Consider the following 409,636-nt stretch of genomic DNA (forward strand, 5'->3'; position numbering starts at 1 on the left):
AAATTCACAGGAGACGTGGCGTCATAATTGCGCTTCCAGCGTGGGTCTTCGCTCAGCAGATTCATGACTTCGGCCAGCCAGTCATCCAGTAGATTCGCCAGCGCCAGGTTGTCGCCAGCCTTGATAAAGTCACCAAGGCTGGGTAGCTTGCCGAAATAGCCTATGCGTGCGGCCTGCGTGGCCCGCTTCATCGCGTCGCCTCCGCCGATGCCGCCCCGACGATGATCTTCGGCAGCCGCATGCCAACCAGTCCCGGCTCTTGCTGCGGCCCCGCTTCCGCGCTGCTGATGATTTTCAAGCCCATCGCCACCGTGATCGCGCCGCTATTCCAGCGCAGCTCAAACACACCGCCATCGCGCTTTTGCTTGGTGGCCGTGTCGATCATACGCTTGAGGCCATGCTGGCCCGGCTCGTTGAAGACATCCGTGCTGCGTCCATCAATCCCTACCGCCGTGATTCGCGCACCTGGCGCGCCTTGCGGACTCGGATGCACCATATTCGCCCACTGCGCTGGTGTATTGCGGTAGCGTAGCTGCTGGCCATCAATCTCCACCGTGTATTCAAGCGTTCCTGGCGCTGGCATGGGCTGGATCTGGAATACGGTCTGCGCGGCGGCTGGCGTGATGGCCACACCCGGCGCAGCTATCCAGCGCGGGAAGCTTCGCAGCAGCTGAGGCGATAGCGTGACGCCCATCTCTGCCCAGCTGCGCGGCGCAAGCACGTCGCCACGACGCAGCACCAACTGCCCCAGTGTGGTCGATCCGAAGCGCGCCACCAGCCCCTCCGGGCCGAAGAACTGTGCTATCTCCGCGTCAGATGCCTCTAGCCGAGCCGTCGGCGAAAACGGATACTTGTTGGCCAGCGCCTGCTCAAACGGTTCATAGACTTGCGCTTGCCAGGTCTTGTTGATCTCCGTCTCCACGGGGCCGACCAGTACCGAAAAGGTCTGCATCAGCGGACGTACCAGAATGGGACGGATGGTTTGCTTCTGCGTGTCCGTCATCCCCGTCAGCATCTGTTCATCGACATAGCGCAGTGCGTCGGCCAGCTCAGATCCGCTGCCTTCCAAAGTCTGCTGCATGAACTGGCGCGCGCCCGGACCGGGATCGCCCTGGTTCTTCAGCTGGTTCAAGCGACCGCGCAGCTTGGACAACAGGTCCATATACGCCCGCATCAGCGACGCGTCCTTGTCCTTGAGCGCCACCAGTTTGGCAATCGCCGCAAACTCGCGCCCTACGGCTCCCGCCGCGCCGGTTGGCTGCGGCATAGTGATCTGCGCCGGCGCCTGGCGCAGCAGACTGTTTTTGATCCAGTTGATGAAACCTGATTGCGCTGCTTCGACGTGCGCTCCCGGCACTACAGGAGTGTCCCAGGAAGTTTGCTGATAGATTTCCGCTAGCAGCCGCGATAACGGGGAAGACTGCGGATCGCCCAGCCGGTTCATCGCCGCCACAGCGGCATCCAGACCATTGAGATTGGCGATGCCGACGCCCTGCACCAGCTTCTGCCATTCGCGCGCATAGTCGGCCTTATATAAGTCCGTCAAGCCTTTCTGAATTTGTTCAGGGCTTCCCTCCAGCGTAAGATCATCACGCGCGGCGGTCTTCAGCACCCAGTCGGTGCTTTGCAACTCGCGGCTGGCGGCGTCGCGAAATGCATCCTGTACGAATTTCTCCCATGCCTCGCGCGTGTACGCGCCTGACACCGCGTGGCTTCCGGTCAGCAGTTGCTGATCTTGCTCACCGACGATGCGCGCCACCGTCATTGACGCGAAGCGCGTGCTGGCGCGGGCGCGGATGTCCGCATAGACGCGTTCCCGCGCCGGCATCCCTCGCACCACGCGCCGCAGGTTTTCGCGCGACTGGTCTACCAGCGCCAGCTTCGCCTCGATGCGTGGCCACGCCGGATCGGCGATTTGCGCGAGATAGAATGTCATCAATCGCTCCGCACCCTGTATCAACTGCTCTCGCGGCATGACGCCGCGATGCCGCTCTAGCCACGCGCGCCAATGGCGTGGCAGCTGGTCATTCAGGTGGCTGGCTTCCGCATGCGCTTTATCGGCCAGCATCAAATAGCTTTTGAGGGCGTTGTACGCATCGTCCACATTGGTCGGCGACGCCTGCTGGAACTGGCCATCGCCAGCCGGTCGGGGCGTGCTGGATGATTCCAGTTCGCTGGCGTGCGCGTTCATTTCCGAAAGCAGCGTTTCCAGACTCTCGGCCACCGGCTTCAGCATCACATGCCTGACACCGGCGAAATATTCCTCGCGCAGCTTGCGCTCCAGCGTCTCGCCTTGATACAACCCGAGGCGCAGCGACCAGGGACGCGCATCGCGATACTTCTCCAGCTGTTCGAGGCGGTCCTGAATAATATCCAGCGCTTCCAGCCGCGACTGCAGATCCTGGCGTGCCGCCTGCAGCCTGATAACCTTGTCGAGGTCCGCCTGTACATTGCTGACCAGTTGCCGGTTGCCCATGTAGGACCAACTCCAGCCCCCCAGTGCGCCGCCCAGCAACAGCACCGCCGCGAAGAACACCGCATACTTCAGCCGCAGCTTGTTCTTGCTGGCGTACTGCGATACCAGATCCTTGTCGGCAAAGATCACTTTGCGGAATAAGTGCAACAGAAAGAATCCGGACTGCCCCGCTTCGGGCGCCGGCACGGCATTCGTCGCACTCAGGGCAAAGCGTCTGGCGATGCGCTGCGACTGCTCGCTGAGCGGCGCACCTTCCTGCAAGGCGCTGGTAAAGTAGAAGCCACGGAAGACAGGTTTAAACTGAAACGGATTTTCTTCAAACAGCGAGATGATGAAAGATCGTAGCACCGGCCGTATCATGGCAAATTCCAGCGGAAAGGTGAACACGCCTGGCTCCATGCGTTCGCGCCGCAGCTGCCCCATGGTGGCGATGCTCATCGCCTTCAGGCCATCGCACAGTTCATCGAAGGCATGATCGAAGAAAGCCATCACTTGCTGGCTGCTGGCGTTGCGCTGATACGGCATGGTAGCGCCCCAGGCGCGCTCACGTTCGGCACGCCCTGCCTGCGCGAAGAATTCGGTAAAACCAGCGATCAAATCAGCTTTGGTGAACACCACGTACACCGGCGCAAACACCTCCAGCCGTTCGATCAGGTCCTGCACCCGCTTGCGCAGGCTGCGCGCCAGCTTGATGCCCGCCTCCGGATCATCGCCACGTAGCTCCGCGATGCTGACCGCGATAATCACGCCATTGATTGGCGCGCGCCGGCGGTACTTCTTCAATAGGTCCAGCAAGCCGTGCCACTCTGTGCGGTGCTCATCCTGCACCGAATAGCGGCCAGCCGTATCGAGCAGGATGCCCTCGGTAGTAAAGAACCAGTCGCAGTTGCGCGTGCCGCCCACGCCTTGCAGCACCTTGCTGTCGGCGAAGGGGAACTGCAAGCCGGAGTTGCTGATCGCCGTGCTTTTCCCTGCGGCCGGATTACCGATCAGCATAAGCCACGGTAATTCGTACAAGGCGCGCGCCCCGGAGAGCATGCCCAGTTTTGAGCCTTTGATCGTCTCCAGCGCTTTCAGCATGCTTTCGCGGATGGATTTGACTTCAGCGATGGCGGGATCTGCGGACTGGCCAATCGCCTCCCCCAAGCGCTCGGATTCCCGCCTTGCTCGCCAACGGCGCCAGCCCCAGAACGCGCCGGCCAGCGCCAGCAAGGCGATGATCGCGATCAGTGACCAGATCAGTGCCAGCGCCAGCACTTGCGCCCCAAGATAGCACATTGCCATCGCCGCCAGCAGGCCGATAAAAGTAAGCGTGCGGCGATCAGTCAGAGAGTTCCAGATTCTGCGCATGATGGTGATGTCCGGCGAAGACTGCTACGCCCAGGCGACAGGCGGACCGAACAATGTTGCCACCAACAACGCCAGCATTTCTTGCGCAAGAACAATGGCGCTTATTTCTGCACCGTGCCCGGCATGCGCAACTCGGCATGGCCGAAATCCATCATGCTCCAACGGCCGCCCCAGGTCAGGCCGGCCGCTTCGGCGGCCGCGCCGTACAGCTGATAGCCGCGCATGGCCCACGGGTCCTGTTCCGAAATGAGCAATTTGCCATCCCGCAGGAACGCGCAGTCCGCCGCCAGGCCAAATTGGTGGTAGCTCTGGAAGGCCTTGGCGTTGGTCACGCCGGGACCGGCGGCGGCCAGCGCATTCTGCCGCTCCGGACTACGGTAGCCTTCCAGGATGGCCATGTCGTAGCCGTGACGTTCTTTCATGATTCTGAAGACCAGCAGCAGCCGCTGCGCGAAGGCGGGATCGAGCAATTGCCAGTTTCGATTGGCGCTGTCGAGCATGGGACGTACCAGTGTCACTTCAGCGGTGGTAAAGGTCAGCGGCGGCGGCGGCGCGGGGACGCTGAGCTGCTCGCCTTCCAGCAGTCCGGCGATCTGATCGTTGACGGCGTGCCTATCGCTGCCGTAGCCAGACAGCATGCCACGACCGCTGAGCATCAGCGCCAGCAGCGGCGGCACCGTCAGCAACACCACAACCGCCAGCATCAATAAATAGCGGCGGCGCAAAAAATGCGCGGCAGCCCGCAGTCCCGCGACACCAGCAGACTGCATCACCACTTCGCGCCCGCCGGGAAACACCAGCAGCCAGGCGCAAATACAGGTCAACACAAAGAACAACAGCATGGAAAAGAGAAACATGGTGCGCTCCATCAAGACGGGCCGACGCCACAGACAGGACACTTCATCGTAAGCCGTTCGCAGCACCGCGATGTCGGCCAGATCAAATGCGAGGGAGATATTGTGGATACATCGAAACCTGACCTGATGGCTGCCTCACGGCGCGTAGCGGAAAGCAAGCGCATTCTGGCGCAGCTGGAGCACGGCCCACGCGCGCCGGCCCATCCAGCGCGGGCGAGCGCCTGGAGTATTGATGGATGGACGATAGGATTGCTGGCGCTGCTGCTGTTAATGTGCTGCGTGGCGTGGCTGATGCACGACAAGAAAATCACGCCGCAGACTTTCCGCCACGCCTCGGCGGCCAGAACCGCGCGCGGGACAGTGACGCAAGCCCGGCCTGCTGCAACGGGGGTTGCGGAACAACCGGCAGCCATCATCAACCTGCCGGCCTTGCAGGAAAACCGGGCAGTTCCGGCCTCCGCGCCGACGCCAAGTGCGATGACTGCGGCAGTCGCCAATCTCGCGAGCGCGGCACGGCAAGCTTCGCGCGTCGCGCACAAACCGGCGGCGAAGCCAGCCACCGTCCCAGCCGCGCCAGCTCAGGCCAACGGCGACACCGACATCACGCTGCTCACCGCCCTGGTCGCGCACACACGTACCGCGCCTGCCGATGAACCGCCGGCGCCGCCCGCTGTAGGCCGGCGCACAGCTAATTAGCCGCGCTGCGGAATTTCCAGGCCCTTGGCCACGGCCGGACGGGCGACGAAGGCCCCCAGCACGCGCTGCACATTGGTGTATTTGCTGTATTCAACCAGGTCGCCAGCACCATAGAAGCCTACCAGGTTGCGCACCCACGGCCAGATGGCGATATCGGCGATGGTGTAGATATCGCCCATGATCCACTGCCGGCCTTCCAGGCGCTGCTCCAGCACGCCCAGCAGACGCTTGGCTTCATTGATATAGCGGTCGCGCGGACGCTTGTCCTCATACTCCTTGCCGGCGAACTTGTGGAAGAAGCCCACCTGGCCGAACATCGGGCCAACGCCGCCCATCTGGAACATCACCCACTGAATGGTTTCGTAGCGGCCGGCAGCGTCTTTCGGAATCAGCTGGCCGGTCTTCTCGGCGATGTACAGCAGAATCGCGCCGGATTCAAACAGCGGCAGCGGCTTGCCGTCCGGGCCGTTCGGATCGATGATGGCTGGAATCTTGTTATTCGGGTTCAGCGACAGGAATTCCGGCGACAGCTGGTCGTTGGTGTCGAAACTGACCAGATGCGGCTCGTAGGCCAGGCCGGCTTCCTCCAGCGCGATCGACACCTTCACGCCGTTCGGCGTTGGCAGCGAATACAGCTGGATGCGCTCAGGATGCTGGGCCGGCCACTTGGCGGTGATAGGAAATGCGGACAAATCTGCCATGGTTCGATGCTTTCAAAATGAACGATTTGCCGATTATCCATCAACCGCGCCAAACCTGCTTGCGGCCGCCAATTAATCCGCTTGACGATACTTGTCAGAAAAGTGACAATGAAATGGTTGCGCTATTCATTTTGCGCACCGCAACATGGTAATACCATGAACCGCCGTGGAGACCCGGCCAGACACAACAATATCGGACATCATGACCAACGTCACCTCTAGCCCAGCGGGCAAACTTTCGGTCACGGAAAAGATCGGTTACAGCCTGGGCGACCTGGCCGCCAACCTGATCTTCCAGACCCTGCTCACCTTCATCGCGTTCTTCTACACGGACGTCTACAAGATTCCGGCCAACGCCGCCGCGACCATCATCTTCCTGGGCGGCCTGGCTGGCGCCTGCTTCAATCCGCTGATGGGCCTGCTGGCCGACCGCACCGTCACCCGCTGGGGCAAGTTCCGTCCATGGCTGCTGTGGACTGCGATCCCGTTCGGCCTGATCGCCATCCTGGCCTTCAGTACGCCGGACCTGGGCGAGCGCGGCAAGATCATCTATGCCACGCTGACCTATCTGATGCTGATGCTGGTCTACTCGGCCAACAACCTGCCCTACTCGGCGCTGAGCGGCGTGCTGACCGGCAGCATGCAGGAACGTAACAGCCTGTCGGCCTACCGCTTCGTCGCGGTGATGATCGCCCAGTTGATCATCCAGGTGCTGCTGCTGCCGCTGGTGCTGATACTGGGTGGCGGCGACAAGGTAGCTGGCTTCCAGAACACCATGATCATCTTTGCCGTGGCCGGCACCATCTGCTTCCTGATCGCCTTCTTCACCACGCGCGAACGCATCGTGCCGACCGCCGCGCAACGCTCCAGCGTGCGCCAGGACATCGCCGACCTGCTGGGCAACAAACCGTGGGTAGTCATGCTGCTGCTGACCATTCTGGTGTTCATCACGCTGGCGCTCAAGGGCGGCCTGTACATCTACTACTTCAAGGACTACCTGCAACAGGCGGCGCTGGCGCAGTTCCTCAACGATATTGGCTTCAATGGCTTCATCGTGCACCTGAACGCCGCGCTGAATAGCGTAGGCCTGACCAAGTTCCAGTGGCCGGAAGATCCTGCTACCTCGGCATTCAGCCTGTTCAACGGCGCTGGCATCCTCTGCATGATCATCGGCATCGGCTTCTCCAAATCGCTGGCTGACCGTTTCGGCAAGCGCGATGTTTACGCCGCCACGCTGTTTGCATCGACCGTATTCATGCTGGTGTTCTATGGTTTCTCGCCGACTTCGATTGGCATCATCTTCGGCGCGCAGATCCTGCACGGCTTCTTCTACGGCATCACCATCCCGCTGCTGTGGGCGATGATCGCCGACGTTGCCGACTACTCGGAATGGAAAAACAACCGCCGCGCCACCGCGCTGCTGTTCTCGGCGATGATCTTCGGCCTCAAGGCGGGCCTCAGCATCGGCGGCGCGCTGGTCGCAGCGCTGCTGTCGAGCTACGGCTACGACGGCACGCTGACGCAACAGGCTCCGGCTGTGGCAGATGGCATCCGCGTTTCGATCAGCATCTATGCATCGATTCCGTTCCTGCTGGGTGCGGCCATTCTGTACTTCTACAAAATCAACAAGGCCGCCGAGCGCACCATCGAACAAGACCTGTTCGCACGCCGCGCTGCCGCCACCAATTAACAAGGTAAATACAATGTCGGAACAACTGACTCCCGCTGAAGAACAAGCACTGCAACACGCCATCTCGCAGCCGCTGGTAAGCCATATCTACACCGCCGATCCATCGGCGCACGTGTTCGACGGCAAGGTGTATATCTATCCTTCGCACGATATTGAAGCGGGCATTCCATTCAACGACAACGGCGACCACTTCGGCATGGAGGACTACCATGTGCTGTCCCAGGACCATCCGGACGGCCCTGCCACCGACCACGGCGTCGCGCTGCACGTCAAAGACGTGCCATGGGCGGCGCGCCAGATGTGGGCGCCCGACGCGGCTCGCAAGGATGGCAAATACTATCTGTACTTCCCGGCCAAGAAGGCGGATGGCGTGTTCCAGATCGGCGTTGCGGTCGGCGACCATCCGGCCGGCCCGTTCACGCCCGAAGCCACGCCTATCGAAGGCAGCTACTCGATCGATCCGGCGGTGTTTGAGGATCAGGGGGAGTTCTATATCTACTTCGGCGGCATCTGGGGCGGCCAGTTGCAGAAGTACCGCGATAACGTCTACGCTGAAGGCAACGAGGAGCCTGCGGCGGACCAGCCGGCGCTGACCGCCCGCGTGGCGCGCCTGTCGGCCGATATGAAATCGCTGGCCGAAGCGCCGCGTGCGGTGGAGATGCTGGACGCGGACGGCAAGCCGCTACTGGCCGGCGATCACGACCGCCGCTACTTTGAAGGTCCGTGGATGCACAAGTACAAGGGCAAGTACTACTTCTCGTACTCGACCGGCGACACCCACTTCCTGTGCTATGCCACCAGCGACAATCCATACGGCCCGTTCACCTACCAGGGCCAGATCCTGACGCCAGTGATCGGCTGGACCACGCACCATTCGATCGTGGAAGTCGACGGCCGCTGGTTCCTTTACTACCACGACAGCAGCCTGTCGAAAGGCATCACCCACTTGCGCTCGGTGAAAGTGACCGAGCTGTTCTACGACGAGCATGGCAACATCAAGACCATCTCGCCGTACGGTGGCAAATAGTTTTCGTCAGACGACCAGCGAGCGCGATGGCTTCTGCACGCGCTGCTTCTCCAGTACGACAACCGAATCATGGATGTGGATGCCTGGGCAGAAGTTGCTGACTTCAGGCGTCTTCTGTCCATCGATGTGATACCAGTGATGCAGGTCGTCCACCAGGTCCTGCAGCACCGTGCTGAAGAAGTTCTGTGGTGAGCGGTAACCGCCGCCGAACGTCTCCCAGTAGGCCGTGTGCAGGTCTTCGATCATGTACAGGCCGCCCTCGCTCACTTTAGGGAACAGCGCCTTCAGCGTGACCGGAATGTGTTCCATCTGGTGGCTGCCGTCATCCAGGATGATATCGACGCCGCCCATCTCTTCCACCACCGATGCCAGGAAATCCGTATCCGCCTGCGAGCCGATGCGGACCTGGCCTGCGATGCCATTCAACGCTGCGCATTCCGGGTTGATATCCACGCCGTAGATGATGGCTTGCTCGCCAAAATACTTGCGCCACATCTGCAGGCTACCGCCCTTGCTGACGCCGATTTCCAGGAAGCGCAGCGGCTTGCCGCGATAGGCGCTGAAATAGCGGTCGTACAGCGGCAGGTAGTGGTGCCACTTGTGCACCAGATAGCCTTTGTTCTCCGCGTAGATATGCGCTATGTCGCCATCGAAGTTGTATTTGGTGCGGATATCGTGCACAACGCCGAGTTGCTCGTCATAGCCAAACTGGTCGATATCGACCATCGGAATGCGGTTCTGTCCCGACAGCCAGCGCAGCTGGTCCTTCGGCAAGCCCAGCTGCGTATGCACCATGTCATACACGGTAGGGAGCAAGCTTGGATGGTTGGCGAGCAGGTGGTTGATCGCTTCCAGGATACTAACTTCTATGTTCTTCTGACTCATGCTTAGTCCCTTGTTGAATAGGTAGCAAAATCATACTCTACCGCCACTGCCTCTGGAAAGAAAAATGCTTACAGGTACTGAAAGACAACGCGCCAGCGCGCGCATCTGTCGCCAACAAACTGCTACCTATGCCAGAATACCGTTTTAACCACATGAGCATCTGCAAGAGTACCTATGCAACGACCAAATTTCAGCGATAAATTTTCAGAAAACCTCGCCCTGCTTCCTTTAATGGACACGGTTGCCGCCATCGAGCTTGTCGACCAATCAGGTGTGCCAGTGGCAAAGATCGAAAATAAACCAGGCCAGGCCGGATCGCTGCGCGTTTACTGCTGGCTGGCCGAAACGCTCGGTGCGATTACGCCCGAAGCAGCGGAATGCGCTTTGACGATTTATGCCGAACACACGCAGGACGCGCGTGCCCATCCAGGGAAACATCCCAACATCGACCGTCTGTTCAACATCAAGACGCCAGATCAAACCCTGCAGGTGAAGCACCTGTAAGTCATCTCGCCGCAATGCAAAGCCGCGTATATAAGCGCTGGCAAATCCCAAACTGCTGCGGGATAACAGCGCAGCCATAAAAGCAAAAAGCCCAACCTGGAAAGGCTGGGCTTTTTTGTGTTCTGGCTCCCCGACCTGGACTCGAACCAGGGACCTGCGGATTAACAGTCCGTCGCTCTACCGACTGAGCTATCAGGGAAAAGAGGCCGCATTATATACGGCCATTTTTCAGCTGTCTAGGCTGAACGGCGATTTATTAGAAAGCGCCGCGGAACTGTACGCCAAACTGGCGTGGCTCGTTGACGAAGCCGGTCGCGTTGTTGAAGTCAATACCGCCGATGATGCGCTCGGTATTGGTGATGTTACGCGCGAAGCCAGCCAGCTCGTACTTGCCGTCAGCCCAGTTGTAACCAACGCGCAGGCCGCCTTCCAGCATTTCCTTGCCGGTGAATTCCTTCGCTTCATACAGGAAGAAGTTGATCTTGCTGCGGTACGACCAGTCGGTCAGCACGAACAGGTTGCCGTTTGCCAGTGGCCAGTTGTAGCGCGCCGATGCATTGACGATGTACTTGGCGGCTTGCGGCAGCGGGTTGCCGTTGATCGAGGCCAGGCCGTTGACGATCGGATCGGTCACGGTGCAGTAGGTGCTGGCGCAAGTGGCTGCGTACAGGCTCGGATCCTTGATCTCGGTGTGGTTGTACGAACCGCTCAGGCTGACCTTGAAGTCCGGAGTCACGAAACCTTCGATCTCCGCTTCCACGCCACGGCCGTTGGTCTTGGCAGCGTTGATCAGCTTGGTCACGTTGGAGGTGCCGCCAACCACGGTCAGCTGCTGGTTCTTGACTTCGTAGTTGTACACGCTCAGCGACGCGCGGGCGCGGCGGTTGAACAGGTCAGCCTTGATGCCGGCTTCGATCGAAGTGATGGTTTCCGCATCCGCCACGGTGATAGGCACCGATGCCGAAGCAGCCGCGATCGACGGTGCGCGGAAGCCGGTCGCTACGCGGCCGTAAGCGCTGACATCCTTGTTGATTTTGTAGGTGCCGCTCAGGTCCCAGTTGGCTTTGTTCTTGCTGACCTCAACCGATTTAGGACCGATCTGGGTGACATTCCACGCGTTGACGGTGCGGAAGTCTTTTTCGTCGTGGGTGTAACGCAGGCCGCCACGCAGGGTGAAGTCGCTCGACACATCATAGGTCACCGAACCGAAGGCCGCATAGGCGGTGTTGTTCTGGTGGCTGGTCAGGTCCGAGGTTTGCAGCTGGGTGGTGCTGTCGAAGTTGTCGCTGAAGCCGGTACCGCTTTCCTTGAAGTAGTACACGCCGGTCTGCCAGTTCAGCGGGCCTGCGTTTTTCGACTCAACACGGAATTCCTGGCTGTACTGCGACAGCTGCTTGATGCCGCCGGCGGTCTGCACCGGGAAGCGTGGCGGGTTGGCAGGCGAGCCGCCGTCGATGTCGCCACGGGTGTAGTAGTTGTCGATGCCTTCGTAGCCGGTGATCGAGAACAGCTTGACCGAACCCAGATCCCAGGTCAGGCGCGCGTTGGCGCCGTTGGTGGTCAGGTTCTGGAAGTTCAGGCCGTCGGTCGAGATCTTGGTGAAGTCGTAGCCGTCGGTGAAATCGTTGGTGCCCTTCTTGATCAGGTTGGCGCGGAACAGGCGCGCGCTGCCGGTGGTCGAACGCGAGTGCACATTGAACAGCGCGTTGAAGGTGGTGCTAGGCTTGTACAGGAACTGCACGCGCTCGGCGTGTTCGTTGTAGCCTTCCAGCGAATCGTTCTGCTTGGTGTAGGTGTTGTCGACGAAGTCGTCGCGGTGCTGGCGCAGGGTCGATACGCGCATCGCCCATTCGCTCGACAGCGGAATGTTGGCGGCAGCTTCGACGCTGGAGGTCATGTGGGTGGCCAGCGAAGCGCTGTAATAGCCTTCGATCTTGTCCAGGTTAGGCTTGGCCGATTCAAACTTGACCACACCAGCCGGGGTATTGCGGCCGAACAGCGTGCCCTGCGGGCCGCGCAGCACTTCCACGCCAGCCACGTCGAATACCGGGAAGCCTTTCAGAATACCGTTCTCTTGCACTACGTCGTCATAGATCAGCGACACTGGCTGCGAGGCGAAGGTCGAGAAGTCGGTGTTGCCGTAGCCGCGGATGTAGAAGCGCGGGAAGGTACGGCCGTTCGACGATTCAACGTTCAGCGAAGGCACTTTGCCTGCCAGGAAGCGGATGTCCTGACCACCGGACAACAGCACGTCCAGCTTTTCATTGCTCAGCATGGTCACGGAGACCGGCACATCCTTGATGTTTTCCGCACGGCGCTGGGCGGTCACGGTGACGGTTTCCAGCTGTGGCTGGGTGGTAGCCGCGACGTCAGTCTGCGCCAGGGCAGTACCGATAGGCATAACGGCGCTCAGCGCCAGCAGGCGCTTGTGCATCTTCGACAGTTTGATCATTCAATTTCCCGATTTAAATGTAGTGCAAAGAGTTAGAAACAGTTGTCTCCTGCTTTCTCTTTTTGTAGGTCACTACCCGGTCATCTGTCGTGATCGTGGTAGCGCAATGGCCTCTACGCCGTCGCGGTTGCTATCAATAGTGCACTGACTTTTTTGAAAGGCGATATTTTCTTTCATTGATACCGTGTATTGCAAGGCGAATATATCTGAAACCTAATTAACTGTTAGAAATTTGGCTAAGCATATGCAAGAACTGAATATTCAGTGGCTTAGGCGTGTCGGCTCGACCACAACATGGTGAGAACGACAAGCTTAGCCTGGTACCATGCGGCGGTATGAAGGGCTGGCAAATGTAGGAAATTTGCCACAGAAAGCAGCACGGCCAGCGCGAGGCTGGCCGTGTGAGGAGGCGGGAACTGGCGGAATTACATGCCCAGCGATTTCAGCAGCTCATCGGCATCCGCATCGGTGGCCGAGGCGGCTGGCGCACTGGCGCTCTTGTGGGTGTCACGCTCCTGATCCAGCAGCGCGTCCGGATCAGCGATTTCGCTGGAATCGAAGTCGCTGACGCGGATGAACTCGGTACGGTCGATAGCCAGTTCCAGATAGAAGATATTGCTCTTCTCGGTGTAGAAGCTGACGCGGCGCATTTCCGGGCGATCCAGCGGCGTGTCGACGCTCAGCACGATCTGCTTGTTCAGCACCAGCATCTTCGGCTGGTTTTGGGTGATATTGGTTTGCAGCTCGCGGCGGATCTTGCCGGTGAAGTCGCCGACGATCTGGTTCATCAGCTCGCCCAGGATGTTGGACACCTCGTCCGACGTATGGGAGCTGGCCAGCTCCGACTTTGGCATGCCCATGTGCAGCATGTAGCGCTCATAGATTTCCATCGCCGTGTCAGCGGCAAAGTTCAGCACCACCAGGCCGGTAAAGCCGCCGTCGAACAGCACGAAGCAGCCGATATCGGGCTTCAGGCCGATCTTGGTAATCCGCTGCACCATGCCGGAGTAATTCACCTTGCTTTGGGTTGCCACGTTCAGCACTCGGCTTACCGAGTTGCACAGACTCACCAGCAGGTCTTCCGTGCCGTAGACAACACCTTCGTTTTCGCTGCTCATAATTCTCTACCTTACTTATCTAAAGATGAAAGCTTCGTTTCCACAGCCATACAGAGCGGAAACAGGATTCAGAATACCGAGGTGCAAGATTCCCGTCCACTTGAATCGTGCATTTTTGTGAATTTCATGTGTCAAAAAGCAAAAAGCCCCATGTGGATCACACATGAGGCTTGCTGAATTCCGCCCACCGACCTAACGGGACGGCTGTGCTTTCGCGCTGGGTGCCGCCTGGGCACGCCCAAACAGGAAGCTGAATCCAGTGGCATACTTCAAATTCTTATCGGCCACCTGGGCATAGGCGTGGCAAGCCATACAGCTGCGCTGTGCCGCACTTTGCGCCTGCGTGACTTGCATATAGGTTTCCAGCACGGGATTGAGCAATTGCATGGCGTTGGGCGCTCCCGCCGAACTGGTCAAGGGCAAGGGGGCACTCTGCGGAACGGGCGGCGTGGCGGAGTACGCTCCCCTCGGCCATTGCGTGTTGATGAGCTTGTAGTACTGCCACGGCGCGTTCTTATTCCCAGCCACGACGAGGCTTTGCGCATAGGCGGTCACCGTCGCTGCATCGGTGTCATCGGCCCACACCTGGGTGACCTGGGTAACCGCTGGCACCTGCTTGCCACCGACTTTGACCGGTGTATTGGGGATAGCGTTCAACGCTGGATTATAGAAACTATAGGTGGCAGAAGGCTGGGCCTGGCCCTGCAATGGCGCGTTATCGACCTGGGCGAAAGTTCCCCACAGTCCGGCGGAATTTCCCTGCGTGCCCGATCCGCCGCCGGCAAAGATATGCAATCCCACCAAGCCCACCGTCTGCACACTACCGCCGCCGCCCGGCGGAATCACGTAGGCGCGCGCGGTGAAAAATCGCTTGCTGGCGACTTCGCGATCGGTCAGCACTTTCCAGGCCGCCTTCAGTTCGAAGGAGCCCTCCGGCGGCGCAATCGCCTTCTTGGCAGCGTAGCTTGCCTGCGCGGCGGCCTCATACAAGCGATTGCTGACGATGTAGTCGTACAGCGTCTTGTTCAGCATCACTTCGTAGTAGACCGGATTGGTTTGCTGGTCATACAGCACCAGCTCGTCGACCTGCAGAATATCGTGGAGTTTGGCTTTATCGCCGCCCAGCTTGACGACCTGGCGCAGGACGCGCAGCTTGCCTGCCCTTACCTCACCTGCAATGGCTTGCGGAAGATCAGCGTCCACCGTCCATTTTCCCCAAGGCGACGGCTGCTTGCCGTTCGCGAGAAAAACCTGATCCGGGGAGGCGAAGGTCTGCCAGACTGTATCGCCCGGCAAGCCAAACACCGCTTTGGCGTTCGGCACACCAGCCTGGCCCGCCAGAGCCGGCCAATTCAGGTAGAAGAAGTTCTGCCACATATTGCATGACGCGATACGGTTGATAAATCCGCCATTGCTGTCCGGCGGATTCGCGGTCTTCGCCTCCAGCTTGAGCAGAGGCTGCCCCAGCTCGCTCGAACACGCTCCCGCACCTGCCGCCCTACATGGAAGCAAACATACCGCCCCGAGAATGACCCCGGCTGCGGCATGCGCTCCCATTCTTAACATATTTTTTTGCTTCATCTGACCGCCCTCCCTAGTGAGTTGGACATATGCCATATAAAAACAGTTATTGGCATCAGGAACGGTAGCACGTCAAATCATTGCAAAATGCACACTATGTAACATTCTGGCAATTTACGCAGACGCGGCAACAAAAGGAAACGGCCCCGCGATTTCTCGCGGGGCCGTTCGTATTCTGGCTCCCCGACCTGGACTCGAACCAGGGACCTGCGGATTAACAGTCCGTCGCTCTACCGACTGAGCTATCAGGGAATTGAGGCCAGAATTATATAGGGGAAAATCAATTTTGGCCAATTTATTTTAGCCTTCGCACGTCTCAGGCGAAGAGTCTGCAAGACCCTTGCAGCGGGCACCTCTGCCGACTGTAAATTGCCAAACACAATGCAAAAAGCCCAATCCGCAAGGATTGGGCTTTTCTATATTCTGGCTCCCCGACCTGGACTCGAACCAGGGACCTGCGGATTAACAGTCCGTCGCTCTACCGACTGAGCTATCAGGGATTAGAGGCAACATTTTATACTGTTTCTTTCGCATCAGCAAGATGCAATTTACTGCGGTATTTCATGTTGCCAGTTCTTCGTTTTACGCTTACAGCGCAGCGCGAAGAAACAAGAGTTTAGAGCACTTTAGCGATGGCGTCAATAACGATATCAATATTGCGCGAATTCAACGCCGCTACGCAGATACGGCCGGTGTCCACCGCGTAAATCGACTGCGAACGCAGCTGCTCTACTTGCGCCTTGCTCAGGCCCGAGTACGAGAACATACCGATCTGGTCGCGGACGAACGCGAAGTCGTGGCCTTTGGCGGCCAGCTTGACCACAAACGCCTCACGCATTTCCTTGATGCGCACGCGCATGCCGGCCAGCTCATCTTCCCACAGCTGACGCAGTTCCGGGGTGGTCAGCACGGTCGCCACCACTTTGCCGCCGTGTACTGGCGGGTTGGAGTAGTTGGTGCGCACCACGCGTTTCAGTTGCGACATCAGGCGTGCCGCTTCTTCGCCCGAAGCAGCCACTACGCTCAGCGCGCCCACACGCTCGCCGTACAGCGAGAACGATTTGGAGAACGAGTTCGATACCAGCAGCGGGCCGCCAGCGTCAGCGAAGCGGCGCACTACCGCGCCATCTTCCGCGATGCCAGCGCCGAAGCCCTGGTAAGCCATGTCCAGGAACGGCACCAGGCCGCCAGAGGTGATCGCGGCGATGACTTCGGTCCACTGCTCCGAAGTCAGGTCGGCGCCGGTCGGGTTGTGGCAGCAAGCGTGCAGCAGCACGATGGAACCGCGCGGCATGGCCTTGATGTCGGCGATCATGCCGGCGAAGTTGACGCCGTGGGTCGCTGCGTCGAAGTAGGCGTAGTTGTTGACTTTGAAGCCGGCGCTTTCAAACAGCGCGCGGTGGTTTTCCCAGCTTGGATCGCTGATGTAGACCTCGGCGTCCGGTGCAAAGCGCTTCAGGAAGTCGGCGCCGATTTTCAGTGCGCCGGTGCCGCCGATGGCTTGCACGGTGACTGCACGTTTCTCTTGAATTACTGCGCTATCGGCGCCAAATACCAGTTCCTGCACCGCCTTGTCGTAGGCAGCCAGGCCTTCGATCGGCAGGTAGGTGCGTGGCGCCGGCGCCGCGATCAGGATTTCTTCCGCTTTCTGTACGCACGATAGCAGCGGCACTTTACCGTTGTCGTCATAATAAACGCCAACACCCAGATTGATTTTCTGCGGGTTTTGGTCGGCATTAAAGGCTTCGGTAATACCCAGGATAGGGTCGCGTGGTGCCATGTCGATGGCGCTGAACAAGCTAGGATTCGTCATGATAAGATTGGATTCGAGTGGAAGCGGTTCGCAGCAGAGATGTATAGACAGCGCCCTTTAAAATAACGACTTCAGGCCGCTGGCAGGCCATTATTCTAACAAAGGTCTGAGCAAGATGGCTGATTTACCTGTAGCAGAAAATCCCAAGGCAACCGTGGTGACGTTCCCCGATTCGCCCTACAAATTGCACCAGCCCTTCCCTCCCGCCGGCGACCAGCCGACGGCGATCGACCAGCTGTGCGAAGGCATCGACGACGGCCTGTTTTTCCAGACACTGCTGGGTGTGACCGGCTCCGGCAAGACCTACACCATGGCCAACGTCATCGCGCGCAAGGGGCGCCCGGCGATTGTGTTCGCGCCGAACAAAACCCTGGCCGCGCAGCTGTACTCGGAGTTCCGCGAATTCTTCCCGGAGAACGCGGTCGAGTACTTCGTCTCCTACTACGATTACTATCAGCCGGAAGCCTATGTGCCGCAGCGCGACCTGTTCATTGAAAAGGACTCGTCGATCAACGAGCACATCGAGCAGATGCGCCTGTCCTGCACCAAGTCGCTGATGGAGCGGCGCGACGTGGTGATCGTGGCGACTGTGTCGGCCATTTACGGTATCGGTAATCCGAACGAATACCACCAGATGATACTGACCTTGCGCCAGAAGGACCGCGTGTCACAGCGCGACATCATCGCGCGCCTGATCCAGATGCAGTACACGCGCAATGAAGTGGACTTCGGCCGCGGCACCTTCCGCGTGCGCGGTGATACGCTGGACATCTTCCCGGCCGAGAATGCGGACCTGGCGGTGCGCCTGGAACTGTGGGACGACGAACTGGAATCGATCCAGCTGTTCGATCCGCTGACCGGCCGCGTCAAGCAGAAGATCCCGCGCTTCACCGTCTACCCTGGCTCGCACTACGTCACGCCACGCTCCACCGTGCTGCGCGCGGTCGAAACCATCAAGGCTGAGCTGCGCGACCGCCTGGAGTTCTTCCGCAAGGAGAACAAGCTGATTGAAGAGCAGCGCCTGGAACAGCGCACCCGCTTCGACCTGGAGATGATGGCGGAAATCGGCTTCACCAAGGGCATCGAGAACTACTCGCGCCACCTCAGCGGCGCCATGCCAGGTGAACCGCCGCCAACGCTGGTGGACTATCTGCCGAAAGATGCGCTGATGTTCCTCGATGAGTCGCACGTTCTGGTCGGCCAGTTGAGCGCCATGTACAACGGCGACCGTTCGCGCAAGACCAATCTGGTCGACTACGGCTTCCGCCTGCCGTCGGCGCTGGACAATCGCCCGCTGAAGTTCGAGGAATTCGAGAGCAAGATGCGGCAGACCATCTTCGTCTCCGCCACGCCGGCCGATTACGAGAAATCGCACGCCGACCAGGTGGTGGAACAGGTGGTGCGTCCGACCGGTCTGGTGGACCCACTGGTGATCGTACGCCCTGCCCTGTCGCAGGTGGATGACCTGATGTCCGAGATCACCGACCGTGTCGCCAAGAACGAGCGCGTGCTGGTGACCACGCTGACCAAACGCATGTCCGAGCAGCTGACGGAATACCTGAGCGATCACGGCATCAAGGTGCGCTACCTGCACAGCGATATCGAAACCGTGGAACGCGTGGAATTGCTGCGCGATCTGCGCATCGGCACTTTCGATGTGCTGGTCGGGATTAACTTGCTGCGTGAGGGTCTGGACTTGCCGGAAGTGTCGCTGGTGGCGATACTGGATGCGGACAAGGAAGGCTTCCTGCGTTCCGAGCGTTCGCTGATCCAGACCATCGGCCGCGCCGCGCGTAACCTCAACGGTGTGGCGCTGCTGTATGCCGACCGCATGACCGATTCAATGGAACGCGCCATCGGCGAGACCGAACGCCGCCGCGCCAAGCAGATCGCCTTCAACGAAGCCAACGGCATCGTGCCGCGCGGCGTGAAGAAGATCATCAAGGACATGATCGACGGTGTCTACAGCGAGAAGTCCGCCAAGGAAGTGCTGGAGGTGGCGCAGGAGACGGCCAAGTACGAGTCCATGAGCGAGAAGCAGATCAGCAAAGAAATCAAGCGCCTCGAAAAAGCCATGCTGGATCACGCCAAGAACCTGGAATTCGAGAAGGCCGCACAAGTGCGCGACCAGCTCCACATCCTCAAGCAGCAACTGTTCGGCGCACCGGGCGCGGACAATATCGCTTGACGCCATATTATGCAGGCCGCCGCCGACAAGGTCGTGAGTCTCTACGAGCGCCATGCACAGGAATGGGTGGCGGCGCGCCTGCATCAAACGCGCTTCACAGAACGCGCATGGATGGACAAGTTCTGTGGACTGGTCCAACCCGGCGGGAAAGTGCTGGATATCGGTTGCGGCGCTGGTGCGCCTGTATCCAGCTATCTGGTCCAGCGAGGATATGAGATTACGGGCGTGGATTCTTCGCCGGCGATGATAGGCTTGTTCCGCGAACGCTTGCCGCAACAGCAGGCCATGGTGGCGGACATGCGCACGCTATCCCTGAACCGCAGCTTTGACGGCATGCTGGCGTGGGATAGCTTCTTCCATTTGAGCCACGACGACCAGCGCAGCATGTTCAAAGTCTTCCGTGCCCACGCCGCCACAGGCTGCGCCCTGATGTTCAGCAGCGGTCCCGCGCACGGAGAGGCAATCGGCGAGCTGCACGGCGAGCCGCTTTATCACGCCAGCCTGGCTCCGGCCGAATATCGGCAGCTACTCTCCCAGCACGGGTTCGATGTCGCTGCCACAGTATCGGAAGACCCTGACTGCGGCGGCCGCACTGTCTGGCTGGCCCGGCTTACTTCGGCGCCTTGACGAACGTCGTCACGGCGTCGATCAGTTGCGGCGCCACGGGCAGGATGGGGCTGACGTAGGACTGCTGCTGCAAGGCCTGGTCGTCGCCGACGATTTTGAGGACGTGGTTCATGCCGTCGATGATGACCAGCTTGGCCTTCGGCGCGGCGGCGGACAGCAGTTTGGCGTCTTCTTCCGGCACCTGGATGTCTTTCGTACCTTGCAGGATCAGCACCGGCATCTTCAGCGCGGCGATGGCTACGCGCGGATCATGCTGCAAGGTGGAGATCAGGTAGGGCTGCACGTCCGGGCGATACAGCGACATCAATGGCTGCGGGACTTTGTCGGTGGTCTTGCCTTGCTTGAGATCGCCCAGAATGCGGTCGCTCTCCGCCATCAACGGCGGCGGCAGCTTGTCCTTCAATTGCTCGCGCAGCAGTTCGTCGAGTGGACGGCCGGTGCCGGCGATCAGCACGCAGGCATCCGCCCCGCCCTGCGCGCAAGCTTCGGAGGCGATCAGCGCGCCTTCGCTATGGCCCGCCATGATCACGCGCGAGAAGCGCGCATCGCCGCGCAGTTTCTTCAGCCATGCGGCAGCGTCGCCGATGTAGTCGTCGAGGCGCAGGTTCTCCTCTTTCCAGACCGGCAGCGCACTGGCGGCGATGGCGCGCTTGTCGTAGCGGATCGAGGCAATGCCCTGCCTGGCCAGGCCTTCCGCCAGCATTTTCAGCGAGTCATTCGGGCCGGGCAGCATTTTGCTGTTGCCATCGCGGTCGGTCGGGCCGGAGCCGGAATGCAGCAGCACCACCGGCACTTTGCCGGTGACGCCATCGGGCGTCAGCTCGGTGCCATAGACGGTGCCGCCGCCAACGTCCAGCGACACCGGCCGCTGTGCCGCAGCGGCGGCCGCAGACAAGGACACCATCAACAACGACAGCATGAATTTGAAGCGCATACTTTTCTCCAGTCAGTGAGGAAGACGTTTGTACAGCAACAGCGAATAGCCCACCGCGAGCGGCGCCCAAGCCAGTATCAGCGCCAGCACCAACCAGGGCGAAGCGCCCAGCCACAGCGCGAACAAGGTAAGCAAGCCACTGCCCACCATCAGCCTGGCCGCCATGCGGTGCGTGCCGTACCAGACCGCTTCGCTGCCCAGGGTCCACGGCGTGCGGATGCCGAGGAAGAAATTACGCCGCACCTTGCCCATCGGGTTGCCGATCAGGATCAGCAGTACCGCCATGCCGGCCGGCACGGCGCGCCCGATCGCCACGCCGCCATGCACCGCCTCGGTCAGCACCAGCGCATAGATATAGCCCATCATCGCTACCACCACGGTGCCGATGTAGGAATACGTGGCGGCGAACGAATCCACTGCGTAACGGCGCGGCGACAGCCATGGCGTCACCCAGCAAGCGGCCATTGCCAGCAGCATCATGCCTGGGCCTATCGCCCAATAGCTGGCGCGTGGACCGTAGCCATTGGCTACGCCAGCGGCGTTCCAGTGCACCGGCACCACCTCCGGCAGCAGCGGCCAATAGTAGGCGGTGGCGGCGCAGGCAATGGCGACCATCAGCAGGCAAACAATGAGATGCGGCTTCTTCATTTTTTTCTCCCTTGAGTCTCCGCGCCGGCCAGGTCCATCATCCAGGCCAGCACGTCTTGCAGCACAGTGGTGTTCAGGCCATACCAGATGGTCTGCCCTTCACGCCGGCGCGTGATCAGGTCCGCTTCCGCCAGCACTGCGAAGTGGTGCGACATGGTCGGCTTGCTCATGTCGAAATGCTGCGCCAGTTCGCCGGCCGTCATCTCGCCAGCGCGCAGCAGACGCAGAATCTCGCGTCGCGCTGGATCGGCTATCGCTTTGAAGGCGCTGTTGGTGGCGTTCATTAGGCAATCATCTAATTAGACAGTTATCTAAATATAGGATGAAAAAAGACGGGCGTCAAGCGCCCGCCTTTTGAAATTACAGCGACTTCACGAATTCGCGGATACCGCCCAGCAGCATCTCGATCGACATCGCCGTCAGGATCAGGCCCATCAGGCGCTCAAACGCCGTCATGACCTGCGGGCCGAGCACTTTCTGCAGCCGCTCGGCGCTGAGGAACACCGCCAGCCACACCGCCGCCACCGCCGCCAGCGCGGCAACGTGCACCAGCACCTCGCCGGTGCTCTCGCGCGAGAACAGCAGCACCGTGGCCAGTGCCGAAGGGCCAGCCAGCGCCGGTATCGCCAGCGGTACGATGAAAGGCTCGGCGCCGTCGGTACGGCCCAGCACGCCGTCCGGATGCGGGAAAATCATGCGGATCGAAATCAGCAGCAGGATGACCGCGCCACCGATGCGCAGCGCCACTTCCGACAGGTGCAGCGCACTGAGGAAGTGACGGCCGAAGAACATGAAGATCAGCAGCAGCACAAAGGCGATGCCGCACTCGCGGATGACGATGCGCGGACGGCGCGCCGCCGGCACCGGATTGAGCACGCTGGCAAACAGCGGCACGTTGCCGAACGGGTCGGTCACCAGTACCAACAGGATGAAAGTCTGGAAAAAGTCTTGGGTCATGGGCATCTGAGTGGGTTAACGAAAAAGGGAGCCGAAGCTCCCTTGCTCGAACGGCTTACGCAGCCGTTTCGCCTTTCTTGATCCATGCTGCCAGCTGATGCGGGCGCAGCGCGTCGTAGTCTTCAAACGGCTGGTGTATCCATGGATTGTGCGGCAGTTCTTCCATCTGGTAGTCCGGCTTGAACGCCGAGCTGCCCTTGGTCCAGATCACTGCGGTTTTGACTTCGGTCACACCGGCGAAGTTCTGCTTCAGGTGGTCCACTACCTTCATCAGCGTCACGCCGGAATCAGCCAGGTCGTCCAGCAGCAGGATCTTGCCGCTCAGCGGGCCCTTGGTCATGGTCATGTACTTGGCGATGTCCAGATCGCCCTGCACGGTGCCCTTCTCGGCGCGGTAGGAGCTGGTCGACAGGATCGCCAGCGGCACGTCGAAGATGCGCGAGAACACGTCGCCAGGACGCACGCCGCCGCGCGCCAGGCACAGCACCATGTCAAACTGCCAGCCGGATTCGTGCACCTTGAGCGCCAGGCGCTCGATCAGGCGGTGGTACTCATCCCAGGATACCCAGAGGTGTTTTTCGTTCGATTGTGGGGTGGTGGTCATAAAATTCCTTGATTACGCGAACGGGTGACGCAGTACGATCGTTTCTTCACGATCCGGACCGGTCGATACCATGTCGACCGGCACGCCGACCAACTCTTCAATACGCTTGACGTAGTTGCGGGCGGCAACCGGCAGCGCGTCCATGGACTTGGCGCCCACGGTGCTGTCTTTCCAGCCCGGCATTTCTTCGTACACTGGCACGCAGCGCGCGGCTTCTTCGGCGCCCGACGGGAAGATGTCAACCGCTTCGCCATCGATGGTGTAGCCGGTGCACAGCTTCAGGGTTTCCAGGCCGTCCAGCACGTCCAGCTTGGTGATGCACATGCCGGTTACGCCGTTGATCTGGACCGAGCGGCGCAGCAGCGCAGCGTCGAACCAGCCGCAACGACGGGCACGGCCGGTCACAGTGCCGAACTCGTGGCCAACTTGCGCCAGGTGGTGGCCCACGCCTGCATCGGTCGGCAGTTCCGAAGGGAACGGGCCCGAACCCACGCGGGTGGTGTAAGCCTTGGTGATGCCCATAACGTAGTGCAGCATGCTCGGACCTACGCCAGCACCGGCGGCGGCATTGCCGGCCACGCAGTTCGACGAGGTGACGAACGGATAGGTGCCGTGATCGACGTCCAGCAGCGAGCCTTGCGCGCCTTCGAACAGCAGATTGGCGCCGGCCTTGTGCGCTTTGTACAGCGCGCTCGACACGTCGGTGACCATAGGGCGCAGACGCGGCACGTAGGCCAGCGCGTCGTCCAGGGTCTTCTGGTAATCCACTTTCGGCGCCTTCAGGTAGTTCTCCAGCACGAAGTTGTGGTAGTCCAGATTTTCCTTCAGCTTTTCAGCCAGGCGGTTTTCGTTCAGCAGGTCGGCGATACGAATGGCGCGGCGGGCGACCTTGTCTTCGTATGCAGGGCCGATACCCTTGCCGGTGGTGCCGATCTTGGCTTCGCCACGGGCCGCTTCGCGGGCCAGGTCGAGTGCCGAGTGGTATGGCAGGATCACAGGGGCTGCGTCCGACACTTTCAGGCGCGAGGCGACTTCTACGCCCACCGCTTCCAGCTTGTCGATTTCGCGCAGCACGTCCGGCACCGACACCACCACACCGTTACCGATGTAGCAGGCCACGCCTGGGCGCATGATGCCCGACGGGATCAGTTGCAGCGCAGTCTTCACGCCGCCGATGACCAGCGTGTGGCCGGCGTTGTGGCCGCCCTGGAAGCGCACCACGCCTTGAGCGTGGTCAGTCAGCCAGTCGACAATTTTGCCTTTACCTTCATCGCCCCATTGGGTACCGATGACGACGACGTTTTTTGCGTTTTTGTTTGACATCACATTAACCTAAGTTTTTAAGAATCCAGTTACTACCATTCTCGTCGAGGACCAGCGCGCGATCGCACTCGAACTCGTCCAGCTCGTGACTGTGACCCGGCATACTCTGGATCACCACTTCGCCGGACTTGCGCAGTTCGGCGATTTTTTCCTTCAATTCCGGCGCATTGCCCCACGGTGCGCGGATCGAATGCTTGCGCTCCGCAGTCGGCAACAGGCGCGCCAGTTCGCGCAGGTCGAGCGAGAAGCCGGTGGCGGGACGCGCCCGGCCAAAGGCCTCGCCTACGTGATCGTAACGGCCGCCGCGCGCCACTGCGTTCGGCAAGCCTGGCACATACAGCGCGAACATCGCGCCGCTTTCGTATTGGTAGCCGCGCAGGTCGGCCAGATCGATCGCCACTTGCGCGCGGCCCAGCGCCGACGCCGCCAGCGCGGCCAGTTCGGCCAGCGCCTTGGCGATGCCCGGCAGGTCCGGCAGCACTTCGCGCGCCTTCGACAGCACGTCAATGTCGCCGTACAGCGATGGCAGCGCCAGCAAGGCGTCGCGCACCACCGGATCGTAGTTCACCGCCAGCGCCTGCAGGTCCGGCACGTCCTTGGCGCGCAGCGCCGCGTGGATCCGGGCCTGGTCGCGCTGGGCGGCCGGACAGGTGTCCAGCAGCGCGCGCAGCACGCCGACATGGGTCAGGTCCAGCCGCACCTTGTCGAAACCAGCCAGGGCCAGCGAGGCCAGCGCCAGCTCCTGGATTTCGGCGTCGGCTTCCAGGCCGGCGTGGCCATACATCTCGCAACCGATCTGCAGCGGCTCGCGGGTGGCGTGCAGGCCCGACGGACGGGTATGCAGCACGCTGCCGGCGTAGCACAGGCGCGTGACCGAAGCGCGGTTCAGCAGGTGCGCGTCGATGCGCGCCACCTGCGTGGTCATGTCGGGACGCAGGCCCAGCATGCGGCCGGACAGCTGGTCCACCAGCTTGAAGGTGCGCAGATCGGTGTCTTCGCCGGCGCCGGTCAGCAGCGACTCCAGGTACTCCAGCAGCGGCGGCATCACCAGCTCGTAGCCGTAGGTACGGAAATTATCCAGCATCAGGCGGCGCAACTCTTCAATCTTGCGCGCTTCCGACGGCAAAACGTCGGCGATATTCTCAGGCAGCAGCCAATTCGGCATGGGTCTATTTAATTAAGAAATGAACAATGCGGCACGCAGGCCACGGCCCACCAAGCGGAGGGCCGAACCTGATATTTTACGCGAAAATGCGTCTAACGAGGGGAAAAAGATGCGATACGGGGAGCCAGAGGCTCCCCGCAGGTGTTACTTCTTGGCTGGCGCAGCTGCGCCGCCGGTGCCGGAGTTTTTGAAGTACTTGAAGAAGTCCGAGCTGGAATCCATCACCATCACGTCGCCGTGATTCTTGAAGGTGGCGCGATAGGCCTCCAGGCTGCGGTAAAACTTGTAGAACTCAGGATTGCGGCCAAATGCCTCGGCGTAGATGGCTGATGCCTTGGCATCGCCCTCGCCACGAATCTGCTCGGCATCGCGGTAGGCTTCCGCCAGGATCACCGAACGCTGGCGATCGGCATCGGCGCGGATCTTTTCAGATTCCGCCGAACCGGTCGAACGCAGTTCGTTGGCCACGCGGGTACGCTCAGCCTTCATACGCTCGTACACCGAGGTATTGATCTGCTCAACGTACTCAACCCGCTTCAGGCGCACGTCGATGATCTCGACGCCAATCTGCGCGGCCTCGTTGACCACCTTGGTGCGGATGCCTTCCATCACCTTGCCACGCTGGCCGGAAATCACTTCCGCAACGGTGCGCTTGGTGATTTCCTCGTTCAGCGCCGCCTTGATGATCTGCGACATACGGTCACGCGCACGGCTCTCGTCGCCACCAAAGGTGACGTAATAGAGCTTAGGCTGATTCTCGTTGCGGCCGATGCGCCACTTGACGAAGCTGTCCACCAGAATATTCATCTTCTCGGCGGTGATGAAGCGCTCGGCGTCCGGCGATTCAATCGTCATGATGCGGTTATCCAGGAAGATCACATTCTGGAATGGCGGCGGCAATTTGAAGTGCAGGCCCGGCTCGCGGATCACTTCCTTGATCTGGCCCAGCGCGAACACGATCGCATATTTGCGCTGGTCGACCACGAACACGGTCGACGACAGCAACATCAGTGCGATAAACGCCAGGACAACGGTACTAGCTATGCGATTCATTAACGGCTCTCCCGGTCACGAGACGTATCACGCGAGCGCGGATCGCGCTGGCGGCTGACTTCCACCGACGGCATCAACTCCGACGGCAGCGTGGTGCTGGCGGCAGGCGCCCCGCCAGCTTGCGCGGCGCGGGCCGCCGCTGCTTGCGCATCGGTAGCCGCCGCCTGGGCGATCAACTTATCCAATGGCAGGTACAGCAGATTGCTGCCCGACTTGGCATCCACCATCACTTTGGAAGTACTGGAGAAGATCTGCTGCATGGTCTCCAGGTACAGGCGGTCGCGGGTCACGCCCGGCGCCTTCTGATACTCGACCAGCACCTGCTTGAAGCGCGAGGCGTTACCGGTGGCGTTCTCCACCACCATCGAGCGATAGCCCTCGGCCTCCTGCATCAGGCGCGACGCTGCGCCGCGCGCGGTCGGCACAACCTGGTTGGCATAGGCCTGGCCTTCGTTTTTCTGACGCTCGCGGTCCTGCCCTGCTTTCACGGCATCGTCAAACGCCACCTGCACCTGCTCCGGCGGCTGCACCGCCTGCAGCGTCACACTCGACACCAGCACGCCGGAAGCGTAGCGGTCGAGGATCTGCTGCATCAGCTGCTGGGTTTCAAAGGCGACCTTGTCGCGGCCCTCGTACAGCACGAAGTCCATCTTGTTCTTGCCGACGATTTCGCGGATCGAGGTCTCTGCGACCTGACGCACGGTGTCTTCCTCGTCGCGGTTATTCATCAACCAGGCGACTGGATCTTTCAGCTTGAACTGCACGGCGAACTGGATGTCGATGATGTTCTCGTCATCGGTCAGCATCAGCGATTCGCGCGCCTGCTTGTTCTTGATATTGCCGCGGTAGCCGATTTCCACCATCCGCATCTGCGATACCTTGACCGTCTCGTTGCTCTGGAACGGATATGGCCAGCGCCAGTTGAAACCGGAGCCGGTGGTATGGCTGACTTTGCCGAAGGTGTAGACGATGCCGGTCTGGCCCTCTTGCACGATGAACGAGCCGCTGGCCAGCCAGATCAGCGCGACCACCGCGCCGACCGCGCCAGCCGTAGCGCGAATGCCGCCGGAGAAGTCGGGGCGATTGCCGCCGCCGTCACCGCCGCCGCCATTGTCGCCGCCGTTGTTATTGTTGTTCGGGCCCTTTTTCTGGCCGAACAGATTATTGAGGCGATTATTAAAGTCGCGCCACAATTGTTCCATGTCGGGCGGTCCGCCCTCGCCGGGCTTCTTGCTTTCATTGGCTTGCGGCTTATCGTCCTTACCCCAGCGAGGGTCGTTCAGCGACAGCTTCAAGCCGAGTCGTTTCATAAGTGAGGAGACACGCATTAGTGTGATCCAACGTCAAGGTGGGTGGAATTGCTCTCTACTGCTAATTCTTCTTCTGGGTCTGCATCGACCTGATATGGCTGCTGCAGACGCGCGCCTGGCGCATCCTTGGCCCATTCAGTGATGGCGCCGCGCAGCAGATCAAGTCCTTCACCAGTGCGGGCACTGAGGAAGACTCGGGAAATCTTATCATACTCATCCCGTTCAACCGATGGCTGGAGGTCGGCGGCATCGATCTTGTTCCACACCAGAATCTGCGGAATATGATCGGCGCCGATTTCCTTCAGCACCAGGTTGACCTGTTCGATCTGCTCCATGCGCACCGGCGACGCGGCGTCGACCACGTGCAGCAGCAGATCGGCGTGGATGGTTTCCTCCAGCGTGGCGCGGAACGCCGCCACCAGCTGGTGCGGCAGCTCGCGCACGAAGCCGACCGTATCGGACAGCACCACGTTGCCGACTTCCTCACCCATGTAGACACGGCGCGAAGTCGTGTCCAGCGTGGCAAACAACTGGTCGGCAGCATACACGCCAGCCTTGGTCACGCTATTGAACAAGGTTGACTTGCCGGCATTGGTATAGCCCACCAGCGAAATCGAGAAGGTCTGGGTACGATTGCGCGAACGGCGCTGGGTCTCGTGCTGCTTGCGCAGTTTGGCCAGGCGCGCGCGCAATGCCTTGACGCGCTCGCCGATCAGCCGGCGGTCAGTCTCCAGCTGCGTTTCACCAGGACCGCGCAAGCCGATACCGCCCTTCTGGCGCTCAAGGTGAGTCCAGCCGCGTATCAGGCGCGTGGCCAAGTGCTGCAACTGCGCCAGCTCAACTTGCAGCTTGCCCTCGTGACTTTTGGCGCGCTGCGCGAAGATGTCGAGGATCAGGCTGGTCCGGTCCAGCACCCGGATGTTCAGGCGCTTTTCCAGATTGCGTTGCTGCGCCGGCGATAGCGCATGATTGAAGATGACGATTTCGAGGCGGTCCGCCAGCACGGCCTGACCGATTTCATCGGCCTTGCCGCTGCCAACGAAATAGGCTGCGTCCGGGGAAGAACGCTTTGCCGTGATGATCGTCACTGGTTCCGCGCCCGCTGAACGAGCCAGCAGGTTCAGTTCCTCGACGCTGGCGGCAAAGTCGCCCTGTCCGAAATCGATACCGACTAGAGCTGCACGCATACGACGGTCAGGCTAGGTGAAAAGAAGCGATGCTGCAATGCTTATTCCGCTTCGTTTTCAATATTGAGATTAACGGCGCGGGCCGGTACCACGGTGGAGATGGCGTGTTTGTAAACCATCTGGGTCACGGTGTTGCGCAGCAAAACGACGTATTGATCGAACGACTCGATATGGCCTTGCAGCTTGATGCCGTTGACCAGGTAGATCGAAACAGGAACGTGTTCCTTGCGCAAGGCATTCAGGAATGGGTCTTGTAACAGTTGCCCTTTGTTGCTCATAACAGCTCCATTTTATGTTGTTGTGTTGGAAGTGGAGGCGAAACGCTTGATTTCAAGGTCGTGGCCCAGCGAAAAGTCATAAAAAAGTCAAACTATTTTCGCTGAAACACCGCTCGCCACGTCTAAAGTGGTGCTTCTAAGCCACTGTAACCTGTTTTTGTTTTTTTTGCAGGGTGTTCCTGCAAAAAAACGCATTATTTTCCGGAAGTTTTTGCGAACGGGTTTTTGCCGGTACGCAGTTCGATGCGCAGCGGCGTGCCCACCAGATTGAAGGTCTCGCGGAAATGCTTTTCCAGATAGCGCTTGTACGGATCGGCGATGGCGTCCAGGGCATTGCCGTGGATCACGATGACCGGTGGATTCATGCCGCCTTGGTGCGCATAGCGCAGCTTCGGACGGATCGAACCCTTGCGGCGCGGCTCCTGCTTTTCCACTGCTTCGATCAGCGCGCGGGTCAGCTTCGGCGTCGACAGGTCAGCAAACGCCGCCGCATACGCCTGGTCCAGCGATTTCATCAGTGGACCGATGCCCTGCGCCTTCAGCGCCGAGATAAAGTGCATCTTGGCGAAGCCGAGGAAGTCCAGCTTGCGGTCGATATCGATCTTGATTTCATCGCGCTGCCACGATTCCAGGCCATCCCATTTATTCACGGCGATGACCAGCGCGCGGCCAGTCTCCAGCACGAAGCCGGCGATGTGCGCATCCTGCTCGGAAATGTCCTGCTGCGCGTCCAGCATCAGCACTACCACATTGGCTTCCGAGATCGATTGCAGCGTCTTCACCACCGAGAATTTCTCGATCGCTTCAAACACCTTGCCGCGGCGGCGGATGCCGGCGGTATCGATCAGCGTGTACTGCTTGCCTTCGCGCTCGAACGGAATCTCGATCGAATCGCGGGTGGTGCCCGGCATATCGAAAGCGATCACGCGTTCTTCGCCGACCAGGGTGTTGATCAGCGTCGACTTGCCGACGTTGGGACGGCCCACCAGCGCGATCTTGATACCGCGATTGGTCGGCTCCAGCTCTTCCGGATCTTCCGGACGCTTTTCAAATGCCGTGTCCAGCGCCAGGTCGACCAGGTCGTGCACGCCGTCGCCGTGTGCCGACGAAATGACAGCCGGTTCGCCCATGCCCAGTTCATAGAAGTCCGCCACCACCGCGTTGTAGCGCATGCCCTCCGCCTTGTTGACGACCAGGATCACCGGACGGCCGCTCTTGCGCAGGAAGTCGGTGATGGTCTTGTCGTGCGGGGTCAAGCCCTGGCGGCCGTCGACGATGAAGATGACGACATCGGCTTCGGCCACGGCCTGCTTGGTCTGCTTGGCCATCTGGTGGAGGATGCCTTCCTTGGCCACCGGCTCAAAGCCGCCGGTGTCAATAACGAGGAAGGGACGTTCGCCGACACGGCCCTCGCCATAGTGACGATCTCGCGTCAACCCAGGCAAGTCCGCCACCAGCGCATCGCGCGAGCGGGTCAGACGATTGAACAAGGTCGATTTCCCTACATTGGGTCGACCCACTAGTGCGATTACCGGCTTCATTTTATTATTCGACCGCGAGAGCGGTCACAGTCCCTGATTGGGTTTGGAAAATCAAATTCGTGCCAGCGATGACGGGATCAGCGTTGATTGCGCTGCCGTCGGTCGCCACACGACCAATAAATGCCCCATCTTCCCGCGACAGGAAGTGGATGTATCCCTGGTAGTCGCCCACCGCCACCGTGCGTCCATAGGACACGGGAGTGGACAGCACGCGGTACGACAACTTGTCGTTCTTCCAGGCGTTGGCGCCGTTTTCACGGCTGTAGGCGGATACTGCGCCTTTGTCGTCGGAGACGAATACGAAACGCTGGTCCACCGCCACACCCTTGTCGGAGGACGTGGCCTTGCTCCAGTGCGGTGCGCCGTTGGTGGCGTCAAAGCACGCCACGCGGCCCTGGTAGGACACCGCGCACACATCTTTTTCAAACACCACCGGCGTGCCGGCGATGTCGGTGACGCGTTCCAGCTCGGTAGAGCCGCGCGGTTCGCCGACCACCACCTCAAAGCGGGTGGTGCCGGCTGCGGTGTTCAGCACCAGCAGCTTGCCGCCCGGCTGGGCGACGTAGGCGCTCTGGCCATCGATCACCATGCCCGGCGCATTGCGCAACGTCAGGGCCGGCGTGGTGCGCGGCACATTCCACTTCTTGGCGCCGGTCTTGGCGTCGTAACCGGCGATCATATTATCGACGCTGCGCACCACCACCAGGCCGCCGCCCGCTTCCGGCGACGACAGCACTTCACTGGTCGCCTGCGCCTTCCACAGCTGCTTGCCATTGATATCGTAGGCCAGCACCTGGCCCTTGGCGCCGCCAACCACCACCACCTCACCGTCGGTGCCTACACCGGCGGTGAGATCGACGCCAGTCTTGACGCGCCAGATTTCCTTGCCGGTGGCGGCGTTCAGGCGCACCACGGCGCCGTCGGCGTCAGCCACATAGATGCTGTCGCCAAAGAAGGCAGGCGCAAACACGGCGTTGCCGGCTTTGCCGAGCGAGTATTTCCATACCACTTTCGGCGTCAGCGACGGGTTCTTCAGCTCCACCAGCGGCGCTGGCAGATTCTTGCTTTCTTTCGATCCGAACAAGGAACAACCGGCCAACATCGCAAACACGCTTGCTGCAACTACTTTTTCGGTAATACGCATAATTTTTAAGCCTTGATCGTTACGTGTCGGGATTAAGCAGCGCCTTTTTCAGCAGGCACGGTGCCGCCGATTGCTTCCAGTTTCATCTGGATCAGTTGACGGCCAGGATTACTCTTGTCGGTGGCGTTATAAGCTGCCTCGTAGGCGCTGCGCGCCTCGGCCAGCTTGTTCTGCGCAGCCAGGATGTCGCCCTTGCGGTCGGCGGCGGCGCCGGCGAACTGCGCAGGCACATCGCCTTCCAGCGCCTTCAGTGCTTCCGGATAGGCTTTCTCGTCCAGCAGCACGCCGGCCAGACGGATCTTGGCAACCGCCTTGAATTCGGCGGCGCCGTGATCGGCCGCCCATTGCAGCTGGGCCTTGGCCGATTTCAGATCGTTGGCGTCGAAGGCGCTCTTGGCGGCGGTCAGCGCGGCCATAGGCGCGTAGGCGGTGCTGCCATACTTGCTTTCCATGTCGCCGGCAGCGCGCAGCACCTTGGCGTTGTCCTTGGCTTCGACTGCGGCCTGCAGCTCGGCGTACAGCGCCGATGCTTCAACAGCCTGGGTGCGCTGATGGTATTTCCAGTAGGTCCAGCCAGAGTAAGCCGCCAGCGCGGCGATCAGCACCCAGCTAACCAGATTGCCGTACTTGTCCCACCACGCTTTGAGGGACGCGAGTTGTTCTTGTTCTTCAAGATCGTATGCCATGGTATTCGTCTGCCGTTATAGTTGAATGGAATGCTTAGTGATTGCAGTGCTCATCGTGCACATGGTGGTGGTGATCGCCGCTGTCGGTGATCTGGTCCACCACAAAGTCCACCACGCCGTCGAACGGCACGGTGGTTTGCTGCTGCTCGCCCTCGGCCGCGCGCATCGATTTGACGGCGGCAGTGTGGTTCGCCACTTCGTCTTCGCCGATGATGACGGCAAAGGCAGCGCCGCTGCCGTCGGCCTTCTTCATCTGCGACTTGAAGCTGCCGGCGCCGGCTGCGGTGGAGCCGTGCATGATCACGTCCAGGCCAGCGTCACGCAGACGCTCGCCCAGCACGAAAGCTTGCAGTTGCGCGGCCTCGCCCTGGTGTACCAGGTACACGTCGCACTGGTTAGGCGCATCCGGCTCGCCGGCTTCCTTCATCAGTTCCAGCAGGCGCTCGATGCCCATGGCGAAACCGACGGCAGGCGTCGGCTTGCCACCGAACGAAGCGATCAGCGGATCGTAGCGGCCGCCGGCGCACACCGTGCCCTGCGAACCCAGCGCGTCGGTGACCCACTCGAACACGGTGCGGTTGTAGTAATCCAGGCCGCGCACCAGGCGGGTGTTGATCACGTACGGGATGTTGTTATGGTCGAGGATCTTGCGCACGCCGTTGAAGTGCGCCAGCGATTCTTCGCCCAGGTAGTCCATCAGCTTAGGCGCGGCGTTGACCATGTCCTGCATCGCCGGGTTCTTGGTGTCCAGGATGCGCAGCGGATTGCTGTGCAGGCGGCGCTTGGCTTCGGCGTCGAGGATGTCCTCGTGCTTTTCCAGGTAGGCGATCAGGTCGACGCGGTGGCGCGCGCGCTCTTCGGCGTCGCCGATCGAGTTCAGTTCCAGGCGGATTTCCGGCAGGCCCAGGTCATCCCACAGGCGGCGGCACATGATGATCATTTCCGCGTCCACGTCCGGGCCGCTGAAGCCGACCGCTTCGCAACCGAACTGGTAGAACTGGCGATAGCGGCCGCGCTGCGGACGCTCGTGGCGGAACATCGGGCCGGTGTACCACAGGCGCTTCGGACCTTCGTAAACCAGGTTGTGTTCGATCACCGCGCGCACCGCGCCGGCCGTGCCTTCAGGGCGCAACGTCAGCTGGTCGCCGTTCATCGAATCTTCGAAGGAGTACATCTCCTTTTCGACAATGTCGGTGACCGCGCCAATCGCGCGCTTGAACAGCGCAGTATCTTCCACGATCGGCGTGCGGATCTGCTGGAAGCCATAGCTCTGCACCACCGATTGCGCGGTGTTCTCGAACAGCTGCCACAGGTGCGAGTCCTGCGGCAGGATGTCGTTCATGCCCTTAACGGCAGTGATTTTTTCAGATTTGGACATATTCTTTACTGTAGTTCTTCTTCACGTAATTCAGTACGATTTCCTGGAATTCCTCAACGATGCGCTCACCGCGCAGCGTCGCCACCTTGGCGCCGTCAACAAACACTGGCGCGGCCGGCGATTCGCCGGTGCCCGGCAGGCTGATGCCGATGTTGGCGTGCTTGGACTCGCCCGGACCGTTGACGATGCAGCCCATCACGGCCACGTTCATCGCCTCCACGCCCGGATAGGTTTTTTTCCACTCCGGCATCTGCTCGCGCAGGAAGGTCTGGATGTTATCCGCTAGCTCCTGGAAGGTGGTCGAGGTGGTGCGGCCGCAGCCTGGGCAGGCAATCACCATCGGCGTGAATTTGCGCAGGCCCATGGTTTGCAGAATCTCCTGGCCCACCACTACTTCCTTGGTGCGGTCACCGCCCGGTTCCGGTGTCAGCGAAATACGGATGGTGTCGCCGATACCCTCTTGCAGCAACACCGACAGCGCCGCCGTCGAAGCAACGATGCCCTTGCTGCCCATGCCTGCTTCGGTCAGGCCCAGGTGCAGCGGATAGTCGCAGCGTTTGCCTAGCTCGCGGTAGACCGCGATCAGGTCCTGCACGCCAGAGACCTTGCACGACAGGATGATCTTGTCGCGGCCCAGGCCCAGTTCTTCGGCGCGCTGCGCGTTTTCGATGGCCGAGGTAATCAGCGCTTCATACATCACCTGCTGCGCGGTCCATGGATTAGCGCGCACGGCGTTCTCGTCCATGATGCGCGCCAGCAGTGCCTGATCCAGGCTGCCCCAGTTGACGCCGATGCGCACCGGCTTGTCGTAGCGGGCCGCCACTTCAATCATCTGCGCAAACTGCGAATCACGCTTGGCGCCCTTGCCCACGTTGCCCGGATTGATGCGGTACTTGGACAAGGCCTTGGCGCATTCCGGATAATCGTTCAGCAGCGTGTGGCCGTTGTAGTGGAAATCGCCGACCAGCGGCACGTCAACTTCCATCTTGTCCAGCTGCTCGCGGATGTAGGGCACCGCCTCGGCGGCCTCCGGACGATCCACGGTCAGGCGCACCAGCTCCGAGCCGGCGCGCGCCAGGTCGCGGATCTGGATCGCGGTTTCAATCGCGTTGGCGGTGTCAGTGTTGGTCATCGACTGCACCACCACCGGCGCATCGCCGCCCACCCAGATTTTACGCTCGCCGTGCGAGATCAACACCCGGCGGCTGGCGCGGCGATCCGTTGGTCCCGATGGAATAGCAGTTTGCGTCATGATTACTCTGTTCTTACTTAATCTTATTTGATGTTCACGCGTGAAATCGTGCCGCCTGGGATGGCCGGCAAGGCCAGCGGCGAACCGCCCAGCGTTGCCTGCACCCCGGTTGGCTTGCCGATGATCAGCAGCGCCGGGTCCTTGATATCAAAGGTTTCGGTGCTGCCGGCTTTCACCAGACGCGAAATCAGCGGCGTCGTGCCAGGGCGGCGGATTTCCACCCACGAATCTTCGCTCAGCTTCAGCACCAGCTGATGGCCCACGCCATTCGCCGTTGCCGAGATGGTTGGCGTCGGCGCGGCAGGCGCCGGCGTCGCTACGCTCGGCGCAGGTGCGGCGGCAGCCGGCGCTGGCACTGGTGCTGGCGCGGCGGCCGGTGGCGACACTGCTGCAACCACCGGAGCCGGGGCAGGCGCAGGTGCAGTTTCCGGCACGGCGGCCGATGCGACTGGCGCGTTGGCCTGCTCGCCTTGCGGCGGTACCGAAATCAGCGGCACATTCGGCTGCTGCAGCGCTGCGTTTTCCTCACCCGGCTTGACCAGCGTGGTCTCGATCGGCGGCGTGGTTTCAGCCGTCTTGACTTCTTCCTTGCGCTCAAACAGCGACGCCGGAATCATGCCATTCTGGTAGGCGTAAGCGGCCGCGCCGCCCACCACCACAACCGCCGCCAGGCCGATCAGCCAGCCGGACGCGCCGGACGAGCGCTCCGTCATCGACGGGAAGCGCGACTCCGAGAATGCGCCCGATAAATCCTTGCGCGGCGCCATCACCTCGGGGCTGGTGGGCGGCTCGACTTCAATCATCGCGACCAGCGGCGCCGCGTCCATCTTCAATACCTTGGCATAGGCGCGCACAAAACCGCGCGTCACCGCCATATTGGGCAGCGCGGCATAATCGCCGGCTTCCAATGCCTTCACCTGGCGCACCGCCAGTTTCAGTTGATCTGCAATCTGCTCGGCCGTCCAGCCCATCGCCTCACGCTGGGCCGCCAGTAATGCTCCGGGCGTAGCCTTGCCAGTGCTGCCATGTTCTTTCGGCGGTTCTGCCCACTCAGAATTCATTGGTATCCCTGTTTCACTCATCAAACGCCCCACGTTGATAAGCAGCATATTCGGCCGATCCGGCGTGGTGACGGCGCAATTGCGTCGCCCAGCCCGCTTCCGCATCCGTATCGCCCAGCTTATGCTGCACCTTAATCGCGAGCCACAGCACATCGGCCGTCAGGCTCTCCATCTTTGCCACCTTGCCCAGGCGGGTGATAAAGAAATTGGCGCGCACATAATCGCCCTTTTCCATATACACGCGCGCCAGATTGGCATTGGTGGCCGGCAGGTCAGGCGTCAACTGCAAGGCTTGCAGCAGATAACGCTCCGCGCTGGCGTAATCCTTGATCTTCAATGCGCAAGAACCGGCATTGTTCGCGGCGCTGGCCGGCGAACGGTAGGCACGGTTATTCAGGGCCGCATCAAACAGCGGCAGCGCTTCCTTTACCCGGCCAAGCTGGCACAGGAAGGAACCGTAGTTATTCGCCAGCTCCGGGCTGCTCGGCGCCAGCTTGCGCGCGCGGACGAAGTTGTCTTCGGCCAGCGCGGTCTCCCCCATCTGCTGGTAGATCAGGCCGCGCATGCCGTAGGCGTCCGCATGGTTGGCATCGGCCGCCAGCGCCAGCTTGACTTCATCCAGCGCCACCGCGTACTGGCCCTGCTGGAAGTAGCCGATCGCCAGCTGCATGCGGATGTCCACCTTACGCTGCGCTGCGGTCTGGTCCGACGCCGTCGCCAGTTCCGCCTTGCCGCTCTGCCCTGCTCCCTGCGAGGCGCAACCGGCCAGCATCCCCGCCGCGCACAGGGCGACGAGAGTAAGCCGGCTACGCTGCGCCAATAAGGTCATCAGGAATGGATCTCCACGATCTTGCCGAAATTGGCGCCAAACTTTTGCTGGTACTCGGCCATCTTTTCCATGCGCTGCTGGACCTTGGTGCGGTCCTGCACTTCGCCGGCGAGCTGGCCGCAGGCAGCATCGATATCGTCGCCACGGGTTTTGCGGATGGTGGTGACAATGCCGGCATCCACCAGGATTTGCGCAAACGCTTTGATGCGCGGGTTCTTCGAGCGCAGCAGACCCGACTCCGGAAACGGGTTAAACGGAATCAGGTTGAATTTGCAGTTGACGCCGAATTCGCGGTCGGTCACCAGCGCGATCAGTTCGCGCGCGTGCTCGTCGCTGTCGTTGACGCCGTCCAGCATGCAGTACTCGAAGGTGATGAAGTCGCGCGGCGCGAATTCCAGATAGCGCTTGCAGGCCGCCATCAGCTCCTTCAGCGGATATTTCTTGTTGAGCGGGATCAGGCCGTTGCGCAGCTCGTCGTTAGAAGCGTGCAGCGAGACCGCCAGCGCCACCGGCACTTCCTGCGACAGCTTGTCGATCATCGGCACCACGCCCGAGGTGGACAAGGTCACGCGGCGGCGCGACAGGCCGTAGGCGTTATCGTCCAGCATCAGCTTCAGCGCGGTGGCGGTCGGCTCGAAGTTCAGCAGCGGCTCGCCCATGCCCATCATCACCACGTTGGTGATCTGGCGCTCGCCTTTGGGGCCCATCTCGACACCCTTGGTGCGGCGCAGTTCGAATTCCGCCATCCACAGCTGGCCGATGATTTCACCGACACTCAGATTGCGGCTGAAGCCTTGCTTGCCGGTCGAGCAGAAGCGGCAGTTGACGGCGCAGCCGGCCTGGGTCGAAATGCACAGCGTGCCGCGGTTTTCTTCCGGAATGAACACGGTTTCGACCGCGTTGCCATTGCCGACGTCGACCAGCCATTTGCGGGTGCCGTCGGTGGAGGTATGGTCGCTGATGATGGCCGGCGCCGCCACGAAGGCGCGGGTTTTCAGTTTGTCGCGCAGCGACTTGGCCAGGTCCGTCATGGCGTCGAAATCCGACGCGCCGAATTGATGGATCCAGCGCTGCAGTTGCTTGGCGCGGAACGGCTTCTCTCCCAACTCGGCGCAATACGCGATGAGCTGCGCGGGATCGAAGTCCAGCAGGTTGGTCAGAGGAGCGTTCATATTCTGGTTCAAATCAGTACTTATCATTTATCCCGTTTCCGCACCGCAGTGCGGAAACGGAATCCTTACAAATTACTTACCGAAGAAGTAAGCGATTTCAACAGCAGCGGCTTCCACAGCGTCCGAGCCGTGAACTGCGTTGGCGTCGATCGAGTCAGCGAAGTCAGCACGGATGGTGCCTTTGTCGGCTTTCTTAGGATCGGTGGCGCCCATCAGTTCGCGGTTTTTCAGGACGGCGTTTTCGCCTTCCAGCGCTTGGATCATGACTGGGCCCGAAACCATGAAGTCCACCAGGTCTTTGAAGAAACCGCGCTCTTTGTGCGCAGCGTAGAAGCCTTCAGCTTCTTCGCGGGTCAGTTGCTTCATTTGCGCGGCAACGATCTTCAGGCCAGCTTCTTCGAAGCGGGTGTAGATTTTGCCGATCACGTTTTTTGCAACTGCGTCTGGTTTGATGATCGACAGGGTGCGTTCGATTGCCATTTGAAAAACTCCAATAAAAAGAAAGGTTTAAAACGAAATTGATAATCCAATCAACCTTTGATTTTACCATAGAACGCCCTATATTCCGAAGCATAGCGGGTATATAAGCCTGCAACACGGCTTTTAACGCTGACATTAACCCGGTTTAAGCCGGAATTAAGTGCTTTTCTAGCATGTTTTTACGTATTTTTACCCTGACATGCTATGCTTCTACCAAAGTAGTACCCGAAATCCTTTACTGGAGGCAATATGATTAACATGCAAAAAACTTACGACCTGGCGGGTAGCCGCCAAGCCGTGCAGCACCGCGTGCTGCGCAACACTTACTGGCTGCTGGCCCTGTCGATGGTTCCGACCGTCCTCGGCGCAGCCATTGGCGTGTCCCTGCACCTGCCGCTGGGCGGCGGGATGATGGCGCTGCTGTTCCTGGCGGTGGCTTTTGGTTTCATCTGGGCCATTGAGAAGAACAAGGATTCCGGTCTGGGCGTGGCCCTGCTGCTGGGCTTCACCTTCTTCATGGGCCTGATGCTGACGCCGCTGCTGTCGCGGATACTCGGCTTCGCCAATGGCGGCTTCCTGATCATGGCCGCGTTCGGCGGCACGGCGGCGGTGTTCGCGGTGCTGGCGTCGGTGGCCACGGTGTCGAAGCGTGATTTCTCGGGCATGGGCACCTGGCTGTTCGCCGGCGTGATCATCCTGATGCTGGCGTCGATCGCCAACATCTTCCTGCACATCCCGGCGCTGGCGATCGTGATCTCGGTGGTGGCAATTGGTATCTTCTCGGCCTACATCCTGTACGACGTGCAGCAAATCATCAACGGCGGCGAGACCAACTACATCCGCGCCACGCTGAGCCTGTACCTGGACGTGTACAACATCTTCACCCACCTGCTGTCCCTGCTGGGCATCTTCGGTGGCGACCGCGACTAAGCGGTAGCAGTTTCCCCAAAAAGCCGGCCTCGCGCCGGCTTTTTTATTGCGCGCCAGCCCCGCGCACCTGAAAGCTGGCGCGGGCAACTGCATTGGCGTTGACGTCGATCAGAGCCAGCTGGTGCGGGCCGGGGGTTGGGCGCCAGGCGTAGTCGGCGTTGGCCTGGCCGAGCGGCTCGCCGTCGAGCTGCCAGCGCAGGCCCTGCCCGGCCTGCGCCTGGAAGAACACGCGCTGGATGGCGTCTGGGATATCGGGATCGAGCGCGATGATGCTGGATTCGCCCGGATAGAGGATTTTCGGCACGCGGTGCTGGTCTTGCAACAGAGCGATCACCGGGCTTTGCGTGCCTGCGATGAACCATTCGCTGCGTGCCTGCTCCAGGGCCGGCTCATACACGATCTGCTGGCGAACCACGCCGGCCGGCGGCTTGGGCGCGCGGCTGATCTGGCCGCGATGCAGGTAATCCATGACATCGCGCCAAACCGGCGCCGCGCCGCTGACGCCGGAGACATCCCACATCGACTGCCCATCAAAGTTACCGACCCAGACGCCAACCGTGTACCGGTCGGAATATCCCACGCACCAGTTGTCGCGCATGTCCTTGCTGGTGCCGGTCTTGACCGCGCTCCAGAAAGTGGTGGCCAGCTCATTTTTCAGGCCGAAGGTGATGCTGCGCGCCGCCCGGTCAGCCAGGATGTCGCTGATGATGAAGCTGGCCTTCGCATCCATCACGCGGCGCGGCGTGGATGCAGCGCGCGGCACCAGGGTCGGCGCGTCATACATGCCGCCGTTGGCCAGCGCGCGGTAGGCATTGCTCAGCTCCAGCAGCGACACTTCGGCCGAGCCGAGCGCCAGCGAATAACCATAGTATTCGGCCGGCTGCGTCAAACTGCTCAAGCCCACCTCATGCAAGCGTTCGTGAAAACGCTCCATGCCCGTCATCACCAGCGTACGCACCGCCGGCACGTTGAGCGAACTGGCCAGGCTGGTGCGCGCGCTGACGTAGCCCTTGAAATTCTTGTCGTAGTTCTGCGGAATGTACATCCCCGACGGCGTGGAAATATCGATCGCCGTATCATCCATCAGCGATGCCGCCGTGATCTGCTTGCGCTCCAGCGCCAGCTCGTACAGGAAAGGCTTGAGGGTTGACCCAGCCTGGCGCAGGGCGGCCACGCCATCCACCTCGCCGCCGCCCGCATTACCGACATACGCGAGAATCTCGCCGCTGGCGTTATCCAGCACAATCACCGCGCCATCGTTCACATTGCGCCCGGACAGCGCCGCCAGCTGCTGGCGCAATACGCTTTGCGCATGACGCTGCAAGCCCGCATCCAGCGTACTGCGCAAGGCCTGTCCGCTGCGCGTCAACAGCTGCTGCGCCACCTGCGGCGCGGGCGGCAGATAGGCCGCCAGTTGCGGCCGGCTCATTGCCACGATAATGCGCAACTGGATCTCGCTGCACGTTGACGGCAGGTGCAGCTCGTGCGCAAGCGCACAGGCGCGCTGCGCCACCACCTTCTGCCCCGCCGACGGCCCGCGCAGCAGGCTGGCGAGTATCACCGACTCGCTCATATCCAGCCCGGACGGCGCTTTGCCGAACATGCCGCGCGCTGCCGCACTAACGCCTTGCAGCTCGCCACGGTAGGACACCATATTCAGGTAGGCCTCCATGATCTGCTGCTTGGTCCAGTGTGCATCCAGTTCACGCGCAGCTTTTACCTGATCCCACTTTTGCCCCAGACTGCGGCCAGTGGCGCCGGGTTGCAGGGCGGGGTCGAGCAGCGCGGCAAGCTGCATGGTGATGGTCGAAGCGCCGCGCGGCCGCGTGCGGAACAGATTGTCCCAGGCCGCCTGGGCCGCCGCGCTCCAGTCCACGCCATCGTGCTGATAGAAACGGCGGTCTTCGGCTTGCAATACCGCAGCAGGCAGCGCCGGCGAGATATCGTTCAGTGCCACCCACGGTAAACGGCGCACCGTCATATCGATGCGCAGCGACTGAATCGCTTCGCCATGCCGATCCAGCAATTGTGCATCGGACGGGCGGTAGGCCGCCCTTACCTGCTCGAAGCTCGGCGCGGCATGCGCCACACCTGCCAGCGCCAGCAACAAGACAATCGCCGACTTCATTTGACAGTCACCTCGGCATTCGGCGCAACGCCGAACATCTCGGGGCTATACATCGCCTCGACTCGCGTCGGCGGCAACTGGAACTGGCCCGGATTATTCAGGCGCACGGTGTACTCGACGCTCCACTTCCCTTTCGGCACAAACTCGTAATACGCGCGATAGCCTTCAAAGGTGCGCTCCTGGAAGGCCGGATAGGTCCAGCCGCTGCTGCGCTCACCGGCCGTCATGATCTGCGTATCGCCGCCCAGGCCGGAGCCCAGCACCGTGGCGCTGGCGGGAATCGGATCATCCACCACCACCCACGTCATATCCGACTGCGCCTCCAGCTCCAGCTTGACGCGATACACATCGCCACGCGACCAGGCGCCCTTGGCTTTCTGCTCCACCGGCGTGATGGTCTTGACGATCTTGTAGCCGCTGGATAGCGGTGCCTTCAGCGGCACGGCCGACAAAGTCTGCACCGTGGCCCATGGCTTGCCTGCGCCCTTGTGCTCCAGCTCCAGCTGGCCGGCGCCGCGCGGCCACGGCAACAGCGCCGTGCCGCCCGGCGGCTGGCCGCCAAAGGCGACGCTCTTGCTGGCGTTGCCGAGCGTGGCCGCAGAGCTGCCGCTGACCTTCTCGCTTTCAAACAGGCGCGAGAACTTGTCGATCGCCAGCACGCCCCAGGCATTGGCAACGGTAGTGCCCCAACGGCCTTTCTGCTGTCGCCCCAGCGCGCCGCGCGCCAGCCGGCCGATATCGCTCTTCCAGGCCGGATTATCGGCCATCAGCAGCAGCAAGCGGTTGGCGTTGCTGTCGGCGGAGGACATCAGCCACCACCAGTCATCGCTACGCTCGGTGGAAAAAGTCATCGTCGTGCCTTGCAGGTTGAGGCGTGCGCGCAGGATCTGCTCCACCTCTTTCAAGCGTGCCGCCTGCTGCGGCAGGGCCGGCGAGTGTTGCAGGATCTGATACCAGTCGATGACGGCGGATGTCGGCCACAGGTTCGGCTGCACGGTGAATGACGCCAGGTCATCCGCCTCGGCCGGCCGCGAATGCGACAAGGCTGCCAGCGCCGCCACCTTGCGCACCGCCAGATCGGAAGTCGGCAAGGCCGAGTAGCGCGTAATCTTCCCGCGCACGAAGTCCAGCAGCGCGGATTCCATGCGGCCTTTCAGATTTGGCGGAATCGCGTAGCCCGCTTCGGCGGCGGCCGACAGCACATACGCTGTCAGCGTATCGCTGCCGAGGTACATCGGCGGGAAGTACTTCAGCAGGCCATCGCTGTCGAGATGCGCAGGCAGCTTGTCCAGCACCGACCTCCATAAGGCCTCGTCATGCAGCGCGATCGAACGCGAGGTGATTTGCTCGAAGCAGGTGTAGGGATACTTCAGCATGTATTCGCGCACACCCGGCAGGTCGCCGCCCAGATTGGGGCTGAACTGCACCTGCACGCCGCCGCGTCCCGGCAGCGCGTCCTCCGGCTGGCGCACCTGCATGGATTGTTTGCCGTCCAGTTGCAGCAGCGTCGCCTGCATCACCGTCACCGGCACGGCCGGCGCCACCTTCTGCGTGATCTTGATACGGTCGGTGGATGCCGCGCCGCCCTCCACCGCCGCGCTGACATCCCACGCCAGCGTGCTGACCGACGCCGGCACCTGCACATCCCAGCCAACTTCGCGCGCCTGGCCAGGCTCCAGCGACACGGTCTGCGGCGACAACGCCATGCCGCCGGCATTGGCGCTCAGCGTGGCCTTGACCGCAGCCTCAGTGGTATTGCGCAGCGTGAAGTTGGCGCGCAGGCGATCACCTTCGCGCACCAGCGACGGCAGGCCGCTCAGCAAAATCAAGTCCTGCGAGGTGCGGATATCGGCACGGCCGGTGCCGAACAAATCCGCGTCCGCACTGGCGATAGCGACAATGCGGAACGCCGTCAGCGTATCGTTGAGCGGCACCTGCACCGTGGCCTCGCCGTTGGCGTCCAGCGTCACGCGCGCCTTCCAGAACAGCAGCGTATCGAACAGCTCCCGGCCCGCGCCCTTGCCACCACCACCGCCGGCCGGTACTGCCTTGCGGCCGAAGTGACGCTTGCCGACCACCTGCATCTGCGCGGTGGACGTATTCACTTGCAGGCTGCGCTGCGCCATCATCGCCTCCAGCAGATCCCAGCTGGTGTTGGGCATCAGTTCCAGCAGGCCGACATCGACAGCGGCCAGCGCCACTTCCGCGCCTGCCGGCGGCGCCGAACCGTCGGGACGCGACACTTTCACCGCCACCGTGGCCTTGTCGCGCACCTTGTACACCGGCTTGTCGGCGGATACCCGCACCTTCAGCTCATTCGCCGACCAGCCCACGCGTACCGGCGCGATGCCAAGCTTATAGGCCGGCTTACCCAGATCGACCAGCGCGGTCGGCTGCACGCTATCCACACGGCCGCGCACCACCAGCGCCGACACGTAGACATTCGGCGCATAGTTCTTTTTGATCGGGATGCTGAATACCGGCTCGCTGCCGCTCAAGGGACGCACATAGGTGTCGATCACGCCTTCACGCTCCACGGTGACCAGCGCAGTCGCTTCGCGGAACGGCATGCGCACCTGGAAGCTGGCGGAATCGCCCGGCTCGTAGCGCTTTTTCTCCGGCAGCAGATCGATACGGTCGTTATCGCTGGCGGCAAACCACCAATCGGTGCCGTTGGCCACCCAGGTTTCGCGCTTGGTGACAGCGACGCGCTGCTGTGCATCCTGAGTCTTCGCGCGCAAAATCAGAGTACCCGACGCCGGTGCTTTCACCTTGCAGATCAACAGGCCGCGCTGATCCGTCCTGCCCTCGCAGGCCGCGCCCAGCGCCTTGATCTCGCTACTGTTCTCGTAGGCGTAGAAGCCGCCGATCAAGCGGCGGCGATGCGAATAGGACTGGCGCTGGAAGAAGTCCACCGCCACCGGCGCATCGGCCACCGGCTTGCCCTGCAAGTCCAGCACTGCGACCGTGAACTTGAGCGCGTCTTTGCTCATCACCCAGCCGTCCGGCTGAATCCCGATCACATAGCTGGACGGCCACAACGGAATGCGCGTCGCGGCGGACAGCGTTTCGCCATTGGCATCCTGGAAGGTCATCTCGGCCAGCACTTCCTGCGGCGTTTGTGCTGCGGGCAGCTGATCGAGCGTGACGCGCGCGCCACCGGCTTTGTCCAGCGTCAGATTGCGGGTCTTGATGTTGGCCGGACCGCCGGAGGCATCTCCCTCGCTTTCGAACTCGCCCTCGTCATCATCAAACACCGGACGATTGCGCTCGGCGCCGACCATGACATCGCCGGCGCTGAAGCTGAAGTCCGCGTAATCCTCGAAGCTGACGCTCTTCTCCTGCACCACAGTGCGCAACTGCACCGGCGCGTCGGCTGCGCCGCCGCCGGACAGATAACTGAGCTGCGCATCCAGCTGCACCGACGATGCCTGCACCGCCGGCGCCTTCGGCCCTTGCAGCACCGCCTTCATGGTCGGCACGCGGAATTGCTCGACGCGGAAGCGTCCTGCGGAACGTCCGCTCAGCATCAGCGCATACCAGCCCTGTTTCGCGTCGGCTGGAATGGTCCAGGTGCTTTCTGCGGAGCCGTTGGCCTGCCACTTCAGCGGCAGCTCATATCGTTGCTCACTGCCCTCATGCAGGATAGTCAGCTTGTCGCCTTGCTCCTTGGGGGCGCGGACGATGCCCTGCTCGACGTGGCGGCGCAGGAAGTGCTTCATATGCACCGTTTCGCCAGCGCGCAGCAGCGTGCGATCGAACACCGTGGTGGCGATGATGTTGCGGGGGCTGTCGTAAGCGCTCGGCAGGTTGAAGCGCCAGGTCTCGATACCGTGATCCCAGTCGGACAAGGTAAAGGTCATATCGGCGCCCAGGCGCGCGCTGATGAAATAACGGTCCTCCGGGTTACGCGGCAGCTCCTTGCGGATGTGCGCCAGGCCGCCGCTGTCGGTCATGCCCTGCCACAGCAGCTTGCCGCGATAATCGCGCACCGCGACCTGGGCCTGCGGCACCGGCTGCCCCTTGTCGAGCGAGGTCACCCACACCAGCGACGACTCTTCGCCGCGCTTGAAGTGCGCCACCATATTCGTCACCAGCGCCGCCGCGCTGACATAGGCCGGGCCGCCTTCCAGCGCCAGCGCGGCGCCCAGCTTCGGACTCGCCAGCTCCACCACATAAAAGCCCGGCTTGCGCAGCGGGATGCCGACCACCTCGAACGCCTTGGCGCCGCCCGGCTTGGGCAGCGAGAAGCGTTCAACCTTGCCGCTGCTGGCGCCGCCGCCCAGCAGCGGCTTGTCCATCGCAGACGCGTGCAACTCGCGTGGCTGCCAGCTATAGCTGGACCCCATGCGCTTGAGCCACCCGATCACCTGCTGGTCCTGCTGCTCGCTGGAGGATGCGGCGTCGTTGACGCGCAGCGCGCCGCCGTCGACCTTGGCGCCGCGCACACTGGCCTCCACATTGCGCACGGTGACTGGCAACAGCTTGTCGCCCTTGGCCTCGATGATGCCGAAGCGCGCCGGGAACTTGACCAGCGGCGGCTGCGCATCGGTGCGGATCACCATCGGGAAGCGCGTTTGATTGACCAGCGCGCGGCCGGCATCATCTTTCAGATTCGCCGGCAGCGACAGCGTCAGCTTGGCCTGTTCGGGGAATGGTCCGTTGAAGCTCAGCCATTCCAGGTATTCGCTCTTGCCCTCATCCTTCTCCAGAGCAGGCTTGTACACCTGGCCGCGCGGGCCGACGATTTTCACGGCCAGCGCGTCGGCGCGTTTAATCGGCGCGGTGAACTGCACGCGCATCGGCATGAACGGCACGCAGCCGGCATCGGCTGACTGTCGCCTGCAGCTAAAGCGCGCGCTGAAATCAGGCCGGGTCCTGAACGCCAGCGTTTGCGCCTGCGTGGTGACGATGCCACTCTCGGCGGCAATGCCCGCGCCCCACACCAGCGACACCTCGGCCCCCGGTGGCAGATTGCGCTGACACTGCAGGACAGCGACCGGCAGCTTATCGAGGCGCTGGTTGTTCACCAGCGTTTTGGCGCGCCACACCACGCCACGCGCCTTGAAGTACAGCGACAGATAGCGCTCGGTGAAAGACTTGCGCAGTTCCAGCACGCGCTGGCGTTCTGCGCCTTGCAGCACGCGCACGCCGATTTTCTCGTTGATGCCTTCGGCCTGGCACCAGGCGTGCGACGTAATCGTCTGCTCGACTGCCGGCGCATCCAGGCCCAGCACAAAGATCTGCTGCTCGTCGATATAACTGGAACCCTCGCGCGGCGCCGCTTCAACGATGGCCGGGCCGCCGGTATCAAATGAGAACTGACGCTGGCCGCCGAGCGGTTTGCCGTCAATGTCCTTGACATCGTCCTTCAGCGTAAAGCGGCAGGCCACGCCGGCTGGCAGGTCGCGCGCAAAATCGTAGCTCCAGTTCTGTCCGTCGATCCAGCGCCCCTTGCCCAGCTCCGGACAATCGACATTGAACGGATCGCCCAGGCGCATATCGCCCAGCGGCACCATCTGCGCGCTGAAACGTGCCGCCACCTGGCGCACATCCTTGACGGTGCCGGTCGGCGAAAACGAGAGAACGGAAGTATCGGCCAGAACGGCCAGCGGCAGACTGCAAAAAGCAGCCATCGCGATGATACGGGACAGGAGGCGCATGCCAACTCCGGGGAGCTGATGAGATCAGCTCAGTGTTGCGCACGCCTCCCGCAAAGTCAATAACGTTAAGAAAAAAACATCCGGGAGTTTGCCCCCGGGAGTTTAGAGGTCGAAGACGGCCATCGATTCGACGTGCGAGGTGTGCGGGAACATGTTCACCACGCCGGCTTTGTCCAGCTTGTAGCCGGCTTCGTTGACCAGCACGCTAGCGTCGCGCGCCAGCGTCGATGGGCTGCACGAAACGTAGACGATGCGCTTCGGCAGGAACTCCGGATTGGTCTTGCGCAGCTCGCCGAGCGCCTGCGACAAGGCCATCGCGCCATCGCGCGGCGGGTCGATCAGCATGCGGTCGAATTTGCCCAGGTCGATCAGATCCTGCGCTGTCACTTCAAACAGGTTGCGGTTGTAGAAGGTGGTCTTGCCGTCCAGGCCGTTGGCTTTGGCATTGCTCAGCGAGCGGTCGGTCAGCGCCTGGCTGCCTTCGATGCCGACCACTTCGCGCGCCAGCGTCGCCAGCGGCAGCGTGAAGTTGCCCAGGCCGCAGAACAGGTCGGCCACGCGGTCTTCCGCCTGCACATCCAACAGGCGCAGCGCCTTGTGCACCAGCACGCGGTTGATGTGGTGGTTGACCTGGGTGAAGTCAACCGGCTTGAATGGCATGCGCACGCCGAATTCCGGCAGCAGGTAGTGCAGCTGCGGTTCCAGCGGATAGAACGGCGCGGCCGTTTCCGGCCCCTTGGTTTGCAGCCAGAACTGGATCTTGTGCTGGTCGGCGAAGGCTTTGAGCTTGGTTTCGTCGTCGGCGCTCAGCGCGTCCATGATGCGCAGCACCAGCACGGTGACGTCTTCGCCGATGGCCAGTTCGATCTGCGGGATTTGGTTGAACAGCGTCAGCGAGCCGATCAGCGCACGCAGCGGCATGAACAGGTCGGACACATGCTGAGGCAGGATCTGGCAGCTCTTGATATCCGCCACGAAGACCGAGCGCTTTTCCTTGAAGCCGACCAGCACCGTGCCTTTTTTCTCGACCCAGCGCACCGACAGGCGAGCGCGGTAGCGGTAGCCCCAGGTCGGGCCGTACATCGGGCGCATGATGTTGTCGGCGGTGACTTTGCCGATGTGCCACAGGTTGTCTTCCAGCACGCGCTGTTTGATGGCGACCTGGGCGGTTGGCTCCAGATGCTGCATCGAGCAGCCGCCGCAGTAGTCGAAGTGTTCGCACTTCGGCTTGACACGCATCGACGATTCGCGGTGCAGCGCGGTCATGCGCGCGGCTTCCCAGTTTTTCTTTTTCTTAAACGTTTCAAAGCTGACGCGCTCGCCTGGCAGCGCGCCTTCCACGAACACCACTTTGCCCGGCGTGCCGTCTTCATTTTCAATATGGCCGACGCCACGGGCGTCCATGTCGAGCGATTTGATGTCGATGGTATTTTCTTGCATAACGATTAATCTTTGAATGAAAAGGCGGGCGTCGGCGGGCAATGCGCCGGGGCGACATGATACCAGAACAGGCAGGGACTACAGCAGGGAATCGCGGACCACGCCGCGGGCGGCCATGGCACGCTTGAGTTTGACCAGCGCTTCCTGCTGGATCTGGCGCACCCGCTCACGCGTCACGCCCATCTCTTCGGCCAGTGTTTCCAGCGTGGCAGGATCGTCGTTGTCGAGGCCAAAACGGCGCATGATGACGATGCGCTGCTTGTCCGGCAGCTTGGTCAGCCAGTCGCGCACCAGTACCGTCATTTCGTGATGCTCGGCACGGGCATCGGGACTGTCGTCGCTGTCGCCGGGCAGCATGTCCATCAGCGACGATTGCGGATCATTGTCCAGCGGCGCATCCAGCGAGGTAGCGTGCTCGGACAGCGCCAGAATATCCTGCACCTCCTCCACCGGCCGCCCGACCAGCTCGGCGATATCCTCGGCGGTGGCGTCTTTGCCGTTGTGGTGCAGGGCTTCGAGGTGGTATTTGCCGCGCAGGATCTGGTTCAGCTCGCGCACCATGTGCACCGGCAGCCGCACCGTGCGCGCCTGGTTCATGATGGCGCGCTCGATACTCTGGCGTATCCACCAGGTCGCGTAGGTAGAAAAACGGAAGCCGCGCTCGGGTTCGAACTTGTCGATGGCGCGCATCAGGCCGATGTTGCCCTCTTCGATCATGTCCAGCAGCACCACGCCACGGTTGATGTAGTGCTTGGCGATCGACACCACCAGCCGCAGATTGTGTTCGATCATGGTCTGCCGCGCCGAGAAGTCGCCGGCCTTGGCCAGCGTGGCGTAGTGGACTTCCTGCTGTGCGGTCAGCAGCGGCCGGGTACCGATCTGGTTCAGATAGTGCTGGGTGGTGTCGGTGGACAGCTCGGCGGCCAGCACTTTTTTCAGCTCATCGACCGTCTCCAGCACCGCACTGGATTCCGGTGCGCCGGCGGCGTCCGCGCCATCATGGACTGCCTCATCGTCCGCCTCATCCCGGAAGTCGTCCGGGAGCGAGTCGTCATCCATCGGATCGTGCGGCGTAGAGGTCATGGCTTACATGGCTCAGCTAGCGGTTAGGCAGGAAACGGGAAGGGTCCACCGGTTTGCCCTGCTGCCGTATTTCAAAGTGCAGCTTGACGGAGTCGGTATCGGAGTCGCCCATTTCCGCGATCATTTGTCCCTTGTTCACGCTCTGCCCTTCCTTCACCAGGATGGTCCGGTTATGCGCGTAAGCAGACAACAAGTTATTACTGTGCTTCACAATGACGAGATTACCATATCCACGGATGCCGCTGCCGGCATACATCACTTTTCCGGCGCCGGCAGCCACGACTTGCTGGCCAGCCTTGCCGGCGATGTCAACGCCCTTGTTCTTGCCTTCGTCGAAAGTGGCGATGACCTTGCCTTCTGCCGGCCAGATCCAGGTCAGGCTGGCATCGTCGGCGGCCAAGGCCGGCGCCGCAGGCGCTGCGGCAGGTGCGGCCGGACGGCTGGCGGCGGCCACGGCTGGCGCCGCAGCAGGCGCGCTGGCGCCTTCCTTGCCATTGTCGGCGCGCTGCAATTCCGCCAGATTGGCTTCGGTGTACGGCTTCTTCTCGCCTTTCGGGCCGGTTTTCTTGACCACCGGCGCTGGCGGCGGCGCCTTGTCGGACGGCGGCATGATCACGGCGGCGGTTTCCACGCCAGGGCTGTTCGGCGCACTCTCCGGAGGCAGCACGCGCAGCACCTGGTCGACCTTGATGTCGTTCGCGTTGGACAGATTGTTCCACACCACCAGGTCACGGTAATTCTGGCCAAATTCCAGCGCGATGCGGATCAGCGTATCGCCTTTTTTGACGGTGTACAGGCCGCGCTCTTCACGGGCGATCTGCGCCGTTTCGCTTGGCGTGGCGGGTTTGACAGCTGGCGTGATCGGGCGATCGATAACCGGCGCCTTGTTCGGAGGGGATTGGCAGGCGCTCAGTAAAACGAGCGCAAAGCCCATGGCGAGCACATTGCTTTTATTCGTCATTCTCATCTTCATCTAGTGGTACGGGCGCTATCTAGATAACGCCCGGACGCAAGGGCACAAAGTGGCAGTCTTCCAGCGTTTCGCTGGTCCACTCCTGCTTGCCGATGCGCGTAATCAGTTCCAAATGCTGCGTGTGGACGCCTACCGGCGCGACCAGGCGGCCGCCGATTGCCAATTGGTCCAGCAGCGCTTGCGGCACTTCCATTCCGGCCGCGGCCAGAATGATACCGTCAAACGGGGCAGCTTGCGGCAGCCCAAGCATACCATCTCCGTAGTGCAGGCGCAGGTTCGGGACGCGCAGCGGCCGCAAATTGGCCTTGGCCAGCTCGTGCAGCGGCTTGATGCGCTCTATGGAATACACCTCCTGCGCCACGCAGGACAGCACAGCGGCCTGGTAGCCGCAGCCGGTGCCGATCTCCAGCACGCGCCTTAATTGGCCGCCGTTGCGCATCACTTCGATCATGCGGGCGACGATATAAGGCTGGGAAATCGTCTGGTGATGGCCGATCGGCAGCGAAGCATCGACATAGGCTTGCGGCGCCAGTCCCTCGTCCATGAACATATGGCGCGGTACGGTGTCCATCGCGCCCAGCACCACCGGGTCCTTGACGCCCTGCTTGGCGATGCGCTGCACCATGGCGCGGCGCACGGCGTCCGACACCAGCGGATTCGAGCGCGGCACCTGGGACGGCGCGGGCTGGGCGCGCTCCAGCGCGTAGCTATGCGACTTGGATGGGGTCGCCACCGAACGCGGGGCGGGATATTGCGGCGGCGCGTAGCGCGCGGCGTTTTGTGTGGCGGTTTGCGGTGTTGCCACCGGCTTGAATACCGTTGCCTTCCTGGCCCCCTGATCGACTACCGAGGACAGCGGCAAAGGAAAGGTACGGTTTTTTTCGGTCATGCCAAGGCCTTTGCCAGTGCATTGAGTTGGGTGGTGTGGGTAAGATCGATCTGTAGCGGAGTGATCGACGTCTTGCCTTGCGAACAAGCATTGAAGTCCGTGCCCTCGCCTGCGTCCTTGCAGGCGCCAGGCGGGCCAATCCAGTAGATATCCCTGCCGCGCGGGTCCTTGGCCTTGATCACCGGCTCAGACTGGTGGCGCCGCCCGAGCCGGGTGGCTACCACCTGATTAAGCTGATCATAAGGACGGTTGGGTATATTCACGTTCAGCAGATAGGGATGCGGCAGCGTTTCATAATAGCGCTGCACGATGTCACGCGCATGACGGGCGGCGTCGTCGATGTGTTCCCAGCCATACGCGCCCTGCGAAAAGGCGATGGCGGGAATGCCAAACAGATAACCTTCTGTCGCGGCTGCGACAGTGCCGGAATACAGCGTGTCGTCGCCCATATTGGGACCGTTGTTAATGCCGGAAACCACCAGGTCGGGCCGGTAATCCAGCAAGGCCGTCAGCGCCACGTGGACGCAGTCGCTAGGCGTCCCATTGACAAAATAAAAACCATTGCTGGCCTGCTGTACCGACAATGGCCGGTCCAGCGACAGGGAGTTGGACGCGCCCGAGCGATTGCTGTCGGGCGCCACCACCACGATCTCGGCGATCGGGGCGAGCGCATTGGCCAGCGCATTGATGCCAGGCGCCAGGTAGCCGTCGTCGTTGCTTATCAGGATTCTCATTCAAAGGATTTTACCCGAAGCAATGGCTGGGCTGCGCATGCCGGCCGTCCCCTTTTCGTATAAATTTTTATTCACCGGGGCGCCGTGCCGGCGCGACGGCCGCAGCAGCGCATCGCCATAGTCGTCCATGGACGCGTTCTGGTGCAGCTCCGGCACCAGCGGCGCCTCACCCGCCGGCACGCCCAGCTGCATTTGCGCGTCCACTAGCTGATCGCGGGCATTGCGGGTTTCTGCATGTTCCGGCCCCAGCCGGCGCAGCTGCGCTTGCAGGACGGCGTCCAGAAGGCTGCGGGCGGCGTCGGTTTCTTGCATCTGTAGCAAGGTATTGGCCAGTGCGCTCTTGGCACGCAGCGTCTCCGCGTGCTCGGCGCCCAGCAAGCGCTTGCGCGCCGCCAGCACCTGCTCCTGTATGCTGCGCGCGCTGTCGATATCGCCCAGCTGCAACAACAGGCCGGCGCGCGCCAGTCGCGCCGACAGGGTTTGCAGATGCTCAGCCCCCAGCAAGCGCAGATAGGCGTCCAGCACGGCGTCCTGCAAAGACAAGGCCTCGGCCAGGCGGCCCTGGGCGGCCAGCGTGTCTGCCAGATCGGCGCGCGCGGCCAATGTATCGAGGTGCTCGGCGCCCAGCTGACGATCGCGGGCGTCGACGATGGACTCGTCGAGGAACTGCGCCTCATCCAGCCTTCCCTGCCGGCGCAGCACGCCAGCCAGGTTGGCCTTGCTCAGCAGGGTGTCAGGATGGTCTTCGCCCAGGCCGCGCTGGCGCAGCGCCACACTTTCCTCAAAACTTGCCTGTGCCTGACGCCAGCGGCCTTCGTCGCGGTACAGTGCGCCCAGCGCGTTAAGCTCGCGCGCCAGCGGTGCGGCCACCGCGCGCGCCGCCACCCCGCCCCGTTCCAGTGCCCGCCGCGCTTCGCCAATCAGGTCCAGCAGCGCGATTTCGCGCAGCGATTGCCACGGAAAATAACCGGGCGCCAGCCACGCCAGCAGCGACTCGAAAGTGCGCGTCAGCGAAAAACGGTCGCCGCCGCATTCCTGCCGCACCGCCACCTGCTCGCCATGCGCCAGCGCGCGGGTCTGCTGTAGCTGGACTTCGTCGAAATAGCTCTCCAGCGACAGCTGCTGCATGCCATAACTGTCGCGCAGCACCTGTTCAAAGCCGGACTGATAGCCGACGATGTGTTGGGAGGCATCGTCGCGCCGCCATTGGGCGCGCTGGGCGCTGTCGTCCATTTCCATGCGGGACGGCAAGGGATAAACCATCAGCGGCCGCTGTTCGTCCTCGTGGCTGCGGCGGTAAGTGGTGGCGCGCTGCACCAGCGCTTGCACGCCATCCAGGCTCTGCCGGTTGGGCGTGAACACGAGCACCAGCTTGCGCGGAAGCAAGGTTGTGCAAATTCCGGCCACATCGGTGCGGCCGGTGCGCGAATCGACCAGCACATAGCGGAAATGCCGCGCCAAGCGGTCAGCGAAGCAGCGGAACAGCGCCGGGCAGCGATGGAATAGCTGTTCCCAGTCCATGGCCGCCAGCCGCTCGGCAAAGGTATCGTCGAGGCGGCCGGCGCGCATCAGGTACAGCTGGCTGCCCTCGTCGACGCGGGTGACGTAATGCTCCCAGCCGACCGCGCCCAGTACCTCGTGCGCCAGTGTCTCCTCGTCCAGCGCCACGCCATCGAGGCGGCTTTGCAGCTGCTCATGGCAGGCTTCGAAAAATTCCAGCACGCCAGGCTTGTGGTCCGGATGATGATCGAAATAATGATGCAGGCCAGGCGCCTCCAGATCCCAGTCGATCATCAGCACCGGTTCGGTCGCATCATGCCGGCGCGCCAGCAGCACCGCTATATTAGAGAGCGCCATCGTGCGCCCGGTGCCGCCCTTGTAAGAATAGAAAGTAATGACTTCGCCGGTGGTGCCCAGCGGTGGTAGCGACGGGGAAGTGAGTTCCATGACTAACCTTTAGCGAGGAAAATGTGGAGGAGGAATGGCGCGCCATTCCGGCGGAATATCCGGCAAGACGAAGCGGCTACAGTCATGCCCCGGCGGCGTGCTCTGTTTTAGACAGTGGTAATGCTCAACGATGCGGTGGACGATTTTTTCGATGTCAGGAATGAAATCCGGATTGGCCTTCAGGTCGCCGCTGGCCAAGGTGTAGCGGGAAAAATCCACATACATGCCACCGGTGATCTGCGGCGGCAGGCTGACCGGATGGCGCGTCATGATGACGGGAATGATCAGGTGGCCGGGCAGCGTGTACCACTGTTGACGCTCATGCTCGATTAGTTGCATTGCTGCAAACTCGCGCCGCGTGTAGCCATGGGCTTCGTACTTCGGTGTATAAATAACAATCATGCAAGCGCTTTCGCACAAGGCACGCGCAATCTTGCTGTCGATGTCGTCGCCGCCACCAAGCTGCTCGCTGTCCACAAAAAGTTCGTTCTCGTTGTCGAAGTGAGGCTCCAGATAACATTGCAGCGCCTCGACCAGATCGCTTTTGAACTTGCTCATATAAGCGTGCCGGCCATGCGCATAACTGATAAAACAGCCGTGACGGATCGTCATGATATTCCCCTTCGTTTAACCAACTCTAACAATCCTTTGTGCAGACACTTTGAGGCAGAACAAAGGTGCGTCGGTCTGAAGTTTGCGCAAACGGCTGGCGCTTTCAGGTAAGATGAAAATATAACGAGCGTTCTTTTTTCGTTCTTTATTTAAAACAAGGAGACCAGAATGAAAGCTGTCGTATGCGAAGCGTGGGGCCTGCCTGACACCTTAAAAGTAAAAGAATTACAAGATCCTCAACCCGGCCCTGGCCAGGTGGTGATTGAGGTTCAGGCCGCTGGCGTGAACTTTCCGGACGTGTTAATCGTGCAAGGAAAGTATCAATTCAAACCGGAACTGCCCTTCGTGCCCGGCAGCGAAGTGTCGGGCGTGATCCGCGCGATTGCTGTTGATGTGACAACTTTCAAGGTCGGCGACAAGGTCATCGCCTTCACGTCAACCGGTGGTTTTGGCCAACAATTATTAGCGCCTGTGCAAGCCTTGATCCCCATGCCGCCAGGCATGGATTTCGACACGGCGGCGGCCATTACCCTGACTTATGGCACCTCGTATCATGCGATTGTCGACCGGGCCAAGCTAAAAAATGGTGAGAACATGCTCATTCTTGGCGCAGCTGGAGGGGTGGGCCTGGCGGCGATCGAGATCGGAAAAGCCCTTGGAGCCCGCATTATTGCTTGCGCTTCGAGCGAGGAGAAGCTGGCAGTGTGCCGCCAGCATGGTGCCGACGTGCTGATCAACTACAGCCGGGAGGATTGGCGCGAGGCGGTCAAGGCGGCGACTGGCGGCAAAGGGGTGGATGTGGTTTACGACCCGGTCGGCGGCGATTACGCCGAGCCGGCCTTCCGTTCGATTGCGTGGGGCGGACGCTATCTGGTTGTCGGTTTTGCAAATGGGGAGATTCCCAAATTGCCGCTGAATCTGACCTTGCTCAAAGGCGCCTCACTGGTCGGCGTGTTCTGGGGCGAGTTCACCAAGCGTGATCCAAAAGGCAATATGGGAAATATGCGGCAGCTGTTGCAGTGGTTGCAGGAGGGTAAGATCAAGCCGCGGATTTCAGCGCGCTACGCACTCAACGATGCGCCCCAGGCGCTGAACGATATGGCGGCGCGGCGGGTGACTGGCAAGATCGTTGTGTTGCCTCAAAAGCAGCGTTGAGCAAGATCTCACCCCGCACGGCGATATGCCGGAGTCTGCTCCCGTAAGGGGCAGACCGCTTTCCGTACTGGGGTTTTGATACTGAAAGTTACTAATTGGAATTCTTGTTGCGGAAGAATTCAAGCACCATTTCCAGCTCACGGGTGCGTTTGAAGGACGGCAGGCTTTGCCAGATTCGCTTGCCGTAAGGCTTGGAAATCACCCTGGGATCGCACAGCATCAGTACGCCACGGTCACCCTCGTCGCGGATCAACCGGCCGGCGCCCTGCTTCAGATTGATGATGGCTTCCGGCAAAGTGTGGTGCATAAAGCCGTTTTTGCCTTGCTTCTCCATGACTTCGATGCGTGCGGCCAGTACCGGATCGTCCGGCGGTGCGAATGGCAATTTGTCAATAATCACCAGCGATAATGCATCGCCGCGCACGTCCACGCCCTCCCAGAAGCTTTGCGATCCGATTAGCACGCCATTGCCAGCCTTGCGGAATTGATCCAGCAATTCGGTGCGGCCTTTGTCGCCCTGAACAAACAAGGGAAACGGCAAACCGCGCTTTTCGAACTCGTCACGCAGGCGCTCGGCGGCGCGCTTGACGGCCCGCAAAGTCGTGCATAAGAGGAAAGTTTTCCCGCCCGCCGCTTCGATAATCGGTAGCGCCAGGTCCAGTACCGCGTCGGTATAACCGAAGGAATTCGGGTCCGGCAAGCCGGTCGGCACGTATAAAATGCCCTGCTCTTCGTAGTTGAACGGACTCGGCCAGGACATCGACGGCTCGTCGGTCAGCCCCATCTGTTCGGAAAAATGGCTGAAATCTTTTTTCACCGCCAGCGTCGCCGAGGTGAAAATCCAGCTGCGCGGCACGCCTTCGCGCTGGCCGGCGAAAATCGGCGCGATCGACAGTGGCGTTTTGTGCAACTGCAGCGACGATGCATAGGCCTCGACCCAGAACACCGCCTCTTCGCCCTTGGCAACCTTGGCTTTCGGATCGAACTTCCAGGCGGCCAGCCGCGACACCAGGTCGAGGCCGCGCTGGCGGCATTGTTCCAGCGTCTCAGCGCGCTCGGCCTGGGTTTCCAGCACCGCCATCATGCCGTCCAGCTCGTCTTTCAGCGTTTGCAGCGCCGGGAAGAAGTCGCTCGACGGGGCGATCTGCGGCAGCGACAGCCGCACGATATCCTGCGGGAAGGTCAGGCGCAGATCGCGCGCGGCCTTTTCCACCACAGTCACCACCTTGCCCCAGTCGGCGCCGTCGCGCGCCTGCGACAGGCCTTCGGCCAGCACATCGCGGCATAACTCCAGTACCTGCGAAGTGGAGAACGTATCGCCAAAGAACAAGGTGGCGGTGTCCGGCAGCTGATGCGCCTCGTCGAAGATAATCGTATTGGCGGACGGCAGCAGCTCGGCCACGCCGGAATCCTTCAGCGCCACGTCGGCAAAGAACAGGTGGTGATTGACCACCACCACATCCGCCTGCTGCGCTTCCTTGCGCGCCTTCATGATGAAGCAGTCCTGATAGTACTGGCATTCCGAACCCATGCAGTTGTCGCGGGTCGAAGTCACCAGATTCCAGATCAGCGCGTTTTCCGGCACGCGCGCCAGCTCGGCCTTGTCGCCGGTCTTGGTCATCTTGAGGAAGCGCGAGATTTCGCGCAGATAGCCGACGTCATCGCGCGAAGTCATGCGGCCGTTCTGCAGCGTACGCTCCAGATGGTAATGGCACAGATAGTTCGAGCGCCCTTTCAGCAGCGCCACCGATACCGGCGCCTGCAAGGCCGCGCGCACGGTCGGGATATCGCGCAGGAACAGCTGGTCCTGCAAGTTCTTGGTGCCGGTCGAGACAATCGTCTTGCCGCCCCACAGCAGCGCTGGCACCAGATAGGCGAAAGTTTTGCCCGTGCCCGTGCCTGCCTCGGCGATCAGCGTGGTCTGGCCGGCGATAGCGGACGCGACCGCCTTGGCCATCTCGGTTTGCGAGCGGCGCGGACGGAAGTCGCCAACAGCCGGCCCCAGCGGTCCACCGGCGCCGAACAGGCGCTCGACCTCGGTATCGTACTTGCCGGGAGGCTGTTCAGGCGTAGCGCCGATGACGGCGGGCGTGGCGTCGCTGGAAGGTGGAAGGTGTTCGGTCAAAATAAACTTGGTAGTGGCGTTCGGCTCAGGCCGGCACGTCCGGCACTAATTGCATCTTCAGCAGCGTAATATGGTCCTTCAGTTGCAGCTTGCGCTTCTTGAGGCGGCGCAATTGCAGTTGATCGTGGTGGCCGTCCAGGGTGAGCATGTCGATGACCGCGTCCAGATCGCGGTGTTCGACGTCGAGTTCGATCAGTCGACGCTGGATATCTTGTACATCAGTCATATTTCTCAGCCAATTGGTTTCACTTGAACAACACTTTTGCTAACCCCGTTGCATACAAACTGCGACACGGTGCATAGTTTAATCTACGCCGCGTCGGACGCCAACAAATCATCTTATGAGCCCTTATAAAATCGAGGCCGGAACCGCCCAGCACGTCGGCAACCGCAAGCAGCAGCACGACCGGGTCGCGCTGTTCACCTCGGCCCAGGCGCCCGGCTACGTGATGGCGGTATTGGCCGACGGCGGCAACAGCGCCATCGCCTCCGACCAGGCGCTACTCACCAGCAAACATCTGTTTGACGCCTTCCGCGGCAGCGGCGGCGCCAGTTTGCAGCGGCTGGAACAGCTGTTGCGCGACATCGCCCAGGAGGCGCACGATGTGGTGCGGATGCATCCCATCGCCGCCCTCGACGAGCCACACAGCGCGCTGGCGCTGCTGGTATTGACGCCACAGGCGCAGGCGGTGTGGGCGCATGTCGGCGACGCGCGCATTTACCGCTTCAGCGGCGAAAGCTGCGCAATGCGCACCGACGATGCCGCTTACCTCGCGCACCTGGTTGAGCACGACAAGCTGCCGGCTGAAGCGGCAGCCAAGCACCGCAACTCGCGTCTGCTGCATAACACACTGGGCAATCACTTGAAAAATCCGTTTATCACTGTCGGCACGCACCAGGGCTTGCAGCCCGGCGACGCCTTGATGCTGTGTTCGGACGGTTTGTGGCAGCTGTTTGCACAGGAAGAACTGGCAGCCGTGGTGGCGCGCCATACACCGCGCCAGGCCGCCGAAAAGCTGATCGGCAAGGCGGCCGAACGCGCCCAGGGCAATGGCGACAACTGCTCGATGGCCATCATCAAGCTGGCGCCGCCCGCCCCGCGCACCTGATTACCTGGCTGGCGCTGGCTGCGCCGCCTTCTTCGCGGCAGCCGCTTCTTTCTCGGCGGCCTTGCGCGCCTTCTCTTCGTTCTCCAGCTTCTTGCGGGCGACGATTTCCTGGCGACGCTGGGATTCCGCCTGCTTGCGCTCGAACGCGGCAACATTGGCGTCGCGCTTGGTGGCGTTGGCTGCGTCCTTCTGCTCCTGACGCTTTACCTTCGCTTCATGCTGGGCTTCGCGCTCGGCCACGCGCGGACCGGTCGGCGCCTTCGGCTCCGCATGCTCTTCTTTTGGCGCCTTCGGCGGCTGGGCCGCGCGCAGCGCTGCTTCCTCCGCGTCCTTGCGGGTACGCTCGGCCAGGTCGGCGTCGCGCTTGGCAACCGAGGCGACCCGTTTGAAGTGTTCGGCATCCACCTCGCGGACACGGATCTCAGCCAGCGCCACGCGGCGCTTTTCCTTGGCCTTGTCCAGGCAGTTATTGACGAAGAACTTGGTATAGCACTCGCGCTCGCTGGCGGAGAACTCGGCGTTGACCGCGTTGCGGTCCTTGGCGACCAGCGCCAGCGCAGCATCGGCCTGCTCGACCGACTGCACCGGCTGAACTGGCTGGGCTGGCGCCGCTGCGCTCAGCACGGCCAGCGCCATGAATATAAAACGGGCTTTCATCATCCTATCCTTCACGACAGCGACGCGGCGGCGCCACGCTGCTGGCGGTTCATGTATTCCTGCGATTGCATCTCAACGATACGCGACACGGTGCGATGGAATTCGTTGGCCATGGCGCCGGTCGTGTACAACTCTTCCGGCGCCACTTCGGCCGACATCAGCAGTTTTACGCCCTGGTCGTAGAACACGTCGATCAGCCAGGTGAAGCGGCGCGCTTCCGACGACATCGAGGCCGACATCATCGGCACACCCGACAATATCACGGTATGGAAACGGCTGGCGATTTCCAGGTAATCGTTCTGCGAGCGCGGGCCGCCGCACAAGGTGTTGAAGTCGAACCAGATGATGGTGCCGGCGCGGCGCAGCGAGCGGATTTCGCGCGCCTCGATGCGGATCACCGGATCTTCGTCGGCAGTTTCAGCAACGCTGGCATAGGCTTCGCGCAGCGCCGCATCCGTCTTGGCGTTGAGCGGCGTGTAGTAGGCCTCGACCTGTTCCAGCGCGCGGCCGCGATAGTCGATGCCGGCGTCGATATTCATTACATCCAGCTTCTCGTACAGCAGCGCAATGGTCGGCAGGATGCGGTCGCGGTGCAGGCCGTCCGGATACAGCAGGTTGGGATCGTAGTTGGAGGTCATGATGAAGGATACGCCGTTGTCGAACAGCGCCTTCAGCAGGTTATACATGATCATCGCATCGGCCACGTCCGAGATGTGGAACTCGTCGAAGCAGATCAGCCGGTATTTTTTGGCGACGCGCTTGGCCACCTCGTCCAGCGGGTCGGCCACGCCGCGCAGCTCGTCCAGCTGGCGGTGCACATCGCGCATGAATTCATGGAAGTGCAGCCGGGTCTTGCGCACCAGCGGCACCACCGAGAAGAAACTGTCCATCAGGAAGGACTTGCCACGTCCGACGCCGCCCCACATATACACGCCTTTCGGCACCGCCGGACGGTTGATCAGGCGCTTGAAGGTGCTGGAGCGCTGGCCCTTGTAGCTCACCCACTCGTCATAGCATTGCTGCAGACGGGTGATGGCGCGCTGCTGCGCCTCGTCAGCCTTGTAGCCGCGCTGCGACAGCGCGTTGTGGTAGTACTCTTGGACGTTCATAAGTTCATTCTGCACAAACAAAAACGGCGGGCCATAGCGGCCCGCCCTGTTTACAAGCTACATCAACTTAGAAGTTGAGGGTACGCTTGTCGATTGCCAGCGCGGCTTCCTTGGTCGCTTCCGACAGCGAAGGGTGAGCGTGGCAGATGCGCGCGATGTCTTCAGCCGAAGCCTTGAACTCCATCGCAACCACGGCTTCCGAGATCAGTTCCGAAGCCATCGGGCCAATGATGTGCACGCCCAGGATTTCGTCGGTGTTCGCGTCCGCCAGGAACTTGACCATGCCCGAGGTATCGCCCAGCGCGCGTGCGCGGCCGTTGGCCAGGAATGGGAAGGTGCCGGCTTTGTAAGCCACGCCGTCGGCCTTCAGTTGCTGCTCGGTGCGGCCTACCCACGCGATTTCCGGCGAGGTGTAGATCACCCAAGGGATGGTCGCAAAGTTGGTGTGGCCGTGCTGGCCAGCCATGCGCTCGGCAACGGCAACGCCCTCTTCTTCCGCTTTGTGCGCCAGCATCGGGCCACGTACCACGTCGCCGATTGCCCAGACGCCTGGCAGATTGGTTTTGCAGTCGTCGTCAACCGCCACGAAGCCGCGCTCGTCCAGCGCCAGGCCGACTTTGTCAGCAGCCAGGCCGTTGGTGTTCGGGGTGCGGCCGATCGATACGATCAGCTTGTCGAACACGGCGGTGTTGGCTTCGCCCTTGGCGTTTTCGAATTCAACGGTAACGTCGTTCGCGCCCTTGGTAATCTTGCCGATCTTGATGCCCAGGTTGATGTTCAGGCCTTGTTTGGTGAACAGCTTGTTGGCTTCCTTGGCGATCTGCTCGTCCACCGCGCCGAGGAAGGTCGGCAGACCTTCCAGCACGGTCACTTCCGAACCCAGGCGACGCCATACCGAACCCATTTCCAGGCCGATCACGCCGGCGCCGATCACGCCCAGCTTCTTCGGCACTTCGCCGATGGCCAGCGCGCCGGTGTTCGACAGGATCAGTTGCTCGTCGAATTCAGCGCCTGGCAGAGCGCGCGCGTTCGAACCGGTGGCGATGATGACTTGCTTGGCAGTGATGCTCTCGTTGGCAGGCGCCGAGATGGTCAGCGGGTAGCCTTCAGCGGTGGCGGCGCCGGCGAACGATGCCAGGCCGTGGAAGAAGGTGACCTTGTTTTTCTTGAACAGGAACAGGATGCCGTCGTTGTTTTGCTTCACAACGGTGTCCTTGCGCTTGATCATCTGGCCCAGGTTCAGCGACAGGCCCGACACGTCAATGCCGTGGTCCTTGAACGCGTGACCGGCGTGCTCGTAGTGCTCCGACGATTGCAGCAGCGCTTTGGATGGAATGCAACCAACGTTGGTGCAGGTGCCGCCTGGTGCAGGACCGCCCTTTTCATTTGCCCATGCGTCTACGCAGGCCACCGAGAAACCCAGCTGTGCAGCGCGGATAGCGGCGATATAACCGCCAGGACCTGCGCCGATAACTACTACGTCAAATTGTTTACTCATTTTTTATTGTCCAATCAGTTCGTCTTCAGGAACGAAGATCCATAACAGAATGTAGATTGCGAGGCCGAAACCGAAGGTGCAGACAAACAGCACAAACAGCAAGCGCCAGATCCAGGAATCAACACCGGTGACACGACCGAGTCCGCCGCACACGCCGCCTAGCCAGCGGTCGGTGCGCGAGCGGCGCAGGCGGGTGATGTCATCGGAGATGCCGGCGCCCTGGCTGGGCTGGTCGTTCAGCAAACGGGCTTTGGCGGCGGCGAACTCTTGGTCCGACAGCGCGCCAGCCTGGTGCAGTTCGTGCAAACGCTTGATTTCTTCAGCAACGCTCATTCATGACCTTCCTGAGAATCCCCCGAGGCCATGCGGCCCCGAGGTCATGCGATGAATTACAGGTCCAGCAGCAGACGTGCAGGATCTTCCAGCGCTTCCTTCATGGCCACCAGGCCCAGCACGGCTTCGCGGCCGTCGATGATGCGGTGGTCGTAGGACATTGCCAGGTAGTTCATCGGACGCACCACGATCTGGCCGTTTTCCACCACGGCGCGGTCTTTGGTCGCGTGCACGCCCAGGATCGCCGATTGTGGCGGGTTGATGATCGGGGTCGACAGCATCGAACCGAAGGTGCCGCCGTTCGAGATCGAGAAGGTGCCGCCGGTCAGGTCGTCCAGGGTCAGCTTGCCTTCTTTGGCTTTGGCGCCGAATTCGCCGATTTTCTTCTCGATTTCAGCGATCGACATCTGGTCGGCGTTGCGCAGGATAGGCACCACCAGGCCGCGTGGCGAACCGACAGCGATACCGATGTCGAAGTAGCCGTGGTAGATGATGTCGTTGCCGTCAACCGAGGCGTTGATGATCGGGTATTTCTTCAGCGCTGCAACAGCGGCTTTAACGAAGAACGACATGAAGCCCAGCTTGACGCCGTGTTCTTTCTCGAACTTGTCCTTGTACTTGTTGCGCAGTTCCATGACTGGCGCCATGTTGACTTCGTTGAAGGTGGTCAGGATGGCGTTGGTCGATTGCGATTGCAGCAGACGCTCGGCGATACGGGCGCGCAGACGGCTCATTGGCACGCGCTCTTCCGGACGATCGCCCAGGTTGGCGGCTGCTGGCGCAGCGACTTGTGCCAGCGCTGGCTTGGCGGCTGGTGCGGCCAGTGGTGCAACTGCTGGGGTCGACGATGCCGAAGCGGCCAGGGCGTCGCCCTTGGTCACGCGGCCATCTTTGCCCGAACCGGCGACATCGCCAGCGCTCAGGCCTTTTTCCGACAGGATCTTGGCGGCGGCTGGCATCGCCACGTCGCCTTTCGAGCCACCAGTTGCGGCGGCTGGAGCAGCGGCAGCGGCTGGCGCGGCGGCAGGTGCAGCAGCAGGAGCGGCGGCGGCTGGTGCTGCAGCGGCGCCAGCGTCGGTGTCGATGATCGCGATGACTTCGTCAGCCACCACGGTGCTGCCGTCGCCTTTGATGATTTGTACCAGCACGCCTGCGGCTGGTGCTGGCAGTTCCAGCACGACTTTATCGGTTTCGATGTCGATCAGGTTTTCGTCGCGCGCAACAGCTTCGCCGATTTTTTTGTGCCAGGTCAGCATGGTCGCTTCAGCGACGGATTCAGACAGTTGAGGAACTTTGACTTCGATTTGTGCCATGAAAAAACTCCGTATATTTTGTTTTTGCGGCGCCCGCCGCGTAGCAGCCGGGCGCTCCGTTCATAAAGTGGTGCTGCTTATTTGGTCAGGATGAAACCCTTGAGTTTCGAGAATGCGGTTTCCAGCAGCTCTTTTTGCTGAGCGTAGTGCTTGTCGTAGTAACCGACCGCTGGCGACGCCGAAGCTGGGCGGCCGGCGTAAGCCAGACGCTGCCCCGATTCCAGGCTCTCGAAGATGTTGTGCTGAATCTGGAACCATGGGCCCTGATTCTGCGGTTCGTCCTGTGCCCACACCACTTCGGTCGCGGCTGGGAACTTTTTCAGTTCGGCAGCGAAGGCCTTGTGCGGGAACGGGTACAGCTGCTCGATACGCACGATGGCGGTATCGGTCTGGCCGCGCGTTTTGCGTGCGTTGACCAGGTCGTAGTAGACCTTGCCCGAGCAGGCTACAACGCGTTTGACTTTCTTGGCGTCGATGCTCTCGTCCACTTCACCGATCACGGTCTGGAACGCGCCTTTGGCCAGTTCGCTCAGTGGCGAACCTGCATCCTTGTTACGCAGCAGCGATTTCGGGGTCATGATGACCAGCGGCTTGCGGAACTGACGCACCATCTGGCGACGCAGCACGTGGAAGATCTGCGAGGCGGTGGTTGGCTGCACCACTTGCATATTGTTGTCCGCGCACAGTTGCAGGAAGCGCTCCGGGCGTGCCGACGAGTGCTCTGGACCCTGGCCTTCGTAGCCGTGTGGCAGCATCATCACCAGGCCGGAAGCACGGCCCCACTTCACTTCGCCGGAGCTGATGAACTGGTCGATGACAACCTGGGCGCCGTTGACGAAGTCGCCGAACTGGGCTTCCCAGATGGTCAGGGTGTTTGGCTCTGCGGTCGAATAACCGTATTCGAAGCCCAGCACGGCCTCTTCCGACAGCACCGAGTCGATCACGGTGAATGGCGCCTGGCCTTCAGCAACATTCTGCAGCGGCACATAGGTGCCGGCATCCCAACGTTCACGGTTTTGATCGTGCAGCACAGCATGACGGTGCACGAAGGTGCCGCGGCCGGCGTCCTGGCCGGTCAGGCGGATCGCGTAGCCCGACGACACCAGCGACGCGAAGCCCAGGTGTTCGCCCATGCCCCAGTCCAGGTTGACTTCACCACGGCCCATGGCAGCGCGGTCAGCCAGCACTTTTTCCACCAGCGAGTGGACTTTGAAACCTTCCGGCACGGTGGTAATGCGGGTGGCCAGGCGTTTCAGTTCGGTCAGCGGTACGGCGGTGTCGGCGGCGTCGGTCCATTTCTTGTTCAGGAACGGCAGCCAGTCGACGGCGAACTTGTTCTTGAAGTTGGAGATGACTGGATCAACGGTGTGCTTGCCGGCGTCCATGGCGTCACGGAAGGCCGCTTGCAGCTGCTCGCCGCCATCGGCCGCGATCACGCCCTGGGTGGCCAGCTTGTCCGCATACAGCTTGCGGGTGCCTGGGTGCTTGCCGATTTTCTTGTACATCAGCGGCTGGGTCAGCGCTGGGGTATCTTGCTCGTTGTGGCCCAGTTTGCGGTAGCAGATGATGTCGACCACGATGTCCTTGCCGAATTCGGCGCGGTAGTCCATGGCGATCTGCGATGCCAGCACGGTCGCTTCCGGATCATCGGCGTTGACGTGCAGCACAGGCGCTTCAATCATCTTGACCACGTCCGAGCAGTAGATGGTCGAACGGGCGTCGCGTGGGTCGGAGGTGGTGAAACCGATCTGGTTGTTGATCACGATGTGCACAGTACCGCCGGTGCCGTAGCCACGGGTTTGCGCCAGATTCAGGGTTTCCATCACAACACCCTGGCCGGCGAATGCTGCATCGCCGTGTACCAGGATAGGCAGCACTTGTTTGCCGCCGTGGTCGCCGCGACGGTCCATACGCGCTTTGACCGAACCTTCAACCACTGGGTTGACGATTTCCAGGTGCGATGGGTTGAATGCCAGCGACAGGTGGACTGGACCGCCAGCGGTCGAGATGTCCGACGAGAAGCCCTGGTGGTATTTCACGTCGCCTGCTGGCAGGTCGTCGCCGTGTTTGCCTTCGAATTCTTCGAACAGGTCCTTGGGCGCTTTGCCCAGGGTGTTGACCAGCACGTTCAGACGGCCACGGTGGGCCATGCCGATCACGATCTCTTGCACGCCTTTTTCACCGGCGCGCTGGATGATCTCGTCGATCGAGGCGATGAAGGTTTCGCCGCCTTCCAGCGAGAAGCGCTTCTGGCCGACGTACTTGGTATGCAGGTAGCGTTCCAGGCCTTCGGCAGCGGTCAGGCGCTCCAGGATGTGCTTTTTCTTTTCCGGGCTGAAACTTGGGGTCGAGCGGATCGACTCCAGGCGCTCTTGCAGCCAGCGCTTTTCGGTCGGATCGGAGATGTACATATACTCTGCGCCGATCGAACGGGTATACGTGTCGCGCAGGAAGTTCAGCAAGTCGCGCAGGGTCGCGGTCTCGCCACCGAAATAGGTGTTGCTGATGTTGAATACGGTGTCCATGTCCGCATCCGTGAAGCCGTAGAAGCTAGGCTCCAGTTCAGGAATGCTTGGACGCTCCTGGCGTTGCAGCGGGTCCAGGTTAGCCCAGCGAGAGCCCAGATAACGGTAGGCTGCGATCAGCTGGGTAACGGCCACGCGCTTGCGACCCATTTCGACGTCGGCGGAAGCGGTTACGGTACGGATAGGACCTGCTTTGGCGCGCTCGGCGAAGGAGGCGATGACGGAAGCGTGGACGACGTCGGCTTTATTGGAGCCATCGACGGCCGGCACGTGTTGCATGGCGTCGAAGTAGGCGCGCCAGTTGTCTGGAACCGAGCCTGGGTTATTCAGATACGCTTCGTACAGTTCTTCAACGTACGGAGCATTCCCACCGAACAGGTAGGAGTTGGACGTATATTGTTGCATCATTCTTGCTCACCTTTCTTCGCGTTTCGCGAGGAATTAGCGGGTTAGTCTAACCTTCCGCGACACGGCCTGACCGGTTAGCGGATTGCACATCAAGTTGTGGGGGAAGGGCTTTTGTTCGGGTGTTACCTAAAACGGGCCATTCAGCATAGCACCGGTATTGTATCGCAACAACCATTTGTGCGGAAAAATACCGATGAAACTTTCAGCATTAATGTTAACTTAAGCCGCGCCGCTGCTCGCTCTCAAACCGGGTTAGCAATAAGTCCAGCATGGCGCGCAGCGCCGGCGACATATGCTGGCGCGAGGTGTAAATCCCGTAAATCCCCATACTTAAGGGAGTGTAGCCCGGAAGCAACGCCACCAGCTTGCCTTGCCCGATCAGCGGCGCGGCGCTGTACCGCGGCTGCAGGGCGATGCCGGCGCCCTGCTCCACCGCTGTCAGCAGGATGAAATCCTCGTTGGCTGACAGATTGCCGCTGACCGGCACCGACAGCGCGGCGCCGCCGGCATCGCTGAACTGCCACAGGCTTTTGCCGAAATAGGTATAGGTCAGGCAGTTGTGGCTGGCCAGGTCCTGCGGCAGCTGCGGCGTGCCGTGCTGCGCCAGATAGGATGGTGCGGCGCACACCACCGAGTCGCACACGCCCAGCTGGCGGGCGATCAGGTTCGGCTCCAGTGTATTGGTGACGCGCAGCGCCAGGTCGATGCGCTCCTCGATCAGATTGACTGCGCGGTTACTCATCTGCAAGTCGACCGAGGTGCGCGGATAACGCTGCAGATACTCGCCGACAGCGCCCAGCAGCTGAGCCTGGGCCAGCGCTTGCGAGCAAGTGATGCGCAACAAGCCCTGCGGCGTGTCGGCGTCTGCGCCTGCCGCCACCGCCATATCATCGGCCACTTCCAGCATGCGGCGGCAGCGCGCCAGCGTCAGTTCGCCCGCATCGGTCAGGCTCAGGCGGCGGGTGCTGCGATGCAGCAGGCGGGCGCCGGCCCAGGCCTCCATTTCAGCCAGATAGCGCGTCACCATGGCGCGCGACATGTCCAGCGCTTCGGCGGCGGCGATCATGCTGCCACGCTCGGCGATGCTGATAAATACCCGTGCGGCGGTGATACGATCCATGATTCGTCCGATTTATGCAATTAACAAGCGCAGATTACCGTATTTTTCTAACGGATCGAGCAATTTAAGATGGCGTCATTCTTACTTATCTGGAGTGATCATGTTCAAACAAGCCTTGCTGACCGCCGCCCTCGCCACCGCCATCAGCGCCCAAGCCGCGCCACTCAAGCTTGAAGTATTCAATCCAGGCGAGGCCGCCATCTTCCCGGTCGCGTCGGTACTCGTCAGCGGCGACAAGGACGCGGTGCTGATCGACGCCCAGTTCTCGCGCGGCGAAGCGATCAAGCTGGTGGAGAAGATCAAGGCCAGCGGCAAGCACCTGACCACGGTCTACATCAGCTGGGACGATCCAGACTATTACTTTGGCCTGGACGTGATCCACGCCGCCTTCCCGGATGCGAAGATCGTCGCGCTGCCGCACGTGATTGACGGCATCAAGGCAAAAAAAGACGCCAAGGTCGCCTACTGGGGCCCGATCCTGAAAGAGAACGCGCCGAAGGAAGTGATCGTGCCGCAACCACTGAAAGGCAATCTGTCGCTGGAAGGCCAGAAACTCGACATCACGGCGGACTATGTGTGGATTCCATCGATCAAGGCGGTGGTTGGCGGCGTCGCGGTGTTCAACGGCCTGCACGTCTGGACGGCCGACGCGCAAACGCCGGCTGCGCGCAAGCAATGGCTGGCGACGCTGGACCGTATCGCCTCGCTGAAGCCGGTCACCGTGGTGCCGGGCCACTTCGCACCGAGCCTGCCGCTGACGCCGGACAGCATAGCCCACACCCGCGACTACCTGGTCAAGTTTGAAGCGGAAACCGCCAAGGCCGCCAACTCGGCCGCGCTGATCGCGCGCATGAAGCAGCTGTACCCGAACGCCGGCCTGGAAAGCGCGCTGGACATCAGCGCCAAGGTCGCCAAAGGCGAGATGAAATGGTAAGCCGCTGAGGCGGCGCTGGCGACGTCGAAGTGATACACTGCGGCGTCGTTTTCTATCGCCACCTCACATGCACACCCTGGAGCAGTTGCGCAGCGGCGCGCTGGCAGGCATCCAACGCCTGACCTTGCGCTGCGGCCTCACCGAATTCCCGCGCGAAATCTTTGCGCTGGCCGACAGCCTGGAAATCCTCGACCTGAGCGGCAATGCGCTGTCGACGCTGCCGGATGATCTGCACCGGCTGCACAAGCTGCGCATCATCTTCTGCTCGGACAACCAGTTCACCGAGCTGCCGGCTGTGCTGGGCGCCTGTCCTGCGCTAAGCATGATCGGCTTCAAAGCCAACCAGATCCGCCACGTTCCCGCTGCCGCGCTGCCGGCCAGCCTGCGCTGGCTGGTGCTGACCGACAACCATATCGAGCAACTGCCGTCCGCGCTGGGTGAACGCCCGCAGCTGCAAAAGCTGATGCTCGCCGGGAACCGCCTGCGCGCCCTGCCGCCGTCGATGGCACAGCTGCACAAGCTGGAACTGCTGCGCATTGCCAGCAACCAGCTGGCCGAACTGCCTGACTGGCTGCTGGCGCTGCCGCGACTGACGTGGCTGGCCTACGCCGGCAATCCCTTCAGCGAACAGCGCGAGGACGCGCTCGCCCACACGCCCTCGGCCGCAATCAGCTGGCCCACGCTGACGCTGCGCGAAAAGCTAGGCGAAGGCGCCTCCGGCGTCATCTATCGTGCCGACTGGCAAGCGGCCACGCCGTCAGATGCAGCAGCCGCTGCCAGCGCTTTGGCCAATGGCCGCCCAGTCGCCGTCAAACTCTTCAAAGGCGCCATGACCAGCGACGGCTCGCCGCTGAGCGAAATGGCGGCCTGCCTGGGCGCCGGCGCGCATTCAAACCTGATCCCTATCCTGGGGCACGTTGAAGACCATCCGGAGCACACGCACGGCCTGGTCATGGACCTGATCTCGCCCGCATTCCACAACCTTGCAGGCCCGCCTAGCCTGGACAGCTGCACGCACGACATCTACGCCGCCGATAAACGCTTCCCGCTGCAAACCGCGCTGAGCATCGCGCGCGGCATCGCCTCCGCCGCTGCCCAGCTGCACCAACACGGCATCCTGCACGGCGACCTGTATGGCCACAACATCCTGCACGACGACCACGGCCACACGCTGCTGGGCGACTTCGGCGCCGCCTCCTTCTACGATCCGGCCGGCCGGCAAGCCGACGCGCTGCAAACGCTGGAAGTCCGCGCCTTCGGCAACCTGCTGGAAGAGCTGCTGGACCGCAGCGACAGCACGCCATCGGCGTTGCGGGAACTGCAAGCCGCCTGCCAGTTAGGTACGCCGCGCTTCAAAAGCATCCAGGAACAGCTAGACAATTCATTCTAGATATTTTATTCTACATCCATGAGTACCAATAACCTGCCCAAACCGACCGCCGCCGAACTGGAAATGCTGCGCCTGCTGTACGCGCTCGGTCCGGCGACAGCGCGCCAGGTGCACGAAGCCGCCGTGGAAACCCGTCCCGACGCCAACTACGCGACGGTGCTGCGGGTGCTGCAAATCATGCATACCAAGGGTCTGCTCAGCCGCGACGAAAGCCAGCGCGCCCATATCTACGCCCCAGTGCAGGAACAAGACTCGGTGCAAACCAACCTGCTGAAAGACCTGATTCAGAAAGCCTTCGCCGGCTCCGGCAAAGCCCTGGTCCTGGCCGCCCTGCGCGGCGGCCACGTCAGCAAAAAAGAACGCGAAGAAATTCAGGCCCTGCTGGATCAGGACAAATAAGCGCGTTACAGTGTCATCTGGCACGCCTGGTCCCGTGCCGGGCGTCCGTCGATGAAATCTTGCACGTGCCGGGCGAAACAATCCGGCGCTGTCCACAGGATAAAGTGCGGCGCGCCGTGGACAGTGAGCCAATCCACCTGGCCGATTTTCCGCAACGCCGCCACATGCTCCCGCGCGCCCTCGTAAGGCGTCTTCGGATCGTATGTGCCACTCAATACCAGCAACGGCGGCAGGTGTTGCGGCAATTGCCCGAAATAGACATCGCGCGGATAGGTTGGCAAGGCTGGCTTGACCAGCAGCTCCGGCAGCCGGCTGGAGAACAATAGCTGGGCCTCCTCCTGCGCCAATTCGGCCATCGTCAGCTGCGGCCGCAGATTATTCTCCGATATGCTGATGATGCTGACCAGCGGAACCGAGGGTGGCGTTTGCGGATAAGCGCCCAGCGTCGCACCAGCCGCTTGCAGCGCGGCGATGGTCAGGCCAGGTTCGTCGCCACGCCCAGTCGCCAGCGCCTTGATCAGCAAAGGAATCCGCTGGCGCGCAGCCGGCACATCGAGTGCGCCGCCGAGGAAACGCTTGAGATTTTTACCTGGAATATCGGCCAGCATCGCCGGCGTCTGGCTGGCTTGCGCCAGCACGCGCCGATACAAGACAGCAGCCTCCTCCCCCAGCGCCGCATGGCACGCCGGGTCGGTATCGCAGTCAGCCAGCACCTTGCGGCCAACGGCGTCGACCACGTTCGAGCGCTGGCTCAGGTCCCATGCCGCAGCGTTCTGCAAGGGCACCAGCGAGTCGAGGATGACGCCGTTAACCCGCACATCGCCAAGTTGCAGGGCGCGCAACACTAATTGCGTGCCGTAAGAAACACCATAAATGTAGACCGGTTTGCCGCGATCCGATTCCTCCACGAGGCGGCGCAAATCCTGTGCGGCACTGGTGATGGAAAAGTCCTTGGCGAGCTCTGGATGTGCACCGAGTCGCTGAAAGCAGCTCCCCCATTCCGCGCCTGCCAGCGCCATGCCGCCCAAGCTATCGACGCCCTCTTCCTGCGGACACAGGCGCGAAGAATACCCGGTACCACGATGGTCGGGGATCAGCAGGTCGAAGCCGGGAAAGCTGCGGCGCAAAGTCGGCAGCATCGGATAGAGCGACGCGCCGGACTCTCCCGGTCCACCCGAAACCAGCCAGACGGCGCCTCGGGACACGCCTGCAGCGGGGAATTTGCGAACAAAGATCGTTGCCTGCGGCCCGTCTGTAGCCGCCTCATAGGACATCGGCAGCATGTTGGTCTTGCAAACGCTTCCTTTTAAATCTGCAAACTTATCGGCATCGGCACAAGGGGTGTAGCCTAAGGCCCGGCTGGCGCCCGCCGAACAGAACATCATCAACACCAAAAACAGGCGAACCACGGTTAATTTCATCTACTGGCCTCGGATAGGGATGGGAAGATGCAAGTATTGCATCGCTTCGGGCTGCTTGATGGAAAGTTACGACGAACTGCGCTGTGGACGGGGCCAACCGGCCTTTGACAGGGATGAACGGATCCTCCGCCATCCCGGCAAATGGCACTACAATGTAAGCCCTTTTATCTAGCCCATGTCCATGACCAGCCGTTTCAACTCCTGGCCGGAACACGCCCATCCCGTCATTGCCGTCCTGCTGGCGGTGGCGATTTGCGCGGTGCCGGTGGTGCTGCCGCACTTTAGCCTGGCCAATCTGCCGGCCAACCTGTTTGCCTATGTATTCTGCTGCGTGCTGGCCTATCCATTCGCGGCACTGCTGCGGCACCGCATCACCAGCCTGCCGGCGGTATGGGGCATCGCTGCATTATTGCTGCTGGCTGCCTGCCTGTACCACACCAACATCATCGCCGAGACCGCCAACAGCGCCTGGCCGCAGCGGCGCGATGTCACGCTCGACAAATTCCTGTTCAATTTGCCGCAATTGACGCTCGGGGTGTTGTGTTGGTGGTTATTAGTGCTGCGTCCCGACCGCCGCAAGCGCAGATTGTGATAATCTTTCCACAATCAAACTTCCGCTAGCGTTATGGACCAGAAAGCCCGCACCGCCCGCCGCCATGCTGTTCGCCAGCCGGCCGTGCTGACCATGACCGACGAAAGCCGCCACGAAGTCCGCACGCTGGACCTGTCGCACGGCGGCATCAGCCTGCAGACCGAAAGCCAGATCCGCCTGGCGCAATACTGCGCCATCTCCTTCAGCGTCCAGTTGGGCGAGGTCGACCACAGTGTGCTGGCCATGGGCCAGGTGGTCTACAGCGATCCCGACGCTGAGCATGGCTTCAAGACCGGCGTCCAATTCCTGCGCATCGACGACGACAGCCGCGCCGTCTTCCACCAGCTGCTGCAAGAAACGCAATAACCGGCAGCGTATTGCATGCCCAGCGATTTTCCGCTATATTGAACACAGTTTCGCTATAACGGATTTCCGGTATAGCTCATCAGCATCAAGAGTCGGTTGATCCGACGCCAACCTGCCTCCCCGGGCAAGGTGGAAGCCTCTACGGCGATGCGGCCTTTTAACGGCAACGAAGCGGGTGTGACATGGTTACTCCAAATCGAGCCAAGCTTTCAGGAGAACCCATGACCACGTCCCACCACACCGCCCCGCTGGACAGCCAGTTCCGCATGACGCACACCTTCCACCTGTCGCTGGGCGCAGATCAACCGGCCGCCGGCCAGCTGGAATCCACGCTGAAAAGCTCCGCAGCACGCATCGACAAATGGCTGATCCTGCGCCGTGGCGGCAGCTACGAGCACAGCATCACCGTCGACGGCATCGGCGAAGCCGCCGCCCGCACCCTGCGCAAAGCCTTCGCCAGCCTGAACAGCGAAATCAAAGTCCACGTCGAACACATGCTGCATTTCGACCGCGCATAAAAAAACGGGCCGAAGCCCGTTTTTTGCACTCGCTGCCAGCGTGGATTAACGCTTGTCCAGTGGTGGTACGTCGCGTACGGTCGAGCCGATGAACAGCTGACGTGGACGGCCGATTTTCTGCTCTGGATCGGCGATCATTTCGTTCCACTGAGCGATCCAGCCGATGGTACGCGCCATCGCGAAGATGCCGGTGAACAGCGACACTGGGATGCCCAGCGCCGATTGCACGATGCCCGAGTAGAAGTCGACATTCGGGTACAGTTTGCGCGAAACGAAGTATTCGTCGTTCAGTGCAATCTTTTCCAGTTCCATCGCCAGTTTGAACAGCGGGTCGTCTTGCAGGCCCAGTTCGTTCAGCACTTCGTAGCAGGTTTCGCGCATCAGCTTCGCACGCGGGTCGAAGTTTTTGTAGACGCGGTGACCGAAGCCCATCAGCTTGACGCCGGAGTTCTTGTCTTTGACCTGAGCGATGAAGGCCGGGATGTTATCCACCGAGCCGATTTCTTTCAGCATGGTCAGCGCCGCTTCGTTGGCGCCGCCGTGGGCAGGGCCCCACAGGCAGGCGATACCGGCAGCGATACAGGCGAACGGGTTGGCGCCCGACGAACCGGCCAGACGCACGGTCGAGGTCGAAGCATTCTGCTCGTGGTCAGCGTGCAGGATCAGGATACGGTCCAGCGCGCGCACCAGCACGTCGTTGACTTTGTATTCTTCGCATGGATTGCCGAACATCATGCGCATGAAGTTGGCCGAGTACGACAGGTCGTTGCGTGGGTACACGAACGGCTGGCCGATCGAGTATTTGTACGCCATCGCCACCAGGGTAGGCATCTTGGCGATCAGGCGGATCGCCGACACTTCACGGTGCTTGGCATCGTTGATGTCCAGCGAGTCGTGGTAGAACGAAGCCAGCGCGCCGACGGTGCCGACCAGTACCGACATCGGGTGCGCGTCGCGACGGAAGCCGCGGAAGAAGAATTGCATCTGCTCGTGCACCATGGTGTGCTTGGTGACGGTGTCGACGAATTCTTTTTTCTCCACTGCGTTCGGCAGTTCGCCGTTCAGCAGCAGGTAGCACGATTCCATGAAGTCGGCGTTGACCGCCAGCTGTTCGATCGGGTAGCCGCGATATTGCAGTTCGCCCTTGTCGCCGTCGATGTAGGTGATCGACGAGTTGCACGCTGCGGTCGACATAAAGCCTGGATCGTAGGTGAACTTGCCGGTCGCGCCGTACAGCTTACGGATGTCGACGACGTCAGGACCAACGGTACCTTTGTAGATCGGGAATTCGACCGATGCGCTGCCATCGGAGAACGAGAGAGTGGCTTTGTTATCAGAGATATTCATGGACTCTTCCTTCTTGGAGAGATGATGCAAGTAAAAAGAAACTGGGTGTGCTGCTTACGCTTGGCGCAACTGCTGCAGCAACGCGCGAACGTGCGGCAGGTCAATTTCGCCTTCCGGCTCCTTACGGGCCAGTACCAGATCCATCAGGGCATTGTCCGACAAGTCGAGGAGCCGCGTTAAAGCGTCCACTTCCTCGTCGGTCAATTCAGTTTCACGCGCATCCAGAAAACGGGTGAGGATGATGTCGTTTTCCAGCAGACCCCGGCGGGCGCGCCAGCGCAGGCGGGCACGGTTGGCTGGGTCGGACTGATGCGCTGCGTGATTCGTTTCAGTCATAAGCTTTAACTTTACACTGTGCGCGCCGTTCTTGCTGGAGCGCAGATTCTAAAACCGTAAAACAAAAACGGGCGGCGCTGATGCTGCCGCCCGCAGTGTGCGCGTTAGATTGCGCGGCGTACCATCAGCTCTTTGATTTTGCCGATTGCCTTGTTCGGGTTCAGACCTTTAGGGCAGACATCGACGCAGTTCATGATCGAGTGGCAGCGGAACAAGCGGTATGGATCTTCCAGGTTGTCCAGACGCTGGCCGGTGGCTTCGTCGCGCGAGTCGGCGATGAAGCGGTAGGCTTGCAGCAGGCCGGCAGGACCGACGAACTTGTCCGGATTCCACCAGAACGACGGGCACGAAGTCGAGCAGCACGCGCACAGGATGCACTCGTACAGGCCGTCCAGCTCTTCGCGCTGTTCCGGGGTTTGCAGGCGTTCTTTTTCAGGACGGATCGATTCGTTGATCAGGTAAGGCTTGATCGAATCGTACTGTTTGAAGAACTGGGTCATGTCGACGATCAGGTCGCGGATCACCGGCAGGCCTGGCAGCGGACGCAGCACGATAGGCTCGGTCAGCTCGTTCAGGTTGGTGGTGCAGGCCAGGCCGTTCTTGCCGTTGATGTTCATCGCGTCCGAACCGCACACGCCTTCGCGGCACGAGCGGCGCAGGGCCAGCGAGTCATCCACGTCGGACTTGATGCGTTGCAGCGCGTCCAGCAGCATCTTGTCGGTGTCTTTCAACTCGACGGTGACGTCCTGCATGTACGGCTTGGCGTCCTGGTCCGGATCGTAACGGTAAATTTTCAGTTTAAGAGTGCGTGCCATGTTATATAGCCTTAGAAAGTACGTGGTTTCGGTTTGAAGGTATCAACCGTCAGCGGCTTGGTCACGACTGCTTTGTAATCCAGTCGGTTGCCTTCCGAGTACCACAGGGTATGCTTCATCCAGTTGTCGTCGTCGCGGTGCGGGTAATCGTCGTGGGCGTGGGCGCCGCGCGATTCTTTACGCGCTGCTGCCGAGACGATGGTGGCTTTCGCGGTCTCGATCAGGTTGTCCAGTTCCAGTGCTTCCACGCGGGCGGTGTTGAACACTTTCGACTTGTCCTTGAACGAGACGTGCTTGCGGCGCTCGTCCAGTTTCATGATCTCTTCGACGCCTTTTTGCAGCATGTCGTCGGTACGGAACACGCCACAGAACTTCTGCATCGAAGCGCGGATGTCGTTGGCGACGCCCTGCACTTTTTCGCCGCCGGTCGAGGTTTCCAGCTTGTTCAGGCGGTTCAGCGCGAAGTCGGCGGCGTCCTTCGGCAGCGGTTTGTTTTCCTTCTGCTTCAGGTTCGATGCGACCACGTGGTTGCCGGCCGCGCGGCCGAATACCACCAGGTCCAGCAGCGAGTTGGTGCCCAGGCGGTTGGCGCCGTGCACCGATACGCAGGCGCATTCGCCGATCGCGTACAGGCCGTTGACCACTTTCTGCGTGCCGTCGCCGTTCGGCGTAACGACCTGACCGTGGATATTGGTCGGGATGCCGCCCATCTGATAGTGGATGGTCGGCACGACTGGAATTGGTTCCTTGGTCGCATCGACGTTGGCGAACTTGTGGCCGATTTCCAGAATCGATGGCAGACGCTTCTCGATGGTGTCCTTGCCGATGTGGCGCAGGTCCAGCATGACGTGGTCTTTGTTCGGACCGCAGCCGCGGCCTTCCTTGATCTCCTGGTCCATCGAGCGGGACACGAAGTCGCGCGGCGCCAGGTCTTTCAGCGTCGGCGCATAGCGCTCCATGAAGCGTTCGCCTTCCGAGTTGATCAGGATACCGCCCTCACCGCGTACACCTTCGGTGATCAGCACGCCCGCGCCGGCCACGCCGGTCGGGTGGAACTGCCAGAATTCCATGTCCTGCAGCGGCAGGCCGGCGCGTGCCGCCATGCCCATGCCGTCGCCGGTGTTGATGAAGGCATTGGTCGACGCGGCGAAGATACGGCCGGCGCCACCGGTAGCGAAGATGGTGGTCTTGGCTTCCAGGATCATGACATCGCCGGTTTCCATTTCCAGCGCGACCACGCCAACCACATCGCCTTCGGCGTCGCGGATCAGGTCCAGCGCCATCCACTCAACGAAGAAGTGGGTGCGGGCCTTGACGTTGCGCTGATACAGCGTGTGCAGCAGTGCGTGGCCGGTACGGTCAGCGGCGGCGCAGGCGCGCTGCACCGCTTTTTCACCGAAGTTGGCGGTATGGCCGCCGAACGGACGCTGATAGATGGTGCCGTCAGGATTACGGTCGAACGGCATGCCGAAGTGTTCCAGCTCGTAGACCACCTTCGGTGCTTCGCGGCACATGAATTCGATCGCATCCTGGTCGCCCAGGTAGTCGCCGCCTTTAACGGTGTCGAACATATGCCAGAACCAGTTGTCTTCCGCCATATTGCCCAGCGAAGCGCCGATGCCGCCCTGGGCAGCCACGGTGTGCGAGCGGGTCGGGAAGACTTTCGACAGCACCGCCACATTCAGGCCGGCTTCGGCCAGTTGCAGCGATGCGCGCATGCCGGAGCCGCCGGCGCCGACGATTACCGCGTCAAAGCGGCGGGTTGGAATACCAGATTTAATAGCTGCCACGATTACACACTCCAGATAATTTGAATCGACCACACGGCACAGCCGATCAGCCAGGCGATGGTGGCGATTTGCAGGAACAGGCGCAGGCCAACGGCGCGCACATAGTCCATCCAGACGTCACGCATGCCTACCCAGGCGTGGTAGAACAGGCCGATCAGCGTCACGGCGCTGATCAGTTTGAACCATTGCTGGGCGAACAGGCCGGCCCAGCCTTCATAGGTGAAATTCTGGCCGGTCAGGAAAGCCAGCAGCAGGATGGCGGTGTATGCCACCATGATGACTGCGGTGACGCGCTGCACCAGCCAGTCCTTGACGCCGTAGTGGGCGCCTACAACGCGGCGCTTAGGGCCGATACCGTTATCGTTGATGGACATTTCAGAATACTCCAAACAGTTTCAGGGCGATCAGGGCGGTCAGCACCAGGCTGATGACCAGGACGGTGATCGACGATTTACGCGCGGACTGTTTGTCCAGGCCAATGTGCAAGTCCATCACCAGGTGGCGAATGCCGGCGCACATATGGTGCAGGAAGCTCCAGCTCAGACCCAGGATGATCACTTTGACCAGCGGGTAGGTGACGAAACCTTCGTAGTAAGCGAAAGAGATCTCGGAACGCAGGGAATTCTGCAAGAGATACAGCACGAATGGCAGCAGCAGGAACATGCCGACGCCGGAAATACGGTGCAGGATGGACACATAAGCAGCTGGCGTCATACGGTAGTTGGACAGTTCGGTAACATGAATGTTACGGAACTCCGGCCGTTCTTTTTTAGGGGCTTCCCTTACGGCTTCTGACATAACAAGACCTCCTCAGGCTAATACAAAATTTTGGTAAGACTGCGATTTTCGCCGATTTCCACTCTCATAACCAATATCTATTGTTACATATAATAAAAATAGTGGTCGGCATCACAACTGGCGGCTACTTTCTGTAGCTCAACGTATTATCAGCGCAACAATGCTACGGGCGTATGACCGGCGCCCCTGCGCTGCGTCTCCTTCAATTCAACTCGTTGTGATAGTGATGGCGCTCGGTCAGGTACAGGCCGCGGCGCAGCTCGACCGGCTTGTCGCCATAGGTAAACGAGACCCGCTCCGACGCCAGCAGCGGCGTATTCACGGCAATTTTCAACAGCGCGGCATCGCCTTCGGCGGCGCAGACGGCGCGGATTTTTTCAGTGGCACGTATCATGCGCGTGCCGAATTCGGATTCAAACAGCCCGTACATGGGACCTTTATACTCCTCCAGCCGTTCCGCAGTCAGCCCCTTAAAAGTGATACCCGGCAGCCACAGCTCCTCGACAATGGTCGGCACGCCGTCAAAATGCTGCACGCGCTTGACAAAGATCACGGCGTCGCCGGACTTCAGGTCCAGCAGGCGCGCCACGTCGGCCGGCGCGCGGGTGCGTTTGACTTCGATGAACTGGCTGACACCCGGATGCGGCACGCCCTCGTCGGGCATCAGCCGCAGGAAACGGAACTGGGCACGCTCCTCGTGGTGGGTGGAGACGAAGGTCCCCTTGCCCTGCTTGCGCATCACCAGGTTCTCGGCAGCCAGCTCGTCGATCGCCTTGCGCACGGTACCCTGGCTGACCTTGAAGCGGTTGGCCAGTTCGACTTCGCTGGGAATCAGTTCACCCGGCTTCCATTCGCCGGACTGCAGGCTCTTGGTGATCAAGGCCTTGATTTGCTGGTAAAGCGGGGAGAAAGTAGGCGACACTGAGGCAGCACTACCGGCGCTTGCAGCGGTAGCATTGTGGCTCGGATTGGGTGGCGCGGAACTCATAGACCAAGATTTCACCACAAATGAACAGTGCCGTCCAGAAAAAACGGCAATAACTTATCTGTCTTATATAAGACATAAGATAGGATTGACAGATAGTGGCGGCAGGCCTACACTCCCCGCCAGCACTTATAGATACATCATTATAAGCGTCTAATTTTGCAGTATGATTACGATTTCCCGGACCGGCCGACGGTCCAGCTTCAAGAACGTTTTACTTACACACTTTGGAGATTCATCATGGCTAAAACCCCATTGCGCGTTGCTGTCACCGGCGCCGCTGGTCAAATCGGTTACGCACTGCTGTTCCGCATCGCCAACGGCGACATGCTCGGCAAAGATCAACCAGTTATTCTGCAACTGCTGGAAATCGCCGACGAGAAGGCACAGAAGGCGCTGAAGGGCGTCATGATGGAGATCGACGATTGCGCATTCCCGCTGCTGGCTGAAATGACCGCCCACTCCGACCCGCTGACCGCCTTCAAGGATGTCGACTACGCAGTGCTGGTCGGCGCCCGTCCGCGCGGCCCAGGCATGGAGCGTAAAGACCTGCTGGAAGCCAACGCGCAGATCTTCACCGCCCAGGGCAAAGCACTGGACGCGGTCGCTTCGCGCAACGTCAAAGTGCTGGTGGTCGGCAACCCAGCCAACACCAACGCCTACATCGCCATGAAATCGGCGCCATCGCTGCCAGCCAAGAACTTCACCGCCATGCTGCGCCTGGACCACAACCGCGCGCTGTCGCAAGTGGCTGCCAAAACCGGCACCCAGGTGAAAGACATCGAGAAGCTGACCGTATGGGGCAATCACTCGCCGACCATGTATGCTGACTACCGCTTCGCTACCGTAGGCGGCAAAAACGTCAAAGACCTGATCAACGATCAGGAATGGAACGCCAACACCTTCCTGCCTACCGTCGGCAAACGCGGTGCAGCGATCATCGAAGCGCGCGGCCTGTCGTCGGCTGCTTCGGCCGCCAACGCCGCCATCGACCACGTGCATGACTGGCACGTCGGCACCAACGGCAAGTGGACCACCATGGGTGTTCCTTCGGATGGTTCGTACGGCATCCCTGAAGGCATCGTGTTCGGCTTCCCTGTGACCACCGAAAACGGCGAATACAAAATCGTTCAAGGCCTGGACATCGACGCCTTCTCGCAAGAGCGCATCAACCTGACCCTGAAAGAACTGACCGAAGAGCGCGAAGGCGTCAAGCACCTGCTGCCGTAAGCTTCTTCCCCTTTCGTGGAACCGGTTAAACAACCGATCCGCCGCACCCGCCGCGCTGCCGAGAGCAGCGCGGCGGTTATTTCTTCTACCGACCGATTATCAGACCCTACCCGCATGCACCCATCCGAGGTTTTATTCCAGGGTAACCGCCAGCCACTGCTGCTGCCAGCCTGTGATCACTACGCCGGCTCCGAAAAGCTGATGCGCAAGTCGATCGCCCTGCAACAAGAACTTGGTCCACTGTTCGACATCACCCTCGATTGCGAAGACGGCGCCAGCGCCGGCAACGAGGAAGCCCACGCCCGGCTGGTGGTCGAGCTGCTCAACTCCGACGACAACCGCTTCAACCGCATCGGCGCGCGCGTGCACGATATCGCCAGCCCTTATTTTGCGCAGGACGTCGAGATCATCTGCGCCGCCGCCAAACGGCTGGCCTACATCGTCATCCCCAAGGTCAACGGCATCGACGAGCTGGCACGCGCCATCAAGCTGATTAACACCCACGCCGGCAAGGCCGGCCGCAAGGACCTGCCGGTGCACGTGCTGATCGAGACTCACGGCGCGCTGCACGATGTCTACGCCATCGCCGCCCTGCCCCAGGTGCAGTGCCTGTCGTTCGGCATCATGGACTTCGTCTCGTCGCACTACGGCGCGATCCCCGGCGCGGCAATGCGCACGCCCGGCCAGTTCACCCATCCGCTGGTGGTGCGCGCCAAGCTGGACATCGCCGCCGCCTGCCACGCGCACGGCAAAGTGCCGTCGCATAATGTGACCACCGAAATCAAGGACACTGCGGTGGCCGCCAATGACGCTCAGCGCGCCGCCGCCGAATTCGGCTATACGCGCATGTGGAGCATCCACCCGAACCAGATCAAGCCGATCATCAAGACCTTCACGCCGCGCCTGTCGGAAGTGAGCGAGGCGGCCGCCATCCTGCACGAAGCCGCAGCCGTGCAATGGGGTCCCATCTCCCAAAATGGGCGCTTGCACGACCGTGCCAGCTATAGATATTATTGGACCGTTTTGCAGCGCGCCAAACTGGCGGGCCTGAGCCTGCCAGAATCGGTGGCGCCGCTGTTCAACGGTCTCTCCACCGACCAGCCACAGGAAGCAAACTAATGTCGATCTCCAAATTATTCATGGCCTGCAGCCTCGCGCTGGCCTCGCTGACCCTTGCCGCCGGCGCCCACGCCGAAAGCGACGTCAAGAAACCAGTCAAGAAGGAAGCCGCCAAAAAGCCTGCCACCAAGGCCAAGAAAACCGCCGCCAAGCCGGTCGAGCCGAAAGCGCCGAACGAGGAAGAGGACGAGCCAGTCATTACCGATACCGCCGCCACCGACTTCGACTGCGAACTGGGCAACAAGATCACCATCTACCAGAACGCTGGCGACGACGGCCACATCGCGCTGCGCTGGAAGAAGCGCCTGCACCGCCTGACGCGCGTTGGCACCACCACCGGCGCCCAGCGTTTCGAGAACAAGCTGTATGGCCTGATCTGGATCGGTATCCCGGCCAAGGGCATGCTGCTGGACTCCAAGCAGAACCGCCAGCTGGCCAACGAGTGCCGCAATGCCGAGCAGCTGAAGCCAGTGGCGATCACCGAAACGCCGGCCAACACGCTTCAATAAACGCAGTCCCAAAACGCAACACCACGCTTTTTAATACTAGACGATACCCAATACGAAGGAGAGGTCATGTCACACAACACTCTGAACACGCTTAAGGAATTCGACATCGCTGGCAAGACGGCCAAGTTCTACTCGCTGCCAGCCCTGGAAAAGAGCCTGGGCGCCAAAATCTCCCGCCTGCCGATCTCGATCCGCGTGGTGCTGGAATCCGTACTGCGTAACGTCGATGGCAAGAAAGTCACCGAAGAACACGTCAAACAGGTCGCCAACTGGGCGCCGACCGGCGAACGCACCGACGAGATCCCGTTCGTCGTCGCCCGCGTGGTGCTGCAGGACTTCACCGGCGTGCCGCTGCTGGCCGACCTGGCCGCAATGCGCAACGTCGCCTACAAGATGGGCGTCAACGCCAAGAAAATCGAGCCGCTGGTGCCGGTTGACCTGGTGGTCGACCACTCGGTCACCATCGACCACTTCCGCGAGCCCAAAGCGCTGGACCTGAACATGAAACTGGAATTCTCGCGCAACAACGAGCGCTACCAGTTCATGAAATGGGGCATGCAAGCCTTCGACACCTTCGGCGTGGTGCCGCCGGGCTTCGGCATCGTCCACCAGGTCAACCTGGAATACCTGGCGCGCGGCGTCCACAAGGACAGCAGCGGCGTCTACTACCCTGACTCGCTGGTCGGCACCGACTCGCACACCACCATGATCAACGGCATCGGCGTGGTTGGCTGGGGCGTGGGCGGCATCGAGGCGGAAGCCGGCATGCTGGGCCAGCCAGTCTACTTCCTGACCCCGGACGTGATCGGCGTCAACCTGACCGGCGTGCTGCGCGAAGGCTGCACCGCGACCGATCTGGTGCTGACCATCACCGAAATGCTGCGCAAGGCCAAAGTGGTCGGCAAGTTCGTCGAGTTCTTCGGCGAAGGCACCGAGACGCTGTCGGTCACCGACCGCGCCACCATCGCCAACATGGCGCCGGAATACGGCGCCACCATGGGCTTCTTCCCGGTCGATGACGCCACCATCGAATACTTCGAAGGCACCGGCCGCACCAAGGCGGAAATCGACGCCTTCGCCGCCTACTTCAAGGCGCAGGGCATGTACGGCGTCTCCAAAGCCGGCGACATCGACTACACCCGCGTGCTGGAACTGAATTTGACCGACGTGACGCCGTCGCTGGCCGGTCCTAAGCGTCCGCAAGACCGTATCGAAATCGGCAACGTGAAAAACAACTTCACCGAACTGTTCTCAAAACCGACCTCGGAAAACGGCTTCAACAAAAAGCCGGAAGACCTGAACGCCACCTATACCACCACCAACGGCGTCAATGTGAAGAACGGCGACGTGCTGATCGCCGCGATCACCTCGTGCACCAACACCTCGAACCCGAGCGTGCTGCTGGCCGCCGGCCTGCTGGCCAAGAAAGCCGTGGAAGCCGGCCTGGAAGTCGCACCGCACATCAAGACCTCGCTGGCTCCTGGCTCGCGCGTGGTGACCGAGTACCTGACCGCCGCCGGCCTGCTGCCTTACCTGGAACAGCTGGGCTTTGGCGTGACTGCCTACGGCTGCACCACCTGCATCGGTAACGCCGGCGACCTGACGCCTGAGCTGAACGCCGCCATCACCTCGAACGACATCGTCGCTTCGGCCGTGCTGTCGGGTAACCGTAACTTTGAAGCGCGTATTCACCCGAATATCCGCTCCAACTTCCTGGCTTCGCCACCGCTGGTGGTTGCCTACGCCATCGCCGGCAATATGACCGTTGACCTGATGACCCAGCCGGTTGGCAAGGGCAAGAACGGCAAGGATGTGTACCTGGGCGACATCTGGCCGACCTCGCATGAAATCGCCAAGCTGATGAAGTTTGCGATGAATGCCAAAGTCTTCAAGACCAACTACGCCGACGTCAAGGGCAATCCAGGCAAGCTGTGGGAGCACGTATCGTCGACCGAAGGCCAGGTCTACAACTGGCCTGCCTCGACCTACATCGCCGAGCCACCGTTCTTCGATGGCTTCGAGATGACGCCGAAGGCGACCAACCCGAACATCAGCGGCGCGCGCGCGCTGGGCGTGTTCGGCGATTCGATCACCACCGACCACATCTCGCCTGCCGGCTCGATCAAGGAAGACGGCCCGGCCGGCAAATGGCTGAAGGAAAACGGCGTGCAGAAAGCCGACTTCAACTCCTACGGCTCGCGCCGCGGCAACCACGAGATCATGATGCGCGGCACCTTCGCCAACGTGCGTATCAAGAACAAGATGATCCCGCCGAAAGCCGACGGTTCCGCAGTCGAAGGCGGCATCACCATTCACCAGCCATCGGGCGAACAGCTGTCGATCTACGACGCAGCCATGAAGTACGTGGCGGCAGGCACCCCGACCATGGTGTTTGGCGGCGAAGAGTACGGCACCGGCTCGTCGCGCGACTGGGCCGCCAAAGGTACCCAGCTGCTGGGCGTGAAAGCGGTGATCGTGCGTTCCTTCGAGCGTATCCACCGCTCCAACCTGGTGGGCATGGGCGTGCTGCCGCTGCAATTCATCGGCAACGATTCGGTGGAATCGCTGGGTATCACCGGCAAGGAAACCTATGACCTGAAAGGCCTGGACGGCGAGATCAAGCCGCAACAGCTGGCCACCCTGGTGATCCACCGCCAGGACGGCACCAGCCAGGACGTGAAAGTACTGCTGCGTATCGACACCCCGATCGAAGTCGACTACTACAAGCACGGCGGTATCCTGCCGTTCGTGCTGCGCCAGCTGCTGGCTGCGTAATGCGTTAGTCAGGCAACCTTCAAAAGCCGGGCTTGCCCGGCTTTTTTTATGCACGTTTGCCGAATCAACTACAATAGGCGCCATAAGGGTTATCATCTGCATGACTGATCCGTTTATTCACTTTTAATGAGACTCTTATTGCGCTATGCGTCGTTCATCTAAAGCTTCATCCCAAAAACTGTCTGCCGAGAGCCAGCGCCTCGCCACCTACGCCCAGGCTGTCGGGCAGGCGGCCAGCCGTATCGAAGAGCGGGCCTGGGAACACTCTCTCGATGCGCAGCTCCAGAAACTCCTGAAGACCGGTCACCAGGACACCATCGACGCCACCCTCAACGCGCTGTTCAAGGAAGACCTGAACGGCTACGACGTGCTGATGGACAGCGTGGAAGCGGTCAGCGAATCCAGCCACCTCGCCATCGACACCGCCGACGGCGTCAGCAAGCCGTTCGACGTGCTGCTGGTGGCCGCGCCCATCCTGGCCTGGACCCGCTTTGCTATTGCCTCCGGCGCGATCCCGTCCGACATCCTGCAAACGCTGACGGCGCACTTCGCCGCGCACCTGCTGGCGGACGGCACGCAGCTAGCGATGTCGCCGACGCTGTTCTCCATCGATCAGCTGCCGCGCAGCCACGTGGAAACCTACGGCAAAGTACAAAAGCTGGCGCAGGCCGCGCTCAAGGGCACGGCGCTGAAAGCCGACACCAAGGTGCCGGAAACCGCCCCCTTCCTGGCTGACACCCGCTACCTGCTGGTGGCCGTGGTGGCGCCAGCCGGCGCGCCGCTGTTCCGCTGGCAGATGCCGGAGCACCAGGCCAACTTTGCCGCCGAGCGCAGCAGCGCGCTAGAGCAATGGCGTACGCAGGCGACACCAACCGTCAACCGTCTGCTGCCGGGTTGCGGCGTCGAACTGCTGCTGCCGGAGGCCTACTACATGGCTTGCCGCGAGGCGGACAAGCTGATCCGTCCGGTGTCGATCCGCGCCGCCGTGCACTACCTGACCCACACGCTGGATGTGGAACCAACGGAGCTGCGCGCGGTGATCGCCGGCTTTGGCGAGGAAAGCGCCGAAGCGCAGGTAGACGAATATCGCGTAGCGTTCACGCAACGCTCGTCAACGGATGTGATTTACGGCGTGGTATGGCCGCTGTACGGCCAGGAAGATGAGGAAGGGACGCCGCCGGAAGGTCCGGGCGCGCTGACTGCGGTGCAAAAACCGGTCACGCCGGTGGACGACATCATCTCGCACCTGAACGAGGCCGGCATCACGCAGATCAAGAAGCATAACGAACGTTATGTGGTCGAGTTCTGCGACGACTGCGGTGCGCCGCTGTTCGCCGACCCGCAAGGCGAACTGGCCCACGCCGAAATGCCCGAAGACGCCCCCGCCGGCACCGAGCACTTCCACTAAGTAAAAAGCCCCTCACTTCGAGGGGCTTTTTACTTCTGCGGTGGGATATTGATAATGATGGCGGGCGGTGTTTGCGCCGGCTGAGCCTGCGCTGCCTGAACAGGCACGGCTATAGGCCTGGCTTCCTGCCTGCTGGCTGCGAAATACAAGCCGCCAAAGCCGAGAAACATGCCAACCATCGAGGCAACCATCCAGCGATAACCCTCGGCGGCCATCTTGTGCATTTCCGAACGAAAAGCTTCGATATCCGACTTGGTGGCCAAGGTCGGCAGTATCGTATCGAAGCGCATCTCCAGCGCAGTTTGGCGGTCGTTGTCCATGCATCCAGCTTAGGACAAAACACCCATCCTACCAAGTGGAGAACGGCTTCTTAATCAGGTTCGAGTTGAGATAGCGCAGATCTTCGGTGACTTCATCGCCGATCCAGCCCGGCTTGTCGAACTGCTGGTCTTCCGACTGCAATTCGATCTCCGCCACCACCAGGCCGGCGTTCACGCCGAGGAACTCATCCACTTCCCACACATTGCCGGCAAACGTAATCCGGCGGCGATACTTCTCGATCAGCGGCCGCTCGCACAAACCGTCGAGCAGCTCGGCCGCATCGGCAACAGGAATCTCATATTCCCACTCGCCGCGCGTGGCGCCCTTGTTGGCGCCCTTGACCGTAATCACCGCCCGCTCGCCCTCAATGCGCACGCGCACCACCCGCTGCTTGTCCGACGACAGATAGCCCTGCTTGAAGAACACCGGCTCCCCAAGCTTCATCCAACCATCCCCGGACAGCAGGAACTTGCGCTCGATCTCGACGCCCATGCTCAGTAGTCGTTCAGCGACAGCAGAATCGGTTGCAGGATGGCCGCACCCAGCGCCGCGCTGCGCGCACCATTCCAGCCCACGTTCGGATCAGGCAGGTCAGCGTTGTCCTTGAACGGCATTTCCAGTGTCAGCGCCAGGCAGCCGAAGTGATGGCCGACATACTTCGACGCCAGCGTCAGCATGTCTTCCTTGTACTTGCTGGCTGCATAGCCAACCTTGTCCTGGAAGTCCGGCGACGCATCCTTGTAGCGATCAATGAAAGCCTGCTGCTTGGCGCGGCGCTCATCGCTGAAGTTCTCCAGCATCTCATTGCCCGCTACGAAGTTGTAAGGCAGCGCCTCATCGCCGTGGATGTCGAAGAACATATCGATGCCGGTTTCGTGCATCTTCTGCTTCACATACAGCACCTCAGGACTGCGTTCGACCGAAGGCGTCATCCACTCGCGGTTCAAGTTCGCGCCAGCCGCATTGGTGCGCAGATTGCCGCGCACCGAGCCGTCCGGGTTCATGTTTGGCACGATGTAGAACACGCAAGTCTGCAACAGCTTGCGGGCAATCGGATTGGCATCGTCCAGCAGCGAATCGATCAGGCCTTCGATGAACCACTCGGCCATCGACTCGCCAGGGTGCTGGCGTGCGATGAACCAGATTTTCTTTTCCGCTTCCGGCTTGCCGATCACCACCAGGTTCATATCGCGGCCATCGACCGTCGAACCCAGATCATGCACGCGCGCCAGCGGATGCTCGCCCACCTCGCCCAGCAGGCGCAGATGGCGCTCGAACGAATACGGCTCGAAGTAAGCGTAGTAGATGCTGTCAGTATCCGGCGTATGGTTGATCGTCATGACCGCGCCATCGAACTTGGTCGGCACGCGGAACCAGTTCTCGGTGTCATAGCTGGCCACCGCCTGATAGTCTTCGTAGCCCTTGGCGTAGGTCGCCTGGCCGGCGTTCAGGAAGCGCATCGTCAGCTTCTGGCCGCGCGCGCCCTGCACGCGGAAGTGGAACCACTGATGGATATCCGCGTGGGAGTCCTTGCGCAGGTTCAGTTCTATGGTGGCAGCACTATCGGCGCGCAGCACTTCAATGGCGCCGGAGTCGAAGTTCTGGCTGATTTTAATGGTCATGTTGATCCAATATTAAGTGAATACTGATGACCATTATTTTACCAGCATGCTCCCTTCTCGTTTGTAGCGGGCATGCCAGGACAAGGCCTGTTCCAGCACATGCGGCGTCTGACCGCCGCCCAGCTTCGCTTCCTCGAAATAGGCGCGTAGCTGCGGACGGTAATCGGGGTGCGCGCAGTTCTCGATAATCAGCGGCGCGCGCTCACGCGGCGCCAGGCCACGCAGGTCGGCCAGGCCCCATTCCGACACCAGCACATCGACATCATGCTCGGTGTGGTCAACGTGCGCCGCAAACGGCACCACGCTGGAAATCGCGCCATCCTTGGCCACCGACTTGCTGACGAAAATCGACAGCTGGCCATTGCGCGCAAAGTCGCCCGAGCCGCCGATGCCGTTCATCATATGCGTGCCGCCGACGTGGGTCGAATTGACGTTGCCGTAGATGTCGAACTCCAGCGCCGTGTTCAGCGCGATGATGCCCAGCCGGCGCACGATCTCCGGATGGTTGCTGATCTCCTGCGGCCGCAGCACAATGCGCTCGCGGTACTGCTCGATATTGCGGATGAACTTTTCATGCATGGCCGCCGACAGCGTGATCGACGAGGCCGACGCCATCTTCAGCTGGCCCGAATCAAGCAGCTCGATGGCGCTATCCTGTAGCACCTCGGAATACATGGTCATGTTGTGGAACGGCGAATCGATCAAGCCATGCAGCACCGCGTTGGCGATGGTGCCGATGCCCGCTTGCAGCGGCCGTAGCGAGAGGTCCATACGCCCTGCTTTCACTTCGCCATCCAGGAAGGCGATGACGTGGCGCGCGATGGCGTCGGTCTCCTGGTCTGGGGGCAGCGCGTTGGACGGACTGTCCGGGCTATCGGTGATCACAATCGCGGCAATGCGGTCAGGATCTACAGGGATCGCCTCTGTGCCGATACGCTGCGATGGCGTCAGCAGCGGAATCGCTTCGCGGAACGGACGAGCACCGGGCACGTAGATATCATGAAAGCCTTCCAGCGCCAGCGGCGCGCTCAGATTGATCTCGACGATCACCTTGCCGGCCTGCTGCACGAAGTTGGCAGTGTTCCCGACCGACATGGTAGGGATAATGCCGCCTTCGGGCGTAATCGCCACCGCTTCAATGACGGCGATATCCACCGGCTTCAGATCGCCGGAGCGCAGCTGCTCGGCCGTCTCCGACAAGTGCTGGTCGATGAACATCACCTCGCCGGAATTGATCTTGCGGCGCAGTGCGGCGTCAGCCTGAAACGGCATGCGGCGCGCGACCACGCCGGCATTGGCCATCAGGCCATCGCTGTCATTGCCCAGCGAGGCGCCGGTCAGCAGTGTCAGGTGCAGCGGGGCCGAGCGCACACGCTCGACCAACGCTGCGGGCAGCGCCTTGGCATCACCGGCTCGGGTAAAGCCGCTCATACCAACTGTCATGCCGTCCTTGAATAAAAGGGCGGCCTGCTCCGCGCTCATCAGCTTGTTCATGAGCGCCGGACGGCGGATGCGATCTTCGTACATAGTTGGGTTCTCCTCATTCTTTTGTTTCAGTATAGAATCAGGAAAACTGTAGTTTTATGACTTAAATTCCCATTTTTCATTCGTTTTATTCATGGATCTGCGCTCACTCCGCTACTTCGTCGAAACCGTCCGCCTGAACAGCTTCACCCAGGCAGCAGAGTCGCTGCACGTCACCCAATCGACCATCAGCAAAATGGTCAAGCAGCTGGAACTTGAAGTCGGCGCGCAATTACTGCTGCGCGAAGGACGCAAACTGACGCTGACCGACACCGGCCAGGTCGTCTACGCGCGCGGCGTGGAAATGCTGGCGACCATGCGCCAGTTGGCAGTCGAAGTTCACGATACGCAAACGGTGGAACGCGGCCACCTGACAGTCGGCATCCCGCCAATGATCAACCTGCTGTTCACGCCGGTGCTGAAGGCCTTCCGCCAGCGCCATCCCAACATCACACTGACCTTGCAGGAAGACGCCGGCCAGGCCATCGAACGCCAGGTGGCGCACGGCGAACTGGAAATCGGCATGACGGTACTGCCGGCCGATCCCGCGCTGGGACTGCAATCCTCGCCTATCGCCAGCTACCCGGTGTGGGCGCTGGCGGCGCAAGGCACGTTTCAGCAGAACCGCGCCACGCTGAAACTGAAAGCGCTGGCCAACACGCCGCTGGTGCTGCTGAAAGACGATTTCGCCATGACGCGCACGCTGCGCAGCGCTTTTGCCGCAGCCGGCTTTGAACCGGTGATCGCCGCGCAGAGCAGCCAATGGGACTGGCTGGTGGCGATGGCCTCGGCCGGCATGGGCGTCGCGCTGCTGCCCGAACCCTTCATTCACCGCCTGGCCATCGGCCACCTGGACAAGGTCAAGCTGACCGATCCCGAGCTGCTATGGCAGCCGGCCCACGTCTGGCGCGGCAATTATTTGTCACACGCCGCGCGCGCCTGGCTTGATCTGTGTGACGAATTGCTCAGTGCTCCGGCAGTTCGTGAATAGCGATGCCTTCGATCGGATCGATCGGTTGCTCCCACGGACGTAGCTTGAGGAAGCGCTGCGTATCGTCATAGCCGGCCTGCCAGCGGGCGCGGATGCCGCTGGAGCTGAAATCGATATCCTTGGTGTGATCCTCATTGCCGATACGCGGCGCACGTAGCGATACCACGTGCATATCGGTGCCGCAGCCCCACGAGGCCAGCTCGCGCACTTCCCGCTGCGCCAGCTCTTCGGCAGGCAAATGCCTGGTCAGTTCGCGGATCACGTGGCGCAGACGATGCAGCTTGCGCTGCTGCTCGATATTGCTGGCCCGGCTCGCATACTGGATTTCCTTCTGCTTATCCAGTACATCCAGCACGCTTTGCGGCTCGCTGCCGTCCGGGTTCCATACCTGCACCGAGAAGATCACCGACTGCCGGCGCGGCTCGTCATCTAGCACCGCCTCGATCGGCGTGTTGGAGTAAATGCCGCCGTCCCAGTAAGGCTCGCCGTCGATGCGGATCGCCGGAAACGCCGGTGGCAGCGCGCCGGACGCCATCACATGCTCGACGCACAGCGGCTCCTTGCGGCTGTCGAAATAACGCATGGCGCCGTTGCGCGCATTGACCGCGCCAACCGTGATGCGCATATGTTTATTGTTGAGGTAATCGAAATCGACCAGCGCTTCGAGCGTGCTGCGCAAGGGCGTGGTCTGATAGAAGGAAGCATGTTCGACGCCGACGCGCGCGTCCGGATTCCACCACGACGACAGATTCGGCTCAAAGAATGCCGGTATCCCCTGCCCCAAGGTGACAGCGTTGGCAATCGCGCGCGGCATGGTGGTGAAGCCAAACGAATTGCGTTCCATCCGGTGCCAGAATTCGCGTAACTGGTCGAGCCGCTGTTCAGGCGGATTGCCAGCGATGATGGCGCCATTAATGGCGCCGATGGAAGTACCAATCACCCAGTCCGGCTCAACGCCGGCTTCGTGCAAGGCCTGGTAGACGCCTAACTGGTAGGCGCCCAAAGCGCCACCGCCCTGCAGGACCAGAACAACCTGGCCCGGCAAGGCCGGCGACGGCGGAAATGCGGCTTTCTGTTTCAAGTCCAACCTCCACGGTGCACTGCAACATGGAGATTGTAAGCCATTTACCTGGCGAGCTGTTTCACCATGGCCTCAAGGTCAAACGTGGAATACTCCTGGCGCCAGGTCTTACCACTGTCCGTCGAAGCACGGATCGTAATCATGCCGCGATAGGCGCTTTGCACATCCAGCATCAACCCGGACGGCAGCATCTCGATATAACCCAAGACGTCATATTTGGCATACGGCGCCCAGGTCTGTCCGTTGTCGCTGCTGACCTGCAGTTCTCGATCGCCATACACCTGGCCACTGACCAGCATGCGCCCATCATTCAACGGCACCACCGTCGACACCATCACCTTGAGCGGCGGCGCCATCTTGGTCCAGTTCTGGCCAAGGTCGCGGGAGAAATACGCATCCGGGAATTTGCCCAGCAAGCCAGCCGCCACCAGCACGCTTTCCGTGCCGTCGTGATTGTGCCGGTAAGCGTGCAGCTTGGCCTTGGCCGGCGCCATGCGCTCGCTCCACTTGCCGGTGCTGTAATCGACCTGGCCGATGCGGCCGTTCGGCAGCGCATAGCCTATCGCGCGTGCGTCGTGCCATGGCGTGAACACCGGTCGGCTGGACCACAGCCGCGTCGGCAGCACCGCCTTATGCACCGCTTGCCAATCGCCGCCGCTCAACTGGCGGCTGCGGAAAATCGTCAGGTCGCGGCCCTTCGCGTGCATCAGATACCAGCCGTCCTGCGGATTGCCGCCGATGCGCAGCAAGGTACCGGGTGGCAGATTGCCTGGATCAATAGGCAGCAGTTCGTCGCTGCCCGGCGCTTTGCGCACCATGGTGCCGAACTCGCCGACAGCGACCAGCTCTGTATCCGGCAGCGCTACCGGCAGCAGGCATTCCAGCGTCTCCGGGCGTTGCGCATTCAGCGTGCGCCATTGTCCCTCCTTGGAACGCAGCAGCACCGCGCCCATGCGGCTGGCGGCCACCGCGCGGCCATCGGACAATTCGGCGAGGCATTCCGCGCCGAACGGATGCGTGCGCGCAAAGTCCTCGACCTGGTCACGCTCGCTGCGCGGAGCTGTCCAGCCGCCGGCAACGCCTTCGCGGAACAAATTGCTGTATTCAGGCGCAAAGCGCTGGATCAGCTCCACATTGGAGACGGCGCGTGCGCTGCGGCCATAATCCACGCCCAGATTGGCGCGGGTCACGATCAGGCGGCCCAGGTCGACCGGCTTGGCCGCCTCCACTTTGAAGGTGCCAACCAAGCCTGCGGAAGAAACCCGCAGCATCCGGTTGGAAGACATGTCGATCAGTTCGATGAATCCGTACTCGCCAGGCTGCAACGCACCGATGAACAGTGCGGTGTCGCGCGCCATGCCTGGCGCCACGCGTTTCATCACCAGGTTCTCGGCCAGCAATTTCAGGTCACCCGGCTTGTCGCCTTCCGCCACGCGGCGCAGCTTGATGGTGTCAAAGCCGGAGATTTCATCAGTATTGGCGGTAATGCTGACGGCCACCGAAGTGGCCGTCGATTGCGCGCTCAGTTTCAGCGGATCGCTGACCGAGGTGTTGACGGCGCAGCCGCTGAGCAGCAATGCGGCGGCGCCCAAGGTGCCAAGAAAAGTGGTCTTCATCTATTTACAAGTGTTTTCCTAAAGAAACAATTATAAATAGAAATTTTCATTTCCTTAAAGAATTTGTATCAAGAAATGCTGACACCCTTCGCTCTCAGGGCGGCACGCACGCCGACGCCATAGGCTGGGTCGGCCTGATCGAAGTGCGCCAGCTGGCGGGCGATGATCTCGGTGCTGACCTGGCTCAACGGTCCGGCGATATTGTTGAACAGGTTTTGCTGTTCATCCGCCGGCATCAGGCGGAACAGGTCACCGGCCTGGGTGTAGTCGTCTTCCTTGCCACGGCCATCGTAGCGGCCGGCCGCGCTGTCCAGCGCCAGCGCTGGCTCGCCGTGGCCCATGCCGTGCGGATTGCTGCCGCCAGCCTGCACCGGATCGTAGTTCTGCGCCGCGCCGCCATTGGCGCCGGCCATGGCGCCGTCGCGCTGCTGATTGTGGAAAGGGCAGCGTGGCGCGTTCACCGGCAGGTGCTGGTGATTGGTGCCGACGCGGTACAGCTGCGCATCGTGGTAGGCGAACAGGCGCGCCTGCAGCATCTTGTCCGGCGAGTAGCCCATGCCTGGCACCACATTCGATGGCGACAGCGCTGCCTGCTCGACTTCGGCGTGGTAGTTGACCGGGTTGCGGTTCAGCTCCAGCACACCGACTTGCAGCAGCGGGAAGTCCGCGTGCGGCCAGACTTTGGTCAGGTCGAACGGGTTCCAGCCGGTGCGCGCTTCCCATGCGGCCAGTTCGGCATCGGTGGCAACTTGCACCTTGACGTCCCAGCGCGGGAAGTCACCGCCGGCGATGGCGTTGAACAAATCGCGCTGTGCGTAATCCGGATCGGCGCCAGCGAGACGGGTGGCTTCATCAGCGCTCAGGTTCTTGATGCCCTGCTGCGTCAGGAAATGCCACTTGACGTAGACGCGCTCACCGGCGGCGTTAATCAGGCTGTAGGTGTGGCTGCCGAAACCGTGCATGTGGCGATAGCCATCCGGCGTGCCGCGGCTGGAGAACAGCGTGGTCACCTGGTGCAGGCTCTCCGGCGTGCGGCTCCAGAAATCGAACATCGCGGTCGGCGATTTCAGATTGGTTTGCGGGTCGCGCTTTTGCGTGTGGATGAAGTCCGGGAACTTGATGCCATCCTTCAGGAAGAATACCGGCGTGTTATTGCCAACCAGGTCCCAGTTGCCTTCCTCGGTATAAAAGCGCAGCGCGAAGCCGCGCGGATCGCGCTCGGTATCGGCGCTGCCTTTCTCGCCGCCCACGGTGGAGAAGCGCAGGAAGGTTGCGGTCTGCTTGCCAACCTCGCCGAACAGCTTGGCCTTGGAGTATTTGGTGATGTCGTGGGTGACGGTGAAAGTGCCGTAGGCGCCCGAGCCTTTGGCGTGCACGACGCGCTCTGGAATGCGTTCACGGTTGAAGTGTTGCAGCTTCTCGATCAGGTGGAAGTCTTGCAGCAGGACAGGACCGCGAGGGCCGGCGGTCAGGGAATTCTGGTTGTCGGCGACGGGAATGCCTGAGGCGGTGGTAATAGGTGGCTGATTCATACTATGGCTCCTCGTTGTTTAATAGCGTAAGGCTATTTTAAACAACGAGAACCATAAATAAAAACTATAAATATCTATAGCCTTGATAGACTTAGACTAAGCCTCTTTAATGCGTTTGGCAATGTGCGCCAGTGCGTCTTCCACCTGGTCGATCAGGATCAGGCACAAGTCCCCTTCCTGCAAGCGCGCCAACGCGGTATCAATCGCCTTGAACTCGCCGTAGATCTCTTCGACATGCGAGGTGCGCGGTGCGCCGGTCAGGCCGGAGCGCAGCAGCGCCACCACTTCACCGTCAACACGGCCACGCTGGCAGGCGTCTTCGTACAGCAGCACGTCGTCAAACGCGCGGCCGAGGATTTCAGTCTGCTGCGTGATGTCCTGATCACGGCGGTCGCCCGCGCCCGAAATCACCACCACGCGGCGCTTGGCCGGCATGGTTTCCACAGCCTTGACCAGCGCCAGGATGGCGTCCGGATTGTGGCCGTAGTCGGCGATCAGCGTCGCGCCCTTGTAGTCGAACACATTGAAGCGGCCCGGCGCATTGTCGGAATCGTTGGCGAAGGTTTTCAGGCCCAGCAGAATCGCGTCCCAGCTGATGCCCACGCCCCACGCCGCAGCCACCGACGCCATCACGTTCTCGACCTGGAAGCCGATTGCGCCGTTGCGGGTGATCGGCACCTGCGACAGCGGGATGCGGTTCAGCTGGCGGCCTTCGGCGGCCACGATATGGCCATCTTCCACGTACACAGTGCGGCTGCCCTGCGCCAGATGCGTAGCGATGACCGGATGGGTGCGATCGGCGCCGAAGAAGATCACCTTGCCACGGCAATTGGCCGACATCGCGGCAACGATAGGATCGACCGCGTTCAGCACCGCGTAACCGCTTTCCGATACGTTCTGCACGATCACGCGCTTCAGCACCGCCAGGTCTTCCACGGTGGTGATGTAGTTCAGGCCCAGGTGGTCGCCCATGCCGATGTTGGTGACGACAGCCACCTGGCAGCGGTCGAAGGCCAGGCCTTCGCGCAGGATGCCGCCACGCGCGGTTTCAAACACCGCCGCATCGACATCCGGATGCAGCAGCACATTGCGCGCGCTGCGTGGGCCGCTGCAATCGCCGCTGTCGGTCTGGCGGCCTTCGATGTAGACGCCGTCGGTATTGGTCATGCCGGTGCGCAGTCCGCTGGCGGTCAGCAGGTGCGCGATCAGGCGCACGGTGGTGGTCTTGCCGTTGGTGCCGGTCACTGCCACCACCGGAATGCGGCCGTTCTCACCCGGCGCAAACATGGTGTTGACGATAGCCTCGCCCACCGCGCGGCCTTTGCCGAACGATGGCGCGATGTGCATGCGCAGGCCAGGCGCGGCGTTGACTTCGACCACGCCGCCACGTTGATTTTCAATCGGTTCCAGCACGTTGTCGCACACCACGTCCACGCCGCACAGATCGAGGCCGATCATTTGCGCCGCTTCCACCGCGCGCGCCGCCACTTCCGGATGCACGTCGTCGGTGACGTCGGTGGCGCTGCCGCCGGTCGACAGGTTGGCGTTGTTGCGCAGGATGACGCGCTGGCCCTTGGCCGGAATCGAATCCGCGTTCAGGTCCTGCAAGGCCAGCCGCGCAATCGCGATATCGTCGAAGCGGATCTTGGTCAGCGAGGTCGAATGGCCCGAGCCGCGGCGCGGGTCGGCATTGACGATGTCAACCAGCTGGCGCACCGTGTGCAAGCCGTCGCCCACCACCAGCGGCGGATCGCGGCGCGCGGCGGCCACCAGCTTGTTGCCGATCACCAGCAGGCGGTAATCATGGCCTGGCAGATAGCGTTCGACCATCACATCGTCGCGGAATTCCTTGGCGGTGCGGAACGCGGCTTTCAGGTTGTCTTCGGTCATGATGTTGACCGTCACACCCTTGCCCTGATTGCCGTCCTTCGGCTTGACCACCACCGGCAGGCCAATTTCCTGTGCCGCTTTCCAGGCGTCGGCTTCGTCTTCCACCGAACGGCCGATAGGCACCGGCACGCCAGCGGCGTGCAGCAGCTTCTTGGTCAGCTCCTTGTCCTGCGCGATGGTCTCGCCGATGGCGCCGGTGGTGTCCATTTCAGCAGCCTGGATGCGGCGCTGTTTCGAACCCCAGCCAAACATCACCATCGAACCTTCGGTGAGGCGGCGGAACGGAATGTCGCGTACGACGGCGGCGTTGACGATGGCGCCGGTGCTTGGGCCCAGGCGCACATCTTCATCCAGGTCGCGCAGCTCGTTCAGCGCGGCCTCCAGGTCGAAGGCGGTATCCGCCAGCACCGAAGCGATCAGCGCTTCGGCCAGTTCGACAGCGCGGCGGCCGACAGCTTCCTCGGTGTATTCCACCACGGTTTGATAGATGCCCTCTTCCAGCGTGGCATGGGTGCGGCTGAAGGTGACCGGGCAGCCGGCTTGCGCCTGCAGGCTCAAGGTCACTACTTCCAGCACGCGCGCCAGTGGCACGGCGTCGGAATTGCCAGTTGGGTGCAGTGCGCCGACGGCAGGGAAGCGCGCGTGCAGGCGCTGCTCAAAGTCCGGCAGCGCGGCGACCGATTGTTCGTCCTTCGGGCAAGAGACAATGACTTCCACCGCAGTGTGGTGGCTCCAAAGATTCGGGCCGCGAAGGGCGCGGGTGCGTATAACTTCCATTCTTCTTGTTCTTTCAGTGATGTGTTTTCTTTGGATTCGCGTCAAAGGTGCGCAGTCCGGCGCCGATCAGCTCCGCCGTCAGGCCGAGCGCCCAGCCAGCGGCAATCGCGGCCAGCACGGCTTCCGGCGGCACCAGTGGCGACAACGGCAGGCTGGCGACATCGGTCTGCCCGCTGGCCAGGACAATGCTGTCCGCGCGCTGGAACACCACGCGCTTGTTGTCCTGACGATGCGCGGCAATCGCTGCCAGCTGTTCGTCTACGCCATAGAAAATCACTTCGCCGTCACACAGGTCGGCCATCTCCACCACTTGCGGATCGGCGGCATTCAGCACCGCCGCGCCACTAGGCAGCACCACGTCGACCTGGGTGCGCAGCACGTTATACAGTTTGTCCAGGCTCTCGATATGGAACTCGGCCTGGTCTTCATAATCACTGACGTCGGTCACCACACCCACTGCGCATTTGTCGTAGGCCAGGCCTTCGGACAGGATCATGCGCGCGCTGTTTTCAAACACGCCAGCTTCAACGCTCTTGTTCAACAGCAGGCGTTCGCCGGTTTCCCAGTCGCTGAAGCCATCGCGCGGCAGCAGGCGGCCATTGACGAACAGGCCGTCGGCGCATGCCAGGCCGGTTTTCTTGCCGCTGATTTGCAGCAGCCAGGCGATCAGGCGCGCGGTCATGGTGGTGCCGTGCTTGCCGGCGATGCCGACGATCGGCATGCGGCCGGTTGCTTCGCCAAACAGGTGCTCGACAATCGCTTCGCCAACATTGCGCGGCTCGCCTTCGGCCGGCTTCAGGTGCGCCAGCAAGCCAGGACTGGCGTTGACTTCGATAATCGCGCCGCCGGTTTCTTCCAGCGGACGGGTGATGTCCGAGGTCACCAGGTCGATGCCGGCGATGTCCAGGCCGACCACGCGCGCCGCCAGTGCAGCCATCGCGGCCACTTGCGGGTGTACTTTGTCGGTGACGTCGATGGCGACGTTGCCGTTCGGCTGAATCAGCACTTTCTGGCCATCGGCAGGCACCGATGTGTGGGTCATGCCCTGGCGCTTCAGCTCCAGCACGATCTCGCCCGACTCATGCGGCTTGACCAGGCCCAGTGGGAACTCTTCGGTTTCGCCACGGCGTGGATCGGTATTGATTTGCGTGTTGCACAGGTCCATTACGCTGGATTTGCCGTCGCCGGTCACCCACAGCGATTCGCCGGCGGCGGCTGCCACCACGCGGCGGCCTACCACCAGCAAGCGGTGTTCGTCGCCGACGATGAAGCGCTCGACGATCACGCTGCTGCTGTCGCCTTCCTGCGCCGCCAGCTCATAGGCGGCGGCAACGTCGGCTTCATTGCTCAGGTTCAGCGATACGCCGCGGCCATGGTTGCCGTCGTACGGCTTCAGCACCACCGGCAGGCCGATGTCTTGCGCGGCTTCCCAGGCCTGGGCGGCGCTGGTCACCAGCTCGCCTTCAGGCACAGGCACGCCGCAGGACGACACCAGGGTTTTGGTCAGGTCTTTATCCGAAGCGATGCCTTCGGCAATCGCCGAGGTGTGCTCGGTTTCAGCGGTCCAGATGCGGCGCTGCGCGGCGCCGTAACCCAGTTGCACCAGGTTGCCATCGGTCAGGCGGATGAATGGAATCTTGCGCACGCCGGCGGCGTCCACGATGTTGCCGGTGCTCGGGCCCAGGCACAGGTCTTCGACCATATCGGTCAGCTGCGCCACGGTGGCATCCAGATCGTAAGGCTGGTCTTCGATCATCGCCATCAGCAGGTCGCGGCCGGCGGCCAGCGCGGCGCGGCCGACCTCTTCCTGGCGGGTGCGGAAAGCCATTTTATACAGGCCGGTGTCTTCGCCGATCTGGCGGGTCTTGCCAAAGCCGGTTTTCATGCCGGCCAGGTTTTGCAGCTCCAATACAACATGTTCCAGGATGTGGCCGGCGTACGTGCCGTCGCGCAGGCGCTCCAGGAAGCCGCCATGCTCGCCCACGCCGCAGCGGTGCACGATCAGGCCCGGCAGGATGGTGGTCAGGCGTTCATACAAGCCGGGCAACAAATTCGATGGGAAGTTCTCCAGTTCGCCGATATCCAGCCACGCCTCGATCACCGGGCGATACGTCCAGATATTCGGTCCGCGCAAATGGGTTACGCGGAGAACTTCAATGTCTTTCTTCTTAGTCATGTGTTAATTCTTGTAACTTTGTTATCGGCCTGGCAAGCCCGCGCCGTATTGTAAACCCTGTACCCTTGCCCTGCTGCTGTGCGGTATACTTGCCGCCAACGCAAAACAAGCTTTTTATTGTTCTCTGTCAAATGTTTGATGAATGACAGAATACCGTAAATAAGCCGCAACAACAGCCCTTTTCCCCTCCGGAGTACGCCGCACGATGACGACCGAACAACTTTCCAACGTATCCAGCCTGAGCGAGCTTCCAGAACGCTGGCGTTCCGAGATACAGGCACAACTTTCCCAAGAGGAAAACGTTGCAAGTGCCCTGGAGGTTGACCTGGATCAGCAACTTCGTTTTTCCAAGGGCATGGTGGTGGTCACGCCGCGCCGCCTGCTTGCCCGTGCGCCGGGTGCATCGCAGTGGGAATCGTGGCCGTTCGCGCCGGACATGGTGCTGAAACACCATGACCACGCCGGCGTTGGCCACTTGGAGCTGGTGAATAACCAGGGCCGCCTGAACGCCTGGCGTTTCACGCTGGGCCAGAACCTGCACGCGATCCGCCTGGTCGAACAATTCGACGCCCATCGCGACAGCCACGCCACCGGCGAGCCGGTGCTGCTGGAAGATAAAAACGTCTGCCCCAGCTGCAAGGCGCCGATGGAGCCGGAGCAGGAAGAATGCCCGGTCTGTACCAAGGTGGTCCATACGCCGCCGTCGACCTGGACGCTGTTCCGCCTGTGGCGCTTCGCCAAGCCATATAAAGGCCAGCTGGCGCTCGGCTTCACGCTGATGCTGCTGTCCACCGGCGCGCACATGATCCCGCCCTACCTGACCATCCCGCTGATGGACAATGTGCTGATCCCTTACCAGAACGGCAAGGAGGTCGATCCGTCGCTGGTGGTGCTGTATATGTCCGGCCTGGTTGGCGCGGCCGTGCTGGCGTGGATTTTCGGCTGGGGCAAGACCTATGTGCTGGCGCTGGCCTCGGAGCGCATCGGCGCCGACCTGCGCACCACCACTTATCAGCACTTGCTGCAACTGTCGCTGGAATACTTCAGCGGCAAGCGTACCGGCGACCTGATGTCGCGCATCGGCTCGGAGAGCGACCGGATCTGCGTGTTCCTGTCGCTGCACCTGCTGGACTTCCTGTCCGACTGCCTGATGATCATCATGACCGGCGTGATCCTGTTCAATCTCGATCCGTGGCTGGCCGTCTGCACGCTGGCGCCGCTGCCCTTCATCGCCTGGATGATCCACCTGGTGCGCGACCGCCTGCGCACCGGCTTTGAAAAGATCGACCGCGTGTGGGGCGAAGTCACCAACGTGCTGGCCGACACCATCCCCGGCATCCGCGTGGTGAAAGCCTTTGCGCAGGAGTCGCGCGAGGCCAACCGCTTCCGCACCGCCAACAAGCACAATCTGGCGGTCAACGATAAGCTGAACAAGGTGTGGTCGCTATTCTCGCCGACCGTGTCCTTCCTGACCGAGCTGGGCTTGCTGGTGATCTGGGTGTTCGGCATTTACCAGGTCTCCAAGGGCAATATCACGGTCGGTGTACTGACGTCGTTCATCGCCTACGCCAGCCGCTTCTATGGCCGTCTGGATTCGATGAGCCGTATCGTTTCAGTGACGCAGAAATCGGCGTCGGCCGCCAAGCGTATCTTCGACATTCTGGATCACGTATCGTCGGTGCCTGAGCCGGTCAATCCGGTCAAGCTGGGCAAGGTGGAAGGTAATATCTCGCTGCGCGAAGTCGGTTTCCGTTACGGTAACCGCGCGGTCAATCGCGGCATCGACCTGGAAATCAAGGCCGGTGAGATGATCGGCCTGGTGGGCCACTCGGGTTCCGGCAAATCGACGCTGGTCAACCTGATCTGCCGCTTCTACGATGTGGCCGAGGGCGCGATCCTGCTGGACGGCGTCGACCTGCGTTCGTTCAATGTGGCCGACTATCGCCGCAATATCGGCCTGGTGTTGCAGGAGCCGTTCCTGTTCTTCGGCACCATTGCCGAGAATCTTGCTTACGGCAAGCCGGATGCGACGCGTGAGGAAATCATCGCCGCCGCGCGCGCCGCGCATGCGCACGAATTCATCCTGCGTCTGCCGCAGGGCTACGACTCGATGGTCGGTGAACGCGGCCAGGGCCTGTCGGGCGGCGAGCGTCAGCGCATCTCGATTGCGCGCGCGCTGCTGATCGATCCGAAGATCCTGATCCTTGACGAGGCGACCGCTTCGGTGGACTCGGAAACCGAAAAAGAAATCCAGCGCGCGCTGGAGAACCTGGTGCAAGGCCGCACCACCATCGCGATTGCCCACCGCCTGTCGACCTTGCAGAAGGCCGACCGACTGGTGGTGCTGGATCGCGGCGTGGTGGTGGAAGAAGGCCCGCACGATGAACTGATGGCGCTGGAAGGCGCGTACTACCGTCTGTATCAGGCACAGGCCCGCAATGTGGATACCGACCTGGACGACGGCAGCAAGGAATAAGAAGATGACGACGACATTTGAACTGACCCGCAATTCCTTCGGCCGCCTGATCCTGACCACGGCGGACGGTGTGGTGCACGAAGGCGTATCGCCGGTGCGCGCGTTTCCGGTGCAGGCGCCGGAGGATGGCATCTCGCTGCTCAACAGCGATGGCAAAGAGGTGGCGTGGATCGACCTGATCAGCGACCTGCCGCCGGCGATCGGCGCGCTGGTGACGGAGGAACTGAGCGGCCGCGAATTCATGCCGGAGATTTCGCGCATCAACAGCGTGACCAGCTACGCCACACCTTGCACCTGGTCGGTGGTGACCGATCGCGGCGACACCGAATTCGTGCTGCGCGGCGAAGAAGACATCCGCCGCCTGACGGTCGACACGCTGCTGATCTCCGACATCCACGGCATCCACTTCCTGGTGCGCGACATCCGCGAGCTAGACAAGCACAGCAAAAAAATCCTCGACCGCTTCCTGTAACCCCGTCCTCCCGCGCCATCGCTTCCACACCGATGGCGCCGCCTTCCCCATCTGTTCCAGCGCAAAGCAGGTTAACAAACCACCTGCATGATGGAATCGTGCGCCCATCACCGGACGCACTCATACCGCTCACGCCCATGCAAAAGCTGATGGGCACATTGGCGTAATTATTTGAAGGCCTTGATCAGCGCGTCAAATTTCACTTTCAGCGATTCGTCGTGCGCGGTAACTGGCGGCACCTCGCGCTGGACGCCGAGCAGCTGGTAAACCGCCATCTGCGCCGCGCGCACGGAGTATTCGACAGTGAACACCACATCTTCCGGCACCTCTACGAATTGGCTGATCAAGGCCAGGTTGCGCGAGCCCACCGGCACCGGCAATGGGCGGTCGCTATGCTGGCGCGGCATGAACATGCTGGTGATGTAGGGCATGCGGCAGGGGATGCAATTCGCGTTCGACATCACCTCGGCATAATCAAAGTTCAGATGGCCGCACAGCTCGCGCAAGATCTCCTCACCGCTGCACTCCGCCATTGGCTTGGCGACGAAATTGCCGATGCGGTCCGGATGCAGGCCATAGCCCCAGAACACCTGCACGCCGTCCGGCTGTCCAGCAAAGTGCGGCTGATGCGCCAGCACCACCGACATGAACCAGTTGGAATCCTTGAAGGTCACCAGGCCGCCCGTGCCAGCCACATTGCCGGTGAACTTCTCCATGCGGTCAAAGAAAACCGGATCTTTCAGCGTCACCGTAAACGACTCCCACCAGGATTCCGGAATACTGGAATTGAACGCTGCCGGATTGCCGAACTGCGGACGACCGGCAGCCAGCTTCTCCCACAGCGTCCAGCCCTGGCTGTCACGCTTATCCAGCTTGGGCGGTGCGCTGTGCATACTGCCGTAGCTGGACGCGTCGGTCATGGAACCGTTCTGGAAGAACACCAGGTCTTCCGGGCGAACCTGGATTGTGTGCGTCTCAGCATCGCGCACATAGCGGATCGCGGTGACGGTCGAGGCATCCTCGGTCAGCGAAAAGTCTTCGACCTTGGCGCCCAGCAGTACCTGCACACCCTGCGCTTGCAACCAATGCTGCAAAGGCCGTACCAGCGAATCATATTGGTTATAGACAGTGCGCTTGACGCCGGCCAGCGTCTCGATCCGCGAAAACTCCATCATGAAGCGGCGCAGATAGCGCTTGAACTCCACCGCGCTATGCCAAGGCTGGAAGGCAAAGGTGGTGGCCCACATATACCAGAACTTGGTCTCAAAGAATTCCGGCGACAGCCAGTCAGTGATGGCGCTATCGCCGAGGTCTTTTTCGTCGGCCTCCTCCAGCTTCACCAGCTCCAGCCGGTCCTGCATGGAAAAGCCCATCGAGCTGACATCCACCTTGAAGCGGTTGCGGTCCACCAGCCGCGCCCGCGAATGCGACTTGTGCAGCGCATTGAAGGCGATGGTTTCGTCGTACACCGTCTGCCCTCGATGCTCCAGCGACGGGATGCTCTTGAACAGATCCCAGGTGCACTCATAGTTGTCGGTGGTGAGCATGCGGCCACCGCGCAGCGTATAGCCGCTGTCCGGATTGCCGCCGCCGTCAAGGCTGCCGCCCGCCAGCGGCAAGGCTTCAAAGATGGTGATATCGCCGCCCGCCACGCCACCATCGCGGATCATGAAGGCCGCTGCGGCCAGCGAACCAATGCCGCCGCCGATCAAATACGCTTTTACAGGATGACTCATGATGCACACTCCCTCAGTTGAGATGTCAGATTCTAGGCAGACAAAACAACCGAGGTCAGTGCGCACGATTCAGGAAAGCCGGGATTAGAAGCGCTTTCCTAAAAAGCAGGATGATTGAACAAAAAGCGGCTTATTTTTCGCTGTACATGTTCGCGTACTTCAGGCCGAAGTACAGGATGAACAGATAGCACGCGGCCGGCACCAGGAACGACAGCTGCAAGCTGACGGTGTCCGCCAGATAGCCCTGCGCGAACGGCACCAGCGCACCGCCAACGATGGCCATGCACAGCACGCCCGAACCCTGGCCGGTCAGCGGGCCCAGTTTGTTCAGCGCCATCGAGAAGATGGTCGGGAACATGATGGAGTTGAACAGGCCCACCGCCAGGATCGACCACATCGCCAGCGAGCCGCTGCTGAAGATCGCCAGCAGCACCAGCACAATCACCGCTGCCGCATTGAAGGCCAGCGCCTTGCCAGGGCTGATCGTACGCATCACGGCAAAGCCGATGAAGCGGCCGATCATCGCGCCGCCCCAGTAGAAGCTGACGTAGTGCGCTGCCGTCTCCGCCGGCAGTGCCGCCACATGCGGCTCGCCCAGGAAGTTAATCAGGAAGCTGCCGATCGACACCTCGCCGCCGACGTACAGGAAAATCGCCACCACGCCCAGCGCCAGGTGGCGATGCTTGAGCACCTCAGTAAAACCGCCCTGCGCGCCATCCTGCTCCCCATCGACAATCTTTGGCAGACGCGCCAGCGCAAACAGGACCGCCAGCACCAGCAGCGCAGCCGCCAGCGCCAGGTAGGGACCTTGCACGCTGGCCGCTTCCTTGGCGCGGTACGCGGCCTGCTCTACTTCCGGCAGCTTGGCCAGATCGGCAGAACTCAAAAGCCCGCCACCGAGGATCAGCATGCCGCCCAGCGCCGGCGCCACAGTAGTGCCCAGCGAGTTGAAAGCCTGTGTCAAGGTCAGGCGGCTCGATGCGGTACGCGGATCGCCCAGCACCGCTACATATGGATTGGCCGCCACTTGCAGGATGGTGATGCCGCCCGCCAGCACGAAGAAGGCGATCAGGAACAGCGTGTAGCCGCTGGTCGCCGCAGGATAGAACAAGGCGCAGCCGGCAGCCGCAATCGTCAGCCCGGCCACGGCGCCGTTCTGGTAGCCGAGCTTCTTGATCAGCATGCCGGCCGGCAGCGACACGATGAAGTACGCGCCAAAGAAGCAGAACTGCACCAGCATCGCCTGCACATACGTCAGCGTGTAGACTGCCTTCAGGTGAGGAATCAGCACATCATTCAAGGAGGTCAGCAGACCCCACATGAAAAACAGAATAGTGACGATGACCAGCGGGCCGGTATTGCCGCCCGCATGTGACTGCCCCGGCGCGGCGGCAGTTTGCGAATAATGTTCCATGCTTTTACATTCCCCTTTTATTATTTAAAGTCGCCGCACGCCAGCGCATCTTTGTCCTTGGCGGCGCCGCCAACGATCTGGATGTTGGCGAACGTCGCTACGAACGGTGCGTCGGCGGCCACGCTGAATGGCGTGCTGAACGCCGCCAGCGGCAAGCCCTTGGCGGCAAAGCAGGACAGCGGAATCTTGACCGTCTGTTTGCCCTTGCCAACCAGTTGCTTCATGAGCGCGCTGGCGTCCAGCTCCGTCGTCTCCATGCCGATCAAAACCTTGCCTTGCGGCGCGGCCGTCACGATAGTATCAAATTGCAGCGCGCCGTCGGTGCTGGCAAACGCCGGCAACTTGCGTGCCTTGCCAGCCTGTGCTTCCAGCCTGGCCGGACCGGTCCAGGTCAGGCGCTTGGCGTCCTGCTGGGTGCTGATCTGCGCGGTCTCCACTTTCACGGTTGGCAGGTTGAACACCGCGTTCAGATCCGCACCCAGCGCCACCCGCTGGCCACCACCGCTGACATACAGGCCATACGTCGAGCGGTCGGCCGGATTGTACACCGGGACCGCCAGCGATTTGCCGCAGCCGCCCTCAGGAGAGCCAGAGTCCAGCGTTGGCACGGCAACCTTGCTGCGGTAATTCAGGCCGTAGCCGAACTTGAACAGCGGTGCATAGTCCGCATCACCCACATTCAGCGGCGACTGGCAGGCCGACTTGGGCCAGGAGAACGACAGCTTGCCGCGGAAGTCCAGATTGAGCTTGCCATCTGCCTTGCGGAACAGCACATCGGTGACGCCCTTGCCCTCGGTGCCCGGCAGCCATGCTGCCACCACGCTGTCCGACAGGTTGATGATGTCGTTGGTGTACAGCGGACGGCCGGTGATCAGCAGCGTCACCACCGGCTTGCCCTTGCCCGATACCGCTTGCAGCACCGCCAGGTCTTCCGGATGACGGCCGGACAGGCGCAGCGTGCCGGCCGGGCCGATGTCGCCGTCGCCTTCCGCATAGGGCGTCTCGCCGATCACCGCGATCACCGCGTCGTATTTGCTGACATCGACACCGGCCGCATTTTCGCTGTAGGTAACGTTGTCCTTGCCGGCGACATCCTGCACCGCCGCCAGAATGGTGTCGCTGAATGGATAGTCGCTGTTCTTGTTGTCGGTGCCCTGCCAGGTCAGCGACCAGCCGCCCGACTGGTTGGCCATATTGTCCGCGCTCTTGCCGACCACCAGTATCTTCTTGCCGCGCGCCAGCGGCAGCACGCCGCCGTTATTCTTCAGCAGTACCAGCGACTCCTGCACCGCCTTGCGCGCCAGCGCGCGGTCCTGCAAGGCTTCCTGCTTGCCCGCGTAGATGTTCTGCGAAGGCTTTTTGCCATCGAACAGGCCTGCGCGCATTTTGACGCGCAGGATGCGGGTCACCGCGTCGTCGATGCGCGACAGCGGAATCTCGCCCTTCTCCACCTGCGCAATGGTGTTGGCGATGAAGGCCTTCCACTTCTCCGGCACCATGATCATGTCCATGCCGGCGTTGATCGAAGCGGCGCAGCTGTCTTCCGCGCAGCCGGCTACTTCGCCGATACCGTTCCAGTCGCTGACGATGAAGCCGTCGAAGCCCATCTTTTCTTTCAGCGCCACCGTCAGCAGCTCGCGGCTGCCGTGCAGCTTGCTGTGGTTGGCGCCGCCCTTGATATCATTCCAGCTGTTGAAGGAGGCCATCACGGTCTGCACGCCCGCTTCCAGCGCCGGGTAGTAGCCTGGCGCGTGAATATTCAGCATCTCCGGCTTGGCCGACTGGTTGACGCCACGGTCTTTGCCTTCGAAGGTGCCGCCATCGCCCACAAAGTGTTTGGCGGTGGCTACCACGGTGTTGTCGGACTTCAGGTCGCCCTGCAAGCCTTTGACGTATTCACCGGCGTAATCGCGCACGATGGATGGATCTTCCGAGAAGCTTTCGTACGTGCGGCCCCAGCGGTCATCGCGCACTACCGCCAGCGTTGGCGCGAACACCCAGTCGATGCCGGTGGCGCGCACGGCGCGCGCAACCGACCGCGCCATCTCGCCAACCAGCTTGGGATCGCGTGCGGCGCCAAGGCCGATGTTATGCGGGAACAGCGTGGCGCCATACATATTCGAGTTGCCGTGCATGGCGTCGATGCCCCAGATGACCGGGATCTGCGTTTTCATGTCGGTGCTCATCGACGCATCGTAGTAGGCGTCGGCCAGCTTGACCCATTCGGCCGCGCTGGCGTGCTTATTCCCTTGCGGCCAGCTGCCGCCGCCATTCAGCACGGAGCCGATGTAGTATTTGCGGATGTCTTCCGGCGTGCTGAACTTGATTTCAGGTTGGGTCATCTGGCCGATCTTCTGCGCCAGCGTCATGCCGGCCACGATCTGCTTGATGCGCGCTTCCATGGCCGGGTCTTGCTTGACCGCGCTGGTGATGTGCGGCCAGTCGGTCAGTGGCCTGGCGGCGGGTGCGGCGATGCTGGCGGCGGCGCCCAGCGCCAGCGTGGCTGCCACGACGGCGCGGCGCAGGATGTGGTTGTGCGAATTCATTGCTTAAGTCTCCGTTATTTTTCATTCCCGCGCACGCGGGAATCTATGCTCAGTATGGATTCCCGCGTGCGCGGGAATGACGGCGGGGGCTAGCGGCCGCGCACAAAGGCGCTGTACCACTCGCCGCTCTGCTTGACGATGCGGCGCTGGCTTGCGTAGTCGATATAGGTCAGGCCGAAGCGGCGCAGATAGCCTTCCGCCCACTCAAAGTTATCCAGCAGGCTCCAGGCGAAGTAGCCTTTGATCTTGCTGCCTGCTGCAATCGCATCGCGCATCGCCGCCAGGTGGCGGATCAGGTAGTCGCGGCGCGCGGTATCAGTCACCGCATCGTCCGCGCCGATGTAGTCGTCGTAGGATGAACCGTTTTCAGTCACGTACAAATCACCGGTAGGGTAATCGCGCGCCACGCGCTCCAGCAGCGTAATCAGTCCTTCCGGCGACACCTCCCAGCCAAAGTCGGTGCGCTGGCGGTCTTGCGGATAAACGATGCGGGTGCGCAGCGGATACGCGTCCGGCGCGTCCTCCACCACTTCAGGGAAGTAGTAGTTCACGCCGAGGAAATCACACGGCACAGCGATCGCTTCCAGATCGCCCGCTTCGATCTGCGGCGCATCCTTGCCCACCAGCGCCAGCGCTTCCGCCGGATAGCCACGGCCATACAGCACATCCAGGAACCAGCGGTTGCGCAGCGCGTCGTGGCGTGACACGGCCGCGACATCGGCCGCACTGTCACTGGCCGCCTTGACCGGATGCAGGCTCAGAGCGATACCGACCTTGGCCTCCGCCACATTGGCGCGTATCAGCGGCACCGCGCGGCCGTGCGACACCAGTACGTTATGGCAGACCTGCAGCGCCAGCGGCAACGACTTGTTGCCCGGCGCGTGCATGCCGTCCCAGTTGCCGTGCATGGCCGTGCACCACGGCTCATTGTGCGTGATCCAGTGCTTGACGCGGCCGCCCAGGTGTTTGGTGATCACATCCACATAGTGCAGATACAGATCGATGGTGGCGCGGTTGTTCCATCCGCCTTGGTCCTGTATGTACTGCGGCAGATCCCAGTGATACAGCGTGCACCAAGGTTGCAGGCCGCGCGCCAGCATGCCGTCCACCAGCGCCGAATAGAACGCCAGCCCTTTCGGATTCGGCGCTGCATCCACGCCGTTGAAGATACGCGTCCAGGCGATCGAGAAGCGATAGGAGTTCAGCCCCATCGCCTGCGCCAGGTCCAGGTCTTCCTCCCAGCGGTGATAGTGGTCGCAAGCGACAGCGCCGGTGGAGCCGTCGCGGATCTTGCCCGGCGTCTCGCTGAAAGTATCCCAGATCGACGGCACGCGTCCATCAACGGCGGCCGCGCCTTCAATCTGGTAGGCGGACGTGGAAACACCCCACAAAAAGTCGCTGGCAAAGTCGGAGCGCTTGATCGCCGTAGGCAGGTCAGTAAAGATCATGGTCATAGTTTTTATTTGGCGAATGGAGTAGGCGGTGTTGGAGAGTTCATCCACTTGATGGCAGTTTGCTGCGGCTCATACGGCACGCTGCCAAACAGGCGGAACAGGTTTTCGATATCGGCCAGCGAGGCCTGGTTGAAGTCGAGTTGCGGAATCTTTGCGCCTGGCGCGTTGGTAACCAGGCCCCAGGTGCCCTTGCCCTGGCCGCCCTTGTTGGTCACCACCTTGTAAGCCCACGCGGTCGAGGCCCAGCCGTTGGCGACATAGGTGTCGTACGTGACGCGCAGCATCTGGCCGCCGAGTTCAGCGCCCATGAAGGCCCAGGGCTGAAACTCGCCAACGAAGAAGGCGGTGTTCAAGCCTTCCAGCCTGGCCTTCCACTTGCAAACGTTGTCGCCTTCACCCGTGCATTGCAGCCAGCCGCGATGCACATCCAGCCCCGGCGTGCCCCAGCCGAAGTGGCCCGGATACGGATGCATTTCGAAGGCGACATTGAACATGCCATGGTCGGATGGCTTGCCGTACGCGTCGATGCCCTTGCTATGGCCGGGCAGGATGATGACGTGCTGCTTATCGATCTCGCGGATCGCCTGGTACAGCGTGCCCATGACCACCGCCAGGTTCTCCGGCGTGGTGCCCCATGGCTCATTGAGAATGCTGTAACCGGCCACCGCGCCGCGATCCTTGTAGCGTGCGGCGATCTGCTGCCACAGCCAGATGGTGCGCTCCTGATACTCGGGCGTGTCCCAGTATTTGTTCTTGCCAGCGCAGCCGCTGTGATGCTCCCAGCCCTGGCTGCCGACGGCGCCATGCAGGTCAAGGATCACGTAAATGCCGCGCTTCTCGGCCTGCTCGATAACACTGTCCAGGTATTTCCACGCATCGGCGCGCAGTTGGCGCGGATGCTTTTCATCTTCGATCACGCTGTAGATAAACGGCAGCCGCACCAGGTTCAGATTCAGCTTGGACAGCATGTCCCAGTCACGCGGCTTGATCCAGTTGTCGCGGAACAGCGTGTACAAGCGCTGCCGCTCGTCGTAGCCGAAGCGCCGGTCCAGCAACGCTTCCAGCTTGCACTGGTCATCAACGGCCTTGCTCTCCTGCCCCATCATCCAGAACTCCTGGATCAGGTAATTGCCCAGGTTGACGCCGCGCAGCGCAGTTTGCTGCCCATCCGCTGCCAGCCATCGGGTGCCTTCCGTATGCAGCATGGGCAAGGCGTTTTGCGCCTGCGCCGCGCCAGCCAGCAGAAATGCAAGCCACACCGCCATTCGTTTTATCAGCATGCCGTCTCCGTTGATGGAATCGTTTCCAATATACCGCAAAAAAAGAGCATGCGACCAGCGCGTGCTCTTTATCTTTACTTTGTTTTACGCGTCAGCGAATCGCGTTCCGCCACATGCAGGTGATATTCACGCGCCACCGGACGATTCAAGCCGTAACACTGATTCAGCAAATAATTCAATCCATTCATCGTCATCTCGCTCCACGGGATATGCACGCTGGTCAGCTGCGGCGCGGTAAACTCCGCGCTGTGCGTATCGTCGTAGCCCAACACCGACACCTGCTGCGGCACCTGCACACCGGCTTTCTGGAAGGCCGACAACGCGCCGACCGCCATCTCATCATTGGCGCAAAATACCGCCGTCACTTCCACGCCGGACGCCAGCAACTGCCTTGCACACGCCAGTCCGCCCTCCGAGGTGAACTCGCCATCGGCCATCCACATCTTGCCGGTGTCGATGCCCGCCGCTTCCAGCTCCGCCTTGAACCCGGCGATACGCTCCTGATTGTCGGGCGCCGCCGCGCGGCCGGCAATCACCGCGATCTCGCGGTGGCCCGCATCCAGCAAGGTGCGCGCCGCCAGCCGCCCGCCGGCGCCGTGATCGACCGTGAAGCACTGCTTCGCCATGCTGGCAAAGGCCTGGTTGATCACCACCACACGCGACTGGAACGGCCCAAGCGCCGCAAAGTCCTCTTCCTCCATCGCGTTGCTCATCACGATCAGGCCATCGCTGCCGCGCTCGATCAGGAAATTCAAGCCATCGATCGCCTGGTTGCGCGCATCGCCGTCGCCGACGCCAAACGCCACCACCATATTCAGGCCCGCTTCGCGCAGCGCCGTGTAGATCGACTGCAGAATCGGCGTGTAGAACGTCCCGCTCAGGTACGGAATGTAGACGCCGATCATCTTCGAGCTACCCGACAGCAGCGAGCGCGCCGCGTGCGACGGCCGGAACTCCAGCTCCTCAATCGCCTTGCGCACCTTGTCCTGCGTGGACTGCGATACCGATCCCTTGCCGCTGATGACGCGCGAGGCGGTCCCCAAACCCACGCCCGCCAGCCGGGCTACGTCTTTAATGGTTGCCACGAGTTCCCTTATCCGTTCTATCTATGCGGCGGCAAGGATAACCCACGCACCCAGTCATGACAAGCAACCGGCACTTAATCCAGCAGCGCCGAAGCGATGCCTTTCTGCGCTTTCTCCACTGGCATGCGGCTGTTCCAGTAGGTCGTCAGTACATCCTGCAAGGCACCGTTCTGGTCCGGCGTCAGGTGCACCTCGATCATGCCGACCGCGCGCGATTTGTCCTTCAGGATCGCCATGCCGGCTTGCGCGCACACATCCATGCTCGACGTATCGACATTGCTCAGGATAGGCAGCGAACCCTTGATCTTGTTAAATTCCAGCTGCGCGCTGGGCGCCAGCATGCTGGTGGCCAGCAGCTTCTGCGCACGCACCGCGTCCGGATTCTTCGTCTTCGGGAACACGAAGGCATCGCCCTGGATCAGATAAGGCACATTCGGCCCCAGCCCGGCGATGCAGCCAAAGTCCTTGCCAGCGGTTTGCCTGGCGGCGGCGAATTCGCCCTTGGCCCAGTCGCCCATGATCTGCACACCCGCCCTGCCGTTGATGAGCATGGCGGTGGCATCGTTCCAGTTGCGGTTCGGCGAGCCGGTATCGACATAGCCTTGCAGGCGCTTGAAGGCCAGCAGCACTTTCTTGAAGGCCTCCGAGTTGATCGCTTTCGGACTCCGGTCGCGCAGCACTTGCAGGTACAGGTCCTTGCCGCCGATATTCGCCAGCATGGCCTGGAACAGAATGTTCTCCTGCCACGGCTGGCCGCCATGCGCCAGGCCGATCAGGCCGGCGGCTTTCAGCTTGTCCAGCGCAGCGAACAGTTCGTCCGGCGTGGCCGGCTCCTTGGCGATGCCGGCTTTCTTGAAGGCGGCCTTGGAATACCAGATCCAGGTCGACATATGAATGTCCACCGGCACCGCGTAGAAGTGCCCCTTGACCTTGATCACGTCCAGCACTGGCTGCGGCATCAGTTGCTCCCAGCGGTCGCGGATGGCGATGTCGTCAACGTTATTAAGCGAACCTTGATCAATCAGGTCACGGAATTGCTTGGTGGTGTTGAACTGCGCGGCAGTCGGTGGATTGCCGCCGACGATGCGGTTGATCGCGACCGCCTTGGCCTGGTCGGCGCCAGCAATCGCGGTATCGCCCCAGACGCCGCCGGCGGCGCGGTAGGCATCGGCAAATTTGCGCACGGCTGCGGATTCGCTGCTCGAGGTCCACCAGTGCATTACTTCCGCTTTCGGCGCGGCTGCGGCGGCGGCTTGCGCGGCAACGCCTGCGCCCAGCGCCAGCAAGGTCACGGCCGAGCGCAAAGTCCACGCGAGGCGCGTCGCGCCCGTGCTGTGCTTGTCCATCCAGTCTCCGTCTATTTTTATATGGGTGCTGCTGCCTGACGGGCAAAAAAAAAACCGGCGCCGCCCAAGGCGCCGGCAACTTCGCGGGGCGAAGAGACGAGGTTGCGCGTCAAACGGGATTGGAAACGTTCCCAATCCTGAGATAAATATAACACCCCTTGATTTTGAGTGTCAACGAAAAAGGCGCGCAACAAGTCACTCGCTCAAACTTCAAGCTTCAGCACCCGCAGCCTGTGACCATCGCGGTCCAGCGCCACAAAGGTGTAGCCGAAGTCCATCGACGTGGGACGTTGGGCGATGGCCAGCCCGCGCGCCGACCAATCAGCATACAAATCGTTGACCACGCTACGGTCGGACACCGCAAACGCCAGCTCGCTACCGCCGCCATTGGCCAGCACCTTGGGCTCGGCCGTATGGCGCGACCACAAGCCCAGCTTCAGGCCGGACGGCAGCACAAACAGCACAAAGGTCGGCGAGGACTGTACCGGTCGCAGGCTCAGCAGATCGCTGTAGAAGTCAGCGCTGGAGGCTGGGTTATCAACGTACAGCAAAACGTAATCGGGGCTCATCTGGGTCTCCGTTCAAGATTGACAATGCAGCCATGGTACGGGGGGACTGCGACAGTTTCTGTCAGGAGTCTTGCGTCTCATCAACAGTGCATATTTCCTGCTGGATAAAATCGAACGGTCGCCATCGTCAGGAGCTGCCTGTGTTTGCCACCGCCCTGCCCCGCCGCCGCAAGTTCACGCGCCAGCGGGGCGTGATCGCCATCCTGTGCTGCGCCGTGCTGCTCGGCATGCTGGGCTTGCTGGGGCTGGCGCTGGATCTGGCGCAACTGTACAACCGCAAGGCCGAGTTGCAAATCATGGCAGACGCCACGGCGCTGGCCGCCGCACGCGAACTGAATGGCGCCAGCAGTGGCGTCAACAGCGCTGTCACTGCGGCCGCCACTGCCGCCGGCAACTTCCACTATCGCTACAATCTACAGACAGTCAGCTGGTCCAGTGACGCCTTGCGCTTTGCCGCCACACCCGATACGCCGGACACGGCCTGGACCAGCGCCGCTGGCGCGCAAGCCTCTCCCGCCAGCATGATGTACGCCAAGGTCGACACGCGCCTGCTCGGCGTTGACCCAGGCGTGGTAAGCACCATCTTCATGCGTGCAGCAAGCAATGGCCGCAGTACCCTCAGCGCAGCGGCGCGCGCAGTGGCCGGGCGCGTCTCCACGCTAGTGACGCCGCTGGCGATCTGCGCGCAATCGCCAGCGCCAGCCGCCACACGCGTCAACGTCAGCAGCAACAGCAGTTTTAACGAGCTGGTGGAATTCGGCTTTCGTCGCGGCGTAGCCTACGACTTGATGAACCTGAATCCCAACGGCCTGACGCCGGAGAACTTCCTCATCGCCCCGCTAGCGTCGCCCGGCATGCCGGGTACGGCGGCCGACTTCGCCACCAGCGTCGTCGGTCCCTTCATCTGCGCTGGCCAATTGGCGATGCCCACCGTCATGGGTGGCGCATTGACCGTGCAGCGCGGCTTTCCACTGAGCGCCTTGTATCAACAACTGAACTCGCGCTTCGACGACTACAGTGGCAACCTCTGCACGCCGGATGCAGCACCGCCGGACAGCAACATCAGGTCCTACCCTTACACCACCATCAGCTGGATGGCGACACCAGCAGCGCAAACTGCCGGCGCCTGGACCGGCGGCGGAAAACTCTGGACCCGCGCCGATCCGCTGCCCGGCGACGCCAGCAACACCGCCGCACAATACGGGCCGCTGTGGGCTGGCGCCAGAGCCGTGCCGTATGCAGCCTACGCGGCGCAAGCGACGGAGCCCGCCAACGGCTATGCCGTTTTCCCGGTCAGCGCCTGGGCCTCGCTGTACACGCCTGGTCCGCCAACCGCCAGCGGCTACCCGAGCGCGCAATCGACCGCCACGCCCTACAACCAGACCAGCGGCACGCACTTTCTAGCGCCGGCGGCGGCGCATCAACCCGGTGTCGCCAAGCGGCGCGTGCTCAACGTGGCGCTGCTGGCCTGTCCGGTTGCGCCCGGCGCCATCGCCAGCGCGACCGTGCTGGGCGTCGGCCGCTTCTTCATGACCGTGCCGGCCACCGCCACCCGCCTCAGCACCGAGTTTGCAGGCATTGCACCGCCATCGTCGCTGAGCGGTGCGCTGGAGCTACAGCGATGAATCATGCGCGAAGCCGGCAGCGCGGGGCGGTGGCGCTGGAACTGGCACTCTGTCTGCCGGTGCTGCTGACCGTGCTGGCCAGCCTGCTGTTCTACGGCCGCGTGCTGTACAGCTACGAAGTCGTACAGAAATCGGCATGGGCCGGCGCGCGCTACCTGTCCAGCGTGCCCGCCATGAACATCAAAAATCCGCTGCTATCAACACAGGAAATTAACCTCGCCACCGCCATGATACGCCAGGAGCTCGGCACCGTCGCACCCGATCCTGGCGCCTTGATCGTCTTTATCAGCTGCGATGGCGGGCCTTGTAATGGCCTGCCCAACTATCTGCCCGCCAGCGTCACCGTCACCGTGATGTTCGACCTGCAAAGCACACTCCATGGTTACGCCGACTCGCTACCGAGCCTGCGCATGCGGGCCAGCCACACCATGCGCTATGTGGGCAACTGACGCTCACCACCGACGGCAGAGATGCGGACGCGGTGCGACCGTGGCCGAGTTTGCCCTATGCATCGTGATCTTGGTCGGCGTGGTGTTTTTTGTGCTGGAAGCGGCGCGCGCGCTGTATCTGTGGAACACCTTGCAGGAGGTGACGCGGCGGGCGGCCCATGCGGCGGCGGCGAGCGACTTCAGCAATCCGGGCGTGATGGACGGCGTGCGCCAATCGGCGATCTTGCGTGACGGCCCCGGTACGCTGCTGCTCGGGGCGCCTGTGAACGATGCACATGTCCGCATCGATTACCTGTCGCTGGCGCGCAATGCGGATGGCAGCCTGGCGCCAACACCGATCGCGACGGGCAGCTTGCCTGCTTGTACGGCGCAGGCGCGGATTAACTGTACAGCCAATCCGCTGGGCGGCAGCTGCATCCGCCTCGTCCGCGTCCGCATCTGTGCGCCGGATAGCACGGAGTGTGGTGCCGTGCCATACCAACCATTGTTTCCTCTGATCGGCATCACTCTTACGCTGCCGCAGGCGACTACCATGGTCAGAGCAGAGTCGCTCGGCTTTCAGCCAGGGAGTACCTTATGTCCATGAAATTTGCCATCGCCGAGGCCAAGTGAAGCAATTCTTCGGCTAACGGCTACTTGTCAGCCAACATATTGGTCATCGCATTGATGACTTCTTGCGCCTGCGTTTTCGGGATGATGATAATGCTGTCCTCATTCCCTTCCATGCCCTGCTGGCGCAGCACAATTTCGCCATTGGCATTGGTATAAATCGCCAAAGCATCCACCCGCGGAAGTACCAGCGACTCCCTGGACGATGCGCTGTTCCAGTCCCAATCCGCCATATCCAACCTCTTTCATCAAGGAAAGAAACATAATAGCCCAAAAAGAACCAAGCCAGCTACAGACTGGGCTGGTGGCATATGGCAGAAACCTGCGCACGATTCAAAAAATACACCTTTATGAATTTCTATTGCCATAAAATACATGCGGTGCCGAGGGTCCAGGCGCGATAACTCAAGGGGATGAATCATGTTGCGAAAACTAATGGCTACCCTCGTCCTGACGATCGCACCGATGGCCAGTGCGCTCGCTTCCGGAGAGCCGCCCGGCGTCCCGGATTGGGGCGACGTCTGGCACAAAATCACCGCTGATAATGCCGATTATTACTATATGGAATCCATTTTCGGCGCCACCGCCTCCGTGCAAAACGGCGCCCTGAGCTTCGACACCAGCGATCTGCTGAGCGCTACCGTATCGGTTGAAAACCCAGGCGGCTACGAGCGCGCGCACATTGCCGACGGCCACGGCTACCCGGCCATCGTCGTGATTCCCCATGCAGGATATGGCGTCGCCAATGCTCTGGCGCATTCCTTCGAGGCGACCAGCAAGCTCGCGCAAAACGGCGGTAGCTTCAGCTTCACCCTGTCCGATACGCTATACGTCCCCGGCGGCAGCGGACCTGCGGCGCACGCCTACAGCTACCATCGGGCAGTCTCAGAAGCAGCGCCATTCACGCTCAACAGCTACAGCCAGAACGTGCCGATGGCTTTCCATTCGTCTGCGTCGGTTGATGTGGAGATGACCAGCTGGCTGAATCAGCTCAACAGTGGGGTATCGTCCGCAACGATCAGCAGCGTCAGTTACGCGTTCTTCGTGAGCGAGGTTCCGGAGCCTGAAAGCTGGGCAATGATGCTGGCTGGTCTGACGGCTGTGGCCGGCATGTCCCGCCGGCGCGCGCGTGCACAGGGAGGCTCAAAATGAAACTACGGATACTTTTCCTTGTAGCGCTGTTGCTATCCTTAATGACCACGCCGGCACGCGCCCAGGGTGCATGGACCGTCACCACGACCGGCACCATCACCGAAGGCTACGATTTGACAGGGACATGGGCGGTGACAAACAGTCTCGCCGGATGGGCTTACACACTCTCAATAACAGCCAATGTCGGCGCGGACGACTGGCAATTCTTTGACAGCGATCCGGCCATACACCGGGACGCCTTGTCCGGATTTGGCGGGGCTTTCATTACCACGCTCACGATCAATAACCAAACCGCGACGATTTATTCAACCAGCACCAGGGGCGGGTCGCAAATAATTGGCAGCCAGGTCAGCCAGGCCGGCATCGGGAGCGGCATCGATTACATTTCAACAGCGCAGTCGAGGGGCGATACGGGAGCCGCTATCGTAGCCGCTTATAACTCCGTGGAAAGTAGCAAAGTCGCGTTCGTTCCTTCCACTGACTTTAACCAGACCATTGCAGTCATGGATGTCTCCAGCGCGGATTTCGATAAATATGCGTCGTTTAGTATGCCCAACGCCTTTTTCTACGGCGTGCCGAAAACGCTTTCGGTCACCCCAGCCAACTATGTGTCCGCCATTCCCGAACCGGAAATCTATACCATGTTGCTGGCTGGCCTATGCCTTATCGGCATCGCTGCCAGGCGCGGTTTTTTCGACCAAAGAAAAAGGCCAGCGTCGCGGCTGGCCTAAGTCTTTGATTTTGTTGGTCGGGGCGAGAGGATTCGAACCTCCGACCCCGTGCACCCCATGCACGTACGCTACCAGGCTGCGCTACGCCCCGACGAACGGCTAATTATAGCAGCCGGTTTAAGTATTTGTCATGTTTGCCTGAAACCGCCAAGACGGCCACATGATCCGCATCAATCCGCGCGAGCCGCAGGTCGCCAGCCCGCAGGATGTCGGCCTGGCAGCAGGATCGCTGGCCGCGCTCAGCGCGATCAACGATCTGCTATAAACGGTTTATACCAATTTAACCGTAATCGGCGACAGGCCAGCCACTTTGCCTTCGAGCACATTGCCGCGTACTACCGCGCCCACACCTTCCGGTGTGCCGCTGAAAATCAAGTCGCCCGGCGCCAGCGTGAAGTAGGTCGACAGGTTAGCGATGGTTTCATTGATCGACCAGATCAGCTGCGAGATCGAAGACGATTGCTTGGTCACGCCATCCACATCCAGCTGGATCGCCGCATGATTGATGTCGCCCGCCTCATCGGCGCGGTGTATCAGCCCGACCGGCGCCGAGAAATCAAACGCCTTGCCGATTTCCCAAGGACGCCCGGCGTCGCGCATGTTGAATTGCAGGTCGCGGCGGGTCATGTCGAAGCCGACCGCATAGCCGAAGATATGTGAAGCCGCATCTTCAACAGCGATGTTAGCGCCGCCCTTGCCGATAGCGACCACCAGTTCACATTCATAGTGCAGATTGCTGGTCAGCGGCGGATACGGCAATTCCAGCACGCGGTTGGGCGCAGCCGGGACCACCGCTTGCGCGTCGCCCGGCTTGGAGAAGAAGAACGGCGGTTCGCGGTCCGGGTCGGAACCCATCTCGCGCGCGTGGCCGGCGTAGTTGCGGCCAACGCAGTACACGCGGCGCACCGGGAACAGATCGGAAGTACCGGCGACCGGCAGGCCGACGATGTCATGGGCGGGAATTACGTAGGAAGTCATGATGCTCCTATCAGAAGGAAAGAGACATCACGCATGGTACAACAGCCCGCGCCCCTGTGCAGGACACGAAACATTACGAGACAAATCAGGTCAGCAGCAATGCCTTCAGTGCGACCCGCCATCCTTCCACAAGGGAGTCGCTCTGCATGTCGGGGCGCTGTATGGTGCGGATCGACAGACCCTGGAACAGCGACACCATGGTGTCGATGCGGCCATCCAGCAAGGCGTCATCCACCGACAGGCCACGCCGCTCGCGCTCGCGCTTGATGATCGGGCGGAAGCGCTCGCCCACCTTGCGGTCGGCGCAGCGCAGCGCCTCGGCGATCTTCGGATTGCGCGCGGCTTCGGCAAACATCTCCAGCGGCAGGTCGGTCGGCTGCGGTTTCAGATGTTTTTCGATATGCTCCGGCGCGCCGTCGATCATCGATTGCAGCGGGTCTTCCTGGCTATCCAGTTCGCCCAGCTTGATCAGCACATCCTCGGCGTGCAGATCGACAAACGCCATGATGATAGCGTCCTTGCTGTCGAAGTAATTATAGATATGCCCCGCGCTCATGCCGGCCTCTTTCGAGATCTCCGACATGCTGGCGGCATGAAAGCCGCTACGGGCGAAACACACTGCGGCCGCCTGCAATACCTGATTGCGGCGGTTTTGCGCGCGCTCTGGGTCTGTGCGTCGTTTGACCGGGGTGTTCATTGGTGTCCTTGGTAATCTGCCTGGGGCGTATATGAATAGTATATGACGGCGGGCGCGCCATGGCGCCCGCCATTCAGGATCAGCCTTGCAGCTGCTGTTACTGCGCTGTTACTGCGCTATTACTGCTGTTGCTGCTGAGGTGGCAGCTCCGGCTGCCAGCCGCCGCCCAGCACCTTGTACAAGGTGACGGCGTTACTGGTTTTTGCAAGGCGCGTGGTGATCAGGCCCTGCTGCGCGGCATACAGCGAGCGCTGCGACACCAGTGCATTCAGGTACGAATCCGCACCCTGCCGATAACGCGCCTCATTGATGGTGTAGCTCTTCTGCGTTGCTTCCACCAGCGCCGTTTGCGACGACAGGCGCTCATCCAGCGTGCCGCGCGTAGCCAGTGCATCAGCCACTTCGCGGAATGCGGTCTGCACCGACTTCTCGTACTGCGCCACCGAGATATCGCGGTCCGCCTTGGCGATATTCAGGTTGGCGCGGTTGACGCCAGCATCGAAGATCGGCAAGTTGATCTGCGGCGCGAAGCTCCAGGTCGACGAGCCGGCCTTGAACAGGCCGGACAAGGTCGAGCTGGCGCTGCCGCCAGACGCCGTCAGCGAGATGCTTGGGAAAAAGGCGGCGCGCGCCACGCCGATATTGGCGTTGGCGGCGCGCAGCGCGCGTTCCGCTTCCTGCACGTCCGGACGGGAGTGCAGCAGGTCCGACGGCAGGCCGGCCGGGATGGCAGCCAGCCGCGTCACCTCTTCCAGCTCGCCGGTCGGCAGCAGCTCGGCAGGCAAGTCGCTACCTACCAGCAGCGTCAGCGCGTTCAGGTCCAGCGCCACTTGGGCGGTGTAGACCGCTGCGTCGTTGCGCGCGGTTTCCACGCTGGTCTGCGCATCGTACATATCGGTGCCGGCCACCACGCCCGAGGCAAAGCGCTTCTTGCTCAGGTCATAGGAGGTCTGCTGCGACTTCAGCGTTTCCTGCGCCAGCTTCAGGCGCTGCTGATCGGCGATCAGCGTCGAATACGCATTCGCCACTTCCGACACCAGCGTGATCTGCTGGGTGCGGCGGGCTTCTTCCGTGCCCAGGTAAGTCTGCAGGCCCGCTTCCGACTGGTTGCGCAGCTTGCCGAAGAAGTCCAGCTCATACGAGGACATCACCAGGCCGCCGGTGTACTGGCGGTTGATGGCGGCCTCGCCGGTGCCGGTCATGGTCGACGGCGTACGGGAGGCGGTCTGGTTGACATTCGCCGACAGCTTCGGCAGCAGCGCCGCCGAGTCGATGTTGTACTGCGCCTTGGCCTTCTCGATGTTCAGCACCGACACGCGCAGGTCGCGGTTGTTGGCCAGCGCCAGCTCGATCACCTTGCGCAGCTTGGCGTCGGCGAAGTATTCGCGCCACAGGATTTGCGACACCGGCTTGGCATCGGCCGCCGCTGCCGGCACGCCCTTGTAGGCGTCGCCGTTCGGGAAGGCCGGCGCCACCGGCTGCGCCGGACGTTCATACACCGGCGCCAGGCTGCAACCGGCCAGCATCGCCAGCGCAGCCATCGTGATTAAGGATTTTTTCATCATATTAATGCACCTCTACAGCGGTGGCAGGAGCGGCCGGCTTCTTCGGAGTGAAGTAGCCACGCACCAGCACAAAGAACAACGGCACGAAGAAGATACCCAGGAAGGTCGCGGTCAGCATGCCGCCAAGCACGCCCACGCCAATCGCGTTCTGGCTACCCGAGCCGGCGCCGCTGCTGATTGCCAGCGGCAGCACGCCCAGACCAAACGCGATCGACGTCATCAGGATAGGACGCAGACGCAGCTTGACCGCGTGCAGCGTGGCCTTCTTCAGGTCTTCGCCCTTGTCCTGCAATTCCTTCGCAAACTCCACAATCAGAATCGCATTCTTCGCCGACAGACCAATCACGGTCAGCAGGCCGACCTGGAAGTAGACGTCGTTCGACAGCTTGAACAGCATGGTGGCCAGCACCGTACCGATCACACCCAGCGGCACCACCAGCAGCACCGAGAACGGCACCGACCAGCTTTCATACAGCGCGGCCAGGCACAGGAACACGATCAGGATCGAGATCGCATACAGCTGCGTGGTCTGCGAACCGGAATCACGTTCTTCGGTCGACAGGCCGGTCCACTCGTAGCCGATACCTGGCGGCAGTTTCTCCGCCAGCTTCTCGATTTCCGCCATGGCGGCACCCGAGCTCTGACCTGGCGCAGGCGCGCCCAGAATCTCGGTCGACGGCAGGCCGTTGTAGCGTTCCAGACGCGGCGAAGCGTAGATCCATTTGCCGCTGGAGAAGGCCGAGAATGGCACCATCTCGCCATTGGCGTTACGCACGAACCACTTGTTCAGGTCTTCCGGCGTCATGCGGGCTTCCGGCGCACCTTGCAGGTACACCTTCTTCACGCGGCCACGGTCGACGAAGTCGTTGACGTAAGCGCTACCCCAGGCAGTGCTCAGGACCTTGTTGACATCCTCTACCGCCAGACCCAGCGCAATGGCTTTCTGCTGATCGACAGTGATCTTGTACTGCGGCGTATCTTCCATGCCGTTCGGACGCACGCCAACCAGCACCTTGCTCTGCGAGGCCATGCCCAGCATCTGGTTACGCGCCGCCATCAGCGCCTCGTGACCGACGCCGCCGATATCTTGCAGCTGCAAGTCGAAGCCGGAGGCATTACCCAGTTCCAGCACCGCAGGCGGAGCGAAGGCGAATACCATCGCGTCCTTGATCTGCGACAGCGCACCCATGGCGCGGCCGGCAATCGCGCTAACGCGATTATCCTTGCCCGGACGCTCGGACCAATCCTTCATGCGGACGAAGGCGATGCCGCTGTTCTGGCCATTACCCGCGAAGCTGAAGCCCGCCACCGCAAATACCGAGGCGACGTTGTTCTTTTCGTTGGTCAGGAAGTGGTTCTCGACTTTCTCGATCACCTTCAGCGTACGCTCTTGCGTGGCGCCGGTCGGCAATTGAATTTGCGAGAACAGCACGCCCTGGTCTTCTTCCGGCAGGAAGGAAGTCGGCAGGCGCACGAAGGCCAGGCCCATCACCACCAGGATCGCGGCGTAAATGATCAGCGAACGGCCGCTGCGGTTCAGGATCGAACCGACGATGCCCTGGTACTTGGTGCTGCTGCGGTCAAAGGTGCGGTTGAACCAGCCGAAGAAACCGGTATCGGCCATGTGATGGCCTTTTTCCACCGGCTTGAGGATGGTCGCGCACAGCGCCGGCGTGAAGATCATCGCCACCAGCACCGACAGCACCATTGCCGACACAATCGTCACCGAGAACTGGCGATAAATCACGCCGGTCGAACCGCTGAAGAAAGCCATCGGCACAAACACCGCCGACAGCACCAGCGCGATACCCACCAGCGCGCCGCTGATCTGCGTCATCGATTTGCGGGTTGCCTCCAGCGGCGACAGCCCTTCCTCGCTCATGATACGTTCAACGTTCTCCACCACCACGATCGCATCGTCCACCAGCAGGCCGATCGCCAGCACCACCGCGAACATGGTCAGCGTGTTGATCGAGTAGCCCAGCGCCGACAGGATGGCGAAAGTACCCAGCAGCACTACCGGCACCGCCATGGTTGGAATCAGCGTGGCGCGGAAGTTTTGCAGGAACAGATACATCACCAGGAATACCAGGATGACCGCTTCCACCAGGGTTTTCACCACTTCTTCGATCGACAGTTTGACGAACGGGGTAGTGTCAAACGCCACCACGGCCTTCAGTCCTTGCGGGAAGCGTTTTTCCATCTCGGCCACTTTGGCCTTGACCAGGTTGGCGGTGTCCAGCGCGTTGGCGCCGGTAGCCAGCTTGATCGCCATGCCGGAGGCAGGCTTGCCGTTGTAGCGGGCGGTGATGTTGTAGTTCTCGCGGCCCAGCTCCATGCGGGCCACATCGCGCAGGTGCACGGTGGCGCCGTTGGCGGAAGTCTTCAGCAGGATGGCGCCGAACTGCTCGGCGGTCTGCAGACGGCTTTGTGCGGTGACGGTAGCGTTCAGCTGCTGGCCGGCGACGGCAGGCAAGCCGCCCAGTTCACCGGCCGATACTTCAGCATTCTGCGCGGTGATGGCCGAGGAAATGTCGGCTGGTGTCAGCTGGTAGCTTTGCAGCTTGGCGGCGTCCAGCCAGATGCGCATGGCGTACTGCGAACCGAAGTTGGTCACATCGCCCACGCCTTCCAGGCGCGAGATCGGATCGGTGACGTTGGCCAGCACGTAGTCGCCGATGTCGGCGTTGCTCATCTTGCCGTCTTCGGACACGAAGCCCAGCACCAGCAGGAAGTTCTTGGTGGCCTTGGCGACCACCAGGCCTTGCTGCTGCACGGCGGCAGGCAGCAGCGGCGTCGCCAGCTGCAGCTTGTTCTGCACCTGCACCTGCGCGATGTCAGGATTGGTGCCGCTCTTGAAGGTCAGCGTGATGTTGACACCACCAGTCGCGTCGGACGACGACGACATATAGCGCAGGCCATCGATACCCTTCATCTTTTGTTCGATGATCTGGGTCACGGCGTCTTCCACCGTTTTGGCCGAAGCGCCTGGATACGAGCCGGTGATCGAAATCGACGGCGGTGCAATGCTTGGATATTGCGAGATCGGCAGGCCGAGAATCGCCATCACGCCGCCCAGCATGATGACAATCGCGACCACCCACGCAAAAATCGGGCGATCAATAAAGAAACGGGACATGTGCTATCTCCTTACTTCGCGCTCTTGGCGTTGGATGGAGCAGCACCGCCGGCGGCAGCGGTGGCGGCGGCTGGCGCCATCGGCTTGGCGGGCGCGCCCGGCTTGACTTTCTGCAGGCCTTCAACGATCAGCAGATCGCCATCGGCCAGGCCGGATTTGACCAGCCATTTGTCGCCCAGCGTATTGCTGGTGACCAAGGTGCGCTGCTCAACCTTGCCTTCCTTGTTGATCACCATTGCGGTCGCTTCGCCTTTCGGGTTGCGGGTCACGCCTTGCTGAGGTACGGCGATGGCTTTTTCATCGACGCCCGATTCCACCACGGCGCGTACAAACATGCCTGGCAGCAGATCGTGCTTAGGATTCGGGAACAGCGCGCGCAGCGTGACGTTGCCGGTGCCCGGATCAACCGTCACATCGGAGAACTGCAGCTTGCCGGCTTCGGCGTACTTGCTGCCGTCGGACAGCAGCAGCGTGACCTTGGCCTGGCCGCCGTCTTTTTTCAGGCTGCCGCTTTCCACTTCACGCTTCAGGCGCAGCATGTCTTCGCTGGACTGGGTCACGTCGACATAAATCGGGTCCAGCTGCTGCACGGTGGTCAGCGCGGTGGTCTGGTTGGCAGTCACCAGTGCGCCCGGCGTGACGGCAGAACGGCTGATGCGGCCGCTGATCGGCGCATCGACGTGGGTGTAATCCAGGTTGATCTTGGCTTGTTCCAGCGCGGCGTTCGCCGACTCCACGTCGGCCTTGGCCTGCTCGTGGGCGGCGACGGCGTCGTCGTAATCCTGCTTGCTGACGCCTTCGATGGCGACCAGCTCTTTATAGCGCTGCACTTTCGGCGCGGCCGTCAGCAGATTGGCTTTGGCCTTGGCCAGTGCGGCCTTGGCGGAGTTGTACGCGGCCTGGTAAGTGGCCGGGTCGATCTGGTACAGCGGCACGCCGGCTTTGACGTCCGCACCTTCAACAAACAGGCGTTTCTGAATCAGGCCACTGACCTGCGGGCGCACTTCCGCTACTTGATAAGCGGAGGTACGGCCAGGCAGTTCAGTGGTGATGTTCAGCGGCGCTTGCGCCACTTTGAAAACGCCCACTTCCGCCACCTGCTGCTGTTGAGGTGCTTCGGACGTGGACTTGGAGCAACCAGCCAGCACGGCGATTGCGGAGACGATGGCTGCGGCACTGGCCGTGCGCAGCATGGTTTTTTTGCAGAAAATAGCTTCCATCGGTATGAGCTTTCTGTATAGAAATTTAAGCACAGCCTATAGAATGAACGATCATTCTAATTAAGTCAAGCAACATTCTTGTGCAGTGCGGAAACTTTAAGGCTGGCTTAAGTAGGCAGAAAGTGTGGTTTTCAGGCGGCGAATCAGCCTCTGCGCAGAATGCAAGAGATTTGTGATGCATTTGCAATGCTACAATCAGTTAATTTCTTTCTGTCATCTTTTAGTACGACCGTGCAGCTCACCTTGATGCCGTCCTCCCCTGCCCGCCCGCGCCTCGCCACCCTGGTGACCGTGGGCGTCAGCGCTACGGTGCTGCTGACGGTGCTCTGCCTGCTGATCCTGGTCGATCATTTCGCCATCGACTACGCGCGCCGCGAAGCCGGCCAGCGCCTGCAGCAACTGTCCTGGCAGATGCGCGACTCGCTCAACAGCGTGGTGCGCAAGGCCACCGGCGATGTCCAGCTGCTGGCGGAACTGCCGCGCGTACGCGAGGCGCGTTCGGCCGCCGACGTGCGCAAGGTGCTGGAAAGCCTGCAAAAATCTTTCCCCGACTACGCCTGGATCGGTCTGGCCAATTCGGACGGCAAGGTCTACGCCGCTACCCAGGGCATGCTGGAAGGCGTCGATGTCAGCCAGCGCGACTGGTTCAAGGGCGGCCGCAAGCAGGTATTCGCCGGCGACTTCCACCCCGCCACACTGCTCGATAAAAAACTGCCGGCCAGCAGCGATCCCTGGCGCTTCGTCGACGCCGCCAGCCCGGTGCGCGACAGCGATGGCAAGGAGATCGGCGTGCTGTGCGTGCACATGAGCTGGGGCTGGGCGCGGCGCCTGGTGCAGACCATGCTGGCGCCGGCCGACCAGCGCTATTCGGCCGACATCTTTGTGGTGCGCGGCGATAACACCGTCATCCTCGGCCCCAGGGGCATGGAGGAGCAGAAGATCGAAAGCGACAGCCTGACGCTGGCACGCGGCGGCGCCTCCGGCTCGCTGAAGGAAACCTGGGGCGACGGCCGCAGCTACCTGACCGGCTACGCCCGCAGCGGCGATTCGGCCGATCGGGCCACGCTGACCTGGTCCATCCTGGTGCGCCAACCGGAAGAACTGGCGCTCGCCGGCGCGCGTGCGCTGGAGCGCCAGATCCTGCTGCTGGGCGCAATCCTGGGCGCGGCGCTGGCCTTGGCGGCCGCCGTCATCGCACGCCGCCTGACCCGCCCGCTCAACGAGCTGAGCCTCGCCATCGAAAACCGGCTGGGCGATCCCGAACAGGCGCCGCCACTGCCAGCGCTGCGGGCCAACGGCGGCTTCCATGAAGTACAAGTGCTGTCGCGTGCGCTGGCCGAGATGCTGCGCAAGGAACAGGATCACCTGGACGCACTGCGCGGCCTGAACGAAAAGCTGGAATCCACCGTCGGCGAACGCACCCGCGAAATCGCCCGCAAGGCGCTGCAATTGGAGCGCGCGCTGGGCCAGGAGCAAAGCACCCAGCAACTGCTGCAGGAACGCGCGGCCGAACTGCGGGCGATTCTGGACAACGCGCACGACGCCTTCATCGCGCTCGATCCGGGCGGCGTGGTACGCGAATGGAACCGCCAGGCGGAGAAGCTGCTGGGCTGGAAGCGCAGCGAAGTCATCGGTCAGCCGCTGGCCTCGATGATGCTGCCGGCGCAACTGCGCCGCGCCTATGAGCGCGACATGCGGCTGCTGGCCGAGGACGGCGACGGCGCCGCCGTGCCGAGCCGCCGCGTCGAACTGACACTGCACAACCGCGCCGGCCAGGAGCTGCCGGTGGAAGTCTCGCTGGCCTACGTGCCGCGCAGCAGCGGGCATTTGTTCATCGCCTTCCTGCACGACATCAGCGAGCGCAAGTCGCTGTTTGCCTCGCTGGAGGAAATGGCGCTGCGCGACACGCTGACCGGCTTGTGCAACCGCCGTGCGCTGATGCAGGCGCTGCCGGCGGCGCTACAGCGCGCCAACCGCTCGCGCCAGAGTTGCGCGGTGTTCTTCCTCGACCTGGACCGCTTCAAGCAGGTCAACGACCGCCACGGCCACGAGGAAGGCGACGAGCTGCTGCGCCAGTTCGCCCAGCGGATACGCGACGCGGTGCGCAAGACCGATACCGTCGGCCGCCTGGCCGGCGACGAATTCATCGTGTTGCTGGAAATGCTGAACCACGATAACGCCGCCCAGGAAGCGGCAGACAAGCTGCAACAGGCGCTGCGCCAGCCTTTCACGCTGAAAACCACCACCGTCACGCTCAGCGCCAGCATCGGCATCGCCATCCACCATCCGGACGATCCGCAGGACGTGGAAACCCTGCTGGGCCGCGCCGACCGCGCCATGTACCGCCACAAACAGCAGGGAATTCAGCAGCGCGCGCGGCGCTAGCGCTTTCGGGTAGTATCGTCCAGATAATATATTTTTGTCTGGACCCTACCCATGCAAGAACAAAACAGCTTGGCGAACGACTTTTTGTCGACCGGTGTGCCCGGCCTGGACGAAGTGCTGGCCGGTGGCCTGACCCGCGACCGCCTGTATCTGGTCGAAGGCGAGCCAGGCACCGGCAAAACCACGCTGGCGCTGCAATACCTGATCGAAGGCGTGCGGGGTGGCGACACCACGCTGTATATCACGCTGGCGGAAACCGCCGTCGAACTGCGCGGCGTGGCGCAGTCGCACGGCTGGGACATGCAAGGCATCCACATCGAGGAAATCATCCCCGACGAAAAAGCGCTTGATCCGGACCAGCAATACACCATCTTCCACCCATCGGAAATCGAGCTGGGCACGACGACCCAGCGCATCCTGGCAGCGATCGACCGGCACCAGCCGCGCCGGGTGGTGCTGGATTCACTGTCCGAGCTGCAGCTGCTGGCGGAGAGCCCGCTGCGCTATCGCCGCCAGGTGCTGGCGCTGAAGCAGTACCTGAGCAGCCGCAACTGCACCACCATCTTCCTCGACGACCGCACCGCCCTCTGCACCGACCTGCAAGTGCGCAGCGTGGCGCACGCAGTGCTGACGCTGGAACTGGCCGATCAGGCCTACGGCTCCGAGCGGCGCAAGCTGCGGGTGGTCAAATATCGCGGCGTCGCCTTTCGCGGCGGCGCGCACGACTACAAAATCGCCAAGAGCGGCCTGCAAGTCTTTCCACGCCTGGTGGCGGCCGCATCGCGCGAAAGCAGCGCGCGCCGCCAGCTCTCCAGCGGCTTGTCTGCACTGGACGCGCTGATCGGCGGCGGCCTGGAGGAAGGCATGAGCACGCTGATCTCCGGACCGTCGGGCACCGGCAAGTCCTCGCTGGCGGCGCAGTTCGTGCACGCCGCCACGCTGCGCCGCGAGCGCTGCGCCATGTTCCTGTTCGAAGAAGCGCGCAACAATATGCTGAACCGCTGCGCCAACCTTGGCATGCATCTGGCCGACGCCATCGATCAGAAACTGCTGACCGTGCAACAGGTCGATCCGGCCGAACTGGCGCCGGGCGAATTCGCCAGCGCCGTCATGCAAGCCGTAGAACAAGGCGCACGCATTGTCGTGATCGACAGCCTGAACGGCTACCTGAACGCCGTGCCGGACGAACGCTTCCTGATCACCTATCTGCACGAGCTGCTGACCTGGCTGGGCCAGCGCGGCGTGGTCAGCATCATCGTCGGGGTGCAGTCCGGCATGCTGGGCAGTGGCATGCGCAGCAATATCGACGCCAGCTACCTGGCCGACAACGTCATCATGCTGCGCTACTTTGAAGCGGCAGGCGAAGTGCGCCAGGCGATTTCAGTCTTCAAGAAACGCGGTAGCGCGCACGAGCGCACCATCCGCCGCTTTGAAGTCAACACCGGCGGTCTGAGCGTCGGACCGGTGTTGAAGGACTTCCACGGCGTGCTGACCGGCGTGCCAGCCTACCATGGCAGCGGCGCAGGCGCAGGCGCCAGCGAGCAAGCTGGCTGATCGCCATGGAAGCGCGCATCCTCATCTACGCTCCGACCGGCCAGGATGCGCCACTGGCGGCCAAGGTACTGACCATGGCCGCCATCGACAGCCACGTCTGCGCCACGCTACCCGACCTGGCGCAAGCGCTGGCGCAAGGCGCGGGCGCCGTGCTGACGGTGGAGGAAGCGCTGGCGCCAGGCGGCTTGCAGCTGCTGCGCGACCATGTGGCGCGCCAGTCCGACTGGTCGGACCTGCCCATCATCCTGCTGACGCATAACGGCGCCGACTCGCCGGTGGTGCGCCAGGCGGTGGCCGGGCTCGGCAACCTGAGCCTGATGGAGCGGCCAGTGCGCACGCTGACGCTGATCACCGCGCTGCATGCCACACTGCGCGCCCGCCACAAGCAATACCAGGTGCGCGAGGCGACGCGCCGCAAGGATGAATTCCTGGCCAGCCTGGGACACGAGTTGCGCAATCCGCTGGCGCCGATCCGCACCTCGGTGTCGCTGCTGACGCATTTGTACCCGGACGCCGCGCCGGTGGCGCGCATTCGCGACATGGTCGAGCGCCAGGTGCGTCTGCTGACGCGGCTGGTCGACGACCTGCTGGACGTGGCGCGCATCACCAGCGGCAAGATCACCCTGCAGCCGCAACTGGCGTCGCTGGCAGCGGTGATGAGCCACGCCGGCGAACTATGCCAGCAGGCGGCCGACGCCAAGCGCATCCACATCGCCTGGCAGCTGCCGCCCAGCGAAGTGATGCTGAGCGCCGACTATGCGCGGCTGGTGCAGATCTACGCCAACATTCTGTCCAACGCGGTCAAGTTCACACCGCAAGGCGGGCATGTGCTGGTGCGCGCCGTCGCCGACGGCTGTCAGCTAGTGGTCAGCATCCGCGACGACGGCATCGGTATGGACGCCGAGACCATTCCGCGCGTGTTCCGCATGTTCGAGCAAAGCAACACCGTCAATGGCCAGTTCTCCAGCGGCCTGGGCATAGGCCTGAGCCTGGCGCGCCAGTTCGCCGAAATGCATGGCGGCAGCGTGGACGCCAGCAGCGACGGCGCTGGCCTGGGCACCGAATTCACCATCCGCCTGCCGGTGCTGGACCATGGCGGCGCGCGCGACGCGGTGCCGCTGGCGCAGCAGGCCGGCAGCGACGGCCGCAAGATGCAAGTGTTGGTGGTGGACGATAATCAGGACGCGGCCGATTCACTGGCCGCGCTGCTGGAGCTGGACGGATTCGACGCGCGCGCCGTGTACGATGGTGTGGCCGCTCTTGCCGCAGTCGACGCGCAAGCGCCGGACATGCTAATCCTCGACCTCGGCATGCCGGGCATGGACGGCTACGAAACCGCGCGCGCCATCCGCCAGAAGCCGGGCGCCGAGCGCATCCTGCTGCTGGCCCTGACCGGCTGGGGCCAGAGCGACGCGCGCCGGCGCACGCTGGAATCGGGCTTTGACCATCACCTGGTCAAGCCCGTGGAGCTGGAACAAATCGTCCGCCTGGCCTGCGCGCGGCGCAACCGCGAGCAGGTCCAGGCGGCGCGCTAATGCTTACAGCGGCTTGACGTTGACGGTGGCGCTCAGCAGGTACAGCGCGTTGGCCGACTCAAAGCCGGAATCGGTGCCCAGCACAATCCACAGCTTGCCTTCCTTGTCGGCGGTGACGGTAATCGCCTCGTCCGATTGGCGCGTGACCTTGGCCCAGCCGCCGCCACCGCATTCCAGCGCTTCCGAACCGAGCTGGCCCAGCGTCTTGCCCTGCGTGCCGGATTCGGCGTTGTTGCCGCGGTCCAGATTCATGCGGTATTCGCCGTTGGCCTGCTTGACCGTCTTCGGTTCGTCGCCGCTGGCAGCCACCACCATATAGATGCTGGCGCCGCGCGAGCCGCCCACGCCGAAGCAATCCAGCGACGCGTCGGTGGCGTGGCTTAGCGAGAAGGTCAGCTTGTACTTGGCGCCGGCCACGAAGCCGCCGTACTGGCGCTTCACGTAGGTCATCACGTTATCGCTGTTGTTGTGCGAGGTCAGGTAGTAGCCCATGCCGCTCAGGCCTGTGCCAGGCGGCAGCTTGGACCAGCCGTAGCCGGTTTCGCTAGGCGCGTCGTCGTCGAAGTAATCGGCCACGCCTGGAATCCAGCCATCGATGCCCTGGTTGAAATCGACGCTGATGGTCGATGCAACCGGCGTTGGCGCCGGTGCAGGTGCAGCCTGTGGCGGCGTGTTGACGTGATCGGAGCCGCCGCAGGCGGTCAGCGCCAGCAGCGCCGCCGCTGCCAGCGCGGTATAGGTGTATTTCTTCATTGTGGTTTTCCCCTAGTGTTATGCGACGCTCTCATGAAGCGTCGCGTAGCAGTCTAAAGAAAACCTGTAAAGCCAAAAATGGAATTTGTAAGCTGTGGTAACTTACATTTTTTAACGACTATGACATAGACATTCAGGCAAAAATGTCTTATTTCCAAGCACCTCGCAAGGTCGCAACACGCTGCTTCAAATCGTCCGGCGTCACGTCCTGCGGCGCCACCGGTTCGCCCACCGCCAGCGACAGGCGCGAACGCAGGCCGCTGCGGAACGCGCGGCCGAAGACATTTTCCTGATTGCGGCTCAGCAGGTGGCCCCACAGGCCGCGCAGCGCCATCGGGATCACCGGCACCTTGCTGCGTTCGATGATCTTGGCGATGCCGCCCTTGAAGTCGTTGATGTCGCCGGTGCGGGTCAGCTGCCCTTCGGGGAAGATGCACACCAGTTCACCCTCGTGCAGCGCCTGGGCGATATCCACATAGGCTTTCTCCATCAGCCAAGGATCTTCCTTGGCTGGCGCAATCGGAATCGCGCGCGCGGTGCGGAAAATCCAGCCCAGCAGCGGCAGCTTGAAGATGCGGTGATCCATGACGAATCGGATTGGCCGTGGTGCCGCCGCGCCGATGACGATGGCATCGACATAACTGACGTGGTTACACACCAGCACCGCCGCGCCTTCGGCCGGTATGCGCTCCGCATCCACCGTCTGCACGCGGTGCACGGTGTGGATCAGCAGCCAGGCCAGGAAGCGCATCAGGAACTCCGGCACCAGCGAGAAGATGTAGACTGCCACCAGCGCATTCAGCAGCGCGGTCACCAGGAACAGTTCCGGGATGGTCAGCCCCTGCCCCAGCAGCACGATCGCCAGGCCGGCCGCTGCCACCATGAACAGCGCGTTCAGGATATTCATGCCGGCGATGGTGCGCGAGATATGCTGCGGATCGCAGCGCAGCTGGATCAGCGCGAACAGCGGCACGATGAAGAAGCCGCCGAACATGCCGATCATCAGCACGTCGAACAGGATGCGCCACATACCATGCTGCGCCATCAGCGCAAAGGCGTCCAGGTGCACGCCAGCCGCCGCCGTGCTGCTGAAACCCAGACTGGCAAAATACAGGTCAACACCAAACACCGTCAGGCCAATGGAGCCGAACGGCACCAGGCCAATCTCCACCTTGCGGCCGGACAGCCGTTCGCACAGCAGCGAGCCGCTGCCCACGCCCAGCGAGAAGATAGTCAGCAGCAGCACGAACGCGCCGTGGTCGCCATGCAGATAATCCTTGGCATACACCGGGAACTGCGCCAGCACCAGCGCGCCGTAAAACCAGAACCACGAATTGCCTAGCATCGACAGGAACACCGTGCGGTTCTTGCGCGAGTAATTGATATTGCGGATCGATTCGCCGATAAAGTTCCAGCTGATTTTCAGCTCCGGCGCCGGGGCCGGCGAATGCGGAATGCGGTAGGCCGCCACCAGACCCATGCCCGCCACCAGTATTGTCGCAGCGGCTTCCAGCCACAAGCCGTGCGGCTGCTGCACCACCAGTACCGCGCCCAGCACCTCGCCCATCAGGATGCCGACAAACGTGCCCATTTCAGTGACGCCGTTGCCGCCAATGAGTTCGTCCTTGCTCAGCTGCTGCGGCAGATAGGCGTATTTGACCGGGCCAAACAGGGTGGAGTGAATGCCCATGCCCACCACTGCCGCGATCAGCAGCCACAGATGATGCGTGACCCAGCCGATGCCGGCCACGCACATGATCGCCACCTCCAGCCATTTGACGAAGCGCGTCAGCCCGGATTTCTCGAACTTGTCAGCCAGCTGGCCGGCGGTGGCGGAGAACAGCACATATGGCAGGATGAACAGGCCGGGGATCAGATTGGTCACCAGCGACGGCGACATCGTGGTCCAGCTCAGCGCATCGAAGGTGATGATGACCACCAGCGCGGTCTTGAACAGATTGTCGTTGAACGCGCCGAGGAACTGGGTCCAGAAAAATGGCGCGAAACGGCGTTGCTTCAACAGGGAAAACTGATTGGGCTGGCTCATGAGGGACGTGTCCGTTCAGGAAAGATTGAGCGGATTATAACCGCATGCCGGAACCATCCGGCATGCGTTGCCTCAAGCTGCCTGCGCCATCGATTCCTGCGCCGGCGGCGCGCGCAGCGACCACACGCTGTGCGGATCGCCGTGACGGCCGCGATGCAGCACCGCGCGCGCCATTTTCCAGTAGCCGGCGGCGAACAGCAGCGATACCAGCGCTACGCCCACGACGATGCCGTCGCCCTGCAACAGCGCCAGCAAAGGATTGACGCCGGTACTCCACCAATGCGCCAGCGGCACCGCCACGGTCAGTGCGGCGCACAGCATCAGTAGCTCATGCGCGGCGCGCGCTGGCGGGCGGGCGAAGGCCCACAGCACGCAGCCGAAGAACACCGCGTAATAGCCGCGCTCCTCCCACAGCGGCAACTGCCCCGCCGGTCCCAGCTTGTTCACCACGAAGATCGCCGAGACACCAGCCACGCAACCAAGGCAGACGCCCAGCGTCGCTTGCGCCATCAGCTTGCCGCTGCGCGGCTGCACCAGTTTCTGGCGCTTGCGGCGTGCCTCGATCCACAGCAGGTTACCGCTATAGAACAGGAAAGCGCCCGCCACGCCGAGGATGAAGTACATCCAGCGCACCGCCAAGTCGCCGAAGCTGCCGAAGTGCAGCGCCTGCAAGCTGCGCAGGAAGCGCGTGCCGGGACTGAAATTCTCCGGCATCATCACCCGCGTCACCTTGCCGCTGCTGGCGTTGAGCACCACCGCGCCCATGTCGGCCACAGTCTTCTGGTGCACATGGCCATACACTTGCACCTGGGCGTTGGCGTCGCCCGCATGACGGTAGCTCAGCGTGGCGACTTCGATGCCTGGCACCGCGCGCTGCACTTCGGCGATCAGCTGCGCGGCCGGCGCCAGCGGCGCTGCCACGCCGGCGGCCTTGGCTGGTGCGGCAGCATTGATGTCAGGGCCAACCAGTTGCAGCAGCTTGCCATCGAAGACCAGGTACTGGAACGGCGCCAGCAAAATCAGGCCCAAGGCCAGCACCGCGCTGCTCCACGCGTACATCAGGTGGAACGGCAACGACAGGATGCCGACCACGTTGTGCGCATCCTGCCACATGCGCTTGATGTTCTTGCCGATGCGTAGCGCGAACAAGTCCTTGAAGAAGGTCGGCGCATAAATGATCACCCCGCTGGCCAATGCCAGCCCGTACAGGATGCACACCACGCCCAGCACATAAATACCCCAGCTGCGCGGCAAGCCGGCCGTGTAGTGCAGGCGGTAGACGAAGTCCACCAGCTGCGAGTGCTCCTTGAACTCTTCCAGCTTGCCGCTGGCGTCCAGGCGGAAGTGGCGTTCGTCGAACTCCAGCATCAGCTGCGGCTCGAACTCGGACGGCATGCGCAGAAAGAAGCCCTGTTTCGCTTTCGGATGCGCTTGCAGCACCGCGTCGATCAATTGCTGCGGATCTTGCGGCGCCATGGCCACCTGCGGCAGCGGCGTCTCCCACGCGTGCAGCTCTTCATGGAACAGCGTCACCGCGCCGGCGTAGAAGGCAATGAACAGGCCGAAACCGGCGACCAGTCCCACCCAGGTGTGCACCGAAATAAACGTGCGTAAGGTCGCGGCCTTCATGCGGCTATCCTTATCAGGCCACTGGCCTTGAGAAAATGCAGCGCAGCATAGCCGGCCACGGTCAGGCCGCCCATCCACAGCCAGGCGCGCAGGCCGGTCTTGAACAGGAAGGTGCAGGTCATCACGGCGATCCAGATCAGGAAGAACACCAGCAGCCAGGGCAGCGTGGTGTTCGCCTGGTCGCTGCTGAGCAGCGCCGCAAAGCCGGTGACCAGCACCGCCAGCGGCATGCCAAGAAATACGGCGGCAGTCGATTTACCCCACATGGCGCGCTCCCCTGTTGCGCCACGCGTCCAGGTAAGGCAAGGCCACCAGCGTGGTCATGAAACCCGACAGCGCAATGCACACGCCGCACCATCCGCCATACGCGTCCACCGCGCTGGCGACGGCACCTACCGCCAGCGGCACCGCCAGCCAGCGCAGGAAGGCCTGGCGCCGCAACGCGGCCGGCCATAGCGACTGGTGCGGCGACGCCAGGTATAGACAGAGCGCGGCCAGTGCCGCCACGCCGATACAGATCCAGTTCATTGCATCCCTCCTTACAGTGCGCCCTGCACGCCGAAGCCGATCTGACGCTCATTGCCCAGCGCGACCGCATAGCGGCCGGTGACGGTTTCCAGCTTGTTGTGGGTGATGTAGGTCTGGTTGGTCAAGTTGCTGCCGTAGGCGAACAAGGTCACGCCATTCTGCAACGTGTAGCTGGCCTTGCCGCCCAGCGTGGTGTGGCCATCGTTGCGGTCGGTATTCTCAGGACCGATGTAAGTGCCGGTGGCGTGCTGCAGGTTCATGTTCAGCATCCAGCGGCCAGGCGTCCAGCTGAAACCGACCGATTGCGACTGGCGTGGCGAGCGTGCGAACTCATGGCCGCTGTAGTCGCCGCTTGGCGATTCAAAGTCGATGAACTTGGTGCGCGCCAGGCCCAGCGCGCCAAACAGCTCCAGATTGCGGGTCACGCGGCCGCGCAGTTCTGCTTCCAGGCCTTGCAGGCGCGAGCTGCCCGCGTTGACGAACCACTGGTCCAGCGTGTTGCGGCCGATGTTCACCTGCTGGTCGGTCCAGTTGACGCGGTAAGCGTTCAGCGACACCACCAGGCCATTATCCAGCGCGCCTTTCAGCGACGCCTCGTAATTCTTGGTGTACTCCGGGCCGAAGGACTTGGAGCCGCGCTGGTAGCTGTAATCCACGCCGCCGGTGCGGTAGCCGCGCTGCGCAGTCAGGCCGGCCACCCACTCCGGCGACAGCGCATAGCGCACGCCCAGCTTGGGCAGCCACACCGAGTTGTCAGTACCCAGGTCCTGCGTGCCGTCCGGCGAGAAAGCACCGCTGCGTATCAGCTGCGTGTAGATCTGCCGCGCCAGCGCCGAGGTACCGTCGGTGGCGGTGGACAGGATGCGGCTCTGGCGCTCGGCGTCGTAGCGCATGCCGGCGGTCAGCGTCAGCTTGTCGATCACGTAATCGAACTCGCCGTAGATGGCGCGTGTTTTGCTGTCGTTGTCCTGCATCTGGCGGCGGCTGATGAAGTCCGCGCCATAAGTGGCGTCGCACACGGCCTGCACGCGGCACTGGCCGATCAGTCCCAGCACATACGACACCGGCACCACGAACTTGTCGTCGCCGGCGTAATACTGCTGCGAGTAATACAGGCCAGCCACGCCTTTGAGCTGATGGCCGAACAGCTGCGTGTCGAAGTTGGCGCGCGCCTCCTGCGCCCACTGGCGGTCGATATTCTCGCCGTCGCGGACACCCTGGTTCAACTCGGTGCCGTCATAGTCGGCCACGCGCGCGTAGCGGTTGTGCGAGTAAGTGGTCAGCAGCGTGATGTCGGCGCCCAGCGCGCGGAAGGTCTGCTCCAGCGCGGCGGAACGCGTGTGGTTTTCTACCTCACGCGGTTCGTTTGAAAAATTCAGGCGGGCGTCGGCAGGCGCCTTCACCGCTTCGACCGTGTTATAGCCCAGCCGCTGCTTGTCATCGACCAGTGTAATCAGCGCCTGATAACGATCGCCCCATGGCGTGATGCGCAGCTTGCCGCGCAGCGTGTGGCCGTCGTCGTGATTGGCGCGCTTGTCGTCGCGGGTGATGTTGTACACGTCGCCGTCGCGGCGGCGCTGCTCCAGCGTAATGCGGCCAGCGACGACCTGCTCGACGATGGCGCCGCCGCCGGCCAGCGCCACCTGATGGGCATTCTGGTTGCCGGCATTGACGCGGTAGCTGAAATCGCGTTTATCCTGCGGGTCGCGGGTCTTCAGCACCACCGCGCCGGCCAGCGAGTTGCGCCCCTGATTGGTCGATTGCGGACCGCGCAGCACTTCCACGCGGTCGGCGTCCCACACGCTCAGGCTGGAGATGGTCTGGCCAAAGCCGTCCTGCGGCACGCCGTCCACCACCACCGTGATGGTCTTGCCGCCGCCACCGGTCGGACCATACGACTGCACGCCACGAATCGACAGGTTCTCGGCCGTGCCCACGTTGGCCATCTGCGAGATCACCTCTTCCACGGTGTTCATGCCGGATTCGTCGATCTGCCGGCGATTGCGTGCGCCGACGCTGGCGCTGCTGTCAATTTCCGTTCGTTTCAGTTTGTCACCGGTGATGATGACCTGCTCGATATCCTCTTCCGCGTGTGCCGACCAGCAGGCCATGACACCAGCCAGCGCCATGACCATGAGTTTGATGCGCATTATTCTCTATTCCCCGGATCTTATTGTAAAACGAGGATAGTAAATGAGAATCGTTTGTATTCAAAGAAAATTTTAATGAATTGGCATTGCAATGTTGATATGTGTGCCTGCCGTCAGGCCGGTGTCGATGGCGATGCTGCCGCCCACCGCGTACACCCGTTCACGCATGCCCACCAGGCCGATTCCGGATGAGGCTTGCGCAGGGTCGAAGCCCTTGCCGTTGTCGGCAATCTGCATCCGCAGCTGGCCGTGCGCCAGCACCAGGCTGACCGTGGCCTGCGTGGCGCGCGCATGCTTGACGATGTTGGACAGCCCTTCCTGCACGACCCGGTACGCGGAGATAGCAATATTTTTTTCTATGCTAGAGAAGTCGCCATGGGCCTGCAATTCGAAGCGGCAGCCGCTGCGCGCACTGTCGTAGTGCCGCATCATCTCCTCCACCGCCCCATCCAACCCCAGCATATCCAGCACTTCAGGCCGCAGACGGCGCACCAAAGCGCGGCCGCTGTTGTACAGCCCCAGCGCCAGCGCGATGATGGACCGCGCCTTGTCGCGCGCCTCGCCTTCCGGGCTGATCTCAGCAATGCGCTGCGCCTCCAGCCGCACCGCGATCAAGGTGGCGTTCAGCTCATCGTGAATCTCCAGCGCGATGCTGTGCCGCTCCTCCTCCACCGCCGTGTTGACCTTGCGGATCAGGCGGCGCTTCTCGTCATCGGCCTCGCGCAGCGCGCGCATCGACGCCTGCAACGATGCGTCCAGTCCGGTGGATAGCCGCCATGCCAGCAGCACGCACGCCAGCAGTCCCAGGCTGCCCACCGCCAGCTCGACATAGAAGCGGCGCGTCTGTTTCAGCAGCAGCGCGGACGGTGACATCGTCACCCGCACATAGCCCATGGTTTCCACCGTCGTGCCACTGGCGCCGGCCGGCCGGTCCTTCTGATAGGGCTTGCCGTCCGGGCCCAGCATCGCCACCCACATCAAGCGCTTCAGGATGGGCGCCTCGTAATAGCGCAATTCCGGCGTGGCAGAGGACGGGCGCGCGGCCGCTTGCGCCAGCACACGCCGCTGCGTGTCCAGCACCTCGATGCGGGCGATGCTGGCGTCGCTGCGCAACAGCCCATTGATGGTCGGCTTCAGTTCATCGTAACGGCGCGCGACGACACTAAACTCGCTGCTATCAGCCAGTACCTTGGCCACCAGCGGGCCGCGCTCGGCCATCTCTTCGCGCACTTCGGACAGGCGCGACTGGTAGGCGTACCAGACGAAGGTGCTGAACAGATAGGCCAGCGGAATGGCGGTCATCGCCATCAGCCGCGCGCGCACGCTCCAGTGGCGCCAGCGATGCCAGGCTGGCCCGCGCATCAGGGCTCAATCAAGCCATGCTTGACCGCCAGCCGGGTGATGTAAGCCGGACGGTGCACCCCCAGTTTCTCCTTCACCGCCTGGCTGATATTGCTGATGGTCTTGGTCGACACGTCCAGCTTCTCGGCGATTTCGGCATTGGTCAGGCCTTCCGCCATCAGCGTGAAGATTTCCAGCGCGCGCTGGTCCAGCTGCGACTGCGGCGACAGGTCGCCGCGCACCGACAGGTTGGCAAGCCGCTCGGCCACATGCGGCAGGAAGTACAGCTCGCCGTCATGCGCACGCCGTACTGCGGCGGCCAGGTCGGCCGGATCGCAATCCTTGGTCATGAAAGCGCGCCCGCCAAGGCGGTAGGTTTCCTTGATCAGGCTATCCTGGTCGAACTGGCTGAGAAAGACGATGGCGGCGGATGGCGTTTGCGCGAGGATCTGCTTGGCCACATCCAGCCCGGTCAATTGTTCGCCGAAGCGGATATCCAGCACGATCACGTCCGGCTGCAATTGCTGGAATTGCGCCAGCGCCTCTTCCGGCGTGCGCGCCTGCGCCACCACGTCCAGCCCCTGCCCTTGCAGCGACATGGCAAAGCCAGTCATCACAATCGGATGGTCGTCGGCCAGCATCACGCGTATTGGATTCATTTTTCTACCTGCTTGTACTTGATGATGGAAGCATAACACAAAAAATGTGCTTTTATTTTGCCATTACATGGCATAGTATACTTCCATTAAATAGCAATTTATGCCACCACCAAGGAGAAAACATGAACCAAAAGAAGAATCTGACCGGTATAACGACGGTAGTCCTGCTGCATGTAGCCTTGCTGGGAGCTTTTCTGCAAGGCTCGAAGCTGACGGTATTCAAGTCGACGCCGCCGGTGGTAGATCTGGTGCCCAATCTGGAGCCGCCCAAGCCGCGCGAACGAGAGCCGCAGGTGCAGGAGCCGCCGCTGGCGCGGCCGGAAATCTACGTACCCAAGCTGCTGACCGACATCCCGCTGGAACAGCAGCCCACCGTCACGGCGCGCGTGGCGCCGGATAGTCCCCCCGCCCAGCCACCAATAGGCGGCGTGGCCGAGCCAGCCGCCAAGACGCCGCAGCTTAAAGCAGCGCCAGTAGTCATTGCCGCCGTGGTCGATGCCCAGGCTTGCAGCAAGCCCGATTACCCGAAAAATGCGCTGCGCAACGGCGATACCGGCACCGTCATGCTGGCGTTCCTGATCGGCATGGACGGCAAGGTGGCTGATTCGCGGATTGAAAAATCCAGCGGCTTCCGCGAATTGGACCGCGCCGCCCAGGCAGGCCTCAGCCTGTGCCGCTTCCGGCCGGGCACGGTGGACGGCGTGCCGCAATCGTCATGGACAAAAATGCAGTATGTCTGGAGCTTGGATTAATGCCAGGTTAATTTTACTTGCATGATTTGCTACCCTCCCCTATAATATTGCCCCAGCGAAACGGCATACCGCATGACGCAGGATGTGCCGTTTTGCTTTCTTAGCCACACTTTAGGGAATAGCAAATGAAAAAGAACGTACTGATCGCACTGATCGCAGCCATGGCTGCACCACTGGCCGCTCACGCTGAAGGTGCTTACATCGGCGGCAACGTCGGCCGTGCAGAGCAAAAAGTGGACCTCAGCGGCTTCTCGCTGAAAGAACACGACACCGCATACAAAGTGTATGGCGGCTTCAACTACACCCCGAACTTTGGCGCCGAAATCGGTGCAGCCTACCTGGGCGAAGCGGAGAAAACCGGCAATGGCGCGCGCATTTCCTCCAAAGCCCAATCGCTGTACGTTGCTGCAACCGCCACCCTGCCACTGGGCGAACAGTTCGCGCTGACCGGCAAAGCCGGCGCCGCGTTCAACCACGTAAAAGTACGCGGCTCGGCGCCTGGCTACTCGGCCAGCGGTTCGGACAACCAGACCTCGCCATACGTCAGCGTTGGCGCGTCCTTCCTGCTGAACAAAAACGTCAGCTTCGTCGCTGAATACGAATACTTCGGCAAAATCGCCAAAGACGGCGACGCGAACATCAAAGCCAATCTGGTATCGGCTGGCGTGCGCTACGCGTTCTAAGCGGCTGCACACCTAAGAAAGCCGGCTACGCGCCGGCTTTTTTTCATTGTGGCTTGACCGCCACCAGGTTGATCAGCGTTTCTTCGCGCACCGCCGGCGGCTTGATGCGCAGGACGGTTTCCAGCATGCCCAGGTCCTCGCGGCTCCACCACAGGAAGGGATAGGAGACGGCGCTGTCCGGCACCGAAAAGCCGGCCTTGCGTACCATCGCCAGGTATTCCGGTGCGGTCTTCTGTACATCCATCGGATGGCGGAACAACAGGCGAATCACCCACGAGTGGATGTAGCGGCGGGTCGATTCGGCAAACAGCAGCACGCCACCCGGCTTCAGCACGCGGAAAAACTCTTCGATGGCGCGTTCCTGGTCGATCAGGTGATGGAAGGTCTGGTGGCAGAACAGCAGGTCCACCGAGTTATCTTCCAGCTTGATGTTGGAGCTGGAGCAGCAGATAAACTCCGCCTTGATATTCAGCGCCGCCACTTCCTTGGCCGATTCTTCCAGCATCTCCGGATCGATGTCCATCCCAATCAGGCGCTGCGGCGAGAACCGCTGTTGAAGCTTGCCCAGCGAGCGGCCATAGCCACAGCCAACGTCCGCCACCACGCCAAAGCTGCGCGGCGCGCCGGCCGGCATCAGCCGGTCCAGGTCCTTCAGCGCGCGTTCCAGCACATGCACGGTCCAGGTCTCGGTACGCAAAAACCATTTGCCGAAAGCCGTCTCCGGCACATGGGGATCGCCGGGTGGCTGCATCAAATCTACATTGGCGCTCATAAGCTCTTCTTCTCTTCAACGTTATTCATGGCGCGGCGCGTAAGCCAAATTCACGTACAATATCGGACCGTATTTATCGATCGCTTTCCGTGTCAGTGTTCCGTCCACGCCTGCTGCTTGCTGCTTTCTCTCTACTGCTCTCCTGCGCAGGCGCGCTGGCCCAGGATCAACCCGCGCCGGTACGCTTCCTGCTGACCTTCGACGATGGCCCCGCCGCCGCTGTCAATGACAACCCGACGGTGCACATCCTTGAAGTGCTGGCCCGTAAAAACATCAAGGCCGTGTTCTTCACCCAGACCCGCGCCTGGCATGGCGGCGGCACCGAGATGGGCCGCTTCCTGATCCGCCGCGAACACGCTGAAGGCCATGTGGTGGCGCTGCACTCCGCCACCACCTTCCATGCCAATCACCGCTTCATGAGCCGCGACAAGCTGGATGAGAGCATGCGCTCCGGCGTGGCCGACCTGCTGGCCGAAACCGGCATCGCTCCCAAGCTGGTACGCCCGCCCTTCTGGGCCTATGACGCCGACACGCTGGCCTCCTACCGCGCCCACGGCCTGCACATGCTGCTGACCGACCTGAACGCCAACGACGGCAAAATCTACGGCATTAACTTCAGCTGGCACAAGCGCTCCAATATGCTGACCCACCTGGCGGAAACCCGCAAACGCTGGGCCGCTGGTGCGATGCCTGCGGTCGACGGCTACACGCCGGTGGTGGTCACCTTCCACGACGTGAACACCTACACTTCGCGCCACATCGAGGAATACATCGCCATCCTGCTCGACGTGGCGCGCGAACTGGAGGTGCCGCTGGCCGACAAGCCGTTCTATGACGATCACGATGCGCTGGAACGCGCCGCGCTGGCCGCCACCGTCAGCAGCCCGGACGCCAAGCCGCAACTGCCCGGCTTGTGGAACTGGCTATGGCAGTAATCACGGCAGCCTGACCATCTCAATCTGCGGCGGCCGCGCCAGCGGCTGCTCGCTGCACAGCACTACCGACAATTCGGCATGCGGCAGCGACACGCAATGCCCGCCGCCCACCACACCCAGCTTGAAGCTGGCTTCCTTCTCGCTCCACAAACGGTAAAAACCATCGACCCGCTCGTCGCCGGCCAGGTTCTGGATGCGCGCCCAGCGCGCCATTTCGTCCACGTCGAAAGCTTGCGCCGCCAATGCCGGCAGGTCGCGCGTTGCGTCGCGCAATTCGATGTCCAGTCCCAGCGCGGTCTGCGCGCTGACCGCGCACGCCACCCAGCGGCCGCTGTGCGCGATGCTGAAACCCGGCGCTGCGCCTTTCAGCAAAGGTGCGGCCAGGCGCGGCGCTTTGCCGACCTGTTCTTCCAGCCTGATATCGAGCGGGGGCACCGCCAGCAAGCGTCCCAGCGCCGCGCGCAGCAGCACGCGGCCGACGATGAACTGGCGCTGCCGGTGGGCGCGCACAAAACGCTGGTAACGCGCCATTTCGCTGGCAGTCAGCCAGCCGCGATAGCGCTGCAAGTCCGCATCCGTCACTGCGTCCGCATCAACCATCCACAGCAGCGCGGCGGGCAAAGGTGTTTGAGAGTGATGTGAAACCAACTATTTTCTCAAAGAAATGTTATACAATTAACTAGCAGTTAACCCGATTTTAACTTACCAGGAAGCTAGCAATGCGAAAAATTAAAATTTCCGTCCTTCTCTCGGCCCTGCTGGCGTGCATGTCGGTGCACGCGGCGGAGCCGACGGCCAACGCAGAGATCATCAAGCTGCTGGAGGCCAAGATGCCGGAGAGCGTCGTACTCGGCGCCATTGACAAGTCGACTGCCCGCTTCGACACCTCCGCCAACGCCCTGATCCGCCTGAAGGACAAAGGCGCTTCGGCCGCCGTGCTGAATGCGGTACTGGGCGCTGGCAGCGGCGGCGCCAAAACCGCCGCCAGCAAGCCGGCCGCAGCCTCCAACGAACGCAATCCCGAAGTGGTCAGCGTGGTCGTCGACGGCAACGAAAGCCAGATGCAGTACATCATCCCGCAGCAGCGCACCGCCGCGCGCGCACTGGGCTTCGGCGGCGTAGCCACCTATGCGCAGCTGAACGGCACCAACGCGCAACTGCAAATCGCCAATCCTTCGCCGGAGTTCATCGTCTCGGTGCCGAAAAACGCGCAACCGCAGAACTATCTGACACTGGCCAATTTCGCCGTCGGTAAAAACGCGCGCGAAGTGATGATCGGCGGCGGCTACATGAGCTACTCGACCGGCATCCACAAGGACCGCGTACGCGCTGTTAAAACCGAGGTGCTGCCGGACCAATCGCGCGCCAAGGAAGGCTTCGTACTGGTCAAGGTGTCGCCGGAAGCGCCGCTGAGCAAAGGTGAATACGCGCTGGTGCTGTACACCGGAGAAATCCGCAGCATCGGCTACTTCGCGCAGGCGGCCAATAGCTACTACGATTTCAGCGTGCAGTAGCGTACAGTAAAAGTGCATCGCCGGCGCACCCGCGCCGGCGCCTCATCTTATTTGGCGACCTTGACGAAGTCCGCCTTCAGCGCCACACCCGCCATCAGATTGCCGTCCGCGCATTCAAACTCGGTGGCGCTGGCCATCTCCACGTTGTTGAAATTGCTGACGATGTTGATCACTGCATTGGCGCCCAGTTCCTGCGCGCGCTTTTGCAGCGCCAGCATGGCCGACAGGAACACCCAGTTGCAAGCCTTCTCGGTCGACTTGCCGAAGCCGTTGGTGCGCTGGCTGGTCTTGTCGGTGGTGATCTTGGTCAGGACTTTCGGTGTCGGCTGGCCGGCGAAATAAAACTTCACGCCTTCGTCCAGGCGCTTCTCGGCGTCGTTGGCAGCCAGCGCGCCGGCGATCGGCAGCTTGACCATGGTGTCGGCCGCCGAGGCGGAGAACGAAGCGGCCAGCAGTGCGGCGACAAAGAGCATTTTCTTCATGGTGGAGTTCCTTGTTAAGCGTAGCGTTTAAAAATCAGCGACGTGTTAATGCCGCCGAAGGCGAAATTATTCGACATCACATACTCGCACTGCAGCGCACGGCCCTCGCCTGCAATGTAGTCCAGCGTGGCGCATTCCGGATCGACCTGGTCCAGGTTGATGGTTGGTGCGAACCAGCCTTCGTTCATCATCTGGATGCTGATCCAGGCTTCCAGCGCGCCGCATGCGCCCAGCGTGTGCCCCATATAACTCTTCAGGGAACTGATCGGGGTACGGTTGCCGAACACCGCCAGCGTCGCCTGCGATTCAGCGATGTCGCCCTGCGCCGTGCCGGTGCCGTGCGCGTTGACGTAGCCGATGTCCGACGCTTGCAGATTGGCGTCTTCCAGCGCCAGCTGCATCGCCGTCTGCATGGTGGCGGCATTCGGCTGCGTGACGTGGCAGCCGTCGCTATTGGTGCCGAAGCCGACCAGCTCCGCGTAGATGGTCGCACCGCGCGCCTGCGCGTGTTCCAGGTCTTCCAGGATCAGGCAACCGGCGCCTTCACCGATCACCAGCCCGTCGCGGCCGCCATCGAACGGGCGCGGCGTGGTGTGGCCGGCATCGTTGCGGGTGCTGGTGGCGAATAGCGTATCAAACACTGCCGCCTCGGTGGCGCACAATTCCTCCGCGCCGCCGGCCACCATGGCAAGCTGCTTGCCGCCCTTGATCGCCTCGTAGGCGTAGCCGATGCCCTGGCTGCCGGAAGTGCAGGCGCTGGAAGTGGTGATCACGCGGCCAGTGATGCCGAAGAATACGCCAATATTGACCGGCGCCGTGTGCGCCATCATCTTGATATAGGTGGTGGCGTTGATGCCCTTGGTGGTGCGTTCTTCCATCATGCGGCCGAAGTCGCCGATAGCGCTTGGCGTGCCGGCCGACGAGCCGAAAGACACGCCCATGCGGCCACTCTGCAACAGCGGATGTTCCAGCAGGCCGGCGTCAGCCAGCGCCAGCTCCGTGGCGCGGGTCGCCATCAGCGCCACCCGTCCCATGCTGCGGACCGCCTTGCGGTGATAGCGTTCGTTCAGTTCAAATGGCGCGGCTGGCGCGCCCAGGCGCGTGTTCAGGCCCTCGTAGTCTTCCCAGTCGGCCATGCGCACCACCGCATTGCGGTACTCGCCCAGACGCTGGCGGATAGCCGCCCAATCGTTGCCGAGCGGGCTGATGCCGGCCATGCCGGTAACGGCGACGCGGCGGGTCATGCCAGACCGCCGTTGACCGAAATCACCTGGCGGGTGATGTAGCCCGCTTCCTCACCAACCAGGAAACTCACGGCTGCCGCCACTTCCTCCGGCTTGCCGACGCGGCGTGCCGGGATCAGCTTCAGCGCTTCTTCCATCGGCACGTCCCCGATCATATCGGTTTCGATCAGGCCCGGCGCCACACAGTTGACGGTGATATTGCGCTTGGCCAGTTCCAGCGCCAGCGCCTTGGTCGCGCCGATGATGCCGGCTTTCGCCGCGCTGTAGTTGACCTGTCCGCGATTGCCGATCAGGCCCGACACCGACGCCAGCGTGACGATGCGGCCAGGCTTGCGGCGCTGGACCATCGGCATGATCAGCGGATTGAGTACGTTATAGAAGCCATCCAGATTGGTTTGCAGGACGATGTCCCAATCCTCGCCGGACATTGCAGGGAAAGCGTTGTCACGCGCCACGCCGGCATTGCACACCACGCCGTAGTAGCAGCCATGTTGTTCCACGTCCGCTTCCAGCGCGGCGGCGGTCGCGGCGCGGTCGCTGATATCGAATTGCAGCACGCGCGCGGCGCGGCCCATGGCTTCGATCTGCTGCGCCACCGCATCGGCTTCCGCGCGCTGGCTGCGGCAATGCAGCACCACGTCATAGCCATCGCGCGCCAGGCGCAGCGCGATCGCCTTGCCAATGCCGCGCGACGATCCCGTCACCAGCACGCTCATGGATTTGTTCTGATTCATCCTACGTTTCCATCTTTGAGAAATTGATTGACATTATCCGGCTGGAATACGGTCACCGTGGCTGTCGCCGCCGCCCTGACACCATCGACGATATCGATGCGGCACTCGAACGCACCAAGCCCATTCTCAGCCTGCAGCACACGGTGCACATGCACCCGCAGCACCTCGCCCAGCGCAAACCGCGACAGCTGCGCCTCGTACTTGCGCGAGCCAAGCAGGAAGCCGACCTTGACTTCATCACCGCGTTGCAAGGCCAGCCAGCCAGCATGCGCGGCAATCGCCTGCGCCATGTATTCGATACCAACCCAGGCGCCGACGCCCTGTTCATCCGCCAGCATGCTGCCGGCATGGATGCGCACCTCGGCGCAAAAATCATCGATGTCAGCGCTGATGGCGCGATCCAGCAGCACCATCTTGCCGGAGTGCGGCACCAGCGTGCGGATATCCGGCATGTTCATGCGGACCTCCCCAACAGCAGCACCGCGTTCGATCCGCCGAAAGCAAAAGAGCTACTCAGCACATGCCGCAACGGGCGGCCCAGTGCAGCGCCCAACGGCGCCAGGTTCAGCGCTGGCAGCGCCGTATCGGCGACGCCGTCCCACAGGTGCGGCGGCAGCTGGCCGTCCGGGTTATCGTCCTGCATGGCCAGCCAGCACAGCGCGGCTTCAATCGCCGCTGCCGCACCCAGCGTGTGGCCGGTGAACGGCTTGGTCGAGCTTACCGGCACCCCGCAACCGAACAGGCTTTCGATCACGCGCGACTCCATCGCATCATTCTGCGGCGTGGCCGTGCCGTGCATATTGATATAGTCGATCTGCGCCGGCTGCACACCGGCGCGCTGCAAGGCCTGCGTCATCGCCAGCCGCGCGCCCTGGCCGGCCGGATCCGGTGCGGACATATGGTGGCCGTCGGAGGATTCCCCCCAGCCCAGCAGCGCCACCGGGGCCGCCTCCGCCGTCATCAGGAACAGCGCCGCGCCCTCGCCGATATTGATGCCGCGGCGATTGGCGCTCATCGGATTGCATTGCGCCGGGCTGACCGACTCCAGCGAGGCAAAGCCCGCCACGGTAAAGCTGCACAGCGAATCAGCGCCGCCGGTGACCACCGCGTCGCACAGTCCCATGCGGATCAGGCGCGCGGCGCTGGCCATCGCCTTGGCACTGGATGAACAGGCGCTGGAATGCACATAGGCCGGGCCGCGCAGGCCCAGTTCCTGCGCCAGCATCTCGGCCGGCGATCCCATCTCCTGCATCGCGTAATGGAAGTCCTGCGGCAAAGCGCCAACAGCGGCGTGCTGGCCAACAGCCTGTTCGGTCTCGCCAATGCCGGAGGTGCTGGTGCCTATCACCACGCCGACGCGGTCCGCGCCGTAACGGGCAATCGCCGCCTCCACTGCGGGACGGATCTGCGCCAGCGCGGCCAGGGCCAGCGCGTTATTGCGGCTGCGCTGACGCGACGGAAGGTGTGCCAACGAAGGCAGCTCCGCCTGCACCTCACCCAGTGGCAGCTCGCGTCCGGACGACCAGCGGCTGGTAGCGGCCACGCCGGACTGGCCGGCGTACAGGCGCGCCTTGACCTGCGCGTGGCTGTCGCCCAGTGCGCAAATAATGCCGCAATCGTTCAGATAAATATTCAACATGCTAGGTCTCGGGAGCAAACTGTATCGTGAGCTTATAGTGATATCGCAGGTTTTCCAACACCACCGTACCGCTCCAGCGTGGCTCGCCGCTGTAGACTATCTCCATAATAGGCTGATCGGCAAGGTACACGGTGCGCTTGCGGCCCTGCTCCGCCACGCGCCAGCCGGCCGGCAATGCGGCGGCGACGGCGTCGACAGGCCACAGCGTCAGTTGCATATCCTCCAGCACATCCTCGGCGCGTACCTGCGACGGCAACATCAGGTGGCGCCACGAAGTCAGCTCCTTGCCGTCGTAGCGCAAGGTCAGCACCCGCTGGCCAAAGGCCAGGCCGACCACGTCGATCGCATCAGGCTCCACCTGCAGCGCGACATCCAGGTCGTCGGTGCGGCCGTTGCGCTCCACCTTCAGGTGCTGCTGCACGCTGATGGAAGCGCCCAGCGCCGCAGGCGCCAGCCTCAGGCCAAGGCGAGCAGCTGGCGGCGGCTTGGTGGCGCAAGCGACCAGCGTCAACGCCATCGCCACCACTGCGGCGGCGCGCCAGCGGTGCGGCGTCAGGAGCACAGCGCCTCCAGCGCAGTCAGCCGGCGCGAGGTTTCCTTCACCAGCGGGTTGCTCTGGTCCCAGGCGTAACCGGCCAGGATGGACGCGATCATGCGCTTGACGTCCGGCTGTTTGTCTTCATGGAAGATGATCTTCTGGAAGCCGCCCGCGTACCACGACTCGACAAAGGCGCGGAAGGTATCCACGCCCTTGCGCAGCGGGACGCCGTAATCGGCCTGCCAGTCCACCGTCTCGCCAGCAAACTGGCGCTGCAACGCGGCCGTCGCCAGGCTGGCCGACTTGAAGGCGATGGTCACGCCCGACGAGAACACCGGATCGAGGAACTCGCCGGCATTACCCAGCAGCGCATAGCCCTGTCCCCACAGCTTCTCCACATTGGCCGAATAGCCGATGATCTGCCGCGCTGGCGTGTCCCAGTTGGCGTTGGCCAGCAAGGCGTGCAGCGACGGTTCTTCTGCGATGATGGCGCGCAGGCGTTCGGTCGGCGTGCCTTGATAGCTGTCCAGGAAGCTGGTCTCCGCCACCACGCCCTGCGAGCAGCGCCCGCCGGCAAATGGAATGGTCCAGAACCACACATCGCAATGTTTAGGATGAACCGTGACGCGAATCTTGTTGCGGTCAAAACCAGCGGCACGGATACCGTCATCAACGTGCGTGAAGATGGCGCCGCGCACCGGGAAATTGGACGGCGTTTCCAGTTTCAGCAGGCGTGGCAGGATGCGGCCGAAGCCACTGGCGTCCAGGATGAAGCCAGCATTCACCACATACTGCTGGCCATCCGGGTCCTTGACGGTGACGCGTGCGCCGCCATTCGCGCCCTGGCCCAGTTCAATATTCATCACCTCGTGGCGATAGCGCACTTCCGCGCCGAAACGCTCCGCTTCGCTGGCCAGGATGTGGTCGAAGCTGGCGCGCTGCACCTGATAGGTGGTGCCCCAGCCTTCCGAGTGCTTGTCGCGGAAATCGAAATCGGTGTAGCAGCCATCGCGCATAAAGGCGGCGCCGTTTTTGAACTGGAAGCCCGCCTCCACCACCGCCTGCAACATGCCCGCCTGCTCAAGGTAGGCCATGCTTTGCGGTAGCAGGCTCTCGCCGATGGAAAAGCGCGGGAACTGCTCGCGCTCGATCACCAGCACTTGCCGCCCCTGCTGACGCAGCAAGGCCGCAGCAACCGAACCCGCAGGCCCGGCGCCAACGATCAGGATTTCAGCGGTTTCGATCTTCAATGCGTCACTCATGTCTGCTTTCTCGGGTAGTAGAACCAAAACAAGGAACAATCAGCCAGACTAGCGCAGTCCCCAGCAGCATCGTCAGGCCGAACGCCTGCAATGCCGGGGTCGAGCTCAAGCCCAGCAAGCCAAAGGACAAAATCGTATTCGCGGCCGACATGCCGACCGCCAGCCATGGCGTATGGTCGCGCCGGTCCGGATGCTCTTGCATGAAGATGCCGTAATCGACGCCGACGCCCAACAACAGCATCAGGGCCAGAACATGGAATAGCTGCAGGTTCTGCGACGCGTAACCGAGGATGGCCAGCGTGGCAATACTGGCCAGCGCGGTCGGCGCCAGTACACGCCAGGTACGGCCGCGATAGCGGCGGAACAGCAGGCCAAACACCACAAGGTATGCAGCCGCCACCACCCAGCTCATATACGCGCGGTAGCGGCCCAGCACGGAAGAAATCTCGGCGACCTTGTCCACCCACTGCACGCCATCCAGGCCTTCCGCCGCCAGCAGCACCTGCGGCGCGGCGGCACTGCTTAAGCCGCGCAAGGCCACGATGCTGGCGTAAACCCCGTTGCTCTCGCCCAGCCACAGGTGACGCCACGGTTCGCTGGCCGGCGATTGCAGGAAAGCTTCCAGCGTCAGCGGCGTGCCGGCAGCCAGCAATCCGCTGCGGGTAGCGTCGATCCATTGCGCATCTTCGCCCGCCTGCGCGGCGATGCCTTTCAGCGGGCCATCGTCAGCCAGCAGTTTTTCTTCGATCAGCGCGCGGCGCACGGTTTGGGCATGCGCCGACGGCACCCAGTTGGACATGGCCTGATAGCCGGACAGGCGCTTGGCCTCGATCAGCGAATCGAGCCGCGCTTTCAGGTGCTCTTCGCGCTCCAGCACCGCTTGCACCGACTCGCCGCGCACCAGGAAATACTGCACAGGCGTCGGCGCATCCAGCAGCTTGCTTAGTTTGATCTGGTCGTCGATCAAATGCCTGGACGGGTTTTGCAGCAAGCGGATATCATCATTGGCGCCGAGGCGGCTGATGCCGTAGCCGGCCGCCAGTATGAACACCACGGCGGCCACCAATGCGGCGCGGTTCAGGCGCAGCAACGGCCAGCGTTGCAGGGCCGCACCGTAGACACGCACCAGGCCACCGCTTTTCAAGGTGCGGCTGCCGATCAGCACCGGGAACCAGCACACCACCGTCAGCCAGGCGAACACCAGGCCCAGCGCCGAGAATACCGCCATCTGGCGCAGGCCGGGGAACGGCGTCAGGCCCAGGCCCATATAGCCGATCACCGCAGCCAGCAAGGTCAGGCCCAGCCCAGGCAACAGGCGTTTCAGCAGCGCCGGCGAATCCAGCTGCTCATCGGCCGCCAGGCGGTTGCACAGGAAGTAGATGCCGTAATCCTGCGCCACACCGATCAGGCTTGCGCCGAACACCAGCGTCATCAGATGGATATGCCCAAACAGCATCCAGCACACCGACAAGGCGCCCAGGCAGCCAATGCCGATCGACAGCAGGATCAGCGAAATCGGTTTAAAGGAATGGAAGGCGAACCACATCAGCAGAATGATGCCAAGCAGCGAGCCAATGCCGATGGTGGATGCTTCGCCGCTGGCCTGGCCGCTGGCGTTGGCCGCGTGCAGGATCACGCCAGCTTGAATCAGCTCCACGTTTGGCGTGGCTTTGCGCGCGGCCTCGCTGGCCTGCTTCAGCAGCGGCAATACAGTGTCCTGCGCCGTCATCGACAGCGCGGGCACTTTCAGCGTCATTGGCAGCAGCACGTATTGGCGCTTGTCGTCGGCGACGAACAGATGGCCGTCGCGCGGCCGCACCGGCGTTTCCAGCGCGCGCTCCTGCACCCAGCCTGCAAACAGGCCGAAAGGATCGTCCTGCCAGGCGCCCAGCTTGGGACCGCCGAAAGGCGCATACAGCTTGGCCAGCGCAGCATCCAGCCAGAACTGCGACGGCTGCTGATGCAGCTGCGCTTCCTGCTGCGCCGTCAACAGCGTCAGGCGGTGCTGCTGAAATAGCGACAGCCAGTCGTTCTGGGTTTGCTCATTGACCGGTGTCGATTCAAAGACATCCTTGCGTCCCGCCAGCACGGCGCTGTAGGCATCGGCGGCGCGCGTGGCGTCCTGCCAGTCTTCTGCGCCAACCAGCACAATCAGGCGCTGCTGCGCCGCGTCGACCATGTGGCTGAACGACGCCTGCAACACCGGGTCGCGCTCCTGAACCGGCAGCAGCGCCATGATATCGGTGTCCGGCACGATACGCTTGACTGCCCACAGATAGGCGTTATGGCCCAGCAGCAGGCACACGGCCAGCAGCCACAGCAGCGCGAGTTGACGGGTGCGCGTCAAAACAGCGCCGCTTCTTCTTTGCTCATCGCGCTCTCGCCAGTCTGGATGGCGGAAAACACAATGGTGGTGCGGTCGCCACTCGATTCATTCATGACGATGGATTTGACGTAGCTGCCGCCTTCCAGCTTGATGGTGCCGATGGCTTTTTCCAGCGCCGCCTGGCGCGGCTTCAGCGACACGTTCCAGCTGTTGGCGTCCACATTGCCATCGCCGTCAAACAGCGTATCCAGCTGGCCCAGATCGCCGGCCAGCAGCGAGAACAGCACATTATTGATGACTCGGACCGTCGGTTCGGTCTTGGCGTCCAGGCGCATCGCCACCCGGTCGCCCTGGTAGTTGACGATTTCGTCGCGCGTCAGCCGCAGCGTGCTCGGGAAAGGCTTCAGCGTGCGCCACAGCACGCCCTTGCCCGCCACCACACAGAAGCGCCCCTCGGCGGCCAGCGGTTTCTTCATGCCGGCCAGGTTCTTGGTCTGATCAAAACGTCCGCACATCACGGAAGGCTTGGCCAGCATGGCCTGGATTTTAGCGACGGGTACGGCGGCCTGCGACTGGCTCATCGCCAGCAGCGACAGCACTGCGACAGCGTACTTAATCTTGTTCATGTTTGATTCCCAGTTTTTCAAACAGCACCGGAGGCGACACGAAGCACATCTCCTTGGTGGCGATATCGACGGCGACCATGGTGGTGGTGGCGCGGTTCAGGCGCTTGCCGGTTTCCGCGTCGGTAATCAGGTAATCGATCTTCAAACGGTTTTCCCATTCAACGATGTCGGCACGCAGCTTGAGCTTCTGGCCAAAAGTGGCCGATCCCACGTAGCGCAGCTGCATGTCGATCACCGGCCAGGCGTAGCCGGACTCCTTCATTTGCGGGTAGTTGTAGCCTATCTTGTCAAGCAAGGCGCAGCGCACCACTTCCAGATATTTGACGTAGCGGCCATGCCAGACAATTTCCATCGGATCCAGGTCGAAAAACTGCACCTGCATCTCGACTTCCGCAAACCAGCGGCTTTCCTTGGCTTTACGCATACAGATCCCATGCCTGGCTACGGATGCGCTCCAGCAGCAGGCGCAGGTCTGGTTCAAGGCGGCGGTCTTCTTCCACCGGCTTGATATCGGCCGCCAGCGCCGCTTGCATCTCCGCCAGCGCGGCCTGCGGTTGCAACTCCGGACTGGCCGCGACGCGCAGCCATACGCCCTGGCGCACAGTGATCAGCAACGCGGCAACCACTTGCTCCGTCAGTTCCAGCACGCGCAGGCAGTCGCGCGCGGCGATGGTGCCCATGCTGACCTTGTCCTGGTTGTGGCACTCGGTCGAGCGCGAGAATACCGACGCCGGCATGGTCAGCTTGAGCGCTTCCGCTGTCCACGCCGACGCACTGATCTGCAAGGCCTTCAGACCGTGATTGATCGGTGCGCGCGCGCCGGTGGCGCCCGACAGATTGGCAGGCAGTCCATGGTTGTAACGGCTATCGACCAGCAGCGCCATCTGGCGGTCCAGCAGGTCGGCCAGATTGGCGACAGCGTTCTTCATGCCATCCATGGCGAAGGCGATGTGGCCGCCGTAGAAGTGGCCGCCGTGCAGCACGCGTTCGTTGTCGGCATCGATCAGCGGATTGTCGTTGGCGCTGTTCAGCTCATTTTCAATCGAGCTGCGGAAGAATGGCATGGCGTCGGCCAGCACGCCGATCACATGCGGCGCACAGCGGATCGAGTAGCGGTCCTGCAGGCGCTTGCCGTTGCGTTCCCAGGTATCGGTCGGCAGGTCGCTGCGCAGCCACGCCGCCACCTGCTGCATGCCGTTGTGCGGCTTGGCCGAGAACAGCGTTTCGTCAAAATGGTGGGCATTGCCGTCCATCGCAAACGATGCCATGGCGGTGATGCGGGTGGTCAGCCTGACCAGGTAGTCGGCGCGATCGTACGCCAGGCAGGCCAGCGCCGTCATTACGGCGGTGCCGTTCATGATGGCCAGGCCTTCCTTCGGGCGCAGGCGCAGCGGCGTGATGCCGGCTTCCTGCAAGGCTTGCGCCGCCGGTACTTGCACGCCATCGCGCCACACTTCGCGTTCGCCGCACAGCACCGCCGCCAGGTAGGACAGCGGCGTCAGGTCGCCGCTGGCGCCGACCGAGCCTTCGGAGGGAATCAGCGGCAGCAGGCCGGCGTCCAGCAGGCGGGTAATTTGCAGCAGCAGCTCGACGCTGACGCCGGAATAGCCTTTGCTCAGCGACGCCAGGCGCGACGCCAGAATCGCACGCGATTGCGCAGGCGTGAAATACTCGCCCAGGCCAACGCCGTGGTAGGTGTACAGGTGATGCGGCAGGTCCGCCACCAACTCCGCAGGAACGGTCACAGTGCAGGAATCGCCGTAGCCGGTGGTCACGCCGTAAATCGTGCCATCTTCGCGCAGCAGGCGTTCGAGGAAGTCGGCGCCGCGTGCGATGGCGGCGCGGAACGCAGGATCGTCCGACAACACGGCCGTGGCGCGGCCTTGCGCGATGTCGACGATGTCTTCGATCGTCAGGCGGTTGCGGTCGAAGCGCACGGTGCGCGACGGCTTGTCGAGTTGGGCAATGTCAGCGAGATGCATCTGGGCGTTCCAATTGTGGTGAGTGCCAAAAATCATAATAGTTAAACCACTGCAGCGGCGCACGCAGGCAGTAGTGTTCCAGCCGTTGCGCGTAACCGGCGGCCAATTCGTTGAATACGGCGTCGCGGCCGGTGCGTGGTATGCGCACCGCCTCGCGGAAGCGTTCGAAATATACCGCCGCGCGCTTGCCTTCGCGGATGGAGAACAGCAGGTAAACCGGGCATTGCAGCACACTGGCCAGCACATACGGGCCGACCGGGAACGCTGCTGGCGCGCCGATGAAGTCGGCCATTGCCACGCGCGGATTGTGCGACACCGGCACGCGATCGCCGGCGATGACGACAAACTCGCCGCGCGCTACGCGCTCGGACAGCAGCATGGCGGTGGCGGGCGACATTTCCGTCACCTGCATCAGATTCATCTGGCTGGCGGGATTCAGCTTGCCCAGCATATCGTTGAAGGCCTGCGCATGCTTGGTGTGCACCAGCACCGTCAGTTTGATGTCATGCCGCTGGCGCGACAGAACGCGGCACAATTCGAGGTTACCCAAGTGGGCGCAGATCAGCAGGCCGCCTTTGCCTTGCGCGACCGCGTCGGTAATCAGTTCGCCGCCGTGCAGTTCGACGCTGTCCACTTTGTACAGGCCGCCCCACAGCAGCATCTTGTCCAGGATGCTCTCGCCGAATGCAGCAAAGTGGCGCAGCACGCCGGGCAGCTTGCGACCGGTGTAACTGGCCACGCGCCGCAGGTATTCCTGCGATGCGCGGCGCGGCAGCGGCTTGGTCAGCACATACCAGCCGAGGATCGGGTAGAGGAACATGCGGAACGGCCAGCGGCCGAAGACGCGGCAAATCCAGAACAGCAGGCGCATTCCAGCCACGAAGCTGATCTCGTTGATCGAAGCCCAGTGCAGTCCGCGCGCGCTCATCGGGGTTGCCATTTTCGCGCCAGCAGTTTGGGGATGCGCGGCAGCATGCCGAAGAACAGCACGGTGTGCATCCAGGAGATCAGCACGTTATCCCGCCATACGCGGAAGTGCGAGACGCCGTCCGATGGATAGGAAACCCGGGTGCCGAGATTGATCACTTGCAGGCCATCCCAGAACAGGCGCACCAGGATGTCGGTGTCGAAATTCATGCGTTTGCCGATATGGCGGCGCGCCGCCAGCGCATTCACTGGCGCGACCGGATACACACGGAAGCCGCACATGGAATCCTTGATGTCGAACGACAGTGTGTTGATCCACACCCAGATGTGGGTCGCATAGCGGCCGTACAGGCGCGCTTTCGGGACCGATTCATCATAGATGGGATGGCCGGCGATGATGGCTTGCGGATGCGCCGCAGCTTGCGCCAGGAAGGCCGGTACGTCGCCGGTCTGATGCTGGCCGTCGGCGTCAATTTGCAGCAGATGGGTGTAGCCCAGTTCTTCTGCCTTGCGGAAGCCCGCCAGCACAGCGGCGCCCTTGCCCTGATTGTGCGGCAGACGCACCAGCGTAACTTGCTCCGCATGTTCACGCGCCAGCGCATCCAGCACGGCGGCGCAGCCGGCATTGCTGCCGTCATCGACCAGTAGGATCGGTACGCCATGACGCAGCAAGCCTTCCAGTACAGCGCCGATGGCATGTTCGTGGTTGTAGACGGGGACCACGATGCAGGGTTTAAACATCGGCGTCCTCCAGCATGACGCGGCCGCTTGCATGCTGGCCGGCTGCGGACATATAGCGGAAGTTCAGGCTGTTCCTGGCGGTGTCGTGGATCAGCTCCAGTTGCACCGGGGTCTCCGGCTGAATCACTTGCTGGAACTTGAGTGCATTGATGCCTTTGAAGCGGGCCGGCAGCGTGAAAAACTGGCGGCCATAGTGCATGGCCCAGTCAACCTGCACCACGCCCGGCAGGATGGGCGCGACATCGAAGTGGCCGTCGAAGTACAGCAGGTCAGCCGGCGCGCTAATCTCCAACAGCACGCGTGGCGGCTCGCCCGCTGCCGAGCGCTCCAGCTCGCGCAAGCGCGGGAACCTTGGCCGCCCATCGCCGATGGCAGCGGCAGCCATGGCGGCGGCTTCGTTTCCGTCATCACTGCGCGCCAGATCCTGCAGTGCGGCTAGCGTGATCTTGCCTTGCGCGTTGACCGGCATCTGTTCAATGTAGCGCCAACGGCGCGGCAGTGCGACGGCTTCCACCATGGTCGACAGGACGCCACGCAATTGCGTGTTGAGCGCGTTCTTGCCTTGCTCTTCCAGCAGCGCGCGGCCAGCCGGCGTCAGCACGATCAGCGCGGCGAGGCGCTGGCGCTCGCCGGCTGCTGGTTCGCACAGAATAACGCGCGCTTCGGCCGCCAGGCCGGATGCCAGCAATGCGGCCTCCATCGCTGTCAGCGAAATGCGCTTCTCTTCTATCTTGACGATGCGGTCCGCGCGGCCCAGCAGCAGGAAGCGCGCCGCGCCACCGTGCACTGTGCGTTCCGCGCGGTCGGCCAGTGCCAGCCAGTCCTCATCCGGCAGATGCGGCGAGCGCACCTCCAGCGTCGCGTCATCTTCGTTGATGCGCCAATCGACCGTGGGGAACGGCAGCCACGAATCGTCGCCGCAGCGGCTGCGCTGCCGCCAGGCGATGCCGCCAGTCTCCGAGCTGCCATACACTTCAATCGGCACTTCACCCAGCAAAGCGCCGGTCGCAAATGCAGTTTCCTCCGGCAGCGGGCCACCGGACGAGAACACGCCGCGCAACGTACGCGCCGCACCGCTCCAGTCCAGATGCTCTGGCAAACGTTTCAAGTGGGCCGGGCTGGCGACCAGTATGCACGGACTGGCGGCCATCGCCGGCGCCAGCTCTTCATGGAAAGCGATGCTCAACGCATGAATCGCGCGCGCGCTGCTCAAAGGCCACAGCACCTTGAACAGCAAGCCGTAGATGTGCTGATGCGACACCGTCGCCAGCACTGCGGCATCGCCAACGGCGCGGCCGAACAGTTGCTCCAGCGTGGCTACTTCGCTGGCAATTTGCGATAGTTTTTTAGGGATGGCTTGCGCCGTTCCCGTGCTGCCGGAGGTGAATACCACCAGCGCTGGCAAGTCGCCCGACAGCCGGCTGAAAAGCGCGGCGTCATCATTCGCCGCGTCGCGCGGGTTCAGCGGATGCAACGCCGCCGGGAATTGGCCCAGGAAGCCATCAACTTGCGCGCGCAGCGAAGCACAGGTCGCCTCCAGCGTGTCCGCGCTCAGCCAGATGGTTTTACCGGCATGCCATGCACCTAGCAACGCCGCGCCGAATTCAATGCTGTCATCCAGATACAGCGCAAAATTTCGCCCCGCCTGCGCGCGCAGCAGTGCATGCCAGTCGCGCACACGCGCCAGGAACTGTGCACTGCTGACCGCCACACCGGCGCGCCAGCCCACCAATCCATGCGCAGGCCGCGCCGCAATCGCGGCGGTTAAATCTTCAATACGGTCAGACATGATGCAAACGCTTGAAACGCAAACGAACCAGATACTCGGCGCCGAACAGCACCGCCATCAGCACGTAGGAAATCACCCCGGTATACAGCGACCACACCGCCTCCGACGCCCACAGCGCGGTGCCCAGCGCAATCGCGCCATTGACGATAAAGAAGCCGCACCATACTTGCGTGACAGTCCGCATATAAGCCTGCGCCACCGGCGGAAAATCGCCGCCACGCAGACGCGCCATGCGCTCCACGGCCGACATCGGCGTGGTCAGGCTATAGCCGAAACCGGCCAGCAGCGCCATACTCACCAGCACCGGATACAGCTTCAACGGCAGCAGCATATTGCTCCAGATGGCGCAGGCCACCAGCACCAACGCGCCGGCCACCGACCAGCGCGCAACGCCGCTCAGCTTCAAGGCCGGCAGGCGTGTCGCGGCCGCCAGCAACAGCACGCCAGCCAGCCAGCGCGGCTCCACCTGTCCGTGCCCGAACCAGATCGCCAACGGATACAGCAGCGTAATCGCCGCCGTCAATACAGTCATCGGCATTGTACTTATGCTGCCTGCTCCGTCATACCGGCCAGCGCATCGACCACGTCACCGATGGTACGGATGGTCTTGAACACTTCCGGCTGCAAGCGCTTGCCGGTCAGTTGCTTCAGCTTCACCGCCAGATCGACCGCGTCAATGCTGTCGATATCCAGATCGGAATACAGGTTCGACTCGGCCGTCAGCTGAGCCTTGTCGAGTTCAAACATATCAGCCAGCAGATCGACCACCCAGGTCTGCAGCTGCTCTTTATTCATTTCGCTCAAGTCAATCATGGACAACCCCTTACTTTTTTCTATGGCTTTCAATCATCGCAGCCAACGCCTGCACCGAGGCGAAATGACGGCGGGTATCTTCCGAATCTGCGGACAGAGAGATCCCGTACTTCTTTTGCAGCGCCACACCCAGCTCCAGCGCATCGATCGAATCGAGGCCCAGGCCTTCGACGAACAACGGCGCCGCGCTGTCGATATCGTCGGGCGTAATGTCCTCCAGCTGGAGCACATCGATAATCAGTTCCTTCACTTCCAGTTCAAGCATGGCTTTGATACTTCCCCGTAAAATAATTTTGTAAAAACTCGGTCAGCTGCCGCGCCGCCATCACTTCGCTGGCGCCGCCTTCGGTAAAGCGGCTGACCGCCACATCATCCTGCACATCAATGCGCATCAGCACCCGGCGCGGCGGCACGCGCCACCATTTCTCGCCCTTGCCCAGCGTGACCGGCTCGCAGCGGATCAGCACTGGCGTCATATCGCGCGCACCGCGCACCGCGATATTGGCTGCGCCGCGTTTCATGCTGATGACACCATTGCCCGGCGTGCGCGTTCCCTCCGGGAACACGATCAGGTTATTGCCACGCTCCAGCGAAGCGATGCAGTCGTCCACCAGCTCCGCACCGCCCTCGTTATTGATGTAGCCCGCAGCCCGCACCGGTCCGCGCGTGAACGGGTTGTTCCACAACGCGCCTTTGACGATGCAGTCGGCGTTCTTGACGAAGGCCATCAGGAACACGGTATCGATCAGCGTCGGGTGGTTCGCCAGGATCAGCAAGCCGCCGCGCTCCAGCTTTTCCAGTCCGCTGATCTCGTAGCGCAGCACGCCCAGTGCGCGCATCAGGTCCACATAGGCGCGGAAGGCGCGGCGTATCACCGTGCGCGCCGCCGCTACCCGGCGTTCGGGCCGCCGCACCATCAGGTTCAGCAACGGGAACACAGCCAGCCGCAGCATCAGGCCGCCGACGCCAAACACCACAAAACTCAAACCTGTCGCAACCACCCTCCAGTACAGTCCCAGGCGCACCAGCAGCGCCTCAAGCATCGCGGCTCCAATGCCAGCGCAGGCGGCCATCGCAGCGTTCCATGCTGCGCGCGCCACTGTGATGGAAGGCCGCCACGCGCAGGCCGCCCGGCAGGTCGTCCTGCGGCACGTCGTCGCAGGCGTTCCAGTTCAGCGCCATCGCTTCGCCATCATCATTACCGTCAGTCATCAGCCATGCCCACGCAAAAGGCTGTTCTTCGCAGGACTCGAATGGCGTGAACAGCTCCGGCAGCGGACAATCGCAGGCCACCAGCAGCACCGCAGGCGCCCCGTCAGCGAGCAGGCCACAGGCTTCAATCACCGCATGCTCGATGGTCGCCGCACCGGAAGCCAGCGCGATGTGATTGGCGCGGTCTGCGCGGGCAATGGTGAACAGGCCGGGAATCGCGTTATGCACCGCCATGCCGAAAGCCGTCGGCGACAGCGCTTCGCCTTTGGCCAGATCGGTCAACAGCTCCACCGCGCGCGTCACGTCGCCATGGCGCGAACAGAATACAGTGGGAACATCGCCACGGCCATCCAGGCACTGATACGCCACTTCCAGCGCCATCTTGCCGAGGAAGCCGGCGCGCCGGCGCAGCATCGGCGGCATCGCCTTCACACCCGGCTCTTCACCGGGAGCGATGGCAAACGGCGCCTTAGACCAGGCGGCCCATGCTTCATGGGAGGTCAGGCCGGGCGCCCATTGGGCGTGCCGGGCGATAGAGAATCGAACGCCAGGGGAGCGCATGTGATTAGATGTTCCAGAATATGTCAGCTAGCGTACTTTTCAAATTATAAACTACGGTTCAGCTAGTTCGCCTCAAAAAATGGATACAAAGCAACTGTTTTGTTGTTCCTTATCGAAAGATGCGCACGGTTTTAGGGGAATTCTCTCAAAAAACCACCATTTTTAGCAGAAAACAATAAAAAAGGCGGCCCGCACGATTGCGGCGCCGCCTTTCCCGTTCTGGATTTCCTCCTCAGAATACCCAGAGCTTTTCCTTGGGCAGCTGCAGCCAGTAGCGTCCCGCATCCAGCCGGTACTTGGAATAGGCGCGCAAGGTGGCACCGCTGCCTTCGTCCTTGAACAGGCACTCAAACCGGTCACCGAGGTACATGCAGGTCAGCAGCGGCAGTGCAATGGCGTTATCCACCTGTTCCGCGCTGACTTTGACTTCCTCCACGCGGATGATGGTCGTGCCCTCGCCCGCGCCGGCGCCGCGCGCGGTGGCCTGCAGGCGCGCGCCATTGATATCCAGCTGCACATGCACGCCGTCGCGCTGCACCACCCGCGCCGACACACGGTTATTACTGCCCATGAACTCCGCCGTGAACAGGCTGTCCGGCGTTTCGTACATGCTTTGCGGCGTGCCTTGCTGCTCGATCTTGCCGTTATTGAGCAGCAGGATGCGGTCCGAAATCGCCATCGCCTCGGCCTGATCGTGCGTGACCATCAGCGCCGACAGTCCCAGGCGCACGATCAGCTCGCGCAGGAAGGCGCGCGCTTCCTCGCGCAGCTTGGCGTCCAGGTTGGACAGCGGCTCGTCCAGCAGGATCACCGGCGGGTTGTAGACCAGCGCCCGCGCAATCGCCACGCGCTGCTGCTGGCCACCGGACAGCTGGTGCGGATAGCGTTCCGCCAGATGGCCGAGGCCGAGGTTTTTCAGCACGTCGCCGACCTTGTCCTTGATCTCGCTGGCGCCCAGCTTGCGCAGCTTCAGGCCATAGGCGACGTTCTCGAACACGGTCTTGTGCGGCCACAGCGCATAAGACTGGAACACCAGGCCCAGGTTGCGGTTCTCGGCCGGCATCTCGAAGCCGCGCGTGCCGTCGTAAACATTGCGCTCACCGATGTCAATGGTGCCGGCCTTCGGGCTTTCCAGCCCGGCCACAGCGCGCAACAGCGTGGTCTTGCCGCTGCCGGATGGCCCCAGCAGTGCCACCACTTCGCCCTTTTGCAGATGCATGGAGACGCCCTTCAGGATGGGATTGGCGCTGGCGCCGCTGCCATAGTCCAGGTGCAGCTCGTTGACGGTCAGTTCGTTGGTCATGATGTCTCGTTTCATAATAGTTCTCTTAGTTGTGCAGCTTGACGCCGAAACGCAGCGCGACACCCAGGCCGATCGCCACCAGCGAGATGTTGATGAACGATAGTGCCGCCACCAGATCGGTGGAGCCGGTGGCCCACAGCGACACCAGCATCGCGCCGATTACCTCGGTCCCCGGCGACAGCAGGTACACCCCGGTCGAATACTCGCGTTCAAAGATCAGGAACACCATCAGCCAGGCTCCCAGCAAGCCGTACTTGATCAGCGGGACAGTGACATCGCGTGTCACCTTGCCGCGCGTGGCGCCAACCGCGCGCGCCGCCTCTTCAAGTTCCGGCCCCACTTGCAGCAGCGCGGTCGAAATCAATCGCATGCCGTAGGCCAGCCACACCACCGAATACGCCAGCCACAGCGCGAAGATGGTCGAGCGCAAAGAGCGCAGCACCGGTATCGCCTGTTCGCTGAGCCACAGCGCCAAGCCGTTGTCCATACCGCGCAATATGCCATCCAGCCAGCTCGGCACAAACAGGAACACCCACAAGAAGGACAGGCCGGCCAGCAGGCCAGGCACGGCGCGCGGCACCAGCACGCTGTAGTCGAGGAAGCGGGTAATCATGTCCGGCTTGCGGTGCATGGCCAGCGCGATGGCGCAATAGCAGATCACCGCGCAGGCGCCGCCGATCACGCCGATCAGCACCGTGTTGAAGATGCCGCGCACCAGCGCAGGCTGATCGAGGATCTCGCGGAAGTGCTGCAAGGTCAGCACATCGCCCAGATGCACGCCCTCCCCCCAGTACTGGACGAAGGAACGCAGTACGATGCCCGACATCGGCATGATGATGGTGAACATCAGCCAACCGAAGATCAACGCAAACGCCAGCCACTTCCAGCGGCCCAGCGGCATCGCCTTGGAGCGCGCGCCCTTGCCTTTGATCGAGACGAATTTATTGGCCGACTTCAGCAGCCAGCGCTGCACCATCACCAGCGGCATGGTCACCATCACCAGGCACACCGCGACGGCCGCCATCAGGTGATACGACGGTGTACCCAGCTTGTTGGTCAGCTTGTACAGATAGGTGGCCAGCACCATGTGGCCTTCCGGGTCGCCCAGCACCAGCACCAGGCCGAACACCTCAAAGCCGAGGAAGAACACCAGCACGCCCGCATAGGCCAGCGCCGGTGTAATCATCGGCAGCGAGACGTTGAACATGACTTGCAGCGGCGAGGCACCGCTGACGCGCGCCGCCTCCTCCACATCAGAACCCAGGCTTTTCAGCGCCGACGAAGCGTACAGGTAGACGTGCGGCACGTGCGTCAGGCCGGCGATGACCACGATGCTGGTGAAGGAATAGATATTCCACGGAATGAAGCCGAGGATGTCCTTGGCCCATAGCGAGTAAAAGCCCACCGGTCCCATCGCCACCACATAGCCGAAGCCCATCACCATCGGCGAGACGAAGATCGGCACCAGCAGCATCGGCGCGATAAAGCCCTTGCCCGGCAGGTCGGTGCGTATCATCAGGAAGGCCAGCATGCCGCCCAGCGGCACGGCGATCAGCGCCAGGCCGGCCGCCAGCCAGAAGGCGTTCTTGAAGGAGACCGCGAAATCGGGATCTTCAAAGATGAAGCGGTAGGCATCCAGGCCCAGCTCCTTGGCCGGCATGAAAAACGGCGCGTTCAAAAAGCTTTGATAGAAAATCAGGAACAGCGGCAGGAAGATAACGCTGGCGGCCAGCGTTACCACCACACCGCGCGGCCAGTTGAGGCGAATGCCGCGACCTGGCCGGCCGGAGTGAGCGAGTGTTTGCATGGTGGTTGCCTCTTACTTTTTACCTGCGGTGTCTTTCCACTGCTTCAGGAAGGCCATGCGCTTGGCAGGCCCCAGAAATTGCAGCAGGATAGGATGTACCGGCACCGGCTTGATGTTGTCCTTGCCGATCTGCTTGATCAGGTCCGCCGAGGTGGTTTCACCGGTGACGTCGGCGCGGATCGCAAACAGCTTGGAATCATTGGCGATGATGGTCTGGCCGCGATGCGACAGCATGTAATCCAGCCACAGCTTGGCGGCATTGACATTCTTCGCGCCCTTGTTGATGAAGAAAACGCGCGACATCACCAGCGTGTAATCCTTCGGCAGTACCACACCAATCGAAGGATCAGCCTTGGCGCGCACCAGCGCGTAGGAGCCCAGCACGTTGTAGCCGATCAGGTTCTCGCCGGACGAGATGCGCTCCATCATGGTTCCGGTGGATGACTGCACGCGCACCCTGGCCACGCCAAAGGCGTTTTCCATGTCGAGGAATTTCGGATTCTCGCGCGCATCCTGGGTCATGAACATGAAGCCGACGCCGGACTTTTCGATGTCGTAGGTGGTGACCTTGTCCTTGAACTTCGGCTGCTGTATCAGCTTGGTGAAGTCGGCGTGCGTCTGCGGTACTTCCTTGGCGTCGACCAGGCGCTTGTTGTAGACAATGGCGGCCGGCTCGAAGGTGGTGCCGTAGGCTTTGTCATCCCACACTGCCCAGCCGGGAATCTTGGCCGCTTCCACCGACTTATATTGCAGCGCATAGCCGTCCGAAGCTAGGCGCATTTGCAGATCCATCGCGGACGACCACATGGCGTCGGCGGTATTGCCGCCAGCCGCCACTTCGGAGATGAAGCGGTTGTACACCTCCGTGGAATTCATGTCGTTGTATTCCACCGTAATGCCAGGGTACATGGCGCTGAAATCCTTGATCAGCGGCTGCGTGGCCTTGCTGTCGGTGGCACCATAGATCACCAGCTTGCCCTCTTTTTTGGCGGCGTCAATGATCTTCTGATAGTCGGCAGGATAGCCCGCCGGCACCTGCGCAAAGGCGGAACCGGCAAAAAACGCGCATGCGGCGGCCACAGTATGTTTCAACATTATCGTAATCTCCATAGGTTTTAGTTCAGCGCACCAGTCCCAGTTCGGTGGCGCGCTTGCCGTAGTCATCCACGGCTTTCTTGACATAGGCCGCCAGCGCATCGCCGGTCAGCCCGAAGGGATACAAGCCAGATGTCGCTCGCATTTGTGCAAATTGCGGACTGGCCAGCACACGTTCGAAATGCGAAACCCACTGGCGATACTCGGCGTCCGAGGCATGAGGCCCCATCCACACGCCGCGGATGATCGGCCACACGACATCCACGCCCTGCTCACGCGCCGTGGGTACGTCAGCCAGTACGCCTGGCAGCCGCTGTTCGGACAGCACCGCCAGCACACGGGTGTTTCCGCTGGCCGAATACAGCGCGGCCTCGCTGGCATCGCCCGACACCACTTGCACAAAATTCGCGTGCATGGCGGTGAAGGCTTCGCCGCCGCCTTCCAGCGCGACGAAGCGCAGCGCTTTGGGATCGATGCCGGAGGTCTTGGCCAGCAGCGCCATCTTCACCCAGTCCTGGCTGCCGATGGTGCCGGATACGCCGATCAGCACCTTCTTCGGATTGGCTTGCAGCGCCGCCACCAGGTCGCGCAAAGTTTTGTAAGGCGAATCGGCGCGCACCGCGATCATGCCGTAATCCGCCCCCAGCGCCGCCACCCAGCGCACATCCGATGACTTCACCTTGCCGAACTTGCCCTGCGCCAGATTCAGCAGCGAGCCACCCGAAAACGCCACCAGCGTATTCGGTTCGGTGCGGCGGCCGGACACCAGCGAATGCCAGGCCACCGCGCCGATACCGCCTGGCAGATAGCTGATGTGCATATCCGACGGCGGCGGGTTCGGCGTATCACGCAGGCCGAACAAGCCTTTCTGCGCCAGCTTGCAGGTCAGGTCCATCGCGCCGCCCGGCTTCGACGGCACAATGCACTCCAGCCCTGCCGCCTGGGCCGCCAAGCCCATGCACATCAGGCACAGCGCGCAGATCAATGCCAGCAAGGTTTTCATCAGTAGCGGTGCTGCATGCCGATGGTCAGGCCGCGCTGGCTGGTGCCATAGCCGGCATCGTCGCGCGACAGGCCGGTGAACTGGCCGTTCTTGGCCTTGGCGTAGGCGGCCGTCACGTGCAGGTCGGTGCGTTTGGACAGCGCGTAGCGGTAGCGCGCTACGTACATGGTCGGATCAGCATCCTTGCCGGCAGCGACGTTCTTGACGTTGACGTGATACACCGCACCGGTCAGCGTGGTCACGGCATTGGTCTTGTAGGCGATGCCGGCCCAGGTGGTAGTGGCGTCGACATCGGCGGTCAGCGCCTTGCCGGCCACCAGTTTGTAATCGCGCAGCACTGCCCACAGCTTGACCGGGCCAGTCTCGTAATTGGCGCCGACGTGCCACACGGTGTTTTTGTCGCGATTGCCGGTGGCGGCGACGGTGTTGCCGTTATTGCGCTCCCAGGTCGCCATCAGGTTGGCGCCGCCGACTTTGTAGACGCTGGTGAAGCCGATCTTGGCGCTGTCCTGAGTGCCGGTGGTCTGCTCGCCGGCGGCGTAGTTGGCGCCGATCTTCCAGTCGCCAAAGCTGCCGGCGTATTTGATGATGTTGTCGTATTGGGTGGTGAAGCCGTATTTGCTTGGGCCGGTCGCCGGGCCAGAGGTCGCCCACGAGTAGTACGGCGCAAAGCCCATCGGATCGAAAGAGATCACCGTGTCATAGGTGCTGGTGAACGAACGCCCCACCACCACCCGGCCGAAGGCGCCTTCCAGGCCGACGTTGGCCTGGCGCTTGAACAGCGCGCCATCCTGCGCGCCAGTGTCCATCAGGATGCCGCCTTCCAGGTTGAATACCGCTTTCAGGCCGCCGCCCAGATCTTCGCTGCCGCGCAGTCCCCAACGCGAGGTGTTCATGCCGCCTGAGATCACGCGGGTCATGCTGCCGCCGGTTGGGGTCTGGTTATTGGCATTTTCCATGCCGACGTCCAGCAGGCCGTACACCTGCACATTGGATTGGGCGTGAGCGCTACCGGCGGCCGCGCACAGCGCCAGGACCGCGAGGGTCAACGGGGAATGCTTCATGAATTGTCTCCAAATATAATTTTATGTGTTGTCTGATTTTTGCAATCAGGGTTCCACTATAGGAGCGTCAATCTTTCAATTGTCTTTCAATGTCTCCAGATCACCACAATCACGGCGGGGGCTTCCCTTTTGCCTTCCGCCGGTCCATGATGCTGGCCTCAACCCTGCACTTATTTAACCGAACTGGCAAGTCCTCATGCGCATATTGTTAGTTGAAGACCACACCGAGTTGCAGCACTGGCTGGCCAAGGCGCTGCGCGATGCCCATCTGACGGTGGAATGCGCCGACAACGGCGCCGATGCCGACGCGCTGCTGCACACGCAGGATTATGCGCTGGTGATACTCGATCTCACGCTGCCGCGCATGGATGGCCTGGAGGTGCTCAAGCGGCTGCGTGCACGTGGTGGCCCGCGCGCCAAGACGCCGGTGCTGATACTCACCGCACGCGGTGGTGTCGAGGACCGCGTGCAGGGCCTGAATATGGGCGCGGACGATTATCTTGCCAAGCCCTTCGAGCTGGCGGAGCTGGAAGCGCGCGTCAAGGCGCTGCTGCGGCGCAGCGTCGGCAACGAAATCCTGGTGCACAACTGCGGCGCGCTCAGTTTCGACACCATCACCCGCATGTTCAGCTACGGCGGTAATCCGCTGGCGCTGACGCCGCGCGAGCATGCGGTACTGGAAACCTTGATCACCCGCACCGGCCGCGCCGTGCCGAAAGAAAAACTGTTCGATGAAGTGTTCTCGCTTGGCGACGACGCCGGCCTGGACGCCATCGATCTGTACATCCACCGCGTGCGCAAAAAGCTCGACATGGCCGGCCCCGACGCCGCCGTCATCACCACGCTACGCGGCATCGGCTACCTGCTACAGCCGCGCGCCGCCACCGGCGCACCGGCCTGACCGGCGTGGCGCCGCAACTGCTCCGTTTCCGCCGAGCCGGCGACATGCAGGGCAGCCTGCGCGGCCAGTTGCTGCGCTGGCTGCTGGGGCCCTTGCTGGTGCTGGTGGCGCTGAACACCATCTCGGTCTATCGCAACGCCAGGGATGCGGCCGACGTGGCCTACGACCGTTCGCTGCTGGCGTCCACGCGCGCGCTGGCGGAACGGGTGTCGGTGGTAGATGGCAAGGTGGTGGCCGATGTGCCCTACGTGGCGCTGGACAGCTTCGAAACCGACACGCTGGGCCGTATCTACTACAAAGTCACTGGCATCAACGGCGAAACGGTATCCGGCTACGCCGACCTGCCACAGGTACCGGCCGACGTGCCGCGCTCCGACGCCTATCCGGCGCTGGTGCGCTTCTATCACGCCAGCTACAACGGCCAGCCGATCCGCATCGCCGCGCTGCTGCAACCGGTGTATGAGGATTCGATGCGCGGCATCGCGCTGATCCAGGTCGGCGAAACGCTGGAAGCGCGGCGTGTGCTGTCCAACCAGATCCTGTTCGACACATTAACCTGGCAAGCCTTGCTGCTGGCGGCGGTAGCGCTGCTGGTATGGTTTGCAGTGCGACTGGTGCTGCAACCGCTGATGCGACTCAAGAGCGCGGTTGAAACGCGCGGCCTGAATGACGCCTCCGATGTCGATCCGACGCTGGTGCACAAGGAAGTGCGGCCGCTGGTGGCGGCCCTCAACAGCTCGCGCTCGCGCATGCACATGCTGATCAACAGCCAGCGCCGCTTTATCGCCGACGCCTCGCACCAGCTACGCACGCCGCTGACAGTGCTGAAAACCCAGGCCGAACTGGCGCTGCGCGAATGCGACCGGCCTGGCGCCGATCCAGAATTAAGCAAGGCTGCGCTGCGCGAAATTGTGCACAGCATGGCTGCCACCACCGACTCCACCGTCAACCTGGCCAACCGCCTGCTGACGCTGGCGCGCATCGAATACCGCAGCGCCGACGCCGGCGAGCACAGCGCGCCGGTGTCGCTGCGCGCGGTCGCCCGCCAGGTCGGACTGGAACTGGCGATGGCGGCGGTGGCCAGGCAGATCGACCTGTCGCTGGAAGCGGAACAGGAAGGCTTGGTGCGCGGACAGGCGATGCTGCTGCACGAGATGCTGGCCAATCTGGTCGACAACGCGCTGCGCTACACGCCCGTCGGCGGCGCGGTGGCGCTGCGCGTCAGCGAGAACGCCGGCAGCGTCACGCTGGAAGTGGAAGACAATGGTCCCGGCATCGCCGCTGCCGAGCGTGAGCGTGTGTTCGCGCCGTTCTACCGCGCCGCCGCCACGCTGGAGCGCAATCCCGGCGGCCATGGCCTCGGCCTGGCCATCGTACGCGACATCGCCACGCTGCACGGCGCCGCCATCACACTGGACGATGCCAGCGGCAGCCATGGACTGAAAGTCAGCATCAGCTTCAACGCGGTAAAATAGCGGCCTCACTTCAAGGAATACCAATGATTAGCAAAGAAGAAATGGTCACGCTGTTTGATGACATGAAGGCCAACGCGCCATGGGATATCAGCAAGCCGCTGCTATGGGGTTACTTTTTCGCCGACGCCGACAAGGCCAAGCTGGAAGCCGCGCAAACGCTGCTGGCGGCCAAGGGCTACCAGGTAGTCGGCATCTACGACTCCAAACCGGAAGGCGACACGCCGGCGCTGTGGTGGCTGCATATCGAAAAAGTGGAAAAGCACACGGTTGATACGCTGCACGCGCGCAACCAGGAATTCTACAAATTCGCCGAAGAACAGCAGCTCGAATCCTACGACGGCATGGACGTCGGCCCCGCTGCCTAAACCCGTGTAGCGCAATCGAACAGGCCAATTCGGCCGTTTGGCCATATTATTCAGTCAATATGGCCATTTTTTAACCCACGATGCTCTCGAAACTCTCGTTTCGCCAGTTGTTGCTGGGCGTCTTTTTGCTGATTGCCGTGCTGCTGAGCGCCGCCTCGCTGCATGCCCTGTGGACGCTGGACCGCCTGGCCGCCCACAGCCGCGACAGCGGACGCCACGCGCTGGCGCTCACCGAACACACCCAGCAATTGGCGGAACGCAGCGTCGCCATGACGCGCAGCGCCCGCCAATACCTGGTGCTGGACGATCCCGCCTTCCGCAAGCGCTATGCCGACGCCTGGCGCGATGCCCGCACCTCGCTGGATACGGTTGCCGCTGCCCTGCCCTATACGCAAGCCGAGCTGTTCGAGCGCTGGCGCCTGGCCGGCGAACAGGCCTGGCAAATTCTGCAAGCGCCGTCGCGTCCCGGCAGTGGCCGCAGCGCGCGCCAGCAGGCCCTGGAGAAGGCGCTGGGCGCGCTGCCCGAGGTGAACCAGCAACTGGCCGACGAAGTCAAGGATGAAGTCGAACGCCGCAACAGCGAACTGCTGGCCGAGCTGGACCAGCGCCGCGCCATCCTCAAAGCCCAGGTGATCGCCTCGATCCTGCTGGCGGCGGCCTTGGCCTCGGGCTTCGGCCTGTGGCTGTCACGCCCATTGGCGCAGATCGAACAAGCCATCGATACGCTGGGCGAGAACCGCTACGACCAAACCATTGTCGTGCGCGGTCCAAGCGACCTGGAGCGCGTCGGCCAGCAGTTGAACTGGCTGCGCCAGCGGCTATCCGACCTGGAAGCCGACAAAGCGCGCTTCCTGCGCCACATCTCGCATGAGCTCAAGACGCCATTGGCCGCGCTGCGCGAAGGCGTGGCGCTGCTGGAGGATGGCGTGGCCGGTGCACTATCGCCCGATCAGCGCGAGATCGCCGGCATCCTGAATCAAAACACTGCTGCATTGCAGTCGCAGATTGAAGCGCTGCTGCGCTATAACACCGCCACCTTCGACGCACAGCATCTGCACCGCCAACCAACCGATATGGGCGCGCTGCTGACCCAGGCTGTCGACAGCCAGCGCCTGCAATGGCAAGCCGCGCAACTGAGCGTGGTCACCGAAGGGTCTGCCGCGCAGATCGCCATCGACGCCGACAAGATGGCGATCGCGATCGGCAACCTGCTGTCCAACGCCGTGCGTTTCAGTCCGCCCGGAGGATTGATCAGTTTTCGCCTCGGCGAACTGGATGGCAAGCTGCTGCTCGATTGCATCGACCAGGGGCCAGGCGTGGCGCCGGAAGACGCGGCGCGTATCTTCGAACCGTTTTACCAGGGACAGCGGCAGCCGGCCGGCGCGCGCCGCGGCAACGGCATCGGCCTGTCCATCGTGCATGAATACGTGGCCGCGCATGGCGGTCTATTGAAACTGATGCCCTCGCAGCGAGGCGCACACTTCCGCATTGAACTGCCTTATGAAATCTAATACCCTTATTTTCCTGCTGGCCTGTCTGAGCTTGTCGGCCTGCACACTGAACTCGCCGATACCCGACGATCCGCCACCGCCGCCGATGCCTGCGCCGGTGATCGAAGTGGTCACCGCACCGCCTCCGCCGCCGGATGAGATCGGCCCGCTGCTCAGCTATCACCAGTCGCTGCGCCGCATGAGTCAGGGCGAACTGCTGAAGGAATTGAGTGGCCTGGGTCTGCAAAAACGCAGTCCGCGCGTGGCGATCCAGATGGGCATGGCGCTGATGCTGACGCGCGGTGGCGGCGACCTGGCGCGCGCACAAGCCCTGCTCGACAGCGTGGCCACCTCGGTCGAGCTGGAAGCTGCGCCCTACCGCCCGCTGGCGCAGCTGTTGTCCAGCAATTGCGCAGAAACGCGCCGTCTATATGAACATGCCGACAAGCTGGCTGTGCAACAAAAAGAAAACCAGCGCCGCATCGACCAGTTGAATGAGATGCTGGAAGGCTTGAAAACGATCGAACGCACATTGCCGGCCCGCCCGGCGCCAACGCCACAGGTGACCAAATGACGACCACACCCCAGGGCCAGGGCGCCCATCTGCTGCTGGTTGACGATGACGATGATCTGCTGCGTCTGCTGTCGATGCGGCTGACCGCCAACGGCTACCGCGTCACCGCCGTCGGCAGCGCCGAGGAAGCGCTGACGCGGCTGTCGATGGAGCTGCCTCGTCTGGTCATCAGCGACATCCGCCTGCCGGAGCGCGACGGCATGTGGCTGTTTCAGGAAATCCGCCGCAGCTACCCGGCGCTGCCGGTCATCCTGCTGACCGCGCACGGCACGATTCCGGATGCAGTGGAAGCGACCACGCTGGGCGCCTACGCCTATCTGACCAAGCCCTTCGACGCCAAGACGCTGCTGGAGCGCATCGCCCAGGCACTGAGTCTGGCGGCGCCGGTAACGCACGCCGATGAAGGCGACCAGGCATGGCGCTCGGCCATCATCAGCCGCAGCCAGTGCATGGACGAGCTGCTGGCCGAAGCGCGGCTGGTGGCCGCCTCCGACGCCAGCATCCTGATCCGTGGCGAAAGCGGCACCGGCAAGGAGATGCTGGCACAAGCCATACACCGCGCCAGCCGGCGCGCCAAAGCCCCGTTCATCGCCATTAATTGCGGTGCGATTCCGGAGGCGCTGCTGGAGTCGGAACTGTTCGGCCACGTCAAGGGGGCTTATACCGGTGCGGTCGGCGCGCGCGAAGGCCTGCTGCAAGCAGCCGATGGTGGCACGCTGTTCCTCGACGAGATCGGCGACATGCCGCTGCTGTTGCAGGTCAAGCTGCTGAGGGTGCTGCAAGAGCGCGTGGTGCGCCAGCTGGGTTCGGACGTGGCCAAGCCGGTCGATGTGCGCATTCTGTCGGCCACCCACCGCGACCTGGATGCGGCCATGCTGGAAGGCCAGTTCCGTGAAGACTTGTATTACCGCCTTAATGTGATCACGCTGACCTTGCCGCCGCTGGCGCAGCGGCGCGAGGATATCGCGCCGCTGGCCAATCAATTCCTGCAGACGCTGGCCGAAAAATACGACAAGACCGTGCGCGGCTTTGCCCCGGACGCCATGGAGGCGCTGACCACCTCGGCCTGGCCGGGCAATGTGCGCCAGCTATATAACGTGGTCGAACACGTATGCGCGCTGGCGACCGCACCGCTGATCCCCTTGTCGCTGGTGCAGCGTGCCTTGCGCGTGCCTTCGCTGGAGGTGCTGAGTTACACCGAGGCGCGCCAGCGCTTCGAGCGCAACTACCTGGTCCAGCTGCTGAAACTCACGGATGGCAATGTTGCCGATGCGGCCCGCCTGGCCGAGCGCAACCGCACGGAGTTCTATCGTCTGCTGCAGAAACACAATCTGGATGCGAGCCTGTTTCGCGGTGATGTCGCCACCGAGCGACAAGACGAAACACTTAAAAATCAATGACTTAATTAATAGCTTGCCGCTATCGTCGCTATTTCCCGACAAATCCGTGGCAATCTGGCCTGAAAATCTATGAAGTTATTATTTCCCATTAGAAAATTCGCATTAAGCCATTGAAAACAAAGGATAAATAAGAGCTGGCACGGGGTTTGCAAAGGAGTAGGTAACGTCACAGACGTTTTATCCTCAAACTCGATAAAGGAAGCAAATCATGATGACCAACAAACTGATCGCCCGCCTGATGGTAGCCGCCACCCTGACCGCCGCTGCCGCAACCGGAACCGCATTCGCCGCTGGCCAACAGGATGCAGCGCTGGCTGGCGCCGCCAAAGCCGGCACCGCCACCAACGACGAGGCTATCACCAGCAAAATCAAGGCTTCCCTGGCTGATCAAAAACAGATCGGCGTTACCACTGCTGACGGCGTAGTGACCCTGAGCGGCACCGTCGCCAACACCGACATCGGCACCCAGGCCATCCAGGTTGCCTCCGCCGTCCCAGGCGTGAAAGAAGTGAAGAGCGAACTGACCGTCGCGTCGAAGTAAGCTCCTGGCAAGCCCTTAGTACCCTAGTAGAAAGAACCCTTTCCGGGGCAGCGTGCGTAGACGCTGTCCCGGTTTTTTTATTTGAACACCTGCTTCAGCGATTCCGCCCCCTGCAGCGCATCGCTCCACTCCTCCAGCTGAGCCAGGCTAGCCACCGGCTGCTCGTATTCGTTGAAAATCCGATAGTTGTAGTCGAGCACGCGGCGCGCAATGGTGGCGTCACGCTGCGCCTGGACTTCGATGTGGACCAGTACCCATTGCGCACGTCCGTCGTGCAAGAGTACCTCGACCAGCTTGTCGGCCACCATGGCGTCAGGCGTGGCGCCGAGACTGATGCCGGCCAGTTCCTTATCGCGAAAGCGTGGCGCTCTGGTCCAGTTAATTTGCGGATGAAGTTCGGGGAAGAAGAAGTCACGAAATCCTGGAAAGCGTGCGTCAGTGCAGCTTTCCACGGCAAATCATAGCGGGCGGAGGGGGCGGCGTTCGGCATCCGCCCAGTCTACGGCCGCGTGAGGTGCGGCCGTATGCGGTATTACAAACCTAGCTCAGGTTTTCCAGGCGGATTTTGGTGACGCTGCCGCCCACCGTCGACAGGCTCTCCATCTTGGCGATGGCGCCGTTGACGCTTTTCTCCTGCGTCTGGTGCGTCAGGAAGATGATGTCGGTACGCGTCTCGCCGTCCGCTGGTTCCTTCTGCAGCATGGCGTCGATCGAGATGCCGGCGTCGGCCAGGATGCGCGTCAGGTCAGCCAGCACGCCCGGCTCGTCCTTGACGTTCATCCGCAGGTAGTAGCTGGTGGTGACTTCCGCCATCGGCAGGATTTCGATATTGGTCATCGCATTCGGCTGGAAGGCCAGGTGCGGCACGCGATGTTCAGGATCGGCGGTGGCCAGGCGGGTGATGTCAACCAGGTCGGCGATCACCGCCGATGCGGTCGGCTCCGAACCGGCACCCTTGCCGTAGTACAGCGTGGCGCCAACCGCGTCGCCCTGCACCAGCACCGCGTTCATCGCCCCTTCCACATTAGCGATCAGACGCTTCGATGGAATCAGCGTCGGATGCACGCGCAGCTCCACGCCTTCCTTGCCATTGACCTTGGCGCGCTTGGCAATGCCCAGCAGCTTGATGCGGTAGCCCAGCTGCTCCGCGTAGCGGATATCCACCGCGTTGAGTTTCGAGATGCCCTCGACGTGCGCCTTGTCGAACTGCACCGGAATGCCGAACGCAATCGCCGACATGATGGTGGCCTTGTGCGCCGCGTCCACGCCTTCGATGTCGAAGGTCGGGTCGGCTTCCGCGTAGCCCAGTTCCTGCGCCTGCTTCAGCACGGTGGCGAAGTCCAGGCCCTTGTCGCGCATCTCGGACAGGATGAAGTTGGTGGTGCCGTTGATGATGCCGGCGAACCAGTCGATACGGTTGGCGGTCAGGCCTTCGCGCAGCGCCTTGATGATCGGGATGCCGCCGGCCACCGCCGCTTCAAACGCCACCATCACGCCCTTGTCCTGCGCAGCCTTGAAGATTTCGTTGCCGTGCACGGCCAGCAGCGCCTTGTTGGCGGTGACGACATGCTTGCCATTGGCAATCGCTTGCAGCACCAGCTGGCGTGCTTCGTCGTAGCCGCCGATCAGCTCGACGACGATGTCGATTTCCGGATCGTTGACGATGTCGGCCGGATTGGCCACCACCTTCACCTTGCCGCCGGTGCGGGTCTTGGCGCGCTCCAGGTTGCGGGCCGACACGGCCACGATCTCGATGCTGCGGCCGGCGCGGCGGCGGATTTCTTCCTGATTGCGTTCCAGTACGTCAAACGTACCACCGCCGACATTGCCGACGCCTAACAAGCCTACTTTGATTGGTTTCATAATTATTTCCAGGGATCTGACTTAGAAGCTGGCGCCGTAGCGCTTGCGGTAGCTTTCCATAAACTTGGCCATGCGGCCGAAAGCTTCCACCATATCGTCCGAGTTCGGCAGGAACACAACGCGGAAGTGATCCGGCGCGATCCAGTTAAAGCCGCTGCCCTGGACGATCAGCACTTTCGTTTCGGCCAGCAGCTCGTAGGCGAACTGCTGGTCATCCGCGATCGGATAGATCTTCGGATCAAGACGCGGGAACATATACAGCGCCGCTTTCGGCTTGACACAAGTGACGCCCGGAATTTCGGTCAACAACTTGTAAGCCAGATCGCGTTGCTTCAACAGGCGCCCGCCCGGGCCCACCAAATCGTCGATGGACTGGTAGCCGCCGAGCGCAGTCTGGATCGCAAACTGCCCCGGAGCGTTGGCGCACAAGCGCATCGAGGCCAGCATATTCAGGCCTTCGATGTAATCTTTTGCGTGCGATTTTTCGCCCGACACCACCATCCATCCGGAACGGTAGCCGCAGGCGCGGTAATTCTTCGACAGGCCGTTGAAGGTCACGAACAGAATGTCGTCGGCCAGCGAGGCGATCGACACGTGCTGGGCGCCGTCATACAGCACCTTGTCGTAGATTTCATCGGCATAAATAATCAGGTCGTGCTGGCGCGCCAGCTCGATGATCTGCAACAGCAGCTCGACCGGATACAGCGCGCCGGTCGGATTGTTCGGGTTGATGACCACGATCGCGCGCGTGTTCGGCGTGATCTTGCGGCGCATGTCCTCGATGTCCGGATACCAGTCCTGCTGCTCGTCGCAGATATAGTGCACCGGCGTGCCGCCCGACAGCGACACTGCCGCCGTCCACAGCGGATAGTCCGGCGCAGGCACCAGCACCTCATCGCCATTGTTCAGCAGCGCGTTCATCGACATCACGATCAGCTCGGACGCGCCGTTGCCCAGATAAATATCATCAATGGTGACGCCGGCGATATTCTTGCCCTGCGTGTAGTGCATCACCGCCTTGCGCGGCGCAAACATGCCCTTGGAATCGGTATAGCCCGCCGCGTTGGACAGGTTGACCTTCATATCCTGGACAATTTCGTCCGGCGGATCAAAGCCAAACACGGCCAAGTTGCCAATATTCAACTTAGTGATCTTGTGGCCTTCTTCCTCCATCTGCCGTGCCTTTTCGGGCACCGGGCCGCGGATCTCGTAGCAGACTTCCGCCAGTTTGTTCGATTTTTGAATCGGTCGCAAAATAAAATCCTGTTTATGTGAGGCAAACTTCTGTGACCTGCCAAAACGCCGGCGCCGGCCCGTGCTGCAATGCGAAAAGAACCATTCTGCCGAAAGCCTCCGATTTAATCAACCTTTCGGGCCGGCCCCTCCTTGAAAAGGCTACAATGGCGCTCCTTTTTGCCGTTTTTTACACCTGCGCCATGAAGCTCCACCAAAGCGACACCCAGAAATACCAGACCATTACCGGCTACGACGCCAGCGGCGTCGAAATCAACGCCGAGCGCTACCACTACAGCCTGATCGTGCTGCCGGAAACCCCGCCGCGCCCGCTGAACGCGCCCACCTTCGAGGCGCTGACCGCCGAACACTTCGACCTGATCGGCCAGGACGATCCGGATGTGGTCATCCTCGGCACCGGCGAGCGCCAGCGCTTCATTCACCCGAAACTGACCGCCGCGCTGACCATGCGCCGCATCGGCGTCGAATGCATGGACAGCCAGGCCGCCTGCCGCACCTACAACATCCTGATGGGCGAAGGCCGCAAGGTCACGCTGGCCCTGATCATCAATACCGACACGCAATAACATCAATAAAAGTGCTTGATGAACGACTTGTACAATTCGAAGAAATTCGTCTGGACGCTGGCCGCCCTGTTCGCCCTTGCCTGGCTGTATGTGCTGGGCATCCGCTCGCTGGTCCCGCCTGACGAAGGCCGTTACGCCGAAATGGCGCGTGAAATGTGGGCCAGCGGCGACTGGATCACCACCCGCCTCAACGGCATCAAGTATTTTGAAAAGCCGCCGCTGCAAACCTGGATGAACGCGCTGACCTTCAGCGTGTTCGGCCTGGGCGAATGGCAGGCGCGCCTGTGGACCGGGCTGTGCGGCCTGGGCGGCGTGCTATTCACCGGCTATGCGGCGCGGCGCGTCTTCGGCGCACGCGCCGGCTTCTACACGGCGGTGGTGCTGGGCTCCAGCCTGTTCTGGATCGCCAGCGGCCAGATCAATTCGCTGGACATGGGCCTGACCGGCATGATGAGCCTCGCCCTCGGCTCGCTGCTGATCGCCCAGCGCGACGACGCTACGCCGGACGAGCGGCGCAACTGGATGCTGCTGTGCTGGGCCGGCATGGCGCTGGCGGTGCTGGCCAAGGGCCTGATCGGCGTGGTGCTGCCGGGCGCGGTGCTGGTACTCTACAGCGCGCTGTCGCGCGACCTGGCCATCTGGAAGCGCTTACACCTGGCCAAGGGCCTGCTGCTGTTCTTTGCCATCGCCACGCCATGGTTCGTGCTGGTGGCGCTGAGGAATCCGGAGCAGCCGCACTTCTTCTTCATCCATGAACACTGGGAACGCTTCTTCCTCAAGACCCACCACCGCGAAGGGCCGTGGTACTACTTCCTGCTGCTGCTGATTCCTGGCGTGATGCCTTGGCTGGGCCTGCTGCCGCAGGCGCTGCTGAACGGCGCCAGGCGCGATGCGCAATTGCGCTTCCAGCCCAAGTTACTGCTGCTGGTGTGGGTGCTGTTCATCACCTGCTTCTTCAGCTATTCCAGCTCCAAGCTGCCGGGCTACATCCTGCCGGTGTACCCGGCGCTGGCGATGCTGCTGGCTATCTATCTGGAAGGCGCATCGCGCCTGAACCGCATGCTGGCCGCAGTGCTGCTGGTGCTGGTCGGACTGGGCGGCCTGGCCGTGATCCCGCACATGATCTCCGCGGCGGTACGCCATCCGGGCGAGCGCGCACTGCTGGAAGCGTATCAGCCATGGGTGCTGACCGCCGCCATCATTGCCGCCGCCGGTGGCGCGCTGGCGCTGCTGCATGCGCGCCAATTGCGCCGCGACCTGATGGTGGTGACGCTGGCGGTGGCGAGTTTTGCCTCAGTGCAATTGATCCTGAGCGGCTTCGAGCCGTATGGCGAGGTGCGGGCCGGCAAGGCGATGGCGCAAAAACTCAAGCCCATGCTCAAGCCGGATACACCGGTGTACTCGGTGCACGTTTATGAACAATCCATGACGTATTACCTTGGTCACACCGTCACGCTGGTTGACTACTGGGACGAGTTCACCTTCGGTCTGCGCCAGCAGCCGGAATTGTCCATCCCTGACATGCATGGCTTTGCTAATCGCTGGAATGCGCACATCGCCCGGAAAGAACAGGCTTTTGCCATCCTGGGACTTGACACGTATGCCTCGCTCAAATCCAATGGCTTCCCCATGCGCGTGGTGGTGGCAGACACCCGGCGGGTAGTCATTACCAATATGTAATGAACAAAACCATACAATGAATTTCGCTACTTTTTGCTTCATCGTGGCCGGCGTTTTGCTCAACGCCGTCGCCCAGTTATTATTGAAAGCCGGCGCCCGCAACGTCGGCGAAATCCATCTGACGCTGAGTAATTTTTTCAGCGTCGCTTTCAAGGTCGCAACGCAGACCCCCATAATTGGCGGGCTTGCTTGCTATGTGCTATCGGTCGCACTGTGGATTATCGCGCTGTCGCGGGTGGATGTTTCGATCGCTTATCCGATGCTGTCTTTGGGCTATGTGGTGACCGCTTTCGGCGCCTGGTATCTGTTCGGGGAGGCGCTGTCGATACAGCGATTGCTTGCCATTTTCGTCATTCTCGTAGGGGTTTCCTGGCTGGCGCGGACCTGACGAACAATTTAGAATGCGGCCAGATCACCCATAAACATAGATTAATCCCATGAGTGCTGCGCTGCCCTTCCTTCCCTTCTCCCGGCCGACCATCGACGAGGCCACCATTGCCGCCGTTGGCGAGGTGCTACGTTCCGGCTGGATCACTAGCGGACCGAAAGTTGCTGCCTTCGAAGCGCAGCTGTCCGAATACTTCGGCGGCCGCCCGGTGCGCACCTTTAACTCCGGCACTTGCACGATGGAGATCGCGCTGCGCATCGCCGGCATCGGCGCTGGCGATGAAGTCATCACCACGCCGATCTCCTGGGTCGCCACCGCCAATGTCATCATCGAAGTGGGCGCCACGCCGGTGTTTGCCGACATCGATCCGCTGACGCGCAATATCGACCTGGATAAGCTGGAAGCCGCGATCACGCCGGCTACCCGCGCCATCATCCCGGTCTACCTGTCCGGCCTGCCGCTGGATATGGACCGGCTGTATGCGATCGCCAGCAAGCACAATTTGCGCGTCATCGAAGACGCGGCGCAGGCCTTCGGTTCGGAATGGCAGGGCAAGCGCATCGGCGCCTTTGGCGACTTCGTCTCGTTCAGCTTCCAGGCCAATAAAAACATCACCACCGGTGAAGGCGGCGCTTTGGTGCTGAACAATCTGGAAGAAGCCAGGCTGGCCGAGAAGTACCGCCTGCAGGGGGTGAGCCGCAGCGGCGTGGATGGCATCGATGTCGATGTCCTGGGCGGCAAATACAATATGAGCGACATCATGGCCGCCATCGGCCTGGGCCAGTTCGCCAATCTGGACAAGATCACCGCGCAGCGCCGCGCGCTGGCGCGCCGCTACTACCAGGCCTTCGGCCCGGAATTCGAAGCGCAATCAGGCGCGCAGCTGCCGCTGCAGGCTTTTGACAGCAGCAACTACCACCTGTTCCAGATTATCCTGCCGGATAACGGCCCCACCACGCGCGCCGACTTCATGCACGCCATGCAGCAAGGTTTCAACATCGGCACTGGCTACCATTACGCGCCGATTCATTTGTTCACCATGTACCGCGAGCGCGGCTTCAAGGAAGGGATGTTCCCGATCGCTGAAAAGATCGGCCGCCTGACCGTGACGCTGCCCATGTTCTATGCCATGACCACGGCCGATGTGGACCGTGCTGTCGCAGCCGTGAAAGCGATCCTGATCAAATGACCGCCATGCTCAACAACCCGGAAATCTCCGTCGTCATCCCGATCTACAACGAGCAGGAAGGCCTGCCCGCGCTGTTCGCGCGCCTCTACCCGGCGCTCGACAAGCTGGGCGCCAGCTACGAGATCGTGTTCATCAACGACGGCAGCCGCGACAACTCGGTCGCGATACTGGCCGAACAATTCCGCAAGCGTCCCGATGTCACGCGCGTGGTGCTCTTCAACGGCAACTACGGCCAGCACATGGCCATCCTGGCCGGCTTCGAAGCGGCGCGCGGCGAGATCATGGTGACGCTGGACGCCGATCTGCAAAATCCGCCGGAAGAAATCGGCAACCTGGTGGCCAAGATGCGCGAGGGTTACGACTACGTCGGCTCGATCCGCCGCAAGCGCCAGGACTCGGCCTGGCGTACCTATGCATCGAAGGCGATGAACCATGTGCGCGAACGCATCACCAACATCAAGATCACCGACCAGGGCAATATGCTGCGCGCCTACGGCCGCAATGTGGTGGATCTGATGAACCAGTGCTGCGAAGTGAATACCTTCGTGCCAGCGCTGGCCTACCGCTTCGCGCGCAATCCGACCGAAATCATGGTCGAACATGAGGAACGGGCCGCCGGCGAATCGAAGTACTCCTTATACAGCCTGATACGCCTGAATTTCGACCTGGTCACCGGCTTCTCGCTGATCCCGCTGCAGTTCTACTCGATGCTGGGGATGGCGATGTCCTTCTTCTCGGCCATCATGGTGGTGGTGCTGGCGTGGCGCCGGCTGGTGGTGGGCGTGGAAGCGGACGGCGTGTTCACGCTGTTTGCCGTGGCCTTCTTCTTCATGGGCGTGATCCTGTTCGGCATCGGTTTGCTGGGCGAGTACGTCGGCCGCATCTTCCAGCAGGTGCGCGCGCGTCCCCGCTATGTGGTGCAGACCATCTTGCAGCAGAAACCAGGCGAATACGCCGAGCTGCCGATCCATCTCGAGAAGCGCACGGTAGGCCGCCATCATGACTGAATTTGAAGCGCGCAAGCGGGCGGTGGTATTCGCCTATCACAACGTCGGCGTGCGCTGCCTGAAGGTGCTGCTGGCGGGTGGCGTGGATGTCGGGCTGGTGGTCACGCACGAAGACAGCAGCAGCGAGAACATCTGGTTTGAATCGGTGATCTCGCTGTGCCAGGCAGAAGGCATCCCCTACATCACGCCAGCCGACGCCAGGTCGCCTGAGCTGCTGGCGCAAGTGCGGGCGGCCAAGCCGGACCTGATGTTCAGCTTCTATTACCGCCACATGCTGCCGGCCGCGCTGCTGGACATCGCGCCAGCCTTTAATATGCACGGTTCGCTGCTGCCGGAATTCCGCGGCCGCGCGCCCGTCAACTGGGCAGTGCTGCACGGCGCCAGCGTCACCGGCGCCACGCTGCACGAGATGACTGTCAAGCCGGACGCCGGCGCCATCGTCGCGCAGATCGAAGTGCCTATCCTGCCCGACGACACCGCACACGAAGTGTTCGGCAAAGTGCAGGTGGCGGCCGAGCAGGCGCTGTGGCGCGTGCTGCCGTCGCTGCTGGCCGGGACCGCGCCGCGCCTGCACAACGACTTGAGCAAGGGCGGCTACTTCGGCGGCCGCACACCGGAAGACGGCCGCATCGACTGGAACCAGCCAGCGCAGCAGGTCTACAATTTGCACAGGGCTGTCGCCCCTCCCTATCCAGGCGCATTCACTGATGTACACGGCGTACGCTATGTCATTCAGCGCGCGCGCCTGGCCGGCAATGTTGTCGGTCTCAGCCTGCCTGCCGGCCTGGCTGTGGTCGATGACCGTATCTTCGGTGTTTGTGGCGACGGCCGCATGCTGACGATTTCTTCGCTGACCGCCGATGGCGTCGCCATCACCGCAGCACAGTTACAAGCACGCCTGGCTGCGGCGGCCTAATCATCACCTGAAAAATTCATCATGAAAAAAGTCCTCATCCTTGGCGTCAATGGATTCATTGGCCATCACCTGTCGAAACGCATTCTGGAAACCACCGATTGGCATGTCTACGGCATGGACATGAATAGCGACCGCATTCCGGAACTGCTGGACCATCCGCGCATGCACTTCTTCGAAGGCGACATCACCATCAACAAAGAATGGGTCGAGTACCACGTCAAGAAGTGCGATGTGATCCTGCCGCTGGTGGCGATTGCCACGCCGTCGACCTATGTGAAAGCGCCGCTGCGCGTGTTCGAACTGGACTTCGAAGCCAACCTGCCTATCGTGCGTTCCGCCGCCAAATACGGCAAGCACCTGGTGTTCCCATCGACCTCGGAAGTGTATGGCATGTGCCATGACGAGGAATTCGATCCGGAGAACTCGGAACTGATCTGCGGCCCGATCAACAAGCCGCGCTGGATCTATTCCAACGCCAAGCAGCTGATGGACCGCGTGATCTGGGGCTACGGCATGGAAGGCCTGAACTTCACGCTGTTCCGTCCATTTAACTGGATCGGCGCCGGCCTGGATTCGATCCACACGCCGAAGGAAGGCTCGTCGCGCGTGGTGACGCAGTTCTTCGGCCACATCGTGCGCGGCGAGAATATCTCGCTGGTCGACGGCGGCCATCAGAAGCGCGCCTTCACCGACATCGACGACGGCATCGACGCGCTGATGAAAATCATCGAGAACAAGGACGGCGCGGCCACTGGCAAAATCTACAACATCGGCAACCCGGTCAACAACTACTCGATCCGCGAGCTGGCCGCGATGATGATGGAACTGGCAGCGCACTACCCTGAATACGCCGCCGGCGCCAAGCAGGTGAAGATCGTTGAAACCACTTCCGGCGCCTACTATGGCGCAGGCTACCAGGATGTGCAAAACCGCGTACCGAAGATCACCAACACCTGCGAAGAGCTGGACTGGAAGCCATCCACCAGCATGGCCGACGCCCTGAAGAAAATCTTCGACGCCTACCGCAGCCAGGTAGCCGCCGCTCACGCCCTGATGGACTGATGACGACCCGACCCTTGATGGTGTTGAAGATTGATGTCGACACCTACCGCGGCACCCGCGAAGGCGTTCCCAATCTGGTGCGCATGCTCAAGGCGCGCCAGGCCGGCGCCACCTTCCTGTTCTCGCTCGGGCCGGACCACACCGGCTGGGCGATGCGCCGTGCGCTGCGCCCCGGCTTCTTTAGCAAGGTGTCGCGCACCTCGGTGGTCGAGCACTACGGCTTCAAGACGCTGATGTACGGTGTGCTGCTGCCCGGCCCGGACATCGGCAAGGACTGCGCGGCCGAGATGCGCGCCGTGCAGGACGCCGGCTTCGAATGCGGCATCCACACCTGGGACCATGTGCTGTGGCAGGACAATGTCGCCAAACGCGACGCCGCCTGGTCGGCTAGCATGATGCGCAAGGCCGCCGCCCGCTTTACCCAGGTCTTCGGCATGGCGCCGCGCACCCACGGCGCGGCCGGCTGGCAGATGAACAACGGCGCCTTCCACGAACACGACGACGCCGGCTACGCTTACGCCTCCGACGGCCGCTGCGTGCTCAACGCCGACGGCACGCTGGCCAACCCGGCCGACGGCCCGCACCGCCTGTCCGATGGCGGCCAGGTACTCAAGCACCTCCAGATGCCGACCACGCTGCCCACGCTGGACGAGCTTTTAGGCTGTGAAATCAATGGCTTAACCATCACCACCAGCAATATCGCGGCTTTTTTGCTGAAATTAACCGAGGGCGCGACCCGCGACCACGTTTATACTCTGCATGCAGAGCTTGAAGGACAGAAACTTGCCCCCATATTTGAGCAGCTATTGGCAGGATGGCAAGCGCAGGGATACCAACTGGCGTCCATGGCTGACTACTATCAGAAGATACGAACCTTGCCAATGCCGGTTTGTCCCATCACCTGGGGCGAACTGCCGGGACGCTCGGGCCAGCTGATTATTCAAGGTGCTGCCCAAGCTTAGTAACCCTCTTAGGAGACGCCTGTGGCTGATGTAGTAAGCAATTTCTCCGCGCCGATGACCAGCGGCCAGACCTTCCAGTTGTCCGGCCGTCCGGCGCGTTATACCGTGCTGTTCTTCTACCCCAAGGACAACACCCCAGGCTGCACCACCGAAAACGTGGCCTTCCGTGACCTGTACGAACAATTCCAGGCAGCCGATACCGAAATCTACGGCATCAGCCGCGACTCGCTGCGCTCGCACGAAGGCTTCCGCGCCAAGCTGGGCCTGCCGTTTGAGCTGATTTCCGATCCGGAAGAAAAGGTCTGCGAGCAGTTCGGTGTCATGAAGATGAAGCAAATGTACGGTAAGACTGTACGCGGCATCGAGCGCAGTACGTTTGTGATTGACGCTAACGGCCAATTGGTGAAAGAATGGAGAGGCGTGAAGGTAGCGGGTCACGTCGATGAAGTGCTGGAATTCGTAGCGCATCAGGCTTGAGTTGTACGGATGCGCGCTTCCAGTGTGCTTAAACCGTAGCGAGCGACACCACATTTTGAGTCAACACTGTAACTTCCACCCTCCTCGGTGGCCAGCCGGCCACCTTGCGGTACCCATCGGGCAAGACCAATGCCCATCGGCAGTCTTTCACCTGTTTTCCCTTAAAGCATCCACCCCATCGGGACGTTTTCCTGTGGGCGGATTCCTCCAGATATCTTTCGATTGAGATCCTGATGCCACTGCCAAAAATACCAAGTAAGCCAGCGACTATACTGTTGGCAAAAGATTACCCCAAGGCCACCGGCCGCGTAACGCCTGCCCTCGCGGCAGTCGCCGACATCGCTCCCGAGCCTGCAGCAGCGCCGAAGAAAGCGGCAACCGTCAAAGCCGTACCAGCAGCAAAAAAACCCGCCGTGGCCAAAACTCCGGCCGCTGGCAAATCCAAGGCCGTGGCCGCCGTGCTGAAGGCGGCACCAGCCGTGCTGCAAGCCGCCGCCGAAGCGGTCGAAGCCAAAGGCAAGCCTTCGCCACGCGGCAAGGTCACGCCGATCGTGGCCGAAGCGCCGCATCCGGCCAAGCACAAGGCCAACGAGGTGGCGCTGAAGTCGTCCACCAGCCGCAACGCCGACCAGACCGGCACGACCAAGATGTTCGTGCTGGACACCAACGTGCTGATGCACGATCCATCGTCGCTGTTCCGCTTCGAGGAGCACGATGTCTACCTGCCGATGATGACGCTGGAAGAGCTGGACAACCACAAGAAAGGCATGACCGAAGTGGCGCGCAACGCACGCCAGGTTTCGCGCACGCTGGACGCGCTGGTCTCCAACACCGACGACGACGCCATCGAGAACGGCATCCCGCTGTCCAAGCTGGGCAACAAGGACGCCAAGGGCCGCCTGTACTTCCAGACGCGCCTGCAAACGGCGGAACTGCCGGTGGGACTGCCTTCGGGCAAGGCCGATAACCAGATCCTGTCGGTGGTGCGTTCGCTGGAAGCCGAGCAAGCTGGCCGCGCCATCGTGCTGGTGTCGAAAGACATCAATATGCGCATCAAGGCGCGTGCGCTGGGCCTGCCTGCCGAGGACTACTTCAACGACCACGTGCTGGAAGACACCGACCTGCTGTATTCGGGCATCGTCCAGTTGCCGGACGATTTCTGGAACAAGCATGGCAAGGACCTGGAGTCCTGGCAGGAGAACAAGAACGGCCAGAGCGCGACGTTCTACCGCGTCACCGGTCCGTTCGTGCCGTCGATGCTGGTCAACCAGTTCGTGTTCCTGGAGCCGAAGAATGGCGAAGCGCCGTTCTATGGGCAGGTCAAGCAGATCAACGGCAAGACCGCCGTGCTGCAAACCCTGCGCGACTTCAGCCACAACAAGAACAACGTCTGGGGCGTCACCGCGCGCAACCGCGAGCAGAACTTTGCCTTGAATCTGCTGATGAATCCAGAATGCGACTTCGTCACGCTGCTCGGTCAGGCCGGCACGGGTAAAACCCTGCTGGCACTGGCGGCCGGCCTGGCGCAAGTGCTGGAAACCAAGCTCTACAACGAAATCATCGTCACCCGCGTGACGGTGCCGGTCGGTGAAGACATCGGTTTCCTGCCCGGCACCGAGGAAGAGAAAATGTCGCCATGGATGGGCGCGTTTGACGACAACCTGGAAGTGCTGAACAAGTCCGATTCGGATGGCGGCGAGTGGGGCCGTGCGGCCACGCAGGACCTGATCCGTTCGCGCATCAAGATCAAGTCGCTGAACTTCATGCGTGGCCGTACCTTCGTCAACAAATTCCTGATCATTGACGAAGCGCAGAATCTGACGCCGAAGCAGGTCAAGACGCTGGTCACGCGTGCAGGTCCGGGCACCAAGATCATCTGCCTGGGCAATATCGCCCAGATCGACACGCCTTACCTGACCGAGGGTTCGAGCGGCCTGACCTATGTGGTTGACCGCTTCAAGGGCTGGTCGCACAGCGGCCACGTCACCCTGGCGCGCGGCGAGCGCTCGCGCCTGGCCGACCACGCCAGCGAAGTGCTGTAACAGCCGAAGCAGTTCGAACAGCCAGACAAGCAAAAGCCCCGCCGGCAGCAATGCCGGCGGGGCTTTTTTTCAGCGAAAAATCAGTTCTTGGCGCGATTGCGGCGACGGCGGGCGACGGCGCCGACCAGGCCCAGGCCACCCAGCATCATCGCATAGGTTTCCGGCTCCGGCACGGCGGCGGTCAGCTGCAGCGTGTTGGCGCTGAAGCTCTGGAATGCGCCGCCATTGGCGGAGAATTGCACCTGCTGGCCGCCGTCGCAGCAGCCTTCCAGGCCGTAGATGGTCAGCGTGTGATTGCCTGCCGACAGCTGTTTGTTATTCACCGTGAACACCGAGCTGGTGTTGTCATAGCTTTGCGCCCACCACATATCGCTGGTCTTGTAATCGACCGCCTGGCCGTCCAGGAACACCGCGCCGCCATTGCCGAAGTCCACGCCAGCGCGGAAGGAATAGCTGCCGCTGGCGGCCAGGCCGAAGTTGATGGTCGACTTGAACGCGATGTTGTTGGCGCCAGCGCCAAACAGCGACTGGTTGGAAACGATGTCGTAGTTGCTCAGCACCGTCGAGTGAGTCGAATTAGCAACAGCGGCATCGACCACGTCGCGGTAGGCGATGGCGCTCGTTTGTGCGCCGGCAGCGGAATAGCCGGTCTGGAAAGTGATAACCGCGGCCTCGACGTCAGCAGTGCCGTAAACCATGGCAACGGCCAAAGCAGCGAGTTTGACAAATTTCATGATGATCCCCGTAGTGGTTAGATTGATAAAGCATTGCGCTTGACCAGGTACGGGGATATGGGACCTTGGCGATGTGTATTTCTACACAAGTGTTTTAGATGCAGTGAAGCATGGTTGGAATGTTATCTGAGGCAACCTTCGATGTCAATCATCCAAAGCGCTGAACAGACGGGGAAAAGCCGCTCGGAGAAAGTGCTTGAAACCGGCGGCAAGCTGTATGACACTAGGGTTCATTCAAGTCATCGCTTTTGCCCAGATATCATGGACATCCCTATCCTGATCCAGCGGACGATAGGCGCCCAGAAGTACGGCGTCACGGTGCCAGACATTCCTGGCTGCGTGACAACGGGTGAAACCGTGGACAAAGCCATGAGCAACGCCACCAAAGCCATCTACGGCCACGTCGGCCAACTGGTCGAACAAGGCAAATCCTTCGAAATCCGCCCTTCCGAAGTGGAGTCGCTGCTCCAGGAACCCGGCTACGTCGGCGGCATCTGGGCCCTGGTCAGCCTCGACCTGGCGCGTCTGGACGATCCGCCGCAAGGATAAAACATATAACACCCGGTTCATGAACGCATTCCGCATGGGTGTAACTGGCCGATCATAACAAATTCGCTTGACCTTCCCATGGCAGGAAGGATTACAGTAGCGGCATTGTCACTGTTTCAGGAGTACGCGATGTATCAGCTTCAAGTAGAAAACATGAGCTGCGGCCACTGCGTGGGCGCAGTCACCAAGGCCGTGCAGGCAATCGACGCGGCCGCCAAAGTGGAAATTGACCTGGCCAGCAAATCGGTCAAGATCGACAGCGCCACGCCGCTGGCCTCCTTGCAATCGGCCATCGTGGACGCAGGCTATCCGGTCACTAGCGCCGCCTGACTATTTGTCCAGCTCTGGATAGTGGCGGAAGATATCGGTTTCGTTATTGGCGATCCTGCGTTTCGATGCGAGGTATGCAGCGATATTCGGACGTTTCGTCACCTTGGCGTGCAAGGCGACCAGGCCGGGATAGTCTGGCTCCAGGCGGGCCATGGTTTTCGGCAGGGCGTAGCGCAGACCATCGATCAGCTGGAACAACGACAGGTCCACGTACGACAGGCGCGAGCCGATGGCGTAGCCGCCGCGCCCTTGGTTGCGCTGGATGACACCTTCAAAGTAATCCAGGAACTTCGGTATGCGATGCTCGCGGAAATCCTTGGCACGCGCCTTCGCTTCCTTCTTCTGGTCTTCGTAGTACAGATTGGTGGAGATCGGATGATGCATGTCATGCGCTTCCGCGACGATATCCGCAATCGTCAATTGCAGCTGATTGGCCCACAGGCGGCCCTGCTGCGAACGCGGCGCCAGGCCATGCCGCGCGCCTAAAAACACCAGGATATTGCTGGTCTGCCCGATCAGCAAATCCCCTGCCCGCAACACCGGTGGCGCAAACGATGGATGGTCGACCTGCTCGCCATCCAGGCTGGCCATCAGCGCCGGCATGCCTTTCTTGTGCCGCGCCACATCCTCGTATGGCACACCCACCTCCTCCAGCGCCAGCCGCACGAATTCACCACGGCCCTGCAGGCCGTCCCAGTAATAGAGTTGGTAGGGAGTCGTCATGAGGCGATGGTAGCACCACCGCCTCATGCGCGTAGCGCGTTAGAAGGTCGCCTTCAGCGTCAGGCGGAAAGTGCGGCGCTCGGCCGGATGGTAGTGGATGTCGTCCACGCCTTCGGCCGGCTCGCCAGGCAAGCGCGAGGCGTAGTAGTAATCCACGTCGCTGACACGGCGGTCGAACAGGTTGAAGGCGTCCAGCTGTGCCGACCAGTTGCGGTTGAATTTGTAGCCCAGCCGCGCATACGCAATGGCGGTGGTCGCCGAGCGCTTGCTATTATCCTCAATCAGCGGACGCGGGCCAAAGTAGCGCATCTGGAGCGCCGCCGACCATGGGCCCAGATCAGTGATAGTCGCGCCAAACGAAGCCACCTTGCCGATCGCGCCGGGAATGTAATCGCCCGCCTCGTCATGCTCGGTGTAGTGGCCACGCGAATAAGCCAGGTCCAGGTCGAACAGCAGCCAAGCATTCGCAATATAGTGGTTATTCCATTCGATGCCGGAGCGGTAGCTGCCACGGCTCGGCGAGGTATCGCCCGCGTCGCCGGAGAAGACCAGCTCCGAATCCGAACGCAGCTTCCACACCGCCAGCGAACTTTGCAGGCCGGGCAGCCACTCGGTGCGCGCGCCAATCTCCGCGCCACGCGTCTTGACCAGCGGCGTGACCGGATCGATAGGCTCGCGCTCTTTCGGCGTCAGATGCACCGTCGTGCCGCGCGCGTCGTTGCTGTGAAAGCCTTCACCGTAGTTGACAAAGAATTCGGTCTTGGCCCACGGCCCCAGCACCACCGACAACTTGGGCGACGTAGTACCCGCACTGGCCTTGCCCGAATTCTCGGCGATATTGCTGTCGACATCGAAGCGGTAGCGGTCATAGCGCAGACCCGCCGTGGTGCGCAGCCAGTCGCGCCACTGCACGGTGTTTTCCAGATACGCGCCCACACTACCCTCCTTCACGCGCGACTCGGAAATCGTGCTTAGCACCTGCTGATTGCGGGTGGCATGCAGCGACAACGGCGACAGGTAGTCATAGCGCCCCTGCACGCCGATCTTGTTGCTGACATCCAGACCGCCCCAGCGGCTGAACCAGGTCTGTGCCACATCGAAGCCGCCCATGCGCCGCTTCTCGTTCTGGCGCGTCTGGTCGCCATTGACCGGATCATCCAGGAAGTAGGTGAAGTTGTTGAACAGCGTCAGGCTCGATTGCACCAGATAGGCGTTGGCCTGAAAAAGCGCATCGCTGGAACGCTTGCGCATGCTGGCCGACAGGCTGTAACGCGAGGTGTCGCCACCATCGCTCGGATCGACCGCGCCAAATTCATCCAGCTCGCCGCTTTGCACCGCGCGCAGCGGAATCTGGTTGCTGGCGCGCCAGGCGCCCTTGTAGAACATGCCGGTCACGCTGAACTGATCGTCGCTCGCACCTTGCGCATAACGCAGCACGCCGATGCTCTTGTGGAAGGCTTCCGGCGTCACCCACGGGCCGTTGTTGTGGCCCAGTTCCGCCCCGTACACCAGATTACCCGCGCCCAGCCCAGTCGAACCAGTGACAACGGAACGGTAATAGTCGTTCTCGCCCACGGTCAGGCTGGCGGTGTTTTCGCGCAGCTTGTTTGCCAGCGTCATGTGCGCCGCACCGGCCGAGGCGAAGTCGCCCTCGTCCGCGTAGTACGGGCCTTTCTTGTAATTGATACGGTCGACCAGTTCCGGTATCAGGAAGTTCAGATCGGTATAGCCTTGTCCATGCGCGTGGCTGCGCATATTGACCGGCATGCCATCGACGAAGGTCGCAAAGTCGGTGCCGTGGTCGAGGTTAAAGCCGCGCAGGAAGTACTGGTTGGCTTTGCCGTCGCCACTGTGCTGCGTGACGATCACGCCCGGCACAAACTCCAGCAGCTCCCCCGGACGCAGCGCCGGCCGGCTGGCGATCAGCTCCGCCGTGACAGCGCCCTGGCTGGCTGCGTTGGAGGTGCCCACGCCATTATCATAGTGGCCGCGTACTTCAACCTTCTCAACCACATCGGTTTCTGCATAAGCGGCCAGCGGCAATACCGCCGCCAGTGCCACAAGCGATTTGCGCATCATAGATAAGCTTTCAGTTTACGGAGTTTGTTGCGGCGGCTGATATAGCCGACACCGACCAGCGCAGCGGCCAGCGCCAGCAACGCCAGTGTGCCGACGGTCTTTTGTACCGGTGTCAGATTGGCCAGGGTTTCCATTTCAAAGCCAGCGACCTTGGCGTCGGCCTTTTCCAGCTTGGCGGCAGGCGCCGGCTGCGGCTTGGGCTGCACCGCTGCCGGCTTCGGCGGCGCTGGTTCGGCTTCGGCCTTGGCTTGCAGCACCTGCAACTCGGCGGCAGCGTTTTGCGCGGCAGCTTGCGGCGAAGGCGCCGCGCCGCCAGGACGCGCGGCCGCAGCAGCACCGCGCGCGATGGCAGCGTTCGAACCGACGTTAGGTACGAAATCCGCATTGAACTGCGGCGCGATCTTCATCGTCGCCTTGCTGCACGAATCGGCGCTGCACGACACGCCCGCGTCCTTGATTGCTTGCGCGTTCATCTGCGTCAGCTTGTTGCGCACCGCGTCGCCTGGCTTCCAATAGCCGCGTTCAACGGCGCTCAGCATGCGGTCGGTCATCGCCTGGAACGCGCGCAGATTGCCGGCCTTGGCGAAACGCTCGCGCACCTTGAGGCCGTGGCGATCCTCGACGTAGGTGTCGTACATGCGCTGCCATTTTCCGTCGTCGACCACCTCCGGCACCGTCACCTGCCACGCCCACAGATAGTCCACCACGCGGTTGATGTAGCGCGCGCCGGAATAGCCTTCCTTCAGCATACTGTCGGCCCAGCGCGGATTCAGGTAGCGCGCCTGCATTTCCTGACCCATGTACTGCTCCAGCGTCTTGTGCGACGCGCGGCGCGGATTGGCCAGGTCGCTGACCATCACCTCGGGGGTCTTGCCATCCACGCTGCGGATCGCCATCGCGGTGCCGCCCAGGTACTGGAAGAAGTCATCGTTATCCAGCGTCGCAAACAGGTTGCTGGAACGGCTGTGCAGCGCGATCTGGCTGCCCGACAGCGCCTGCTTGAACAGCGCGCGGCGCTGCTCCGGATTGGTGTTCTCGTCGCCCCAGTAGCCGGCGCCGAACGGATGGCTCATGCGGTTGATGAACACATCCGCCACTTCCTTCTCGTTCTTCCATGCGTTGGTCAGCGGGATCAGCTTCTCGATCTGCGTGCCGTAAGCGCCGCTCGGTACGCCGAAAATGCGCACCGACGCCATGCGCTGCGCCTCGTCGGCGGAGATGCCGCTGGCGGCCAGCGCAGCGGCAGTCTTGCGGCTGTGCGCCGCCATCACGTTGCCGCCTTCATCGTCCTGCTTCTGCGCCAGCTGCGCCGCCTGGTCCATCAGTGTCAGCAGATTGGGGAACAGGTCGCGGAACAGGCCGGACGACACCAGCGTCACGTCCACGCGCGGCCGGCCCAGTTGCTTGCGGCTGATCGCTTCCACACCGGTCACGCGGCCGCGCTCATCCCAGGTTGGGCGCACGCCCATCAAGGCCATTGCCTGCGCTTCCATCACGCCTTCGTGGCGCGACGTCTCGACGCCCCACAAGTTCATGCTGAGCTTTTCCGGATATGCGCCATGCCGCTTGCGATAATCCTCCGCCAGCTGCTGCGCCAGTTTGACGCCCGCTTCGTAGGTGGTTTTGCTCGGAATCCGCGAAGGGTCCAGGCCAAAGAAGTTGCGGCCGGTCGGCAGCGCGTTTGGATTGCGCACCAGGTCCGCGCTGGCGCCGGTGGGGATATAGCGGCCCGACAGCGCCTCCATCAAACGGTCCAGCTCCAGCTTTGCACTTTGCTCGATATCGGCTTCCAGCTGCGCGATGCGCTTGGTTTTCTGTTCGTCCGTGGCGGTGTTATCCAGGCTGACCACCGCGCGCGCGGTCGCATTGCGGTGTTCGGGGGCTGGCGCCACGCCAAAGGTATGCAGGCCGAATGGCGTCAGCTTGTTGCCGGTGTCGTCGAGATATTCCTCCAGAGCTTCCATGTCGGCTTCGGACTTGAGCGCTTTCTTCTTCATGTCCTTCAACACGCCACTCTTCGCAGCGAGGCGGTTCAGCGCCACCAGGTGGCTGCTCGCCAGCAGCGGACTTTTTTGTTCGGCCACGCGATAGTCATTCAACAACGCGAGCAATTCGCGCAAGTCGGGATTCAGGCCCGCCACATCGAACGGCGGCGTCATGTGGTCGATGATGGTGGCCATGCCGCGCCGCTTGGCTTGTATGCCCTCGCCTACGTCATCCATCACGTACGGATAGATATTCGGCATGGCGCCAATCAGCGCTTCGGTCGGGTCGCTGTCGGACAGGCCGGCTTCCTTACCGGTCAGCCATTCCTGCGTGCCGTGCGTCCCGATGTGCATCACCGCATTGGCCTGGAAATCCTTTTGCAGCCAGAGGTAGAAAGCAATGTACTCATGCGATGGCGGCATGCTGACTTCATTGTGCAGCTTCTCCAGGTTCTGCTCCCATGCGCGGCCGGGCTGCGGCGCCATCAGCACATTGCCGAAGCGGCGCGCCGGATAGACAAAGAACGCCTCGCCTTTCGCATTGCGCCACAGGACCGGCGCCTTCTCCGGCTTGCCCCACGATTGCTCGATCGATGCGCGCAATGGCGGTGCCAGTTTGGCAAACCATTGCTGGTATTCGGACAGCGGCACCAGCAAGGCCTGGCCGCTTTCGGCCAGGTGCTTCAGCCCCGCCATATAGTCGCCCTTGGACTTGCCGGGATAGTTGCCCCACTTCTGGATTTCGCCTTGCAGTTCCTCTTCCGACGCTGGCAGCGCCTCGCCGGTCTGATAGCCGTCATGCTTCAGGCGCTGCACGATCTGCCACAGGCTTTCCGGCAGCACGTTCAAGTAGGAGGCGCCGATGGTTTCGGAGCCGTGCGGATAATTAAAGTAGATCATGGCGACGCGCTTGTCGCCATTGGCTTTCTCGCGCAAGGCCAGCCATGCGGCGACGCGCTCGTTGAGGCGCTCGATGCGTTCGGCAATCGGCGTCTCTTCCACGTAATCCAGGCCAGTCTGCGCATCGCTGATGCGCTCGCGGCTGGCCACCACAGTCGGCTGGATCAGACCCGCCGCCTCGGCGCCCGCCAGCTGCCAGGTACGTTCGATAATCTCCAGCCCCACCTTGGATTCCTGCCACTGCGCCAGCGTCTGCTGGCTCAGCGTGATGGCGTTAATCGCGGGCACGCCAAGCTTGTCCAGCATCGCACCCACGCTGGCGGTGCCGCCGACCTTCATGCCCAGCGCGACGATCAACTGCACGCGGCTCTTGCCGTTCTCGTCCAGCAGCAGTTTCAATGGCACTTCATACGGATAGCCGAATACCGGCATCACGTTGTAGCCGCTGGCTTCCAGCCGCGCGACGATGGCGGCCAGCGGCAGGGTTTGCCCCGCCACCAGGCTGGCGCGATAAAACGGCACGGCGATCCACGGTGCGCCCGGCTTGTGCTGGGCATATTCACGCACATACTCGTCATAGCTGCCCACCGTGCGGTTGGCCACCACGTCGTACAGGCCGGCGTCCGGCATCGCATGCACCGGCGCCACGCTGACCTTGGAGCCGAACTGGCCGCGCAAGATGTAGCGCAGCATGTTGCCGATGTTTTCCACGCCGCCTTCGGCGTGATAGGACTGGATGGTCTTGTCGTCGCGCACGCCGAGGTCACGCAGGCTGTCATCCAGCGCTCCAACGGCAAATACCGGCTTGCGCGCCTTTTGCAGCGTCTGCAATTCGGCAGTCAGCCCCGCCATCGCCTGGCGCCCCTTGACGTTGACTACCGCCACATCGGCGCCGGCCAGCGCAGCGCGGTCGGCCGGCGTGAGACCGTTGACCGGGATGATGCGAATGGCGACATTCAGCTCTTTCAATTCCATCTGCAGACTGCGCACCGCCAGCACCGCCGGACGCGATTCCACATCACCCAGCATCAGCGCCAGCGTGCGCGGCGACTGCGCCGAATGCACATAGCCGCCGATGCACAGCGACAGCAGTAACAGGCCAATGGCCCACAATTTATTCCGGTACATAAACCACCTTCCCATCCGGCAGCTGATACGCAGTGCCCAAACGTTTTCCCGAGCCGGACAAGGGCTTATCGCTAACCTTGCTCACTTTGATCTCTGCGCCCTTCTTGGTCAGCACCTCCACCCGGCCATCGGCGGTTTTCTTGGCGATGGTGACTTCGGAATTTGGGTCCAGCAGATCCATCATGTTCCAGGCTGAGAACAGCGCCAGCATCATCGCCACGATGAACACGATACTGGCGTCGAATAGATTGGCTACGCCGGCCAGCGGATCTTCGCCATGCTCGCCGAGGCGGCTATAGCGGTGTTTGTTCAGATAGCGCATTTCAGCCCTCCGACGCCAGCAGCGACTCGGCGGCAAAAGCGATTTCGGTCAGGTCGCTGCGCAGCCAGTGTTCGCGCACCAGCGTCAGCACGTAGGCTGCCACGCTGCATGCCAGGCCGACCACGGTGGCCGTGAAAGCGGTGGTCATCGATTCCGCCATCTTCGGCAGATTGCCTTGCGCCAGACCGGCCAGCGAAATCCCCATCGGGATCAGGGTGCCCATCAGGCCCAGCGCCGGACCGACGCGCACCACGAAGCGCACACCGTCCAACCGGCGTACGCCAGCGGCGTCGGCACGCTGAACCACGCGCTCCAGGCGGGCGTCCAGCGCCGGTTGTCCTTCCTGGCGCGTCAGCGCGGCGGACATCTCCTGCCTGGCGGTGGCGACCAGCACACGCACGCCGCGGCGGCGCTCGAACCATTCGGCAAAGAAGGTGCCGAAGCACACCAGCATGTGCAGCACCAGCGCGGCAATGCCCAGCAAGACGGGGAGATACAGCACATTGGAGATGGAATACAGCAGCGTTTCGATCGAACGAATGGCCGCGTCAGTGGGCAGATTGAACATGACGTTGTCCTGAATAGGCAACGCGCAACGGCGCACAGCCGCGTCGCGCTGAATAAATACGAATAAAATGGTTTGACTACAGATGCAAGCCGCTCACCTCCCCGTGAGCGAATTGAACAGAAACGCTGGTGCGTCTCCACCTGTTTGGCCGGTATCCGGGCTGGCAAGCGTACCCACCTGACCTTCCCATGCACGAGGCACAGTGGCATAGCGAAGTGGATAGTCGTCGCGAGACGACGCTTGTTTACCGTTGCGGGGGCAGCACAGCTTGGCCTGTTCAGGCTTCCTGTTTCCCGTTTAACTGCGCCTCCGGACAGAGGCGCGGGCACCAAAACGTGTCGGGATTATACGTTAGTCGGCAAGGCTTTGGAGAATTGGACAATCCGGCCGATGATCGCCGTGGCAGCAACTGGCCAGCGTTTGCAGCGTGTCGCGCATTTCGGTGAGTTCGGCGATGCGCTGATTGAGCTCCGCCACATGGTGCATGGCGATGGTCTTGACGTCGCCGCTGGCGCGCTCCTTGTTCTGCCACAGCGACAGCAGGTTGCGGATCTGATCCAGCGAGAAGCCCAGCAGGCGCGCGCGCTTGACGAAGCGCAGCGTATGCAGGTCGTTGTCGCCATAGATGCGGTAGCCCGCATCGGTGCGCCGCCCGGCCGGGATCAGCGCGATGCTTTCGTAATAGCGGATCATCTTGGCCGAGACGCCGGACGCCTTGGCCGCATCGCCGATATTCATTTCTCCTCCGGTTTCCAGCGCCGCAGCAGCAGCGCGTTGCTGATCACACTGACGGAACTGAGCGCCATCGCGCCACCCGCCACCATCGGGTTGAGCAGGCCGAAGGCCGCCAGCGGGATGCCGATCAGGTTATAGATGAAGGCCCAGAACAGGTTCTGGCGGATCTTGCTGTAACTGCGGCGCGAGATCGAAATCGCCGCCGCCACCAAGGCAGGGTCGCCGCGCATCAGCGTGACGCCGGCTGCGTGCATGGCGACATCGGTGCCGCTGGACATGGCAATCCCGACATCCGCCGCCGCCAGCGCCGGCGCATCGTTAATACCGTCGCCGACCATGGCGATGGTCGCGCCCTCGCCCTTCAGCGCGGCAATGGTGCTGGCTTTATCGGCTGGCAGCATATTGGCGATAACGCGCGACACGCCCAGCTGCTTGCCGACGGCGTCAGCGCTGCCCTGGTTATCACCAGTCAGCAGGATGGTCTGGATGTGCAGCGCGTGCAGCGCGGCGATGGCAGCCTGCGCTTGCGGCTTGATGCGGTCGCCGAACGCCAGCAGGCCAAGCAGACGATGCGCATCGGCGTCGGCCAGCCATGAGATGGTGTGACCGGCGCGCTCCAGCTCTTCGGCGCGGGCCGACAACGATTGCAATGAAACACCCTGCTCCTGCATTAAGCGTGTGCTGCCCAGCAGCAGGCGGACACCATCCACGCGCGCGCTGACGCCGCGGCCGGGCAAGGCGCTGATGTCGCTGGCGGACAGCGGCGCAATCGCCCTCGTTTCGGCAGTCTGCTGCACGGCGCGCGCCAAGGCGTGTTCGCTGCCGCGCTGTACTGCGGCAGCCAATGCCAGCAACCGTGTTTCGTCGACCTCTGGCGCCGGCGCCAGCAGCGCCAGCGATGGCTGGCCTTCGGTCAGCGTACCGGTTTTATCGAACGCCACGGTGGTAATGCGGTGCGCCAGCTCCAGCGCCTCCGCGTCCTTAATCAGGATGCCGTAGCGCGCGGCGACGCCGGTACCGGCCATGATAGCGGCCGGTGTCGCCAGTCCCAGCGCGCAAGGACAGGCAATCACCAGCACCGCAACGGCGTTGATGATGGCCTGTTCCGCATTGCCGCCAACCAGCCACCAGCCGCCGAAGGTCAGCAGCGCCAGCACCAGCACCACCGGCACGAAGATCGCGCTGACGCGGTCCACCAGATGCTGCACCGGCGCCTTGGCCGCTTGCGCGTCTTCCACCAGGCGGATGATGCGCGACAGCGTGCTCTCCGCGCCGATCGCCGTCACCCGCACCAGCAGCAGACCTTCGCCGTTGATGGCGCCGCCGGTGACGCGTTCGCCCGTGTGACGCGCGACAGGCAGGCTTTCGCCGGTGATGAGCGCTTCATCGACATGGCTGGCGCCTTCGGTGATAAGGCCATCGGCAGCAATCCGCTCGCCGGGCCGCACCACGATGATGTCGTTGGCGCGCACTTCGCCGATGGCGAGATCCACGTCCTGATCGCCGCGACGCACGCGCGCAGATTCAGGACGCAGCGTTTGCAGTGCGCGGATGGCGGCGGCAGTCTGGCGCTTGGCGCGCGCTTCCAGCCACTTGCCCAGCAAGACAAGGGTGATGACCACCGACGACGCTTCAAAATACAAGTGCGGCATGGCGCCACCTGCCAGCAGCAGATACACGCTCAGGCCATAGGCTGCGCTGGTGCCCAGCGCGACCAGCAGGTCCATATTGCCGCTGCGCGCGCGTGCGGCCAGCCAGCCAGCCCGGTAGAAGCGCGCGCCTAGCCAGAACTGCACCGGCGTGGCGAGCAGCCATTGCAGCCGGCCGTCCAGCATCCAGTGGATGCCGGCCAGTTCAAGCAGCATGGGCAGCATCAGCGGCAGGGAGAATAAAGCAGCCAGCAACACGGCCAGGCCACCGGTGGGACGCAACGCCGGGATGCCTTCGGCGGGTGCGATGGCGGCACCTTTATTGCCAGCGGCCGGAGCGGCGCCCGGTTCAGGCGGCGGCAACGAGGCCTGATAGCCGGCCTTGTCGATTGCCTGCGCCAGTACGGCAAAGTCTAGCGGCTGGGCCGACTCCACCCGCGCCATCTCGGTTGCCAAATTGACACTTACCTTATCGACCCCCGGCACCGCTGCCAATACCCGCTCCACCCTGCCAACGCAGGAGGCGCAGCTCATGCCGTCAATTTTGATCGCTTGCTGATTCATGGGACACCCGATGCTGTTTTTACATAGTTACAGCATCAAGTATCCCACGATTGGAAGGTCAAGGTTTTTTAGCGGACTTCGCAATCGACGGCGTTCGATTTTGACGGCGAGCTCGAACCAGAAGAGGTTGTGGATGCGTTAAACGCTGGCGGCGGCGCGAACTGCAGGCCGGGATTTTTAGGCACCACCACCGGCGCCTTGTTCGACGCCGCCGTATAACCGAACTGGCCTGCGGCGAAGTTCTGCACGCCACCGCTATTGCTCAAGACAATCAAGCCGTCAATGGTCTGCGTGTAGAGCCCAGGCGGCAGCGTGCCAGCGCCCCCCGGCAACGGCACCTGGTTCTGCGCCAGCAGCGGCTGAATCGGCATCGCAGCGCCCAGATCGGCGGTGCTGGCCAGCAGATAGGCTTCGCGCGCGGCAAGCGCCGTGGCCGTTGGCTCGACCCATTCGGCAATAAAGGTGGTGCCGCGGATGCCAATGGTGGCGCTCGGCGTCTTCATTTCGAATTTTTCCTTGTTGCGCTTGCCCAGCAGGCCCGTCACCGACCGCAGGCCACCCTTGACCAGGTTGAACGAGGCCTTGTCGCCATCCGGCTTGTCGGCATCGTAGGCGAAGTTCTCAACCTTGAAAGTGGTCGACGGCTTCAGCGTGATTTCGCTGTTGTCGATGAATTTCACCATGGCGTAGGTATTCCTCTCGGTCATCAGCGTATCGCCACTCTCGACTTCCGAGCGCATCGACAGGATACGCATGGCGCCGTCGGCCTTCCGGGCCACCAACGGCCCGCTCAGTTGCACCACAGTGCCAGCCACCTGCGCGGCCCAGCTCGCGCCGGCCATCCAGAACATGGCCAGCAACAGCAGCGCCTTAATTGCAGTACATTTTTTTAGCTGATTCATTTTTCGTTCCAGATTTGTCATTCGATGCGAGTTCTTTCGAATCGGACTTGTCAGCCTTGCCGTCCTCAGGCGTGGAGGAGTTGGCCGCACTACCGGTGCCACCGCCGCCGGACGAAGACTCGCTATTCGGCGTCGCGGAATTGACGGTCTTGATCACCTCGCTCGATGCTTTTTGCACCGGCTTGACCGGCTCCGAGGCCGTTGGCGGCGACAGCACCTGGCACAACGCCGAATTTGGCGCGATCGTGCAGATGTCGGCCGATGGCGTTGGCGTTGGCGTTGGCGTTGGCGTCGGTGTTGGCGTCGGCGTTGGCGTTGGCGTTGGCGTTGGCGTTGGCGTCGGTGTTGGCGTTGGCGTTGGCGTTGGCGTTGGCGTTGGCGTTGGCGTCGGCGTTGGCGTTGGCGTTGGCGTTGGCGTTGGCGTTGGCGTTGGCGTCGGCGTCGGCGTCGGCGTTGGCGTTGGCGGCGGCACTATCGTCGGCGTCACCACGCCATTCACGTCCGTGACCGTACCTTGCGAGGTGTACGAAGTCGCCGTCGCAGTCACATGGCCATTAGTCGACGCAACCACACCACCACTGCCGATGGTAATCGTATTGCTCGGATCATAGCCAGTACCCGCCGCCAGCGTGATATCCCCGCTGACCGACGACACCGTACCGTTAATCACCAACGGGCTATGCGTCTGCAAGGTGATCGCGCCGGTGGAGGTCGTCACCGCGCCGGCGATCGTCATGCCGCCGGTATTATCAATCTTGATCAAGCCATTGTTGCCACCGCCGGCATCCACCTGCTTGACATCATGCACGATCAAGTTCGACAAACCGTTATTCGTATTCGCAATGTTAATCGCGGACGTGCTGTTGCTACCAGCCGTATTGGTCACCGTCAGCTCGGACACCTTGGTCACCAAAGGACTATCGACCGTGCCGACGCCTCCGGAGGTATTCAAGGTCAGCGCATGGGCAGTCAGCGTAGTAGCGTCGCTACGCACCACACCACCGCTCACGACGTCGAGCGTCACATCACCATTGCTGCTGACGCCATCGATATTGAACAGCGCATTTTCCGCCGCGACGCCACCCTGCAACTTGGCGATGGCCAGCGGGCCAGTATTCGAGAAGCTCAGGTTGCCAGATCCGGTCTGCGCCACCGCCAGCTTCTCGACACTGTTGCCTGCATTGTTCAATGTCACATTACCCGACGTGGCGATCGCTAGGTCCTCCACATTGATAATCGCACTCTGGGTGATATTGCCGGCGTTGCTAAGCAAGCCGATCCGCGTGGTGGTCGTGCTGCGGCTGGCCGGCGTCTGCCCGCCACCGCCAATAATGCTATCCACTGCAATATTGCCCACATTCAGCGTAGCGTCAGTCGAGCCGAATGCCAGCGTCGGTGCGACCAGGTGCCATAAGTTTTGCACCGCCAGACAGTTCGTCATACACCCGGAGCCCGCCGAGCCGATCAACATGGCGTAACCGCTGCTGTAAGGACGTACACTGATAGCGTCAGCAGTCAGGTTTGAACCCAGCGTCAGCGTGTTGGCGCCAATCTCGAAGATACCGGCAGAACCGACCGCATTGATTGCCACCGTATTGCCCGACAAGGTCACTTTCTGCGCACGGCCGTTGATCACGCCATCCACATTAAGGGTGGGCGCCTTGATATTGATGGCGCCCGTAGACAATTCGCTGAGCGAGAGTTGTGCCAGCGACAGCGTCTGCTTGTTCGTGAACGACAGCGAACCGACATTGGTAGCCACCAGTGAACCGACCTCATTATTTCCGAGCAGGCTAGCCAGGCCAGGCGTATTCAGCTCCAGCACCGGCGTACTCAGGATATAGGACAGGCCCTGGTTAATCTGGCCTGTACCGGACAACGCGACCTTGGTGGCCCCGTTGATATTGTCGACGCTGTAGTCACCTGCGCCGTTGTAAGTGAAAGAACCATTAGCAGCGGTGCCACGGACCAGCGTCGCCTTGTTGGCGCCAACCAGCGCAACGTAGCCGCCAGCGGTGGCGATCAACTGTCCGGCGGTAACCGCGCCTTCGCCAGTAATATTGCTGCCATTCAGGCTGACGTTGCGTGTCTTGGCATCCACCACACCACTCACCGTCACATTGCCATTCGCTGCGACATTGATGGAGCCTGTATCGCCTCCCGACAGCGAGATGTTATTCAGCCTGATGGCGGAAGTGTTATTCACACTCAATGACGCCACGTTAGCCGCCGCCAGTGCGTCGATATGATTGGTAATACCGGCCAGATTCACCTCACCAGGCGTGGCGACAGTCAACAACTCCGTGCTCACTGTCGAATAGCTATCCTGGGTAATATTCCCGCCGGCGGTCAGCGAAATACTGTGTGCACCTTCGCTTGCGCTGCTGAGATTGCCGCTGATATTCAAGGCACCCGCCGCCTTGAATGCGAAACTGCCATCCGTCGCGTGGCCGCTAATGTTACTGACCTCATTACTGCCGGTCAGCGAAACCGAACCGGCATTAATCGCCAGGTTGCTGGCGGTGATCTCGCCCCCCCCGCTGACGGCGCCACTGATACCATCCAGGTTCAGTTGCCCACCGGGGTTTATCTTCAGCGCAGCCGACAGCGTCACGCCATTTCCGCGCAGATTAAGCTGACTGGTCGCCACCGGGCCACCACTCAGGTTGAGCGCGCCGGCCACCGTCAGCTCGCCATTGTTTTCCTGACTTTTGCCGATGTTGAGGACGCTCGAATGCAGCGTGTTCAGTTCCACGTTGCTCAGGCTGAGCTTGCCGCTAGCCTCGCTGCCAAGGTTGATGGCGGTGCTGGCACCGTAGGTATCCACCGAGATCTCGCTGGCGGCGAAACTGCTGCCGGTAGCCAGTTCCATCTTGTCACCGACCAGCGCGATGCTGCCGGACTGGCTGTTACTGGACAGGCCGCCGCCGCTGGTGCTGCTCAGCGTGCCCGCGCCGTCGACGCTGACACGGTAGTTGCGTGCGCCACTAATCGCATTACCCAGCGTGATGTTGTTGCCGCTTTCCAGCAGCAGCGTGCCGACACCAGTCAGCGCAAGATTCCCGCCGGTGCTGATATTGCCGGCCGCACTGTGGCCGATGATCAGGTTGCCGGCGGAAACCGAGCCCAGGCCAGCCGCACTCAAGCCCAGCTTGCCAGTGGCTGTGCCGCCCAGCACAATTTCGCGATTGGCGGTATAGCTGCTAAACGATACCGCGTCGTAGCCGTCGCTGGCGCCGCCGCCGATGCTGCCCGCAGCGCCATTCAGGTTGATGTTATCCGCGACGAAGGACAGCAGCGCTTCACTGCCGCTGCTGGTCTTCACATTGCTGCCGGCGCCCATGGTGATATAGCCATCGGCGACATTCGCGCGCGCGTCGAGGTTGCCGCCGGCCAGATTCACGCCCCCATTGACGGTGATGTAGGCGCCCTTCAGCGTCAGGTTGCTGCCATAGGTGCGAATGAGATCCTCGCCGCCATAGCTGGCCAGCGTGATGCCGCCCATACCGCTGGCGCTGCCGCTGGCGGCGTCGTTGGCGCTTAACGTGATTCCGCCATGCATGTAAATTGGCGCGTTGACCTTGATGTCATTGCCTGCTTGTACCGTCAGTGTAGCGTTGGTGTCGCTGAGAATAGCGCTGCTGAAGGTGACATCGTGCCTGGCCTGCAACACCACATTGGTCGTGGATTCCGAAATCAGGTCGGCGCCGAGCGAGGTGACGTCAGAAGGCAGGCCACCGAGGAAGCTCAGCACATCCAACAAGACGCCACCACGCCCGGACACGATATCAATGTCGTATGGATCAAGCAGCCAACTGCCGGTCTTGCCCTTGGCGGCGCTGGTGTTCACGCGCGCACCGGCCAGCTCCAGGTAATTAGCCGAAGTTTCCACCAGGCCGCCATCGCCGCCGGTGGCACCGCCGCGTGCTGACAGCATGCCATGCATGCGGGTCGCCTCCTGGCCCCACACCACCACCGTGCCGCCGTTGCCGCGCTGAACCGCATCGGCGCTGATGACCACATCCTTGCCGATGTAGGTAGCGTCGGCGTTGATGACCGCCGGATTCTTGCCCTGATAATCGCCGCCGACCAGCACCTTGCCACCGCCGCTGTCGCCACTGGCGTCAATCACGGCATTGCCAGTGACACCCACTTTCGCGCCCAGCAGCATGATGTCGCCGCCGGTGTTGAGATTGCTGCCGGTGGCGGTGGTCGTGCTGCCCGCCTCCACCAGCGTGGTGTCGCTGGCCTTGAGCACGATCTTGCCGTTCTCGCCGCGCACCGCGCTATTGGCATTGATCACGCCGCGCTGGCTGACCAGCGCGCCATACACGCCGACCCGCCCGCCCTGCGCCACAATGCTGCCCAGGTTCAGCGCCTGGTCGGACGGCGCCGACACCACCACCTGCACATTCGGGTCCTTGGAGTCGAACAGCTGCACGCTGTGCCCCGCCGCCAGCAGCACCTCGCCATTGGGCGCCGAGATCACACCGCTATTCTCGACCGCTGGCGCCACCAGGAAAATCTGGCCGCCGGCCGGCGTAGTGATCGTGCCCTGATTGCTGACCTTGCCCGCGCTGCTGTCGCCGCTGAAGTTGTTTTTCCCCGCCAGGAAATCGGCGTTGGAAATATTCAGGCTGGACGCCACCAGGCCGGCCACATCGACGCGCGCGCCGGCGCCGAAGATCACGCCGTTCGGGTTAATCAGGAACACCTTGCCGTTCGATTGCAGCGAGCCGAGGATCTGGCTCGGGTCCTGGCCGGTGATCCGGTTCAGCACCTTGCTGTCGCTGCTTTGCTGAATGAAGCGGGTAATCTCGCCCGGCGCGATGGAGAAACTGCGCCAGTCGATGATGGTGTTGGGCGTATTGGTGATCGAATACAGGCTGCCCTGCTGATTGAAGGTGGCCATGCCGTGCACCACGGTGGGCGCGACCGGATTGGCTTGCGCGGTAGTGAAGGCGGCGGCCACCACCACGGCCAGCACCTTGCGGCGCAGATTAAACGAGGTTTGCGGTTTCATCAGAGTTCTTCTTCAATCAATAGGCCAGGCCCAGGCGGACATGCAGGCGGTTGGCGTCGGCGCGGGTGGTGGCGCCGGCCTTGGTCACATGGCCATAGTCCAGTTGCAGGTTGACATAGGTTGACAGCACAAAGCGCGCGCCAACACCGGCGCTGGCGATGGTGGTGCTGCCCAACTCTCCCGGCAGCGCCTTGTTGCGGCTGACGTGGGCAGTGTCGTAGAAGCCCAGCAGGCGGCAGTTCCAGCCGGCGCGCAAGCACAGGTTGGGCGTGTACGCTTCCAGGTTGACGCTCAGGCCGGAATCGTTGGCGATTTCCCGCTCGATGAAGCCACGCACCGACGTCGCGCCGCCGGCGCCGAACTGCTCGCCGGGGATCAGCGCATCGCGGGTGTACTGGCCGTTGGCGATGGCGCGCAACAGCCATTCGCCTGCCAGCGCGCGGGTGATGCTGCCGCCCACGCGCAGGATGGTGTAATCGGTTTTTGCATTGATGCGCGCCAGCGTGAACGCCTGCTGGTCGCCGTTCGAGCCGCCTGCAATATTGCGCAGCAGCGTCAGCTGCACGCCCGCGTCGCCCTTGGTGATCGGCGTGCTGGCCTGGTAGCTGATGCTGAGCGGATGCACGGTGACATCATTGCCAAGCTCCGTACCCTCCAGCTGCACGCTGTTCTTGAACGCTTTCACGTCCAGTCCATAAATCAGCCTGGACTCCAGCTCGCCGCGCTTGGCCAACACCTGGTTGTAGCGGGCGCCGTACACAGCGCCCTTGCCGCTGACCGCGAGGTTGAACAGGCCGGCGTTGATGGTGCCGGAATCCACGTTGGAATAGCTGGCGTAGAAGTCCAGCGAGTCGCCCGACTCATACAGCGGAATATGGTAGCCGGCGCCATACACCTTGACGCGGCCAGGTTCTTCGGCCGAGGTGGTGTATTGCAGCGTGGCGATATGGTCGCGGTTGAACAGGTTGGCGTTTTGCAGGATCACGCCGAGGTGGGTCTTGCCGGTGGCCTCGGTGCCGGTGTTGTCGGCATTGCCCATGATCTTCCATGGCGACTCGTCCTTGACCTCCAGCTCGGCGTCAACCTCGTCATTCTTTTCACCTGGCTTCAACTTCATCGTGATTTGCCGGGATGGATTCTCGTTGCCCTGCTTCAGATTGGCCGACACCGCCGTCAGCTTGGGCGAGCGGCCGGGCTGTAGCGCCGGCAGGCTGCGGCGGATATTCGCTTCATCAAAATACTGATTACCTTTGACGCTGACCCGGCCAATCCTGGCCTCCACCACGCGCAGCGTCACCACGCCACCGTTCAGTTCCTGCTCGGGCAGCTCAATCATGACCATATTGTAGCCCTGGTCGCGGTAGGCTTTTTCCAGCGCCTCCAGCGCCCGCTGCACATCGCCGAAGTCGCGCTGCTTGCCCGCATGCGGCGCCAGGACAGCCTCCACCTGCGCCTGTGGCAGCAGCGTGTTTCCCTGCGCCTCAAAGCGCGCGATATCAAAACGGACGATATCGTCCGCGCCCCACGCCGACGCCACCGCGACGGCCAGCACGGAGGCGGCGCATAGCTGCCTCAAGGTAGATTTCATTTGTTGACTCATGGTTTGCATATGGCGAAGTGTTCGCCGAGGTGAATGCGTTTATTACTTCGCAATAATATTGGGCGATGCTAGCATGTCATTAGCGGCCTGCGTTAGCTTCTGCGGAAGTGTTGGTTTTCTGTCTGGCATTAGTTGCAAGACAGTTTATTTCACAGCATGAACGAGGTTATTTTGTTTCAAAAGTAGTAACGCCATCCCAGTTTTCACCTGGAGGATGCTGGCGATAGTAGGCAATCCGCTCCACATACAGCGGATACAGGCCGCGCTGCGGCGAATCCGCTTGCAGTTCCGCCAGCAGGTTTTCCGCCTCATCCCAGCGCTGCGCGCGCACCGCTGCCAGCGTGGCATGCCAGCGCTCCAGCTCCTGCCTGGTAGCGTCGTCGATCTCCCGCTCCAGCGCGATCGGCTCAAAAATCGCCACCGGCTCGTTCTTGCCCTTGACCCGCACCAGATCCAGCTCGCGGTAGGCGAATTCCGGCGCGGCCGCGCGGGTGGCCTCGCCGACCGCGATGCCCACGCCATACACTTTGGTGATGCCCTCCAGCCGCGAACCCAGATTGACCGCGTCGCCCATCACCGTGTACGCGCGGCGAATATTCGAGCCCATGTCGCCGACGTGCATCAGGCCCGAGTTCAGGCCGATACCGATTTTCAGCTCAGGCCAGCCGCGCGCGATAAAGTCCTGGTTCAGCCGTGCGGCGCTCTGCTGCATCAGCAGCGAGGTGGCGACGCCCCGGCGGGCGTGGTCGCTGAAATGCACCGGCGCGCCCCAGAACGCCATCACCGCGTCGCCAATATATTTATCCAGCGTGCCCTGGTGGGCGCTGCGGATGTCTTCCGACATCGCTGTCAGGTAGAGATTGATGTACTCGCGCAGCTGCTTCGGCGTCAGCCCTTCCGAGATGGTGGTGAAGCCGCGCACGTCGACAAACATCACCGTCAGCTCGCGGCTCTCGCCGTCCATATTGTAGCGTTCGGGATTCTCGGCCATCTGCGCCACCAGCTCCGGCGCCACGTACTCGCCGAAGCGCGACACCAGTCCACGGTTGCGGCGCACCTCGAAGAAATAGCCCCAGGCGACATTGAACACGAACACGGCGGCAATCAGCACCAGTGTCATCGCCATCTTCAGCACCAAGTCCAGCTCGGCGTAGGCCCAGTAGTTGAGGCCGAACACGGCGCCGGCCAGCGCCACCGCCAGCAACATCGACGGCAGCGGCGACAGCACCGCCAGCGCGATCGCCAGCAAGCCGCCGGCCAGCGCCACCTGGATGCCTTCCACGCCGTCGGCATAATCCGGGCGCACCTTGAAGCGCTCGTCGAGAATCGACTTGATCATATTGGCGTGGACTTCCACACCGGGATATTCATTGTTAACCGGCGTAGGCCGCAGGTCCAGCAAGCCTGGTGCGGTGGTGCCGACCAGGATGATGTGATCCGCCAGCACCTGTTTCGGCACGCGGCCGGCCAGCACATCGGCCGCCGAAACATAGGGGAAAGCGCCGCCCTTGGGACCGCCGGGGCCACGGTACTCGATCAGCGCGCTCAGGTTCTCGCCTACCGGTATGCGCAGCGGCACTTTCTCCTGGCCGACGAACATCAGCAATTCATCCAGCCCGCCGTTGGCGCGCTCGCTGGCCGACATCTGGTCCACGGTCTTGCTGAACGACGGCGTGATGGCGCGCGCCTGCAAGGCCACCGCCGCCGTCGCCAGCGACAAGGTCGGGTAGAAGCCATCGCCGATGCGCATCAGCAGCGCCGAGTGGCGCAGGATGCCGTCCGGGTCCGGTGTGGCGGTGAAGATGCCGCCGGTGGCTGCCGCCGCTTGCAGCCGCTCCAGGTTGGCCAGGTAGCCGCGCGAGGTGATCGCCGGCACGCTGCGGCCGTTCAGCGTTTCGCTGGTGAAAAAGGGATTCGGCAGTTGGCCCTTGCGCTGGTCGTCAGCGATGTTATAGCCCAGCACCACCGGCTGGCCGTCCAGCGCCGTGGCCAGCAGGCCGTCGTAGTCCATGGCGTCCTTCAACATATCGACGCGGGCGCGGAAGCCGCTGACATCCTTCATCTCATGCCGCGCCAGGCCGTCCAGCACCTCGTAGCCGGAAGTGTTGTCGGCTTCGGGGAAGACAATGTCGAAGCCGGCCGCAGCCACGCCGTAATGCCCGGTCAGCTGCGTGACCAGCTGGGCGACGACCTTGCGGTTCCACGGGAAATGGCCGACTTCGGCGATGCTTTTTTCATCGATGTCGACGATGACGATCTTCGGTTCCAGCTGCGGCTGCACCAGCCGCATGCGCAGGTCGGCAAAGAAGGTATCCATGCGCTCGATCGAATCGATGCGCAACTGCCCTGCCACCTGCAGCACGGCCACAGCAGTCAGCAGCAGGCCGCACGCCCAGCGCAGGCCGTACTTCCTGAGTATCCGGGACCAGGTGCGCACGCGCCGGCCTTATGGCTTGTAGCCAGGGATCAGGGACTCGTCGATCGCATCGATCTGCTTCTCGTCCATGTTTTTGCGGGCGAACTCCAGGTAGATCTTGTTGCGGATGAAGATGTCGAACAGGTCCGGGTCGATATGGCCGTTGAGCGAGAAGTTGCCGAGGATGCGCAGCGATTCGGACAGCATCTTGCCCTTCTTGTAGGGACGGTCCTTGGCGGTCAGCGCCTCGAAAATGTCGGCAATCGCCATCATCCGCGCCTGCACCGACATCTGTTCCTTGGTCAGACCGCGCGGATAGCCTTTGCCGTCCATGCGCTCGTGGTGGCCGCCGGCATATTCCGGCACGTTCTTCAGGTGCTTAGGCCACGGCAAGGCCTCCAGCATCCTGATGGTCATCGAGATGTGGTTGTTAATCTGCTGGCGCTCCGATTCAGTCAGCGTACCGAAGCGGATGGTCAGATTGAGCAGCTCGTCGGCGTCAAAGAAGTCCTGCCCGGCGCCATCCGGCCCTATCCAGCGGTGTCGGCCTATCTGGCGCACGCGTTCCTGGCTCTCCGGCTGCATGCCCTCACCGCCAATATTCGCCACGCGGATAAAGTCGCGCTCCTCGCGCAGCGACGCTTGCTGCTGCGCCAGTTCGGCGTCAATCGCCGCGAAGTCGGCGCCGGGCGCCAGCTTGCGCTTCAGCGCGGCGATTTCCGCGTCGCGCAGCAGTACCTCGAAGCGGGTGTCGATCAGCGCGATCCGGTCGAAAATAGTTTCCAGCTTGGTGGCCTTGTCGACCACATGCACCGGCGTGGTGATCTTGCCACAGTCGTGCAGCAGGCCGGCCAGCCACAACTCCTTGCGGTCGCCGTCAGTCATGCGGAAATCGGCCAGCGGGCCGCTGTCGACGTTATGTACTGCCTCGGCCAGCATCATGGTCAGCTCAGGCACAAACTGGCAGTGGCGGCCGGTGTAGGGCGATTTCTCGTCGATGCCGATATTAATCAGGTTGACCAGCGATTCCAGCAGCTCTTCCAGTTGCGCAATCAGCCGCTGATGGGTCAAGGTCACCGCTGCCTGCGCCGCCAGCGCTTCAATAAAACGCTGGTCGGTACGGCTGAAGGCGCGGATTTCACCGGTGACAGGATCTTTGGCGTTAATCAGTTGCAACACGCCCACCAGTTCGCCCTCGTGATCGCTCATCGGCACCGTCAGGAAGGATTTTGAATGGTAGTTGCGCAGCTGATCGAACTTGACCATGCCGGAGAAATTGAACTCATGCGCCTGATACACATCCTCGATATTCACCGACAGGCCGAAATGCGCAGCATAGGCCGCCACCGCCGACAGATTCTTCTCGCCATCGGCGTTGTACAGCGGCACGCTGCCCGCCGTCACCGGCTCGCCGCTGGAGCCGCCCTGGTGGGCCTTGAGCGTGTCATTGATGAGTATATGGAAATTTAGCTGCCGCTGGTCATCGCTGGGGCGATACAGGGTGCCGCCATCCGCCTGCGTCATGCCCTTGGCGACCATCAGGATACGCTCCAGCAGCAGGTCGGTATCGTGACTACTGCCCAGCTGGACGCTCAGTTCGGTCAGCTGGTGCAGCCTTTCGGCGATTTGCGTTTGATTCAACTCTTGCATGGTTGTTTTCTAGATACCTTTTTAGACAAACCGCAGCGACGCCGCTCTACGCAGGCGGACGTAGTTTCATAAGTTTAGCTTTAGTGCAAGCTGTTGTACATCGGGAAATTGATGGGCCGTGGCTACACAGCGGCTTTTTTCCCTATAGCGGGAAAAAAAAGCTATCATCGGGCGCAGGCAATGCGGCAATACAACATAATAAAAAAGCACACCAGGGATTTGCGTATGAAATTCAAATTTTGGGGCGTCCGAGGGTCCATCCCCTCCCCCGGCCCGCGCACTGCGCGTTATGGCGGCAATACCACCTGTATCGAAGTACGCACTGACAACGACACCCTGATTATCATTGACGGCGGCACCGGGCTGTTTTCGCTGGCGCAGTCGCTGATCCAGAACAAAGCCCGGCCTATCCACGCGAATATTTTCATTACCCACAGCCACTGGGACCACATCCATGGCCTGCCCTTCTTCACGCCGCTGTTCATCCGCGACAGCCGCGTGCGACTGCACGGCGTCACCGATCCGGCCACCGGCAATGGCATCGAGCATGTGATGGGTGTGCAGCTGCAGAACAGCTATTTTCCGGTCAGCGAAACGCAGATGGATGCGACCATCGAATACCGCACGCTGGAAGTGGACCAGCCGATAGCGGTCGGCGACGCCACTGTCGGCAATGTGGTGATGAATCATCCGGTGACCGATCTGGGCTACCGGGTCGAATGCAACGGCCGCTCGCTGTTCTTCACCGGCGACCATGAGCCGCATTACAACATCCATCCAGTCGGTCATCCCGAGCACGCCAGCTACGCGCAATGGATGGCTGAGCGCAATGCCGCCATCGACGCAGCCGTACGCGGCGTCGATGCGCTGATTGTCGATTGTTCTTATACGCGTGAGGAATATCCGGCCAAGCAGGGCTGGGGCCATGGGACGTTTGACTCTGCTTTCGCGCTGGCGCTACGTACCGGCGCCAAGGCGCTGTACTGCACCCACCACGAGCCTACCCGCAGCGACGACGAACTGGAAGCGGTATTTGCCGAGGTGATGGCGCGCCATGCGCTGCTGCTGGGGGATTTGCAGGTGTTCCTGGCCTACGAAGGGCTGGAAGTCGAGCTGGCTTAAAGACGGCCCAGCGCGGCCATGCGCGGCAGGCAGAAGGACTTTTTCGGTATCACCGACATCAGCATGGTGCGCGCGGTTTGCATCAATTTGCGCGGCTTGCTGCGGCGGTCGGCCAAGGCGCGCAAGCGCACCAGCGCGGCTTTCAGGTTAAACGAGCGGCCAGCCAGCATGGCGTTGACCAGCTGCGTGGCCATCGCCAGCGCCGGCGCCACCGCGCCTTGCGCGCTATACGGCAACACCAGGCGGTAACGCCCTTGCATGCGCGGCACCACGCCGACAAAGCCGACCGTCACTTCATTCAGCGCCAGACGGCGCAATTCAATCGCGGTCTGCTGCACCAGTTCCACCAGCGGCGGCACGGCCTCGGCGTCAGCACGCTTGCCAACCAGGCCACGCAGGCGGCTCAGGCCAGGCAGCACGGCATACAAGCGCTCCTGCGCCTGGGCGACGGTGTCGGCTTCCAGTGGATCCAGCTCCAGAATGCTGAGCAAACAGGGTTGGGTGGAATAGCGGTTGCCGCTATCCAGATAACGTTGATCTATGATTTTCATGGCCAGTATTGTGCCAGCCGCCCGGCACGTCCGTAAGCGGAGTCAGGCGCGACGACTTGTAAGACCATACTTACAGCTGTTTCTCGAAACACACGGCCAGCGGATTGCCGATGTATTTGCCGTAATTGGCGATGCGCGCATAGCCGCGCGCCGCGTAGAAATCCACCGCGCGGCGGTTCACCAGCCGGGTTTCCAGCCACACTGCCTGATAGCCGAGCAGCGCCGCTTCGGCTTCCAGAAACCGCAGCACCGCGCTGCCGACGCCAGCGGTGCCGTGGCGCGCATACATGCGCTTGATTTCCGCCACGCCCGGTTCCAATGGCCGGAAGGCGCCGCAGCCCACGGCCACACCGAGGCTGTCGCGGGCGACCACGAAACACGCCATCGGCCCGCGCACATCTTCCACATCGAACGAGGCCCTGCCACTGTCGCCGGTGATCGCTTCCAGCGCGGTCGATAGTTCCTCCATCAGCTGCCGCGAGTCCGGCGCCGATGGGTCTTCCTGTTGAAGTTGAAGCTCTGCGGTGCTCATCCGGCCATTATAGTGCAGCGTCAACCAGTAGCTGTGGGCGCAATGCGCGCATGCGCAGTTCGCTGAAGTAGCCGCCCGCCTCGTTATAGCGCAGATAGTGGCGCCCGCATTTCACGCAGCGCACCACCTGGCTCAGATTGCAGGGAAAATAGCGTGGCGCGATCGGCGCGTCATCGCTATCGTAGCGCGTGCCGTTCGGATGGTATTCCGCCACCGATGGTATCGCATAGGGGTCCTCGACCAAGCTGCCCAGTTCGTCGAACTGATCCAGCTCCAGCGTGTACGGCAAAGGCTGCCACGCCCACAAGGCCGCGCCATGACAGGTGCAAGGCATGGTCACATCGGCGGATCGTAGCGCCATCTGCTGCAATTCTGCAAAACCGATAAACATTCTTCTGCCCGATAAAAAAAGGGAGCCGAGGCCCCCTTCCTTAGTTGTTGCTTACATGATGTGGTGGCCGACCCACCAGGCGATCGCGGCGACGAAGGCCGAGGCGGGAATCGTGAAGATCCAGGCCCAGACGATGTTGCCGGCCACCCCCCAGCGCACTGCCGACATCTTCTGCGCCGAGCCTACGCCGACGATGGCGCCGGTGATGGTGTGCGTGGTCGATACCGGCACGCCCAGCGCGGTCGCGGTGAACAGCGTGATCGCGCCACCGGTTTCTGCGCAGAAGCCGCCCACCGGTTTCAGCTTGGTGATCTTCTGGCCCATGGTCTTGACAATGCGCCAGCCGCCAAACAGCGTGCCGAAGGAAATCGCCGTGTAGCAGGAAACGATCACCCACAGCGGCGGCTCGGCTTCGCCGGCGCTCGAATAGCCGGCGGCGATCAGCAGCATCCAGATGATGCCGATGGTTTTTTGCGCGTCATTGCCGCCGTGGCCCAGGCTGTACGAAGCAGCCGAGAACAGCTGCAGGCGGCGGAACCATTTATCCACCCGGCGCGGCGTCGAACGGACGAAGACCCACGACACCAGCAGCATCATGATCGAGCCGAACACAAAGCCCAGCAGCGGCGACAGCACGATGAACAGCACGGTCTTGATCAGGCCGGCCGAGATCAGCGCGCCGGTGCCGCTCTTGGCGACGGCCGCGCCCACCAGGCCGCCGATCAGCGCGTGCGACGACGACGATGGAATGCCGTAGTACCAGGTGAAGACGTTCCAGACGATGGCGCCGACCAGCGCGCCAAAGATCACATACTGGTCCACCACCCCAGGGTCGATAGTGCCCTTGCCCACGGTGGCAGCCACCGTCAGCTGGTGGAATACAAAGATGGCGACAAAATTGAACACGGCCGCCATGGCGACGGCGGTTTGCGGCTTCAGCACGCCGGTCGACACCACGGTGGCGATCGCGTTGGCGGCGTCATGGAAGCCGTTCATGAAGTCAAATATCAGCGCCAGGGCGATCAGGCCTGCCAAGACATAGATACTGATTTGTAGGGTTTGCATGAGAGGTCAGTCTTCTGTAATCAGGCGTTTTCGACGATGATGCCTTCGATGATGTTGGCCACATCTTCGCAACGGTCGGTCACAGTTTCCAGGATTTCGTAGATGGCTTTCATCTTGATCAGGTTGCGCACATCCGGTTCGTCGCGGAACAGCTTGGACATGGCGGCGCGCATCACATGGTCGGCGTCCGATTCCAGGCGGTCGATCTCTTCGCAGATGGCGACGATCTGGCGCGAATTATCCATATTGTGCAGCAGTGCCACGGCTTCCCTGACCTTTTCGGCGCAGGCCAGCACCAGCTCGGCCAGGCGCTTGGCTTCCGGGGTCACCGAGTGCAGGTCGTACAGCGACACGGTCTGGGCCGCATCTTCCAGCAGGTCGAGGATGTCGTCCTGGCGGGTGATCAGCTTGTGGATGTCGTCGCGGTCGATCGGCGTGATGAAGGTTTTGTGCAGCAGGTCGACGGTCTGGTAGGTGATCTTGTCGGCTTGTTTCTCGATGCTTTCAATCGCGTGCACGCGATTTTCCAGGTCATCGAAATTCGACATCAGGCCCACCATCTCTTTAGCGCCTTTGACACACAGCTCAGCGTGCTGATTAAACAGGTCAAAGAATTTGCCCTCGGTGGGCATCAAACGTCCAAACATATTTTTCTCCGTTTTATTACTACTGCAGATCGCCAGACCAGTCGTGCCAGTCCGGCGTAAAGATTAGTCGCCCTGGTAAACGCCCAAACTACCAGAGTAATTGCCAAACTTGGTGTAGGCGCCGATCCAGGTCAGGCGCACTGCGCCAATTGGACCGTTACGCTGTTTACCGATGATGATTTCAGCGGTTCCCTTGTCCGGCGAGTCGGCGTTGTACACCTCGTCGCGATACAGGAAGATGATGACGTCGGCATCCTGCTCGATAGCGCCGGATTCGCGCAAGTCGGACATGACCGGACGTTTATTGGGGCGTTGTTCCAGCGAGCGGTTCAGCTGCGACAGCGCGATCACCGGGCAGCCCAGCTCTTTGGCCAGGCCTTTCAGCGAACGCGAAATTTCCGAAATCTCGGAAGCGCGGTTGTCACCGGCTTTGGAACCCTGCATCAGCTGCAGGTAGTCGACGATGATCAGGCCGAGCTTGCCGCACTGGCGCGCCAGGCGGCGTGCGCGGGCGCGCATCTCGATCGGATTCAGCGCCGGGGTTTCATCGATGAAGACCTGGGCGTCGTTCATCTTCTGGATGGCGTGCGTCAGGCGCGGCCAATCCTCGTCATTCAGGCGGCCGGTACGCAGGCGGTGCTGGTCGAGCTGGCCAACCGAACCCAGCATACGCATCGCCAGCTGTGCGCCGCCCATCTCCATCGAGAAGATCGCCACCGGCAAACCAGCCTCGATGGCGACGTTTTCGCCGATGTTGACCGAAAAAGCGGTTTTACCCATCGACGGACGGCCGGCCACGATGACCAGGTCGCCGCCCTGCAGCCCCGAAGTCATGCGGTCAAGGTCGATAAAGCCGGTCGGCACGCCGGTGATTTCCGACTGGTTTTCGCGCGAATACAGCTCGTCGATGCGCTCCACCACCTGGGTCAGCAGCGGTTGCACCGCCAGCCAGCCAGCGGCGCCGCGCGCGCCCTGCTCGGCAATCGCGAAGATGCGCGACTCGGCCTCGTCGAGGATTTCCTTGGTTTCCTTGCCCTGCGGGCTGAATGCCTGGCCGGAAATGTCGTCGGCCACGGTGATCAGCTGGCGCAGCACCGAGCGGTCGCGCACGATCTCGGCGTAGCGGCGGATATTCGCGGCGGACGGCGTGTTCTGCGCCATCGCGTTCAGGTAGGTCAGCCCGCCCACGTCGTCGGCCTTGCCCAGCTGGGTCAGGTTCTCGAACACGGTGATCACGTCGGCCGGCTTGGAGGCATTGATCATCTTGACGATTTGCTCGAAGATGATGCGGTGATCGTAGCGGTAGAAGTCATCCGGCTGCATCATGTCCGCAATACGGTCGAACGCGGCGTTATCGCGCAGCAGGCCGCCGATGACGGACTGTTCTGCTTCGATGGAATGCGGCGGGACGCGAAGCGACTCGACTTGCGGATCGGAGGGGGCGTTCATGGCGACGAATTATACCTGCTTGTGCAGTATTACAAAATTATGACGAGAAAAAAGCCGGGGCTTAGCCCGGCTTTTTCAAGGGTGTTGCATACCAGACAGGCGTTGCCGCCCGGTCTAGTCTTAGGCGGCTTCGCCTACAACAGCAACGGTCACTTCTGCGATCACATCGGTGTGCAGAGCAACGCTGACTGGGAACTCGCCAGTGGTCTTCAGAGGACCGGTAGGCAGGCGCACAGCAGCTTTTTCAACAGCGAAACCTGCTTTGGTCAGGGCTTCAGCGATGTCGAAGTTGGTTACCGAGCCGAACAGACGGCCGTCAACGCCAGCTTTTTGCGAAACGGTCACGGTCATGCCGTTCAGTTTTTCGCCTTGGGCTTGGGCAGCAGCCAGTTTGGCGGCAGCAGCTTTTTCCAGTTCAGCGCGCTTGGCTTCGAATTCCGCGATAGCCGACGTGGTTGCACGACGGGCCATTTTTTGCGGGATCAGGAAGTTACGTGCGTAGCCGTCTTTAACTTTAACGACTTCACCCAGGTTGCCCAGATTGACAACTTTTTCCAACAGAATGATTTGCATAGTTCTTCTCCAGTTACTCTGCCGCGATTAAGCGTTGTGCAGATCGGTGTACGGCAGCAGGGCCAGATAGCGAGCGCGCTTGATGGCGGTGTCAACTTGGCGCTGGTAGTGCGCTTTGGTGCCGGTCAGACGTGCTGGCATGATTTTGCCGTTTTCCTGGACGAAGTCTTTCAGGGTGTCTACGTCTTTGTAGTCTACTTGCTCAACGCCAGCGGCGGTGAAGCGGCAGAACTTCTTGCGCTTGAACAGTGGGTTTTGTTGCTTGCGCTTTTCTTTCAGCTTGAGCTTGTTTTTGTCGAACTTTTTACCGAATGCCATTTTAGGCTCCTGTATTTAAATTGAGCTGTCTGCGACAGCACTAAAATCAATGATGTGAAACACCAGGCTTTTGCTATTGCGGCTTTTTTTGTTGAGAAAACCGGAGAACTGGTACATGCCTGCCAGCGGCGTCTGGCTGAACCGGCCTGAAATCTCGCCCGCAGCAACTGCGGACACTTCAAACTCGGTCAACCGGGCAATGCCCGCCTCCATCTGCTGCGACCGGTGCTGGAGTACAGCATTCACGATCGGCATGCCGGCCGGGGTGTAACGAATTGCATCCCGTTCGGCGATGAGGGCGATGAACTGGAGCTGGTTCAGCGCGGTTCCTTCTCAGAACAATTAAGCAGCGGCTGGAGCAGCAGCGGCTGGAGCTTCGGTGCGATGCGATTTCGCTGCATCTTCGCGTTGTACCGACTTCATCATTGGCGAAGGAGCGGTTTCCGCTTTCTTCAGCTTGACGGTCAGGTGACGCAGAACGGCATCATTGAATTTGAATGCGGTTTCCAGCTCAACCAGGGTTTCGTTATCTGCTTCGATGTTCAGGCAGATGTAGTGTGCTTTCGCCAGTTTCTGGATTGGGTAAGCCATTTGACGGCGGCCCCAGTCCTCAACACGGTGAACGTTGCCGCCGCGGGTCGTTACGGTGGTTTTGTAACGCTCGATCATGGCGGGCACTTGCTCGCTCTGGTCCGGGTGGACGATAAATACGATTTCGTAGTGACGCATGTATAACTCCCTTAAGGACTTGATGAATAGCCCACCCTGGCGTCAAGACAGGTGTGGGAAGAGGTAAGCCCGCGACTATATCAGCTTTCTGGCAAGAACGCCAGCGCCGTATTGCCGCTGGCATGGCGGCGCCATCGCAAACCGTCCTTATATCTTGGGCCAAATGAAATTATTTCGTCCAAGGCAACAAATTCCCTTGCTTTTCGCTGCGCACTGTACAAAAATACAGACTGTCTATATCCACAGGCTACCGAACACATGCTTAAGCTCACTGCACGCCAGGAACAAATCCTGAATCTGATCAAGGACGCCATCGAAAATACCGGCTTCCCGCCGACGCGCGCCGAGATCGCCAATGAACTGGGCTTCAAGTCCGCCAACGCGGCCGAGGAACACTTGCAGGCGCTGGCGCGCAAGGGCGCGATTGAAATCGCCGCCGGCACCTCGCGCGGCATTCGCCTGCTGGGCGCGCACGCCGAACCGGCCACGCCGAAAGTGCCGGGCGCGCTGATGATGTCGCTGCCGCTGATCGGCCGCGTGGCCGCCGGCTCGCCCATCCTGGCCCAGGAAAACCTGGAAACCAGCTATAGCGTCGACCCGGCGATGTTCTCCGCCAAGCCGGACTACCTGCTGAAAGTACGCGGGGAATCGATGCGCGACGTCGGCATCATGGACGGCGACCTGCTGGCCGTAAAGAAAGTCGATAGCGCCAAGAACGGCCAGATCGTGGTCGCCCGCATCGGCAACGAAGTCACGGTCAAGCGCTACCGCAAGACCGGCTCGACGGTGGAACTGCTGCCGGAAAATCCCGACTTCAAGGTCATCACCGTCAGCCCTGGCGAAGACGACTTCGCCCTGGAAGGCCTGGCGGTCGGCCTGATGCGCACCTGGCATTAGAAGCCAACCGCCTTAACCGCTATTTTTTAACAATCGGTAACGGGCGCGACTGAATGGCAAGCTGCGATGTGCGCTCGCGTTCATCCACCAGCCCTTTGCTGCGCGCGGCGGCGTTCTGAACATAATCAGTCGTTTTCTCATGCCACGCCGTACGTGCTGACAGCACCTGCGTGGCTTGCGATTTTCCAGCAGCGTTGATTGCCGCGTAAGCCGTATTCATACGCGTATGAACCTGACTGATTTCAGCATCGGTCATAAGGTTGGTCAGATCATCAGGAATGGCTTTCCCCACCGGCAGCTGGGCTTCCAGATTTTTCTGAAAACCCTGATAGCAGGCAAGCCAAGCGTCTATTCCCTCGCTGACCTCCTTGATTTCCTTGGCGGTTCGGGAAAACTCGGGGATTTCGGGCGTGTCGCATTTGAACTTCGCCAGCGCGACATCCGCGCCGTCGTAACGCAACGCATAGCCGTCAATTTCGGCGCGGCGCGCGGCGCGTTGGGGGGTCAGTCCTAAAGCAGTCTTGGCTGCAGGATAGCCCGCCTGATCGGCTTTGCGGAACCAGGCGTCACCTTTGGCGCTATCGGCAGGAACGCCTTCGCCATACCAGTACATTTCACCCAGATGGTATTGCGCCGTCGGATTGCCTGCTTCTGCCAGCTTGGTAAAAATTGGCAGCGCGCGCGCATACTCACGCGCCTCCAGCAATTTATTGGCGTCAGACAGATCGTCAGCCATCACGCTACCGCTGAGCAGGGCCAACAGTACAAAAGCTGATTTCATCACGCACTCCCGTAACAATGTTGAAACCTTGAGTCTATATAAAAAAACAAGGTGTCACAATAACGGCGTTTGGACTGTTGCTTAGCAGTTACGTATCAGCAGCCTTCCAGCGCGGTGCAGAAATCGTCGAGCAGGTCGTCGGTGTCTTCGATGCCGACCGAAACGCGTATCAGCGATTCAGCGATGCCCATCGAAGCGCGGCGCTCGGCGCCCATCTCGAAGAAGATGGTGTGTGCCACAGGAATGATTAGCGTGCGGTTGTCGCCCAGATTCGATGCCGGGATCGCCAGCTTCAGGCGGTTGAGGAAATCGAAGCAGTCCAGACCGTCCTTCAGCTCAAAGCTCAGCAACGAGCCGTGGGCGCGGAACAGCTCGGCGCTGATGTGATGCTGCGGGTGCGACTTCAGTCCCGGATAGTAGACTGCGGCTACCCGCTCATCCTTCTCCAGCAGCTCGGCCAGCGCCAGTGCATTGGCGGTGGTGCGCTGCATCCGCAGCGCCAGCGTTTCGGCACCGACCGCGATATGGTGCGCGGCGTCCGGCGCCAGCGAGGAGCCGAAATCGCGCAGCGCCTTGGCGCGGATCTGCGCCAGCCCCCATTGCAGCGGCGCAGCTTTTTTGTAGTTCTCGTAGATGTTCGGGAACTGCTTCCAGTCGTAAGCGCCGGTATCGGTGATGCTGCCGCCCAGCGCATTGCCGTGGCCGCCGATCGACTTGGTCAGCGCGTTCACCACCAGACCGGCGTGCACCGACTTCGGCTGGAACAGATACGGCGTGGTCATGGTGTTGTCCACCACATACAGAATGCCGCGCGCCTTGCACAGTTCGCCAATACGCTTCAAGTCCGCCACTTGCGTGCGCGGATTGGCGATGGTTTCGACAAACACCACACGGGTGCTGTCGGTGATCGCCGCCTCGACGTTGGCGACATCGGTGGCGTCCACGAAGGACACGCCGACACCCTGGCTCATGGCGGTCTGCCACAGACTATTGGTGTTACCGAACAGGAAGGACGACGACACCACATGGTCGCCGGTGCGCAGCAGCGCCTGCACCACGGCGCCAATCGCGCCCATGCCGGTGGCGAAGCAGATCGTGCCGACGCCCTGCTCCATCTTGTTGACCTTCTCTTCCAGCGCCGAAATGGTCGGATTGCCCTGGCGGCCATAGCGGAAGCCCGGCTCCTTGCCCTGGAATACCGACGCCAGCTGGCGCGCATCGGCATAGCCGAACGCTACCGAAGTGTGGATAGGCTTGTGCAGCGAGCCGTGCTCAATGGCCTTCTGGCGGTCGCCGTGCAGGATGGTGGTGGTGAAACCGTAGTGCTTTTTTTCGCTCATGGTTACGCTTCGGTAGCGGCCAGGTTCAGGTTCAGCTGCGAACGGCCAGCGTCTTCCGGCGCAGCAGCCTTGGTCGGGTGATGACGCTCGTACTCCAGCTTATCGAGGTACTCGCGGGTCACGTCGCCGGTGACATACACGCCGTCGAAGCAAGAAGCCTCAAAGTTCTGCAGCGCCGGATTGACGTCGGAGATGGCGCGTTTCAGCGCGTCGATATCCTGGTACACCAGCGCATCGGCGGTGATCTCGCGGCACACTTCTTCCACCGTGCGGCCGTGGGCGATCAGCTCGTCGCGGGTTGGCATGTCGATGCCGTACACGTTCGGGTAGATCACCGGTGGCGCGGCCGAGGCGAAGATCACCTTGGTGGCGCCGGAATCGCGCGCCATCTGCACGATTTCGCGGCTGGTGGTGCCGCGCACGATGGAGTCATCCACCAGCAGCACCACTTTGCCCTTGAACTCGTCAGGGATCGCATTCAGTTTCTGGCGCACCGATTTCTTGCGCGCGGCCTGGCCAGGCATGATGAAGGTACGGCCGATGTAGCGGTTCTTGATGAAGCCTTCGCGGTACTCAACGTTCAGCGCCAGCGCCAGCTGGATTGCCGCCGGGCGCGACGAATCCGGAATCGGCATCACCACGTCGATCTTCATGTCCTTCAGTTCGCGCTTGATCTTCTCGGCCAGATACTCGCCCATTTTCAGACGGGTAGCGTACACCGAAGCGCCGTCGATCACCGAGTCCGGACGTGCCAGGTAGACGAATTCAAACACGCATGGATTCAGCGATGGATTGTCGGCGCACTGGCGCGCGTGCAGTTGCTTGTCGTTGTCGATGAACACTGCTTCGCCCGGCGCGATGTCGCGCACGAAGCGGAAGCCCATGCCTTCCAGCGCCACCGATTCCGAAGCGATCAGGTATTCGACGCCATCGGCGCTTTCATTGATACCCAGGCACAGCGGGCGAATGCCGAACGGATCGCGGAAAGCCAGCAGGCCGACACCGGCAATCTGCGCCACGGCAGCGTAGCCGCCGCGTACACGGCGATGCAGCACGGTAACCGCGTTGAAGATGGTATTGGCGTCGATTGAGATGCCGACCGTGGCTTTTTCAATTTCGTGCGCCAGCACGTTCAGCAGCACTTCCGAATCGGAGTCGGTGTTGATGTGGCGGCGGTCGTTCTCGAACATCTCTTTCTTGAGCTGTTCCCAGTTGGTCAGGTTGCCGTTGTGCGCCAGCGTGATGCCGAACGGCGCATTGACGTAGAACGGCTGCGCTTCTTCTTCGCTCGACGAGCCGGCGGTTGGGTAGCGGCAGTGGCCGATACCGGAGTTGCCTTGCAGCGTACGCATATTACGGGTACGGAACACGTCGCGTACCAGGCCGTTGGCCTTGTGCATGGCGAACATGCTGCTGTGATTGGTCGCGATACCCGCCGCATCCTGGCCGCGATGTTGCAACAGCAACAAGGCGTCATACAGCATTTGGTTGACAGGTTGATGGGAAACGACGCCGACAATGCCACACATGATGATGCTCCTGGACAGGTACTACAGATTTAAAGAATTCAAAAATTCACATGCTGCGCCATTGCAGCAGGAAGCAACGGTTTGACCATGCGTACGCCTTGCTCGGCATAAGGGCTCAACATCGCCTGCTTCCACAAATCCTGTTGCGGCAGCGAGGTCATCCCACTCAAGATGACGGCTGCCAGCACAATTACAAGCCCGCGTGCGACGCCGAACACGGCGCCCAGCACACGGTCGATGAAGCTCAGGCCGCCCGCATCCAGCAAGGCGTCCAGCGCCAGCGACAACAGGCCCATTAAAATCCGCGCGCCAATGAACAGCGCGATAAAGGCGACGATCAGCCGCAGCACCTCGCCCGGCACGGCCTCCGGCAGCATCTGCGCCAGCGGCGCGGCGTAGGCGTTGGCGGCCACGAAGGCGATGATCCAGCTCAGCACCGACAGCACTTCCTTCACCAGTCCGCGCACCAGTCCGATAATGACCGAGGTGACCATGACAAAGATCACCAGGTAGTCAAAAACCGTCACGTCAGACAGTTTCCAGGCGGCCGTCCAGGCCGATGCTGCTCAACTTGGCCTTGACCTTCTCCGCCTCTTCCTTGCTGCTGAACGGGCCGACGCGCACGCGGGTAATGCCGGACGCGGTTTTCTGCGTGAAGGTGCTGATGCCGGCGCCTTTCAGCCTGGTGCGCAGTTCGTCGACCTTGGCCTGGTCGCTCAGCGCGGCCACCTGCAGCACGAATTTCTCGGCCGATGGGGCGGCAGCAGGCTTGCCCTCCAGGATGGCCAGCGCGCGCGCATCTTCATTCTTGGCGGCTGGCTTCGCTTCAGCCGGCTTTTCAGCGGCCTTGGCCTTGGCTTCAGCCAGTTTGCGCTCGGCTTCCTGCTTTTCGGCTTTCAGCCTGGCTTCGGCTTTGGCCTCGGCCAGCTTGCGTTCCTGTTCCTGCTTGTGTTCGGCTTCGAGGCGGGCTTTTTGCTCGCGCTCGGCCTTGGCGTCCGCCCTGGCTTTGGCATCCGCTTCCGCCTTGGCTTCGGCCTTGAGGTCAGCCTTGGTGGTGTCGATGGCTGCCACCACCGGTGCGGCGGCAGCGGGCGATGGCGATGGCGATGGCTTGGCGGACGGCTTCACGTCTTCGACGATCTCTTCGCGGCTGTCCAGCGCGGCGTTGGCGGCGACCGTTGCGGCGGAGGAAGGCGCAGGTGCAGCGTCAGCCAGCGGTTTGTCCTTGGCTGGAATCTTGATTTCGATGTCGGACGATAGCGGCTTCGGCTCGGAGTCGAGCAGCATCGGTAAACCAACGGCGACGCCCAGCGCCAGCATGATGGCGCCAACCAGGCGGCGGCGCGCGCGTTTCTTTTCCGGCAACACCGGATCATCATCTTCGCGGTCGCGCGTGCGGCGCTTGGGACCGTCAGCCGACGAGGCGCGCTTGGAGCGGGCGCGCTCCGACATCGCCTGGTCATCTGCGCTGGTGTAATAGCCGCTGTCTTGACCAGCGTCTTGCTTGTTTTTACCGGATTTCGAGAACAAGCCCATGCGTGATTTCAGTCCTGTGCGTTCAGTGGAGTGAGGATTTTCGCGCCGCCATGACACCGGCGACGGTCAGGAAAGATCCAAAGACCACAATTCTATCATCCTCACCGGCCCGGCTGATGGCATTTGCGTACGCGGCAGCGGGATCATCGAACACGTTGATGCTGCGCTCGTCGCGCTCCGGCTGCACCAGCTGCACCTTGGCTGCCAGTTCCGAGGCGCTGGCCGAGCGCGGCGACGGCAGTGTCGCCAGGCACCAGTGATCGACGTGCTCGGCCATGGCGGCGATCACGCCGTCGATATCCTTGTCATGCATCGAACCGAACACCGCGTAGGTGTAGCGGTGGAAGCCCATATTGCCGAGGTTCTGGTTCAGCGCGGCGGCGGCGTGCGGATTGTGCGCCACGTCGAGGATGATGGTCGGGCGGCCCGGCAGCACCTGGAAACGGCCCGGCAATTCCACCGTCACCAGGCCGGTGCGCACTTCCTGCGCACCGATCGGCAATTCCAGTTTCAGCGCCTCCAGCGCGGCCAGCGCGGCGCAGGCGTTGAGGATCTGGTTGGCGCCGCGCAGGCTTGGATAGGCCAGCGAATTGCGGCGCTGGCTGCGGCCGCCGTAGCTCCACTGCTGCTTGTCGCCGGAGTAATTGAAATCGCGGCCCATCAGCCACAGGTCAGCGCCGATGGCTTCGGCGTGGTCGATCAGCGCCTGCGGCGGCACCGGATCGGAGCAGATCGCGGTTTTGCCCGGACGGAAGATACCGGCCTTCTCAAAGCCGATCTTCTCGCGGGTGTCGCCCAGGTAATCGGTATGGTCGATATCGACGCTGGTGACGATGGAGACGTCGGCGTCAACGATGTTGACCGCGTCCAGGCGGCCGCCCAGGCCCACTTCCAGGATCACCACGTCCATGCTGGCTTGCGACAGCAGTTTCATGATGGCCAGGGTGGTGAATTCAAAATACGTCAACGCGGTATCGCCGCGCGCCGCTTCGACCTCGTTGAAGGCTTGCACCAGCGTCTCGTCGCTAGCCATGTCGCCGTTGACGCGGGCGCGTTCGTTAAAGTCGAGGAAGTGCGGCTTGATGTACAGGCCGACCTTGTAGCCGGCGCGCATCAGAATCGATTCCAGCATGGCGCAGGTCGACCCTTTGCCGTTGGTGCCGGCCACCATGATGACCGGGCAGCTGAAACTCAGCTGCAAACGTTCCTTGACGGCGAGAACGCGGTCCAGGCCCATGTTGATGACAGTTTCGGCGTGGCGCGATTCAAGCAGCGCAAGCCAGGCGGGCAAAGTAGTTGGGAGGTTCGACATGGATGACTTCTGAAATGAAAACGGCGCGCAGGCCGGATGATATCCGATTGCGCGCCGTCGCGTGTAGCGGTAGCCCGATCTTAGGCCAGCACTTCCACTGGCTGATTTTGCAACAGTGCCAGCAGGCGGGCGATTTCTTCGCGCATCTTGCGGCGGTCAACAATCATGTCGACTGCGCCCTTCTGCACCAGGAACTCGGCGCGCTGGAAGCCTTCCGGCAGTTTTTCGCGGACGGTATTCTCGATCACGCGCGGGCCGGCAAAGCCGATCAGCGCTTTCGGTTCAGCGATCACCACGTCACCCATGAAGGCGAACGAAGCAGACACGCCGCCCATGGTCGGATCGGTCAGCACGCTGATGAATGGCAGTTTCTTATCCGACAACTTGGTCAGCATGGCGGTGGTCTTGGCCATCTGCATCAGCGACAGCAGGCCTTCTTGCATACGCGCGCCGCCGGTGGCGGTGATGCAAATGAACGGCACTTTTTGTTCCAGCGCAACCTGGGCGCCGCGCACGAAGCGCTCGCCGACCACGGACCCCATCGAGCCGCCCATGAATTCGAATTCAAAGCACGCCACCACGGCCGGCAGGCTCATGATGGAGCCGCCCATAACGATCAGCGCATCGGTTTCGCCGGTGGCTTCCATCGCTTGCTTGAGACGGTCTGGGTATTTCTTGCTGTCTTTAAACTTCAGCGTATCGACTGGCAGCGTGTCCATGCCGATTTCGTAGCGGCCGCCGGCGTCGAACAGGCTGTCGAGGCGTTCGCGGGCGCGGATGCGCATATGGTGGTCGCATTTCGGGCAAACATGCAGATTCGACTCCAGGTCGGTGCGGTACAGCACGGCTTCGCACGACGGGCATTTGACCCACAGGCCTTCCGGCATGGTCTTGCGGGCGCCGGCGTCGGAACGCTGGATACGTGGGGGCAGCAGTTTTTCCAACCAACTCATAAATTCTCCTTGCAGCTAACTCGTGGCCCGAAGTGTAGCCGTTTCTCGCCCCCCTGTCGAACTTTAGAGGAAATCCACTACCCCTCCAGAGGGAGCTTCCCCTCCGCTTCCAGCGATTTCCTCAAGGCTTCACGTTTTTTCAGAGTAAGAATGCCAAGATTGGCTTTATAACCAGATCCCGCCATGTGCCTAAGATACCGCGATATCATATTTTCGGCCGAAATCCCGTAAGGCTCGGCCATCTTCTCGAAATATTTCAAGGACCTACAATCCAGACGAAAAGTTATCTCTTTACTCAGGCGTTCAAAGTAAGGATTTGGCCCCCATTCAGACTCGTTCATATCACCCTTCTTTCAGATAATGAATTTCATCACTTTGCAAGCGCGCCTTGTCGCTAACACCAAGCTGAAAATATCGGTCTTCGACAGCCGAATGATGAAAGTCAAACCTCAACACGCCATCTGGGTCATCAAAGACCGTGGATGCCTCATCAAAACTGACGCCATGCTGCGTAGATTGACTTTAGCTTTGCGGGCATCCCAGGTGAAGCGCACGACCGCTCCCTTTCAACATAGCGAGTACTTAACTATGTATCAAGGTGAGCAGTCGGGATTTGATGGACGTCAGGCGTCGAGGGCGGTGCGGATGGAGGTGGTGAAGGCTTGCACGGCGGCGACTGCGCCGTCTTTGCCGGCGGTTTCGATTTCCTGGATGATGCGGCTGCCGATGACGACGGCGTCGGCCACCTCGGCCACAGCGCGCGCGGTGGCGCCGTCGCGGATGCCGAAGCCAACGCCTACCGGCAGTTTGACATGCTTGCGGATGGCTTGCAGGCGCTTGGCCACGTCCGCCACATCAATATTGCCAGCGCCCGTCACGCCTTTCAGCGAGACGTAGTAGCTAAAGCCGCCGCCAACCTTGGCCACCTGCTCGATGCGCTGCTCGGTCGAAGTCGGCGCCAGCAGGAAGATCAGGTCCAGCTCGGCCGCGCGCATGGCGGCGGCAAACTCTTCGCACTCTTCCGGCGGATAGTCGACCACAATCGCGCCATCCGCGCCCACGGCCACCGATTGCTCGATGAAGGCCTTGGCGCCGATGCGCTCGATCGGATTGGCATAGCCCATCAGCACCACCGGCGTGGTCTGGTTGGTCTTGCGAAACTCGGCCACGTAGCCAAACACATCCTTGATGCCAACGCCATTGGCCAGCGCGCGCTCGCAAGCGCGCTGAATCACCGGGCCTTCAGCCATCGGATCGGAAAACGGCACGCCCAGCTCGATGATGTCGGCGCCGCCGGCCACCAGGGCATGCATCAGCGGCACGGTCGATTCACGCCCCGGATCGCCGGCGGTGATGAAAGTAACGAGCGCGGTCTTGTGTTGCGCTTTCAAAGCGCTGAAGGTTGCTGCAATTTTGGACATTGTCGGTTTCCTTAGTTGAAGTTCAGACCCATACGCTCTGCGACCGTATGCATGTCCTTGTCACCACGGCCCGACAGGTTGGCCAGTACAATTTTGTCTTTCGGCAGCGTGGCAGCCAGCTTGGCCGCGTAGGCCAAAGCATGCGACGACTCCAGCGCCGGAATGATGCCTTCGATATGGCAGCTATCGTGGAAGGCCTTCAACGCCTCCTCATCGGTAATCGATACGTACTCAGCGCGGCCGCTATCCTTCAAATAAGCATGCTCCGGCCCGACGCCCGGATAATCCAGCCCCGCCGACACCGAATGCGTCTCGATGATCTGGCCATTCTCATCCTGCAGCAGATAAGTGCGGTTGCCATGCAACACGCCCGGATAGCCCTTGGTCAGCGAGGCCGCATGCTTATCGCCGTCCAGTCCTTCGCCGGCCGCTTCCACACCGATCAGCTTGACGGCCTTCTGGTCAATATACGGATAGAAAATACCCATCGCGTTGGAACCGCCACCGATGCAGGCCACCACATAGTCCGGCTGGCGGCCAGTCATTTCAGGCATCTGCACCAGGCATTCCTCGCCGATCACCGACTGGAAGTCGCGCACCAGCATCGGATACGGATGCGGACCGGCCACGGTGCCGATGATGTAGAAGGTGTTCTCAATATTAGTGACCCAGTCGCGCATCGCTTCGTTCAATGCGTCCTTCAAGGTCTTGGAGCCAGACTCCACCGGCACCACGGTCGCGCCCAGCAACTTCATGCGGTAGACGTTCTGCGCCTGGCGCTTGACATCCTCGCTGCCCATGTACACCACGCACTCCAGGCCGAAACGCGCGCAGATAGTCGCGGTAGCCACGCCGTGCTGGCCAGCGCCAGTCTCGGCGATGATGCGCGGCTTGCCCATGCGCTTGGCCAGCAATGCCTGGCCGATGACGTTGTTGATCTTGTGTGCGCCGGTGTGGTTCAGGTCTTCGCGCTTGAAGTAAATCTGCGCGCCGCCGGCCAGCTCGGACCAGCGCTTGGCGTGATAAATCGGCGATGGACGGCCGACGAAGTGCTTCAGCTCGTAGCGGAACTCTTCGAGGAATTCAGGGTCTTTGCTGTACTTCGCATAGGCCTCGTTGAGTTCGGCCAGCGCGTAGGTCAGTGTTTCGGCGACAAAACTGCCGCCGTAGGGGCCAAAGTGACCTTTGGCGTCGGGAAGTTCATAATCCTGGGCGTGAAACAGGGGTTTCATGATGGGTTTGGCTTTCTAAAATGGCATCTCCGGCCCGCACCGCCGCAACAAAGTCGGCAATCTTGCGGGCATCCTTGATTCCCTTGGACGCTTCGACACCAGAGCTGATGTCCACTGCGTAGGGACGTACACCGGCCACCGCGTCAGTCGCGTTGTGTACGCTCAAGCCACCACTTAAAACGACCCGAGGCGCGAGATCTTTTGGAATGAGAGACCAATCAAAACCCTTTCCTGCGCCACCGTAGGCGTCCACATAGGTATCCAGCAACAGACTGGTGAACAAGGGACTGGCAGCGCGGTTTGCCTGCTCGTATTCTAGCAGTTCATCCGGGCGCGTGTCAGGTTTGACGCGGAACACCTTCATGAACTGTCGCCCTGCCGCTGCGCCGATGGCGGCGGCGTCCGCCACGCTTTCATCGCCATGCAATTGTATTAACGACAGCGGCGCCACGCCTACTGTCTGCGCCACCTGTTCCGGCGTGGCGTTGACGAACAGGCCCACCGTAGTGATGAACGGCGGCACGGCGCGCAGCAGTTCGGCGGCACGCTCCGGTGTCACATAACGCGGACTTTTCGGATAAAACACCAAGCCAATCGCATCCGCGCCGGCCGCTACGACAGCCTGTACATCTTCCTCGCGGGTCAGGCCGCAGATCTTGATACGGGTGCGCATAGTCATCCTTTAAAACCAGGGCAACTGGCTGCCGGCTTCCTGCGGCAGCGCCCATTTTTCATCGTAGTCGATCTTGGCCAGGTACAGGCCATCGGGCATGAAGGTCGGCGCGGCCACCTGGCGGTTCTTCGCCGTCAGCAGCTCGCCCATCCAGCTGATGTCCTCGCGCCCCTGGCCAATGTAGACCAGCGAACCCACCAGGTTGCGCACCATATGGTGCAGGAAGGCGTTGGCTTTCAGCGTGAAAATAATCAGGTCGCCCTGGCGGCGGATCTGGATATCGTGCATCAGCTTGACCGGCGACTTGGCCTGGCAATGCGCCGCCCGGAAAGTGGTGAAATCGTGCATGCCGATCAGCGGCTTGACTGCTTCCTGCATGCGCTCCACATCCAGCGCATGATGATAAAAACCGGCACGGCCATTCAGCAGCGGCGAGCGCGTCTGATTGTTGTACAGCACATAGTGATAAGTGCGCGCCTGCGCGCTGAAGCGCGCGTGGAAGAAGTTGTCCACACTTGGATCGCCATCCAGCTCCTTGGCCCAGCGCACGCCGATCGATGGCGGCAGGAAGGCGTTGATGCCGCGCACCCAGGCGTGCGGCAAGCGGTTCAGCTCGGTATCAAAGTGCACCACCTGCTCGGAGGCATGGACCCCAGCGTCGGTGCGGCCGGCACAGGTGGTCGCCAGCGGCACCGTGGCGAATTCCAGAATGGCCTGCTCCAGTTTGTCCTGCACGGTAAGGCCGTGCTCCTGCTTCTGGTAGCCGTGCCAGGCCTGGCCGTCATACTGGAGCCCGATTGCGATCCGTTTCAAAATTGCTGCCCAATCTAAATGTCTGAGTCAGCCATTATATAACGGCGAGGTTTTATCCCAGCTGAGCCTTCATGGCATTGGCCTTGGCAACTTGCTCGTCGCTACCGCCGCGCAGCACCTCGTCCAGCAGCTCGCGCGCGCCTTCCTTGTCACCGATTTCCTGATAGGCGACCGCCAGGTCCAGCTTGGTGTCCATTTCCATGTGCAGCGCCGACAAAGGCTCGCTGTTGGCCGGCGTCGCGGCCTGGGCAGGGTCAGCGGCAAAGTTGCCCAGGTCCAGATCAATGCTCGACAGGTCGAATTCCTGCGCTGCCGGGGCTGGAGCCGGAGTGATGGTTTCCGCTTCGGCTGGCAGGTCGAGGCTGGTGTCGAAGTCCAGCGGCGCCGGTGCGGTTGGCGGCTCGGTGAACGCTGGCACTTCCGGAATGTCGAAGCCGGCCAGGTCCAGATCGAGCGCGTCGGTACTGGCGGCAGGCTCAGCGTCAGCGGCCGCCGCCGGGGCTGGCAGATCCAGACCGAAGTCCATGCTCATGTCGTCCACTGGCGTTGCCGCTGCTGGCGCATCGCCGGCTTGCGCCGGTACGGTCGGTTCAAAGTCCAGGCCGCCGAGGTCGAAATCCATCAGGTTGCTGCGTTCAGCGGCTATCGAGGCTGGCGAGATCGATGCATCGGCCGCTTGCGGCAGCGCGGTTTCCAGATCGGCAGCTTCAGCGGAATAAGCGTCGGCCGGTGCGATGTCCTGGGTCAGGCCGAGGTCTTCCGGCGTCAGCGCTGGCGCCGATTCAGGCTCGGCGGCAAAGGTGTTGCCGTAGTCATTGCTGAATTCCGGCGCGGCTTCGGTGGCGGCCAGCGCCACGCCTGCCGCTGCACCTGCGGCTGGTGCAGCGGCGAAGCTATCATCCTTGCTGCCCGAGTACAGCGGGTTGCTCGGTTCCAGCGAACTCCCCATGGCGGCAGCCTGTTCCCACTCGTCGCCCTGGCCACGGGTCAGCGCATACAGTTCCGACGCCTGGGTTTCAAACATCCGTGCATCCTTGCGGGCCAGGTAGATTTCCAGCAGTTTCAGGCGCACAGCGTGGCGCTCGGGATGGACGCGCAGCGCTTCTTTCAGGATTTCCTCCGCCTGGGCGTCGCGGCCATAGGCGATATAGACATCGGCTTCGGCCACAGGATCCACCTCATTGGTGTCCAGCTGGCTGGCCGAAGGTGCGAAGTTCGAATTGAACACGCTGTTGTTGGTATCTACGCTCTGGCCGCCGGCATCGGCGATCAGTGGCGCTTCCGGCTGCACGGCGGTTTCGCCGAGGATCGATTCTTCTTCCGCTGGCACCACGAACTTCTTGCGGCGGCGCGAGGCGGAAATACCCAGCGCACCCAGCAGCACTGCGGCGGCAGCCAGGCCGACGTAGTTCAGGTTGTCCATGATGGTTTCGAACAGGCTAGGCTCGGGTGCCTTCTTCGGCGGCAGCACCGGCGTGCGCTTCGGTTTCTGCTCGGCTTCGGCCGGTGCAGGAGCTGGGGCAGACGCGGCGGCCGAGGCTTTGACTTCCGCCGCGCTCTTGTGCTTCACCGACATCAGCTTATCCAGCTCGTTGACGTTCTTTTCCAGTTCCTTGACGCGGGCGGCAGCATCATCCGCCTCCTTCTGTCTGGCGATCCGGTCCTCATCCGCCGCCACGCCGGTCTTGCCTGCCTGTGGCTTCTCGGTGGTGGCCTTGGACAGCGTCAGCTTGTCCTTGGCGGTATTGGCCGCATTCGGTTTTTCCTCGACCTTGGCGGTGATCTTGCCCGATACATTCTGCGTCGGATCGGCTTCCTTGGCGGCCGTGCTGGCTGCCACCTGGCCGGCCAGCTTGGCACGATAGGCGTTGAAGTCAGCGGCATGCGCCACCACCACGCTGCGCGCCTCGCCCTCGCCGCCGACGGCGTTGATCTGCTCGGCATCCGGCACTGCCAGGATGTGGCCCGATTTCAGGCGGTTCATATTCTTGCCGCTGAAGGCTTCCGGATTGGCGCGGTACAGCGCCACCAGCATGGTGTCCAGCGACACGTCCACCGGCTTGACCTGGTTGGCGATGCGGGTCAGGTTGTCGCCCTGCTTGACGGTGTACTCGCTGGCGGCGGCTTTCGGCGCGGCAGCCGGCTTGGCCGGACGCGCCGGCGCTGGCGGCTGTGCCGCAGCTTGCTGCGCCGTCGATGGCGCAGCGGCAGGCGTGGCCGTACGGTTGCTGACATCCACCGGCGCCGTCACATGCGGCGCCTGGGTGGCGCGCAGATCTGGCGGATCGAGCAGGAAGGTGTATTCGCGCACCATGCGGCCACCGGTCCAGCTCAGCTCCAGCAGCATGTCGACGAACGGCTCGTTGATGGTCTGGCTGGAGGATACCTTGATGATCTGCTTGCCGTTGCGCTGCTCGACATCAAACCGCAGCGACATCAGCGCCGGATTGAAATCGATATTCGCGCTGCGGTAGGCATCCTGCGGCGCCAGCTTGGCGACCAGCCCGCCCGCCTCTTCCGGCGTGACGGCGGTCAGTTCAATCTCCGCCCGCAGTGGCTGTCCCAGCGCCGACAGTACCGTCAGCTTGCCTAGCCCGGCCGCATTAGCCGTAGCGGCCATCAGCACCGCGCTGGCGACTGCGCTGGTGAGAGTTTTCAACGCAAACGAAACAAAGCGGGGGCGATTTTGTACTGGCATAGTGGGGCGTTTTTTTATGGTTGTCAGTTGGAAAATGTTACTTTCCCAGATATGTCAACATAACATCATGCTTTTGACTCTGCAAGTTTAAACGACAAAAAGGGGTTTCTCCTATGAGAACACATAGGAAAAACCCCTTCTCTTGTCGCGTTAAAAGCTTACTGGTCGAGCACGATGCGCAGCATGCGGCGCAGCGGTTCGGCCGCGCCCCACAGCAGCTGGTCGCCCACGGTGAAGGCCGACAGGTAGTCCGGGCCCATTTCCAGCTTGCGCAGACGGCCAACCGGAATCGTCAGGCTGCCGGTCACGGCGGCTGGCGACAGGTCTTTCACCGATGCTTCACGGGTGTTCGGCACCACTTTGGCCCACTGGTTGGCCGAGGCGATGATGTCGCTGATTTCGTCCAGCGGCACATCCTTCTTCAGTTTGATGGTCAGTGCCTGCGAGTGGCAACGCATGGCGCCGATGCGCACGCACAAGCCATCGACCGGAATCGCTTTGGAACCGAAGTCCGCGCCCAGGCCGAGGATCTTGTTGGTCTCGGCGCCGGCTTTCCACTCTTCCTTCGACTGGCCATTGCCCAGATCCTTGTCGATCCAGGGGATCAGGTTGCCGGCCAGCGGCACGCCGAACTGCTTGGTTTCGTCAACCGACAGGCCATGCTGGGTCGCCAGCACCTGACGGTCGATTTCCAGGATGGCCGATGCAGGATCGTCCAGCAGCGGCTTGACCGCGCCGTTGATGGTGCCGAACTGGGTCAGCAATTCGCGCATGTGCTGCGCGCCGCCGCCCGAAGCCGCCTGATAGGTCATCGAGGTCATCCAGTCGACCAGGCCGTGCTGGAACAGGCCGCCCAGGCCGATCAGCATGCACGACACGGTGCAGTTACCGCCGATGAAGTTCTTCACGCCCTTGCCCAGCGCGTCCTTGATGACGTGCATATTCACCGGGTCCAGCACGATGACCGCATCTTTTTCCATGCGCAGGGTCGACGCGGCGTCGATCCAGTAGCCGTTCCAGCCGGCGGCGCGCAGTTGAGGGAACACTTCGGTGGTGTAATCGCCGCCCTGGCACGAGATGATGATCTCGCACTTTTTCAGTTCATCGATGTCGGTGGCGCTTTTCAGCTTGGTTTCGTTCTTGGCCATCGCCGGCGCATTACCGCCCGCATTCGACGTGGTGAAGAACACCGGCTCGATGTGAGCGAAATCGCCCTCTTCCCGCATGCGTTGCATCAGGACCGAACCCACCATACCGCGCCAACCTACCAGACCTACGAGTTTCATTTTGCTCTTCCTTGTCTATTGTTTTATTACGCCAAAGCTTTGACGACTGCGTTGCCCATCTCTTCGGTGCCCACCTTGGTGGTGCCCTCTTCGTAGATGTCGGCGGTACGCAGGCCTTGCGCCAGCACTTTCTTGACGGCGTTTTCGATACGGTCAGCCTGCTCCACCTTGTTCAGCGAGAAGCGCAGCATCATCGCGGCCGACAGGATGGTCGCCAGCGGATTGGCGATGCCCTTGCCGGCGATGTCCGGCGCCGAACCGTGCGATGGCTCGTACAGGCCCTTGTTATTGGCGTCCAGCGAAGCAGATGGCAGCATGCCGATCGAACCGGTCAGCATGGCCGCCGCGTCCGACAGGATGTCGCCAAACATATTTCCGGTGACGATCACGTCGAATTTCTTCGGCGCGCGCACCAGTTGCATGGCGGCGTTGTCGACGTACATATGGTCCAGCGCCACGTCCGGATATTCTTTGTGCACGTCGGTGACGATGTCTTTCCAGAACTGGAAAGTCTCCAGCACATTGGCCTTGTCCACCGAAGTCAGGCGCTTGTCGCGCTTCTGCGCGGCCTGGAAGGCCACGTGGGCGATGCGGCGGATTTCGCCTTCGGCATAGCGCATGGTGTCGAAGCCTTCGCGCTGGCCCTTGAACGGACCGTCCGGGCACTCGCGCACGCCGCGCGGCTGGCCGAAGTAAATGTCGCCGGTCAGTTCGCGCACGATCAGGATGTCCAGACCGGAAACGATTTCCGGCTTCAGCGTCGAAGCGTTGGCCAGTTCCGGGTACAGGATGGCCGGACGCAGATTGCCGAACAGGCCCAGGTTCTTGCGCAGGCCCAGAATCGCCTGTTCCGGACGCAGCGGGCGATCCAGCGTGTCGTACTTCCAGTCGCCGACGGCGCCGAACAGCACCGCGTCCGCATCCTTGGCCAGCTTCAGCGTGGCGTCCGGCAGCGGGTGGCCGCTGGCTTCGTAGCCGGCGCCGCCCACCGGGGCGGTTTCCAACTCAAATTTTTCGTCCAGCGCGTTCAGCACCTTGACCGCTTGAGTGACGATTTCCGGGCCGATGCCATCGCCCGGGAGGATTGCGATTTTCATTGTTTTCGATCTTTAGATGACGTTAGCCAACCAGGGTTGGTTTGCCAGATGGCGCTCTTCGAATGCACGGATCGTGTCGGCGTGGCGCAGCGTCAGGCCAATATCGTCGAGCCCGTTCATCAGGCAGTATTTGCGGAAGGCGTCGATCTCGAATGGGTAGGAGACGCTGCCATTGCTGGTGGAAATGCGCTGCTGCTCAAGGTCGACCACCAGTTTGTATCCGGGGAAAGCCTTGACTTCGTTGAACAGATGATCAATCTGCGCTTCGCTTAATACGATCGGCAGCAAGCCGCTCTTGAAACAGTTGTTGAAGAAGATGTCGGCAAACGACGGCGCCACCACTGCGCGGAAGCCGTACTGGTCCAGCGCCCATGGCGCGTGCTCGCGCGAGGAGCCGCAGCCGAAGTTCTTGCGGGTCAGCAGGATCGAGGCACCTTGATAGCGCGGCTCGTTGAGCACGAAGTCCGGATTCAGCGGACGCTTGCTGTTGTCCATGCCTGGCTCGCCGTGATCGAGGTAGCGCCACTCGTCGAACAGATTGGGGCCGAAGCCGGTGCGGTGGATGGACTTCAGGAACTGCTTGGGAATGATGGCGTCGGTGTCGACGTTGGCGCGATCCAGCGGCGCGACCAGCCCTTCATAAATCGTAAATTTTTCCATGATTGTTCTACTGTGGACGGGCGCCTAGCCCGCCGGTTATCAATGGCCTGAGGCGCCCTGCACTGCCTGCCCCGCTTTTTGAATATCCTTGCCCACACCGGAAATGGTGTTGCAGCCGGTCAGGACGAAGCTAGCGATGATGGTCAGTGCGAAGATCTTTTTCATGATGATTTCCTGGTTCAGTGCGGCGCCTCAGCCGCGGTCATTAATGCAGTGCGCGTACGTCGACGAAGTGGCCGGTGATGCCGGCAGCCGCAGCCATCGCCGGCGACACCAGATGGGTGCGACCGCCCTGGCCCTGGCGTCCTTCGAAGTTGCGGTTGGAAGTCGATGCGCAGCGCTCGCCTGGTTCCAGACGGTCGGCGTTCATCGCCAGACACATCGAGCAGCCCGGCTCGCGCCATTCGAAGCCGGCATCCTTGAAGATGCGGTCCAGCCCCTCGCGTTCGGCTTGTTCTTTCACCAGGCCGGAGCCCGGCACCACCAGCGCCAGCTTGACGTTGGAAGCGCGGTGCTTGCCGCGCACCACAGCGGCGGCGGCGCGCAAGTCTTCGATGCGCGAGTTGGTGCAGGAACCGATGAACACTTTGTCGATGCGGATATCTTCGATGGCGGTATTCGGCTTCAGGTTCATGTAAACCAGTGCCTTTTCCATCGCACTGCGCTTGACGCTGTCTTTTTCCTGATCCGGGTCCGGCACACGGCCGTCAACCGGCAGCACCATTTCCGGCGAGGTACCCCAGGTGACCTGCGGCTTGATCTCGGCGGCATCCAGCGTCACCACCAGGTCGAACTTGGCGCCCGGATCGGTGTGCAGCGTGCGCCAGTAGGCCACCGCCAGATCCCATTGCGGACCGGCCGGCGAGAACGGGCGGCCTTTCACATAATTGATGGTGGTGTCGTCGACGCCGATGATGCCGGCACGCGCGCCCGCTTCGATCGCCATATTACAGACCGTCATGCGGCCTTCCATCGACAAGGCGCGGATGGTGGAACCACCGAACTCAATACAGTAGCCATTGCCGCCGGCAGTACCGATCTTGCCAATGATCGCCAGCACGATGTCCTTGGAGGTGACACCGGCCGGCAGCACGCCGTTGACTTCCACCAGCATCGCCTTGGATTTCTTTTGCAGCAGGGTCTGGGTGGCCAGCACGTGCTCCACTTCCGAGGTGCCGATGCCGTGCGCCAGCGCGCCGAACGCGCCGTGGGTCGAGGTGTGCGAGTCGCCGCATACCACGGTCATGCCCGGCAGGGTCGCGCCCTGCTCAGGGCCGATCACGTGCACGATGCCCTGGCGCTTGTCGTTCATATTGAAGTAGGTCAGACCATAGGACTTGGCGTTCTTGTCCAGCGTTTCCACTTGCAGGCGCGATACCGGATCGGCGATGCCTTCGGCGCGCGAAGTGGTCGGCACATTGTGGTCGGCCACGGCCAGATTGGCCGACAGGCGCCATGGCTGGCGGTTGGCGGCGCGCAGGCCGTCGAATGCTTGTGGGCTGGTCACTTCGTGGACCAGGTGGCGGTCAATATAGAGGATGGTGGTGCCGTCTTCCTCGGTGTTGACGACGTGGGATTCCCAGAGTTTGTCGTAAAGCGTCTTCATGATGTCTTTTTGGTACTGCTACTATTATCCAACTTGATTATGCCATATTGTGCAATGCAATAGCAGTCACCGCTGTCCAGCCTCTTGAGCCCGACGCCTTCTGCATACCGATCCACTTGGTATGACCCCTAAATGTAAAAAAGCCTGCGTGTGAACGCAGGCTTTTTGGTCTTCTGGCCTGGTCCTGAGACTAAGCCGCCATGCGTACACTACCCCTACAACCGTCCATTAGGAACGATAGGCCTACCACTAGCACCAGCTCGCCCTCTGCAGAGCGCGCCGTGCCGGTAATGCCCTCGACGGTAATCGCGGTCATCGGTTTAATCACCAGGTCGGCAGTGCCATCCACCGCTTCCACGGCCAGGATGTACGGCTGTGGTGCCGAGACAACAATACCCACCTTCTCGCGGCAGCTGTCGTAGCCCAGCGAGTCGGCCAGCGAACGTACCGGCAGCGGACGGCCCTGGTCTTTCAGCACGGGCGCGCCGCCGACTTCCATAAAGACCTCTGGCAGCTCGACCACACGCTGCACCACGGCCATCGGCAGCGCCAGCGCGGCGCCCGAGGTCGATACCAGCATGGTCGGCACAATCGACAGCTCGATCGGCAGGCGGATCGAGAACTTGGTGCCCTTGCCCAGCTCGGACTCGATCTGGATCGCGCCGCGGTTTTTCTCCACGGCGGTCTTCACCACGTCCATGCCGACGCCGCGGCCGGACACGCTCGATGCCACTTCCTTGGTCGAGAAACCCGGTAAGAATACCAGCTGCAGGCAATCGTCGGTGGTTAACTGTGCCGATTCGGAAATCAGGCCCTTCTGCATCGCCTTCGCGCGCAGCTTGACCGGGTCCATGCCCTTGCCGTCATCCTGCAGCACAATCATGACGCTATTGGCTTCCTGCCATGCCTTGAGCTGGATGAAGGACTTGATCGGCTTGCCGGCAATCGCACGTTCTTCCGGCGTTTCCACACCGTGGTCCAGCGAGTTGCGCAGCATATGCACCAGCGGATCGTACAGCGAATCCACCACCACGCGGTCGACTTCGGTTTCCGCACCTTCGATGTCCAGTTCGACTTCCTTGCCCAGGTCCTTGGCCAGTTCGCGCACCAGTCGCGGGAACTTCTGGAACAGACGGCCAACCGGCTGCATGCGGGTCGCCAGCGTGGCGCGCTGCAGTTCGGTCGAATAGCGCGATGCGCGTTCCAGCGTTTCCGCCAGGGTCGCCATCAGCGTCTGTGCCTGGCCTTCAAACTTGAATTGCAGCAAGCGTTCCAGCAGCACGGCGGCCTGGTTGGCAGCCTGCACCGATTCGCCGGCCACTTCCAGCAGCGCGTCCAGCTTGACCGCGTCGATACGGATCGATTCTTCCTTGGCCGGCGCGCTTTGCGGACGCTCTTCGCGCTTCTCTGCGGTTTCGCGGCGGGCGGCAGGTGCAGCTTTGACTTCGGCCGCGACGGCAGCGATTTCAGCCGCGCTAGGCGGCGCGGCGGCAGGTGCTGGCGCAGCAGCGACAGCAGCCGCTACCGGCGCTGGCGCCGAGCGGGTGTAGCTACCTTCCGGCATCACTGCCTCGTACATGCCTTCCCAATCCAGGCCGTCGGCCGACGGCGCGGCGGCTGGCGCAGCAGCCACCGGTGCAGCTGCGGCAGCAGCTGGCGCCGGGGCAGGAGCTGGCGCAGCGGCCGCTGGCTTGGCGGGCGCCGAATCGGACTTGCCGGCGATGGCGTCATTCAGCAGCGATTCCAGATCCTTCGGCAGCGCCGGCAGGCTGTCCGGCTCGGCGCCGTTGTTCAGTTCGGCCAACTGGTCGGCAACAAAACCAGACGCCTGCAGCGCCGCTTCGATTGACAGCGGCGTGACCGGCGCGGCGCCAGTGCGCAGCGCGTCAAACAGATTCTCGGTCAGGTGGCAGGCAGTCACCATCGCCGGCAGGCCCATGAAACCGGCGCCGCCTTTGATGGTGTGGAAGGAGCGGAACACCGCATTCAGGGTTTCTTTATTATCCGGGTCGCGTTCAAGGCGCAGCAAATGCTCCTCGACGTTGACCGCCAGGTCCATCGCCTCGACGACGAAATCCTTCAGCATATCGTCCATTAGAACCCCAGATCGGCAAGCAGGTCGTCAACACTGTCCTGGCTCAGTGCCACCGTCGGAGCCGACGGGCCGGACATCAGGGATACTTCTTTCTGCGCGATCTTTTCTTTGACCGCCGGTGGCGCGTTGTCGCGCAGCAGCGTGGCCAGTTCACCCTCAACGGTTTTCGTGATATTCACCACTTTCTTGATGAGTTGACCGGTGATGTCCTGGAAGTCCTGGGCCATCATGATTTCCAGCAGGCGGGATTTTTCCGCCTCGGTGGCGGCCGATACGGCAATGGCGAACTGCTGCGAGTCGCCGGCCAGTTGCTTGAACTGTTCCAGGCTGAGCTTGCCGGCGAACAGGTCGGCCCAGCGGTTTTCCATGTCTTTGGATTGCTTCGACAGCGTATCCTGCTGCGGCATGCCTTCGTCCAGCGTGTTGAGCACCTTGTTGGCGGCTTGCTCGGTCAGCGTGGCGACATATTCCAGGCGGTCCTGGGCGTCGTTGATCTGGCTGGAGGCTTCGTTCAGGGCCTTGTCGTAGCCCAGTTCGCGCAGCGAATCGTGCAGCAGACGCACGATACCGCCCAGGCGCTCAAACATCGCCTTGTCTTCCTTCGGCTCGGCTTCGGCGTCGCCGCCAGCGGCGGCAGGGGCGGCGGCGACAGGCTCGGCTACGGCATCGGCCGGACGGGCTGAGGCGACTTCTTCGAACAGGCTCTCCAGATCGTCCTCTGCGCTGGCGGCAGGGGCCGGCGCAGGCGCTGGAGCTGCCGTCTTGCTTTGAGCGGACACTTCTTCAAATAAGGCGTCGAAATCGTCAGCGGCGTTAGTCATAATCCCTGCTTCTCCATATTGATAAGTTACTGCCTAAACTTTTACTGCTTAAACTTGCTGCATTTGCAGATACTAACATTGGATAGATCGGCGAGGTATGCTGCGTGACACAAAAGTAGTGCTTTAGTGCAAAAAAAAGGTGTAAAACGCATAAAAGCCCACACCGATGATCGTAGGACAAAGCTGTTTTATTTGATAAACATCAAGTATTTCCATACTACTAATAATGTAAATTACGACTACAATGAAGTAGTGAGCTAGCCTGAGCTGATTCCGCAAGGAGGTCCATCATGTACCGCAAAATCCTGATCACCACTGACGGCTCGGCCGTTTCCAGCAAAACCGCCTGCGCCGGCGTGCAGTTTGCCGAACAGCTGGGCGCCGAGGTGCTGGTGCTGTTTGTGGCGCCCGAGTACCAGTATCCGATCTACGTCGAAATCATCCCCCCGAGCTATCCCAGCGAGGACGAGTACCGCGCCGCCATGCAGCGCGCCGGCCGCGAGCATACCCAGGACGTCGCCGACTCCTGCGCGCGGCGCAATGTCCGCTGCGAGGCGATCACCGCCTTCCACGAGAGTGCGGCGCTGAAAATCGTCGACGTGGCGCAACAGCACGGCTGCGACCTGATCTTCATGGGCTCGCACGGACGCAGCGGCTGGGGCCAGCTGCTGCTGGGCAGCGTCACCAATAAAGTGTTGCAGCATTCCAAAATTCCCGTGCTGGTGCACCGTCTGATCAAGGAGCCGGGGCAAGCTTTGTAGTAAGATGAAAATTATCTCAAAATTAATAATGCTTGCTATCAATCAATTGGGCCACCATGATACGAATAGTGATAGCCGACGACCACACCATCATGCGCGAAGGACTCAAGCGCATCCTCGACGGTGCGCCGGATATCGATATCGTCGGTGAAGCGATTGACGGCTTCGAAGTGCTGGGCCATGTGCGCAAAGGCGGCTTCGACTTGCTGCTGCTGGACCTGTCGATGCCAGGCCGCAGCGGCGTCGACCTGATCCGCCAGATCAAGGCCGAGGCGCCCAAGCTGACCATCCTGATCCTTACCATGCACGAGGAAGAGCAATATGCGGTGCGCGCCATCCGCGCCGGCGCCCAGGGCTACCTGACCAAGGAAAGCGCCGGCACCCAGCTGGTCGGCGCGATCCGCAAAGTTGCCTCGGGCCGCCCTTACATCAGCACCGAAGTGGCCGAGCAGCTGGCGCTGAACATCATGATGCCGCACGAATCGCTGCTGCACAAACAGTTGTCGGACCGCGAGTTCGAGGTGTTCTCGCTGCTGGTGGCGGGCCGCTCGATCACCGAGATCGCCAACAGCCTGCATCTGAGCGTCAAAACCGTCAGCACCCACAAGACCCGCATCATGCAAAAGATGGGCATGAGTTCGCTGTCGGAAATGGTGCAGTACGCGGTGGCGCACCGTTTATTATCGCCGTTCAAGACCTAAAGAAAAGCAGACCCGACTGTAGGATTACTCCTACAAACGCTAGCTGGACTCCTACCTCCAGATTCAGCCATTGCTGATATCTATCTCATCACTGTGTTGGCATACTGAAACCATACTGTTCAGATACCTGCCCACCGGAGACCACCATGCTGTATATGCAAACGTCTGAAATGCGCCCGCCCGCGACGGCGCTGCAATCGTCGATGGAAGCGGGCCGCCAGCGGCAAGGTCGGCTCTGGTCGAACCTGAAGGAAGTCTGCGACCTGCTGCATATACCGGTGGCCAATTCGATGCTCAACGAAGAACTGCTGTTCCAGCATGTGCAGTTCAAGACCGGGCAGCGCATCCACACCATCGGCCAGCCCTTCGACACGCTGTACATCGTCAACTCCGGCTTCCTCAAAACCGTGCTGATCGACGAATACGGCAATGAACAGGTGCTCAGCTTCCCGATGAAGGGCGATATGCTGGGTGTGGACGGCATCCATACCCGCCACTACTCGTCGGAAGCGGTGGCGCTGTCGGACTGCGACCTGATCCTGCTGCCGTTCAAGAAGCTGACCGCGCTGGGCCGGGTTCATCTGGAGCTGGAAAGCATGATGTACGGCGTGATGAGCCGCGAACTGGTGCGCGAGCAGGCGATGATCGGCATGCTGGGCGCGCTCAGCGCCGAGGCGCGGGTGGCGCGCTTCCTGGTGGCGCTGGCCGAGCGCTTCGCGCAGATGGGCTATTCCAGCAAGCTGTTCAACCTGCGCATGACGCGCCATGAAATCGGCAGCTATCTGGGGCTGACACTGGAAACAGTCAGCCGCACGCTATCGGCCTTCAACGAAATCGGCATGATCAGCGTCGACCAGCGCACCATAGGCATCAAAGACCCGGAAGCGCTGAAAACCTTGCGCCGCCTGCCACCGTCGCGCACGCGCGGCAGGCCCGCCGCCCGCAGCAAGGGCAGCAGCAGCACAGCGCCGGGGCAGTTGCTGCCGGCCTTAGCAGCAAGTAGCGCCTAAGTAGCACCTAAGTGGCACCTAAGTAGTAGCTTGGTAGTAGCTGTATTAACTCCCGCGTATTACCTCCGCATTACCCAGCCTTGGGCCCGGTTTCCACAACCGGGCCATTTTTTTAGCGTCTTGGTAACAAAAAACCGCTGAAAAAGGCTTGCATTCCTGTCCGGCTTCCACAATAATGAATGCAAATACGAATCATTCTTATTTAAGGAGAAGCGAAGATGATTACGACCACCCCAGCAATGCCACCAGTAGTTGCCGCCCACCCAGTCAACGCAGCAGTTGCCGCCCAAGCGATCAAGCCGGTCAAGCGCACCAACAGCGCCAGCCTGATGGAAGGCGGCCGTGAAATGGAGATTGAGCATTCCGGTCGTATCTACCGTCTGCGCATCACCCAGCTGAACAAGCTGATCCTGACCGCCTGATTTACCGATTAACTGTGCGTTAAGGGGCGCCGCCGCGTCCCACTCTCCCCCTTGAGTAGCCAGCCAAACAGCCAGCCAAACTCTCTTTTCCGACTCAGGAGCGTCTGATGGCCATCGAACATAGCAACCCGATTTTTCTCGCCCCATCGCATGGCGGCCATAATCCCGAACTGATGCTGTCCGCAGTGCTGCATCTGATGTCGCACTACACGGCTGGCAGCGACGATGCTGGCGGTTGCGTCAAGCTGGCCTCGGTCATCGAGCGCCACCTGAAAGCGCTGGCCACCCTGCCGGACCTGGCGCCGGTGCTGAGCGCGACTTGCGCGCAGCTGTCGGAACAATGGGCAAGCGAGGTAGAGCGCAATATGCACGAGCAGGAAAAGACCAACTTCCTCAGCCGCATCATGGCACGCGCACGTACCGCGCCGTCGGTGGCCTAAGGGAGCGCAACAGCATGTGCGAGAAACACGATCCACTGGCGGCCATCATCGCAGCCGCCATGCCGCAGGTGGCGGGCCCGGTAAGCAGCCCGCGTCCGCCTGAGCAGAGCCTCAAGCAGCAAGTCATCAAACCGGTCATCAACAGTGTCATGAATGTGCTGGCGAAGGAACCGGAAGCGCAGGCTTCGCGCCGGCGCCGTCTGTGGGAGCTGGGCCATGCCTGCCACTGCCCGCTGGTCGGGGTCGGTTTCCCGCTGGGCGTGCTACGCAAGCTGGTCGACAAAGTCACCAACGGCAAAGTGGTGGCCGACGACTACGAAGTCCATGTCGGCGCAGTCACCGAATGCGGCAGCCGCAACCGCCTATCGGAAGCGCTGCAAAAAGAACTGGAGCGCCGCTACGCGGCCGTGCTGCTGCGTTTCCGCAACGCCAAGACCACCGAACAAGTGGCCGACATGTGGCGCAACGCGGTCAACGTCGGCGACGTCGCCGGCGCATTCTGGGCCGGCCTGACGCACCCGCGCTGCACCTCCGAGCTCGAAGAACAGATGTGCCGCGACCTGCACATGGTGCAGCATCAGGCGGGTGCCTGCGTGCGCGCCGACATCACCAAATTCAACGCCACGCTGGATGAAAACAAGCGCCTGACGCACGACCTGGCCAAGGCCCAACTGCGCGCCACCGCGCTGATGGCGGAAAAGACCGGCGACGCCGAGAGGCACGCCGCGCAACTGATGCAGCTGCGCGCACAAGTGGTCGGCAAGGATAGCCTGGTAGACTCGCTGAAAGTCGAGCTGGAACAGTTACGCGTATCGATCCCTGGACTGGAATCGCGCGCCAAGCTGGCCGAGCGGCTGGAGCAAATGGAAGAACGCGAGCGCGCCATGCGCAACCAGATCGCCGACCTCAAGCTGGAACTGGCGCGTGCCGTCGAACAGCAGGCGATCCCGGCGCCGGCGCAGGAAGAAACCCGTCCGGTGGTCGAACACGTCATGAAAATGCCGCTGAGCCTGCGCGAACGTGCGGTGCTATGCGTGGGCGGCCGCAACGGCAACGTCGCCAGCTACCGCGAGCTGATCGAGCGCGAAGGCGCGCAATTCAGCCATCACGACGGAGGCCTCGAAGACAACGCCAACCGCCTCGAAGCCAGCCTCGCGGCGGCCGACCTGGTGATCTGCCAGACCGGCTGCATCAGCCACAGCGCCTACTGGCGCGTCAAAGACTACTGCAAGCGCAACGGCAAACGCTGCGTCTTCATCGACAACCCATCGATCTCCAGCCTGGCCCGCGGCCTCGAACAAGCCAGCGCCACCTGACCCCGGTTTTAGTAGACGTCGCGCTGGTAGCGTTTGGTGGCGATCAGGTGGTCGAGCTGGGCGCGGCCGAGGATGTTTTCCAGGGCGGCGTCGACGCCGGCTGCCATGCCTTGCAGGCTGCCGCAGACGTAGATCGCCGCGCCGTCAGCAACCCAGGCGCGCAGCTGTTCGGCGCGCGCTGGCAGCAGGTCCTGCACGTAGCGCTCAGCACCGCCGTCGCGCGACCAGGCCAGGTCCAGTAACAGTTGGCCGGACTGGCGCAAGGCGTCCAGTTCGGCACGGTAGTGGAAGTCGTGCGCGCTGTTGCGCTCGCCGAACAGCAGCCAGTTGCGGCCCTGCCCCGCCAGCGCACGCGCTTTCAGGTGGCCGCGCAGGCCAGCGATACCGCTGCCATTGCCGATCAGAATCAGCGGCCGGTCGACATTGCCTTCCAACCGGAAGCGGCGATGCTGGCGGCAGCGCAGCTGCACCACACTACCCGCTTCCAGCTGCTGCGTCAGCCAGCCGGATGCCACGCCGTGGCTGCCGTCCGCATGGCTGTGCAGCCGCACCAGCAGGTGCACGCGGCCGTCGGCCGGGATCGAGGCGATTGAGTATTCGCGCGGCTGCGCCGGATCGGCTGGCGCGGCAATCTGCACCAGGTCGCCCGACTGCCAGTCCGGCAATACGCCGCTCACCGGCTCCAGCTCCAGGTGGTAGACCGGTGCGCCTGCACTGCCGGCGTTCAGGTGCACCCGCTCGCTCAGGCGCCAGGCGTCAAAAGCTGGCGCGCTCCAGTCCGGCGCGTCGCTGGTTCCGGCCAGATGGCTTAGGTGTTGTCGCCAGGTGGCGACCGCCTGTTCCGAACTGCGGTCGACTTCAACGCGCGGAAACAGGCTTTGCGCGCCTTGCGCCTGTAGCCATTGATCCAGCGCGCGGCCGAAGCCACAATATTGCGCGTAGCTGCTGTCGCCCAAAGCCAGCACTGCGTAGTGCAGATGTGACAGCGGCAGCGCGGTGGTCATCAGCCGCCCGGCAAACGCGGCGGCGGCGTCCGGCGCGTCGCCCTCGCCGTAGGTGCTGACCAGGAACAGGATGCGCTCGGCGCCCTGCAAGTCTTCCGCGCCCAGCTCGGACAACTCGGCCAGCCGCGCCGGGATGCCGGCCACTTTCAGCGTGGCTGCCGTCTGCTGCGCCAGTTCTTCGGCGTTGCCGGTCTGGCTGGCGTAGCTGACGATCCAGCCGGGCGACGCCGCCGCCTCCGCCTTTGCGTGCTCGGCGGCCAGCCGCTTGCGGCGCGTGCGCAGGTATGGCGCCAGGCACACCAGCGCGTAAGCCACGCTGCTGCCCGCGACCAGCATCAGCCGGGTGGTGTCGTTGGTCCAGATCATTCGTCTAACATGCTGCGTAAATGGGTGCTCAGGTATTCAGTGAAGCCGCCGTCCGGCTGGCGCACCACGAAGCGCGCGGCCAGGCCTTGCAGCTCGGCCAGGCGCAAGCCGTTGCGGCTGCCCAGCACGGTCAACGCGGTCGACCAGGCGTCGGCCGCCATGCATTGCGCATGCACCACGGTGACCGAGGCCAGGTCGTTGGCGATCGGCATGCCGCTGCGCGGATCGATGGTGTGGGAGTAACGCTGGCCGTTCAGCTGGAAATAGCGCCGGTAGTCGCCCGAGGTCGCGACCGACAAGCCATGCAGCGCCAGCGCCAGTTCGGCCGGCACGGCGGCGCCGGGCGCGGCGTCGCTCACCTGTTCCAGCATCACCCACCACGGCTGCCCGTCGGGCTTGACGCCGGCGCCGCGCAGCTCGCCGCCCACCTCGACCAGATGATGCGCAAAGCCCTGCGTTTTCAGGTAATACGACAGCCGGTCTACGCTATAGCCCTTGGCCACGGCCGACAGGTCCAGCTGAACGCCCCCCGGCTGCAAGGCCTTGCGGCCGTCGCGCTGTAATTGCACCGGCCGTGCCGCCAGCTGCGCGCGGGCGATGCTGATTTCGTCGTGGGATGGCGGTACAAAGTCGGGCTGGTCGAAACGCCCCCAGGGGCCGAAGCCCCACAGGTTGACCAGCGAGCCGGCAGTCGGATCGTAGGCGCCGCCCGAAGCACGGCCCACGTCCAGCGCAAACGACAGCACGTCGAAGAAGGCCGGCGGCAAGGTATGCCAGCTGTCGGCGGGCGCACGGTTGTAGCGGCCCAGGTCGGATTCGGTTTCCCAGTGGCTCATTTCAGCCACGATGGCGTCGAGCTGCTGCTGCAGCCCGTCTTGCAGATGCGCGCAGGCGGAAGAGGATGCACAGTCCGGCACAGCCACCAGCCGCACCGACCAGCTGGTGCCCATGCTGCGGCCAGCGTAGTCGTGGATCACGCCGCCTGCTGGCGCCGGGTCGTCGGAAATATCGTGAGGCAGAAGAACCCGGCGCATGCCAGCCTTAATCCGGCAGGATTTCCAGAACAGCCGCGTAGGTGGCGCGGCGCGGCGCCATCTGTGGCGGCTGGCCTGGCACTGGCGCGGCGGCGGCCGGCCAGCTGCTGCTGACCATGTAGGCGCCCGCTGCCGGCAGCGTCAGCGTCAGTTCGCCTTTCGCGTCGGTGTTCTGGCGAATCTCGCCCAGCGTGCCGCGATAGCGCACGCCACCTGGAATCAGGCTCACGCCCAGATTGGCCGCTGGCTTGCCGTCCAACAGCAGACGCCAGGTGACTTTCTCGCCAGCGCGCAGTTCGTTCGGATGCGTAACCGGCACCAGTTCCAGGCCCTTGCCGCTAGGCTTCAGCACATCAGTGGAGGGATCGCCATTGGTGACGAAGGTTTCCAGGCGGCTTTCGTTGCGCGACAGTTTGACCTCGGTTGCATCGGCCGGCACGTCCTTGGCCAGCGATTCCTCGGTGCCACGGAAGCGCTTCATCGCGCCGTCCTTGTCCTTGTAGCTGCCGAACACGCTTTGCGTGACCAGCGCGATCCGGTAGGTGCCAGCCTTGCTCAGCTTCAGGTCGAAGGTATTGCGCAGCTTGCCGTTGCTGACATTCTCCGGCGTCACCTTGATGCCGCCCGGACCGGTCACATCGATGCCATCCACTTTCAGCGGCATGTGGTCGATGTCAAACAGGCCTTCGGAAATGGCGGCATCCACGGTCACCCATGCGGAGCCGTCACGGCCGGCTTCTACCAGCGTCGACGACGGCAATATCCACGGTTTGTGCGCCTGCGCGTTCAGCGACACGAACGACAGGCCGGCCAGCGCCAGCGCGATCAACGATTTGCTCATGGTGTTCATACGTTTGGACATATCTTCGCCTTATTATGGTTTGACTTGCACAACGACCGCGCCCAGCTCTTCCTTGCCCTTGCCTGCCACATCCTGCGCCGATTTCGGCGGCCATTGCAGCGGCACTTTGACCACTTCGCGGCCACCGGCTTCGCGCGAAGCTTCCACCAGCACCGTGTACTGGCCGGCCGGCAGCTTGTCCAGCGAGCCTTTCGGGATATTCAGAGTGATTTCGCCTGGCGCTTTGGTGGCGCCGGAAACGCCGTCCATCGGCATGGTCAGCTCGCGGCCGGTCTTGCGCCACCAGGTGCGCATGTCCTTCAGCCACTTGGTGCCGGCGTTGTCTTTCTTCTTGGTGTCGTACAGCACGGCCAGGTTGGCGACCACTTTCTGGTCGGCGTTTTCCAGCCAGGCGGCGATGTAAGGACGGTGGTATTCAGCCACGTTCAGCTGCGGCACGTCGAGTTTCAGGGCCAGATCGGCGGCCATGGCCGAGGCACTGGCGAGTGGCAGACTAAGCGCGATGGAGTAGCGTAATTTCATGGAGTACCTGTCGTGAGATGAATTAATGAATAAACAGCAGTGCAATAACTACGGGTATCAACACCCCCAGGCCGACCATCGGCCAGGTGAACGGGCGATTCGCCGCGTGGAACTTCAAAATCAACAAACCGGTAACGCAGAACACCAGGCACAGCACCGCGAAGATATCGATGAACCAGTTCCACGCCGGGCCGGTGTTGCGGCCCTTGTGCACATCGTTCAGCCAGGATATCCAGCCACGGTCGGTATGCTCGAATTCAGCGGCGCCGTCTTCCAGGCCGATGCGCACCCAGGCATCGCCGCCCGCTTTCGGCATCGGCAGATAAATTTCATCGGCCGACCATTCCGCCTGGCGGCCGCCTGCCTGCACCTTGAAGGTGTCCTGCAGCCACTGTTCCAGCGGCTGCGGCACGGCTTCCTTGGCGCCGTCATGCTGCTCGGCATAGGCGCGCAGCTGGCTGGCCAGCGGCGCCGGCAACTGCCCCTGCATGCGGGTAATGACGGGCTTGGCCTCGATCTGCGAGGCATGGTTCAGGGTGATGCCGGTAATCGAAAAAAGGAACATGCACAGCAGGCACATGGCCGAGCTGACCCAATGCCACTGGTGCAAATGCTTCAGCCAGACAGCGCGGCTGGCATTGCGGGCGGGATTGGCGCTGGGTACGCTCACGGAGTTTCCTTAGACGAAAAATACAAATGATAATGATTATCATTTGAATGGTCAACTCATCTTGTGTATCTATTATGTAAAGCTAGCGTGAAATCACGCACAGTCTGTCCCCGGCGTCAGCGATAAGGTTGGGCTAATCCCCTATCTTGTCATGGAGGCGCAGCATGCCGCTCTATTCGCAACAACAGATCAACACCATCGCCGCCAAGATCAAGCAGGTGCGCTTCGGCATGTTCACCACCATGGATCACGAGCAGGTGCTGACCAGCCGCCCGCTGACCATGCAGCAGATCGACAGCGAAGGCAATATGTGGTTTTTCACCTCGGACGAGGCGGAATTCACGCAGGATCTGCCAGGCCACCCGGAGGTCAACGTCAGCTTTTCCAGCCCGGACCAGCACCTGTATTTATCGGTGACCGGGCAGGCTTATCTGGTGCGGGACCGCGCCAAGGCACGGGAATTGTGGAATCCACTGGCACGCGCCTGGTATCCCGGCGGACTGGACGATCCGCACCTGGCGCTGATCAGGGTGAAGATACAGACAGCCGAGTACTGGGACGCCAGCGCCAGCAAGATGAAACAGCTGGTGCAATTGGCAAAAACGGCCGTTACCGGCCGCGCACCTGTGGCGATGGGCAAGCACACCACCATATGCCTGTAGCGGGAAGCTGATCAGGACTGGTTGCCCTGCTCCTTGTTGCCGGCGCCCGAGCTGGCGCTCTGGCGGTTGCGGCTGGCGTCGTTCTTGTGGCTCATGGCGCCGGCCCGGCGCGCCTCTTCCGAGGTGAACTCGTGCGCCGTGCCTTTCTGATGGGCGGCGCGTCCGCCTTGCGCAGCGATTTCGCGCTGCTGTTCCGGATCCATCGAAGCGAACCCGCGCTTGCTGGTGCTGCCGCTTTGCTTGCTGCCTTTGTCTGTAGCTTTGTCGTTGGTTGCCATGTTTGACCTCCTGATAGTGGAACAGTACCTGCTGACAGCACAGGAGCATTCATCGTAGTTGACAGCCCATCCACGCGATATAGGACAGACGCAGTGCTGAACGTAGGAGCGCGCCTATCAGGGGATGCGCAGCACCGCTTCGCCGCTGGTGACGAACAACTGTTCATCCGGCTGCGGTGCCACCGGATGGCCGCCGGTGAACGCGCCGAACGACGGCAGCACCATACGCTCCGCCCCCACCAGGAAGCACGGCAGCAGCAGCGAATCCCAGCCCGAGCGCAGCCGGTACACCGGATGCACATGCCCGGCCAGCACATACGACGGCACCAGGATGTCGGGATGGTGGCAAAATGCGAACGGGCCAATCACATGCGGCTCATCGGCCATGCAAATGCCGAGCTCGGCCGGTGGATCGCCGGCATGCAGATCGTGGTTGCCACGTACCAGCGTTAGTTGCAGCAGGGGATAGCGCTCCCGCCACGCCCGCATCGCCGACAGCGTGGCCCGTGCGTGCGCCGCCTTGGCATGCAGAAAATCCCCAAGAAACATGATGTGCCGCACCTCATGCAGCGCCAGCAAGGCTTCCAGCGCGCGCAGATTGGCGCCGGTGGTGCCGGCCGGCACCGGCACGCCGAGCGCGCGGAACGCGGCCGCCTTGCCGAAGTGGATATCGGCAATCACCAGCATCGCTTCGCGCGGCCAGTACAGCGCCTTCTGCGGCAGCATTAGCAGGCGTTCGCCGGCAATAGTAATCGCATGGTTCATGGTCCTGCAGCCTTCTCCAGTTCGCGCACCAGGCGGGCCACCCGGTCCGACAGTTTTTCGGTGCTGAGTTTTTCACGGAAGCGCTCCACCATCAGCGCAAAGCCAAACGGTGTGGCGCGCTTGATGGCGTGGAAGCGCACGCTGCGCGCCTGCAGTTCCAGCAGCGTGGCGCGCAGCCGGCCCAGTTCCAGCTCCTGCTCCAGCACTTCGCGCTGGGCCTGGGTCAGCAATAGATTGCCGGCGTCGTGCTGGCTGAACACGGCAAAGAACAGCGAGGCCGAGGCCTGCAACTGGCGCGCACTCTTGCCCTGTCCCGGATAGCCCTGGAACACCAGCCCGGCAATCCGAGCGATTTCGCGGAAGCGCCGCTGCGACAGCTCGGTCGCGTTGAGGCTGGCCAGCACGTCCTCCAGCAGATGGTCGATGCTGAACAGCCCGACCTCGGCCCCGTGCGGCCGTTCCAGCAGCGCATGCCAGTCCAGCTCCTGCGCAGACAGCAATTCAAAGCCGTAATCGTTGACCGCGATCGAAAACGTCACCGGCGTCATGCGGCCCACGCGGTAAGCCAGCAGCGACGCCAGCCCCACATGCACCGAACGCCCGGCAAACGGATACATGAACAGGTGCCGTCCTTCGCGGCTATGCAGGCTTTCGATGACCGTGGTTTCCGCCGTCGGCAGCGACGACCAGCGCTGCTGGATGGCCAGCAGCGGTTGCAGCGCCTGCATCTCCGGTCCCTCGTAGCGGTCCTGTGTGGCCAGGCGCAGCTGCGCCAGCGCCGCGTGCGCCAGCTCGGACGACATCGGCATCCGCCCGCCCTGCCAGCGCGGCACCGCCCCTTTGGCACCTGTGGCACGGCGCACGTAAGCAGTCATCTCATGCAGCCGCACAAATTCCAGGATGCGACCGGCGAACAGGAAGTGATCGCCCTTGCGCAAGCGCGAAATGAACGATTCCTCCACGCTGCCCAGCCGCCCGCCGCTGACATACTTCACCTGCAACGACGCGTCGGAAACTATGGTGCCGATGCCCATGCGATGGCGCCGTCCGAGCGCGGCGTCCGGCACGCGGTAGACGCCCTCCTGGTCGGGCAGCACGCGGCGGTACTCGGGATAGGCCACCAGCGTCTGCCCGCCGCGCGCCACAAAGTCCAGCGCCCACTGCCATTCCTCGTCGCTCAGATGGCGATACGACCAGGCGCTGCGCACCTCGGCCAGCATCGCCCCGGAACGGAAGCCGCCGCCCAGCGCCATCGTCACCAGGTGCTGCACCAGCACGTCCAGCGGCTTTTCCGGCACCGGGCGCGCCTCGATGTCGCGCGCGGCCACCGCCTGAATCGCGCCGGCGGCTTCCAGCAGCTCCAGGCTTTGCGTCGGCACCAGCGTCAGGCGCGACACCCGCCCCGGCGCATGGCCGCTGCGGCCGGCGCGCTGCAGCAAGCGCGCAATACCTTTGGCGCTGCCGATCTGCAGCACCCGCTCGACCGGCAGGAAGTCCACGCCCAGATCCAGGCTGGAGGTACACACCACCGCTTTCAGCAAGCCCTGCTTCAGCCCCTGCTCCACCCACTCCCGCACTTCCTTGTCCAGTGAACCATGATGCAGCGCGATCAGGCCGGCCCAGTCCGGCCGGGCGTCCAGCAGATGCTGATACCACAGCTCCGCCTGCGAGCGGGTATTGGTGAACACCAGCGTGGTGGCGTGCCGCTCGATCTCGGCAATCACCGGTTGCAGCATCTGCACGCCCAGGTGGCCGCCCCACGGGAAGCGCGCCGGATGCTCGGGGATCAGCGTGTCCACCAGCATCTGCTTGGCGACATGGCCTTCGATGATGACACCGTCCGGCGCCAGCACATCGCGTGCGCATTCCAGGTTGCCCAGCGTGGCCGACAAGCCCCACACCAGCAGCGCCGGATTCCATCGCCGCAGGCGCGCCAGCGCCAGCTGGGTCTGCACGCCGCGCTTATTGCCCATCAGCTCGTGCCATTCGTCGACGATGATCATCGCCAGATGCCTGAAACGGTCGGCGGCGTCCGGATGGCTGAGCAGCAGGGTCAGGCTTTCCGGCGTGGTGATCAGCGCGTCTGGCAGGCGCTTGTTCTGGCGCGCCCGCTGGGCGGAGCTGGTGTCGCCGGTGCGCGCTTCAACCTGCCAGTCCGGCGCCGCCTCCTGCAAGGCGCGCAGGGTGTCGGCGGCCAGCGCGCGCATCGGCGTGATCCACAGCACGCGCAGGCCGGCTGGCATCCGCCCACCTGCCGCGCGCGCGGCCGCCACGGCGTGCAGCGCGGCGAACCACACGGCATAGGTCTTGCCGGAGCCGGTGCTGGCGTGCAGCAGCCCGGAATGGCCTTGTGCCGCCGCTTTCCACACGGCGCGCTGGAACGGGAACGCTGTCCAGCCGCGTGCGGCAAACCAGTCCACAGCGTTCATGGCGCTGCCAGCAAATTCTTCAGCGACGCCAATGTGTCCGCCTCCTCCACCGTTTTATCCTCGCGCCGCCGCAGGATGCGCGGGAAGCGCACCGCGATCCCGGATTTATGGCGCGGCGAACTGGCGATGCCCTCGAAACCAATCTCAAACACCATGCTCGGCGTGACACTGCGCACCGGGCCGAATTTCTCTATCGTGGTCTTGCGGATAGCCTGGTCGACCTGGGCGATCTCCGCGTCGGTCAGGCCGGAATAGGCTTTGGCAAATGGCACCAGCTTGCGCTGCTCATCCTCGCCTTCATCCCAGACCGCGAAGGTGTAGTCGGTGTACAGCGAGGCGCGCCGTCCGTGGCCGGCCTGGGCGTAGATCAGCACCGCGTCCACGCTATACGGATCGATCTTCCATTTCCACCAGGTGCCGGCGCTCTTGGTGCGGCCCACGCCATAGCGTGCATCGGCCGCCTTCAGCATCATCCCTTCGACGCCGCGCTCGCGCGACTCGGTGCGGATCAGCGCCAGCTCGTCCCAGCTGTGGGCGACGATCAGCGGCGCCAGGCGCAGCTGCGGCGTGCCTTGCAGGCTGGCGATCAGCTGTTCCAGCAGCATGCGCCGCTCGGCCTGCGGCAGCTCGCGCAGATCGCGGCCATCCAGCTCCAGCACATCGTAGGCGACCATCACTGCCGGCAGCTCGCCGAGCAGCCGTGCCGACACCTGCTTGCGGCCCATGCGTTTCTGCAAATCGGCAAACGGCGCAGGCGCGTGGCCGCCATGCCAGACCAGGATTTCACCATCCAGCACCACGCCGTCCGGCAGGCGCAGCGCAGCCAGCTCCGGGAAGCGCTCGGTGATCAGGTCCTCGCCGCGCGACCATAGCCAGGTCTTGCCTTCGCGCCGCACCAGCTGGGCGCGCATACCATCGTATTTCCATTCGATCTGCCAGTCTTCCAGCGCGCCCAGCGTTTCCGGCGCGCGCTCCAGCTGGTGCGCCAGGAAAAACGGATAGGGCTGGCCGCCGCGCTGCACTTGTTCTTCCGGCGCGTGTTCGGCGATCAGTTGCGCGAAACCGGCGGCGGTCGGGCTGACGCTGCCATCGGTCCAGCCCATCAGCCGTTGCGCGATCAGCTTGCTGTCCAGGCCGGCGATGGCGCTCAGCGCGCGCGTCACCAGCAAGCGCGAGACGCCAACCCGGAAGCCGCCGCCAATCAGCTTGGTCAGCAAAAAGCGTTCACGCGTGTCCAGCTGGTCCCAATACGTGAACAAGGCCGAGCGCACCGCCTCCGGTGCGGCCCCGCGCAAGGGTGCGATGCCCAGCTCGATCCAGTCGGCCAGGCCGATTTCGCTGGGATGCTTGGGCGGCGGCAGGATATGCGCAATGGTTTCGGCCAGGTCACCGACCGCGTGGTAGCACTCGTCAAACAGCCATTCGTCCAGGACCGCGTATTCCATCGCGTACTGGCGCAGCAGCTTGGTCGGCACCGCCTGGCGCGGCTTGCCGCCGGCGAGGAAGTACACCGCCCACGCGGCATCCTGTGGCGCCGCCGTGGTGAAATAGGTCTGTAAGGCCGCCAGCTTGCGGGTGGTGGAAGTCGTCTCGTCCAGCTCGGCGTACAGGCGGGCAAAGTCACGCATGGCCGGCCTCCTCGGCGGGCGCGGCCGGCTCCGTCTCATCGTCGCCATACTCGGTATCGAAGCCGCTGGCCTGCAAGCCCTGCTGCTGCAACCAGCGCACCAGCACGGCAATCGAGCCATGCGTGACGATCACCCGTTGCGCACCAGTCGCCGTGATCGCTTCCAGCAAACCGGGCCAGTCCGCGTGGTCGGACAACACAAAGCCACGGTCCACGCCACGCCGGCGGCGCGCGCCACGCAGCTGCATCCAGCCGCTGGCAAAGGCGTCGCTGAAATCGCCAAAGCGCTTGATCCACGGCGAACCGGCGGCCGACGGCGACGCCAGCACGATGGATTTGCCGATATCATTCTTGGCCACATCGCTGACCATCAGCGTCGAAGGCAGCCACACGCCGCCTTCACGGTACACCTGATTCAGCGTCTGCACCGCACCATGGCAGATGATTGGCCCGATCGCCGGGTCCAGTCCGCTAAGCAGGCGCTGCGCCTTGCCAAAGCTATAGCCCAGCAACACGCTGGCGCGGCCCTGCGCGGCGTTGGCGGCCCACCAGGCGTTGACATCGTCGTAGATTTCCTGTTGCGGCTGCCAGCGGTAGATCGGCAGGCCGAAGGTCGATTCGGTAATGAAGGTGTCGCAGCGCACCGGCTCGAACGGCGCGCAGGTGCTGTCGGCCTCGACCTTGTAGTCGCCCGAGGCCACCCACACCTCGCCGCGATACGCCATGCGCACCTGCGCCGAGCCCAGTACATGGCCGGCCGGATGCAGCGAGATGGTCACGCCGTTATGCACCAGCCGCTCGCCATAGGCCAGGCCGGTGATATTGATCGGCCCCAGCCGCGACTTCATCACATTCACGCCGGGCGCCGCCGCCAGGTAATGCTGGTGGCCGCCGCGCGCGTGGTCGCCGTGCGCATGGGTGATGACGGCCCGCTCCACCGGCCGCCACGGGTCGATGTAGAACTGGCCTGGCACGCAGTACAGACCTTCCTTGCGTACGATCACCATATCTGCAGACATAGGCGGCTTTCAAGTCAAGATGCGCTGATTGTCGCGCAGGGGCCTGCTTCAGTCTGTCAGACAACGCACCTATTCGATCCGTTCCGCCATGAAGCTGACGTTGTCATTCTCGTCGGGCTGGAGAGGCACGCGTTCCTCGCCGACCATCAACATGGCTTCGATATCGATGGGGGGCGGCGGTGGCGTGGGCGTAGTTGCAGGAAACTTGTGTTTGACGGAACGCGATGATTTTCTGGCAGACATAATTCCTCCACTCTGGCGACATGGCGCCGTCGATCAGAGTAGCGCACATCCGCCGCCGGCGCTATCGGATACTGCCTATTTCGCGCGCTGGCGGACAATCGGCTACCATATAGCCCTTGGCGCGTCCGCGCTTGCTTATTTACTGAATAACACATCATGACCTTCACCCTCAGCGACACCGCTTACGGCACCGACAGCGCCGACGCGAAAAACGCCATGTACAACGATCTGCGCCCGCAACTGCAGGGCCTGGTCCACGGCGAAACCGACCTGATCGCCAACACCGCCAATTTCAGCTCGCTGGTATTCAACAGCATGCCGGGCCTGAACTGGGCCGGCTTCTATTTCCTCAAAGGCGATGAACTGGTGCTGGGCCCGTTCCAGGGTAAGCCGGCCTGCATCCGCATCAAGAAAGGCCGTGGCGTCTGCGGCACCACCGTAGTGGAAGGCAAGTCCATCGTCGTGCCTGACGTGCACGCCTTCCCTGGTCACATCGCCTGCGACGTCAACTCGCGTTCGGAACTGGTGGTGCCGGTGCGCGGCCCGGACGGCGCCATCGTCGGCGTGTTCGACCTGGACAGCCCGCTGCCGAACCGCTTCGACCAGACCGACGCCGACGGCATCGAATCGCTGGTCAAGGTGCTGGAAGCAAGCCTGGCTTAATCAGCCTGCGCACGCGCCAGCAGCAGCTGGCGTTCGCGCTCATTCCGCGTCAGCGACGCGGCGCGCGTGAATTCGGCGCGCGCTTCGCTGGCGCGCCCCAGCCTGGCCAGCAGGTCGCCGCGCACGCTGGGCAGTAGATGGTAGTTCTTCAAGGCCGGCGCATCCAGCAGGCTATCCACCACATCCAATCCCGCTTGCGGTCCATACGCCATCGACAGCGCCACGGCGCGATTCAGCTCGACGATCGGCGACGGCGATAATTGCGCCAGCGCGTCGTACAGCGCGGCGATGCGCTGCCAGTCAGTGTCCGCCGCGCGCCGCGCGCGGGCGTGACAGGCGGCGATGGCGGCTTGCAAGGCGTATGGGCCCAAGCCGCGCGTGCCGCCAGTGCTCGACGCATCATCTGCCAGCGCCAGCTGTTCGGATCGCCCCAATGCAGCCAGGCCACGGCGTATCAGCAACTGGTCCCAGCGCGCCCGGTCCTGCTCCAGTAACAGGACCGGCTCGCCGCTCGGCCCGAGCCGGGCGCGGGCGCGCGACGACTGGATTTCCATCAGCGCCACCAGCCCATGCACTTCCGGTTCACGCGGCTGCAATTCCGCCAGGATGCGCCCCAGCCGCAGCGCCTCTTCGCACAGCGCCGGCCGCATCCAGTCAGCGCCTGCGCTGGCCGCATAGCCTTCGTTATAAATCAAATAGATCACTTGCAGCACCGAGGCCAGGCGCTCGCCCAGCTCGTGCGCGCGCGGCGCTTCAAACGGCACTTTGGCTTCTGCCAGCGTGCGCTTGGCGCGCACAATGCGCTGCGCCACGGTTTTCTCCGGTACCAGAAAGGCACGGGCAATTTCATCGGTACTCAAGCCGCCCAGCAGACGCAAGGTGAGCGCTACCCGGCCATCGGTCGGCAGCACCGGGTGGCAGGCGACAAACACCAGCCGCAGCAAGTCGTCGCCGATATCATTCTCCAGCGACTCGGCCACCACCGCTTCCAGGTTGGGCGCGGCGTCCTGCAACTGGCTGTCGAGTTCATAGCTGATCGCCGCTTCTTTCTGCTGGTGCAGCTGACGATGCCGCAGCACATCCAGAGCGCGATTCTTGGCGACTGTAGTCAGCCACGCGGCCGGCTGGTCCGGCACGCCAGTGCCCGGCCAGCGCTCCAGCGCCAGCACCAGCGCGTCCTGCGCCAGTTCCTCGGCCTGCCCGACATCGCGCAGCATGCGCGCCAGCACGGCGATGATTTTGGCGGACTCCATCCGCCATACTGCGTCGACAATCTGGTGGACATCAGCCGCCACGGCTGGCTTTGCTGAAGGCGTTGCGCATGCCCGCTTCCAGCAGCTCGGCACGCAAGCGCTCCTCCGCCTTCACCATCTCCGGCGTGAATTCCACATGTAACTTGCGCTCGCACGCCTCGCGGATTTCCAGTGTGATGTCGCCCGGTTGCGGATATGGGTAAGCCTTGGCCCAGGCAATCGCCTCCTGCTGCGAGGCGGCCTGCAACATCCAGTAGCCGGCGATCAGTTCCTTCACTTCGGTGAACGGTCCATCCACCACCGTGGTTTTGGAATTCGCATAATGCACGCGCGCGGCGCTGCCGCTGCCTTTCAGGCCTTCGCCGGCCAGCAACACGCCTCGCTGCACGCCGCTTTCATTATGCTGGTTCATGACATCGATGACTTCCGGCGGCGGCACGGCATCCGCTTCGGCATCCGCGTCAGAACGCAGGAATACCACGTAGCGCGTCAGCGTCTCCTGGCGTTGCGGGATGGTGCCGGCCGCCGTGCCGCGCTCGTCAAAGCCGATGCAATTGCCGGGACAGCCTGCGTCGCGGATTTCATACACTGCGCCGCTATCGAACAGCGGCCACCAGCGCACCTGCTCGATGATGTCCTCGCGCGACTCGGCTTCCAGCAACACAAACCCGGCCACCAGCTCCTTCGGCGAGAACGGCCCGCGCACCTCAGTCCACTCGCCGTCGCGGCGATGCAGCCGCACCGCTTCCGCGCTGGGGCGCAGGAAGGTGCCCGGCTCCAGCGCCGGCGGCTGTATTCCTCGTTCCGTGCTCTGATTCGCGCGGCGCAGTACCATGAATTCCATTACATCAAGCTCCTGACTAGACTGAGGTAATAAGGTATCACAAGCGCGCCCGCAAAGCGGCCTCCTGGTCCGCCAATTCCGGTGTCATGGCCTCGCCGAAGTCGCTCATTTCATACACCTGGCGGATTTCGATCTCGGATGGCGTGTCGAACGGGTTCGGGCAACGCTTCATCCACTCGATCGCTTCCTGCTTTGAACTCACCTGAATCAGCCAGAAACCGGCCACCAATTCGCTGGTAGCGGCAAACGGGCCGTCAATCACGGCGCGGCTGGCGCCGTCAAAGCGGATGCGCGCGCCCTTGGCGCTCGGATGCAGGCCTTCGCCGGCCAGCAGCACGCCAGCGTTGACCAGTTCCTCGTTGAACTTGCCCATCGCCGTCATCAGTTCCGTGCTGGGCAGCTTGCCGGCTTCCGAGTCGGCGGTGGCTTTCACCAAGATCATGAATCGCATGCGGCTCTCCTTACTGACCGCCGGACGGCATCTGCTTCATCGCTTCCGCCATTTCTTCCGGCGACACATCGCGCACGTGGGTGGCGATCGACCAGTGATGGCCGAACGGGTCGGTCACCTGGCCATAACGATCGCCCCAGAACATGTCCGCTACCGGCATGCGTACCGTGGCGCCAGCGTCCACCGCCTGCTTGAAGGCGGCGTCGACGTCTGGCGAATACAGATGCAGCGTGACCGGGCTGCCTTTCAGCGCTTTGGGGCCCAAGCCGCCATAGGCGGGGAAATCATCGGCCAGCATCAACGTTGATGCACCGATCTGCAGCGACGCATGCATCAGGCGTCCGTCCGGGCCGGGCAGGCGCATCAATTCAACGGCGTTGAAGGCTTTTTTGTAAAACGCGATGGCGTCGGCGGCGCCTTCGCATACCAGGTGTGCGGTGATATTGTCGATCATGGTGGTCTCCTCTGGTTGAATGCTTACTCTATACCCACGACGAAGCAACGCAGCGGAAATCGACACTTTTTTTTAAATTTTTTTGAACAGCAGAGAAAATCGGGTTTGCTCCCCTGGGCGGCTATCCAGTGAAATTTTTCCACCGTGCAATTCCATGATGGCGCGGACGATAGACAGGCCCAGTCCGGCGCCGGAGGTACGCGCCTGATCGGCGCGGTAATAGCGGTCGAAAATGTGCGGCAGATGCTCCGGCGCGATACCGGGGCCACTGTTGCTGACGGTGATCTCGATGCCATCCGGCACCGCGTGCGCCGACAGCGCCACCGTGCCGCCCTGCGGCGTATGGCGGATGGCGTTGGCGACCAGGTTGTTGACGGCGCGCTGCAACAGCACCGGGTCGATATCGGCTTGCAGTGGTTGGGCGTCAACGCTCAGGCGCACGCCGACATCCTCCGCCAGAATCTCGAAATAGTCGTGGATGCGCTGCAGCTCGGCCGACAGGTCCAGCGTCACCCGCTGCAACGCCAGCTGGGCGTTGTCGACCCGCGCCAGGAACAGCGTGTTCTCGATCATGCGCGCCAGCCGTTCGTACTCCTCCAGGTTGGAAGCCAGCAGTTGCTGGTATTCCTCCGCGCTGCGCTGGCGCGCCAGCGCCACCTGCGTCTCGACCATCAGCGTGTTGACCGGCGTGCGCATGTCATGCGCCAGGTCAGCGGCAAAGCCAGACAGGCGCTGCACACCGTCTTCCAGCCGGTTCAGCATGGCGTTGAAGGCTTCGCCCATTTCGCGCAGCTCGACTGGCGCATCCTGCACCGACAAGCGGGTGTTGAGGCGGCTGGTGTGGATCTGGTTGGCCTTGGCGATGACGCTGCGCAAACGCCGCATGCTATGCCGCACCACCACATAGCCCAGTAGCGTCGCCAGCAGCGCGCCGCCGCACAGCGCAAGCAGCAGGTCGACGGAGTAATTACTGAGCAATTTGAGCCGGTCGGAGCGCTCGCGCGCCAGCGTGATCTGCACCGGCTCGTTGCCTGCCATGCCAGTCGCGCGCACCATGCGGCCAACGCCGGCGGCCGGTTGCCAGTCGTGGATATCCTCCAGCGTCAGCGTGCGTCGCGCCGGCACGCTGTCCACCTGCGGCAGCGGCCGCGAGGTCAGCGAGGTCTGCAACAGCGCGCGGCCATCAGCGGCGCTGACCTTCAGCATGAAATCGTTGTGGCCGAACAGCGTGTCGGTCAGCGGTCCCTGATCCTGCGCTATCGCTGCGGCTGACGGCAGGCCGGCGATGATGCGGCGTATCTGATCGACCTTGCCGATCAACTCGGCGTCGTCGCGATACGCCATCTGGCGCTGCAAGGTGTGGTACAGATAGGCACCGACCGCCAGGAAACTGGCCGCCACCACGGCCGACAGCAACAGCGCCACGCGCAGCGTCAGCGACATCGGCCGCCGCACCGGATTCATTCGCGCGCCTCCAGCAGATAGCCCATGCCGCGCATGGTCTGCACCAGCTTGAGCGGATACGGATCGTCGACCTTGGCGCGCAGGCGGCGGACCGCCACATCGACCACATTGGTATCGGAGTCGAAATTCATATCCCACACCATCGAGGCGATCTGCGTGCGCGACAGCACCTCGCCCTGACGCTTGGCCAGCAGATGCAGCAGTGCGAATTCCTTGGCGGTGAGATCGATGCGCTGGCCGCCGCGCGTCACGCGCCGTCGCGGTACATCGATTTCCAGATCGGCCACGCGCAGCACGTCGGCCTCGCGCACCGGGCCACGGCGCAGCAGCGTCTTGACCCGCGCCAGCAGCTCGGCGAACGCAAACGGCTTCACCAGATAGTCGTCCGCGCCCAGCTCCAGGCCCTTGACGCGGTCCGCCACCTCGTCGCGCGCGGTCAGGAACAGCACCGGCGTCTGCTTGCGTTCGCGCAGCCGCGCCAGCACCTTCCAGCCGTCCATCTGCGGCAGCATCACATCCAGCACGATCAGCTCATAGTCGTGTTCCAGCGCCAGCGCCAGACCATCGACGCCATTGCGCGCCAGGTCCGCCACATAGCCGGATTCCTGCAAGCCCTTGACCAGATAATCGCCCGCCTTCGGTTCGTCTTCAACAATCAGTATTTTCATGATGCCCTTATTGTCGGCCTTTTTGCGGCGGCGGGGATTACAAATCTGTCATTTGGAAGCAGCTTCCAGAATCAGCTGCGCGATCTGGTCAGCGTGCGAGATCATCGACAGGTGGCTGGATGCCAGTTCGATCGTCTTGGCGCCCATGCGCTTGGCCAGAAAGCGCTCCAGTTCCGGCGACGTGGTGCGGTCGTTGGCCGACACCGCATAGTAAGTCGGCTTGACCTTCCATGCCGCCTGGGTGGTGCGGCTGCTGAACAGGGTTTGCGAGATACGTCCCTGCCCCGCATACAGCACCCGCGCACGCGCCGGGTCCAGATCGCCTGCAAAGTCGCGCACGAAGGCTTCCTCGCTCAGTTGGGCAAAGCCGTCCGCCGACTTGACCAGGCCCTTGCTGGCTGGCGCCGCCGGGAAGGTGGCCGCCAGCGCGGCGTAGTCTTCGCCGGCGTCCGGCGCGCGCGCCGCCACGTAGACCAGCGCCGCCACCTTGGCGTCGTTGCCCGTTTCGCTGATCACCGTGCCGGCCCACGAGTGGCCAACCAGCACCGCCGGCCCATCCTGCAAGGCCAGCACGCGGCGGGTGGCCTCGGCGTCATCTGCCAGCGAGGTCAGCGGATTCTGTACCGAGGTCACATGCTTGCCGGCCTTTTGCAGCAAGGCGATGACCTCATTCCAGCACGATCCATCGGCATACGCGCCGTGAACCAAGACGATATTATTAACGGCGGCCGACGCCGCGCCCGAAAACAGTAAGGCGCAGGCGCCGGCAAGTAACAGCTTTTTCATGGTGATTCCTTGATGAGTGAATGTGAGCCCAGTATAGAAATCCCGCCCTGACCGCAAGATGACGGCCACATTACAAACAGATGACAAGCACGCCCGATACACCGTGATACATGATAGAAACAATTCTCAAGTCAACGGTCAGCATTAAAACGCTAAAATCCTTCACTAATGTATAACTTCGCTGCACTACAGCATCGCACGGTCATATGATTCAGGGGATTGATTAATCTGGCTCATAGGGTCATGCGGTTCCGCTGCATTATTCAAAATGCTGCACCGCGCTATAGTGTCCGGTCAGTATGTCCCTGGGGGTAACTTTGTGTTAATTGAAATCGTCCGCGTGGCGCTACGGCGTCCCTATACCTTTGTGGTCATGGCCTTGCTGCTGCTGATCGTCGGTCCGCTGGCGGCGCTGCGCACGCCAACCGACATCTTCCCGGATATTAAAATTCCGGTGATCGCCGTCGCCTGGCAGTACACCGGCCAGCCGCCCGACCAGATGGCCGGCCGCGTCTCGACCCAGTTCCAGCGCGCGCTGACTACCACCGTCAACGACATCGAACACATCGAAGCCAACACCTACACCGGCGTCAGCATCGTCAAGATCTTCTTCCAGCCCGGCGTCAATATCGCCGTCGCCAATGCACAGGTGACGGCGATTTCACAGGCGCTGCTGCGCCAGATGCCGGCCGGTATCACGCCTCCGCTGGTGATCAATTACAACGCCGCCACCGTGCCGATCTTGCAAGTGGCCTTGTCCGGCAAGGGCCTGTCCGAACAGCAGCTGTCCGACCTCGGCACCAACACGGTGCGCACACCGCTGGTCAGCGTGCCCGGCGCGGCGATTCCGCTGCCTTACGGCGGCAAGCAGCGCCAGGTGCAGATTGACGTCGACCCGGCGCTGTTGCAGGCGCGCGGCTTGTCGGCGCAGGACATCGCCAACGCGCTGGCGGCGCAGAATGTGCTGACCCCGGTGGGCACGCAGAAAATCGACAGCCTGGAATACACCATCCAGCTGAACAGCGCGCCATCGGCCATCGCCGACCTGGCGCGTCTGCCGGTGCGCGTAGTGAATGGCGCGACCATTTACCTGGGTGACATCGCCAACATCCACGACGGCAACGCGCCGCAAACCAACGTGGTACACGTAGACGGCAGCCGCTCGGTGCTGATGTCGGTGCTGAAGAACGGCTCGGCCTCGACGCTGGCGATTGTCGATGGCATCCGCGCCAAGATCGATACGCTGAAAGTCGGCTGGCCGGAAGCGCTGACGGTCACGCCGATCAACGACCAGTCGGTCTTCGTGCGCGCCGCCATCAAGGGCGTGGCCTCGGAAGGCGTGATCGCCGCCGCGCTGACCAGCCTGATGATCCTGCTGTTCCTCGGCAGCTGGCGCTCCACCATCATCATCGCGGTATCGATCCCGCTGTCCATTCTCGGCTCCATCATCGCCCTGTCGGCGATCGGCGAATCGCTGAACCTGATGACACTGGGCGGCCTGGCGCTGGCGGTCGGCATCCTGGTCGATGACGCCACGGTGACCATCGAAAACATCAACTGGCACCTGGAACACGGCAAGCCGGTGGAAATGGCGATTCTGGACGGCGCGGCGCAGATCACCACGCCGGCCTTCGTGTCGCTGCTGTGTATCTGCATCGTGTTCGTGCCGATGTTCTTCCTCGACGGCGTATCGCGCTTCCTGTTCGTGCCGATGGCCGAGGCGGTGATTTTCGCCATGATCTGCTCCTTCATCCTGTCGCGCACGCTGGTGCCGACCATGGCCAATTACCTGCTGAAGCCGCACGACACCGGCGAAGGCCATGCCCACGGCCACGGCGGCCATGGCACGCCCGAGCCATCGCGCAATCCGCTGGTGCGTTTCCAGCGCGGCTTCGAAGCCCGCTTCGAGCGTCTGCGCGCCGGTTACAGCGGCATACTGGCAGCGGCGGTGGTCAACCGCAAGCGCTTCATCATCGGCTTCATGCTGGTGGTGCTGGCCTCGTTCTCGATGGTGCCTTTCCTGGGCAGTAACTTCTTCCCGGCGGTCGATTCCGGCCAGGTGCTGATCCACGTGCGCGTGCCGGTCGGCACCCGTATCGAGGAAACCGCCGCCCGCTTTGCGCGCATCGAACAGGCGATCCGCCGCGTGATCCCGGCCAACGAAATCGTCACCATGACCGACAACATCGGCATGCCGGCCAGCTCAATCAATATGGTGTACAACAACACCGGCATGATGGGCACGCAGGACGGCGACTTCCAGATCGCCCTCGGCGAGGAGCACGCGCCGACCGCCGAATACGTGCGCAAGCTGCGCAAGGTGCTGCCGGAAGAATTCCCGGACACCACCTTCTCCTTCCCGCCTGCCGACATCGTCAGCCAGATCCTGAACTTCGGTTCACCGGCGCCGATTGACGTGCAGATCCGTGGTGCGAAAATTGGCGACAACTATGTCTACGCCGACAAGCTGCTGAAGCGCATCCGCGCCATTCCTGGCGTGGCCGACGCGCGCATACAGCAGTCCAACAAGTCGCCGGTGTTCAATGTCGATATCGACCGCACCCAGGCGCAGCAGCTGGGCCTGACCACGCGTGACATCACCAACAGCATGGTGGTCAACCTGGCAGGTTCGTCGCAGGTAGCGCCTACCTTCTGGCTGAATCCGGCCAACGGCGTCAGCTACCCGATCGTGATGCAGACCCCGCAGCCGCAGATGGATTCGCTGTCGGCGCTGGCCAACCTGCCGGTCGGCAACGGCGCGACCACCGGCAACGCCACGCTGGGCGGCGTCGCCCGCTTTGAGCGCGGCACCCAGTCGGCCATTGTCAGCCAGTACGACATCCAGCCGATGGTGCAGATCTACGCCGCCACCCAGGACCGCGACCTGGCCTCGGTGGCCAAGGATATTAACCTGGCCATCGAAGCAAGCAAGGCCGATCTGCCGAAAGGCTCGACGGTGCAGATGCTGGGCCAGGTCAAGACCATGGACCGCGCCTTCTCCGGCCTGCTGTTCGGCCTGCTCGGCGCGGTGGTACTGATCTACCTGCTGATCGTGGTCAACTTCCAGTCCTGGCTGGACCCGGCGGTGATCATCTCGGCGCTGCCAGCGGCGCTGGCCGGCATCGTCTGGATGCTGTTTGCGACCAATACCACGCTGTCGGTGCCGGCGCTGACCGGGGCCATCATGTGCATGGGCGTGGCCACCGCCAACTCGGTGCTGGTGATCTCGTTTGCGCGTGAACGCCTGGACGAACTGGGCGACGCCACCGCCGCCGCGCTGGAAGCCGGCTCGGTGCGCTTCCGTCCGGTGCTGATGACCGCGCTGTCGATGATCATCGGCATGCTGCCGATGGCGCTCGGCCTCGGCGACGGCGGCGAGCAGAACGCGCCGCTGGGCCGCGCCGTGATCGGCGGCCTGATCTTCGCCACCACCGCCACGCTGCTGTTCGTGCCTGTGGTATTCAGCCTGGTGCACAAGAAGCACGCGCCCAAAACGACCTCCAACGACCAACCTATTTCCGGAGCACCTGTCCATGCCAACTAACACCACTCGTATGGGTCACAAGCCGCTGGCCCTGGGTCTGATCGTCGTCGCTGCCGCGCTGGTGGCGGCCGGCGTGATAAGCCGCCAGTCGCAAGCCGAACAAGTCAAGCAAGCCAACACGCCAGTCGTGCCGCTGGTCAGCATCCTGCCGCCAGGCCAGGCCGCCGGCCAGGCGCTGGAACTGCCGGCCCGCATCGAACCGTGGGCGCGCGCGCCGATCTATGCGCGCGTCAGCGGCTACCTGAAGAACTGGAACGTCGATATCGGCGCGCCAGTCAAATCCGGCCAGACGCTGGCCGACATCGAAACGCCCGACCTGGACCAGCAGCTGCTGCAAGCCAAGGCCGAACTGGCGACCGCGCGCAGCAACCTGACGCTGGCCACCAGCACCGCCAAGCGCTGGCAAGGTCTGCTGGCGGCGGACGCCGTCTCGCGCCAGGAAGCCGACGAGAAAGCCGGCGACCTGGCAGCCAAGCAATCAGCGGTCAACGCCATGCAGGCGAATGTCGACCGGGTGCAGGCGCTGCAGCGTTATACCCGCCTGGTGGCGCCGTTCGACGGCGTGGTCACCGCGCGCAATACCGACGTCGGTGCGCTGATCAGCGTCGGCGGCTCGCCCGGCTCGGAACTGTTTGTGGTGTCCGACATCAGCCGTCTGCGCGTCTACGTCAATGTGCCGCAGCGCCAGGTGGCCGCGATCAAGGTCGGCGACAAGGCCGAGCTGAGCGTCCCTGAGCGTCCGGGCAAGGTCTATACCGCCACCGTACAGTCGCTGGCGCAAGCCATCAACGCCAGTTCCGGCGCCATGCTGGTACAGCTGACCGTGCAGAACGACAGCCGCGAGCTGCTGCCGGGCGGCTACGCTGCCATCCATTTCAACACGCCGCTGGCCAGCACCGCGCTGAGCATTCCGCCGAGCGCGCTGATTTTCAACAAGGCCGGCACGCAAGTGGCCACCGTCGGCAAGGACGGCCGCGTGGTGGTGAAACCGATCACCGTCAGCCGTGACCTTGGCAATGTACTGGAAGTGGCGTCCGGCATCGACCGCAACGACCAGGTCATCGCCAACCCGCCAGATGGCGTCGCCACCGGCGACCAAGTGCGCGTGGCCGCTGCCAACAACGCAAAGGCCAAGCTGTGAAGGTCCTCTACGCTACCACCTTGGCCCTGGCGCTGGCCGCCTGCGCACAGGCACCGGTGCAACAACCACCAGCCGTGCCACTGGCCGACAGCTTCCGTGATATTCCCGCCGGCTGGACCGACGCAAGCACCAAGGCGCCGCAGTTGCCGGCCGACTGGTGGACCATGTACAACGATCCGCAGCTGGACGCGCTGCAACAGCAGCTGATCGCCAACAGTCCGGACCTGGCCAGCGCATTGGCGCGCTACCAGCAGGCACAGGCCGCCACCGGCGTGGCCCGCTCGGCGCAATCGCCGACGCTGGGCGCGTCGCTGAATGGCCAGCGCCTGCGCCAGTCCGACCTGCGGCCGCTGCGCGGCGCCACCTCGCCGTCCGAGTACAACAGCGGCACGCTGCAATTCGACCTGGGCTATGAAGTGGACCTGTGGGGCCGTATCAGCAAGCAGGTCAGCGCTGGCGAGGCGCAGGAGAAAGCCGCCGGCGCCGATCTGGCCGCCGCCCGGCTATCGCTGCAAATCCAGCTGGCCGATACGCTGCTGGCCCTGCGCGGCGCCGACGCCGACCTCAAGCTGCTGCGCGAAACCGAAGCCGCCTACAAGCGCCAGGCCGAGCTGATGACCCGCCGCCACGACGGCGGCACCGCCTCCGGCCTGGACCTGGCGCGCGCCGAAACACAGCTGGAATCGACCCGCTCGCTGCTGCGCCAGCGCCAAGCGCAGCGCAATGTGCAGGAACACGCGATTGCCGCGCTGGTCGGCGCCAACGCCGCCAGTTTCAGCGTCGCGTCCGATGAACGCGGCGCCTTCGTCACGCCGGCGCTGCCGATCGGCGTGCCGTCGCAGCTGCTGCAGCGCCGTCCGGACATCGCCGCCGCCGCGCTGCGCGTGGCCGCCGCCAGCGACCAGCTGGGCATCGCCCGCACCGCACTGTTCCCGTCGCTGACGCTGGGCGTGTCGGGCGGTTACCAGACCAGCGACTTTGACCGCTTCGCGCGCGCCTCCAATCTGTTCTGGGCGGTTGGCCCAACGCTGGCAGTCAACCTGCTGGATGGCGGCCGCCGCAAGGCGCAGATCGCCGGCGCGGAAGCCGCCCTGGACGAGGCCGGCCAGCGCTACCGTTCGGTGGTGCTGACCGCGTTCCAGCAGGTGGAAGATCAGCTGACGCTGCTCAACAACTATGACGAAGCGGCCAAATCCGATCACCTGGCCGCCTCCGCCGCGCAGCGCGCACTCGACCTGGCCACCAAGCGTTACGATCAGGGCGCGGCCAGTTATCTGGAAGTGGTGACGGCGCAGACTGCCTACCTGCAATCCCGCCGCAGCGAGCTGGACCTGACCACCCGCTACCGCCAGGCTGGCGTGCAGCTGGTCAAAGCCATCGGCGGCGGCTGGGTGGCCGGCTAAGCTGGACAGCTAAGTTGAACAGCTAACAGCTATGGCAAGCGGGACAGGCGCGTTCGGCCGCATGGCGCTACAATGGCAGAGTCGAATGACCAACCAAGGAGTGAGATGATGGCTGTTAAACCTATCAAGATCGATATCGGTCTGACCGAAAAAAGCCGCGCCAAGATCGCCGCCGGCCTGTCCGGCCTGCTGGCCGACAGCTACACGCTGTACCTGATGACCCACAACTTCCACTGGAACGTCAAAGGTCCGATGTTCAACTCGCTGCACCAGATGTTCATGACGCAGTACAGCGAACAATGGACCGCGCTGGACCAGATCGCCGAACGCATCCGCGCACTCGGCTATCCGGCGCCGGGCACCTACGCCCAGTTCGCCAAGCTGGCGACCATCAAGGAAGTTGAAGGCGTGCCGCAAGCGCTGGACATGGTGCGCCACCTGGTGGCAGCACAGGAAGCCACCGCCCGCACCGCGCGCAAGCTGCTGCCGGTCGTGGACGAGGCCGACGATCAGCCTACCGCTGACCTGCTGACCCAGCGTCTGGATGTCCACGAGAAAACCGCGTGGATGTTGCGCAGTCTGCTGGAAGAGTAAAAAAAAGCCGGCTTTCAAGCCGGCTTTCTTTTTGGGGAGGGATTAGAACTCTTCCCACTCCTGGCTTTCATCCGCCGGCGCCTTGCGTGTCGTACCGGATGGCGCTGCGGCCGGCTTGGCCTTGGCGGCTGGCTTGGGCGCCAGTTTCAGCGCTGGCTTGCGTGCCGTGGTCGCTGCTGCCGCAGGCCTGGCGCGGGCTGCTGCCGGTGCCGAAGCAGTCTTGCGTGGCGCGATATTGCCGCCTTCCACCTGGAACACCGACACCATCTCGGCCAGCTTGACCGCCTGCTCCTGCATCGCCTGTGATGCAGCGGCGGCTTCTTCCACCAGCGCGGCATTCTGCTGCGTCACGGTATCCATCTCGGCCACTGCGGTATTGATCTGCTCGATGCCGATTTCCTGCTCGCGGCCAGCTGAGCTGATCTCGCTGATGATATCGGTCACGCGCTTCACGCTGGTGACGATCTCTTCCATCGTGGTGCCAGCTTCATTGACCAAGGCGCTGCCGCTGCCGACCTTCTCCACCGAATCGGTAATCAGTGCCTTGATGTCCTTGGCTGCCGCCGCCGAACGCTGGGCCAGGTTGCGCACCTCGGTGGCCACCACAGCAAAGCCACGGCCCTGCTCGCCGGCACGCGCTGCTTCCACCGCCGCGTTCAGCGCCAGGATGTTGGTCTGGAAGGCGATGCCGTCGATCACGCCGATAATGTCGGCGATTTTGTCGGACGACTGGGTAATCGAACCCATGGTATCGATCACGCGCGTCACCAGCTCGCCGCCCTTGACCGCGATATCCGACGCGGAAGTCGCCAGCGTATTGGCCTGGCGTGCATTGTCCGAGTTCTGGCGCACGGTGGAAGTCAGTTCTTCCAGTGACGAGGCAGTCTCTTCCAGGCTGGCGGCCTGCTGCTCGGTGCGGCGCGACAGATCCAGATTGCCGGCAGCGATTTCGCTGGAAGCAGTAGCGATGGCGTCACTGCCTTCACGCACGCTGCGCACCGTACCGGCCAGGCGTTCCTGCATCTGCTGCAGGCCTTCCATCATCTCGCCCATTTCATCTTTACGGCCCAGCTCAATACGGTTGGACAGATTGCCTTGCGCCATGGCGTGGAAATGCGCAATCGCCTGGTTCAGCGGGCCCATGACGGCACGCAGCAACAGCACGCCGGACACACCGGCCAGCACAATACCAACCACGATTGCGCTGATCGCCAGCATCATATTGCGCTGATAGGCGGCCTGGCTGGCGTCATACTGGTCGGCCGTGGCTTTCAGCTGGTAGCCCGAGAGCTTCTCGGAGCTCTCGGTGTAAAGGCGGAACAGGCGCGTGATTTCGCTCAGCATCAAGCGCTCAATTTCAGGCTTGTTCTTCTCGTTGATGGCCTTGATGGCAACCAGCAGACCGTCCTTGACCAACGCATCGCGCTGGGCGGCGACCTTGTCGGCCAGCTCTTTTTCACCGTCGCCGAACGGCAGCGAGTAGTAGCTCTTCCAGAATTTATCGCTGCCCTCGATGAAGCTCTGGGTGCGCTGCAAGGTTTCCGGCACGTTCGGCGCATCCGGCGCCAGCGCAATGCGGTCCAGCGACAGGCGCGCGCGGTCAATCTGAATCTGCGCTTCGTAAATCGCCTTCATCGACACCATCGAATTGCTGTACACATCCTTCAGCACATTGTTGGAATCGTGCAACGCCAAAATGCCTTTGACGCCGATAAAAATAATGAGTACGCCGAGCAGGGCCATGGTGCCGACCAGCCGGGTACGAATCTTCAGGTTAGCAAACATGAAAGTTTCCTATTGAGTGAGCTAAAAGAGTTCGAACACGGCGGGGGTGGGGCCGTAAAAAGAGAGTCCGCCATGCGAGAGGTGGCATGACGACAGAGATAGGGTTGCGGCTAGCTTAGCTGAATAATTTCCATATAACAAGAAATATCCGCAGGCTCAGCCCTAGTCTCTATTTGGCCAGGAACGCCTCCATCGCCTTGGTTGGACGCCCGTCTGCACCCCAGGCGCTCAGCTCATAGTGGCTCCAGCTGCGCGCACCTTGCGGCTCCCAGTAAATCACACCCAGGCCTTTGTGGCCCGGCACCGCCCTCACCTTCTGCTGCACGGCCACCAGCATGTCATAGGTATTCTGCGCTTGCGTGTCTTCGCCGCCGACTTCCACCACCATCACCTCCTTGCCGTAGCGCGCCGCCAGTTGATTCATATTAGTCGCCAGATCATCGATCGACAACGTGTAATCGGGGCGGCCATCCAACCAGTACGGGTAGTAGGACAGGCCGATCACATCATACTTTGCGCCATTGGCGGTGGCGTTATCGAACCAGGTGCGGAACCACTGCCGGTCATTGCCGCGGTCCAGATGCAGGATGACCCTGGAGCTGGGACTGACCGCTTTTACCGCGTCGTAGCCGCGATTGATCAGTTGCGCCAGCTGCGGCCAGTTATCGGTATGGCCTTCCGGATACAGCATGCCGGTGCGGGTTTCATTGCCGACCTGTACCCACTCCGGCGTCACGCCGGCCTGCTGCAACGCGCTCATCACCTCATGGGTGTGCGCATACACATCGTTCAGCAATTGCGGGAAATCGTGCCCGGCCCAGGCGGCGGGCTTGCGCTGCTGCTGCGGATCGGCCCAGCTGTCGCTGTAGTGGAAATTGATCATGATGCGCATGCCCATCTTCTGCGCGCGCACCGCCATCGCCACGGTTTCATCCTTGCTATTGTGGCCGCTGGCCTTGTCGTTGGACGGGTTGACCCAGGTGCGCAGGCGCACCGTGTTGATGCCGTAGTCTTTGAGGATTTGCAGCAGGTCCTGCTGCCGGCCCTGTTGGTTATAGAAGATGTAGCCGGTGGCTTCCATCTGCGGCAGCCAGCCGATGTCGGCGCCCTTGACGAAGGATTCAGCGTGGGCGGACAGTCCGGCCGCCATCAGCAAAGTGATGAGTAGTTTTTTCATGCCGCCATGCTAGCCCAAAGGCGTGCGGGCGAGGCATGCGGAAAATGCCGCGTGCCATGCGCTTTCGATATGGCGAGGCCTATCCGCATTTGCCGGTATGATAGGCGCCGATTGCACTATTCATCCTGACCACCATGAACGACACCCAGCAGCGCCTGGGCCGCCCGGACGGCGGCTGGCGCCTCAAGCTGTACGCCATCATCTTTGAATCCGACACCCCCAAGGGCCGCGCCTTCGACCTGGCGCTGATCGGCGCGATTCTGCTCAGCGTGCTGGTGGTGGTGCTGGGCAGCGTGCAATCGATCGCTGTTCAGCACGGCGCGTGGCTGCATGCCGCCGAATGGTTCTTCACCGTGCTGTTCACGCTGGAATATGTGGCACGCTGCCTGTGCGTGCAGCGGCCGCTGGTGTATGTGCGCAGCTTCTTCGGCGTGATCGACCTGCTGTCCATCCTGCCCAGCTATATCTCGCTGTTTGTACCGGCCGCGCATGTGGTGCTGGGCGTGCGCATCCTGCGCCTGCTGCGCATCTTCCGCATCCTCAAGCTGACGCTGTACATCCAGGAGTACAGCATGCTGGGCGACGCGCTGCTGGCCAGCCGGCGCAAGATCTTCGTGTTTTTGTCGGTGGTGTTCCTGATCGTGTTCCTGCTGGGGACCGTGATGTATGTGGTTGAAGGACCGGAAAACGGCTACACCAGCATTCCGACCGCCGTCTACTGGGCCATCTCGACCATGACCACGGTCGGCTTTGGCGACCTGGTGCCGAAGACGGATATCGGCCGCGCGATTGCCTCCTTCATGATGCTGCTGGGCTGGGGCATCCTGGCCGTACCAACCGGCATCATCAGCTCCGAGATCACCTACCAGCGCGGCCGCGCCATCCTGCCACTACGGGCCTGTTCCAGCTGCCACAGCACCGGCCACGCCAGCGACGCCCAGTATTGCAAGGACTGTGGTACCGCGATGCCATGATCTAAGCGTTCCGGCAAACCTCATCACCCCAGTTCGGCCAGCAGAAAATCGACCAAGCTGGCCAGCCTGCGGCGCGGGTAAGGGTCCTGCAAATATAGCAGGTGCGCCGGGAGCGGCGGCGGAGCGTACTGATCCAGTACCTCCACCAGCTCACCGCTGCGCAGCGCGTCCAGCAACAGCACTTCAGGCTGCAGGATCAGGCCTGCGCCCGCCAGCGCGGCGGCGCGCAAGGCATAGCCATCGTTGGCGGAGAAGCCCTGCCGCTCCGGCCATGCCAACACGCTGCCGTCGCTCGCCAGCCAACTGGCGTTCCATGCGGGATGCACCAGGCAGCGATGCTGCCGTAAATCCTCCCACGCCATCGGCACGCCCGCGCGCGCCAGATAAGCAGGCGACGCACAGATGCGATTCCGGTACGGCCGCAGCGGCCGCGCCACCAGGCCGGAATCCGGCAAGACACCGATGCGCACGGCGAGATCGATGCCGTCGTCGATCAGATTCACCAGCGCGTTGCCCAGCACCAGCTCAAGCTCCACTTGCGGATGGCGCTGCTGGTATCTGGCCAGCAGCGGCGCAATCATGCTGCCCCCCATGCTGACCGGCGCCGCCACCCGCAATCTGCCGCTGGGCTCCGTCTGCACATCGCGCACCGCTTCCTGCGCGCGGGCGACGTTGTCGAGTATCTCCTTGGCGCTGCGATAAAACAGCAGGCCGGCGTCGGTCAGGCTTTGCTTGCGGGTATTACGTTGAAGCAGGCGCGTGCCCAGCAATTCCTCCAGCTGGCGTATCTGCCGGCCCACCATCACCGTGGTGATGCCCAGCTTGTTACCCGCCAGTGTGAAATTACCGGTTTCGACCACGCACACCAGCACTTCCATGCATCGTAATTTATCCATTCCCGACCATTGCTAACGATTTGTTTAAAGACTTTATCGCGGCCGCTACTTCACCGGGCCGCAGCCGTCGACGAGAATATGCCGCTCCAATGCCAACCTGACCGCAACCATGCATATTCTCTCCCACTTCCCGATTACCGAACAGTGGCCGCCGGCCCATCCTGAGCGTATCCAGCTGTATTCGCTGGCGACACCCAATGGCGTCAAGGTTTCCATCATGCTGGAGGAAACCGGGCTGCCGTACGAGGCGTACCGGATCACACTCGATCAACAGGGGGTGCTGTCGCCGGCCTTCCTGTCCTTGAATCCCAATAATAAGATTCCGGCCATGATTGATCCGGACGGCCCCGATGGCAAGCCGCTGGCGCTGTTCGAGTCCGGCGCCATTCTGCTGTATCTGGCGGAAAAGACCGGCAGCTTCTTGCCCGCCGACGCCGCGCAACGCTACCAAACCATCCAGTGGCTGATGTTCCAGATGGGCGGCGTCGGCCCGATGTTCGGGCAACTGGGATTCTTCCACCGCTTCGCCGGCAAGGAGTACCAAGACAAGCGCCCGCTGCAGCGCTATGTGGCCGAGACGCGGCGCCTGCTGAATGTGCTGGAACAGCGCTTGACCGGGCGCAACTGGATCATGGGCGAGCAATACACGATAGCCGACATGGCGATCTTCCCCTGGGTGCGCATCCTGAGCGGCTATTACCAGGCGTCCGAGCTGCTCAGCCTGGACGATTATCCCCATCTGCAGGCCACGCTGGAGCGCTTCATCGCCCGTCCGGCGGTGGCGCGCGGCCTGGCGATTCCTGGCACCGTTTAATCTGGCTTTGTATTGGCGATTTCACCAGTACAGTATATGAAATTAAGTGCCAAAGTGTACTTATACTGTACTTGTGCCGTATTTTAGAATCATCGGATTGCTCGCCAGAAGAAAGCTGTGGAGCGGGCGCCGGACACTCAGGGCATCATGCTGGCAACACGCGGCAATCACGGGCAATCGCTGGCTTACGCAGCGCAGCGCTACGGGGTTGAGGTCACGATCGTGGTGCCGCTTGGTAACAGCAAGGAAAAGAATGCCGCCATGCGCGCCCTCGGCGCTCAGCTGATCGAGTATGGCGACGATTTCCAGGCCAGCCGCGAACATGCTTACCTGCTGGCTGAACGCGACGGCCTGCACATGGTGCCATCGTTCCACCATGACCTGGTGGCCGGTGTCGCCACCGGATGGTACGAATTGCTGAGCGCCCGGCCGGATCTGGAACTGCTGCTGGTGCCAGTCGGCCAGGGCTCGGGCATCTGTGGCGCCATCGCGGCGCGGCATGCGCTGGGGCTGAACACGCGATGTGGTCGCGGTAAGCGACCAGGAAGTGGCGCAGGCGCTGCGGCTGTACTATCGCGCCACCCATAATCTGGCCGAAGGCGCCGGCGCCGCAGCGCTGGCCGCCGCCCTGCAACTGAAGGACGACCCGCGCTTCAAGGGCCGCAAGGTCGGACTGCCACTGAGTGGCGCCAATGTCGATGCGGACCTGTTTGGCGGCGTGCTGGCTGGCGCATGAGCGCATTGGCAGGCCTGGCGCGCCAATCTTCGCGTCCATCGCCGAAAGCGGTAGAATGACGGGTTACGAGCGGAGGCGGTGTCAGTCTCCGCAAAAACCAGACTCGCATCGCCTAAAGAACCAATGACCACCGCCCCGAAAGAAATCAACGCCGCAGCCGTCAAAAACAGCCCGACTGAAAAATTGACCCCGATGATGCAGCAATACATGAGCATCAAGAGCCAGCATGCGGATATGCTGGTGTTCTACCGTATGGGCGATTTCTACGAGCTGTTCCACGAAGATGCGGAAAAGGCGGCGCGCATACTCGGCATTACGCTGACCGCGCGCGGTTCGTCGGGCGGTCAGCCGATCAAGATGTGCGGCGTGCCTTTCCATTCGCTGGAAGGCTATCTGGCCAAGCTGGTCAAGATCGGCGAATCGTGCGCCATCTGCGAACAGATCGGCGATCCGGCCACCAGCAAAGGTCCGGTCGAACGCAAGGTGATGCGCGTGGTCACGCCGGGCACGCTGACCGACGCCGACCTGCTGCCGGAAAAATCGGAACGTCCGCTGCTCGCGCTGGCCATCATCAGCCAGCGCAAGGTGGCCACCGCCGGTCTGGCCTGGCTGTCGCTGGCCAGCGGCGCGCTGCGCCTGATGGAGTTCTCGGGCGACAGCCACACCGTCAACAGCCGCATCCAGCAAGAGCTGGAACGCATTTCGCCGGCCGAGATCCTGCGCGGCGACAACGGCGAACTGTTTGAGGAATACACGAGCTGCCACGTCAACCGCGTGCCGGAATGGCACTTCGACGTGGTCAGCGGCCACAAGGCGCTGCTCGACCAGCTGGCCGTATCGACGCTGACCGGCTTTGGCGCCGATGGCCTGGGCGCGGCGTTCGGCGCCGCCGGCGCTTTGCTGCGCTACGCACAATCGACGCAAGGCCGTGGCCTGCAGCACGTACGCACGCTGACCACCGAAACCGAGAACGAATTCATCGGTCTGGACGCCGCCACCCGCCGCAACCTGGAGCTGACCGAAACCATCCGCGGCCAGGAATCGCCGACGCTGTTCTCGCTGCTGGACCACTGCCGCACCGCCATGGGCTCGCGCCTGCTGCGCCACTGGCTGCACCACGCGCGCCGCGATCAGAACGTGGCCCGTTCGCGCCACCAGGCCATCGCCGCGCTGGCGCAGGCCGACACCACCGGATCGCTGTCGCACACGCTGGCGCAGGTGCCGGACATCGAACGCATCACCACACGCATCGCCCTGCTCTCGGCCCGGCCGCGCGACCTCGCCGCGCTGCGCGACGGTCTGACGCAGCTGCCGTCGCTGCGTCACGGCATGCAGCGCACGCTGACCGATACGCAAGGCCTGCTGTCCGCCATCCACGCCGACCTGGCCACGCCGGAAGCCTGCCTCGACCTGCTGCAACGCGCAGTGATGCCGGAACCGGCGGTGATGGTGCGCGACGGCGGCGTCATCGCGCGCGGCTTTGACGCCGAACTCGATGAGCTGCGCGGCCTGTCGGAAAACGCCGGCCAGTATCTGGTCGATCTGGAGACCCGCGAACGCGCCCGCACCGGCATCGCCAACCTGCGCGTCGAGTACAACAAGGTGCACGGCTTCTATATCGAAGTCACCAACGGCCAGGCCACCAAGGTGCCGGACGATTATCGCCGCCGCCAGACGCTGAAGAACTGCGAGCGCTACATCACGCCGGAGCTGAAGGCCTTCGAGGACAAGGCACTGTCGGCGCAGGACCGCGCACTGGCGCGCGAGAAGATGCTGTACGACCAGCTGCTGGGCGATCTCGCGCCGTTCATCGGCACGCTGCAAACCATTGCCCGCGCGCTGGCGCAGCTGGACACGCTGACCGCGCTCACCGACCACGCGCTGCGCCACAACTGGTGCGCGCCGGAGCTGGTGGCGACAGCATGTGTCAATATCAAGGAAGGCCGCCACCCGGTGGTGGAAAACCAGATCGAGCGCTTCATCGCCAACGATTGCCGCTTTGTCGACGAACGCCGCCTGCTGCTGATTACCGGTCCTAATATGGGCGGTAAATCGACCTTCATGCGCCAGGTGGCGCTGATTACGCTGCTGGCTTACATGGGCAGCTACGTGCCGGCGCAAAGCGCGGTGATCGGCCCGATCGACCGCATCTTCACCCGCATCGGCGCCACCGACGACCTGGCTGGCGGCCGTTCGACCTTCATGGTGGAGATGACCGAGGCCGCCGCCATTCTCAACGGCGCCACCGAACACTCGCTGGTGCTGATGGATGAAATCGGCCGTGGCACCTCGACCTTCGACGGTCTGGCGCTGGCCTGGGCCATCGCGCGTCACCTGATTGAGACGAGCCGCAGCTTCTCGCTGTTCGCCACCCACTACTTCGAACTGACGCAGCTGCCGGACAGCCATCCGACCGCCAGCAACGTCCACCTGTCGGCGGTCGAGCACAAGGACACCATCGTATTCCTGCACGCGGTGCAGGAAGGCCCGGCGTCGCAGAGCTACGGTTTGCAGGTGGCGCAGCTGGCCGGCGTGCCGCAGCCGGTGATCAAGGCCGCGCGCAAGCACCTGGCGCGGCTGGAAGCGCAAGCGCTGGACGCCACGCCGCAGCTGGACCTGTTCGCCGCACCATCGGTCGACGCCAACGACGAAGAAGTCGCAACGCCGGCCAGCGCCGCTGCCAGGCCGGCCATGCGCGAACTGCTGGATGCGCTGGACGATCTGGACCCGGACGCGCTGACCCCGCGCGAAGCGCTGGACCGGCTGTACCAGTTGAAGCGCCTGACAGAGTCGGCGCAGGCATGACGCAGCGCGCGCGCCCTCGCCGCCTGCTGCTGGCGCTCGCCGCGACGCTGGCGGCGGCGGGTGCGCACGCGCTGCCGCCGATCACCAAGGCGTCACCAACGCCCAAGTCCTTCCTGTTCGGCGTCATCGGCCATCCCTTGCAGCATGGGCGCGACGAGGCGGTGCTCAAGCGCGCCATTGTCGATGCTTCGCAAAACTATCCTTCCTTCGTGGTGGCCACCGGCATCAAGGCGGTCAACGAGCCTTGCGGCGACAAGCTGTATGCGCAGCGCCGCGAACTGCTGAACGAATCATCGGCGCCGATGGTGGTGTCGCTGGCCGGCAGCGACTGGAGCGCCTGCCTGAATTCCGCCGGCCGCTCCAACGCCATCGAACGCCTGAACCGCCTGCGCGAGGTGTTTTACGCCGACGGCGAATCGCTGGGCATCCGCCGCATCCAGGTGACGCGCTTGTCGTCCACCGCCAAGTTCCGCAGCTATGCGGAAAACGCGCACTGGGAAGTCAACAAGGTGCTGTTCGCCACCATCAATCTGCCCGCGAATAACAACCATTATCGCCCGGAAGCGGGCCGCAACAGCGAATACGAAGACCGGCTGGTGGCCAACCGCGCCTGGCTGCACCGCCTGTTCGCGCTGGCGGACCGGCAGAAGATGGTTGGCCTGGTGCTGTTCTCGGACGGCGATCCGGAAGTGACGGTGGAGGAAGGCTTTTCGCTGCTGCCGTCGTTCCAGACCAGGCAGGATGGCTTTGCCGAAGTGCGCAAGCAGATCCGCGCCATGGCGGAGAAGTACAAGGGGAAGGTGCTGCTGATTGATGCCCAGGCGGGCGCGCAGCATGCCGAGCCGGCGATTCAGTGGCGCGGCAATCTGGGGCACGTGAACATGGCCGCCGATTGGGCCGAAGTCCGCGTCACCCCAGGCGCCGCCGCCTTGTTCTCAATCAAGGGCGGCAGCGCCGGTACTAACAACGATTAGTGTATCGGGTGGATGGCGACGTGATCGCCTTCTTCACCTTCGTCGTCCTCGTCACCGTGGTGGTGGCCGTGGGCGCCGTGCACATGGCCGTGGGCGATCTCTTCTTCGGTGGCTTCGCGCACGTCGGCAACGCTCAGCGAGAAGCGCAGCGCCATGCCGGCCAGCGGATGGTTACCGTCCAGGACCACTTTGTCGTCAGCGATATCGGTCACGGTGAAGATCATGGCTTCTTCTTCGCCGCTGTCGCCGTCCGGCATGCCTTCGAACTGCATGCCTACTTCCAGCGGCTCAGGCAGGCGGTTGCGCGCCTCAACCTTGACCAGCGCAGCGTCGTAGTCGCCGAACGCGTCTTCCGGTTCGATCTGGATGATCGACGCATAGCCGGCTTCTTTGCCGTCCAGCTCTTCTTCGATTTTTGGCAGGGTGTTCTCGTAGCCACCGTGCAGGTAAACCATAGGCTGACGGCCGTCTTCGATCAGATTGTCCTGGGCATCGGACAGTTTGTAATTCACAGTCACGACTGTATTCTTGGCAATCTTCATGTTATGCATCCTTTCTGTAATTAGCCCGGGATTATACCTTGGATCGGCCCAGTCCTCTCCCGCACCGGCCGCATAAGGATATGCCGATTCCTTTCTGGCCGTAGCACGCCACGCCGCCTACAATCATGGCCACACCAGGATGTTGGCTAAAGTGGCGATTTCGTCCGAGACTGATAATATATCGACATCACTTGCAAAAAAGTTGAAGAATATGACACGTTTGACATTACACACGCTGGATACCGCGCCGGAAGAAAGCCGCCCCTACGTTGAAAAGGCCATCGCCAACAACGGCTACCTGCCCAACCTGATCGGCGTGCTGGCGAATGCGCCGGTGGCGCTGGAAACCTATCTGACCGTCTCCGGCATCAACTCGCGCGCCAGCCTGACGCTGGCCGAGCGCGAAGTGGTACAAATCAGCGCCGCGCGCATCCATGGCTGCGACTTCTGCGTGGCCGGCCATACCGCCATCTGGCTGCGCAAAGCCGGCCAGCCGGTGGAAGCGGTGCGCGCACTGCACGAAGGCAAGCCGACCGGCGACGCCAAACTGGATGCAGTCGCCACCTTTGCCGCCGCCGTCATCGCCCGCCGTGGCGCGGTTGACGATGCTGAACTGCAAGCCTTCCTGGCCGCTGGCTACAACCAGCAACAGGCGCTGGAAGTGGTACTGGGCATCAGCCTGGCGACGCTGTGCAACTTCGCCAACAGCCTGGCCGGCACGCCGGTGAATACCCAGCTGCAAGCCTATCTGCCCGGAGCGGTATAGGATGGCCGACCTTCACGACTGGCTGACGCGCAACGCGGAAACACTGGACCAGACGGAAACGCTGAATGACGAGGTACTGCCGGCGCTGGCGGCACATGGCTGCTTCCGCGCTGGCGTGCCACTGACGCTGGGCGGGGAACCCGGCCTGCACGGTGACGTGCGCGACGCCATCCTCGGCATCGCCGACGTGGCGCGCTACTCGGTGACAGCCGCCTTTGTGTACTGGGGCCAGCGCAGCTTTATCGAATACCTGCTACAGAGCAGCAACAGCGCGCTGCGCGACCGCCTGCTGCCGTCGCTGCTGGATGGCACCCTGGCCGGCGCCACCGGCCTGTCGAACGCCATGAAATTCCTGTCCGGCATGGAGCCGCTGTCAGTGCACGGCACCGCCAATGGCGACGGCTGGACTTTGCAAGGCAAGCTGGCCTGGATCACCAATCTGCGCGCGCCACGCTTTGTCGCGGCGGCGGCTGTGGCGCCGGTAGACAACTCGACGCCGCTGGTGGCGATATTCGCCAGCGACGACGCCGGCGTGGAACGCAGCGCCAACCTGCCGCTGATCGCCCTGCGCGGCAGCAACACGGCTGCGGTGCAGCTGGACAATGTCGCCGCGCCGGCCGATGACATCATCGCTACGCAGGCGCCGGAATGGCTGGCGCACGTGCGACCGGCCTTCCTCGGCATGCAATGCGGTATGTCGCTGGGCCTGGCTACGGCCGCGCTGGAAAAAGCAGCGGCGGTGGCAGCCAAGGGACGCGGCCAGCTGAGCGACGATATCGCCGCCGCCCGGCAGACGCTGGCCGAGCACACCCAGCAGCTGCTGGACGGCGTGGCTGACGGCCGCTTCGTCACGGCCGCGCCGCTGATGTTCAAGCTGCGCATCGCCATTGCCGACCTGGTGCAGCAAGCGGTCACGCTGGAGCTGCAAGCCAAGGGCGGCCACGCCTATCTGATGCAGGAGGAAGACGGCTTTGCACGCCGCTGGCGCGAGTCCGCTTTCATTCCGGTGATCACGCCGAGCATCACGCAACTACAGGCGGCGTTGGCCAAGCACGCCGCCACGCAATGAGTGGTGCAATGAGTGATGCAATAAGCGGCGCGATAGAAGCCGAGCGCGCGGACAGCGGCTGGGCGCTGCATGCTGACGCGCTGTCCTTCGCCTATGCCGGCGGCGCACCCACCTTTGAACACATCACGCTGGGCGTGCGTCCGCGCGAAATCGTCGCACTGCTGGGCGGCAGCGGCTGCGGCAAGTCGACACTCCTGCGCGTACTGGCCGGGCTGCAAGCGCCCAGCGCCGGCACGGTGCAGTTCCTCGGCGCGCCGCTGACCGAGCCGAATCCGCGCAGCGCGCTGGTGTTTCAGCAAGCCAGCCTGCTGCCCTGGCTGAACGTGACGGCCAACGTCGGCTTCGGCCTGGACTTCGCGCGCCAGCCAAAGATTGCGCGAGCCGAACACCAGCAACGCGTGCAGGACGCCATCGCCGCCGTCGGCCTGGCCGGCAGCGAAAAGCGCTATCCGGCCGCACTATCCGGCGGCATGGCGCAACGCGTCGCGCTGGCCCGCGCACTGGCGCGCCAGCCGGAACTGCTGTTCGCAGACGAACCTTTCTCGGCGCTGGACGCCATCACCCGCGCGGAAATGCAAACCCTGCTGGTCGACGTGGTGCACCGCTGGCATACCGCCGCGCTGCTGGTCACGCACGACATCGACGAGGCCATCCTGGTGGCCGACCGCATCGTGCTGATGGGCGGCCGTCCCGGTGCCATCGTGCGCGAATGGCAGGTCGACCTGGCGCGCCCGCGCCTGGCCGACAGCGACGCCGCCAGCAAGCTCCGTTTCGACATCCTGGCCGCCCTGCAGGGCGTGCGCAGCACAGCCTCCACCACGACAGAGAGTACATTATGACCAAGCCACCTCACATCTGCCTTGCCTCCGATTGCGATTGCGGCATGACCCGCCGCGACTTCCTGCGCGTGTCCGCGCTGGGCACCGCCAGCGTGGCGGCGCCGCTGCTGTTCGCCGGCGACGCCACGGCGCAGCAAGGCCCGAAAGGCGATGACCAGCCGGTGAAGATCGGTTATCTGCCGATCACCGACGCCACGCCGCTGCTGGTGGCGCATGGCCGCAAGCTGTTCGAGGCGGAAGGCCTGCACACCGAAACGCCGCGCCTGTTCCGCAGCTGGGCGCAGATCATCGAAGCGTTCGTGTCGGGCCAGGTCAACGTGATCCACCTGCTATCGCCGGCCACCATGTCGGTGCGCTACGGCGCCAAGTTCCCGGCCAAGGTGGTGGCGTGGAACCACGTCAACGGCTCGGCGCTGACGGTCGCCAAGGACATCAACTCGGTGGCCGACCTGGGTGGCAAAACGGTGGCGATACCGTTCTGGTACTCGATCCACAACGTGCTGCTGCAACAGATCCTGACCAAAAACGGCCTGACGGTGGTCAGCAAAGGCCGCGAAGGCAATATCGGCGCCAGGGAAGTCAACCTGGTGGTGCTGGCGCCGGCCGAGATGGTGTCGGCCTTGGCCAGCAAATCGATCGCCGGCTTCATCGTCGCCGAGCCGTTCAACGCGCTGGCCGAAACCACTGGTGTCGGCAAGGTGCTGCGCTTCTCCGGCGACGTATGGAAGAACCACGCCTGCTGCGTCACCTTCCTGTCGGAGCGCGACATCACAACCCGTCCGGAGTGGGCGCAGCGCGTCACCAACGCCATCGTCAAGGCGCAGCTGTGGACGCGCTCCAACCAGCTCGACACCGCGCGCCTGCTATCGAATGGCGACAGCCACAAATACACGCCGCACACGCTGCAAGTGCTGTCGAAAGTGCTGACCGTGACCGACTATGCCGACTATGAAAAGAGCGGCATCATCGCGCACAAGGACTGGAACCAGCGCCGTATCGACTTCCAGCCCTACCCGTTCGCCTCGTACACCGAGCAGATGGTGCGCTCCCTGCAAAAGGTACGCGTGGAAGGCGACACCAGCTTCCTGCAAAAACTCGACCCGGCTTTCGTCGCCAAGGATCTGGTGGACGACCGTTTCGTGCGCAAGGCCTTGGCCGCAGTCGGCGGCCCGCAGGCGTTCGGTCTGCCAGCCAATCTGCTGCGCACTGAAACGCTGGCGATCTGATGGTCTTGCGTCGATTTGGCCTGCCGCTGCTGGGTTTCGCGGCGGCGCTGCTGCTGTGGCAGGCGGGCGTGACCTCGCTGGAAAAGGATACGCCGATCGCGGCGGCCTTCGCGCCAGTGGAAGCCGGCCGCGCGCTGCTGCAAATGCTGCAAGGGCCGGACATCTGGCGCGATATCGGACTGAGTCTGCGCCGTGTCGGCTACGGCTTGCTGGCGGCAGCGCTGATCGGCATTCCGCTGGGGGTGCTGGTGGGGTCTTCCAAGCGCTTTGCGGCGGCCACCATGCCGCTGTTCCAGCTGCTGCGCATGGTATCGCCGCTGTCGTGGATGCCGCTGGCAGTGATGACGCTGGGCGTCGGCGACGCGCCGGTGTACTTCCTGCTGGCGTTTGCGGCGGTGTGGCCGATTTTGCTGAATACCGCCACCGGCGTGGCGCGGCTCGATCAGAACTGGCTGCTGCTGGCGCGCAGTTTGTCGGCCACGCACACGGAGACGGTGCTGCGGGTGGTGCTGCCGGGGATTACTGCCGATATCCTGACCGGGGTGCGGCTAGCGATCGGGATTATCTGGATTGTGCTGGTGCCGGCGGAGATGCTGGGCGTGTCGGCCGGCCTGGGCTATTTCATCCTCGATGCGCGCGACCGGCTGGCGTATAACGAGCTGATGGCGGCGATTGTGTTGATCGGCATCCTCGGGTTCGTGCTGGACTGGCTGGCCCGCGCCGCGCATGCAAGGTGGCTCCACACGCGCTGATTAGCCCTCCGCTATCGCTTAGGGGTGGCTCTATCGCTCAGGGGTTTATAATGCGCGGTATGAAAAAATTACCGCTCCTCGGCGACATCACGCCGGCGCAGTTCCTGCGCGACTACTGGCACAAAAAGCCACTCCTGATCCGCAACGCCATCCCCGGCTTCAAGCCCTTCCTCAGCCTTGACGAACTGGCCAAGCTGGCCTCTACCAACCACACCGAATCACGCCTGGTGACTGGCTTCGACGGCGAATGGCTGCTGCAACACGGCCCGCTCGATTCCCTGCCGCCGCGCGACAAGAAAGAATGGACCATGCTGGTCCAGGGCGTCAACCTGTTCGACGCCAAGGCCGACGCGCTGCTGCGCCAGTTCCGCTTCCTGCCGGACGCGCGCCTGGACGACCTGATGATCAGCTTCGCCACCGATGGCGGCGGCGTCGGTCCGCACTTCGACTCCTACGACGTATTCCTGCTGCAAGCCCAGGGCCAGCGCCGCTGGCGCATCGGCAAGCAGAAGGACCTGACGCTGATCGAAGGCCTGCCGGTCAAAATCCTGGCCAACTTCGAGCCGCAGGAAGAATACGTGCTCAATCCGGGCGACATGCTGTACCTGCCGCCGCAATACGCGCACGACGGCATCGCCATCGGCGACTGCCAGACCTATTCGATCGGCTTCCGCCTGCCTTCCTACCAGGAGCTGGGCGAAGGCTTCCTGCAGTTCATGGCCGATTCCATCGATCTGCCGGGCCGCTATGAAGATCCGGACCTGAAAGCCACCGACAAGCCGGCCGAGATCCCGCGCCAGATGCTGACCGACCTGGCCGAAGAACTCAACAAGGTGCGCTTCACCGAGGAAGACATCACCATCTTCCTGGGCGAATACCTGTCCGAGCCGAAGCACAATGTATTCTTCACCGGCCCGGCCAAGCCGCTCACCGTCGGCAAGTTCGGCGACGCCGTCATGAAGAAAGGCCTGGTCCTGTCGCGCAAGACGCAGATGCTGTATCGCGGCAAGAACGTGTTCATCAACGGTGAATCATTCGGCGTCGGCAAGGCCGACAAGGCGACGCTGGAAGCGCTGGCCAACAACCGCCGCCTGGAGCCGGAGGAATTCGCCGCCGCGTCGGACGACGTGCTGGAAGCGCTGTACACCTGGTATCAGGACGGCTGGGCCGAGTTGGGCTAATCAAACGCGGGAGGCAAGATGGACAGGCAGCTTATTCCCTTCACCACGCGGGCGGAATTCCAGCAGCACCTGGCCACCTGCCTTTCCCGCGCCCAACACACGCTGCTGATGTTCGATCCGGACTTCAGCATCTGGCAGCTGGGCGGCAGCACCAGCGACGCGCAGCTGCGGCGTTTTTTCCAGGCCGGCGGCCATCTGCAACTGGTCGCCCATGAAGGCAAAACCCTGGCGCGAGATGCGCCGCGTTTTCCGAAGTTACTCAAAGATTATGGCCAGCAGATTGAGCTGCGCCGTAGCCATCCGCAATTAAGGCAATTAAGCGATTCATTCTGCATTGCCGATCAGCGCGATATCGTGCGGCGTTTTCATGCCAATCATTTCCGTGGAGAAGCCGTTTTTAACGGGCCTCAAGACCTCCAAACCAGCCTGGAACGTTTTCTTACAATTTGGTTAGAATCAAGCGCCGGTTTGGTAGCAAACTCAACTGGATTATGAGCCGGTTAGGAGTAGAATACTGTCAACACGGTTAGTTAGCCGGACTTAGCCTCAAGTGAGGTCCGAAACGAAATGTTGCGATATCGCAAAATAGTTATGTGTTAGGCTTGTTGAACTATTGCGATGCACTAAAAATCGCTATAATATTCGGCTAGGAAGTTTCCGTTGTCTGGCAGGCACCTTTCAAGGTACGAAAGCCTTCGAAGACGACCTAATTGAGCGATAATTACCGGTAATTATTAATCGCAACACGTGTTTAATTTTTGAATTAACTAAGGAAAATCCATGAAAAAATCCCTGCTGATCGCCTCCCTGCTGGCTGTTGCTCTGGCTGCTTGCTCGAAAAAAGAAGAAGCTCCTGCTGCTCCAGCTCCAGTAGCTGCTCCAGAAGCTGCTGCTCCAGCACCAGCTCCAGCTGCTGACGCTGCTGCTCCAGCTGCTCCAGCCGCTGACGCTGCTGCTGCTGCTCCAGCCGCTTCGGACGCTGCTGCTCCAGCCGCTTCGGCTCCAGCTGCTTCGAAGTAATATCAGCTTGAGAGAAAAACCGGCCTTTGGCCGGTTTTTTTTCGTCTGTACCTTTTGCCTGCCTTATTCGCGGGCATAAAAAAACCGCCCGCAATGAGCGCGATTGAGCGCATTCAGTGCGGGCGGTTTTCTCGCCGCAATCAGCGGCGTATCTTTTATTTCAATTGTTCGTGCAGCAAGGTGAGAATCTTCTCGCCTACCGGGCTGGTTTCAGCCGCGCCGGCATTGCTCAATACTTTCACGATGCTGGCATTGCCTTCGGCTGCTTTCACCGAAATGCGATAGCGCTGCGCTTCTTTATCCGCCTCATCCGACGAACCCCAGCTAAACAGCTTGCTGAAGAAGCCTTTCGATTCGGCCGTATCGTTGATATAACGGACAAAGTAAATACCCTGGGTACGGTCGCGGTCTTCGACGGTAAAGCCGGCACGGTCCAGCGCCAGGCCTACGCGGCGCCAGGCGCGGTCGAAGCCCTCGTCCACTTGTACCGCACGGTCGGCGCCTGCGCCCACCAGCGATGCGTGCTGCGGCTGGACAATCGCGCCTTCCACGGCATCCTTGGCTTGCGCCAGCTGCTCGCCGCCATTGCCCAGCTTGTTCAGCAGGCGCGCCTGGAATTCGGCTTCCAGGCCCGGGTCGTTCGGACGCGCCATCCACTTGGTGCTTTCCTTGTCGGCGCCCACAGCGACTTCCTGCACGCCGCGGTGGCTGATGTAGATCTCGCTGGCGCCGTCGGCGCGGCGCTCGATGCGGGTGCGGAACTTGTCGCGCTCGCCGCTTGAATACACCGAGTCAAACACTTTGCCGATGGTGTTGCGGATGAAGTCCTGCGGAATCTTGGCGCGGTTCTCGTTCCACTCGGTTTCCATGATGCCGGCAGCAGGCAGTTCCTGCGACAGCGTGAAACCCGAATCTTCCCAGAACTGCTTCAGCTGCGGCCACAATTGCTCCGGCGTCTGGTTGATCACCAGCCAGCGCTGGTTGCCGTCACGCTCCACCTTGATATCGCTCAGCGTGGTGCGCGCCACGGTGCCGGTGGCCGGCTGGCCCGGCACCACCACGGCGCCCTGGTTCAGCGCGCCCGACTGGGCCGCTTTGGACGCGTTGTAGCCGGAAGCGGTGGCCACGCCGTTGTTCGAATCCGGCAGCGAATAGCGGTTATCTTTTTGCAATTGGGTCAGATCCGGCGGCACGTCGAGCGTGCTGGCCTTCTTGGCCGAGCGGTAGTCCACCTTGTCGTTGCCAACTACCGAACTGATCATGCCGCAACCAGTCAGGCTGGTTACCGTTGCCACCATGGCACCGACCACCAGGGCGCGCTGCGAGGAAATAAAAGCTGTCTTGCGAATAGTCATGTCGTTACTGTTTTAAGAAGCTGAAGTGCAGCAAAATATGATCCGACCCAAGTCGGGGCTAGTTGCTCGTTGCTACGGATATTACAGTATGCCGGACTCTCGCAGGGCCGAACGTACTGCCTCGTGGTAGCCATCGGCCAGTTGCACCAGTGGCAGGCGGATACCGGCAGGCATCTTACCCATTTCCGCCAGCGCCCACTTGACCGGCACCGGATTCGGTTCGATGAACAGTTTCTGGTGCAGCGGGAAAACTTTATTATTGAGTTCCAGCGCCTTGGCGACGTCGCCGGCGATGGCGGCGCGGCACATATCGGCCATCACGCGCGGCGCCACGTTGGCAGTCACCGAGATATTGCCGGCGCCGCCGGCCAGCATCAGCGCCATTGCGGTCGGATCGTCGCCGGAGTAGACGGCGAACGACTTCGGCGCCAGGCGCAGCAGATCGTAGCCGCGGCCGATATTGCCGGTGGCATCCTTGACACCGACGATGTTCGGGATGTCCGCCAGGCGCAGGATGGTTTCGTTGCTCATGTCGGCCACGGTACGGCCTGGCACGTTGTACAGGATCACCGGCAGGTCCACCGCTTCGGCGATGGCCTTGAAGTGCTGGTACATGCCTTCCTGGGTAGGACGGTTGTAGTAAGGAACCACTTGCAGCGTGGCGTCGGCGCCTGCTTCCTTGGCGTAGCGGGTCAGCTTGATCGCCTCGGCGGTCGAGTTGGCGCCGGCGCCGGCGATGATCGGGATGCGGCCTTTGGCGTGCGCCACGGTCGCCTTGATCAGGGCGCAGTGTTCCTCCACGCTGACGGTGGCCGATTCACCGGTGGTGCCGGCGATGACGATGCTGTCCGTACCTTCGGCGATGTGCCAGTCGATCAGCTGATTCAAACCCTCAAAGTCCAGACTGCCGTCTGCGTGCATCGGGGTGACGATTGCTACGATGCTGCCCTTAATCATAGGAAACCACTGCGTAAAGTATTAAAACAACGATTGTAGTCGATAGGCCGCGCGCGTGGTGCATTCCGGCGGACAAATCGGCGCTCAAAATGGCGGCAACAGGGCCGCTTCGCGGGGAAATTCAGGCTTCACGGCGCACAGTCGTTGCACCATGGCAGCTTTTGGGCTGTCGATGACGCCGTCTTCAAAGGCGATCACCCTTAAACCATGTTCGCTGGCCAGCGCCAGCAGCTCGCCTGGCTGGAGCAGAAAGGCCGGATTCGATGGCTTGCCGAACTGCGCATTGCCATCCGCGAAAGTCTCGTAAATCAGCATGCCATTCGGCGCCAGGCTGGCCAGCATATCGGCAATTAACGGACGATGCAGGTAGTTTGTCACCACGATGCCGGCAAAACGATGCTGACCAAAAGGCCAGGCCGCGCCCTCCTCCTCCAGATCGATGGCGCTGGTGGTGATGCCCTGACCGCAGGTGGCCGCCAGTGCGGCCGGATCACGGTCCACCGCCACCACTTCATGGCCCAGCGACGCCATATGGCGCGAATGGCGGCCGTTGCCGCAAGCGAGGTCCAGCACCGCGCCGCCGGGAACCAGCGGCGCATAACGCTGCACCCAAGGGGAAATTTGATCACTCATTCGTTTTACCTGCTTTTACTTAGGGGTAAGCCAGACCCATGGCTTCGCGCACATCGCGCATGGTTTCCAGCGCCAGCTTGCGCGCCACGTCATTACCATCGGCGACGATGGCGCGCACCAGCGAGGGGTCGTCCAGATACGGCTGGGCGCGCTCGTGCATCGGCTCCTGTTCCTTGATGATGGCGTCGATCAGCGGCTGCTTGCACTCGATGCAGCCGATGCCGGCCGAGGTGCAGCCCTTGACCACCCACGCCTGGGTCGCAGCATCGGAATAGACCTGGTGGAACTGCCAGGCCGGGCAGCGGTTCGGATCGCCGGCGTCGCTGCGGCGCACGCGCGCCGGATCGGTCGGCATGGTCTTGATTTTCTTGCTGACCGACTCCTTGTCTTCGCGCAGCGCGATCGCGTTGCCGTAGCTCTTGGACATTTTGCGGCCGTCCAGCCCCGGCAGGCGCGACGCTTCGGTCAGGCGCGCCTGCGGCTCGACCAGGATCAGCTTGCGGCTGCCCTCCAGGTAGCCGAACAGGCGCTCGCGATCGCCCATCGACAGGCTTTGCGCATCGTCCAGCATGGCCTTGGCCTGCTCCAGCGCCTCGTCCTTGCCGTCCTGCTGGTAGTCGGTGCGCAGTTCGTTGTACAGCCTGGCGCGCTTGCTGCCGAGCTTTTTCACGGCTTCCTGCGCCTTTTCCTCAAAGCCTTTTTCCTTGCCGTACAAATGATTAAAGCGGCGCGCGATCTCGCGCATCATTTCGATGTGCGGCACCTGGTCTTCGCCGACCGGCACCTGGCTGGCGCGGTAGATCAGCACGTCCGCCGCCTGCAGCAGCGGGTAGCCGAGAAAGCCGTAGGTGGCCAGGTCTTTATTCGACAGATTGTCAATCTGGTCCTTATAGGTCGGCACCCGCTCCAGCCATCCCAGCGGGGTGGCCATCGACAGCAGCAGGTGCAGCTCGGCGTGCTCCGGCACGCGCGACTGGATGAACAAGGTCGATTGGGAGGGATCGATGCCGGCCGCCAGCCAGTCGATCAGCATCTCCCAGGTGCTGCGCTCGATGACGGTCGGGTCGTCGTAATGCGTGGTCAGCGCGTGCCAGTCGGCCACGAAAAACAGGCACGGCAGCTCGGTCTGCATCTTGATCCAGTTTTTCAGCGCCCCGTGATAATGGCCCAGATGCATGGAGCCGGTGGGACGCATGCCGGAAACGACACGATCGGGATACATGGCCGGCTCAGTTAAACAGCAGCTGCAGCGGATAGACCAGCGTTTGCCAGATCACATGGACGGCGTACATGCCGCGTATCAGGAAACCGTTCAGCAAGCCGAAATACATTCCCAGGATCAGGCCGATAAACACGAACATGCTGTAGCGCTCGATACGCGCGTAAGGGCGCGCCAGCGACATCGGCAGAATGCCGGTGACAATACGGCCGCCATCCAGCGGCGGTAATGGAATCAGGTTAAACACAAACATGACGGCATTCACCATCCAGCCCGCTTCCGCCATCTTGATGAAGAAATTCCCCTGATCGGCGTGGAACACCTGGATCAGCACCACCCACAGGATCATCCATGCCAAGCCCATCAAAAAATTGGCGGCCGGCCCGGCGGCGGCCACGAAAGCCATCTGTTTTTTCGGGTTGCGCAAGCGGCCGTAGTCCACCGGCACCGGCTTGGCGAAGCCGAATGGCACGCCGATCGTCCAAGCCAGCGCTAGCGGCAGGATGATCGTGCCGAACGGGTCGATGTGCTTCAGCGGATTAACGGTGAGCCGGCCTTCATTGGCGGCGGTGGGGTCGCCGAAATACCGGGCAACATAGCCATGTGCTGCTTCGTGCAGGGAAATTGCAAAAAGAACAGGGATGGCGTAGACCGTGGCGGTCTGAACAAAGCTATCAATATCCATGGAGCGGGATTTTACCAGAGGCTGGATTGCCTACTTGCGGCGCCATCAAAGGCCGGCGCCCTCGCCTGATTGGAAACGCTCAGAGTCCGAATGCGGCCGCGTCGCCACGGCCCTGGCGCACCAGCACGGCGTCAGCGCCGGTCAGGTCGATCACCGTGGTCGGCTCCATGCTGCAGGCGCCGCCGTCGATGATCAGCTCCAGCTGCTTGCCGAGGCGTTCGCAGATGATGTCGGCGTCGTTCAGCGCTTCGGTTTCATTCGGCATGATCAGCGTGCTGCCCAGCAGCGGCTGGTCCAGCTCGGCCAGCAGCGCATTGATGATGGCGTCTTCCGGCACCCGCAGGCCGATGGTCTTGCGCGAAGGATGGCTGAGCCGGCGTGGCACCACCTTGGTCGCTTCGAGGATGAAGGTGAACGGCCCCGGCGTGGCCGCCTTCAGCAGACGGAACTGGCGGTTGTCGACACGGGCGTAGACGCCCAGCTCGCTCAAGTCGCGGCACAGCAGGGTCAGGTGATGTTTTTCATCGATGCCGCGGATGCGGCGCAGGCGCTCCACCGCGCCCTTGTCGTCCAGGTGGCACACCAGCGCATAGCACGAGTCAGTCGGCACGGCGACGATGCCGCCACCGTGGATGATCTGCGCCGCCTGTTTGATCAGGCGGGCTTGCGGATTGACCGGATGGACCTGGAAGAATTGGCTCATACCTTAGGATTGTACGCTACGCAGCGCCGCGATGCGTTCCTCGAACGGAGGGTGGGTAGAGAACAGCGCGCCCCAGCCGCCACGGCCGCTGCTGATGCCCGATGCGGCAAACGACTGCGGCAGCGTGCCCGGCTCAACGCCGTTCAGGCGCGCCAGCGCGTGCTGCATCGGCACGGTGCTGCCCAGCAGCTTGGCCGAACCGGCGTCGGCGCGGAATTCGCGCTGGCGCGAGAACCAGGCCACGATGATCGAAGCCAGCAGGCCGAACACGATTTCGCAGACGAACACGGTAATCATGTAGCCGATGCCCGGACCACGGCGTTCTTCGTTGCCCTTGTTCAGCATATTATCGACAAAGAAGCCGACGATACGCGCCAGGAACACCACGAAGGTATTGGTCACGCCCTGGATCAGCGTCATGGTCACCATGTCGCCGTTGGCGATGTGCGCTACTTCGTGGCCGAGCACAGCCTCTACTTCGTCGCGGTTCATGCTTTCCAGCAAGCCGGTCGACACGGCGACCAGCGCCGAGTTCTTGAACGCGCCGGTGGCGAAGGCATTCGGCTCGCCTGGATACACCGCCACTTCCGGCATGCCGATACCGGCGCGCTCGGACAGCGTGCGCACCGTGTTCACCAGCCACAGCTCGGTGGACGAAGACGGATTATCAATCACACGCGCACCGGTCGACCACTTGGCCATCGGCTTGGAAATCAGCAGGGAGAAGATGGCGCCGGTAAAACCGACCACCAGTGAGAACGCCAACAGGCTGCCCAATTGCAGCGTGCCGCCCGAGCCCGGACGGCCGATGCCCAGCAACGACAGGACGATCGACAGCACCAGCATCACAGCCAGGTTGGTAGCGATAAACAGGACAATGCGTTTCATAGATAAGGGTCTCCAGTACGGGCAACAGCCCAGATCATAAGGTAAGACCGGCTTAACGCAAAATCAAGATGCAACTCAGCGGTAATTGGCGGCGCCGATTACCGCTGCTCAGAACCAGTCGTGCCAGACCGGTTTGACGTTGGCGGGCAGTGGCGGCAGCGCGGCAAAATCGACGCGCGATTCGCCCGGCGCATGGAAGTCCGTGCCGCGCGAAGCCAGGAAGCCATAATAATTTGCCAATTGCGCATACACCGGATACTGGTCCGGCGTATGGCTGCCGGTCACCACCTCGATGGCGGCGCCGCCCAGCTGCTTGAACTGCTCAAACAACTCGCCCTGCGCCAGCGGCGTGAAGCGGTAGCGGCCCGGATGGGCGATGACAGCGATGCCGCCAGCGTTGCGTATCCAGTTGACCGATTGTTCCAGCGTGGCCCAGCAATGCGGCACATAACCCGGCTTGCCTTCGGACAGGTATTTCTTGAACACCTCGCCGGTATTGGCGCAAGCGCCGATTTCCACCAGGTAGCGCGCGAAATGGGTACGCGACATCAGGTCCGGATTGCCGACATATTTCAGCGCGCCTTCGTAAGCACCTTCGATGCCGATCAGTTCCAGCTGCTTGGCGATGTCGCGGCCACGGCTGTCGCGGCCGGAACGGGTGCAGGCCAGGCCATCCACCAGTGCCTGATTATGCTCATCGAACTGCAGGCCGACGATGTGCACGGTTTCATTCGCCCAGGTAATCGAAATCTCGACTCCGGTCACATACCGCATGCCCTGCTCGGCCGCTGCCGCACGCGCAGCGGGAATGCCGCCGACTTCATCATGATCAGTCAGCGCCCACACATCCACCCCTGCTTTGCGGGCGGTTTCCGCCACAGCGGCAGGAGCAAGAACGCCATCGGAGACGTTGGAATGACAATGCAGATCAACTTTCATATCAGGCATTGTACATGGTTAGCTGTCGAGGAATTCCTCTATCATCTGCGCTAGCGCTTGCGGCTGGTCATGGTGCAGCATATGGCCCGCGTCGTAGACCATTTTCTTGGTCACGTCGCGCAGGTGATCAAGGCGGCGCTCCAGTTCCACGCGGCCGGCCGGCTTCGAACCCATCCAGTCCCACATATTGGTCTGGTCGGCTTCCACCCACAGCACCGGCGCGGTGATCGCCTGCCAGCACGCCATCACATCGTCGACGTGATACGGCAGCGGCCCTGCCTGCTTGTGCACCGGATCGCCGAGGATTTCCCATTCGCCCGCATCATTCTGCGCCGACCAGTGCTGCGCCAGGAAAGCGGCCTTGTCGTCGCTGAGGCGCGGATTGGTTTTCTGCAGGCGCGCGGCAACGGCGGCCTGAGTCGGATAGCTGCGCATTTCCGGCTTTTCCAGCACACTATCCATCCACTTGGCGTAACGGCCAGGCGCCTGTTCCGGCTTGGCTGAGCGCAGGCCCGCGCCTTCCAGATTGATCAGCTTGCGGATGCGTTCCGGGCGCGCGCCGGCATACAGGCCGACGATATTGCCGCCCATGCTATGCCCCAGCAGATAGACCGCCTGCTCCGGCGAATAATGGCGCAGGATGGCGTCCAGGTCGGCCAGGTAGTCGGGGAACCAGTAAGTATCCAGTCCATTCCGTTGCGACAGGCCGAAACCGCGCCAATCCGGCGCGATCACGTGCCAGTCGCCCTTCAGCTCATCCACGACAAACTGGAACGAGGCGCCCACATCCATCCAGCCATGCAGCATGAACAGCTTGGGCGCGCCCTCCCGCCCCCAGTGGCGGACGTGGCAACGCAGGCCGCGTATGGTCAGGAATTCGGAACGGGATGGAAGGTGGTTGCGCATTTCGATGACCTTGAAAATGGGGAGGCTGGCGCCATATCGGAACCTTGCTAGCAGTAAAGCAAAATAATAGCACGACCGTTCGATAGCATTGCAAACAAAAAGCAAGCGTAAAATAGCGCTATCCCACCGCACTCAGCCAGGTTCCAATGTCAATCTATCAATTAGGCGATCATACGCCGGAGATCGCCGCATCGTCATTTGTTGCCGATACCGCCACGGTAGTCGGCAAGGTCAGCCTGCACGAGCACACCTCGGTGTGGTTCGGCGCGACGCTGCGCGGCGATAACGAGCGTATCACCATCGGTGAAAACAGCAATGTGCAGGAAGGCACGGTGATGCACACGGACATGGGCTACCCGCTCAGCGTGGGCCGCAACGTGACCATCGGCCATCAGGCCATGCTGCATGGCTGCACCATCGGTGACGGCTCGCTGGTCGGCATTCAGGCAGTGATCCTGAACGGCGCGCGGATCGGCAAGGGCTGCCTGGTCGGCGCTGGCGCGCTGGTCACCGAAGGCAAGGAATTTCCCGACCACTCGCTGATCATCGGTGCACCGGCCAAGGTCGCGCGTCCATTGACGCCGGAGGAAGTCGCCGCCCTGCAAGGCAGCGCCGGCAGCTATGTCAAGCGCGCCCAACTGTTCAAGACGCAACTCAAAAAGATTGGATAAAACAATGAGCATCACCCCAACCACCACTGGCCAGGACACCCTGCAGAAATTCATCTTCGACAATGCCGCCGTGCGTGGCGAGTTGATCGACATCTCCGCCACCTGGCGCGAAGTGCTGAAGCGCCACGACTACCCTGCGCCGGTCAAGAAAGTGCTGGGTCACATGACCGCCGCCGCCGCGCTGCTGTCGGCCAACCTGAAATTCAACGGCTCCATCGTCATGCAAATCCACGGCGATGGCCCGGTGAACCTGCTGGTGGTCGAGTGCGATGCAGAACTGCGCCTGCGCGCCACCGCCAAACTGGTCACCGGCGCGACCGTGCCAGACGACGCCACCCTGACCACGCTGCTGAATGCGCAAGGCAAGGGCCGCTTCGTGATCACCCTGGACCCGCTGGACAAAGTCCCTGGCCAGCAGCCTTACCAGGGCATCGTGCCGCTGGACGGCGACGATGTGGCGACCGTCATTGAAAACTACATGCTGCGTTCGGAACAGCTGGACACCAAGCTGTGGCTGGCGGCGGACGATCATGTCTCGCGCGGTCTGCTGCTGCAAAAGCTGCCTTACCACGGCGGCAAGGCCGAAGCCACCCCGCTGAGCGAAGAAGACGCGCTGGAAACCTGGAACCGCGCGGTCATGCTGGGTTCGACGCTGAAGGAAAAGGAATTGCTCGAAACCGGCATCGACGTGCTGATCCAGCGCCTGTTCTGGGAAGAGACCATCCGCGTGTTCGATCCGCTGCATCCGCAATTCCATTGCAGCTGCACGCGCGAGAAAGTCGGCAATATGCTGAAGATGCTGGGCCGTGAAGAAGTGGAAAGCGTGATCGCGGAGCTGGGCCAGGTCGCGGTCAACTGCGACTTCTGCGGCCAGCACTACGCCTACGACAAGGTCGACTGCGCCCAGCTGTTTGCCAGCGATGCACCGGTCGAGACCTTGATCCCGGCCGGCGAAGCCAAGCACTAATCCACTTCTTTGGCGTAACGCTGCGCCAGCACGGCGCAGACCATCAGCTGCAACTGATGGAACAGCATCAGCGGCAGTACCACGGCGCCCAGCGCGCCGCCGGCAAACAGGACCTTGGCCATCGGCACGCCGCTGGCCAAGCTCTTCTTGGAGCCGCAGAACACAATCGCAATCCGGTCCTCGCGATTGAAACCCAGGCGCCGCGCCGCCTGGGCGCTGATCGCCATCACCAGTCCCAGCAGCAGCACATTAATCAGCATCAAGCCGGCCAGCGTGGCCCACGACACCTGATGCCACAGGCCCTCCCCCACTGCCTCGCTGAAGGCGGTATACACCACCAGCAAAATCGAGCCCTGGTCGACCATGCGCGTCAGCGGCTTGTGCTTCTCCACCCACGCCCCGATCCAGCGCCGCGCCACCTGGCCGGCGATAAACGGCAGCAGCAGTTGCAAGGCGATCTGCCCGGCCGACTCCAGCGGCGAACCGCCCGACATCTGCGCCGAAGTCAGCAAGCCGACCAGCACCGGGGTAATGAAAATCCCAAATAGATTCGACGCCGACGCGCTGCAAATCGCCGCCGGCACATTGCCGCGCGCCGCCGCCGTGAACGCGATCGACGACTGCACGGTCGACGGCAGCATGCACAGGAACAGGATGCCCAGATACAGGTCCGGCGTCACCAGCGGCGTCAATACCGGCTTCAGCAGCAGGCCCAGCAAAGGGAATAGTGCAAACGTGCACAGCATCACCAGCAGGTGCAGCCGCCAGTGCGTAACGCCGGCGATCACCGCTTCGCGCGACAGCTTGGCGCCGTGCAGGAAGAACAGCAGCGATACCGCCACATGGGTGACATTGTTGAAGATCACGGCGCCTTGGCCGTGGCATGGGAACAGGCTGGCCGCGATCACCGTTGCGATCATGGCCAGCGTGAAGTTATCTGGCAAAAAACGAGGTCGCTTCATTATCCGGGACACTTCACTTCCAGCACGTCAATCGCGCCGACGGTTTTAGCGGACGTGGCGCTGCGCACCAGGTCGACCCGCTCCAGGCAGTTGCTACGCAACGGCCGCTTGTACGTGCGCGTGCACGGCGTTACCGCATCGGCGCCACTGCCCGCGTTGCAGTAAAAGCCCTCCGCCTGCAGGCGCACCAGCGCCTGCTCCATCGGCATGCCGGGCTGCACGGTCTGGGTGACGAAATGGCCCAGCCGGGACTGGTCGATTGAGCAGGCTGTCAACATCAGTGGCAAGGCTGCCAACAATAATCTCCGCATGGACGGTCTCCTTATTTCCAGACAGCAGTGTAACGCATGTGCGCGTCATGATCCGGTCACACTCTGCACCTATGATGCCGAGCGTTATTCATCCATCAACCTGAGCAAACAATGAACAAAAAATTCTCCGTCGTCCGTTTTGCCGCACTGAGCATCCCTATGCTGGCCATGGCCGCCAATGTCGCAGCCGCCGTCGCGGATATGGCCGACACGCCAGCCGCCGATACCGCTGTCGAAGCCGCTGCCGCCGCACCGATCGCCACCGTGGAAGTCGCCACCCGCAAAACGCGTTCGTCGGTTGAGCTGGGCAAGAACGAGATGCAGAAAATTCTGCCAGGCGTGAATCCGCTGAAAGCACTGCACACGCTGCCGGGCGTCAGCTTCCAGACCGCCGATCCATGGGGGAATAACGAACAGAATCTGTCGCTGTTCATTCACGGCTTCAGCGGCTCGCAACTGGGCTACACCATGGACGGCGTGCCGCTGGGCGACCAGCAATACGGCAACTACAACGGCCTGTCGCCACAGCGCGCCATCACCAGCGAAAACGTCGGCCGCGTGATCCTGTCGTCGGGCGCCGGCGACCTGGCCACCGCCTCGACCAGCAACCTGGGCGGCACCATCGAAACCTTCTCCAGCAATCCGCTGCCGAACGCCAATTTCTCGGCGCAGCAGACCGTTGGCAGCTACAAGACTTCGCGCACCTTCCTGCGCTACGACACCGGCAACTTCGGCGACGGCAACAGTGCCTACATCTCTGCCGCGCACCACGAGCAGAAAGCCTGGGACTTCGACGGCCGCCAGGGCGGCGACCAGATCAACGCCAAGTTCATCAACAGCAGCAGCCTGGGCAAACTGACCCTGTACGTGGCCTATTCGGACAAGATCGAGCCGAACGAAGACAGCACCGTGCGCTCGGCCACCGAGAAGTATCAGCCTTACACCCGTCCATTCATGTACCCGAACTTCCAGCAGGCGCTGAGCTATTTGTCGGCCACCGGCGCCACGCCAGCGGCGGAAGGCAATAACTACCGAAACTACTACAGCGACGCGCAGCGTACCGACTACCTGACCTACGCCAAGTTCGATATGAACCTGGGCGAGGCCACCACCTGGTCGAACCAGATCTACTACCACAACGATGATGGCGTCGGCGTAGTGGCCGGCCCGATCGGCGTGGCTGGCCTGCCGGCGCTGTTCGCGGTCTACTTCCCTGGCCAGAACCTGAAGCAGGTATTTGGCAACTCCGGTTACGCGACCCGCACCACCGAATACGAAATCAACCGCAACGGCTGGCTGTCGACGCTGAAGACCGAACTGGGCGACCACAATCTGCAAGCCGGCCTGTGGTTCGAGCACAACCGTTCGTCGGCCTACCGCCGCTGGTACGCGCTGGATGTCAACAATCCAAGCTCGCCATACGACCGTCCAAGCAATCCGCTGATCACCCAGTACGGCAGCGAGATCGACAACAAGGTGGTACAGTTGCACCTGCAAGACGAATGGCGCATCCGCCCTGACCTGTCGCTGCAAGCCGGCTTCAAATCCAGCCTGCAATTTGCCGAGGGCCAGTTCCCGGTGCAGCCTAAGGCCGGCGCGATCGCCAACTCGACCGCCCTGCCGGTCGGCAAGATCGACACCAAGAAATGGTTCCTGCCGCAGATCGGCGGCCGCTGGGACATCACTGGGCAAGACCAGGCCTTCTTCAACATCCAGAAAAACATGCGCCAGTTCGTCACCTACGGCGGTGGCGGCGCATCGCCATGGAGCTTGTCCAGCCAGGGCGCGTTCGACCTGTTCAAATCGACCGCCCGGCCTGAAACCTCGATCACCTATGAAGCCGGCCTGCGCACCAGCCACCAGCTGAACGGCGACGTGCTGACCGGCTTTGACGGCCAGATCAACGTCTACCACGTCAACTTCAAGGACCGCCTGTTGCAGATCAGCCCGACCTCGGTGATCTCGTCGATTATCGGCGGCAATCTGGCAGTGCTGACCAACGTCGGCGCGGTCAAAACCAACGGCATCGACTTCTCCGGCACGCTGCACTTCGGCCGTACCTTCTCGCTGTACAACGCGCTGTCGTACAACCAGTCGAAATACGACGACAACTACATGAACGGCAACGCCGTGGTGCCGACCGCCGGCAAAAAAGTACCGGGCAGCCCGGAGTGGATGGATAAATTCGTCGCCACGCTGAACATCGCCGATACCGAATTCCAGCTGGGCGGCGACTACGTCGGCAAGCGTTACGCCACCTACACCAACGACCTGCAAGTGAAGAGCTACTTCCTGATGAACCTGGGCGTGTCGGGCAAGCTGCCCTTCCTGAACGGCGGCTGGGTGAAGAACGCGCGCTATCGCCTGAACGTCACCAACCTGGCCGATCGCAAGGGCGACCTCAACGTAGTAGTCGGCGCGGCCAGCGGCACGTACAATACCTTCCCAATTGCACCTCGTCAGGGCTTCCTGACTTTGATGGCGGACTTCTGATGAGCAAACTTTATTTACCGCCGCGACTCTCGCGTCGCGGCTTCATCCAGACGGCTGCTGTGGCCACGGCTGCGGTGGCTGGCTCGTCGCTGCTGCTGCCGGCATCGGCCCTCGCCGCAGCGCCGGTGGCCGGCGACCAGTCCGGCCTGCCGGGCGTGGCCCCGGTTGGCGCAGGCACCGGTCGCCCGCTGGTGTTCGGCCACCGTGGCGCCAGCGCGCTGCGTCCCGAACACACGCTGGCGGCGTATGCCAAGGCCATCGCCGACGGCGCCGACTATGTCGAACCGGACCTGGTCAGCACCAAGGACGGCGTGCTGGTCGCGCGCCACGAAGCCTTCTTGAGCGAAACCACAGACGTCGGCACGCGTAGCGAATTCGCCAGCCGCAAGACCCGCAAAACCATTGACGGCGAAACGCACGAAGGCTGGTTCGTCGACGACTTCACCCTGGCCGAACTGAAAACGCTGCGCGCGGTGGAGCGCATCCCGCAATACCGTCCGGGCAGCGCACAATACAACGGCATGTTCCAGGTAGTGACGTTTGAAGAAATGATCGACTTCGTCGCGGCCGAAGCGGCGGCGCGCGGCCGCATCATCGGCATCGTGCCGGAGCTGAAGCACTCGACCTACTTCGCCAGCGTCGGCCTGCCGCTGGAGGACCGCTTCCTGTCCATCCTGGCGGCGCACGACTACACACGCCGCAACCCGGTGGAGATCCAGTCGTTTGAAGTGGCCAACCTGAAATACCTGCGCGGCAAGCTGGGCCGCCGCGCCAACCTGCGCCTGATGCAGCTGGTCATTGGTGAAAACGTGCGTCCGATGGACGTGGCGGCGGCAGGCGGCACGCTGACCTTCGCGCAAATGTGCACGCCGGCCGGCCTGCGCGATATCGCCCAATACGCCGACGTGGTGGCCCCGCCAACCCGCGCCATCATCCCGCTGAACAAGGACGGCACGCTGGCCGCGCCTTCCTCGCTGGTGGAGGACGCCCACAAAGCCGGCCTGCGCGTGGAACCCTGGACCTTCCGTCCGGAGAACCAGTTCCTCGCCGCCGACTTCCGCAACGGCGCCCTGACGGTCCGCAACGAAGCCGGTTCAATCGCCGAAATGAAGCGCTACATCGCCACCGGCATCGACGGCTTCTTCACCGATGACCCGGCCCTGGGCCGCGCCGCCCTCGGTTAAGCGCGCGGCAGCCTGACGCTGGCCAGCAGGCCGCCGCCAGGCGCATCGTCGAGATGTATGCGTCCGTGGTGGCTGGCCGCCACGGACGCCGCAATCGCCAGCCCCAGCCCGCTGCCACTCTGCGTCTGGCGCGGATCGCGGAAGAAACGGTCAAACACCCGCTCGCGCAACGCCGGCGCGATGCCCGGCCCCTGATCCCGCACCGACAACACCACCTCGGCACCGGCAGCGACGATGCTCACCTGCACCATGCCGCCCGGTGGACTGTACTTGATGGCGTTCTCCACCAGATTGTCGATCAGCGACACCAGGCTTTCACTCTGGCCCTGTATGTACAGCGGCTCGGCCGCCACCATTTCCAGTTCCACGCCACTACGCGACGCCAGCATCGACAATACCGCCAGCCGGTCCTGCAACAAGGCGTCCAGCGCCAGCCGGAGATGCGGCGCGCTGTCCGGAGCATCGCTGCGCATCAGGCGCAGCAACTGTCCGACCAGCCGGCCGGCCCGGTTGCCGCTGTTGAGAATGCCGTCGAGCAGCTCGTGCTGCAAGGCGTTCCCGGTTTGCCGCTGCAAGGCTTCCGCGTGCACGCGCATGGCGGCCAGCGGCGTGCGCAGCTCATGGGCGGCGTCGGCGATAAAGCTGCGCTCGCGCTGCGCGCTCTGGTTCACCCGCAATAGCAAGGCATTGATGCTATCCACCAGCGCCGCCAGCTCGCGATGCGGCGGACGGCATGCCAGCGGCGTCAGGTCGCCCGGACCGCGCGCCGCCACTTCCTGCGTCACCTGCCGCCAGGGCCGCAGCGCCAGGCGGATCGACAGCCAGGCCGGCAATGGCAATAATGGCAGGCTGATCAGCAAGGGCAGCAGGAAATAGCCACGCGAGTTCATCGCCAGGAACAGCTCCATCGCTTCAACGGGCGCGACGAACATCACCTTGGTGCCGGTGTCCTGCGAGCGGAAGGTGCGCGCGCGATAGCGCTTGCCCTGTATGTAGAGCGTGTGTGCGCCGACCTCAGGATCGCCGCTCAAGCCATTCAGTATGTCGTCGGTCTGGTACACCAGCTTGCCGTTCTGCCAGACCATCATCAGCGGACCGATATCCTGCAGGTCGTTTTCCACAAAGTCTTCGCGCAGCGCTGCATCCACCACGCGCAAAGTCTGCTGCTGCTTGTCCGGCTGGCCCGCCAGGTTGTCAGCCACCAGCATCACCGCTTTGGAAATATTCGGCGCATTCAGGTAGCCCGGCGTGTCGCCGCCCTCGCGCAGCATCACCACGAACACGCCGGCCCATAACAGCAATAGCAGCATCACCTGCGCCACCATCAGGCGGCGCACCAGTGTTGGTTCACTGACCAGGCGCCAGGCGCGCAGCAACAGCTTCATGCCGCACCGCCTGGCGGCTGGACATCGATCACATAACCGACCCCGCGCACGGTGCGGATAAAGCCCTCGCCGATTTTGCGCCGCAAATTGGCCATATGTACGTCCAGCGCGTTGCTGGCATTGGTCTGCGCACCTGGCAAGGTCTGCTCTTCCAGCGTGCGCCGTGTCAGCACGCGGTCGGCGCGCATCATCAGCATCTTCAGCAATGCATACTCGCTGCCGGTCAACTCCACCTCGCGTCCATGGACGCTGACGCGGCGCGTAGGCGCGTGCAGCCACAGGCCGCGCACTTCAATGGTTTCGCCGTCAAAGCCGTAGCTGCGCCGGGCCAGCGCGCGCACCCGCGACAGCAGCTCGGCCAGCACAAACGGCTTGACCAGATAGTCGTCGGCGCCGCCGTCAAGGCCGTTCAGGCGGTCGGAGACGGCGTCGCGCGCGCTCAGGATCAGCACTGGCAAGTCGGCCGCATTCTCGCCGCGTATGCGGCTGCGGCGCAGCCGGGATAAGAGCTGCATGCCGTCGCCATCGGGCAGGCCAAGATCGAGCAGCACCAGGTCGCAGCCGTCATATTCGAGGCAGCGGCTGGCGTCGTCCAGGGTGCGTACCCATACCACATCCATGCCTTGCTCGGACAAGGCAATGCGCACGCCGTTGCCCAGGTCCAGATCGTCTTCTATCAGTAGGATTTTCATGGCGTTATTAGAGCATGCCAAGCTGAAGATCATCTAAAGAGCGTCTTCATCGATTCTTCATGCAAGGCTCAGATTGCCTTCATCGCCGTTGCCGACAATGCAAGCATGCGACCGGGCCAGGGGGCACCGGTGCTACTTTGAATGGATAGACTATGCAAACACGCTCTCGCCGCATGCTCGCGGCGCTTTGCCTGCTGGGCGGCAGCACCGTGGCCGCCGCCGGCGACGCACAACTGCTGGTCGGTGGCGGCCTTGGCGTCGAGGCACGCTATGCCGGGGCCAACCGCAATCAGGCCGGGCCGGTGCTGGTGCTGGACTACAGCCACGCCAGCGGCTTCTATGCCAGCACGCTACGCGGTCTCGGCTACGAAGATCAGGACGGTCCGGTCAGCTACGGCGCCGCGCTCGGCTATCGCGGCGAACGCCGGGAAAAGAATGAGAAGTCATGGTTCGGCAACACCGGCAGCGAGGAATTGAAAGGCATGGGCGACATCAAAGGCAACGCCAGCGCGTTGCTGAGCGTCGGTTTCAGGCCGCTGTCCATGCTGGAACTCAATCTGCATGCCGACCTGCCGCTGTCACGCCGCGAGAACGGCAAGACGCTGCATGCCGGCATCACCGCGCATCTGCTCAATCGCGATAGCGACCACGTCTCACTGGCACTGGCGGCTGGCTTTGCGGATAGCCGACACGCACAGACCTACCACGGTGTCACCAAGCAGCAGGCTGCCGCGTCCGGTTTCAAGGCCTACCATCCCAGAGCCGGGCTGTACGAAGCCAGCACCATGCTGACCTGGGAGCACAGCTTCAATGCGCGCTGGAGCGTGACCACGCTGATCGGCGCGACGCAGCTGCTGCGCGACGCCTCGCGCAGCCCGCTCACCAAGCGCAAAACCAATCCCAGCGGTGGATTCTATGTCAGCTATGCCTACTAAGCACCTGCCGCTCAGCCTGAGTGCCGGAGTCAGCAACTACCATGGTCTGGCCAGGCTGCGCGAGTGGCTGAAACTGCACGCGCGCGCGCTGCTGCACCGCCAAGCCACCCGCGACTGGCTGCGGCAGCTGGAGACGCAACCCTTGATGGCCGCGCTGCTACGCAGCAGTCCGCAGCTGATGAAGAAAATCTACCGCCCCTACTTCAGCGCCTCGCTGTCGCCCACACAGCGCGGCGGTCTGCTGCATATGCACTATCAGCATACGGCACGGTACGGCCTGGGGAGTCTGGTACAGCGCGCCGCGCGCGGGCCGGTCCAGCTGGCCAGTGTCGAGGTTCGGTCGGGACAAAGGTATGCGCTGCAATTATCCGCAGTCAGCGTGATGGAGCGCGAAGGCGAGCTGGTACTGCAATTGCTGGACAGCGAGGGGATACTGTATTCGGTTGCCTTCAGCTTCATCCATGAAGACGCGGCGGTCTACATCGGCGTCGGCGGCTTGCAGGGACCGAACCATGGCGACCGTCAGGAGCGCGTGCGCAACGCCACCCATGAGCTGCATGGACTCCGGCCGAAGAATCTGATGATACGGCTGGCGGCCCAATGGGGCGCGGAGCACGGGTGCGCAGGCATGATCCTGGTCGGCAATCACAACCGCACGGTGCGCAGCGCCATCCGTCAAGGCAAGGTCCACGCCGACTACGATGCCTTGTGGCGTGAACTCGACGCCACGCTGCGCGGCGACGGCAATTACACGCTGCCTTGCGGATTGCCGCCAGCGCTGACCACCAAGGCGCGCAAGCGGCATGCAAGCGCTGAAGCCTTTTGCGCGGCGATGGGCAAGGCACTGCGGGTCTGGAAGCGCAGCCGGCAGGCTGTCATCGCGCCGGCTGTGGACTGGTCGCGTGATGTGCGACACGCCGCGTGAGGTGCTTGCTTAGTTGCTGGCCTGACGTGGCGCATCCAGCTTGGGCAGCGCCGCAGTCAGGTCGATCCAGGCTTGCGGCACTGGTTTTTCGCGGCTGCGTACGCCAAAGAAGCTGACCACTTCGCGGCCATCTTTATCGTAGAACTCGACGTTGACGACGCCGGCGCGCTTGACCACGTAGCCGGTGACGAAGTTGGTGTCGCGCAGGTGCAGGTTAAATTCCGGGTCCAGCACGTTGAAGTAACCGCCGGTTTCCTGCACCTTGTTGATCTTGCCGCTGAAGATCTGGATGGTCGCGTCATTGCCCAGGAAAGCCATGATTTCCACCTGCTGCTTGGCCGCCTGCTCCAGCAGCTGGCGCACTGCCAGCGGCGCAATGCGCTGTACTTTGTCAGCCGGGCCGAGGCGCAGACCCTGCTCGCGCGTCACGCCGAATTCGCTCAGCAGACGGTTGAACTGGTGCACGTCGTTGATTTCGTTCCAGGCCAGCTGGAATTCTTTCACGTCCACCGCGCTATCCGGCTTCGGTGCCGGTTTGGCCGGCTGCGCCGCCACTTTCAGGTCCGCGCTTTGCACCGGGTTGCGGAAGTCGGCGACGATCTTGTCGAACACTGGCACGCCGGCGTCGCTCTTCACGTAGACCTTGTGCGCGGCATTGCCGTACTGGTCGAAGAATTGCAGGCTGCGCGAGATCACGCCGTCCTTGCCAGGCTGGGCCACCGCGAACGCGTATTTCCAGTTCTTGAAGGTGAAGCGCAGGTCGATCTCGCCGCCCAGGTAGCCGCCGGCGATGTTGCGCATGCGCGCTTCGCGTTCTTTTTCCTTATCGGCGTCGAGGCCGGTCACCGGTTCCTGGGGTTTCATTTTGGTTGCGACGCCGGTGCGTTCCAGCACCCCGTTTTCATTGCGCGTCAGCGCCATGACTTTGCCGAGGTCGAGCGCGCGGCGCATGATTTCACGCGGCACGGTGTCGCCTTCCTGCAAACGGGTCACGGTCTTGCCGATGCCGTTGGCGGCCAGCAGCTCCGCTTCCGAAACATTCAGCTTGGCCGCAGCGTCGCGCAGCGCCAGACGTGGCTCCGCCGCGCGCAGCGCTTCGTAACGCTCGGTCAGACTGGCTGCACCCGCCGGCAGAGAGGAGATCAGCAAAGCGCCGGTCAGCGCCAGGACAAATCGATGGTGGGGTTTCATGGCTAGCTCCTTAGTAAATCACTTTGAGGTTGAATGCATAGTTGCGGCCTGGGCGCGCCTGACGCTCGATGTCGGCCAGCGTCGCTGCCGAGGTCGCCGCGACCAGGGTGCGCGACGAGGCGTAGTCCCAGAATTTCTTGTCGCCGATGTTGTACACGCCGCCGCTCAGGACCACATGCTTGTTGATGTTCCAGTAAGCGGTCAGGTCGAACACGCTGTAGCCCGGCACCGCGAACAGCTGCGTGGTGCTGCCGGTCAGCACATCGCCCTCGGCGCGCTTGCCGCGTGCGGTGCTGGCGGTGAACGCCGCTCCGCCACGCAGGCCCGGATCGTCGTAGGCAAAGCTGGCGTTGGCCTTGTACGGCTGCACCGAGGCCAGATCGGCTTGCTTGCCGGTCTTGGTGTTTTCCGACGTGCCTTTCGACGCGCCGGCCGCTACGCTGACGCTATAACCCTTCATGTTCTGCAGCCACTGGCCCAGCGTGAAGCGCGAGCTGAATTCCAGGCCATAAATCTTCGCCTTGCCGACGTTCTCCGGACGGAACAAGCCTTGCACGATGGTCGGATAGTTGACCCGGTCGATAGGCTGCGTGACGTATTCGATGAAGTTGCTGTAGCGGGTGTTGAACGCCGACACGCTGAACTCCACACCCGGCGTTGGCGCGCCTTTCAGGCCAAGCTCAAAGGCGTTGCTGGTTTCCTTGTCCAGGTTCGGATTGCCCAGCACAGCATAGCCGGTGGTGCTGGTGTAGCTGAACGAATCGTAAGTACCGGTGCGCTCTGCCCCGGTTGGCAGACGGGTGCCACGCGAATACTGTGCGTAGGCGTTGAAGTTGGGCACCAACGCGACCGACAGGTTCAGCGACGGCGTCAGGAAGGAATCGCTGTCCTCCTTGATTTCCTTGGCGGCGGCCGGCACCGCGACGATGTATTTTTCCAGATTCTTCGGCGACAGCTTGCGGTGCTCGGCGCGCAGACCCGGCGTCAGCGTGGCCTGATGGCCGGCCAGCGCGAAGCCGAATTCGCCACGCACATAGGCGGCGTACTTATCGGTGTCCATGTCGGCCATGCGCGACTTGGTCATGTACTGATGCGCGCCGGTGGCCACTGTCAGGCGGTCCTCAGCCCATGGGCGGCGGGTTTCCAGGCGTTCGTACTGGATGCCATAGCTCAGCAGGTTGCCAGGGCTGAGCTGCTTGGTGGCGTCCAGCGCCAGGCCTTTGCTGTCGTTGTAGTAGCCAGTGTTGATGTCGCGGATGAATCTCTGGCCAGTGGTGAAGTAATCGGCGTGGGTCAGGTCTTCCACTTCGGCTTTTTGCGTGTACAGCTTGCTGTCCAGCGTGTCCAGCAGCGCGAAGCCGCTAGGGGTCCACTGGTGTTCGACACTGAGTCGGGTACGCTTGGTATTGGAATTCTGCATCACGCCGGCCGGATACAGCGCGCTGGTCTTGTTGTCGTACTCGCGGTCGTGTTCGGCCTTGTAGCTGTCGACGGTGAAGTTCAGCTTGTGTTCCTTGGAGATGGTCCAGTTCAGCTTGGCCAGCACGGCGTCCGAGTTCCAGTCGTCCGGATTCATCGGCACGCTGCTCAGGCTGTCCGACTGTTCGCCGCTGCGGTGCACGGCAACGATCAAGGCTTTCAGATGCGGATTGATTTCGGTGGCGGCGGTGACTGCGTGCATGCGGCTGGCACGGTCCGAGGTGTAGCCGAACTTATAGTCGGCGTACAGCTTGCGCTTGTCGTCCAGGTAGTCTTCCGGCGCCTTGGTGATGAACGATACCGCACCGCCCAGGCCTGGCGAACCGGGACCACTTGGGCTGGCGCCGGAGCCGATGCGCACTTCGCGGAAGGTCTCCGGATCGAAGTAGTCGCGGCCGATGCCGAAGCCGTTGTTGGTCGAGCCGTCCGGCTTGCCGGCGGCGTCTGGCAGCGAGATGCCGTCCAGTTCCAGGCTGACGCGGTTGCCTTCCACGCCGCGGATATTGAAGCCGGTGTTGGCGGCGCTGTCCCACACGCTGCCGCCGCCGCTCGCCGCCGCCGGCACGCTGATCAGCGGCGAGTAGCGGGCGATGTTGGCCATGTCGACCGCGCTATTTTGTTCCAGCTGGCGCACGCCGATGACGGTGGTCGTGCCGTTGCGGGTGGAGGTGGCGTCGTCGCGCTTGGCTTGCACCAGGATTTCCGACAATTCGCCGGCGGATGTGGTTTCCTGCGCTGCGGCTGGCAGGGCCATGGCCGCTCCCAGCATCACCAGCAACGCGGAACGAACGTGAAGAGACAAAGGCGCGGCCTTGTGCCGTGCGCCCGTAAGGGTAGCGACCATAGTTATCCAAGAGAGAGAGTATGCGTTAAACGGCTGGCTCTCGGAGTTGGACGATCGCTGGCAAAGAACGCATCCTATCAATAATGATTCTCATTTACAAGGAATATTATCGTTAAGATTGGCAAATCCGCTACAATCCGTATCATGAGCCGCCTTTCCCTGACGATGCCCTCTCCTGCCGCCGGCAACCCTGGTCGCCGCAGCATCGCGCTGGCCCTGGCGTTATTGGGGACAATTGCTGGCCTGACGCTGTCCTGGCTGTTGTGGTCGGCGTGGCCGCTGGCGCTCAGCCTGACGGCAACCATGATACTCGTCTGGCTAATGCATACGCAGCCGCTGGTACAGCATGTGGAATATTTTTCGGCCGACGAGGATGGCCTGCGCTATGTGGATACGCCGGGCCAGGACGGCCGGGTGCTGCGCTACAAGTGGACCGAGGTGCTGGCGGTGAGCGCCGTCAGCAAGGGCCTGCGGGTGCAGACCGGACGCGGCGCGATGAAAGGCGCCACGGTGTTCCTGGCGATGCAGTCCGAGGCGGACTGCCAGGCCGCCAGCGCGGCGGCCGAGCGCTGGCTGGCGGCTTACCGGGTGTGATCAGCCGGCCAGATAGTTATTCTTCACCCGCACATAATGCTCGGCTGAATATTTGAGGTAGGCGATTTCATCGCTGCTCAGCGCCCTCACCTTGGCCGCCGGGCGGCCGACATACAGATGGCCGCTTTCCAGCACTTTCCCCGGCGGCACCAGGCTGCCGGCGCCGACCATCACCTGATCCTGCACCACCACGTCGTCCATGATGACGGCGCCCATGCCGATCAGGCATTCATTGCCGATGCGGCAGCCGTGCAGCATGGCCTGGTGGCCGATGGTGACGTAGTCGCCGATGATCAGCGGCGAGCCGTCCGGCTTTTTCTCGTTCTTGTGCGAGACGTGGCCCATCGCGAAGTCCTGCACATTGGTGCAGTTGCCGATGACGATGCGGTTGACGTCGCCGCGCAGCACGGTATTGCACCAGATCGAGCAATCCTTGCCGACGGTGACATCGCCGATCACCTGCGCCGATGGGTGCATATACAAGCCTTCGCCCAGTTGCGGCGTGGTGTTCAGGTAGGAAGATACGGGCATGCTTGAGTCCTTATTGACGGGAATACTTGGCCAACAGCGCAATCAAATCGCTTTGGTGCGCAGCCATCCAGGTCCACATCGCTTCCACCTCATCGCGGTGCGCGGCGTAGTATTGCTGGTTGGTCGCCAGCCAGATGTTACTGCTTAACAGCGGCATGCGCAGCCGGGTAATTTCATTGCCGTAGCGTGCGGCAATCGACTTGTCCATATCGTCCACCGCGCCGACGGTGACCGCCACGCCATCGACGCGCTTGAGCCTGAGCTTGCCGATGTTGCGCTCCAGGTCGATTGCCCCCTCGTCGACCTGGATGCCGTTGCCGCGCAGCGTGTCGACATACGGCGCGCCATATGGCACGCCCATCACGCGCCCCTGGAAATAGCGCGGCGTAACGGTCCCCGGCGGCAGCTGGTCGGCGGCGCGCACCAGCACAACGATGTTGGTGTGGATGGCGCGGCTGCGGTCCAGCGCGCCGCTGCGGTCACGCGGCAGCACAATGCCGGATGGCAGCTCGGCGCGCTCTTCGATCGGCAGATAATCCACTTCGCCGGCCTGCAGCGCCAGCCGCAATCGATTCGCGGGCAGGCGCACAAACTGCACCGGGCAGGGAATCGTGACGGCCGCAGCCGCCCGCAAGTAATCGACGCCCACGCCGGCCGGCGCCGGCACCTCGCGTCCTTTGCCCAGCCAGTAAGGCGGGCGATCCTGGTCCATATAACCGATACGTACCGGAGGGCATGCAGCATGCGCAAAACAGGTGGCAGACAAAGCTAAAACAAACAGAACTCGGCGCAGCATAATGACATTGTTTATGACAAAGTCTTTATTATAGCTATCTGATTGGCAATTCCGCCTGAGTTTATCCCTGATACGTGCCATCACCGTGTGGCGCGGCGCGAAATTCCGGCAAGGCCTCGGCCTGCGCCGAATAGCTGGCCAGCGCAGGGTAGTCGGCTGGCGCCACCACATCCGGCAGCATCTGCTGGATGAAGTGCCAGGTAATCGCCATCATCACGCCTGGTGGCGGAATGGTGTCGCTGGCGACCTCCAGCGGTTGCTGCTGCTGTTCGGCTTCCAACACATCCAGCGCGGCGCGCAGTTGCTGAACCACGCGGTCGGCCCACGGCTGGTGCAGCTTCTCGGCCGGCCGCAGCTTGCGTTCATACACCAGCTGCACCGCCTTGTCGCAGGCAGCCAGCGCCAGCCCCAGCAGACGCTGCGAGCGCCACAGCTCGGTCGGCATGGTCGGCGTGCGGCGCGACGAGGGCCGGGCGATCGATTCGGCGTACTGCAGGATCAGCGTGGAATCCATCAGCGCCGCGCCCTCCTCATCGACCAGCGTCGGCGCCTTGACCACCGGATTGATACGGCTGAACTGATCAAAGGTGCTGAACACCGACAGCGACTGGTGTTCAAACTTCACGCCCAGCAACTGCAACGACACCGCAACACGGCGGACATAAGGCGAATCCAGCATCCCAATCAGTTTCATGACAACTCCTTTACAAGAGCCGCCATCTTAGCCGTTTCCGCCGCGCTTGCCGAGTGCCGCGACTACGCCTGCAACAACACTGCGGCGCCACGGCCCAGTGAGCGCACAACTTGCATCACGTCCCAGTTGGTGAGGCGGATGCAGCCGTGCGATTGGGTCTTGCCGATCTTGCCCGGCTCGGGCGTGCCGTGAATGCCGTAGTGGTCGATGCTGAGGTCGATCCAGGCCAGGCCAACCGGGTTGTTCGGGCCTGGTGCGATGCGCGCCCTGGTATCGCCCGCCTTCGCGTCCCAGAACAGCTTGGGGTTGTAGCGGTATTCGGGATTGGTGGCCACGCCCAGCACCGTCCAGCGGCCTTCTGGCAGCGGATCGTGCTTGCTGCCGGTGCTGGCGGGGAATTGCGCGAACGGCATACCACCCGCGTCCAGCAAGGTCAGCGTGCCCTCCTTTGCGTCGACCAGCACCGACGCCGCTTTCGGCAACGGCTTGATGATGCCGACGTTCGGCACCAGCAACTGCTCGCCGGCCTTGTTCAGATTCTTGCCAGGATTGAGGCGGCGCAGCAGCTCCGGGCTGCAATGGAAGCGCTCGCCCAGCGCTTCGGCCAGGCTGGCGTAGCCCAGCGTGGCCAGCCTGGCCTTGCCCGCCATATCGGCCGGTACCGGCGTGTACGGGCCGGCGACATCCCTGGCGGTGACGCTATAGACATCCAGCACCGGCGCCTGGTCGCGCTCCAATTCTTGCCACGTCGCCGCGTCGATATTCCCGGTCACCGGCAACTGGTGCAGCTTCTGGAAGCCGCGTATCGCGCGGTGCATATTGCTGCCGTAGGCGCCATCCATCTCGCCGGGCGAGAAGTGGGCGCGGTCCAGCAGCACTTGCGCGCGCAGGACGTTAGGACCACTCGACTTGGGGATCACCGGCTTGGCGCGCTGCGCCACGTTCAGGGTATCGGCTGCGGCCAGCGCCGGCTCGGCGGCGTGTGCGCTGGAAGCTGCCAGCATCAGTGCAAAGAATAAAACTCTCAAACCAGACTCGGGTGAAAACAGGGAGCTTATTCTAGCCTAGCGGACCGTTAATCACTGCTTCGATACGATGGCCATCGGGGTCGACCAGGAAGGCGGCATAGTAGTGCTCGCACGCCGCCATGGGCCAGATCGCGCACGTCCAGGGAAATGTGATGCAGCATCAGTTGGTTTAGTCCTTGGTGTATCGCTGCATGACGTAGCCGAGGCGGCCGCGATTCTTATCCAGCCAGGTCCACAGCGCTTCGGACTGCCGCGGATGGGCGTGGTAGAAACTGTCGTTGAAGGCCAGCCACAGCCGGATGTTCAGCAGCGGCTGCGGCAGTTGTTCGATGCTGCCTTTGTACTTGTCCAGCGTCTGTTTCAAATGGGCCGGCGCGACCGCCGCCACCACCACGCCATCGACGCGGCCGAGGCGCAGCTTTTCAATATTGCGGTCCAGGTCGCGTGCGCCTTCGTCCAGCGTCAGGCCGGCTTCGCGCAGGCGCGGGGCATAGCTGTTACCCATTGGGATGCCCAGCGTCTTGCCCTTGAAGTACTGCATGGGGTTGGTGCCAGCGGGCAGATGATCCTTGCTGCGCACCAGCACCAGCACCTGGTTGTGCAAGGCGCGCTTCAGGTCGATATTGCCGGCCTTGTCGCGCGGCAGCGCGATTTCGGCCGGATAGAAACTCAGCTCGCCAACCGGCGCCAGATCGATGTCGCCATTCGCCAGCGCCACTTTCAGCCGCGCGGCCGGCAGGCGCACCCAGATCGGCGTGCAGCCGAAACCGGCGCCCAGCACCGCGTCGCGGATCAGGTCCACCGCCGCGCCAGGCGGATCGGGCACCTTGTCGCCTTCGCCCAGCCAGTACGGCGGGCGGTTCTGGTCCATATAACCGACGCGGACGGGAATGCATTCCGCCGCCAGGGCAGGCGTGACGATCACCGCAGCTAACATCAGCAGGAGGCCAGCGCGCAAGGTCATCGGGATTCTCAGTGTTGGGGAGGTTCAGCTGGCTTGGGCGCCAGCGGTGCAAGCGCCGCAGACTGGCCCTTGCCGACGATTTGAACGAAGATTTCGTTCTGCTTGATCATGCTCAGCTCGTAGCGAGCGCGCTCCTCGACCGCGCCGGTGCCGTCCTTGAGGTCGCGTACTTCGGAGTCGAGCTTGGCGTTGCGGGCGATCAGCTCCGCATTCTTCTTGTGCGCCACGTCCACCTGCGCCTCGAAATCCTTGACGCGCAGCCAGCCGCCCTTCCCCAGCCACAGCGGGTACTGTATCAACAGCAGCAGGAAAGCCAGTCCGAGCGTAATCAGGCGCATGAAGGTGATTGCGGCCGGATCGACTCCGGCCGCGCTTGCTTAATTACTTCAGATTATAGAACGCGTCGCGGCCTGGGTAGGAAGCGATATCGCCCAGATCTTCTTCGATGCGCAGCAACTGGTTGTATTTCGCCATGCGGTCCGAACGGGACATCGAGCCGGTCTTGATTTGCAGGGCGTTCAGGCCAACCGCGATATCGGCGATGGTCGAATCTTCGGTTTCGCCCGAACGGTGCGAGATCACGGCGGTGTAGCCGGCGCGCTTGGCCATTTCGATGGCGGCGAAGGTTTCGGTCAGGGTGCCGATCTGGTTGATCTTGATCAGAATCGAGTTGGCGATGCCTTTCTGGATGCCTTCTTTCAGGATCTTGGTGTTGGTGACGTACAGATCGTCGCCCACCAGCTGGACTTTCTTGCCCAGTTCCTTGGTCAGGATGGCCCAGCCCTCCCAGTCGCCTTCGTGCATCGCGTCTTCGATCGAGATGATCGGGTACTTGTCGCACCAGGTCGCCAGCAGGTTGGTGAACTCGGTCGCGGTCAGCGACAGGCCCTCGCCTTCCAGCTCATACTTGCCGTCTTTGTAGAATTCCGAAGCGGCGCAGTCCAGGCCGATGGCGATCTGGGTGCCTGGCTCGTAGCCGGCTTGCTCAATCGCTTCGATGATCAGCTTGATCGCTTCTTCGTGGTTGGCCAGCGAAGGCGCAAAGCCGCCTTCATCGCCAACCGCGGTGTTCAGGCCCTTCTTGTGCAGGATCTTTTTCAGCGTGTGGAACACTTCCGCGCCATAACGCACGGCTTCCTTGAACGACGGTGCGCCGACTGGAATGATCATGAATTCCTGGATGTCCAGGTTGTTGTCGGCGTGTGCGCCGCCGTTGATCACGTTCATCATCGGCACTGGCAGCTGCATGGCGCCCGAACCGCCGAAATAGCGGTACAGCGGCAGGCCGGCTTCTTCAGCGGCGGCCTTGGCGACCGCCATCGATACCGCCAGCATGGCGTTGGCGCCCAGGCGGGCCTTGTTTTCGGTGCCGTCCAGGTCGATCAGAGTGCGGTCCAGGAATGCCTGTTCATTGGCGTCCAGGCCCATGATGGCTTCCGAGATTTCGGTGTTGATGTTTTCGCAGGCTTTCAGCACGCCCTTGCCGAAGTAACGCTTCGGATCGCCGTCACGCAGTTCGATCGCTTCGCGCGAACCGGTCGACGCACCCGACGGCACTGCCGCGCGGCCCATCACGCCCGATTCCAGCAACACGTCGCATTCGACGGTTGGATTGCCGCGCGAGTCGATTACTTCACGGCCGATAATATCAACAATAGCACTCATGTCATTCTCCAAAGTTAGGCGAAACGAAGTCGCGCCGCGTCTTTACGCGCGTTGCGAACAAGGATAACGGGAATTGTACCCGGTGCAGAGAAGATTGATAAAATTTCCACACCGGGCAAGCTGCTTTAGTTGAAGCTGTTCTCCAGGAAGCCAGCTTTCTTGGTGACGCGGTCCAGTTCGATCAGAACGGACAGCAGGTCTTTCATGCGGCCCAGCGGCACGGCGTTGGGGCCGTCCGACAGCGCTTCCGCAGGATTCGGATGGGTTTCCATGAACAGGCCGTCGACGCCAACCGCCACGGCCGCGCGCGACAGCACCGGCACCATTTCGCGCATGCCGCCCGACGAAGTGCCGTTACCGCCTGGCAGTTGCACCGAGTGGGTCGCATCAAACACGACTGGCGCACCGCTTTCGCGCATGATCGCCAGCGAGCGCATATCGGACACCAGGTTGTTGTAGCCAAACGAGGCGCCGCGTTCGCAGGCCATGAAGTTGTCTTCCAACAGGCCCTTGGCCTTGGCTGCCGAACGCGCCTTGGCGATCACATGTTTCATGTCGCCCGGCGCCAGGAACTGGCCCTTCTTGATGTTGACCGGCAGTCCCGATTCCGCGCAGGCGACGATGAAGTCGGTCTGGCGGCACAGGAAGGCCGGGGTTTGCAGCACGTCGACCACTTTCGACGCGACTTCGATGTCTTCGATCGAGTGCACATCGGTCAGCACCGGCACCTGCAGCTCGCGCTTGACGTCGGCCAGGATCTGCAGACCCTGCTCGCGGCCAGGGCCGCGGTAGGAAGTGCCCGAAGAACGGTTGGCCTTGTCGAACGAAGCCTTGAAGATGAACGGGATGCCCAGCTCGGTGGTCATCTCTTTCAGCGCGCCGGCGGTGTCGAAGGCCATCTGGCGCGATTCGACGACGCAGTTACCGGCGATCAGGAAGAACGGTTGGTCCAGGCCTACGTCGAATCCGCACAGTTTCATGCTGCCTCTCCTGCTGCCTTGTGGGCCAGCGCTGCCTTGATGTAGGACGTGAACAGCGGGTGGCCGTCACGTGGGGTCGATTTGAATTCAGGGTGGTACTGCACGCCCATATACCATGGGTGCGCATTGTCGCCGCTGCGTGGCAGCTCCATGATTTCGCACAGATCTTCGGTCGGGGTACGCGCCGCCACCACCAGGCCGGCCGCTTCCACGCGCGGCAGGTAGTGATTGTTGGCTTCGTAGCGGTGACGGTGACGCTCGGTCACTACCGCACCGTAGATTTCCGACGCCAGCGTGCCTGGCTTGATGGCGCAGGTCTGCGCGCCCAGGCGCATGGTGCCGCCCAGGTCGGAATTCTCGTCGCGTTTCTCAACCTTGCCGTCCTGGCCTTGCCATTCGTCGATCAGGGCCACCACCGGCTGCGCGGTGTCCAGGTCGAACTCGGTCGAGTTGGCCGTGGTCAGGCCGGCCTTGTGGCGCGCGTATTCGATCAGCGCAACCTGCATGCCCAGGCAGATGCCCAGGTAGGGAATCTTGTTTTCACGGGCGAACTGCGCCGCCATGATCTTGCCTTCCACGCCGCGCTTGCCGAAGCCGCCCGGCACCAGGATGGCGTCGTACTTGGCCAGGTTGGCGCAACCGGTGGTTTCGATCTCTTCCGAGTCGATGTACTCGATGTTGACTTTCGATTCGGTGTGGATGCCGGCGTGGCGCAGCGCCTCGGTCAGCGATTTGTACGACTCGGTCAGTTCGACATACTTGCCGACCATGCCGATCGAGACTTCCTGCTTCGGATGCTCTTGCGTGTAGATCAGCTTGCTCCAGACCGACAGGTCGGCCGGCGCAGGGTTGATGTCCAGCGCTTCGCAGATGATCGCGTCCAGGCCCTGGTCGTGCAGCATTTGCGGCACTTTGTAGATGGTGTCCACGTCCCACACGGAAATCACGGCCTGCTCTTCGATGTTGGAGAACAGCGAGATCTTGGCGCGCTCGTCGTCCGGAATCGGACGGTCGGCACGGCACAGCAGCGCGTTTGGCGAGATGCCGATTTCGCGCAGTTTCTGTACCGAGTGCTGGGTCGGCTTGGTTTTCAGTTCGCCAGCGGAGGCGATATACGGTACCAGCGTCAGGTGCACGAAGGCGGTGTTCTTGCGGCCGGCACGCAGGCTCAGCTGGCGTGCGGCTTCCAGGAACGGCAGCGATTCGATATCGCCGACGGTGCCGCCGATTTCGCACAAGGCCACGTCGTAGCCTTCAGCGCCGCGACGGATGTAGTCCTGGATTTCATTGGTGATGTGCGGGATCACCTGCACGGTCTTGCCCAGGTACTCGCCACGGCGCTCCTTGCGGATCACCGATTCGTAAATCTGGCCGGTGGTGAAGTTATTCACCTTTTTCATGCGGGTGGAGATGAAGCGCTCGTAGTGGCCCAGGTCCAGGTCGGTTTCTGCGCCGTCATCGGTGACGAACACCTCGCCGTGTTGCATTGGAGACATCGTGCCTGGATCGACGTTGATGTACGGATCCAGTTTGAGCATGGTTACTTTGAGGCCGCGCGATTCGAGGATCGCGGCGAGGGAGGCGGCGGCAATCCCTTTGCCAAGGGAAGACACAACGCCACCGGTGACGAAGACAAATTTGGTCATTGCGGATGGTGCCGAACGGCACATGCGGGAAATTGAAATTATACCCTAAAACGCCTGATTCTTCATCTTCCGTGTGCATCAGCGTACAGACTCGGCTTGCACAAAAGAACAAAATGATCACTCCATAATGAAAGGAGATGCATGATGAGTTACGAAGATCGTGATCAATATGGCATGTACGTGGACAACGGCCACAAAGGCCCTGGTCCAGAGCTGATGGGGGCGGATACCCTGATCGGCGACCACGTCCACAACCTGAAAAACGAGCATCTGGGTGAGATCAAGGAAATCATGCTCGACATGCGCACCGGCAAAATCGCCTACGCGGTGATGGCCTACGGCGGCGTGCTGACCATCGGCGAAAAACTGTTCGCCGTACCTTGGGAAGCGCTGACGCTGGACACCGTCAACAAGCGCTTCACGCTGAACCTCGACAAGGAGCGCATTGAAGCGGCGCCCGGCTTCGACAAGGACGACTGGCCGGACATGGCCAACCAGACCTGGGCCAGCCAGGTGCACAGCTACTACGGCACCGGCGTCGATACGCGGCCAGGAGCCCGATAATGTTCGCCGCCATCCTGGTGCTCATCGGCATCGCCGGTCTGGCGGGCCACTGGCTGTATCGCAACTACCTGCGCCGCCCGACGCGGCTGCGGGATGGCATGCCGGTCATGCTCAGCAGTTGGGCGGACGGGCAGGAGTCCATGGTGGCGGTGCATTTGCGGCGCAGGGGTCGTTAACTGCGGCGCTCATCAGCAGAAATCACGGCTGGTGGTCGGCAACCTGCCCAGCAGGTGCGACATGTCCACCAGCCGTTTGGCAACCAGATGGCGTACCGTGCCCTCTTGCTGCCACACCCCATACACCCCCAGCAGCGGCGCGCTCAGCACTTCGCGCCGCTGCCGTTCCAATAGCGCTGGCCAGATGATGACGTTGACGTTGCCGGTTTCATCCTCCAGCGTCATGAAAATCACGCCCTTGGCGGTGCCCGGACGCTGCCGCACTGTGACCATGCCGCAGGCGCGCGCCAGCATCTTGTTGGCATAGGTATTCAGCACTTCGGCCGGCATGAAGCGGTGCTTCAGCAGCGTTTCGCGCAGCAGCGCCAGCGGGTGGCGGCGCAGGCTCAAGCCATGCGAACGGTAATCGCCGAGGATGTTTTCGCCTTCGCTGGGCGCCGGCAGCTGCGGCGTTTCCTCGTCCGGCATGGTGGGACGCAGCAAATCCTTGTCCGGCACCGCGCCGACCGCCTGCCATAGCGCCTGGCGCCGATGGCCGGACAGGCTGTGCAGCGCGTCGCCGCCGGCCAGCACCTGCAGCGCATGCCGGTCCAGGCTGGCCCGCCGCGCCAGGTCGGCGACGCTGGCGAACGGCCCGCTGGCGCGCGCGCGTTCGATCCGGTCTGCCGTCTCGGCGCTCATCCCCTTCAGCATATTCAGTCCCAGCCGCACCGCCGGCTGCCCGCGCTTGCCGGCCGGCTCTTCCAGCGAAGTTTCCCAGCCGCTGATGGTCACGTCAATCTCGCGCACCACCACATCATGCCGCCTGGCGTCCTGCACCAGTTGCGACGGGCTGTAGAAACCCATCGGCTGGCTGTTCAGCAAAGAACACAGAAAAGCCGCCGGCTCGTGGCACTTGATCCACGAACTGGCATAGCTGAGCAACGCAAAACTGGCCGAGTGCGATTCGGGAAAGCCGTATTCGCCAAAGCCCTTGATCTGCTCGAAAATTGCCTTGGCAAACTTGAGGTCATAGCCACGATCCGTCATACCATTGACGATGCGATCATGGTAATGATCAACCCCGCCTTTGCGCTTCCAGGCCGCCATGGCGCGCCGCAACTTATCGGCCTCGCCTTCGGTAAAACCGGCCGCGATCATGGCGATCTGCATCACCTGTTCCTGAAAAATCGGCACGCCCAAAGTGCGGCCCAGTGCCACCTCCAGCCCCTTCGGACAATCAACTTTTTGTCGCCCCATGCGCCGTTGCAGATAGGGATGGACCATGCCGCCCTGTATCGGCCCCGGCCGCACAATCGCCACTTCGACCACCAGATCGTAAAACTCCCTGGGCCGCAGGCGCGGCAGCATGCTCATCTGTGCGCGCGATTCAATCTGGAACACGCCGATGGTATCGGCTTCGCAGATCATTTTGTAGGTTGCCGGGTCTTCAGGCGGAATATCATAAATGCCGATGGCGCTGCCATGCCGCGCACTGACCAGCGCCAGCGCGCGCCGCAAGGCCGACAACATGCCAAGCGCCAGCACATCCACTTTCATCAATCCCAATTCCTCCAGATCATCCTTATCCCATTGAATGACATGGCGCCCTTCCATGCTCGCAGCCTCGACAGGAACCAGCCGTGTCAGCTTTTCGTGCGAGATCACAAAACCGCCAGGGTGCTGCGACAGGTGGCGTGGAAAACTCAGCAGTGCAATCGCCAGCGCAGCCCATTGCTGCGCCAATTGCGACCCGGGATCCAGTCCACACTCAGCAAGCCGCTCCACCAGATCATGCTTGCTGTCGAACCAGCGTTGCGACTTGCAGACTTTCTCGACAATCGCCAGGTCAACGCCCAGGGCCTTGCCGCTATCCCGTAGCGCACTCTTGGGCCGATAGCTGATCACCACGGCAGCCAGTGCTGCGCGGTCACGGCCATACTTTTCGTAGATGTATTGAATGACTTCTTCGCGCCGCTGGTGCTCAAAGTCCACGTCGATATCGGGCGGCTCGTTGCGCTCCCGTGAAATGAACCGCCCCATCAGCAAGGTGCCGCGCGCGGGGTCCACCGCCGTCACGCCCAGGGCATAGCAAACCGCCGAATTGGCGGCCGAACCTCGCCCCTGGCAAAGGATGCCTTGCAAGCGCGCAAACTTCACGATGTCATACACGGTGAGGAAATAAGATTCGTATTCCAGGTCGGCAATCAGCGTCAGCTCCGCTTCAATTTGCGTGCGGACATTTTCGGGAGCGCCTTGCGGCCAGCGGCGCAACACGCCGAGTTCAACTTCCTGCCGCAGATAACTGGCCGGGGTGTGGCCGGCCGGTATCATCTCCTTCGGGTAGTGGTAACGCAATTCGGTCAGGTTGAACTTGCATTGCAGTGCGATGCTCAGCGTCTCGGCCAGGGCCGCTGGCGGGTACAGATTGGCCAGCTGCACGCGCGGCCGCAGATGCTGCTCGGCGTTCTGCGCCAGCGCGTAGCCGCACTCGCCTACCGGCTTGCCGGCGCGGATCGCCGCCAGCGTATCCAGCATCGGCTTGCGCGAACGCACATGCATGCAGACGTGGCCGACCGCAGCCACCCGCATCCGATGCTGCGAGGCGACCTCGGCAATACTGATCCGGTGCGCTTCATCAAAGGAGCGCAACAGCAGATTCAGCCCCATCCAGGCGCGGCCCGGAAAGCTTGCCTCCATCCACGCGGCCTGCGTGTGCAGCTGATCGACATCCTCGGGACGGTAAGCGGGATATTCGGGCAGCAGGATCAGCAGGCAATCCGGCAATCCCTTCAGATGCGCAAACTCGGGCGGTGGCGACGCCAGATCGGCCGGTGTCAGCAGATAGCTGCCCTTGGCCACGCGGTTGCGCCCTATGGTGATCAGCTCGCACAGATTGCCGTAGCCATTCTTGTTGCTGGCCAGCGCCACCAGGGACAAGCCTGGACTGCCATCCGGATTGGTCAGCCGGAAATAGCTGCCGATAATCAGCGGCAGCCCGGCTTCCTTGGCGGCGGCGTGAGCACGCACTACACCGGCCAGCGAGCATTCATCGGTGATGGCCAGCGCGGCATACTCCAGCTGCCGCGCACGCGCAACCAGCTCCTCGGCGCGCGAAGCACCTTGCAGGAACGAGAAATTGGACAAGCAGAACAGCTCGGCATAAGCCGGCAGCCCCGCAGCGGGAGTGATGGAACGCATGGCAAATACTGTGTTTTTATACAGTATACCACACCTACTTTCCGCAAAGACTCAAGGTGCAGCTCGGCGCGCCCTGCAAACTGCACGCGGAATTCCTCGATGAAAGTATTTTAATCGGCGGGAAAACCGAGTTTGCGTAGTGCTACGTAGGAGGAACTTGGCGTTGGCGCGTGCAAACAACACAAAAGAGTGTTTGCATGGGAAAGTGATACAAAAACGTCTATCCATATGAAATATTTGCATAGAATTAAATTTTTCATGGGAGAGACCAACGTGTTCAAAATAAAAACTTTACGCAAAGCCGTCCTGGTCAGCTTGTACGGCGCCAGCGCTGTTGCCATCACTCCAATCACTTACGCGCAGACCGATAACACCATGCAATCAGTCAGCGTGGTCGGATCGCGCCGCGCGACCAGCTCGGCCACCGACACCGTGGTGCCGGTCGACGTCATCCCTATGACCAAGGCAGGCGAATCCGGCGGCCAGTTCGACCTGGCGCAGACGCTGACCTATGTGTCGCCATCGTTCAACTCGACCCGCCAGACCGGTTCCGACGGCGCCGACCTGGTCGACTCCGCCGCATTGCGCGGCTTGGGCTCGGATCAGACGCTGGTGCTGGTCAACGGCAAGCGCCGCCACACCACCGCACTGGTCAACCTGTTCGGCGCGCGCAACCGCGGCAACACCGGCACCGACATGAATGCGATTCCGATGCTGGCGATCAAGGACGTGCAAGTGCTGCGTGACGGCGCAGCTGCACAGTATGGCTCGGACGCCATCGCCGGCGTGATGGACATCGGCCTGAAAAAATCCAAAGGCTGCGAAGCGGTCACCGGCTATAGCCAATATAGCGAAGGCGATGGCAAGAACTGGCTGGCCTCGGCCTACTGCGGCTTCGACATCGGCAACAACGGCGTGCTCGGCATCACCGGCGAATACCTCGACCGTGGCCGCTCCAACCGGGCCGACGCCGGCAACCCGCGCACCATCGGCGACAGCAAGACCGAGAACCAGACCATTTACCTGAACGGCGAACTGCCGACCACCGGCAGCGGCCGGCTGTACTTCACCGCTGGCGCGCAAAAGCGCGACGCCTCATCCGGCGCCTGGGCGCGCGAAGGCCTGGGCAGCGACGATATCCCGTCGCGCAATTCGGCCGCGATGTATCCGAACGGCTTCGTGCCCTTCATCAACGCCAGGATTGACGACTACTACGCCATCCTCGGCCACCGCAACCAGATCGGCCTGTGGAATATGGACTTGTCGCAAACCTACGGCAAGAACAAGATGATCTACGACATCAGCAACACGCTGAACGCGTCGATCGCCAACAAGGACCTGCTGGCCGGCGGCAAGGGCATCAGCCCGAGCAGCTTCAACGCCGGCGGTTTCTCGTTTGAGCAGCTGACCACCAACCTCGACTTCAACCGTTACTTCGACGGCGCAGTGGGCCTGGGCCTGAACGTCGCCTTCGGCGGCGAATACCGTCACGAGAACTACAAGATCTACGCCGGCGAAGCTGGTTCGTATATCGATGCCGACGGCCTCGGCGTCGGCGGCAATGCCGGCAGCCAGGGCTTTCCCGGCTTCCAGCCTGCCGACCAGGTCAACGCCAACCGTCATAGCACCGCCGCCTATCTCGACCTGGAAGCAGACCTGACGGATGCCGTCAAGGCACAGGGCGCAGTCCGCTACGAGAAGTACAGCGACTTCGGCTCGACCACCACCGGTAAGCTGGCCGGCAGCTGGCGCGTGGCGCCTGGCGTGCTGTTGCGCGGTTCGGCGTCGACCGGCTTCCGCGCGCCGTCGCTGCAGCAGATGTATTTCTCGTCGACCTTCACCGACTTCATCGGCGGCGTCCCGACCGACATCGTGCTGGCACCGAACAATAGCGCGGTCACCAACCTGGCAGGCATTCCCAAGCTGACCAAGGAAAAGTCGACCAGCTACACGCTGGGCGCCACCTGGACGCCAACGCAAGCGCTATCCGTCACCGCCGACCTGTACCAGATCAAGATCAAGGACCGCATCGTGCTGTCCGGCCGCTTTGACGAGGTCAACTATCCGGACCTGGCGACCAAGCTGGCGACGCTGGGCGTGGGCCAGGCGCAATTCTTCGTCAACTCGGTTGACACCAAGACCCGTGGCCTGGACCTGACCGCATCGCACAAAGCCACGTTTGGCGCGGACAAGCTCAACACCTTCCTGGCGCTCAACGTCAGCAAGACCGAAGTGACCGGCATTCACGCGCCGGCCTCGCTGAAAGGCTATGAGGATGTGCTGCTGTCCGAGAAAGAACGCCTGTACATCGAGCAAGGCGCGCCGCGCTCGAAGGCGACGCTGGGCTTCGATTACACGCACGGCGCATGGGGCACCGACCTGAAGATCATCCACTTCGGTCCGCAGACGCTGGGCACTTACAGCGGCACTGCGGGGGGCGTGGCCAACCAGCACTACGATGCGAAGACATCGGCTGACCTGGCGTTCACCTACAGCATCAACAAGAACATGAAGTTCACCTTCGGTGGCAACAACATCTTCAACGTCAAGCCGACCAGGCAGAATCCGGATGAAACCGACAACGGCTTCAAATACGAGTCAGTGCAATTCGGCCTGAACGGTGCGTCCTACTTCGGCCGCCTGTACGTGAAGTTCTAAGCTACATCAATTGTGCCCGCTTGACGGGCACAATCGGCGAGGCATACGATCCTGGTGATGGAAACCAGGATCGCAAAACTTGAGGAACTCGTCGAGGACGCCAGGCAAAGGCTGGCGAAACTTGAGGAATTCGCTACCGATGCAAAGCACAGATTGGTGCGCCTGGAGGAAAATCTTCATGTGTTTCAGGTAGATATGCACAAAGGTTTCGCCGACATGATCAAATGGGTGGTCGGCACTGCCATCGTACTGGGCGGCTCGGGAATTACCGTGATTACTTTTGTGCTCAACAACGCGACGCCGAAAGCAGCGCCGCCCGCGCCATTGCCGCCGGTCGTCATCTACACCCAACCAGCCCCGCCAGCCCAGTCAAAGATGTAACGTTTTCTTACATCTCGCTAACTTAACCCAACGCCAGCGCGGTCTACACTTCATTGTCTTTATTTTCGGCAATGGAGTTCCTATGCGCCGCGCATTCACCCTGATGTTATTCCTGTCCATGCTGCAAGGCGCGCTCGCCTGGGCGGCGCTGGGCAGCAGCCCGTCCAATTTCAGCAACGCCAACACGCAGACCAGGCTGGCGGCGCGCAGCCTGGCGGCCAGCACCACGACCAACAGCACCAGCGCCGAAGCACCGGTCTACACCGTCAGCCAGTCCACGCTCGACAGCGGCACCATCGTGCGTGAGTATATGGACGCGAGCGGCATGGTGTTCGCCGTCAGCTGGAAAGGCCCTACCCTGCCCGACTTGCGTACCCTGCTCGGCGATAAATTCACGGTCATGACCAGCAACGCCGCCAAGCGGCCGAAAGCCGGCCACTCGCAACTGGCGGTCGAACAGTCCGACGTCGTCATCATCTCCAACGGCCATATGCGCGCGTTTGCCGGACAAGCCTGGATACCCAGCGCGCTGCCAGCCGGCTTCGACACCTCCACCATAGAATAACAAGGAAGTCTGCATGAAATATTCCCACCTGGCAGGCGCATTGCTGTGCCTGGCGCTGGCTGCTTGCGGTGGCGGCGGCTCGTCGTCCACCAGCAGCACGACCAGTAGCACCATGTCCTCTGAAGCGATGACCACCGCCACGCCGGTCGTCAGCATCAGCGCTACGCCAACCGCCACCACCACCGGCCAGGTCATCACGCTGAGCTGGAGCGTCAGCAATCCCACCGGCAGTAGCTGCACTGCCTCCGGCGCCTGGAGCGGTACCCTGGCCACCAGCGGCACGCAGACTGTCACCGCCGGTTCCGCCGGCACGGCCAACTACACCCTGACTTGCGGCAGCGTCAGCAACACCGCCGTGGTCACCGTCAGTACCCCGCCGCCGACACCGACCGTCAGCCTGACGCTGGCGCCGGCGAATATCACCACCGCCCAGACCAGCGTGCTCAGCTGGTCCTCGGCCAACGCCAGCAGCTGCACGGCGAGTGGCGCATGGAGCGGCAGCAAGGCTACGTCGGGATCGGTGACTGTCACGCCATCGGCTTCCGGCAATTTCACCTACAGCCTGGCCTGCACTGGCGATGGCGGCACGGCCAGCGGCAGCGCCGCGCTCAGCGTCACCGCGCCGCTCAGCAACAGCACCGCCATCCTGGTGGACAGCGGCCCGAGCGGCGTCAGCGGCGTCATCAATGTGCCGTATGTCAGCGTCACCGTCTGCCGTCCCGGCACCACCACCTGCCAGACCATCGATCACGTCCTGCTGGACACCGGCTCCTACGGCCTGCGCCTGCTGGCCAGCCAGATGAGTTCGACACTGGCGCTGCCGGCCGTCACCACCGCCTCCGGCGCAGACGCCGGCGAGTGCGGCAAGTTCATCAGCGGCTACACCTGGGGCGCGGTGCGCCAGGCCGATGTCAAAATGGCCGATGAAGTGGCGTCCGGCATTTCCATCCAGGTGATAGGCGACAGCGGCGCCAGCTACGCCAACACCCCCTCGACGTGCAGCAGCGCCGGCACCAACCTGGGCGCGCTGTCATCAATCGGCGCCAAGGGCATACTCGGCGTCGGCATGTTCAAGCAGGATTGCGGCACGGCCTGCGCCAACGCCGCCATCAGTGGCGTCTACTATGCTTGCGCCAGCGGCAGCTGCACCGCCAGCGCCATGCCGCTATCCAGGCAGATCAGCAATCCGGTGGCCGCCTTCGCCACCAACAACAACGGATTGATGATCACCATGCCCGGCGTCGGCGCCAGCGGCCTGACCTCGGTCAGCGGCACGCTGGTATTCGGCGTCAACACGCAGACCAACAACACCATCGCCAGCGAAACCATCTTCAAGGCCAACAGCAGCGGCGACTTCACCACCACCTACAAAGGCAAGGCCTACACCGCCAGCTTTATCGACAGCGGCTCGAACGGCTACTTCTTCAGCGACAGCACCATCCGCCAGTGCTCGGGCGGCGACTTCTACTGCCCGGCTGCCACATTGTCGCTGACCGCCACCAACAGCGCCGCCGACGGCAGCGCCAGCGGCGATGTCAGCTTCAATGTGGTCAATCTGGTGGGCCTGGCCTCGACCATCACGGCAGCCCAGGTCGGCGGCACGCTGGGCAGCAGCAGCGTCTCGTCCAGCACGTATTTTGACTGGGGCATGCCGTTCTTCTATGGCCGCCGCGTGTTTGTGGTCATGGAGAACAATACCGTGGCGGGCAAGACCGGACCTTATTGGGCTTACTGATAGCGGCACTGCTGACAAATGTCATGGTGTTGTCACGATAAATAGCTAAAGTCGCAACCTTGAATTTTCCCATTCTTTGAGGTTGCGATGAAATTGAATCTGGTGATGCTGGCCGCCCTGAGCGCTGCCGGCCTGGTGGCATGTGGCGGCGATAACAATCCTGTTGCAGTGACACCACCTGCCACCCCGGCGATCCCGGAAGGCACCACCGTCACGCTGGCCCTGTTGGAAACCACCGACATCCACACCAACGTGATGAGCTACAACTACTACTCGCTGGCCGAAGACACCAGCCTGGGCCTGGAGCGCACAGCTTCGCTGGTCAAAGCCGCCCGCGCCGAGAACCCGAACAACCTGCTGCTGGACGACGGCGACACCATCCAGGGCACGCTGCTGGGCGACCTGCAAGCTGTCACCAAGCCTATCCCGTGCGCTGAAACACTGGCCGTGCACAAAGTCATGAACGCCATGAAATTTGACGGCGGCGGCTTCGGCAACCACGAATTCAACTATGGCCTGCCCTTCCTGAGCCAGGTCACCAATACCGATTTCGGCATTCCCGGCGTCACCAAGCCGACCGGCAGCTGCGGCGCGCCAACCTTCCCGATGGTGCTGACCAACGTCACCGGCGTCGCCAGCGGCAAGCCTATCGTGCAGCCATACACGCTGCTGCCGCGCACCTTCTCGGCGGTGAAACCGGATGGCAGCAAGCTGGACGTCAAACTCAACATCGGCATCATGAGCTTTGTGCCGCCGCAGATCCTCGAATGGGACCAGAAGAACCTGCAAGGCAAGGTGGCTGTCAGCGGCGTGCAGGAAGCGGCCAAGCAATACGTGCCTGAAATGCGCACCAAAGGCGCGGACCTGGTGGTAGCGCTGTCGCACGGCGGCCTCGACCCAAGCGCCTACAGCCCGAAAATGGAAAACGGCTCCTACCACCTGACCACCACCGGCATCGATGCGCTGATGATCGGCCACTCGCACCTGATCTTCCCGAAAGGTAAAGAAGTCGGCGCGGCGGCATTGGACGCCTCGTTCGCTTCCTTCCCTGCCAGCGCCAACATCGACGCCGTCAATGGCTTCGTCAACGGCGTGCCGACCGTGATGGCGCAGAGCTGGGGCCGCCGCCTCGGCATCATCAAGATGACGCTGGCCTACACCAACGGCAAATGGGTGGTGCAGCCGACCAAGACCACGGTCGAATCGCGCGGCTTCAAGTACACCGACGGCGCCACCAACATCGCCGCCGACAGCAGCGTGGCGCCGTTGATCGCCACCGAGCACGCGGCCACCATCGCCTTCGCCAAGCAGCCGCTGGGCGTGACCACCGACTTCGAGATGTCCTCGTACTTCTCGCTGGCCGGTGACGTGACCGCGATCCAGCTGGTCAACCAGGCACAGCTGGCTTATGTGAAGAACTTCATCGCCACCAGCACCGACGCGACGCTGGCCAGCTACAAAAACATTCCAGTGATCTCGTGCAGCGCGCCGTTCAAGGCCGGCCGCAATGGTCCATCCGACTTCACCGATGTGGCGCCGGGCGCCAGCAGCACGGCCCCGGTCGGCCTGCAAGTGCGCAATCCTGGCGACCTGTACCTGTACTCGAACAACAACCTGCAAGCGGTGAAAATCAAGGGCTCCGATCTGAAAGCCTGGCTGGAAACGGCCGCCAGGCAGTTCGGCCAGATCGATCCGGCCAAGACCAGCGAACAGGACCTGGTGCCGTCGTACAGCACCATCTACAACTACGACGTGTTCTACGCCGAAGACAACGCACTGACCTACCAGATCGACGTGACCAAGCCAGCCGGCAGCCGCATCGTCAACCTGACCTACAAGGGCAAGGCGATTGCTGACAGCGACGACTTCATCGTCGCCACCAATGACTACCGGGCGGGCGGCGGTGGTGCAGTGCCTGGCATCGACGGCAGCAAGACCATCATCAAGTCGCCAGACGCCAACCAGACCGTGGTCAGCAACTACCTGACCGCGCAAGGCGCAGCCACCGGCAAGGTCACGCTGGCCGGCAACGGCAGCGCGCGCAGCTGGAGCTTCGTCAAGACCACGACGGCTGGTCCGGTGATCCTGCGCTCCGCGCCTGGCCACCTGGCGCTGGCGAAGAGCAGCGGCCTGGCGGCAGTGGCGGCGGAAGGCGGCCTGGACGCCAGCGGCTTTGCCAAGTACACCATCGACCTGAGCAAATAATCATGCGCCTCTTCATCGCACTGCTGGGCTCGGCCTTGCTGTTCGGCTGCCAGATCCAGCACGAAAAACCGACTTCCGCGCAGATCGAAGTGATCGGCATGAAAGCCAAGCAGGAAGCGGACGCGCACGCCGAGCGCAAGCTGATGGCCTGGGCGCAGCAGGATATGCCGGTGGCGCAGCGCGAACTGGGGATACTCTACCAGTCGCGTCCCAGCCAGCGTGATGAAGCGCTAAAGCTGTTTGGCCTGGCGGCGCGCGGTGGCGATGGAGAGGCAGCGTTCCAGCTGGGCGAGATGTTGCGCGTCGGCGTGCTGGGCGTGCCGTCTGCGCCGGCCGCGGCGGCGCCGTGGTACCAGCAGGCGGCGCAAGGCAGGCATGCCAGGGCCGCACTGGCCCTGGGCCTGCTCTACAAAAACGGCAATGGCGTCACGCGTGACGACGCGCAGGCGGCGCACTGGCTGTCGGTGGCCAGCGAGTTGGGGAATGCGCACGCCATGTTCCTGCTCTCCAACATCTACAACCAAGGCCTGGGCGTCCAGCAAGACCGTGCACAGGCCCGCGCACTGCTGGAGGAAGCCGCTGAGCACGAATATCCGCCGGCCCTGCAAGAGCTCGCCATGACAGTCGAGCTGGGCGACGCCCACAGTCCCAAGGACATCTTGCGCGCCAGCCACCTGATGAAAGAAGCCAGCGAACACCGCCGCAATAACTGGAATCGTTTTTAACCGCAACAGCGGCAGCACCTTGCGTGGTCCGGCGCACAGACCGGTTGGGACGGGGCTTTTAGACTGGCCCGGTAGTCCCTTCATTAGCCACGCAAGGAGCCGATATGAGAACCACCTCCCACTCGCCGGGCAAGATTCCCAAGCCCATCCCCACCGAAAGCCAGCCTGAAGACGCGATTTCGCTGCTGATCGAAGATCACGAAACCGTCAAGACAATGTTTGAACAGTTCGAAGAACTGGGCGACCGGGCCCACGTCAGCAAGCACAAGCTCGCGCTGCAAATCTGCGAGGAACTGACCAAGCACACGATGATCGAGGAAGAAATCTTCTATCCCGCCGTGCGCAAAGTGCTCAAGGAAGACGACCTGATGGACGAGGCCATTGTCGAGCACGCCTCGGCCAAGGACCTGATCGCGCAGATCCAGAGCATGGAGCCGACCGACGACCTGTTCGACGCCAAAGTCAAAGTGCTGTCGGAAATGATCGACCACCACGTCGAGGAAGAAGAAACCGAAATGTTCCCCAAAGTCCGCAAAACCAAGCTGGACCTGGAAGAGCTGGGCGTAGCCATGTCCGCCCGCAAGGAACAAATCCAGCTGCCGCCAGCATAATCAACCCCGGTTTAGAGGCGGGCGATCTCGCGCTGCATATTGTCGATGGCGCGCTGGTTGTATTGTTCGGCGAAGTAGCCGTTGCCGAATAGTTGTTCCGCTTGCGCCTTGCGACATAGGTGCGCCAGCGCGCCACTGCGCTGCTTGCGGTATTCGTCATCCGGCAGATGGATGTATTCCTGCCGGATGGCGCGCGCGTAGTTCTGGTAGACCTCGTCGTCCTGACCGAGGATCGCCAGATCCACGCTCAGCAGCACGTCTTTCAGGCGATGCGTGATCGATGCGCCCTGGAAGTGGTCGGTGGCGCGTATCAGCTCGGCCGCGTCGCCCATTTCCTGCCCCAGGTGGCTGCCCAGCCACAGCTGCGCGCTGGCTTCTTCGTTGCTCAGTTCGGACTCGCCGCCGAAACCATACTCGGCGTCATGGAACCAGAACGCCTGCTTGATGATGTCGACATCGGCCGGGTCCGGCCGCGTATTGGCCGCCCAGACGCGGATTTCACACAAGCCATGCACCAGGTGGTCGAGGTTGTGATAGTGCCGCGCCGCGCCGCCGTAGCATGCCGGCCCGGTGAGCCGGGCAAACCAGTCGTCCGCATGGGCGATGGCGGTGGCGTCGCGGTGCTCATAGTCCCACAGCGTTTCCCATTCCTTGCGCAGCCAGCTCAGCACCCAGGCGTGATAGCCCGGCCCCGGCACGAATTTCTTCATGATCCAGTTCCAGCCAATCGGCCCTTCCAGGGCTTTGACAAACGAGGAGCTGACCGAGCCCAGGTCGCGCGGCGGCATGACGAATACCGTCTTCGCGCCCTGCAGCACGTCGACATTGGTTTGCTGGATCAGGTTCTCGTAATCGAAATCGGCAGTGGTGCGGATGCCGCGTATCAGGCAGTGCACGCCCTGCTTCTTGGCTGCGCGCGCCGTGTAGTCGCCACGCACAATCACCACCGAGACATTGTCCCAGCCCTGCTCGGCGCAGCTGAGCGCAATAATGCTCTTGCGCTCCTCGGCAGTGAATTTGGGCTTTTTGGCGGGATTTTCAGACAGGAAGACCACTACCTCGTCCGCCAGCGAACGGGCTTCGTTGATCACCCACATATGACCATTGGTGATCGGGTCCAGGGTTCCCGAAAATCCGATTTTCTTCATGCGCCACTCCAGCACCGTCTAAACACGGCATTTTAGACTGGAGTGGGCTTGCCAGTCTCAGGAAAATCAACCTTGACTTTTAGGCCACCCAGGCGTTCGGACTGGTCCAGCGACAGCGTGGCGTTGTGGCGCTCGGCCACCGACTGCACAATCGCCATGCCCAGACCGCTACCGCCAGCAGGGCTTCCGGGCACACGGTAGAAGCGGCTGAACACCCGTTCGCGCTCCTCGGCGGGGATGCCGGGACCGGAATCTTCCACGCTCAGCACGATCCTCGGCTTGGCGTTTTTTGTGGCGGCCACGCTACGCCGCAGGTCGATATCGACCGTACCGCCAGCCGGCGTGTACTTGATGGCGTTGTCGATCAAATTGCGCAGAAGAATCACCAGCGCGTCCTGCTGCCCCGCCACCACCACCTCATCGGCATGATGCAGGCCCAGGTCGATCTGGCGCGCCTGCGCCAGCCCGTTCATATCGCCCAGCACCCGCTTGACCACATCGCCCAGGCTGACCGGCTCCAGCTTGATTTCCTCGCTGCCGCCCTCCTGGCGCGCCAGCATCAGCAACTGCTCCACCAGCCGCGTCGCCCGTTCAATGCCGGCCGAGACGCGCGACACCGCCACCTTGCGCGCCGCCTCGTCCTGCGCGCGCTCCAGGCTCAGCACTTGCAGTTTCAGCGCCGCCAGCGGCGTGCGCAGCTCGTGCGCGGCGTCGGCCACAAAGTGCTGCTGCGCCTCGAACGCGGTGCGCACGCGGACAAACAGCAGGTTCAGCTCCTGCACCAGCGGCAGTACTTCATCCGGCAAATCGTTTTCCGACACCGGCGATAAATCCTCGGCCTGGCGCGCCGCCACCTGCCGCTTGACCCGCGACACCGGCGCCAGCGAGCCCGACACCACCCACCACACCACCAGCATCAGCACCGGCGCCATCACGGCAATCGGGCCGACCGTGCGCAGCGCCAGCGTGCCGGCCATGCGCTGCCGCACCGCCATGTCCTGTGCGATCTGCACCGTCTGGTTGGAAGTCTGCACCGAGAACACCCGGTAAGTCGTATTGTTGACGCGAACGTTGGAGAAGCCCAGCACCGCGCGCTGCGGCAACGCGGCGCGCGACAGCGAGCGGAACACTTGCGCGCCATCCGGGGTCCACACCTGCACCACCAGGTCGTCGTTTTCGGGATCGGCAGCCGTGTCGGCTGCCTTGTTGGTCAGCGTGGCGCTGGAACGCAGCGACATCGCCATCTGCTGCATATGATAGTCGAAGATCTGGTCAGCGTCGCTGAGCGCGCTGCGGTAGGCAATCATCGCTTGCGCGATGGCCGCCATGATGATGGCCGCCAGCAGGAACCACAGCAAGCGGCCGCGCAAGGAGTGCGTCACCACCGGCACGCGCGGCAGTGGCGGCATCCTCACTTTCATAGTTTAGGCACCATGTAGCCGAGGCCGCGCACGTTCTGAATCAGTTCGGCGCCCAGCTTTTTGCGCAAGCCGTGAATATAGACTTCCACCGCATTGCTGTTGACTTCGTCCTTCCAGCTATACAGTTTTTCTTCCAGCTGATGGCGCGACAGCACGATGCCAGGCCGCGCGATCAGCGCTTCCAGCACTGCCCATTCGCGTGCCGACAGGCTGACCGGCTTACCATCGGCGATGACTTCGCGGGTTTGCGGATTGACGGTGACGTTGCCGTGTTCGAACACCGGTTCGGCGCGGCCGGCCGAACGGCGCAGCAGCGCGCGGATGCGGGCCAGCAGTTCGTCCAGGTCATAGGGTTTGAGTACGTAGTCGTCGGCGCCGGCGTCCAGGCCGGCGATGCGCTGCTCCTTGGCGTCGCGCGCGGTGGCGATCAGCACCGGCGTCAGCTCCTTGCGCAGACGCATCGAGCGCAGCACTTCCAGGCCGTCCTTGCGCGGCAGACCCAGGTCCAGCAGCACCAGGTCATACGTCTGGGTTTGCAAGGCGGTATCGGCCATGTCGCCGTCCTTGACCCAGTCAACCGCGTAGTGCTCGGCGCGCAGCAGGTCGAGCACTACCTCGCCGATCATCGTATCGTCTTCTACCAGCAGAAGTCGCATATTGTTATTCCTTTCTGTTTTTGTTCAGCGTTCTCTGCCGGCCCGAAGCTTACCCCAGGCGGACCGGTATGAAGATTTTATCGTCGCCGCGCTGGATCAGCAATGCCACCGATTTGGAGGACTTGCCGACCATCTCGCGCACCTGGTCGATGCTGTTGACCGGGCGGCCGTTCACCGACAGCAGCACGTCGCCCGGCTGCACGCCGGCGCTGGCCGCCGCGCCGCCTGCGTCCTGGATCAGCAGACCGTTAGGCAGACCAGCCTCCTGGCGTTCCGCCGGATTCAGCGGACGCAACGCCAGGCCGAGGCGCAGCTTGGCCGAAGCCTGATCGCCGGAGGCGTCCGCCTGCGCCGCCACTTTATCATTGGCGTTGCCCAGCGTGGCGCTGATCTGCACCGGTTTACCCTGGCGCCAGACATCCAGGGTGATTTTCTCACCCGGCGTCGACAGGCCAACCATCGACGGCAAATCGACCGAGCTGATGATCTTCTGGCCATTCAGCGAGCGGATCACGTCGCCAGCTTTCAGTCCGGCCTTGTCGGCCGGACTGCCGCGCTCCACATTCGAGATCAGCGCGCCTTCCGGGGTGGCCAGGTTGAAGGAATCGGCAAAGCCCTGATTCACTTCCTGCACCGTCACGCCCAGCTTGGCGTGCACCACCTTGCCGGTGGCGACGATCTGGTTCTTGATCTTGTTCGCCACATCAATCGGGATGGCAAACGACAAGCCCTGGTAGCCGCCGGTCTGGCTATAAATCTGCGAGTTGATACCGACCACCTCGCCGCGCGTGTTGAACAGCGGGCCGCCGGAGTTACCCGGATTGACCGCCACGTCGGTCTGGATGAAGGGCACGTTACCATCCGGCAGCGAGCGGCCCTTGGCGCTGACCACGCCGGCGGTCACGGTGTTATCCAGGCCGTAGGGCGAGCCGATCGCCAGCACCCATTCGCCGACTTTCAGGTCGTTGCTCTTGGCCAATGGCACCACCGGCAAGTTCTTGGCATCGATCTTCAGCACCGCGACATCGCTTTGCGGATCGGAACCCAGCACCTTGGCGCGGAATTCGCGGCGGTCGGTCAGTTTGACCACCACCTCGGTAGCGTCGCGCACCACGTGCGCATTGGTCAGGATGATGCCGTCCGGGCTGATGATGAAGCCGGAGCCAAGGCCGTGCGTCGGCATCTGGCGCTGCTGGCCGCGCTGCTGGCCTTGGAAGCGGCGGAAAAATTCGTAGAACGGATCGTCGGCAAATGGATCGTTGCGGCCTTGCGGGCCGTCGCCATCGTAGGCGGTCTTGGTACTGCCGGTGACATTGATGTTGACCACCGCCGGGCCGTTATGGGCGACGATGACGCTGAAGTCAGGCAGGGAAATGGCCGGTGCAGCGACTGGCGCTGGCGCGGCGGCGACTGCCGGGGCGACCATGGCGACAGTGGGCGCGTTGGCGGCAGCCACGGCGGCATTCTGCTTGACTGCGACCGCACCGCCGACGCCGACCACGCCCAGTACGGCGACGGCGATGGCGGCACGCTTGAGAGTAGTGTTGGACATAACGGTTCTCCTATGCATGAGACTTTAGATGTATCTAATATGAGCCTAAAAACTTAGGCGCTGCTTAGAAAATCGCGGCCGAAATATCTTGTTACAACGCAAAACTGGCCGGATAACCGGCCAGTTGCAAGGACTACATGATAGCGGAATCAGGCAGCGCGCTGCTCCAGCGCGGTCACGTTGTCACCACCGTCGATGACGATTTTACGTGGTTTCAGCGCTTCCGGAATCTCACGCACCAGTTCGATGGTCAGCATGCCGTTGTCGAAGCTGGCGCCGGTCACTTTGACGTGGTTGGCCAGCTGGAAGCGCTGTTCGAAGTCGCGGGCGGCGATGCCGCGGTGCAGGAAGGTGCGCTCGGTGGCGTCCTTCTGCTTGCGGCCAACCACGGTCAGCGAATCACGCTCGAAGGTGATGTCGATTTCCGCACGGCTGAAGCCTGCCAGCGCCATCACGATGCGGTATTGGTCATCCGATACCAGTTCGATGTTGTAGGGAGGATAGCTAGGGGCATCGTTGCGCTGGGCGTCGTTCAGCATTTGTGCCAGACGATCAAAGCCGATGGCGGAACGGTACAGTGGGGCGAGGTCGAAAGTACGCATGATAGATATCCTTTTAAAAATAAGCGATAAGTTGATATTCGGGGAGCATCCCCTCTCGCGGTCCCCATCTGGGCAACCGCTGAGTCCCATATAAGTCGCCTCCAAACGCTTTCAAGAGCTTTTTTTGAAAAATTTTTCGTTTCCCGCGTGCTACACTCTTTTTCTTGTCAACCGTTTTATCAAACAATTATGTCCCTGACTCGTGCCGTACTTGCCGGCCTGCTGGCTACCGCCCTCAGCGCCCAGGCAGCTTCCATTTCCGAACAGCCCTATCCGGGCACCATCGTGCTGAAAGTGGACGCCACCAATAATGCGCAACAGATCTTCCGCGTCACCCAGAACATCCCGGCCCAGCCAGGCAAACTGACCCTGCTGTATCCGCAATGGGTGGTGGCCAACCACGGCCCGAGCGGCGCGCTGAACCAGTTCGCCGGCCTCAAGGTCAGCACCGGCGGCAAGCCGCTGCAATGGAAGCGTGATCCGCTCGACGTATGGGCCTTTAGCATCGAGGTGCCGAACGGCGCCAGCTCGGTGGACGTGGAATTCCAGTACGTGTCGCCGGTCGAGGCCAACCAGGGCCGCACCACCTTCACCAATGACATCCTGGGCGTGCAGTGGCAATCGCTGGCGCTGTATCCGGCCGGCTACCGCAGCCGCAACATCACCGTGCAGCCCAACCTGACCGTGCCGCCGGGCTGGCAGTTCGGCAGCGCGCTGGAAGTGGCCGAGCGCAAGGGCGATCAGATCGCCTTCAAGCCGCTCGACCTGGAAACCCTGCTCGACTCGCCGCTGTTTGCCGGCCGCTACTTCCGCCGCATCGACCTCGATCCGGGCGCCAAGCTGCCGGTGCACCTGAACCTGGTGGCCGACAGCGCCGAACAGCTGGAAGCGACGCCGGAACAGATCGCGCCGCACCGCGAGCTGATCCAGCAAGCCTACAAGCTGTTCAACGCCAAGCATTACAAGCACTATGACTTCCTGCTGGCCATCAGCGATGAATTCGGCGGCATCGGCCGCGAGCATCACCAGTCCAGCGAGAACGGCGTCAAGCAGGGCTACTTCACCGAATGGAAAAAATACGAAGCGCGCCGCGAGCTGCTGCCGCATGAATTCACCCACTCGTGGAATGGCAAGTTCCGCCGTCCGGACGGCCAGGACGTGCCGAACTTCAACACCCCGCTCGACAACACCCTGCTGTGGGTGTATGAAGGCCAGACCCAATACTGGGGCGCGGTGCTGGCCGCCCGTTCCGGCCTGATCAATCCTGAGCACACCCGCGACCAGCTGGCTGCCTCGGCCGCCCGCCTGGACAACGTCAAGGGCCGCGAATGGCGCGCGGTGCAGGACACCACCTACGATCCTATCGTCAACGCCCGCCGTCCGCAGGTATGGAACAACTGGCAGCGCGGCGAGGACTACTACCAGGAAGGCCAGCTGATCTGGCTGGACGCCGACACCAAGATCCGCGAACTGTCCGGCGACAAGCGTTCGCTGAACGATTTCGCGCGCGCCTTCTTCGGCGTCGACGACGGCATGTATGTCGCCAAGCATTACACCTTTGACGAAGTGGTGAAAACACTCAACAGTGTCCAGCCTTATGACTGGGCCGCCTTCCTGCGCAGCCGCGTCGACAGCAACGGCCCCGGCGCACCGCTGGACGGCCTGGCGCGCGCCGGCTGGAAGCTGGTGTACGCCGACAAGCAGACCGAATTCCTCAAGGCGCAGGAAGATCTGAGCAAATCGGCCAACTTCCAGTACTCGCTGGGCTTCTCGGTTAGCGCGGAAGGCAAGCTGGAATCCTTCATCTGGGAAGGCGTGGGCTTTAAGGCCGGCCTGTCGGGCAACACCACGCTGCTGGCAGTGAACGGCCGCGCCTACAAAGCCGAGCTGCTGCGCGCGGCCATCACGGCGGCCAAGACCGCGAAGGAGCCGATCAACCTGCTGGTCAAAAAAGGCAATCTGTACAAAACCGTGGCGCTGGACTACCACGACGGCCTGAAATACCCGCGCCTGGAGCGCATCAAGGGCACACCGGATCGCCTGACGGACATCCTCAAGCCGCTGAAATAAGCAGCGTCACGCCGCGTCCGCTTGTACAGGGCGCGGCATTGCGGCCGGATGGATTATCGTTACGAGAATTCATCCGGAGGACCACACATGCTGACCTTGCATACCTGGACCACGCCCAACGGGCGCAAGATCCCCATCATGCTGGAAGAGCTGGGCCTGGAATACGATATCCTGGCAGTCGACATCAGCAAGGGCGAGCAGTTCAAGCCGGAATTCCTGGCCATCTCCCCGAATAACAAAATCCCTGCCATCGTCGAAACGGACAGCAACGGCAACAGCTTCAGCATGTTCGAAAGCGGCGCCATCCTGACCTATCTGGCCGAGCGCACAGGCAAGCTGCTGCCCGCCTCCGGCCCGGAACGCTACAAGGTGCTGGAATGGCTGCACTGGCAGATCGGCGGGCTCGGTCCTATGCTGGGCCAGGCCGGTTTCTTTGCCGTGCGCTCGGAAGAAAAATCGCAGCTCGCCATCGCCCATTTCGTCGAGGAAGCGGACCGCCTGCTGGGTGTGATGGACAAGCAGCTGGCCAAGCACGCCTACATCGCCGGTGACGCTTACAGCATTGCCGACATTGCCTGCTATCCGTGGACCGTGGCAGTGCTGGACAAAATGCAGCCGGTGCTGGGCGAGCAGCTGGCACGCAAGCCGCAGCTGCAACGCTGGCTGAAGATGATAGGCGCGCGCCCGGCCGTGCAGCGCGGCATGGCTTTACCGAAAGTGGACTAAGCTGTATGCTGCGCCCATGAACAATGACACCGACATCCAGCTCAGCGGCCCCTTCAAGGCCACCGACGGCTCCGGCCGTGCCCACGACGCCAAGGCGATCCGCATCTTCGACGAAGGTTACGGTGCGATCGAGGTCTACGTGGATTTCAAAGCGCCCATCAGCGGCTTGCACAAAGACAAGGCGCTGATCGCCACCGTGGTCGCGCAGCTGCGCAGCGTCGGCTACAAAGGCCCGGACCTGGTCGCCGGCGACCCGGTGCTGCAGGAAAGCCGCCTGTTGGTGCTGGACACGCCCGATGAATTCAACGCCTTCGCCGCCAGCAAGGGCTGGAAAGACCTGTCGGAAGACTTTTAAAACAGGTAGCGGCCGGCCCAGGCCGCAATCAGATTGGCGACATAGACCGCATCCTCACGCCGGGTGAGCAAGTGGTCGGCGTCGTCCAGCGAGACAAAACTTTTGGGATGCTTGGCGGCGGTGAAAATTTCCATCGCATTGCCCAGGCTGACCGTATCGTCGCCCGGCGCATGCATCACCAGCAGCGCCCGTCGCAAGGCGGCAATCTGCAGCTTTAAATCATGCCCGCCCGCATCGTCAACAAACTGTTGCTTGATGCGGAAAGGACGGCCCGCCAGTTGCACCTCTGCCTCGCCCTCTCTTTCGATTTGTTCCAGATGCTTGCCAAACATGCCGGTCACGTAGACCGGATGCGCGGGCGCGGCAATGGTGGCGATGGCTTGCACCTCGGGCATCTGCGCCGCTGCAGCCAGCACCGCCGCACCGCCCAGGCTGTGGCCGATCAGCAGCGACGGCGCCTGTCCGGCCGCGCGCATGAAGTCAGCGGCCGCCACCAGGTCCTCCAGATTGGAGGAGAAATTAGTATTGGCAAACTCCCCTTCACTCGCGCCCAGACCGGTAAAGTCAAAGCGCAGCACGGCGATGCCGTGCTCGGTCAACGCTTCCGCCACGCGCCGGGCGGCCAGCACGTCTTTGCCGCAGGTAAAGCAGTGGGCGAACAGTGCGTAGGAGCGCACTTCTCCCTCCGGGCCATCCAGCCGTGCGGCCAGCTTGTGCCCATGGGCGCCGATGAATTCCAGTCGTTGTGATTTCATGGGCGTACTGTATCACCTAGCCGAACAGGCCGTGAAGATACCAGCGCGGTTCGCGGTTCCTGGCGGAGGGGTCGCGCTCCCTGAACAGCCAGTAATGCGCATGGTCTTCGCCCTCGGCCATGAAATAGTCGCGGCTTTGCATCGTGCCCCACCAGCCGGCCTCGATCCGCTCAGCGCTGGAACGGATGCGCAGCGGCGAGCCGTAATAAGGCCGGTGGTCGCGCATCAGCAACGGTATCGGCTGCGGTAGCAGCCAGGCCGGACGCGGCAGGCTGGTCAGGTCCGGCGGCAACTGGGCGCGGGCGTCGGCCGGGCGGATTTTCTCCTGTATGCTGCGCCACACATTTGCCTGCTCGGGCCGATAGTCGGCGCTGGGCGCGGCCTGTAACACATTCTCCGCGCCGAGCCGCGCGGCCAGCAGTTCCAGCAGGCGCTGCCAGTCTTCCTTGCTGCCGCCCGGCTCGGGGAATAGCGAGTCGCTGGGCGGCGCCATCGCCTGCACCTGCGGCGCTTCCAGCCGCAAACCGATCACCGGCGCGTCCAGTACCTGCTTGGCCAGGCGCTCTTTCAGCAGCCGCAACAGATGACCGTCTTTCCAGGTCGGCTCGGCCAGCACGATCTCAATGACGGTGGGCGGGCCGGCGATACGGCCCCGCTCGTGCTCCAGCAGCAGCTGGATGCGCTCCACCGCCAGCTGCCGTGCGCACAGCCAGCCGGTCAGTTGCAGCAGCAGGCGGTGTGCGCCGAACAACAGCGCTGCCGCATTTTCCACCCGGTCAAACAGCTCCAGCCTGGCGTGGAAGCTGGCCGGCGGCTGCAACCATTGATGCAGCTCGGGACGGGCGCCATGCGCATCGTCCAGCATGTCCAGCAGGCCACGGCCGCAACGGCGCTGCAAGCCGGGGCGCGGCAGCCGGCGCAGCGTGCCCAGCGTCAGGCAGCCTATGCCTTCCATCCAGTCCAGATAGGCGCGCGCCGGCGGCAGCAGGCCCACCGGCAGCACCTCCAGGCGGCGCTCCAGCGACGCCATCGTCAGCGCTCTCCCCGCATCGCTGCGCGCCAGCAGCCAGGCGCCGCGCGCGGTAGGCGCGCAACTCAGCGCGCCGGTAAAGCCCAGCGCGCGCACGCTGTCCGCCACCTTGTGACAGAGCGCACGGATGCCGCCAAACAGCCGCAGGCTGGCGCCGACATCCAGCAGCAGCGTGGCCTCTTCTGCTTGCGCCAGCTGGGGCGTGAATTGCAGCAGCGCCAGCGCCACCGCTTGCAGTGCTTCCGCTTCCAGCGGCAGCGAGCGCTGCTGGAACTGCGATTGCGGCGCCAGCATGATGGCGCCGCCGCGCCGCATATTCAGACGTACGCCAGCGTCGTGCGCCAGCTCCGACATGGCGGCCACTCGTTCCTGCTCCAGCACCACCGTGCACTGATCAGTTGACCAGCGTGGGCTGAATACTTCGAGCGGCAGCCGTGGCAGGTGTAGAGCGATCCAGAGGCGCATGGCGTTGAAGCAAGGCAGGAGTTAACGGTAAAAATAATGGGGTATCACGCTGCGGCCCGCGACGTTTGACAAAGCCGATGTCGACGCCGCCCGCTGCCGGCTTCAGCGACAAGCGCAACGGCGCCGGCGAGGCTTCGCGCACCGCCGCCAGCGGCCGCAGCATGCAGAACAAGGACTCGCCGCTTTGCGCCGCCAGGTGTAGCCGGCGCAAGGTTTCAGCGCGCATCTGCTTTTGCCAGAACAGCAGCGCGCCACAGCAGCCGCTGCGCAGGATTTGCTCGGCGGCCCACAGCGCATCGCTTTCCCTGGCGCCGCTGCGCACCCACAGCAGCTGCGACGGTTCCAGCCCCAGCGCCGCCAGCGCCAGCGCCTGTGGCGCATGCGGCGGCTGCAACAGCACAATCGGGCGCTTGCCCAGCGCGGCCAGCGCCGGCTGCAGCAAACGCAACTCGCCGATGCCGTGTTGCTGCACCAGCAGGTCGATCAGCGTGCCCAGCGGCCAGCCGCCGCCGGGCAACTGCGCGGACAAGGCGGCAAAGCCGGTGTCCATGCAGCGCGTGGCGCTTTGGGCGAGCTGATCCGCCCGCCATAGCGACGGGTGCAGGGTTTCCGGGTGTGTCATGGTATTGTACCGCAAATACTGTATAAATACACAGTACTCTTCACACCGGAATTTGGCAAGCCTTATCTGCCTTGCTGTACCATGGCATCAGAATAATGATTGAAGGAAGCACTTTGCAAACGATACAACTGGTGGGCGCCGTTCTATTCGGCCTGGCGCTGCTGCACACCTTTGCCGCCAAGTCTTTCGCACTGCTGTCGCACCGCTATCCGCGCCACGCCGGGCTGTTCCATCTGCTGGGCGAGGTGGAGGTGGTGTTTGGTTTCTGGGCGTTTGTTCTGATGCTCGCGCTGGCCCTGCTCAACGGCGGCCAGGCCGCCATCGCCTACGCCGAATCGCGCCATTACACCGAGCCGCTGTTTGTGTTTGCGGTGATGGTGGTGGCGGCCTCGCGTCCGGTGCTGGACATCGTGCAGCGCGTGCTACTGGCGCTGGCCAGACGGATGCCGGTGCAGACCGAACTGGCGCTGGTCTGGCTGGGCCTGGCGCTGGTGCCGCTGACCGGTTCGCTGATCACCGAGCCGGCCGCGATGACGCTGGCCGCGCTGATGCTGGCGCCGCTGATCTTCCGCGACGGCATGCCGGAATGGCTCAAGTATGCGGCGCTGGGCGTGCTGTTCGTCAATATCTCCATCGGCGGCATGCTGACTTCCTATGCCGCGCCGCCGGTGTTGATGGTAGCCGCCACCTGGCAATGGGATACCGCCTACATGGCCGCGCATTTCGGCTGGAAGGCGGCGCTGGCGGTGCTGGTCAACGCCAGCGTGATCAGCTTCATGCTGCGCAAGCACCTGCAAGCGCCGGCTGACAGCGCGGCCTCGGCCGCACCCACGGTGCCGCTGGCGGTGACACTAATCCATCTCGGCTTCCTGGCGGCGGTGGTGGCGCTGGGCCATCATCCGGTGCTGTTCCTGGGCCTGTTCATGCTGTTCCTGGGATTCACCACGGCCTACCCCCGCTATCAAAGCCCGCTGATCATCAAGGAAGGCCTGCTGGTCGGCTTCTTCCTGGCCGGGCTGGTGGTACTGGGAGGGATGCAGCAATGGTGGTTGCAGCCGATTGTGGAAAGCCTGTCGCCGCTGGCCCTGTTCTTCGGCGCCATGAGCCTGACCGCGATTACCGACAACGCCGCGCTGACCTATCTCGGCTCGCTGATCGACGGCATCCCGGCCGAAGCGCAATACATGCTGATGGCGGGCGCCGTCACCGGCGGCGGCCTGACAGTCATCGCCAACGCCCCCAACCCGGCCGGCGCCGCGCTGCTGCGTAGCGGCTTCCGCGACCAATCCATCGGCGCCCTCGGCCTGCTAGCCGGCGCCCTCGCCCCCACCGCCGTCGCTGCCATCGCCTTCCTGTTGCTTTAAGCGGCGATGGAGACGCGCAGCTGCAATCCCAGCGCGCGCGTCACTTTCAGAATCGTGGCAAAGCTTGGGTTGCCCTCTTCAGAGAGGGCTTTGTACAAACTTTCCCGGCCAAGTCCAGTATCGCTCGCCAACTGCGTCATCCCATGCGCCCGCGCGATATGACCTAAAGCCTTGGCAATAAACGCGACATCATCCCCCGCCTCTTCGAGACACGCATCAAAATACAAAGCAATATCCTCCTTGCTGTTGAGATGTTCAACGCTATCCCATTTCCTTAGCTTAAGCGACATACCCCCTCCTTACACTTTCGCTGCCAGTATTCGAGCTTTCTTGATGTCCTTTATCTGAGAGGACTTATCTCCGCCTGCCAAAAGGATAATCAACACGTCCCCACGGAGGGTGTAATACACGCGATAGCCAGGTCCATAGTCAATTCGCATCTCCGATACGCCTGCGCCAACAAACTTATGGTCGCCAAAATTACCGTCCTCGGCGCGATCAATCCGCACTTGAATGCGAACCTTGGCCTTCTTATCCTTGATTCCGCTAAACCAAGAACTGAAATCTGATGTCTGTAGAACGTCCATTAAATTGTATTCCATGGGATACGACATAACAAGGACGATTCTATTTGCCAAAAACTCGTCTGTTTTGATCATCGTCATGGCCTAGTCGTTTAGACGGTTCTTGCACCTTTTGGTTGCACCACGTCCTGCGTACGATGGGTTGATGTTTAACTGATTGGGGATGGATGATGAAATGGGCTGCGGTGTTGATGTTGTTGTGCGGGCTGGCGCATGCGGACGATGGAACTCAGCGGGCGCAGCGCGCGGGGAAGACTTTGATCGGTCAGCCAGGACCGGCAGCCACGCTGACGTCAATTGATGGCCAGCGCATCGATCTGGCGGCGCTGTACGGCAAGCAGCCGGTGTATCTGAAGTTCTGGGCAACCTGGTGCAAGCCGTGCAACGAGCAAGCGCCGGAATTTGAAAAGCTGTATCAGCAGTACAGCAAGCGCATCGCGGTGGTGGCGGTAAATACCGGCTACAGCGAAACCGAAGCCGACGTGCGCGCCTTCCAGGCGAAATACAAGCTGCACATGCCGGTGGTGATTGACGACGGCAGCCTGGCCGGCAAGCTGAATCTGCGCGTCACGCCGCAGCATGTGATCATCGACGCCAGTGGCCGCATCGTGCATGTCGGCCATCTGGACGACAAAGCCTTGCGCGATGCGCTGGAAAAAGTCGCCACCACCAAACCTGCCGCCGGCGCGATTCCGCTGACTCCGCAAGGCAGCGCACCGGCGACCTTTAAAACCGGCGACCGCGTGACAGGCATCAGCATCACCACGCTGGCCGGCAAGAAGCTGTCGTTCGGCCCAGGCAAGCCGCGCACGCTGGTGTTCTTCTCGCCATGGTGCGTATCCTATCTGCGCGACACCCGCCCCGCCGTTTCCGCCGCTTGCGAGCGGGTACGCATCGAAAGCGAGAAGCTGTCCAAAGAACGCGGCAGCGAATGGCTGGCCATCTCATCACCGCTATGGACCTCGCGTGCCGAACTAGCCGACTATGCCAAGCAACATCGCACCACCATTCCGCTCGCGCTGGATGAAAACGGCGATGTCTTCCGCGCCTTCGGCGTGCAGAACATCCCGACGGTCATCACGCTGGATGGGCAAGGCCGCATCAGCAAAGTAACTACGCCATGAAGCAAGCAGATCTCGCCAGCCTGCTGACGCTTGCGGCCTTATGGGGCGCATCGTATCTGTTCATGCGCGTTGGCGCGGGCGAGTTCGGCGCACTGACGATGGCGGGCGCGCGCGCAGCCGGCGCCGCGCTGCTGCTGTTGCCGCTGCTGGCAAGGCGCGATGGCAGGCTGGCGGCACTGCGCGAGAACTGGCGGCGCATCGCGCTGGTCGGCATGAGCAATTGCACGCTGCCCTTCCTGCTGTTTGGCTATGCGGCGCTAAGCATCAATGCCAGCCTGTCGGCGATCTTCAATGCCGCCACGCCTTTGTACGCGGCCATCATCGGCTGGCTGTGGATAGGAGAACGCATCGATGCGGCACGCGCGGCGAGCCTGGCGCTGGGCTTCGTTGGCGTGACATGGCTGGTGTGGGATGGTGCGGGCTACAAGAATGGCGCGACTGCCTGGGCGGTGCTGGCCTGTGTGGCGGCGACCATGTTATATGCCTTCTCCGCCCACTACAGCAAGCAGCGCCTCGCGCATGTCGATCCTTTTGCCGTGGCAGCCGGCAGCCAGCTCAGTTCCGCGATGGTGCTGGCGGTTCCAGCACTGGTCTGGCGTCCGGCAACCATGCCGTCGACGCAAGCGTGGCTGGCGTTGCTGGCATTGACGGTTGCCAGCACGGCGTTGGCCTATGTGCTGTTCTTCCGCTTGATTGCGCGTATCGGCGCGGCGAAGACGATGGCCGTGCCTTTCCTGGTGCCGGCGTTTGGCGTGCTGTGGGGCGTGCTGTTTCTGGATGAGGTGTTCAGCGCGAAGATGGCGCGTGGCGCAGCGCTGATCGTCGCAGGTACGGCGCTAACCACCGGTGTATTCAAACGCGGCGATGACGAGCGAAAAACCCCAGCATCATCTTGCTTGCATTCGGGCCGGAACGGTCATTGAATTTGAGTGAGGCGTCACCGCCGCTCCAGGCGTGCTCCAGCTTTTCGACCTGGGCGACGCGCAGCATGAGTTTGCGGCCTTCGTAGTAGTCGAGCAGGCGGTAGTGGCGTTTTTCTGTGAGCTTGGCTGGTGCTGACAGGCGATTCAGCAGCAGGCTTTGGCGCGTCAGCTCGATCTGGTTGATGGATTTGACGACGTTGTCGCTCTCGCCCTGAAACAGTATCGCGGGCATGCCGGGGAATTGCTGATGGCGTTGCAGGATCGCGTGGGCAGCGATGTCGGCATTCATGCCGAGGGCGCCGTGCTTCATGACGCTCAGTGCGCCCAGTGAGCTGTGTCCCGCACCGAACACGGGGCCTGAATGCAGGCCGATGGCGGCAAACAGGCCTGGATGGTTTAGTGCGAGGATGTGGGCCATTCCGGCACCCGCCGAGATGCCTGCGACGTAAATGCGCGAGCGGTCGATGTCGTACTGCGTCAGCACTTTGTGGATGATGCTGATGATGGTTGGGACATCTCCACCACCTTCCTGCGTGGCGCGCTCATACCATTTCCAGCAGCGGTGCGGATGGCTGCTGGCCGATTGCTGCGGATAGAGAACGGCGCAGCCCATTTTCTCGGCATGCAGGTTCATGCGCGTACCTTGCGCAAATTGGGTGGCGGTTTGCTGGCAGCCGTGCAGCATGACGACTAGCGGCATGCCTTTTTCAGAGCGATTGTCTGGCAAGTAAAGCCAGTAGTTCATACGCTGCCCGACTGCGTTCGGCACATAGCCTGAAAGCCATTTCCCCGGCGCGACGGCAGGCGATGGTGCGCTCGCCACCGTACGAACCGGGCGCGTGGCGCGAACGGCCAATGGCGCGGCGGATGCGCTGGAGGTGGCACCTGGTTTGGCGGCACGCGGTTTACGCGGCTTGGGTGGCTTAGGCGGCGCCGTGGCGGCGGCGAATAGCTTGGCGGTGCGCGTGCCGGCGCGGATCAGACTACGTAGCAGCTTTCCGGTCTTAGCCATCGCAACGTCCTCCTGTTGCAAATCAGTCTACCGGAAAGCAGCGCAGCCGCGCGTTCGCTAACGCGCTTAACGCGCTAACGTTGTTAACGCAGCATCGACTCCCATACTTTCTGCAAACGCTTGGCCGATACCGGCATCGGCGTCCTCAGTTCCTGCGCAAACAGCGACACGCGCAGTTCTTCCAGCATCCAGCGGAATTCCACCATTTTCGGATCGGTGTTCTTGCCAGCCGATTTATCGCGGCTCACGCGCAGATAGGCTGCGGCGGCCTGCTGCCATTCGGCCATCAGTTTGGTATCGCGCGCCGGATCGCCACGCAGCTTTTCCATCCGCACATTCATCGCCTTCAGATAGCGCGGGAAATGCGACAGCTGGCTGTATTCATTCTCTTGCAGGAAGCGCTTGTGCACCAAGCCTTGCAGTTGCTGCTGCATATCCTGCGCCACCTGTTGCGGCAAGCCCTGCAGACGCTTTGGCAAGCCGTGGAATTCGGTCAGCACCTGCGACAGCAGACGTGCGATCTCATTCACCAGCAGCACCAGGCGCGACTTGCCTTCGTCCTTGCGCTTGGCGAAGCTGGCAGCGTCAATCGGCAGTGGGTCTTGCAGACAGGCGATGTCCAGCGCCTTATTGATGATCTGCTCGCGCAATTCCTCTTGGGTGCCCATGCTCATGAACTGCATGCCCATTTGTTGCAGGTTGGGGATGCTCTTTTCGATGAACTTGATCTGGTCTTTCATCTGCAAGGCGAACAGGCGGCGCAGGCCGATGCGGTGGGTGCGCGCCGCGACCGTTGGGTCGTCGAAGACTTCCAGGTCGCAGTGGCTGCCTTTGTCCACCAGCGCAGGGAAGCCGATCAAGGTCAGTTTGCCTTGGGCGATTTCCAGTAGCTCAGGCAGTTCGCCGAAGGTCCACGAGGTCAGATTGGTCAGGGTGATGTTGCTGGTCGCGGTCGGTGCGGATTCAGCACGGGCGCCGGCTTTCGCCGGTGCGACGGGTGTTGCCGGGATCACTGCGCGGGCGGCGACCGTCGACTGCGGGCCGGAGGCTTCCGCCATCTTCTGGAAGCTCTCGCGCGCCTGGGTGCCGTATTCCGCCTGCAAGGTGGCGAGATTGCGGCCCATGTCCAGCTGGCGGCCATGCTCGTCGATCACCTTGAAATTCATGAAGTGGTGGGCCGACAGCGTCTCCGGCTTGAAGTCGGTGGTCAGCGGCATGATCGTGATCTGCGCGCGGATATCGGCGATGATGGCGTCAACCAGCTCGCCCCGGCCGAATGCGTGCTTCTCTTCGATGCGCTCGCAGAACTTGGCAGCATACTCCGGCAGCGGCACGCAATGACGGCGCAGCTTTTGCGGCAGGGATTTCAGCAGCAGATGCACCTTCTCCTTCAGCATGCCCGGCACCAGCCACTCGCAACGTTCGCGCGACAGCTGATTCAGCGCATACAGCGGCACCGCCAGCGTCACGCCATCGCGCACACTGCCTGGCTCGAAGTGATAGGTCAGCGCCAGCTCCAGGCCTGACACGTTCATCTTTTTCGGGAACAGATCGGTGGTCACGCCGGCGGCTTCGTGGCGCATCAGTTCATCGCGGTTCAGGAACAGCAGCTTCGGTTCATTGGCCGTGACATCCTTATGCCACTTCTCGAAACCGGCGCCATTCACCACCTCGGCCGGTATCAGCTTGTCGTAGAAGGCGGCGATCAGCTCATCGTCCACCAGCACGTCCTGGCGGCGCGACTTGTGTTCGAGGTTCTCGATCTCTTTAATCAGCTTGTGGTTGTGCACGAAGAAAGGCGCACGCGTCTCGTAATCGCCACCAACCAGCGCATCGCGGATGAAGATCTCACGTGCCTCGGCCGGATTGAACAAACCGTAGTTGATGCGGCGCTGGCTGTACACCACCAGCCCGTACAAGGTCGCCCGTTCGGAGGCAGTGACCTGCGCCGACCGTTTTTCCCAACGCGGTTCGCCCCAGGATTTTTTCAGCAGGTGGCCGCCGACCTTCTCCAGCCATTCCGGCTGGATCTGCGCGATGCAGCGCGCATACAGGCGGGTGGTGTCCACCAGCTCCGCCGCCATGATCCACTTGCCCGGCTTCTTGCTCAGCGAGGAACCCGGCCAGATATTGAATTTGATGCCGCGCGCGCCGAGGAAGCCCGGATCGTCTTCCTGCTTGAAGCCGACGTTGCCCAGCAGGCCAGTCAGCAGCGCCAGGTGCAGGTTCTCATAAGTAGCAGGCGTTTCATTCAGGCGCCAGCCTTGTTCCTTGACGATGGTCAGCAGTTGCGAGTGCACGTCGCGCCACTCGCGCAAGCGCAGTTGCGACAGGAAGTTGCTACGGCAGTTGTCCTGCAGCTGGCGATTAGTCTTCTTGTGCTCAATCGCGTTTTCAAACCAGTTCCAGATCTTGACGAAGCTGAGGAATTCGGACTTCTCGTCGGCGAATTTCTTGTGCGCTTCATCCGCTGCCTGCTGGTGCTCCAGCGGACGGTCGCGCGGGTCTTGCACCGACAGCGCGGACGCGATGATCAGCACTTCGTTCAGGCAAACGTTGTCCAGCGCAGCGAGGATCATGCGGCCGACGCGCGGGTCCAGCGGCAGTTTGGCCAGCTTCTTGCCCAGCGGCGTGATCTGATTGTATTCATCGACCGCGCCCAGCTCTTGCAGCAGCTGGTAGCCGTCGGCGATCGCGCGCGCCAGCGGCGGTTCGATGAACGGGAAAGTCTCCACATCGGCCAGATGCAGGGTCTTCATGCGCAGGATGACGGAGGCCAGCGACGAACGCAGGATTTCCGGCTCGGTAAATTTCGGCCGCTGCAGGAAGTCCTGCTCGTCGTACAGGCGGATGCAGACGCCATCCGCCACACGGCCGCAACGGCCCGCGCGCTGGTTGGCGGCCGACTGCGCAATCGGCTCGATCTGCAACTGCTCGACCTTGTTGCGGTAGCTGTAGCGCTTCACCCGCGCCAGGCCGGCGTCCACCACATAGCGGATGCCGGGCACGGTCAGCGAAGTCTCGGCCACGTTGGTGGACAACACGATGCGGCGCGCGTTGGTGGTGCGGAACACGCGCTCCTGCTCCTCGGCCGACAAGCGCGCGAACAGCGGCAGGATTTCCACATGCGGCGGATGGTGCTTGCGCAGCGCTTCGGCGACATCGCGGATTTCGCGTTCGCCAGGCAGGAACACCAGGATGTCGCCCGCGCCGATGCGCGCCAGTTCATCAACGCCGTCGACGACCGCGTCCATCAGGTCGCGCTTTTCGCGGGCGGCGGCGGTGCGGGCGCCCTTGCCTTCGGCGTTGGCAACGGCCGGATTCACCACATCGCTTTCAATCGGGCGATAGCGCACTTCCACTTTGTACAGGCGGCCGGACACCTCGATCACCGGCGCCGGTTTCTCCGGCGTGCCGAAATGGCGCGCGAAGCGGTCGGCGTCGATGGTTGCCGAAGTGATGATGATTTTCAGGTCGGGACGGCGCGGCAGCAGCTGCTTCAGGTAGCCAAGCAGGAAGTCGATGTTCAGGCTGCGTTCGTGCGCCTCGTCGATGATGATGGTGTCATAGGCCTTGAGCAGCGGGTCGCTTTGCGTTTCGGTCAGCAAGATACCGTCGGTCATCAGCTTGACCGAGGCGCCTTTTTGCAGCGTGTCGGCGAAGCGGACCTTGAAGCCGACGTGTTCGCCCAGCGGCGAACCGAGTTCCGCCGCGATGCGCTTGGCGGTCGAGGACGCGGCGATACGGCGCGGCTGGGTGTGGCCGATCAGGCCTTTCTGGCCACGGCCCAGTTCCAGGCAGATTTTCGGCAGCTGGGTGGTTTTACCGGAACCGGTTTCACCCGAGACGATGAGGACTTGATTATTTTGCAGCGCTTCGGCGATTTCGTGGCGGCGGCCGGAGACCGGCAGGTCTTCCGGGAAGGTGATCGGCGGCAGCGGATTGCGGAAATTGCGCTCGGCCTCGCGCGCAGCCAGCTGTTCCGGCGTCAGGTTGGGACGCGGTGGTTTCTGCCCGGAGCGGCCATTCTGCGCTTGCGCAGGACGGGGAGTCGCTTTTTGTGGACGGCTAGGCTGAGTTTTTGGCTTGTTGCTGGCTTCTGACATTGTTTTTTACAAAGGTATTTGGCGCGGACGTCGCGCCCCGAATTATAATGCGGCTAATGGAAAACCCTACCCAATTCGTCCAATGGCTGCGCTCTGTCGCTCCCTACATCCACGCTTTCCGTGGCAAGACCTTCGTGGTCGCCTTCCCTGGTGAACTGGTGGCTGCCGGCGCCCTGCCGGTGCTGGCCCACGACCTGTCGCTGCTGCACGCGCTGGACATCAACGTCACCGTCATCTACGGCTCACGGCCGCAGGTCGCCGAACAACTGGCCCTGCGTAACGTCGAAGGCCGCTTCCACAACGGCGTGCGGATCACCGACACCGCCGCCATGGAGTGCGCCAAGGAAGCCGCCGGCGAGCTGCGCCTCGACATCGAGGCCGCGTTCAGCCAGGGCTTGCCGAACACGCCGATGTCGAACGCGGCGATCCGTATCATTTCCGGCAACTTCATCACCGCCAAGCCGCTTGGCGTGATCAATGGCGTGGACCTGGAACTGACCGGCGTCACCCGCAAGGTCGACGCGGAGACCATCCACTCCATCCTCGGTTCGGACGGTCTGGTGCTGCTGTCGCCGCTGGGTTTCTCGCCGACCGGCGAGGCGTTCAACCTGACCATGGAAGACGTGGCCTGCAGCACCGCCATCGCCCTGCACGCCGATAAACTGATCTTCATCACCGAAACCCCGCTGATGACCGACGCCAGCGGCGCGGAAATCCGCGAACTGTCGTCGCACCAGGCGGAAGCCGTGCTGCAGGCGGGCTTCCTGCCCGACGCCACCGCCTTCTACCTGAAGCACTGCATCAAGGCCTGCGACAACGGCGTGGAGCGCTCGCACATCGTTTCCTTCGACATGGACGGCTCGGCGCTGCTGGAGCTGTTCACCCACGATGGCGTGGGCACCATGATCTCGCACGAAAACCTGGAATCGCTGCGCACCGCCACAATTGAGGACGTTGGCGGGATTATCAAGCTGATCGAACCACTGGAAGCCGACGGCACGCTGGTCAAGCGCGGCCGCGAACTGATCGAGCGCGAAATCGAGATGTTCTCGGTGATCGAGCACGATGGCGTGATCTTCGGCTGTGCGGCGCTGTATCCGTTCCCGGAACAGAAAATGGCTGAAATGGCATGCCTGACTGTCAACCCTGACGTGCAAGGCCAGGGCGACGGCGACCGGATACTCAAGCACATGGAAAACCGCGCCCGCGCGCTCGGCATCAACAAGCTGTTCGTGCTGACCACCCGCACCGCGCACTGGTTCATCAAACGCGGCTTTGCGCCGGCCACCGTGGACGCCCTGCCGAAGGACCGTCAACGCATGTATAACTGGCAGCGCAAATCCCAGGTTTTGATTAAGACCTTATAATCACTATTTTACAGATAGCTTTAGGAGCAACCCACATGGCCCGCACCGTTCAATGCATTAAACTCAACAAGGAAGCCGAGGGCTTGGATTTTCCTCCGTATCCGGGTGAGCTGGGCAAGAAAATCTATGAACAGGTTTCCAAGGAAGCCTGGGCTGGATGGATCAAGCACCAGACCATGCTGGTCAACGAAAACCGCCTGAACCTGGCCGACCAGCGCGCCCGCAAGTACCTGGCGGCACAGATGGAAAAACACTTCTTCGGCGACGGCGCCGATGCGGCACAAGGCTACGTGCCGCCAACCGCCTGAGTTACACCATTCTCCCCGGCCACGGCCGGGGAACATCAGTCCTTAGAACGTCAGCGTCTTCACGCCTTCCGCCATCCCCAGCAGGCAAACATTCGCGCCACGCGCGGCGAACAGGCCCACTGCAATCACGCCCACGATCTGATTGATCTGCGCTTCCAGCGCCTTCGGATCAGTAATCGACAGCCCCGCCACATCCAGCAGATAGCCACCGTTATCGGTCACAAACGCCTCGTCCGTGCCCGGTTTCAGGCGCAGCTTAGGCGTACCGCCCAGCTTAAGCAGCTGACGCGCCACCGAAGCGCGCGCCATCGGAATCACTTCCACCGGCAGCGGAAACTTGCCCATCACGTCCACCAGTTTCGAACCGTCGGCGATACAGACAAACTGTTTCGCGACCGAAGCGACAATCTTTTCACGCGTCAGCGCGGCGCCGCCGCCCTTGATCATCGCGCCCGAAGCGTCGATTTCATCGGCGCCATCGATGTAGACAGCAATCTCCGGCACGTCATTCAGGTCGAAGACTTCAATGCCGTGGCCGCGCAGGCGGGCGGCGGTGGCTTCCGACGATGCCACAGTACCCTTGATCTTGTCCTTGATCTTGGCCAGTTCGTCGATGAAGAAGTTGGCGGTGGAGCCGGTGCCGACGCCGATGATCTCGTTTTCCACCACATATGCGATGGCGGAGCGGGCTACGGCTTGTTTCAGTTCGTCTTGGGTCATGATAAATAAATAAGAGGGGAAATCGAGGAAAATCAGATGGCGCTATTTTACCATCCCGCTTTTTCGCGAATCCGCGTACAGAAAGTGCAACACTTGTGATTAAAAATGCCACAGGATGTGCGAAAATGCATGCACAGCACCTGCACACAAGATCGCCGGGGAAGAGACATGACCAGCACCAAAACAGTCCTGATAGTCGACGACAGCCGTGTCTCGCGCATGATGGCGCGCCAGTATATCGCCGGGCTGCATGCCGACTGGATCGTCGAGGAAGCCGGCACCGGCGAGGAGTCCCTGCTGAAAGCGCGCAGCACCCGGCCCGACCTGATCCTGATGGACGTGAACATGCCAGGCATGGGCGGCATCGCCGCCGCCGAGCAGCTGCGCCAGGAGTTCCCCACCCTGCCGATCTCGCTGCTGACCGCCAATGTGCAAACCGCCACGCGCGAACGCGCCACCGCCATGGGCATTGGTTTTGTCGAAAAGCCGATCACCGAAGCACGCATCGCCCAGTTGCTGTCCCCGCTGGAGGCGGCATAAGCCATGTTCCAGCTCACCGAACTGGAAAACGATGCGCTGATTGAGATCTTCAATATCGGCGTCGGCCATGCGGCGGCCTCGATGAGCGCCATCGTCAGCGAGGCGGTGCGCATGTCGGTGCCATCGATCAGCTTCATCCCGCGCGCCGAGGCGGCGCGGCTGCTGGGCGCCTGCGAGGCTGCGCCGGAACGCATCTGCGGCGTCAGCCAGCATTACGCGGGCGCCTTCGAGACGGAAGCCATCCTGATGTTCCCCGAAGATAAAAGCCTGGAGATCGTGCGGCTGATGGTTGGCGAGGCGGTGCCGCTGAAAGAGCTGACCGAGCTGGAACAGGAAGCCATGTGCGAGATCGGCAACATCATGCTGAACTCCTGCGTCGGCACGCTGGCCAATATTTTCCAGCGCGAGCTGCAAGGCTCGCTGCCGCAGTACCACGTCGGCACCAGCGAGGAAATCCTCAGCGCCAGCGGCAATCTGGACGACACGGTGGTGCTGATGCTGCACATCGACTTCGTGCTGGAGCGGCACCAGATCCACGGCCACGTCGCCTTCGTGCTGGCCATCAGCGCGCTGCACGACTTGAAGGAGCAGATCAATCTCTACATCGCGCGCGCGATCGGGCAAGGCTGATATGAGCCCGCTCCGCCTGCCCCTGCTGGAAAGCGTGTTCTGCGCGGTGAGCCTGGGCGCCATCGTGCTCGATAGCGAGCGCCGCGTGGTGCTGTGGAACGCCTGGATGGTCAAGCATTCCGGCCTGACGCACGCGCAGGTGATAGGCTGCGACTTCTTTACCGTCTGTCCCGAGCTGCGCGGCGGGCGCGTAGACACGGCGATTCAGCACGCGCTGTACAACAACTTCGCCTCGCTGCTGTCGCAGACCTTGAACAAGTCGCCGTTCGCGCTATATGTGGGCGACCAGCGCATCCAGCAGGCGCTGGAAGTCACGCCGATTGAGGTGGACGGCGCACCGCGCCATTGCCTGATCCAGGTCAGCAATGTCAGCATCGCTGTAGGCCGCGAAAAGCTGCTGCGTGAGCAGACCATAGTGCTGCGTTCGCAAACCTTCTCCGACGGTCTGACCGGCATCGCCAACCGCCGCCATTTCGACGTGGCGATGGAGAAGGAGCACCGGCGCGCCAAGCGTGGCGGCACGCCGCTGTCGCTGCTGATGATCGACATCGACCACTTCAAGGCCTATAACGACCACTACGGCCACCAGAAAGGCGACCAGTGCCTGATCCAGGTGGCGGCCGCGCTGGCCGGCCTGCTGAAGCGCCCCTGCGACCTGATGGCGCGCTACGGCGGCGAGGAATTTGCCGTGATCCTGCCCGAAACCGATGGCGAACAGGCGCACCTGATGGGCGAGGCCTTGCGCGTGCGGGCGCTGGAGCTGGCGATCAAGCATGAGCGCAACACCGATCCATCGCAGCTGGTGACGGTCAGCATCGGCATCGCCACGCAGCAGCCTGAAGCACCGGTGGAAGTCGAAGCGCTGATCGGCTCGGCCGACCGCGCGCTATACCAGGCCAAGCGCAACGGCCGCAATCTTGTCGCAAACTTTCGACCTTCATGAGGATCGCTATGCGTAAGCTAGCGCGCCGTCTGCCCCGGCCGTTAAGTCCAGACGCGGTAGATCCAGTAGCTCTCGTCAGACGAAGCCAGCAGGCGCACCAGCTGCAGCGGGCTGTGGCCGGTAATCTCGCGCGCCTCGCGGCATAAATGCGCCTGGTCGGAATAGCCGCCGCGCGCGGCGATGTCGGACCACACCGCCGTACCGGCCATGTATTCATCGCGCGCATTGAAGAAGGAGTGCTCGGCGCGTTGCAGGCGCAGCAGCTTGCGCAAGGGCTGGCCGGCACGGGTCTTGATGCGCCGTTCGATATTGCGCACGCCGCGCCCCAGCGCCGTATCGGCGGCCTGCGCAGCCAGATGTCGCACCCAGTCGCCGGCCATCGCACCTATGCCAACAGCGCCGCCCGGACGCACGGCCTGCCAGCGCGGTTGCAGAAAATCCTCCAGCAAGGCCAGGCGCGTCTCATCGGCGTTCGGTGCCAGCAGCGCTTGCGACAACGCCTCCCAATCATCCCCCAGCACCTGCCCGGCCGGCGCCCAGCGGTCAACCCACGCCGAGATATCGACGCCGGACAAGGCGTGCAGCACCTGCGGATAAAAGATCACCATCAGCATGCGCACCGGGCCGGGATTGTAGGTGGTGATGGGCCGCGTCTGCGGACCGCAGAAGACGGCGCGGAACTGCTCTTGCATCACTTCCGGCGGATCGGCGACTTCGACCTCGCCGTCAATATAGAAAGTGATCGAGCAATGCGGCGTGGCCGGATAATGGTTGTAGCGGTCCTTGCGCTCGCTGAGCGGCGTTTCGAAGGTACTGCGCACAACATAGGCGCGCACGCAGGACGCCAGCGACTTGCGCGGAAAAATCAATCGGGTGGGCGATGTCATGCCGGCTAGTGTATACCAATGTCGTAAACGTTCAATACGGCCGCCGCCGCCGGGCGCACACTGAGGCATTCTCATTCAGGAAAGCAGCCATGCAGCACACTGATACCGCAGCGCTCCGCCACATGCACGACCTGCCGGGGCCACGTCCATGGCCGCTGGCCGGCAACCTGCCGCAGCTGCGGCCTTTGCGCGTCCATCAGGATGTGGAAGCATGGGCGCGCCAGTACGGTGGCCTGTTCAGGATGACCTTCGGCCGCACGCCCTTGCTGGTGGTGGCCGATCATACGCTGGTCAACAGCGTGCTGCGCGACCGCCCGGAGGGTTTCCGCCGCCCCGCCATCACCGCCAGCGTGTCCGATGAAATGGGCGGACGCCCCGGTGTATTCCTTGCCGAAGGCGCGGCATGGCGCGACCAGCGGCGCATGGTGATGGCGGCGCTGGCGCCGCATGCGGTCAAGGCGTATTTTCCATCGCTGGTGGCGGTGGCGTTGCGGCTGCAACAACGCTGGCAGCAGGCGGCGCGGGATCGCGAGGCGATCGACCTGGCGGAAGACCTGAAACGCTACAGCATCGATATCGTCGCCGGGCTGGCCTTCGGCACCGAGGTCAACACCATCGACGGCGGCGAGGATGTCATCCAGCGCCACATGGATGTGGTGCTTCCAGCCGTCGCGCAGCGCTCAATGGCGCTGTTCCCCTACTGGCGCTATATCAAGCTGCCGCGCGACCGCCAGCTGGACGGGCATCTGCAAGCGCTGAACCAGGCGATTGATGAACTGGTCGCCGCCGCACGCAAGCGGCTGGCAGAACAGCCGGAACGGCGCGCCCACCCAGCCAATCTGCTGGAGGCGATGATCTGCGCGGCGGACGACGGCAGCAGCGGCGTCGATGACATCGCGGTCGCCGGCAATGTCGCCACCATGCTGCTGGCCGGTGAAGACACCACCAGCAATACGCTGGCGTGGATGCTGTACCTGCTGCAGCGAAATCCCGGCGCCATGCGCAAGGCGCGCGAGGAAGTCATGCGCATCGCGCCCGATCCTCGCGCCTTCACCATCGAACAAATGGACGCACTGGATTATCTTTACGCCTGCGCGCAGGAAGCCATGCGTCTCAAGCCGGTCGCACCCTTCATCCCGCTGGAAGCGCTGCGCGACAGCATCGTCGGCGATGTATTCGTTCCGCAAGGCGGCCTGCTATGGTGCGTGATGCGCAACCACAGCGTCTCCGACGCGCATGTGGCCAACGCCGCCGCATTCCAGCCAGAGCGCTGGCTGGAACAGGGGCAAGACACAATCGACAAGCATCTGTCCACGCCTTTTGGCGCCGGCGCACGGACCTGTCCCGGCCGTTATCTTGCACTACTCGAAATCAAGATCGCCAGCGCCATGCTGCTATCCAGCTTCGAGATCGTATCCATCGATACCGTCGACCATCGGGAGCCTGAGGAACTGATGGCCTTCACCATGTCGCCTGTCGGCTTGCAGATGCGCTTGCAACACTCCTGATTTGCAAGCGTGTTACGCGTGCGCGGCAGGCGTGCTACGCTGGTTCACAGGGTTCTATGGAGGAGCGCGATGCGGTTTAAATTTGAAACCAAGCGGCACGGCCGGTGCTTTGCCGAGAGCGAACACGATGACGACGCCATCCGCGTGGAGATCTGGTACGACCAGAACACCGATCCGAAAAAAGTCGAATACCTGCTGCACATCCGCGACGAACCGCCGCCCAAGCAGATCACCGAGGCGGGCGCGCTACAGGACGCCACGCGCATCGCCATCAATCATTTCTACGCGACCAAGACCAAGGACGGCGACGAGTTTGAGATGCATTGCAGCCGCATCACGCAGCGCTGGCCCGGCACGCTGTACAACAAGCTAGGCGGCTGACTGCACATGGATCTCCAGTCCGGAGCGGCCGGGCAGGATGTGCTCCTTCAAGGTCAGCGCCGGGATGTCGTAGTCGCCGTGATTCTGGCGGCGGAATGGGATAGGCGCGGTGCTTTCCAGCGTGTCCAAGCGCTGCCCCAACGCCTCCGACACTTGGTCAAAGCGGCCTTCATCCATGCGGCTGGTCCGGTAGATCAGGAACGGCGGCAGCACTTCCATGCCGGGGTAGTACAGCATGCCGTGCTGGATCGGGAACAGCACATCTTCCATCGGACCGTTGATGCCGCGCAGGCTGTAGTGCGGCTCCCAGCCGCCCGCCGTCACCATCAGCATGGCGCGCTTGCCGGCCAGCGTGCCTTCGCCATAACGGTTGCCCCAGCGCTGGTCGGAATGCTCGCCGACGCCATAGCCAAAACCATAGGTGTACACCCGTTCAACCCAGCCCTTCATGATGGCCGGCATGGAGAACCACCACAGCGGGAACTGGAAAATTACCGTGTCGGCCCACAGCAGTTTTTCCTGCTCGCGCAGCACGTCGGGACCGGCGGTTTCACCGGCTTCCAGCGTCGGCTTCCACCGCATGGCGTATAAATCCGATACCTGCACCGCATGCCCGGCTGCTTGCAGGTGCTGCACGGCGTAGTCTTTCAAGGCGCTGTTCAGGGATTGTGGATCGGGATGGGCATAGACAATCAGGATATTCATAATCAGGCTCCGTGGTAAAAACCTCAGCATAGGCCGGCGTCAGGTATAGTAGAAATGAATTCCCGATATTGCAGGTATAGACATGATTAATCTCAGGAAACTGGACCTCAACTTGCTGGTGACGCTGGACGTGCTGCTGGCCGAGCATAATGTCACGCGCGCGGCGGAGCGGCTGCATTTCTCGCAGCCTTCGATCAGCGTGCATCTGGCCAAGCTGCGCGATATCTTCGGCGATCCTTTGCTGCTGCCGGGACCGCGCGGCATGCGGCCGACAGCGCGCGCGGAAGAACTGCGCGAGCCGCTCAGGCAGGCACTGGAGGCGCTGGGGCGCGCCGTTTCGCCTGCGGCAGCTTTCGATCCCGCTGCGGCGGAGCACACCTGGCGCGTCGCCGCCACCGACTATGGCGAATCCACCATCCTGCTGCCGGCCATGGCCAGCTTGCGCGCAGCCGCACCAGGCACGCGGCTGGCGGTGCTGGAGCTGGCGCCGCCGCACATCGCGCGGCAGGCGGAGCAAGGCATGATCGATCTGGCCTTCCACACCAGCGACGGTGCGCCGCAAGGCATGCGCCACCGGCTGCTGTTCAAGGAAAGTTATGTACTGGCAGGCCGCGCCGGCCATCCGCGCCTGAAGCGCAAGCCCACGCTCAAACAATTCTGCGAACTGGAACATGTGATCGTATCGCCGGACGGCGGTGGATTCAGCGGCGTTACCGACCATATACTGGCGCAAGCCGGCATGACGCGGCGCGTGGTGCTGTCGGTGCCGCACTTTTTGTTTGTGATCTCGGCCCTGGCCGGCAGTGATCTGGTGGCGATGCTGCCGGAACGGCTGGTGCGCGGGAATCCGGCGCTGCGGGTGGTGGCGCCGCCGGTCGAGGTGCCGGGATATGAAATGGCGATGCTATGGCATGAACGCTTGCACCGGGACCCGGCGCATCAATGGCTGCGCGAGCACATCGCCAGCCATCTCTGATCCGTCGTCCCCGCGAGAGCGGGGACCCATGCTGAGCTGGCGTTCCATGAGTTCCCGCCTGGGCGGGAACGACATCTCAGGCGCGCAGGCCGCTGGCGGCTTTGGCCAGGTCGGTGATACGGGCCCAGTCGCCGGCGGCGATGGCGTCTTTCGGCGTCAGCCACGAACCGCCCACGCAGGCCACGTTTTTCAGCGCCAGGAATTGCGACGCCGTTTCTTGCGAGATGCCGCCGGTCGGGCAGAACGTCACGTCCGGCAGCGGGCCGGCGATACCATTCAACATGCCGATGCCGCCCGCTGGCACGGCAGGGAACAGCTTCAGCTGACGGAAGCCTTGCTCGCGCGCGATCATCACTTCCGACGGCGTCATCACGCCCGGCAGCAGCGGCAGACCGCTGCTCTTGGCCGCAGCGATCAGCGCCGGCGTCAGGCCCGGCGACACGCCAAACACCGCGCCAGCATCGCGCGCGACGGCAAATTCTTCCGGCTGCGTCAGTGTGCCGACGCCAACGATGGCGCCTTCCACTTCAGCCATGGCCTTGATCGCGCCTAGCCCATGCTTGGTGCGCAGCGTGACTTCCAGCACGCGGATGCCGCCAGCCACCAGCGCTTTCGCCAGCGGGACCGCATGTTCAGGTTCATCAATCGCGATCACCGGGATCACGGCCGACGTACGCATAATATCGAGAAGAGACAGAGTCATATCAGGCATCTTTCTTGGTCGAGAAGTCTTCATCGGAACCCGGTACGGTATTACCGACCGGTTCTTTTTCATGCAGGTTTACCGTGGTGTGGATCGGCGATGGCAATGGGAAGGTAGTCGCGCCCTGCTCCGCTTCGCTCACGCTGTTGCGGAACATCGAGAACAGCTCGCGGCCCATGCCCACCTGGTTCGGCGACATATCGGCTTGCGCCATCGAGCGTGCGTGCCATACGGCCGAATCAACAATTGCTTCCAGCGTGCCGGTTTCCGCGCAGACCTTGATGATGTCGCCGTCGCGCACCAGGCCCAGTGGGCCACCGGCCAGAATCTCCGGCGATACGTGGATCGCCGCCGGCACCTTGCCCGACGCGCCCGACATGCGGCCGTCGGTCACCAGCGCCACTTTGCGGCCGGCGTCCTGCAAGTTGGCCAGCGCCGGGGTCAGCGCGTGCAGTTCCGGCATGCCGTTGGCGCGCGGGCCCTGGAAGCGGATCACGGCGACAAAGTCGCGGTCCAGCTGGCCGGCCTTGTACGCGTCCATGAAATCTTCCTGCGAATTGAATACCAGCGCCGGTGCTTCCACGGTGCGGTGCTGCGGCTTCACGGCCGACACCTTCATTACCGCGCGGCCCAGGTTACCCTGCACCAGCACCATGCCGCCGTCCGCCGAGAATGGCGCGTCGTATTTGCGCAGCACCTTGTCGTCGCCCGATTCCAGCGGCGCGTCTTTCCAGACCACGCCCTGATCGCCCTCGCCCAGGAATGGTTCGGTGCAGTGCGCGCGCAGGCCTTTGCCCAGAATGGTGGTGACGTCGTCGTGCAGCAGGCCGGCATCCAGCAGTTCGCGGATGACGAAACCGGTGCCGCCGGCGGCGTGGAAGTGGTTCACGTCCGCCTCGCCGTTCGGGTAGATGCGGCACAGCAGCGGCACCACTTTGGACAGCTCGTCGAAGTCATTCCAGTCAATCACCACACCGGCCGCCTTGGCGATGGCCACCAGGTGCAGCGTGTGGTTGGTCGAACCGCCGGTGGTCAGCAGCGCCACGATGGCGTTGACGATGGCCTTCTCATCGACCACATGGCCGACTGGCAGGTATTCATTGCCCTGGTCGCTGATGACGGCGGCGCGCTTGGCGGCAGCCTTGGTCAGCTCATCGCGCAGCGGCGTGTTCGGGGTGATGAAGGCGGCGCCCGGCAGGTGCAGGCCCATCACCTCCATCAGCATCTGATTGCTGTTGGCGGTGCCGTAGAAGGTACAGGTGCCGGCGCTGTGATAGGACTGCGACTCGCCTTCCAGCAGCTCGGCGCGGCCGACTTTGCCTTGCGCGTACAGCTGGCGGATCTTGGCTTTCTCGGAATTCGACAGGCCGGTGGTCATCGGGCCGGCCGGCACGAACACCGCCGGCAGGTGGCCGAAGTGCAGCGCGCCGATCAGCAGGCCCGGCACGATCTTGTCGCACACTCCCAGGTACAGCGCCGAGTCGAACATATTGTGCGACAGCGCCACAGCAGTCGACATCGCAATCGCGTCACGCGAGAACAGCGACAGTTCCATGCCTGGCTGGCCTTGCGTGACGCCGTCACACATGGCGGGCGTGCCGCCGGCGAATTGCGCCACGGCGCCGACTTCGCGCACGGCTTGTTTGATGATTTCAGGGAAGCGCTCGAACGGCTGGTGCGCCGACAGCATGTCGTTATAGGCCGAAACGATCGCCACCGATGGCTTTTTAACCTCTTTCAGCACCAGCTTGTCGTTCGCAGGGAAGGCGGCAAAGCCGTGCGCCAGATTGGTACAGGCCAGCGTGCCGCGCTGCGGACCTTTGACGCGGGCCGCTTCAAGATGGGCCAAATACGCGCCGCGCGATGGTTTGCTACGCTGGATAATGCGAGCGGTGACGCGTTCTAGAACTGGATGCAACGCCATGATCGTTCCTTATGAATGGATTCCGTGAAATTTTACTACAAAATCTGAAAAGCCATCGGCTTTTCTGAGCTAGGCTGGCATGTGCTGGCGCTTTGTAACACGGTTACACCATCCCTTTTTACGCTATGGATAGGCTATAAAAATTCAGGCGCCACGTTGAAACCGTAGTGAATTTACCGAATTTTCCTGTATCATTCTGCCATCCCCTCCCTATTTCCAACATTATGCGCCAGCCAGCACTCACTTCTACCGCGAGCTTCCAAGCCCTTGCATCCCACGCCGCCGACGCCAAAAACTGGCAACTGCGCCAGTTGTTTGCCAACGACAGCCAGCGTTTTCCCAAGCTGACAGTCGATGCGGCCGGCCTGTTCCTCGATTACTCCAAGAATCGCCTGGACGCCACCAGCGTCGGGCTGCTGCTGGATCTGGCCCGCGAGCGCGGCGTGGAACGCCAGCGCGATGCGATGCTGAGTGGCGAGAAGATCAATCTTACCGAACAACGCGCTGTGCTGCACACCGCGTTACGCATGCCGCGCGGCAAGAAATTGGTGGTTGATGGCCAGGACGTCAACGCCGACGTGCACGCAGTGCTGGACCATGTGAAGGAATTCACCGACCGCGTACGCAACGGCCAGTGGCTGGGCTACAGCGGCAAGCAGATCACCGATATCGTCAACGTCGGCATCGGCGGCTCGGACCTGGGTCCGAAAATGGCGGTGCTGGCGCTACGCTCGTATGCACACCCGCGCCTGAAAATGCACTTCGTCTCCAACGTCGATGGTCATGACATGGACGCGGCGCTGGCCCAGGTAAATCCTGAAACGACGCTGTTCATCATCGCATCTAAAACCTTCACCACCGCCGAAACCATGCTGAACGCGGGCACCGCGCGCACCTGGTTCCTGCAAAACGGCGGCACCCAGGAAAATCTGGCCAAGCACTTCGTCGCCGTCTCGACCAACACCAAGGCGGTCGCCGAATTCGGCATCGACACCGCCAATATGTTCCCGTTCTGGGACTGGGTTGGCGGCCGCTACTCAGTCTGGTCGGCGATCGGCCTGTCGGTCGCGCTGGCAGTGGGCTTCGGTTACTTCAACGATTTCCTGGCCGGCGCGCACGCGATGGACGAACACTTCCGCGTAGCGCCGCTGGAGCAGAACATGCCGGTACTGCTGGCCATGGTCGGCTTCTGGAACCGCCAGTTCCTCGACGCCGGCTCGCTGTCGATCGCGCCCTATCACCAGGATCTGAACCGCTTCCCGGCCTACCTGCAACAGCTGGACATGGAGTCCAATGGCAAGCGCGTGACCCGCAGCGGCGGCGAAGTGGATACCGTCACCTGCCCGGTAGTCTGGGGAGAATGCGGCACCAACGCGCAGCACGCCTACTTCCAGCTGCTGCACCAGGGCACCGATGTAACGCCTATCGATTTCATCGCCGCGCTGCGCGCGACACACGATCTGGCAGGCCATCACGACGCGCTGCTGGCCAACTGCTTCGCGCAATCGGAAGCCTTCATGACCGGCAAAACCGCCGATGAAGTGCGCGCCGACCTGGCCGGCCAGAACCTCAGCGCCGAACAGATCGAAGCACTGGCGCCGCACAAGACCTTCCCAGGCAATCGTCCGTCGAACACCATCCTGATGGATCAGCTGACGCCAGCCGCGCTGGGCGCGCTGATCGCGCTGTACGAGCACAAAACCTTTGTGCAGGGCGTGATCTGGGACGTCAACAGCTTCGACCAGTGGGGCGTGGAGCTGGGCAAGGTGCTGGCCAAGAACATCCAGTCGGAACTGGCCGGCGAAGTCAAACCGGAACGTCACGACAGCTCGACCAATGGCCTGATCTTCATGGCGAAAGCGGCGCAACACATATGATTACCGTCGCCTACGATGAAGTAATGCAGACCGGCGAATGCCCGCTATGGCATCCGCGCGAGCAGGCGCTGTACTGGGTGGATATTCCTGCTTTTACCGTGTATCGCCTTGATCCAGCCAGCGGCGCGCACCGCGCGTGGAAGCTGGACAGCGAGCCGGCCACGCTGGCCATTAGCGACCAGGGTGGCCTGGTGGTCGCCATGCGCAGCGGCTTTGCGCATCTGGACACCGGCAGCGCCGACGTCAAGCTGACGCCCATCGCCGCCGCGCCGTACGATCAGGCCATCACCCGCTTCAACGACGGCCACGTCGATCCGGCTGGCCGCTTCTGGGTCGGCACCATCTACGAGCCGCGCGACAAGCCGGCCGCCGGGATGTACGTGCTGGAACAGGGCAAGCTACGCCAGGCCTGGTCGGGCGGCATGACCAACTCCAACGGCTCCGGTTTCAGCCCGGACCGCAAGAGCATGTACCACGCCGACACCGCCGCGCACCGCGTCACCAAGCTGGATTATGACCAAGCCAGCGGCACAGTCAGCAACCAGCGCCTGCTGCACCAGTTCTCGGCCGACAAGGAAAACAACTACGGCGGCCGTCCCGACGGTGCCGCCATCGACAGCGAAGGCAATTACTGGGTGGCGATGTTTGAAGGCGCGCGCATCGTCAAGCTGTCGCCGGAAGGTGCGCTGCTGGATGAAATCAAGCTGCCGGTGCGCTGCCCGACCATGCCGGCCTTCGGCGGCCCTGACCTGCGCACGCTATACGTCACCAGCGCCGGCGCGCGCCCGGCGGCGGAGCTGGAACAGTATCCGCTGAGCGGCAAGCTGCTGGCGATCCAGATGGATGTCGCCGGCCGCGAAGAGCCCAGCTACAAAACCTAACCCGCGCCACGCGAGAGGTGGCTGACCCGCCGCTTACGGTGTGCGGGTCAGCGGACGAACAGCGCTGGAGACCTCCAGCTTGAAGGCCGACACCAAGCCAGTCAAATGCTGCGCCTCCTGCGCCAGCGCATCGGCCGCCGCCGCATCCTCCTCGACCAGCGCGGCGTTCTGCTGCGTGCTCTCGTCAAACTCCACAATCGCGCTGTTAATCCGCTCGATGCCCTCGTTCTGCTCCTGGCTGGCGTTGCTCATCTCGCCCATGATGGCGGTAACGCGCTGCACACTATCCACCACCTCCAGCATGGTAGCGCCAGCTTCATCCACCAGCTTGCTGCCGCCCTCCACCGTCTGCACGGTATTGCCGATCAATTCCTTGATTTCCTTGGCGGCCGCCGCCGAGCGATGCGCCAGGCCGCGCACCTCGGACGCCACCACCGCAAAGCCCCTGCCCTGCTCGCCCGCACGCGCCGCCTCCACCGCCGCATTCAAGGCCAGAATATTCGTCTGAAACGCGATCCCGTCAATCACTGAAATGATGTCCACAATCTGCCGCGACGATGCATTGATCGCGCCCATGGTATCCACCACTTGCCGCACTGCCTCGCCGCCCTTGGCCGCAATCAGCGAAGCGCTCTGCGCCAGCGCATTAGCCTGCCGCGCGCTATCGTTATTCTGGCGCACCGCCTCGGCCAGCCGTGCCATCGACGCCGCCGTCTGCTCGATGCTTCCCGCCTGGCGCTCGGTGCGGCGCGACAGTTCGGCGTTGCCCTGGGCGATTTCACCGGAAGCGCCGGCGATGGTGTGCGCACCATCGCGCACGCCGGCTATCGTGTCGCGCATGGTCAGCAGCATACCGGTCAGCGAGCGCGCCAACCGGCTGCGCGGCTGGGCCGCCGAGACCGACAAGTCGATGCGCCCCTCAATCGCCGCCAGCGCCGCGACGATGCTTTCCAGCTCCGCGGCCTGGCAAGCCGCGCGCCGCAAAATGGTCGCCAGGAAAATCAGCACCGCCGACTCCACCACCACATAGGCGGCGTGAATGAACACGGTCGACAGCTGCGGGCGGGTGAAGCACATCACGCCATAGCCCCATTCCTGCAGATAGTGAAAGCTCAGGTGATGCACGGCGATGACGCCGGCCGCCACCACGATCGGCCGCCAGTCGCGATAGGCCAGCAAGAAGGCCAAGTAGACGAAGATACCGAAGTGCAGCTCGGTCAGGCCTGCGCCCTGGTGGATATTCAGCGCCGCGTACACCATCACCGACACCGCCACCACGCAGCGCGTCAGCACCGAACCGGGCGCGCTGAAGTGCAACGCGGTCGGCAGACCCGCCGCCGGCAGGCCGATCAGCAGCGCCAGCATCCAGCTGTCGTGCAAGCCGGCCAGCGCCAGCGAAAACAGCTGCAGCGCCCACAGCACGCACAGCATCATCTTGTCAGCCTGTACTGCAATCGCCTGCAAAGGATCGTATTGCTTGCTCATGGCTCGCTCCATGCCAGGCCGCCATGCGCAATGCGACTGCACGCGCGCACGGCCCAGCTTATAATCTGCGTGGTTGAACAGCGGCGGGGTGGATCGGAAGCATTATAGCGCCGTTTTCCTCGCGGAAATTCGGAGCGGATTCCCATAGCGCAATGTAGTAAAATTTCTTGCAAACCGCCCTGATAAGTAGTAAATTTACAGCAGCGGCCGCGTCAAGTTCGCGGCCATCCTCCGGCACTTTTTTGGCGACGATTTTCATACTATGGCTCTTTCCGATTTTGACCTGGTTTTGTTTGGCGGCAGCGGCGATCTGGCGATGCGCAAATTGCTGCCCGCGATGTACGCGCGCGACGTGGCCAACGACCTGCCGCCCACCGCCCGCATCATCTGCGTCGGCCGCGCGGACGCCAGCCAGGAAGAATTCCTGCAAACCGTCGAAACCACCTCCAAACCGCTGATCAAATCGCCGGCCGTGATTCCTGCCGCGTGGGAACGCTTCACCAAACGCATCGTCTATGTGTCGCTGAACGCCACCGACGCCCGCAGCTACAGCTCGCTGGTGGAAGCGCTGCGCAAGGACGAAGCCATCACCAAGGTGTATTACCTGGCGACGCCGCCGGCCATCTTCGCGCAGATTTGCGAAAACCTGAAAGAGAACGGCCTGGTCACGCCGAATTCGCGCGTGGTGCTGGAAAAACCGCTGGGCCGCGACCTGGCCTCGGCCAAGCAAATCAACGCCGAAGTGGGCAAGGTGTTCGAGGAATCGCAGATTTACCGTATCGACCACTACCTCGGCAAGGAAACCGTGCAGAACCTGCTGGCCCTGCGCTTCGGTAACATCCTGTTCGAGCCGCTGTGGCGCCGCGAATGGATTTCGGACGTGCAGATCACCATCGCCGAGAAATTGGGCGTGGGCAACCGCATGGGCTATTACGATACCTCGGGCGCGCTGCGCGACATGCTGCAAAACCACTTGCTGCAACTGCTGTGTATCGTCGCCATGGAACCGCCGACCTCGATCGCGCCGGACGCCGTGCGCGACGCCAAGCTGCAGGTGCTGCGTTCGCTGAAAAAATTCACCCCGACCACGCTGGCGCAAAACATCGTGCGCGGCCAGTACCGCGCCGGCCACGTCGACGGCAAGGCCGTGCCGAGCTACCGCGACGAGCCGGATGCGCCGGAACATTCGCGCACCGAGACCTTTGTCGCGATGAAGGCGGAAATCGACACCTGGCGCTGGGCCGGCGTGCCGTTCTACCTGCGCACCGGCAAGCGCATGGCCGACGGCCTGGCGGAAATCGTGGTGCGCTTCAAGCAGATCCCGCACTCGATCTTCAACCAGCCGACCAACAGCTTCCAGCCCAACTCGCTGGTGATCCGTCTGCAACCGGACGAAGGCCTGCGCATGAATCTGATGGCGAAAACGCCAGGCGACGGCATGCGCTTGAAACAGGCGGAGCTGGAACTGGACTTCCGCGAGCAATTCAAATCACCGCGCATGGAAGCCTACGAGCGCCTGCTGCTCGACGTGCTGCGCGGCCAGCTGACGCTGTTCATGCGCGGCGACGAGCTGGAAGCCGCATGGGAATGGGTCGAGCCGATTCTCGACAGCTGGGAATCGGAAGACAGCTACCCGCTGCCGTATTCCTCCGGCACCTGGGGCCCTGCCGCAGCGTCCGCGCTGATCGGCCGCGACGGCCTGCAGTGGCGCGAAGAAGTCCTGCCGGAAGACTGACCGCCGATGCTGCTCGATTCCATCCGCACCCAGCTCGACTCGCTCTCCAAATCGGAGCGCAAGGTCGCGCTGGCCGTGCTTGAACATCCGACCCAGACGGTCAACCAGAACATCACCGCGCTGGCCAAAAGCGCGCAGGTGTCCGAACCGACCGTGGTGCGTTTCTGCCGCACGCTGGGCTATGACGGCTGGCATGAATTCAAGCTGAAGCTGGCCCAGGGCCTGGCGCTGGCCCTGCCCGGACTGAACGAACAGCCGACCCAGGACGATCTGGCGGCCGATCTGGTCAACAAGATTTGCAGCCGCTCGATCAATACCCTGCTCGATCTGCGCAACAATCTCGATCCGGAAGCAATCCAGAAGGCGCTGGATATCCTGTCCAAGGCCAACAAGATCGAGTTCTACGGCCAGGGCACGTCCGGCATTGTGGCTTCCGACGCCCAGCACAAATTCTTCCGCTCCGGCGTGCCGACCGTGGCCTATGCCGACCCGCATATCCACAGCATCGCCGCCGCTCTGCTGCGCACTGGCGACGCGCTGGTGGCCATCTCGCAGCGCGGCAACAGTCCATCGCTGGTGCGTTCGGTCAAGCTAGCCCGCCGCGGCGGCGCCGAGGTGATCGTGCTGGCGCCGTCCGGCACGCCGCTGGCCGACCTGGCCACGGTGCTGATCCCGATCGACCTGATCTTCAACATCGACCCGTACACGCCGATCTCGGCGCGGCTGGCCTACCTGGTGGTGATCGACGTGCTGGCGGTGGGACTGGCGCTGCAACGCGGACCGGAATTCCGCAAGAAAATGCAGAACGCCCAGAAGGCGCTACAGGAGTTCGACCTGCAATTCGATTCATTCATCGGCTAAGCACCGTCTGGGCGGTTGTGCTACAGTGCGGATTATTTGCCGCATTTATAACCTTGCGCCATGCACAACCGCTCCTCCCAGCGCATACCTCTGCTTCGCACCCTTGTTCCCGGCCTGGATGAGATCCTCGGTGGCGGCTTCCCGGCGCACAGCCTGTACCTGATCCAGGGCCTGGCTGGCAGCGGCAAAACCACGCTGGCTTGCCAGATCGGTTTCCAGCACGCGCACCAGGGCAAGAAAGTCCTGATTCTGACGCTGATCGCCGAAACCCACGGCAAGATGCTCAATCATCTGAGCAATTTCTCCTTCTTCGACGAGGCGCTGGTCGATGAGCGCATCCTGTTCATCGGCGCCTACACCGACCTGCTGCGCGGCGGCCTGCGCGAACTGCTGAAATCGATCGCCGCCACGCTGGCCGAGCAGCGCCCGGACATCATGATCATCGACGGCTTCCGCACCGTGCGCGAAGCCAAACCGTCCGACCTGACGCTGTCCGAATTCATGCTGTCGCTGAATTCGCTGGTATCGACCATGGAATGCACCACCTTCCTGCTGTCGCCGACCGAAGGCAACCAGGCCGATTCGGAAAACACGCTGGTCGACGGCCTGATTGAGCTGAGCCAGTACGAACGCGGCCTGCAGCTGATCCGTGAAATCAAGGTGTTCAAGCTGCGCGGCAGCAAGCACCTGCTGGGCCGGCATGTGTTTGAGGTGGGCCAGGACGGCGTGGCCGTGTATCCGCGCCTGGAAGCGGTCAGCACCTTGTCGGCGGCGATGCCGTCGGTGTCGCGCGAGCGGCTCGGCTTCGGCATCAGCGGCTGGGACAGGCTGACCAACGGCGGTGTCGCCAAGGGTTCGACCACGGCGCTGCTGGGCAATCCGGGTGTCGGCAAGACGCTGATGGGGCTGCACTTCATCCTCGAAGGCCTGCGCCAGGGCGAGTCCGCGCTGATCGTCGGCTTCTATGAATCGCCGCAACGGCTGCTGGAAAAGGCGCGCAGCGTCGGCATCGAGCTGCAACCGTATTTTGCCAACGGCGCGCTGCAGATCATCTGGCATCCGCCGCTGGAAGTACTGGTCGACAGCCTGACGCAGGGCCTGCTGGAAAACATCAGCCGGCGCAAAGTGTCGCGCATGCTGCTGGACGGCGTGGACGGCCTGCGCGAGATCGTCATGCATGAGGGCCGCTGGCGCGCCTTCCTGGCCGCCTTTGTCAACGCGCTGCGGATGCGCAACGTCACCACCTTCTTCACCCAGGAACTGCCGTACTTCGGCCACGGGCAGATGGAGAACGACGCGGCCGCCTCCATCCTGTTCGAGAACATCATCCTGCTGCGCTATGTCGACGTGGCCGGCATCAACCTGCGCCAGATCGGCGTGCTCAAGCTGCGCGAAAACAGCTACGACGCAGCCAACCATGTGCTGCTCATCTCCGACCAGGGCATGAGCATCGACGGACCGGTACCTCCCATCGTTCCACCGATATTGAACCGATAGCGGCTGGCCATGAGCGACCATCCAGCAAGCATGGACAGCCACCCGGATGGCAAGATCATTCTGGTAGTGGATGACGAATTCGACGTGTTGTCGGCCTATACCATGCTGTTTGAATTCCGCGGTTTTCGCGTGCGCACCGCCTCCAACGGCGCCGAAGCGCTGGCCGCCGCGCGCCGCGAGCTGCCCGACATCGTCGTCTCCGACTACATGATGCCGGTGATGAACGGCGCCGACCTGTGTGTGGCCTGGCGCGACGATCCCTCGCTGCGCGCGATTCCCTTCATCCTGGCCAGCGCCGGCATCCTGCCCCGCGACCTGCTGCCGCCCTACGACATATTCTTCCGCAAGCCGGTACCGTTCGACACGCTGCTGGCCACCATCCAGCAACTGCTTGCGCGCCGGGGTTAGCCGGTGGACGGCCCGGTTGCCAGCATCGTCCTGTTTGCCGCGCTGCTGCACGCCACCTGGAACGCGCTGGTCAAGGCCGGCCCCGACAAATATCTGACCACGCTGCTGGTCGCCTGCGGCGCCGGCCTGGTGTCGCTGCCGCTGCTCCCCTTCGTCGCAGCGCCGGCCAGCGCCAGCTGGCCGTGGCTGGCAGCGTCTGCGTGCTGCCAGGTCATCTATTACCGCCTGCTGGCGGCGGCCTACCAGCACGGCGACATGAGCCAGGCCTATCCGCTGATGCGCGGCGCCGCGCCACTGCTGGTGGCGCTGGCCAGCGTACCGCTATTGGGTGAGCGCCTGCACTGGCGGCAAGACCTGGCGGTGGTGCTGATCTGCGGCGGCGTGCTGACGCTGACCATCCTGCGCGGCGCCAGCGCCGGCGCCGACAGCGCCGCCAACCGCGCCGCGCGCCGCCGCGCCACCCTGTACGCGCTGCTGAACGCCGCCATCATCGCCGCCTACACCATGATCGACGCGGCCGGCGTGCGCCGCTCCGGTGCGCCGGCCGGCTATACCATGTGGCTGTTCGTGCTGACCGCCGCCCTGCTGCTGCTGTGCTCCGGCAGCCGCTGGGGCGAGCTGCCTGCCTATGCGCGCACGCATGCGCGGGTGGCGCTGGTGGGCGGCGGCGGCACGCTGGCGTCCTACGGGCTGGCGCTGTGGGCGATGACGCAGGCGCCGGTGGCTGCCGTGGCGGCGCTGCGCGAAACCGCCATCCTGTTTGCCGCCGTCATCGCCGCCGTGTTCCTCGGCGAGCGGCTGGCGCCGGGCCGGGTGCTGGCCATCAGCCTGATCGCCTGTGGCGCAATTGTCATGCGGCTGGGCTGATATGGCCGGGTTAGGAGTAGAATAAGCGTGCAAACAACTCCCTTATCAAATTGGCAGCGCTTATGAACCAACTCGAACAGCTCAAGCAATACACCACCGTGGTCGCCGACACCGGCGACTTCCAGGCCATCCAGCAATACACCCCGCGCGACGCCACCACCAATCCATCGCTGATCCTGAAAGCGGTGCAGAAGGATGAATACAAGCCGCTGCTGGAAAAAGCCGTGCGCGACAATATGGACGCCAGCACCGGCGACGTGATCGACCAGCTGCTGGTCGCTTTCGGCAAGCAGATCCTGCGCGTCATCCCTGGCCGCGTGTCGACCGAAATCGACGCCGCCCTGTCGTTCAACACCGCCGGCTCGGTGGCCAAGGGCCGTGAGCTGATCAAGCTGTACGAAAAGAACGGCATCGACCGCGAGCGCGTGCTGATCAAGATGGCATCGACCTGGGAAGGCATCCGCGCCGCCGAGATCCTGGAGAAGGAAGGCATCCACACCAATATGACGCTGCTGTTCTCGCTGCCGCAGGCCATCGCCTGCGCCGAAGCGGGCGCCAAGCTGATTTCGCCGTTCGTCGGCCGCATCTACGACTGGTACAAGAAGAACACCGGCATCGAATACGAAGGCGGTGAAGATCCGGGCGTGCAGTCGGTCAAGCGCATCTACAACTACTACCGCAAGTTCGGCTACAACACCGAAGTGATGGGCGCCAGCTTCCGCAACACCGGCCAGATCCTGGAACTGGCCGGTTGCGACCTGCTGACCATCAGCCCGGACCTGCTGCAAAAGCTGGCCGACACCAACGCCCCGGTCGAGCGCAAGCTGAGCGCCGACAGCGGCAAGCACGCCGCCATGGGCAAAATCGCGATGGATGAAGCCACCTTCCGCTTCATGCTGAACGAAGACGCGATGGCGACCGAGAAGACCGCCGAAGGCATCCGCGCCTTCGTGGCCGACACCGGCAAGCTGAAACAGATCATCTCCGGCATGCGTTAATTTAAGCGCTCCGCCAGACAAAGGCAGGAACGTGGCCAGCGGCCACTGTCCTGCCTTTTTTGCATTACAATCTTGCATCAACTATCAAACTGATCGCGAGACCGTTCATGAGAGTCGTTCCTCGTTGCACCACCGCAGCCGCCGCCCTTGTGTTGTTGAGCGCTTGCGGCGACAGGCAAGCCGACACCGGCGCGCCCCCTCCTCCCACTGTTTCCATCGTCACCGTCACACCGGCCAGCATCACCCTGAACAGCGAACTGCCGGGGCGCACCGAGGCCTCGCGCATCGCCCAGGTACGGGCGCGCACCGCCGGCATCGTGCTGCAACGCGTCTATCAGGAAGGCGGCGAGGTGAAGGCGGGCCAGGTGCTGTTCCGCATCGATCCGGCGCAGTTCCAGGCTTCGTTCGACAGCGCGCAGGCGGCGGTGGCCAAGGCCGAGGCGAATCTGGCGCAGGCCGACCTGAAAGTGAAGCGCTACAAGCCGCTGCTGGCGGCGCAGGCGGTCAGCCAGCAGGAGTACGACGACGCCATCACCGCGCAGAAGCAGACCGCAGCCGACCTGGCCACTTCCAAAGCGGCGCGCACCAACGCCAGCCTGACCTTGGGCTACGCCACCGTGACAGCGCCGATTTCCGGGCGCGTCAGCCGCGCGCTGGTGACCGAGGGCGCCTTGGTCGGCCAGGGGGAGGCAACGCCGATGGCGACCGTGCAGCAGCTCGATCCGATTTACGTGACCATCACCCAGTCCTCCACCGAAGTGCTGAAGCTGCAGCGTGCGCTCGCCGAGGGCAAGCTGAAAGGCGCGGGCAAGGACCAGGCGCGCGTCACGCTGGTGACCGAAGACGGCCAGGTTTATCCGCAGGCCGGCAAGCTGCTGTTCTCCGATGTATCGGTCGACGAAAGCACGGGATCGGTGTCGATGCGGGCCGAGTTCCCGAATCCGCAGCGGGTGCTGCTGCCGGGGATGTACGTGCGCGCGCGGCTGGAGCAAGGCGTCAGCGAAGCCGCCATCGCCGTGCCGCAGCAGGCCATCGTGCGCACCAACGAGGGTGCGACGGTACTGATCGTCGGCCCCGGCAACAAGGTGCAGTCGCAGCCGGTGGTGGCCAACGCCAACGACGGCAATCAGTGGGTGGTCAGCTCCGGCCTGAAGGGCGGCGAACGCATCGTGGTGGAAGGCTTCCAGAAAGCCAAGCCTGGCGCCACCGTCAATCCGCAGCCGTGGAAAGGCCCGGCAGCAGCGCAGCCTGCCGCCGCGCCGGCCGCCGCCAAATAAGCGGGAGCGCACATGGCCAAGTTCTTTATCGACCGCCCGGTGTTTGCGTGGGTGATCGCCCTGTTCATCCTGCTGGGCGGGATGCTGGCGATTAGCGTGCTGCCGGTGTCGCAGTATCCGACCATCGCCCCGCCGTCGATTGTCGTCACCGCCAACTATCCTGGCGCCACCGCGCAAATTCTCGATGACGCGGTCACCAGCGTCATCGAACAGGAAATGAACGGCGCCGATGGCCTGCAATACGTCGAGGCGCAAAGCGAGGCCAATGGCTCGGTCAACATCACCGTCACCTTTATCCCCGGCACCAATCCGGACCTGGCGGCAGTGGATGTGCAGAACCGCATCAAGCGGGTGGAATCGCGGCTGCCGGCCGCCGTCACGCAGCAGGGGGTGCAGGTCAACAAGGCGCGCTCCAACATCCTGATGTTTGTCGGCCTGACCTCCACCGACGGCCGGCTCGATCCGACCGGTCTGGGCGACTACATGGCGCGCAACGTGGTCAATGAAATCAAGCGCATTCCCGGTGTAGGCCAGGCGCAGCTGTTCGGCACCGAGCGCGCCATGCGCATCTGGATCGATCCGCAAAAACTGGTCGGCCTCAAACTGAATATGGCCGACGTGACCGCCGCCATCCGCGCGCAGAATGCGCAAGTCACGCCAGGCACGCTGGGCGATTTGCCGAGTCCCGCCAGCCAGTCCTACTCGGCGCCGATTGTGGTGACCGGCCAGCTGACCTCCACCACCGAATTCGCCAACATCGTGCTGCGCGCCAATCCCAATGGCTCGCTGGTGCGGCTCAAGGACGTGGCGCGGGTGGAAATGGGCGGCGCCAGCTTCAACACCAGCGCGCGGCTGAATGGCCAGCCCTTCTCCGCGCTGGCGGTGCAGCTGTCGCTGACCGGCAACGCGCTGCAAACCGCCACCGCCGTCAAGGCCAAGATGGAAGAACTGTCGAAGTACTTCCCGCCGGGCGTCAAGTACGAAGTCCCTTACGACACCTCGACCTTCGTCAAAATCTCGATTGAGGAAGTGGTCAAGACACTGCTGGAAGCCGTGCTGCTGGTGTTTCTGGTGATGTACCTGTTCCTGCAAAACATCCGCTACACGCTGATCCCGACCATCGTCGTCCCGGTGGCGCTGATGGGCACCTTCGCGGCGATGCAGCTGTTCGGCTTCTCCATCAACGTGCTGACCATGTTCGGCATGGTGCTGGCGATCGGCATCCTGGTCGATGACGCTATTGTGGTGGTGGAAAACGTCGAACGCATCATGAGCGAGGAAGGCCTGTCGCCGCGCGAGGCTACGCGCAAGGCCATGGACCAGATCACCGGGGCCATCATCGGCATCACGCTGGTGCTGGTGGCGGTGTTCATTCCCATGGCCTTCTTCGGTGGCGCGGTCGGCGCGATCTACCGGCAGTTCTCGCTGGCGATGGTATCAGCCATGCTGTTCTCCGCGCTGATGGCGCTGACGCTGACGCCGGCCTTGTGCGCGACCATGCTCAAGCCAGTGGAAGCGGGCCACCACCACGAGAAGAAAGGCTTCTTCGGCTGGTTCAACCGTAAGTTCGCCGTGACGGCGACTGGCTACCAGGGCATGATCGCCAACATCCTCAAACGCACCGGCCGCTACCTGATCATCTTCGCGCTGCTGTGCGGCGTGGTCGGCTGGCTGTATGTGAAGCTGCCGTCTTCGTTCCTGCCGAACGAGGATCAGGGCTACCTGGTCACCAATGTGCAGCTGCCGCCGGGCGCCTCGCTGGCGCGCACTCAGGCGGTGCTGTCGCAGATCGATCAGTACTACCGCAAGCAGGACGCGGTGGCGCGCACCATCGCGGTGGCGGGCTTCTCGTTCTCCGGCAGCGCGCAGAACGCCGGCCTGGTGTTCGTGCCGTTGAAGGACTGGAAAGAGCGCGGGCCGAACGACTCGGCGCAGGCGATTGCGCAGCGCGCGTTTGGTGCGCTGTCCGGCATTCCGGACGCGATCATCTTTCCGCTCAGTCCTCCGCCGATCCGTGAGCTAGGCAACGCCACCGGCATTACCGCGCGCCTGCAGGACCGCAGCGCGCAAGGCCACGACGCGCTGGTCGCCGCGCGCAATCAGCTGCTGGAACTGGCGGGCAAAAGCGCGGTGCTGAAAGGTGTGCGGCCGGAAGGCCTGGAAGATGCGCCGCAGCTGCGGGTCGAGATCGACCGCGAGAAAGCCAACGCGCTGGGCGTAGCCTTCGCCGATATCAACTCCATGATGTCCAGCGCACTGGGCTCGTCCTACGTGAACGACTTTACCAGCAGCGGACGCCAGCAGCGCGTCATCGTGCAGGCCGACGCGCCACGCAGACTGCAACCACAGGACATCCTGCAACTGAATGTGCGCAGCGCCAGCGGTGCGATGGTGCCGTTTTCCTCGTTCGCCTCGTCGCGCTGGATACAAGGGCCGGTACAACTGGTGCGCTACAACGGCTATCCGGCGATCAAGCTGACCGGCGACGCCGCGCCCGGCCGCTCCACCGGCGAAGCGATGGCGGAGCTGGAGCGCCTGGCGCAGCAACTGCCGCCGGGCTTCGGCATCGAATGGACCGGCCAGTCGCTGGAAGAAAAAACTTCCGGCTCGCAGGCGCCGATGCTGTTCGCGCTGTCGCTGCTGGCCGCCTTCCTGGTGCTGGCGGCCTTGTATGAAAGCGAATCGATCCCGATAGCGGTGCTGCTGGTGGTGCCGCTCGGCGTGCTGGGTGCGCTGCTGGGCGCGCATATGCGCAGCCTGCCGAACGACGTCTACTTCAAGGTTGGCCTGATTGCGATTATCGGCCTGTCGGCCAAGAACGCCATTCTGATCATCGAGTTTGCCAAAGACCTGCAAGCACAAGGCAAAGGTCTGATCGAAGCGACGCTGGAAGCGGTGCACCTGCGCTTCCGCCCCATCATCATGACTTCGCTGGCCTTCATCCTCGGCGTGCTGCCGCTGGTGATCGCCACCGGCGCGGGTTCGGCCAGCCAGCGCGCCATCGGCACCGGCGTGATGGGCGGGATGATCACCGCTACCGTGCTGGCGGTCTTCCTCGTGCCGGTGTTCTTTGTGGTGGTGCGCCGCATCTTCAAGGGCAGCGAGCGTCAACGCAAGCTGGCCGCACATGAACTGAACGACAAAAACCATGAAACCTTCGATTAAGCCCGCCGCCCTGCTCGGCGCCGCCGCGCTGCTGTCCGCCTGCTCGATGGCGCCAACCTATGAGCGTCCGGCAGCGCCGGTCGCCGCCACCTTCCCGTCCGACAGTGCCGGCGCCGGCGCGCGCACCAGCGTACCGGTGCCGCTGCCGGCCAATGCGCGTTCCGCCGTCGATACCGGCTGGCGCGACTACTTCACCGATGCGCGCCTACAGCAATTGATCGGCACCGCACTGGAAAACAACCGCGACCTGCGCACGGCGGCGCTGCGCATTGAAGAAGCGCGCGCCCAGTACAACGTACAGTCCGCCGACCTGCTGCCGAACCTGAATGCCAGCGCCGGCGTCACACGCGCCAAAACGCCGGCCTTCTTGTCTTCATCAGGCCAGAGCACCATCGGCAAGCGTTACGATGTGGGCATATCGGTGTCCTCGTTTGAACTGGACTTCTTCGGCCGCGTCAAAAGCCTGAACGACGCCGCGCTGGCAAGCTACCTCGCCACCGAAGAAGCGCGCCAGGCTGCCCAGATCGCGCTGGTTGCGCAAGTAGCGCAGGCCTACTACACCGAGCGCGCCTATGCCGAGCAATACACACTGGCGCAGCAAACCTACGAGGCGCGCGCCCGCACCTACAACCTGACGCAGCAACGCGCCGAAGCAGGCGCCTCGTCGCGGCTGGACCTGCGTTCGAATGAAACGCTGATGGAAACCGCCCGCGCCTCGGCACTCACGCTGGCCCGCCAGCGCGCGCAAGCAGAGAACGCGCTCACACTATTAGTCGGCCAGCAGCTTAACGGCACATCCGGCGGCGGCGGCCCGGCATCAACGACGACCGCGCCAATGACGGCCGCGGGCGGCATGCCCAACGACCAGCAGCTCGATACGCTGAGCGCCCTGCCCGCCGGTCTGCCATCCGAACTGCTGATGCGCCGCCCCGACATCCGCGCCGCCGAGCAGCGCCTGAAAGCCGCCAACGCCAACATCGGCGCCGCGCGCGCCGCCTTCTTCCCGCGCATCGGCCTCACGGCGGCAGTCGGCAGCAGCAGCCCGGCCTTGCACGGCCTGTTCGACAGCGGCTCCGGTAGCTGGTCCTTCGCGCCGCAACTGACCTTGCCGATCTTCGACGCGGGCCGCAACAGCGCCAACCTGACGCTCAGCGAGGTCCGCAAAAACATCGCCGTCGCCGACTACGAAAAAACTATCCAGACCGCATTCCGCGAAGTAGCGGACGCGCTGGCCGCACGCGACTACCTGGGCGAACAGGTAAACGCCCAGCGCGCCGTGCAGGATGCGCAGGCCGACCGCCTGCGGCTGCTGCAACTGCGCTTCGACAACGGCGTTGCCAGCTCGCTGGACGTGCTGGACGCGCAACGCGAACTATTCAGCGCCCAGCAATCGCTGGTGCAAGCGCGCCTGCTGCGCACCACCACCGCCATCGACCTGTATCGCACACTTGGCGGCGGCGTGAAGTAAAATCAGTGGCATGACTTCACCCATCACCATCCGCCTCGGCCAGCGCGCCAGCCAGCGCATTGCCGCCGAGGGCGTGCAGGCTGCCGATATCGCGATTGTTCCCGCCGCTGCCGGCGGCCCCAAGGGCCTGATCCTGAATGGCCTGGATTGCTGGATGTTCGGCGAGTTCTTCCGCAACGCACCGCGCCAGCGCAAACTGATAGGCGCGTCGATCGGCGCCTGGCGCATGGCCGCTGCCGCATTCGATGAGCCGGTCGCGGCGCACAAGCGTCTGGCGCGGCTGTACGCCGGCCAGCGCTATCCGGACAAGGTGACGCCGGCCTACGTCTCGCAAACCTGCCGCACACTGCTCGACGAACTGCTGGACGGCCGTGGCACCGAAGTGCTGCACCATCCGCAACATCAGGTGTCCATCATCACCGCACGCGGCATCGGCGCGCTGGCTGGCGCACAAGGCGCGCGCTGGCGCGAAATGGCCTGCTTCCTGCTGGCCGCCGCCGGCAACGCGCTGTCGCGCAAGCGTTTGGCGGCGTCGATGGAGCGCGTGATCTTCCACAATCAGCACGACCATGCGGGCTGGCTGCGCGAGGATTTCGACGCCTTCGCCAACCATTTCGTCAGCCTGTCGCCGGACAATCTGCGCGATGCACTGCTGGCCTCAGGCTCAATTCCGCTGGTGCTGGAAGCCGTGACCAATATCGCCGGCGCACCCGGCGGCGCTTACTGGGACGGCGGCCTGATCGACTATCACCTGCACCTGCCCTACCAGCGCGATCCCGGCCTGGTGCTGTACCCGCACTTCAGCGATTACATCGTGCCCGGCTGGCTGGACAAGTCGATGCCGTGGCGCCGCGCGCGCGATCAGGCGCTGGACAATATGATCCTGGTGTCGCCGTCCGCCGATTTCGTGCGTTCACTCCCCAACGCCAAACTGCCCGACCGCAAAGACTTCCATGTCTACGGCCAGGACCACGACCGCCGCAACCGCGACTGGCTGAAGGCGATCGGCGAAAGCGAACGCATGGCCGAGGCCTTCGCCCGCTGGTGCGAGAAACCGGACCTCAAGCTGGCCGCCAGCTTTTAACTGTTCCCAATCAGCAACAGACCGCACACTTCGCCAGCAGACAGGCGCATACTTGACTCCCGCTTTCTTGTTGGGAGTGATGATCATGAATGTGTTGTCGCAGATGCGCATCGGAACCCGTCTATCCATCGGATTTGCCGTGGTGCTATTACTGGCAATATTGGCTACCTCGGTGGCGCTGGTCAACGCCCGCACCACCGCGCAAGCCACGCGCGATATGATGGAGAAGCCGCTGGCCAAGGAGCGCCTCGTCTCCGACTGGTATGTGCTGCTGTATTCCGCCGTGGCCCGCACCGAACTGATTGCACGCAGCAAGGACGAAACCCTGCCCACCGTGTTTGCCGACGTGATCGCCGCCAGCAGCAAGCGCGGCGCCGAATTAATGGGGCAGGTGAAGGAGCTGATCACCAGCGACGAGGAACGCGCGCTGTTTGACGAAGTGACCACATTGCGCAATGTATATCAGAAGGCGAAGACCGATGTCGGCAACGTCCGCAAGACCGGTGATGATGCCGCTGTCGACGCGCTGTTCAAGGGCACTTTCGTGCCGGCCGCCAAAGCCTATCAGGGCAAGGTCAGCGAGCTGCTGGCACACCAGCGCAAGGGCATCGACGATACCGCGCACGCCATCGACGCCGCCAACAGCCGCGCCAATACGCTGCTGATGCTGCTGGCTGCGCTGATGGTGGCCATCGGCTCGCTGGCCGCGTGGGTTATTTCACGCTCGATCACGGTGCCGCTGAAGTCGGCCGTGGACATCGCCGCCACCGTGGCCAACGGCGACCTGACCACGCAATTCTCATCGCAGCACAATAAAGATGAAATCGGCGATCTGATGGTCGCCTTGCGCGGCATGAACGACGCTCTGCGCAATGTGGTGAGTCAGGTGCAGACCGGCACCAGTACCATCGCCACCGCTTCCAACGAAATCGCTTCCGGCAATATGGACCTGTCGCAGCGCACCGAAGAGCAAGCCAGCTCGCTGGAGGAAACCGCGTCGTCGATGGAAGAATTGACGTCCACCGTGCGCCAGAATGCCGAGAACGCGCGCCAGGCCAATCAGTTGGCGCATGCCGCGTCCGAGGTGGCGGAAAAAGGCGGCGCCATTGTCGGCCAGGTGGTCAACACCATGGGCTCGATCAATGATTCCTCGCGCAAGATCTTCGACATCATCAGCGTGATCGACGGCATCGCGTTCCAGACCAATATCCTGGCGCTGAATGCGGCGGTGGAAGCGGCGCGCGCCGGTGAACAGGGTCGCGGCTTTGCGGTGGTGGCGTCCGAGGTGCGCAATCTGGCGCAACGCTCGGCCGGTGCGGCCAAGGAAATCAAGGAATTGATCGGCAACTCGGTCGAACAAGTGGATATCGGCTCGAAGCTGGTGCAGCAGGCCGGCAGCACCATGGGCGATGTGGTGTCCAGCGTGCGCCGCGTTACCGACATCATGGGCGAGATTACCTCGGCCAGCAGCGAGCAAAGCATCGGCATCGATCAGGTCAACATCGCCATCGGCCAGATGGATAGCGTGACGCAGCAGAACGCTGCGCTGGTGGAGCAAGCCGCTGCTGCTGCGGCCAGCATGCAGGAGCAGGCGTCACGGCTGGCCGATGTGGCCGCGTCATTCAAGCTGGGTCACGAAGGCGTGCATGGCGCGACGCCAGCGCCAGCACCGGTGAAGCGCCCTGCCGCGCCAGTCAAACGGCTGGGTTCTAAGCTTTCAAGAACATCTCTTGCAGGTCGTTGAGGAAGCGCTGGCCTAGCTCAGTGGGCTTGATCAGTTTGTAGTCGCGGTACAGCAGCCCCTTGGCCTCTGCCGCGTTCAGCTGCTGATCGATGGCGTTGATGCTCATGCCGGTGCGCTCGCTGAACAGATTGGGATCGAAGCCGCCGTGCAGGCGCAGCGTGTTGAGCATGAACTCGAAGCCCATGTCCTCGCGCTGGATCTCGTACTCTTCCTGAATCGGCGCGCCCAGCTTCACCTGTTCCATATAGGCTTTCGGCTGCTTGTAGCGCGCCTGGCGCAGGATGCGGTGCGGGAACGACAGCTTGGAGTGCGCGCCCGCACCGATGCCGAGGTAGTCGCCGAACTCCCAGTAATTCAGGTTGTGGCGTGCGCGCTTGCCTTCTTTGGCGTAAGCCGAAATCTCATACTGGCCATAGCCGTTGGCGGCGGTCAGCCCGGCGATCATGTCTTGCATGTCGGCGCTGGCGTCGTCGTCCGGCAGCGCCGGCGGATACTTGGCGAACAGCGTGTTCGGCTCCATCGTCAGATGGTACAGCGACAGGTGCGGCGGCTTGAACGACATCGCCGTTTCCACATCGGCGCGCGCTTCTTCCAGCGTCTGCGATGGCAGCGCGTACATCAGGTCCAGGTTGAAGTTGTCGAAGTTGGCGACCGCGATATCCACCGCGCGCCTGGCTTCATCGCCGTCATGGATGCGGCCCAAGGCCTTCAGGTGGCGCTGGTTGAAACTCTGAATGCCGATCGACAGGCGGTTGACGCCGCTGGCGCGGTAAGACTTGAACTTCTCCGCCTCGAAGGTGCCGGGATTGGCTTCCATCGTGATCTCGCAGTCGCTGTCCAGCGGCAGCAAGGTGCGCACGTCGGACAGCAGACGGTCCAGCCCCGCAGCCGACATCAGGCTGGGCGTACCGCCGCCGATGAAGATGGTGTAGATCTTGCGCCCCCAAATCAGCGGCAAGGCCTGTTCCAGATCGGCGCGCACCGCGTCCAGGTATTCCTGTTCGGGGAAGCCGCCGCCGTCTTTTGCTTCGTGCGAATTGAAATCGCAGTACGGGCATTTACGCACGCACCACGGGAAATGGATGTACAGCGACAGCGGCGGCAGCGCGGTCAGATTCAGCGCGCCGCCTTGCAGGTATTTCGCAGCGACGCCGGCGGCTTCGCTGATGTCGGCCGCTGGCTTGGTTTTACCCTGCGTGCTGGCGCCGACGATTTTAATCGGGATCATTTCAGTTTCTCTACCAATGCGCGCAATGCCTGGCCGCGATGCGACAAGGCGTTTTTCTGTTCCGGCGCCAGCTCGGCCACGCACTTGTCCAGCGAAGGAATGAAGAAGTACGGGTCGTAGCCAAAGCCGCCTTCGCCGCGCGGCGTGTCCACCATCACGCCATTCCAGCGACCGTCGGCGATGATGGGCTGCGGATCGTCGGCGTGGCGCACGAACACCAGCACGCAGTAGTAGTACGCGGACTTGTCTTCATGCCTGGCCAGTTCGGCGATCATTTTTTCGTTGTTGCGGGCGTCCGATTTCGGCTCGCCGGCGAAACGTGCGGAGTAGACGCCGGGCGCGCCGCCCAGTGCGTTAACACAGACGCCGGAGTCGTCGGCCAGCGCCGGCAAGCCGGTGATGCGCGCCGCATGACGCGCCTTTTGCAGTGCATTTTCGACAAAGGTGTGAAAAGGTTCATCCGCTTCAGGGACGTCGTATTCGCCCTGTGCGTGCACCGAGAAGCCGACGGTGGACAGGAGTTCGTTGAACTCCTTCAGTTTGCCTTTGTTATTGGAGGCGAGTATCAGTCGTTGAGTCATGGCGTATTTTACCCCGCGATGCCCAGCGCCTGTTTTTGCAGCTTGACCAGGTCGGCGATACCGGCCTGCGCCAGATCCAGCAGGCGGTTCATGCCAGCGCGGTCAAACGCCGCGCCTTCGGCCGTGCCCTGCACTTCGATGAAGTGGCCGGCGTCGGTCATCACCACATTCATGTCGGTGTCGCAGCCCGAGTCTTCAATATAGTCCAGATCCAGCACCGGCATGCCCTGATACACGCCGACCGAGATCGCCGCCACGAAGTGCTTCAGCGGGATCTCGGCGATCAGGCCGCGCGCCTTCAGCTTGGAGAAGGCGTCATACGCCGCCACCATGGCACCGGTGATCGACGCGGTGCGGGTGCCGCCGTCTGCCTGGATCACGTCGCAATCCAGATGCAGCGTGCGCTCGCCGAAAGCTTCCAGGTCGAACGCGGCGCGCAGCGAGCGGCCGATCAGGCGCTGGATTTCCTGGGTGCGGCCAGACTGCTTGCCCTTGGCTGCTTCGCGGTCCATGCGGCTGTGGGTGGAGCGCGGCAGCATGCCGTATTCGGCGGTCAGCCAGCCCTGGCCTTTGCCCTTCAAAAAGCCTGGTACTTTTTCCTCGATGCTGGCGGTGCAGATCACCTTGGTGTCGCCGCATTCGATCAGCACCGAACCTTCGGCGTGCTTGGTGTAGTCGCGGGTCAGGCGCAGGGTGCGCAGCGCGTCGACCGGGCGGCCGCTTGGACGGGATACAAAAGTCATACAGTTCCTTATTTGAGTATGTGCGAGGATTTCTCTATCGCCCCGCGGATCTCCGCGATGGCTTTTTCTATTTCGTCTTCATCGAAGGCGTCGATGTTTTCCGGTGGCGCCTGCGGCGGCGTGTCGCGGATGCTGGTGCTGTGCAGGCCGTCCGGCAGCGCTTCGGTCGTGACCGTGGCCGAGCTGTCCGCAGTGCTGCTGCTGTCCACCGAGCCGCCCTGCCAGCGGATGGCCAGCGCGGTGACATTGTCGCTGATGTCGCCGGCGGCCTGCAGCGCGGCCTGCAGTATATCCGGTACGGCGCGCGCCACGCTCTGCGCGTGCAGGCGGCGCGCCAATTCCTGGTCCGGCAGCATAGACCACAAACCGTCGGAGCACAACAGCACCAGATCGCCCGGCAGCATGCCGGCGCCGCTGCCCATGTCCACCTTGGGCGGGGTGTCCGCGCCCAGGCAGTTATACAGCTTGTTGCGGTCCGGATGGGTGGCGCGCTCGGAGGGCAGCGCCAGGCCCTTGGCAATCAGGCTTTCGACATGCGAATGATCGCGCGTGCGGGCCAGGATCTGGCCGTCGCGCATCCAGTACAGGCGCGAGTCGCCGCAATGGGCCCAGCTGGCGGTGTTGTGCTGGATCAGGCAGGCGACGATGGTGGTGCGCGGCGCTTCCGGCATCTGGTGCGCGATGCGGTAGGCGTGGATATCGTGGTGCGCCGCCAGCAAGGCCGCTTCCAGAAAGCGCTGCGGCTTTTTGACGCAGGGTTGCGCCTGTTGCTGGAACAGCGTGGCGATCGTCTTTAACGCCACGCTGGCCGCCGCCTCGCCGCGCAAATGGCCGCCCATGCCGTCGGCCAGCACCAGCAGCAGCGCGTCGCGCGTGAAGCTGTAGCCCATGCGATCCTGATTCACCTTGCGGCCGCCAATGTGACTTTCCTGGTACACGGAGAATTGCATGCTCTGTCCTCGCGAGTGTCAAATAAGCGTGTCCGGCCCTGCCTTGGCGCGTTTGCCGCCGCCCAGCCGTCCGGCCAGGCCGCGCAGCTTGTCCAGCAGCGTCGGTGGTGCGGGTGCGGGCAGCGGCGCCGGCGCGGTCGCCTGCAGCACTTTCTGTAGCGCGAACAGGCTTTGCGGACGGTCCAGCGGCTCCACCTCCAGACACCAGCGCAGCAGCTTGATCAGCTCCGGCGAATACTGGTCTTGCAGCTTGTCGAAATGGCTGGCCATTTTATCCTCGGTCTTGCGCTGGTCGGCCGGCTGCGGCGGCGAGCCGACCATGCAGGCGAATATCGAGGCACCGATGCTGTAGATATCGGTCCACGGCCCCAGGCCGGTGCGGTCGTACAGTTCGGGCGGGGCAAAGCCAGGCGTGTACATTGGCGTCAGCGTCGGCATGTCGGTGTTGACAGTCTGGCGAGCCGCGCCGAAGTCGAGCAGCATCGGCGTGCCGTCGGTGCGCAGATAGATGTTGGCTGGCTTCAGGTCCAGGTGCAGCAGCTTGCTGGCGTGGACTTCGCGCAGTCCCTGCACCACTTGGGTAAAGATGGCGCGGATAAAAAGTTCACCTACTTTAACGCCACTGGCGCGCTGCTGCTGGACATGCTCTTGCAGCGAGTGGCCGGATTCGTAGGCCATCACCATATACACCGTGTCGTTGGCGCGGAAGAAGTTGAGTACGCTGACCACATTCGGGTGCGAAATGCGGGCCAGCGCCCGGCCTTCCTCGAAAAAACACTTGAGGCCGATGCGGAACACCGGCAAGTGGGCTGGCGCAATGGACGGGACCAGTTGCCCCTCCTGCCGCAGCGCCAGCGAACTCGGTAAATACTCCTTGATGGCGACCGTCACGCCCTCGGTATCGTATGCCAGGTAAACAATACTGAACCCACCGGACGCAATTTTCTTTACAATGCGATATCCAGCAATTTCCAGACCATCTGGTAAGGGGGCGTTGTTCTGTGCAGCCATAAGGTTCCTCGCCTCGACAACCTGATTGTGTTGATAAATCACTGTTTTGTAAAGATTAAATCGGGGATATCCATTGAGCATTTCCAGCATGACGGGCTACGCTGTCGCCACAAGTGAGAGTGCGGCGGGAACACTGACTATTGAAATCAAGAGTGTCAATTCGCGATTTTTGGACCTACAGTTCCGAATAAACGACGATTTACGTGCACTTGAACCCGATTTACGCTCGGCGATCATGGGCGCCATCACGCGCGGCAAAGTGGAGCTACGGCTCAGCTTTGGGCGCAAGGCGGCCACCACCGGCACCCAGGCGCTGAATCTCCCATTATTAACCGAATTACAACGCCTGCAAGGCGAAGTCAGCGGCTTGTTCCCTGGCGTGCAAACGATGTCAGCCGCTGAACTGCTGCGCTGGCCGGGTGTGATCGAGGAAGCGCAGATCGGCCAGGAGTCGCTGCAAGCCGACGTGGCCGCCCTCGCCGCCCGCACCATCGAGGCGTTTGTGACCAGCCGCCAGCGTGAAGGCGCGGCGCTGGAGGCGATGCTGATCTCGCGGATCGAGGCGATGGAGGGCATCGTCAAGCGCATCACGCCGCTGATCCCGCAGGTAGTGGCGGCGTTCCAGCAAAAGGCGGTGGAGCGTATGCAGGATGCGCTGGGGCTGGCTTGCCAGGGATCGAATTCGGCCTTGTCGCGCCAGGATGCGCTGGAGCGGATACGCCAGGAGGTGATCCTGTACGGCATCCGCATCGACGTTGCGGAAGAGCTGGGCCGTTTGTCGGCGCACCTGACCGAGACGCGCCACATCCTGAAAAAAGGCGGCCAGGTCGGCAAGCGCCTGGACTTCATGATGCAGGAGCTGAACCGCGAAGCGAATACGCTGGGCGCCAAGGCTTCGGTCAAGGAGCTGGCCGATGCGTCGATGGAGCTGAAGCTGCTGATCGAGCAGATGCGCGAGCAGGTGCAGAATCTGGAATAAACAGGAAAGGAGCTTCGGCTCCTTTTTTTACACCTCGATTATCCACCCATATGCATAATGTTTTCGTTTTTAGCTGATTTATCCAGTAATGACGTAACGCTAAAGTAGAGCCATTCCAACTTCTACTGAAAGCGAAACAGCATGAAAACCCCAGCCCAATTACTCAACGCCTACCTCGACAACATCCAGAATCCAGCCGCTGCCGCAGCCTTGTTTGCAGAAGACGGCGTACTGGAATTGCCCTCGCTCGGTCCGAACGTGCGCGCGGTTGGCCCGCTCGCGATCGAAGCCTTCATCGGCGGCCTGTTGAAGAACGTGCCGGACTTCCGCTTCCACGACGTGCAGCTGTTCATCGAAACCGCCGACCAGGCTTTCGGCGAATACAGCGTCGAAGCCAAGGTTCTCTCGACCGGAAAACTGTACCAACAAACCTATGCCGGCCGGCTGGTGGCGAAAGACGGCAAGATCACGCTGCTGCGCGAAGCCCTCGACACCCTCGCCGCCGCCAAAGCCTTCAGCCCGGACTAACTAAAGCACCTGGTTCAGCTTGATGATCTGCACGTCGGCCTTGCCGCCGATGGTGGCGACCAGTTCCTGGAAGTGCGGCGTGGCTTCGTGTGCGGTCAGCACGGCCTGGTCGCGCCAGGCTTCCAGCATGACGAAGCTGGCGTGGTTGCCCAGGTCGACGTGCAGGTCGTAGCGGATGCAGCCGGCTTCGGCACGGCTCAGCGGCACGATCTTTTGCAGCGCCTCGCGCACCACTACTTCATTGCCTTCCTTGGCGGTGATGGTGGCGACGACGATCAGGTCTTTCATGGTATATCCCGGTGTAGACTGAAACCTCGATACTATCAGGAGACGCACAATGGCGCAGATACGGGCAGGAATTGGCGGCTGGGACTACGCGCCATGGCGCGGCACCTTCTACCCGGCCGATGTGCCGATCAAAAAACAGCTCGAATACGCCAGCACGCAAGTCACCAGCATCGAGATCAACGGCACTTTCTACCGCACCGCCAAACCCGAACACTTCGCCAGCTGGGCAGAAAAAACGCCGGACGATTTCGTGTTCTCGGTCAAGGCCACGCGCTACGCCACCAACCGCAAGGTGCTGGCCGAAGCCGGCGAGTCGATCGAGCGCTTCATCAGCAGCGGCCTGAGCGAACTGGGCGACAAGCTCGGCCCCATCCTGTGGCAGTTGGCCGCCACCAAACAATTCGATGCCGACGATATTGCAGCCTTCTTCAAACTGCTGCCAGCCAAGCTGGGCAAACGCAAGCTGCAGCATGTGCTGGATGCGCGCCACGACAGTTTTCTGTGCGACGACTACCTCGCGCTGGCGCGCAAGCACAAAGTGGCTACGGTCATCACCGACACGCCCAGGTTTCCACACTTTGCAGACCTCACCGGCGAGTTCGTCTACGCCCGCCTGATGGATGCCCAGAGCGACATCGACACCGGCTACAGCAAGCCAGCATTGAAGAAGTGGGCCAGGCAGGCCAAGGACTGGCAGGCGCAGGCGAAGTCCGGACAGGTCTACCTCTACTTCATCAACGGCGCCAAGGAGCGGGCGCCGGCGGCGGCGCAACACCTGCTGTCGCTGCTGTAAATTGAACTGCCGCCATTGCTCTTGGTAAAATACATCTTTGGGCGATGTAAAACGCGCCCGCTGACGTTTTTGAAAGATTCCCCATGAGCTCAAGCAAGGCATTTTCGGGCAGCCTGTTTGTCGTCGCCGCACCGTCCGGCGCCGGCAAGTCGACCCTGGTCAACGCGCTGCTGGCCAAGGAACCGGCCATCCAGCTGTCGATTTCCACCACCACCCGCGCGCCGCGTCCGGGCGAAACCCACGGCCAGCAGTATTACTTCACCACGGCCGAAGATTTCGTCGCGCGCGCCGAGCAAGGGGAGTTCCTGGAATGGGCCGAAGTACACGGCAACTATTACGGCACCTCGCGCCTGATGGTCGAGGAGCAGATGAAATCCGGCACCGATGTGTTGCTGGAAATCGACTGGCAAGGCGCCCGCCAGGTCAAGAAATTATTCCCGCAGGCGGCCGGCATTTTCATCCTGCCGCCATCGATCGCGGCATTGGAAGAGCGTCTGAACAAACGCGCCACCGACGAACCGCATGTGATCACCAAACGCCTGCTGGCGGCGGGTGGCGAAATCGCCCACGCTCCCGAGTTCGAGTATGCTATTATCAACGAAGAATTCGACGTCGCGCTGTCGGAATTGACCGCGATAGTCCGAGCGGCCCGTTGCCGGTTTGCGCAACAAGCGGCACGCAACGCCTCGCTCTTTGCCCAACTGGGCATCCACGCTGAATAAATACACAAGATTTTAGGAGTTTTAGATGGCCCGCATTACGATTGAAGATTGTCTGAAAAACGTACCGAACCGTTTCCAGCTGACCCTGGCCGCGACCTACCGCGCCCGCCAGCTGCTGCAAGGCCACACCCCGAAGGTGGAAGCCAAGGACAAGCCTACCGTGGTCGCCCTGCGTGAAATCGCAGCCGGCAAAGTCGGTCTGGAAATGCTGAAGAAAGTCCCAATGTAAGTTGGGCTGCGTTCCCTGAACATGTGAATGTGGTATGTTTTGGCAGTAGCTCGACATTCTCATCACCACGGAACGCACACGTATGAATCTGATCCCTGCCGATCCGACACTGAGTGGCAAGCCCGCCAGGGCGAAACGGCCGGCCAAAGCGCCGGCCAAAGCCACGTCTGAGTCCAGTGCAGGGGATGCCTCCATCGCCGTTCCACCCGCCTCGCCCCCCGTACCTCCCGTGATTTCCTCGTCGCCCCTGGCCACGCCGCCCGCCTTGACCGCCGGTGTTGCGTCGGTGTCCCATCTGACCGAAAAACTGGCCGAATACATGAGCGCCGCCGACCTGAAAAAGGTCAAGGAAGCGTATCGCTTCTCGGACGAAATGCACCTCGGACAGCTGCGCAAATCGGGCGAGCCTTACATCTCGCACCCGATCGCCGTGGCGGAAATCTGCGCCGACTGGAAGCTCGACGCGCAAGCCATCATGGCGGCGCTGCTGCACGATGTGATGGAAGACCAGGACGTCAAAAAGGACGAACTGATCGAGCGCTTCGGCGCGCCGGTGGCCAACCTGGTGGACGGCTTGTCGAAGCTGGAAAAAATCGAATTCCAGAGCCAGATCGAAGCGCAGGCGGAAAACTTCCGCAAGATGCTGCTGGCCATGGCCTCGGACGTGCGGGTGATCCTGATCAAGCTGGCCGACCGCCTGCACAATATGCGCACCATGGAAGTGATGAAGCCGGCCGCCAAGGCCCGCATCTCCAAGGAGACCATGGAAGTGTATGTGCCGATCGCGCACCGGCTCGGCCTGAACAATATCTACCGCGAGCTGCAAGACCTGTCGTTCGCCCACTTGTTCCCGCTGCGCTATCGCACCTTGGCCAAGGCGGTCAAGGCGGCGCGCGGCAACCGCCGCGAAGTGGTCACCAAGATCCTCGAATCGGTCAAGAACACGCTGTCGATGGCGAGTATCGAAGCGGAAGTCTACGGCCGCGAGAAAACGCTGTACGGCATCTACAAGAAAATGCGCAGCAAGCACCTGTCGTTCTCGCAGGTGCTGGACGTATACGGCTTCCGCGTGGTGGTCGACAGCTTCCCCAACTGCTACGTGGCGCTGGGGACACTGCACTCGCTGTACAAGCCAATGCCGGGCAAGTTCAAGGACTATATTGCGATCCGCAAGCTGAACGGCTACCAGTCGCTGCACACCACGCTGATCGGCCCTTACGGCACGCCGGTGGAATTCCAGATCCGCACCCAGGAAATGCACCGCACCGCCGAATCGGGCGTGGCGGCGCACTGGCTGTACAAGAATGGCGACGCGAATATGTCGGACCTGCAGCAGCGCACCCACGCGTGGCTGCAATCGCTGCTGGACATCCAGCAGCAGACCGGCGATTCGGCCGAGTTCCTGGAACACGTCAAGGTCGACCTGTTCCCGGATTCGGTGTATGTCTTTACGCCGAAATCGAAAATCATCGCGCTGCCGCGCGGCGCCACGCCGATCGACTTCGCGTATGCGATCCACACCGGCATCGGCGACCATACGGTATCGGTCACCATCAACAACGAACCGGCTTCGCTGCGCACCGAGCTGCGCAATGGCGACATCGTTGAAATCGTGACGGACTCGGCCTCACGTCCCAGCCCGAGCTGGCTGTCGTTTGTCCGCACCGGCAAGGCGCGTTCGGCGATCCGCCATCACCTGCGCACCATCAACCTGCCGGAATCGATCGCGCTGGGCGAGCAGTTGCTGGCGCAGGCCTTGAGTTCACTGGGCCTCAGTCCGGACCTGGAAGACTATCTGGTCGAAAAACTGCTGAAGGAATCCAGCGCCAAATCGCTGGACGAGCTGTATGCCGACATCGGCGTCGGCAAGCGTATGGCGGCCCTGGTGGCGCGGCATATCTTTGGCCTGCGCGGCGGCGAATCGGTTAGCACGCCGGTCGACCACAACAGCTCGGCCGAGCTGGACCCCGTCACCATCTGCGGCAGCGAAGGCGTGTCGGTGCAGCTGGCGCCGTGCTGCCTGCCGATACCGGGCGACGCGATCATCGGCCAACTGCGCCGCGATCAGGGCCTGTTGGTGCACACCTCCGATTGTACGCAGGCCAAGCGCCAGAAAGCCAAGGAGCCGGACCGCTGGATTGCGGTCAAGTGGGGCGCCGAGCTGAACCGCCGTTTCGACAGCCGCATCAAACTGCTGATCAACAACGAAAAAGGCATCCTGGCGCGGGTGGCGGCGGAGATCGGCGAGTCTGACGCCAACATCACTTATGTTGGCATGGATGAGGACAAGGACAATGTGCTGCACCAGTTGCGCTTCACGGTGCAGGTTAAGGACCGGGTGCATCTGGCGGGGCTGCTGCGCAACGTACGCCGCGTGGCCGGCGTCAACCGCATCTTGCGCGAGCGCAGCTGACCCCGCACAGCCAGGCGGGGTCTGACCCCGTACGGGGTCAGACCCCTAAGTGATAAGGCATGTGTATCGCTTAAGGTCGCGGGTTGGCTGCTCGAAAAAAACTATCCCCCAAAACCCCATTTTTATTCCCTGCCGCGCGAATTTCCGCGATTTGCATGGGGGTTAATGCTTCTTGAAATAATTTCAGATAAGCCTGCGTGCATCCCCAGCCGCAGGTACAGCGAATGCGGCGTCACCAACTCATCATGCCTGCCCTCGGCATTCGAGCGATAGCTCGACCACTTGTAGTTACCGGGAAACCGCGCAGCCCCATGCTGAGCCAGCTCAACGGGCTTCGTACCAGTAGGCTTTGTTGGACAGCGGGGTTTGTGGCGACAGTTGCGGGTTGTCGATGCGGAAGATGCGGCGCTTGCGCAGGCCGGTTTGCTCAATCATGCCGTCATAGAATTCATGAAACAGCTGGTCGAAGCGGCCGTCGGCGATCAATATCTGCATGCCGGCTTGCAGCCGCTGCGCCAGACGCCGCTGCTGGCCGCCGCCAACAAAAAAGTAGCGCGGCGACGGAATATACAACGCAAAACTGCGCTCCACACTCAGGCTCGGAAACGCCGGCGCATACGCGGCCTGCTCATACACCGCCTCGTCGATCGCGCGCGGAAAATGCTGGAAGCGCCCCGCCGCCAGCATGCTGTGCAGCCCGGCCGTGGTGCTGCCCTCGACCACATGAAATCCCGCCTGCTTGTAAGTGGCATTGAGACTCCACTGCCGCCCCGCGCCCAGTGTCAGGCTTTTCAACTGCTCCAGCGTGCGCGCCGCGCTGAACAGGTCCTGGTTGCGGCCATCGATCAGCGAAATCCGGTACGACGAAATTCCCTTGTCGACCGGTATCCGGACCGGCGTCAGCTTGTTTTCCCACTCGCGCGAGGTCACCTGTGCACTCAGATTGACCAGCTCGCCCTTCAGCATTTCCTGCAACAGCCGGTCGCGCTCCATGCGCAGCGGCGCCACGCGGAAGGTGTACGCGCCGTACTGTCCACGGGTGGCGTCCAGCGCGGCGGTGACCAGCTTCAGGATATGGCTGTCGCTGTAGCTGGATTTGCTGGAGTTCATGTCGATCATGTACTCATCGACCGCGCGCGCGGCGCCCTGCCAGCCCAGCAGCGCCAGCAGGCAGATGCACAGCTTAATCTGCCGACGGCGCAGGATAGCGCACCTCCAGGATATCCAGCTCCTCCACGCCGTGCGGCGCCTGGAAGCTGATGCTATCGCCCTCGCGCGCCTTGGTCAGCGCGCGCGCCACCGGCGCCACCCAGCTGATCTTGCCGTTCAGCGGGTCCAGCTCATCGATGCCGACAATGGTGATGGTGCGCTCCTCGCCATCCTGGTTGCTATAGGTGACCGTCGCGCCAAAGAAGATCTGGTCGCTGCCGTAATGCACGCTGGGATCGACGATGGCGGCGGAATCCATGCGCTTGGTCAGAAAGCGGATGCGGCGGTCGATCTCGCGCAGCCGCCGCTTGCCGTAGATGTAGTCGCCATTCTCCGAACGGTCGCCATTCGATGCGGCCCAGTGGACGATTTTCACCACCTCCGGCCGCTCCACGTCGATCAGTTGCAGCAGCTCGTCCTTGATGCGCTGATAGCCCTCGGGACGGATGTAATTCTTCGAGCCGGCCGGAATCGCCAACGCCAGCGCAGCGGCTTCCTCGTCGTCATCCTGGTCGCTCTCTTTGACAAATGCTTTGTTCATGCGGCCTATTGTAACGGCTTTCACGTATCATGCTTTGCAAGGAGTCTCCATGAGAATACTGCACCGTTTGCAACGCTGGCTGCTGGCGCCCCTGGTCTATCTGGCCGCGCTGCTGCTGTTGCTGGAAGACTGGCTATGGAATATCGGCGCGCGGCTGATGAACCGGCTGGCCCAGTGGCCGCCGCTGCACCGGCTGGAAGCGTGGATCTGCCGCCTCGGTCCGTACGCAGCGCTGGTGCTGTTCGTGCTGCCGGCCACGCTGTTGTTCCCGGTCAAGCTGCTGGCGCTGTGGGCGATGGCCAACGGCTACCCGCTGACCGGCCTCAGCGTGATCGTGCTGGCCAAGCTGGGCGGTGCGGCGGCGGTCGCACGGCTGTACCTGCTGACCCGGCCGGTGCTGATGAGCATCGTCTGGTTCGCCGCCCTGCTCGGCTGGTTCCTGGCGCTGAAAGAGCGCTGGATCGAAAAACTGCGCGCCACCCGCGTCTGGCGCAAGGCCGAAGCCTTGCGCGCCGCCGTGCGCCACTGGCGCCTGCATGCCGTGCCCCGCCCCGGCAGCTGGCTGGCACGCTTTCGCCGCCTGCTAAAGCGCTTCCGCAGCCGCTGGCGCACACGATAAAATAAGGCATCCATGAGCGCACTTCCCCACTCCCAACACGATAGCCTGGCGCTGGCCGCCGAGCTGGAACAGGTGCGCGCGCGCTTTGCCGCCATCGTCTCCAACACCCCCGGCCTGGTCTACCAGTTTGTGCTGCGCCCTGACGGCAAGGTCAGCTTCCCCTATCTGAGCGACGGCTGCCTGGCGCTGCTGGGCGTGCCATCGGCCGAGCTGCACGCCGAACCGCAGCGCTTCCTGGCGCTGATCCTGGAAGTGGACCGCCAGTCCTACCTGGACGCGATGCAGGCTTCGGCCAGGGCGCTGTGGAGCTGGAACTGGGAAGGCCGCATCTGGGTCGAGGCATGGAAGGATGTTAAATGGATTAATCTGCGCAGCACGCCGCACCAGTTGCCGGACGGCGCGGTGCGCTGGGATGGCATCATGACCAATATCACCGACAGCAAGCTGGAACAGCTGGAAGTGCGCCATTCGCGCGCCCGGCTGGCCGAACTGTCGGCGCACACCGACCGCGTCAAGGAACAGGAACGCACCCGCATCGCCCGCGAAATCCACGATGAGCTGGGCGGCAACCTGACCGCCATCAAGATGGCGGTGGCGATGCTGGCCGCGCGGCTGGACAACAGCGCTGCGGCCGCCGATCCGGCACTGCGCGAAAAAACCGATTATGTCGATGCACTGGTCGACCGCACCATCGAAGCCATCCACCGCATTTCCCTGGACCTGCGCCCGGCACTACTGGACCTGGGACTGGTGGCGGCCCTGGAGTGGCAGGTCAAGGAATTCGCCAAGCAGACCGGCATCGCCAGCAGCTTCAGCGCCAACCAGCGCGACATCGGCCTGGACAATGACCAGGCCACCGCACTGTTCCGCATCGCCCAGGAGGCGCTGACCAATATCGCCAAGCACGCCAACGCCAGCAAGGTCAGTGTCAAGCTGGCGCGGCTGCGCTACCACGTCAGCCTGAAGATCAGCGACAACGGCGACGGCATCCGCCAGGATGATCGCAGCAAGCCGGCCTCGTTCGGCCTGCGCGGCATGGCGGAACGCGCGCGCGTGCTGGGCGGGACGCTGAGCCTGAGCCACGCCAGCGGCGGCGGCACGGTGGTGGCGATTAAAATTAAGCGCGATACTGTCCATGACAGCGTCGCGACGCCGCTGGCTGGCGCTACAATAGCGGAAGAAAACATTTCTACCGCGAAATAGTGTGTCTCAGAACACAGCGGCGGGACACAACAGGGTATAAAGGTTCATGACAGAAAAAGCCATCATCAAGGTCTTCATCGCCGACGACCATGCCATTGTGCGCGAAGGCTTGAAGCAAATCCTGGCCGAGACGCGCGACATCGTGGTGGCGGGCGAGGCCGAGAACGGCCTCGACGCGATCAAGCTGTTCCGCAAATCCGAGTGCCAGGTGATGCTGCTCGACATTTCGCTGCCCGACCGCAACGGCATCGAGGTGCTCAAGCAGATCAAGAAGGAAAAGCCGGAATTGTCGGTGCTGATGCTGTCCATGCACCGCGAGGACCAGTATGCGATCCGCTCGCTGAAAGCCGGCGCGGCCGGCTACCTGACCAAGCAGAGCGCGCCCAAGGAGCTGGTAACGGCGATCCGCCAGGTGGCCGGCGGCCTCAAATACATCAGCCCGGCGCTGGCGCAGGAGCTGGCCAACCACGTCGGCGACGACCACGAGGCGCCACTGCATGAAACCCTGTCCGACCGCGAATACCAGACGCTGACCATGATTGCCTCCGGCAAGACGGTCGGCACTATCGCCAAGGAATTGTCGCTCTCGGTCAAAACGGTCAGCGAGTACCGGGCCCGGCTGCTGGTCAAAATGAAGCTGAAGAACAGCGCCGAACTGACTCATTATGCAATTAAAAATCAACTTATTGAATAAGGCCGGGTAAGATAGCAATGTGGCAGCGAATTTATTGTTGCTGAAAGAAAAATTGTTAATGCTTTGATGAAAGCCACTTCCCGGCCCCTATTTCGGGCAATACCGGCGGCGGGGCGCGCTTATCATAGGCGTAATTGGTAATCCATAAAGAGGTACGCGCGTCATCATGTCCAGCAAACCCACCACGCCCGAGCAAAATCCGGCCGATATCGCACGCGAGGCGTTCCGCCGCCTGGCGGTGCGCCGCATTGCGCCGACGCCGGAAGCCTATCGCGACATTTATCACGAAATTGCCGGCATCGCGCCCGAGCCTGCCCCTGCCCCTGCCGCCCCACTGGGCAGCAGCGAGCCGGGACCGGAGTCGGTGCTGAGCCAGTTCGCCACCCGCATGACCGAGAAGACCGGCGAGCTGGCCGAGTTCGGCCGGCGCTTCGACCGCGCGGTCAAGTCGCGCGACTGGGAAGGCTATGCGCGCTCGCTGTCGCAGCTGGTGGAAAAACACTTTACCAGCACCAAGAAAGGCATCGAAGTGGCCGGCCTGCCCAGCGAAGAAAGCGAACAGGCGCGCAGCCTGCGCGATCTGCTGTCGCGCACGCTGACCTTCGCGGTGGCCTCGCTGCTGGCCGGCGCGCCGGTGCTGGCGGCCGAGGCGGAATCGCTGGGCGCGGCCACCAAGCTGGCGCACAGCGAAGAAGCGCTGGCCGAGATCGCCGCGCGCCTGAAACAGCTGTGCTACCAGATTGAAGTGCGCGGCGGCGACAGCGGCGAGCAGCAGGAATTGCTGCTGCGCTTATTCAAGCTGCTGCTGGAAAACGTCAACGAACTGCTGGACGACGACAGCTGGCTGCGCGGCCAGATCGAGGCGGTGCAGAACCTGATCGCCGGCCCGCTGGACGTGCGCGCGCTGGAGGAAGCCACGCGCAGCCTGAAGGATGTCATCTATAAACAAGGCCAGCTGAAGCACAGCCTGGCGGACGTCAAGCTCACCGTCAAGAATATGATGATGACCTTTATCGACCGGCTCAGCCAGGTGGCAGCCTCGACCGGCGACTTCCACGAGAAGATCGGCGGCTATTCCGACAAGATCAGCAAGGCCGACAATATCTCCGAACTCAACAGCATCCTCGACGAGGTGCTGAAAGAAACCCGGCTGGTGCAAAGCGAAGCGCTGAAAGCGCGCGACAAGATGATGCTGGCCAAGCAGGAAGTGCAGGACGCCGAGGCGCGCATCCACACGCTGGAAGCCAAGCTGCAGCACTTGAGCGAACTGGTGCGCGAAGACCAGCTGACCGGCAGCCTCAACCGCCGCGGCCTGGACGATGTGTTCGAGCGCGAAACCGCCCGCTCCGACCGGCGCGGCACGCCGCTGTGCATCGCCGTGCTGGACCTGGACGATTTCAAGAAGCTCAACGACACCTACGGCCACATCGCCGGCGACGCGGCGCTGAAGCACCTGGTCAAGATCGTCAAGGACACGCTGCGCTCGATGGACGTGATCGCCCGCTTCGGCGGCGAGGAATTCCTGATCCTGATGCCGGAAACCACCGTCGAAGCAGCCGCCTCGACCATGACCCGCTTGCAGCGCGAGCTGACCAAGCATTTCTTCCTGCACGATAACGAGAAAGTGCTGATCACTTTCTCGGCCGGGGTGGCGCTGCGCCGCGCCAATGAAGAGCAGACCGAGCTGGTCAAGCGCGCCGACAAAGCCATGTATACCGCCAAGCAGACGGGCAAAAACCGGGTGGTGGTTGCCGAATAAGCCAGTTTTTGCCCCAGCTGCCCCGAGCCCGGCCCTGCGCCGGGCTTTTTTTATGTCGAAAATAAATCTTTTTTCGCCCTAAAGTTTCATTTTTCAGCGTCGTTTAGACGCGCATGCATGACGAACTTTAGGGCCGAAAATGAAAATTTAAGGCCTTTTCTTCCCTAAACTTTCCATACGGGAACCCGTTACCGGTAATAACTGCGGTTTGATTGTCTCGGAACAGGGAGGCAGACCAAGGCCACATGAGGCACCTTGCCCACAATGCGTAGTACAAGTTTGGAGAAACATCATGGCACAAGTCATCAACACTAATATTGCATCGCTGAATTCGCAACGTAACCTGACCACGTCGCAAGCTAGCCTGTCGACCTCGTTGCAACGTCTGTCCTCCGGCCTGCGTATCAATAGCGCCAAGGACGATGCTGCTGGTCTGGCTATTTCCGAGCGGTTCACGTCGCAGATTCGCGGCAATCAACAGGCCGCACGTAACGCCAACGACGGTATCTCGCTGGCGCAAACGGCCGAGGGTGGCTTGAGCACCGCCGGCGACCTGCTGCAACGTATCCGCGAACTGGCAGTCCAGTCGGCCAACGGCACCAACTCGGCATCGGACCGCAAGTCGATCCAGAACGAGGTGGCATCGCTGTCGAAAGAACTGGACCGCGTGGCCAACACCACCCAGTTCAACGGCCAGAACGTGCTGGACGGTTCGCTGACCAACACCCAGTTCCAGGTAGGCGCCAACTCGAACCAGACCATCAACGTTGGCGTGCAAAGCGCTAAAGCTGGCGATCTGGGCAACAATACCCTGAAAGCGGTCAACAGCACCAGCACGCTGGGTGGCGCAACCGCTACCGCCGACAACCTGCTGATCGCCGATGAAACCATGACCATCAGCTCGGGCGCCGGCGTGGAAACCACGGTGCTGGCAAAAACCGGCGACAGCGCCAAGACGATTGCCGCCAACGTCAATGCCCTGACCGGCAGCAGCGGCGTCAGCGCGCTGGCCAAAACCACCGCCACCATCAAGAATATCGGCACCGACGCCAGCGGTGATGTAGCCGCCGCTGACCAGGGTGTGTCGAAGGGTGTCAAGTTCACGCTGCAAAGCGCCAACTCGGAAGCGGTGACCATTTCGGCTTCGGTGAAAGACGGCGACCTGTCGGCGCTGGCACAGGCGATCAATGCACAAAGCGGCACCACCAACGTGACCGCCAGCATCAAGATCAACCAGACCACCAACAAGAAAGAACTGCAGCTGGACAACAACGCTGGCGACGACATCAAGATTGTCGGCACCACCGATGACACCAACAGCGCCATGACCAATGCCAAGCTGCGCGGCGTTGACCTGCCTGACGATGCCAGCGGCACCCCGGTACCAGCCACTGAAGTAGACATGACCGGCACCGCCACGGTCGGCGGCACTGTCGACTTCTCGTCCGACAGCGGCTTCTCGATCGTGACCGCCGGCGGCGCTGGCGCAATCACCGGCGGCGCATCGGTAGGCAGCCAGCTGGCTTCGGTTGACAAGATCGACGTCAGCACCATCGAAGGCTCGAACCAGGCCCTGTTGACCATTGACTCGGCGCTGAACCAGATCAACAAGAACCGTGCTGACCTGGGTGCGATCCAGAACCGTTTCGCTTCGACCATCGCCAACCTGAACACGACCACCGAGAACTTGTCTGCCTCGCGTAGCCGTATCCAGGATACCGACTTCGCTGCGGAAACCGCAAGCATGACCCGCGGCCAGATTCTGCAACAAGCTGGTACCGCGATGCTGGCGCAAGCCAACTCGCTGCCGAACGGCGTGCTGTCGCTGCTGCGTGGCTAAGCCCCGGAATGAGCTGATTTAGGGAACAATCTAACGCTCTGACCAGGTTCCCCGACTGATTCGTTCAGTCGGGGATTTTTCGTAAAGGAAGCATCATGACTATCGATACCATAGGCACGGCCACCTCGGCCCGTACCGCAGACCGCTCGCCGGTCAGCTCCGACGCCACCGCGGCGCAGGGCGTTGCGCGTGCGCCAGCCACCGCGGTAGAAACAGCCAACGCCGTCAAAGGCAGCGCTGCCGTACCGACGCTGGACCAGGTTAACGAGGCCGTGTCGCAACTCAACAAGTCGTCCCAGGCCAAATCGCAGGGGCTGGAGTTTTCGGTCGATAGCGACACCAAGCGCACCGTCGTGAAAGTGGTCGATCAAAGCACCAAGGAAGTCCTGCGCCAGATTCCGACCCCGGAAGCCCTGGAAATCGCCAAAGCGCTGGAAAGCAAATCCAGCAGCGCCGGCCTGCTGATCCAGCAGACCGCCTGAAGCGGCGCGCGCACCCCGCGCGCCGTTTTTTTCCCATCTATGGCATCCTGCTCAGGAAGCCAACTCCCTCATTGCTGCCGATAACTGCGCGGTATCAGCCTGTCAACACTGCCTGTTTTTTCAGCTTTGCGCGAACTGGCGGGTAATCTCCCCTCTCAAGTCCGGTTTGATTCTGCCGATATTGACTTATATTATTGTTTTAAACAGGAGCAAAAAGTGGGCATCTCCTCCGCCGGTATCGGCTCAAATCTTCCGGTCGACAGCATCATCAGCAAGCTGATGGCGGTCGAGTCGCAGCCGCTCGCTACCTTTGATAAAAAATCCGCCAGCTACCTGGCGCAGGTGTCGGCCTTCGGCAACCTGTCCGGCGCACTGGGCACCTTCCAGTCGGCGCTGTCGAGCCTGACTTCGCTGTCGGGTTTCCAGACCATGAACACCTCGCCCGGCGATCCGTCGGTCTTCACCGCGTCCGCCAACAGCACCGCCAAGGCCGGCAGCTACCGCATCAATGTGTCGCAGATCGCCCAGGCGCAGACGCTGGCCACCGGCGGCTTCAAGAGCACCACCGCAGCCATCGGCCTGGGCAACAAAACCACGGTCAGCTTCTCGCTGGGCACTGTCAGCGGCGGCACCTTCGGCATCACCGGCACCCAGCTGGGCGCCAGCCTCAGCTCCGGCGGCTTGACGCCCGGCGCCCTGTCGATCAACGGCACAGCCATTGCCACCGACAACAACACCCGCAGCGCGCGCCTGCTGGCCGACGCCATCAATGCCAAGAGCACCACCACCGGGGTCTCGGCCAAGGCCACCGAAACCGTCACCAGCGCCACCCTGTTCGGCGGCGCCGGCGCTGCCAGCTTCGGCGAGGTCAGCACAGCTGGCGGCGGCAGCTACTCGCTGTCGGTCGGCGGCGTGCAGATCGCGCTGCAGGAAGACGGCGTGGCGGCCGGCGACGGCGTTAGCGCCGCCTCGATCGACGCCGCCCTGAGCGGCAACACCGCCACCGCGCGCGCGCTGGCCGACGCCAACATCACCTTCACCGGCACCGCCGCCGGCGGCGACCTGCAATTCCATAACGCCGACGGCAGCAATATCGCCATTGCCGAGGCAGTCTCAGGCAGCGTCAGCGGCGGCATCGGCAACAGCGGCCAGGCGAATATCGGATCCAGCACCACGGCGGTAGCATCAATCCAGCTGATTTCCAATGACGGCAGCCCGATCAACGTGGGCGGCAGCAACCCGGCCGGCGCCGGCCTGACCGCCGGCGTCGGCGGTGCCTACCTCGGCGCCAGCTTCGGCGCGGACGCCAGCCGTACCGCCGGCAACATCGTCATCGACAGCAGCAACAACTCGCTGACCGGCATCATGGAAGCGATTAACAAAGGCAACTTCGGCGTCACCGCCAGCATCGTCTCGGACGGTTCGACCGGCACCGGCGCCACGCCCAACCGCCTGATCCTGACTTCGACCGCCACCGGCCAGAGTTCGACCATGAAGATCACGCTGTCCGGTTCCGGCGGCAATCCGCCGGACGACGCGCTGGTCAGCCTGCTCAGCTACGATCCGGGCGGCGTGCAGAACCTCAGCCAGAAGTCGGCAGCCTCGGACACCAAGGCCACCGTCAACGGCATTGACGTGACCAGTTCCAGCACCACCATTTCCGGCGCCATCACGGGCGTCACCATCAATGCGCTGAAGGTCGGCAGCAGCACGCTGGCGGTCTCCAAGGACACCAGCGGCCTGACCAGCGCAGTCAATGGTTTCGTCAAGGCCTACAACGAACTCAATACCCAGATCACCACGCTCGGCGGCTACAACACCGAGACCAAGACTGGCGGCCCGCTGCTGGGCAACTCGACCTTGCGCAACCTGCAGGCATCGATCCGCAACCAGTTGTCCAGCTCGATTACCGGCTTGCAAGGCAGCAGCCTGACCAATCTGTCGCAGATTGGCGTTACCTTCCAGAAGGACGGCACGCTATCGCTGGACGGCAGCAAATTGCAAAAGGCGATCGACAACAATTATGCCGACATTGCCAGCCTGTTTGCCGCCGTCGGCCACAGCAGCGACCCGGATATCAGTTTTGTCAGCTCCAGCGCCAAGACCCAGGCGGGTGAATATGCGCTCAACATCACCCAGCTGGCCAGCAAGGGCACGCTGACCGGCAACCTCGCACTGCCGGCCGAGACCACCATCGCGGCCGACACCAAGTGGACCATCACGCTGAACGACACCACCCCGCCGACGCTGAGCAACACGCAATCGGTCAGCATTCCGGCCGGCACCTACAATCCGGCCCAGCTGGCGACCGCATTGCAGTCGGCCATCAACGGCGTCAGCGAATTTTCCAAGGCCGGCGCCACGGTGGCGGTGACGGTGGATGACAACGGCATGCTGAAACTGGAATCGACCCGTTACGGCTCCAAATCCAATGTCACGGTGATCAGCGACACCGGCAGCGCAGTCTCGACCGTGTTCGGCAGCGCCAGCTCCGTCAAGGGCGTGGACGTGGCCGGCACCATCGGCGGCTACACCGCCACCGGCGATGGCCAGACGCTGACCGGCGCGCCGGGCGCACCGGTGGACGGCCTGAAGCTGACCGTCAGCGGTGACGAGATCGGCCCGCGCGGCACCTTTGGTTTCTCGCAGGGCTATGCCTACCAGCTCAACACGCTGGCGGCCGGCTACCTGGGCGGCAGCGGCGTCATCGCCGGCCGCACCAAGGGCCTCAACGATACGGTCAAGGATATCACCGCGCAGCGCGACAAGTTCAGCGCCCGCCTGGTGGATATCGAAGCCCGCTACCGCAAGCAATACACGGCGCTGGACACCATCATCGCCAGCATGAACACCACCCAGTCGTTCCTGACGCAACAGCTCGAAGCGCTGTCGGCGAATAAGTAACGGAACGCATCAACAGGAGAGAAAGTATGTTCGGATCTCGACAAACTGGCGCCAGCGCCTATGCCAAGGTTGGCATGGAAACCGGGGTAGTGGCCGCCAGTCCTCACAAGCTGATCGTGATGCTGTTCGACGGCGCGCTGGTGGCGCTGAACGCGGCATTGAGCGGCATACAGAGTGGCAACATCGGCGAGAAAGGCAAATCCATCTCCAAGGCCATCATGATCATCGACAGCGGCCTGCGCGCCGCGCTCGACAAGAAAGCCGGCGGCGAAATCGCCGAGGGGCTGGACGCGCTGTACGAATACATGAGCGGCCGCCTGCTGACCGCCAACATCCAGAACGATGTGAGCATCATCGAAGAAGTGCAGCGTTTGCTGACCGAGTTGCGCGACGCCTGGAACGCGATCGCCGACACCCCTGCCGCCAGCGGCATCCCCCAACCCAACCTCGCGAGCGCCTGATTTATGATGACGATTCAAGACGTCCTTTCCGTGTACGCCGCCATGGCCGACCTCAGCGAGCAGATGGTGCAGGCCGCCGCGCGCAGCGACTGGGACGCGCTGGCGCTGCTGGAGCAGCGCAGCGCCGCGCATGTGCAGGCGCTGCGCGAGCAGGAGCCGCAGCAGCCGATGTACGGCGCCGAGCGCGAGCGCAAGATCGAACTGATACGCCAGATGCTGAACGCCGACCGCCAGATCCGCGACCTGACCATGCCGTGGATGAGCCAGTTGTCCAAACTGATCAACTCCACCGGCACTGAACGGCGCGTCGTCAACGCCTACGGTAGCGTCTAAGCCAGGCGCGCGCCATGTTGCCGCGCCTGGACGCCGCCATCACGCCGGTCAAGCCGGCTGATGGCGCTGGCGCCGGCGCCGCCATTGGCGACGGCCGCCAGGCCGCCTTCCAGCGCGCCATCCAGAGCCTGGTCGGCCAGACCGTCAGCGCCGAGGTAATGTCGAAAATGAAGGACGGCAGCTACCTGGTCAAGGTGGCTGACAACGCCGTCCGCATGATGCTGCCGGGCGATACCCAGGTTGGCAGCAACGTGCCGCTGACCGTACTCAGTGCCCAGCCGCGTCCCACTTTTCAGCTTGGCAATACGCCGGCCGGCAGCGCCCCCACCGTGCTGTACACCGAGGCCGGCGCTGCCGAAGGCGGTGAAGCCGCCCCCCTGCCGTCGCAAGGTGCGGCTGTCTACGTGCCGGGCAATGGCAAGCCGCCGGCTGGCGCGGCGCCAGCTCCTCCGGGCCTGCCTGGCGCGCCGGCCGATCATGCCGAAGCCCCCGCCGACGGCGAAGCCGCACCCGGCCAGCTCAAGCCCGGCGCCCAGGCGCCCAACCTCCCCCCCAGCAGTACCCGCCCCGGCCTGCCGGCAGGTGCAGCGGCTTCGGCTGGCCCGGCGGCTGACTTGCCGGATGCGCCCGGTCTGCCCGGCGCCCGGCCTGGCG

General features: G+C 62.3%; 370 protein-coding genes, 4 tRNA genes, 3 pseudogenes and 2 riboswitches (1 of these 379 running past the window's edge). Of the genes and pseudogenes, 141 read left to right on the plus strand and 236 right to left on the minus strand.

From position 1 onward, the window contains the following. The 3 genes from tagF to KW842_RS07145 form a co-directional block, all read right to left on the minus strand. Positions 1-191 carry the 5' end (the start) of a type VI secretion system-associated protein TagF gene (tagF, locus tag KW842_RS07135; protein ID WP_218303398.1) on the minus strand. Its footprint begins 778 nt before the window's first position, so the window shows 191 of its 969 coding nt (coding positions 1-191); its start codon is at positions 189-191; the stop codon falls past the left edge of the window. Then, positions 188-3,826: a type VI secretion system membrane subunit TssM gene (gene tssM / locus KW842_RS07140; RefSeq protein WP_218303399.1), complete on the minus strand. Its 3,639-nt coding sequence runs from the start codon at positions 3,824-3,826 to the stop codon at positions 188-190. Before tssM ends, tagF begins: the two co-directional genes overlap by 4 nt. Before the next feature lie 101 nt (positions 3,827-3,927). After that, on the minus strand, positions 3,928-4,683 hold the full coding sequence (locus KW842_RS07145) for a M15 family metallopeptidase (protein WP_218303400.1): 756 nt from the start codon (positions 4,681-4,683) through the stop codon (positions 3,928-3,930). 102 nt (positions 4,684-4,785) lie between these two features. Here KW842_RS07145 and KW842_RS07150 point away from each other — a divergent pair, with 102 nt between their 5' ends. Further along, positions 4,786-5,379 carry a hypothetical protein gene (locus tag KW842_RS07150; protein WP_218303401.1) on the plus strand — a complete coding sequence of 198 codons (594 nt, stop codon included), beginning with the start codon at positions 4,786-4,788 and terminating at the stop codon, positions 5,377-5,379. Here KW842_RS07150 and KW842_RS07155 read toward each other — a convergent pair. After that, complete coding sequence (locus KW842_RS07155; protein ID WP_218303402.1) at positions 5,376-6,080, minus strand: glutathione S-transferase N-terminal domain-containing protein; 705 nt, start codon at positions 6,078-6,080, stop codon at positions 5,376-5,378. The two genes, KW842_RS07150 and KW842_RS07155, sit on opposite strands and share 4 nt — an antisense overlap. 202 nt (positions 6,081-6,282) lie before the next feature. On the opposite strand from KW842_RS07155, the gene KW842_RS07160 reads away from it, so the two are divergent. Both KW842_RS07160 and KW842_RS07165 read left to right on the plus strand, forming a co-directional pair. After that, entirely contained in the window at positions 6,283-7,770 is a 1,488-nt protein-coding gene (locus KW842_RS07160; RefSeq protein ID WP_218303403.1) for an MFS transporter, read from the plus strand. Between the two features lie 13 nt (positions 7,771-7,783). Continuing rightward, complete coding sequence (locus KW842_RS07165; protein WP_218303404.1) at positions 7,784-8,797, plus strand: glycoside hydrolase family 43 protein; 1,014 nt, start codon at positions 7,784-7,786, stop codon at positions 8,795-8,797. A 6-nt stretch (positions 8,798-8,803) separates the two neighbouring features. Here the strand turns inward: KW842_RS07165 and KW842_RS07170 are convergent, their stop codons facing one another. Further along, positions 8,804-9,682 carry a class I SAM-dependent methyltransferase gene (locus KW842_RS07170; RefSeq protein WP_218303405.1) on the minus strand — a complete coding sequence of 293 codons (879 nt, stop codon included), beginning with the start codon at positions 9,680-9,682 and terminating at the stop codon, positions 8,804-8,806. 174 nt (positions 9,683-9,856) lie between these two features. On the opposite strand from KW842_RS07170, the gene KW842_RS07175 reads away from it, so the two are divergent. Next, positions 9,857-10,186: a DUF2322 family protein gene (locus KW842_RS07175; protein WP_218303406.1), complete on the plus strand. Its 330-nt coding sequence runs from the start codon at positions 9,857-9,859 to the stop codon at positions 10,184-10,186. 123 nt (positions 10,187-10,309) lie between these two features. Here the strand turns inward: KW842_RS07175 and KW842_RS07180 are convergent. The 7 genes from KW842_RS07180 to KW842_RS07210 form a co-directional block, all read right to left on the minus strand. Continuing rightward, positions 10,310-10,385, minus strand: a tRNA-Asn gene (locus KW842_RS07180). 57 nt (positions 10,386-10,442) lie between these two features. Beyond that, positions 10,443-12,638, minus strand: a complete 2,196-nt coding sequence (locus KW842_RS07185) for a TonB-dependent receptor (protein WP_218303407.1) — start codon at positions 12,636-12,638, stop codon at positions 10,443-10,445. 425 nt (positions 12,639-13,063) lie between these two features. Beyond that, on the minus strand, positions 13,064-13,756 hold the full coding sequence (locus KW842_RS07190) for a DUF3334 family protein (RefSeq protein WP_218303408.1): 693 nt from the start codon (positions 13,754-13,756) through the stop codon (positions 13,064-13,066). 192 nt (positions 13,757-13,948) lie between these two features. Beyond that, positions 13,949-15,337: a hypothetical protein gene (locus tag KW842_RS07195; RefSeq protein ID WP_218303409.1), complete on the minus strand. Its 1,389-nt coding sequence runs from the start codon at positions 15,335-15,337 to the stop codon at positions 13,949-13,951. Between the two features lie 176 nt (positions 15,338-15,513). Further along, positions 15,514-15,589 (minus strand) — tRNA-Asn (locus tag KW842_RS07200). A gap of 172 nt (positions 15,590-15,761) precedes the next feature. After that, positions 15,762-15,837 (minus strand) — tRNA-Asn (locus KW842_RS07205). Positions 15,838-15,953: 116 nt separating this feature from the next. After that, complete coding sequence (locus tag KW842_RS07210) at positions 15,954-17,150, minus strand: amino acid aminotransferase (RefSeq protein WP_218303410.1); 1,197 nt, start codon at positions 17,148-17,150, stop codon at positions 15,954-15,956. A gap of 115 nt (positions 17,151-17,265) precedes the next feature. On the opposite strand from KW842_RS07210, the gene uvrB reads away from it, so the two are divergent. Together uvrB and KW842_RS07220 are read left to right on the plus strand one after the other, a co-directional pair. Beyond that, entirely contained in the window at positions 17,266-19,338 is a 2,073-nt protein-coding gene (gene uvrB, locus KW842_RS07215; RefSeq protein ID WP_229223547.1) for an excinuclease ABC subunit UvrB, read from the plus strand. A gap of 33 nt (positions 19,339-19,371) precedes the next feature. Further along, positions 19,372-19,965, plus strand: a complete 594-nt coding sequence (locus tag KW842_RS07220) for a trans-aconitate 2-methyltransferase (RefSeq protein ID WP_373925144.1) — start codon at positions 19,372-19,374, stop codon at positions 19,963-19,965. Here KW842_RS07220 and KW842_RS07225 read toward each other — a convergent pair. From KW842_RS07225 to ndk, 20 genes are all read right to left on the minus strand, one after another. Next, a complete protein-coding gene (locus tag KW842_RS07225) occupies positions 19,949-20,899 on the minus strand; it encodes an alpha/beta hydrolase (protein WP_218303411.1) in 951 nt (316 codons plus the stop codon). The two genes, KW842_RS07220 and KW842_RS07225, sit on opposite strands and share 17 nt — an antisense overlap. 12 nt (positions 20,900-20,911) lie before the next feature. Continuing rightward, positions 20,912-21,547, minus strand: coding sequence for an SdpI family protein (locus KW842_RS07230; RefSeq protein ID WP_218303412.1), 636 nt, complete (start codon positions 21,545-21,547; stop codon positions 20,912-20,914). Beyond that, on the minus strand, positions 21,544-21,831 hold the full coding sequence (locus KW842_RS07235) for an autorepressor SdpR family transcription factor (RefSeq protein WP_218303413.1): 288 nt from the start codon (positions 21,829-21,831) through the stop codon (positions 21,544-21,546). Before KW842_RS07235 ends, KW842_RS07230 begins: the two co-directional genes overlap by 4 nt. A gap of 76 nt (positions 21,832-21,907) precedes the next feature. After that, a complete protein-coding gene (locus KW842_RS07240; RefSeq protein WP_218303414.1) occupies positions 21,908-22,504 on the minus strand; it encodes a MarC family protein in 597 nt (198 codons plus the stop codon). Positions 22,505-22,559: 55 nt separating this feature from the next. Beyond that, positions 22,560-23,108 (minus strand): phosphoribosyltransferase, encoded by a 549-nt coding sequence (locus KW842_RS07245; protein ID WP_218303415.1) that lies wholly within the window; start codon positions 23,106-23,108, stop codon positions 22,560-22,562. 12 nt (positions 23,109-23,120) lie between these two features. Beyond that, the gene (locus tag KW842_RS07250; RefSeq protein ID WP_218303416.1) at positions 23,121-24,431 is read right to left on the minus strand and encodes an adenylosuccinate synthase; all 1,311 of its coding nucleotides are present in this window, start codon (positions 24,429-24,431) and stop codon (positions 23,121-23,123) included. 4 nt (positions 24,432-24,435) lie between these two features. After that, complete coding sequence (locus KW842_RS07255) at positions 24,436-25,596, minus strand: ATP phosphoribosyltransferase regulatory subunit (RefSeq protein ID WP_218303417.1); 1,161 nt, start codon at positions 25,594-25,596, stop codon at positions 24,436-24,438. Positions 25,597-25,740: 144 nt separating this feature from the next. Further along, entirely contained in the window at positions 25,741-26,649 is a 909-nt protein-coding gene (gene hflC, locus KW842_RS07260) for a protease modulator HflC (RefSeq protein ID WP_218303418.1), read from the minus strand. Next, positions 26,649-27,959, minus strand: a complete 1,311-nt coding sequence (gene hflK, locus KW842_RS07265) for an FtsH protease activity modulator HflK (protein ID WP_229223548.1) — start codon at positions 27,957-27,959, stop codon at positions 26,649-26,651. Before hflK ends, hflC begins: the two co-directional genes overlap by 1 nt. 17 nt (positions 27,960-27,976) lie before the next feature. Next, on the minus strand, positions 27,977-29,146 hold the full coding sequence (hflX, locus tag KW842_RS07270) for a GTPase HflX (protein WP_218303420.1): 1,170 nt from the start codon (positions 29,144-29,146) through the stop codon (positions 27,977-27,979). 41 nt (positions 29,147-29,187) lie between these two features. Then, positions 29,188-29,424: an RNA chaperone Hfq gene (gene hfq, locus KW842_RS07275; RefSeq protein WP_072780809.1), complete on the minus strand. Its 237-nt coding sequence runs from the start codon at positions 29,422-29,424 to the stop codon at positions 29,188-29,190. Positions 29,425-29,618: 194 nt separating this feature from the next. Further along, entirely contained in the window at positions 29,619-30,965 is a 1,347-nt protein-coding gene (gene der, locus KW842_RS07280) for a ribosome biogenesis GTPase Der (RefSeq protein ID WP_218303421.1), read from the minus strand. A gap of 4 nt (positions 30,966-30,969) precedes the next feature. Continuing rightward, entirely contained in the window at positions 30,970-32,109 is a 1,140-nt protein-coding gene (bamB, locus tag KW842_RS07285) for an outer membrane protein assembly factor BamB (protein ID WP_218303422.1), read from the minus strand. A 32-nt stretch (positions 32,110-32,141) separates the two neighbouring features. Beyond that, a complete protein-coding gene (locus tag KW842_RS07290) occupies positions 32,142-32,795 on the minus strand; it encodes a tetratricopeptide repeat protein (RefSeq protein ID WP_218303423.1) in 654 nt (217 codons plus the stop codon). 34 nt (positions 32,796-32,829) lie between these two features. After that, on the minus strand, positions 32,830-34,173 hold the full coding sequence (hisS, locus tag KW842_RS07295; RefSeq protein ID WP_218303424.1) for a histidine--tRNA ligase: 1,344 nt from the start codon (positions 34,171-34,173) through the stop codon (positions 32,830-32,832). Beyond that, the gene (gene ispG / locus KW842_RS07300) at positions 34,160-35,425 is read right to left on the minus strand and encodes a flavodoxin-dependent (E)-4-hydroxy-3-methylbut-2-enyl-diphosphate synthase (RefSeq protein WP_218303425.1); all 1,266 of its coding nucleotides are present in this window, start codon (positions 35,423-35,425) and stop codon (positions 34,160-34,162) included. Before ispG ends, hisS begins: the two co-directional genes overlap by 14 nt. A gap of 23 nt (positions 35,426-35,448) precedes the next feature. Then, on the minus strand, positions 35,449-36,486 hold the full coding sequence (locus KW842_RS07305; RefSeq protein WP_218303426.1) for a RodZ domain-containing protein: 1,038 nt from the start codon (positions 36,484-36,486) through the stop codon (positions 35,449-35,451). 13 nt (positions 36,487-36,499) lie between these two features. Continuing rightward, positions 36,500-37,315 (minus strand): type IV pilus biogenesis/stability protein PilW, encoded by an 816-nt coding sequence (gene pilW, locus KW842_RS07310; protein ID WP_218303427.1) that lies wholly within the window; start codon positions 37,313-37,315, stop codon positions 36,500-36,502. After that, positions 37,315-38,487: a 23S rRNA (adenine(2503)-C(2))-methyltransferase RlmN gene (gene rlmN / locus KW842_RS07315; RefSeq protein ID WP_218303428.1), complete on the minus strand. Its 1,173-nt coding sequence runs from the start codon at positions 38,485-38,487 to the stop codon at positions 37,315-37,317. Before rlmN ends, pilW begins: the two co-directional genes overlap by 1 nt. A 72-nt stretch (positions 38,488-38,559) precedes the next feature. Further along, on the minus strand, positions 38,560-38,967 hold the full coding sequence (gene ndk, locus KW842_RS07320) for a nucleoside-diphosphate kinase (RefSeq protein WP_161012909.1): 408 nt from the start codon (positions 38,965-38,967) through the stop codon (positions 38,560-38,562). 249 nt (positions 38,968-39,216) lie between these two features. Here ndk and KW842_RS07325 point away from each other — a divergent pair, with 249 nt between their 5' ends. Further along, positions 39,217-39,897: a Bax inhibitor-1/YccA family protein gene (locus tag KW842_RS07325; RefSeq protein ID WP_218303429.1), complete on the plus strand. Its 681-nt coding sequence runs from the start codon at positions 39,217-39,219 to the stop codon at positions 39,895-39,897. A gap of 43 nt (positions 39,898-39,940) precedes the next feature. On the opposite strand, the gene pbpC is transcribed toward KW842_RS07325, so the two are convergent. The 9 genes from pbpC to KW842_RS07370 all read right to left on the minus strand — a co-directional run bounded on the left by pbpC (position 39,941) and on the right by KW842_RS07370 (position 55,366). Continuing rightward, complete coding sequence (gene pbpC, locus KW842_RS07330; RefSeq protein ID WP_218303430.1) at positions 39,941-42,025, minus strand: penicillin-binding protein 1C; 2,085 nt, start codon at positions 42,023-42,025, stop codon at positions 39,941-39,943. After that, the gene (locus KW842_RS07335; RefSeq protein ID WP_218303431.1) at positions 42,022-47,688 is read right to left on the minus strand and encodes an alpha-2-macroglobulin; all 5,667 of its coding nucleotides are present in this window, start codon (positions 47,686-47,688) and stop codon (positions 42,022-42,024) included. The genes pbpC and KW842_RS07335 overlap by 4 nt, the downstream gene beginning before the upstream one ends. A 102-nt stretch (positions 47,689-47,790) precedes the next feature. Further along, entirely contained in the window at positions 47,791-49,128 is a 1,338-nt protein-coding gene (gene rlmD / locus KW842_RS07340; protein WP_218303432.1) for a 23S rRNA (uracil(1939)-C(5))-methyltransferase RlmD, read from the minus strand. A gap of 78 nt (positions 49,129-49,206) precedes the next feature. Further along, complete coding sequence (gene rpoS, locus KW842_RS07345; protein WP_218303433.1) at positions 49,207-50,211, minus strand: RNA polymerase sigma factor RpoS; 1,005 nt, start codon at positions 50,209-50,211, stop codon at positions 49,207-49,209. A gap of 16 nt (positions 50,212-50,227) precedes the next feature. Continuing rightward, a complete protein-coding gene (locus KW842_RS07350) occupies positions 50,228-51,172 on the minus strand; it encodes a peptidoglycan DD-metalloendopeptidase family protein (protein ID WP_218303434.1) in 945 nt (314 codons plus the stop codon). Between the two features lie 31 nt (positions 51,173-51,203). Continuing rightward, positions 51,204-52,073: a protein-L-isoaspartate(D-aspartate) O-methyltransferase gene (locus KW842_RS07355; RefSeq protein WP_218303435.1), complete on the minus strand. Its 870-nt coding sequence runs from the start codon at positions 52,071-52,073 to the stop codon at positions 51,204-51,206. Next, a complete protein-coding gene (surE, locus tag KW842_RS07360; RefSeq protein WP_218303436.1) occupies positions 52,070-52,807 on the minus strand; it encodes a 5'/3'-nucleotidase SurE in 738 nt (245 codons plus the stop codon). Before surE ends, KW842_RS07355 begins: the two co-directional genes overlap by 4 nt. Continuing rightward, entirely contained in the window at positions 52,808-54,754 is a 1,947-nt protein-coding gene (locus tag KW842_RS07365) for a KGGVGR-motif variant AAA ATPase (RefSeq protein WP_218303437.1), read from the minus strand. 9 nt (positions 54,755-54,763) lie between these two features. Then, positions 54,764-55,366, minus strand: a complete 603-nt coding sequence (locus KW842_RS07370) for a toll/interleukin-1 receptor domain-containing protein (protein WP_218303438.1) — start codon at positions 55,364-55,366, stop codon at positions 54,764-54,766. 168 nt (positions 55,367-55,534) lie between these two features. Here KW842_RS07370 and KW842_RS07375 point away from each other — a divergent pair, with 168 nt between their 5' ends. Next, positions 55,535-56,521, plus strand: a complete 987-nt coding sequence (locus KW842_RS07375; protein ID WP_218303439.1) for an NADPH:quinone oxidoreductase family protein — start codon at positions 55,535-55,537, stop codon at positions 56,519-56,521. Positions 56,522-56,612: 91 nt separating this feature from the next. Here KW842_RS07375 and KW842_RS07380 read toward each other — a convergent pair whose 3' ends face one another. Beyond that, positions 56,613-58,646: an ATP-dependent DNA helicase gene (locus KW842_RS07380; protein ID WP_218303440.1), complete on the minus strand. Its 2,034-nt coding sequence runs from the start codon at positions 58,644-58,646 to the stop codon at positions 56,613-56,615. A gap of 25 nt (positions 58,647-58,671) precedes the next feature. Beyond that, complete coding sequence (locus KW842_RS07385; protein WP_008450659.1) at positions 58,672-58,872, minus strand: YdcH family protein; 201 nt, start codon at positions 58,870-58,872, stop codon at positions 58,672-58,674. Between the two features lie 115 nt (positions 58,873-58,987). Between KW842_RS07385 and KW842_RS07390 the strand changes: the two genes are divergently transcribed. Then, entirely contained in the window at positions 58,988-59,755 is a 768-nt protein-coding gene (locus KW842_RS07390) for a PP2C family serine/threonine-protein phosphatase (RefSeq protein ID WP_218303441.1), read from the plus strand. Here KW842_RS07390 and KW842_RS07395 read toward each other — a convergent pair whose 3' ends face one another. From KW842_RS07395 to KW842_RS07425, 7 genes are all read right to left on the minus strand, one after another. After that, a complete protein-coding gene (locus KW842_RS07395; RefSeq protein ID WP_229223549.1) occupies positions 59,756-60,415 on the minus strand; it encodes a hypothetical protein in 660 nt (219 codons plus the stop codon). A gap of 8 nt (positions 60,416-60,423) precedes the next feature. After that, complete coding sequence (zapE, locus tag KW842_RS07400) at positions 60,424-61,521, minus strand: cell division protein ZapE (protein ID WP_218303442.1); 1,098 nt, start codon at positions 61,519-61,521, stop codon at positions 60,424-60,426. Positions 61,522-61,588: 67 nt separating this feature from the next. Then, the gene (lpdA, locus tag KW842_RS07405) at positions 61,589-63,019 is read right to left on the minus strand and encodes a dihydrolipoyl dehydrogenase (protein ID WP_218303443.1); all 1,431 of its coding nucleotides are present in this window, start codon (positions 63,017-63,019) and stop codon (positions 61,589-61,591) included. Between the two features lie 3 nt (positions 63,020-63,022). Then, positions 63,023-63,352, minus strand: a complete 330-nt coding sequence (locus KW842_RS07410; RefSeq protein ID WP_218303444.1) for a PspC domain-containing protein — start codon at positions 63,350-63,352, stop codon at positions 63,023-63,025. A 56-nt stretch (positions 63,353-63,408) separates the two neighbouring features. Further along, a complete protein-coding gene (odhB, locus tag KW842_RS07415) occupies positions 63,409-64,665 on the minus strand; it encodes a 2-oxoglutarate dehydrogenase complex dihydrolipoyllysine-residue succinyltransferase (RefSeq protein ID WP_218303445.1) in 1,257 nt (418 codons plus the stop codon). Between the two features lie 77 nt (positions 64,666-64,742). Next, positions 64,743-67,598, minus strand: a complete 2,856-nt coding sequence (locus KW842_RS07420) for a 2-oxoglutarate dehydrogenase E1 component (RefSeq protein WP_218303446.1) — start codon at positions 67,596-67,598, stop codon at positions 64,743-64,745. Between the two features lie 214 nt (positions 67,599-67,812). Continuing rightward, positions 67,813-68,718 carry a LysR family transcriptional regulator gene (locus tag KW842_RS07425; protein WP_218303447.1) on the minus strand — a complete coding sequence of 302 codons (906 nt, stop codon included), beginning with the start codon at positions 68,716-68,718 and terminating at the stop codon, positions 67,813-67,815. Positions 68,719-68,818: 100 nt separating this feature from the next. On the opposite strand from KW842_RS07425, the gene KW842_RS07430 reads away from it, so the two are divergent. From KW842_RS07430 to KW842_RS07440, 3 genes are all read left to right on the plus strand, one after another. Further along, positions 68,819-69,652 (plus strand): MBL fold metallo-hydrolase, encoded by an 834-nt coding sequence (locus KW842_RS07430; RefSeq protein WP_218303448.1) that lies wholly within the window; start codon positions 68,819-68,821, stop codon positions 69,650-69,652. A gap of 67 nt (positions 69,653-69,719) precedes the next feature. After that, on the plus strand, positions 69,720-71,042 hold the full coding sequence (locus tag KW842_RS07435) for a leucine-rich repeat-containing protein kinase family protein (protein WP_218303449.1): 1,323 nt from the start codon (positions 69,720-69,722) through the stop codon (positions 71,040-71,042). Between the two features lie 18 nt (positions 71,043-71,060). Continuing rightward, complete coding sequence (locus tag KW842_RS07440) at positions 71,061-71,441, plus strand: BlaI/MecI/CopY family transcriptional regulator (protein ID WP_218303450.1); 381 nt, start codon at positions 71,061-71,063, stop codon at positions 71,439-71,441. Positions 71,442-71,446: 5 nt separating this feature from the next. On the opposite strand, the gene KW842_RS07445 is transcribed toward KW842_RS07440, so the two are convergent. Then, the gene (locus KW842_RS07445) at positions 71,447-72,646 is read right to left on the minus strand and encodes an alpha/beta fold hydrolase (protein WP_218303451.1); all 1,200 of its coding nucleotides are present in this window, start codon (positions 72,644-72,646) and stop codon (positions 71,447-71,449) included. 397 nt (positions 72,647-73,043) lie between these two features. Between KW842_RS07445 and KW842_RS07450 the strand changes: the two genes are divergently transcribed. The 3 genes from KW842_RS07450 (at position 73,044) to KW842_RS07460 (ending at position 74,338) form a co-directional block, all read left to right on the plus strand. Continuing rightward, positions 73,044-73,454, plus strand: a complete 411-nt coding sequence (locus KW842_RS07450) for a hypothetical protein (protein WP_218303452.1) — start codon at positions 73,044-73,046, stop codon at positions 73,452-73,454. 33 nt (positions 73,455-73,487) lie between these two features. Next, the gene (locus KW842_RS07455) at positions 73,488-73,820 is read left to right on the plus strand and encodes a PilZ domain-containing protein (RefSeq protein WP_218303453.1); all 333 of its coding nucleotides are present in this window, start codon (positions 73,488-73,490) and stop codon (positions 73,818-73,820) included. Between the two features lie 77 nt (positions 73,821-73,897). Then, positions 73,898-74,001: riboswitch (SAM-I-IV-variant riboswitch) on the plus strand. A gap of 40 nt (positions 74,002-74,041) precedes the next feature. Next, complete coding sequence (locus tag KW842_RS07460) at positions 74,042-74,338, plus strand: hypothetical protein (RefSeq protein WP_218303454.1); 297 nt, start codon at positions 74,042-74,044, stop codon at positions 74,336-74,338. Between the two features lie 45 nt (positions 74,339-74,383). On the opposite strand, the gene gltA is transcribed toward KW842_RS07460, so the two are convergent. The 7 genes from gltA to KW842_RS07495 form a co-directional block, all read right to left on the minus strand. Next, entirely contained in the window at positions 74,384-75,685 is a 1,302-nt protein-coding gene (gltA, locus tag KW842_RS07465; RefSeq protein WP_218303455.1) for a citrate synthase, read from the minus strand. Between the two features lie 54 nt (positions 75,686-75,739). Then, entirely contained in the window at positions 75,740-76,021 is a 282-nt protein-coding gene (locus KW842_RS07470; RefSeq protein WP_090176585.1) for a succinate dehydrogenase assembly factor 2, read from the minus strand. Positions 76,022-76,125: 104 nt separating this feature from the next. Beyond that, positions 76,126-76,836 (minus strand): succinate dehydrogenase iron-sulfur subunit, encoded by a 711-nt coding sequence (locus KW842_RS07475; RefSeq protein WP_218303456.1) that lies wholly within the window; start codon positions 76,834-76,836, stop codon positions 76,126-76,128. Positions 76,837-76,847: 11 nt separating this feature from the next. Further along, on the minus strand, positions 76,848-78,626 hold the full coding sequence (gene sdhA, locus KW842_RS07480; RefSeq protein ID WP_218303457.1) for a succinate dehydrogenase flavoprotein subunit: 1,779 nt from the start codon (positions 78,624-78,626) through the stop codon (positions 76,848-76,850). Positions 78,627-78,628: 2 nt separating this feature from the next. Further along, the gene (sdhD, locus tag KW842_RS07485) at positions 78,629-79,000 is read right to left on the minus strand and encodes a succinate dehydrogenase, hydrophobic membrane anchor protein (protein WP_218303458.1); all 372 of its coding nucleotides are present in this window, start codon (positions 78,998-79,000) and stop codon (positions 78,629-78,631) included. 1 nt (position 79,001) lies between these two features. Further along, positions 79,002-79,424 carry a succinate dehydrogenase, cytochrome b556 subunit gene (gene sdhC, locus KW842_RS07490; RefSeq protein ID WP_218303459.1) on the minus strand — a complete coding sequence of 141 codons (423 nt, stop codon included), beginning with the start codon at positions 79,422-79,424 and terminating at the stop codon, positions 79,002-79,004. Positions 79,425-79,626: 202 nt separating this feature from the next. Next, the gene (locus KW842_RS07495; protein ID WP_218303460.1) at positions 79,627-80,412 is read right to left on the minus strand and encodes a GntR family transcriptional regulator; all 786 of its coding nucleotides are present in this window, start codon (positions 80,410-80,412) and stop codon (positions 79,627-79,629) included. A gap of 237 nt (positions 80,413-80,649) precedes the next feature. Between KW842_RS07495 and KW842_RS07500 the strand changes: the two genes are divergently transcribed. The 5 genes from KW842_RS07500 (at position 80,650) to KW842_RS07520 (ending at position 87,450) form a co-directional block, all read left to right on the plus strand. Beyond that, the gene (locus KW842_RS07500) at positions 80,650-81,639 is read left to right on the plus strand and encodes a malate dehydrogenase (RefSeq protein WP_218303461.1); all 990 of its coding nucleotides are present in this window, start codon (positions 80,650-80,652) and stop codon (positions 81,637-81,639) included. Positions 81,640-81,753: 114 nt separating this feature from the next. Then, on the plus strand, positions 81,754-82,758 hold the full coding sequence (locus tag KW842_RS07505; protein WP_218303462.1) for a CoA ester lyase: 1,005 nt from the start codon (positions 81,754-81,756) through the stop codon (positions 82,756-82,758). Continuing rightward, positions 82,758-83,267 (plus strand): hypothetical protein, encoded by a 510-nt coding sequence (locus KW842_RS07510; protein ID WP_218303463.1) that lies wholly within the window; start codon positions 82,758-82,760, stop codon positions 83,265-83,267. The genes KW842_RS07505 and KW842_RS07510 overlap by 1 nt, the downstream gene beginning before the upstream one ends. Positions 83,268-83,333: 66 nt before the next feature. After that, complete coding sequence (gene acnA, locus KW842_RS07515; protein ID WP_218303464.1) at positions 83,334-86,042, plus strand: aconitate hydratase AcnA; 2,709 nt, start codon at positions 83,334-83,336, stop codon at positions 86,040-86,042. 145 nt (positions 86,043-86,187) lie between these two features. Next, positions 86,188-87,450: a DUF2863 family protein gene (locus tag KW842_RS07520; protein ID WP_218303465.1), complete on the plus strand. Its 1,263-nt coding sequence runs from the start codon at positions 86,188-86,190 to the stop codon at positions 87,448-87,450. 29 nt (positions 87,451-87,479) lie between these two features. On the opposite strand, the gene KW842_RS07525 is transcribed toward KW842_RS07520, so the two are convergent. The 4 genes from KW842_RS07525 to KW842_RS07540 are packed head-to-tail and all read right to left on the minus strand — an operon-like array spanning position 87,480 to position 90,920. Continuing rightward, the gene (locus KW842_RS07525) at positions 87,480-87,770 is read right to left on the minus strand and encodes a hypothetical protein (protein ID WP_218303466.1); all 291 of its coding nucleotides are present in this window, start codon (positions 87,768-87,770) and stop codon (positions 87,480-87,482) included. A 28-nt stretch (positions 87,771-87,798) separates the two neighbouring features. After that, a complete protein-coding gene (locus KW842_RS07530) occupies positions 87,799-88,263 on the minus strand; it encodes a CYTH domain-containing protein (RefSeq protein ID WP_218303467.1) in 465 nt (154 codons plus the stop codon). A gap of 2 nt (positions 88,264-88,265) precedes the next feature. Continuing rightward, on the minus strand, positions 88,266-89,393 hold the full coding sequence (locus KW842_RS07535) for a M14-type cytosolic carboxypeptidase (protein WP_218303468.1): 1,128 nt from the start codon (positions 89,391-89,393) through the stop codon (positions 88,266-88,268). Between the two features lie 33 nt (positions 89,394-89,426). Then, complete coding sequence (locus KW842_RS07540; protein ID WP_218303469.1) at positions 89,427-90,920, minus strand: acetyl-CoA hydrolase/transferase family protein; 1,494 nt, start codon at positions 90,918-90,920, stop codon at positions 89,427-89,429. A gap of 91 nt (positions 90,921-91,011) precedes the next feature. Here KW842_RS07540 and KW842_RS07545 point away from each other — a divergent pair, with 91 nt between their 5' ends. Further along, complete coding sequence (locus tag KW842_RS07545; RefSeq protein ID WP_218303470.1) at positions 91,012-91,908, plus strand: LysR substrate-binding domain-containing protein; 897 nt, start codon at positions 91,012-91,014, stop codon at positions 91,906-91,908. On the opposite strand, the gene KW842_RS07550 is transcribed toward KW842_RS07545, so the two are convergent. From KW842_RS07550 to cphA (KW842_RS07570), 5 genes are all read right to left on the minus strand, one after another. Beyond that, positions 91,883-92,989 (minus strand): patatin-like phospholipase family protein, encoded by a 1,107-nt coding sequence (locus KW842_RS07550; RefSeq protein WP_229223550.1) that lies wholly within the window; start codon positions 92,987-92,989, stop codon positions 91,883-91,885. The two genes, KW842_RS07545 and KW842_RS07550, sit on opposite strands and share 26 nt — an antisense overlap. 44 nt (positions 92,990-93,033) lie before the next feature. Then, positions 93,034-94,605: a sialidase family protein gene (locus KW842_RS07555; protein WP_218303471.1), complete on the minus strand. Its 1,572-nt coding sequence runs from the start codon at positions 94,603-94,605 to the stop codon at positions 93,034-93,036. A 68-nt stretch (positions 94,606-94,673) separates the two neighbouring features. Continuing rightward, the gene (locus KW842_RS07560; protein WP_218303472.1) at positions 94,674-96,137 is read right to left on the minus strand and encodes a catalase; all 1,464 of its coding nucleotides are present in this window, start codon (positions 96,135-96,137) and stop codon (positions 94,674-94,676) included. A gap of 96 nt (positions 96,138-96,233) precedes the next feature. Then, on the minus strand, positions 96,234-98,804 hold the full coding sequence (cphA, locus tag KW842_RS07565; protein WP_218303473.1) for a cyanophycin synthetase: 2,571 nt from the start codon (positions 98,802-98,804) through the stop codon (positions 96,234-96,236). Positions 98,805-98,817: 13 nt separating this feature from the next. After that, entirely contained in the window at positions 98,818-100,980 is a 2,163-nt protein-coding gene (cphA, locus tag KW842_RS07570) for a cyanophycin synthetase (RefSeq protein ID WP_218303474.1), read from the minus strand. A gap of 205 nt (positions 100,981-101,185) precedes the next feature. Between cphA (KW842_RS07570) and KW842_RS07575 the strand changes: the two genes are divergently transcribed. Both KW842_RS07575 and KW842_RS07580 read left to right on the plus strand, forming a co-directional pair. Next, positions 101,186-103,456 (plus strand): ABC transporter ATP-binding protein, encoded by a 2,271-nt coding sequence (locus tag KW842_RS07575; RefSeq protein WP_218303475.1) that lies wholly within the window; start codon positions 101,186-101,188, stop codon positions 103,454-103,456. Between the two features lie 4 nt (positions 103,457-103,460). Next, positions 103,461-103,928, plus strand: coding sequence for a DUF1854 domain-containing protein (locus KW842_RS07580; RefSeq protein WP_218303476.1), 468 nt, complete (start codon positions 103,461-103,463; stop codon positions 103,926-103,928). Between the two features lie 167 nt (positions 103,929-104,095). On the opposite strand, the gene KW842_RS07585 is transcribed toward KW842_RS07580, so the two are convergent. The 8 genes from KW842_RS07585 to KW842_RS07620 form a co-directional block, all read right to left on the minus strand. Then, complete coding sequence (locus KW842_RS07585; RefSeq protein WP_218303477.1) at positions 104,096-105,664, minus strand: oleate hydratase; 1,569 nt, start codon at positions 105,662-105,664, stop codon at positions 104,096-104,098. Positions 105,665-105,794: 130 nt separating this feature from the next. Beyond that, on the minus strand, positions 105,795-107,078 hold the full coding sequence (locus KW842_RS07590; protein ID WP_218303478.1) for a sugar MFS transporter: 1,284 nt from the start codon (positions 107,076-107,078) through the stop codon (positions 105,795-105,797). 20 nt (positions 107,079-107,098) lie between these two features. Then, complete coding sequence (locus tag KW842_RS07595) at positions 107,099-109,624, minus strand: glycoside hydrolase family 3 protein (RefSeq protein WP_218303479.1); 2,526 nt, start codon at positions 109,622-109,624, stop codon at positions 107,099-107,101. A gap of 89 nt (positions 109,625-109,713) precedes the next feature. Beyond that, positions 109,714-111,072, minus strand: coding sequence for a GH1 family beta-glucosidase (locus KW842_RS07600; RefSeq protein ID WP_373925145.1), 1,359 nt, complete (start codon positions 111,070-111,072; stop codon positions 109,714-109,716). Positions 111,073-111,083: 11 nt separating this feature from the next. Then, positions 111,084-112,358 (minus strand): glycoside hydrolase family 5 protein, encoded by a 1,275-nt coding sequence (locus KW842_RS07605; RefSeq protein ID WP_218303481.1) that lies wholly within the window; start codon positions 112,356-112,358, stop codon positions 111,084-111,086. A gap of 74 nt (positions 112,359-112,432) precedes the next feature. Then, a complete protein-coding gene (locus KW842_RS07610; RefSeq protein ID WP_218303482.1) occupies positions 112,433-113,443 on the minus strand; it encodes a LacI family DNA-binding transcriptional regulator in 1,011 nt (336 codons plus the stop codon). A 74-nt stretch (positions 113,444-113,517) separates the two neighbouring features. Continuing rightward, positions 113,518-114,789, minus strand: a complete 1,272-nt coding sequence (locus tag KW842_RS07615) for an ABC transporter substrate-binding protein (protein WP_218303483.1) — start codon at positions 114,787-114,789, stop codon at positions 113,518-113,520. Positions 114,790-114,992: 203 nt separating this feature from the next. Continuing rightward, a complete protein-coding gene (locus KW842_RS07620; RefSeq protein ID WP_218303484.1) occupies positions 114,993-115,358 on the minus strand; it encodes a VOC family protein in 366 nt (121 codons plus the stop codon). A gap of 140 nt (positions 115,359-115,498) precedes the next feature. Here KW842_RS07620 and KW842_RS07625 point away from each other — a divergent pair, with 140 nt between their 5' ends. From KW842_RS07625 to KW842_RS07635, 3 genes are read left to right on the plus strand one after another with little or no spacing between them, the layout of a single operon-like run. Further along, positions 115,499-116,983, plus strand: coding sequence for a pilus assembly protein TadG-related protein (locus tag KW842_RS07625; protein ID WP_373925146.1), 1,485 nt, complete (start codon positions 115,499-115,501; stop codon positions 116,981-116,983). Then, positions 116,980-117,432: a TadE/TadG family type IV pilus assembly protein gene (locus KW842_RS07630; protein ID WP_218303486.1), complete on the plus strand. Its 453-nt coding sequence runs from the start codon at positions 116,980-116,982 to the stop codon at positions 117,430-117,432. The genes KW842_RS07625 and KW842_RS07630 overlap by 4 nt, the downstream gene beginning before the upstream one ends. Positions 117,433-117,472: 40 nt before the next feature. Beyond that, positions 117,473-118,018: a TadE/TadG family type IV pilus assembly protein gene (locus KW842_RS07635; protein WP_373925147.1), complete on the plus strand. Its 546-nt coding sequence runs from the start codon at positions 117,473-117,475 to the stop codon at positions 118,016-118,018. Positions 118,019-118,064: 46 nt separating this feature from the next. On the opposite strand, the gene KW842_RS07640 is transcribed toward KW842_RS07635, so the two are convergent. Continuing rightward, a complete protein-coding gene (locus tag KW842_RS07640) occupies positions 118,065-118,274 on the minus strand; it encodes a hypothetical protein (protein WP_218303488.1) in 210 nt (69 codons plus the stop codon). A gap of 202 nt (positions 118,275-118,476) precedes the next feature. Between KW842_RS07640 and KW842_RS07645 the strand changes: the two genes are divergently transcribed. Together KW842_RS07645 and KW842_RS07650 are read left to right on the plus strand one after the other, a co-directional pair. Continuing rightward, a complete protein-coding gene (locus KW842_RS07645; protein ID WP_218303489.1) occupies positions 118,477-119,193 on the plus strand; it encodes a PEP-CTERM sorting domain-containing protein in 717 nt (238 codons plus the stop codon). Next, positions 119,190-119,924, plus strand: a complete 735-nt coding sequence (locus tag KW842_RS07650) for a PEP-CTERM sorting domain-containing protein (protein WP_218303490.1) — start codon at positions 119,190-119,192, stop codon at positions 119,922-119,924. Before KW842_RS07645 ends, KW842_RS07650 begins: the two co-directional genes overlap by 4 nt. A 14-nt stretch (positions 119,925-119,938) precedes the next feature. On the opposite strand, the gene KW842_RS07655 is transcribed toward KW842_RS07650, so the two are convergent. From KW842_RS07655 to KW842_RS07680, 6 genes are all read right to left on the minus strand, one after another. Next, positions 119,939-120,015, minus strand: a tRNA-Pro gene (locus KW842_RS07655). Between the two features lie 179 nt (positions 120,016-120,194). Then, positions 120,195-120,902, minus strand: a complete 708-nt coding sequence (locus KW842_RS07660; protein WP_218303491.1) for a fumarylacetoacetate hydrolase family protein — start codon at positions 120,900-120,902, stop codon at positions 120,195-120,197. Positions 120,903-120,987: 85 nt separating this feature from the next. After that, positions 120,988-121,599, minus strand: a complete 612-nt coding sequence (locus KW842_RS07665; protein WP_218303492.1) for a TetR/AcrR family transcriptional regulator — start codon at positions 121,597-121,599, stop codon at positions 120,988-120,990. Positions 121,600-121,718: 119 nt separating this feature from the next. Further along, positions 121,719-123,161, minus strand: a complete 1,443-nt coding sequence (adeC, locus tag KW842_RS07670) for an AdeC/AdeK/OprM family multidrug efflux complex outer membrane factor (RefSeq protein WP_218303751.1) — start codon at positions 123,159-123,161, stop codon at positions 121,719-121,721. 4 nt (positions 123,162-123,165) lie between these two features. Further along, positions 123,166-126,303 (minus strand): efflux RND transporter permease subunit, encoded by a 3,138-nt coding sequence (locus tag KW842_RS07675; RefSeq protein ID WP_218303493.1) that lies wholly within the window; start codon positions 126,301-126,303, stop codon positions 123,166-123,168. Between the two features lie 11 nt (positions 126,304-126,314). Then, positions 126,315-127,523, minus strand: coding sequence for an efflux RND transporter periplasmic adaptor subunit (locus KW842_RS07680; protein ID WP_304514884.1), 1,209 nt, complete (start codon positions 127,521-127,523; stop codon positions 126,315-126,317). A 246-nt stretch (positions 127,524-127,769) separates the two neighbouring features. On the opposite strand from KW842_RS07680, the gene KW842_RS07685 reads away from it, so the two are divergent. From KW842_RS07685 to KW842_RS07695, 3 genes are read left to right on the plus strand one after another with little or no spacing between them, the layout of a single operon-like run. Continuing rightward, complete coding sequence (locus KW842_RS07685; RefSeq protein ID WP_229223551.1) at positions 127,770-129,908, plus strand: diguanylate cyclase domain-containing protein; 2,139 nt, start codon at positions 127,770-127,772, stop codon at positions 129,906-129,908. 51 nt (positions 129,909-129,959) lie between these two features. Continuing rightward, on the plus strand, positions 129,960-131,462 hold the full coding sequence (locus KW842_RS07690) for an ATPase domain-containing protein (protein WP_218303496.1): 1,503 nt from the start codon (positions 129,960-129,962) through the stop codon (positions 131,460-131,462). A gap of 5 nt (positions 131,463-131,467) precedes the next feature. Further along, positions 131,468-132,997: an ATP-binding protein gene (locus KW842_RS07695; protein ID WP_218303497.1), complete on the plus strand. Its 1,530-nt coding sequence runs from the start codon at positions 131,468-131,470 to the stop codon at positions 132,995-132,997. Between the two features lie 3 nt (positions 132,998-133,000). Here KW842_RS07695 and KW842_RS07700 read toward each other — a convergent pair whose 3' ends face one another. From KW842_RS07700 to KW842_RS07735, 8 genes are all read right to left on the minus strand, one after another. Further along, positions 133,001-133,750, minus strand: a complete 750-nt coding sequence (locus tag KW842_RS07700; RefSeq protein WP_229223552.1) for a hypothetical protein — start codon at positions 133,748-133,750, stop codon at positions 133,001-133,003. A gap of 148 nt (positions 133,751-133,898) precedes the next feature. Then, positions 133,899-135,797: an MFS transporter gene (locus KW842_RS07705; RefSeq protein WP_218303498.1), complete on the minus strand. Its 1,899-nt coding sequence runs from the start codon at positions 135,795-135,797 to the stop codon at positions 133,899-133,901. Positions 135,798-135,869: 72 nt separating this feature from the next. Continuing rightward, positions 135,870-137,426 carry a PepSY domain-containing protein gene (locus KW842_RS07710; protein WP_218303499.1) on the minus strand — a complete coding sequence of 519 codons (1,557 nt, stop codon included), beginning with the start codon at positions 137,424-137,426 and terminating at the stop codon, positions 135,870-135,872. Continuing rightward, the gene (locus KW842_RS07715; protein ID WP_218303500.1) at positions 137,423-137,692 is read right to left on the minus strand and encodes a hypothetical protein; all 270 of its coding nucleotides are present in this window, start codon (positions 137,690-137,692) and stop codon (positions 137,423-137,425) included. The genes KW842_RS07710 and KW842_RS07715 overlap by 4 nt, the downstream gene beginning before the upstream one ends. Next, on the minus strand, positions 137,682-137,954 hold the full coding sequence (locus KW842_RS07720) for a hypothetical protein (RefSeq protein ID WP_218303501.1): 273 nt from the start codon (positions 137,952-137,954) through the stop codon (positions 137,682-137,684). Before KW842_RS07720 ends, KW842_RS07715 begins: the two co-directional genes overlap by 11 nt. Before the next feature lie 11 nt (positions 137,955-137,965). Further along, positions 137,966-140,104, minus strand: coding sequence for a TonB-dependent receptor (locus tag KW842_RS07725; protein WP_218303502.1), 2,139 nt, complete (start codon positions 140,102-140,104; stop codon positions 137,966-137,968). A 72-nt stretch (positions 140,105-140,176) separates the two neighbouring features. Beyond that, the gene (locus KW842_RS07730) at positions 140,177-141,466 is read right to left on the minus strand and encodes a sensor histidine kinase (protein WP_218303503.1); all 1,290 of its coding nucleotides are present in this window, start codon (positions 141,464-141,466) and stop codon (positions 140,177-140,179) included. Then, a complete protein-coding gene (locus KW842_RS07735; RefSeq protein WP_218303504.1) occupies positions 141,466-142,104 on the minus strand; it encodes a response regulator transcription factor in 639 nt (212 codons plus the stop codon). Before KW842_RS07735 ends, KW842_RS07730 begins: the two co-directional genes overlap by 1 nt. Before the next feature lie 122 nt (positions 142,105-142,226). Here KW842_RS07735 and KW842_RS07740 point away from each other — a divergent pair, with 122 nt between their 5' ends. Together KW842_RS07740 and KW842_RS07745 are read left to right on the plus strand one after the other, a co-directional pair. Beyond that, a complete protein-coding gene (locus tag KW842_RS07740) occupies positions 142,227-142,856 on the plus strand; it encodes an energy transducer TonB (RefSeq protein WP_218303505.1) in 630 nt (209 codons plus the stop codon). A 125-nt stretch (positions 142,857-142,981) separates the two neighbouring features. Then, positions 142,982-143,539: an outer membrane beta-barrel protein gene (locus KW842_RS07745; RefSeq protein ID WP_218303506.1), complete on the plus strand. Its 558-nt coding sequence runs from the start codon at positions 142,982-142,984 to the stop codon at positions 143,537-143,539. Between the two features lie 43 nt (positions 143,540-143,582). Here the strand turns inward: KW842_RS07745 and KW842_RS07750 are convergent, their stop codons facing one another. Continuing rightward, positions 143,583-144,311 carry a class I SAM-dependent methyltransferase gene (locus KW842_RS07750; protein WP_218303507.1) on the minus strand — a complete coding sequence of 243 codons (729 nt, stop codon included), beginning with the start codon at positions 144,309-144,311 and terminating at the stop codon, positions 143,583-143,585. 89 nt (positions 144,312-144,400) lie between these two features. On the opposite strand from KW842_RS07750, the gene KW842_RS07755 reads away from it, so the two are divergent. Continuing rightward, positions 144,401-145,246, plus strand: a complete 846-nt coding sequence (locus tag KW842_RS07755) for a polysaccharide deacetylase family protein (protein WP_373925148.1) — start codon at positions 144,401-144,403, stop codon at positions 145,244-145,246. On the opposite strand, the gene KW842_RS07760 is transcribed toward KW842_RS07755, so the two are convergent. Beyond that, positions 145,247-145,867: a 4'-phosphopantetheinyl transferase superfamily protein gene (locus KW842_RS07760; RefSeq protein ID WP_229223553.1), complete on the minus strand. Its 621-nt coding sequence runs from the start codon at positions 145,865-145,867 to the stop codon at positions 145,247-145,249. Positions 145,868-145,965: 98 nt separating this feature from the next. On the opposite strand from KW842_RS07760, the gene KW842_RS07765 reads away from it, so the two are divergent. Beyond that, positions 145,966-146,760, plus strand: coding sequence for a hypothetical protein (locus KW842_RS07765; RefSeq protein WP_218303508.1), 795 nt, complete (start codon positions 145,966-145,968; stop codon positions 146,758-146,760). A gap of 47 nt (positions 146,761-146,807) precedes the next feature. Here the strand turns inward: KW842_RS07765 and KW842_RS07770 are convergent, their stop codons facing one another. The 24 genes from KW842_RS07770 to KW842_RS07885 form a co-directional block, all read right to left on the minus strand. Beyond that, on the minus strand, positions 146,808-147,242 hold the full coding sequence (locus tag KW842_RS07770) for an excinuclease ATPase subunit (protein WP_218303509.1): 435 nt from the start codon (positions 147,240-147,242) through the stop codon (positions 146,808-146,810). Positions 147,243-147,256: 14 nt separating this feature from the next. Continuing rightward, complete coding sequence (locus KW842_RS07775; protein WP_218303510.1) at positions 147,257-148,486, minus strand: beta-ketoacyl-ACP synthase; 1,230 nt, start codon at positions 148,484-148,486, stop codon at positions 147,257-147,259. Then, positions 148,483-149,220: a 3-oxoacyl-ACP reductase FabG gene (fabG, locus tag KW842_RS07780; protein WP_218303511.1), complete on the minus strand. Its 738-nt coding sequence runs from the start codon at positions 149,218-149,220 to the stop codon at positions 148,483-148,485. Before fabG ends, KW842_RS07775 begins: the two co-directional genes overlap by 4 nt. Next, entirely contained in the window at positions 149,217-149,678 is a 462-nt protein-coding gene (locus tag KW842_RS07785) for a hotdog family protein (protein WP_218303512.1), read from the minus strand. Before KW842_RS07785 ends, fabG begins: the two co-directional genes overlap by 4 nt. Beyond that, on the minus strand, positions 149,675-150,859 hold the full coding sequence (locus KW842_RS07790) for a beta-ketoacyl-ACP synthase (protein WP_218303513.1): 1,185 nt from the start codon (positions 150,857-150,859) through the stop codon (positions 149,675-149,677). The genes KW842_RS07785 and KW842_RS07790 overlap by 4 nt, the downstream gene beginning before the upstream one ends. A 1-nt stretch (position 150,860) precedes the next feature. After that, on the minus strand, positions 150,861-151,376 hold the full coding sequence (locus KW842_RS07795) for a DUF3261 domain-containing protein (RefSeq protein ID WP_218303755.1): 516 nt from the start codon (positions 151,374-151,376) through the stop codon (positions 150,861-150,863). 35 nt (positions 151,377-151,411) lie between these two features. After that, positions 151,412-152,659, minus strand: a complete 1,248-nt coding sequence (locus tag KW842_RS07800) for an NAD(P)/FAD-dependent oxidoreductase (protein ID WP_218303514.1) — start codon at positions 152,657-152,659, stop codon at positions 151,412-151,414. Beyond that, positions 152,652-155,006, minus strand: a complete 2,355-nt coding sequence (locus tag KW842_RS07805) for an MMPL family transporter (RefSeq protein WP_218303515.1) — start codon at positions 155,004-155,006, stop codon at positions 152,652-152,654. The genes KW842_RS07800 and KW842_RS07805 overlap by 8 nt, the downstream gene beginning before the upstream one ends. Continuing rightward, a complete protein-coding gene (locus tag KW842_RS07810; protein ID WP_218303516.1) occupies positions 155,003-155,611 on the minus strand; it encodes an outer membrane lipoprotein carrier protein LolA in 609 nt (202 codons plus the stop codon). The genes KW842_RS07805 and KW842_RS07810 overlap by 4 nt, the downstream gene beginning before the upstream one ends. Beyond that, positions 155,598-156,035, minus strand: coding sequence for a thioesterase family protein (locus tag KW842_RS07815; RefSeq protein ID WP_218303517.1), 438 nt, complete (start codon positions 156,033-156,035; stop codon positions 155,598-155,600). The genes KW842_RS07810 and KW842_RS07815 overlap by 14 nt, the downstream gene beginning before the upstream one ends. Continuing rightward, positions 156,028-157,593: a histidine ammonia-lyase gene (hutH, locus tag KW842_RS07820; RefSeq protein WP_218303518.1), complete on the minus strand. Its 1,566-nt coding sequence runs from the start codon at positions 157,591-157,593 to the stop codon at positions 156,028-156,030. Before hutH ends, KW842_RS07815 begins: the two co-directional genes overlap by 8 nt. Further along, the gene (locus KW842_RS07825) at positions 157,580-158,533 is read right to left on the minus strand and encodes an acyltransferase (protein ID WP_229223554.1); all 954 of its coding nucleotides are present in this window, start codon (positions 158,531-158,533) and stop codon (positions 157,580-157,582) included. Before KW842_RS07825 ends, hutH begins: the two co-directional genes overlap by 14 nt. Then, the gene (locus KW842_RS07830; RefSeq protein WP_218303519.1) at positions 158,518-159,261 is read right to left on the minus strand and encodes a glycosyltransferase family 2 protein; all 744 of its coding nucleotides are present in this window, start codon (positions 159,259-159,261) and stop codon (positions 158,518-158,520) included. Before KW842_RS07830 ends, KW842_RS07825 begins: the two co-directional genes overlap by 16 nt. Then, complete coding sequence (locus KW842_RS07835) at positions 159,254-161,050, minus strand: AMP-binding protein (RefSeq protein ID WP_218303520.1); 1,797 nt, start codon at positions 161,048-161,050, stop codon at positions 159,254-159,256. The genes KW842_RS07830 and KW842_RS07835 overlap by 8 nt, the downstream gene beginning before the upstream one ends. Continuing rightward, positions 161,043-161,588 (minus strand): hypothetical protein, encoded by a 546-nt coding sequence (locus KW842_RS07840; RefSeq protein WP_218303521.1) that lies wholly within the window; start codon positions 161,586-161,588, stop codon positions 161,043-161,045. The genes KW842_RS07835 and KW842_RS07840 overlap by 8 nt, the downstream gene beginning before the upstream one ends. 5 nt (positions 161,589-161,593) lie before the next feature. Beyond that, on the minus strand, positions 161,594-161,845 hold the full coding sequence (locus KW842_RS07845) for an acyl carrier protein (protein ID WP_373925153.1): 252 nt from the start codon (positions 161,843-161,845) through the stop codon (positions 161,594-161,596). 28 nt (positions 161,846-161,873) lie between these two features. After that, on the minus strand, positions 161,874-162,128 hold the full coding sequence (locus KW842_RS07850) for a phosphopantetheine-binding protein (protein ID WP_218303523.1): 255 nt from the start codon (positions 162,126-162,128) through the stop codon (positions 161,874-161,876). Continuing rightward, positions 162,121-162,906 (minus strand): 1-acyl-sn-glycerol-3-phosphate acyltransferase, encoded by a 786-nt coding sequence (locus KW842_RS07855; protein WP_218303524.1) that lies wholly within the window; start codon positions 162,904-162,906, stop codon positions 162,121-162,123. The genes KW842_RS07850 and KW842_RS07855 overlap by 8 nt, the downstream gene beginning before the upstream one ends. Then, a complete protein-coding gene (locus tag KW842_RS07860; protein ID WP_218303525.1) occupies positions 162,899-163,636 on the minus strand; it encodes a beta-ketoacyl synthase chain length factor in 738 nt (245 codons plus the stop codon). The genes KW842_RS07855 and KW842_RS07860 overlap by 8 nt, the downstream gene beginning before the upstream one ends. A gap of 232 nt (positions 163,637-163,868) precedes the next feature. Continuing rightward, positions 163,869-164,954, minus strand: a complete 1,086-nt coding sequence (locus KW842_RS07865) for an ABC transporter ATP-binding protein (protein ID WP_229223555.1) — start codon at positions 164,952-164,954, stop codon at positions 163,869-163,871. Positions 164,955-164,964: 10 nt separating this feature from the next. Further along, positions 164,965-166,746, minus strand: coding sequence for an iron ABC transporter permease (locus tag KW842_RS07870; protein WP_218303526.1), 1,782 nt, complete (start codon positions 166,744-166,746; stop codon positions 164,965-164,967). 12 nt (positions 166,747-166,758) lie between these two features. Beyond that, positions 166,759-167,841 (minus strand): ABC transporter substrate-binding protein, encoded by a 1,083-nt coding sequence (locus tag KW842_RS07875; protein WP_229223556.1) that lies wholly within the window; start codon positions 167,839-167,841, stop codon positions 166,759-166,761. A 25-nt stretch (positions 167,842-167,866) separates the two neighbouring features. Beyond that, complete coding sequence (locus KW842_RS07880) at positions 167,867-168,844, minus strand: tripartite tricarboxylate transporter substrate binding protein (protein ID WP_218303528.1); 978 nt, start codon at positions 168,842-168,844, stop codon at positions 167,867-167,869. Then, complete coding sequence (locus tag KW842_RS07885) at positions 168,844-169,908, minus strand: porin (RefSeq protein WP_218303529.1); 1,065 nt, start codon at positions 169,906-169,908, stop codon at positions 168,844-168,846. Before KW842_RS07885 ends, KW842_RS07880 begins: the two co-directional genes overlap by 1 nt. Positions 169,909-170,104: 196 nt before the next feature. On the opposite strand from KW842_RS07885, the gene KW842_RS07890 reads away from it, so the two are divergent. The 7 genes from KW842_RS07890 to KW842_RS07920 all read left to right on the plus strand — a co-directional run bounded on the left by KW842_RS07890 (position 170,105) and on the right by KW842_RS07920 (position 176,654). Further along, complete coding sequence (locus tag KW842_RS07890; RefSeq protein ID WP_218303530.1) at positions 170,105-170,809, plus strand: response regulator; 705 nt, start codon at positions 170,105-170,107, stop codon at positions 170,807-170,809. Between the two features lie 44 nt (positions 170,810-170,853). After that, on the plus strand, positions 170,854-172,284 hold the full coding sequence (locus KW842_RS07895; protein ID WP_218303531.1) for a sensor histidine kinase: 1,431 nt from the start codon (positions 170,854-170,856) through the stop codon (positions 172,282-172,284). 23 nt (positions 172,285-172,307) lie between these two features. Continuing rightward, positions 172,308-172,649 (plus strand): ribonuclease E inhibitor RraB, encoded by a 342-nt coding sequence (locus tag KW842_RS07900; RefSeq protein WP_218303532.1) that lies wholly within the window; start codon positions 172,308-172,310, stop codon positions 172,647-172,649. Positions 172,650-172,729: 80 nt separating this feature from the next. Further along, the gene (locus KW842_RS07905) at positions 172,730-174,160 is read left to right on the plus strand and encodes a sensor histidine kinase KdpD (RefSeq protein WP_218303533.1); all 1,431 of its coding nucleotides are present in this window, start codon (positions 172,730-172,732) and stop codon (positions 174,158-174,160) included. Further along, positions 174,150-174,713 carry a hypothetical protein gene (locus KW842_RS07910; RefSeq protein ID WP_218303534.1) on the plus strand — a complete coding sequence of 188 codons (564 nt, stop codon included), beginning with the start codon at positions 174,150-174,152 and terminating at the stop codon, positions 174,711-174,713. The genes KW842_RS07905 and KW842_RS07910 overlap by 11 nt, the downstream gene beginning before the upstream one ends. Next, positions 174,710-176,113 (plus strand): sigma 54-interacting transcriptional regulator, encoded by a 1,404-nt coding sequence (locus KW842_RS07915; protein ID WP_218303535.1) that lies wholly within the window; start codon positions 174,710-174,712, stop codon positions 176,111-176,113. The genes KW842_RS07910 and KW842_RS07915 overlap by 4 nt, the downstream gene beginning before the upstream one ends. A 208-nt stretch (positions 176,114-176,321) precedes the next feature. Further along, positions 176,322-176,654 carry a BON domain-containing protein gene (locus KW842_RS07920; RefSeq protein WP_218303536.1) on the plus strand — a complete coding sequence of 111 codons (333 nt, stop codon included), beginning with the start codon at positions 176,322-176,324 and terminating at the stop codon, positions 176,652-176,654. Positions 176,655-176,731: 77 nt separating this feature from the next. Here the strand turns inward: KW842_RS07920 and KW842_RS07925 are convergent, their stop codons facing one another. From KW842_RS07925 to KW842_RS07935, 3 genes are all read right to left on the minus strand, one after another. Continuing rightward, positions 176,732-177,106: a hypothetical protein gene (locus tag KW842_RS07925; RefSeq protein WP_218303537.1), complete on the minus strand. Its 375-nt coding sequence runs from the start codon at positions 177,104-177,106 to the stop codon at positions 176,732-176,734. An 88-nt stretch (positions 177,107-177,194) separates the two neighbouring features. After that, a complete protein-coding gene (locus tag KW842_RS07930; RefSeq protein WP_218303538.1) occupies positions 177,195-178,517 on the minus strand; it encodes a homoserine dehydrogenase in 1,323 nt (440 codons plus the stop codon). A 21-nt stretch (positions 178,518-178,538) separates the two neighbouring features. After that, positions 178,539-179,771, minus strand: coding sequence for a pyridoxal phosphate-dependent aminotransferase (locus tag KW842_RS07935; RefSeq protein ID WP_218303539.1), 1,233 nt, complete (start codon positions 179,769-179,771; stop codon positions 178,539-178,541). A 182-nt stretch (positions 179,772-179,953) separates the two neighbouring features. Between KW842_RS07935 and KW842_RS07940 the strand changes: the two genes are divergently transcribed. The 10 genes from KW842_RS07940 (at position 179,954) to KW842_RS07985 (ending at position 190,060) form a co-directional block, all read left to right on the plus strand. Continuing rightward, on the plus strand, positions 179,954-180,337 hold the full coding sequence (locus KW842_RS07940) for an Mth938-like domain-containing protein (protein WP_218303540.1): 384 nt from the start codon (positions 179,954-179,956) through the stop codon (positions 180,335-180,337). 18 nt (positions 180,338-180,355) lie between these two features. Continuing rightward, the gene (locus tag KW842_RS07945) at positions 180,356-182,017 is read left to right on the plus strand and encodes a glycosyltransferase family 39 protein (RefSeq protein ID WP_218303541.1); all 1,662 of its coding nucleotides are present in this window, start codon (positions 180,356-180,358) and stop codon (positions 182,015-182,017) included. A gap of 16 nt (positions 182,018-182,033) precedes the next feature. Then, entirely contained in the window at positions 182,034-182,405 is a 372-nt protein-coding gene (locus tag KW842_RS07950; RefSeq protein ID WP_218303542.1) for an SMR family transporter, read from the plus strand. A 49-nt stretch (positions 182,406-182,454) separates the two neighbouring features. Continuing rightward, complete coding sequence (locus KW842_RS07955) at positions 182,455-183,594, plus strand: DegT/DnrJ/EryC1/StrS aminotransferase family protein (protein WP_218303543.1); 1,140 nt, start codon at positions 182,455-182,457, stop codon at positions 183,592-183,594. Further along, entirely contained in the window at positions 183,591-184,601 is a 1,011-nt protein-coding gene (locus tag KW842_RS07960) for a glycosyltransferase (RefSeq protein WP_229223557.1), read from the plus strand. The genes KW842_RS07955 and KW842_RS07960 overlap by 4 nt, the downstream gene beginning before the upstream one ends. Continuing rightward, positions 184,594-185,517 (plus strand): formyltransferase, encoded by a 924-nt coding sequence (locus tag KW842_RS07965; RefSeq protein WP_218303544.1) that lies wholly within the window; start codon positions 184,594-184,596, stop codon positions 185,515-185,517. Before KW842_RS07960 ends, KW842_RS07965 begins: the two co-directional genes overlap by 8 nt. Positions 185,518-185,538: 21 nt before the next feature. Next, positions 185,539-186,579 carry a bifunctional UDP-4-keto-pentose/UDP-xylose synthase gene (locus KW842_RS07970; RefSeq protein WP_218303545.1) on the plus strand — a complete coding sequence of 347 codons (1,041 nt, stop codon included), beginning with the start codon at positions 185,539-185,541 and terminating at the stop codon, positions 186,577-186,579. Then, on the plus strand, positions 186,579-187,541 hold the full coding sequence (locus tag KW842_RS07975; protein ID WP_229223558.1) for a polysaccharide deacetylase family protein: 963 nt from the start codon (positions 186,579-186,581) through the stop codon (positions 187,539-187,541). Before KW842_RS07970 ends, KW842_RS07975 begins: the two co-directional genes overlap by 1 nt. A gap of 21 nt (positions 187,542-187,562) precedes the next feature. Next, positions 187,563-188,018 (plus strand): peroxiredoxin, encoded by a 456-nt coding sequence (locus tag KW842_RS07980; protein ID WP_218303546.1) that lies wholly within the window; start codon positions 187,563-187,565, stop codon positions 188,016-188,018. 233 nt (positions 188,019-188,251) lie between these two features. After that, entirely contained in the window at positions 188,252-190,060 is a 1,809-nt protein-coding gene (locus KW842_RS07985) for a PhoH family protein (protein WP_218303547.1), read from the plus strand. Positions 190,061-190,140: 80 nt separating this feature from the next. Here KW842_RS07985 and KW842_RS07990 read toward each other — a convergent pair whose 3' ends face one another. Beyond that, a complete protein-coding gene (locus KW842_RS07990; RefSeq protein WP_218303548.1) occupies positions 190,141-190,794 on the minus strand; it encodes a CCXG family PEP-CTERM protein in 654 nt (217 codons plus the stop codon). Between the two features lie 261 nt (positions 190,795-191,055). On the opposite strand from KW842_RS07990, the gene KW842_RS07995 reads away from it, so the two are divergent. Further along, a complete protein-coding gene (locus KW842_RS07995) occupies positions 191,056-191,343 on the plus strand; it encodes a type II toxin-antitoxin system HicB family antitoxin (protein WP_218303549.1) in 288 nt (95 codons plus the stop codon). A 129-nt stretch (positions 191,344-191,472) separates the two neighbouring features. After that, positions 191,473-191,673 carry a heavy-metal-associated domain-containing protein gene (locus KW842_RS08000; protein WP_218303550.1) on the plus strand — a complete coding sequence of 67 codons (201 nt, stop codon included), beginning with the start codon at positions 191,473-191,475 and terminating at the stop codon, positions 191,671-191,673. Here KW842_RS08000 and KW842_RS08005 read toward each other — a convergent pair whose 3' ends face one another. From KW842_RS08005 to KW842_RS08060, 12 genes are all read right to left on the minus strand, one after another. After that, positions 191,674-192,396: a glutathione S-transferase gene (locus KW842_RS08005; protein ID WP_218303551.1), complete on the minus strand. Its 723-nt coding sequence runs from the start codon at positions 192,394-192,396 to the stop codon at positions 191,674-191,676. A 39-nt stretch (positions 192,397-192,435) separates the two neighbouring features. After that, the gene (locus KW842_RS08010; RefSeq protein WP_218303552.1) at positions 192,436-194,475 is read right to left on the minus strand and encodes a TonB-dependent receptor; all 2,040 of its coding nucleotides are present in this window, start codon (positions 194,473-194,475) and stop codon (positions 192,436-192,438) included. Continuing rightward, positions 194,472-198,488, minus strand: coding sequence for a cobaltochelatase subunit CobN (locus tag KW842_RS08015; RefSeq protein WP_218303553.1), 4,017 nt, complete (start codon positions 198,486-198,488; stop codon positions 194,472-194,474). Before KW842_RS08015 ends, KW842_RS08010 begins: the two co-directional genes overlap by 4 nt. Then, the gene (locus KW842_RS08020; protein WP_218303554.1) at positions 198,475-198,810 is read right to left on the minus strand and encodes a DUF2149 domain-containing protein; all 336 of its coding nucleotides are present in this window, start codon (positions 198,808-198,810) and stop codon (positions 198,475-198,477) included. Before KW842_RS08020 ends, KW842_RS08015 begins: the two co-directional genes overlap by 14 nt. Before the next feature lies 1 nt (position 198,811). Then, positions 198,812-199,378, minus strand: coding sequence for a MotA/TolQ/ExbB proton channel family protein (locus tag KW842_RS08025; protein WP_218303555.1), 567 nt, complete (start codon positions 199,376-199,378; stop codon positions 198,812-198,814). 128 nt (positions 199,379-199,506) lie between these two features. Continuing rightward, positions 199,507-199,726: riboswitch (cobalamin riboswitch) on the minus strand. Positions 199,727-199,729: 3 nt separating this feature from the next. Then, entirely contained in the window at positions 199,730-200,116 is a 387-nt protein-coding gene (gene cueR / locus KW842_RS08030; protein WP_218303556.1) for a Cu(I)-responsive transcriptional regulator, read from the minus strand. Next, positions 200,113-202,326: a cation-translocating P-type ATPase gene (locus KW842_RS08035; protein ID WP_229223559.1), complete on the minus strand. Its 2,214-nt coding sequence runs from the start codon at positions 202,324-202,326 to the stop codon at positions 200,113-200,115. Before KW842_RS08035 ends, cueR begins: the two co-directional genes overlap by 4 nt. A gap of 68 nt (positions 202,327-202,394) precedes the next feature. Further along, positions 202,395-203,228, minus strand: coding sequence for a FecR domain-containing protein (locus KW842_RS08040; protein ID WP_218303557.1), 834 nt, complete (start codon positions 203,226-203,228; stop codon positions 202,395-202,397). Then, positions 203,197-208,251 (minus strand): filamentous hemagglutinin N-terminal domain-containing protein, encoded by a 5,055-nt coding sequence (locus KW842_RS08045; protein WP_218303558.1) that lies wholly within the window; start codon positions 208,249-208,251, stop codon positions 203,197-203,199. The genes KW842_RS08040 and KW842_RS08045 overlap by 32 nt, the downstream gene beginning before the upstream one ends. 16 nt (positions 208,252-208,267) lie before the next feature. Further along, on the minus strand, positions 208,268-209,839 hold the full coding sequence (locus KW842_RS08050) for a ShlB/FhaC/HecB family hemolysin secretion/activation protein (RefSeq protein ID WP_218303559.1): 1,572 nt from the start codon (positions 209,837-209,839) through the stop codon (positions 208,268-208,270). Between the two features lie 178 nt (positions 209,840-210,017). Further along, positions 210,018-212,288 (minus strand): adenylate/guanylate cyclase domain-containing protein, encoded by a 2,271-nt coding sequence (locus tag KW842_RS08055; RefSeq protein WP_218303560.1) that lies wholly within the window; start codon positions 212,286-212,288, stop codon positions 210,018-210,020. 9 nt (positions 212,289-212,297) lie between these two features. Then, the gene (locus KW842_RS08060; RefSeq protein ID WP_218303561.1) at positions 212,298-213,917 is read right to left on the minus strand and encodes an HD family phosphohydrolase; all 1,620 of its coding nucleotides are present in this window, start codon (positions 213,915-213,917) and stop codon (positions 212,298-212,300) included. 225 nt (positions 213,918-214,142) lie between these two features. On the opposite strand from KW842_RS08060, the gene KW842_RS08065 reads away from it, so the two are divergent. After that, complete coding sequence (locus tag KW842_RS08065; RefSeq protein WP_218303562.1) at positions 214,143-215,039, plus strand: MBL fold metallo-hydrolase; 897 nt, start codon at positions 214,143-214,145, stop codon at positions 215,037-215,039. On the opposite strand, the gene KW842_RS08070 is transcribed toward KW842_RS08065, so the two are convergent. The 10 genes from KW842_RS08070 to rpsF form a co-directional block, all read right to left on the minus strand. Then, a complete protein-coding gene (locus KW842_RS08070) occupies positions 215,036-215,590 on the minus strand; it encodes a hypothetical protein (protein ID WP_218303563.1) in 555 nt (184 codons plus the stop codon). The two genes, KW842_RS08065 and KW842_RS08070, sit on opposite strands and share 4 nt — an antisense overlap. Positions 215,591-215,660: 70 nt before the next feature. Then, complete coding sequence (locus KW842_RS08075; RefSeq protein WP_218303564.1) at positions 215,661-216,122, minus strand: GNAT family N-acetyltransferase; 462 nt, start codon at positions 216,120-216,122, stop codon at positions 215,661-215,663. 7 nt (positions 216,123-216,129) lie between these two features. Next, positions 216,130-216,513 carry a hypothetical protein gene (locus tag KW842_RS08080; protein WP_218303565.1) on the minus strand — a complete coding sequence of 128 codons (384 nt, stop codon included), beginning with the start codon at positions 216,511-216,513 and terminating at the stop codon, positions 216,130-216,132. Between the two features lie 51 nt (positions 216,514-216,564). Further along, positions 216,565-217,578 (minus strand): inorganic phosphate transporter, encoded by a 1,014-nt coding sequence (locus KW842_RS08085; RefSeq protein WP_218303566.1) that lies wholly within the window; start codon positions 217,576-217,578, stop codon positions 216,565-216,567. A 20-nt stretch (positions 217,579-217,598) separates the two neighbouring features. Then, entirely contained in the window at positions 217,599-218,225 is a 627-nt protein-coding gene (locus KW842_RS08090) for a DUF47 domain-containing protein (RefSeq protein ID WP_218303567.1), read from the minus strand. A gap of 63 nt (positions 218,226-218,288) precedes the next feature. Next, positions 218,289-219,674 carry a replicative DNA helicase gene (locus KW842_RS08095; RefSeq protein WP_218303568.1) on the minus strand — a complete coding sequence of 462 codons (1,386 nt, stop codon included), beginning with the start codon at positions 219,672-219,674 and terminating at the stop codon, positions 218,289-218,291. 120 nt (positions 219,675-219,794) lie between these two features. Beyond that, the gene (gene rplI, locus KW842_RS08100; protein ID WP_090176195.1) at positions 219,795-220,247 is read right to left on the minus strand and encodes a 50S ribosomal protein L9; all 453 of its coding nucleotides are present in this window, start codon (positions 220,245-220,247) and stop codon (positions 219,795-219,797) included. A 27-nt stretch (positions 220,248-220,274) separates the two neighbouring features. Continuing rightward, positions 220,275-220,565 (minus strand): 30S ribosomal protein S18, encoded by a 291-nt coding sequence (gene rpsR, locus KW842_RS08105; RefSeq protein WP_090176193.1) that lies wholly within the window; start codon positions 220,563-220,565, stop codon positions 220,275-220,277. Between the two features lie 15 nt (positions 220,566-220,580). Continuing rightward, positions 220,581-220,886, minus strand: a complete 306-nt coding sequence (priB, locus tag KW842_RS08110) for a primosomal replication protein N (protein WP_218303761.1) — start codon at positions 220,884-220,886, stop codon at positions 220,581-220,583. Between the two features lie 21 nt (positions 220,887-220,907). After that, entirely contained in the window at positions 220,908-221,294 is a 387-nt protein-coding gene (rpsF, locus tag KW842_RS08115) for a 30S ribosomal protein S6 (RefSeq protein ID WP_090176189.1), read from the minus strand. A 258-nt stretch (positions 221,295-221,552) separates the two neighbouring features. Between rpsF and lexA the strand changes: the two genes are divergently transcribed. Then, a complete protein-coding gene (lexA, locus tag KW842_RS08120; protein WP_218303569.1) occupies positions 221,553-222,191 on the plus strand; it encodes a transcriptional repressor LexA in 639 nt (212 codons plus the stop codon). 19 nt (positions 222,192-222,210) lie between these two features. On the opposite strand, the gene KW842_RS08125 is transcribed toward lexA, so the two are convergent. The 20 genes from KW842_RS08125 to KW842_RS08225 form a co-directional block, all read right to left on the minus strand. Continuing rightward, the gene (locus KW842_RS08125; protein WP_218303570.1) at positions 222,211-222,972 is read right to left on the minus strand and encodes a tetratricopeptide repeat protein; all 762 of its coding nucleotides are present in this window, start codon (positions 222,970-222,972) and stop codon (positions 222,211-222,213) included. A 95-nt stretch (positions 222,973-223,067) separates the two neighbouring features. Next, on the minus strand, positions 223,068-224,312 hold the full coding sequence (locus tag KW842_RS08130) for a cystathionine gamma-synthase family protein (RefSeq protein ID WP_218303571.1): 1,245 nt from the start codon (positions 224,310-224,312) through the stop codon (positions 223,068-223,070). A gap of 2 nt (positions 224,313-224,314) precedes the next feature. Then, positions 224,315-225,841 carry an amidophosphoribosyltransferase gene (gene purF, locus KW842_RS08135; RefSeq protein WP_218303572.1) on the minus strand — a complete coding sequence of 509 codons (1,527 nt, stop codon included), beginning with the start codon at positions 225,839-225,841 and terminating at the stop codon, positions 224,315-224,317. 38 nt (positions 225,842-225,879) lie between these two features. After that, positions 225,880-226,368, minus strand: a complete 489-nt coding sequence (locus KW842_RS08140; protein ID WP_218303573.1) for a CvpA family protein — start codon at positions 226,366-226,368, stop codon at positions 225,880-225,882. A gap of 1 nt (position 226,369) precedes the next feature. Then, entirely contained in the window at positions 226,370-227,377 is a 1,008-nt protein-coding gene (locus KW842_RS08145) for an SPOR domain-containing protein (RefSeq protein ID WP_218303574.1), read from the minus strand. Positions 227,378-227,399: 22 nt separating this feature from the next. Then, positions 227,400-228,689, minus strand: a complete 1,290-nt coding sequence (folC, locus tag KW842_RS08150) for a bifunctional tetrahydrofolate synthase/dihydrofolate synthase (RefSeq protein WP_218303575.1) — start codon at positions 228,687-228,689, stop codon at positions 227,400-227,402. Between the two features lie 80 nt (positions 228,690-228,769). Further along, a complete protein-coding gene (accD, locus tag KW842_RS08155; protein ID WP_072781064.1) occupies positions 228,770-229,642 on the minus strand; it encodes an acetyl-CoA carboxylase, carboxyltransferase subunit beta in 873 nt (290 codons plus the stop codon). A 77-nt stretch (positions 229,643-229,719) separates the two neighbouring features. Further along, a complete protein-coding gene (locus KW842_RS08160) occupies positions 229,720-229,983 on the minus strand; it encodes a hypothetical protein (RefSeq protein ID WP_218303576.1) in 264 nt (87 codons plus the stop codon). Between the two features lie 282 nt (positions 229,984-230,265). Further along, on the minus strand, positions 230,266-231,063 hold the full coding sequence (gene trpA, locus KW842_RS08170) for a tryptophan synthase subunit alpha (RefSeq protein WP_218303577.1): 798 nt from the start codon (positions 231,061-231,063) through the stop codon (positions 230,266-230,268). An 11-nt stretch (positions 231,064-231,074) separates the two neighbouring features. Continuing rightward, a complete protein-coding gene (trpB, locus tag KW842_RS08175; protein ID WP_218303578.1) occupies positions 231,075-232,295 on the minus strand; it encodes a tryptophan synthase subunit beta in 1,221 nt (406 codons plus the stop codon). Further along, positions 232,264-232,974, minus strand: coding sequence for a phosphoribosylanthranilate isomerase (locus KW842_RS08180; protein ID WP_218303579.1), 711 nt, complete (start codon positions 232,972-232,974; stop codon positions 232,264-232,266). The genes trpB and KW842_RS08180 overlap by 32 nt, the downstream gene beginning before the upstream one ends. Before the next feature lie 3 nt (positions 232,975-232,977). Further along, on the minus strand, positions 232,978-233,781 hold the full coding sequence (truA, locus tag KW842_RS08185) for a tRNA pseudouridine(38-40) synthase TruA (protein WP_218303580.1): 804 nt from the start codon (positions 233,779-233,781) through the stop codon (positions 232,978-232,980). 52 nt (positions 233,782-233,833) lie between these two features. Next, the gene (locus KW842_RS08190) at positions 233,834-236,440 is read right to left on the minus strand and encodes a FimV/HubP family polar landmark protein (RefSeq protein WP_304514950.1); all 2,607 of its coding nucleotides are present in this window, start codon (positions 236,438-236,440) and stop codon (positions 233,834-233,836) included. Positions 236,441-236,637: 197 nt separating this feature from the next. Further along, the gene (asd, locus tag KW842_RS08195; protein ID WP_218303582.1) at positions 236,638-237,765 is read right to left on the minus strand and encodes an aspartate-semialdehyde dehydrogenase; all 1,128 of its coding nucleotides are present in this window, start codon (positions 237,763-237,765) and stop codon (positions 236,638-236,640) included. 26 nt (positions 237,766-237,791) lie between these two features. Then, positions 237,792-238,862 carry a 3-isopropylmalate dehydrogenase gene (gene leuB / locus KW842_RS08200; RefSeq protein WP_218303583.1) on the minus strand — a complete coding sequence of 357 codons (1,071 nt, stop codon included), beginning with the start codon at positions 238,860-238,862 and terminating at the stop codon, positions 237,792-237,794. 12 nt (positions 238,863-238,874) lie between these two features. Beyond that, entirely contained in the window at positions 238,875-239,522 is a 648-nt protein-coding gene (gene leuD / locus KW842_RS08205; RefSeq protein WP_218303584.1) for a 3-isopropylmalate dehydratase small subunit, read from the minus strand. Between the two features lie 39 nt (positions 239,523-239,561). Continuing rightward, on the minus strand, positions 239,562-239,687 hold the full coding sequence (locus KW842_RS08210; protein WP_218303585.1) for an entericidin A/B family lipoprotein: 126 nt from the start codon (positions 239,685-239,687) through the stop codon (positions 239,562-239,564). A 40-nt stretch (positions 239,688-239,727) separates the two neighbouring features. Further along, on the minus strand, positions 239,728-241,131 hold the full coding sequence (gene leuC / locus KW842_RS08215) for a 3-isopropylmalate dehydratase large subunit (protein WP_218303762.1): 1,404 nt from the start codon (positions 241,129-241,131) through the stop codon (positions 239,728-239,730). A gap of 187 nt (positions 241,132-241,318) precedes the next feature. Continuing rightward, positions 241,319-243,223, minus strand: a complete 1,905-nt coding sequence (locus tag KW842_RS08220) for a chemotaxis protein CheA (RefSeq protein ID WP_218303586.1) — start codon at positions 243,221-243,223, stop codon at positions 241,319-241,321. Next, positions 243,223-244,044: a protein phosphatase CheZ gene (locus KW842_RS08225; protein WP_218303587.1), complete on the minus strand. Its 822-nt coding sequence runs from the start codon at positions 244,042-244,044 to the stop codon at positions 243,223-243,225. The genes KW842_RS08220 and KW842_RS08225 overlap by 1 nt, the downstream gene beginning before the upstream one ends. Positions 244,045-244,334: 290 nt before the next feature. On the opposite strand from KW842_RS08225, the gene KW842_RS08230 reads away from it, so the two are divergent. The 6 genes from KW842_RS08230 to KW842_RS08255 all read left to right on the plus strand — a co-directional run bounded on the left by KW842_RS08230 (position 244,335) and on the right by KW842_RS08255 (position 248,694). Continuing rightward, positions 244,335-244,805, plus strand: a complete 471-nt coding sequence (locus tag KW842_RS08230; protein WP_218303588.1) for a universal stress protein — start codon at positions 244,335-244,337, stop codon at positions 244,803-244,805. Positions 244,806-244,861: 56 nt separating this feature from the next. Then, entirely contained in the window at positions 244,862-245,506 is a 645-nt protein-coding gene (locus KW842_RS08235) for a response regulator transcription factor (RefSeq protein WP_218303589.1), read from the plus strand. Between the two features lie 203 nt (positions 245,507-245,709). Beyond that, the gene (locus KW842_RS08240) at positions 245,710-246,516 is read left to right on the plus strand and encodes a Crp/Fnr family transcriptional regulator (protein ID WP_218303763.1); all 807 of its coding nucleotides are present in this window, start codon (positions 245,710-245,712) and stop codon (positions 246,514-246,516) included. 218 nt (positions 246,517-246,734) lie between these two features. Continuing rightward, a complete protein-coding gene (locus tag KW842_RS08245) occupies positions 246,735-246,938 on the plus strand; it encodes a hemin uptake protein HemP (protein WP_218303590.1) in 204 nt (67 codons plus the stop codon). Between the two features lie 107 nt (positions 246,939-247,045). Beyond that, positions 247,046-247,378, plus strand: a complete 333-nt coding sequence (locus KW842_RS08250; protein WP_218303591.1) for a hypothetical protein — start codon at positions 247,046-247,048, stop codon at positions 247,376-247,378. A gap of 14 nt (positions 247,379-247,392) precedes the next feature. Then, positions 247,393-248,694: a DUF2325 domain-containing protein gene (locus KW842_RS08255; RefSeq protein WP_218303592.1), complete on the plus strand. Its 1,302-nt coding sequence runs from the start codon at positions 247,393-247,395 to the stop codon at positions 248,692-248,694. A gap of 8 nt (positions 248,695-248,702) precedes the next feature. Here KW842_RS08255 and KW842_RS08260 read toward each other — a convergent pair whose 3' ends face one another. Genes KW842_RS08260 through KW842_RS08280 form a run of 5 tightly spaced genes read right to left on the minus strand, consistent with a single transcriptional unit; the run spans position 248,703 to position 253,152 of the window. Continuing rightward, positions 248,703-250,064 (minus strand): sulfite reductase subunit alpha, encoded by a 1,362-nt coding sequence (locus tag KW842_RS08260; RefSeq protein ID WP_218303593.1) that lies wholly within the window; start codon positions 250,062-250,064, stop codon positions 248,703-248,705. Then, positions 250,061-251,098, minus strand: a complete 1,038-nt coding sequence (locus KW842_RS08265; RefSeq protein ID WP_218303594.1) for an FAD:protein FMN transferase — start codon at positions 251,096-251,098, stop codon at positions 250,061-250,063. Before KW842_RS08265 ends, KW842_RS08260 begins: the two co-directional genes overlap by 4 nt. A 7-nt stretch (positions 251,099-251,105) precedes the next feature. Then, positions 251,106-251,960, minus strand: a complete 855-nt coding sequence (locus KW842_RS08270; protein ID WP_229223561.1) for a DUF4198 domain-containing protein — start codon at positions 251,958-251,960, stop codon at positions 251,106-251,108. Positions 251,961-251,972: 12 nt separating this feature from the next. Next, the gene (locus tag KW842_RS08275) at positions 251,973-252,482 is read right to left on the minus strand and encodes a DUF2271 domain-containing protein (RefSeq protein WP_218303595.1); all 510 of its coding nucleotides are present in this window, start codon (positions 252,480-252,482) and stop codon (positions 251,973-251,975) included. Positions 252,483-252,504: 22 nt separating this feature from the next. Further along, on the minus strand, positions 252,505-253,152 hold the full coding sequence (locus KW842_RS08280; RefSeq protein WP_218303596.1) for a PepSY-associated TM helix domain-containing protein: 648 nt from the start codon (positions 253,150-253,152) through the stop codon (positions 252,505-252,507). A 164-nt stretch (positions 253,153-253,316) separates the two neighbouring features. On the opposite strand from KW842_RS08280, the gene KW842_RS08285 reads away from it, so the two are divergent. Next, entirely contained in the window at positions 253,317-253,814 is a 498-nt protein-coding gene (locus KW842_RS08285) for a pyridoxamine 5'-phosphate oxidase family protein (protein ID WP_218303597.1), read from the plus strand. 11 nt (positions 253,815-253,825) lie between these two features. On the opposite strand, the gene KW842_RS08290 is transcribed toward KW842_RS08285, so the two are convergent. The 6 genes from KW842_RS08290 to KW842_RS08315 form a co-directional block, all read right to left on the minus strand. Continuing rightward, a complete protein-coding gene (locus KW842_RS08290) occupies positions 253,826-254,092 on the minus strand; it encodes a KGG domain-containing protein (protein WP_218303598.1) in 267 nt (88 codons plus the stop codon). 117 nt (positions 254,093-254,209) lie between these two features. Then, entirely contained in the window at positions 254,210-254,857 is a 648-nt protein-coding gene (pdeM, locus tag KW842_RS08295; protein ID WP_218303599.1) for a ligase-associated DNA damage response endonuclease PdeM, read from the minus strand. Then, a complete protein-coding gene (locus tag KW842_RS08300; RefSeq protein WP_218303600.1) occupies positions 254,854-257,286 on the minus strand; it encodes a ligase-associated DNA damage response DEXH box helicase in 2,433 nt (810 codons plus the stop codon). The genes pdeM and KW842_RS08300 overlap by 4 nt, the downstream gene beginning before the upstream one ends. After that, positions 257,283-258,914 (minus strand): ATP-dependent DNA ligase, encoded by a 1,632-nt coding sequence (locus tag KW842_RS08305; RefSeq protein ID WP_218303601.1) that lies wholly within the window; start codon positions 258,912-258,914, stop codon positions 257,283-257,285. The genes KW842_RS08300 and KW842_RS08305 overlap by 4 nt, the downstream gene beginning before the upstream one ends. Then, positions 258,907-259,932 (minus strand): ligase-associated DNA damage response exonuclease, encoded by a 1,026-nt coding sequence (locus tag KW842_RS08310; protein WP_218303602.1) that lies wholly within the window; start codon positions 259,930-259,932, stop codon positions 258,907-258,909. Before KW842_RS08310 ends, KW842_RS08305 begins: the two co-directional genes overlap by 8 nt. Positions 259,933-260,001: 69 nt before the next feature. Then, positions 260,002-260,175 (minus strand): hypothetical protein, encoded by a 174-nt coding sequence (locus KW842_RS08315; protein WP_218303603.1) that lies wholly within the window; start codon positions 260,173-260,175, stop codon positions 260,002-260,004. A 156-nt stretch (positions 260,176-260,331) separates the two neighbouring features. Between KW842_RS08315 and KW842_RS08320 the strand changes: the two genes are divergently transcribed. Then, positions 260,332-260,838: a GAF domain-containing protein gene (locus KW842_RS08320; RefSeq protein ID WP_218303604.1), complete on the plus strand. Its 507-nt coding sequence runs from the start codon at positions 260,332-260,334 to the stop codon at positions 260,836-260,838. On the opposite strand, the gene KW842_RS08325 is transcribed toward KW842_RS08320, so the two are convergent. The 7 genes from KW842_RS08325 to KW842_RS08355 all read right to left on the minus strand — a co-directional run bounded on the left by KW842_RS08325 (position 260,835) and on the right by KW842_RS08355 (position 266,758). Beyond that, positions 260,835-262,091, minus strand: a complete 1,257-nt coding sequence (locus KW842_RS08325; protein WP_218303765.1) for an RNA polymerase sigma factor — start codon at positions 262,089-262,091, stop codon at positions 260,835-260,837. The two genes, KW842_RS08320 and KW842_RS08325, sit on opposite strands and share 4 nt — an antisense overlap. 31 nt (positions 262,092-262,122) lie before the next feature. Then, a complete protein-coding gene (locus tag KW842_RS08330) occupies positions 262,123-262,935 on the minus strand; it encodes a YciI family protein (RefSeq protein WP_218303605.1) in 813 nt (270 codons plus the stop codon). Positions 262,936-262,972: 37 nt separating this feature from the next. Continuing rightward, positions 262,973-263,386 carry a YciI family protein gene (locus tag KW842_RS08335; RefSeq protein WP_218303606.1) on the minus strand — a complete coding sequence of 138 codons (414 nt, stop codon included), beginning with the start codon at positions 263,384-263,386 and terminating at the stop codon, positions 262,973-262,975. A gap of 10 nt (positions 263,387-263,396) precedes the next feature. Further along, positions 263,397-263,840, minus strand: coding sequence for a VOC family protein (locus KW842_RS08340; RefSeq protein WP_218303607.1), 444 nt, complete (start codon positions 263,838-263,840; stop codon positions 263,397-263,399). 72 nt (positions 263,841-263,912) lie between these two features. Next, positions 263,913-265,304: a heavy metal sensor histidine kinase gene (locus KW842_RS08345; protein WP_218303608.1), complete on the minus strand. Its 1,392-nt coding sequence runs from the start codon at positions 265,302-265,304 to the stop codon at positions 263,913-263,915. Continuing rightward, complete coding sequence (locus KW842_RS08350) at positions 265,301-265,972, minus strand: heavy metal response regulator transcription factor (protein ID WP_218303609.1); 672 nt, start codon at positions 265,970-265,972, stop codon at positions 265,301-265,303. The genes KW842_RS08345 and KW842_RS08350 overlap by 4 nt, the downstream gene beginning before the upstream one ends. Before the next feature lie 48 nt (positions 265,973-266,020). Then, a complete protein-coding gene (locus KW842_RS08355; RefSeq protein ID WP_218303610.1) occupies positions 266,021-266,758 on the minus strand; it encodes an alpha/beta fold hydrolase in 738 nt (245 codons plus the stop codon). Between the two features lie 319 nt (positions 266,759-267,077). Between KW842_RS08355 and KW842_RS08360 the strand changes: the two genes are divergently transcribed. The 4 genes from KW842_RS08360 (at position 267,078) to KW842_RS08375 (ending at position 273,440) form a co-directional block, all read left to right on the plus strand. Beyond that, complete coding sequence (locus KW842_RS08360; protein ID WP_373925150.1) at positions 267,078-270,302, plus strand: efflux RND transporter permease subunit; 3,225 nt, start codon at positions 267,078-267,080, stop codon at positions 270,300-270,302. Next, entirely contained in the window at positions 270,292-271,443 is a 1,152-nt protein-coding gene (locus tag KW842_RS08365; RefSeq protein WP_218303612.1) for an efflux RND transporter periplasmic adaptor subunit, read from the plus strand. The genes KW842_RS08360 and KW842_RS08365 overlap by 11 nt, the downstream gene beginning before the upstream one ends. Continuing rightward, a complete protein-coding gene (locus tag KW842_RS08370; RefSeq protein WP_218303613.1) occupies positions 271,440-272,846 on the plus strand; it encodes an efflux transporter outer membrane subunit in 1,407 nt (468 codons plus the stop codon). The genes KW842_RS08365 and KW842_RS08370 overlap by 4 nt, the downstream gene beginning before the upstream one ends. Positions 272,847-272,951: 105 nt before the next feature. Continuing rightward, on the plus strand, positions 272,952-273,440 hold the full coding sequence (locus tag KW842_RS08375) for a Dps family protein (RefSeq protein ID WP_373925151.1): 489 nt from the start codon (positions 272,952-272,954) through the stop codon (positions 273,438-273,440). Positions 273,441-273,482: 42 nt separating this feature from the next. Here the strand turns inward: KW842_RS08375 and KW842_RS08380 are convergent, their stop codons facing one another. Both KW842_RS08380 and KW842_RS08385 read right to left on the minus strand, forming a co-directional pair. Then, complete coding sequence (locus KW842_RS08380; RefSeq protein ID WP_218303614.1) at positions 273,483-275,225, minus strand: methyl-accepting chemotaxis protein; 1,743 nt, start codon at positions 275,223-275,225, stop codon at positions 273,483-273,485. A gap of 169 nt (positions 275,226-275,394) precedes the next feature. Further along, the gene (locus KW842_RS08385) at positions 275,395-276,402 is read right to left on the minus strand and encodes a glycosyl hydrolase 53 family protein (RefSeq protein ID WP_218303615.1); all 1,008 of its coding nucleotides are present in this window, start codon (positions 276,400-276,402) and stop codon (positions 275,395-275,397) included. Positions 276,403-276,536: 134 nt separating this feature from the next. On the opposite strand from KW842_RS08385, the gene KW842_RS08390 reads away from it, so the two are divergent. Continuing rightward, positions 276,537-277,376: an ion transporter gene (locus KW842_RS08390; RefSeq protein WP_218303616.1), complete on the plus strand. Its 840-nt coding sequence runs from the start codon at positions 276,537-276,539 to the stop codon at positions 277,374-277,376. A gap of 23 nt (positions 277,377-277,399) precedes the next feature. Here the strand turns inward: KW842_RS08390 and KW842_RS08395 are convergent, their stop codons facing one another. Continuing rightward, positions 277,400-278,272, minus strand: coding sequence for a LysR substrate-binding domain-containing protein (locus tag KW842_RS08395; protein WP_218303617.1), 873 nt, complete (start codon positions 278,270-278,272; stop codon positions 277,400-277,402). Between the two features lie 109 nt (positions 278,273-278,381). Here KW842_RS08395 and KW842_RS08400 point away from each other — a divergent pair, with 109 nt between their 5' ends. The 4 genes and pseudogenes from KW842_RS08400 (at position 278,382) to KW842_RS08415 (ending at position 283,601) form a co-directional block, all read left to right on the plus strand. Further along, complete coding sequence (locus tag KW842_RS08400) at positions 278,382-279,086, plus strand: glutathione binding-like protein (protein WP_218303618.1); 705 nt, start codon at positions 278,382-278,384, stop codon at positions 279,084-279,086. A 123-nt stretch (positions 279,087-279,209) separates the two neighbouring features. Further along, a pseudogene (locus KW842_RS08405) lies at positions 279,210-279,822 on the plus strand (pyridoxal-phosphate dependent enzyme); the annotation flags it as partial. Between the two features lie 123 nt (positions 279,823-279,945). After that, positions 279,946-282,627: a DNA mismatch repair protein MutS gene (gene mutS, locus KW842_RS08410; RefSeq protein WP_218303619.1), complete on the plus strand. Its 2,682-nt coding sequence runs from the start codon at positions 279,946-279,948 to the stop codon at positions 282,625-282,627. Continuing rightward, complete coding sequence (locus tag KW842_RS08415; RefSeq protein ID WP_218303620.1) at positions 282,624-283,601, plus strand: hypothetical protein; 978 nt, start codon at positions 282,624-282,626, stop codon at positions 283,599-283,601. The genes mutS and KW842_RS08415 overlap by 4 nt, the downstream gene beginning before the upstream one ends. Here KW842_RS08415 and KW842_RS08420 read toward each other — a convergent pair. After that, on the minus strand, positions 283,598-284,143 hold the full coding sequence (locus KW842_RS08420) for a peptidylprolyl isomerase (RefSeq protein ID WP_218303621.1): 546 nt from the start codon (positions 284,141-284,143) through the stop codon (positions 283,598-283,600). The genes KW842_RS08415 and KW842_RS08420 overlap by 4 nt on opposite strands. A gap of 211 nt (positions 284,144-284,354) precedes the next feature. Between KW842_RS08420 and KW842_RS08425 the strand changes: the two genes are divergently transcribed. The 8 genes from KW842_RS08425 to KW842_RS27450 all read left to right on the plus strand — a co-directional run bounded on the left by KW842_RS08425 (position 284,355) and on the right by KW842_RS27450 (position 290,996). Beyond that, positions 284,355-284,909 carry a carboxymuconolactone decarboxylase family protein gene (locus tag KW842_RS08425; protein WP_218303622.1) on the plus strand — a complete coding sequence of 185 codons (555 nt, stop codon included), beginning with the start codon at positions 284,355-284,357 and terminating at the stop codon, positions 284,907-284,909. A gap of 1 nt (position 284,910) precedes the next feature. After that, on the plus strand, positions 284,911-285,978 hold the full coding sequence (locus KW842_RS08430; RefSeq protein ID WP_218303623.1) for an acyl-CoA dehydrogenase family protein: 1,068 nt from the start codon (positions 284,911-284,913) through the stop codon (positions 285,976-285,978). Between the two features lie 8 nt (positions 285,979-285,986). Next, entirely contained in the window at positions 285,987-286,817 is an 831-nt protein-coding gene (locus KW842_RS08435) for an ABC transporter ATP-binding protein (protein WP_218303624.1), read from the plus strand. Then, positions 286,814-288,043: an ABC transporter substrate-binding protein gene (locus tag KW842_RS08440; protein ID WP_218303625.1), complete on the plus strand. Its 1,230-nt coding sequence runs from the start codon at positions 286,814-286,816 to the stop codon at positions 288,041-288,043. Before KW842_RS08435 ends, KW842_RS08440 begins: the two co-directional genes overlap by 4 nt. Further along, positions 288,043-288,795, plus strand: coding sequence for an ABC transporter permease (locus KW842_RS08445; protein ID WP_218303626.1), 753 nt, complete (start codon positions 288,043-288,045; stop codon positions 288,793-288,795). Before KW842_RS08440 ends, KW842_RS08445 begins: the two co-directional genes overlap by 1 nt. 59 nt (positions 288,796-288,854) lie before the next feature. Next, positions 288,855-289,976 carry a cupin domain-containing protein gene (locus tag KW842_RS08450; protein WP_218303627.1) on the plus strand — a complete coding sequence of 374 codons (1,122 nt, stop codon included), beginning with the start codon at positions 288,855-288,857 and terminating at the stop codon, positions 289,974-289,976. 18 nt (positions 289,977-289,994) lie between these two features. Beyond that, a complete protein-coding gene (locus KW842_RS08455; RefSeq protein WP_218303628.1) occupies positions 289,995-290,471 on the plus strand; it encodes a hypothetical protein in 477 nt (158 codons plus the stop codon). 285 nt (positions 290,472-290,756) lie between these two features. Next, positions 290,757-290,996 (plus strand): hypothetical protein, encoded by a 240-nt coding sequence (locus KW842_RS27450; protein ID WP_229223562.1) that lies wholly within the window; start codon positions 290,757-290,759, stop codon positions 290,994-290,996. Positions 290,997-291,151: 155 nt separating this feature from the next. On the opposite strand, the gene bamC is transcribed toward KW842_RS27450, so the two are convergent. The 9 genes from bamC to KW842_RS08505 all read right to left on the minus strand — a co-directional run bounded on the left by bamC (position 291,152) and on the right by KW842_RS08505 (position 299,281). Next, positions 291,152-292,351, minus strand: a complete 1,200-nt coding sequence (bamC, locus tag KW842_RS08465; RefSeq protein ID WP_218303630.1) for an outer membrane protein assembly factor BamC — start codon at positions 292,349-292,351, stop codon at positions 291,152-291,154. Between the two features lie 81 nt (positions 292,352-292,432). Beyond that, on the minus strand, positions 292,433-293,308 hold the full coding sequence (gene dapA, locus KW842_RS08470) for a 4-hydroxy-tetrahydrodipicolinate synthase (RefSeq protein WP_218303631.1): 876 nt from the start codon (positions 293,306-293,308) through the stop codon (positions 292,433-292,435). 84 nt (positions 293,309-293,392) lie between these two features. Beyond that, positions 293,393-293,941, minus strand: a complete 549-nt coding sequence (locus tag KW842_RS08475; RefSeq protein WP_218303632.1) for a bifunctional 2-polyprenyl-6-hydroxyphenol methylase/3-demethylubiquinol 3-O-methyltransferase UbiG — start codon at positions 293,939-293,941, stop codon at positions 293,393-293,395. A gap of 19 nt (positions 293,942-293,960) precedes the next feature. Further along, positions 293,961-295,163 (minus strand): tryptophan--tRNA ligase, encoded by a 1,203-nt coding sequence (locus KW842_RS08480; RefSeq protein WP_218303633.1) that lies wholly within the window; start codon positions 295,161-295,163, stop codon positions 293,961-293,963. A gap of 7 nt (positions 295,164-295,170) precedes the next feature. After that, positions 295,171-295,845, minus strand: coding sequence for a site-2 protease family protein (locus KW842_RS08485; RefSeq protein WP_218303634.1), 675 nt, complete (start codon positions 295,843-295,845; stop codon positions 295,171-295,173). 79 nt (positions 295,846-295,924) lie between these two features. Then, entirely contained in the window at positions 295,925-296,548 is a 624-nt protein-coding gene (locus KW842_RS08490; RefSeq protein WP_218303635.1) for an L-threonylcarbamoyladenylate synthase, read from the minus strand. Positions 296,549-296,551: 3 nt separating this feature from the next. Then, positions 296,552-297,436, minus strand: coding sequence for a protease HtpX (gene htpX / locus KW842_RS08495; RefSeq protein WP_218303636.1), 885 nt, complete (start codon positions 297,434-297,436; stop codon positions 296,552-296,554). A gap of 108 nt (positions 297,437-297,544) precedes the next feature. After that, complete coding sequence (locus KW842_RS08500) at positions 297,545-298,384, minus strand: 3',5'-nucleoside bisphosphate phosphatase (protein ID WP_218303637.1); 840 nt, start codon at positions 298,382-298,384, stop codon at positions 297,545-297,547. Positions 298,385-298,393: 9 nt separating this feature from the next. Beyond that, positions 298,394-299,281, minus strand: a complete 888-nt coding sequence (locus KW842_RS08505; RefSeq protein ID WP_218303638.1) for an alpha/beta fold hydrolase — start codon at positions 299,279-299,281, stop codon at positions 298,394-298,396. A 146-nt stretch (positions 299,282-299,427) separates the two neighbouring features. Between KW842_RS08505 and KW842_RS08510 the strand changes: the two genes are divergently transcribed. Further along, positions 299,428-299,952: a gamma carbonic anhydrase family protein gene (locus KW842_RS08510; RefSeq protein WP_218303639.1), complete on the plus strand. Its 525-nt coding sequence runs from the start codon at positions 299,428-299,430 to the stop codon at positions 299,950-299,952. A gap of 4 nt (positions 299,953-299,956) precedes the next feature. Next, positions 299,957-300,919, plus strand: coding sequence for an Hsp33 family molecular chaperone HslO (hslO, locus tag KW842_RS08515; RefSeq protein ID WP_218303640.1), 963 nt, complete (start codon positions 299,957-299,959; stop codon positions 300,917-300,919). Here hslO and KW842_RS08520 read toward each other — a convergent pair. Beyond that, positions 300,916-301,881: a bile acid:sodium symporter family protein gene (locus KW842_RS08520; protein ID WP_218303641.1), complete on the minus strand. Its 966-nt coding sequence runs from the start codon at positions 301,879-301,881 to the stop codon at positions 300,916-300,918. The two genes, hslO and KW842_RS08520, sit on opposite strands and share 4 nt — an antisense overlap. After that, positions 301,881-302,192: a hypothetical protein gene (locus KW842_RS08525; protein WP_218303642.1), complete on the minus strand. Its 312-nt coding sequence runs from the start codon at positions 302,190-302,192 to the stop codon at positions 301,881-301,883. The genes KW842_RS08520 and KW842_RS08525 overlap by 1 nt, the downstream gene beginning before the upstream one ends. 111 nt (positions 302,193-302,303) lie before the next feature. Between KW842_RS08525 and KW842_RS08530 the strand changes: the two genes are divergently transcribed. Together KW842_RS08530 and KW842_RS08535 are read left to right on the plus strand one after the other, a co-directional pair. Further along, positions 302,304-304,685 carry a TonB-dependent receptor gene (locus KW842_RS08530; RefSeq protein ID WP_218303643.1) on the plus strand — a complete coding sequence of 794 codons (2,382 nt, stop codon included), beginning with the start codon at positions 302,304-302,306 and terminating at the stop codon, positions 304,683-304,685. Next, entirely contained in the window at positions 304,685-305,869 is a 1,185-nt protein-coding gene (locus tag KW842_RS08535) for a glycerophosphodiester phosphodiesterase (protein WP_218303644.1), read from the plus strand. The genes KW842_RS08530 and KW842_RS08535 overlap by 1 nt, the downstream gene beginning before the upstream one ends. On the opposite strand, the gene KW842_RS08540 is transcribed toward KW842_RS08535, so the two are convergent. Together KW842_RS08540 and KW842_RS08545 are read right to left on the minus strand one after the other, a co-directional pair. Beyond that, positions 305,866-307,254 (minus strand): HAMP domain-containing sensor histidine kinase, encoded by a 1,389-nt coding sequence (locus tag KW842_RS08540; protein ID WP_218303645.1) that lies wholly within the window; start codon positions 307,252-307,254, stop codon positions 305,866-305,868. The genes KW842_RS08535 and KW842_RS08540 overlap by 4 nt on opposite strands. Beyond that, complete coding sequence (locus tag KW842_RS08545) at positions 307,251-307,946, minus strand: response regulator (protein ID WP_218303646.1); 696 nt, start codon at positions 307,944-307,946, stop codon at positions 307,251-307,253. The genes KW842_RS08540 and KW842_RS08545 overlap by 4 nt, the downstream gene beginning before the upstream one ends. Before the next feature lie 152 nt (positions 307,947-308,098). Here KW842_RS08545 and KW842_RS08550 point away from each other — a divergent pair, with 152 nt between their 5' ends. Both KW842_RS08550 and KW842_RS08555 read left to right on the plus strand, forming a co-directional pair. Continuing rightward, positions 308,099-308,881, plus strand: coding sequence for a MipA/OmpV family protein (locus tag KW842_RS08550; RefSeq protein WP_218303647.1), 783 nt, complete (start codon positions 308,099-308,101; stop codon positions 308,879-308,881). Beyond that, entirely contained in the window at positions 308,871-309,806 is a 936-nt protein-coding gene (locus KW842_RS08555) for a DUF535 family protein (RefSeq protein ID WP_218303648.1), read from the plus strand. Before KW842_RS08550 ends, KW842_RS08555 begins: the two co-directional genes overlap by 11 nt. A gap of 9 nt (positions 309,807-309,815) precedes the next feature. Here the strand turns inward: KW842_RS08555 and KW842_RS08560 are convergent, their stop codons facing one another. Continuing rightward, complete coding sequence (locus KW842_RS08560; RefSeq protein WP_218303649.1) at positions 309,816-310,997, minus strand: hemin-degrading factor; 1,182 nt, start codon at positions 310,995-310,997, stop codon at positions 309,816-309,818. A gap of 10 nt (positions 310,998-311,007) precedes the next feature. Further along, positions 311,008-313,230, minus strand: a complete 2,223-nt coding sequence (locus KW842_RS08565; RefSeq protein WP_229223563.1) for a TonB-dependent receptor domain-containing protein — start codon at positions 313,228-313,230, stop codon at positions 311,008-311,010. Positions 313,231-313,464: 234 nt separating this feature from the next. Between KW842_RS08565 and KW842_RS08570 the strand changes: the two genes are divergently transcribed. Further along, positions 313,465-313,914 carry a hypothetical protein gene (locus KW842_RS08570; RefSeq protein ID WP_218303651.1) on the plus strand — a complete coding sequence of 150 codons (450 nt, stop codon included), beginning with the start codon at positions 313,465-313,467 and terminating at the stop codon, positions 313,912-313,914. On the opposite strand, the gene KW842_RS08575 is transcribed toward KW842_RS08570, so the two are convergent. From KW842_RS08575 to KW842_RS08615, 9 genes are all read right to left on the minus strand, one after another. Then, positions 313,915-314,445: a gamma carbonic anhydrase family protein gene (locus KW842_RS08575; protein WP_218303652.1), complete on the minus strand. Its 531-nt coding sequence runs from the start codon at positions 314,443-314,445 to the stop codon at positions 313,915-313,917. It lies immediately after the preceding gene. 10 nt (positions 314,446-314,455) lie between these two features. Then, positions 314,456-315,157, minus strand: a complete 702-nt coding sequence (locus KW842_RS08580; protein WP_218303653.1) for a hypothetical protein — start codon at positions 315,155-315,157, stop codon at positions 314,456-314,458. A 145-nt stretch (positions 315,158-315,302) separates the two neighbouring features. After that, the gene (locus KW842_RS08585; RefSeq protein WP_218303654.1) at positions 315,303-315,935 is read right to left on the minus strand and encodes a glutathione S-transferase; all 633 of its coding nucleotides are present in this window, start codon (positions 315,933-315,935) and stop codon (positions 315,303-315,305) included. Positions 315,936-315,997: 62 nt separating this feature from the next. After that, positions 315,998-316,963, minus strand: coding sequence for a L,D-transpeptidase (locus KW842_RS08590; RefSeq protein ID WP_229223564.1), 966 nt, complete (start codon positions 316,961-316,963; stop codon positions 315,998-316,000). A gap of 169 nt (positions 316,964-317,132) precedes the next feature. Next, positions 317,133-317,927 (minus strand): transporter substrate-binding domain-containing protein, encoded by a 795-nt coding sequence (locus tag KW842_RS08595; RefSeq protein ID WP_229223565.1) that lies wholly within the window; start codon positions 317,925-317,927, stop codon positions 317,133-317,135. 8 nt (positions 317,928-317,935) lie between these two features. Continuing rightward, the gene (ftsB, locus tag KW842_RS08600; protein WP_218303655.1) at positions 317,936-318,265 is read right to left on the minus strand and encodes a cell division protein FtsB; all 330 of its coding nucleotides are present in this window, start codon (positions 318,263-318,265) and stop codon (positions 317,936-317,938) included. Between the two features lie 43 nt (positions 318,266-318,308). Further along, the gene (gene eno / locus KW842_RS08605; protein ID WP_218303656.1) at positions 318,309-319,592 is read right to left on the minus strand and encodes a phosphopyruvate hydratase; all 1,284 of its coding nucleotides are present in this window, start codon (positions 319,590-319,592) and stop codon (positions 318,309-318,311) included. Between the two features lie 125 nt (positions 319,593-319,717). Beyond that, positions 319,718-320,572, minus strand: coding sequence for a 3-deoxy-8-phosphooctulonate synthase (gene kdsA, locus KW842_RS08610; protein WP_218303657.1), 855 nt, complete (start codon positions 320,570-320,572; stop codon positions 319,718-319,720). Continuing rightward, positions 320,569-322,218: a CTP synthase gene (locus KW842_RS08615; RefSeq protein ID WP_218303658.1), complete on the minus strand. Its 1,650-nt coding sequence runs from the start codon at positions 322,216-322,218 to the stop codon at positions 320,569-320,571. Before KW842_RS08615 ends, kdsA begins: the two co-directional genes overlap by 4 nt. Positions 322,219-322,362: 144 nt before the next feature. Here KW842_RS08615 and KW842_RS08620 point away from each other — a divergent pair, with 144 nt between their 5' ends. Further along, complete coding sequence (locus KW842_RS08620; RefSeq protein WP_218303769.1) at positions 322,363-322,782, plus strand: PRC-barrel domain-containing protein; 420 nt, start codon at positions 322,363-322,365, stop codon at positions 322,780-322,782. After that, a complete protein-coding gene (locus tag KW842_RS08625) occupies positions 322,782-322,958 on the plus strand; it encodes a hypothetical protein (protein ID WP_218303659.1) in 177 nt (58 codons plus the stop codon). The genes KW842_RS08620 and KW842_RS08625 overlap by 1 nt, the downstream gene beginning before the upstream one ends. A gap of 12 nt (positions 322,959-322,970) precedes the next feature. On the opposite strand, the gene KW842_RS08630 is transcribed toward KW842_RS08625, so the two are convergent. Next, the gene (locus KW842_RS08630) at positions 322,971-326,138 is read right to left on the minus strand and encodes an error-prone DNA polymerase (RefSeq protein ID WP_218303660.1); all 3,168 of its coding nucleotides are present in this window, start codon (positions 326,136-326,138) and stop codon (positions 322,971-322,973) included. A 258-nt stretch (positions 326,139-326,396) separates the two neighbouring features. On the opposite strand from KW842_RS08630, the gene KW842_RS08635 reads away from it, so the two are divergent. The 7 genes from KW842_RS08635 (at position 326,397) to KW842_RS08665 (ending at position 335,018) form a co-directional block, all read left to right on the plus strand. After that, positions 326,397-328,796: a TonB-dependent siderophore receptor gene (locus KW842_RS08635; RefSeq protein ID WP_218303661.1), complete on the plus strand. Its 2,400-nt coding sequence runs from the start codon at positions 326,397-326,399 to the stop codon at positions 328,794-328,796. Between the two features lie 57 nt (positions 328,797-328,853). Continuing rightward, on the plus strand, positions 328,854-329,177 hold the full coding sequence (locus KW842_RS08640; RefSeq protein WP_218303662.1) for a hypothetical protein: 324 nt from the start codon (positions 328,854-328,856) through the stop codon (positions 329,175-329,177). Between the two features lie 82 nt (positions 329,178-329,259). Beyond that, on the plus strand, positions 329,260-329,742 hold the full coding sequence (locus KW842_RS08645) for a DUF2844 domain-containing protein (protein WP_218303663.1): 483 nt from the start codon (positions 329,260-329,262) through the stop codon (positions 329,740-329,742). Positions 329,743-329,755: 13 nt separating this feature from the next. Further along, positions 329,756-331,477, plus strand: coding sequence for a DUF3443 domain-containing protein (locus tag KW842_RS08650; protein WP_218303664.1), 1,722 nt, complete (start codon positions 329,756-329,758; stop codon positions 331,475-331,477). A gap of 87 nt (positions 331,478-331,564) precedes the next feature. After that, complete coding sequence (locus tag KW842_RS08655; protein WP_218303665.1) at positions 331,565-333,682, plus strand: bifunctional 2',3'-cyclic-nucleotide 2'-phosphodiesterase/3'-nucleotidase; 2,118 nt, start codon at positions 331,565-331,567, stop codon at positions 333,680-333,682. A 2-nt stretch (positions 333,683-333,684) separates the two neighbouring features. Next, positions 333,685-334,407, plus strand: a complete 723-nt coding sequence (locus KW842_RS08660) for a tetratricopeptide repeat protein (protein ID WP_218303666.1) — start codon at positions 333,685-333,687, stop codon at positions 334,405-334,407. A 104-nt stretch (positions 334,408-334,511) separates the two neighbouring features. After that, entirely contained in the window at positions 334,512-335,018 is a 507-nt protein-coding gene (locus KW842_RS08665) for a hemerythrin domain-containing protein (protein WP_218303667.1), read from the plus strand. A gap of 11 nt (positions 335,019-335,029) precedes the next feature. Here the strand turns inward: KW842_RS08665 and coaD are convergent, their stop codons facing one another. The 5 genes from coaD to KW842_RS08690 all read right to left on the minus strand — a co-directional run bounded on the left by coaD (position 335,030) and on the right by KW842_RS08690 (position 340,397). Continuing rightward, on the minus strand, positions 335,030-336,166 hold the full coding sequence (gene coaD / locus KW842_RS08670; RefSeq protein ID WP_218303668.1) for a pantetheine-phosphate adenylyltransferase: 1,137 nt from the start codon (positions 336,164-336,166) through the stop codon (positions 335,030-335,032). Positions 336,167-336,198: 32 nt separating this feature from the next. Beyond that, positions 336,199-337,575, minus strand: a complete 1,377-nt coding sequence (locus tag KW842_RS08675; RefSeq protein WP_229223566.1) for an ATP-binding protein — start codon at positions 337,573-337,575, stop codon at positions 336,199-336,201. Positions 337,576-337,583: 8 nt separating this feature from the next. After that, positions 337,584-338,243 (minus strand): response regulator transcription factor, encoded by a 660-nt coding sequence (locus tag KW842_RS08680; protein ID WP_090182067.1) that lies wholly within the window; start codon positions 338,241-338,243, stop codon positions 337,584-337,586. Between the two features lie 49 nt (positions 338,244-338,292). After that, entirely contained in the window at positions 338,293-339,795 is a 1,503-nt protein-coding gene (locus KW842_RS08685; RefSeq protein WP_373925152.1) for a Do family serine endopeptidase, read from the minus strand. Positions 339,796-339,944: 149 nt separating this feature from the next. Further along, positions 339,945-340,397 carry an Hsp20 family protein gene (locus KW842_RS08690; RefSeq protein WP_218303671.1) on the minus strand — a complete coding sequence of 151 codons (453 nt, stop codon included), beginning with the start codon at positions 340,395-340,397 and terminating at the stop codon, positions 339,945-339,947. 189 nt (positions 340,398-340,586) lie between these two features. On the opposite strand from KW842_RS08690, the gene KW842_RS08695 reads away from it, so the two are divergent. The 3 genes from KW842_RS08695 to KW842_RS08705 all read left to right on the plus strand — a co-directional run bounded on the left by KW842_RS08695 (position 340,587) and on the right by KW842_RS08705 (position 343,548). Further along, positions 340,587-342,467, plus strand: coding sequence for a M61 family metallopeptidase (locus tag KW842_RS08695; RefSeq protein WP_218303672.1), 1,881 nt, complete (start codon positions 340,587-340,589; stop codon positions 342,465-342,467). 87 nt (positions 342,468-342,554) lie between these two features. Beyond that, positions 342,555-343,193 carry a glutathione S-transferase family protein gene (locus tag KW842_RS08700; protein ID WP_218303673.1) on the plus strand — a complete coding sequence of 213 codons (639 nt, stop codon included), beginning with the start codon at positions 342,555-342,557 and terminating at the stop codon, positions 343,191-343,193. Positions 343,194-343,209: 16 nt separating this feature from the next. Then, on the plus strand, positions 343,210-343,548 hold the full coding sequence (locus KW842_RS08705; protein ID WP_218303674.1) for a hypothetical protein: 339 nt from the start codon (positions 343,210-343,212) through the stop codon (positions 343,546-343,548). Here KW842_RS08705 and KW842_RS08710 read toward each other — a convergent pair. Genes KW842_RS08710 through imuA form a run of 3 tightly spaced genes read right to left on the minus strand, consistent with a single transcriptional unit; the run spans position 343,545 to position 346,420 of the window. Next, positions 343,545-344,303: a S9 family peptidase gene (locus KW842_RS08710; RefSeq protein ID WP_218303675.1), complete on the minus strand. Its 759-nt coding sequence runs from the start codon at positions 344,301-344,303 to the stop codon at positions 343,545-343,547. The genes KW842_RS08705 and KW842_RS08710 overlap by 4 nt on opposite strands. 16 nt (positions 344,304-344,319) lie before the next feature. Next, positions 344,320-345,798, minus strand: coding sequence for a DNA polymerase Y family protein (locus KW842_RS08715; RefSeq protein ID WP_218303676.1), 1,479 nt, complete (start codon positions 345,796-345,798; stop codon positions 344,320-344,322). Then, a complete protein-coding gene (gene imuA, locus KW842_RS08720; protein ID WP_218303677.1) occupies positions 345,728-346,420 on the minus strand; it encodes a translesion DNA synthesis-associated protein ImuA in 693 nt (230 codons plus the stop codon). The genes KW842_RS08715 and imuA overlap by 71 nt, the downstream gene beginning before the upstream one ends. Positions 346,421-346,533: 113 nt before the next feature. Here imuA and KW842_RS08725 point away from each other — a divergent pair, with 113 nt between their 5' ends. Then, entirely contained in the window at positions 346,534-347,784 is a 1,251-nt protein-coding gene (locus tag KW842_RS08725) for a putative Na+/H+ antiporter (RefSeq protein WP_218303678.1), read from the plus strand. Here KW842_RS08725 and KW842_RS08730 read toward each other — a convergent pair. Together KW842_RS08730 and KW842_RS08735 are read right to left on the minus strand one after the other, a co-directional pair. Then, positions 347,781-348,074 (minus strand): addiction module antidote protein, encoded by a 294-nt coding sequence (locus tag KW842_RS08730; RefSeq protein WP_218303679.1) that lies wholly within the window; start codon positions 348,072-348,074, stop codon positions 347,781-347,783. The two genes, KW842_RS08725 and KW842_RS08730, sit on opposite strands and share 4 nt — an antisense overlap. 9 nt (positions 348,075-348,083) lie before the next feature. Then, positions 348,084-348,371: a type II toxin-antitoxin system RelE/ParE family toxin gene (locus KW842_RS08735; RefSeq protein WP_373925154.1), complete on the minus strand. Its 288-nt coding sequence runs from the start codon at positions 348,369-348,371 to the stop codon at positions 348,084-348,086. Between the two features lie 164 nt (positions 348,372-348,535). Between KW842_RS08735 and KW842_RS08740 the strand changes: the two genes are divergently transcribed. Together KW842_RS08740 and KW842_RS08745 are read left to right on the plus strand one after the other, a co-directional pair. Further along, a complete protein-coding gene (locus KW842_RS08740; RefSeq protein WP_218303680.1) occupies positions 348,536-349,492 on the plus strand; it encodes a TlpA disulfide reductase family protein in 957 nt (318 codons plus the stop codon). Next, on the plus strand, positions 349,489-350,415 hold the full coding sequence (locus tag KW842_RS08745) for a DMT family transporter (protein ID WP_218303681.1): 927 nt from the start codon (positions 349,489-349,491) through the stop codon (positions 350,413-350,415). The genes KW842_RS08740 and KW842_RS08745 overlap by 4 nt, the downstream gene beginning before the upstream one ends. Here the strand turns inward: KW842_RS08745 and KW842_RS08750 are convergent. Further along, positions 350,345-351,427, minus strand: a complete 1,083-nt coding sequence (locus KW842_RS08750; RefSeq protein WP_218303682.1) for a PHB depolymerase family esterase — start codon at positions 351,425-351,427, stop codon at positions 350,345-350,347. The two genes, KW842_RS08745 and KW842_RS08750, sit on opposite strands and share 71 nt — an antisense overlap. A gap of 83 nt (positions 351,428-351,510) precedes the next feature. Next, positions 351,511-355,533, minus strand: a complete 4,023-nt coding sequence (hrpA, locus tag KW842_RS08755) for an ATP-dependent RNA helicase HrpA (RefSeq protein WP_218303683.1) — start codon at positions 355,531-355,533, stop codon at positions 351,511-351,513. A 56-nt stretch (positions 355,534-355,589) separates the two neighbouring features. Here hrpA and argA point away from each other — a divergent pair, with 56 nt between their 5' ends. Continuing rightward, on the plus strand, positions 355,590-356,900 hold the full coding sequence (gene argA, locus KW842_RS08760) for an amino-acid N-acetyltransferase (protein ID WP_218303684.1): 1,311 nt from the start codon (positions 355,590-355,592) through the stop codon (positions 356,898-356,900). Positions 356,901-356,935: 35 nt separating this feature from the next. Beyond that, positions 356,936-357,208: an oxidative damage protection protein gene (locus tag KW842_RS08765; protein ID WP_218303685.1), complete on the plus strand. Its 273-nt coding sequence runs from the start codon at positions 356,936-356,938 to the stop codon at positions 357,206-357,208. Positions 357,209-357,250: 42 nt separating this feature from the next. On the opposite strand, the gene rpiA is transcribed toward KW842_RS08765, so the two are convergent. After that, positions 357,251-357,928, minus strand: a complete 678-nt coding sequence (gene rpiA, locus KW842_RS08770; RefSeq protein WP_218303686.1) for a ribose-5-phosphate isomerase RpiA — start codon at positions 357,926-357,928, stop codon at positions 357,251-357,253. A 168-nt stretch (positions 357,929-358,096) separates the two neighbouring features. On the opposite strand from rpiA, the gene KW842_RS08775 reads away from it, so the two are divergent. The 3 genes from KW842_RS08775 to KW842_RS08785 are packed head-to-tail and all read left to right on the plus strand — an operon-like array spanning position 358,097 to position 360,041. After that, positions 358,097-358,468, plus strand: coding sequence for a response regulator (locus KW842_RS08775; RefSeq protein WP_218303687.1), 372 nt, complete (start codon positions 358,097-358,099; stop codon positions 358,466-358,468). A gap of 3 nt (positions 358,469-358,471) precedes the next feature. After that, positions 358,472-359,098 carry a chemotaxis protein CheC gene (locus tag KW842_RS08780; RefSeq protein WP_218303688.1) on the plus strand — a complete coding sequence of 209 codons (627 nt, stop codon included), beginning with the start codon at positions 358,472-358,474 and terminating at the stop codon, positions 359,096-359,098. Between the two features lies 1 nt (position 359,099). Then, positions 359,100-360,041 carry a sensor domain-containing diguanylate cyclase gene (locus KW842_RS08785; RefSeq protein WP_218303689.1) on the plus strand — a complete coding sequence of 314 codons (942 nt, stop codon included), beginning with the start codon at positions 359,100-359,102 and terminating at the stop codon, positions 360,039-360,041. Positions 360,042-360,082: 41 nt separating this feature from the next. On the opposite strand, the gene KW842_RS08790 is transcribed toward KW842_RS08785, so the two are convergent. Further along, complete coding sequence (locus tag KW842_RS08790; protein ID WP_218303690.1) at positions 360,083-360,928, minus strand: helix-turn-helix domain-containing protein; 846 nt, start codon at positions 360,926-360,928, stop codon at positions 360,083-360,085. Positions 360,929-361,017: 89 nt separating this feature from the next. Between KW842_RS08790 and KW842_RS08795 the strand changes: the two genes are divergently transcribed. Together KW842_RS08795 and KW842_RS08800 are read left to right on the plus strand one after the other, a co-directional pair. Next, on the plus strand, positions 361,018-362,436 hold the full coding sequence (locus KW842_RS08795) for a cytochrome P450 (protein ID WP_218303691.1): 1,419 nt from the start codon (positions 361,018-361,020) through the stop codon (positions 362,434-362,436). A gap of 69 nt (positions 362,437-362,505) precedes the next feature. Further along, the gene (locus tag KW842_RS08800; RefSeq protein WP_218303692.1) at positions 362,506-362,817 is read left to right on the plus strand and encodes a hypothetical protein; all 312 of its coding nucleotides are present in this window, start codon (positions 362,506-362,508) and stop codon (positions 362,815-362,817) included. On the opposite strand, the gene KW842_RS08805 is transcribed toward KW842_RS08800, so the two are convergent. After that, a complete protein-coding gene (locus tag KW842_RS08805) occupies positions 362,806-363,522 on the minus strand; it encodes an NAD(P)H-dependent oxidoreductase (RefSeq protein ID WP_218303693.1) in 717 nt (238 codons plus the stop codon). The two genes, KW842_RS08800 and KW842_RS08805, sit on opposite strands and share 12 nt — an antisense overlap. A gap of 82 nt (positions 363,523-363,604) precedes the next feature. Between KW842_RS08805 and KW842_RS08810 the strand changes: the two genes are divergently transcribed. After that, positions 363,605-364,498: a LysR family transcriptional regulator gene (locus tag KW842_RS08810; RefSeq protein WP_218303694.1), complete on the plus strand. Its 894-nt coding sequence runs from the start codon at positions 363,605-363,607 to the stop codon at positions 364,496-364,498. Positions 364,499-364,574: 76 nt separating this feature from the next. Here KW842_RS08810 and eda read toward each other — a convergent pair whose 3' ends face one another. Both eda and edd read right to left on the minus strand, forming a co-directional pair. Beyond that, positions 364,575-365,201, minus strand: coding sequence for a bifunctional 4-hydroxy-2-oxoglutarate aldolase/2-dehydro-3-deoxy-phosphogluconate aldolase (gene eda / locus KW842_RS08815; protein WP_218303695.1), 627 nt, complete (start codon positions 365,199-365,201; stop codon positions 364,575-364,577). A 1-nt stretch (position 365,202) separates the two neighbouring features. Next, positions 365,203-367,125 (minus strand): phosphogluconate dehydratase, encoded by a 1,923-nt coding sequence (gene edd, locus KW842_RS08820; RefSeq protein ID WP_218303696.1) that lies wholly within the window; start codon positions 367,123-367,125, stop codon positions 365,203-365,205. A gap of 224 nt (positions 367,126-367,349) precedes the next feature. Here edd and pgi point away from each other — a divergent pair, with 224 nt between their 5' ends. Further along, positions 367,350-369,002: a glucose-6-phosphate isomerase gene (pgi, locus tag KW842_RS08825; protein ID WP_218303697.1), complete on the plus strand. Its 1,653-nt coding sequence runs from the start codon at positions 367,350-367,352 to the stop codon at positions 369,000-369,002. Next, the gene (locus tag KW842_RS08830) at positions 368,999-369,883 is read left to right on the plus strand and encodes an SMP-30/gluconolactonase/LRE family protein (RefSeq protein WP_229223567.1); all 885 of its coding nucleotides are present in this window, start codon (positions 368,999-369,001) and stop codon (positions 369,881-369,883) included. The genes pgi and KW842_RS08830 overlap by 4 nt, the downstream gene beginning before the upstream one ends. A 33-nt stretch (positions 369,884-369,916) precedes the next feature. Here the strand turns inward: KW842_RS08830 and KW842_RS27710 are convergent, their stop codons facing one another. Both KW842_RS27710 and KW842_RS08840 read right to left on the minus strand, forming a co-directional pair. Continuing rightward, positions 369,917-371,368 carry a methyl-accepting chemotaxis protein gene (locus KW842_RS27710; protein WP_304514952.1) on the minus strand — a complete coding sequence of 484 codons (1,452 nt, stop codon included), beginning with the start codon at positions 371,366-371,368 and terminating at the stop codon, positions 369,917-369,919. Between the two features lie 58 nt (positions 371,369-371,426). Then, entirely contained in the window at positions 371,427-371,627 is a 201-nt protein-coding gene (locus tag KW842_RS08840; protein WP_218303699.1) for a hypothetical protein, read from the minus strand. A 3-nt stretch (positions 371,628-371,630) separates the two neighbouring features. Here KW842_RS08840 and zwf point away from each other — a divergent pair, with 3 nt between their 5' ends. The 11 genes from zwf to KW842_RS08895 all read left to right on the plus strand — a co-directional run bounded on the left by zwf (position 371,631) and on the right by KW842_RS08895 (position 386,472). After that, positions 371,631-373,103: a glucose-6-phosphate dehydrogenase gene (gene zwf, locus KW842_RS08845; RefSeq protein ID WP_218303700.1), complete on the plus strand. Its 1,473-nt coding sequence runs from the start codon at positions 371,631-371,633 to the stop codon at positions 373,101-373,103. Positions 373,104-373,109: 6 nt separating this feature from the next. Continuing rightward, positions 373,110-373,964, plus strand: coding sequence for an SIS domain-containing protein (locus KW842_RS08850; protein WP_218303701.1), 855 nt, complete (start codon positions 373,110-373,112; stop codon positions 373,962-373,964). Between the two features lie 60 nt (positions 373,965-374,024). Continuing rightward, positions 374,025-375,461 (plus strand): ATPase domain-containing protein, encoded by a 1,437-nt coding sequence (locus tag KW842_RS08855; protein WP_218303702.1) that lies wholly within the window; start codon positions 374,025-374,027, stop codon positions 375,459-375,461. 9 nt (positions 375,462-375,470) lie between these two features. Next, positions 375,471-375,869, plus strand: a complete 399-nt coding sequence (locus KW842_RS08860; protein ID WP_229223568.1) for a response regulator — start codon at positions 375,471-375,473, stop codon at positions 375,867-375,869. Between the two features lie 3 nt (positions 375,870-375,872). Beyond that, the gene (locus KW842_RS08865) at positions 375,873-376,736 is read left to right on the plus strand and encodes a DMT family transporter (protein WP_218303703.1); all 864 of its coding nucleotides are present in this window, start codon (positions 375,873-375,875) and stop codon (positions 376,734-376,736) included. Positions 376,737-376,798: 62 nt separating this feature from the next. After that, positions 376,799-377,734: a transaldolase gene (gene tal / locus KW842_RS08870; RefSeq protein ID WP_218303704.1), complete on the plus strand. Its 936-nt coding sequence runs from the start codon at positions 376,799-376,801 to the stop codon at positions 377,732-377,734. A gap of 107 nt (positions 377,735-377,841) precedes the next feature. Continuing rightward, positions 377,842-379,011, plus strand: a complete 1,170-nt coding sequence (locus tag KW842_RS08875; RefSeq protein WP_218303705.1) for an efflux RND transporter periplasmic adaptor subunit — start codon at positions 377,842-377,844, stop codon at positions 379,009-379,011. Positions 379,012-379,023: 12 nt separating this feature from the next. Beyond that, positions 379,024-382,176, plus strand: a complete 3,153-nt coding sequence (locus tag KW842_RS08880) for an efflux RND transporter permease subunit (RefSeq protein WP_218303706.1) — start codon at positions 379,024-379,026, stop codon at positions 382,174-382,176. Next, positions 382,160-383,644, plus strand: coding sequence for an efflux transporter outer membrane subunit (locus tag KW842_RS08885; RefSeq protein WP_218303707.1), 1,485 nt, complete (start codon positions 382,160-382,162; stop codon positions 383,642-383,644). Before KW842_RS08880 ends, KW842_RS08885 begins: the two co-directional genes overlap by 17 nt. 10 nt (positions 383,645-383,654) lie before the next feature. Next, positions 383,655-384,728 (plus strand): patatin-like phospholipase family protein, encoded by a 1,074-nt coding sequence (locus tag KW842_RS08890; protein WP_218303708.1) that lies wholly within the window; start codon positions 383,655-383,657, stop codon positions 384,726-384,728. A gap of 85 nt (positions 384,729-384,813) precedes the next feature. After that, a complete protein-coding gene (locus KW842_RS08895) occupies positions 384,814-386,472 on the plus strand; it encodes a methyl-accepting chemotaxis protein (RefSeq protein WP_218303709.1) in 1,659 nt (552 codons plus the stop codon). Here KW842_RS08895 and hemW read toward each other — a convergent pair. From hemW to KW842_RS08920, 5 genes are read right to left on the minus strand one after another with little or no spacing between them, the layout of a single operon-like run. Continuing rightward, the gene (hemW, locus tag KW842_RS08900) at positions 386,438-387,700 is read right to left on the minus strand and encodes a radical SAM family heme chaperone HemW (RefSeq protein WP_218303710.1); all 1,263 of its coding nucleotides are present in this window, start codon (positions 387,698-387,700) and stop codon (positions 386,438-386,440) included. The two genes, KW842_RS08895 and hemW, sit on opposite strands and share 35 nt — an antisense overlap. Continuing rightward, positions 387,697-388,281, minus strand: coding sequence for an RdgB/HAM1 family non-canonical purine NTP pyrophosphatase (gene rdgB, locus KW842_RS08905; RefSeq protein WP_218303711.1), 585 nt, complete (start codon positions 388,279-388,281; stop codon positions 387,697-387,699). Before rdgB ends, hemW begins: the two co-directional genes overlap by 4 nt. Before the next feature lie 8 nt (positions 388,282-388,289). Next, positions 388,290-389,024: a ribonuclease PH gene (rph, locus tag KW842_RS08910; RefSeq protein ID WP_218303712.1), complete on the minus strand. Its 735-nt coding sequence runs from the start codon at positions 389,022-389,024 to the stop codon at positions 388,290-388,292. Positions 389,025-389,032: 8 nt separating this feature from the next. After that, positions 389,033-389,974, minus strand: coding sequence for a PP2C family serine/threonine-protein phosphatase (locus KW842_RS08915; protein WP_218303713.1), 942 nt, complete (start codon positions 389,972-389,974; stop codon positions 389,033-389,035). An 18-nt stretch (positions 389,975-389,992) separates the two neighbouring features. Next, positions 389,993-390,985, minus strand: coding sequence for a serine/threonine-protein kinase (locus KW842_RS08920; RefSeq protein WP_218303714.1), 993 nt, complete (start codon positions 390,983-390,985; stop codon positions 389,993-389,995). Positions 390,986-391,073: 88 nt separating this feature from the next. Here KW842_RS08920 and KW842_RS08925 point away from each other — a divergent pair, with 88 nt between their 5' ends. Both KW842_RS08925 and KW842_RS08930 read left to right on the plus strand, forming a co-directional pair. Next, positions 391,074-391,964, plus strand: a complete 891-nt coding sequence (locus KW842_RS08925) for a YicC/YloC family endoribonuclease (RefSeq protein ID WP_218303715.1) — start codon at positions 391,074-391,076, stop codon at positions 391,962-391,964. A 141-nt stretch (positions 391,965-392,105) separates the two neighbouring features. Further along, the gene (locus tag KW842_RS08930) at positions 392,106-392,492 is read left to right on the plus strand and encodes a nuclear transport factor 2 family protein (protein ID WP_218303716.1); all 387 of its coding nucleotides are present in this window, start codon (positions 392,106-392,108) and stop codon (positions 392,490-392,492) included. Here the strand turns inward: KW842_RS08930 and KW842_RS08935 are convergent, their stop codons facing one another. After that, positions 392,493-392,780 (minus strand): putative quinol monooxygenase, encoded by a 288-nt coding sequence (locus tag KW842_RS08935; RefSeq protein ID WP_218303717.1) that lies wholly within the window; start codon positions 392,778-392,780, stop codon positions 392,493-392,495. 49 nt (positions 392,781-392,829) lie between these two features. On the opposite strand from KW842_RS08935, the gene KW842_RS08940 reads away from it, so the two are divergent. The 4 genes from KW842_RS08940 to KW842_RS08955 all read left to right on the plus strand — a co-directional run bounded on the left by KW842_RS08940 (position 392,830) and on the right by KW842_RS08955 (position 396,937). Then, positions 392,830-393,573, plus strand: coding sequence for a DUF72 domain-containing protein (locus KW842_RS08940; protein ID WP_218303718.1), 744 nt, complete (start codon positions 392,830-392,832; stop codon positions 393,571-393,573). Positions 393,574-393,656: 83 nt separating this feature from the next. After that, entirely contained in the window at positions 393,657-394,295 is a 639-nt protein-coding gene (gmk, locus tag KW842_RS08945) for a guanylate kinase (RefSeq protein WP_218303719.1), read from the plus strand. A gap of 25 nt (positions 394,296-394,320) precedes the next feature. After that, complete coding sequence (gene rpoZ / locus KW842_RS08950; protein WP_005665923.1) at positions 394,321-394,524, plus strand: DNA-directed RNA polymerase subunit omega; 204 nt, start codon at positions 394,321-394,323, stop codon at positions 394,522-394,524. An 82-nt stretch (positions 394,525-394,606) separates the two neighbouring features. After that, positions 394,607-396,937, plus strand: coding sequence for a bifunctional (p)ppGpp synthetase/guanosine-3',5'-bis(diphosphate) 3'-pyrophosphohydrolase (locus tag KW842_RS08955; RefSeq protein ID WP_218303720.1), 2,331 nt, complete (start codon positions 394,607-394,609; stop codon positions 396,935-396,937). Between the two features lie 324 nt (positions 396,938-397,261). Here the strand turns inward: KW842_RS08955 and KW842_RS08960 are convergent, their stop codons facing one another. After that, on the minus strand, positions 397,262-398,056 hold the full coding sequence (locus tag KW842_RS08960; RefSeq protein ID WP_229223569.1) for a hypothetical protein: 795 nt from the start codon (positions 398,054-398,056) through the stop codon (positions 397,262-397,264). A gap of 64 nt (positions 398,057-398,120) precedes the next feature. After that, the gene (gene greB, locus KW842_RS08965; protein WP_218303721.1) at positions 398,121-398,687 is read right to left on the minus strand and encodes a transcription elongation factor GreB; all 567 of its coding nucleotides are present in this window, start codon (positions 398,685-398,687) and stop codon (positions 398,121-398,123) included. Positions 398,688-398,736: 49 nt separating this feature from the next. Here greB and KW842_RS08970 point away from each other — a divergent pair, with 49 nt between their 5' ends. The 11 genes and pseudogenes from KW842_RS08970 to KW842_RS09015 form a co-directional block, all read left to right on the plus strand. After that, positions 398,737-399,306, plus strand: a complete 570-nt coding sequence (locus KW842_RS08970) for a hypothetical protein (protein ID WP_218303722.1) — start codon at positions 398,737-398,739, stop codon at positions 399,304-399,306. Between the two features lie 12 nt (positions 399,307-399,318). Continuing rightward, positions 399,319-400,509, plus strand: a complete 1,191-nt coding sequence (locus tag KW842_RS08975) for a sensor histidine kinase (protein WP_218303723.1) — start codon at positions 399,319-399,321, stop codon at positions 400,507-400,509. Positions 400,510-400,555: 46 nt separating this feature from the next. Next, a complete protein-coding gene (locus KW842_RS08980) occupies positions 400,556-401,203 on the plus strand; it encodes a response regulator transcription factor (protein ID WP_218303724.1) in 648 nt (215 codons plus the stop codon). 166 nt (positions 401,204-401,369) lie between these two features. Next, positions 401,370-402,962 carry a GGDEF domain-containing protein gene (locus tag KW842_RS08985; protein ID WP_218303725.1) on the plus strand — a complete coding sequence of 531 codons (1,593 nt, stop codon included), beginning with the start codon at positions 401,370-401,372 and terminating at the stop codon, positions 402,960-402,962. A 292-nt stretch (positions 402,963-403,254) separates the two neighbouring features. Next, positions 403,255-404,802 carry a flagellin gene (locus tag KW842_RS08990; protein ID WP_218303726.1) on the plus strand — a complete coding sequence of 516 codons (1,548 nt, stop codon included), beginning with the start codon at positions 403,255-403,257 and terminating at the stop codon, positions 404,800-404,802. Between the two features lie 95 nt (positions 404,803-404,897). Continuing rightward, positions 404,898-405,284 (plus strand): flagellar protein FlaG, encoded by a 387-nt coding sequence (locus tag KW842_RS08995; protein WP_218303727.1) that lies wholly within the window; start codon positions 404,898-404,900, stop codon positions 405,282-405,284. Between the two features lie 216 nt (positions 405,285-405,500). Next, positions 405,501-405,806: pseudogene (locus KW842_RS27865) on the plus strand (flagellar cap protein FliD N-terminal domain-containing protein); the annotation flags it as partial. A gap of 576 nt (positions 405,807-406,382) precedes the next feature. Beyond that, a complete protein-coding gene (gene fliD / locus KW842_RS09000; protein ID WP_373925155.1) occupies positions 406,383-408,188 on the plus strand; it encodes a flagellar filament capping protein FliD in 1,806 nt (601 codons plus the stop codon). A 26-nt stretch (positions 408,189-408,214) separates the two neighbouring features. Next, positions 408,215-408,649: a flagellar export chaperone FliS gene (gene fliS, locus KW842_RS09005; protein WP_218303729.1), complete on the plus strand. Its 435-nt coding sequence runs from the start codon at positions 408,215-408,217 to the stop codon at positions 408,647-408,649. Between the two features lie 3 nt (positions 408,650-408,652). Then, positions 408,653-408,982, plus strand: coding sequence for a flagellar protein FliT (locus KW842_RS09010; protein WP_218303730.1), 330 nt, complete (start codon positions 408,653-408,655; stop codon positions 408,980-408,982). Between the two features lie 14 nt (positions 408,983-408,996). Then, positions 408,997-409,636 (plus strand): annotated as a pseudogene (locus tag KW842_RS09015) (flagellar hook-length control protein FliK); the annotation flags it as partial.

The sequence above is a fragment of the Duganella sp. sic0402 genome, assembly GCF_019219065.1.
Classification (GTDB): Bacteria; Pseudomonadota; Gammaproteobacteria; order Burkholderiales; family Burkholderiaceae_D; genus Rugamonas.

What these genes read in the sequence shown, in the direction of transcription:
- tssM (WP_218303399.1), bottom strand. Translation starts at nt 3,826, where the DNA reads ATGCGCAGAATCTGGAACTCTCTGACTGATCGCCGCACGCTTACTTTT.
- KW842_RS07145 (WP_218303400.1), bottom strand. Translation starts at nt 4,683, where the DNA reads ATGTTTCTCTTTTCCATGCTGTTGTTCTTTGTGTTGACCTGTATTTGC.
- KW842_RS07155 (WP_218303402.1), bottom strand. Translation starts at nt 6,080, where the DNA reads ATGGCAGATTTGTCCGCATTTCCTATCACCGCCAAGTGGCCGGCCCAG.
- KW842_RS07160 (WP_218303403.1), top strand. Translation starts at nt 6,283, where the DNA reads ATGACCAACGTCACCTCTAGCCCAGCGGGCAAACTTTCGGTCACGGAA.
- KW842_RS07165 (WP_218303404.1), top strand. Translation starts at nt 7,784, where the DNA reads ATGTCGGAACAACTGACTCCCGCTGAAGAACAAGCACTGCAACACGCC.
- KW842_RS07170 (WP_218303405.1), bottom strand. Translation starts at nt 9,682, where the DNA reads ATGAGTCAGAAGAACATAGAAGTTAGTATCCTGGAAGCGATCAACCAC.
- KW842_RS07175 (WP_218303406.1), top strand. Translation starts at nt 9,857, where the DNA reads ATGCAACGACCAAATTTCAGCGATAAATTTTCAGAAAACCTCGCCCTG.
- KW842_RS07185 (WP_218303407.1), bottom strand. Translation starts at nt 12,638, where the DNA reads ATGATCAAACTGTCGAAGATGCACAAGCGCCTGCTGGCGCTGAGCGCC.
- KW842_RS07190 (WP_218303408.1), bottom strand. Translation starts at nt 13,756, where the DNA reads ATGAGCAGCGAAAACGAAGGTGTTGTCTACGGCACGGAAGACCTGCTG.
- KW842_RS07195 (WP_218303409.1), bottom strand. Translation starts at nt 15,337, where the DNA reads ATGAAGCAAAAAAATATGTTAAGAATGGGAGCGCATGCCGCAGCCGGG.
- KW842_RS07210 (WP_218303410.1), bottom strand. Translation starts at nt 17,150, where the DNA reads ATGACGAATCCTAGCTTGTTCAGCGCCATCGACATGGCACCACGCGAC.
- uvrB (WP_229223547.1), top strand. Translation starts at nt 17,266, where the DNA reads ATGGCTGATTTACCTGTAGCAGAAAATCCCAAGGCAACCGTGGTGACG.
- KW842_RS07225 (WP_218303411.1), bottom strand. Translation starts at nt 20,899, where the DNA reads ATGCGCTTCAAATTCATGCTGTCGTTGTTGATGGTGTCCTTGTCTGCG.
- KW842_RS07230 (WP_218303412.1), bottom strand. Translation starts at nt 21,547, where the DNA reads ATGAAGAAGCCGCATCTCATTGTTTGCCTGCTGATGGTCGCCATTGCC.
- KW842_RS07235 (WP_218303413.1), bottom strand. Translation starts at nt 21,831, where the DNA reads ATGAACGCCACCAACAGCGCCTTCAAAGCGATAGCCGATCCAGCGCGA.
- KW842_RS07240 (WP_218303414.1), bottom strand. Translation starts at nt 22,504, where the DNA reads ATGACCCAAGACTTTTTCCAGACTTTCATCCTGTTGGTACTGGTGACC.
- KW842_RS07245 (WP_218303415.1), bottom strand. Translation starts at nt 23,108, where the DNA reads ATGACCACCACCCCACAATCGAACGAAAAACACCTCTGGGTATCCTGG.
- KW842_RS07250 (WP_218303416.1), bottom strand. Translation starts at nt 24,431, where the DNA reads ATGTCAAACAAAAACGCAAAAAACGTCGTCGTCATCGGTACCCAATGG.
- KW842_RS07255 (WP_218303417.1), bottom strand. Translation starts at nt 25,596, where the DNA reads ATGCCGAATTGGCTGCTGCCTGAGAATATCGCCGACGTTTTGCCGTCG.
- hflC (WP_218303418.1), bottom strand. Translation starts at nt 26,649, where the DNA reads ATGAATCGCATAGCTAGTACCGTTGTCCTGGCGTTTATCGCACTGATG.
- hflK (WP_229223548.1), bottom strand. Translation starts at nt 27,959, where the DNA reads ATGAAACGACTCGGCTTGAAGCTGTCGCTGAACGACCCTCGCTGGGGT.
- hflX (WP_218303420.1), bottom strand. Translation starts at nt 29,146, where the DNA reads ATGCGTGCAGCTCTAGTCGGTATCGATTTCGGACAGGGCGACTTTGCC.
- hfq (WP_072780809.1), bottom strand. Translation starts at nt 29,424, where the DNA reads ATGAGCAACAAAGGGCAACTGTTACAAGACCCATTCCTGAATGCCTTG.
- der (WP_218303421.1), bottom strand. Translation starts at nt 30,965, where the DNA reads ATGAAGCCGGTAATCGCACTAGTGGGTCGACCCAATGTAGGGAAATCG.
- bamB (WP_218303422.1), bottom strand. Translation starts at nt 32,109, where the DNA reads ATGCGTATTACCGAAAAAGTAGTTGCAGCAAGCGTGTTTGCGATGTTG.
- KW842_RS07290 (WP_218303423.1), bottom strand. Translation starts at nt 32,795, where the DNA reads ATGGCATACGATCTTGAAGAACAAGAACAACTCGCGTCCCTCAAAGCG.
- hisS (WP_218303424.1), bottom strand. Translation starts at nt 34,173, where the DNA reads ATGTCCAAATCTGAAAAAATCACTGCCGTTAAGGGCATGAACGACATC.
- ispG (WP_218303425.1), bottom strand. Translation starts at nt 35,425, where the DNA reads ATGACGCAAACTGCTATTCCATCGGGACCAACGGATCGCCGCGCCAGC.
- KW842_RS07305 (WP_218303426.1), bottom strand. Translation starts at nt 36,486, where the DNA reads ATGAATTCTGAGTGGGCAGAACCGCCGAAAGAACATGGCAGCACTGGC.
- pilW (WP_218303427.1), bottom strand. Translation starts at nt 37,315, where the DNA reads ATGACCTTATTGGCGCAGCGTAGCCGGCTTACTCTCGTCGCCCTGTGC.
- rlmN (WP_218303428.1), bottom strand. Translation starts at nt 38,487, where the DNA reads ATGAACGCTCCTCTGACCAACCTGCTGGACTTCGATCCCGCGCAGCTC.
- ndk (WP_161012909.1), bottom strand. Translation starts at nt 38,967, where the DNA reads ATGGCAATCGAACGCACCCTGTCGATCATCAAACCAGACGCAGTTGCA.
- KW842_RS07325 (WP_218303429.1), top strand. Translation starts at nt 39,217, where the DNA reads ATGATTAACATGCAAAAAACTTACGACCTGGCGGGTAGCCGCCAAGCC.
- pbpC (WP_218303430.1), bottom strand. Translation starts at nt 42,025, where the DNA reads ATGAAGTCGGCGATTGTCTTGTTGCTGGCGCTGGCAGGTGTGGCGCAT.
- KW842_RS07335 (WP_218303431.1), bottom strand. Translation starts at nt 47,688, where the DNA reads ATGCGCCTCCTGTCCCGTATCATCGCGATGGCTGCTTTTTGCAGTCTG.
- rlmD (WP_218303432.1), bottom strand. Translation starts at nt 49,128, where the DNA reads ATGCAAGAAAATACCATCGACATCAAATCGCTCGACATGGACGCCCGT.
- rpoS (WP_218303433.1), bottom strand. Translation starts at nt 50,211, where the DNA reads ATGACCTCTACGCCGCACGATCCGATGGATGACGACTCGCTCCCGGAC.
- KW842_RS07350 (WP_218303434.1), bottom strand. Translation starts at nt 51,172, where the DNA reads ATGACGAATAAAAGCAATGTGCTCGCCATGGGCTTTGCGCTCGTTTTA.
- KW842_RS07355 (WP_218303435.1), bottom strand. Translation starts at nt 52,073, where the DNA reads ATGACCGAAAAAAACCGTACCTTTCCTTTGCCGCTGTCCTCGGTAGTC.
- surE (WP_218303436.1), bottom strand. Translation starts at nt 52,807, where the DNA reads ATGAGAATCCTGATAAGCAACGACGACGGCTACCTGGCGCCTGGCATC.
- KW842_RS07365 (WP_218303437.1), bottom strand. Translation starts at nt 54,754, where the DNA reads ATGGAACTCACTTCCCCGTCGCTACCACCGCTGGGCACCACCGGCGAA.
- KW842_RS07370 (WP_218303438.1), bottom strand. Translation starts at nt 55,366, where the DNA reads ATGACGATCCGTCACGGCTGTTTTATCAGTTATGCGCATGGCCGGCAC.
- KW842_RS07375 (WP_218303439.1), top strand. Translation starts at nt 55,535, where the DNA reads ATGAAAGCTGTCGTATGCGAAGCGTGGGGCCTGCCTGACACCTTAAAA.
- KW842_RS07385 (WP_008450659.1), bottom strand. Translation starts at nt 58,872, where the DNA reads ATGACTGATGTACAAGATATCCAGCGTCGACTGATCGAACTCGACGTC.
- KW842_RS07390 (WP_218303441.1), top strand. Translation starts at nt 58,988, where the DNA reads ATGAGCCCTTATAAAATCGAGGCCGGAACCGCCCAGCACGTCGGCAAC.
- KW842_RS07395 (WP_229223549.1), bottom strand. Translation starts at nt 60,415, where the DNA reads ATGATGAAAGCCCGTTTTATATTCATGGCGCTGGCCGTGCTGAGCGCA.
- zapE (WP_218303442.1), bottom strand. Translation starts at nt 61,521, where the DNA reads ATGAACGTCCAAGAGTACTACCACAACGCGCTGTCGCAGCGCGGCTAC.
- lpdA (WP_218303443.1), bottom strand. Translation starts at nt 63,019, where the DNA reads ATGAGTAAACAATTTGACGTAGTAGTTATCGGCGCAGGTCCTGGCGGT.
- KW842_RS07410 (WP_218303444.1), bottom strand. Translation starts at nt 63,352, where the DNA reads ATGAGCGTTGCTGAAGAAATCAAGCGTTTGCACGAACTGCACCAGGCT.
- odhB (WP_218303445.1), bottom strand. Translation starts at nt 64,665, where the DNA reads ATGGCACAAATCGAAGTCAAAGTTCCTCAACTGTCTGAATCCGTCGCT.
- KW842_RS07420 (WP_218303446.1), bottom strand. Translation starts at nt 67,598, where the DNA reads ATGATGCAACAATATACGTCCAACTCCTACCTGTTCGGTGGGAATGCT.
- KW842_RS07425 (WP_218303447.1), bottom strand. Translation starts at nt 68,718, where the DNA reads ATGGATCGTATCACCGCCGCACGGGTATTTATCAGCATCGCCGAGCGT.
- KW842_RS07430 (WP_218303448.1), top strand. Translation starts at nt 68,819, where the DNA reads ATGTTCAAACAAGCCTTGCTGACCGCCGCCCTCGCCACCGCCATCAGC.
- KW842_RS07435 (WP_218303449.1), top strand. Translation starts at nt 69,720, where the DNA reads ATGCACACCCTGGAGCAGTTGCGCAGCGGCGCGCTGGCAGGCATCCAA.
- KW842_RS07440 (WP_218303450.1), top strand. Translation starts at nt 71,061, where the DNA reads ATGAGTACCAATAACCTGCCCAAACCGACCGCCGCCGAACTGGAAATG.
- KW842_RS07450 (WP_218303452.1), top strand. Translation starts at nt 73,044, where the DNA reads ATGACCAGCCGTTTCAACTCCTGGCCGGAACACGCCCATCCCGTCATT.
- KW842_RS07455 (WP_218303453.1), top strand. Translation starts at nt 73,488, where the DNA reads ATGGACCAGAAAGCCCGCACCGCCCGCCGCCATGCTGTTCGCCAGCCG.
- KW842_RS07460 (WP_218303454.1), top strand. Translation starts at nt 74,042, where the DNA reads ATGACCACGTCCCACCACACCGCCCCGCTGGACAGCCAGTTCCGCATG.
- gltA (WP_218303455.1), bottom strand. Translation starts at nt 75,685, where the DNA reads ATGAATATCTCTGATAACAAAGCCACTCTCTCGTTCTCCGATGGCAGC.
- KW842_RS07470 (WP_090176585.1), bottom strand. Translation starts at nt 76,021, where the DNA reads ATGACTGAAACGAATCACGCAGCGCATCAGTCCGACCCAGCCAACCGT.
- KW842_RS07475 (WP_218303456.1), bottom strand. Translation starts at nt 76,836, where the DNA reads ATGGCACGCACTCTTAAACTGAAAATTTACCGTTACGATCCGGACCAG.
- sdhD (WP_218303458.1), bottom strand. Translation starts at nt 79,000, where the DNA reads ATGTCCATCAACGATAACGGTATCGGCCCTAAGCGCCGCGTTGTAGGC.
- sdhC (WP_218303459.1), bottom strand. Translation starts at nt 79,424, where the DNA reads ATGTCAGAAGCCGTAAGGGAAGCCCCTAAAAAAGAACGGCCGGAGTTC.
- KW842_RS07495 (WP_218303460.1), bottom strand. Translation starts at nt 80,412, where the DNA reads ATGAGTTCCGCGCCACCCAATCCGAGCCACAATGCTACCGCTGCAAGC.
- KW842_RS07500 (WP_218303461.1), top strand. Translation starts at nt 80,650, where the DNA reads ATGGCTAAAACCCCATTGCGCGTTGCTGTCACCGGCGCCGCTGGTCAA.
- KW842_RS07505 (WP_218303462.1), top strand. Translation starts at nt 81,754, where the DNA reads ATGCACCCATCCGAGGTTTTATTCCAGGGTAACCGCCAGCCACTGCTG.
- KW842_RS07510 (WP_218303463.1), top strand. Translation starts at nt 82,758, where the DNA reads ATGTCGATCTCCAAATTATTCATGGCCTGCAGCCTCGCGCTGGCCTCG.
- acnA (WP_218303464.1), top strand. Translation starts at nt 83,334, where the DNA reads ATGTCACACAACACTCTGAACACGCTTAAGGAATTCGACATCGCTGGC.
- KW842_RS07520 (WP_218303465.1), top strand. Translation starts at nt 86,188, where the DNA reads ATGCGTCGTTCATCTAAAGCTTCATCCCAAAAACTGTCTGCCGAGAGC.
- KW842_RS07525 (WP_218303466.1), bottom strand. Translation starts at nt 87,770, where the DNA reads ATGGACAACGACCGCCAAACTGCGCTGGAGATGCGCTTCGATACGATA.
- KW842_RS07530 (WP_218303467.1), bottom strand. Translation starts at nt 88,263, where the DNA reads ATGGGCGTCGAGATCGAGCGCAAGTTCCTGCTGTCCGGGGATGGTTGG.
- KW842_RS07535 (WP_218303468.1), bottom strand. Translation starts at nt 89,393, where the DNA reads ATGACCATTAAAATCAGCCAGAACTTCGACTCCGGCGCCATTGAAGTG.
- KW842_RS07540 (WP_218303469.1), bottom strand. Translation starts at nt 90,920, where the DNA reads ATGTACGAAGATCGCATCCGCCGTCCGGCGCTCATGAACAAGCTGATG.
- KW842_RS07545 (WP_218303470.1), top strand. Translation starts at nt 91,012, where the DNA reads ATGGATCTGCGCTCACTCCGCTACTTCGTCGAAACCGTCCGCCTGAAC.
- KW842_RS07555 (WP_218303471.1), bottom strand. Translation starts at nt 94,605, where the DNA reads ATGAAGACCACTTTTCTTGGCACCTTGGGCGCCGCCGCATTGCTGCTC.
- KW842_RS07560 (WP_218303472.1), bottom strand. Translation starts at nt 96,137, where the DNA reads ATGAATCAGCCACCTATTACCACCGCCTCAGGCATTCCCGTCGCCGAC.
- cphA (WP_218303473.1), bottom strand. Translation starts at nt 98,804, where the DNA reads ATGGAAGTTATACGCACCCGCGCCCTTCGCGGCCCGAATCTTTGGAGC.
- cphA (WP_218303474.1), bottom strand. Translation starts at nt 100,980, where the DNA reads ATGACTAAGAAGAAAGACATTGAAGTTCTCCGCGTAACCCATTTGCGC.
- KW842_RS07575 (WP_218303475.1), top strand. Translation starts at nt 101,186, where the DNA reads ATGACGACCGAACAACTTTCCAACGTATCCAGCCTGAGCGAGCTTCCA.
- KW842_RS07580 (WP_218303476.1), top strand. Translation starts at nt 103,461, where the DNA reads ATGACGACGACATTTGAACTGACCCGCAATTCCTTCGGCCGCCTGATC.
- KW842_RS07585 (WP_218303477.1), bottom strand. Translation starts at nt 105,664, where the DNA reads ATGAGTCATCCTGTAAAAGCGTATTTGATCGGCGGCGGCATTGGTTCG.
- KW842_RS07590 (WP_218303478.1), bottom strand. Translation starts at nt 107,078, where the DNA reads ATGGAACATTATTCGCAAACTGCCGCCGCGCCGGGGCAGTCACATGCG.
- KW842_RS07595 (WP_218303479.1), bottom strand. Translation starts at nt 109,624, where the DNA reads ATGAATTCGCACAACCACATCCTGCGCCGCGCCGTCGTGGCAGCCACG.
- KW842_RS07600 (WP_373925145.1), bottom strand. Translation starts at nt 111,072, where the DNA reads ATGATCTTTACTGACCTGCCTACGGCGATCAAGCGCTCCGACTTTGCC.
- KW842_RS07605 (WP_218303481.1), bottom strand. Translation starts at nt 112,358, where the DNA reads ATGCTGATAAAACGAATGGCGGTGTGGCTTGCATTTCTGCTGGCTGGC.
- KW842_RS07615 (WP_218303483.1), bottom strand. Translation starts at nt 114,789, where the DNA reads ATGGACAAGCACAGCACGGGCGCGACGCGCCTCGCGTGGACTTTGCGC.
- KW842_RS07620 (WP_218303484.1), bottom strand. Translation starts at nt 115,358, where the DNA reads ATGAGCCCCGATTACGTTTTGCTGTACGTTGATAACCCAGCCTCCAGC.
- KW842_RS07630 (WP_218303486.1), top strand. Translation starts at nt 116,980, where the DNA reads ATGAATCATGCGCGAAGCCGGCAGCGCGGGGCGGTGGCGCTGGAACTG.
- KW842_RS07640 (WP_218303488.1), bottom strand. Translation starts at nt 118,274, where the DNA reads ATGGCGGATTGGGACTGGAACAGCGCATCGTCCAGGGAGTCGCTGGTA.
- KW842_RS07645 (WP_218303489.1), top strand. Translation starts at nt 118,477, where the DNA reads ATGGCTACCCTCGTCCTGACGATCGCACCGATGGCCAGTGCGCTCGCT.
- KW842_RS07650 (WP_218303490.1), top strand. Translation starts at nt 119,190, where the DNA reads ATGAAACTACGGATACTTTTCCTTGTAGCGCTGTTGCTATCCTTAATG.
- KW842_RS07660 (WP_218303491.1), bottom strand. Translation starts at nt 120,902, where the DNA reads ATGACTTCCTACGTAATTCCCGCCCATGACATCGTCGGCCTGCCGGTC.
- KW842_RS07665 (WP_218303492.1), bottom strand. Translation starts at nt 121,599, where the DNA reads ATGAACACCCCGGTCAAACGACGCACAGACCCAGAGCGCGCGCAAAAC.
- adeC (WP_218303751.1), bottom strand. Translation starts at nt 123,161, where the DNA reads ATGAAAAAATCCTTAATCACGATGGCTGCGCTGGCGATGCTGGCCGGT.
- KW842_RS07675 (WP_218303493.1), bottom strand. Translation starts at nt 126,303, where the DNA reads ATGTCCCGTTTCTTTATTGATCGCCCGATTTTTGCGTGGGTGGTCGCG.
- KW842_RS07680 (WP_304514884.1), bottom strand. Translation starts at nt 127,523, where the DNA reads ATGGAAGCTATTTTCTGCAAAAAAACCATGCTGCGCACGGCCAGTGCC.
- KW842_RS07685 (WP_229223551.1), top strand. Translation starts at nt 127,770, where the DNA reads ATGCCGTCCTCCCCTGCCCGCCCGCGCCTCGCCACCCTGGTGACCGTG.
- KW842_RS07690 (WP_218303496.1), top strand. Translation starts at nt 129,960, where the DNA reads ATGCAAGAACAAAACAGCTTGGCGAACGACTTTTTGTCGACCGGTGTG.
- KW842_RS07695 (WP_218303497.1), top strand. Translation starts at nt 131,468, where the DNA reads ATGGAAGCGCGCATCCTCATCTACGCTCCGACCGGCCAGGATGCGCCA.
- KW842_RS07700 (WP_229223552.1), bottom strand. Translation starts at nt 133,750, where the DNA reads ATGAAGAAATACACCTATACCGCGCTGGCAGCGGCGGCGCTGCTGGCG.
- KW842_RS07705 (WP_218303498.1), bottom strand. Translation starts at nt 135,797, where the DNA reads ATGAGCCAGCCCAATCAGTTTTCCCTGTTGAAGCAACGCCGTTTCGCG.
- KW842_RS07710 (WP_218303499.1), bottom strand. Translation starts at nt 137,426, where the DNA reads ATGAAGGCCGCGACCTTACGCACGTTTATTTCGGTGCACACCTGGGTG.
- KW842_RS07715 (WP_218303500.1), bottom strand. Translation starts at nt 137,692, where the DNA reads ATGTGGGGTAAATCGACTGCCGCCGTATTTCTTGGCATGCCGCTGGCG.
- KW842_RS07720 (WP_218303501.1), bottom strand. Translation starts at nt 137,954, where the DNA reads ATGAACTGGATCTGTATCGGCGTGGCGGCACTGGCCGCGCTCTGTCTA.
- KW842_RS07725 (WP_218303502.1), bottom strand. Translation starts at nt 140,104, where the DNA reads ATGCGCATCAAACTCATGGTCATGGCGCTGGCTGGTGTCATGGCCTGC.
- KW842_RS07730 (WP_218303503.1), bottom strand. Translation starts at nt 141,466, where the DNA reads ATGCGCGGGCCAGCCTGGCATCGCTGGCGCCACTGGAGCGTGCGCGCG.
- KW842_RS07735 (WP_218303504.1), bottom strand. Translation starts at nt 142,104, where the DNA reads ATGAATCCAATACGCGTGATGCTGGCCGACGACCATCCGATTGTGATG.
- KW842_RS07740 (WP_218303505.1), top strand. Translation starts at nt 142,227, where the DNA reads ATGAACCAAAAGAAGAATCTGACCGGTATAACGACGGTAGTCCTGCTG.
- KW842_RS07745 (WP_218303506.1), top strand. Translation starts at nt 142,982, where the DNA reads ATGAAAAAGAACGTACTGATCGCACTGATCGCAGCCATGGCTGCACCA.
- KW842_RS07750 (WP_218303507.1), bottom strand. Translation starts at nt 144,311, where the DNA reads ATGAGCGCCAATGTAGATTTGATGCAGCCACCCGGCGATCCCCATGTG.
- KW842_RS07765 (WP_218303508.1), top strand. Translation starts at nt 145,966, where the DNA reads ATGCGAAAAATTAAAATTTCCGTCCTTCTCTCGGCCCTGCTGGCGTGC.
- KW842_RS07770 (WP_218303509.1), bottom strand. Translation starts at nt 147,242, where the DNA reads ATGAAGAAAATGCTCTTTGTCGCCGCACTGCTGGCCGCTTCGTTCTCC.
- KW842_RS07775 (WP_218303510.1), bottom strand. Translation starts at nt 148,486, where the DNA reads ATGACCCGCCGCGTCGCCGTTACCGGCATGGCCGGCATCAGCCCGCTC.
- fabG (WP_218303511.1), bottom strand. Translation starts at nt 149,220, where the DNA reads ATGAATCAGAACAAATCCATGAGCGTGCTGGTGACGGGATCGTCGCGC.
- KW842_RS07785 (WP_218303512.1), bottom strand. Translation starts at nt 149,678, where the DNA reads ATGAACATGCCGGATATCCGCACGCTGGTGCCGCACTCCGGCAAGATG.
- KW842_RS07790 (WP_218303513.1), bottom strand. Translation starts at nt 150,859, where the DNA reads ATGTTGAATATTTATCTGAACGATTGCGGCATTATTTGCGCACTGGGC.
- KW842_RS07795 (WP_218303755.1), bottom strand. Translation starts at nt 151,376, where the DNA reads ATGGCGTTGACGCTGGTCGCTTGCGCCACCAAGCCGCCGCCAGCTGCT.
- KW842_RS07800 (WP_218303514.1), bottom strand. Translation starts at nt 152,659, where the DNA reads ATGAGTGACGCATTGAAGATCGAAACCGCTGAAATCCTGATCGTTGGC.
- KW842_RS07810 (WP_218303516.1), bottom strand. Translation starts at nt 155,611, where the DNA reads ATGAACAAGATTAAGTACGCTGTCGCAGTGCTGTCGCTGCTGGCGATG.
- KW842_RS07815 (WP_218303517.1), bottom strand. Translation starts at nt 156,035, where the DNA reads ATGCGTAAAGCCAAGGAAAGCCGCTGGTTTGCGGAAGTCGAGATGCAG.
- hutH (WP_218303518.1), bottom strand. Translation starts at nt 157,593, where the DNA reads ATGCATCTCGCTGACATTGCCCAACTCGACAAGCCGTCGCGCACCGTG.
- KW842_RS07825 (WP_229223554.1), bottom strand. Translation starts at nt 158,533, where the DNA reads ATGGCAACCCCGATGAGCGCGCGCGGACTGCACTGGGCTTCGATCAAC.
- KW842_RS07830 (WP_218303519.1), bottom strand. Translation starts at nt 159,261, where the DNA reads ATGTTTAAACCCTGCATCGTGGTCCCCGTCTACAACCACGAACATGCC.
- KW842_RS07835 (WP_218303520.1), bottom strand. Translation starts at nt 161,050, where the DNA reads ATGTCTGACCGTATTGAAGATTTAACCGCCGCGATTGCGGCGCGGCCT.
- KW842_RS07840 (WP_218303521.1), bottom strand. Translation starts at nt 161,588, where the DNA reads ATGCCGATGACTGTATTGACGGCGGCGATTACGCTGCTGTATCCGTTG.
- KW842_RS07845 (WP_373925153.1), bottom strand. Translation starts at nt 161,845, where the DNA reads ATGAATAAAGAGCAGCTGCAGACCTGGGTGGTCGATCTGCTGGCTGAT.
- KW842_RS07850 (WP_218303523.1), bottom strand. Translation starts at nt 162,128, where the DNA reads ATGCTTGAACTGGAAGTGAAGGAACTGATTATCGATGTGCTCCAGCTG.
- KW842_RS07855 (WP_218303524.1), bottom strand. Translation starts at nt 162,906, where the DNA reads ATGCTTGAGGCGCTGCTGGTGCGCCTGGGACTGTACTGGAGGGTGGTT.
- KW842_RS07860 (WP_218303525.1), bottom strand. Translation starts at nt 163,636, where the DNA reads ATGCGCTCCCCTGGCGTTCGATTCTCTATCGCCCGGCACGCCCAATGG.
- KW842_RS07865 (WP_229223555.1), bottom strand. Translation starts at nt 164,954, where the DNA reads ATGAAACGAGACATCATGACCAACGAACTGACCGTCAACGAGCTGCAC.
- KW842_RS07870 (WP_218303526.1), bottom strand. Translation starts at nt 166,746, where the DNA reads ATGCAAACACTCGCTCACTCCGGCCGGCCAGGTCGCGGCATTCGCCTC.
- KW842_RS07875 (WP_229223556.1), bottom strand. Translation starts at nt 167,841, where the DNA reads ATGTTGAAACATACTGTGGCCGCCGCATGCGCGTTTTTTGCCGGTTCC.
- KW842_RS07880 (WP_218303528.1), bottom strand. Translation starts at nt 168,844, where the DNA reads ATGAAAACCTTGCTGGCATTGATCTGCGCGCTGTGCCTGATGTGCATG.
- KW842_RS07885 (WP_218303529.1), bottom strand. Translation starts at nt 169,908, where the DNA reads ATGAAGCATTCCCCGTTGACCCTCGCGGTCCTGGCGCTGTGCGCGGCC.
- KW842_RS07890 (WP_218303530.1), top strand. Translation starts at nt 170,105, where the DNA reads ATGCGCATATTGTTAGTTGAAGACCACACCGAGTTGCAGCACTGGCTG.
- KW842_RS07895 (WP_218303531.1), top strand. Translation starts at nt 170,854, where the DNA reads ATGCAGGGCAGCCTGCGCGGCCAGTTGCTGCGCTGGCTGCTGGGGCCC.
- KW842_RS07900 (WP_218303532.1), top strand. Translation starts at nt 172,308, where the DNA reads ATGATTAGCAAAGAAGAAATGGTCACGCTGTTTGATGACATGAAGGCC.
- KW842_RS07905 (WP_218303533.1), top strand. Translation starts at nt 172,730, where the DNA reads ATGCTCTCGAAACTCTCGTTTCGCCAGTTGTTGCTGGGCGTCTTTTTG.
- KW842_RS07910 (WP_218303534.1), top strand. Translation starts at nt 174,150, where the DNA reads ATGAAATCTAATACCCTTATTTTCCTGCTGGCCTGTCTGAGCTTGTCG.
- KW842_RS07915 (WP_218303535.1), top strand. Translation starts at nt 174,710, where the DNA reads ATGACGACCACACCCCAGGGCCAGGGCGCCCATCTGCTGCTGGTTGAC.
- KW842_RS07920 (WP_218303536.1), top strand. Translation starts at nt 176,322, where the DNA reads ATGATGACCAACAAACTGATCGCCCGCCTGATGGTAGCCGCCACCCTG.
- KW842_RS07930 (WP_218303538.1), bottom strand. Translation starts at nt 178,517, where the DNA reads ATGAAACCAATCAAAGTAGGCTTGTTAGGCGTCGGCAATGTCGGCGGT.
- KW842_RS07940 (WP_218303540.1), top strand. Translation starts at nt 179,954, where the DNA reads ATGAAGCTCCACCAAAGCGACACCCAGAAATACCAGACCATTACCGGC.
- KW842_RS07945 (WP_218303541.1), top strand. Translation starts at nt 180,356, where the DNA reads ATGAACGACTTGTACAATTCGAAGAAATTCGTCTGGACGCTGGCCGCC.
- KW842_RS07950 (WP_218303542.1), top strand. Translation starts at nt 182,034, where the DNA reads ATGAATTTCGCTACTTTTTGCTTCATCGTGGCCGGCGTTTTGCTCAAC.
- KW842_RS07955 (WP_218303543.1), top strand. Translation starts at nt 182,455, where the DNA reads ATGAGTGCTGCGCTGCCCTTCCTTCCCTTCTCCCGGCCGACCATCGAC.
- KW842_RS07960 (WP_229223557.1), top strand. Translation starts at nt 183,591, where the DNA reads ATGACCGCCATGCTCAACAACCCGGAAATCTCCGTCGTCATCCCGATC.
- KW842_RS07965 (WP_218303544.1), top strand. Translation starts at nt 184,594, where the DNA reads ATGACTGAATTTGAAGCGCGCAAGCGGGCGGTGGTATTCGCCTATCAC.
- KW842_RS07970 (WP_218303545.1), top strand. Translation starts at nt 185,539, where the DNA reads ATGAAAAAAGTCCTCATCCTTGGCGTCAATGGATTCATTGGCCATCAC.
- KW842_RS07975 (WP_229223558.1), top strand. Translation starts at nt 186,579, where the DNA reads ATGACGACCCGACCCTTGATGGTGTTGAAGATTGATGTCGACACCTAC.
- KW842_RS07985 (WP_218303547.1), top strand. Translation starts at nt 188,252, where the DNA reads ATGCCACTGCCAAAAATACCAAGTAAGCCAGCGACTATACTGTTGGCA.
- KW842_RS07990 (WP_218303548.1), bottom strand. Translation starts at nt 190,794, where the DNA reads ATGAAATTTGTCAAACTCGCTGCTTTGGCCGTTGCCATGGTTTACGGC.
- KW842_RS07995 (WP_218303549.1), top strand. Translation starts at nt 191,056, where the DNA reads ATGGACATCCCTATCCTGATCCAGCGGACGATAGGCGCCCAGAAGTAC.
- KW842_RS08000 (WP_218303550.1), top strand. Translation starts at nt 191,473, where the DNA reads ATGTATCAGCTTCAAGTAGAAAACATGAGCTGCGGCCACTGCGTGGGC.
- KW842_RS08005 (WP_218303551.1), bottom strand. Translation starts at nt 192,396, where the DNA reads ATGACGACTCCCTACCAACTCTATTACTGGGACGGCCTGCAGGGCCGT.
- KW842_RS08010 (WP_218303552.1), bottom strand. Translation starts at nt 194,475, where the DNA reads ATGATGCGCAAATCGCTTGTGGCACTGGCGGCGGTATTGCCGCTGGCC.
- KW842_RS08015 (WP_218303553.1), bottom strand. Translation starts at nt 198,488, where the DNA reads ATGTACCGGAATAAATTGTGGGCCATTGGCCTGTTACTGCTGTCGCTG.
- KW842_RS08020 (WP_218303554.1), bottom strand. Translation starts at nt 198,810, where the DNA reads ATGCGCTATCTGAACAAACACCGCTATAGCCGCCTCGGCGAGCATGGC.
- KW842_RS08025 (WP_218303555.1), bottom strand. Translation starts at nt 199,378, where the DNA reads ATGTTCAATCTGCCCACTGACGCGGCCATTCGTTCGATCGAAACGCTG.
- cueR (WP_218303556.1), bottom strand. Translation starts at nt 200,116, where the DNA reads ATGAATATCGGCGATGCGGCCAAGGCGTCCGGCGTCTCGGCCAAGATG.
- KW842_RS08035 (WP_229223559.1), bottom strand. Translation starts at nt 202,326, where the DNA reads ATGAATCAGCAAGCGATCAAAATTGACGGCATGAGCTGCGCCTCCTGC.
- KW842_RS08040 (WP_218303557.1), bottom strand. Translation starts at nt 203,228, where the DNA reads ATGAATCAGCTAAAAAAATGTACTGCAATTAAGGCGCTGCTGTTGCTG.
- KW842_RS08045 (WP_218303558.1), bottom strand. Translation starts at nt 208,251, where the DNA reads ATGAAACCGCAAACCTCGTTTAATCTGCGCCGCAAGGTGCTGGCCGTG.
- KW842_RS08050 (WP_218303559.1), bottom strand. Translation starts at nt 209,839, where the DNA reads ATGAAATCTACCTTGAGGCAGCTATGCGCCGCCTCCGTGCTGGCCGTC.
- KW842_RS08060 (WP_218303561.1), bottom strand. Translation starts at nt 213,917, where the DNA reads ATGCAAGAGTTGAATCAAACGCAAATCGCCGAAAGGCTGCACCAGCTG.
- KW842_RS08065 (WP_218303562.1), top strand. Translation starts at nt 214,143, where the DNA reads ATGAAATTCAAATTTTGGGGCGTCCGAGGGTCCATCCCCTCCCCCGGC.
- KW842_RS08070 (WP_218303563.1), bottom strand. Translation starts at nt 215,590, where the DNA reads ATGAAAATCATAGATCAACGTTATCTGGATAGCGGCAACCGCTATTCC.
- KW842_RS08075 (WP_218303564.1), bottom strand. Translation starts at nt 216,122, where the DNA reads ATGAGCACCGCAGAGCTTCAACTTCAACAGGAAGACCCATCGGCGCCG.
- KW842_RS08080 (WP_218303565.1), bottom strand. Translation starts at nt 216,513, where the DNA reads ATGTTTATCGGTTTTGCAGAATTGCAGCAGATGGCGCTACGATCCGCC.
- KW842_RS08085 (WP_218303566.1), bottom strand. Translation starts at nt 217,578, where the DNA reads ATGCAAACCCTACAAATCAGTATCTATGTCTTGGCAGGCCTGATCGCC.
- KW842_RS08090 (WP_218303567.1), bottom strand. Translation starts at nt 218,225, where the DNA reads ATGTTTGGACGTTTGATGCCCACCGAGGGCAAATTCTTTGACCTGTTT.
- KW842_RS08095 (WP_218303568.1), bottom strand. Translation starts at nt 219,674, where the DNA reads ATGAACGCCCCCTCCGATCCGCAAGTCGAGTCGCTTCGCGTCCCGCCG.
- rplI (WP_090176195.1), bottom strand. Translation starts at nt 220,247, where the DNA reads ATGCAAATCATTCTGTTGGAAAAAGTTGTCAATCTGGGCAACCTGGGT.
- rpsR (WP_090176193.1), bottom strand. Translation starts at nt 220,565, where the DNA reads ATGGCATTCGGTAAAAAGTTCGACAAAAACAAGCTCAAGCTGAAAGAA.
- rpsF (WP_090176189.1), bottom strand. Translation starts at nt 221,294, where the DNA reads ATGCGTCACTACGAAATCGTATTTATCGTCCACCCGGACCAGAGCGAG.
- lexA (WP_218303569.1), top strand. Translation starts at nt 221,553, where the DNA reads ATGCTTAAGCTCACTGCACGCCAGGAACAAATCCTGAATCTGATCAAG.
- KW842_RS08125 (WP_218303570.1), bottom strand. Translation starts at nt 222,972, where the DNA reads ATGAAATCAGCTTTTGTACTGTTGGCCCTGCTCAGCGGTAGCGTGATG.
- KW842_RS08130 (WP_218303571.1), bottom strand. Translation starts at nt 224,312, where the DNA reads ATGAGCGAAAAAAAGCACTACGGTTTCACCACCACCATCCTGCACGGC.
- purF (WP_218303572.1), bottom strand. Translation starts at nt 225,841, where the DNA reads ATGTGTGGCATTGTCGGCGTCGTTTCCCATCAACCTGTCAACCAAATG.
- KW842_RS08145 (WP_218303574.1), bottom strand. Translation starts at nt 227,377, where the DNA reads ATGGGCTTGTTCTCGAAATCCGGTAAAAACAAGCAAGACGCTGGTCAA.
- folC (WP_218303575.1), bottom strand. Translation starts at nt 228,689, where the DNA reads ATGTCGAACCTCCCAACTACTTTGCCCGCCTGGCTTGCGCTGCTTGAA.
- accD (WP_072781064.1), bottom strand. Translation starts at nt 229,642, where the DNA reads ATGAGTTGGTTGGAAAAACTGCTGCCCCCACGTATCCAGCGTTCCGAC.
- KW842_RS08160 (WP_218303576.1), bottom strand. Translation starts at nt 229,983, where the DNA reads ATGAACGAGTCTGAATGGGGGCCAAATCCTTACTTTGAACGCCTGAGT.
- trpA (WP_218303577.1), bottom strand. Translation starts at nt 231,063, where the DNA reads ATGTCCAAAATTGCAGCAACCTTCAGCGCTTTGAAAGCGCAACACAAG.
- trpB (WP_218303578.1), bottom strand. Translation starts at nt 232,295, where the DNA reads ATGAAACCCCTGTTTCACGCCCAGGATTATGAACTTCCCGACGCCAAA.
- KW842_RS08180 (WP_218303579.1), bottom strand. Translation starts at nt 232,974, where the DNA reads ATGACTATGCGCACCCGTATCAAGATCTGCGGCCTGACCCGCGAGGAA.
- asd (WP_218303582.1), bottom strand. Translation starts at nt 237,765, where the DNA reads ATGAAACTCGTAGGTCTGGTAGGTTGGCGCGGTATGGTGGGTTCGGTC.
- leuB (WP_218303583.1), bottom strand. Translation starts at nt 238,862, where the DNA reads ATGAAAATCGCAATCCTCCCGGGCGATGGCATCGGCCCGGAAATCGTC.
- leuD (WP_218303584.1), bottom strand. Translation starts at nt 239,522, where the DNA reads ATGGAAAAATTTACGATTTATGAAGGGCTGGTCGCGCCGCTGGATCGC.
- KW842_RS08210 (WP_218303585.1), bottom strand. Translation starts at nt 239,687, where the DNA reads ATGAAAAAGATCTTCGCACTGACCATCATCGCTAGCTTCGTCCTGACC.
- KW842_RS08220 (WP_218303586.1), bottom strand. Translation starts at nt 243,223, where the DNA reads ATGGACGATATGCTGAAGGATTTCGTCGTCGAGGCGATGGACCTGGCG.
- KW842_RS08225 (WP_218303587.1), bottom strand. Translation starts at nt 244,044, where the DNA reads ATGACTAACGCCGCTGACGATTTCGACGCCTTATTTGAAGAAGTGTCC.
- KW842_RS08230 (WP_218303588.1), top strand. Translation starts at nt 244,335, where the DNA reads ATGTACCGCAAAATCCTGATCACCACTGACGGCTCGGCCGTTTCCAGC.
- KW842_RS08235 (WP_218303589.1), top strand. Translation starts at nt 244,862, where the DNA reads ATGATACGAATAGTGATAGCCGACGACCACACCATCATGCGCGAAGGA.
- KW842_RS08240 (WP_218303763.1), top strand. Translation starts at nt 245,710, where the DNA reads ATGGAAGCGGGCCGCCAGCGGCAAGGTCGGCTCTGGTCGAACCTGAAG.
- KW842_RS08245 (WP_218303590.1), top strand. Translation starts at nt 246,735, where the DNA reads ATGATTACGACCACCCCAGCAATGCCACCAGTAGTTGCCGCCCACCCA.
- KW842_RS08250 (WP_218303591.1), top strand. Translation starts at nt 247,046, where the DNA reads ATGGCCATCGAACATAGCAACCCGATTTTTCTCGCCCCATCGCATGGC.
- KW842_RS08255 (WP_218303592.1), top strand. Translation starts at nt 247,393, where the DNA reads ATGTGCGAGAAACACGATCCACTGGCGGCCATCATCGCAGCCGCCATG.
- KW842_RS08260 (WP_218303593.1), bottom strand. Translation starts at nt 250,064, where the DNA reads ATGATCTGGACCAACGACACCACCCGGCTGATGCTGGTCGCGGGCAGC.
- KW842_RS08265 (WP_218303594.1), bottom strand. Translation starts at nt 251,098, where the DNA reads ATGCGCCGGGTTCTTCTGCCTCACGATATTTCCGACGACCCGGCGCCA.
- KW842_RS08270 (WP_229223561.1), bottom strand. Translation starts at nt 251,960, where the DNA reads ATGTCCAAACGTATGAACACCATGAGCAAATCGTTGATCGCGCTGGCG.
- KW842_RS08275 (WP_218303595.1), bottom strand. Translation starts at nt 252,482, where the DNA reads ATGAAATTACGCTACTCCATCGCGCTTAGTCTGCCACTCGCCAGTGCC.
- KW842_RS08285 (WP_218303597.1), top strand. Translation starts at nt 253,317, where the DNA reads ATGCCGCTCTATTCGCAACAACAGATCAACACCATCGCCGCCAAGATC.
- KW842_RS08290 (WP_218303598.1), bottom strand. Translation starts at nt 254,092, where the DNA reads ATGGCAACCAACGACAAAGCTACAGACAAAGGCAGCAAGCAAAGCGGC.
- pdeM (WP_218303599.1), bottom strand. Translation starts at nt 254,857, where the DNA reads ATGAACCATGCGATTACTATTGCCGGCGAACGCCTGCTAATGCTGCCG.
- KW842_RS08300 (WP_218303600.1), bottom strand. Translation starts at nt 257,286, where the DNA reads ATGAACGCTGTGGACTGGTTTGCCGCACGCGGCTGGACAGCGTTCCCG.
- KW842_RS08305 (WP_218303601.1), bottom strand. Translation starts at nt 258,914, where the DNA reads ATGCGTGACTTTGCCCGCCTGTACGCCGAGCTGGACGAGACGACTTCC.
- KW842_RS08310 (WP_218303602.1), bottom strand. Translation starts at nt 259,932, where the DNA reads ATGTCTGCAGATATGGTGATCGTACGCAAGGAAGGTCTGTACTGCGTG.
- KW842_RS08315 (WP_218303603.1), bottom strand. Translation starts at nt 260,175, where the DNA reads ATGTCTGCCAGAAAATCATCGCGTTCCGTCAAACACAAGTTTCCTGCA.
- KW842_RS08320 (WP_218303604.1), top strand. Translation starts at nt 260,332, where the DNA reads ATGACCTTCACCCTCAGCGACACCGCTTACGGCACCGACAGCGCCGAC.
- KW842_RS08325 (WP_218303765.1), bottom strand. Translation starts at nt 262,091, where the DNA reads ATGGAGTCCGCCAAAATCATCGCCGTGCTGGCGCGCATGCTGCGCGAT.
- KW842_RS08330 (WP_218303605.1), bottom strand. Translation starts at nt 262,935, where the DNA reads ATGGAATTCATGGTACTGCGCCGCGCGAATCAGAGCACGGAACGAGGA.
- KW842_RS08335 (WP_218303606.1), bottom strand. Translation starts at nt 263,386, where the DNA reads ATGCGATTCATGATCTTGGTGAAAGCCACCGCCGACTCGGAAGCCGGC.
- KW842_RS08340 (WP_218303607.1), bottom strand. Translation starts at nt 263,840, where the DNA reads ATGATCGACAATATCACCGCACACCTGGTATGCGAAGGCGCCGCCGAC.
- KW842_RS08345 (WP_218303608.1), bottom strand. Translation starts at nt 265,304, where the DNA reads ATGAATCCGGTGCGGCGGCCGATGTCGCTGACGCTGCGCGTGGCGCTG.
- KW842_RS08350 (WP_218303609.1), bottom strand. Translation starts at nt 265,972, where the DNA reads ATGAAAATACTGATTGTTGAAGACGAACCGAAGGCGGGCGATTATCTG.
- KW842_RS08355 (WP_218303610.1), bottom strand. Translation starts at nt 266,758, where the DNA reads ATGAAAAAGCTGTTACTTGCCGGCGCCTGCGCCTTACTGTTTTCGGGC.
- KW842_RS08365 (WP_218303612.1), top strand. Translation starts at nt 270,292, where the DNA reads ATGCCAACTAACACCACTCGTATGGGTCACAAGCCGCTGGCCCTGGGT.
- KW842_RS08375 (WP_373925151.1), top strand. Translation starts at nt 272,952, where the DNA reads ATGATGGCTGTTAAACCTATCAAGATCGATATCGGTCTGACCGAAAAA.
- KW842_RS08380 (WP_218303614.1), bottom strand. Translation starts at nt 275,225, where the DNA reads ATGTTTGCTAACCTGAAGATTCGTACCCGGCTGGTCGGCACCATGGCC.
- KW842_RS08385 (WP_218303615.1), bottom strand. Translation starts at nt 276,402, where the DNA reads ATGAAAAAACTACTCATCACTTTGCTGATGGCGGCCGGACTGTCCGCC.
- KW842_RS08390 (WP_218303616.1), top strand. Translation starts at nt 276,537, where the DNA reads ATGAACGACACCCAGCAGCGCCTGGGCCGCCCGGACGGCGGCTGGCGC.
- KW842_RS08395 (WP_218303617.1), bottom strand. Translation starts at nt 278,272, where the DNA reads ATGGATAAATTACGATGCATGGAAGTGCTGGTGTGCGTGGTCGAAACC.
- KW842_RS08400 (WP_218303618.1), top strand. Translation starts at nt 278,382, where the DNA reads ATGCATATTCTCTCCCACTTCCCGATTACCGAACAGTGGCCGCCGGCC.
- mutS (WP_218303619.1), top strand. Translation starts at nt 279,946, where the DNA reads ATGACCACCGCCCCGAAAGAAATCAACGCCGCAGCCGTCAAAAACAGC.
- KW842_RS08415 (WP_218303620.1), top strand. Translation starts at nt 282,624, where the DNA reads ATGACGCAGCGCGCGCGCCCTCGCCGCCTGCTGCTGGCGCTCGCCGCG.
- KW842_RS08420 (WP_218303621.1), bottom strand. Translation starts at nt 284,143, where the DNA reads ATGAAGATTGCCAAGAATACAGTCGTGACTGTGAATTACAAACTGTCC.
- KW842_RS08425 (WP_218303622.1), top strand. Translation starts at nt 284,355, where the DNA reads ATGACACGTTTGACATTACACACGCTGGATACCGCGCCGGAAGAAAGC.
- KW842_RS08430 (WP_218303623.1), top strand. Translation starts at nt 284,911, where the DNA reads ATGGCCGACCTTCACGACTGGCTGACGCGCAACGCGGAAACACTGGAC.
- KW842_RS08435 (WP_218303624.1), top strand. Translation starts at nt 285,987, where the DNA reads ATGAGTGATGCAATAAGCGGCGCGATAGAAGCCGAGCGCGCGGACAGC.
- KW842_RS08440 (WP_218303625.1), top strand. Translation starts at nt 286,814, where the DNA reads ATGACCAAGCCACCTCACATCTGCCTTGCCTCCGATTGCGATTGCGGC.
- KW842_RS08445 (WP_218303626.1), top strand. Translation starts at nt 288,043, where the DNA reads ATGGTCTTGCGTCGATTTGGCCTGCCGCTGCTGGGTTTCGCGGCGGCG.
- KW842_RS08450 (WP_218303627.1), top strand. Translation starts at nt 288,855, where the DNA reads ATGAAAAAATTACCGCTCCTCGGCGACATCACGCCGGCGCAGTTCCTG.
- KW842_RS08455 (WP_218303628.1), top strand. Translation starts at nt 289,995, where the DNA reads ATGGACAGGCAGCTTATTCCCTTCACCACGCGGGCGGAATTCCAGCAG.
- KW842_RS27450 (WP_229223562.1), top strand. Translation starts at nt 290,757, where the DNA reads ATGAAAAAATCCCTGCTGATCGCCTCCCTGCTGGCTGTTGCTCTGGCT.
- bamC (WP_218303630.1), bottom strand. Translation starts at nt 292,351, where the DNA reads ATGACTATTCGCAAGACAGCTTTTATTTCCTCGCAGCGCGCCCTGGTG.
- dapA (WP_218303631.1), bottom strand. Translation starts at nt 293,308, where the DNA reads ATGATTAAGGGCAGCATCGTAGCAATCGTCACCCCGATGCACGCAGAC.
- KW842_RS08475 (WP_218303632.1), bottom strand. Translation starts at nt 293,941, where the DNA reads ATGAGTGATCAAATTTCCCCTTGGGTGCAGCGTTATGCGCCGCTGGTT.
- KW842_RS08480 (WP_218303633.1), bottom strand. Translation starts at nt 295,163, where the DNA reads ATGTATCCCGATCGTGTCGTTTCCGGCATGCGTCCCACCGGCTCCATG.
- KW842_RS08485 (WP_218303634.1), bottom strand. Translation starts at nt 295,845, where the DNA reads ATGGATATTGATAGCTTTGTTCAGACCGCCACGGTCTACGCCATCCCT.
- KW842_RS08490 (WP_218303635.1), bottom strand. Translation starts at nt 296,548, where the DNA reads ATGAGCCAATTCTTCCAGGTCCATCCGGTCAATCCGCAAGCCCGCCTG.
- htpX (WP_218303636.1), bottom strand. Translation starts at nt 297,436, where the DNA reads ATGAAACGCATTGTCCTGTTTATCGCTACCAACCTGGCTGTGATGCTG.
- KW842_RS08500 (WP_218303637.1), bottom strand. Translation starts at nt 298,384, where the DNA reads ATGCCTGATATGAAAGTTGATCTGCATTGTCATTCCAACGTCTCCGAT.
- KW842_RS08505 (WP_218303638.1), bottom strand. Translation starts at nt 299,281, where the DNA reads ATGCGCAACCACCTTCCATCCCGTTCCGAATTCCTGACCATACGCGGC.
- KW842_RS08510 (WP_218303639.1), top strand. Translation starts at nt 299,428, where the DNA reads ATGTCAATCTATCAATTAGGCGATCATACGCCGGAGATCGCCGCATCG.
- hslO (WP_218303640.1), top strand. Translation starts at nt 299,957, where the DNA reads ATGAGCATCACCCCAACCACCACTGGCCAGGACACCCTGCAGAAATTC.
- KW842_RS08520 (WP_218303641.1), bottom strand. Translation starts at nt 301,881, where the DNA reads ATGAAGCGACCTCGTTTTTTGCCAGATAACTTCACGCTGGCCATGATC.
- KW842_RS08525 (WP_218303642.1), bottom strand. Translation starts at nt 302,192, where the DNA reads ATGCGGAGATTATTGTTGGCAGCCTTGCCACTGATGTTGACAGCCTGC.
- KW842_RS08530 (WP_218303643.1), top strand. Translation starts at nt 302,304, where the DNA reads ATGAACAAAAAATTCTCCGTCGTCCGTTTTGCCGCACTGAGCATCCCT.
- KW842_RS08535 (WP_218303644.1), top strand. Translation starts at nt 304,685, where the DNA reads ATGAGCAAACTTTATTTACCGCCGCGACTCTCGCGTCGCGGCTTCATC.
- KW842_RS08540 (WP_218303645.1), bottom strand. Translation starts at nt 307,254, where the DNA reads ATGAAGCTGTTGCTGCGCGCCTGGCGCCTGGTCAGTGAACCAACACTG.
- KW842_RS08545 (WP_218303646.1), bottom strand. Translation starts at nt 307,946, where the DNA reads ATGAAAATCCTACTGATAGAAGACGATCTGGACCTGGGCAACGGCGTG.
- KW842_RS08550 (WP_218303647.1), top strand. Translation starts at nt 308,099, where the DNA reads ATGCAAACACGCTCTCGCCGCATGCTCGCGGCGCTTTGCCTGCTGGGC.
- KW842_RS08555 (WP_218303648.1), top strand. Translation starts at nt 308,871, where the DNA reads ATGCCTACTAAGCACCTGCCGCTCAGCCTGAGTGCCGGAGTCAGCAAC.
- KW842_RS08560 (WP_218303649.1), bottom strand. Translation starts at nt 310,997, where the DNA reads ATGAAACCCCACCATCGATTTGTCCTGGCGCTGACCGGCGCTTTGCTG.
- KW842_RS08565 (WP_229223563.1), bottom strand. Translation starts at nt 313,230, where the DNA reads ATGGCCCTGCCAGCCGCAGCGCAGGAAACCACATCCGCCGGCGAATTG.
- KW842_RS08570 (WP_218303651.1), top strand. Translation starts at nt 313,465, where the DNA reads ATGAGCCGCCTTTCCCTGACGATGCCCTCTCCTGCCGCCGGCAACCCT.
- KW842_RS08575 (WP_218303652.1), bottom strand. Translation starts at nt 314,445, where the DNA reads ATGCCCGTATCTTCCTACCTGAACACCACGCCGCAACTGGGCGAAGGC.
- KW842_RS08580 (WP_218303653.1), bottom strand. Translation starts at nt 315,157, where the DNA reads ATGGACCAGGATCGCCCGCCTTACTGGCTGGGCAAAGGACGCGAGGTG.
- KW842_RS08585 (WP_218303654.1), bottom strand. Translation starts at nt 315,935, where the DNA reads ATGAAACTGATTGGGATGCTGGATTCGCCTTATGTCCGCCGTGTTGCG.
- KW842_RS08595 (WP_229223565.1), bottom strand. Translation starts at nt 317,927, where the DNA reads ATGACCTTGCGCGCTGGCCTCCTGCTGATGTTAGCTGCGGTGATCGTC.
- ftsB (WP_218303655.1), bottom strand. Translation starts at nt 318,265, where the DNA reads ATGCGCCTGATTACGCTCGGACTGGCTTTCCTGCTGCTGTTGATACAG.
- eno (WP_218303656.1), bottom strand. Translation starts at nt 319,592, where the DNA reads ATGAGTGCTATTGTTGATATTATCGGCCGTGAAGTAATCGACTCGCGC.
- kdsA (WP_218303657.1), bottom strand. Translation starts at nt 320,572, where the DNA reads ATGAAACTGTGCGGATTCGACGTAGGCCTGGACCAACCGTTCTTCCTG.
- KW842_RS08615 (WP_218303658.1), bottom strand. Translation starts at nt 322,218, where the DNA reads ATGACCAAATTTGTCTTCGTCACCGGTGGCGTTGTGTCTTCCCTTGGC.
- KW842_RS08620 (WP_218303769.1), top strand. Translation starts at nt 322,363, where the DNA reads ATGAGTTACGAAGATCGTGATCAATATGGCATGTACGTGGACAACGGC.
- KW842_RS08625 (WP_218303659.1), top strand. Translation starts at nt 322,782, where the DNA reads ATGTTCGCCGCCATCCTGGTGCTCATCGGCATCGCCGGTCTGGCGGGC.
- KW842_RS08630 (WP_218303660.1), bottom strand. Translation starts at nt 326,138, where the DNA reads ATGCGTTCCATCACTCCCGCTGCGGGGCTGCCGGCTTATGCCGAGCTG.
- KW842_RS08635 (WP_218303661.1), top strand. Translation starts at nt 326,397, where the DNA reads ATGGGAGAGACCAACGTGTTCAAAATAAAAACTTTACGCAAAGCCGTC.
- KW842_RS08640 (WP_218303662.1), top strand. Translation starts at nt 328,854, where the DNA reads ATGGAAACCAGGATCGCAAAACTTGAGGAACTCGTCGAGGACGCCAGG.
- KW842_RS08645 (WP_218303663.1), top strand. Translation starts at nt 329,260, where the DNA reads ATGCGCCGCGCATTCACCCTGATGTTATTCCTGTCCATGCTGCAAGGC.
- KW842_RS08650 (WP_218303664.1), top strand. Translation starts at nt 329,756, where the DNA reads ATGAAATATTCCCACCTGGCAGGCGCATTGCTGTGCCTGGCGCTGGCT.
- KW842_RS08655 (WP_218303665.1), top strand. Translation starts at nt 331,565, where the DNA reads ATGAAATTGAATCTGGTGATGCTGGCCGCCCTGAGCGCTGCCGGCCTG.
- KW842_RS08660 (WP_218303666.1), top strand. Translation starts at nt 333,685, where the DNA reads ATGCGCCTCTTCATCGCACTGCTGGGCTCGGCCTTGCTGTTCGGCTGC.
- KW842_RS08665 (WP_218303667.1), top strand. Translation starts at nt 334,512, where the DNA reads ATGAGAACCACCTCCCACTCGCCGGGCAAGATTCCCAAGCCCATCCCC.
- coaD (WP_218303668.1), bottom strand. Translation starts at nt 336,166, where the DNA reads ATGAAGAAAATCGGATTTTCGGGAACCCTGGACCCGATCACCAATGGT.
- KW842_RS08675 (WP_229223566.1), bottom strand. Translation starts at nt 337,575, where the DNA reads ATGCCGCCACTGCCGCGCGTGCCGGTGGTGACGCACTCCTTGCGCGGC.
- KW842_RS08680 (WP_090182067.1), bottom strand. Translation starts at nt 338,243, where the DNA reads ATGCGACTTCTGCTGGTAGAAGACGATACGATGATCGGCGAGGTAGTG.
- KW842_RS08685 (WP_373925152.1), bottom strand. Translation starts at nt 339,795, where the DNA reads ATGTCCAACACTACTCTCAAGCGTGCCGCCATCGCCGTCGCCGTACTG.
- KW842_RS08690 (WP_218303671.1), bottom strand. Translation starts at nt 340,397, where the DNA reads ATGCGTACTTTCGACCTCGCCCCACTGTACCGTTCCGCCATCGGCTTT.
- KW842_RS08695 (WP_218303672.1), top strand. Translation starts at nt 340,587, where the DNA reads ATGTCCCTGACTCGTGCCGTACTTGCCGGCCTGCTGGCTACCGCCCTC.
- KW842_RS08700 (WP_218303673.1), top strand. Translation starts at nt 342,555, where the DNA reads ATGCTGACCTTGCATACCTGGACCACGCCCAACGGGCGCAAGATCCCC.
- KW842_RS08705 (WP_218303674.1), top strand. Translation starts at nt 343,210, where the DNA reads ATGAACAATGACACCGACATCCAGCTCAGCGGCCCCTTCAAGGCCACC.
- KW842_RS08710 (WP_218303675.1), bottom strand. Translation starts at nt 344,303, where the DNA reads ATGAAATCACAACGACTGGAATTCATCGGCGCCCATGGGCACAAGCTG.
- KW842_RS08715 (WP_218303676.1), bottom strand. Translation starts at nt 345,798, where the DNA reads ATGCGCCTCTGGATCGCTCTACACCTGCCACGGCTGCCGCTCGAAGTA.
- imuA (WP_218303677.1), bottom strand. Translation starts at nt 346,420, where the DNA reads ATGACACACCCGGAAACCCTGCACCCGTCGCTATGGCGGGCGGATCAG.
- KW842_RS08730 (WP_218303679.1), bottom strand. Translation starts at nt 348,074, where the DNA reads ATGTCGCTTAAGCTAAGGAAATGGGATAGCGTTGAACATCTCAACAGC.
- KW842_RS08735 (WP_373925154.1), bottom strand. Translation starts at nt 348,371, where the DNA reads ATGGACGTTCTACAGACATCAGATTTCAGTTCTTGGTTTAGCGGAATC.
- KW842_RS08740 (WP_218303680.1), top strand. Translation starts at nt 348,536, where the DNA reads ATGATGAAATGGGCTGCGGTGTTGATGTTGTTGTGCGGGCTGGCGCAT.
- KW842_RS08745 (WP_218303681.1), top strand. Translation starts at nt 349,489, where the DNA reads ATGAAGCAAGCAGATCTCGCCAGCCTGCTGACGCTTGCGGCCTTATGG.
- KW842_RS08750 (WP_218303682.1), bottom strand. Translation starts at nt 351,427, where the DNA reads ATGGCTAAGACCGGAAAGCTGCTACGTAGTCTGATCCGCGCCGGCACG.
- hrpA (WP_218303683.1), bottom strand. Translation starts at nt 355,533, where the DNA reads ATGTCAGAAGCCAGCAACAAGCCAAAAACTCAGCCTAGCCGTCCACAA.
- argA (WP_218303684.1), top strand. Translation starts at nt 355,590, where the DNA reads ATGGAAAACCCTACCCAATTCGTCCAATGGCTGCGCTCTGTCGCTCCC.
- KW842_RS08765 (WP_218303685.1), top strand. Translation starts at nt 356,936, where the DNA reads ATGGCCCGCACCGTTCAATGCATTAAACTCAACAAGGAAGCCGAGGGC.
- rpiA (WP_218303686.1), bottom strand. Translation starts at nt 357,928, where the DNA reads ATGACCCAAGACGAACTGAAACAAGCCGTAGCCCGCTCCGCCATCGCA.
- KW842_RS08775 (WP_218303687.1), top strand. Translation starts at nt 358,097, where the DNA reads ATGACCAGCACCAAAACAGTCCTGATAGTCGACGACAGCCGTGTCTCG.
- KW842_RS08780 (WP_218303688.1), top strand. Translation starts at nt 358,472, where the DNA reads ATGTTCCAGCTCACCGAACTGGAAAACGATGCGCTGATTGAGATCTTC.
- KW842_RS08785 (WP_218303689.1), top strand. Translation starts at nt 359,100, where the DNA reads ATGAGCCCGCTCCGCCTGCCCCTGCTGGAAAGCGTGTTCTGCGCGGTG.
- KW842_RS08790 (WP_218303690.1), bottom strand. Translation starts at nt 360,928, where the DNA reads ATGACATCGCCCACCCGATTGATTTTTCCGCGCAAGTCGCTGGCGTCC.
- KW842_RS08795 (WP_218303691.1), top strand. Translation starts at nt 361,018, where the DNA reads ATGCAGCACACTGATACCGCAGCGCTCCGCCACATGCACGACCTGCCG.
- KW842_RS08800 (WP_218303692.1), top strand. Translation starts at nt 362,506, where the DNA reads ATGCGGTTTAAATTTGAAACCAAGCGGCACGGCCGGTGCTTTGCCGAG.
- KW842_RS08805 (WP_218303693.1), bottom strand. Translation starts at nt 363,522, where the DNA reads ATGAATATCCTGATTGTCTATGCCCATCCCGATCCACAATCCCTGAAC.
- KW842_RS08810 (WP_218303694.1), top strand. Translation starts at nt 363,605, where the DNA reads ATGATTAATCTCAGGAAACTGGACCTCAACTTGCTGGTGACGCTGGAC.
- eda (WP_218303695.1), bottom strand. Translation starts at nt 365,201, where the DNA reads ATGACTCTGTCTCTTCTCGATATTATGCGTACGTCGGCCGTGATCCCG.
- edd (WP_218303696.1), bottom strand. Translation starts at nt 367,125, where the DNA reads ATGGCGTTGCATCCAGTTCTAGAACGCGTCACCGCTCGCATTATCCAG.
- pgi (WP_218303697.1), top strand. Translation starts at nt 367,350, where the DNA reads ATGCGCCAGCCAGCACTCACTTCTACCGCGAGCTTCCAAGCCCTTGCA.
- KW842_RS08830 (WP_229223567.1), top strand. Translation starts at nt 368,999, where the DNA reads ATGATTACCGTCGCCTACGATGAAGTAATGCAGACCGGCGAATGCCCG.
- KW842_RS27710 (WP_304514952.1), bottom strand. Translation starts at nt 371,368, where the DNA reads ATGAGCAAGCAATACGATCCTTTGCAGGCGATTGCAGTACAGGCTGAC.
- KW842_RS08840 (WP_218303699.1), bottom strand. Translation starts at nt 371,627, where the DNA reads ATGAAAATCGTCGCCAAAAAAGTGCCGGAGGATGGCCGCGAACTTGAC.
- zwf (WP_218303700.1), top strand. Translation starts at nt 371,631, where the DNA reads ATGGCTCTTTCCGATTTTGACCTGGTTTTGTTTGGCGGCAGCGGCGAT.
- KW842_RS08850 (WP_218303701.1), top strand. Translation starts at nt 373,110, where the DNA reads ATGCTGCTCGATTCCATCCGCACCCAGCTCGACTCGCTCTCCAAATCG.
- KW842_RS08855 (WP_218303702.1), top strand. Translation starts at nt 374,025, where the DNA reads ATGCACAACCGCTCCTCCCAGCGCATACCTCTGCTTCGCACCCTTGTT.
- KW842_RS08860 (WP_229223568.1), top strand. Translation starts at nt 375,471, where the DNA reads ATGAGCGACCATCCAGCAAGCATGGACAGCCACCCGGATGGCAAGATC.
- tal (WP_218303704.1), top strand. Translation starts at nt 376,799, where the DNA reads ATGAACCAACTCGAACAGCTCAAGCAATACACCACCGTGGTCGCCGAC.
- KW842_RS08875 (WP_218303705.1), top strand. Translation starts at nt 377,842, where the DNA reads ATGAGAGTCGTTCCTCGTTGCACCACCGCAGCCGCCGCCCTTGTGTTG.
- KW842_RS08880 (WP_218303706.1), top strand. Translation starts at nt 379,024, where the DNA reads ATGGCCAAGTTCTTTATCGACCGCCCGGTGTTTGCGTGGGTGATCGCC.
- KW842_RS08885 (WP_218303707.1), top strand. Translation starts at nt 382,160, where the DNA reads ATGAAACCTTCGATTAAGCCCGCCGCCCTGCTCGGCGCCGCCGCGCTG.
- KW842_RS08890 (WP_218303708.1), top strand. Translation starts at nt 383,655, where the DNA reads ATGACTTCACCCATCACCATCCGCCTCGGCCAGCGCGCCAGCCAGCGC.
- KW842_RS08895 (WP_218303709.1), top strand. Translation starts at nt 384,814, where the DNA reads ATGAATGTGTTGTCGCAGATGCGCATCGGAACCCGTCTATCCATCGGA.
- hemW (WP_218303710.1), bottom strand. Translation starts at nt 387,700, where the DNA reads ATGATCCCGATTAAAATCGTCGGCGCCAGCACGCAGGGTAAAACCAAG.
- rdgB (WP_218303711.1), bottom strand. Translation starts at nt 388,281, where the DNA reads ATGACTCAACGACTGATACTCGCCTCCAATAACAAAGGCAAACTGAAG.
- rph (WP_218303712.1), bottom strand. Translation starts at nt 389,024, where the DNA reads ATGACTTTTGTATCCCGTCCAAGCGGCCGCCCGGTCGACGCGCTGCGC.
- KW842_RS08915 (WP_218303713.1), bottom strand. Translation starts at nt 389,974, where the DNA reads ATGCAATTCTCCGTGTACCAGGAAAGTCACATTGGCGGCCGCAAGGTG.
- KW842_RS08920 (WP_218303714.1), bottom strand. Translation starts at nt 390,985, where the DNA reads ATGGCTGCACAGAACAACGCCCCCTTACCAGATGGTCTGGAAATTGCT.
- KW842_RS08925 (WP_218303715.1), top strand. Translation starts at nt 391,074, where the DNA reads ATGACGGGCTACGCTGTCGCCACAAGTGAGAGTGCGGCGGGAACACTG.
- KW842_RS08930 (WP_218303716.1), top strand. Translation starts at nt 392,106, where the DNA reads ATGAAAACCCCAGCCCAATTACTCAACGCCTACCTCGACAACATCCAG.
- KW842_RS08935 (WP_218303717.1), bottom strand. Translation starts at nt 392,780, where the DNA reads ATGAAAGACCTGATCGTCGTCGCCACCATCACCGCCAAGGAAGGCAAT.
- KW842_RS08940 (WP_218303718.1), top strand. Translation starts at nt 392,830, where the DNA reads ATGGCGCAGATACGGGCAGGAATTGGCGGCTGGGACTACGCGCCATGG.
- gmk (WP_218303719.1), top strand. Translation starts at nt 393,657, where the DNA reads ATGAGCTCAAGCAAGGCATTTTCGGGCAGCCTGTTTGTCGTCGCCGCA.
- rpoZ (WP_005665923.1), top strand. Translation starts at nt 394,321, where the DNA reads ATGGCCCGCATTACGATTGAAGATTGTCTGAAAAACGTACCGAACCGT.
- KW842_RS08955 (WP_218303720.1), top strand. Translation starts at nt 394,607, where the DNA reads ATGAATCTGATCCCTGCCGATCCGACACTGAGTGGCAAGCCCGCCAGG.
- KW842_RS08960 (WP_229223569.1), bottom strand. Translation starts at nt 398,056, where the DNA reads ATGATCGACATGAACTCCAGCAAATCCAGCTACAGCGACAGCCATATC.
- greB (WP_218303721.1), bottom strand. Translation starts at nt 398,687, where the DNA reads ATGAACAAAGCATTTGTCAAAGAGAGCGACCAGGATGACGACGAGGAA.
- KW842_RS08970 (WP_218303722.1), top strand. Translation starts at nt 398,737, where the DNA reads ATGAGAATACTGCACCGTTTGCAACGCTGGCTGCTGGCGCCCCTGGTC.
- KW842_RS08975 (WP_218303723.1), top strand. Translation starts at nt 399,319, where the DNA reads ATGAGCGCACTTCCCCACTCCCAACACGATAGCCTGGCGCTGGCCGCC.
- KW842_RS08980 (WP_218303724.1), top strand. Translation starts at nt 400,556, where the DNA reads ATGACAGAAAAAGCCATCATCAAGGTCTTCATCGCCGACGACCATGCC.
- KW842_RS08985 (WP_218303725.1), top strand. Translation starts at nt 401,370, where the DNA reads ATGTCCAGCAAACCCACCACGCCCGAGCAAAATCCGGCCGATATCGCA.
- KW842_RS08990 (WP_218303726.1), top strand. Translation starts at nt 403,255, where the DNA reads ATGGCACAAGTCATCAACACTAATATTGCATCGCTGAATTCGCAACGT.
- KW842_RS08995 (WP_218303727.1), top strand. Translation starts at nt 404,898, where the DNA reads ATGACTATCGATACCATAGGCACGGCCACCTCGGCCCGTACCGCAGAC.
- fliS (WP_218303729.1), top strand. Translation starts at nt 408,215, where the DNA reads ATGTTCGGATCTCGACAAACTGGCGCCAGCGCCTATGCCAAGGTTGGC.
- KW842_RS09010 (WP_218303730.1), top strand. Translation starts at nt 408,653, where the DNA reads ATGATGACGATTCAAGACGTCCTTTCCGTGTACGCCGCCATGGCCGAC.